The 442,822-nt window shown below is 69.4% G+C and carries 466 protein-coding genes, 8 tRNA genes, 1 other RNA gene and 1 pseudogene (2 of these 476 only partly in view); 319 read left to right on the top strand and 157 right to left on the bottom strand.

The genetic code is table 11. From position 1 onward, the window contains the following. Positions 1 to 263 carry the 3' end of an alcohol dehydrogenase catalytic domain-containing protein gene (locus F6A08_RS04305; protein ID WP_151458721.1) on the top strand. Its footprint begins 826 nt before the window's first position, so the window shows 263 of its 1,089 coding nt (coding positions 827–1,089); the start codon falls outside the window, past its left edge; it ends in the stop codon at positions 261 to 263. Here the strand turns inward: F6A08_RS04305 and F6A08_RS04310 are convergent. Both F6A08_RS04310 and F6A08_RS04315 read right to left on the bottom strand, forming a co-directional pair. Continuing rightward, on the bottom strand, positions 257 to 784 hold the full coding sequence (locus tag F6A08_RS04310; RefSeq protein WP_151458722.1) for a CinA family protein: 528 nt from the start codon (positions 782 to 784) through the stop codon (positions 257 to 259). The two genes, F6A08_RS04305 and F6A08_RS04310, sit on opposite strands and share 7 nt — an antisense overlap. Then, positions 781 to 1,194: a CBS domain-containing protein gene (locus F6A08_RS04315; protein ID WP_017201687.1), complete on the bottom strand. Its 414-nt coding sequence runs from the start codon at positions 1,192 to 1,194 to the stop codon at positions 781 to 783. Before F6A08_RS04315 ends, F6A08_RS04310 begins: the two co-directional genes overlap by 4 nt. A 321-nt stretch (positions 1,195 to 1,515) precedes the next feature. On the opposite strand from F6A08_RS04315, the gene F6A08_RS04320 reads away from it, so the two are divergent. Continuing rightward, a complete protein-coding gene (locus tag F6A08_RS04320; RefSeq protein WP_017201686.1) occupies positions 1,516 to 2,193 on the top strand; it encodes a DUF6766 family protein in 678 nt (225 codons plus the stop codon). On the opposite strand, the gene F6A08_RS17635 is transcribed toward F6A08_RS04320, so the two are convergent. Both F6A08_RS17635 and F6A08_RS04330 read right to left on the bottom strand, forming a co-directional pair. Then, complete coding sequence (locus tag F6A08_RS17635) at positions 2,166 to 2,669, bottom strand: FHA domain-containing protein (RefSeq protein ID WP_017201685.1); 504 nt, start codon at positions 2,667 to 2,669, stop codon at positions 2,166 to 2,168. The genes F6A08_RS04320 and F6A08_RS17635 overlap by 28 nt on opposite strands. Before the next feature lie 70 nt (positions 2,670 to 2,739). After that, entirely contained in the window at positions 2,740 to 3,096 is a 357-nt protein-coding gene (locus F6A08_RS04330) for a DUF7882 family protein (RefSeq protein ID WP_017201684.1), read from the bottom strand. An 81-nt stretch (positions 3,097 to 3,177) separates the two neighbouring features. Between F6A08_RS04330 and F6A08_RS04335 the strand changes: the two genes are divergently transcribed. Further along, positions 3,178 to 3,522: a DUF7882 family protein gene (locus tag F6A08_RS04335; protein ID WP_017201683.1), complete on the top strand. Its 345-nt coding sequence runs from the start codon at positions 3,178 to 3,180 to the stop codon at positions 3,520 to 3,522. Here the strand turns inward: F6A08_RS04335 and surE are convergent. Further along, the gene (gene surE / locus F6A08_RS04340) at positions 3,519 to 4,277 is read right to left on the bottom strand and encodes a 5'/3'-nucleotidase SurE (RefSeq protein WP_124896350.1); all 759 of its coding nucleotides are present in this window, start codon (positions 4,275 to 4,277) and stop codon (positions 3,519 to 3,521) included. The two genes, F6A08_RS04335 and surE, sit on opposite strands and share 4 nt — an antisense overlap. Then, positions 4,274 to 5,308, bottom strand: coding sequence for a 1-phosphofructokinase family hexose kinase (locus F6A08_RS04345; protein WP_124896349.1), 1,035 nt, complete (start codon positions 5,306 to 5,308; stop codon positions 4,274 to 4,276). The genes surE and F6A08_RS04345 overlap by 4 nt, the downstream gene beginning before the upstream one ends. Positions 5,309 to 5,500: 192 nt before the next feature. Here F6A08_RS04345 and F6A08_RS04350 point away from each other — a divergent pair, with 192 nt between their 5' ends. Further along, positions 5,501 to 6,421 carry an SDR family oxidoreductase gene (locus tag F6A08_RS04350; protein ID WP_017201680.1) on the top strand — a complete coding sequence of 307 codons (921 nt, stop codon included), beginning with the start codon at positions 5,501 to 5,503 and terminating at the stop codon, positions 6,419 to 6,421. A gap of 49 nt (positions 6,422 to 6,470) precedes the next feature. Further along, positions 6,471 to 7,385, top strand: coding sequence for an EamA family transporter (locus tag F6A08_RS04355; RefSeq protein ID WP_151458723.1), 915 nt, complete (start codon positions 6,471 to 6,473; stop codon positions 7,383 to 7,385). Between the two features lie 50 nt (positions 7,386 to 7,435). Here the strand turns inward: F6A08_RS04355 and F6A08_RS04360 are convergent, their stop codons facing one another. Both F6A08_RS04360 and F6A08_RS04365 read right to left on the bottom strand, forming a co-directional pair. Next, positions 7,436 to 8,200, bottom strand: a complete 765-nt coding sequence (locus F6A08_RS04360; protein ID WP_151458724.1) for a YidC/Oxa1 family membrane protein insertase — start codon at positions 8,198 to 8,200, stop codon at positions 7,436 to 7,438. 63 nt (positions 8,201 to 8,263) lie between these two features. After that, entirely contained in the window at positions 8,264 to 8,536 is a 273-nt protein-coding gene (locus F6A08_RS04365; RefSeq protein WP_017201676.1) for a DUF6412 domain-containing protein, read from the bottom strand. Positions 8,537 to 8,631: 95 nt separating this feature from the next. On the opposite strand from F6A08_RS04365, the gene F6A08_RS04370 reads away from it, so the two are divergent. Beyond that, positions 8,632 to 9,675, top strand: a complete 1,044-nt coding sequence (locus F6A08_RS04370) for an NAD(P)H-dependent flavin oxidoreductase (protein ID WP_151458725.1) — start codon at positions 8,632 to 8,634, stop codon at positions 9,673 to 9,675. Positions 9,676 to 9,683: 8 nt separating this feature from the next. On the opposite strand, the gene purU is transcribed toward F6A08_RS04370, so the two are convergent. Beyond that, a complete protein-coding gene (purU, locus tag F6A08_RS04375; RefSeq protein WP_124896346.1) occupies positions 9,684 to 10,535 on the bottom strand; it encodes a formyltetrahydrofolate deformylase in 852 nt (283 codons plus the stop codon). Positions 10,536 to 10,620: 85 nt separating this feature from the next. On the opposite strand from purU, the gene F6A08_RS04380 reads away from it, so the two are divergent. Together F6A08_RS04380 and F6A08_RS04385 are read left to right on the top strand one after the other, a co-directional pair. Continuing rightward, positions 10,621 to 11,835 carry a cation:proton antiporter gene (locus tag F6A08_RS04380; RefSeq protein WP_151458726.1) on the top strand — a complete coding sequence of 405 codons (1,215 nt, stop codon included), beginning with the start codon at positions 10,621 to 10,623 and terminating at the stop codon, positions 11,833 to 11,835. Continuing rightward, complete coding sequence (locus tag F6A08_RS04385) at positions 11,832 to 12,302, top strand: glutaminase (protein WP_151458727.1); 471 nt, start codon at positions 11,832 to 11,834, stop codon at positions 12,300 to 12,302. The genes F6A08_RS04380 and F6A08_RS04385 overlap by 4 nt, the downstream gene beginning before the upstream one ends. Here the strand turns inward: F6A08_RS04385 and F6A08_RS04390 are convergent. The 4 genes from F6A08_RS04390 to F6A08_RS04405 all read right to left on the bottom strand — a co-directional run bounded on the left by F6A08_RS04390 (position 12,254) and on the right by F6A08_RS04405 (position 15,698). Beyond that, complete coding sequence (locus F6A08_RS04390; protein ID WP_151458728.1) at positions 12,254 to 13,021, bottom strand: glutamine amidotransferase-related protein; 768 nt, start codon at positions 13,019 to 13,021, stop codon at positions 12,254 to 12,256. The two genes, F6A08_RS04385 and F6A08_RS04390, sit on opposite strands and share 49 nt — an antisense overlap. Before the next feature lie 40 nt (positions 13,022 to 13,061). After that, positions 13,062 to 13,751 carry a LysR substrate-binding domain-containing protein gene (locus F6A08_RS04395; protein WP_151458729.1) on the bottom strand — a complete coding sequence of 230 codons (690 nt, stop codon included), beginning with the start codon at positions 13,749 to 13,751 and terminating at the stop codon, positions 13,062 to 13,064. Positions 13,752 to 13,812: 61 nt separating this feature from the next. Then, positions 13,813 to 14,136, bottom strand: coding sequence for a hypothetical protein (locus F6A08_RS04400; RefSeq protein WP_151458730.1), 324 nt, complete (start codon positions 14,134 to 14,136; stop codon positions 13,813 to 13,815). Then, positions 14,133 to 15,698, bottom strand: a complete 1,566-nt coding sequence (locus F6A08_RS04405; RefSeq protein ID WP_151458731.1) for a PspC domain-containing protein — start codon at positions 15,696 to 15,698, stop codon at positions 14,133 to 14,135. The genes F6A08_RS04400 and F6A08_RS04405 overlap by 4 nt, the downstream gene beginning before the upstream one ends. Positions 15,699 to 15,812: 114 nt before the next feature. Between F6A08_RS04405 and F6A08_RS04410 the strand changes: the two genes are divergently transcribed. Both F6A08_RS04410 and F6A08_RS04415 read left to right on the top strand, forming a co-directional pair. Then, the gene (locus F6A08_RS04410; protein ID WP_225855731.1) at positions 15,813 to 17,060 is read left to right on the top strand and encodes an ATP-binding protein; all 1,248 of its coding nucleotides are present in this window, start codon (positions 15,813 to 15,815) and stop codon (positions 17,058 to 17,060) included. After that, on the top strand, positions 17,053 to 17,712 hold the full coding sequence (locus F6A08_RS04415) for a LuxR C-terminal-related transcriptional regulator (protein ID WP_017201666.1): 660 nt from the start codon (positions 17,053 to 17,055) through the stop codon (positions 17,710 to 17,712). Before F6A08_RS04410 ends, F6A08_RS04415 begins: the two co-directional genes overlap by 8 nt. 18 nt (positions 17,713 to 17,730) lie before the next feature. Here F6A08_RS04415 and F6A08_RS04420 read toward each other — a convergent pair whose 3' ends face one another. The 6 genes from F6A08_RS04420 to F6A08_RS04445 all read right to left on the bottom strand — a co-directional run bounded on the left by F6A08_RS04420 (position 17,731) and on the right by F6A08_RS04445 (position 27,316). Further along, positions 17,731 to 18,138, bottom strand: a complete 408-nt coding sequence (locus F6A08_RS04420; RefSeq protein ID WP_017201665.1) for a DapH/DapD/GlmU-related protein — start codon at positions 18,136 to 18,138, stop codon at positions 17,731 to 17,733. A gap of 80 nt (positions 18,139 to 18,218) precedes the next feature. Continuing rightward, the gene (locus F6A08_RS04425; protein ID WP_017201664.1) at positions 18,219 to 18,992 is read right to left on the bottom strand and encodes a DNA-formamidopyrimidine glycosylase family protein; all 774 of its coding nucleotides are present in this window, start codon (positions 18,990 to 18,992) and stop codon (positions 18,219 to 18,221) included. Beyond that, on the bottom strand, positions 18,985 to 19,935 hold the full coding sequence (locus F6A08_RS04430; RefSeq protein WP_225855732.1) for an EI24 domain-containing protein: 951 nt from the start codon (positions 19,933 to 19,935) through the stop codon (positions 18,985 to 18,987). The genes F6A08_RS04425 and F6A08_RS04430 overlap by 8 nt, the downstream gene beginning before the upstream one ends. A 22-nt stretch (positions 19,936 to 19,957) precedes the next feature. Next, on the bottom strand, positions 19,958 to 24,649 hold the full coding sequence (locus tag F6A08_RS04435) for an ATP-dependent helicase (RefSeq protein ID WP_151458732.1): 4,692 nt from the start codon (positions 24,647 to 24,649) through the stop codon (positions 19,958 to 19,960). Positions 24,650 to 24,743: 94 nt separating this feature from the next. Next, positions 24,744 to 26,360: an ABC-F family ATP-binding cassette domain-containing protein gene (locus F6A08_RS04440; protein WP_151458733.1), complete on the bottom strand. Its 1,617-nt coding sequence runs from the start codon at positions 26,358 to 26,360 to the stop codon at positions 24,744 to 24,746. Positions 26,361 to 26,635: 275 nt separating this feature from the next. Next, positions 26,636 to 27,316 (bottom strand): alpha/beta hydrolase, encoded by a 681-nt coding sequence (locus tag F6A08_RS04445; RefSeq protein WP_192576681.1) that lies wholly within the window; start codon positions 27,314 to 27,316, stop codon positions 26,636 to 26,638. A gap of 76 nt (positions 27,317 to 27,392) precedes the next feature. Between F6A08_RS04445 and F6A08_RS04450 the strand changes: the two genes are divergently transcribed. Continuing rightward, entirely contained in the window at positions 27,393 to 27,998 is a 606-nt protein-coding gene (locus F6A08_RS04450; protein WP_017201660.1) for a DUF4916 domain-containing protein, read from the top strand. Positions 27,999 to 28,022: 24 nt separating this feature from the next. Here F6A08_RS04450 and F6A08_RS04455 read toward each other — a convergent pair whose 3' ends face one another. Further along, positions 28,023 to 29,099 carry a threonine aldolase family protein gene (locus tag F6A08_RS04455; protein ID WP_124896335.1) on the bottom strand — a complete coding sequence of 359 codons (1,077 nt, stop codon included), beginning with the start codon at positions 29,097 to 29,099 and terminating at the stop codon, positions 28,023 to 28,025. Positions 29,100 to 29,154: 55 nt separating this feature from the next. Here F6A08_RS04455 and F6A08_RS04460 point away from each other — a divergent pair, with 55 nt between their 5' ends. Further along, the gene (locus F6A08_RS04460) at positions 29,155 to 30,600 is read left to right on the top strand and encodes an MFS transporter (protein WP_151458734.1); all 1,446 of its coding nucleotides are present in this window, start codon (positions 29,155 to 29,157) and stop codon (positions 30,598 to 30,600) included. Positions 30,601 to 30,734: 134 nt separating this feature from the next. Here the strand turns inward: F6A08_RS04460 and F6A08_RS04465 are convergent, their stop codons facing one another. Beyond that, positions 30,735 to 31,394 (bottom strand): SDR family NAD(P)-dependent oxidoreductase, encoded by a 660-nt coding sequence (locus F6A08_RS04465; RefSeq protein ID WP_151458735.1) that lies wholly within the window; start codon positions 31,392 to 31,394, stop codon positions 30,735 to 30,737. A gap of 128 nt (positions 31,395 to 31,522) precedes the next feature. Beyond that, positions 31,523 to 32,995, bottom strand: coding sequence for a DUF6421 family protein (locus F6A08_RS04470; RefSeq protein ID WP_151458736.1), 1,473 nt, complete (start codon positions 32,993 to 32,995; stop codon positions 31,523 to 31,525). A 72-nt stretch (positions 32,996 to 33,067) separates the two neighbouring features. On the opposite strand from F6A08_RS04470, the gene F6A08_RS04475 reads away from it, so the two are divergent. Next, positions 33,068 to 33,523, top strand: coding sequence for an Lrp/AsnC family transcriptional regulator (locus F6A08_RS04475; RefSeq protein WP_017201655.1), 456 nt, complete (start codon positions 33,068 to 33,070; stop codon positions 33,521 to 33,523). A 7-nt stretch (positions 33,524 to 33,530) separates the two neighbouring features. Here the strand turns inward: F6A08_RS04475 and F6A08_RS04480 are convergent, their stop codons facing one another. Continuing rightward, positions 33,531 to 34,556: an ArsR/SmtB family transcription factor gene (locus F6A08_RS04480; protein ID WP_151458737.1), complete on the bottom strand. Its 1,026-nt coding sequence runs from the start codon at positions 34,554 to 34,556 to the stop codon at positions 33,531 to 33,533. Positions 34,557 to 34,601: 45 nt separating this feature from the next. Between F6A08_RS04480 and F6A08_RS04485 the strand changes: the two genes are divergently transcribed. From F6A08_RS04485 to F6A08_RS04495, 3 genes are read left to right on the top strand one after another with little or no spacing between them, the layout of a single operon-like run. Further along, complete coding sequence (locus F6A08_RS04485) at positions 34,602 to 34,967, top strand: cupin domain-containing protein (protein WP_124896330.1); 366 nt, start codon at positions 34,602 to 34,604, stop codon at positions 34,965 to 34,967. 16 nt (positions 34,968 to 34,983) lie between these two features. Then, complete coding sequence (locus tag F6A08_RS04490) at positions 34,984 to 35,274, top strand: DUF4287 domain-containing protein (protein ID WP_124896329.1); 291 nt, start codon at positions 34,984 to 34,986, stop codon at positions 35,272 to 35,274. A gap of 51 nt (positions 35,275 to 35,325) precedes the next feature. Further along, entirely contained in the window at positions 35,326 to 36,300 is a 975-nt protein-coding gene (locus F6A08_RS04495; RefSeq protein ID WP_124896328.1) for a 1,4-dihydroxy-2-naphthoate polyprenyltransferase, read from the top strand. A gap of 390 nt (positions 36,301 to 36,690) precedes the next feature. Here the strand turns inward: F6A08_RS04495 and F6A08_RS04500 are convergent, their stop codons facing one another. Continuing rightward, positions 36,691 to 37,002: a DUF4229 domain-containing protein gene (locus F6A08_RS04500; protein ID WP_151458738.1), complete on the bottom strand. Its 312-nt coding sequence runs from the start codon at positions 37,000 to 37,002 to the stop codon at positions 36,691 to 36,693. Positions 37,003 to 37,011: 9 nt separating this feature from the next. Continuing rightward, a complete protein-coding gene (locus F6A08_RS04505; protein WP_151458739.1) occupies positions 37,012 to 37,950 on the bottom strand; it encodes a hypothetical protein in 939 nt (312 codons plus the stop codon). Between the two features lie 418 nt (positions 37,951 to 38,368). On the opposite strand from F6A08_RS04505, the gene F6A08_RS04510 reads away from it, so the two are divergent. The 5 genes from F6A08_RS04510 (at position 38,369) to F6A08_RS04530 (ending at position 44,241) form a co-directional block, all read left to right on the top strand. Continuing rightward, complete coding sequence (locus F6A08_RS04510) at positions 38,369 to 39,349, top strand: glycosyltransferase family 2 protein (protein ID WP_151458740.1); 981 nt, start codon at positions 38,369 to 38,371, stop codon at positions 39,347 to 39,349. Beyond that, a complete protein-coding gene (locus F6A08_RS04515; RefSeq protein WP_151458741.1) occupies positions 39,346 to 40,695 on the top strand; it encodes a polysialyltransferase family glycosyltransferase in 1,350 nt (449 codons plus the stop codon). The genes F6A08_RS04510 and F6A08_RS04515 overlap by 4 nt, the downstream gene beginning before the upstream one ends. 2 nt (positions 40,696 to 40,697) lie before the next feature. Continuing rightward, positions 40,698 to 41,888, top strand: coding sequence for an acylneuraminate cytidylyltransferase (locus F6A08_RS04520; RefSeq protein WP_225855733.1), 1,191 nt, complete (start codon positions 40,698 to 40,700; stop codon positions 41,886 to 41,888). A gap of 92 nt (positions 41,889 to 41,980) precedes the next feature. Continuing rightward, the gene (locus F6A08_RS04525; protein WP_124896323.1) at positions 41,981 to 42,853 is read left to right on the top strand and encodes an N-acetylneuraminate synthase family protein; all 873 of its coding nucleotides are present in this window, start codon (positions 41,981 to 41,983) and stop codon (positions 42,851 to 42,853) included. Further along, on the top strand, positions 42,850 to 44,241 hold the full coding sequence (locus F6A08_RS04530; protein WP_151458742.1) for a DUF6716 putative glycosyltransferase: 1,392 nt from the start codon (positions 42,850 to 42,852) through the stop codon (positions 44,239 to 44,241). Before F6A08_RS04525 ends, F6A08_RS04530 begins: the two co-directional genes overlap by 4 nt. Positions 44,242 to 44,257: 16 nt before the next feature. Here F6A08_RS04530 and F6A08_RS04535 read toward each other — a convergent pair whose 3' ends face one another. The 3 genes from F6A08_RS04535 to F6A08_RS04545 all read right to left on the bottom strand — a co-directional run bounded on the left by F6A08_RS04535 (position 44,258) and on the right by F6A08_RS04545 (position 47,095). Beyond that, entirely contained in the window at positions 44,258 to 45,085 is an 828-nt protein-coding gene (locus F6A08_RS04535; RefSeq protein WP_151459105.1) for an SDR family oxidoreductase, read from the bottom strand. A 187-nt stretch (positions 45,086 to 45,272) separates the two neighbouring features. Further along, positions 45,273 to 46,052, bottom strand: coding sequence for an ABC transporter permease (locus F6A08_RS04540; protein ID WP_151458743.1), 780 nt, complete (start codon positions 46,050 to 46,052; stop codon positions 45,273 to 45,275). After that, on the bottom strand, positions 46,049 to 47,095 hold the full coding sequence (locus tag F6A08_RS04545) for an ATP-binding cassette domain-containing protein (protein ID WP_151458744.1): 1,047 nt from the start codon (positions 47,093 to 47,095) through the stop codon (positions 46,049 to 46,051). The genes F6A08_RS04540 and F6A08_RS04545 overlap by 4 nt, the downstream gene beginning before the upstream one ends. 63 nt (positions 47,096 to 47,158) lie before the next feature. On the opposite strand from F6A08_RS04545, the gene F6A08_RS04550 reads away from it, so the two are divergent. The 3 genes and pseudogenes from F6A08_RS04550 (at position 47,159) to arfB (ending at position 48,829) form a co-directional block, all read left to right on the top strand. Next, positions 47,159 to 48,145, top strand: coding sequence for a helix-turn-helix transcriptional regulator (locus F6A08_RS04550; protein WP_151458745.1), 987 nt, complete (start codon positions 47,159 to 47,161; stop codon positions 48,143 to 48,145). 86 nt (positions 48,146 to 48,231) lie between these two features. Then, positions 48,232 to 48,307 (top strand): annotated as a pseudogene (locus tag F6A08_RS04555). 81 nt (positions 48,308 to 48,388) lie between these two features. Next, complete coding sequence (gene arfB / locus F6A08_RS04560; RefSeq protein ID WP_151458746.1) at positions 48,389 to 48,829, top strand: alternative ribosome rescue aminoacyl-tRNA hydrolase ArfB; 441 nt, start codon at positions 48,389 to 48,391, stop codon at positions 48,827 to 48,829. On the opposite strand, the gene F6A08_RS04565 is transcribed toward arfB, so the two are convergent. Next, entirely contained in the window at positions 48,795 to 49,442 is a 648-nt protein-coding gene (locus F6A08_RS04565; RefSeq protein WP_124896318.1) for a TetR/AcrR family transcriptional regulator, read from the bottom strand. The two genes, arfB and F6A08_RS04565, sit on opposite strands and share 35 nt — an antisense overlap. Before the next feature lie 71 nt (positions 49,443 to 49,513). Here F6A08_RS04565 and tet(42) point away from each other — a divergent pair, with 71 nt between their 5' ends. Next, positions 49,514 to 50,800 carry a tetracycline efflux MFS transporter Tet(42) gene (gene tet(42), locus F6A08_RS04570; protein ID WP_225855734.1) on the top strand — a complete coding sequence of 429 codons (1,287 nt, stop codon included), beginning with the start codon at positions 49,514 to 49,516 and terminating at the stop codon, positions 50,798 to 50,800. A gap of 3 nt (positions 50,801 to 50,803) precedes the next feature. On the opposite strand, the gene F6A08_RS04575 is transcribed toward tet(42), so the two are convergent. Beyond that, on the bottom strand, positions 50,804 to 51,637 hold the full coding sequence (locus F6A08_RS04575; protein WP_017201637.1) for a nucleotidyltransferase domain-containing protein: 834 nt from the start codon (positions 51,635 to 51,637) through the stop codon (positions 50,804 to 50,806). Between the two features lie 113 nt (positions 51,638 to 51,750). Here F6A08_RS04575 and F6A08_RS04580 point away from each other — a divergent pair, with 113 nt between their 5' ends. Together F6A08_RS04580 and F6A08_RS04585 are read left to right on the top strand one after the other, a co-directional pair. Beyond that, entirely contained in the window at positions 51,751 to 51,990 is a 240-nt protein-coding gene (locus F6A08_RS04580) for a helix-turn-helix domain-containing protein (protein ID WP_017201636.1), read from the top strand. Beyond that, on the top strand, positions 51,987 to 53,213 hold the full coding sequence (locus F6A08_RS04585) for a type II toxin-antitoxin system HipA family toxin (RefSeq protein ID WP_151458747.1): 1,227 nt from the start codon (positions 51,987 to 51,989) through the stop codon (positions 53,211 to 53,213). Before F6A08_RS04580 ends, F6A08_RS04585 begins: the two co-directional genes overlap by 4 nt. A 46-nt stretch (positions 53,214 to 53,259) precedes the next feature. Here the strand turns inward: F6A08_RS04585 and F6A08_RS04590 are convergent, their stop codons facing one another. From F6A08_RS04590 to F6A08_RS04605, 4 genes are all read right to left on the bottom strand, one after another. Further along, positions 53,260 to 55,335, bottom strand: coding sequence for a bifunctional lysylphosphatidylglycerol flippase/synthetase MprF (locus F6A08_RS04590; protein ID WP_151458748.1), 2,076 nt, complete (start codon positions 55,333 to 55,335; stop codon positions 53,260 to 53,262). Between the two features lie 52 nt (positions 55,336 to 55,387). Continuing rightward, entirely contained in the window at positions 55,388 to 56,200 is an 813-nt protein-coding gene (locus F6A08_RS04595) for a tyrosine-protein phosphatase (RefSeq protein WP_151458749.1), read from the bottom strand. 124 nt (positions 56,201 to 56,324) lie between these two features. Further along, positions 56,325 to 56,978, bottom strand: coding sequence for a DsbA family protein (locus F6A08_RS04600; protein ID WP_151458750.1), 654 nt, complete (start codon positions 56,976 to 56,978; stop codon positions 56,325 to 56,327). Between the two features lie 70 nt (positions 56,979 to 57,048). Beyond that, positions 57,049 to 57,477, bottom strand: a complete 429-nt coding sequence (locus tag F6A08_RS04605) for a hypothetical protein (RefSeq protein ID WP_192576683.1) — start codon at positions 57,475 to 57,477, stop codon at positions 57,049 to 57,051. A 75-nt stretch (positions 57,478 to 57,552) separates the two neighbouring features. On the opposite strand from F6A08_RS04605, the gene F6A08_RS04610 reads away from it, so the two are divergent. Genes F6A08_RS04610 through F6A08_RS04620 form a run of 3 tightly spaced genes read left to right on the top strand, consistent with a single transcriptional unit; the run spans position 57,553 to position 60,426 of the window. Next, positions 57,553 to 57,903 carry a PLD nuclease N-terminal domain-containing protein gene (locus tag F6A08_RS04610; RefSeq protein WP_017201630.1) on the top strand — a complete coding sequence of 117 codons (351 nt, stop codon included), beginning with the start codon at positions 57,553 to 57,555 and terminating at the stop codon, positions 57,901 to 57,903. Between the two features lie 14 nt (positions 57,904 to 57,917). Next, positions 57,918 to 59,567 (top strand): 2-succinyl-5-enolpyruvyl-6-hydroxy-3-cyclohexene-1-carboxylic-acid synthase, encoded by a 1,650-nt coding sequence (gene menD, locus F6A08_RS04615; protein WP_151459107.1) that lies wholly within the window; start codon positions 57,918 to 57,920, stop codon positions 59,565 to 59,567. 16 nt (positions 59,568 to 59,583) lie between these two features. Continuing rightward, on the top strand, positions 59,584 to 60,426 hold the full coding sequence (locus F6A08_RS04620; RefSeq protein ID WP_151458752.1) for a polyphosphate kinase 2 family protein: 843 nt from the start codon (positions 59,584 to 59,586) through the stop codon (positions 60,424 to 60,426). Between the two features lie 37 nt (positions 60,427 to 60,463). Here F6A08_RS04620 and F6A08_RS04625 read toward each other — a convergent pair whose 3' ends face one another. Beyond that, a complete protein-coding gene (locus tag F6A08_RS04625) occupies positions 60,464 to 61,717 on the bottom strand; it encodes an isochorismate synthase (RefSeq protein WP_151458753.1) in 1,254 nt (417 codons plus the stop codon). Between the two features lie 56 nt (positions 61,718 to 61,773). On the opposite strand from F6A08_RS04625, the gene F6A08_RS04630 reads away from it, so the two are divergent. The 5 genes from F6A08_RS04630 (at position 61,774) to F6A08_RS04650 (ending at position 66,703) form a co-directional block, all read left to right on the top strand. Further along, complete coding sequence (locus F6A08_RS04630; protein ID WP_124896310.1) at positions 61,774 to 62,337, top strand: DUF402 domain-containing protein; 564 nt, start codon at positions 61,774 to 61,776, stop codon at positions 62,335 to 62,337. After that, positions 62,334 to 63,053 carry a class I SAM-dependent methyltransferase gene (locus F6A08_RS04635; RefSeq protein WP_124896309.1) on the top strand — a complete coding sequence of 240 codons (720 nt, stop codon included), beginning with the start codon at positions 62,334 to 62,336 and terminating at the stop codon, positions 63,051 to 63,053. The genes F6A08_RS04630 and F6A08_RS04635 overlap by 4 nt, the downstream gene beginning before the upstream one ends. 46 nt (positions 63,054 to 63,099) lie before the next feature. Beyond that, positions 63,100 to 64,161, top strand: a complete 1,062-nt coding sequence (locus tag F6A08_RS04640) for a polyprenyl synthetase family protein (protein ID WP_151458754.1) — start codon at positions 63,100 to 63,102, stop codon at positions 64,159 to 64,161. Positions 64,162 to 64,221: 60 nt separating this feature from the next. Continuing rightward, positions 64,222 to 65,595 (top strand): FAD-dependent oxidoreductase, encoded by a 1,374-nt coding sequence (locus F6A08_RS04645; protein ID WP_151458755.1) that lies wholly within the window; start codon positions 64,222 to 64,224, stop codon positions 65,593 to 65,595. A 70-nt stretch (positions 65,596 to 65,665) separates the two neighbouring features. Then, the gene (locus F6A08_RS04650; protein WP_151458756.1) at positions 65,666 to 66,703 is read left to right on the top strand and encodes an alpha/beta hydrolase; all 1,038 of its coding nucleotides are present in this window, start codon (positions 65,666 to 65,668) and stop codon (positions 66,701 to 66,703) included. Here F6A08_RS04650 and F6A08_RS04655 read toward each other — a convergent pair. Together F6A08_RS04655 and F6A08_RS04660 are read right to left on the bottom strand one after the other, a co-directional pair. Beyond that, positions 66,694 to 67,326, bottom strand: coding sequence for a GntR family transcriptional regulator (locus tag F6A08_RS04655; protein WP_017201621.1), 633 nt, complete (start codon positions 67,324 to 67,326; stop codon positions 66,694 to 66,696). The genes F6A08_RS04650 and F6A08_RS04655 overlap by 10 nt on opposite strands. Before the next feature lie 529 nt (positions 67,327 to 67,855). Continuing rightward, complete coding sequence (locus F6A08_RS04660; protein ID WP_151458757.1) at positions 67,856 to 68,149, bottom strand: DUF7882 family protein; 294 nt, start codon at positions 68,147 to 68,149, stop codon at positions 67,856 to 67,858. Between the two features lie 96 nt (positions 68,150 to 68,245). On the opposite strand from F6A08_RS04660, the gene F6A08_RS04665 reads away from it, so the two are divergent. After that, positions 68,246 to 68,539: a hypothetical protein gene (locus tag F6A08_RS04665; RefSeq protein ID WP_124896305.1), complete on the top strand. Its 294-nt coding sequence runs from the start codon at positions 68,246 to 68,248 to the stop codon at positions 68,537 to 68,539. Between the two features lie 70 nt (positions 68,540 to 68,609). Here the strand turns inward: F6A08_RS04665 and F6A08_RS04670 are convergent, their stop codons facing one another. Continuing rightward, positions 68,610 to 69,098: a YajQ family cyclic di-GMP-binding protein gene (locus F6A08_RS04670; protein WP_017201618.1), complete on the bottom strand. Its 489-nt coding sequence runs from the start codon at positions 69,096 to 69,098 to the stop codon at positions 68,610 to 68,612. A 46-nt stretch (positions 69,099 to 69,144) separates the two neighbouring features. On the opposite strand from F6A08_RS04670, the gene F6A08_RS04675 reads away from it, so the two are divergent. Both F6A08_RS04675 and F6A08_RS04680 read left to right on the top strand, forming a co-directional pair. Beyond that, positions 69,145 to 69,324: a hypothetical protein gene (locus F6A08_RS04675; RefSeq protein ID WP_124896304.1), complete on the top strand. Its 180-nt coding sequence runs from the start codon at positions 69,145 to 69,147 to the stop codon at positions 69,322 to 69,324. A 119-nt stretch (positions 69,325 to 69,443) separates the two neighbouring features. Further along, positions 69,444 to 69,905: an NUDIX domain-containing protein gene (locus tag F6A08_RS04680; protein ID WP_225855735.1), complete on the top strand. Its 462-nt coding sequence runs from the start codon at positions 69,444 to 69,446 to the stop codon at positions 69,903 to 69,905. Positions 69,906 to 69,975: 70 nt separating this feature from the next. On the opposite strand, the gene F6A08_RS04685 is transcribed toward F6A08_RS04680, so the two are convergent. After that, entirely contained in the window at positions 69,976 to 70,407 is a 432-nt protein-coding gene (locus F6A08_RS04685) for a hypothetical protein (RefSeq protein WP_124896303.1), read from the bottom strand. Between the two features lie 186 nt (positions 70,408 to 70,593). Between F6A08_RS04685 and F6A08_RS04690 the strand changes: the two genes are divergently transcribed. From F6A08_RS04690 to F6A08_RS04750, 14 genes are all read left to right on the top strand, one after another. Then, complete coding sequence (locus tag F6A08_RS04690) at positions 70,594 to 71,802, top strand: sugar ABC transporter substrate-binding protein (protein ID WP_124896302.1); 1,209 nt, start codon at positions 70,594 to 70,596, stop codon at positions 71,800 to 71,802. Between the two features lie 70 nt (positions 71,803 to 71,872). Next, positions 71,873 to 73,477, top strand: a complete 1,605-nt coding sequence (locus F6A08_RS04695) for an ABC transporter permease subunit (protein WP_151458758.1) — start codon at positions 71,873 to 71,875, stop codon at positions 73,475 to 73,477. A 1-nt stretch (position 73,478) separates the two neighbouring features. Further along, positions 73,479 to 74,384 (top strand): sugar ABC transporter permease, encoded by a 906-nt coding sequence (locus F6A08_RS04700; RefSeq protein WP_151458759.1) that lies wholly within the window; start codon positions 73,479 to 73,481, stop codon positions 74,382 to 74,384. A gap of 57 nt (positions 74,385 to 74,441) precedes the next feature. After that, positions 74,442 to 74,594, top strand: coding sequence for a hypothetical protein (locus F6A08_RS17640; protein WP_164479593.1), 153 nt, complete (start codon positions 74,442 to 74,444; stop codon positions 74,592 to 74,594). Positions 74,595 to 74,708: 114 nt separating this feature from the next. Next, on the top strand, positions 74,709 to 75,749 hold the full coding sequence (locus F6A08_RS04705) for an ABC transporter (RefSeq protein WP_151458760.1): 1,041 nt from the start codon (positions 74,709 to 74,711) through the stop codon (positions 75,747 to 75,749). A 68-nt stretch (positions 75,750 to 75,817) separates the two neighbouring features. Further along, on the top strand, positions 75,818 to 76,249 hold the full coding sequence (locus tag F6A08_RS04710) for a hypothetical protein (RefSeq protein ID WP_017201611.1): 432 nt from the start codon (positions 75,818 to 75,820) through the stop codon (positions 76,247 to 76,249). Between the two features lie 310 nt (positions 76,250 to 76,559). Further along, entirely contained in the window at positions 76,560 to 77,207 is a 648-nt protein-coding gene (locus F6A08_RS04715) for a hypothetical protein (protein ID WP_026049632.1), read from the top strand. Positions 77,208 to 77,436: 229 nt separating this feature from the next. After that, positions 77,437 to 77,805 carry a 30S ribosomal protein S12 gene (rpsL, locus tag F6A08_RS04720; protein WP_017201609.1) on the top strand — a complete coding sequence of 123 codons (369 nt, stop codon included), beginning with the start codon at positions 77,437 to 77,439 and terminating at the stop codon, positions 77,803 to 77,805. Positions 77,806 to 77,810: 5 nt separating this feature from the next. Next, complete coding sequence (gene rpsG, locus F6A08_RS04725) at positions 77,811 to 78,281, top strand: 30S ribosomal protein S7 (protein ID WP_017201608.1); 471 nt, start codon at positions 77,811 to 77,813, stop codon at positions 78,279 to 78,281. Between the two features lie 111 nt (positions 78,282 to 78,392). Then, positions 78,393 to 80,507, top strand: coding sequence for an elongation factor G (fusA, locus tag F6A08_RS04730; protein ID WP_026049631.1), 2,115 nt, complete (start codon positions 78,393 to 78,395; stop codon positions 80,505 to 80,507). A gap of 169 nt (positions 80,508 to 80,676) precedes the next feature. Further along, positions 80,677 to 81,867: an elongation factor Tu gene (tuf, locus tag F6A08_RS04735; RefSeq protein WP_017201606.1), complete on the top strand. Its 1,191-nt coding sequence runs from the start codon at positions 80,677 to 80,679 to the stop codon at positions 81,865 to 81,867. 117 nt (positions 81,868 to 81,984) lie between these two features. Further along, a complete protein-coding gene (locus F6A08_RS04740; RefSeq protein WP_124896299.1) occupies positions 81,985 to 82,638 on the top strand; it encodes a VanZ family protein in 654 nt (217 codons plus the stop codon). A gap of 49 nt (positions 82,639 to 82,687) precedes the next feature. After that, on the top strand, positions 82,688 to 84,871 hold the full coding sequence (locus F6A08_RS04745) for a glycosyl hydrolase (protein ID WP_151458761.1): 2,184 nt from the start codon (positions 82,688 to 82,690) through the stop codon (positions 84,869 to 84,871). Continuing rightward, positions 84,868 to 86,064, top strand: a complete 1,197-nt coding sequence (locus F6A08_RS04750; RefSeq protein WP_151458762.1) for a hypothetical protein — start codon at positions 84,868 to 84,870, stop codon at positions 86,062 to 86,064. The genes F6A08_RS04745 and F6A08_RS04750 overlap by 4 nt, the downstream gene beginning before the upstream one ends. A 9-nt stretch (positions 86,065 to 86,073) precedes the next feature. On the opposite strand, the gene F6A08_RS04755 is transcribed toward F6A08_RS04750, so the two are convergent. Genes F6A08_RS04755 through F6A08_RS04765 form a run of 3 tightly spaced genes read right to left on the bottom strand, consistent with a single transcriptional unit; the run spans position 86,074 to position 91,145 of the window. Continuing rightward, positions 86,074 to 88,713: a glycoside hydrolase family 99-like domain-containing protein gene (locus tag F6A08_RS04755; RefSeq protein ID WP_151458763.1), complete on the bottom strand. Its 2,640-nt coding sequence runs from the start codon at positions 88,711 to 88,713 to the stop codon at positions 86,074 to 86,076. A 34-nt stretch (positions 88,714 to 88,747) separates the two neighbouring features. Next, positions 88,748 to 90,166 carry a lipopolysaccharide biosynthesis protein gene (locus F6A08_RS04760; protein ID WP_151458764.1) on the bottom strand — a complete coding sequence of 473 codons (1,419 nt, stop codon included), beginning with the start codon at positions 90,164 to 90,166 and terminating at the stop codon, positions 88,748 to 88,750. Next, entirely contained in the window at positions 90,159 to 91,145 is a 987-nt protein-coding gene (locus F6A08_RS04765; RefSeq protein ID WP_151458765.1) for a glycosyltransferase, read from the bottom strand. Before F6A08_RS04765 ends, F6A08_RS04760 begins: the two co-directional genes overlap by 8 nt. Here F6A08_RS04765 and F6A08_RS04770 point away from each other — a divergent pair. The 5 genes from F6A08_RS04770 (at position 91,033) to F6A08_RS04790 (ending at position 95,930) form a co-directional block, all read left to right on the top strand. Next, a complete protein-coding gene (locus tag F6A08_RS04770; protein WP_192576686.1) occupies positions 91,033 to 92,019 on the top strand; it encodes a glycosyltransferase in 987 nt (328 codons plus the stop codon). The two genes, F6A08_RS04765 and F6A08_RS04770, sit on opposite strands and share 113 nt — an antisense overlap. 111 nt (positions 92,020 to 92,130) lie before the next feature. Next, positions 92,131 to 93,051 carry an SDR family oxidoreductase gene (locus F6A08_RS04775; RefSeq protein WP_151458767.1) on the top strand — a complete coding sequence of 307 codons (921 nt, stop codon included), beginning with the start codon at positions 92,131 to 92,133 and terminating at the stop codon, positions 93,049 to 93,051. Between the two features lie 7 nt (positions 93,052 to 93,058). Beyond that, positions 93,059 to 94,132 (top strand): N-acetylneuraminate synthase family protein, encoded by a 1,074-nt coding sequence (locus tag F6A08_RS04780; protein ID WP_151458768.1) that lies wholly within the window; start codon positions 93,059 to 93,061, stop codon positions 94,130 to 94,132. Next, on the top strand, positions 94,132 to 95,166 hold the full coding sequence (locus tag F6A08_RS04785; RefSeq protein WP_151458769.1) for a glycosyltransferase family 4 protein: 1,035 nt from the start codon (positions 94,132 to 94,134) through the stop codon (positions 95,164 to 95,166). Before F6A08_RS04780 ends, F6A08_RS04785 begins: the two co-directional genes overlap by 1 nt. After that, positions 95,163 to 95,930 (top strand): cytidylyltransferase domain-containing protein, encoded by a 768-nt coding sequence (locus F6A08_RS04790; RefSeq protein ID WP_151458770.1) that lies wholly within the window; start codon positions 95,163 to 95,165, stop codon positions 95,928 to 95,930. Before F6A08_RS04785 ends, F6A08_RS04790 begins: the two co-directional genes overlap by 4 nt. Before the next feature lie 13 nt (positions 95,931 to 95,943). Here the strand turns inward: F6A08_RS04790 and pseB are convergent, their stop codons facing one another. Continuing rightward, complete coding sequence (gene pseB / locus F6A08_RS04795) at positions 95,944 to 96,933, bottom strand: UDP-N-acetylglucosamine 4,6-dehydratase (inverting) (protein ID WP_151458771.1); 990 nt, start codon at positions 96,931 to 96,933, stop codon at positions 95,944 to 95,946. 151 nt (positions 96,934 to 97,084) lie between these two features. On the opposite strand from pseB, the gene F6A08_RS04800 reads away from it, so the two are divergent. The 33 genes from F6A08_RS04800 (at position 97,085) to rplQ (ending at position 118,299) form a co-directional block, all read left to right on the top strand. After that, positions 97,085 to 98,869, top strand: coding sequence for a DUF4012 domain-containing protein (locus tag F6A08_RS04800; protein ID WP_151458772.1), 1,785 nt, complete (start codon positions 97,085 to 97,087; stop codon positions 98,867 to 98,869). 160 nt (positions 98,870 to 99,029) lie between these two features. Next, positions 99,030 to 100,490, top strand: a complete 1,461-nt coding sequence (locus tag F6A08_RS04805; protein ID WP_151458773.1) for a sugar transferase — start codon at positions 99,030 to 99,032, stop codon at positions 100,488 to 100,490. Between the two features lie 111 nt (positions 100,491 to 100,601). Then, on the top strand, positions 100,602 to 100,814 hold the full coding sequence (locus F6A08_RS04810) for a hypothetical protein (RefSeq protein WP_017201595.1): 213 nt from the start codon (positions 100,602 to 100,604) through the stop codon (positions 100,812 to 100,814). A gap of 873 nt (positions 100,815 to 101,687) precedes the next feature. Beyond that, positions 101,688 to 101,996: a 30S ribosomal protein S10 gene (gene rpsJ / locus F6A08_RS04815; protein ID WP_017201594.1), complete on the top strand. Its 309-nt coding sequence runs from the start codon at positions 101,688 to 101,690 to the stop codon at positions 101,994 to 101,996. Between the two features lie 8 nt (positions 101,997 to 102,004). Further along, positions 102,005 to 102,664 carry a 50S ribosomal protein L3 gene (rplC, locus tag F6A08_RS04820; protein ID WP_017201593.1) on the top strand — a complete coding sequence of 220 codons (660 nt, stop codon included), beginning with the start codon at positions 102,005 to 102,007 and terminating at the stop codon, positions 102,662 to 102,664. A 2-nt stretch (positions 102,665 to 102,666) separates the two neighbouring features. Further along, a complete protein-coding gene (gene rplD / locus F6A08_RS04825) occupies positions 102,667 to 103,329 on the top strand; it encodes a 50S ribosomal protein L4 (protein ID WP_017201592.1) in 663 nt (220 codons plus the stop codon). After that, positions 103,326 to 103,649 (top strand): 50S ribosomal protein L23, encoded by a 324-nt coding sequence (gene rplW / locus F6A08_RS04830; RefSeq protein WP_017201591.1) that lies wholly within the window; start codon positions 103,326 to 103,328, stop codon positions 103,647 to 103,649. The genes rplD and rplW overlap by 4 nt, the downstream gene beginning before the upstream one ends. A gap of 20 nt (positions 103,650 to 103,669) precedes the next feature. Beyond that, complete coding sequence (gene rplB, locus F6A08_RS04835; RefSeq protein WP_017201590.1) at positions 103,670 to 104,509, top strand: 50S ribosomal protein L2; 840 nt, start codon at positions 103,670 to 103,672, stop codon at positions 104,507 to 104,509. Positions 104,510 to 104,521: 12 nt separating this feature from the next. Next, entirely contained in the window at positions 104,522 to 104,803 is a 282-nt protein-coding gene (rpsS, locus tag F6A08_RS04840; protein WP_017201589.1) for a 30S ribosomal protein S19, read from the top strand. Then, complete coding sequence (gene rplV, locus F6A08_RS04845) at positions 104,803 to 105,201, top strand: 50S ribosomal protein L22 (protein WP_017201588.1); 399 nt, start codon at positions 104,803 to 104,805, stop codon at positions 105,199 to 105,201. Before rpsS ends, rplV begins: the two co-directional genes overlap by 1 nt. Further along, entirely contained in the window at positions 105,201 to 105,956 is a 756-nt protein-coding gene (gene rpsC, locus F6A08_RS04850; protein WP_017201587.1) for a 30S ribosomal protein S3, read from the top strand. Before rplV ends, rpsC begins: the two co-directional genes overlap by 1 nt. After that, positions 105,956 to 106,375, top strand: coding sequence for a 50S ribosomal protein L16 (gene rplP, locus F6A08_RS04855; protein ID WP_017201586.1), 420 nt, complete (start codon positions 105,956 to 105,958; stop codon positions 106,373 to 106,375). Before rpsC ends, rplP begins: the two co-directional genes overlap by 1 nt. Continuing rightward, positions 106,375 to 106,692, top strand: coding sequence for a 50S ribosomal protein L29 (gene rpmC / locus F6A08_RS04860; RefSeq protein WP_124896284.1), 318 nt, complete (start codon positions 106,375 to 106,377; stop codon positions 106,690 to 106,692). The genes rplP and rpmC overlap by 1 nt, the downstream gene beginning before the upstream one ends. Then, on the top strand, positions 106,692 to 107,024 hold the full coding sequence (gene rpsQ / locus F6A08_RS04865; RefSeq protein ID WP_017201584.1) for a 30S ribosomal protein S17: 333 nt from the start codon (positions 106,692 to 106,694) through the stop codon (positions 107,022 to 107,024). The genes rpmC and rpsQ overlap by 1 nt, the downstream gene beginning before the upstream one ends. Then, positions 107,021 to 107,389, top strand: coding sequence for a 50S ribosomal protein L14 (gene rplN, locus F6A08_RS04870; protein ID WP_017201583.1), 369 nt, complete (start codon positions 107,021 to 107,023; stop codon positions 107,387 to 107,389). Before rpsQ ends, rplN begins: the two co-directional genes overlap by 4 nt. Before the next feature lie 2 nt (positions 107,390 to 107,391). Beyond that, positions 107,392 to 107,751 carry a 50S ribosomal protein L24 gene (gene rplX, locus F6A08_RS04875; protein WP_017201582.1) on the top strand — a complete coding sequence of 120 codons (360 nt, stop codon included), beginning with the start codon at positions 107,392 to 107,394 and terminating at the stop codon, positions 107,749 to 107,751. Next, complete coding sequence (gene rplE / locus F6A08_RS04880; protein ID WP_017201581.1) at positions 107,751 to 108,341, top strand: 50S ribosomal protein L5; 591 nt, start codon at positions 107,751 to 107,753, stop codon at positions 108,339 to 108,341. The genes rplX and rplE overlap by 1 nt, the downstream gene beginning before the upstream one ends. A 184-nt stretch (positions 108,342 to 108,525) precedes the next feature. After that, positions 108,526 to 108,924: a 30S ribosomal protein S8 gene (rpsH, locus tag F6A08_RS04885; protein ID WP_017201580.1), complete on the top strand. Its 399-nt coding sequence runs from the start codon at positions 108,526 to 108,528 to the stop codon at positions 108,922 to 108,924. A gap of 6 nt (positions 108,925 to 108,930) precedes the next feature. Beyond that, positions 108,931 to 109,467 carry a 50S ribosomal protein L6 gene (gene rplF / locus F6A08_RS04890; protein WP_017201579.1) on the top strand — a complete coding sequence of 179 codons (537 nt, stop codon included), beginning with the start codon at positions 108,931 to 108,933 and terminating at the stop codon, positions 109,465 to 109,467. A 2-nt stretch (positions 109,468 to 109,469) separates the two neighbouring features. Then, a complete protein-coding gene (rplR, locus tag F6A08_RS04895; protein WP_017201578.1) occupies positions 109,470 to 109,829 on the top strand; it encodes a 50S ribosomal protein L18 in 360 nt (119 codons plus the stop codon). Between the two features lie 20 nt (positions 109,830 to 109,849). Further along, positions 109,850 to 110,530, top strand: coding sequence for a 30S ribosomal protein S5 (gene rpsE / locus F6A08_RS04900; RefSeq protein WP_269430495.1), 681 nt, complete (start codon positions 109,850 to 109,852; stop codon positions 110,528 to 110,530). Continuing rightward, positions 110,530 to 110,715, top strand: coding sequence for a 50S ribosomal protein L30 (gene rpmD, locus F6A08_RS04905; protein WP_017201575.1), 186 nt, complete (start codon positions 110,530 to 110,532; stop codon positions 110,713 to 110,715). The genes rpsE and rpmD overlap by 1 nt, the downstream gene beginning before the upstream one ends. Continuing rightward, positions 110,715 to 111,362: a 50S ribosomal protein L15 gene (gene rplO, locus F6A08_RS04910; protein WP_017201574.1), complete on the top strand. Its 648-nt coding sequence runs from the start codon at positions 110,715 to 110,717 to the stop codon at positions 111,360 to 111,362. Before rpmD ends, rplO begins: the two co-directional genes overlap by 1 nt. A 183-nt stretch (positions 111,363 to 111,545) precedes the next feature. Then, positions 111,546 to 112,868, top strand: a complete 1,323-nt coding sequence (secY, locus tag F6A08_RS04915) for a preprotein translocase subunit SecY (protein ID WP_017201573.1) — start codon at positions 111,546 to 111,548, stop codon at positions 112,866 to 112,868. After that, positions 112,865 to 113,509, top strand: a complete 645-nt coding sequence (locus F6A08_RS04920) for an adenylate kinase (protein WP_017201572.1) — start codon at positions 112,865 to 112,867, stop codon at positions 113,507 to 113,509. The genes secY and F6A08_RS04920 overlap by 4 nt, the downstream gene beginning before the upstream one ends. A gap of 1 nt (position 113,510) precedes the next feature. Then, positions 113,511 to 114,362: a type I methionyl aminopeptidase gene (map, locus tag F6A08_RS04925; protein WP_151458774.1), complete on the top strand. Its 852-nt coding sequence runs from the start codon at positions 113,511 to 113,513 to the stop codon at positions 114,360 to 114,362. Continuing rightward, on the top strand, positions 114,362 to 115,030 hold the full coding sequence (locus F6A08_RS04930) for a DsbA family protein (protein ID WP_124896281.1): 669 nt from the start codon (positions 114,362 to 114,364) through the stop codon (positions 115,028 to 115,030). Before map ends, F6A08_RS04930 begins: the two co-directional genes overlap by 1 nt. Positions 115,031 to 115,190: 160 nt before the next feature. Beyond that, a complete protein-coding gene (infA, locus tag F6A08_RS04935) occupies positions 115,191 to 115,412 on the top strand; it encodes a translation initiation factor IF-1 (protein WP_017201569.1) in 222 nt (73 codons plus the stop codon). Positions 115,413 to 115,473: 61 nt separating this feature from the next. Next, entirely contained in the window at positions 115,474 to 115,590 is a 117-nt protein-coding gene (gene rpmJ, locus F6A08_RS04940) for a 50S ribosomal protein L36 (RefSeq protein WP_005050492.1), read from the top strand. A gap of 193 nt (positions 115,591 to 115,783) precedes the next feature. After that, positions 115,784 to 116,158 carry a 30S ribosomal protein S13 gene (rpsM, locus tag F6A08_RS04945; protein WP_017201568.1) on the top strand — a complete coding sequence of 125 codons (375 nt, stop codon included), beginning with the start codon at positions 115,784 to 115,786 and terminating at the stop codon, positions 116,156 to 116,158. Between the two features lie 31 nt (positions 116,159 to 116,189). Next, the gene (gene rpsK / locus F6A08_RS04950; protein WP_017829189.1) at positions 116,190 to 116,588 is read left to right on the top strand and encodes a 30S ribosomal protein S11; all 399 of its coding nucleotides are present in this window, start codon (positions 116,190 to 116,192) and stop codon (positions 116,586 to 116,588) included. 130 nt (positions 116,589 to 116,718) lie between these two features. Next, positions 116,719 to 117,708 (top strand): DNA-directed RNA polymerase subunit alpha, encoded by a 990-nt coding sequence (locus F6A08_RS04955; RefSeq protein WP_017201565.1) that lies wholly within the window; start codon positions 116,719 to 116,721, stop codon positions 117,706 to 117,708. A 33-nt stretch (positions 117,709 to 117,741) separates the two neighbouring features. Then, on the top strand, positions 117,742 to 118,299 hold the full coding sequence (rplQ, locus tag F6A08_RS04960) for a 50S ribosomal protein L17 (RefSeq protein ID WP_151458775.1): 558 nt from the start codon (positions 117,742 to 117,744) through the stop codon (positions 118,297 to 118,299). Between the two features lie 330 nt (positions 118,300 to 118,629). On the opposite strand, the gene F6A08_RS04965 is transcribed toward rplQ, so the two are convergent. Together F6A08_RS04965 and F6A08_RS04970 are read right to left on the bottom strand one after the other, a co-directional pair. Continuing rightward, positions 118,630 to 120,204: an AMP-binding protein gene (locus tag F6A08_RS04965; RefSeq protein ID WP_151458776.1), complete on the bottom strand. Its 1,575-nt coding sequence runs from the start codon at positions 120,202 to 120,204 to the stop codon at positions 118,630 to 118,632. Between the two features lie 92 nt (positions 120,205 to 120,296). Then, complete coding sequence (locus tag F6A08_RS04970) at positions 120,297 to 121,517, bottom strand: PAS domain-containing protein (protein WP_151458777.1); 1,221 nt, start codon at positions 121,515 to 121,517, stop codon at positions 120,297 to 120,299. A 164-nt stretch (positions 121,518 to 121,681) separates the two neighbouring features. Here F6A08_RS04970 and F6A08_RS04975 point away from each other — a divergent pair, with 164 nt between their 5' ends. The 12 genes from F6A08_RS04975 to F6A08_RS05030 all read left to right on the top strand — a co-directional run bounded on the left by F6A08_RS04975 (position 121,682) and on the right by F6A08_RS05030 (position 132,824). Further along, the gene (locus tag F6A08_RS04975; RefSeq protein ID WP_151458778.1) at positions 121,682 to 122,701 is read left to right on the top strand and encodes a Bug family tripartite tricarboxylate transporter substrate binding protein; all 1,020 of its coding nucleotides are present in this window, start codon (positions 121,682 to 121,684) and stop codon (positions 122,699 to 122,701) included. 1 nt (position 122,702) lies between these two features. Further along, on the top strand, positions 122,703 to 123,272 hold the full coding sequence (locus tag F6A08_RS04980; protein ID WP_225855737.1) for a tripartite tricarboxylate transporter TctB family protein: 570 nt from the start codon (positions 122,703 to 122,705) through the stop codon (positions 123,270 to 123,272). Further along, positions 123,272 to 124,819 carry a tripartite tricarboxylate transporter permease gene (locus F6A08_RS04985; RefSeq protein ID WP_151458779.1) on the top strand — a complete coding sequence of 516 codons (1,548 nt, stop codon included), beginning with the start codon at positions 123,272 to 123,274 and terminating at the stop codon, positions 124,817 to 124,819. The genes F6A08_RS04980 and F6A08_RS04985 overlap by 1 nt, the downstream gene beginning before the upstream one ends. A gap of 36 nt (positions 124,820 to 124,855) precedes the next feature. Then, positions 124,856 to 125,653, top strand: a complete 798-nt coding sequence (locus F6A08_RS04990) for a sulfite exporter TauE/SafE family protein (RefSeq protein WP_017201558.1) — start codon at positions 124,856 to 124,858, stop codon at positions 125,651 to 125,653. A gap of 30 nt (positions 125,654 to 125,683) precedes the next feature. Then, positions 125,684 to 126,154: an FAS1-like dehydratase domain-containing protein gene (locus F6A08_RS04995; protein ID WP_124896276.1), complete on the top strand. Its 471-nt coding sequence runs from the start codon at positions 125,684 to 125,686 to the stop codon at positions 126,152 to 126,154. Continuing rightward, a complete protein-coding gene (locus F6A08_RS05000; RefSeq protein WP_017201556.1) occupies positions 126,154 to 126,555 on the top strand; it encodes a MaoC/PaaZ C-terminal domain-containing protein in 402 nt (133 codons plus the stop codon). Before F6A08_RS04995 ends, F6A08_RS05000 begins: the two co-directional genes overlap by 1 nt. 10 nt (positions 126,556 to 126,565) lie before the next feature. Next, positions 126,566 to 127,699, top strand: coding sequence for a UDP-N-acetylmuramate dehydrogenase (locus tag F6A08_RS05005; protein ID WP_151458780.1), 1,134 nt, complete (start codon positions 126,566 to 126,568; stop codon positions 127,697 to 127,699). Beyond that, complete coding sequence (locus F6A08_RS05010; protein ID WP_124896273.1) at positions 127,696 to 128,406, top strand: FadR/GntR family transcriptional regulator; 711 nt, start codon at positions 127,696 to 127,698, stop codon at positions 128,404 to 128,406. The genes F6A08_RS05005 and F6A08_RS05010 overlap by 4 nt, the downstream gene beginning before the upstream one ends. Before the next feature lie 147 nt (positions 128,407 to 128,553). Then, positions 128,554 to 129,981, top strand: coding sequence for a four-carbon acid sugar kinase family protein (locus tag F6A08_RS05015; protein ID WP_151458781.1), 1,428 nt, complete (start codon positions 128,554 to 128,556; stop codon positions 129,979 to 129,981). Beyond that, positions 129,978 to 130,868, top strand: coding sequence for an NAD(P)-dependent oxidoreductase (locus tag F6A08_RS05020; RefSeq protein ID WP_124896271.1), 891 nt, complete (start codon positions 129,978 to 129,980; stop codon positions 130,866 to 130,868). Before F6A08_RS05015 ends, F6A08_RS05020 begins: the two co-directional genes overlap by 4 nt. Before the next feature lie 39 nt (positions 130,869 to 130,907). Next, the gene (locus tag F6A08_RS05025; RefSeq protein WP_151458782.1) at positions 130,908 to 132,329 is read left to right on the top strand and encodes a GntP family transporter; all 1,422 of its coding nucleotides are present in this window, start codon (positions 130,908 to 130,910) and stop codon (positions 132,327 to 132,329) included. Positions 132,330 to 132,422: 93 nt separating this feature from the next. Next, positions 132,423 to 132,824, top strand: a complete 402-nt coding sequence (locus tag F6A08_RS05030) for a VOC family protein (protein ID WP_124896269.1) — start codon at positions 132,423 to 132,425, stop codon at positions 132,822 to 132,824. Positions 132,825 to 132,907: 83 nt separating this feature from the next. Here the strand turns inward: F6A08_RS05030 and F6A08_RS05035 are convergent, their stop codons facing one another. Both F6A08_RS05035 and ald read right to left on the bottom strand, forming a co-directional pair. Further along, on the bottom strand, positions 132,908 to 134,134 hold the full coding sequence (locus tag F6A08_RS05035; RefSeq protein WP_151458783.1) for a pyridoxal phosphate-dependent aminotransferase: 1,227 nt from the start codon (positions 134,132 to 134,134) through the stop codon (positions 132,908 to 132,910). An 81-nt stretch (positions 134,135 to 134,215) separates the two neighbouring features. Continuing rightward, on the bottom strand, positions 134,216 to 135,310 hold the full coding sequence (gene ald / locus F6A08_RS05040; RefSeq protein WP_151458784.1) for an alanine dehydrogenase: 1,095 nt from the start codon (positions 135,308 to 135,310) through the stop codon (positions 134,216 to 134,218). Between the two features lie 107 nt (positions 135,311 to 135,417). Between ald and F6A08_RS05045 the strand changes: the two genes are divergently transcribed. Continuing rightward, a complete protein-coding gene (locus F6A08_RS05045) occupies positions 135,418 to 135,936 on the top strand; it encodes an Lrp/AsnC family transcriptional regulator (protein WP_083512966.1) in 519 nt (172 codons plus the stop codon). A 25-nt stretch (positions 135,937 to 135,961) separates the two neighbouring features. Here the strand turns inward: F6A08_RS05045 and F6A08_RS05050 are convergent, their stop codons facing one another. The 3 genes from F6A08_RS05050 to aceA form a co-directional block, all read right to left on the bottom strand. Then, positions 135,962 to 136,393 (bottom strand): hypothetical protein, encoded by a 432-nt coding sequence (locus F6A08_RS05050; protein ID WP_151458785.1) that lies wholly within the window; start codon positions 136,391 to 136,393, stop codon positions 135,962 to 135,964. Between the two features lie 92 nt (positions 136,394 to 136,485). Then, positions 136,486 to 138,132, bottom strand: a complete 1,647-nt coding sequence (gene aceB / locus F6A08_RS05055; RefSeq protein ID WP_151458786.1) for a malate synthase A — start codon at positions 138,130 to 138,132, stop codon at positions 136,486 to 136,488. Positions 138,133 to 138,237: 105 nt separating this feature from the next. After that, positions 138,238 to 139,563, bottom strand: a complete 1,326-nt coding sequence (gene aceA, locus F6A08_RS05060) for an isocitrate lyase (protein WP_017201544.1) — start codon at positions 139,561 to 139,563, stop codon at positions 138,238 to 138,240. 133 nt (positions 139,564 to 139,696) lie between these two features. Here aceA and F6A08_RS05065 point away from each other — a divergent pair, with 133 nt between their 5' ends. The 8 genes from F6A08_RS05065 to F6A08_RS05100 all read left to right on the top strand — a co-directional run bounded on the left by F6A08_RS05065 (position 139,697) and on the right by F6A08_RS05100 (position 148,879). Then, entirely contained in the window at positions 139,697 to 141,169 is a 1,473-nt protein-coding gene (locus tag F6A08_RS05065) for a helix-turn-helix domain-containing protein (protein WP_151458787.1), read from the top strand. 124 nt (positions 141,170 to 141,293) lie between these two features. Then, positions 141,294 to 142,847, top strand: a complete 1,554-nt coding sequence (locus F6A08_RS05070) for a glucoamylase family protein (RefSeq protein ID WP_151458788.1) — start codon at positions 141,294 to 141,296, stop codon at positions 142,845 to 142,847. 35 nt (positions 142,848 to 142,882) lie between these two features. Beyond that, positions 142,883 to 143,509 carry a TetR/AcrR family transcriptional regulator gene (locus tag F6A08_RS05075; protein WP_151458789.1) on the top strand — a complete coding sequence of 209 codons (627 nt, stop codon included), beginning with the start codon at positions 142,883 to 142,885 and terminating at the stop codon, positions 143,507 to 143,509. A 261-nt stretch (positions 143,510 to 143,770) separates the two neighbouring features. Beyond that, a complete protein-coding gene (locus F6A08_RS05080; RefSeq protein WP_225855738.1) occupies positions 143,771 to 144,874 on the top strand; it encodes an ABC transporter substrate-binding protein in 1,104 nt (367 codons plus the stop codon). Next, positions 144,874 to 145,671, top strand: coding sequence for an ABC transporter ATP-binding protein (locus tag F6A08_RS05085; RefSeq protein WP_151458791.1), 798 nt, complete (start codon positions 144,874 to 144,876; stop codon positions 145,669 to 145,671). Before F6A08_RS05080 ends, F6A08_RS05085 begins: the two co-directional genes overlap by 1 nt. Further along, positions 145,664 to 146,512, top strand: coding sequence for an ABC transporter permease (locus F6A08_RS05090; protein WP_017201538.1), 849 nt, complete (start codon positions 145,664 to 145,666; stop codon positions 146,510 to 146,512). The genes F6A08_RS05085 and F6A08_RS05090 overlap by 8 nt, the downstream gene beginning before the upstream one ends. Positions 146,513 to 146,622: 110 nt before the next feature. Then, positions 146,623 to 148,002, top strand: a complete 1,380-nt coding sequence (locus F6A08_RS05095) for an NtaA/DmoA family FMN-dependent monooxygenase (RefSeq protein WP_151458792.1) — start codon at positions 146,623 to 146,625, stop codon at positions 148,000 to 148,002. Beyond that, entirely contained in the window at positions 147,995 to 148,879 is an 885-nt protein-coding gene (locus tag F6A08_RS05100; RefSeq protein WP_151458793.1) for a ribokinase, read from the top strand. Before F6A08_RS05095 ends, F6A08_RS05100 begins: the two co-directional genes overlap by 8 nt. A gap of 2 nt (positions 148,880 to 148,881) precedes the next feature. Here the strand turns inward: F6A08_RS05100 and F6A08_RS05105 are convergent, their stop codons facing one another. Then, positions 148,882 to 149,487, bottom strand: a complete 606-nt coding sequence (locus F6A08_RS05105) for a PadR family transcriptional regulator (RefSeq protein ID WP_017201535.1) — start codon at positions 149,485 to 149,487, stop codon at positions 148,882 to 148,884. A gap of 103 nt (positions 149,488 to 149,590) precedes the next feature. Between F6A08_RS05105 and F6A08_RS05110 the strand changes: the two genes are divergently transcribed. Then, positions 149,591 to 150,115, top strand: coding sequence for a flavin reductase family protein (locus F6A08_RS05110; protein WP_151458794.1), 525 nt, complete (start codon positions 149,591 to 149,593; stop codon positions 150,113 to 150,115). Further along, on the top strand, positions 150,112 to 150,510 hold the full coding sequence (locus tag F6A08_RS05115) for a riboflavin kinase (RefSeq protein ID WP_124896257.1): 399 nt from the start codon (positions 150,112 to 150,114) through the stop codon (positions 150,508 to 150,510). The genes F6A08_RS05110 and F6A08_RS05115 overlap by 4 nt, the downstream gene beginning before the upstream one ends. Positions 150,511 to 150,591: 81 nt before the next feature. On the opposite strand, the gene F6A08_RS05120 is transcribed toward F6A08_RS05115, so the two are convergent. Beyond that, positions 150,592 to 151,245 (bottom strand): amino acid deaminase, encoded by a 654-nt coding sequence (locus F6A08_RS05120; RefSeq protein WP_225855739.1) that lies wholly within the window; start codon positions 151,243 to 151,245, stop codon positions 150,592 to 150,594. Positions 151,246 to 151,362: 117 nt separating this feature from the next. Between F6A08_RS05120 and F6A08_RS05125 the strand changes: the two genes are divergently transcribed. The 6 genes from F6A08_RS05125 to F6A08_RS05150 are packed head-to-tail and all read left to right on the top strand — an operon-like array spanning position 151,363 to position 156,333. Then, on the top strand, positions 151,363 to 152,001 hold the full coding sequence (locus F6A08_RS05125) for an HAD family hydrolase (protein WP_225855740.1): 639 nt from the start codon (positions 151,363 to 151,365) through the stop codon (positions 151,999 to 152,001). A gap of 42 nt (positions 152,002 to 152,043) precedes the next feature. Further along, entirely contained in the window at positions 152,044 to 153,033 is a 990-nt protein-coding gene (gene phnD / locus F6A08_RS05130; RefSeq protein WP_151458796.1) for a phosphate/phosphite/phosphonate ABC transporter substrate-binding protein, read from the top strand. Between the two features lies 1 nt (position 153,034). Next, positions 153,035 to 153,859, top strand: coding sequence for a phosphonate ABC transporter ATP-binding protein (gene phnC / locus F6A08_RS05135; RefSeq protein WP_225855741.1), 825 nt, complete (start codon positions 153,035 to 153,037; stop codon positions 153,857 to 153,859). Then, positions 153,856 to 154,668: a phosphonate ABC transporter, permease protein PhnE gene (gene phnE / locus F6A08_RS05140; RefSeq protein WP_151458797.1), complete on the top strand. Its 813-nt coding sequence runs from the start codon at positions 153,856 to 153,858 to the stop codon at positions 154,666 to 154,668. Before phnC ends, phnE (F6A08_RS05140) begins: the two co-directional genes overlap by 4 nt. After that, positions 154,665 to 155,480: a phosphonate ABC transporter, permease protein PhnE gene (gene phnE / locus F6A08_RS05145; RefSeq protein ID WP_151458798.1), complete on the top strand. Its 816-nt coding sequence runs from the start codon at positions 154,665 to 154,667 to the stop codon at positions 155,478 to 155,480. The genes phnE (F6A08_RS05140) and phnE (F6A08_RS05145) overlap by 4 nt, the downstream gene beginning before the upstream one ends. Then, positions 155,467 to 156,333: a MurR/RpiR family transcriptional regulator gene (locus F6A08_RS05150; protein WP_151458799.1), complete on the top strand. Its 867-nt coding sequence runs from the start codon at positions 155,467 to 155,469 to the stop codon at positions 156,331 to 156,333. The genes phnE (F6A08_RS05145) and F6A08_RS05150 overlap by 14 nt, the downstream gene beginning before the upstream one ends. Before the next feature lie 6 nt (positions 156,334 to 156,339). On the opposite strand, the gene F6A08_RS05155 is transcribed toward F6A08_RS05150, so the two are convergent. Continuing rightward, complete coding sequence (locus tag F6A08_RS05155; protein ID WP_225855742.1) at positions 156,340 to 157,869, bottom strand: PucR family transcriptional regulator; 1,530 nt, start codon at positions 157,867 to 157,869, stop codon at positions 156,340 to 156,342. A gap of 75 nt (positions 157,870 to 157,944) precedes the next feature. Between F6A08_RS05155 and gabT the strand changes: the two genes are divergently transcribed. From gabT to poxB, 8 genes are all read left to right on the top strand, one after another. Continuing rightward, complete coding sequence (gabT, locus tag F6A08_RS05160; protein ID WP_151458800.1) at positions 157,945 to 159,306, top strand: 4-aminobutyrate--2-oxoglutarate transaminase; 1,362 nt, start codon at positions 157,945 to 157,947, stop codon at positions 159,304 to 159,306. 90 nt (positions 159,307 to 159,396) lie between these two features. Beyond that, a complete protein-coding gene (locus F6A08_RS05165) occupies positions 159,397 to 160,779 on the top strand; it encodes a flavin monoamine oxidase family protein (protein WP_151458801.1) in 1,383 nt (460 codons plus the stop codon). Further along, positions 160,779 to 161,663, top strand: a complete 885-nt coding sequence (locus F6A08_RS05170; protein ID WP_124896248.1) for a universal stress protein — start codon at positions 160,779 to 160,781, stop codon at positions 161,661 to 161,663. The genes F6A08_RS05165 and F6A08_RS05170 overlap by 1 nt, the downstream gene beginning before the upstream one ends. Next, positions 161,663 to 163,207 (top strand): APC family permease, encoded by a 1,545-nt coding sequence (locus tag F6A08_RS05175; protein WP_017201527.1) that lies wholly within the window; start codon positions 161,663 to 161,665, stop codon positions 163,205 to 163,207. The genes F6A08_RS05170 and F6A08_RS05175 overlap by 1 nt, the downstream gene beginning before the upstream one ends. A 43-nt stretch (positions 163,208 to 163,250) precedes the next feature. Beyond that, a complete protein-coding gene (locus F6A08_RS05180) occupies positions 163,251 to 164,717 on the top strand; it encodes an NAD-dependent succinate-semialdehyde dehydrogenase (protein ID WP_151458802.1) in 1,467 nt (488 codons plus the stop codon). Between the two features lie 189 nt (positions 164,718 to 164,906). Further along, on the top strand, positions 164,907 to 166,271 hold the full coding sequence (locus F6A08_RS05185) for an NAD-dependent succinate-semialdehyde dehydrogenase (protein ID WP_124896246.1): 1,365 nt from the start codon (positions 164,907 to 164,909) through the stop codon (positions 166,269 to 166,271). Between the two features lie 115 nt (positions 166,272 to 166,386). Then, positions 166,387 to 166,824, top strand: coding sequence for a pyridoxamine 5'-phosphate oxidase family protein (locus F6A08_RS05190; protein WP_124896245.1), 438 nt, complete (start codon positions 166,387 to 166,389; stop codon positions 166,822 to 166,824). Between the two features lie 52 nt (positions 166,825 to 166,876). Beyond that, a complete protein-coding gene (gene poxB, locus F6A08_RS05195; protein WP_017201522.1) occupies positions 166,877 to 168,601 on the top strand; it encodes a ubiquinone-dependent pyruvate dehydrogenase in 1,725 nt (574 codons plus the stop codon). Positions 168,602 to 168,628: 27 nt separating this feature from the next. Here the strand turns inward: poxB and F6A08_RS05200 are convergent, their stop codons facing one another. Beyond that, entirely contained in the window at positions 168,629 to 171,427 is a 2,799-nt protein-coding gene (locus F6A08_RS05200) for a hypothetical protein (protein WP_151458803.1), read from the bottom strand. A gap of 25 nt (positions 171,428 to 171,452) precedes the next feature. Then, a complete protein-coding gene (locus F6A08_RS05205; protein WP_192576687.1) occupies positions 171,453 to 173,276 on the bottom strand; it encodes an HSP90 family protein in 1,824 nt (607 codons plus the stop codon). 207 nt (positions 173,277 to 173,483) lie between these two features. Between F6A08_RS05205 and F6A08_RS05210 the strand changes: the two genes are divergently transcribed. From F6A08_RS05210 to F6A08_RS05250, 9 genes are all read left to right on the top strand, one after another. Further along, positions 173,484 to 173,556, top strand: a tRNA-Trp gene (locus tag F6A08_RS05210). Between the two features lie 40 nt (positions 173,557 to 173,596). Then, entirely contained in the window at positions 173,597 to 173,869 is a 273-nt protein-coding gene (gene secE / locus F6A08_RS05215; RefSeq protein WP_017201518.1) for a preprotein translocase subunit SecE, read from the top strand. A 42-nt stretch (positions 173,870 to 173,911) separates the two neighbouring features. Further along, positions 173,912 to 174,949 (top strand): transcription termination/antitermination protein NusG, encoded by a 1,038-nt coding sequence (gene nusG / locus F6A08_RS05220; RefSeq protein ID WP_017201517.1) that lies wholly within the window; start codon positions 173,912 to 173,914, stop codon positions 174,947 to 174,949. Positions 174,950 to 175,279: 330 nt separating this feature from the next. After that, on the top strand, positions 175,280 to 175,711 hold the full coding sequence (gene rplK, locus F6A08_RS05225) for a 50S ribosomal protein L11 (protein WP_017201516.1): 432 nt from the start codon (positions 175,280 to 175,282) through the stop codon (positions 175,709 to 175,711). Positions 175,712 to 175,722: 11 nt separating this feature from the next. Continuing rightward, the gene (gene rplA / locus F6A08_RS05230; RefSeq protein WP_017201515.1) at positions 175,723 to 176,412 is read left to right on the top strand and encodes a 50S ribosomal protein L1; all 690 of its coding nucleotides are present in this window, start codon (positions 175,723 to 175,725) and stop codon (positions 176,410 to 176,412) included. Between the two features lie 193 nt (positions 176,413 to 176,605). Then, the gene (locus F6A08_RS05235) at positions 176,606 to 177,421 is read left to right on the top strand and encodes an amino acid ABC transporter substrate-binding protein (protein ID WP_017201514.1); all 816 of its coding nucleotides are present in this window, start codon (positions 176,606 to 176,608) and stop codon (positions 177,419 to 177,421) included. A 3-nt stretch (positions 177,422 to 177,424) separates the two neighbouring features. After that, the gene (locus F6A08_RS05240; protein WP_017201513.1) at positions 177,425 to 178,090 is read left to right on the top strand and encodes an amino acid ABC transporter permease; all 666 of its coding nucleotides are present in this window, start codon (positions 177,425 to 177,427) and stop codon (positions 178,088 to 178,090) included. Continuing rightward, on the top strand, positions 178,077 to 178,880 hold the full coding sequence (locus F6A08_RS05245; protein WP_017201512.1) for an amino acid ABC transporter ATP-binding protein: 804 nt from the start codon (positions 178,077 to 178,079) through the stop codon (positions 178,878 to 178,880). The genes F6A08_RS05240 and F6A08_RS05245 overlap by 14 nt, the downstream gene beginning before the upstream one ends. 47 nt (positions 178,881 to 178,927) lie before the next feature. Beyond that, positions 178,928 to 179,284 carry an iron chaperone gene (locus F6A08_RS05250; RefSeq protein ID WP_017201511.1) on the top strand — a complete coding sequence of 119 codons (357 nt, stop codon included), beginning with the start codon at positions 178,928 to 178,930 and terminating at the stop codon, positions 179,282 to 179,284. A 4-nt stretch (positions 179,285 to 179,288) separates the two neighbouring features. Here F6A08_RS05250 and F6A08_RS05255 read toward each other — a convergent pair whose 3' ends face one another. Next, entirely contained in the window at positions 179,289 to 179,948 is a 660-nt protein-coding gene (locus tag F6A08_RS05255) for a LysE/ArgO family amino acid transporter (protein ID WP_151458805.1), read from the bottom strand. A gap of 70 nt (positions 179,949 to 180,018) precedes the next feature. Between F6A08_RS05255 and F6A08_RS05260 the strand changes: the two genes are divergently transcribed. From F6A08_RS05260 to F6A08_RS05285, 6 genes are all read left to right on the top strand, one after another. Further along, entirely contained in the window at positions 180,019 to 180,900 is an 882-nt protein-coding gene (locus F6A08_RS05260; protein WP_192576688.1) for a LysR family transcriptional regulator ArgP, read from the top strand. A gap of 167 nt (positions 180,901 to 181,067) precedes the next feature. Then, complete coding sequence (locus F6A08_RS05265; RefSeq protein ID WP_151458806.1) at positions 181,068 to 181,688, top strand: SipW-dependent-type signal peptide-containing protein; 621 nt, start codon at positions 181,068 to 181,070, stop codon at positions 181,686 to 181,688. 7 nt (positions 181,689 to 181,695) lie between these two features. Next, positions 181,696 to 182,313 (top strand): SipW-dependent-type signal peptide-containing protein, encoded by a 618-nt coding sequence (locus F6A08_RS05270; RefSeq protein ID WP_017201507.1) that lies wholly within the window; start codon positions 181,696 to 181,698, stop codon positions 182,311 to 182,313. Between the two features lie 18 nt (positions 182,314 to 182,331). Further along, complete coding sequence (locus tag F6A08_RS05275; protein ID WP_151458807.1) at positions 182,332 to 182,937, top strand: signal peptidase I; 606 nt, start codon at positions 182,332 to 182,334, stop codon at positions 182,935 to 182,937. Continuing rightward, a complete protein-coding gene (locus F6A08_RS05280; protein ID WP_151458808.1) occupies positions 182,934 to 183,584 on the top strand; it encodes a hypothetical protein in 651 nt (216 codons plus the stop codon). The genes F6A08_RS05275 and F6A08_RS05280 overlap by 4 nt, the downstream gene beginning before the upstream one ends. Then, complete coding sequence (locus tag F6A08_RS05285) at positions 183,581 to 184,078, top strand: hypothetical protein (RefSeq protein ID WP_151458809.1); 498 nt, start codon at positions 183,581 to 183,583, stop codon at positions 184,076 to 184,078. The genes F6A08_RS05280 and F6A08_RS05285 overlap by 4 nt, the downstream gene beginning before the upstream one ends. Positions 184,079 to 184,102: 24 nt before the next feature. Here F6A08_RS05285 and F6A08_RS05290 read toward each other — a convergent pair whose 3' ends face one another. Beyond that, a complete protein-coding gene (locus F6A08_RS05290; RefSeq protein WP_017201504.1) occupies positions 184,103 to 184,783 on the bottom strand; it encodes a YqaJ viral recombinase family protein in 681 nt (226 codons plus the stop codon). 302 nt (positions 184,784 to 185,085) lie between these two features. On the opposite strand from F6A08_RS05290, the gene F6A08_RS05295 reads away from it, so the two are divergent. The 3 genes from F6A08_RS05295 to rplL all read left to right on the top strand — a co-directional run bounded on the left by F6A08_RS05295 (position 185,086) and on the right by rplL (position 187,372). Beyond that, on the top strand, positions 185,086 to 186,051 hold the full coding sequence (locus F6A08_RS05295; protein WP_151458810.1) for a hypothetical protein: 966 nt from the start codon (positions 185,086 to 185,088) through the stop codon (positions 186,049 to 186,051). A 400-nt stretch (positions 186,052 to 186,451) separates the two neighbouring features. Next, positions 186,452 to 186,940 carry a 50S ribosomal protein L10 gene (gene rplJ, locus F6A08_RS05300; protein ID WP_151458811.1) on the top strand — a complete coding sequence of 163 codons (489 nt, stop codon included), beginning with the start codon at positions 186,452 to 186,454 and terminating at the stop codon, positions 186,938 to 186,940. 48 nt (positions 186,941 to 186,988) lie between these two features. Further along, positions 186,989 to 187,372 (top strand): 50S ribosomal protein L7/L12, encoded by a 384-nt coding sequence (rplL, locus tag F6A08_RS05305; RefSeq protein WP_017201501.1) that lies wholly within the window; start codon positions 186,989 to 186,991, stop codon positions 187,370 to 187,372. Between the two features lie 75 nt (positions 187,373 to 187,447). Here the strand turns inward: rplL and F6A08_RS05310 are convergent, their stop codons facing one another. After that, positions 187,448 to 188,452: a LacI family DNA-binding transcriptional regulator gene (locus F6A08_RS05310; protein WP_017201500.1), complete on the bottom strand. Its 1,005-nt coding sequence runs from the start codon at positions 188,450 to 188,452 to the stop codon at positions 187,448 to 187,450. 281 nt (positions 188,453 to 188,733) lie between these two features. Here F6A08_RS05310 and F6A08_RS05315 point away from each other — a divergent pair, with 281 nt between their 5' ends. The 8 genes from F6A08_RS05315 (at position 188,734) to F6A08_RS05350 (ending at position 197,791) form a co-directional block, all read left to right on the top strand. After that, the gene (locus F6A08_RS05315; protein ID WP_017201499.1) at positions 188,734 to 190,050 is read left to right on the top strand and encodes an ABC transporter substrate-binding protein; all 1,317 of its coding nucleotides are present in this window, start codon (positions 188,734 to 188,736) and stop codon (positions 190,048 to 190,050) included. A gap of 104 nt (positions 190,051 to 190,154) precedes the next feature. Further along, positions 190,155 to 191,294 (top strand): carbohydrate ABC transporter permease, encoded by a 1,140-nt coding sequence (locus F6A08_RS05320; protein WP_017201498.1) that lies wholly within the window; start codon positions 190,155 to 190,157, stop codon positions 191,292 to 191,294. Next, on the top strand, positions 191,291 to 192,253 hold the full coding sequence (locus F6A08_RS05325; protein ID WP_017201497.1) for a carbohydrate ABC transporter permease: 963 nt from the start codon (positions 191,291 to 191,293) through the stop codon (positions 192,251 to 192,253). The genes F6A08_RS05320 and F6A08_RS05325 overlap by 4 nt, the downstream gene beginning before the upstream one ends. Before the next feature lie 121 nt (positions 192,254 to 192,374). After that, positions 192,375 to 193,751, top strand: a complete 1,377-nt coding sequence (locus F6A08_RS05330) for a cystathionine beta-synthase (protein ID WP_151458812.1) — start codon at positions 192,375 to 192,377, stop codon at positions 193,749 to 193,751. A gap of 73 nt (positions 193,752 to 193,824) precedes the next feature. Next, entirely contained in the window at positions 193,825 to 194,979 is a 1,155-nt protein-coding gene (locus F6A08_RS05335; protein WP_151458813.1) for a cystathionine gamma-synthase, read from the top strand. 101 nt (positions 194,980 to 195,080) lie between these two features. After that, the gene (locus F6A08_RS05340) at positions 195,081 to 196,478 is read left to right on the top strand and encodes a multidrug effflux MFS transporter (RefSeq protein ID WP_192576689.1); all 1,398 of its coding nucleotides are present in this window, start codon (positions 195,081 to 195,083) and stop codon (positions 196,476 to 196,478) included. Between the two features lie 30 nt (positions 196,479 to 196,508). Continuing rightward, on the top strand, positions 196,509 to 197,138 hold the full coding sequence (locus F6A08_RS05345) for a phosphatase PAP2 family protein (protein WP_151458814.1): 630 nt from the start codon (positions 196,509 to 196,511) through the stop codon (positions 197,136 to 197,138). 29 nt (positions 197,139 to 197,167) lie between these two features. Next, the gene (locus F6A08_RS05350; RefSeq protein WP_151458815.1) at positions 197,168 to 197,791 is read left to right on the top strand and encodes a GNAT family N-acetyltransferase; all 624 of its coding nucleotides are present in this window, start codon (positions 197,168 to 197,170) and stop codon (positions 197,789 to 197,791) included. 147 nt (positions 197,792 to 197,938) lie between these two features. Here the strand turns inward: F6A08_RS05350 and F6A08_RS05355 are convergent, their stop codons facing one another. The 3 genes from F6A08_RS05355 to F6A08_RS05365 form a co-directional block, all read right to left on the bottom strand. Further along, positions 197,939 to 198,223: a hypothetical protein gene (locus F6A08_RS05355; RefSeq protein WP_151458816.1), complete on the bottom strand. Its 285-nt coding sequence runs from the start codon at positions 198,221 to 198,223 to the stop codon at positions 197,939 to 197,941. A gap of 12 nt (positions 198,224 to 198,235) precedes the next feature. Then, positions 198,236 to 199,177 (bottom strand): hypothetical protein, encoded by a 942-nt coding sequence (locus tag F6A08_RS05360; protein WP_151458817.1) that lies wholly within the window; start codon positions 199,175 to 199,177, stop codon positions 198,236 to 198,238. Between the two features lie 265 nt (positions 199,178 to 199,442). Beyond that, positions 199,443 to 199,530 (bottom strand) — tRNA-Ser (locus F6A08_RS05365). A gap of 235 nt (positions 199,531 to 199,765) precedes the next feature. Here F6A08_RS05365 and mpaB (F6A08_RS05370) point away from each other — a divergent pair. From mpaB (F6A08_RS05370) to trhO, 13 genes are all read left to right on the top strand, one after another. After that, a complete protein-coding gene (mpaB, locus tag F6A08_RS05370) occupies positions 199,766 to 200,773 on the top strand; it encodes a daptide biosynthesis RiPP recognition protein (RefSeq protein WP_225855743.1) in 1,008 nt (335 codons plus the stop codon). Next, positions 200,773 to 201,819 carry a daptide biosynthesis RiPP recognition protein gene (gene mpaB, locus F6A08_RS05375; RefSeq protein ID WP_151458819.1) on the top strand — a complete coding sequence of 349 codons (1,047 nt, stop codon included), beginning with the start codon at positions 200,773 to 200,775 and terminating at the stop codon, positions 201,817 to 201,819. Before mpaB (F6A08_RS05370) ends, mpaB (F6A08_RS05375) begins: the two co-directional genes overlap by 1 nt. Further along, a complete protein-coding gene (gene mpaD, locus F6A08_RS05380; RefSeq protein WP_151458820.1) occupies positions 201,816 to 203,075 on the top strand; it encodes a daptide-type RiPP biosynthesis aminotransferase in 1,260 nt (419 codons plus the stop codon). The genes mpaB (F6A08_RS05375) and mpaD overlap by 4 nt, the downstream gene beginning before the upstream one ends. After that, positions 203,072 to 204,262: a daptide-type RiPP biosynthesis dehydogenase gene (mpaC, locus tag F6A08_RS05385; RefSeq protein WP_151458821.1), complete on the top strand. Its 1,191-nt coding sequence runs from the start codon at positions 203,072 to 203,074 to the stop codon at positions 204,260 to 204,262. Before mpaD ends, mpaC begins: the two co-directional genes overlap by 4 nt. Beyond that, positions 204,263 to 204,397: an MpaA1 family daptide-type RiPP gene (mpaA1, locus tag F6A08_RS17835; RefSeq protein WP_017201487.1), complete on the top strand. Its 135-nt coding sequence runs from the start codon at positions 204,263 to 204,265 to the stop codon at positions 204,395 to 204,397. A 43-nt stretch (positions 204,398 to 204,440) separates the two neighbouring features. Beyond that, positions 204,441 to 204,566: an MpaA2 family daptide-type RiPP gene (gene mpaA2, locus F6A08_RS17840; protein ID WP_263971437.1), complete on the top strand. Its 126-nt coding sequence runs from the start codon at positions 204,441 to 204,443 to the stop codon at positions 204,564 to 204,566. 34 nt (positions 204,567 to 204,600) lie between these two features. Next, on the top strand, positions 204,601 to 204,720 hold the full coding sequence (mpaA3, locus tag F6A08_RS17900; RefSeq protein WP_017201485.1) for an MpaA3 family daptide-type RiPP: 120 nt from the start codon (positions 204,601 to 204,603) through the stop codon (positions 204,718 to 204,720). 64 nt (positions 204,721 to 204,784) lie between these two features. Next, positions 204,785 to 205,603, top strand: coding sequence for a daptide-type RiPP biosynthesis methyltransferase (mpaM, locus tag F6A08_RS05390; protein WP_225855744.1), 819 nt, complete (start codon positions 204,785 to 204,787; stop codon positions 205,601 to 205,603). After that, positions 205,600 to 207,282 (top strand): daptide biosynthesis intramembrane metalloprotease, encoded by a 1,683-nt coding sequence (gene mpaP, locus F6A08_RS05395; RefSeq protein WP_151458822.1) that lies wholly within the window; start codon positions 205,600 to 205,602, stop codon positions 207,280 to 207,282. Before mpaM ends, mpaP begins: the two co-directional genes overlap by 4 nt. Next, positions 207,279 to 208,001: an ABC transporter ATP-binding protein gene (locus tag F6A08_RS05400; RefSeq protein WP_017201483.1), complete on the top strand. Its 723-nt coding sequence runs from the start codon at positions 207,279 to 207,281 to the stop codon at positions 207,999 to 208,001. The genes mpaP and F6A08_RS05400 overlap by 4 nt, the downstream gene beginning before the upstream one ends. Beyond that, positions 207,998 to 208,726, top strand: a complete 729-nt coding sequence (locus F6A08_RS05405) for an ABC transporter permease (protein WP_151458823.1) — start codon at positions 207,998 to 208,000, stop codon at positions 208,724 to 208,726. Before F6A08_RS05400 ends, F6A08_RS05405 begins: the two co-directional genes overlap by 4 nt. After that, positions 208,723 to 209,457, top strand: coding sequence for a hypothetical protein (locus F6A08_RS05410; RefSeq protein ID WP_151458824.1), 735 nt, complete (start codon positions 208,723 to 208,725; stop codon positions 209,455 to 209,457). Before F6A08_RS05405 ends, F6A08_RS05410 begins: the two co-directional genes overlap by 4 nt. A gap of 75 nt (positions 209,458 to 209,532) precedes the next feature. Then, the gene (gene trhO / locus F6A08_RS05415) at positions 209,533 to 210,423 is read left to right on the top strand and encodes an oxygen-dependent tRNA uridine(34) hydroxylase TrhO (RefSeq protein ID WP_151458825.1); all 891 of its coding nucleotides are present in this window, start codon (positions 209,533 to 209,535) and stop codon (positions 210,421 to 210,423) included. 25 nt (positions 210,424 to 210,448) lie between these two features. Here the strand turns inward: trhO and F6A08_RS05420 are convergent, their stop codons facing one another. Genes F6A08_RS05420 through F6A08_RS05430 form a run of 3 tightly spaced genes read right to left on the bottom strand, consistent with a single transcriptional unit; the run spans position 210,449 to position 214,888 of the window. After that, complete coding sequence (locus F6A08_RS05420) at positions 210,449 to 212,740, bottom strand: transglutaminase TgpA family protein (protein ID WP_151458826.1); 2,292 nt, start codon at positions 212,738 to 212,740, stop codon at positions 210,449 to 210,451. Further along, positions 212,697 to 213,887, bottom strand: coding sequence for a DUF58 domain-containing protein (locus F6A08_RS05425; protein ID WP_151458827.1), 1,191 nt, complete (start codon positions 213,885 to 213,887; stop codon positions 212,697 to 212,699). Before F6A08_RS05425 ends, F6A08_RS05420 begins: the two co-directional genes overlap by 44 nt. An 11-nt stretch (positions 213,888 to 213,898) precedes the next feature. After that, on the bottom strand, positions 213,899 to 214,888 hold the full coding sequence (locus F6A08_RS05430; RefSeq protein WP_017201477.1) for an AAA family ATPase: 990 nt from the start codon (positions 214,886 to 214,888) through the stop codon (positions 213,899 to 213,901). A 146-nt stretch (positions 214,889 to 215,034) separates the two neighbouring features. Here F6A08_RS05430 and ffs point away from each other — a divergent pair. The 16 genes from ffs (at position 215,035) to F6A08_RS05510 (ending at position 234,514) form a co-directional block, all read left to right on the top strand. Continuing rightward, positions 215,035 to 215,131, top strand: an RNA gene (ffs, locus tag F6A08_RS05435) — signal recognition particle sRNA small type. Positions 215,132 to 215,204: 73 nt separating this feature from the next. Beyond that, the gene (locus tag F6A08_RS05440; RefSeq protein ID WP_124896221.1) at positions 215,205 to 215,816 is read left to right on the top strand and encodes a rhomboid family intramembrane serine protease; all 612 of its coding nucleotides are present in this window, start codon (positions 215,205 to 215,207) and stop codon (positions 215,814 to 215,816) included. Next, positions 215,813 to 216,508, top strand: a complete 696-nt coding sequence (locus F6A08_RS05445) for a hypothetical protein (protein ID WP_151458828.1) — start codon at positions 215,813 to 215,815, stop codon at positions 216,506 to 216,508. Before F6A08_RS05440 ends, F6A08_RS05445 begins: the two co-directional genes overlap by 4 nt. A 62-nt stretch (positions 216,509 to 216,570) precedes the next feature. Next, on the top strand, positions 216,571 to 218,688 hold the full coding sequence (gene pta / locus F6A08_RS05450) for a phosphate acetyltransferase (protein ID WP_151458829.1): 2,118 nt from the start codon (positions 216,571 to 216,573) through the stop codon (positions 218,686 to 218,688). Next, positions 218,685 to 219,905, top strand: coding sequence for an acetate/propionate family kinase (locus tag F6A08_RS05455; protein ID WP_151458830.1), 1,221 nt, complete (start codon positions 218,685 to 218,687; stop codon positions 219,903 to 219,905). The genes pta and F6A08_RS05455 overlap by 4 nt, the downstream gene beginning before the upstream one ends. A 100-nt stretch (positions 219,906 to 220,005) precedes the next feature. Beyond that, on the top strand, positions 220,006 to 220,764 hold the full coding sequence (locus F6A08_RS05460; protein WP_124896218.1) for an HAD-IA family hydrolase: 759 nt from the start codon (positions 220,006 to 220,008) through the stop codon (positions 220,762 to 220,764). Beyond that, complete coding sequence (locus F6A08_RS05465; RefSeq protein ID WP_124896217.1) at positions 220,761 to 223,268, top strand: glycoside hydrolase family 65 protein; 2,508 nt, start codon at positions 220,761 to 220,763, stop codon at positions 223,266 to 223,268. The genes F6A08_RS05460 and F6A08_RS05465 overlap by 4 nt, the downstream gene beginning before the upstream one ends. Positions 223,269 to 223,312: 44 nt before the next feature. Further along, positions 223,313 to 225,508: a DNA polymerase III subunit gamma and tau gene (locus F6A08_RS05470; RefSeq protein WP_192576690.1), complete on the top strand. Its 2,196-nt coding sequence runs from the start codon at positions 223,313 to 223,315 to the stop codon at positions 225,506 to 225,508. Further along, entirely contained in the window at positions 225,508 to 226,101 is a 594-nt protein-coding gene (gene recR / locus F6A08_RS05475; RefSeq protein WP_017201469.1) for a recombination mediator RecR, read from the top strand. Before F6A08_RS05470 ends, recR begins: the two co-directional genes overlap by 1 nt. Further along, a complete protein-coding gene (locus tag F6A08_RS05480) occupies positions 226,098 to 227,015 on the top strand; it encodes a DMT family transporter (protein WP_151458832.1) in 918 nt (305 codons plus the stop codon). The genes recR and F6A08_RS05480 overlap by 4 nt, the downstream gene beginning before the upstream one ends. Positions 227,016 to 227,229: 214 nt before the next feature. After that, positions 227,230 to 228,510, top strand: coding sequence for an aspartate kinase (locus F6A08_RS05485; protein WP_026049624.1), 1,281 nt, complete (start codon positions 227,230 to 227,232; stop codon positions 228,508 to 228,510). Between the two features lie 579 nt (positions 228,511 to 229,089). Further along, the gene (locus F6A08_RS05490) at positions 229,090 to 230,160 is read left to right on the top strand and encodes an aspartate-semialdehyde dehydrogenase (RefSeq protein WP_017201466.1); all 1,071 of its coding nucleotides are present in this window, start codon (positions 229,090 to 229,092) and stop codon (positions 230,158 to 230,160) included. Positions 230,161 to 230,248: 88 nt separating this feature from the next. After that, a complete protein-coding gene (locus F6A08_RS05495) occupies positions 230,249 to 231,721 on the top strand; it encodes a malate:quinone oxidoreductase (protein ID WP_017201465.1) in 1,473 nt (490 codons plus the stop codon). 8 nt (positions 231,722 to 231,729) lie between these two features. Continuing rightward, a complete protein-coding gene (locus F6A08_RS05500; RefSeq protein WP_151458833.1) occupies positions 231,730 to 232,383 on the top strand; it encodes a thymidine kinase in 654 nt (217 codons plus the stop codon). A gap of 118 nt (positions 232,384 to 232,501) precedes the next feature. After that, positions 232,502 to 233,224 (top strand): FadR/GntR family transcriptional regulator, encoded by a 723-nt coding sequence (locus tag F6A08_RS05505; protein WP_124896213.1) that lies wholly within the window; start codon positions 232,502 to 232,504, stop codon positions 233,222 to 233,224. Positions 233,225 to 233,233: 9 nt separating this feature from the next. Further along, entirely contained in the window at positions 233,234 to 234,514 is a 1,281-nt protein-coding gene (locus tag F6A08_RS05510) for an alpha-hydroxy acid oxidase (protein ID WP_151458834.1), read from the top strand. 25 nt (positions 234,515 to 234,539) lie between these two features. On the opposite strand, the gene F6A08_RS05515 is transcribed toward F6A08_RS05510, so the two are convergent. The 5 genes from F6A08_RS05515 to F6A08_RS05535 form a co-directional block, all read right to left on the bottom strand. Then, positions 234,540 to 235,382 carry a DUF1295 domain-containing protein gene (locus F6A08_RS05515; protein ID WP_151458835.1) on the bottom strand — a complete coding sequence of 281 codons (843 nt, stop codon included), beginning with the start codon at positions 235,380 to 235,382 and terminating at the stop codon, positions 234,540 to 234,542. Positions 235,383 to 235,435: 53 nt separating this feature from the next. Next, positions 235,436 to 236,191 (bottom strand): HAD-IIB family hydrolase, encoded by a 756-nt coding sequence (locus F6A08_RS05520; RefSeq protein WP_151458836.1) that lies wholly within the window; start codon positions 236,189 to 236,191, stop codon positions 235,436 to 235,438. A gap of 108 nt (positions 236,192 to 236,299) precedes the next feature. Beyond that, a tRNA-Pro gene (locus F6A08_RS05525) sits at positions 236,300 to 236,376 on the bottom strand. A gap of 57 nt (positions 236,377 to 236,433) precedes the next feature. Next, complete coding sequence (locus tag F6A08_RS05530) at positions 236,434 to 237,375, bottom strand: metallophosphoesterase (RefSeq protein WP_151458837.1); 942 nt, start codon at positions 237,373 to 237,375, stop codon at positions 236,434 to 236,436. Next, on the bottom strand, positions 237,366 to 239,927 hold the full coding sequence (locus F6A08_RS05535) for a transglycosylase domain-containing protein (protein WP_225855745.1): 2,562 nt from the start codon (positions 239,925 to 239,927) through the stop codon (positions 237,366 to 237,368). The genes F6A08_RS05530 and F6A08_RS05535 overlap by 10 nt, the downstream gene beginning before the upstream one ends. An 87-nt stretch (positions 239,928 to 240,014) precedes the next feature. Here F6A08_RS05535 and F6A08_RS05540 point away from each other — a divergent pair, with 87 nt between their 5' ends. Both F6A08_RS05540 and F6A08_RS05545 read left to right on the top strand, forming a co-directional pair. Beyond that, positions 240,015 to 240,239 (top strand): Sp36 family protein, encoded by a 225-nt coding sequence (locus tag F6A08_RS05540; RefSeq protein WP_017201457.1) that lies wholly within the window; start codon positions 240,015 to 240,017, stop codon positions 240,237 to 240,239. Continuing rightward, positions 240,236 to 240,694 carry a RidA family protein gene (locus F6A08_RS05545; protein WP_151458838.1) on the top strand — a complete coding sequence of 153 codons (459 nt, stop codon included), beginning with the start codon at positions 240,236 to 240,238 and terminating at the stop codon, positions 240,692 to 240,694. Before F6A08_RS05540 ends, F6A08_RS05545 begins: the two co-directional genes overlap by 4 nt. Before the next feature lie 112 nt (positions 240,695 to 240,806). Here F6A08_RS05545 and acs read toward each other — a convergent pair whose 3' ends face one another. Continuing rightward, positions 240,807 to 242,774: an acetate--CoA ligase gene (gene acs / locus F6A08_RS05550; protein WP_151458839.1), complete on the bottom strand. Its 1,968-nt coding sequence runs from the start codon at positions 242,772 to 242,774 to the stop codon at positions 240,807 to 240,809. 402 nt (positions 242,775 to 243,176) lie between these two features. Here acs and F6A08_RS05555 point away from each other — a divergent pair, with 402 nt between their 5' ends. The 12 genes from F6A08_RS05555 (at position 243,177) to F6A08_RS05610 (ending at position 253,721) form a co-directional block, all read left to right on the top strand. Next, positions 243,177 to 244,184, top strand: coding sequence for a TadA family conjugal transfer-associated ATPase (locus F6A08_RS05555; RefSeq protein WP_151458840.1), 1,008 nt, complete (start codon positions 243,177 to 243,179; stop codon positions 244,182 to 244,184). After that, positions 244,181 to 245,077 carry a type II secretion system F family protein gene (locus F6A08_RS05560; RefSeq protein WP_225855746.1) on the top strand — a complete coding sequence of 299 codons (897 nt, stop codon included), beginning with the start codon at positions 244,181 to 244,183 and terminating at the stop codon, positions 245,075 to 245,077. The genes F6A08_RS05555 and F6A08_RS05560 overlap by 4 nt, the downstream gene beginning before the upstream one ends. Before the next feature lie 43 nt (positions 245,078 to 245,120). Continuing rightward, positions 245,121 to 245,318, top strand: a complete 198-nt coding sequence (locus F6A08_RS05565; RefSeq protein WP_017201452.1) for a DUF4244 domain-containing protein — start codon at positions 245,121 to 245,123, stop codon at positions 245,316 to 245,318. A gap of 17 nt (positions 245,319 to 245,335) precedes the next feature. Then, positions 245,336 to 245,707: a TadE family type IV pilus minor pilin gene (locus tag F6A08_RS05570; protein WP_225855747.1), complete on the top strand. Its 372-nt coding sequence runs from the start codon at positions 245,336 to 245,338 to the stop codon at positions 245,705 to 245,707. Continuing rightward, entirely contained in the window at positions 245,707 to 246,036 is a 330-nt protein-coding gene (locus F6A08_RS05575) for an Rv3654c family TadE-like protein (protein ID WP_151458843.1), read from the top strand. Before F6A08_RS05570 ends, F6A08_RS05575 begins: the two co-directional genes overlap by 1 nt. Before the next feature lie 76 nt (positions 246,037 to 246,112). Then, positions 246,113 to 249,004: a type I DNA topoisomerase gene (topA, locus tag F6A08_RS05580; protein ID WP_151458844.1), complete on the top strand. Its 2,892-nt coding sequence runs from the start codon at positions 246,113 to 246,115 to the stop codon at positions 249,002 to 249,004. Then, positions 249,001 to 249,630, top strand: a complete 630-nt coding sequence (gene tmk / locus F6A08_RS05585; protein ID WP_151458845.1) for a dTMP kinase — start codon at positions 249,001 to 249,003, stop codon at positions 249,628 to 249,630. Before topA ends, tmk begins: the two co-directional genes overlap by 4 nt. 62 nt (positions 249,631 to 249,692) lie before the next feature. After that, positions 249,693 to 250,850, top strand: coding sequence for a DNA polymerase III subunit delta' (locus F6A08_RS05590; protein WP_151458846.1), 1,158 nt, complete (start codon positions 249,693 to 249,695; stop codon positions 250,848 to 250,850). Positions 250,851 to 250,858: 8 nt separating this feature from the next. Continuing rightward, positions 250,859 to 252,400: an alpha/beta hydrolase gene (locus F6A08_RS05595; protein WP_017201447.1), complete on the top strand. Its 1,542-nt coding sequence runs from the start codon at positions 250,859 to 250,861 to the stop codon at positions 252,398 to 252,400. Between the two features lie 69 nt (positions 252,401 to 252,469). Further along, positions 252,470 to 252,542, top strand: a tRNA-Thr gene (locus F6A08_RS05600). Positions 252,543 to 252,609: 67 nt separating this feature from the next. After that, positions 252,610 to 253,191 carry an isochorismatase family protein gene (locus tag F6A08_RS05605; RefSeq protein WP_124896199.1) on the top strand — a complete coding sequence of 194 codons (582 nt, stop codon included), beginning with the start codon at positions 252,610 to 252,612 and terminating at the stop codon, positions 253,189 to 253,191. Further along, positions 253,188 to 253,721: a DUF1697 domain-containing protein gene (locus F6A08_RS05610; protein WP_151458847.1), complete on the top strand. Its 534-nt coding sequence runs from the start codon at positions 253,188 to 253,190 to the stop codon at positions 253,719 to 253,721. The genes F6A08_RS05605 and F6A08_RS05610 overlap by 4 nt, the downstream gene beginning before the upstream one ends. A gap of 3 nt (positions 253,722 to 253,724) precedes the next feature. Here the strand turns inward: F6A08_RS05610 and F6A08_RS05615 are convergent, their stop codons facing one another. Continuing rightward, positions 253,725 to 253,949 (bottom strand): hypothetical protein, encoded by a 225-nt coding sequence (locus tag F6A08_RS05615; protein WP_151458848.1) that lies wholly within the window; start codon positions 253,947 to 253,949, stop codon positions 253,725 to 253,727. Between the two features lie 25 nt (positions 253,950 to 253,974). Between F6A08_RS05615 and F6A08_RS05620 the strand changes: the two genes are divergently transcribed. Further along, positions 253,975 to 254,490 carry a CGNR zinc finger domain-containing protein gene (locus F6A08_RS05620; RefSeq protein ID WP_017201443.1) on the top strand — a complete coding sequence of 172 codons (516 nt, stop codon included), beginning with the start codon at positions 253,975 to 253,977 and terminating at the stop codon, positions 254,488 to 254,490. 9 nt (positions 254,491 to 254,499) lie between these two features. Here F6A08_RS05620 and F6A08_RS05625 read toward each other — a convergent pair whose 3' ends face one another. Beyond that, positions 254,500 to 255,045: a type 1 glutamine amidotransferase domain-containing protein gene (locus tag F6A08_RS05625; protein ID WP_017201442.1), complete on the bottom strand. Its 546-nt coding sequence runs from the start codon at positions 255,043 to 255,045 to the stop codon at positions 254,500 to 254,502. Between the two features lie 172 nt (positions 255,046 to 255,217). Between F6A08_RS05625 and F6A08_RS05630 the strand changes: the two genes are divergently transcribed. Beyond that, positions 255,218 to 255,694 (top strand): hypothetical protein, encoded by a 477-nt coding sequence (locus F6A08_RS05630; protein WP_017201441.1) that lies wholly within the window; start codon positions 255,218 to 255,220, stop codon positions 255,692 to 255,694. A gap of 24 nt (positions 255,695 to 255,718) precedes the next feature. On the opposite strand, the gene F6A08_RS05635 is transcribed toward F6A08_RS05630, so the two are convergent. Both F6A08_RS05635 and F6A08_RS05640 read right to left on the bottom strand, forming a co-directional pair. After that, positions 255,719 to 255,791, bottom strand: a tRNA-Lys gene (locus tag F6A08_RS05635). A gap of 136 nt (positions 255,792 to 255,927) precedes the next feature. Then, entirely contained in the window at positions 255,928 to 256,587 is a 660-nt protein-coding gene (locus F6A08_RS05640) for a fasciclin domain-containing protein (RefSeq protein ID WP_017201440.1), read from the bottom strand. A 164-nt stretch (positions 256,588 to 256,751) separates the two neighbouring features. On the opposite strand from F6A08_RS05640, the gene F6A08_RS05645 reads away from it, so the two are divergent. The 5 genes from F6A08_RS05645 (at position 256,752) to F6A08_RS05665 (ending at position 261,784) form a co-directional block, all read left to right on the top strand. Then, positions 256,752 to 258,464, top strand: coding sequence for a cytochrome c biogenesis protein DipZ (locus F6A08_RS05645; protein WP_151458849.1), 1,713 nt, complete (start codon positions 256,752 to 256,754; stop codon positions 258,462 to 258,464). 31 nt (positions 258,465 to 258,495) lie between these two features. Continuing rightward, the gene (gene sigK / locus F6A08_RS05650) at positions 258,496 to 259,095 is read left to right on the top strand and encodes an ECF RNA polymerase sigma factor SigK (RefSeq protein ID WP_017201438.1); all 600 of its coding nucleotides are present in this window, start codon (positions 258,496 to 258,498) and stop codon (positions 259,093 to 259,095) included. Further along, positions 259,092 to 259,886, top strand: a complete 795-nt coding sequence (locus F6A08_RS05655) for an anti-sigma factor (protein WP_124896195.1) — start codon at positions 259,092 to 259,094, stop codon at positions 259,884 to 259,886. The genes sigK and F6A08_RS05655 overlap by 4 nt, the downstream gene beginning before the upstream one ends. A gap of 28 nt (positions 259,887 to 259,914) precedes the next feature. Continuing rightward, entirely contained in the window at positions 259,915 to 260,544 is a 630-nt protein-coding gene (locus F6A08_RS05660) for a DNA-directed RNA polymerase subunit beta (protein WP_151458850.1), read from the top strand. A 355-nt stretch (positions 260,545 to 260,899) separates the two neighbouring features. Beyond that, complete coding sequence (locus F6A08_RS05665) at positions 260,900 to 261,784, top strand: aminodeoxychorismate lyase (RefSeq protein WP_151458851.1); 885 nt, start codon at positions 260,900 to 260,902, stop codon at positions 261,782 to 261,784. Positions 261,785 to 261,934: 150 nt separating this feature from the next. On the opposite strand, the gene F6A08_RS05670 is transcribed toward F6A08_RS05665, so the two are convergent. From F6A08_RS05670 to F6A08_RS05705, 8 genes are all read right to left on the bottom strand, one after another. Beyond that, a complete protein-coding gene (locus F6A08_RS05670) occupies positions 261,935 to 262,753 on the bottom strand; it encodes a PDDEXK family nuclease (protein ID WP_225855748.1) in 819 nt (272 codons plus the stop codon). 351 nt (positions 262,754 to 263,104) lie between these two features. Then, the gene (pstB, locus tag F6A08_RS05675) at positions 263,105 to 263,884 is read right to left on the bottom strand and encodes a phosphate ABC transporter ATP-binding protein PstB (RefSeq protein WP_017201433.1); all 780 of its coding nucleotides are present in this window, start codon (positions 263,882 to 263,884) and stop codon (positions 263,105 to 263,107) included. Between the two features lie 30 nt (positions 263,885 to 263,914). Beyond that, positions 263,915 to 265,018, bottom strand: coding sequence for a phosphate ABC transporter permease PstA (gene pstA / locus F6A08_RS05680; protein ID WP_124896192.1), 1,104 nt, complete (start codon positions 265,016 to 265,018; stop codon positions 263,915 to 263,917). Position 265,019: 1 nt separating this feature from the next. After that, positions 265,020 to 265,970 (bottom strand): phosphate ABC transporter permease subunit PstC, encoded by a 951-nt coding sequence (gene pstC / locus F6A08_RS05685; protein ID WP_017201431.1) that lies wholly within the window; start codon positions 265,968 to 265,970, stop codon positions 265,020 to 265,022. A 92-nt stretch (positions 265,971 to 266,062) separates the two neighbouring features. After that, on the bottom strand, positions 266,063 to 267,169 hold the full coding sequence (pstS, locus tag F6A08_RS05690) for a phosphate ABC transporter substrate-binding protein PstS (RefSeq protein WP_017201430.1): 1,107 nt from the start codon (positions 267,167 to 267,169) through the stop codon (positions 266,063 to 266,065). A gap of 295 nt (positions 267,170 to 267,464) precedes the next feature. Beyond that, positions 267,465 to 268,454: an NUDIX hydrolase gene (locus F6A08_RS05695; RefSeq protein WP_017201429.1), complete on the bottom strand. Its 990-nt coding sequence runs from the start codon at positions 268,452 to 268,454 to the stop codon at positions 267,465 to 267,467. Beyond that, the gene (locus F6A08_RS05700; RefSeq protein ID WP_017201428.1) at positions 268,451 to 270,616 is read right to left on the bottom strand and encodes an RNA degradosome polyphosphate kinase; all 2,166 of its coding nucleotides are present in this window, start codon (positions 270,614 to 270,616) and stop codon (positions 268,451 to 268,453) included. Before F6A08_RS05700 ends, F6A08_RS05695 begins: the two co-directional genes overlap by 4 nt. A gap of 51 nt (positions 270,617 to 270,667) precedes the next feature. Then, positions 270,668 to 271,351: a winged helix-turn-helix transcriptional regulator gene (locus F6A08_RS05705; protein WP_017201427.1), complete on the bottom strand. Its 684-nt coding sequence runs from the start codon at positions 271,349 to 271,351 to the stop codon at positions 270,668 to 270,670. Between the two features lie 72 nt (positions 271,352 to 271,423). Here F6A08_RS05705 and F6A08_RS05710 point away from each other — a divergent pair, with 72 nt between their 5' ends. The 3 genes from F6A08_RS05710 (at position 271,424) to ygfZ (ending at position 273,599) form a co-directional block, all read left to right on the top strand. Further along, positions 271,424 to 271,714 carry a hypothetical protein gene (locus tag F6A08_RS05710; RefSeq protein ID WP_026049618.1) on the top strand — a complete coding sequence of 97 codons (291 nt, stop codon included), beginning with the start codon at positions 271,424 to 271,426 and terminating at the stop codon, positions 271,712 to 271,714. Positions 271,715 to 271,864: 150 nt separating this feature from the next. Beyond that, positions 271,865 to 272,467: a heme-binding beta-barrel domain-containing protein gene (locus F6A08_RS05715; protein ID WP_124896191.1), complete on the top strand. Its 603-nt coding sequence runs from the start codon at positions 271,865 to 271,867 to the stop codon at positions 272,465 to 272,467. Position 272,468: 1 nt separating this feature from the next. After that, entirely contained in the window at positions 272,469 to 273,599 is a 1,131-nt protein-coding gene (gene ygfZ, locus F6A08_RS05720) for a CAF17-like 4Fe-4S cluster assembly/insertion protein YgfZ (protein WP_151458852.1), read from the top strand. 2 nt (positions 273,600 to 273,601) lie between these two features. On the opposite strand, the gene F6A08_RS05725 is transcribed toward ygfZ, so the two are convergent. Next, complete coding sequence (locus F6A08_RS05725; RefSeq protein WP_151458853.1) at positions 273,602 to 274,429, bottom strand: class I SAM-dependent methyltransferase; 828 nt, start codon at positions 274,427 to 274,429, stop codon at positions 273,602 to 273,604. Positions 274,430 to 274,487: 58 nt separating this feature from the next. On the opposite strand from F6A08_RS05725, the gene F6A08_RS05730 reads away from it, so the two are divergent. After that, positions 274,488 to 275,237: a phosphoglyceromutase gene (locus F6A08_RS05730; protein ID WP_017201421.1), complete on the top strand. Its 750-nt coding sequence runs from the start codon at positions 274,488 to 274,490 to the stop codon at positions 275,235 to 275,237. 92 nt (positions 275,238 to 275,329) lie between these two features. On the opposite strand, the gene phoU is transcribed toward F6A08_RS05730, so the two are convergent. Further along, positions 275,330 to 276,040, bottom strand: a complete 711-nt coding sequence (gene phoU, locus F6A08_RS05735; protein WP_017201420.1) for a phosphate signaling complex protein PhoU — start codon at positions 276,038 to 276,040, stop codon at positions 275,330 to 275,332. Positions 276,041 to 276,258: 218 nt separating this feature from the next. Here phoU and F6A08_RS05740 point away from each other — a divergent pair, with 218 nt between their 5' ends. Both F6A08_RS05740 and F6A08_RS05745 read left to right on the top strand, forming a co-directional pair. Beyond that, complete coding sequence (locus F6A08_RS05740) at positions 276,259 to 277,482, top strand: sensor histidine kinase (RefSeq protein ID WP_151458854.1); 1,224 nt, start codon at positions 276,259 to 276,261, stop codon at positions 277,480 to 277,482. Continuing rightward, positions 277,479 to 278,162: a response regulator transcription factor gene (locus F6A08_RS05745; RefSeq protein ID WP_017201418.1), complete on the top strand. Its 684-nt coding sequence runs from the start codon at positions 277,479 to 277,481 to the stop codon at positions 278,160 to 278,162. The genes F6A08_RS05740 and F6A08_RS05745 overlap by 4 nt, the downstream gene beginning before the upstream one ends. Positions 278,163 to 278,228: 66 nt before the next feature. On the opposite strand, the gene F6A08_RS05750 is transcribed toward F6A08_RS05745, so the two are convergent. Continuing rightward, the gene (locus F6A08_RS05750; protein WP_151458855.1) at positions 278,229 to 278,768 is read right to left on the bottom strand and encodes a DNA modification methylase; all 540 of its coding nucleotides are present in this window, start codon (positions 278,766 to 278,768) and stop codon (positions 278,229 to 278,231) included. A gap of 135 nt (positions 278,769 to 278,903) precedes the next feature. On the opposite strand from F6A08_RS05750, the gene F6A08_RS05755 reads away from it, so the two are divergent. From F6A08_RS05755 to F6A08_RS05780, 6 genes are all read left to right on the top strand, one after another. Then, positions 278,904 to 279,386: a CarD family transcriptional regulator gene (locus F6A08_RS05755; protein WP_017201416.1), complete on the top strand. Its 483-nt coding sequence runs from the start codon at positions 278,904 to 278,906 to the stop codon at positions 279,384 to 279,386. Between the two features lie 67 nt (positions 279,387 to 279,453). After that, positions 279,454 to 280,635: a 2-C-methyl-D-erythritol 4-phosphate cytidylyltransferase gene (ispD, locus tag F6A08_RS05760; protein ID WP_151458856.1), complete on the top strand. Its 1,182-nt coding sequence runs from the start codon at positions 279,454 to 279,456 to the stop codon at positions 280,633 to 280,635. A gap of 68 nt (positions 280,636 to 280,703) precedes the next feature. Then, positions 280,704 to 281,294: a short chain dehydrogenase gene (locus tag F6A08_RS05765; protein WP_151458857.1), complete on the top strand. Its 591-nt coding sequence runs from the start codon at positions 280,704 to 280,706 to the stop codon at positions 281,292 to 281,294. Between the two features lie 72 nt (positions 281,295 to 281,366). Beyond that, entirely contained in the window at positions 281,367 to 282,776 is a 1,410-nt protein-coding gene (cysS, locus tag F6A08_RS05770) for a cysteine--tRNA ligase (RefSeq protein ID WP_017201413.1), read from the top strand. Beyond that, positions 282,769 to 283,776, top strand: a complete 1,008-nt coding sequence (gene rlmB / locus F6A08_RS05775; protein WP_017201412.1) for a 23S rRNA (guanosine(2251)-2'-O)-methyltransferase RlmB — start codon at positions 282,769 to 282,771, stop codon at positions 283,774 to 283,776. Before cysS ends, rlmB begins: the two co-directional genes overlap by 8 nt. Before the next feature lie 23 nt (positions 283,777 to 283,799). Then, positions 283,800 to 284,441: an NAD(P)-dependent oxidoreductase gene (locus F6A08_RS05780; protein WP_151458858.1), complete on the top strand. Its 642-nt coding sequence runs from the start codon at positions 283,800 to 283,802 to the stop codon at positions 284,439 to 284,441. A 117-nt stretch (positions 284,442 to 284,558) separates the two neighbouring features. On the opposite strand, the gene F6A08_RS05785 is transcribed toward F6A08_RS05780, so the two are convergent. Further along, on the bottom strand, positions 284,559 to 285,863 hold the full coding sequence (locus F6A08_RS05785) for a DUF4032 domain-containing protein (protein ID WP_124896182.1): 1,305 nt from the start codon (positions 285,861 to 285,863) through the stop codon (positions 284,559 to 284,561). 79 nt (positions 285,864 to 285,942) lie between these two features. After that, positions 285,943 to 287,046, bottom strand: a complete 1,104-nt coding sequence (locus tag F6A08_RS05790) for an ABC transporter ATP-binding protein (protein WP_017201409.1) — start codon at positions 287,044 to 287,046, stop codon at positions 285,943 to 285,945. 232 nt (positions 287,047 to 287,278) lie between these two features. On the opposite strand from F6A08_RS05790, the gene F6A08_RS05795 reads away from it, so the two are divergent. Further along, entirely contained in the window at positions 287,279 to 288,223 is a 945-nt protein-coding gene (locus F6A08_RS05795; RefSeq protein WP_124896181.1) for a DsbA family protein, read from the top strand. Positions 288,224 to 288,264: 41 nt separating this feature from the next. Beyond that, positions 288,265 to 288,337: transfer RNA gene (locus F6A08_RS05800), tRNA-Thr, on the top strand. Positions 288,338 to 288,395: 58 nt separating this feature from the next. Here F6A08_RS05800 and F6A08_RS05805 read toward each other — a convergent pair. Genes F6A08_RS05805 through F6A08_RS05815 form a run of 3 tightly spaced genes read right to left on the bottom strand, consistent with a single transcriptional unit; the run spans position 288,396 to position 290,465 of the window. After that, positions 288,396 to 289,541, bottom strand: coding sequence for a tyrosine-type recombinase/integrase (locus tag F6A08_RS05805; protein WP_151458859.1), 1,146 nt, complete (start codon positions 289,539 to 289,541; stop codon positions 288,396 to 288,398). Further along, entirely contained in the window at positions 289,541 to 289,978 is a 438-nt protein-coding gene (locus F6A08_RS05810; protein WP_192576691.1) for an ImmA/IrrE family metallo-endopeptidase, read from the bottom strand. The genes F6A08_RS05805 and F6A08_RS05810 overlap by 1 nt, the downstream gene beginning before the upstream one ends. A gap of 25 nt (positions 289,979 to 290,003) precedes the next feature. Further along, positions 290,004 to 290,465 (bottom strand): helix-turn-helix domain-containing protein, encoded by a 462-nt coding sequence (locus tag F6A08_RS05815; RefSeq protein WP_192576692.1) that lies wholly within the window; start codon positions 290,463 to 290,465, stop codon positions 290,004 to 290,006. Positions 290,466 to 290,554: 89 nt separating this feature from the next. On the opposite strand from F6A08_RS05815, the gene F6A08_RS05820 reads away from it, so the two are divergent. Both F6A08_RS05820 and F6A08_RS05825 read left to right on the top strand, forming a co-directional pair. Further along, the gene (locus F6A08_RS05820) at positions 290,555 to 290,869 is read left to right on the top strand and encodes a hypothetical protein (protein WP_192576693.1); all 315 of its coding nucleotides are present in this window, start codon (positions 290,555 to 290,557) and stop codon (positions 290,867 to 290,869) included. Further along, a complete protein-coding gene (locus tag F6A08_RS05825) occupies positions 290,866 to 291,102 on the top strand; it encodes a helix-turn-helix transcriptional regulator (protein WP_225855749.1) in 237 nt (78 codons plus the stop codon). The genes F6A08_RS05820 and F6A08_RS05825 overlap by 4 nt, the downstream gene beginning before the upstream one ends. Positions 291,103 to 291,236: 134 nt before the next feature. On the opposite strand, the gene F6A08_RS05830 is transcribed toward F6A08_RS05825, so the two are convergent. Further along, a complete protein-coding gene (locus F6A08_RS05830; RefSeq protein WP_151458863.1) occupies positions 291,237 to 291,443 on the bottom strand; it encodes a hypothetical protein in 207 nt (68 codons plus the stop codon). A 131-nt stretch (positions 291,444 to 291,574) separates the two neighbouring features. Here F6A08_RS05830 and F6A08_RS05835 point away from each other — a divergent pair, with 131 nt between their 5' ends. From F6A08_RS05835 to F6A08_RS05860, 6 genes are all read left to right on the top strand, one after another. Then, the gene (locus F6A08_RS05835) at positions 291,575 to 292,321 is read left to right on the top strand and encodes a phage antirepressor (protein WP_151458864.1); all 747 of its coding nucleotides are present in this window, start codon (positions 291,575 to 291,577) and stop codon (positions 292,319 to 292,321) included. A gap of 64 nt (positions 292,322 to 292,385) precedes the next feature. Further along, complete coding sequence (locus F6A08_RS05840) at positions 292,386 to 292,673, top strand: hypothetical protein (protein WP_151458865.1); 288 nt, start codon at positions 292,386 to 292,388, stop codon at positions 292,671 to 292,673. Positions 292,674 to 292,675: 2 nt separating this feature from the next. After that, positions 292,676 to 293,050 (top strand): hypothetical protein, encoded by a 375-nt coding sequence (locus F6A08_RS05845; RefSeq protein WP_151458866.1) that lies wholly within the window; start codon positions 292,676 to 292,678, stop codon positions 293,048 to 293,050. Further along, positions 293,047 to 294,024 (top strand): hypothetical protein, encoded by a 978-nt coding sequence (locus F6A08_RS05850; RefSeq protein ID WP_151458867.1) that lies wholly within the window; start codon positions 293,047 to 293,049, stop codon positions 294,022 to 294,024. The genes F6A08_RS05845 and F6A08_RS05850 overlap by 4 nt, the downstream gene beginning before the upstream one ends. After that, the gene (locus F6A08_RS05855; protein WP_151458868.1) at positions 294,017 to 294,742 is read left to right on the top strand and encodes a hypothetical protein; all 726 of its coding nucleotides are present in this window, start codon (positions 294,017 to 294,019) and stop codon (positions 294,740 to 294,742) included. Before F6A08_RS05850 ends, F6A08_RS05855 begins: the two co-directional genes overlap by 8 nt. Further along, complete coding sequence (locus F6A08_RS05860) at positions 294,739 to 295,203, top strand: hypothetical protein (protein WP_151458869.1); 465 nt, start codon at positions 294,739 to 294,741, stop codon at positions 295,201 to 295,203. The genes F6A08_RS05855 and F6A08_RS05860 overlap by 4 nt, the downstream gene beginning before the upstream one ends. A 16-nt stretch (positions 295,204 to 295,219) precedes the next feature. On the opposite strand, the gene F6A08_RS05865 is transcribed toward F6A08_RS05860, so the two are convergent. Beyond that, on the bottom strand, positions 295,220 to 295,768 hold the full coding sequence (locus tag F6A08_RS05865) for a hypothetical protein (protein WP_151458870.1): 549 nt from the start codon (positions 295,766 to 295,768) through the stop codon (positions 295,220 to 295,222). A 27-nt stretch (positions 295,769 to 295,795) separates the two neighbouring features. Between F6A08_RS05865 and F6A08_RS05870 the strand changes: the two genes are divergently transcribed. The 8 genes from F6A08_RS05870 to F6A08_RS05905 all read left to right on the top strand — a co-directional run bounded on the left by F6A08_RS05870 (position 295,796) and on the right by F6A08_RS05905 (position 301,213). Further along, complete coding sequence (locus tag F6A08_RS05870) at positions 295,796 to 297,517, top strand: DNA cytosine methyltransferase (protein ID WP_151458871.1); 1,722 nt, start codon at positions 295,796 to 295,798, stop codon at positions 297,515 to 297,517. Next, positions 297,514 to 297,924, top strand: a complete 411-nt coding sequence (locus tag F6A08_RS05875) for a hypothetical protein (protein ID WP_151458872.1) — start codon at positions 297,514 to 297,516, stop codon at positions 297,922 to 297,924. Before F6A08_RS05870 ends, F6A08_RS05875 begins: the two co-directional genes overlap by 4 nt. Then, positions 297,921 to 298,109: a hypothetical protein gene (locus F6A08_RS05880; RefSeq protein ID WP_151458873.1), complete on the top strand. Its 189-nt coding sequence runs from the start codon at positions 297,921 to 297,923 to the stop codon at positions 298,107 to 298,109. The genes F6A08_RS05875 and F6A08_RS05880 overlap by 4 nt, the downstream gene beginning before the upstream one ends. A 336-nt stretch (positions 298,110 to 298,445) precedes the next feature. Then, positions 298,446 to 299,114, top strand: coding sequence for a hypothetical protein (locus F6A08_RS05885; protein ID WP_225855750.1), 669 nt, complete (start codon positions 298,446 to 298,448; stop codon positions 299,112 to 299,114). Between the two features lie 156 nt (positions 299,115 to 299,270). Then, positions 299,271 to 299,474: a hypothetical protein gene (locus F6A08_RS05890; RefSeq protein WP_151458874.1), complete on the top strand. Its 204-nt coding sequence runs from the start codon at positions 299,271 to 299,273 to the stop codon at positions 299,472 to 299,474. After that, positions 299,474 to 299,941, top strand: coding sequence for a single-stranded DNA-binding protein (locus tag F6A08_RS05895; RefSeq protein ID WP_151458875.1), 468 nt, complete (start codon positions 299,474 to 299,476; stop codon positions 299,939 to 299,941). Before F6A08_RS05890 ends, F6A08_RS05895 begins: the two co-directional genes overlap by 1 nt. Then, entirely contained in the window at positions 299,919 to 300,848 is a 930-nt protein-coding gene (locus F6A08_RS05900) for a hypothetical protein (protein ID WP_151458876.1), read from the top strand. The genes F6A08_RS05895 and F6A08_RS05900 overlap by 23 nt, the downstream gene beginning before the upstream one ends. Further along, positions 300,845 to 301,213 carry a hypothetical protein gene (locus F6A08_RS05905; protein ID WP_151458877.1) on the top strand — a complete coding sequence of 123 codons (369 nt, stop codon included), beginning with the start codon at positions 300,845 to 300,847 and terminating at the stop codon, positions 301,211 to 301,213. Before F6A08_RS05900 ends, F6A08_RS05905 begins: the two co-directional genes overlap by 4 nt. Before the next feature lie 5 nt (positions 301,214 to 301,218). Here the strand turns inward: F6A08_RS05905 and F6A08_RS05910 are convergent, their stop codons facing one another. Both F6A08_RS05910 and F6A08_RS17645 read right to left on the bottom strand, forming a co-directional pair. Further along, positions 301,219 to 301,539, bottom strand: a complete 321-nt coding sequence (locus F6A08_RS05910) for a hypothetical protein (RefSeq protein WP_151458878.1) — start codon at positions 301,537 to 301,539, stop codon at positions 301,219 to 301,221. Positions 301,540 to 301,583: 44 nt separating this feature from the next. Next, complete coding sequence (locus F6A08_RS17645) at positions 301,584 to 301,754, bottom strand: hypothetical protein (RefSeq protein ID WP_192576694.1); 171 nt, start codon at positions 301,752 to 301,754, stop codon at positions 301,584 to 301,586. Positions 301,755 to 301,891: 137 nt separating this feature from the next. Between F6A08_RS17645 and F6A08_RS05915 the strand changes: the two genes are divergently transcribed. The 5 genes from F6A08_RS05915 (at position 301,892) to F6A08_RS05935 (ending at position 304,599) form a co-directional block, all read left to right on the top strand. Then, positions 301,892 to 302,680, top strand: coding sequence for a hypothetical protein (locus tag F6A08_RS05915; RefSeq protein WP_151458879.1), 789 nt, complete (start codon positions 301,892 to 301,894; stop codon positions 302,678 to 302,680). A 15-nt stretch (positions 302,681 to 302,695) separates the two neighbouring features. Continuing rightward, positions 302,696 to 303,145, top strand: a complete 450-nt coding sequence (locus F6A08_RS05920) for a hypothetical protein (protein WP_151458880.1) — start codon at positions 302,696 to 302,698, stop codon at positions 303,143 to 303,145. A 140-nt stretch (positions 303,146 to 303,285) separates the two neighbouring features. After that, on the top strand, positions 303,286 to 303,753 hold the full coding sequence (locus F6A08_RS05925) for an HNH endonuclease (RefSeq protein ID WP_151458881.1): 468 nt from the start codon (positions 303,286 to 303,288) through the stop codon (positions 303,751 to 303,753). A 247-nt stretch (positions 303,754 to 304,000) separates the two neighbouring features. Next, complete coding sequence (locus F6A08_RS05930; RefSeq protein WP_151458882.1) at positions 304,001 to 304,243, top strand: hypothetical protein; 243 nt, start codon at positions 304,001 to 304,003, stop codon at positions 304,241 to 304,243. Positions 304,244 to 304,257: 14 nt separating this feature from the next. Then, complete coding sequence (locus tag F6A08_RS05935) at positions 304,258 to 304,599, top strand: hypothetical protein (RefSeq protein WP_151458883.1); 342 nt, start codon at positions 304,258 to 304,260, stop codon at positions 304,597 to 304,599. 352 nt (positions 304,600 to 304,951) lie between these two features. On the opposite strand, the gene F6A08_RS05940 is transcribed toward F6A08_RS05935, so the two are convergent. Further along, positions 304,952 to 305,179, bottom strand: a complete 228-nt coding sequence (locus tag F6A08_RS05940; RefSeq protein WP_151458884.1) for a hypothetical protein — start codon at positions 305,177 to 305,179, stop codon at positions 304,952 to 304,954. 35 nt (positions 305,180 to 305,214) lie between these two features. On the opposite strand from F6A08_RS05940, the gene F6A08_RS05945 reads away from it, so the two are divergent. The 19 genes from F6A08_RS05945 (at position 305,215) to F6A08_RS06035 (ending at position 322,529) form a co-directional block, all read left to right on the top strand. Then, positions 305,215 to 306,807 carry a hypothetical protein gene (locus tag F6A08_RS05945; protein WP_151458885.1) on the top strand — a complete coding sequence of 531 codons (1,593 nt, stop codon included), beginning with the start codon at positions 305,215 to 305,217 and terminating at the stop codon, positions 306,805 to 306,807. Between the two features lie 14 nt (positions 306,808 to 306,821). Beyond that, entirely contained in the window at positions 306,822 to 308,258 is a 1,437-nt protein-coding gene (locus F6A08_RS05950) for a phage portal protein family protein (RefSeq protein ID WP_151458886.1), read from the top strand. Then, a complete protein-coding gene (locus tag F6A08_RS05955; RefSeq protein ID WP_225855751.1) occupies positions 308,255 to 309,526 on the top strand; it encodes a head maturation protease, ClpP-related in 1,272 nt (423 codons plus the stop codon). The genes F6A08_RS05950 and F6A08_RS05955 overlap by 4 nt, the downstream gene beginning before the upstream one ends. Before the next feature lies 1 nt (position 309,527). Further along, a complete protein-coding gene (locus F6A08_RS05960; RefSeq protein WP_151458887.1) occupies positions 309,528 to 309,893 on the top strand; it encodes a capsid cement protein in 366 nt (121 codons plus the stop codon). 14 nt (positions 309,894 to 309,907) lie between these two features. After that, positions 309,908 to 310,819 carry a phage major capsid protein gene (locus tag F6A08_RS05965; RefSeq protein ID WP_151458888.1) on the top strand — a complete coding sequence of 304 codons (912 nt, stop codon included), beginning with the start codon at positions 309,908 to 309,910 and terminating at the stop codon, positions 310,817 to 310,819. A 1-nt stretch (position 310,820) separates the two neighbouring features. Further along, the gene (locus tag F6A08_RS05970; RefSeq protein ID WP_151458889.1) at positions 310,821 to 311,174 is read left to right on the top strand and encodes a hypothetical protein; all 354 of its coding nucleotides are present in this window, start codon (positions 310,821 to 310,823) and stop codon (positions 311,172 to 311,174) included. Positions 311,175 to 311,194: 20 nt separating this feature from the next. Then, complete coding sequence (locus F6A08_RS05975) at positions 311,195 to 311,551, top strand: hypothetical protein (protein ID WP_151458890.1); 357 nt, start codon at positions 311,195 to 311,197, stop codon at positions 311,549 to 311,551. Then, complete coding sequence (locus F6A08_RS05980) at positions 311,551 to 311,910, top strand: hypothetical protein (RefSeq protein WP_151458891.1); 360 nt, start codon at positions 311,551 to 311,553, stop codon at positions 311,908 to 311,910. The genes F6A08_RS05975 and F6A08_RS05980 overlap by 1 nt, the downstream gene beginning before the upstream one ends. Before the next feature lie 15 nt (positions 311,911 to 311,925). Beyond that, positions 311,926 to 312,216, top strand: coding sequence for an HK97 gp10 family phage protein (locus F6A08_RS05985; RefSeq protein ID WP_151458892.1), 291 nt, complete (start codon positions 311,926 to 311,928; stop codon positions 312,214 to 312,216). Next, positions 312,213 to 312,632, top strand: coding sequence for a hypothetical protein (locus tag F6A08_RS05990; RefSeq protein WP_151458893.1), 420 nt, complete (start codon positions 312,213 to 312,215; stop codon positions 312,630 to 312,632). The genes F6A08_RS05985 and F6A08_RS05990 overlap by 4 nt, the downstream gene beginning before the upstream one ends. Before the next feature lie 100 nt (positions 312,633 to 312,732). Next, positions 312,733 to 313,503: a hypothetical protein gene (locus F6A08_RS05995; RefSeq protein WP_151458894.1), complete on the top strand. Its 771-nt coding sequence runs from the start codon at positions 312,733 to 312,735 to the stop codon at positions 313,501 to 313,503. Between the two features lie 93 nt (positions 313,504 to 313,596). After that, entirely contained in the window at positions 313,597 to 313,977 is a 381-nt protein-coding gene (locus tag F6A08_RS06000) for a hypothetical protein (RefSeq protein WP_151458895.1), read from the top strand. Beyond that, positions 313,974 to 314,336, top strand: coding sequence for a hypothetical protein (locus tag F6A08_RS06005; RefSeq protein ID WP_151458896.1), 363 nt, complete (start codon positions 313,974 to 313,976; stop codon positions 314,334 to 314,336). Before F6A08_RS06000 ends, F6A08_RS06005 begins: the two co-directional genes overlap by 4 nt. Positions 314,337 to 314,351: 15 nt before the next feature. After that, the gene (locus F6A08_RS06010) at positions 314,352 to 317,681 is read left to right on the top strand and encodes a phage tail protein (RefSeq protein ID WP_151458897.1); all 3,330 of its coding nucleotides are present in this window, start codon (positions 314,352 to 314,354) and stop codon (positions 317,679 to 317,681) included. After that, positions 317,678 to 318,451 carry a hypothetical protein gene (locus tag F6A08_RS06015; protein WP_151458898.1) on the top strand — a complete coding sequence of 258 codons (774 nt, stop codon included), beginning with the start codon at positions 317,678 to 317,680 and terminating at the stop codon, positions 318,449 to 318,451. The genes F6A08_RS06010 and F6A08_RS06015 overlap by 4 nt, the downstream gene beginning before the upstream one ends. A gap of 10 nt (positions 318,452 to 318,461) precedes the next feature. After that, positions 318,462 to 319,550, top strand: a complete 1,089-nt coding sequence (locus tag F6A08_RS06020) for a hypothetical protein (RefSeq protein ID WP_151458899.1) — start codon at positions 318,462 to 318,464, stop codon at positions 319,548 to 319,550. Then, positions 319,543 to 320,229, top strand: a complete 687-nt coding sequence (locus F6A08_RS06025; protein WP_151458900.1) for a hypothetical protein — start codon at positions 319,543 to 319,545, stop codon at positions 320,227 to 320,229. Before F6A08_RS06020 ends, F6A08_RS06025 begins: the two co-directional genes overlap by 8 nt. Positions 320,230 to 320,281: 52 nt before the next feature. Next, on the top strand, positions 320,282 to 320,743 hold the full coding sequence (locus tag F6A08_RS06030; protein WP_151458901.1) for a hypothetical protein: 462 nt from the start codon (positions 320,282 to 320,284) through the stop codon (positions 320,741 to 320,743). A 1-nt stretch (position 320,744) separates the two neighbouring features. Further along, positions 320,745 to 322,529, top strand: a complete 1,785-nt coding sequence (locus F6A08_RS06035; RefSeq protein WP_151458902.1) for a right-handed parallel beta-helix repeat-containing protein — start codon at positions 320,745 to 320,747, stop codon at positions 322,527 to 322,529. Between the two features lie 28 nt (positions 322,530 to 322,557). On the opposite strand, the gene F6A08_RS06040 is transcribed toward F6A08_RS06035, so the two are convergent. Further along, entirely contained in the window at positions 322,558 to 324,639 is a 2,082-nt protein-coding gene (locus F6A08_RS06040; protein WP_151458903.1) for an acyltransferase family protein, read from the bottom strand. 117 nt (positions 324,640 to 324,756) lie between these two features. On the opposite strand from F6A08_RS06040, the gene F6A08_RS06045 reads away from it, so the two are divergent. From F6A08_RS06045 to F6A08_RS06070, 6 genes are all read left to right on the top strand, one after another. Then, complete coding sequence (locus F6A08_RS06045; protein ID WP_151458904.1) at positions 324,757 to 325,566, top strand: M15 family metallopeptidase domain-containing protein; 810 nt, start codon at positions 324,757 to 324,759, stop codon at positions 325,564 to 325,566. Beyond that, positions 325,566 to 325,982: a hypothetical protein gene (locus F6A08_RS06050; RefSeq protein WP_151458905.1), complete on the top strand. Its 417-nt coding sequence runs from the start codon at positions 325,566 to 325,568 to the stop codon at positions 325,980 to 325,982. Before F6A08_RS06045 ends, F6A08_RS06050 begins: the two co-directional genes overlap by 1 nt. Positions 325,983 to 325,985: 3 nt before the next feature. Continuing rightward, a complete protein-coding gene (locus F6A08_RS06055; protein WP_151458906.1) occupies positions 325,986 to 326,297 on the top strand; it encodes a hypothetical protein in 312 nt (103 codons plus the stop codon). Between the two features lie 3 nt (positions 326,298 to 326,300). Continuing rightward, the gene (locus F6A08_RS06060) at positions 326,301 to 326,699 is read left to right on the top strand and encodes a hypothetical protein (protein WP_151458907.1); all 399 of its coding nucleotides are present in this window, start codon (positions 326,301 to 326,303) and stop codon (positions 326,697 to 326,699) included. 230 nt (positions 326,700 to 326,929) lie between these two features. Then, positions 326,930 to 327,232: a hypothetical protein gene (locus F6A08_RS06065; RefSeq protein ID WP_151458908.1), complete on the top strand. Its 303-nt coding sequence runs from the start codon at positions 326,930 to 326,932 to the stop codon at positions 327,230 to 327,232. Then, positions 327,229 to 328,107, top strand: coding sequence for a hypothetical protein (locus tag F6A08_RS06070; RefSeq protein WP_151458909.1), 879 nt, complete (start codon positions 327,229 to 327,231; stop codon positions 328,105 to 328,107). Before F6A08_RS06065 ends, F6A08_RS06070 begins: the two co-directional genes overlap by 4 nt. 24 nt (positions 328,108 to 328,131) lie before the next feature. On the opposite strand, the gene F6A08_RS06075 is transcribed toward F6A08_RS06070, so the two are convergent. The 4 genes from F6A08_RS06075 to F6A08_RS06090 all read right to left on the bottom strand — a co-directional run bounded on the left by F6A08_RS06075 (position 328,132) and on the right by F6A08_RS06090 (position 330,125). Continuing rightward, positions 328,132 to 328,407: a hypothetical protein gene (locus F6A08_RS06075; protein WP_151458910.1), complete on the bottom strand. Its 276-nt coding sequence runs from the start codon at positions 328,405 to 328,407 to the stop codon at positions 328,132 to 328,134. Between the two features lie 53 nt (positions 328,408 to 328,460). Next, positions 328,461 to 329,060 (bottom strand): NYN domain-containing protein, encoded by a 600-nt coding sequence (locus tag F6A08_RS06080; RefSeq protein ID WP_151458911.1) that lies wholly within the window; start codon positions 329,058 to 329,060, stop codon positions 328,461 to 328,463. Between the two features lie 97 nt (positions 329,061 to 329,157). Further along, a complete protein-coding gene (locus tag F6A08_RS06085; protein ID WP_151458912.1) occupies positions 329,158 to 329,859 on the bottom strand; it encodes an SOS response-associated peptidase in 702 nt (233 codons plus the stop codon). Positions 329,860 to 329,912: 53 nt separating this feature from the next. Further along, positions 329,913 to 330,125, bottom strand: a complete 213-nt coding sequence (locus F6A08_RS06090; protein ID WP_151458913.1) for a hypothetical protein — start codon at positions 330,123 to 330,125, stop codon at positions 329,913 to 329,915. A 215-nt stretch (positions 330,126 to 330,340) separates the two neighbouring features. Here F6A08_RS06090 and F6A08_RS06095 point away from each other — a divergent pair, with 215 nt between their 5' ends. Continuing rightward, positions 330,341 to 330,766, top strand: a complete 426-nt coding sequence (locus tag F6A08_RS06095; protein ID WP_151458914.1) for a hypothetical protein — start codon at positions 330,341 to 330,343, stop codon at positions 330,764 to 330,766. A gap of 121 nt (positions 330,767 to 330,887) precedes the next feature. On the opposite strand, the gene F6A08_RS06100 is transcribed toward F6A08_RS06095, so the two are convergent. Continuing rightward, on the bottom strand, positions 330,888 to 331,223 hold the full coding sequence (locus F6A08_RS06100; protein ID WP_151458915.1) for a DUF7882 family protein: 336 nt from the start codon (positions 331,221 to 331,223) through the stop codon (positions 330,888 to 330,890). 131 nt (positions 331,224 to 331,354) lie between these two features. Here F6A08_RS06100 and F6A08_RS06105 point away from each other — a divergent pair, with 131 nt between their 5' ends. Then, positions 331,355 to 331,690 (top strand): DUF7882 family protein, encoded by a 336-nt coding sequence (locus F6A08_RS06105; RefSeq protein ID WP_151458916.1) that lies wholly within the window; start codon positions 331,355 to 331,357, stop codon positions 331,688 to 331,690. A 300-nt stretch (positions 331,691 to 331,990) separates the two neighbouring features. Here the strand turns inward: F6A08_RS06105 and F6A08_RS06110 are convergent, their stop codons facing one another. Then, positions 331,991 to 333,166 carry an acyltransferase family protein gene (locus F6A08_RS06110; RefSeq protein ID WP_192576695.1) on the bottom strand — a complete coding sequence of 392 codons (1,176 nt, stop codon included), beginning with the start codon at positions 333,164 to 333,166 and terminating at the stop codon, positions 331,991 to 331,993. A gap of 294 nt (positions 333,167 to 333,460) precedes the next feature. Here F6A08_RS06110 and ppk2 point away from each other — a divergent pair, with 294 nt between their 5' ends. Together ppk2 and F6A08_RS06125 are read left to right on the top strand one after the other, a co-directional pair. Next, positions 333,461 to 334,240: a polyphosphate kinase 2 gene (ppk2, locus tag F6A08_RS06120; protein WP_151458918.1), complete on the top strand. Its 780-nt coding sequence runs from the start codon at positions 333,461 to 333,463 to the stop codon at positions 334,238 to 334,240. A gap of 67 nt (positions 334,241 to 334,307) precedes the next feature. Then, positions 334,308 to 335,261 (top strand): aldo/keto reductase, encoded by a 954-nt coding sequence (locus F6A08_RS06125; RefSeq protein WP_151458919.1) that lies wholly within the window; start codon positions 334,308 to 334,310, stop codon positions 335,259 to 335,261. A gap of 10 nt (positions 335,262 to 335,271) precedes the next feature. Here F6A08_RS06125 and F6A08_RS06130 read toward each other — a convergent pair whose 3' ends face one another. The 5 genes from F6A08_RS06130 to F6A08_RS06150 all read right to left on the bottom strand — a co-directional run bounded on the left by F6A08_RS06130 (position 335,272) and on the right by F6A08_RS06150 (position 339,681). Continuing rightward, positions 335,272 to 335,955, bottom strand: coding sequence for a response regulator transcription factor (locus F6A08_RS06130; protein WP_017201402.1), 684 nt, complete (start codon positions 335,953 to 335,955; stop codon positions 335,272 to 335,274). Continuing rightward, positions 335,952 to 337,226 (bottom strand): sensor histidine kinase, encoded by a 1,275-nt coding sequence (locus F6A08_RS06135; protein ID WP_151458920.1) that lies wholly within the window; start codon positions 337,224 to 337,226, stop codon positions 335,952 to 335,954. Before F6A08_RS06135 ends, F6A08_RS06130 begins: the two co-directional genes overlap by 4 nt. Positions 337,227 to 337,236: 10 nt before the next feature. Next, positions 337,237 to 338,052: an ABC transporter permease gene (locus F6A08_RS06140; RefSeq protein WP_151458921.1), complete on the bottom strand. Its 816-nt coding sequence runs from the start codon at positions 338,050 to 338,052 to the stop codon at positions 337,237 to 337,239. Then, entirely contained in the window at positions 338,049 to 338,960 is a 912-nt protein-coding gene (locus F6A08_RS06145) for an ABC transporter ATP-binding protein (protein WP_017201399.1), read from the bottom strand. The genes F6A08_RS06140 and F6A08_RS06145 overlap by 4 nt, the downstream gene beginning before the upstream one ends. Before the next feature lie 94 nt (positions 338,961 to 339,054). Then, positions 339,055 to 339,681, bottom strand: coding sequence for an SOS response-associated peptidase family protein (locus F6A08_RS06150; protein WP_151458922.1), 627 nt, complete (start codon positions 339,679 to 339,681; stop codon positions 339,055 to 339,057). A gap of 101 nt (positions 339,682 to 339,782) precedes the next feature. On the opposite strand from F6A08_RS06150, the gene F6A08_RS06155 reads away from it, so the two are divergent. Next, positions 339,783 to 340,694, top strand: coding sequence for a DMT family transporter (locus F6A08_RS06155; protein ID WP_151459118.1), 912 nt, complete (start codon positions 339,783 to 339,785; stop codon positions 340,692 to 340,694). A gap of 2 nt (positions 340,695 to 340,696) precedes the next feature. On the opposite strand, the gene F6A08_RS06160 is transcribed toward F6A08_RS06155, so the two are convergent. Together F6A08_RS06160 and msrB are read right to left on the bottom strand one after the other, a co-directional pair. Continuing rightward, positions 340,697 to 341,290, bottom strand: a complete 594-nt coding sequence (locus tag F6A08_RS06160) for a nitroreductase family protein (RefSeq protein WP_151458923.1) — start codon at positions 341,288 to 341,290, stop codon at positions 340,697 to 340,699. After that, positions 341,287 to 341,691, bottom strand: a complete 405-nt coding sequence (msrB, locus tag F6A08_RS06165) for a peptide-methionine (R)-S-oxide reductase MsrB (protein WP_017201395.1) — start codon at positions 341,689 to 341,691, stop codon at positions 341,287 to 341,289. Before msrB ends, F6A08_RS06160 begins: the two co-directional genes overlap by 4 nt. 71 nt (positions 341,692 to 341,762) lie before the next feature. Between msrB and F6A08_RS06170 the strand changes: the two genes are divergently transcribed. The 4 genes from F6A08_RS06170 to groL all read left to right on the top strand — a co-directional run bounded on the left by F6A08_RS06170 (position 341,763) and on the right by groL (position 345,420). Continuing rightward, the gene (locus tag F6A08_RS06170; RefSeq protein ID WP_151458924.1) at positions 341,763 to 342,752 is read left to right on the top strand and encodes a DUF2332 domain-containing protein; all 990 of its coding nucleotides are present in this window, start codon (positions 341,763 to 341,765) and stop codon (positions 342,750 to 342,752) included. A gap of 9 nt (positions 342,753 to 342,761) precedes the next feature. Continuing rightward, positions 342,762 to 343,019 (top strand): DUF3263 domain-containing protein, encoded by a 258-nt coding sequence (locus F6A08_RS06175; RefSeq protein ID WP_017201393.1) that lies wholly within the window; start codon positions 342,762 to 342,764, stop codon positions 343,017 to 343,019. A 79-nt stretch (positions 343,020 to 343,098) separates the two neighbouring features. Continuing rightward, a complete protein-coding gene (locus F6A08_RS06180) occupies positions 343,099 to 343,677 on the top strand; it encodes a LytR C-terminal domain-containing protein (RefSeq protein ID WP_225855752.1) in 579 nt (192 codons plus the stop codon). Between the two features lie 123 nt (positions 343,678 to 343,800). After that, positions 343,801 to 345,420 (top strand): chaperonin GroEL, encoded by a 1,620-nt coding sequence (gene groL, locus F6A08_RS06185; RefSeq protein ID WP_017201391.1) that lies wholly within the window; start codon positions 343,801 to 343,803, stop codon positions 345,418 to 345,420. A gap of 75 nt (positions 345,421 to 345,495) precedes the next feature. Here the strand turns inward: groL and F6A08_RS06190 are convergent, their stop codons facing one another. From F6A08_RS06190 to F6A08_RS06200, 3 genes are all read right to left on the bottom strand, one after another. After that, on the bottom strand, positions 345,496 to 345,783 hold the full coding sequence (locus tag F6A08_RS06190; RefSeq protein ID WP_017201390.1) for a WXG100 family type VII secretion target: 288 nt from the start codon (positions 345,781 to 345,783) through the stop codon (positions 345,496 to 345,498). Between the two features lie 120 nt (positions 345,784 to 345,903). Beyond that, positions 345,904 to 347,595, bottom strand: a complete 1,692-nt coding sequence (locus tag F6A08_RS06195; protein ID WP_017201389.1) for an ATP-binding protein — start codon at positions 347,593 to 347,595, stop codon at positions 345,904 to 345,906. Positions 347,596 to 347,657: 62 nt separating this feature from the next. Beyond that, complete coding sequence (locus F6A08_RS06200) at positions 347,658 to 348,350, bottom strand: response regulator transcription factor (protein ID WP_124896166.1); 693 nt, start codon at positions 348,348 to 348,350, stop codon at positions 347,658 to 347,660. Between the two features lie 117 nt (positions 348,351 to 348,467). On the opposite strand from F6A08_RS06200, the gene F6A08_RS06205 reads away from it, so the two are divergent. Beyond that, positions 348,468 to 349,499 (top strand): CPBP family intramembrane glutamic endopeptidase, encoded by a 1,032-nt coding sequence (locus F6A08_RS06205; protein ID WP_192576696.1) that lies wholly within the window; start codon positions 348,468 to 348,470, stop codon positions 349,497 to 349,499. Between the two features lie 9 nt (positions 349,500 to 349,508). On the opposite strand, the gene F6A08_RS06210 is transcribed toward F6A08_RS06205, so the two are convergent. The 3 genes from F6A08_RS06210 to F6A08_RS06220 are packed head-to-tail and all read right to left on the bottom strand — an operon-like array spanning position 349,509 to position 353,178. Further along, a complete protein-coding gene (locus F6A08_RS06210) occupies positions 349,509 to 351,149 on the bottom strand; it encodes a DNA repair helicase XPB (RefSeq protein ID WP_124896164.1) in 1,641 nt (546 codons plus the stop codon). 36 nt (positions 351,150 to 351,185) lie between these two features. Then, positions 351,186 to 352,892 (bottom strand): helicase-associated domain-containing protein, encoded by a 1,707-nt coding sequence (locus F6A08_RS06215; protein ID WP_151458926.1) that lies wholly within the window; start codon positions 352,890 to 352,892, stop codon positions 351,186 to 351,188. 10 nt (positions 352,893 to 352,902) lie between these two features. After that, a complete protein-coding gene (locus F6A08_RS06220; RefSeq protein ID WP_017201386.1) occupies positions 352,903 to 353,178 on the bottom strand; it encodes a hypothetical protein in 276 nt (91 codons plus the stop codon). Between the two features lie 117 nt (positions 353,179 to 353,295). Between F6A08_RS06220 and F6A08_RS06225 the strand changes: the two genes are divergently transcribed. Both F6A08_RS06225 and F6A08_RS06230 read left to right on the top strand, forming a co-directional pair. Then, positions 353,296 to 353,676 carry a cold-shock protein gene (locus tag F6A08_RS06225; RefSeq protein WP_017201385.1) on the top strand — a complete coding sequence of 127 codons (381 nt, stop codon included), beginning with the start codon at positions 353,296 to 353,298 and terminating at the stop codon, positions 353,674 to 353,676. Beyond that, positions 353,660 to 354,262 (top strand): DUF3027 domain-containing protein, encoded by a 603-nt coding sequence (locus F6A08_RS06230; protein WP_151458927.1) that lies wholly within the window; start codon positions 353,660 to 353,662, stop codon positions 354,260 to 354,262. Before F6A08_RS06225 ends, F6A08_RS06230 begins: the two co-directional genes overlap by 17 nt. A 10-nt stretch (positions 354,263 to 354,272) precedes the next feature. Here the strand turns inward: F6A08_RS06230 and serC are convergent, their stop codons facing one another. Beyond that, positions 354,273 to 355,385 carry a phosphoserine transaminase gene (serC, locus tag F6A08_RS06235; protein WP_151458928.1) on the bottom strand — a complete coding sequence of 371 codons (1,113 nt, stop codon included), beginning with the start codon at positions 355,383 to 355,385 and terminating at the stop codon, positions 354,273 to 354,275. A 101-nt stretch (positions 355,386 to 355,486) separates the two neighbouring features. On the opposite strand from serC, the gene F6A08_RS06240 reads away from it, so the two are divergent. The 4 genes from F6A08_RS06240 (at position 355,487) to F6A08_RS06255 (ending at position 358,189) form a co-directional block, all read left to right on the top strand. After that, positions 355,487 to 356,188, top strand: a complete 702-nt coding sequence (locus F6A08_RS06240) for an iron-dependent transcriptional repressor DtxR (RefSeq protein ID WP_017201382.1) — start codon at positions 355,487 to 355,489, stop codon at positions 356,186 to 356,188. A gap of 294 nt (positions 356,189 to 356,482) precedes the next feature. Beyond that, positions 356,483 to 357,259, top strand: a complete 777-nt coding sequence (locus tag F6A08_RS06245) for a M23 family metallopeptidase (RefSeq protein WP_051000773.1) — start codon at positions 356,483 to 356,485, stop codon at positions 357,257 to 357,259. A gap of 308 nt (positions 357,260 to 357,567) precedes the next feature. After that, positions 357,568 to 358,065 (top strand): HNH endonuclease, encoded by a 498-nt coding sequence (locus F6A08_RS06250; RefSeq protein ID WP_017201380.1) that lies wholly within the window; start codon positions 357,568 to 357,570, stop codon positions 358,063 to 358,065. Between the two features lie 50 nt (positions 358,066 to 358,115). Continuing rightward, positions 358,116 to 358,189 (top strand) — tRNA-Arg (locus tag F6A08_RS06255). A gap of 19 nt (positions 358,190 to 358,208) precedes the next feature. On the opposite strand, the gene F6A08_RS06260 is transcribed toward F6A08_RS06255, so the two are convergent. Genes F6A08_RS06260 through idi form a run of 8 tightly spaced genes read right to left on the bottom strand, consistent with a single transcriptional unit; the run spans position 358,209 to position 366,101 of the window. Then, positions 358,209 to 360,395 (bottom strand): MMPL family transporter, encoded by a 2,187-nt coding sequence (locus F6A08_RS06260; protein WP_151458929.1) that lies wholly within the window; start codon positions 360,393 to 360,395, stop codon positions 358,209 to 358,211. Between the two features lie 32 nt (positions 360,396 to 360,427). Next, complete coding sequence (locus F6A08_RS06265; RefSeq protein WP_151458930.1) at positions 360,428 to 361,321, bottom strand: prenyltransferase; 894 nt, start codon at positions 361,319 to 361,321, stop codon at positions 360,428 to 360,430. Continuing rightward, on the bottom strand, positions 361,318 to 361,659 hold the full coding sequence (locus tag F6A08_RS06270; protein WP_151458931.1) for a lycopene cyclase domain-containing protein: 342 nt from the start codon (positions 361,657 to 361,659) through the stop codon (positions 361,318 to 361,320). Before F6A08_RS06270 ends, F6A08_RS06265 begins: the two co-directional genes overlap by 4 nt. Then, entirely contained in the window at positions 361,656 to 362,003 is a 348-nt protein-coding gene (locus F6A08_RS06275) for a lycopene cyclase domain-containing protein (RefSeq protein ID WP_151459119.1), read from the bottom strand. The genes F6A08_RS06270 and F6A08_RS06275 overlap by 4 nt, the downstream gene beginning before the upstream one ends. Then, a complete protein-coding gene (crtI, locus tag F6A08_RS06280) occupies positions 362,003 to 363,595 on the bottom strand; it encodes a phytoene desaturase family protein (protein WP_151458932.1) in 1,593 nt (530 codons plus the stop codon). Before crtI ends, F6A08_RS06275 begins: the two co-directional genes overlap by 1 nt. After that, positions 363,592 to 364,497 (bottom strand): phytoene/squalene synthase family protein, encoded by a 906-nt coding sequence (locus F6A08_RS06285; protein WP_151458933.1) that lies wholly within the window; start codon positions 364,495 to 364,497, stop codon positions 363,592 to 363,594. Before F6A08_RS06285 ends, crtI begins: the two co-directional genes overlap by 4 nt. Then, on the bottom strand, positions 364,494 to 365,576 hold the full coding sequence (locus tag F6A08_RS06290) for a polyprenyl synthetase family protein (RefSeq protein WP_124896155.1): 1,083 nt from the start codon (positions 365,574 to 365,576) through the stop codon (positions 364,494 to 364,496). The genes F6A08_RS06285 and F6A08_RS06290 overlap by 4 nt, the downstream gene beginning before the upstream one ends. Positions 365,577 to 365,579: 3 nt before the next feature. Further along, positions 365,580 to 366,101, bottom strand: coding sequence for an isopentenyl-diphosphate Delta-isomerase (idi, locus tag F6A08_RS06295; protein ID WP_017201372.1), 522 nt, complete (start codon positions 366,099 to 366,101; stop codon positions 365,580 to 365,582). A 77-nt stretch (positions 366,102 to 366,178) separates the two neighbouring features. Between idi and F6A08_RS06300 the strand changes: the two genes are divergently transcribed. After that, positions 366,179 to 366,784 (top strand): MarR family winged helix-turn-helix transcriptional regulator, encoded by a 606-nt coding sequence (locus F6A08_RS06300; protein WP_017201371.1) that lies wholly within the window; start codon positions 366,179 to 366,181, stop codon positions 366,782 to 366,784. A 27-nt stretch (positions 366,785 to 366,811) separates the two neighbouring features. Here the strand turns inward: F6A08_RS06300 and F6A08_RS06305 are convergent, their stop codons facing one another. Together F6A08_RS06305 and F6A08_RS06310 are read right to left on the bottom strand one after the other, a co-directional pair. Further along, entirely contained in the window at positions 366,812 to 367,174 is a 363-nt protein-coding gene (locus F6A08_RS06305) for a histone-like nucleoid-structuring protein Lsr2 (RefSeq protein WP_151459120.1), read from the bottom strand. A gap of 80 nt (positions 367,175 to 367,254) precedes the next feature. Beyond that, complete coding sequence (locus F6A08_RS06310; RefSeq protein ID WP_017201369.1) at positions 367,255 to 368,109, bottom strand: LuxR C-terminal-related transcriptional regulator; 855 nt, start codon at positions 368,107 to 368,109, stop codon at positions 367,255 to 367,257. 112 nt (positions 368,110 to 368,221) lie between these two features. Between F6A08_RS06310 and F6A08_RS06315 the strand changes: the two genes are divergently transcribed. Together F6A08_RS06315 and F6A08_RS06320 are read left to right on the top strand one after the other, a co-directional pair. Beyond that, a complete protein-coding gene (locus F6A08_RS06315; RefSeq protein ID WP_017201368.1) occupies positions 368,222 to 368,569 on the top strand; it encodes a DUF485 domain-containing protein in 348 nt (115 codons plus the stop codon). Continuing rightward, positions 368,566 to 370,203, top strand: coding sequence for a solute symporter family protein (locus tag F6A08_RS06320; RefSeq protein ID WP_151458934.1), 1,638 nt, complete (start codon positions 368,566 to 368,568; stop codon positions 370,201 to 370,203). The genes F6A08_RS06315 and F6A08_RS06320 overlap by 4 nt, the downstream gene beginning before the upstream one ends. 78 nt (positions 370,204 to 370,281) lie before the next feature. Here F6A08_RS06320 and F6A08_RS06325 read toward each other — a convergent pair whose 3' ends face one another. Beyond that, positions 370,282 to 370,794: a methylated-DNA--[protein]-cysteine S-methyltransferase gene (locus tag F6A08_RS06325; protein ID WP_151458935.1), complete on the bottom strand. Its 513-nt coding sequence runs from the start codon at positions 370,792 to 370,794 to the stop codon at positions 370,282 to 370,284. A gap of 179 nt (positions 370,795 to 370,973) precedes the next feature. Between F6A08_RS06325 and F6A08_RS06330 the strand changes: the two genes are divergently transcribed. Further along, a complete protein-coding gene (locus tag F6A08_RS06330; protein WP_404810432.1) occupies positions 370,974 to 374,687 on the top strand; it encodes an AAA family ATPase in 3,714 nt (1,237 codons plus the stop codon). Next, positions 374,684 to 374,887 carry a hypothetical protein gene (locus F6A08_RS06335; protein ID WP_017202732.1) on the top strand — a complete coding sequence of 68 codons (204 nt, stop codon included), beginning with the start codon at positions 374,684 to 374,686 and terminating at the stop codon, positions 374,885 to 374,887. The genes F6A08_RS06330 and F6A08_RS06335 overlap by 4 nt, the downstream gene beginning before the upstream one ends. An 83-nt stretch (positions 374,888 to 374,970) precedes the next feature. On the opposite strand, the gene mscL is transcribed toward F6A08_RS06335, so the two are convergent. Genes mscL through F6A08_RS06350 form a run of 3 tightly spaced genes read right to left on the bottom strand, consistent with a single transcriptional unit; the run spans position 374,971 to position 376,301 of the window. Further along, positions 374,971 to 375,393: a large conductance mechanosensitive channel protein MscL gene (gene mscL / locus F6A08_RS06340; protein ID WP_017202731.1), complete on the bottom strand. Its 423-nt coding sequence runs from the start codon at positions 375,391 to 375,393 to the stop codon at positions 374,971 to 374,973. A gap of 23 nt (positions 375,394 to 375,416) precedes the next feature. Next, a complete protein-coding gene (locus tag F6A08_RS06345) occupies positions 375,417 to 375,689 on the bottom strand; it encodes an FmdB family zinc ribbon protein (RefSeq protein WP_017202730.1) in 273 nt (90 codons plus the stop codon). Between the two features lie 15 nt (positions 375,690 to 375,704). Continuing rightward, positions 375,705 to 376,301: a 5-formyltetrahydrofolate cyclo-ligase gene (locus tag F6A08_RS06350; protein WP_151458936.1), complete on the bottom strand. Its 597-nt coding sequence runs from the start codon at positions 376,299 to 376,301 to the stop codon at positions 375,705 to 375,707. 41 nt (positions 376,302 to 376,342) lie between these two features. Between F6A08_RS06350 and galU the strand changes: the two genes are divergently transcribed. The 4 genes from galU to F6A08_RS06370 all read left to right on the top strand — a co-directional run bounded on the left by galU (position 376,343) and on the right by F6A08_RS06370 (position 378,949). Beyond that, the gene (galU, locus tag F6A08_RS06355) at positions 376,343 to 377,230 is read left to right on the top strand and encodes a UTP--glucose-1-phosphate uridylyltransferase GalU (protein WP_017202728.1); all 888 of its coding nucleotides are present in this window, start codon (positions 376,343 to 376,345) and stop codon (positions 377,228 to 377,230) included. A gap of 43 nt (positions 377,231 to 377,273) precedes the next feature. Then, the gene (locus F6A08_RS06360; protein WP_017202727.1) at positions 377,274 to 377,885 is read left to right on the top strand and encodes a GNAT family N-acetyltransferase; all 612 of its coding nucleotides are present in this window, start codon (positions 377,274 to 377,276) and stop codon (positions 377,883 to 377,885) included. A 93-nt stretch (positions 377,886 to 377,978) separates the two neighbouring features. After that, positions 377,979 to 378,824: a hypothetical protein gene (locus F6A08_RS06365; RefSeq protein ID WP_151458937.1), complete on the top strand. Its 846-nt coding sequence runs from the start codon at positions 377,979 to 377,981 to the stop codon at positions 378,822 to 378,824. A gap of 52 nt (positions 378,825 to 378,876) precedes the next feature. Then, positions 378,877 to 378,949 (top strand) — tRNA-Ala (locus F6A08_RS06370). Positions 378,950 to 379,053: 104 nt separating this feature from the next. Here F6A08_RS06370 and F6A08_RS06375 read toward each other — a convergent pair. Genes F6A08_RS06375 through F6A08_RS06390 form a run of 4 tightly spaced genes read right to left on the bottom strand, consistent with a single transcriptional unit; the run spans position 379,054 to position 384,238 of the window. Then, a complete protein-coding gene (locus tag F6A08_RS06375) occupies positions 379,054 to 380,730 on the bottom strand; it encodes a dipeptide ABC transporter ATP-binding protein (protein WP_225855753.1) in 1,677 nt (558 codons plus the stop codon). Between the two features lies 1 nt (position 380,731). Next, the gene (locus tag F6A08_RS06380) at positions 380,732 to 381,598 is read right to left on the bottom strand and encodes an ABC transporter permease (protein WP_151458938.1); all 867 of its coding nucleotides are present in this window, start codon (positions 381,596 to 381,598) and stop codon (positions 380,732 to 380,734) included. Further along, a complete protein-coding gene (locus F6A08_RS06385; protein WP_225855754.1) occupies positions 381,595 to 382,614 on the bottom strand; it encodes an ABC transporter permease in 1,020 nt (339 codons plus the stop codon). Before F6A08_RS06385 ends, F6A08_RS06380 begins: the two co-directional genes overlap by 4 nt. Beyond that, the gene (locus F6A08_RS06390) at positions 382,592 to 384,238 is read right to left on the bottom strand and encodes an ABC transporter substrate-binding protein (protein WP_151458939.1); all 1,647 of its coding nucleotides are present in this window, start codon (positions 384,236 to 384,238) and stop codon (positions 382,592 to 382,594) included. Before F6A08_RS06390 ends, F6A08_RS06385 begins: the two co-directional genes overlap by 23 nt. A gap of 208 nt (positions 384,239 to 384,446) precedes the next feature. Between F6A08_RS06390 and F6A08_RS06395 the strand changes: the two genes are divergently transcribed. Then, positions 384,447 to 385,856 (top strand): NtaA/DmoA family FMN-dependent monooxygenase, encoded by a 1,410-nt coding sequence (locus F6A08_RS06395; protein ID WP_151458940.1) that lies wholly within the window; start codon positions 384,447 to 384,449, stop codon positions 385,854 to 385,856. 46 nt (positions 385,857 to 385,902) lie between these two features. Here F6A08_RS06395 and F6A08_RS06400 read toward each other — a convergent pair whose 3' ends face one another. Both F6A08_RS06400 and F6A08_RS06405 read right to left on the bottom strand, forming a co-directional pair. Beyond that, entirely contained in the window at positions 385,903 to 386,832 is a 930-nt protein-coding gene (locus tag F6A08_RS06400; protein WP_151458941.1) for an agmatinase family protein, read from the bottom strand. Between the two features lies 1 nt (position 386,833). Continuing rightward, positions 386,834 to 388,111: a DUF445 domain-containing protein gene (locus tag F6A08_RS06405; RefSeq protein ID WP_017202672.1), complete on the bottom strand. Its 1,278-nt coding sequence runs from the start codon at positions 388,109 to 388,111 to the stop codon at positions 386,834 to 386,836. A gap of 36 nt (positions 388,112 to 388,147) precedes the next feature. On the opposite strand from F6A08_RS06405, the gene F6A08_RS06410 reads away from it, so the two are divergent. After that, positions 388,148 to 388,420, top strand: coding sequence for a metal-sensitive transcriptional regulator (locus F6A08_RS06410; RefSeq protein WP_017202671.1), 273 nt, complete (start codon positions 388,148 to 388,150; stop codon positions 388,418 to 388,420). A 55-nt stretch (positions 388,421 to 388,475) separates the two neighbouring features. Here F6A08_RS06410 and F6A08_RS06415 read toward each other — a convergent pair whose 3' ends face one another. Further along, a complete protein-coding gene (locus F6A08_RS06415; protein ID WP_017202670.1) occupies positions 388,476 to 390,023 on the bottom strand; it encodes an amino acid permease in 1,548 nt (515 codons plus the stop codon). Positions 390,024 to 390,179: 156 nt separating this feature from the next. Here F6A08_RS06415 and F6A08_RS06420 point away from each other — a divergent pair, with 156 nt between their 5' ends. Genes F6A08_RS06420 through F6A08_RS06440 form a run of 5 tightly spaced genes read left to right on the top strand, consistent with a single transcriptional unit; the run spans position 390,180 to position 395,203 of the window. Continuing rightward, positions 390,180 to 391,535 carry a glutamine synthetase family protein gene (locus tag F6A08_RS06420; protein WP_192576697.1) on the top strand — a complete coding sequence of 452 codons (1,356 nt, stop codon included), beginning with the start codon at positions 390,180 to 390,182 and terminating at the stop codon, positions 391,533 to 391,535. Continuing rightward, positions 391,516 to 392,268 carry a gamma-glutamyl-gamma-aminobutyrate hydrolase family protein gene (locus F6A08_RS06425; RefSeq protein ID WP_192576698.1) on the top strand — a complete coding sequence of 251 codons (753 nt, stop codon included), beginning with the start codon at positions 391,516 to 391,518 and terminating at the stop codon, positions 392,266 to 392,268. Before F6A08_RS06420 ends, F6A08_RS06425 begins: the two co-directional genes overlap by 20 nt. Continuing rightward, entirely contained in the window at positions 392,265 to 393,626 is a 1,362-nt protein-coding gene (locus F6A08_RS06430; protein WP_151458943.1) for an aldehyde dehydrogenase family protein, read from the top strand. Before F6A08_RS06425 ends, F6A08_RS06430 begins: the two co-directional genes overlap by 4 nt. A gap of 35 nt (positions 393,627 to 393,661) precedes the next feature. Further along, complete coding sequence (locus F6A08_RS06435; protein WP_017202666.1) at positions 393,662 to 394,441, top strand: 3-oxoacyl-ACP reductase; 780 nt, start codon at positions 393,662 to 393,664, stop codon at positions 394,439 to 394,441. Between the two features lie 33 nt (positions 394,442 to 394,474). Then, the gene (locus F6A08_RS06440) at positions 394,475 to 395,203 is read left to right on the top strand and encodes a FadR/GntR family transcriptional regulator (protein WP_151458944.1); all 729 of its coding nucleotides are present in this window, start codon (positions 394,475 to 394,477) and stop codon (positions 395,201 to 395,203) included. Between the two features lie 25 nt (positions 395,204 to 395,228). Here F6A08_RS06440 and F6A08_RS06445 read toward each other — a convergent pair whose 3' ends face one another. Then, positions 395,229 to 396,617, bottom strand: a complete 1,389-nt coding sequence (locus tag F6A08_RS06445; protein ID WP_151458945.1) for an aspartate aminotransferase family protein — start codon at positions 396,615 to 396,617, stop codon at positions 395,229 to 395,231. A gap of 11 nt (positions 396,618 to 396,628) precedes the next feature. Beyond that, positions 396,629 to 398,146 carry a CoA-acylating methylmalonate-semialdehyde dehydrogenase gene (locus F6A08_RS06450; protein ID WP_420846033.1) on the bottom strand — a complete coding sequence of 506 codons (1,518 nt, stop codon included), beginning with the start codon at positions 398,144 to 398,146 and terminating at the stop codon, positions 396,629 to 396,631. A gap of 70 nt (positions 398,147 to 398,216) precedes the next feature. On the opposite strand from F6A08_RS06450, the gene F6A08_RS06455 reads away from it, so the two are divergent. Continuing rightward, positions 398,217 to 399,773: a PucR family transcriptional regulator gene (locus F6A08_RS06455; RefSeq protein WP_225855755.1), complete on the top strand. Its 1,557-nt coding sequence runs from the start codon at positions 398,217 to 398,219 to the stop codon at positions 399,771 to 399,773. 26 nt (positions 399,774 to 399,799) lie between these two features. On the opposite strand, the gene F6A08_RS06460 is transcribed toward F6A08_RS06455, so the two are convergent. Genes F6A08_RS06460 through F6A08_RS06475 form a run of 4 tightly spaced genes read right to left on the bottom strand, consistent with a single transcriptional unit; the run spans position 399,800 to position 403,817 of the window. Continuing rightward, positions 399,800 to 400,957: an acyl-CoA dehydrogenase family protein gene (locus tag F6A08_RS06460; protein WP_017202660.1), complete on the bottom strand. Its 1,158-nt coding sequence runs from the start codon at positions 400,955 to 400,957 to the stop codon at positions 399,800 to 399,802. Next, positions 400,954 to 401,712: an alpha/beta fold hydrolase gene (locus F6A08_RS06465; protein WP_017202659.1), complete on the bottom strand. Its 759-nt coding sequence runs from the start codon at positions 401,710 to 401,712 to the stop codon at positions 400,954 to 400,956. The genes F6A08_RS06460 and F6A08_RS06465 overlap by 4 nt, the downstream gene beginning before the upstream one ends. A 9-nt stretch (positions 401,713 to 401,721) precedes the next feature. After that, positions 401,722 to 402,657: a sugar kinase gene (locus tag F6A08_RS06470; RefSeq protein WP_124896139.1), complete on the bottom strand. Its 936-nt coding sequence runs from the start codon at positions 402,655 to 402,657 to the stop codon at positions 401,722 to 401,724. Beyond that, positions 402,654 to 403,817: an MFS transporter gene (locus F6A08_RS06475; RefSeq protein WP_017202657.1), complete on the bottom strand. Its 1,164-nt coding sequence runs from the start codon at positions 403,815 to 403,817 to the stop codon at positions 402,654 to 402,656. Before F6A08_RS06475 ends, F6A08_RS06470 begins: the two co-directional genes overlap by 4 nt. A 436-nt stretch (positions 403,818 to 404,253) precedes the next feature. On the opposite strand from F6A08_RS06475, the gene nrdH reads away from it, so the two are divergent. The 4 genes from nrdH to nrdF all read left to right on the top strand — a co-directional run bounded on the left by nrdH (position 404,254) and on the right by nrdF (position 408,170). Continuing rightward, positions 404,254 to 404,487, top strand: a complete 234-nt coding sequence (gene nrdH, locus F6A08_RS06480; RefSeq protein WP_017202656.1) for a glutaredoxin-like protein NrdH — start codon at positions 404,254 to 404,256, stop codon at positions 404,485 to 404,487. A gap of 81 nt (positions 404,488 to 404,568) precedes the next feature. Beyond that, positions 404,569 to 405,021: a class Ib ribonucleoside-diphosphate reductase assembly flavoprotein NrdI gene (nrdI, locus tag F6A08_RS06485; protein WP_017202655.1), complete on the top strand. Its 453-nt coding sequence runs from the start codon at positions 404,569 to 404,571 to the stop codon at positions 405,019 to 405,021. After that, a complete protein-coding gene (gene nrdE / locus F6A08_RS06490) occupies positions 405,018 to 407,162 on the top strand; it encodes a class 1b ribonucleoside-diphosphate reductase subunit alpha (protein ID WP_151458946.1) in 2,145 nt (714 codons plus the stop codon). Before nrdI ends, nrdE begins: the two co-directional genes overlap by 4 nt. 27 nt (positions 407,163 to 407,189) lie before the next feature. Further along, a complete protein-coding gene (gene nrdF, locus F6A08_RS06495; protein WP_017202653.1) occupies positions 407,190 to 408,170 on the top strand; it encodes a class 1b ribonucleoside-diphosphate reductase subunit beta in 981 nt (326 codons plus the stop codon). 106 nt (positions 408,171 to 408,276) lie between these two features. Here nrdF and F6A08_RS06500 read toward each other — a convergent pair whose 3' ends face one another. The 6 genes from F6A08_RS06500 to F6A08_RS06525 all read right to left on the bottom strand — a co-directional run bounded on the left by F6A08_RS06500 (position 408,277) and on the right by F6A08_RS06525 (position 414,452). Then, a complete protein-coding gene (locus tag F6A08_RS06500) occupies positions 408,277 to 408,639 on the bottom strand; it encodes a hypothetical protein (RefSeq protein WP_017202652.1) in 363 nt (120 codons plus the stop codon). A 13-nt stretch (positions 408,640 to 408,652) separates the two neighbouring features. After that, positions 408,653 to 409,204 (bottom strand): hypothetical protein, encoded by a 552-nt coding sequence (locus tag F6A08_RS06505; protein WP_151458947.1) that lies wholly within the window; start codon positions 409,202 to 409,204, stop codon positions 408,653 to 408,655. Positions 409,205 to 409,402: 198 nt separating this feature from the next. Further along, the gene (locus F6A08_RS06510; protein WP_151458948.1) at positions 409,403 to 411,271 is read right to left on the bottom strand and encodes a glycoside hydrolase family 127 protein; all 1,869 of its coding nucleotides are present in this window, start codon (positions 411,269 to 411,271) and stop codon (positions 409,403 to 409,405) included. Next, positions 411,268 to 412,158, bottom strand: a complete 891-nt coding sequence (locus F6A08_RS06515; RefSeq protein ID WP_151458949.1) for a carbohydrate ABC transporter permease — start codon at positions 412,156 to 412,158, stop codon at positions 411,268 to 411,270. The genes F6A08_RS06510 and F6A08_RS06515 overlap by 4 nt, the downstream gene beginning before the upstream one ends. Positions 412,159 to 412,161: 3 nt before the next feature. Then, positions 412,162 to 413,067, bottom strand: coding sequence for a carbohydrate ABC transporter permease (locus F6A08_RS06520; protein WP_151458950.1), 906 nt, complete (start codon positions 413,065 to 413,067; stop codon positions 412,162 to 412,164). An 86-nt stretch (positions 413,068 to 413,153) separates the two neighbouring features. Then, positions 413,154 to 414,452 (bottom strand): ABC transporter substrate-binding protein, encoded by a 1,299-nt coding sequence (locus F6A08_RS06525; RefSeq protein ID WP_124896067.1) that lies wholly within the window; start codon positions 414,450 to 414,452, stop codon positions 413,154 to 413,156. 174 nt (positions 414,453 to 414,626) lie between these two features. On the opposite strand from F6A08_RS06525, the gene F6A08_RS06530 reads away from it, so the two are divergent. The 6 genes from F6A08_RS06530 (at position 414,627) to F6A08_RS06555 (ending at position 425,711) form a co-directional block, all read left to right on the top strand. Next, the gene (locus F6A08_RS06530) at positions 414,627 to 415,649 is read left to right on the top strand and encodes a LacI family DNA-binding transcriptional regulator (RefSeq protein ID WP_124896066.1); all 1,023 of its coding nucleotides are present in this window, start codon (positions 414,627 to 414,629) and stop codon (positions 415,647 to 415,649) included. Between the two features lie 187 nt (positions 415,650 to 415,836). Continuing rightward, on the top strand, positions 415,837 to 420,336 hold the full coding sequence (locus F6A08_RS06535; protein WP_192576699.1) for a discoidin domain-containing protein: 4,500 nt from the start codon (positions 415,837 to 415,839) through the stop codon (positions 420,334 to 420,336). Beyond that, positions 420,329 to 423,421, top strand: coding sequence for a glycosyl hydrolase family 95 catalytic domain-containing protein (locus tag F6A08_RS06540; protein WP_225855757.1), 3,093 nt, complete (start codon positions 420,329 to 420,331; stop codon positions 423,419 to 423,421). The genes F6A08_RS06535 and F6A08_RS06540 overlap by 8 nt, the downstream gene beginning before the upstream one ends. Positions 423,422 to 423,448: 27 nt before the next feature. Beyond that, complete coding sequence (locus F6A08_RS06545; RefSeq protein ID WP_151458952.1) at positions 423,449 to 424,102, top strand: hypothetical protein; 654 nt, start codon at positions 423,449 to 423,451, stop codon at positions 424,100 to 424,102. Continuing rightward, positions 424,099 to 425,148: a DUF916 domain-containing protein gene (locus F6A08_RS06550; RefSeq protein WP_225855758.1), complete on the top strand. Its 1,050-nt coding sequence runs from the start codon at positions 424,099 to 424,101 to the stop codon at positions 425,146 to 425,148. Before F6A08_RS06545 ends, F6A08_RS06550 begins: the two co-directional genes overlap by 4 nt. 41 nt (positions 425,149 to 425,189) lie before the next feature. Next, complete coding sequence (locus F6A08_RS06555) at positions 425,190 to 425,711, top strand: GNAT family N-acetyltransferase (protein ID WP_124896063.1); 522 nt, start codon at positions 425,190 to 425,192, stop codon at positions 425,709 to 425,711. Here the strand turns inward: F6A08_RS06555 and F6A08_RS06560 are convergent. Further along, on the bottom strand, positions 425,680 to 426,294 hold the full coding sequence (locus tag F6A08_RS06560; protein WP_017202645.1) for a flavodoxin family protein: 615 nt from the start codon (positions 426,292 to 426,294) through the stop codon (positions 425,680 to 425,682). The two genes, F6A08_RS06555 and F6A08_RS06560, sit on opposite strands and share 32 nt — an antisense overlap. Before the next feature lie 90 nt (positions 426,295 to 426,384). On the opposite strand from F6A08_RS06560, the gene F6A08_RS06565 reads away from it, so the two are divergent. Then, entirely contained in the window at positions 426,385 to 426,588 is a 204-nt protein-coding gene (locus F6A08_RS06565) for a hypothetical protein (protein ID WP_017202644.1), read from the top strand. A 12-nt stretch (positions 426,589 to 426,600) separates the two neighbouring features. Here F6A08_RS06565 and F6A08_RS06570 read toward each other — a convergent pair whose 3' ends face one another. The 3 genes from F6A08_RS06570 to F6A08_RS06580 are packed head-to-tail and all read right to left on the bottom strand — an operon-like array spanning position 426,601 to position 428,040. Beyond that, positions 426,601 to 427,203, bottom strand: coding sequence for a GNAT family N-acetyltransferase (locus tag F6A08_RS06570; protein WP_151458953.1), 603 nt, complete (start codon positions 427,201 to 427,203; stop codon positions 426,601 to 426,603). Positions 427,204 to 427,221: 18 nt separating this feature from the next. Further along, complete coding sequence (locus F6A08_RS06575; RefSeq protein WP_017202642.1) at positions 427,222 to 427,617, bottom strand: ImmA/IrrE family metallo-endopeptidase; 396 nt, start codon at positions 427,615 to 427,617, stop codon at positions 427,222 to 427,224. A gap of 48 nt (positions 427,618 to 427,665) precedes the next feature. After that, entirely contained in the window at positions 427,666 to 428,040 is a 375-nt protein-coding gene (locus F6A08_RS06580; protein WP_225855759.1) for a helix-turn-helix transcriptional regulator, read from the bottom strand. A 118-nt stretch (positions 428,041 to 428,158) separates the two neighbouring features. On the opposite strand from F6A08_RS06580, the gene F6A08_RS06585 reads away from it, so the two are divergent. The 3 genes from F6A08_RS06585 to F6A08_RS06595 are packed head-to-tail and all read left to right on the top strand — an operon-like array spanning position 428,159 to position 429,748. Further along, the gene (locus F6A08_RS06585) at positions 428,159 to 428,365 is read left to right on the top strand and encodes a helix-turn-helix domain-containing protein (protein WP_017202640.1); all 207 of its coding nucleotides are present in this window, start codon (positions 428,159 to 428,161) and stop codon (positions 428,363 to 428,365) included. 31 nt (positions 428,366 to 428,396) lie between these two features. Beyond that, the gene (locus F6A08_RS06590; RefSeq protein WP_151458954.1) at positions 428,397 to 429,326 is read left to right on the top strand and encodes an aldo/keto reductase; all 930 of its coding nucleotides are present in this window, start codon (positions 428,397 to 428,399) and stop codon (positions 429,324 to 429,326) included. A 32-nt stretch (positions 429,327 to 429,358) separates the two neighbouring features. Then, positions 429,359 to 429,748, top strand: a complete 390-nt coding sequence (locus tag F6A08_RS06595) for a PLD nuclease N-terminal domain-containing protein (protein WP_151458955.1) — start codon at positions 429,359 to 429,361, stop codon at positions 429,746 to 429,748. A 3-nt stretch (positions 429,749 to 429,751) separates the two neighbouring features. Here F6A08_RS06595 and F6A08_RS06600 read toward each other — a convergent pair whose 3' ends face one another. The 3 genes from F6A08_RS06600 to F6A08_RS06610 are packed head-to-tail and all read right to left on the bottom strand — an operon-like array spanning position 429,752 to position 432,007. Further along, positions 429,752 to 430,720: an epimerase gene (locus F6A08_RS06600; protein WP_151458956.1), complete on the bottom strand. Its 969-nt coding sequence runs from the start codon at positions 430,718 to 430,720 to the stop codon at positions 429,752 to 429,754. Beyond that, entirely contained in the window at positions 430,717 to 431,352 is a 636-nt protein-coding gene (locus F6A08_RS06605) for a DUF4166 domain-containing protein (protein WP_151458957.1), read from the bottom strand. Before F6A08_RS06605 ends, F6A08_RS06600 begins: the two co-directional genes overlap by 4 nt. 37 nt (positions 431,353 to 431,389) lie before the next feature. After that, positions 431,390 to 432,007: a TetR/AcrR family transcriptional regulator gene (locus F6A08_RS06610; protein WP_151458958.1), complete on the bottom strand. Its 618-nt coding sequence runs from the start codon at positions 432,005 to 432,007 to the stop codon at positions 431,390 to 431,392. Positions 432,008 to 432,115: 108 nt separating this feature from the next. Between F6A08_RS06610 and F6A08_RS06615 the strand changes: the two genes are divergently transcribed. Together F6A08_RS06615 and F6A08_RS06620 are read left to right on the top strand one after the other, a co-directional pair. Further along, on the top strand, positions 432,116 to 432,922 hold the full coding sequence (locus F6A08_RS06615) for a sugar phosphate isomerase/epimerase family protein (protein WP_151458959.1): 807 nt from the start codon (positions 432,116 to 432,118) through the stop codon (positions 432,920 to 432,922). Next, entirely contained in the window at positions 432,922 to 434,061 is a 1,140-nt protein-coding gene (locus tag F6A08_RS06620; RefSeq protein WP_151458960.1) for a Gfo/Idh/MocA family protein, read from the top strand. Before F6A08_RS06615 ends, F6A08_RS06620 begins: the two co-directional genes overlap by 1 nt. A gap of 28 nt (positions 434,062 to 434,089) precedes the next feature. On the opposite strand, the gene F6A08_RS06625 is transcribed toward F6A08_RS06620, so the two are convergent. Further along, entirely contained in the window at positions 434,090 to 435,283 is a 1,194-nt protein-coding gene (locus tag F6A08_RS06625) for an ROK family transcriptional regulator (protein WP_151458961.1), read from the bottom strand. A 114-nt stretch (positions 435,284 to 435,397) separates the two neighbouring features. On the opposite strand from F6A08_RS06625, the gene F6A08_RS06630 reads away from it, so the two are divergent. The 7 genes from F6A08_RS06630 to F6A08_RS06660 all read left to right on the top strand — a co-directional run. Further along, positions 435,398 to 436,507: a Gfo/Idh/MocA family protein gene (locus F6A08_RS06630; protein ID WP_151458962.1), complete on the top strand. Its 1,110-nt coding sequence runs from the start codon at positions 435,398 to 435,400 to the stop codon at positions 436,505 to 436,507. Next, positions 436,504 to 438,027, top strand: coding sequence for a sugar ABC transporter ATP-binding protein (locus F6A08_RS06635; RefSeq protein WP_151458963.1), 1,524 nt, complete (start codon positions 436,504 to 436,506; stop codon positions 438,025 to 438,027). Before F6A08_RS06630 ends, F6A08_RS06635 begins: the two co-directional genes overlap by 4 nt. Continuing rightward, positions 438,024 to 439,118 carry an ABC transporter permease gene (locus F6A08_RS06640; RefSeq protein WP_124896052.1) on the top strand — a complete coding sequence of 365 codons (1,095 nt, stop codon included), beginning with the start codon at positions 438,024 to 438,026 and terminating at the stop codon, positions 439,116 to 439,118. Before F6A08_RS06635 ends, F6A08_RS06640 begins: the two co-directional genes overlap by 4 nt. Next, the gene (locus F6A08_RS06645; RefSeq protein WP_017202627.1) at positions 439,115 to 440,164 is read left to right on the top strand and encodes an ABC transporter permease; all 1,050 of its coding nucleotides are present in this window, start codon (positions 439,115 to 439,117) and stop codon (positions 440,162 to 440,164) included. Before F6A08_RS06640 ends, F6A08_RS06645 begins: the two co-directional genes overlap by 4 nt. Positions 440,165 to 440,166: 2 nt before the next feature. Then, positions 440,167 to 441,375, top strand: a complete 1,209-nt coding sequence (locus F6A08_RS06650) for a substrate-binding domain-containing protein (RefSeq protein ID WP_124896050.1) — start codon at positions 440,167 to 440,169, stop codon at positions 441,373 to 441,375. Positions 441,376 to 441,453: 78 nt separating this feature from the next. Further along, positions 441,454 to 442,305 carry a sugar phosphate isomerase/epimerase family protein gene (locus F6A08_RS06655; RefSeq protein ID WP_124896049.1) on the top strand — a complete coding sequence of 284 codons (852 nt, stop codon included), beginning with the start codon at positions 441,454 to 441,456 and terminating at the stop codon, positions 442,303 to 442,305. A gap of 27 nt (positions 442,306 to 442,332) precedes the next feature. Next, positions 442,333 to 442,822: the 5' portion of a sugar phosphate isomerase/epimerase family protein gene (locus F6A08_RS06660; RefSeq protein WP_151458964.1), read on the top strand. 518 nt of this gene lie beyond the right edge of the window; only the first 490 of its 1,008 coding nucleotides appear in the window; its start codon is at positions 442,333 to 442,335; its stop codon lies off the right edge, out of view.

A 442,822-nucleotide genomic window follows, 5' to 3' on the forward strand; every position in this document is an offset into this window, starting at 1 on the left:
TCGTGGGCAGCGTCTTCCCGGCCGACCCGGTCCCGTTCGACGCCGAGAGCATCGTGCGGCGACTGGTGACGGTCACCGGCGTCCACAACTACACGGGCGCCGAACTCGCCGAGGCCGTCGCGTTCCTCAGCGGCCGCGGTCGGGCCTACCCGTTCGCGGACGCGGTCGGATCGGTGCGCTCACTGCTCGACATCGATGCCGCGCTGGTCGAAGCGGCAGCGCCCGGGGCGCCGCTGCGGGTCGGACTGGTCCCCGGTCACTGAGACGCTGAGTCCTCCGACTGCTCCGCTCCGCGGCGCGGTCCCGCCGGACGCAGCCCCTCCGCGTGGAAGGCGAGCAGTCGGACGGCCGCCTCGACGCTCGCGTCCAGTACCTCCTCCGGGCCTCCGGTGAGCGCCAGCCGACGGTGCCCGGCGCCCTCGGCCGTCGCCCAGCCGAGGTACACCGTCCCCGGGGGATGACCGCCCTGCGGGTCGGGACCGCCGACGCCCGTGGTGGACACGGCGATGTCGGCGTCGAACAGCCGCAGGGCGCCGGTGGCGAGCTGCTCGGCGCACTCCGCAGAGGTGGGATCGGTGCCCGGCGTCAGGCCGAGGACGCGCTCCTTCACCTCGGTGAAGTAGGCGACGATCCCTCCGGCGAACCACTCGGAGGCGTTCTCCCCCGCGCCGACCGTGCTCGCGAGGCCTCCGGAGGTCAGCGATTCCGCCACGCACATGCGCAGTCCGCGATCGCGGGCGAGTTCGCTCAGGCGCTCGAGGTCGGTGTCTTCGCTCGCGCTCACTTGGAGATCTCCTCCACGGTCTTCCCTGTCGTCGCCGCGGACAGCGAGCGGGCGATGTCGGCCTGGCTGATGATGCCGACGAGTCGGTGGTCGGCGATGACGGGGAGCCGGCGCACCTGGTTCTCCTGCATCAGGCCGAGCGCGACCCGCACGTCATCGTCGGCGCCGACCGTGATGGGGGTTCCCTGCGCCAGCGCCGAGGTGGGGGTGGTCTCCGGGTCCAGCCCTCGGGCGATCGCGTTCACCACGATGTCGCGGTCGGTGAGCATGCCCTTGAGCCTGCTGTCCTCGCCGCAGATGGGCAGGGCGCCGACGTCCAGGTCCGCCATGAGCGACGCCGCGATGCTCAGGGAGTCGTTCACCCCGATGCACCGAGGACTCGTGGTCATGATGTCGCGCGTCGTTGTCATCGTCTTCCCCTGTCGTCCCTGCTCTCGTGCGCGGTGTCGTGGGACGACGATATTCGCCGCTCCGGGCGGCGAGCAGGGGGATTGACAAACCCTGCCGTCAAGCCCCTCGCGGCTCGTCTGCGTTCGCACCATGATCCTGAGCGGATGGACGCCGCGAGCACCCGGAGGTCGGGCGCGCTCGGTCGCACGGGACAGGAGGGAGACGGTCATGGCACAAGGGGGAGAGACCGCGGGAATGCGGGTCATGTTCTGGGTCTGGGCGGGGATCCTCGCGGTCGGCCTCGCCGTCATGATCGCGATCCCCCTCCTGGGACGCTGATCATGCGCGATCGCATCCGCGACAACGGACTCAGCCTGTTCTTCCTGGCGATCTTCGTGCTGGCCCTGGTCGGCCAGTCGATCGCCGGCTACCAGATGAACAACGAGGAACTCCTCGATCACGGGCGCCCGCCGATCGATTTCTGGTCGTTCGTCTGGTCATCCGATTTCCTGGTGGATGTGGCGGAGAACTGGCAGTCGGAGTTCCTGCAGTTCTTCCTGTTCATCGCCGCGACCATCTGGTTCATCCAGCGGGGCTCCCCGGAGTCGAAGAAGCCGGGGGATGAGGGACCGGGCAGCGACGCCGACCAGCTCGTCGGCCGTCACGCTCGTCCGGACTCCCCGCTGTGGGCGCGCATCGGAGGATGGCGGAGCGCCCTCTACGGCAACTCGCTCCTGATCGTGATGGGCACGGTGTTCCTGCTGTCGTGGCTCGCGCAGTCGCTCGGCGGCCTCGTCGTCATGAACGAGGAGAACGCGATGCACGCCGCACCCGCTCTCACCTGGCTCGAGTACATCGGCTCAGCCGACTTCTGGAACCGCACACTGCAGAACTGGCAGTCCGAGTTCCTCGCGGTCGGCACGATGGTCGCCTTCTCCATCTACCTCCGCCAGCGCGGCTCATCCGAGTCGAAACCGGTGGGCGCGCCCCATCACGAATCGTCGGTCGAATCCGACTGAGCAGCGGCGTCGTCGGCGTAGTCGGGGCGCGGCGGCTGCAGGGGCTGGTCGGAGAACTCGCCACCGAGGCGGCCGCCATAGGGGCGCCCGTGGTCGGCGAACTCGTCGCGGGCGAACACGAACTCCCACGGGCCCGCGGTGAAGCGCGATCCGGTGCGCAGCGTCTCGGTGCGCTCGCCGGGATGCGTGGCGTCGGCGCCGGGGTTCGAGTTCATCTCACCCTCGCCGTGCAGGGTCACCACGTACTCGTCACGCTCGTCATGGACGATCTCGGCGTGCACCGGATCGATCCCGGCGATGCGCAGTTCGTTGCCCTCGGCGGACCCGATGCGGACCGACTCGGTCTCGATCGCGAACTCGGTGCGGTCCTCGCCGTTCGTGATGCGCAGCCGGGGGTTGCCCGCACCGTACTCGGCGTGCGTGGTTCCCGGCGTGTAGCCCTCGTCGGGGCGGTCGTCGATGTTTCGTTCGGTCATGGCAGTGCCCTCCTCGGAGTCGGGGTTCCCACTCTAGAGGCGGCCCCGAGGGGCCCCGAGGGGGTTGACTTCAGGCGCCCGTGCCGTCCTGCTCCGTGCTGTGCCCCTCGTGGTACTCGCCGCTGCCGATCATGTCGGCGGTGAGCAGCGTGATGCCGCCGCTGGAGTTCGCGGAGTTGGCCATCGCGTTGATCCACTCCGGCCGCAGCTCCGGCACGACCGGGTCCTCGAACACGAAGCGGAGCGGGATCGAGGGATGCAGCCAGATCGTGGACCGACCGACCGGGTCTCCCTCCGGGTGTCGCCAGGATAAAGTGAAACTCTCGTTCCTCCGCAGCTTGGTCGCGATGACCACCTTGAGGTGGGCCAGAGTCAGATCCTCGATCTGGATCGGGTTCTCCGAATTGTGGTAGTAGAGCATGCCCATGGGCCTACGCTACGCACAGAGGGACGATTCCGACAGACCGCGTCGGAGTGGTGCAGGACTGAACAAGGAGACACTTTCGCGATGGGCAAGTTCATCTACGAGGGCGGCGTGAAGACCGAGATCGAGGACCGCGCTCTCACGCACCTCCAGCTCGTGATCACTGCGAAGCTGCGACGTGGAGAGCCGTTCCCGTTCAGCTGGCGCGAGGACGCGAGCGTCGGGGGCGGGCGCACCACCGTCTGGATCCAGCCGGGCAGCTCGCTCGTGTTCAAGTACTTCGGCAGCCGCCAGCCCTCGATCAACCGCGCCTGGATCGAGGCTCTCGCGTTCACCGCCAACGCGCCCAGCGGCCTCTACGTCGTGCCGGAGCCGGCGGAGGCGGGGGAGGAGCCGGGCGGAGACGTCCCGGTCACCCCGCCGCTCTAGTCCGCGTCCGCGGTCTCCCCGACCGGGAACGGGCGCGCCGTGATCGAGTCGATGCCGGTCACCGTGACCCAGCCCTCGGCGAGGAGAGCCGCGTCGCTGCCCGCCTCCGGAGTGTTCGGGAGCTCCTCGACCGCGAGCCGGATGTAGTGCTCCTCGGCTTCGGCCATCGTGGTCTGGACGATCCCGAACGGAGCCAGGGTCGCCTCCCTGATGCCTCGCACCACGGCGACGTTGGGGACGTTCACGTTGATCACCGTGCCCTCCGCCGATTCCCGGAGCGCCGGCAGCAGGCGCATCGCGGCCTCGGCCGCGGCGTCCCACTCGAAGACCTCGGGGTGCATGCCCACGTCGAGCGACACCGCCATCCCGCGCGCGCCGTTGAGACCACCCGTCAGGGCGGCGCCCACTGTGCCGGAATGCAGGATCGCGCGCCCGACGTTCGCGCCGTGGTTCACGCCGGAGAGGACGAGATCCACTGCGCCCCCGAACGCACCGCGGGCGGCGATGAGCGCGATCAGCCCGGGGCCGCCGTGCACGGCGTAGGCCGCCACGTCCTCCAGACCAGGCAGCGTCCGGGTGTCGACGGCCACCCGGCCGCCCTCCTCCGCCGCGATGATCGAGGCGCTCGCCCCGCTCGACTGCCGCACCGGGGCGGCGATCACGATGTCGAGGCCGGCGGCGACGGCGGATCGAGCCAGAGCGGCGAGCCCGGGGGCGTCGATGCCATCGTCGTTCGTGATGAGTGCGCGCGTCATCGGGTCTCCTCTTCGTCTGCCGGTTCCTTCTCGGTCGGCACCTCGTCCGCCGGTTCGGCGAGCGCGGCCAGGCCGTCCGGGCTGACGCGTCCCGCCGGTCGGCTCCCCGCGTCGTCGAGCTCGCGCACGGCGACGCCTTCCCGGAGGCGCAGGATCGCATCGGGGTCGCCGGTGCCCAGACCGTGCCGGGTGACGTTGACCGCGCCCGCCGCTGCGCCGAGAGTGATGGCCTCGCGGGCCGTGTCGCCCCGGGCCAGGCCCGCCACGACGCCGGCCGTCAGCGAGTCGCCCGCCCCGCGGTGCTCCTTCTCCTCGAGCCGGGGAAGGGAGACCTCGACCAGTCCCTCGTCGTCGAGCAGGAGCAGGGATTCCCCGGCCCTGGTCACGATCACCGTGCGAGCTCCGCGGTCGCGCAGCTCCCGCATCGCCTGTGCGAGCGCCTCGACCGAGGAGTCGGCGGCCAGGCCGTCGGCGATCAGCTCCTCGTGGCTGACCTTGATGACGTCGGCGTGGCCCTCCAGCACGGCGGCGAGCCGTTCGCCCGACAGATCGGCGACGACGATCCGGTCATCGCCGCGCAGGTCGAGGGCGAGGCGACGGTATATGTCGGCGGGAAGGGCGTCGTCGCCGGCCGGCCCGCTCAGGATGACGACGCGAGAGTCGGTCCCGGTGCGCAGCACGGCTCCGTAGAGGTCGTCGAGCACGTGCCGTCCGAGAGCATCGCCCTCCTCCTCGGCGACGGCGACCCTGCGCCCCTCGCGGCGGTCGTGCACATACGCCGAGCCCCGGCCGTCGCGCTCCACGGCCACGACCGTGAGGCCTTCGTCGTCCTCGAGCAGGTGCCGCAGCACGCGGCCCACCTCGCCGGTCAGCACGCAGCACATGGTCACCGTGACGCCGAGTCGGCGCAGCATCCGCGCCTGCCAGACGCCCTGGCCGCCCGCGTGGACATGGATCTCCGCACCCTGCGGGTGATCCTCTACGGTGACCGTCAGCGTCGGCGACGGTGCGAAGATCGTGACATCGCTCATGGTCTCCTCCTGTCGTCCCCTCCACGCTACGACCGGGCCGCCGGCGTCCAGAGGGGATTGACCCGACGGGGCGGTCTCGCCTACGGGGCTGTCAACCCCCTGCCGACGCTCGACGACGGCGGGCATGCTCGAACACACGCGGCGCATCGGTGCATCCGACCGACGGCGCACACATCGAGACGAGGAGCGGAAATGACGGACACCACCCCCGGCCCCGAGAACACCCAGGCCTCCCCGGACACCTCCGACCCGCGACACGCGCACCGGGAGGACGGCTTCCCCGCGCAGCACCAGGACCAGCCGGGACTGACCGAGCAGACGACGCCGGAGCCCGACCACGGGGAATCCTCGTACGTCGGGCACGGTCGCCTGGAAGGGCGACGCGCGCTCATCACGGGCGGCGACTCCGGCATCGGCAGAGCGGTGGCGATCGCCTTCGCGCGCGAGGGAGCGGATGTCGCGATCGCGCACATGCCGGAGGAGCAGGACGACGCCGAAGACACCCTGGCCCTGGTCCGCGAGGCCGGACGGACGGGCGTGAGCATCGCCGGGGACCTCCGCGAGGAGGCCTTCGCCACGGACGCCGTCTTCGAAGCGCGTCGGGTGCTGGGCGGGCTGGACGTGCTCGTGCTCAACGCCGCCTATCAGCACGACATCGACGGCTTCGAGAACCTCTCGACCGAGAAGATGCGTCGCGTGTTCGACACGAACCTCGCGGGACTGCTGTTCTCGGCGCGGGCGGCGTACCCCGACCTCGAACCGGGTTCGAGCATCATCGTCACCTCGTCCATCCAGTCATCGCAGCCCTCGCCGGGGCTCATCGACTACGCCATGACCAAGGCAGCGCAGATCGCGTTCGTGAAGGCCCTCGCGGAGGAGGCCGGCCCGCGTGGCATCCGGGTCAACGCCGTCGCCCCCGGACCGATCTGGACGCCTCTCATCCCGGCGACCGGGTGGGGACCGGAGCGGCTCGCGACCTTCGGACAGGACACCCCGCTGGGCCGCGCGGGCCAGCCGGCCGAGCTCGCGGGCGCGTACGTCTACCTCGCCTCCGCCGAGTCCTCCTACGTATCCGGTACGGTGATCGCCGTCACGGGTGGCAAGGCCCTCTGAGCCCCGGCGCGCGCTCCGCCGACCCGGAGCGCGCGCCTAAGCTTGTCTGGTGCACAGACCCGCGGCATCCGGCACCCTCGTCGGGGTGGCGCTCGTCGTCGGGTCGTGCCTGTCGCTTCCGTTCGGAGCGGCCGTGGCGGCGCAGCTGTTCCCCGTGCTCGGGCCCTGGGGTGTGACGTCGCTGCGTGTCGCGATCGCGGCCATGCTGCTGGTGCTGATCGTGCGTCCGCGGCCCCGACGATGGACCCGCCCGCAGTGGATCGCCGCCGTGCTGTTCGGCGTCTCGCTCGCCGCGATGAACGGGTTCTTCTACGCCGCGATCGACCGCATCCCGCTCGGCCCGGCCGTGGCGATCGAGTTCCTCGGCCCGCTCGTGCTCGCCGCCGTGCTCACCCGCCGGCTCGCGGATGCCGCCTGGGTGGGCGTCGCGCTCCTCGGAATGGTCGTCCTCGGCGTCGACGGCCTGATCGGGGCGGAGCCGCTCGACCCCCTCGGGGTGGTCTTCATCCTCGTCGCCGCCGGGTTCTGGGTCATGTACATCCGGATGAGCGCGCGCGTCGGAGCGCTGATCCCCGGCAGCGGCGGCCTGGCGATGGGGCTCCTCGTCGCCGCCGTGCTGCTCATCCCGGTCGGGATCCCCGCCGCGGCGACCGTCGCGGCGGATCCGCAGCTCCTGCTCCTCGCGGCGATCACGGCCGTGCTGTCGTCCGTCATCCCCTACAGCTTCGAGCTCGCGGCGCTGCGCCGGCTTCCGCAGCGCGTGTTCGGCGTGCTGCTGAGCCTCGAGCCCGCGTTCGCCACCCTCGCCGGGTGGCTCATCCTCGGGCAGGACGCGACCCCGCTGCGGATGCTGGCCGTCGCCCTCGTGATCGCCGCGAGCGTGGGAACCACGCTGGGTGTCCGGCGGGACCGCCGTGACGGTCCCGCCGGACCCTTCACCGCCCCGATCCCGCTCCCCGACTGAACCGTCGCCCTGGGGCGGCTCCTCGGCGCGCGGATCGAATCGCCCCACGCTCAGACCCGGACCGCGGCGGGCACGGGGAGCGGGTACCGACGTCGCAGGATCACGCGCTGCACGAGCGTCCACACGACCGTCACCGTCAGGTACAGCGCCGCGGCCAGCGGCACGAACGCGGCGAACACCGCCGTGAGGTAGTGCAGGGCCGAGGCCACTCGCAGCATCGCCGGCGAGTTCATCGGAGAGTCGTCGCCCTCCACCGGCACGGGACGGAACACGCGGCGGGTGACCTCGGCCGCGGCGATCATCACGGCCAGCAGCGCGCCGAACACCACGAAGGTGGCCGGCGTCGCCGTGCCGCCGAACAGCGCGGAGACGAGGCTCGTCCCGAGCGGCGCGCCGAACAGGTCGTGCGTGAGCAGCTCGTTGGGATGTCCGGCGATCTCCGGGCGCAGGAACAGCGTGTACAGGATGCCGACCACGGGCGCCTGCGCGAGCACGGGCAGCATCCCCGCGAACGGCGACGTGTTCTCGCTGCGGTACAGCTCGAGCATCTCCTTCTGCAGGCGCTCGGGGTTCTTCTTGTGACGGCGCTGCAGCTCGCGCAGCCTCGGCGCGAGGCGCGCCCTGGTCTGCTCTGCCCTGGCCTGGGAGATGCCGACCGGGATGAGCAGCGCGCGCACCAGCAGTGTGACGAGGACGACGGCGAGGGCCGCGGCGGATGCGCCGGCCAGGGGAGTGAGGAGGTCGGAGAGGCCGGCGAGCGCGCCGTAGGCGGCGTTCAGGAGCGCGGCGAGAGGAGGGAAGGCGAAGATGTCCAAGAGAGGGTCCGTTCGTAGCGGCGGGAAGGGTCGGCGAAAGCCGCGCGATCCCGTGCGAACGGACTACGCGGCGGTCGCGACTCCCGGGGCTCGCGGACGGGGGTGCCCCGCCGCATCCGGATCGCTCTGCGTGAGGAGCACCCCGACATCGATCGCCCGCAGCGGGTGCGGCGAGTCGGAGGACGACCCCGGGGTCACGCTCAGCACGATGGCGAGCGTGAGGGCCGTGACGGCGAGCAGCGCGATCGCGAGACCGAGCGCTGCGGCGTCGGGCATCGACACCAGGCCGAGCGCGGTCGCGACGAAGCTCAGCATCTGCCCGAACCACTCGCTCATGCGCGCTCCTCCCTGCTGCGAGAGTAGCACCGTGGTCAGGGGAGTCCGCCCGCCCGATCGGCCCCGATGGTACGCCGCGGGCGTAACGTCGAGGCATGAGCGACCTCCGCACCCTGCTCGGGATCGAGCATCCGATCATCCTCGGCCCGTTCGGCGGGCTGTCCTCCATCGCCCTCACCGCGGCGGTGAGCGAGTCGGGCGGGCTCGGCTCCTTCGGGCTGTACGGCTGCGACGGGGACCGCATCCGCGAGATCGGGGCCGAACTGCGCGCCGCGACCGACCGCCCGTTCGCCGTGAACATCTGGCTGCCCCGCGGCGACGAGGTCGCGCCGAACCCGCAGCACTCCGTGTTCGCGCAGGCGCTGCAGCCGTTCTACGAAGCGGTGGGCGTCGGCGTCCCCGCGAGACCTGAGCGGTACATCCCTCCGCTCGACGAGCAGCTCGACGCGATCTGGGAGGTCGCCCCCGCGGTGCTCAGCGTCGTGTTCGGCGTGCCCTCCGCCGAGGTGGTGGACGAGGCGCGCCGTCGCGGCATCCGGATCGTCGGGACAGCCACCACGGTGGCGGAGGCGATCGCGCTCGCCGAGGCCGGCGTCGATGCGGTCGTCGCGACCGGCGCCGAAGCCGGAGGGCACCGGGTCTCCTTCCTGCGTCCGGCCGAGGAATCGCTGGTCGGCACCTTCGCGCTCATCCCGCAGGTGGCCGATGCGGTCGACGTGCCCGTCATCGCCGCAGGAGGCATCGGCGACCGGCGAGGAGTGTCCGCCGCGTTCGCCCTGGGAGCATCCGGAGTGCAGGTCGGGACGGCCTTCCTCGCCGCCGCGGAATCCGCTGCGAACGACGCGCACCGTGAGGCGATCCGGTCGACCGCCGCCGACGAGACCGTGCTCACACGCGCCCTGAGCGGACGCCTGGCCCGCGGCGCACGCAACCGCGTCGTCCGGGCGATCGAGGCGAGCGGCACGATCGCGCCGTTCCCGATGCAGAACTGGCTCACCGGACGCTTCCGCACCCCCGCGGGGCAGCAGAACCTCGGGGAGCTGCAGTCGCTGTGGATGGGACAGGCCGCCCCGCTCGCCCGCCACGACACCGCCGCCGCGGTCTTCGCCGAGCTCTCCCGCGGCCTCCCGCACCCCTGACCGGGGGGCTAGAGGATGACCGTGGAGCGGCCGTGCACGATGACGCGGTCCTCGGCGTGCCACTGCACGGCGCGGGCGAGCACCAGGCGTTCGACATCGGCGCCGCGGCTCTGGAGCTCCGCCGCGGATTCGGAGTGGGTCACGCGCGTGACGTCCTGCTCGATGATCGGTCCCTCGTCGAGGTCCGCCGTCGCGTAGTGGGCGGTCGCGCCGATGAGCTTGACGCCGCGATCCTTGGCACGCGCGTAGGGGTTCGCGCCGATGAAGGCCGGCAGGAACGAGTGGTGGATGTTGATCACGGGCGCCTCGAGGCGGGTGATGAAGTCGTCCGTGAGGATCTGCATGTAGCGGGCGAGCACGACCAGGTCGACGTTGCCGCGCAGCAGCTCGAGCTGACGCTCCTCCATGACGGCCTTGTCGCCGGAGGGGATGTGCACGAACGGCACACCGAATCCGCGGACGGCGTCGGCCAGGTCGGGGTGGTTGGAGACGACCATGGTGATGTCGATGTCGAGCTGTCCGCGCTGGGTGCGCCACAGCAGCTCCATCAGGCAGTGGTCGTACTTCGACACGAAGATCGCGACGCGCTTGCGGCGGGCGACGTCGTGCAGCGACCACTCCATGCCGAAGCGCTCGGCGACCGCCGCGATGTCGGCCTCCAGCGCGGGGCGTGCGGCCGCCAGCCCGTCGAGGTGGATCACGGTGCGCTGGAAGAAGCGACCGCCCTCGGAGTCGGTCGAGTGCTGGTCGAGCGAGATGATGTTCGCGCCGTGCTGGGCGAGCACTCCGGCCACGGCGGCGACGATGCCGGGCTGATCGTCGCAGGCGATCAGCAGGCGGGCGGTATCGGGCTGGGACATGGGTGCTCCTCCAGGGTGTGCATCGATTCTGCCGTGGATGCGGCGGACGGGCGAATCGCGGGCGCCGAGTCGCTACCCTGAGACGGTGGAAGCGAGCGACCTCGGACTGGTGCTGATCCCGCTGCTGGCGGTCGCGGCCCCTCTGCTCGCGCGCGGGGTCCGCCCGGTGGTGCGGGTGCCGATCGTCGTGTTCGAGCTGGTGCTCGGGATCCTCGTCGGGCCGGCGGTGCTCGGCTGGGTCGAGCCGGGTCCGCTGCTGGAGAAGCTGAGCGACTTCGGACTGGCACTGCTGTTCTTCGTCGCCGGCACCGAGATCGACTTCCGGCAGGTGTCGGGGAAGCCCCTCGCCCGCGCATCGCTGGGCTGGCTGCTGAGCGTCCTGCTGGGCATCGGGCTCGGCTTCTTCTTCGCGCCAGGCGAGGGGATGGTCGTGATCGGGATCGCGCTCAGCTCCACCGCGCTGGGCACCCTGATGCCGATCCTGCGCGACGCGCGGGAGCTGGACACGCCCTTCGGCCGGGCGATCAGCACGATCGGGGCGGTGGGGGAGTTCCTGCCTCTGATCGCGATCTCGATCTTCCTCAGCACGCGGACCACGCCGATCGCCACGGCCGTCCTGCTGACCTTCGTGGTCCTGGCCGGGCTCGCGATCCTGCTCGCGCACCGCGTGCCGCACGGCCGGCTGCATCGGATCGTCCAGGCGACGCTGCACACCTCCGACCAGTTCGGGGTGCGCTTCGTGATCCTCTTGATCGCCGCGCTCGTGGGTCTGAGCGTCATGCTCGACCTCGACATGCTGCTGGGCGCCTTCGTCGCCGGGGCGATCTGGCGCATCATCATGGCCCGTGCGCCGCAGAAGGACGCGGAGGAGGTCGAAAGCAAGATCGAGGCGATCGCTTTCGGCTTCCTCGTGCCGATCTTCTTCCTGTACACGGGCGTCACCTTCGACCTGCAGGCGCTCCTGGCGTCGCCGGTGGCGATGGCGCTGGTGCCGGTCTTCCTGATCGCGCTGCTGGTGATCCGCGGCTCCGCGGCGCAGCTGTCCGCACCCGCCGGGGCGAGCGTCCGTGAGCGGGCGGCGCTGGGGCTGCTCGCTGCGACGGGTCTGCCGATCATCGTGGCCGTCACCGCGATCGGCGTCGATCAGGACATGCTCGACACCGGCACGGCGGCTGCCCTGGTGGGGGCCGGGATGCTGTCGGTGCTGCTGTATCCGCTGATCGGCATGACGCTGCGCGGCGATCGCGCCGAGGTCGCCGGGCCGCCACGGGCGTCCGCATCGACGCAGGGAGAGCTGTGACGACGGCGTCGGCACTGCTCACCGGCGCCGTCCGGGAACTCGCCGACGCCCCGAAGGAGGGCCTCGGCGAGCAGCGGGACTCGCGCTGGCGCGGCCGCCGCATCGTCCGTGTCGGCGAGGCCTGGCACCTCGGGGTGCTCCTGCTCACCCCGACGCACGCCCTGGCCACGGCGGAGGTGCTGCGCGCCGCCGACCCCGGACGCCGCGGCTACACCGCCGAATCCGCGCGGGAGCGCGCCGAGCGCCGCGCGGAGGCTCTGCGGGGAGGCTTCGACGCCGGCGAGGTGGTGCACGTGGGGTGGAGCGTCATCGATGTGGACGCCGTGGACGCCGGTGGCTCCTCCGGCCCGCTCGCGGTCGTCGACGGCGTGCCGTCCGTGCGCTGGAGCAGCGCAGGCGGGTTCATGCCCCTGGAGGCCTACCTGCGCGAGCGCGTGTCGCTGCTGCTCGACTCCGCCGCGGGCTGAGCGCCGGCGAAGGTCTCCGCGAACCGGCGGAGCAGCGCGGCGCCCTCGGTCACGGATGCCGCGAGCACCTGCTGCTGCACCGCGTCGAACTCGTCCGGGTCGAAGTAGCCGGTGGTGCGGTAGAACGTCATCCGGTCGGCGAAGTCCCGAGGCGTGGGCTCGGGGTGGAACTGCGCGGCGTACAGGTGGGTCCCCACGCGGTAGGCCTGCACGGGGCAGGCGGTGTTCGTCGCGAGCAGCACCGCGCCGGGCGGGACCGCTGCCGCGCTCTCCTTGTGGGCCGTGAACACCGTCAGCGCCGGGCCGCTGGGGCCGAAGACGGGGTCCGTGGCCGCCGCGGGGGTGGCGTCGATGACGGTGGCGCTCGCGGCCTCGGGGGTGTCGGTCACGACCTCGCCGCCGAGCATGCGGGTCACGACGCCGATGCTGAAGCAGGTGAAGAACACCGCCACGTCGCCGGCGATCGCCGCGCGGGCGAGGTCTGCGAGGTCGGCCTCCACGCGGAGCTGCTCGGCGGACTTCACCGCGTCGGACACGTTGAACGGCGAACCGCCGACCACGACACCGCGGTAGCCCTGCAGGCGTGCGACGTCGAGCGGCTCCTCGAGCAGGTTCAGCCGGTCGACCACGTCCGCGCCGAGCGCTCGCCGGAACGAGGCGTGCTCGGCATCCGCCGCCCCGATCTCGGGTCGCACGCAGACGTAGAGAAGCGAGGCCATCAGGAGATTCTAACGAGCGCGACCGCCCTCGCCCGCGCGGTCACCGGGAGGAGTTCGCGGTGCGCCCGCGCACGATGCCCACGAACGTCTCCACATCCGGCGTGGTGCGCTCACGTGGCCAGGCGAGGGCGACGGTCGACACGGGGCCGCCGGCGAGGACGCGGTGGTCGGCATCCTTGCGGTGATGCAGCCGGGCGAGGGACATCGGGACGATCACGATCCCGGTCCCCGAGGCGGCCGTCGCGATCGCGTCCTCGGTGGCGAGCGGGGCGAAGCGCGCTGCCGTGGTCCCCGGCAGGTCGAGCGGGCCGAGCACGTCGTCCGTCAGCCCGATCAGCACCTCGCCCTCCAGATCCGCGGCGGTGAGCTCCTCGGCGGTCATCAGATGCGAATCGGCCGCCGCCACGACGACCGGGACCTCGTCGTACAGCGGGATGATGTGGAGGGAGTCGTCGGCGAGCGGCAGTCGCACGAGCGCCGCATCGACCTCGTCGAGGGCGGAGCGCTGCGTCGCGGGATCGACCGGGACGAGATCGAGCGGCACGTGCGGCATCCGCTGCTTCCAGGCGTCGATCCATCGGCCCGGCGTCGCGCCCGGAACCGCACCGAGACGGAAGGTGCGCGGTGCCGCCGGCTCGGGCTGCGGGGCGTCGAACACGACGGAGCCGGTCTTCTTCTTCGGCTTCTGCGGCGGATACCTCTCGGCGGGAGCGGCCTTGTTCCGGCGCACGGGCGATCCCCTGCCTGAACGCTTCGCGGGCCGTCTTCCCTGATTCGCCATGCGATCAAGGCTACTCGGCGAGGGGGACGGAAGCCTCGGGGTGCGTGGCGGTCGCGGATTCCGCGAGCTTCCGCTGCTCCCGGCGCACGAGTCCGGCCGCGCCGCTGACGAGCAGCAGCACGCCGACGCTCAGCAGCACGATCGTCACGACGGTCGCGGGTGTCAGCCCCAGCATCCCGTCCGCGACGGCCTCACGCCGTTCGGTGTCGGAGAGGACCCAGAGGGCCGTGCCGGCGACGGCGGCGAACAGGAGCCCCCAGATGATGGCGGCCCAGCGGGTGCGGGGCGGGGTGATCGTCTCGGTGGCGGTCCCGGTGATCGTCGGAGCGCTCATCGCTGCTCCTCCTTCTCGGTCTCGTAGATGGTGACGGAGATCGTCCCGCTGCCCTGGTCGATCGTGACGGGCTGCACCGTCGCGGGAGAGCCGCCCTCCGCGGCGATCCGCTTCCGGACGACCGTCCCGTCCCCGGTCTCGGCGGGCGACCAGATGCCGTGATCGCGGATCTCGCCGGTCTCGGGATCCGTGAGGTTCCAGGTGACGATGGTCGTGCGCACGGTGGCGCGCAGATCGAGCTCGACGCCCGGCAGCACGGCGATGAAGGTGTTGCCTGAGCCCTTGTCGATGACGATCGGCCGCGGGTCGCCCTCATACGGGTTGAGGGTGAGGTACGCGTCTCCGAAGGGCTGGCGGACGTGCGCCGGGGTCTCGTTCCCCATCACGACGGAGTTCGCCAGGGTGAGCCCGGGGAAGGCCGCGAACCCTCCGGCCACGAGCCCTCCGATCAACGTGACCACCGTGACGAAGGCCAGATACCCGCTCCGTCGACGGAACGCCCCGGCGACGATCATCCCCAGCGCGAGGATCAGGGCGGCGGAGAACAGACCCAGGGCTCCGCCGAGCGTGTCGCCCCCGGTGGCGAGACCGACGGCGGACCCCGTGATGATCGCGAGCCCGAGGAACGTGGCCACGAAGGCGAATCCTGCGCGCGGGTTCGACGCGCGGCGGATGCGTCGGCGCTCGGCCGCTTCGGCGGCGAAGACGGCGGCTTCGGCCTGACGCTCGCGGCGCAGCTGTTCCCGCGCGGCACGCTCCGCGTCCTGCTGCTGCCGCCGCCACGCCTGATCCTGCTCCTTCCAGGCGGCGTGCTGGGCGCGCCAGGCTTCGAGTGCCGCAGGGTCCTGCGACCCGGGCGGCAGCGGTGCGGGCGGGGCAGGGGGAAGGAAGGCGGTCTCGGCCTCGGGCGAGACGGCGGTCTCGTCGAGGAGCGCGGCATCGGGGAGAGTGGCGTCCGCCCTCTCGACGCCCGAATCGTCGAGAGGGGCGGACGCGGCCGGGGCCGCCTGATCTGCGGAAGCCATCGGCAGATCCGGCGCGGAAGCACCCGGCGTGCGGCTGGCAGCACGCACGATCAGGAAGAGCAGGGAGGCGACGAGCACGAGTCCGACGATCCAGCCGAGCAGCGCCAGGCTCGACCACCCGTCGTAGCCGAGGCCGAAGAGACGTCCGGTGAGCGGAGCGGTCGGGAACAGGCCGATCACGGCCATCGCGAGGATGCCCCACTGCACCGGCTGGTAGTCGCGCCGCAGCAGGTCGCGGAGGTGGACCCGTCCGTCGAGATCCGGGAGCAGGGCCCAGGCCGCGGCGTAGAGGAAGATGACGGGCAGTCCGAAGAGCGCGGCGACGACGAGCACGCCGCGCACGATCAGGGGGTCGATGCGCAGACGCGCGGCGATGCCGGCGGCCACGCCGCCCAGCCACCCCTCGGAACGGGCGACGCCGAGGCCGGCGACCCAGAGGAGGAAGCGATCCGCACCGCGCGGGATGGGCCGCCCCGTGGTGCCGGGAGCCGCGTCGGCATGATCGGCGGGAGGCGGGGGCGCAGTGGGAATCGTCATGCTTCGATCCTGGCCGTCGCCCTCGGTGCGCGGCCATGGGGGAAACCCCTGAGCGCCCCCTGATTCCGGGCAGGGGAGCACCCGGAGCGGACGTGCGGATGATTGGATGGCGACATGTCCTCTTCGGTGCACGCTCCGGCGCGACCTCCGCGCGTGGCAGCGCCCCCGCGCCCGCCGCTGACCCGCGATCGGGCGTGCCTGGTCGCCGGGGTCGCTGCGGGGCTCGCCCGTCACCTCGGCGCTCCGGTGTGGATGGTGCGGGCGCTGTTCCTCGCTCTGACGCTGTGCGGGGGAGCCGGCGTGCTCCTGTACGCGTGGTGCTGGGCCTTCACGCCCTGGACGGACGGGGAGTCGGCTCCGACACGAAGGATGCCGGTCGCGTGGCTGCTTCTGGTGCCCGCCGCGCTCGGGACGCTGGTCGTGCTGGTCTGGCGCGGCGGCAGCGACTGGCTGAGCGGCACGATCCCCGCAGGACCCGCCGCCGTGGTCGTGGGCGGCACGGTCGCCTTCGCGACAGGCGCCGGTCTCTGGGCGACGCTCATCGATCGCACCGACACCGCACGCGGTCCGCGGCACACCCTCACGGTCCGCATCCTCGCGGTCGGGCTGCTCGCCCTGCTGTTCGCGGTGCTGCTGTCGTGGCCCGTCGCCCGTTCCGGTGTGGCGCTCGTGCTGGTTCCGCTGGTCGGACTCGCTGCCGTCCTGGCGTCGACGCTGATCCCGCGCTGGCGCGAACTGTCCGGAGAGAGGATCCGCCGCATCCGCGAGGAGCAGCGCAGCCAGATGGCCGCCCACCTGCACGACTCGGTGCTGCAGACCCTGGCGCTGATCCAGAACAGGGCCGGCGCCTCCAGCGAGGCCGCGCGACTGGCCAGGGCGCAGGAGCGCGAGCTGCGCGCGTGGCTCTACGACGGCGATGCTCCCGCCGACAGCGACCTGCCGACGGATCTGCGCGACTACGCCGGGGCGCTGGAGCTCGACTATCCGGTGCGGATCGACGTGGTCTCGGCCGGACTCTCCGCCGAGCGCGCCAGCGGCGAGCTCGCGGCGGCGGCGCGCGAGGCGATCCTGAACGCGGCACGGCACGCGGGTGGCGAGATCTCCGTCTACATCGAGGGCAGCGCCGCCGGGGTGGACGTGTTCATCCGCGACCGAGGAGCCGGGTTCGAGCTCGACGACGTGCCGAGCGACCGTCTCGGGGTGCGGGAGTCGATCATCGGACGCATGCGGCGCGCCGGCGGGACCGGCTCCGTCCGCAGCGACGAGCACGGCACCGAGGTGCATCTGAGCATCACGGCGGGAACGCCGCACGACAGGCCTGCACCGCGGCCGGCCAGTGTGCGGGAGGAGAGTCGTGGCTGACAGCATCCGGGTCGTGATCGTCGACGACCACTCCATCTTCCGCTCGGGGCTGCGCGCCGACCTCGATGCGAGCGTCGACGTGGTGGGCGAGGCGGCGGACGTGCCGTCGGCGATCGCCGTGATCGGCGAGACGCAGCCCGACGTCGTGCTGCTCGACGTGCACCTGCCCGGCGGCAGCGGCGACGACGCCGCGGGCGGGGAGAGCGTGATCCGCGGCTGTCAGCCCTCGGCGACGCGGTTCCTCGCGCTGAGCGTGTCGGACGCCGCGGCGGATGTCGTCCGGGTCATCCGCGCCGGCGCGCGGGGCTACATCACGAAGGGCTCGTCGGGCGCCGAGGTGAGCAGAGCCGTGCACGCCGTCGCCGACGGAGACGCCGTCTTCTCGCCGCGGCTCGCCGGTTTCGTGCTCGACGCGTTCGGAGCCGTCGCGGGCGAGACCGCGACCGCCACCGACGAGCTCGATCGTCTGTCCGCGCGCGAGCAGGAGGTCATGCGCCTCATCGCGCGCGGTTACGCGTACAAGGAGGTCGCTGCGGAGCTGTTCATCTCGATCAAGACGGTCGAGACGCACGTGTCGTCCGTCCTGCGCAAGCTGCAGCTGTCCTCACGCCATGAGCTCACGGCGTGGGCCTCGGAACGGCGACTGCTCTAGCCCTTCGAGGGGCGGACGTCAGGCCGCGAGCCAGAGGCCCTTTTGGTTGGTCGCGACCGTGAGTCCGGCGGCGACGGTCTCGTCGTCGCCGATCCGTGCGCCGCGGACGATGCGCGCTCCCGCGCCGATGTCGGTGCGGACTCCGACGTAGGCGTGGTCTCCGACGGCGGCACCCTGGCCGATGTGTGCGTGGGCGTCGACGAACGCGCCCTCGCCGACCACGGCGTCCTCGTCGATCCACGCGCCGCGTGCGATGGTCGCACCGGCGCCGACGCGCGCGCCCGGTTCGATATAGGCACCCGCCTCGATGTGCGCCTTCGGGTGCACCTTCGCGCCATGCGCGACGAGACCCCGGCCGTTCGCGTGCTTGCGGTACCGCAGCGTCGCGCCCTGGTCGTTCTCGATGTCGACGTAGTTCTTGCCCACGATTCCTCCCGTGTTCCGGAGTTCTCCGGATATATCAACAACCACGGGAGGGGGAGATTCATTCCCTCGGATGAATGCGGTCAGCGCTGGCAGACCGGACACCAGAACGTGATGCGCTCGCGCGTCGGATCGGCGCCCTGCTCTCCGCGGCGGATGAGCGTGCCGCAGCGGCGGCAGGGGCGCCCGGCGCGACCGTACACCCAGGTGCCCTGACCAGGGCGGTCGACGCCGGTGAAGGTGCGGTGACGGCGGTCGCGGTTGGCGCGGATCGTGCGGACGCCGAGATCGAGCAGGGCGGCCACGTCGACCTGTGGCGCCGGCGTGGTGGGCAGGATCCCGCGGAGGAACAAGAGCTCAGCCGCGTACTCGTTGCCGAAGCCGGCCACGTTGCGCTGGTCCAGGAGGGCGACGTGGATGCTGCGGGTGTCGGCGCTGACGCGTCGCGCCGCCTCCGCGGGATCCCAGTCCGCCGCGAGCGGGTCAGGGCCGAGGTATCCGACGAGCTGGTCCTCCTCCCGGGTGGGGACGACCTCGACCTCGGCGATGTCGACGCCGACCGCCTCCCGGTCGGCCGTGCCGATGATGGCACGGACCTTGAACGCGGGGTGCTTCCATCTCTCACCTGCGCGGTAGACGAACCACGCCCCGTCCATGCGCAGATGCGAATGAACGGTGCTCTCGCCGATCCGCATCAGCAGGTGCTTGCCGCGCGGGATGACTCCGTGCACGGTCTGCCCGGTCAGATCGAGTGTCGCGAAGCGGGGCACCCGCAGGTCGAAGCGGGTGACCTCGGCGCCCGTCAGAGCCTCGTCGAGCCGCCGTGCGGTGCGGAAGACGGTATCGCCCTCAGGCACCGGCGCCGCCCCGCTGGGTCCCTGAGCCGCCGACCTGGGTCCCTGAGCTTGTCGAAGAGTCGCCTACCCGGGTCCCTGAGCCGCCTACCTGGGTCCCTGAGCCGCCTGCCTGGGTCCCTGAGCTTGTCGAAGGGCCGCCTACCCGGGTCCCTGAGCCGCCTACCTGGGTCCCTGAGCTTGTCGAAGGGCCGCCTACCTGGGTCCCTGAGCTTGTCGAAGGGCCGAGCATGTGGCGAGCGAGCATCGTGCTGCCCGCGACGGCGACGGGCATGATCGCGACCGCCCCGCCGGGGATCAGGAAGCACAGCTGCGTCGCGACGCCGAAGCCGAGCACCCGGGCGCGATTCCCCGCGAACAGGGCGGCGCGGTCGGCCGGGCTGAGGTCGCGGGCGTCGAAGGCGCGACCGGTGAGCTCGCGCGCCAGCAGTCGACCGGTGAGCACGACACCGGCGATCGGCCCGAGGAAGCCGCCCACGGCCGGGATGAGTCCGATCAGCAGCACCAGGACCGCGATCAGCAGACCCAGCAGCACCAGCCGCAGACCCTCGCCCAGCGTCGTCCAGAAGCTGCCGCCGTCGCCGGAGGGCGGGTCGCCGAGGTCGACTTCAATCGCATGCCAGATGCGCTGGTAGAACGGGTCGCCGATGGTGAGGGTCAGCGCGCTGAAGACGACCGCCGCGAGGGCCAGGGCGGCGGCCACGACCACGAAGCCGACGGCCGCGCGCAGCAGCCCGCGCCACGGCTCGATCCACCCCTCGGCGAAGGGGGTGAGCCAGGCCGAGACCGACGGCATCCCCCACACCAGCGGCACGATCGCGGCGGCGAGCAGGAGGAACGCGATGATCGCGGGGACGAGTCCGAGCGCCATGAGCCCGGGGCGCGTGCGCCACAGGCCGAATCCGCGCGGCAGGGTGCGGACGCCGGCCGCGAACTCTCGGATCATGGTCTCCAGCGTAGGCGCACGCTCAGACCGCCTTGCGGAGCGTGAAGCCGCGGGGTGTCTGCACGAATCCGGCCTCCTGCAGCGCGAGCGCGAGCTCCGTGCCGTACACGCCCTCGCCGTTGACCTTCTCGACGGTCAGGGTGTCGAGGCGTCGGCTGCGGGCGGTCGCCGCGAGGTCGGCGGCTGCGGCGCGGAGCACCTCCCCGTCGTCGCTGAACGACAGCACCGTGCGGCCACCGCGCTCGAGCGAGAGCACGAGCGCGCCGTCGACGAGCACGACGAGGGCACCGGCCTTGCGCCCAGGGCGGTGCGACACCCCCTCGAGCTTGGGCCAGCCGAGTGCGGCACCGTACGGGTTCGCGGGATCGGTCGCCGCAAGCGTCACGGCCGTGCGCGGCGGCGGGTCGGCGAGGCCGGCGTAGGTGCGCAGCCGGTCGACCGTGCCCGAGGCGGCGAACTGGGCCGCGCCGAGCTTCTCGATCACGTAGCCGCGGCGGCAGTGGCCGGCCTCCTCGAATCCGGCCAGCACACGGTACGCCTGGGCGAAGCCGCCTGGCACGCCCTCGGCCTGCACCGCGCCCCGTGTGACGACGCCGTAGCGATCGAGCAGGAGCCCCGCGGTGACGGTCGCGCGGCGCGAGGCGTCCTTCTCGGTCTCGGGCAGCAGCGACCAGCGTCCGCCGATCGAGGTGGGGCGGGGAGCGGTGCGGGTGAGGGACATCCCGCGATAGGTACGGGCCCGCGGAGCCTTCCGCTTCACCTTGTGCGCCTGCGACCCGCCGGCGAGCAGCGAGCGGATCGGTGCGAAGGTGTCGTTCGTCACGTGCCCCGACCAGGTGAGCGACCACAGCGCCTCCAGCACGGACTGCTCGTTCTCCGCCGCGGTCATCTCCTTGAGCTGGGCGGCGAAGTACGCGCCGCCGATCTGCAGAGACTGGAGGATCCGCGCCTCGAGGGAGTCGACCGCGATTTCGGCCTCGGGCTCGGGCAGCGTGAACGGGGCGAGGTCGGCGGGGTGCAGCGACACCCATCCGTCGCGCCCGGGGAGAGTCCCGTGTCCGGACCAGATCACCTCGCCCGCCGAGGTCAGCTCGTCCAGCATCGCGGGGGAGTAGTCGCGCACCCGGGACGGCAGGACGAGCGACTCCCACGCGCTCGCCGGGATCGGCACTCCGGCGAACTGCTCGATCACGGTGAGCACACCGTCGACGCCTTCCAGCGGCCGCCCGAGGTGCTGCCAGTCCGGCAGGAACCGCGCGTACGCCTCCGGCGACACCGGCTCCACGGACCCGCGGATCGCCGCGAGCGAGCGCATCCGGAGGCGGCGCAGCACCTCGCTGTCGCACCACTCGAGGTCGTCGCCGCTGCCGGCAGCCGTCGGCAGGAAGTAGCCGCTCGTGAGGCGGCCGGCGGTCTCGAGTCTCTGCAGCGTGTGTCGGGCGACAGCGGCGCCGAGGCCGAAGCGGGCCGCGACGGCATCGGTCGTGAACGGGCCGTGGGTGCGCGCGTGACGCGCGACCAGGTCGCCGAGCGGATCCGCGACGGGTTCGAGGAAGGCGACGGGGATGCCGGTGGGGAGGGCTGCGCCCAGCGCGTCCCGCAGCCGACCCGCGTCTTCGATCGCGGCCACACGGCCCGCGCCGGCGACCGTCACCGGGATGGCTCTGCGCGCCGCGATGAGCTGGTCGAGCAGCGCAGCGGCCGTCGCCCCGTCGGTCGAATCGGGGTCGAGGCGGGCCGCGACCTCCTCGGCGTCGAGCGGGCCGAGCATCCGCAGCAGGTCCGCCACGCCCTCGAGTCCGCGCGCGCGACGGTCGGGATCGAGGCGCTGCGCCTCGCGCTCGAACTGTGCGATGACGTCGGGGTCGAGCAGTTCGCGCAGCTCGACCGTGCCGAGCAGCTCGCCCAGCAGGGCGGGGTCGACGGACAGCGCCGCCGCCCGGCGTTCGGCGAGCGGCGAGTCGCCCTCGTACATGAACGCGCCGACGTAGCCGAAGAGCAGATCGCGCGCGTAGGGCGAGGGCTGGCCCGGTTCGGTCTCGATCAGGCGGATGCGGCGGTCCGCGATCGAGGTGGCGAGCGTGCGGAGGGAGGGGAGGTCGTAGACGTCCTGCAGCACCTCGCGCAGCGTCTCCAGGATCACCGGGAAGGTGGGATGGCGCCGCGCGACCTCGAGCAGCTGCGCCGATCGCTGACGCTGCTGCCACAGCGGCGTGCGCTTGTTCGGATTCATGCGCGGCATCAGCAGGGCGCGAGCGGCGCACTCCCGGAAGCGCGAGGCGAACAGCGCAGACCCGCCCACCTCCTGCGTGACGAGGACCTCGAGCTCGTCCGGATCGAACACGAACAGCTCGGCACCCGGAGGCTCGGCTTCGGCATCGGGGATGCGCACGATGATGCCGTCGTCGCTCGCGACCGCGGAGCCCTCGACCCCGAGGCGCTCCCTGACGCGGGCGTTGATCGCCAGTGCCCACGGCGCGTGCACCTTCATGCCGTACGGGGAATGCAGGATGACGCGCCAGTCGCCGACCTCGTCGCGGCCGCGCTCGACGGTGAGGGTGCGGTCGGTGGGCAGGGTGCCCGTCGCCTCGCGCTGCTCGGTCAGATGGGCCATCAGGTTCGCGCGCGCCTGCTCGTCGAGACCGGCGTCGATCAGCCGCTGCTGCGCCTTCTCGGGGGCGGCGGACGACACCTCGCGGGAGAACGCGCCCAGCGCTTCGCCGAGCTCGAACGGTCGGCCGATGCCGTCGCCGTGCCAGAACGGCACCTTGCCCGGCTGTCCGTAGGCGGGGATCACGTTGACGCGATCGTGCGTGATCTCCGCGATCCGCCAGCTCGTGGTGCCGAGCGTGAACACGTCGCCGACCCGCGACTCGTAGACCATCTCCTCGTCGAGCTCGCCAACGCGGGCTCCGGTGGACTCCCCGGCCACGAACACCCCGAACAGGCCGCGGTCGGGGATCGTGCCGCCGCTGGTGACCGCGATCCGCTGGGCGCCCGGTCGTCCCGTCAGCGTCCCGGCGTCGCGGTCCCACACGAGTCGAGGGCGCAGTTCCGCGAACTCGTCGGAGGGGAAGCGTCCGGCCAGCAGGTCGAGCGTCGCCTCGTACGCCGAACGGGGGAGCGCCTGGAAGGGGGCGGAGCGGCGGACCGTCTCGAACCACTCCTCGACGCTGATCGCGCCGAGCGCGCTCGCCGCGACGGTCTGCTGCGCGAGGATGTCGAGCGGATTGCGCGGCACCTGGATGGCCTCGATCTTGCCGGCCAGCATCCGCTCGGTGACGATCGCGGTGTGCAGCACGTCGCCGCGATGCTTCGGGAAGAGAGCCGCACGGCTGATCTCGCCCACCTGGTGACCGGCGCGGCCCACACGCTGCAGACCCGAGGCCGCCGAGGGCGGGGCCTCGACCTGGATGACCAGATCCACCGCGCCCATGTCGATGCCGAGCTCGAGGCTGCTGGTCGCGACGACGCAGCGCAGCACACCCGACTTCAGCTCCTCCTCCACCTGGGCACGCTGCTCCTTGGAGACCGAGCCGTGGTGGGCCTTCGCGAGCACCGGGTCCGCACCGGCGGTCGCTCCGGCCTGCGCCATCATGGCCGCCGGCACGGTCGCCTCCGGCAGGGCCACGCCGATCCGCTCGGAGTAGATCTCGTTCAGTCGTCCGGTCAGCCTCTCGGCGAGCCGGCGGGAGTTGGCGAACACGATCGTCGAGTTGTTCTGCAGGATGCGGTCGACGATCGCCTCCTCCACGTGCGGCCACACGGATCCGGTGACCTCGGTGTACTCCGCATCCTCCGCACGGAGCTCGGCCCCCGCGCCGGACGCGGCACCGGGAGGCGGCGGGGGGTTGGTCATGTCGTCCATCGGCACGACGACGCCGAGCTCGAACGTCTTGGACGCCGGCGGTGCGACGATCTCCACGGGAGCCGCGCCGCCGAGGAACCGGGCCACCTCGTCGATCGGACGCACGGTGGCCGAGAGCCCGATGCGCTGCGCGGGCGGGACCGCACCGGACCCGTCAGCCCGTCCAACGGTGGGTCCCTGAGCCTGTCGAAGGGTGGGTCCCTGCGCCCGTCGTTCGCTGGGTCCCTGAGCCTGTCGAAGGGCGTGTGCGGAGCGCAGCGCGTCGAGCCGTTCCAGGCTGACCGCGAGGTGCGCTCCGCGCTTGGTGGCTGCGACGGCGTGCACCTCGTCGATGATCACGGTGTGCACGTCGCGCAGGGTCTCGCCCGCGCGGCTCGTGAGCATGAGGTAGAGCGACTCGGGCGTCGTGATCAGGATGTCGGGCGGATCCGAGACGAGCTTGCGGCGATCGCTGGAGGTGGTGTCGCCGGAGCGGACCCCCACGGTGACGGCGGGGGCGTCGACGCCCAGCCGGCGCGCCGACTGCCCGATGCCGACCAGAGGCGAGCGGAGGTTGCGCTCCACGTCGACGCCGAGCGCCTTGAGCGGCGAGATGTAGAGGATGCGGGTGCGGGCGGCATCCTTCTTCGGCTCCTCGGGTGCGGCCATGCGCTCGCGGAAGACGCTGTCGATCGCCCACAGGAACGCGGACAGCGTCTTGCCCGAGCCGGTGGGCGCGACGACGAGCGCGTGCTTGCCTGCGGAGATCGCCTCCCAGGCTCCGGTCTGGGCGGGCGTGGGCGCGCTGAAGGCACCACGGAACCAGTCCTGCGTTGCCGGGGTGAAACGGTCGAGCACATCGCTCATCCCTCCATCATGCGTGCTGCCACCGACATCGGGGTCGTGACGCCGGACCTCGGGGCGGATGCTCCCGAGGCCCGGCGTCGTCGAAGCGGCTGATTCAGGAGCCGAGCGAGACCTCCTGAAGTCTCCCGTCGCCGTCGATCTCGAGTGTCAGGTCGAGGTCGAGCCGGCGCAGGAACGCGTCGTCATGGCTCACGACCAGCACAGCGCCCCGGTAGGCGCGCAGCGCCTCGACGAGCTGGTCGACCGTGTCGAGGTCGAGGTTGTTCGTCGGCTCGTCGAGCATCACGAGGTGCGGAGCGGGGTCGGCGAGCAACAGCTTCGCCAGCGCCACGCGGAAGCGCTCGCCGCCGGAGAGCGCTGCGACCGGGCGCTCCGCCGTGGCGCCGCGGATCAGGAACCGCGCGAGCCGGTTCCGGAGCTCTTTCTCGGGAACGTGCGGAGCCGCCGCGGCGATGTTCTCGAAGACGGAGCGATGCTCGTCGAGACCGTCCACCCGCTGCGGGAGGTACCCGATCAGGTCGGTGTGGGCCTCGGCGTGCAGGCCGCCCTCGAACGGGCGCGCATCCGCGACCAGCCGCTCCAGCAGGGTGGTCTTCCCGGCGCCGTTGCGCCCGATCAGGGCCACGCGCTCCGGGCCCTGGATCACCCAGGCCCGCTCCTCTTCCGCGATCGTCGCGATGCGTCGGCTGCGGGAGACCTGCGGGTCGGGCAGCTCGATCTTCATCGACGCGTCGGAGCGCACGCGGCGCCCCGCTTCGTCGAGGACGGACCGCGCCGCCTCCTCCTTGGCCCCGACCTCGGTGCGCAGCTTGCCTGCCGAGACCTCCGCGGCCATCTTCCGGCCATGGGCGACGATCTTCGGCACGCGCTTCTCGATCTCGGCCTTCTTGGCCGTCCGCGCACGGTGCGCGAGCTTGACCTCGGCCTCGATCCGCTGGCGCTTCTCCTTGCGGAGCGTCTGAGCGGCCGTGGCCTCGGCCTGCCTCGCGGCATCCTGCTCCGCATCCAGCCAGGTGCGCCACTCGGAGTAGGGGCCGCCGAACACGCTCAGCGTGCGGCCGTACAGCTCGGCGGTCTCGTCCATCAGCTCGAGCAGCGACAGGTCGTGGCTGACGACGATGAGCGTGCCCTTCCAGGCCTGCACCATCGCCGCGAGCTTCGCTCTGGCGTCGCGGTCGAGGTTGTTGGTCGGCTCGTCGAGGAGCGTGATCGGCGCGCGACGGAGCCGGATCCCGGCGATCGCGACGAGCACGGCCTCTCCTCCGGAGAGCTCGCCGACACGGCGATCGAGGAACTCCGGCGCGAGGCCGGCCTCGGCCAGGGCGGCCTCGGCGCGCGCCTCGATGTCCCAGTCGTCGCCGACGGCATCGAAGTGCGCGGGATCGACGTCGCCGGCCGTGATGGCCCGGACGGCGTCGAGCGCCGCGGACACCCCGAGCAGCTCGGCGACCCGACGATCGACGTCGAGCGTGAGCTGCTGCGGCAGGTACGCGACCTCGCCCGAGGCGGTGACGAACCCGGATGTGGGTGCGAGCTCTCCGGCCATCAGCCGCAGCAGTGTGGACTTGCCTGCGCCGTTGCGTCCGACGAGGCCGGTGCGTCCGGAGCCGAACGCTCCGGACACCGCGTCGATGGCGGTCGTCCCGTCCGGCCAGGTGAAGGTGAGTCGGTCGAGGATGACCGACGCGTGAAGGGGTGCGGGGTGTGACATGAGTGTCTCCTGTCGAGTGCGAGGGTGCACTGACACCGAGCCCCAGGCGGTCCGTGAGGAGTCACAGGACGCGGGCGAGAGGGTCTGCCGTGGAGTCGGCGATCGTCGGGTCAGCGCGCGGAAAGAGGAGCGCGGAGGCGACGGATCAGATCAAAGGACTTCCAGACACGGCGGACAGGACTCCCCGACGATACCCGGGCGTGTCGGCGTTCCGCAACCCCGGGCGTGTCGCGCGCTCATCGCCGCGAAGGGCTCGCGCCCGCGGAGCACGATCCTCAGGCGGAGCGCGGGCCCTCTTCCTGATCCGCGCCGATCCCCTCGATCCACTTGGTGAGGAAGCGGTGCACGTCGGCGAGCTCCTCCTCGGAGATGCTGTGCGTGAGCCCGGTGTAGACCCGGCCGGAGAGGTCGGCGTGCCCGGGCAGCCACTGCGCGGTGTGGTCGACGAGTGCGGGCGGGATGACGTCGTCGTGCGTGCCGCGACCCCAGAAGACCGGAGGGCGCAGCTCGGTCAGCGTCTCGTCGCCGGGGAGGTCGCCCGGAGCCGCGTATCCGCTCAGGGCGACGACCGCGCCGAAACGCTCCGGGGCGAGGCGCAGCGCCTGCAGCGACACGGCCGCACCCTGCGAGAAGCCGAGCAGCGCGACCGAGGGGGAATCGCCCGCCGCGGCATCGAGCCAGCGGAGGAACGCCTCGGCGGCGACCGTGACGGCCTCGGGGCTGCGGCCGTCGAGCCCGTCGATGGCGTACCAGGAGCGCCCGGGCATGGGCCACGGCGGGGCGAGGGGAGCGGCGACAGAGGCGACCGCGATGCCGGAGGGCAGATACGGGACGAGTCCGAACAGGTCGTGCTCGTCGGCGCCGTAGCCGTGCAGCAGCACGAGCAGCGGCATCCCTCCGCGGTCGGGGGAAGACCATCTGGTCGCGGTGTCGTCGATCGTCAGGTTCTCTGTCACACCGTCATCCTGCCAGCAGGCACGGACGTCGGAGCCGCCGGTGTCGGTGCGGAGGGACGGCTGGTAGAAAGGACACATGGCGGTGCGCACACCTGATCCCGATCCGGAGCCCGAAGACGAAGGTCTCGGAGCCTTCCCGGATGCGAACCCGCCCGCGCCGGGTGCGAACCCCGGCTGGCTGAGCGAGTTCGAGCTCGCCGAGGCGCGTCGCCGCCTGCCGATGCTCTACGTCGAGGCGATCCCCGTGCGCACGGACGGCTCAGGGCAGGTGACCGAGATCGGCATCCTGCTGCGCTCCACGCCGCTGGGCGAGATGACCCGCACGATCGTGTCCGGGCGGGTCCGCTTCGGCGAGACCATCCGCGACGCGCTGTTCCGGCACGTCGAGAACGACCTCGGCCCGATGGCCTTCCCGCTGCTGCCGCCGCAGCCGCTGCCCTTCACGGTCGCCGAGTACTTCCCGATCCCCGGGGTCAGCGCCTTCCACGACGACCGGCAGCACGCCGTGTCCCTGGCGTTCGTCGTGCCGGTGACCGGCACGTGCGAGCCGCGTCAGGACGCCCTCGAGGTCACCTGGTTCTCGCCGGAGGCCGCGGCATCGGATGCGGTCGCCGCCGAGATGGAGAGCGGTCGCGGCACCCTGGTCCGTCAGGCTCTGGCATACCTGGGGCTCCTGCGCTGACGCCGCGCCCGCGGGCGGGCGCGGTCAGGCCGAGGCGTCGCGCGTGAGCGGGGCCAGGGCGGCCACGAAGGCGTCGACGTCCGACTCCTCGGTGTCGAAACCGCACATCCAGCGGACCTCCTTGCGCGCCGCATCCCAGTCGTAGAAGCGGAACACGTCGCGGAGGCGATCGGCCACGCCCTCGGGGAGAGTGGCGAACACACCGTTGGCCTGCGTCGGCTGCGTGAACTCGACGCCGCGGATCGAGCCGTCGGCGATGCCGGCCTCGACCGCCGAGCGCAGGCGTGCGGCCATGGCGTTCGCGTGGCGGGCGTTGCGCAGCCACAGGTCGCCGTCCAGCAGCGCGATCAGCTGGGCCGAGACGAAGCGCATCTTCGACGAGAGCTGCATGTTGAACTTGCGGGCGTACTGCAGGCCGTCCGCGGCGTCCGGGTTCAGGACCACGATGGCCTCGCCGAGCATGGCGCCGTTCTTGGTGCCGCCGAAGGTGAGCACGTCCACCCCGGCGTCCCGCGTGAACGCGCGTAGCGGCAGGTCGAGCGCTGCCGCCGCGTTCGACAGTCGCGCGCCGTCGACGTGCAGCTTCATCCCGCGGGAGTGCGCGTGGTCGGCGATCGTGCGGATCTCGTCCGCGGTGTACAGGGTGCCGAGCTCGGTCGACTGCGTGATCGAGACGACCAGCGGCTGCGCCCGGTGCTCGTCGCCCCAGCCCCAGGCCTCGCGGTCGATGAGCTCCGGGGTGAGCTTGCCGTCATCGGTCGGCACCGTGAGGAGCTTGAAACCGCCGATCTTCTCGGGAGCCCCGCCCTCGTCGACGTTGATGTGCGCGGTCGATGCGGCGATCACGGCGCCCCAGCGCGGGAGCATGGACTGGAGACCGGTGACGTTCGCGCCGGTGCCGTTGAACACCGGGTAGGCCTGCGTGCCCTCGCCGAAGTGCTCCTGGAAGACCTCCTGGAGCCGCGCGGTGTACGCGTCCTCGCCGTAGGCGACCTGGTGGCCGCCGTTCGCCGCCGCCATGGCCGCCAGGACCTCGGGGTGGATGCCGGAGTAGTTGTCGCTGGCGAAGCCCCGGATCGCGGGGTCATGCTGGATGCTCACCGCTCAAGCCTAATCGCCCTACCGGATGTCCCCGGCCCGCTCTACCCTCGAAGCCATGGAGCGCACCGCAGCGAAGACGGCCTTCGCCAACGTCCTCGTCAACACGCTGATCGCCAACGTGACGACGAGCTTCCTCTGGTTCGCCCTCACGTTCTGGGTGTACATCGAGACGCAGTCGGTGCTGGCCACCGGCATCATCGGCGGCGCTTACATGCTGCTCGTGGCGTTCTTCGCGATGGTGTTCGGCACGATCGTCGACCGGCACCGCAAGCACCGCGTGATGCTGCTGTCGAGCGTGATCTCCGCCGCCGCCTTCCTGATCGCCGGGGTGCTGTACCTCTGGCAGCCGGAATCCGCGCTGCTGGACCTCGGTGGGCCGTGGTTCTGGCTGTTCGCCGGCGTGATCCTGTTCGGCGGTGTCATCGAGCAGCTGCGCAACATCGCGCTCTCCACCACGGTGACGCTGCTCGTCCCGGAGGAGAAGCGCGCGAACGCCAACGGTCTGGTCGGCACGGTGCAGGGACTGGCGTTCCTCGTCACGAGCGTGTTCTCCGGGCTGTCGATCGGCTTCCTCGGGATGGGCTGGACGCTGGGGATCGCGATCGTCGCGATGGCCCTCACGTTCGCGCACCTGCTGTTCATCCGCATCCCGGAGGAGGAGCCGGAGGCCGACCCCGAGGCCAAGAGCGCGATCGACTTCCGCGGCAGCGTGCGGGCCATCCGCCTCGCGCCCGGCCTCTTCGCGCTGATCGTGTTCTCGACCTTCAACAACCTCATCGGCGGCGTCTACATGGCGCTCATGGACCCGTACGGCCTGACGCTGTTCGACGCGCAGATGTGGGGGTTCGCTCTCGCTTTCGCCTCCACGGGTTTCCTGATCGGCGGCGGACTCGTGGCGAAGTTCGGCCTCGGTGCGAAACCGGTGCGCACGATGCTGCTCGTCGTGATCGCGATGGGCCTGCTCGGCTCGGTGTTCATGCTGCGCGAGTGGTGGCCGCTGTACGTGGTCGGCATGTGGATCTACATGGCGCTGGTGCCGCCCGTCGAAGCGGCGGAGCAGACCGTGATCCAGAAGGTCGTCCCCTTCGCCCGACAGGGCCGGGTGTTCGGCACCGCGGCGGCCATGGAGGCTGCGGCCGCACCGGTCACGGCCTTCCTGATCGCCCCGATCGCCGAGTTCCTCGTGATCCCGTACATGAAGACGGCCGAGGGTCAGCGGCAATGGGGGTGGCTGCTCGGGGAGGGAGAGGCGAGGGGCATCGCCCTGATCTGCCTGTTCGCCGGACTCATCATGGTCGTCGCGGCGACGCTGGCGTTCTTCACCCGGTCCTATCGCAGGCTCACCGAGCTGTACGCCGAGGCGCCGGAGCAGGAGGTCGGGCCGGACGGTGACGCCGACGGTGATGCCGGTTCCGACGTCGCGGGGGAAGCGCCGTCGGACCGAGACCCGCGCCGGGAGGCCCCGCCGGTCGTGCCCGGAATGCCGCCCGAGTCCCGGTGAGCCCAGACGATTCCCCGAGCCCCGGACGATTCCCGGACGCTTCAGTGGAGAATCCTCCGCAGATCGTCGCTCCGTCGCCGGAACGTCACCGCCCGTCCGAGCCGGACTGGCCAGACCGACCGTCCGCCCGTCCGTCAGTCGAGGTCGAACACCCGGTCGTTGAGGTCGACGGCGTCTGCATCCCAGAGCGTGACCACCCGTGCGGCCAAGACCTCGGGATCGAGCGCCTTGGCCCGGAACACGACGGATGCCGCGCGCAGCGGCTCGGCGGCCTCGCGGGCCGCCTTGGCGTACCCGTGTGCGACCGCGCGCGCCCAGGCCTCGCTCGCGGCCTTCACCGCGGCATAGTTCGCCCCGCCCGCGAGCGGCCTTGCGACCGCCGTCGACGACACGATCGCGAACCGGCCCGCTCCGGACGCGCGCAGCGCCGCATCGAACGCCCGACTCGTCGCTCGCACGGCATCGAGCGCCGGCAGCAGGTCGGCGAAGTCATCGTCCGACTGCCCGGCGAGCCCACCTCCACCGCGCCAGCCTCCGACCAGCGGGATCACTCCGTCCACACCGCCGATCTGCCCGGCCAGGGCCGTCATCTCGTCGAGCGAGGTCGCATCCGCGAGGAACACCTGCGCACCCGCACCTGCTAACGGCTCCAGTCGTGCGGCCGAACGGCCGGTTGCGATCACGTGTGCGCCCGCCGCGTGCAGGGCCTGTGTCATGGCGAGTCCCGCTGCACTGGTCGCCCCGGCGAGCACCACGGTACGTCCGTCCAGTCTCGCATCGATGGCTTCATCCATGTCGCTCACTCTTCCGGTCAGGAGTGCTTCTGCGGCCGGAACCCGCGGAGATCCGCAGAACAGGTTCCGGCCGCAGCGCGGTGCGCCCCAGCGTCACATCGGTCGCGCGCTCTCGGCGCGCGAAGTCGTCAGTCGTCCGTTCCTCGGATGCCGACCGTCGACTCGATGACGGGCTTCATCTTCTTGTCGAGGGTCTCGAAGAACATCGACAGCGGGAACTCGTCGTCCAGGACCGCGTCCGTGTAGCCCTTCGGTGCCCCGGCGAGGATCTCGTCCGACAGTCCGCGGGCCCACTGCGACGCGGGGTGCGGCGTCAGCGTGCTGCGGACCAGCTCGTAGGCGGCGAGCCAGTGCGCGACCTTGGGGCGGTCGATCGAGTGCCAGTACAGGTCGTCGATCGCGTCGCCGAGGGCCACGACGGCGTCCGGCACGTTCTCCCAGTCGAAGGCGAGCGCCGTGTCGGTCCAGTGCAGCACGCCGCGCTGGTGCAGCCACGCGAACAGGAGCTGGCCGCCCACCGCGTCGTAGTTGCGCACGCGCGTACCGGTGATGGCGAAGCGGAAGATGCGGTCGAAGATCACGGCGTACTGCACCAGGTGCGCGTACTCGTGCATCTCCCGCTCGGTCTCCGTGAGCTCCTCGCCCGCGGCGACCCTGGCGTCCAGCGCCCGCTCGATCTTCACCGACTCGCGGAACGCCGTCATGTCGCACCGCATCTCCTCCAGCGAGTAGAGGAAGAACGGCATCCGCTGCTTGATCATGAACGGGTCGAAGGGCAGGTCCCCGCGCATGTGAGTGCGGTCGTGGATGATGTCCCACATCACGAAGGTCTTCTCGGCGACCTCCTGATCCTCCAGCATCGCCGCAGCGCGCTCCGGGAGGTCGAGGTTGGTGATCTCCGAGGCCGCACGGACCACGCGGCGGTAGCGGGCGGCCTCCCGGTCCTGGAAGATCGCGCCCCAGGTGAAGGTCGGGATCTCGCGCATGGCGACGGTCTCCGGGAACAGCACCGCGGAGTTCGTGTCGTAGCCGGGCGTGAAGTCGACGAGCCGCAGCGAGACGAAGAGCTTGTTGCCGTAGTCGCCGGCCTCGAGCGCGGCGATGAACTCCGGCCAGATGGTCTCGACGATGAGCGCCTCGACCAGGCGGTCGCTCGAGCCGTTCTGGGTGTACATCGGGAAGACGACGAGGTGGCGGATGCCGTCGACGCGGTGCTGCTGCGGCTGGAACGCCACCAGCGAGTCGAGGAAGTCCGGCACACCGAAGTCCTCCGCCGCCCAGCGCTCGAAGTCGGCGACGGACGCGGCGAGGTACTCGGCGTCGTGCGGGAATGCGGGGGCGAGCGCGCGGATCGCGGCGGTGATCTCCCCGACGAGCGCGGTCGCCTGGTCCTTGGTCGCCGAGCTTGTCGAAGCGCCAGGGATCGAACCGTCCTTGATCTGCAGCTCACGGATGGCGATCGCCGCCTGCTTGAGCTGCGCCCAGGCGGCGGAGTTCTCCACGTCCTGCGCCTGCCCTGAGCCTGTCGAAGCGTCCTCGACGACCTCGGGTTCGCCGACGACGGCCTGGACAGCGGAACTGTTGGCGGAAACGAGGGACATCGGAACCTCCGATCGCGGGAAATGACGGAAAGATTCCGGCAATAACGGAATCCTGACGATAATCTTACAGCTATGGATGATTCTGTCGACCGCGCGATCCTGGCCGCGATCTCCCGAGACGGCCGCGCCACGCTCTCCCAGCTGTCCGATGCGGTGGGCCTGTCGGTGTCGGCCGTGCAGTCACGGCTGCGGCGCCTGGAGACGCGCGGTGTGATCAGCGGCTACCGGGCGATCCTCGACCCGGAGCAGGTGGGCACACCCCTGTCCGCCTTCATCGAGATCACCCCGCTCGACCCGGCGCAGCCGGACAACGCCCCCGAGCTCCTGGAGCACCTCGATGCGATCGAGGCCTGCCACTCCATCGCGGGAGACGCGAGCTACATGCTGTTCGTCCGCGTGCCGACGCCGCGGGCGCTCGAGGAGCTCGTCCGAGACGTGCGTCTGGCCGCCAATGTGAGCACGCGCACCACCGTGGTGCTGCAGACCTACTACGAGCACCGGCCGATCATCCCCGTCGCCGCCGAATAGTCGAGGCTCAGAGCACCGCGCCCACCATCGCCTCGCCGAGCGGTGTCCGCAGGTGGAGCATGCGTGCCCCGTCGCGTTCGCTGGTGACGAGCCCCGCGCCGCGGAGGACGGCGAGGTGGTGCGAGGCGGTCGAGACGGCGATGCCGGCGTCGACGGCCACTTGCGACGTGGTGCGCGCCGTGCCGGCCGCCAGGAGGATGCCGCCGCGGACCGCGCCCAGCAGCGCACCCAGCGCGGCGGCGATGTCGGCGCTGTCGCGGGCCCACCCGGCTGTGACGCCGCGCGCCGGATAGAAGAGCGTCGGCTGCGCCGGTGGCTCGGTGAGGACCATGCATCCCCACGACGACATGACCGACGGCACCAGCACCAGCCCGCCGCCGCGGCAGTCGACCTGCTCGCTGTGGCGGCGCAACGCGACCCGCACCGCCCCTCCGCCCCACGACACCTGCGGATGCAGATCGCCCGCCATGCTCGCGATGCCTGCGGTCGCGATCGTCCGCGAACGGACGGCGACGTCGGCGCGCAGGAGACGCTCGAGCTGCGGCCAGACCGGCGAGAGGGCGGCATCCCACACCGCGGCCCAGGCGTCGGCGATCATCCCCCGGGCTCGCGCGGGATGCTCCCGCATCTCCCGCAGCGCCTGCTGTCGGGCTCCCGCCGAGCGCCGCACCATCTTGCCGAAGTCGACGCGCATCGGATCGAGCGGTGCGGCGCGCAGCTCGTCGAGTTCGATCTCGGGTGTGAGGTCCCAGCGGGGCGCCGTGGTCAGGAAGTCCGGCAGGTAGCCGTCGTCGCCGACCACCGTGGCGAGGAGCGCGAAGTCGTCGCGCGGGAGGCGATCCCGCACCGCGCGCAGCCAGCCCCACTGCAGCGGGTGGGCGGCGGGCCTGCGCAGCACCCGGACCGCGTGCGCCAGTTCGTGCCCGGGGGAGATGCCGAATCGCACCGCCTCGACATCCCCGGGGCTGAGGTGGAACTCGACCCGATGGTCCGGGTGCTCGACGCCCTCGACCGGGCCGGAGTTTCGATCCACATCGAAACTCTAGGGAGCGGTCGACGTGCTGTCGAGACTGGACCCATGAACAGCAGCTCGCTCTCCTCCGGCGTCGTCGTCCCCGGCGCCGAGATCCGGATCGGCACGGGGCGCAGTCGACGATTCGTCGGCGCGGAGCACGGCGCGGCGGTCTCCTACTTCTGGGTGGAGAATCAGCCGGGAGAGGGGCCGGGGCTGCATTGGCACCCCTACCCGGAGACCTGGGTCGTCGTCGAAGGCGTTGCCTCGATCACCGTGGGCGAGGAGACTTTCCTGGCCGGCGCGGGCGACACCGCGACAGGTCCGGCGTTCGTCCCCCACCGCTTCGTCAATGCGGGTGACGGCGAGCTCAGGATCCTCGGCATCCACGCGTCCCCCACCATCATCCAGACCTTCCTCGACGAGGACTGACCCACCAGGAGCACCCGTGTCCTTCCAGGCATACCTCGACAACATCGAGACCAAGACCGGCCTCACGCCGCGCCAGTTCATCGACCTCGCTGCCGAGAAGGGGTTCGACAGCACCACCAAGGCGGCTCCCATCGTCGCCTGGCTCAAGGAGGACTATCAGCTCGGTCAGGGCCATGCCATGGCGCTCGTCCACGTGATCACCAAGGGGCCGCAGATCAGCGACAAGCACGTGGGCAGCGGCGGCACGCACGCCGATGCGTCGAACACACTGTGGCTCGACGGCAAGGACACCAACCCCGACCGCTGAGCCCGCCCCCGCGGACGAGGGCGCATCGGCGCGACGACTAGGATTCCGTGGGTGGCAGCATCCTCTCAGCGCAAGAAGAAGAACCGGCGCGCCCAGCGCACGACGAGCCGCACGAGCGGCAATCCGGCCAGGCGCCCTGTGGTCGAGGCGGGTCCGGTGACGGCATCCGACTGGATCGGCGCGGCGCGACTGCGCACCCTCCCGCTCGCGATCGCCCCCGTGGTCATCGGCACGGGAGCGGCGCGCAGCACGGGGCCCGAGTTCCACTGGGTCATCGCGCTCGCGTGCCTCGCTGTGGCCGTGCTGCTGCAGATCGGCGTGAACTTCACGAACGACTACAGCGACGGCGTGCGGGGAACGGACGCCCACCGCGTCGGCCCGGCCCGGCTCACCGCCTCCGGCCGAGTGCGGCCGCGCACGGTGCTCATCATCGGGCTGATCTTCTTCGCCCTCGCCGCCCTGGTCGGACTCGCGATCGTGGTGCGGACAGGGCAGTGGTGGATGCTGGCCGTCGGTGCCGCGTGCATCGTCGCCGCCTGGTTCTACACCGGAGGCAAGCGCCCGTACGGCTACTACGGCCTGGGCGAGGTGTTCGTGTTCGTGTTCTTCGGGCTCGTCGCGACGCTCGGCACCACGTGGGTGCAGATCTTCGACCTGCCGCAGCAGGCGTGGCTGGGCGCGATCGCCGCCGGGCTGTTCGCGTGCGCGGTGCTGCTCGCCAACAACCTGCGTGACATCGACCAGGATCGCGAGGTCGGCAAGCGCACGCTCACGGTCCTGATCGGCCGCAGAGCGACCCAGGTGCTGTTCACCCTGTTCGTGCTCGCCCCGTTCGGCATCGCCGTGCTGCTCGCGCTGCTGTTCCCGATCGCGTGGATCTCGCTCCTCGCGCTGCTGGCCGGGCTCCCCGCGATCCTGATCGTGTGGACCTACCGTCAGCCCAAGGAGCTGGTCACCGCCCTCGCCCTGACCTCCCTGACGTCCCTGCTGTACGCCGTCGCCCTCTTCTGGGCCTTCGCCGGCTGACCCGCCCCTCGCATCCCGCGATTCCCCGCACAACTTCGGAGATTCGCCGCGACATGCCGGGACTCCCCGCACAACTTCGGAGATCCGCCGCGAGACGCCGGGGTGAAGGATGGATGCCGCGGCGTGTCGTCCCGGATCTCCGAAGTTGTGCAGGCCGGGCGGGGCCGTGCGGAGCGGGAGGGGCCGACGGGGCGGGCCAGCTCGTGCCGGGGGCGGAGCGGGCCGGCGGGAATGCCGCGGCACAACTTCGGAGATTCGCCGCGACATGCCGGGGCGAAGGGTGGATGCCGCGGCGTGTCGTCCCGGATCTCCGAAGTTGTGCGTGGCGGGCGGGGCCGTGCGGAGCGGGCGGGGCCGGGCGGGGCAGGTCGGCGGGAGGGGCCGGGGTGGTCAGGGGCGGGTGGGGGAGTCGCCGTCGGAGGCGGGGGGCTCGGCGTCGATGACCGCGTCCTCGGTCTCGGCGTCGGCCTGGGCGCCGGTCGTGCGGGCCTCGCGGCGTTCGTGAAGACGCGCCGAGGCGTCCGTGAGAGGTGCACGCAGGAACAGCATCGAGATGCTGACGCCGATCAGGGCGGCGAAGATCGCAGCGAGCCACCAGAGCTCGCGGAAGATCGGGAAGAAGAGCCAGAGGATGGCGAGCGGGACGAGGAATGCCAGCAGCCGCAGCACGGAGTAGACGAGGAGGGGTGCGGACTTCTTCACCCTCCCAGTCTACGTTCGCCGAGGCGAGGGGTCCGTGCGCCCGCCGTCGATTCCGAGGCGGGAGAAGGGGATGCCCCGGACGACCCGGTGCCAGGGGTGCTCTCCCAGGGACCAGAGCAGGCGGGCGTCGGGGTCGAGGGCGAGGTCCTCGCATCCGACCGGCAGGGGTACGCGGTCGTGTCGCAGCGCGTCACGACCACCGCTCCACAGGGTGCCGGGTCGCAGGTCGTCGGACTGGGACACGAAGTAGCGGTCGCCCCAGCGGACGACTCCCTGCATGCGCGGTATCGCCGGGGCGAAGCGGTCGACCTCGACGAAACCGGAGCTCGTCGTCGCGCCCTCGTCCTCCGGGAGGGCGAACTCGCCGATGCGTCCGCTGTCGTCGGTGCGGTGCTCTCCGATGAGCACGCGCGGCACGGGGGTGCCGTCGTCCGCGAACACCCGACCGAGATACGAGCAGCGCAGGGCCACCGGATGCACGCGGGTGCGCACCGCGACGAGCGCGGTCGTCCGTCCGCCGCGGCGTCGGCTGCCCCCCACGCGTTGCGCGACCGCACCGCGGACCTTCCGGATGCCGCCCAGGTCGAACTCCCAGATGCCGCGACCCGTCGCGGCGACGAACAGTCGATCGCCGAACCAGGCGAGACCACCGGCGTGGATGGGGGCCGGCTGCAGCTCCCCCTCCTCATCCGTGAGCGCGAGCAGCACGTCGAGGTGTCGGGAGCGCTCGAGGTCGACGAACGTGACGCGCGAGGCGAGGTGCACGCCGTCCAGTCTCTGCCGGAACCAGCTGACGGCCACGGTGCGGCGGCCCTGCCACGTGCCGAGGTCGATGCCCTGCGGGTACCAGCGCCGGGTCCAGGTCCGCGCACTGAGCCACCGCAGGTCGACCGTGTCGCGCTGCCGGTGCCGCACCGGGCGCCAGGTCGATCCGAAGGGCCAGAGCATGCCCTCCATCGTCGCCCATCTCGACCAGGGGCGCGAACCCGCGGCGGCGGCCCGAGGCCTCCTGGTGCGCGATCTGCGCCGAGTAACATGTATCATGTTACTTGTGGTCGTGACCCTCTCAAGGGAAGCGCACGACCGGAGAGACGTCTCGGGGCCGGCTGATGGGGGTTGGCGGGTCCCGCGACGATGAGGCCACCTTCGGGCGGTCTCATCCCGAACGCCTCGCGTTCGGCAGTGCGATGCACTGGGAGGTGTGGTCCCGTTCGGGTGCGGGGCCACACCTCAACGCCGCCCCGTCTCACGCTCCTGCCTCCGGGCGTCCGGTGCCCGCCGCGAAACCCGGTGTTCACCTCCGCGTCGCCATCCGGCAAGGCGCTCCTGACACCATCCCCGGACACCACCTGTCCCCGGGAGCCCTGTGCGCACACCCCTCGTCACCGTCATCCTGCCCGCCAAGGACGCCGGGGAGTACATCGGGACGACGCTCGAGACCCTCACCCGGCAGTTCGAGGACCCCTCGTCCCTGAAGCTGGTCGCGATCGACGACGGCTCGCGCGATGACACCGGCGCCCTGATGCGGCAGTACGCGGAGCGCTTCCCGCACGCGGAGGTGATCAGGAACCCCACGGCCCGAGGCCTGGCGAGCGCCCGCAACCAGGGTCTGCTGCGCGTCGAGAGCGAGGCGTTCTGCTTCCTCGACGGCGACGACTGGATGCAGCCGCGGCGCCTGGCCGTGCTCTCCTCCCGGCTCCGCGCCCTCGACGCCGACTTCCTGCGCACGGATCATGTGCGGGTCACGGGGCAGCAGCGGACGCTCGTGCGCGCGCCGCATCCCTGGCGTGAAGAGGTGCTGCCGCCGCGGGAGGCGATCCTGCCCGAGCACGAGTCGACCATGGTCGACTACCCCTACGCCTGGGCGGGCATCTTCCACCGGCGCGTGATCGACCGCGGTCTGGCCGCGTTCCCCGAGGGGCTGTTCACGGCGGAGGATCGCCCCTGGATCTGGCGGCTGCATCTGCAGGCCCGGTCGTTCGCGGTGGTCGACGCCCCGGCGCTGCTGTACCGACGCGGTGTCGCCACGTCTCTCACTCAGGCGCGGGATCGACGGCAGCTGGACTTCGTGCGGGCCATGGACGAGGTCATCGCGATGGTCGAGCAGGATGCGGAGGCCGAGCGGTTCACCCCCAAGGTCGTCTGGACGGCGCTCGCGCTCAGCTCGCACCACCTGGTGCGCGCGCGGCGGATGAGCCCGTCGGTGCGGACAGAGATGCGGGCAGGGATCGGGCGGATGCTGCGACGGCTTCCTGCCGGGGAGACGGCGGCCGTGCTCGCGCGCTTCGACGGTCCGCGGCGTCGGGTGCTGGCGCGACTGCTCCGACAGGCGGGACGGTCGGCATGACGCAGATCTTCGCCCTGCACAGCGCGTACGGACTCGCGACCGCCGCCGCGGCCATCGACGACGGGCTTCCGGGCGACGGCTCCGAGCGCCTGCTGGTGCCGTTCACCTCCTCGCGAGTGCCCGAGACGGCGGTCGGCATCGCGGATGATCCGGTGCTGAGATCGCTGCGTGCCCGCTTCGACCGTATCGAGCCGCTGGAGGACGTTCTCGGGCCCCAGCATCCGAGCTCCTGGGAACCGGAGGAGGCCGACCTCCCGATGCTGGAGCGGCTGCTCGTCCGCGCCTGGGGGCTCGATCCCGACGACCTCGAGGTGTTCGTGCAGAGTCCTCAGGTCGCGCCGGCCCGCACGCTCATGACGCTGTTCCCCCGGGCGCGGATCACGATCGTGGGCGACGGTCTCATGACGTACTCGCCGATGCGCGTGCGGCTGCCGTATCCGGTGGCGGCGCGCGTCCGGCGTGTCCTCCACGCCGACGTGGTGCCGGGTGTGCGTCCGCTGGTGGGGTCGCCGGACGCGGAGCTCGTCCCGGTGGCGCCGGAGCGGTTCGCCGCGGTGCTCCGGGAGACGGACGAGGCCGGCAGGGCCGCGGTGCCGGGGGCCGACGGGGCCTCGACCGTGCTCGTGCTCGGTCAGTACCTCTCCGCACTGGGCCTCATGACACCGGCGCAGGAGATCGATCTGCAGGCTCGGCTGGTCGACCGGGCGGCCCGCTGGGCGCCGCAGCGCATCGTCTTCAAACCGCATCCCGCCGCCCCGCCCCTCGTGACGACGGCCGTGCGGGACCGCGCGGTCGCGCACGGGATCGACTTCGTCGAGTACCGGGGTCCGCTCGCGGCGGAACTGCTCGCAGAGCGCTTGGACGCGGTGGCGGTCGTCGCGGGGTTCTCCACGGCGCTGCCCACCGTGCGCGCGCTCTTCGGTCGCGAGATCGGCTCCGCGGGACTCGACGCCGTCCTGTCGGGGTTGACGCCGTTCGAGAACAGCAACCGGATCCCGGCCACCCTGGTCGACGCCCTCACCCGGGACGGCTCGCCATACACCGCGCCGGAGAGGCTGCAGCTCCTGGTCGACGCCGTGGGGTACGCGATGCAGCCGGAGGTCGCGGGGCATCTGCGCGGGCGTGCTGAGGAGTTCCTCGACGGCCTGGATCCGCGGGAGCGCGACCGGTACTTCTCGGCGCGCCGACTCGGCGAGCTGCGCCTGCCCGGAGCCCCGCGGGAGAACCTGCTGCGGCGGGCGGTGCGGCCGGCGGGAGGAGTCGGCAGGATCGAGGAGTGGCGGCTCACGGCACTCGGGGCGCGAAGACGCCTCGGGCGGGCGTGGCGGGCGCTGCGAGGACGATGACGATGACGAGGACGATGGCGAGGGAGCGGATCATGGCGGAGCACGGACCGAGGACCGTGGCGGTCATCCCGGCGCGCGGCGGATCGAAGCAGGTGCCCCGCAAGAACGTGCAGCGGGTCGGCGGGGTGCCTCTCGTCGAGCGCGCCGTGCGGGCCGCGTCGTCCGCCGACGGCATCGACCTCGTGGTGGTCTCCACCGACGACGACGAGATCGCCGCGATCGCCGAGGCGGCGGGCGCCCGGGTGGTCCGTCGCCCGGCGGAGATCGCCGGAGACACCGCGACGTCGGAGAGCGCGATCCTGCACGCCCTGGATGCCCTCGAGGATGACGGCACGCCGGTGGACGTCGTCGCCTTCCTGCAGGCGACCTCGCCGTTCATCCCGAGCGACGCGCTCGCCGCCGCCGTGGCGGAGGTGCGCGCCGATCGCGCCGACAGTGTCTTCGCGGCACACGAGACCTACGGCTTCCTGTGGCGCGACGACGAGCAGGGTGCGGCGGTGGCCGTCAACCACGACGCCGCCCACCGGCCGCGTCGGCAGGACCGCGAGCCGCACCTGCTCGAGACCGGCGCCTTCTACGTGTTCCGTGCCGACGGCTTCCGCGAGAGCAGGCACCGGTTCTTCGGCAGGATCCGCGCCGCGCGCGTGCCGGAGTGGACGGCGATCGAGATCGACGACGCGGATCAGCTGCGCATCGCCAGGGCGCTCGCGGCCCTGCACGACTCCGCCCCGTCGATCCCGGTCCGCGCGGTCGTCACGGATTTCGACGGCGTGCACACCGACGACACCGCGATCGTCGACGCAGACGGCGGAGAGCGCGTGCGGGTCAGCCGGGAGGACGGCATGGGAGTCTCGCTGCTGCGCCGTGCCGGCATCCCGATGCTGATTCTGTCGACCGAGGTGAATCCCGTCGTCCGCGCTCGGGCCGACAAGCTCCGCGTGCCCGTGCTGCACGGCATCGACGACAAGGAGTCCGCGCTGCGGAGCTGGGCGGAGCAGAACGCGGTGGCGCTTGCCGACATCGCCTACCTCGGCAACGACGTGAACGACCTGCCGGCGATGCGGATCGTCGGGTGGCCGGTCGCGGTGGCCGATGCGCATCCCCTGGTGCGCGAGGAGGCGCGGGTGGTGCTGACGCGTCGGGGTGGCGACGGCGCGGTGCGGGAGCTCGTCGAACGCGTGTTGTCGAGCTGACCGCCGCCGGTAACCCGGTCGTCGCACGGTGTTCACCCGCGGCCCGTAGTCAGGAGGGAAGGGTGTCTTCCCGCCCGACGACCGGAGGAATCATGACTGTCAGCATCGGCTCACGAGTGATCGGCGGCGGCCGTCCGGCCTACGTCATCGCGGAGATCGGCCTGAACCACAACGGCGACGTCGACATCGCGAAGCGCCTGATCGACGTCGCCGCCCGCGCCGGTGCGGACGCCGTGAAGTTCCAGAAGCGCACCCCGGAGATCTCCACGCCCGAGCACATGCGCGATGTGCCGCGGGAGACGCCGTGGGGGCTCATGAGCTATCTCGAATACCGCCGGCGCGTGGAGTTCGGGCGCGCGGAATACATCGAGATCGGCGACCACGCCACGATGCGCGGACTCGACTGGTTCGCCTCGCCGTGGGATGTGCCCAGCGTCGAGTTCCTGGAGGATCTGAACGTCGTCGCCCACAAGGTCGCCTCGGCCAGCCTCACCGACACCGAGCTGCTGCTCGCCCTCCGCGAGACCGGCAAGCCCGTGATCCTGTCCACCGGGATGTCGACGATCGCGCAGATCGATCGCGCGCTCGACACCCTCGGCACCGATCGGGTCGTGCTGATGCACGCCACCTCCACGTACCCGCTCGAACCGGAAGAGGCGAACCTGCGCGTGATCGCGACCCTGCGCGACCGGTACCCCGGGATCCCGGTCGGATACTCCGGCCACGAGCGCGGACTGCAGATCTCGCTCGCCGCCGTGGCGATGGGCGCGGTCGCGGTCGAGCGCCACATCACGCTGGACCGCACGATGTGGGGCTCCGACCACGCCGCCTCGCTCGAGCCGACCGGACTGGAGCACCTGGTCCGCGACATCCGGGTGATCGAGCGCGCCGTCGGCGACGGGGTCAAGCGCGTCTTCGAGAGCGAGCAGGCCCCGATGGCGAAGCTCCGCCGCGTGCCCGCATGACCGATGCCGCCGGCATCCGGGTCGTCGCGGTCGCCGACGCCGACTCGTTCGTGAAGTGGGCGGCGTCGCTGCTGGGATCCGTCCCCGGCCTGCGCCCCCACCTGCTCCTGGTGCGCACGCCGCTCACGGTCAGTGCAGCCCAGGAGCGCACAGCGCTCGCCGGAACGGGGATCGGCCAGGACGACGTCACCCGCATCGACTTCGCCGCAGCGACCGAGTGGTTGGACCGTCACCGCCCGGACGTGGTCCTGCTGGCGGGACGGGGTCCTTTCGTGCGTCTCCTCGGTCGCGTGATCGATGCCCTCCCGCACCGGCCGGTCACCGTGTCCGGGCTCCCCGGCATGGCGATCCCCGCGCAGCGCGGGGCCCTCGACTACCGCAGGCACACCGACCTGCTGATCGTGCATTCGCATCGGGAGATGCGCGCGTTCGCCGAACTGGGGGAGCGGATCGGGGTGCGCACGCCCACGGCGCTCGCCACCCTGCCCTTCGCGCGGCGGCGCCAGCGGATGGTGTCCGCCGGACGGGTGCGCGTCGACGCGACCGCGTCGGCGAGAAGCAGCGTCGCGATCGCCGAGCGTCCGTCACCGGCGGCGGCCCCCGTGCGACCGCCGGCCACCGACATCGTGTTCGCCGCGCAGGCCCTGGTGCCGGTCGCCAGGGAGGAGCGCGCGCGGATCGCGGCGATGCTCGTGCGGGCGGCGGAAGCGGATCCGGGACGACGCGTCGTGGTGAAGCTGCGATCGCGTCCAGGAGAGGCGGAGACGCACCTCGAGCGCGACCCCTACCCCGCCCTGCTTCCCCGTCGCCGCCCCGCGAACCTCGTCTTCTCCTACGACTCCATGGCCACCGCCTTGGAGACCGCCGCCGGGCTGGTCACGGTGAGCTCCACCGCGGCGATCGAGGCCACGGCCCTCGGCGTGCCCGTGATCGCGCTCGACTCCTTCGGTGTGCGCAAGAGCCTGCTCAACACGGTCTTCGTGGGCAGTGGTCTCCTCGGCGGGCGCGACGAGGTCGTGGCAGGACGCTTCCGGCATCCGCACCCCGACTGGCTGCGCGACAACTACTTCCATCCGGAGAGCGATGCGACCTGGTGGGAGCGGGTGGAGCAGCTGGTCGCCTTGCGTCGCTCGGGGTCGCTCCCCGCCCGTCGTGTCCCCTCCCCGCGCGGGGGCGCGCTGCACGAGGCCTGGCATCGGGCGAGTGTGCTCGGTGCGGAGGACCGCACCGTGAGCGGGGCGCTGGCGCTCGCCGTCGGCACGCCGGTCACCCGGACGCTGGCGGCCGTGCGCGGCCGGGGCGGGTCATCGGAGGCGAGCACCTGGTCCGATGCTGCGACCGACTACACGCTCGAGCCGAACCCGTTCCACGACTCGATGCGACGGTGAGCAGACGGCGTCGCGGTCAGACCGTGCGCCAGTCGTGGCTCTCGATCGCCGCACCCGCCTGCGGCCCCATCTGCAGCATGCCTCCGTCGATCACGACGGACGCTCCCGAGATGTAGGCGGCCTCGGGTGAGGCGAGGAACGCGATCAGGGCGGCGACCTCGCGCGCGTCCCCTGGGCGTCCGAGCGGGATGCCCGGCCGGTCCTCCGCGTGCGGGTCGGTGTCGGTCTGCCCGGTCATCGGGGTCGCGATCTCGCCCGGCGCCACGCTCACCGCACTGATCCCGTACCGGCCGAGCTCGAGTGCGAGGTTCTTCATGAGCCCGCCCAGGCCGTGCTTGGCGGTGTCGTAGGCGCTGGCTCCCACCATCGGCTGGTGCTCGTGCACGCTCGTGACGGAGATGAGCCGCCCGCCGCGACCCGCGGCGACCATGGCGCGCGCCGCCCGCTGCAGGCACACGAAGGCGCCGGTGAGGTCGGTGTCGAGCACACGGTTCCACTCGTCGAGCGTGACGTCGAGGAACGGCGTCTGCAGTCCGGCTCCGGCATTGTTGACGAAGACGTCAACCCCGCCGAGCTCCGCGATCAGACCGTCGATCACGTCGCCGCAGGCCGGGATGTCCGCGACATCGAGCCGCGTGACCACCGCCCTGGCGCCGTGGCTGCGTACCTCCTCGGCCGTCTCCTGCGCCCCGGCCTCGTCGGTGTGCCACGTGATGCCGACGTCGATGCCGGCGGCCGCCAGGGCCACGGCGGTCGCGCGGCCGATCCCGGAGTCGGCCCCGGTCACGATCGCCCGGCGTGCCTCGGCCTCGAGCCGGGCCTGCGGGTCGCCGGCCTCCGCCATCGGCGTCGGGGTCTTGTCGTTGTGCTGAGATTCGGACATGTCGGCCTCCTGCTCGGGCGTCATCGGTGCGAGCGACGCTACGGCGAGGGCCCGGAGCCGTCGAACCGGTTGACGTCGCGACGACGCCGCGCTAGCCGCACGGGTGCCCCCGCGACTCATGGCCGCGGGGTCACCTGTGCATCGGGACTCAGCTGCTGCGGCGGATCGCCCGCACCCCCACCACGAGGCCGACGACCGCGACCGCCAGGGCGGACACCCAGCCCCAGAGCACTGTGATGTCTCCGAGATCGCCCGCGAACAGGGCGCGCTCGGCCTGCACCACCCAGTTCACCGGGTTGACCGACGCGACGACCCGCATCCAGTCCGGCGCGGCGTCGAGGGGCAGCAGCATGCCCGACAGGATCAGCAGCGGGAAGATCAGCGACTGCTGCACCCCCCAGAACAGCCACTCGCGGTCCTTGGTCGCGAGCGCGAGGGAGTACGACAGGGAGCCCAGGCCCACACCGAACACGGCGAGCAGCGCCAGTCCGATGAGCAGCCCCGGGATGTCGGCCGCGAAGCCGAACGGCCAGGCGATCAGCACGATGATCAGCGCCTGCACGACGATCGGCGCGATCTCCTTCAGCGCGCGACCCACGAGCAGCGAGGAGCGGGCCAGCGGGGCCACCAGCGTGCGCTCGTGGGAGCCGGTCATCATCTCGTACTGCAGGTTCGACCCGGTCGAGCCGGTGCCGAACAGCACGATCATCACCAGGACGCCCGGGACGAACCAGGCCAACGTCTCCCCGGCCGGACGCCCGGAGTCGCCGATCAGCAGCGGAGCGAACAGGCCGAGGAAGACGAGCGGCTGCAGCAGACTGAAGATCAGGGTGAACGGATCGCGGAGCACGGGCTTGAGCTCGCGGCTCAGCACGTTCCTGGTGTCGCGCGCGAGGTTCGGGCGCACGAGGGTGTCGGTGATGGTCATGAGCGGACTCCTGTCGTGCTGTCGTCAGAGGCGGCGGGCGCCGCTTCCATGGCGGATGCCTCATCCGCGGCATCCGTACCCTCTCCGGCTTCGCGCAGGGTGCGGCCGGTGAGGGCGAGGAAGACGTCGTCGAGCGTCGGTGGCACGCCGGTCGCCCGTCGGACGAGGATGCCGGCGGCGTCGAGCTCACGCACGATCACCGGAAGCAGCCGATCGCCGTCCGGAACCGCGAGCGAGATGGCGGACCCGTCGATCGTGACGTCGGCGGTGCTGAGCCGGGCGACCACGGTGCGGGCGCGCTCCGCCTCGGCGGCATCGTCGAACCCGAAGGTCAGCACGTCGCCGGCGAGCGTCGCCTTCAGGGAAGCGGCGTCGTCATCCGCGATGATGCGTCCCCGGTCCATGACCATCACGCGCTCGGCGTAGCGATCGGCCTCCTCCAGGTAGTGCGTGGTGAGGAAGACCGTGGTGCCGTGCTGGGTGCGCAGGTCGAGGATGTGCTCCCACAGATTCGCCCTGCTCTGCGGGTCGAGTCCGGTGGAGGGCTCGTCGAGGAAGAGCAGCGGCGGGGCGTGCATGAGCCCGAGCGCGATGTCGAGCCGACGCTTCTGCCCGCCGCTGAGCTGCTGCACGGTCCGCGTCGCGAACGAGGTGAGGTCGAGCGACTCGATCAGCTCGTCCGCCCGCCGTGCGCTGTCGCGCTTGGACATCCCGTAGAAGGCGCCCTGGCTCAGCAGCTCGTCGCGCACGCGCTGCGAGAAGCTGCCGCTGGTGAGCTGTCCGACGTAGCCGATGCGCGCGCGCACGCCCGCCGCGTCGGCGTGGATGTCGTGACCGACCACCGTCGCACGTCCCGACGTCGGTGGGATCAGGGTGGTCAGCATCCGCAGGGTGGTCGACTTGCCGGCGCCGTTCGGGCCGAGGAAGGCGACGAGCTCCCCGCGCACGGCGGTGAAGGAGACGTCGGTCACGGCGTGGACCGGCGTCTTCTTGACGGTGAAGACCTTGCTCAGGCCTTCGGTCTCGATGAGGGATTCGTTCATGGGAGCGAGCGTACGAACCCATGCGGACAGATCCTGTCCGCATTCTCTGGCAATCTGGGGCGCATGACCGACACCACCTCCCGCGCTCTGGCTCTGCTCAACCTGCTGCAGACGCACCGGCACTGGCCGGGGACCGAACTCGCCGCCCGGCTGGGGGTGACCGAGCGCACCGTGCGCCGCGACGTCGACCGGTTGCGGGAGCTGGGATACCGCGTGGAATCGACCCCTGGCGTCGCCGGGGGATATCGGCTGGAAGCGGGGAGCGCCGTCCCTCCGCTGCTGCTCGACGACGACGAGGCGGTGACCATGGCGATCGGACTGCGGGTCGCCGCCACCCAGCAGCTCGTCGGCGGACCCGAGGTCACCCTCACCGCGCTCGCCAAGCTGGAGCAGGTGCTGCCTGCGGTGCTGCGCCAGCGGGTCAACGCGCTCGCCGCATCCGTCCAGGCGCCGCGGATCGGTGAAGGCCCTGTGGTCTCGCCCGCGGTCATCGGCGAAGTCGCCCTCGCCACCCGCGACACCGAGCGGCTGCGGCTCCGCTACATGGACGGCGCGGGGCGCGAGAGTGTGCGTCGCGTCGAGCCGCACGCCCTGGCACCGGCCGGCCGCAAGTGGTTCCTGCTGTGCTGGGACCTCGACCGGGAGGACTGGCGCACGTTCCGGGTCGACCGCGTCGTCGCGGTGGAGCACACGCGTGTGCTGTTCTCGCGACGGGACATCAGTGCGGAGGAGATCGAGGAGCGGGTGCTGGTCGCCTCGTCGTGGTCGCCGCAGAAGGTCGAAGCGGCAGCGGTGATGGAGCTGCCTCTCGCCGAGATGCAGGACGTCTTCGGTCCCTGGGGGCAGGGGGCGACACCCGTGGGCGAGGACCGCACACGGTGGCCGTTCGGCGGCTCCGACTGGCGCGAGGCGATGTACGCGCTGCTCTGGATCCCCGCAGGTGTCGAGTACACGGTGGCGCTGGCCGAACCGCATCGTTCCGAGCTGCGCGAGGCTGTGGCGCGACTGCTGCGCGCGCTCGACGCCCCGGACCCGGATGACGCCGGGTGACCGCCCTCGTCATCCGCCGACTCATGGTGTTATCCCAGGCAACGGTCCTGGCGGGTCGGATCACGGCCCGGTAACGTCGACCCCATCGCGGCGATCCGGGTGGTCCCGGGCCTCAGCTCATACCTGACGGCGTTGCGGGTTCGACTCCCGCCGTCGCGTCCACTCCCGCTCCCGTCCCCGGGTCCCGCGGCCGCGGCCGCGGCCGCGGCCCCGAGTCCGCTCCCGAGAGCGGATGATGGAGTCATGCCCTCTGCGTATCGTCCAGGACTGCGGGTCTCGGCGGGTCTCACGATCCCGGAGACCGAGCTGTCGTGGCGCTTCTCGCGCTCGTCCGGACCGGGAGGGCAGGGCGTGAACACGGCCGATTCGCGCGTGGAACTCGTCTGGGATGTGGCGAACTCCGCCGTGCTCTCACCGCATCAGCGCGAGAGGCTGCTCGACCGGCTGCACGGGCGCCTGACCGCGGGCGTGCTGACGATCGCGGCCTCCGAGCACCGCGCGCAGCTGCGCAACCGGGACGCCGCGCGTGAGAGGCTCGTCGCCCTGGTGGCTGAAGCACTGCGTCCACCGGCACCGCCGCGCCGACCGACGAAGCCGAGTCGCGGATCGAAGGAGCGCCGGCTGCAGGCGAAGCAGCGTCGCACCGACGTCAAGAGTCTGCGGCGGCGTCCTCACGAGGACTGACGCCGGCCGAGTCGTCGAGGTCGGCCTCGACCCGCGCCCAGCCGTTCTCGAGGATCGCGAACCCCGCTTCCAGCGTCGCGAAGGGATCGTCGCTCTCGTTGACGAGCAGCTGCATCTGCAGGATGAACCGCGCGTACACGCGGATCTCCGCCGTGGGCTCGTCGAGGCCCAGCTCGTCGGCGATCGCCTCCGACAGGGCGTCCTCGTGCCGGAGCCACATCTTCGCGGCGTAGTCGCGCAGCGCCGGGGTCTCGTTCAGGAAGCGCATGAAGGTGCGGGTGACCTCGTCGCCGTGCTCATCGACGTTCGCGCGCAGCTCCGTGACGTGGAAGTCGTGGATCGCCCGGTTGATGGTGCTTCCGAGCGGGCGGTCGCGGACGGCGGAGACGAGGCGGTCGCGCTGTTCGTCGTCCTCGTCGAAGACGAGGGCCTCTTTCTGCGGGAAGTGCGCGAACACGGTGGTCGGGGAGACGTCTGCGGCGTCGGCGACCTCGCGGATGCTGACGTCGTCGAAGCCGCGCTCGAGGAACAGGCGGGTCGCGACGTCGGAGATCGTCTTGCGGGTCGCGGCCTTCTTCCGCTCGCGTCGGCCGAGGGGCTGTGGGGTCGTCATGTCGAGCAGTCTACCGTGAACCGACTACAAAACTGGCTTGACACCGAAACTGGTATGACTACACTTTCGGTATGACTTCACCCAATCTCCTGACGCGCCGGGAACAGAACCGCGCGTGGATCATGCTCATCGTGCTGACGATGCTCACCGTCATCGGCATGACGGTCGTCCTTCCCGTCCTCCCGTTCGTCGTGCTGCAGTACGTCTCGCACGAGAGCGACCTCGCCATCTGGGTCGGTGTGCTCGAGGCGGTCAACGGCCTCTGCGCTTTCCTCGCGGCCCCGTTCCTCGGACGGCTCTCCGACCGCTTCGGACGCCGCCCGGTCATCATCGTCGCCGCGTTCGGGGCGGCCCTGTCCATGGCGCTGTTCGGCGTCGGCGGAGCCCTCTGGATCCTCGTGCTCGCCCGGGTGATCCAGGGTCTGACCGCGGGAGACCTCCCCGCGCTCTTCGCCTATCTCGCCGACATCACTCCGCCGGAGAAGCGTGCGCAACGGTTCGGTCTCCTCGGCGCGCTCTCCGGCATCGGCACCATGATCGGCCCGGCTCTCGGAGGACTGCTCGCCGCCGTCAGCATCCAGCTCCCGGTGTTCCTGACCGCCGCCGTCGCCCTGACGATCGCGATCCTCAGCATCTTCCTGCTCCCGGAGAGTCTGAAGCCGGGCAACAGGATCGCCACGATCACGCTGCGCGATGTGCAGCCCTTCGCCGTCTTCAAGGAGGCGTTCGGACGCAGGGAGCTGCGCGGGCTGATGATCGGCTTCGCCCTGCTCGCCCTGCCGTTCGGCTTCTTCGTGAACAACTTCAGCGTGCTCGCCCTGGACTCGATCCAGTGGGGGCCGACGCAGATCGGACTCCTCACCGCCGCCGTGGGGATCATCGACATCCTCATCCAGGGCGTGCTGCTCGGCTTCCTGCTTCCGCGGATCGGGGAGCGCGGTGTGATCGTGAGCGGCATCGTGGCGCAGCTGATCGGTCTCGCGGCGCTCGCCGTCGTGGCGTCGCTCTTCGCCCAGCCGTGGGTGTTCATCGTCGGCGCCCTCATGCTCGCAGCCGGCCAGGGCGCGTCGCAGGCCGCGATGGACGGGGCGATGTCGAACGCGGTCGGGGACGACGAGCAGGGCTGGCTCGGCGGGGCGACCCAGTCGCTGAACGCGGCGATGGGCACCGCCGCGCCGCTCATCGCCGGTGCGCTCTATGCGTTGGTCAGCCACGCCGCGCCGTACTGGCTCGGTGTCGCCCTCATGGTCGTCGCGGTGATCGTCGTCAGCCGGGCGCACATCGCGAACACCGCGAAGCGTCCGGCCGGCGAGACGACGGGCGACGCTCCCGCGGCACTCGTGGAGACGGCCGGCTGAGGTTCAGTTCGAGGGGGTTGCCGGGCGCGGCAGCCCCCTCAGCCGTGCGATCGACGCCAGCAACTGTTCCGGCGAGGTTCCGATGCTTCCGAGCACCGCCGCGGCTGTCGCGCTGAACCCCGCCGTGTCGATCGGGAGCCGTGCCACGTTCGGCACCAGTCCCTTCTCGTTCGTCACCCACTGGCCGGCGGCCGCGTGCCAGGTATGGGCGATCAGCATGGCCGTCGTGGTTCCGCACAGCGCCACGTAGGCGGCATCACCCGTCTTCGCGCCCTTCGTGGCTGCGTTCAGCAGGAAGTCGACCTGCCAGAGATTCTCGACGAACGCCGCGCGGAGGGCGTCGGGGTACGGATTCACACTGCGAGCCAGCGCGACGAGGATCCCGTCCGGGTCGCAGAGAGGCACGCCGGTCGCCACCTCACCCGCATAGGCGACGTCGAGGAAGCCGAGCGGGTGTCCCGGCTGGGAGTGGAAGGCGAACTCGCCACGGACGGCGCGGGCACACTGCTCCTCGACGCGGATCACGTCGCGGAGGATGAGGTCGACCGGTGCGCCGTCGACGATCAGCCAGGCCCCGCTGTCGACCCAGGGTCCCCATCCGCCGCGGTCGGCGATCTCAACGTCTTCACCGGTCCATCCGCTCGCCGCCTCCGCGATGGCGGTCAGGTCGACGTCGGCTTCCACGTACAGCCCCAGATCGATGTCGGAGTCGGGACGGTGCGTCCCGCGCGCGCGGCTGCCGCCCAACGCGACGGCTCGCACCCCGTCCACCCTGCCCAGGTCGTCGGCCATGGAGCGGAGGCGGTCTTCATCGAGCACGACACCGATCGTACTCATGCGGATTCTCCGGTGCGGCCGCTACAGCTATCCGGAAATCGACATACCGTTGCGTTATCCGGAAAACGTAATAGCCTGGGACTATCCGGAAAACGTAATAGGAGGGAGCGCCCGTGACCGACCAGAGGATGAAGATTCGCGCGCCCGGCGACATCGGTCTCGTCATCCAGCAGGCGAGGCTCGCTCAGGGCCTGTCTCAGACGGCACTCGCCGAGAGTCTCGGGATGTCGCAGCGTGCGGTCAGCGAGATCGAGTCGGGAACGCCGACGATCTACATGCGGAAGATCTTCGATCTCCTCCGAGCGACCGGTGTGCAGCTCTCGGCGCAGTGGGAAGACGATGATGCCGCATGAAGCTCGCCGTCGAACTGTACGACACAGTGATCGGACACCTGGAGGGTCCGGATGCCCGCAGTTTCGACTTCGTCGGAGCGAGGGAAGCGACCGAGGTCTTCGGCATGAACAGTCGCGTGCTGTCCGTCGCGATCCCCCTCGTCCGCGTGCTCCCGCGCCATCTGGCGGGGAGGAGGCGGAACTGGTTCGGCGAGTTGCTTCCCGAGGGGGACCAACTCGCCTACATGCTCGCTCAGAGCGGGATCAGACGAGGTGACACTCCGGCATTCCTGGCGCGGTATGGACGCGATGTCGCAGGAGCAGTGCAGATCTGGGATGTCGAAGATCCGAGTGAACCGAGAAGGCCGGGACTTCGTGTCCTGGACGCGCGCGGCGTCCGCGACCTTCTGGAGCATCCTTTGCGCGACCCGCTCGCGAACGCCCCGGGGGTGGGGAAGTCCTCGCTCGGTGGCGTTCAGCCCAAGATCGTCTTGGCGCGCGCGGGCGAAGAGTGGAACCAGGTGGTCGGAGGGCACCCGTCAACGCATATCCTCAAGCCTCAGCTGGAGAAAAAGCCGACCGTCATCTTCGACGAGGAGTACGGGTCGCGGCTGGCTCGCGGTCTCGGCCTTGCGCGGTTCGATACTCATATAGAGGAATTCGACGGCCTTCCGGCCCTTGTGATCGAGCGATTCGATCGGACGGGGGGACAGCGTGTCCACCAGGAGGACTTCAGCCAAGCACTGGGTGCTTCGGGGAATCAGAAGTATCAGGAGATCGGCGGTGTGGTGAGCCTGGAGCGCGTCGCACAGACCCTTCGCAGCGTCGCCGGTGCAGAAGACATCCACGCGCTCGCGCGCATGACGACGCTCGGGCTCGCGATCGGCAATCTCGACATGCACACGAAGAATCTCGGCCTGCTGCATCCGCCATCTGGAGATGTATCGCTCGCGCCTGCGTACGACGTGGTGCCGATGGCACACCACATCGATACCGACGGGAAGGTGGCGTTGGCGGTCAACAAGAAGTACCGCCATGCCGACCTCACCGCCGAGGATCTCATCACCGAACTGCGTGTGTGGGGGGTGCGGCGTCCTGAGGCGTTGGTGCGGACCATGCTGGAAGAACTGCAGTCGTTGGTGCAGAGCCAGGCCCCGCTGGCGGGTGCGCACCCCGGCCTTCAGGATGAGATCCTCCGCTTCGTCGGCAACCTGCTCGACGGTCGCGCTGCAGGAGCTCGCTGACGGGCGCACTGACGGTGCCGCGCGTTCGGTGAGGATCCCGCCGGCGTCAGTCCTTGCCGCCGCGGACGAGCTCGAGGCCGGCGCCAGCGAACTGTCGCAGGGTCGCATCGGGCAGGAAGGCCCGGGTGAGCGCACCGCCGATCCGCGTGAGGTCGCTCTCGTCACGGAACAGCAGGTACATGGTCTCGTAGCGGGGGTGGAACTTCTGCTTGAACCGGTGCAGCGAACCGAAGCCGTACACCGGTTCCAGAGCTTCCGCGAGCCGGTCGCTGAGAGCGGCGATCACGCCTGCATCCGGCGGATAGTCATGCGCGAGCGGTGCGCCGGAGAGCGACATGATCTGCGCGCCCTCGTCGGAGAACTGCTTCGCGGACGAACCGATCAGGAACTCCATCACGGGACCGAAGCCGCCCTCGCGCCGCCGCATGAGGTCGAGGGTCCAGCCGCGGACGACGCCGCCAGGGCCGTGGACGGGCAGCCACGACAGGAAGCCGTCGACGTCGCCGTTGGGAGCGATCGCGAGGGCGAGGCGGACCTCCGGATCCTCCGCCTCCTCCAGCGTCCCGAGCGTGAAGCGCATCTCGGGGAGGTCCTTGTCGCCGACCCAGGCTTCGGAGATCGCGCGGAGCTGCTGCTGCACACCCCAGGACTCCTTCTTCAGCTGCGTGAGGCGGAAGGTCATCTCCTCACGGCCCGCCCGGTTGAGCGAGGTGCGCACCGGACCCCAGCGCTTGCCCGTGAACTCGAGACCGGGCAGGTCGACGATCGTGTCGTCGGCCACGACGAGGCTGCGCCACGTGGACGGGACGGCGGCGCGCGTGTCCTCGTCGGCACTGAAGAAGCACGGCACGAGGCCGGCGAGCTCGGCGGCGTGGATGAAGTCGGCGACGGCCTCCGGGCGAGCCTGTGCCGGGCCGATCGGGTCGGCGAGCGCGAGGGCGACGCCGTTGCGGCGCTGATAGGCGACGATGCCGCCGGCGACCCTGGCGTAGCTGTTGCCCTCCCAGGTGGTCATCCACGAGAGGGTGCCGCCGCCGTGGGTGCGCAGTTCCTGCTTCATGTCGTCGACGGTCGGAGGCGGCTGGATGCCGAGCCGGGACCGCCGTCTGGCGCGGAACGCACGGCGCACCCACACCAGGTACACGAGCATGATGATCCAGAGGAAGCCGTTCGCGAGGGCGAGCTCGGTGTCGCCGTCCCAGCGGACCTCGACCTGGGCTTGACTGAACACCGTGATGAGGATCAGCACGAGGGCGGCCACGACCACGTTGAACGCCCCGAGCAGGATCGCCAGCACCCACGACCACCGCCGTCCTCTGCGCAGCCCGTTCACGAGGACGAGGATCACGACCACGTCGATCGCCAGGTCGATGAATCCGCCGGAGACGGGGTCGGTCGGACCGAACGGCCCGTCCGTCGGCACGAGGGTCGTGATGATCTCGACCGCGCCGAGGACGAGGATCGCCATCACCGCGATGAGCCGCTGCTCTCTGACCGTGGTGTGCCGCACCCGCAGCGAGCGGTCGACGACGAGGATCAGCAGCACCGCGAGCAGATGCTCGAGGTCGGCGACCTTGCCCCAGAAGAGCATCGCCACGAAGACGAACCCCAGGAGGATCAGCCAGCCGCGCACCCGCCAGGGCGGACGGAAGAGGCCGACCGCGGCGGCGATGCAGGCCATCGTCCCGCCGGATGCGCCGACGTCGAGGGCCTGCGCCTGCTCGGTCGCCCAGGCCCAGGGGAACTGCGACAGCAGGAGCAGCAGCAGGGCGGTCGCGAAGATCGCGAAGAGCTGTCCGATCCCGTAGTACGCGAGCGCGACGCGGGTGCCTCGGCGGAACTCCAGGAACGCCATGCCCCAGAACCCCGCGATCGTGAAGAGGTACACCCAGGGCTCGTTGACGAAGAAGGTGCCGGTGAGCGGCGTCCACCAGCGGCCGTCGGCGAGGTTGGGCAGGCCGTACGCGACCGTGGGGAACAGCTCCGAATCCTCGAAGGGCTTCCACAGTCCCTGCCAGATGACCCCCACGACGAGGATCAGGCCGACCATGGTGAGGGTCGCGGGGATCCGCGCGGCGACGGCGACGACGGGGTGGGGCGACGCGGCGTGCTCCTCGGTCATGCGCTCAGCGTAGCGAGGGGTGCTGCCACCGCGGGAGGGATTCGCGGGCGGATCAGGCGTCTTCGCCGCGCAGCACCCGGCGCAGCTCGGCGATCTCCTCGTCCGTCAGGCCACCGTGGCGCAGGTATCCGGCGACGTCGCCGTGATGCGTGGCGATCCAGTCCATCGCGGTCTCGATCGCCGATGCCGGGGCCTTGGTCGCGAGGGTGTCCAGCTCCGGGGTGAGCGGGATGCCGAGGGCGGTGATGAGACCGGTGAGCGCTTCCGCGAAGCCGCGCGCGAGGTCGGTCTCCGTCTGGGTGTAATCCGCGACGACGGCGTCCCGGGGAACCTCGGCGAGCAGGAGGAGGAGCGCCGAGGCGAGGCCGGTGCGGTCCTTGCCCGCAGTGCAGTGGATGAGGACGCCGGGACGATCGGTGCGGGAGGCCGCCAGCACGGTGCGGGCGATGGTCGCGAACTGCGCGGAACTCCCCTCCAGGATCGCGATGTACAGGTCCTCCAGCGTCGGCACGTGCTGCAGCAGCTCCGCCACCTGGGTCACCGACATCCCGGAGCGCCCCGCGGCGGGCATCATCCGCTTCACCATCTCGTCCATCGCGCCGCCCTGCATGGGGAGCTCGAGCAGCGTCACGCTGCCGTCCTCGGGAAGACGGTCCGCCGAGCGGGCGCGCTCCGCGTCGGTGCGCAGGTCGATCACGGTGCCGATGCCGAGGTCGGCCAGGGCGCGTCGTCCGTCGTCGGTCAGGGCGCCGAGCGCGTCCGAGCGGAACAGGAGCCCGGAGGCGAGCTGCCCGCCGCCGGAGATCGGGAGCCCACCGAGCCCGCGCGCGTTGTGCGTCACCTGCAGAACCGAAGTCACATCCATCGTCGTCCGAGCCCTCTCCCTGGTCGTGGTCTCAGCGTATCGACGACTCCGTCGCGTCTCGGGCCGGACGACGAGACCCCCTCCTGGTGATGTTCCGCCGGGAGGGGCTCTCGACTCGAGGGTCTCAGCCGTTCACGGCCTTCTCGATCGCCTCCTCCAGGTCGTCCCACTCCTGCAGCACGACCTGCTCGCCGTCGACGAAGAACGTCGGGGTGCTGCTCACCTGCAGCCGTTCGCCGTCGCTCTTGTCCGCCTGCACGCGCTGCGCGGTGGCGGGGTCGGCGACCGCGGCGTCGTAGGCGGCCATGTCGAGCCCCAGCTCCTCGGCGAACGCCCGGAACACCTCGGGGGTCTCCTCCGACTCCTCGCCCCACTGCGCCTGGGTCTCGAACAGCCGGTGGTACATGTCCTCGAAGCGATCCTGCCCGGCGGCGGCTTCCGCGGCGATGGCGGCCTGCGTGGAGTTGACGTGTCCCGGCAGAGGGAAGTACCGCACGACATAGGTGATGTCTCCGGCGTACTTCTCGCGGAGTTCTTCGACCACCGGATAGAAGGCGCCGCACGCTTCGCACTCGAAGTCGAGGAACTCCACGACGGTCACCGCGTCCTCCCCGCCCTCATCGAGCACATGCGAGTCGGTGCGGACGGTCTGCTGCGGCTCTCCGCCCTCGGCCGGAGGGGCGGAGCTCCGCTGCGAGAGGGCGAAGACGATCCCGGCGATCAGCAGGACGATGGCGACGGCGATGGCGGTCAGGGTCGCCTTGACAGAGGTTTTCATGGGGTCTCCAGACACAGGGGTACGACGAGGGATGGATGCCGCTGGGGCGGCTCGATGCGCGCGTCGCGGGTCAGGTGCGGGAGATGGATAGCTGCGTGAGGGTGAGCGCGGGGACGAGGAGCAGGGGACCGGCGCGGGGCGGTGCCACCGTGCGCGGTGCGCGTGCCCCGAGAGGGCGGGACCGCCGCCCGGCGAGCCGTCGGAACAGGAGGGCGAGCGCGACGCAGCACAGCGCCGCGATCACGCACAGACCCGCGTCCGAGGAGAGGACGTCGATCACGCTCGCATCCGCCGCGGCGTCCGGGCCCGAAGCGGCGGCCGCCGGATCGGAGACACCGGCCGCGAGACACAGAGTGGCGTGCACGTCGGCGGTGCCGTGCGAGGTGGACCAGGCGCCGACGACGAGGAGGAGCGCGAGGCCGACGGCGGTGATCATCCGGGCGATCAGCAGCCGCTCGTCCCGCGCTCGCGGCATCCGTTCCGGCGATGTGGGCAGCATTTCCCGCGCAGTCTAGCAACGGCGCCTCTGCCCCTCCCGGGGCCCGTGCGTCCCGGAGGTGCCTACACTGGAGGGGTGGCGAGACTACTGATCATCGGCGGCTTCCTCGCCGCCGTGTTCTGGGTGTACAGCATCGTCGACTGCGCCGTGCAGCCGGCGACGCGGCACCGGGGTGTGTCCAAGACCGCCTGGATCTTCATCGTGGTGCTCCTGCCCGTCATCGGCGGCATCCTCTGGTTCGTGATCGGCCGTCGGCGCGCGAACGATTCCGGTGTGCGTCCCGTCATCGCCCCCGATGACGACCCCGCCTTCCTGCGCAGCATCAGCAAGACGGAGCAGGACGCCCGCATCCGCCGCCTCGAGGAGGAGCTCGCCCGTCTCGATGAGGAGAGCGACGAGCCTCCGGCCACGGACCAGCGCCCGTGACCTCGTCGCCGGCGATGGATGCCGCGGCGTCTCTGATCGCCGACCTCGTCGCCCAGGGTGTGCGCGACCTCGTGCTCTCTCCCGGGTCCCGGTCGCAGGCGCTCGCGCTCGCCGCGGTGCGTTTCGCAGAAGAGGGTCCGGTGCGGGTCCACGTCCGCATCGATGAGCGCGTCGCCGGTTTCACGGCGCTCGGGATCGCCCGCGAGACCGGTGTGCCCGCTGCCGTCATCTGCACGTCGGGCACGGCCGTCGCCAATCTGCTGCCCGCCGTGATGGAGGCGTTCCACTCCGGCGTTCCGCTGCTCCTGCTCACCGCCGACCGTCCTCCGGAGCTGCGCGGCGTCGGAGCCAACCAGGCGACCATCCAGGACGGGCTCTTCCACCCCTGGGTGCGCGATCAGCTCGACGCGCCCGTGCCGGGGGACGGCGACTGGTCCGGTCTCGCCGAGCGCGCCGTCGCCGCGGCGATGGGCGCCCGTGCGGGGGAGCACGCACGGCCCGGGGTCGCCGGTCCCGTGCACCTGAACCTGCCGTCGCGGGAGCCGCTCTCCGGAGAGCTGCCGTCCGTCGCGGTCACGCCGGGCGAGGCGCCCCGCCGCATCGCCGGCGAACCGTGGGTGCTCGCGCGCGGACCGCGCACGGTCGTGGTCGCCGGTGCCGACGCCGGACCGGATGCCGAGGAGCTCGCGCATGCGGGCGGCTGGCCCCTGATCGCGGAGATCGTGAGCGGTGCGCGGTTCGGTCGCCAGCTCGTCCACGGCTATCGCCGCCTGCTCCGCCGCGATGACCTCGGCGGGCGCATCGAGCGCGTCGTGGTGCTCGGCCACCCCACGCTCAGCCGTGAGGTCGCGGCGCTGCTGTCGCGGACGGATGTCGAGGTCGTCGCGCGCCACCGCGGCGGCGAGCAGCTCGACCTCAACCACCGCACGCGCGGTGTCGACGCGGTCTCCGTCGCACCCGGTGCCGTCGACCGCGACTGGCTCGGGGCGTGGCTCCAGGCCTCGGCGGCCGAGGTCGTCGACCTGAGCGAGAACGCTCCGGACCCGGAGGGTCTCGCATCCACCGACTTCGCCGCTAGGCGGGAAGCCGTGCGGGCCGAGCTCGACGCGGTCCGCCGCCCGCTCGACAGGGAGCTCCTCGTCGATGCCGTCTGGCGCGCCACCTGGCCGCACGACCGGCTGGTCTTCGGGTCGTCCCGGCTGGTCCGGGTCGCCGACCAGGTGCTCGGCGGAAAGAAGGTCCCCGTGCACGCCAATCGCGGCCTCGCCGGCATCGACGGCACGATCGCCACCGCGACCGGCATCGCCCTCGCCAGCCAGGCGGCCGGCGCCCCCGGCGTGACCCGTGTGCTGCTCGGCGATCTGGCGTTCCTGCACGACGTCGGCGCGCTGCTGCTGCCGCCGGACGAGACCGAGCCGCGCCTGCAGGTGATCGTCGGCAACGACGGCGGCGGCACGATCTTCGACGCACTCGAGGTCGCCGCCTCCGCGCGACCGGCCGACCTGGATCGGGCTTTCTACACGCCGCACAACGTCCGCATCGAGCATCTCGCCCTGGCCTACGGCTGGGAGTACCAGCGCGTCACCACCCGCACGGCGCTGGATCAGGCGCTGACCTCGCCGCGCGGCGGCCGTCAGATCATCGAGGTCCCGCTGCCGCGCTGACTGGCAGGATGTGCGTATGAACGCGCACACCTGGACGCAGACGCTCCGCGTCGGCAGCGGTTTCCGCCTCGCCGACCTCGACCCGGACAGCAAGCCGGGATACGACCACGGCAAGTCCCAGGGGCAGGCCGACCTCGCGGCAGGACTCGACGACCTCAACGGGCTGCAGGAACGGCTGTTCGCCGAGAGTCGCGTCGGCACGGCGAAGGACTCCGTGCTGCTGGTGCTGCAGGCCATGGACTCCGCCGGAAAGGGCGGCATCGTGCGCCATGTGGTGGGCGGGGTCGACCCGCAGGGCGTGGCGCTCGCGGCCTTCAAGGCCCCGACGGCCGAGGAGCGCGAGCATGACTTCCTGTGGCGTGTCGAGACGCGGCTCCCGGAGCCCGGGTTCATCGGCGTGTTCGACCGTTCGCACTATGAGGACGTGCTGATCGGCCGGGTCAGGCAGCTCGCCCCGCCGGAGGAGATCGAGCGCCGCTACGACGCGATCAACGAGTTCGAGGCCCGGGTGGCCGCATCCGGGACGCGCATCATCAAGGTGATGCTGCACATCTCCCCGGAGGAGCAGAAGGAGCGCCTCATGGAGCGCCTGGAGCGGCCGGACAAGTATTGGAAGTACAACCCCGGCGATGTGGACGAGCGGATGCTGTGGCCGCAGTACATGCAGGCGTACCAGACGGTGTTCGACCGCACCTCGACCGAAGCGGCGCCCTGGTACGTGATCCCGGCGAACGCCAAGTGGTACGCGCGCCTCGCGGTGCAGGAGCTGCTGCTCGCCGCTCTGGAGGACATCGACCCGCAGTGGCCCGGCGCGGACTTCGACGTCGAGGCCGAGAAGAAGCGGCTCGCCGCCAGCTGACCCTGCCCCGTCCCGGTGCGCCCGTCCGGGACCGGCGTCAGGCGAGAGCGTCGACGAGGGGACGGAACTTCACGCGCGTCTCCAGCAGCTCGCTCTCCGGGTCGGAACCCGCGACGATCCCCGCTCCGGCGTACGCGGTGACGCCGATCGCGTCCGCCTCGGCGACGAACTGGGCGCACCGCAGCGCGATGGCCCACTCGCCGTTGCCCTCGGCGTCGACCCAGCCCACCGGGCCCGCGTAGCGTCCGCGGTCGAACGGCTCGAGGTCGCGGATCGCCGCGATCGCCGCCGGCGTGGGGGTCCCGGCGACCGCGGCCGTGGGGTGCAGCGCGCGCACCAGGTCGAGCGCGGACTCGCCGTCGGCCAGTTCGCCTTCCACGTCGGTGGCGAGATGGAACAGGTTCGGCAGCTTCAGCAGGAACGGCTGCTCGCTCGCCGCGAGCGCCCTGGTGTGCGCGCGCAGCGAGGCGAGCACGCTCTGCACCGCGTACTGGTGCTCGTCGAGGTCCTTGGTGCTGGAGGCGAGGTGCGTGGACGCCTCGGTGTCGGCGTCCGCGTCGGCGCCGCGCCCGATCGTGCCGGCGAGGACCCGGGCCGTCACGGTGCCCTGCTGCACCGTCACCAGGGTCTCGGGGCTCGCGCCGATCAGACCGTCCACCGCGAAGGCCCAGGTGTCGGGGTACCCCGTCGACAGCGCTCGCACGAGGCGGCGCAGGTCGGAGCCGGCGGGGATCGTGCCGATGAGGTCTCGGGCGAGGACGACCTTGCTCAGCTCGCCGTCCGCGATGCGAGTGAGCGCGCGCCGCACCGAGTCCTGATATCCCTGCGGGCTCTGCGCCCCCGGCCCGACCGTGCCGGCCCAGTGCGGTCCATACGGCTGCGTGGCGAGCGGGGTCGCCGCCCGGGGGTCGGATGCGAGACGGATCCGGGTCTCCCAGAAGCGGTGCCCGTGCCTGCCGAGCACGCGGGTCGGCACGATGAGCACGCTGTCGGCGGCCGACTCCTCGTCGAAGGCGAACGCCCCGAACGCGACGAGCCCGGTTCCGGGCAGTCCGACCGGATCGGAGATCTCCGCCTGGGCCGAGATGCCGCGCCAGACCGTGGCCAGCGCTTGCGAGCGGGGCGTGCCGGCCGCCGGACGCGGGCGTAGCTCCGCAAGCGGCTCCCCGACGGCGACGATCCCGTCTCCGCGGCGCAGCCAGGCGAGCGGACGAGCGGGGTCGGCGTATGCCAGGAGGTCTTCGACCGGGTCGATCTCGCGGGTCTCCACGACCAGGTGGGTGGTGTGCACGTGTCCAGCCTATGCCGCGTCGACGACCCGGAACCGCGTCGTCGTAGGGTGAACGGATGAGCGACGCGCGTCCCGCACCCGGCACCGAGATGGTCTTCCAGTGGCGGAAGTGGGACGGCTCCCCGCACTGGCGTCACGAGTGCGTGTACCTCGGCTCGGACCACTGGGGAGACTGGGTCGGCCAGCCCGCCGGATGGCACAGCATCCGTCCCGGTGCGGAGTTCCACGCGGCGGGTCCGAACGTCACGCTGGTCCCGGCGAGCGCGGACCATGCGCTGACCGTGAACCGTCGTCATCCCCGCGGCATGCGCATCTACATCGACCTCGGCTGGGACATCCGCTGGTCGGACGATCCGCTGCTCGCGACGGGCATCGACATGGATCTCGACGTCGTCCGTGTCGAGGGTGCCCGGGGCACCTGGGTCGACGACCGCGACGAGTGGGCGGAGCACAGCGTCCGCTACGGCTACCCCGCCGCCGTGATGACGCACCTCGAGGCCCTCGCGCTCGACCTGGAGGAGCGGGTGCGCGCACAGACCGCCCCGTTCGACGACGCGACGGCGGATCCGTGGCTCGACCGCCTCGAGGCGCTGAACCTCGCGCCTAGACTGATCCCGTGACCCCGAACGAGAAGAACCGCGCCGACCTCGGCAAGGACCCCGCCCGCGTGAGCGGCATGTTCGACCAGGTCGCCGCAGGCTACGACCGCACGAACACCGCGATGACGTTCGGCAACGACGTCCTGTGGCGCGCCGCCACCACGCGCGCGGTCGCCCCCAAGCCGGGGGAGCGGATCCTCGACCTCGGTGCCGGCACCGCGTCGTCGTCGGCGTCCCTCGCGCGAAGCGGTGCTCAGGTGGTCGCGGCCGACTTCTCGCCGGGGATGCTCGCGGAGGGCGAGCGCCGGCACGGCGCCATGCGCAACCTGTCGTTCGTGCAGGCCGACGCCACCGATCTGCCGTTCGGCGACGGGGAGTTCGATGCGGTCACGATGTCGTATGCGCTGCGCAACGTGAACGATCCGAAGAAGGCGCTGCGCGAGCTGTACCGCGTGACCAAGCCGGGCGGCCGACTCGTGATCAACGAGTTCTCCACCCCGCCGGGCAAGCTGTTCCGCAGTGCGTACCGCTTCTACAACGCGCAGGTGCTGCCGCGCGTCGCCCGGGTCGCGGGCACCAACGGCGACGCCTACGACTACCTCAACGAGTCGATCCGCGAGTGGCCCGACCAGAAGAAGCTGTCGGCCTGGATCCGGGAGGCGGGCTGGGCCGACGTCGCGTACCGGAATCTCTCGTTCGGCATCGTGGCCCTGCACAGAGCGCGCAAGCCGGAGTGATCTCCGCGGACGAAACCGCGTCAGCCGACGCAGGTAGGCTGGGACCGTGACTTCGAGCCCCATCGCCCCGGGTTCGCGACTGGCGAGCCGTCTCGGCTTCAGCGATCGCGTCTTCATCGGCCCCGCCGCCCGCCGCGTCGCCCGCGCCATCGAAGACGGACTGGAGCTGGTCGAGACCGGACTGGCCGAGGACGTGCGCGTCGCCGATCCGCTCGCCGACGCCGCCAGCCGCTACCTGTACGAGGCGGGCGGCAAGCGCATCCGGCCCGTCCTCACGCTCCTGGCCGCACAGCTCGGCGACGGCAACACGGCCGAGGTGATCGATGTCGCGAAGGCTCTGGAGATCACCCACCTGGGCTCGCTGTATCACGACGACGTCATGGACGGCGCGGACCGCCGTCGCGGTGTCCCGGCCGCGCACGCGGTGTGGGGCAACAACATCGCGATCCTCACCGGCGACATCCTGTTCTCGCGCGCCAGTCAGCTCATGTCGCGCCTGGGGGAGCGAGCCATCCGACTGCAGGCCGACACGTTCGAGCGCCTCGTCCTCGGACAGATGCACGAGACCCTCGGACCGCAGGAGGGCGACGACCCGATCGCGTTCTACATCCAGGTGCTCGCCGACAAGACCGGTTCCCTGATCGCCGCGGCGACCCAGGGCGGCGTGATCTTCTCCAACGCCTCCTCGGCGTACGAGGAGCCGCTGCGCGTGTACGGCGAGAAGATCGGCGTGGCCTTCCAGCTGCTCGACGACGTCATCGACCTGTCGGCGAAGCCGGAGGAGACCGGCAAGGTGCCGGGAACCGACCTGCGTGCGGGCGTCCCGACCATGCCCTACCTGCTGCTGAAGGCCGAGGGCGACACCGCGTCGGTCGACCTCGCGGCGCGCATCGACGACGGAGTGGCGCTCATCGCGGACGGCGCCGATCCGGCCATCCTCGACGGCCCTCTGGACGAGCTCCGCGATCACGCCGTGACGCAGAAGACGCTCGAGCTCGCGCATTCCTGGACGCGCGATGCGACCGACGCCCTCGACCCCCTCCCGCGCGGCACCGTCCGCGAGGCGCTGACACGATTCGCTGAGACCCTCGCCGAACGCTCCAGCTGATTCCGCGCGGGCGCCCCTCGGGCTGCCCGCCGGCTGCGTCGGCATACGAAAGGACCTCCCATGACCAAGCTCAGACTGGCCATCGTCGGTGCGGGACCCGCCGGCATCTACGCCGCGGACATCCTGCTGAAGGCCGAGCGCAAGTTCGACGTGTCGATCGACCTCTTCGAGCAGCTGCCGGCTCCCTACGGGCTCGTCCGCTACGGCGTCGCGCCCGATCACCCGCGCATCAAGGGCATCATCACGGCGCTGCGCGATGTCCTCGATCGCGGTGACATCCGCCTGTTCGGCAACGTCCGCTTCGGCGAGGACATCACCCTCGACGACCTCAAGAAGCACTACAACGCCGTGATCTTCGCGACCGGGGCGATCCGCGACACCTCGCTCGACATCCCCGGCATCGACGCCGTGGCCTCGTACGGGGCCGCGGACTACGTGAGCTGGTTCGACGGGCATCCGGACGTGCCGCGGGAGTGGCCGCTGGACGCGGCCTCCGTCGGGGTGCTGGGCAACGGCAACGTGGCGCTCGACGTCGCCCGCATGCTCGCGAAGCATGCGGAGGACCTGCTCGTCACCGAGGTCCCGGCGAACGTCTACGAGGGGCTGAAGGCCAGCGTGGTGACCGACGTGCACATCTTCGGACGCCGCGGACCCGCGCAGGTGAAGTTCACACCGCTCGAACTGCGCGAGCTCGGCGAGCTGCGCGATGTCGACATGGTCGTGTACGACGAGGACTTCGACTACGACGAGGCCTCGAAGGATGCGGTCGCCAGCAACAAGCAGGTCATGGTGATCGACCGGATCCTGCAGTCGTGGCGCAAGCGCGACTCGGTCAACAACGCCGGCGGGACGGCATCTCGGCGTCTGCACCTGCATTTCTGGGCGAAGCCGGTGGAGGTGCGCAAGGACGAGACGGGTCGCGTCGCCGCTCTCGTGTACGAGCGCACGAAGCCCGATGGTCAGGGTGGTGCCGTGGGCACGGGAGAGCTGCGCGAGGTGCCGCTGCAGGCTCTGTACCGCGCGATCGGCTACTTCGGCTCCCCGCTGCCCGGCGTGCCGTTCGACAAGAAGCACGGGGTGATCCCCAATCGCGAGGGCCAGGTGCTCGCGAAGGACTCCAACGAGCAGGTGCCCGGCATCTACGCCACGGGCTGGATCAAGCGCGGACCGGTCGGACTGATCGGGCACACCAAGTCCGACGCGATGGAGACCGTCCGGCACATCATCAACGACCAGGGGTCGTGGTGGCACCCGGAGGACCCCAGCGAGGACGCGATTCCGGCCCTCCTCGCCGAGCGCGGCGTCGCCTGGACGGACCTGGACGGCTGGCATCGCCTCGACGAGCACGAGATCGCCCTCGGAGCGCCCGAGGAGCGCGCCCGGATCAAGGTCGTCCCGCGCGACGAGATGGTGCGCGTGTCCCGAGGCGAGTAGCGCCCTCCCGGACCCGCATCCCCCTCCCGGGCGTCTGCTCGGCTAGCCTGGCGGCGAGGGGGAGGAACGCATGGCGGATTGGATCCCTGATGTGCTCGGCGACGAGTTCGAGCAGCTGACGCTCGACCTCGGCACCGACGAGCAGGGCCCGGTGGTGGCGACCCTGGTGCGCGCCCTCCCGCCCGAGCAGGAGTGGTGGGACCGGGTGCGCGGGCGGCGTCGGCTTCTCGACGGGGTCGATGTGCTGTACGTCCACGGCTGGTCGGACTACTTCTTCCAGAAGCGGCTCGCCCGGTTCTGGACGTCACGCGGAGCCCGGTTCTTCGCGCTCGACCTGCGCAAGTACGGTCGCAGTCTGCGCGAAGGACAGACGCCCGGTTACATCGCGGACCTGGCGATCTACGACCAGGACATCGGCGCGGCCCTCGAGGCGATGGGACGCGGGCTGGGCGGCAACGAGTCCGCGCGCGGCCTCGTCCTCTTCGGGCATTCCACGGGCGGGCTCACCCTGAGCCTGTGGGCGTCGCGGCATCCGGGGGTCGCAGACGCGGTGGTGCTGAACAGCCCCTGGCTGGAGTTCCAGTTCGCGCCGGCGCGCGCGGCGCTGGCTCCCGTGGTGGAGCTTCAGGCGCGGATCCGACCGATGGAGGTCGCGCCGCAGGTCGACCTCGGCTATTACACGCGCGCGCAGCAGGAGGTCGCCGACCCCGATGATCCGATGGAGATCGACACGGCGTGGCGGCCCGTGCAGACGATGGCGGTGTACGCGGGGTGGCTGCACGCGGTCCTCACCGGCCACAAGACCGTGGCGGCGGGGCTGTCCATCTCGGCGCCGGTGTGCGTGCTGCTCTCGGCGCGATTCGTGCCGCCCACCCGCTGGTCGGAGGAGCTGACCTCGGCGGATTCCGTGCTGGTGGTGGACGACATCGCCCGTGCGGCGCTCCGGCTCGGCCCCTCGGTCACCGTGGAGCGGATCGACGGCGCTCTGCACGACGTCTTCCTCTCCCGCCATGCCGCTCGGGAAGAGGCCTATGCGCGGCTCGAACGCTGGGTCACCGGCTGGCGTGCATCGGCCGGCCTGCGTCGGCCCGAGCCCCGTCAGACGTAGTACATCTCGCGCGCCAGACGCTCGGCCGCGTCGCCGTCGCCGCGGCGGATCGCGTCGCGGAAATCGATGTAGACCTGCTGCATCCGGAGGCGGTCGCCCCGCGGGACCGCCCAGCCGCGCAGATTGCGCGATAGCACCATGCTCGCGTCGGCGATGAGGGAGCGGTGCTGCGCGTTCCCGCAGTGCTCGCCCAGGTACGAGAACACGGCCCACCGGGTGAGGGAGGTCCTCGCGCTGTCGTCGATCGACGCGTACATCGTCGCGACGAGCTCGACGACGTGTTCCCGCTGCGCCGGTGTGATCCGCGGCGCGGCCAGCCGGGCGGCGATGCCTCCCTGATGACCGGCGAACACCAGCGACTGCGCGACCGTCTCAGCGGTGACGGGCGTGACCTCGGTGTAGCGGCTGGGGTACATGGTCACCATCCCCAGGCGTTCGAGGCGTTGGAGAGCCTCGCGCACCGGTGTGCGCGAGACGTGCAGCTCCTCCGCGACGTCGACGTCGCGGATGCGTTCCCCGGCGGCCAGCGTGCCGTCGATGATCCGCCTGCCGATGTAGTGGTAGACCTCCTCAGCCAGAAGCTGCTTGCTCTCGCCGATGCTCGTCGACCGAATACGCTGCATGGACCTGCCCCCAGTTGTCCTTCAATCCCGGGCGCCCCATGATTCACCCGGGAGGGAAACTACATCATGAAGTCGCGTCTGATGCCAATGAGCCCCGTCCGGCCGTGATCCGCGTGGGGGCGCGCAGCACGGGACGGGCGGGGTCCTTCTCACTCGAGGGTCTGTGGCCGGCGGGCGCTTCCGCATCCGCCGACCACAGGAGACGCACGCGCGTGGAACCGCTGTGGCCTCGTCCCCACGAGGGCTGGCTCGCAGTCCCGAAGAGCGTCGCCGGCGACGGGTGCCCGTCACGCGGTGGTTGCGTCATCGGTCGCATCGAGTCGACCGCCTCCAGTCTTGAGCACCACAACCGGTATATCGGTATGCAATCTCGCGAGAGCACGCAGAAGGGGTCGGAGGCCGTGGCATCCGACCCCTCCTCGGGCCTGGAACCGCTGGCGCCGGGAGCGAGCTCCGCACGGAGAACAGGCATTCCGTGTGGGGCGCGCGGGAACGCCCGCAGACCGCATCGGCGGGCACCGGGTCCCGATCAGGGGAGGTCGTCGAGGACGAGCTCCCCCCGAGCGTTCAGCGCCGTCATCATTCGCTCGATGCGGTGGCTGTCGACCTTCGGAAGATCCTCGGAGTCGAACTCCAGGATCAAGGGGATGCTCGGGTGCATCCACGCGGTCATCCTGCCGGCGCGCCCCTGGGCTGCGGGCCAGGTCATCATGAAGCTCTCGTGACGACGCAGCTTCGTGCCCATCACGATCTTCAGGTGGACCAGCGTTTCGTCGTCCACTTCGATCGCAGGACGCGAACTGTTGTACTCGAGGTTTCCCATGGGCAAAGGATACGCGCGGCGAGTCCCCGCGGTGTCCGTCGCGCCGAGCTGGACTTCAACGGGACTCGCAGCTTCGGAGGCCGTTCGTGTGCTGGGATGGGCGACATGCAGACGATGGAGCGGACCGAAATCATCATCGACGGCGACAGCACGTTTCTCGCCCAGGACCAGGACCTCGACCGCATCCTCAGATCTGTGGAGGCCGCAGCGAACGGACCGGCGGCCTTCGTGGAATTCGTCGCCGTGGGCAACCGTCGGGTGCGCGTACTCGTCACTCCGCGTTCGCGCATCGTGGTCACGACCGCGACCGTCCAGTTCGACCCTCGTGACACCGGTGACGAGGCGACGCCGTTCGGCGGTCTCTTCGACTTCGATCCCGATCGACTGTGAGCCGTGATCAGGGGCACGCGGTCATCCCCGCGCCGCCACCTGTCTCTCGCCGACCGGCCCGACGGGCTGCTTACCGGTAGTTGATGAACTGCAGGTCGACGTCGAGGTCGGAGCCCTTGAGGAGCGCGATCACGGACTGCAGGTCGTCGCGGCTCTTGGACTGCACGCGCAGCTCGTCGCCCTGGATCTGGCTCTTGACACCCTTGGGGCCCTCGTCGCGGATGATCTTGTTGATCTTCTTCGCGTTCTCGGAGGAGATGCCGTCCTTGAGCGTCGAGACGATGCGGAACTCCTTGCCGCTCGCGAAGGGCTCGCCCGAGTCGAGGCTCTTCAGCGAGATGCCGCGCTTGATGAGCTTGGACTGGAACACGTCGAGAACCGCCTTGGCCCGCTCCTCGGTGTTGGCGATGATCAGGATGCTCTCACCGCTCCAGGCGATCGACGCACCGGTGCCCTTGAAGTCGTAGCGCTGCTCGATCTCCTTGCGGGCCTGGTTCAGGGCGTTCTCCGCCTCCTGGTGATCCACCTTCGAGACGATGTCAAATGAGCTGTCAGCCATGACTCCACTGTAACCGGGGCGCGAGCGCGTGTCCCATACTGGCGAGATGAGCCTGCGTCGCGACAGCGAGAGCCCGAAGCGCGCAGCCCGGCGTGCCAGGGAGGCGCGCTGGCCGATCCTCCGGACGATTCGCAAGATGGATGCGAACGACTGGGAGCTCCGGGTCATCGTCCCGTTGTTCACGCTCTTGCTCGTGCTCGCCGTGATCATGGGCTGGGTTCGGTAGGAGCAAGGGAAGCCCCGGGCCCCGACGGCCGTCAACGGCTGCCGATCCACGCAGGTCGCTAGTCCGCTCGCTGTCGAGTGCTCCCCGCACGGCTGAGGTCCACTGCTTAGACTGCCCGGATGCCGATGTCCAGCTATGTCCAGTCGATCCGTGCGCGGATCGGTCAGGACTTCCTGCTTCTCCCTGGCGTCACGGCCGTCATTCGAGACGGTGAGCGGTTCCTCCTCGCGCGGCACGCGCACTCCGGGCTCTGGAGTCTGATCGGCGGTGGGGTCGAGCCCGGCGAAGACCCCGCGGACGCTGTGGATCGCGAGGTCTTCGAAGAGACGGGAGCTCGGATCCGGATCACCGGTGTCATCGGCGCCTACGGCGGAGAACCTCTGGCAGTCACGTATCCCAATGGTGATCAGGTCGGCTACGTGACGATCGCGTACGAGTGCGAACTGCTCAGCGAGGCGACGCCGGACCTCGACGAGATCATCGAACTCGGGTGGTTTCCACGTGAAGTCATCTCCGCTTTGCCGCGGCGTGACTGGATAGATCGTGTGATCCAGGATGCGCCGGGAGATGCCGGTCGCTGACGAGCGTCACCGGCTCTGCGGCCGGATGCGTCGGTCGGTTCGGCTACTCCTCCTGCACCGGCGCCGGTGCTCAAGGGGTCACGGCATAGACATTGGCCGAGATCCGGGTGGCTCCGTCCGGCGTCGGATAGTCGTCCGGAACCGTCACGAAGTGTCCGGCGGGACCGCTCAGCTCGACGGGCCCCTGTTCGCCTCCGCAGGCCATGAGCCAGAGGTCGTTGTCCGGATAGGCGAGGACGCAGACCGCCCCGACCTCGACGCCGCGCAGCAGCCAGATCGATGTGCCCTCGTGCTCGCCCACCAGTCGTGCCGAGGGCAGGTCCGCGACGTCGCCGGAGTCCTCCGCCACCACCGAGTCCGGCACCATATCGGCGGGTTCGGCCTCGCGGTCCAGCACGTCGTAGCTCGTGGCGAACGCGGTGCAGCCGCTGAGAGCGACCGCGGACGCCGCCAGTGCGACACCCGCCGTCATCCGCGCGACATGGAGCGAAGTGATTGCCATGCGCCGAGTCTACGAGTCGCGTCCCGCCCGAACTGGTGGAAGCGTTTTCATGCATCGATGCCCTCGTCTCGACGGTTACGGGTTGATATCGACGCTGTCCGTCGTTGCAAACAGTGTCGTTTTCGTTGCATACTGTAAGCGCTTGCAGTACATGCAGGCCAACAGCACTGAGAGAGGCACACACCAATGAAGGTGAACAAGAGGGGCATCGTCGCCGCGGGCGCGATCGCCATCGTTTCGACTCTGACGCTTGCCGGCTGCGCCGCGGGGAACAGCGGCGATGAGACCTCCGACTCCCAGGACGGCGGAAAGCTCGTCGTCTGGGTCGACGCCGAGCGCGTGGACGCCCTGCAGGGCGCGGCGGACGCCTACGAGGAGAAGACCGGCGTCAAGGTCGAGCTCACGGGCAAGTCGGTCGACGACATGAAGGACGACTTCATCCAGCAGGTGCCGACCGGCAAGGGCCCCGACATCGTCATGGGCGCGCACGACTGGCTGGGCGAGCTCAGCACCAACGGCGTCGTCGCTCCGATCGAGCTCGGCGACAGCTCCGAGGACTACCTCCCGGTGGCGCTGCAGGCGGCCACTTACGAGGGCACCGTCTACATGCTCCCGTACGCGGTCGAGAACATCGCCGTGCTGCGCAACGCCGACCTCGTCCCGGAGGCTCCGACGAGCTTTGACGACATGGTGTCGAAGGGCACGTTCGTCGTCGAGCAGGGCGCCGAGGGCAACCCGTACCACCTGTACCCCTTCCAGACGGCTTTCGGTGCTCCGGTCTTCGGCACGGACGAGTCCGGCAGCTACGACCCGACCGACCTCCAGCTGGGCAGCGAGGGCGGCTTCGCCTTCGCCGACTGGCTGGGCGCGCAGGGCGCAGCGGGCACGCTGAACACCGACATCGACGGTGAGATCGCCAAGCAGCAGTTCCTCGACGGGACCGCGGCCTTCTGGCTGACCGGCCCGTGGAACGTCGGAGCCGCGACGGACGCCGGCATCAACGTCGCGATCGACCCGATCCCGAGCCCGACCGGTGAGACCGCGTCGCCGTTCGCCGGCGTCAAGGGCTTCTTCGTGAGCTCCGAGTCGAAGAACAAGGTCGCCGCGAACGACTTCCTCGTCAACTACCTCGGCACCGAAGACGTGCAGCTTGAGCTGTTCAAGGCCGGCAACGTCCTGCCTGCGCTGACCGCCGCCGCCGACTCCGCCGCCTCCGACCCGATCATCGCCGGCTTCCAGGCCGTCGGCGCCGACGCCGTGCCGATGCCCGCCATCCCGGCCATGGGCTCGGTGTGGCAGTTCTGGGGCGTGGCCGAGGCCGCGATCATCAACGGCGCGGACCCGACGACGACGTGGCAGAAGCTCGTCGACGACGTGACCGCCGCGATCAAGTAACAGCCGGAACCACTGACTCTGCCGGGGTGGGCGTCTTCGCCCGCCCCGGCAGGATCATGACGAGGACGACATGACAGACACCGACGAGCGCACTGCTCCTCCGACCCGACGTCAGCGCCAGGCGGCGAAGATCGCCGAAGCGGCATCCGGACCGATCGGCTGGATGCTGCTGAAGATCCTGCTGCTGGCCGTGGTCGACGCGATCGCGCTCTATGCGGCCTTCGTCCTGTTCGCACACCAGGAATGGCTGATCCTCGGGATCGTCGTCGCGGTCGCCATCCTCGTCAACTACATCTACTTCTCCCGCAAGCGCATCGCGGCGAAGTACCTCACTCCCGGCATCATCTTCCTGGTGGTGTTCCAGGTCTTCACCCTGCTCTACACGGGGTACATCGGGTTCACGAACTACGGCACGGGCCACAACGGCACCAAGGATCAGGCCATCTCCTCGCTTCTCGCCTCGGCGCAGGAGCGGGTCGAGGATTCGCCCACCTACCCGGTCACGGTCGTCGAGCAGTTCGGCACCTACGGCCTGCTCGTCACCGACCCCGACTCGGGCGACGCCCTGGTCGGCACCGCGGAGCAGCCCCTGCAGGAGGTCGATGCCGAGTTCGAGGGCGGCAAGGCCGTCGCGACGGACGGGTGGACCACCCTCCCGCTCGCCACCGTCTTCACCCTCTCGGAAGAGCTCGAGAAGCTCTCCGTCCCGTTCAGCGACGACCCCAACGACGGCAGCCTGCGCGCACCGGACGGACAGAAGGGCTACCTGTACGTCTCGACACTCGCCTACGACGCGGACGCCGACACCATCACCGACACGACCACCGGGGTCGTCTACTCCGACACCGGTGACGGCGCCTTCACGGCCGAAGACGGAGAGCAGCTGCTGCCCGGGTGGCAGACGACCGTCGGCTTCGACAACTTCGTCCGTGCCGTCACCGACTCGTCCATCCGCGGACCGCTCATCTCGGTCACGCTGTGGACGTTCGCCTTCGCGCTGATCTCGGTCGCGACGACGTTCTTCCTCGGGCTCCTGCTCGCGCTGGTGTTCAACAACACGCGGATGCGGTTCCGCAACGGCTACCGCATCATCCTGATCCTCCCGTACGCGTTCCCCGCGTTCCTGTCGGCGCTGGTCTGGGCCGGGATGATGAACGAGAGCTTCGGCTTCATCAATCAGGTCATCTTCGGCGGGGCCGACATCCCCTGGCTCACCGACCCCGCCCTCGCGAAGGTGTCGGTGCTGCTGGTGAACCTGTGGCTCGGGTTCCCCTACATGTTCCTCGTCTGCATGGGGGCGCTGCAGGGCATCCCGGAGGACGTGAACGAGGCCGCCGTGATGGACGGCGCGAACCCGTGGCAGGTCTTCCGCCGCATCAAGCTGCCGCTGCTGCTCGTCACCGTCGCGCCGCTGCTGATCTCGTCGTTCGCGTTCAACTTCAACAACTTCAACCTGATCTACATGCTCACCAACGGCGGACCGCGCTTCAGCGATGTGTCCATCCCGGTGGGGCACACCGACATCCTGATCTCGATGGTCTACAAGGTGGCCTTCACGGGCCAGACACGCGACTACGGCCTGGCATCGGCCTTCACGATCCTGATCTTCATCGTGGTCGCGACGATCTCGATCATCAGCTTCCGCAAGACCAAGGCCCTCGAGGAGCTGAACTGACATGAGCACCGCCACCAGCACCTCCGAACAGCGCCTCACCCCGCGCCGTCGCAGCTTCGGCGCGTGGTTCGCCGACACCGGATGGCGACACCTCGTCGCGATCGTCGTCAGCGTGTTCGCCCTGTTCCCGCTGCTGTACGTCGTCTCCGCATCGCTGAACCCGAAGGGCACGCTGACCGGCTCGAACCAGCTGTTCTCCGCGATCGGCATCGACAGTTACGTGCGCATCCTGAGCGATCCGCAGAACCCGTACGGCACCTGGTTCCTCAACACGCTGCTGATCGCCGTGGTCACCGGCGCCGTGACCGTGTTCATCGGCGCCTGCGCGGCATATGCCTTCTCGCGCATGCGCTTCGCGGGACGCCGCGTCGGACTCGTGACGATCGTCGTCGTGCAGATGTTCCCGCAGCTGCTCGCGGTCGTCGCGATCTTCCTGCTGATGTCGACGCTGGGGGACTGGTTCCCGGCGATCGGGCTGAACACGCACACGGGGCTGATCCTGGTGTACCTGGGCGGAGCGCTCGGCGTGAACACCTACCTCATGTACGGGTTCTTCAACACGATCCCGAAGGAGATCGACGAGGCCGCCCGCATCGACGGCGCCGGCCACGCCCGCATCTTCTTCACGATCATCCTGCGGCTCGTGGCCCCGATCCTCGCGGTCGTCGGCCTGTTGTCGTTCATCGGCACGGTGAACGAGTACGTCATCGCGAGCGTGATGCTCGTCGACGTGGACCAGCAGACGCTCGTCGTCGGTCTCACCAAGCTCGTCGCGAACCCGCGCTATGCGGACTGGTCGGCCTTCTCCGCCGGTGCAGTGATGGCCGCGATCCCCGTGATGATCCTGTTCCTGTTCCTGCAGAAGTACATCGTCGGCGGCCTGACCGCCGGAGCGACGAAGGGCTGAGGCCGGAGCGCGGCGTTGCTCCCGGCGTCCGGGGTGCTTCGGCTCTACCGTGGGGGCATGGCACGGGTGGGTGGACGCAACCTCGGGGTGAGCTGGTTCGCCGGCGTGGTGTGCATCGGCATCGTCGGCGCGCTCGTCTGGCTCTCGCTGCCGATGCTCCCGGTGCTCGCGGAGTTCGCCGGGACCGCTCTGCGCACCGCGCTTCCCTGACCCCGGAACATCTGCGGGCGCCGTGCGTATGACGACACGTCGGCACGCCTCCGGGGGCGGCGGTTCGTGCGGCGGTAGCCTCACAATGCACATTTCCGATGAGAGGCGCACCCCATGAGTGACCCCGACGTTCCCCAGCCCGAGAAGCCGGCTGACGTAGACGACGTCGTCGGCAGCGCGAATGCCGGCCTCGACGCCGCCGCAGCCGCGGGTGCAGATGTCCGCGGCACGAACGATGCCGCGGAGAGCACGCCTGCCGCGCAGCCCATCGACCCCGACCTGGCCGCGTTCGAAGAGGCGGAGCGGGACCACCCCGGCACCTTCGCCGCGCCGGCCCCGGCGCCCGCCCCGCCTGCTGCTCCCGTGCAGGCCGAGCCGCAGCGCGAGATGGTCCACGACGCGCGGTCGGATGCCGACGCCGACACCGCCTCGTTCTACCCTGAGGCGACCGTGGCAGCACCCGTGCCGTTCGGGCACGAGGATTCCCGCATGGCCGACGCCGCCTACTCGACGCACAGTGACGACACGGACACGCGCATCGTGCCGTCCGAGCCGCTCGTCGCCGCTGCCGCCGTGCAGCCGCAGCAGCCTCAGCCGATCTTCGTGCAGGCGCCGGAGCCGCCCCGTGACCGCGGCAACCGCGGCACCGCCGGTGCGATCGGCCTGCTCGCCACGCTCGTGTTCGCCATCCTGTACCTCGGCGCGGCCCTGGGCCTCGGCGCGATCGCGGGTGACGTGACCGGTGAGAACATCGGCCAGACCGCCATCGCGCCGCTCACCACGTGGGGATACTGGACGCCGGTCGTGGTCTTCTTCCTCGGCTTCTGGCTGCTGGGTGCGATCATCAACCGCGGTCGCTGGGGCCTCTGGGTTGTGTTCGGCATCATCGTCGGCGTCATCGCCTATGCCGGGCACATCCTCGGTCAGCTGTTCGAGGCGCCGTTCTGGAAGCTCACCGCCGCCGAAGGACTCGACGTCGTCGGCGGGCAGCTGCTCGCTCCGCTGGCCATCGCCGCCTTCGTGTTCGCGCGGGAGCTCACCATCTGGTTCGGCGCGTGGGTCGCCCGCAGCGGCGCCAGGAAGACCGAGCTCAACGCCGAGGCGCAGCGCGAGTACGAGCGCACCCTCGAAGCCGGCCCGACGCTCGCGAGGTAATCACGAACTCCACAACGCCGAACCCCCGCGGACCCGAGTCCGCGGGGGTTTCGGCTGTCCTCGCCACGGTGTTCGCGACCATCGGGTTCTTCGCTCTCGCGGTGTTCGGCCTCGGGGCGCTGAGCGTCGCGACCGACACGGACATCATCGCGGTGCCGAATCTGGGTCAGGCTCCCGGCGCGATCGGCATGCTCGTCGCGGTGATCTCGTTCGCCCTCATGCTGTTCTCCACACTGCGGCGACCGCAGCCGTCGTATGTCGCCACGATCGCGATCGCCCTGCTCGCCGGCATCCTGCACCTCGTCGCGGTCTGGATGACGGTGCTCTTCGGCACGGGCAGCTTCGTGCTCGCGACCGCCGTCGCCGGAGACCTCGTCCGCGGGGGAGCGAGTGCGATCCTGGTGCTCGCGGGACTCCTCGCCGGGTGGGGCGGCATCGCGCTGCGCCGCACCCGTGCCGAGCACCCGCGCTGGCCGTGGGAGCGCGACGACGAGGAGTGACGGCGCGCCGCTACCTCCTGACGATCCGCCGACCACGACGATCCGACGACCACGACGATCCGCCGCCCCTGCGACGATCCGCCGACCACGACGATCCGCCGACCCTGCGACGATCCGCCGACCCTGCGACGATCCGCCGACGATTCGACGGCATCCCCTCGGCGAATCGTCGTACCTTCCGGGAAATGTCACCCCAGCCGACGGCATCCTCTCGGTGAATCGTCGTGCCCTCCGGGAATCGTCCCGACGGCCACTCGCCGTGACCGCGGAAATCGCGGCGGTGACAGGCGACGCGCCGTACGCTGGTGGGGTGGAGCGCTCATTGGAGACGCAGGTGGACCAGGCCGTCGAGGCCTGGCTGCGCTGGGTGCCGCGCTGGGAGCCGGCCACCCACCGCGGCAGGGTCGCGCCGTGCCGCCGGTGCCTCGGTTCTCCGATCCTCTCGGCCGCGGGCATCGGGGCCAACACCCCGCACGGCGTGCAGCACGGACTCTCCACGCGCATCAAGACGATCGTCGATCACGCCGTGGCGGAGTACACGGCACGGAACCTGCCGATGCTGCAGCGGGAACTCGATCAGCAGGCCGCCCGCAACCGCGCGCGCAGCTACCGGCCGACGGAGGACCTGGATCCCGAGTTCGACGGACTGCCCCTCGACCCCGAACCCGTGCCTGGCGCACCGTTCCTGTTCACGATCGCGGGCCTGGCCGACGACTCCGCCGCGGAGCTGCCCGCACTGCCGCCGCTGACCGAGGAGGCCAAGGTGGCCCTGCGCCAGGAGGTGGCGCTCGCCGACGAGTACGCCAACATGGTCGGACGCGAGATCTGCGGCATCCTGCTGCGACACCGCATCCACATCCAGGCGGCCATCTCGCAGCACGTCGAGCCGCAGATCGAGGCGCTCCTCGCCGAGCTCACCGAATCCCTGGACTCCCCGTTCGACCCGGATCTGCCCTGACGACCTCGGCGCTCCCTGTCGAGGTCGCGCTCATTTGACCGGCACGTTACGCGGCATTACACTTGACCAGGTGTGTGCACGTCTCGATGTGCGCGCTGGGCGTCGGCACCATGCCGGTCCGCCCCCACGGCATACCCACCACACCAAAAGCACGTCGGTTCCGGCGTGCCGGTGGGTCATGATGTGAAACCCATCACGCTGTCACCGTGCAGCACTATGAGGAGAGAACGTGCCAACCATTCAGCAGTTGGTTCGCAAGGGTCGCTCGCCCAAGGTCACCAAGACCAAGGCGCCGGCGCTCAAGTCGAACCCGCAGCAGGCCGGGGTCTGCACCCGCGTCTACACCACCACCCCCAAGAAGCCGAACTCGGCGATGCGCAAGGTCGCTCGTGTGAAGCTCCGCAACGGCACTGAGGTCACCGCGTACATCCCCGGTGAGGGCCACAACCTGCAGGAGCACTCGCTGGTGCTCGTGCGCGGCGGTCGTGTGAAGGACCTCCCCGGTGTGCGTTACAAGATCGTCCGTGGCGCCCTGGACACCCAGGCTGTCAAGAACCGTAAGCAGGCTCGTTCCCGCTACGGCGCGAAGAAGGGTTGAGTTAGATGCCTCGTAAGGGACCGGCCCCGAAGCGCCCCGTCGTCAACGACCCGGTATACGGCGCACCGATCGTCACCTCGCTGGTGAACAAGATCCTCGTCGACGGCAAGAAGTCGCTGGCCGAGTCGATCGTCTACGGCGCCCTCCGCGGTGTCGAGGCGAAGAACGGTCAGGACGCCGTCGCCACGCTCAAGAAGGCGCTCGACAACGTGCGCCCGACTCTCGAGGTCCGCAGCCGCCGCGTCGGTGGCTCGACCTACCAGGTGCCGGTCGAGGTCAAGCCTCACCGCGCCAACACCCTCGCTCTGCGCTGGCTCGTGAGCTACGCGAAGGGTCGTCGTGAGAAGACGATGACCGAGCGTCTGCAGAACGAGATCCTCGACGCGTCGAACGGCCTGGGCGCCGCGGTCAAGCGCCGCGAGGACACGCACAAGATGGCCGAGTCGAACCGCGCGTTCGCTCACTACCGCTGGTAACCCGTTCGACGGGCTCAGGGACCGATCCGCGTTCCTGGGCCCGTCGCACCCCCTCTTCGCAGTACACCTGCTCTTCGCAGTACACCTGCTCCAAACGATAAGGACACTCCTGTGGCACAAGACGTGCTCACGGACCTGAGCAAGGTCCGCAACATCGGCATCATGGCGCACATCGATGCCGGCAAGACCACGACGACCGAGCGCATCCTGTTCTACACGGGCGTCAACCACAAGCTCGGCGAGACGCACGACGGCGCGTCGACCACCGACTGGATGGAGCAGGAGAAGGAGCGCGGCATCACGATCACGTCTGCCGCCGTGACCTGCTTCTGGAACAAGAACCAGATCAACATCATCGACACCCCCGGCCACGTGGACTTCACGGTCGAGGTGGAGCGCTCGCTCCGCGTGCTCGACGGTGCGGTCGCCGTGTTCGACGGCAAGGAGGGCGTCGAGCCCCAGTCCGAGACCGTCTGGCGCCAGGCCGACAAGTACAACGTGCCCCGCATCTGCTTCGTCAACAAGATGGACAAGCTCGGCGCGGACTTCTACTTCACGGTCGACACGATCGTCAGCCGCCTCGGCGCCAAGCCGCTCGTCATCCAGCTGCCCATCGGTGCGGAGAACGACTTCATCGGAGTCGTCGACCTCATCGAGATGCGTGCGCTGGTCTGGCCCGGCGACGCCAAGGGTGATGTCACCATGGGCGCCAAGTACGAGGTCCAGGAGATCCCGGCCGACCTGAAGGACAAGGCTGAGGAGTACCGTCAGCAGCTCCTCGAGACCGTCGCCGAGACCGACGACGCGCTGCTCGAGAAGTTCTTCGGCGGCGAGGAGCTCTCTGTCGCCGAGATCAAGGGTGCGATCCGCAAGCTGACCATCGCCTCGGAGATCTACCCGGTCCTCTGCGGCTCCGCGTTCAAGAACCGCGGCGTCCAGCCGATGCTCGACGCGGTCGTCGACTTCCTGCCGAACCCCCTCGACGTCGGTGCCATCGAGGCGCACGACCCGAAGGACTACGACACGATCATCGAGCGTCACCCCGACGCGAACGACCCGTTCTCGGCTCTCGCCTTCAAGGTCGCCGTGCACCCGTTCTTCGGTCGCCTGACCTACGTTCGCGTGTACTCGGGACACCTCGACTCCGGTTCCGCGGTCATCAACTCGACCAAGGGCAAGAAGGAGCGCATCGGAAAGATCTTCCAGATGCACGCCAACAAGGAGAACCCGGTCGACTCGCTGACCGCCGGCAACATCTACGCGGTCATCGGCCTGAAGGACACCACCACCGGTGACACCCTGTCCGACATCGCGAACCCGGTCGTCCTCGAGTCGATGACGTTCCCGGAGCCGGTCATCGAGGTCGCCATCGAGCCGAAGACCAAGGCCGACCAGGAGAAGCTGGGTCTCGCGATCCAGAAGCTCGCTGAGGAGGACCCGACCTTCCGCACGGAGCTCAACCCCGAGACCGGTCAGACGACCATCAAGGGCATGGGCGAGCTGCACCTCGACATCCTCGTGGACCGCATGAAGCGCGAGTTCCGCGTCGAGGCGAACGTCGGAAAGCCCCAGGTGGCCTACCGCGAGACGATCCGCAAGGCCGTCGAGAAGCACGACTACACGCACAAGAAGCAGACCGGTGGTTCGGGTCAGTTCGCGAAGATCCAGTTCACGATCGAGCCCCTCGACCTGGACGCCGAGAAGACCTACGAGTTCGTGAACGCCGTCACCGGTGGTCGCATCCCTCGTGAGTACATCGGCTCGATCGACGCCGGTTTCCAGGACGCCATGAACGTCGGAGTCCTCGCGGGCTACCCGATGGTCGGTGTCAAGGCGACCATCGTCGATGGTGCGGCGCACGACGTCGACTCCTCGGAGATGGCGTTCAAGATCGCGGGCTCCATGGGCTTCAAGGAGGCCGCTCGTCGTGCCAACCCCGTGCTGCTCGAGCCGCTGATGGCCGTCGAGGTCCGTACTCCCGAGGAGTACATGGGCGACGTCATCGGCGACCTGAACTCGCGTCGTGGCCAGATCCAGTCGATGGAGGACGCCGCCGGCGTCAAGGTCGTCCGCGCCCAGGTCCCGCTGTCCGAGATGTTCGGATACATCGGCGACCTGCGCTCGAAGACCTCGGGCCGCGCGGTCTACTCGATGGAGTTCCACAGCTACGCTGAGGTGCCCCGCGCTGTGGCCGACGAGATCGTCCAGAAGACCAAGGGCGAGTAATCGCTCTTCTGGGAGCCCTGGGTCGCTCAGCCTGTCGAAGCAACCCGGGGTTCCCAGGTCACCTACAACTTCACATTCCCTCTCTACTAAACTGAGAACCTAACCCGTAGAGAACCGGTCGCAAACCAGTGCCCGGTCACCCCTACAACGACGTCCTGAGGAGGACCCAGTGGCTAAGGCCAAGTTCGAGCGGACCAAGCCGCACGTCAACATCGGAACGATCGGTCACGTCGACCACGGCAAGACCACGCTCTCCGCAGCGATCTCGAAGGTGCTTGCTGACAAGTACCCGTCCGACACCAACGTGCAGCGTGACTTCGCTTCCATCGACTCGGCGCCGGAAGAGCGCCAGCGTGGTATCACCATCAACATCTCGCACATCGAGTACGAGACCCCGAAGCGCCACTACGCGCACGTTGACGCCCCCGGCCACGCCGACTACGTCAAGAACATGATCACCGGTGCGGCTCAGATGGACGGCGCGATCCTCGTGGTCGCCGCCACCGACGGCCCGATGGCTCAGACGCGTGAGCACGTGCTGCTCGCCAAGCAGGTCGGCGTTCCGTACCTGCTCGTCGCGCTGAACAAGTCCGACATGGTCGACGACGAGGAGATCCTGGAGCTCGTCGAGCTCGAGGTTCGCGAGCTGCTCGCGAGCCAGGGCTTCTCCGAGGACGCCCCCGTCGTGCGCGTCTCCGCTCTCAAGGCCCTCGAGGGCGACGAGAAGTGGGTCGACGCGATCCTCGAGCTCATGCAGGCCGTCGACGACAGCGTGCCGGACCCCGAGCGTGACCGCGACAAGCCGTTCCTGATGCCCGTCGAGGACGTCTTCACGATCACCGGTCGTGGCACCGTCGTCACGGGTCGCGCCGAGCGTGGCACCCTGGCCATCAACTCCGAGGTCGAGATCGTCGGTCTGCGTCCCACGCAGAAGACGACCGTCACCGGTATCGAGATGTTCCACAAGCAGCTCGACGAGGCCTGGGCCGGCGAGAACTGTGGTCTGCTGCTCCGCGGCACCAAGCGTGAGGACGTCGAGCGCGGCCAGGTCGTCGTGAAGCCGGGTTCGATCACCCCGCACACGAACTTCGAGGGCACCGCGTACATCCTGTCGAAGGACGAGGGTGGCCGTCACAACCCGTTCTACACGAACTACCGCCCGCAGTTCTACTTCCGCACCACCGACGTCACCGGCGTCATCTCGCTGCCCGAGGGCACCGAGATGGTCATGCCCGGCGACACCACCGACATGTCGGTCGAGCTGATCCAGCCGATCGCCATGGAGGAGGGCCTCGGCTTCGCCATCCGTGAGGGTGGACGCACCGTGGGCGCCGGTACGGTCACGAAGATCGTCAAGTAAGCACCTGCTTCCTTCGCACAGGGGTCGAGCCTTCGGGCTCGGCCCCTGTGTCGTTCGTCCGGACGGAAACCGGCGACTTCGCGGGGAATGCACGGATGCCGCCGCTAGCATCGACGGGTGACTGAGATCGTCGTCGGACCGCCGCCTCCCCGCAGCCATGCGCGCCTCTGGATCTCGACGATCCTCCTCATCTTCTACGCCGGCTTCGTGCTGCTGGTCACCATGTGGCCGCAGCCGCAGCAACTCGAGTTCGACGGCATCGCCGCCCGCGTGCTCCGGGCCCTGCACAACCTCGGGGTGCCGGAGGCGTTCGGCTACAACGCCCTCGAGTTCACCGCCAACATCGGCATGTTCGTCCCGCTCGGATTCCTCCTCGGGCTCGCCCTCGCCCGCCGCGCCTGGTGGGTGGCGATCTTCCTGCTGCCCGGCTTCTCCGCGGCCATCGAGTTCGTGCAGGGGATCGCCCTCGACGAGCGTGTCTCCACTGTGCTCGATGTGCTCGCCAACACGATCGGCGGCTACCTCGGGCTGCTGTTCGCGATGATCCTGCGCGCCATGATCCATGCGCGCGACCGCACCAAGATCGAGCGCGAGCTGTGGGAACGCCGCGCGGCCGCAGCCCAGCTGCAGCAGGAGAACGCGCGTCGCGCTGCCGCGGCGGCCGCTTCGCCCGCCCCTGCCCGGTACGTGGAACCCGATCCGGTGACCCGCGTGCTCGACGCCGACTTCTGGGACACCGGAGACGCGCCAACGGTGCGGCTGCCGCTCTAGACGGAGTCACGGCCGTGGTGGGCCGCGCCGACCCCCTAGGGTGGTCTTGATGACCGAGCCGATGAGCCCCCACGAACCGGAGCCGATCGTCGCGGGGGCTCCCGCGCGTACGCCATCCCGCCGCCCGATCCTGATGTTGGCGATCGCCGCCGTCGCGGTCGTGGCAATGGTGGCGGCATTGCTGATCTTCCGTCCCTGGGAACAGCGCGCGGATGCCGGGCCGCGCCCCACGCCGACGAGCATTCCCTCCCCGTCACCGACGACGACACCGTTCGCGACGCCGGGACCGCAGACGCCCGTAGCGCTCGCCAGTGCTCCCGGCGCATCGGACGTGTTCGACGACTGGTCGACGCGGACGGGCTCTCAAGCGGTCACCATGCTCGCGAGCGACGACATGCACGACGGCGCCTATTCGCTCAACCTGCTGAGCACGGCCTCGGGGGGAGGCATCGCCGCGCAGTACGAGTCGGTCGCGCACCTGCAACCGGGCATGTGGTACACGGCCACTGCCTGGGTGAAGTCGGCGGGGACGGCGTGGGGAGCGGTCGAGTTCCGCCCCGGCAGCGGGTGGGAGACCACGGTCTCCGTGCCCGCGGGCTCGTACGACTGGCAGCAGGTCTCCGTGCGCTTCCAGGCGACCGCTGCAGCGGCGACGTTCCGGATCGTCGTCAAGGGCGCTACGGACGGCCTGTTGATCGACTCGGTGACGTACGTGGCCGACGATGGCAGCCCCGTGGTCTTCGCCAACGGCGGGTTCGAGTTGAACTCCGCGGACCTCGCCATTCTGAATCCTTCGCTCATCCTGCCGGAAGGAGAGGCGTCGCTGAGCCTCACGACCCGCAGGGCACCGGATGGCTGGCTCACCTGGGAGGCATTCGACGCGGACGGCGCGGAGGTCGCATCAGGTGCCGAGCACTTCGTCGGAGTCGCGGCGACGGTGCCGCTGGACGACCTCGATCCAGGGTTCTATTCGATCGCGGTGAAGGCCAGGGTCGGTGCGAAGGAGACAGATCTGACCACCACGGTCGGCGTGGTCGCCGACACCCCCTACGCGGGTGCGCTCGCGGACTCTCCCTACGGCATCCACCTCCACTATGGCGACAGTCGAGAGCGAGATGCCGCGATGATCGGGACACTCGCCGCGCTCGGGATCGGGCACGTGCGCGCCGATGTGGTGTGGCACAAGTCGGAGCTGGAGCGGAATCAGTACACCTATCCGGAGGACACCGTCGCCGCGATGGCGGCGTTGCAATCGCATGGCATGTCGGCACTTCAGGTGCCTGTGTACGCGAATCCGCTCTACGACGGCGGGAAGACCCCGAGCACTCCCGACGGCCTCGCCGCATACGGTCGGTACACCGCCAACGTCCTGGGCACGTTCCCCGACGTGGACCAGACGGTCGAGGTGTACAACGAGTTCGATCACTTCTTCAACACCGGCGCGTGCGGCCCGACACCGGAGTGCTACATCCCGATGCTCGACGCGGTGAATGCCGCCGCTCCTCAGGCCACGGTCGTCGCCCCCAGTCTCGCCGGCATGGGCTTCAAATGGGACTGGCTCCAGCAGTTCTTCGCCCAGGGTGGGCTGGACCGCATCGATGCTGTGACCGCGCATCCGTACACCCAGCCGAAGCCGGCGAGCGAGCTCGGGCCGGATCTGGACCGGCTCACGTCGATGATGGAGGATGCGGGCGGAGCCAAGCCGATCTGGCTGACGGAGATGGGCTGGGCGACGGTCGACAACTGGGTGAGCGATGAACAGCAGGCCGCCTACCTCGTGCAGACCATGGCCACCTCGTTCGGACACGACGTCGAACGGGTCTACTGGTACGAGGCCGTCGACCAGAGGTCCAACCCTGCCGACTACGAAGGCAACTTCGGCTTGTTCGAATCCAGCAGGGCGCTCGCTCCGCTCGCGAATGCGCCCAAGCGGGCGGCTGTCGCTCAGTCGGTGGTCGCGCAGATGCTCGAGGGGCGCGAACCGGACGGCAAGGACAAGGTCGCGGGCGTCGAGTCCTATCGGTTCACCGACGGCCGCGACGAAGTGCGCGTGATGTGGGTCGCCGCGGGAGAGAAGGAGGTCGTGATCGAGTCGGACCGCGTTGTCACGATCACCGACATCTACGGCAGAGAGACGACGTTGACGCCGAAGTCCGGCGCCGTGAGCGTCACGCTCGGGATTACGCCGGTCTACGTCGACGGCGAGGTCTCCGTCAAGGCGGCCAAGAGGTGACGATGCGGGATGACGCGCGCCTGATCGCGGAGTCCCTTCAGCAGGGCGACCACACGGGCCTCGACCGGAAGCTGATTCGGGGAGTCGTCGGCTGGGCGGCACTCGTCCTCGGCTGCGTGACGCCGACGCGTACCCGTGACAGCCGTTCACCCGTGCGGTTCGTGGTCGCGAACCCGGTCGCCCACGGCGCGCGTCTCGGTGCCGCGGTGGCCGCGATCCTGCCGGAGGGGGCGACGGTCGTGACCGATCACCGTCTCGCCGCCCATGCTCTCACCGCGGGGGAGGATTTCCCTGCTCTCGCGCCGCAGTCGATGATGCGCATCGCCACCCTGTCGCGACTGGGCTCGGCACTGCGCCTGCGCCGCCGTCTGAAGGCGCTGCCCGCGGGCGATTCACGGGTCTTTGCGGAGTACCTCTTCCTCGCTCAGGCGATCCGCTTCGCCGCAGCCCGTGACGCGTTGATCGCGAGCGGAACAAAGCTGGTGTTGGTGGACTTCGATCGTGCCGCCTACACCGCGCCCTGGATTCACGGGGCGAAGACGGCCGGGATCGCCACAGCGACGCTCGTTCACGGGGTTCCCAACGAGTGGAACTACCTCCCGGTGATGGCAGACGACGTGCTGGTCTGGGGCGAGGTGCAAGCGGCCTGGCTGAGATCTCACAGCACGAGTGCGGGGATCCATATCGTGGGACGGCCGGACGTCATGCACGGTCCTCTGCTAGAGCGACACCCCGCGCAGCTGGTGGTCTCGCACTCGGCGGAACAGCTCAGCGACGGAGAGGTCGGAAGGGTGCGTGACCGCATCGTCCGGGCCCGGAAACAGGGTATGGAGGTGGTTCTGCGGCTGCATCCCAGCGTTTCCGAGGACCGGCTGGGCGATGACTGGCGAAGCGTCGCTGAAGCCGCGGACCGGGTGGTGTCGGGGACCACCTCGCTCTCCGAGGGGCTCGGTGCCGACGATGTGGTCGTGGCGATCTCCTCAAGCTCGGTGATGGATGCCCTGGCACGGGGAGTCCGCGCCGAGGTACTGGCCGACCCGGAGCGCCCCCTTCCAGCCGATCTGGAAGTGCTCGCTCGTGCGGGAGAGGGCGGCGCCGAGGTCGATCCCGCTCGTCATGTCGCGTTCGTCGGAGGGGACGCTGCCGAGCGGATCCGCGCCTGGATCGATCGGGTACTCGGCGTCATGCGCTGACGGCGGCGGTCAGCGGCGGAGGGTGCCCCGAGCCCGAACGGAGGCCAGCCGCCGCCCTGCCTGCAGCACCGACCCGGCGGCGGCGAGAGCGACGGAGTGCAGCCAGCCGTACGTGGGGCGCCCGACAGGCGCTGCGCCCTGATCGTCGGAGACCTGCCGGGTTTCCCACGAGGTCGCCTCGAGGTAACCCCGGCCGTGGTGGGCATCGGGTTCCAGGTACGCGCCTTCCGCCCACTCGTTCCAGGCGTTCACGAAGACGAGGCCGTTCTCGCCCCGAAGACGCTGCTCCGAGACTCGGGCGTGCGTGAGCCAGTCACGGTAGCGGGCCGGGGTGGCGCCGACGTAGACGGTGGCGTTGCGCCCCCGCCGGGCGGTGTTGTCCCAGCCCGGCACCACACCGCGGTAACGGGTGAAGGACGGGATGGCACGCCGCTCGAATCGACGCGCGAGGCGAGGGTAGGACATCAGGCGCCCTCGGAAATCAGCGGCGACCCCCTTCGGCGGCAGCAGACGCGCCGCACCGAGTGTGTTCGCTCCGACGGGCGGGAACTCCGCGGCGGCGTCGAAACCGCTCAGCGTGGGGTCGATGCCCGGGTGCGTCTCGGCGGCGACGAGGTGCAAGGGGCCGACTCCGGCGGCATCGGCGAGGCGACGCCAGGTGTCCGCATATCCCGTGCCGACCGGCAGATGATCCGTGCGGTGCACCATGAGCACCGCGGCACCGTCGACTCGGAGATAGCGCGAGTCGCGGAGCAGCGGAAGGAATGCCTCGAAGATGCGCTCGGCCGTCTGCTCGCCGTACTCCTGGGTGATCAGCGCCTCATGCTCTTTTCCATCCCAGCGTCGAGACCAGCTCTCGTTCGCCCAGGAGATGCAGAAGGGCATGTCGGGACCTGCCGCCAGGAACTGGTCGAGTGGCCGCTCCAGCAGGCGCTTCCCATCGAACCAATAGAAGTAGTAGCAGAACGCGTCGATGCCGTTCGCCTTCGCCAGGGCGGCCTGTTCGTGCATCACCTGGACATCGGTGAGGTCGTACTCGCCAAGCTCGCCCACCGTGCGCGGGTGCGCATGACCGTCGAACTGCGGAGCGGCCCTGCGGACGTTCGTCCACTCGGTGAAGCCCTTTCCCCACCACAGATCGTTCTCCGGGATGGCGTGGAACTGCGGAAGGTAGAACGCGATGGTGCGCGGGCGCGGTGCCGGGGCGATCGCTCGCGCCGGCTCTGCACCGGACAGCGACGCCCAGCGCAGGGCGATCACGACGACGAACGTGAACAGCGCGTATCCCAGGACCTCGTACAGCGAGCCGCGGAGGATGATCAGCAGAAGAGCGGCGATCGGTGCGTCGATGAGCAGATGGGTCGGATAGCGCCGCAGCATCGGTGACTCCCGGGGCGGCCGGATCAGGCCGAGGACCACGCCGAGGATGGCAAACGTGATGATGACGCCGAGGACCCCGCCGACGATGAACGCCTCGCCCCAGAGCGGCATCGAGAGGTTGTGGTAACTGGCGCCCGTTGCCTCCGCCACTACTCGCCCGGTGGACATGTCCGTCACCAGGCGAGACAGGAAGGGCACCCAGCGGATGATCGGCGCGATCAGCAGCATGAGGGGGCTCGGCCCCTCCGCGGGAAGATCTCCGACGACCGTCACCGCCCGGAGGAGCATCTCGAAAGCGTCGAAATCGAAACCCACGAGCGACTGGGACGGCAACGAGATCGCGATGCCAGCTGACCCCGTCCCGTCGCCGCGGAGCAGATCCAGGGAGGGGAAGATGCTGATCAGAGCGAGGCCGATCCCGAGCGGAAGCAGACGTGCGATGGGCAGGCTGATCAGAAGCGCACCGACCGTGGCCACCAGGAATCCGCCCGTGAGGAACCGAGAGCCGGTGAGCGGGTTCGTGGCGAGAGCCGCTCCCGCGGTCACCAGGACGATGAGCCATATCGGGACCAGGACGCCGTTGCGGCGTGCGACGATCGCGATCGCCGGAAGCACGATTCCGCCGGCTGTCGCGATGAAGAACAGAGTCCCGGCCCCGGGAATGTCGGCGTTCTCCAGCAGACGCTCCTGCAGCGCGCGCTTGCCCTGGAACAGCCCCGAGCCGGTGATCGCCACGAAGAGCGCGACGACGACCAGGTAGCCAGAGAGGATTCCGAGGAGCGCGGCACGCATGCGACGGATCCCGGTAGGCGTCGGTTCCCTGCCGACATCAGCGCGCTGAGATGCGCTCTTGCTGCGTGCCGTGAGATGCTGCGCGATAGCCGTGACCGCCGTCCCCAGCAGGACGATCCACAGGGCCACGGCGAGCGTCTGATCCGAGAACTCGCCGTGCCACGGGAAGGCGCCGAACGCCAGTTGGTGCGCGGGGGCGAGTCCGAGGAAGATGTAGCCCCACGTCCAGAACATCGTCCAGGCGAGGCTGAAACGCGCCGTGGTGGCTGCACGGAGCAACCCCGCGGCGAGCACGGCAGCCGTGACGAGAGCCAGCGCCTTGACCCCCCATCCCGGCGCCGGGGAACCGGCGAGACGAACCACCGCCGGGATCAACGTCGCGGCGATGAAGACGACGTACGCCCACATGCTCCAGCTATACCGGCGACCCTGGGGGAGGCCTGAAGACGGCAGGGATGTCGCCGGAGTCGCTGTCATGGTGGTTCGATCCTATTTCTGCGGGGAGGGCTGATCAGCGGAGCTGCCGGATAGCACGCCGATTGAACAGGGCGGCACCGGCGATGAGGAGGAGGCCGACCAGCGCGAGTGCGAGGAGGGGAAGCTGGAGGCAGAGGGTCGCGGCGATGAGTGCCAGCGCCGCGACCAGGGCAGGCAGAGAGCGCACGACGGATGTCGGCGGGTATCCGGTGCGCGAGCTCAGCCACCATGCCCAGAGAGCCTGGCAGCCGTGGAACACAGGGAGCCCGAGGGCGATCGCGGCGGGATATCCGGGCCACAACGACAGAGCGGCCAGGGAGGCTGCGATCCCGATGGCCCCGGAGACGGGGGTCGTCGCTGCCAGCGCGAGCGTGCGTCCCCGCAGGAAGACCAGGTGGATGTTCACCAGATAGAGCGCCATCAGCGGGGTCGCGGCGCAGGCGATCAAAGCGGCGGCGCGCAGGCTCTCGTCGTAGAGCTCGGGGCCGGCGATGAAGCGCGCCACCGGCTCGAGGAGCGTGCAGAAGAGCGCGACGAGCGTCAGGACCAGGACCGAGATCGCCTGCAGGGAGCGAGCGAGGAAGTCCGACCGCGCCGTGTCAGGCTGGCGGAAGACCATCGGCGCCCAGGAGTTGTTGAACGCGCCGAGGATCAGCATCGGCGCTGAACCCAGGAACAAAGCGAGTTGGAGTCGTCCGCCGGCGGCGATGCCCTCCAGCTGGGTCGCACACGCGACGAGGACGATCGTGACGAGCGCACCGGTGATGGAATGGGGCACGGTCGGCAGGCCGAGCGCGAGCCCGCCGCGGAGCTCCGCCAGCGAGAAGGCCGTGCGCGGGATTCGCGGCAACAACGCGAGGGCCGTCATGGCAGCCAGCGTGTGACCGACCGCGAGACCGCAGAGGTAAGCCCCCGAATCGGCGGGACCCGCCGAGACAGCCATCAAGCCGATCAGTGGCCCGGCAAGGGCGGACAGCATGCCCAGCGCGACGAATGTCTTCACGCGGCTGACGGCGCGGAACACGGACTGGCAGAGGGTGAGGATGCTCAGCGCCACCGCTGACATCGTGGGCCAGATCAGTGCGGTGGCGTCCCCCGCGTCCCCGAGGAGCGCGCCGCCCCAGAAAGGCAGCAGCGCGACCGCGAGGCCGCCGCCGACAACGGACAGCGCCGCGCCGCACCACACCAGTGCCGTGGCGCCCGAGACACCTGTTCCCGCGATGATCGCGTGGCGCGTGATGGCGGTGGACAGCCCCAGTCCCAGAGCGATCGAGCCGAACTGATAGAGGGTGATGCCGATGCCGACGACGCCGTACCCCTCGGCGCCGAGGGCGCGTGTGATGAGCGGGGTGATGAGCAGACTGACGATCACGGGTGCGACGGTCGAGAGGGAGTACAGAGCACCGGAGCCGAGGAGACCCTCCGCCCGTCCACTCTTCGACCGTTCAGTCACTGCCGACGAGCTTTCCCGATCGCTCGGAGGCCAGCGGGTGCCGTCTCCGCACCGCTGCGCCGCCGACGAGGAACTCGGGGTAGAGGGTGTAGAACCGGAAGAGCGAGTCGAGTTCGCGAACCCAGGGCATCAGGCGGAAGCGCGTCGTCTCCCTGGCCCATCCGTGGGTCCACCGGAGCGAGCCGACGAGGGTGACGTCGAAGCCGCCCCGCCAGGCGCGGATGCTGAGGTCCTTATCCTCGTAGTAGAGGAAGAAGCGCTCGTTCCAACCTCCGAGAGCTCTGACCGTCCGAGCGTCTCCGGCGACGACCGCGCCGATGAGCCAGAAGACGTTCATGCGTTCGGTCGGCTCCGCCGTCAGGCGGTAGCCGTTGTCCTGGTCGCGGGAGGTCGCGCGGTTGAGGATCTTGTGGAGCAGCAGGGGGGCGCCGCGACCGTTGGGCTGAAGGGTGCCGTCCGCGTTGAGCAGCTGCGGCGACACCAGGCCGCCCCGCTCATCGATCGCGTCGGCGAGCTCCTCGAGATCCGGATACCCCACGCGGACATCCGGGTTGACGAAGGCGATGTACTCGCCTGTCGCCGCCTGGAGCCCGCGGTTGTTCGCCGCGCTGAAGCCGAGATTGGTCTCGGCGGCGATCACGGTCGCCCCGAGCGCTGTGGCGATCTCGATGCTGTCGTCGGTGGAACCGTTGTCGACGACGACCCACTCCACGTTCGCCGGACGCTCCGCGGACCAGTACCGGCGGAGGGGCACTGCACTGTTGTATGTCACAGTAATCAGTGACCACGTTCTCGGCATGATGTCGAGAGTACCGAACTCGACGCGCCGCGCTGTGCCGCGCGCCCAGGGGAACGAGACAGATCGCATGAGCGGAACCGTGTGCCTCGCCGTGTATCGGCCGCAGGCGGACCTCCTCCGTGTGCAGCTGGAGAGCATCCGCGCCCAGACGCTCCAGGACTGGGAGTGCCTCGTCGGCATCGACGGCACGGACCCCGACGCGCGCGCCGCGGTCGAGCAGATCGTCGCCGAGGACCGACGTTTCCGCGTCATCGAGTACCCGGACAACGTGGGCTTCTATCGGAACTTCGAGCGCCTGCTCGCTGAGGTTCCCGCCACCTCGCGGTGGGTCGCTCTCGCCGACCAGGACGACGCGTGGTTCTCGGAGAAGCTCGCCCTGCTCGTCCCGCTCCTCGACGGAGCGGATCTGGCCTTCGGGCAGGCGGTCGTCGTCTCCCACGGCGGGGTGGACACCTCCCGAACCGTGACGGAGCGCCGATCCACGACGCTGGCGGCCGCCTTCATCGACAACCAGGTGACCGGCAGCATCTCCGTCTTCCGCCGTTCGCTTCTCGACATCGCTCTGCCGATGCCGGATGCCACGGATTCGGCCTTCCACGACCATTGGCTCGGGGTGTGCGCACTGGCGGGGAACGGAGTCGCCGTGCTCCCCGAACCTGTGCAGGACTACATCCAGCACAGCGGCAACGTCATCGGCGAGGAGCGTCGCCGCACGGTCGCCGACCGCCTGCGTGCCCTGGCCGGTCGTTCCGGCGGCGGCGTCGGGAGCGGGCTGGACTACCTCAGCGCCCATCGCTGGAGGTGGCGCGTGAACATGGCCACGACCCTGCTCTCGCGCCAGGACGGCGCCGATGCACGGGGGTTCGTGACGGCGGTGGCGGCCGACAGAATGTCGCCCGCGCTCCTGCGTGGCGTCGGCGGCGAGATCCTGTCACGTCGCGTTCCCCCCTTGCGGGCCCTCGGGCTGCTCGCCGGCGCCTGGCGGTCGCCGCGTCTTCGCGGCGCCGACGCTGGTAGGGCGGAGGCGGCCAGGAAGCCGATCGCACCCGAATAGGGCCGTGCGGGCGCGCATCGGTAATCTGGTCTGGTTCGCGTCCGATCGGGCCTGAATGCGAGACGAGCGGGCGAGGTCGCACGCCGTGAGACCGCCGACGAGGAGTGACACATGACGGGCTGGCTCGTGACCGGGGGCACCGGGCTTCTCGGAGCCAACGCGCTGATCGACCTGCGGCAGGGCGTGCGCGCGGTCGGCGCCGCGCGGAATGTCCCGGAAGATGCCGACGCCGTCGGAGAATTCGTTCGCGTCGACCTCTCATCCCCCGCCGATCGCCGCGGACTCGTGGCCAGGACCGGCGTCGACCATGTCCTGCACACGGCCGCGATCGCGACGATCGAAGGCTGCGAGGCGGACCCCGACGCCGCCTACGAGCTCAATGTGCGAGCGTCCGAGGATCTCGCCGCCCAGGCCTATTCGGAAGGAGCGCGATTCCTCTTCATCTCCACCGATGCCGTCTTCGACGGCCGCGATGGCGAGTACACCGAGAGCGACCCGACGAGTCCCATCTCGGAGTACGGACGCGGGAAGGTCGAAGCGGAGAAGCGGGTGCTCGACGCCAACCCCGACGCCATCGTGGCGCGGGTCAACTTCTATGGCTGGAGCCCCACGGGCACGCGCAGCCTCGCGGAGTTTTTCTTCAACCGCCTGTCCAGCGGCGCCGATGTGGGAGGCTTCACCGATGTGCGGGTCAGCACGACCTATGTCGGCCACCTGGTGACCGCCCTGCGGGAGCTCGCCGCGACCGACGCGGCGGGCATCTTCCACGTCGCGGCCGCGGACGGCGTCTCCAAGTACGACTTCGGCCGTGCCCTCGCCGAGTGCTTCGGGTTCGATCCGGCCAGGGTGAACCCGGTCCTCTCGACAGATGTGCTCGCGGCGCCCCGCGGCGCCGACCTACGGCTCCGGACCGACCGCCTGCGAGCGGCGCTCGGCCGCGATCTGCCCGCCTCGACCGACGGCCTGCTCTCTCTGCGGGCCGATCGGGACGCGGGGCGCCCCCAGACACTCAAGAACTTCGACCACAGCTAGGAGCCTCATGGAATTCTCGATCGCCGATCGCCGGATCGGGCCGGACCAGCCGACGTACTTCATCGCCGACATCGCGGCGAGCCACGACGGTGAACTGGATCGCGCTCTCGAGCTCATCCGCCTCGCGGCCGAGGCCGGAGCCGACGCCGCGAAGTTCCAGAACTTCACGGCTCCCGAGATCGTCTCCGACCGCGGCTTCGCGGAGCTCGGCGGCAAGCTCGGCCACCAATCGGCATGGACGAAACCCGTGACGCAGGTCTACGGCGAAGCGTCGATCCCGTACGACTGGACGCCGCATCTCAAGGCCGCTTGCGACGAAGCGGGCATTCACTACTTCTCCTCGGCCTACGACTTCGCCGCGATCGACATGCTCGAACCCCATGTGCCCGCGTACAAGATCGGCAGCGGGGACGTGACGTGGCTGGAGGCGATCGAGTACACGGCCGCGAAGGGCAAGCCGATGCTGGTCGCGACCGGTGCCTCATCGATCCAGGACGTGGTCGCGGCTGTCGACGCCGTGCATCGTCATACCGACGAGCTCGTGCTCATGCAGTGCAATACGAACTACACCGGGAGCGAGGACAATTTCCGGTATATCTCGCTGGAGGTGCTGCGCAGCTACGCCGTCATGTTCCCGAACGTGGTGCTCGGCCTGTCCGATCACACGCCAGGGCACGCCACGACGCTCGGAGCCATCGCAATGGGCGCGCGCGTCATCGAGAAGCACTTCACCGACGACACCGGACGCGAGGGCCCTGATCACGGCTTCTCGATGGACCCCGTGACCTGGCGGGAGATGGTCGATCGGGCCCGCGAGCTCGAGGCGTCATTCGGTCAGCCGGTCAAGCGCATCGAGGAGAACGAGACCGAGACGGTGATCGTCCAGCGTCGGGCGGTCCGCTCGCGCCGACCCATCGCCGCCGGCGAGGTCATCACCCGTGAGGACCTCGCGGTGCTTCGGCCCGCCTCACCTCACCTCGTCCCGGCGAACGAGCTCTCCCGTGTGGTGGGCGCTCGCGCCACGCGTGACCTGGAGGCCGACGAGGGAATCGCCTGGAACGACTTCACTCCGGCGTCCTGATGCGCGTGCTGTACGTGTCCGGTACGGACGGGGTGCACGACCGCCGGATGATCGATGCTTGGGCTGACCACGGCGTCGATGTGTCGGCCCTGGTTCTCGACCCCGCCGCACCCGATGTCGGCCTCTTCGCGACGACGGCCGAACGGTTCCAGCCGGACGTCGTGCACGCCGGTCCGGTGCCCACGATCGCGTTCGTTGTCGCGCAGGCGTGGTCCGGACCGCTGATCGCGATGTCCTGGGGGTTCGACCTCATGGCCGATGTCGAGGCGGATGACGCGATGCGGGACCGAGCGTCGGCGGTGCTCGCTCGCGCCGATGTCGTGATCGTCGACAACGACGCCGTGTATGAGCGCGCGCGGTCGCTGGGTGCGGCGGACGCGGCGATCGTCCGATTCCCCTGGGGGATCGACCACCAGCGGTTCCGCCCCGAGGGAGGCGATCTGCGGGCCGAGTTCGGCATCGACGGTGCGGCGACCTGCATCGTCAGCGTTCGTCGGCATGAGGCGCTCTACGACGTCGAGACGCTCGTGCGCGCCTTCGAGGGCGTCCGGTCGACCCTTCGCGAGGGAGTGCTCCTCCTTGCAGGTGGGGGCAGCCGCACCCACGTGCTGCGCGCAATGGTCGAGGACGCGGGTGCGTCGGACGCGGTGATCTTCCTGGGCGAGCTGGAGGGGGAGCAGCTCGCTTCGCTGTACCGCACGGCCGACGTCTACGTCAGCACGTCGACGGTCGACGGCAGCTCGATCTCGCTGCTGGAGGCGATGGCGAGCGGCGCCGTCCCCGTCGTCACCGACATTCCAGGGAATCGCCAATGGGTTCCCGAGGGCGTCGGCGTGAGATTCCCTGTCGGAGACCACGAGCAACTGGGAGCGGTGCTGCTCGAACTCGAGGCAGACCCCGCCCGACGCGCACGGATGGGGGAGGCAGCGGCACGTCTGGCACAGGAGCACGCCGACTGGCGGGACGGCGCTCGCCGTCTGCGCGGGGCCGCTGATCTCGCGGTGGCGCGGCACGCGCGAAGGGCCGTCTCGTGATCCTCGGGGTGGTGCAGGCGCGGATGGGGTCGTCGCGGCTGCCGGGAAAGGTCATGGCCGATCTCGGCGGCCGCCCCGTGATCGATCGTGTCGTCAGTCGGCTGAGGGCATCCGCCCTGGTGGACGAGGTCGTGATCGCGACGTCGACGGCTCCAGCGGACGACGCGCTGGAGGTGTGGGCCCGGAGTTCGGGCACAAGGGTCATCCGAGGAGACGAGTTCGACGTGCTCGATCGCTTCCACTCCGCTTTGGCCGAGTTCCCCCAGGCTGAGCACCTCGTGCGGGTCACCGGCGACTGTCCCCTCATCGACCCTGCGCTGGTCGATGAGGTCGTTCGACTCCACCTCGGCACCGGCGCGGACTTCTCGGCGAATCGGCTTCCACCGCCGGCGCGGAGGACGACGCCCGTGGGGCTGGACGTGGAGGTGGCGCGCCGCGAGGCCCTCGAGACCGCGTGGCGCGCCGCGCGGGAACCAGCGGACCGCGAGCACGTGATGCCGTTCCTGTATCGGGAGCCCGGACGCTTCCGGGTCAGCGTCTCGGACATGGAAGAGGATCTCTCCGGCTACCGATGGACCGTGGACACGCCGGAGGACCTGGAGGCTGTGCGGGCGATCTGGGCGCACCTCGACGGCCCTCTGGCCGGCTGGGCGGAGGTGCTCGCCGTGGTGCGGGAGCATCCGGAGATCAGCGAGCTGAACGCTCAGGTCGCGCAGAAGCACGTCGATGTCGTCGACGAGCGCTGGAGGGGTGGCGTCGGCTGAGAAGGCCGCCGGGTCAGAGCCCGTTCCGGATGATCTCCGCGATCTCCTCGCGGGTGTACCAGAGGTCGTTCTTGTCCGATCGGAACGCGAAACCCTCCGGGACGGGTGTGGAACCCGCCGGGGTCTGGTAGCCCCACGACGCGATATCCGGCTGGATGATGAAGTACTTCCCGTCCTGGATGGTCACCGCGCGCCGTCCTTCCTCAGGGCTGATCATCTCCTCGTGCAGCTTCTCACCGGGTCGCAGACCGACGTCGACCAGCTCGGCGCCGGGGACGACCGCGTGGGCCAGGTCGGTCACCTTCATCGAGGGGATGTTGGGAACCAGGAGCTCGCCGCCCTGCATGAAGTCGAAGGCATCCACGACCATCTCGACCGCCTGGGGCAGGCTGATGAAGAAGCGCGTGCACCTCAGGTCCGTGATCGGCAGCGGCTGACCGCTCGCGCCGAGCTTCTCGAAGAACGGGATGACGGATCCTCGCGATCCCATCACATTCCCGTAGCGGACGACAGCGAAGCGCGTGGGGTAGGCGGCAGCGTAGTGGTTGCCGGTGATGAAGAGCTTGTCCGCGGTGAGCTTGGTCGCGCCATAGAGGTTGATCGGACTCGATGCCTTGTCGGTGGAGAGCGCGATCACCTTCTTCACGCCCGCGTCGATCGAGGCTTCGATCACATTCTGGCTGCCGAGGACGTTGGTCTTGACGAACTCGAACGGGTTGTACTCGGCGGTGTCGACCTGCTTGAGGGCGGCGGCGTGGACGACGTAGTCGACGCCGTGCAGGGCCCGCGCGAGTCTGCGTTCGTCTCTGATGTCGCCGATGAACCAACGCAGGCGGGGATCATCCTTGAACTGCTGACGCACCTCGTACTGCTTCAGTTCGTCCCTCGAGAAGACGACGAGACGTCGCGGGTTCAGGTTGTCGAGGGCATAGCGGATGAACGCCTTGCCGAACGAGCCGGTTCCGCCGGTGATGAGAATGCTGGATTCACTGAGAATGGACACGCGAAGATCCCTCTGAAGCCGGGAAGGACGTACGTCTCGCTCAGTGGATGAGGAAGTGCGTACTCGGACCCCATCATCATATTGAACCGAGCGGCCCGACCGCGGACGCCGACTCAGCGGGTGTTCGGATTCCGAACGATAGGATCCCAACGTGTCCCATACGTCCCGCAGGGCAGCCCGTGAAGCTGCGCAGAAGCAGCAGGCCGACCGCGAGGCTGCTGAGCAGCGTGCCGGCGTCGCCGCTCGCCGAGCGAGGCGCCGCAAGCGCGCCGGCGTCATCTGGCTGATCGTCGGCCTCGTCCTCGTGGTGCTGCTCGCGGCCGCTGTCTGGGTGGGGTTCCGCGCGCTCACCGTGAAGGACGGTCTGGAGCAGAGTCAGCGGCTCATCGGCGAACTGCAGAACGGAGCCGACGTCAAAGCCACCCTCGAGGAGATCTCCGGGCATGCGGAAAGCGCGGGCGCCGCGGCGTCCGATCCCGTCTGGGCGGCGTTCGAGTGGATCCCGGTGGCGGGCGAGAATCTGCGGGGGGTCCGCCTGGCCGCGCAGTCGCTCGATGTGCTCGTGAACGACGTCGGGGTGCCGGTGCTCGGCGGCGGGACGGATGGCGGCGCGCTGATCCCGAAGATCCTCGAGGTGACGAAGGCGGAGTCGGGGCGCATCGCGCAGTTGGCTGAAGAGATCGGCGCCGTGCAGAAGTCGACCGCGCTGATCGGGCCCGTCCGGAAGGGCGTCGACCAGGTCTCCGAGGTGATGGGGATGGCAGCCCCCGCGGTTGAGATGCTCCCGACGCTCCTCGGCGCCGACGGCACGCGCAACTATCTCCTCGTCTTCCAGAACAACGCCGAGACCCTCGCTCTTGGCGGCAGCGCGGCAGCGCAGACCCTCATCAACGTCGACAACGGCAAGATCACGATGGGCAGTCAAGGGAGCAGCGCCAGCTACCAGAACGGCGTCGCGGTGGATGTGCCGGTCGAGCAGAGCGCAATCGATCTCTACTCGAGCTACCTCGTCGACCACATCAACACGAGCATGAGCCGACCGGACTTCCCCACCGCAGCGAAGATCATGCGCGCCTGGTGGCAGCGCGACATCGCCCCGGACGAGATCGACGCGGTGATCTCCATCGACCCGCTCGCACTGTCGCGGATCCTGGTCGCCACTGGACCGATCCCCTTGGTCACCGGCGACGTCCTGAGCAGCGAGAACGCCACGGCGCTGCTGCTGAGCCAGGTCTACCAGCGCTGGGACAGCTACGAGCATCCCGAACTGGTCGACGGTTTCTTCGCCGCCGCGGCCGGAGCCGTTTTCCAGAAGGTCGCCTCGGGCCAGTTCAACCTGAAGGACATGGCCTGGGCTCTGAACGAGAGCGCCGCTCAGGGCAGCCTCCTCGTGTGGAGTGAGGATGACAAGGTCACCGAGGCCATCGCCGGACACCGCATCAGCGGCATCCTTCCGACGGACAACAACGATGCGACGACGATCGGCGTCTTCTTCAACAACAGCAACGGTTCGAAGATCGATTACTACACGCAGGCGTCGATCAACGCGGACGCCGTGTGCGAAGCCGGCTCCGCGACCTTCACTGTGAATGCGGGTCTCACGCTGCCGATCACCCAGGAGCAGGCCGAGGCGCTGCCGCGGTATGTGCAGAGCATGACATTCTTCACCACGTTCCGAGACTGGATCTACATATACGGCCCTCCCGGGACCGCCGTCTCCAACGTGGCTGTGAACGGCGAGCGCGTCGAGGTGCTTCAGCAGGGGATCGATGACCTCGGACGCCCCACCGCGCGGTTCGAAGCTTGGTTCGATGCGGGTGATCAGGTGAACGTGACGGCGTCCTTCACGGGCGAGGGTGAGTTCGGTCCGCTCGCGGTGCAGACGAACCCGATGATCCACCCCACGGTGCCCTCGATCACGGACTCCTGCGGCTGATTCTGCATCAGGACTGGCGAATCACAATCTCTGGAGTAAACTGAGCCGCGATTCAGTGAATCCGCTGAGAGTTGCGCGCGGATCACGCCGGGCGTAATAGGGGGTGGTCAGCATCGTTGTGGATGCCGTGCCTATGCATTCGCGAAATGCTGGAATTCCGATGACCGGTGCGCATGCGCGCGCGGGGTCGGTCGGCCGCCGTCGCGGGGAGTGGCCGCGTCGCTACGCGAGTCGCCTGTTCTTCAGCGACGTGCTCGTCGTGACGGTCACGATCACCGCCGTCGGGCTGCTGACGAGCCCCGGAGCCGAAGGCGATGTGACCTGGCCCAACGGCCCCACCATCGGGTACCCGGTCGTGCTCGCCGTCATCGGCCTCGTCTGGCTTGTCGGACTCGACGCCATCGACACCCGCGATCACCACACGGTGGGACACGGCATCCTCGAGTACCGCAGGATCGTCGACGCGACCATCGCCGTGTTCGCCTTCACGGTCGCCGTCGCGTTCTTCCTCGGCATGGAGATCTCGCGCCTTCTGCTGGCGCTGATCTTCCCCGTCGGGCTGGTCCTCCTACTCGGTTCGCGCTGGCTCTGGCGGCAGTGGCTCCGCGGACGCCAGCGAAAGGGCGAGTACACCCATCGTGCGGTGCTCATCGGCGAGCGAAGCAACGTGAAGCACGTCGCTCAGCAGATCCGCCGCACGGACGGCAGCGGCTACACGATCGTCGGCGTCATCACAGACGGGGTGCCCTCGGAGGGGATGCCGCAGCTCGAGGTCCTCGGCGACATCCGCAGCGCCGAGCGCGCGCTCGATGCGGCGAGCATCGACGCGCTCATCATCGTCGGCTCCGACGACATCGATCCTGAGACGATGCGACGGCTCGGTTATGCCGTAGCGGACCGCGATATCCACATGATCATGGCTCCGGCGCTGACCGACGTCGCCGGCCCCCGACTGCACGCGACCCCGGTCGCGGGACTGCCGCTGGTGCACGTGGACTTCCCTCGCATGGAGGGAGGCAAGCGATTCCTCAAGCGCGCCTTCGACATCGTCGGATCCACGGCGCTGCTGATCCTGTTCTCGCCGGTGTTCCTCGCCACGGCGATCGCGATCAAGATCGACGGTCCCGGCCCGATCTTCTATCACCAGGAGCGCATCGGTCGCGGCGGCAAGACCTTCGGCATGCGCAAGTTCCGGTCCATGGTGGCGAATGCCGACGACCAGCTCGCCAGTCTGCTGGACCTGCAGGGCTCGAGCGAGACGCCGCTGTTCAAGGTGTCGGATGACCCGCGCATCACGAAGATCGGCCGCTTCCTCCGCAAGCACTCGATCGATGAACTGCCGCAGCTCGTCAACGTCGTCCGCGGTGACATGAGTCTGGTCGGGCCCCGTCCGCAACGCGCGGCCGAGGTCGCGCTCTACGACGACATCGCCCTTCGCCGGCTCGCCGTCAAGCCGGGCATGAGCGGACTCTGGCAGGTGAGCGGCCGGTCCTCCCTCTCGTGGGAGGAGACGATCAGACTCGACCTCTACTACGTGGAGAACTGGTCCCTCACGCAGGACGTCGTGATCCTGTTCCGCACGATCCGCGCCGTCGTCGCCCCAGGAGCGAGCGCGCACTGATCGGGTCCGTGTGACACGGCGCGACTCGGGGGTTCCCTCTCCTCCACCTCGGATGCAGAATGAGAGGGTCGGCCGGGCCGGCCGCACGCACACCGCCTCCGAAGGGGAATCATGGGTATCGAGGACGCCGTCAACAAGGGCAAGGACCTGTACGAGCAGAACAAGGACAAGCTCGCCGAAGCCGTCAAGAGCGAGCAGGCCGAGGACATCAGCGACAAGGTGCTGGACGGGGTCGCGGACTTCGCCAAGAAGATCGCCCCGGGCGCCGCGGACAAGATCGACGAGATCCGCGAGAGTGCCGACAAGGCTGTCGGCAACGAGTAGGACGACGAGCATCCGCTGAGAGCGGCGGTCACCCGTATCGAGGGGGACCGCCGCTTCTCTGCGTGCGGGGGAGTGCCGGGCGGCAGGCCCACGGTGTGGCGGATTCACGGATGCATCGAGTAGGATCATGTCGACCGCCTGGGGATCTTGCGGTCGGGGAAGCCGAAGGGGTTCGGTTTCCCGAAGCACGCGGTGTTCCGCGTACAAAACTGGGGAAAGACGATCTTGGGGATCATCGTGCGACGCGCGCACTCTGTGCGCCTGAGCGTCTCCCTGCCTGCGCGGCGGGTCTTCTTCCGCCGCGCCCTCGGTCGAGGAGTTCGGCGTCCCTTCACGCCGAGCTGCTCGCGTTCGGTGTGCCCCCTCGCACTGAACGCCCTCCCCAAGCGGGGCGAGGCATGGGGATGCCTCGCCCCGCTCTCACCGTCGTTCTGACCTGACCAGGAGCGGCGTCGAGGGCTCTGAGGCAAGCGCGACACGCCCGGGTTTGCGGAAGTGAAATCCGTCATGGCAGAATAGACAGGTTCGATATTCCGTCGCCGCTGTGCGTGCGCCGGATCACTGCCAGGGCAGTGCATAGACGGTACCTCCTCCGGGATGGTGCAGGGTTCTAGGCCGCGGGTAGCAGAACAACACCCCGACACCCCTCTTCATGAAGGGTTCTGCCGTGCGCGGCGGAGGGTCGGCATCCGGTCGCTTCACGGCGTCCGGCTGACATGAGAACAGTGGTGCAGCCCTTCGACAGGCTCAGGGACCGAGAGGTCGCGAGTCCGAGAAGGCGAGTGCCGAGGCGCGAACAGCGCCGACGTGCGTCCAATGCCCCAGGGCCACCCGGTCCCGGACGGTAAGACGCCTAAAGAGAGAGAGCAGACAATGGCGGGACAGAAGATCCGCATTCGCCTGAAGTCGTATGACCACGAGGTCATCGACACGTCCGCACGCAAGATCGTCGACACCGTGACCCGTGCGGGTGCGACCGTCGTCGGACCCGTGCCCCTTCCGACCGAGAAGAACGTCGTGTGCGTCATCCGGTCGCCGCACAAGTACAAGGACAGCCGCGAGCACTTCGAGATGCGCACCCACAAGCGTCTGATCGACATCGTCGACCCGACGCCCAAGGCCGTCGACTCGCTGATGCGTCTCGACCTGCCTGCCGATGTCAACATCGAGATCAAGCTCTGAGGTCCGCCATGGTTGACATCAACTCCAAGATTTCCAAGGGCATGCTCGGCACGAAGCTCGGCATGACCCAGGTCTGGAACGAGAACGGCAAGCTCGTTCCCGTCACCGTGATCGAGCTGGCGCCCAACGTGGTCACCCAGGTCCGCACGCCCGAGAAGGACGGCTACAACGCCGTGCAGATCGCGTACGGCCAGATCGACCCCCGCAAGGTGAACAAGCCGCTCTCCGCTCACTTCGAGGCAGCCGGCGTCACGCCGCGCCGTCACGTCACCGAGATCCGCACCGCGGACGCCGGCGACTACACCCTGGGCCAGGAGCTCACGGTCGACGGAACCTTCGAGGCGGGCCAGCTCGTCGACGTCGTCGGCACGAGCAAGGGCAAGGGCTTCGCCGGTGTCATGAAGCGCCACAACTTCAAGGGCGTCTCGGCATCGCACGGTTCGCACCGCAACCACCGTAAGCCCGGCTCCATCGGCGCATCGTCGACCCCGAGCCGCGTCTTCAAGGGCATGCGCATGGCCGGCCGTATGGGTGGCGAGCGCGTGACCGTCCTCAACCTCACGGTGCACGCCATCGACATCGAGAAGGGACTCATGCTCGTCAAGGGCGCCGTCCCCGGTGCTCGCGGCCGCATCGTCTACGTCCGCAACGCAGTGAAGGGTGCCTGATCATGGCTGACTCGACTCTCGCGCTCGACGTCCTCAAGGCAGACGGCAAGAAGGCTGGCTCGATCGAGCTTCCCGCCGCGCTGTTCGACGTCAAGACGAACATCCCGCTGATCCACCAGGTCGTCGTCGCGCAGCTCGCGGCGGCTCGCCAGGGCACGCACTCGACCAAGCGTCGTGGCGAGGTCTCCGGCGCGGGCCGCAAGCCCTTCAAGCAGAAGGGCACGGGTAACGCCCGTCAGGGTTCCATCCGCGCGCCGCACATGACCGGTGGTGGCATCGTCCACGGCCCGAAGCCGCGTGACTACTCGCAGCGCACCCCCAAGAAGATGATCGCCGCCGCCCTGCTGGGCGCGCTCAGCGACCGCTTCCGCGGAGACCGCCTGCACGCGATCGACACGTTCGGCACCGATGGCGCCCCTTCGACCAAGGCCGCTGCGGGCTTCCTCGCACAGGTCGCCACGTCGAAGAACGTCCTCGTGGTGATCGAGCGCGGCGACGAGCTCGCGCTCAAGAGCCTGCGCAACCTCACCAACGTGCACCTGCTGTCGTTCGACCAGCTCAACGCATACGACGTGCTCGTCTCCGACGACATCGTCTTCACCCAGGCCGCGCTCGAGGGCTTCATCGCCTCCAAGTCCGGCGCCAACCAGGAGGTCTCCGCATGAGCGAGCAGGCATCTGTTCTCCAGACGGCCCTGAACAAGGACCCGCGCGACATCATCCTGAAGCCGGTCGTGTCCGAGAAGAGCTACGGGCTCATCGATGAGGGCAAGTACACCTTCCTCGTCGACCCCCGCGCTTCGAAGACCGAGATCAAGCTCGCCATCGAGAAGATCTTCGGCGTCAAGGTCGCGTCCGTCAACACGCTCAACCGCGTCGGCAAGGCTCGTCGCACCCGCTTCGGCACCGGCAAGCGCAAGGACACCAAGCGCGCCATCGTCACCCTGAAGTCGGGCACCATCGACATCTTCACGGCAATCGGCTGATCCGGGGGATAAGGACAATCATGGCAATTCGCAAGTACAAGCCCACGACCCCGGGCCGCCGCGGCTCGTCGGTGGCTGACTTCGCCGAGATCACCCGATCGACGCCGGAGAAGTCGCTGCTGCGCCCGCTCTCGAAGACCGGTGGTCGCAACAACCAGGGACGCATCACGACCCGTCACATCGGTGGTGGCCACAAGCGCCAGTACCGTGTCATCGACTTCCGTCGCAATGACAAGGACGGCGTGAACGCCAAGGTCGCTCACATCGAGTACGACCCCAACCGCACCGCGCGCATCGCGCTGCTGCACTACTTCGACGGTGAGAAGCGCTACATCCTCGCTCCGGCGAAGCTGAAGCAGGGCGACATCGTCGAGTCGGGTGCCGGGGCTGACATCAAGCCGGGCAACAACCTCCCGCTGAAGAACATCCCCACCGGTACCGTGATCCACGCGATCGAGCTCCGCCCCGGTGGCGGCGCGAAGATGGCGCGTTCGGCCGGTGCCTCCGTCCGTCTCGTCGCCAAGGACGGCCCCTACGCCCAGCTGCGTCTGCCTTCGGGCGAGATCCGCAACGTCGATGCGCGCTGCCGCGCGACCATCGGCGAGGTCGGCAACGCCGAGCAGTCGAACATCAACTGGGGCAAGGCCGGCCGCATGCGTTGGAAGGGCGTCCGCCCGACCGTGCGTGGTGTCGCGATGAACCCGGTCGACCACCCGCACGGTGGTGGTGAGGGCAAGACGTCCGGTGGACGTCACCCCGTCTCCCCGTGGGGTCAGGCTGAGGGTCGCACCCGTCACGCCAACAAGGAAAGCGACAAGTACATCGTGCGTCGTCGTAACGCCGGCAAGAAGCGCAAGTAGGAGTAAGAGAAGATGCCTCGCAGTCTTAAGAAGGGCCCCTTCGTCGACGAGCACCTGCTTCGCAAGGTGGTCGTGCAGAACGAAGCCGGCACCAAGAACGTCATCAAGACCTGGTCCCGTCGGTCCATGATCATCCCGGCCATGCTGGGTCACACGATCGCGGTCCACGACGGACGCAAGCACATCCCTGTGTTCGTGTCCGAGACCATGGTCGGTCACAAGCTGGGCGAGTTCGCGCCCACCCGCACCTTCCGCGGCCACGAGAAGGACGACAAGAAGGGGCGGCGCCGCTAATGGTCGAATCGATCGCACGCGTGAAGCACATCCGCGTGACCCCGCAGAAGGCTCGTCGTGTCGTCGCGCTCATCAAGGGCAAGCAGGCCCAGGAGGCTCTCGCGATCCTCAAGTTCGCGCAGCAGAGCGCGAGCGAGCCGATCTACAAGCTTGTCGCGTCGGCCATGGCCAACGCGCAGGTCAAGGCGGATCGTGACGGCGAGTACCTCGACGAGCAGGACCTGTACGTGAAGAACGCGTACGTGGACGAGGGCACGACGCTCAAGCGTTTCCAGCCCCGTGCACAGGGTCGCGCTTTCCAGATCAAGAAGCGCACGAGCCACATCACGGTCGTGCTCTCGACGCCTGAGACGGCTCCGGCCGCCGCGGGCGACAGCAACAAGAAGGCGAGCAAGTAATGGGACAGAAGGTAAACCCGTACGGCTTCCGCCTCGGCATCACGACGGACCACGTCTCGCGTTGGTTCTCCGACTCGACGAAGCCGGGTCAGCGTTACGCCGACTACGTGGCCGAGGACATCAAGATCCGCAACCTGCTCAAGACGCAGCTCGACCGCGCCGGTGTCTCGAACATCGAGATCGAGCGCACCCGTGACCGCGTCCGCGTCGACATCCACACCGCCCGTCCGGGCATCGTGATCGGTCGTCGTGGAGCCGAGGCCGAGCGCATCCGCGGCGACCTCGAGAAGCTCTCGGGCAAGCAGATCCAGCTGAACATCCTCGAGGTCAAGAACCCCGAGGCCGACGCTCAGCTGGTCGCACAGGGCATCGCCGAGCAGCTCTCTGCTCGCGTGGCGTTCCGTCGTGCGATGCGCAAGGGTCTGCAGGGCGCTCAGCGCGCCGGCGCCAAGGGTATCCGCATCCAGGTCTCCGGCCGCCTCGGCGGCGCCGAGATGAGCCGCTCGGAGTTCTACCGCGAGGGTCGTGTGCCGCTGCACACGCTGCGCGCGAACATCGACTACGGCTTCTACGAGGCGAAGACCACCTTCGGCCGCATCGGCGTGAAGGTCTGGATCTACAAGGGCGACCTGACCGCGAAGGAGCTCGCTCGCGAGCAGGCCAACGCGCCCAAGGCTCGTCGTGACGACCGTGGTGGCGACCGCCGCCGTGCCCCGCGCAATGAGGCACCTGTCGCAGAAGGAGCGTCGGCATAATGCTCATCCCCCGTAAGGTCAAGTTCCGTAAGCAGCACCACCCGGGTCGCTCGGGTCAGGCCACCGGCGGCACGAAGGTCTCCTTCGGCGAGTACGGTATCCAGGCCCTCACCCCCGCTTACGTGACGAACCGTCAGATCGAGTCCGCTCGTATCGCGATGACCCGTCACATCAAGCGTGGTGGAAAGGTGTGGATCAACATCTACCCCGACCGTCCCCTCACCAAGAAGCCTGCCGAGACCCGCATGGGTTCCGGTAAGGGTTCCCCCGAGTGGTGGGTCGCCAACGTCAAGCCGGGCCGCGTCCTCTTCGAGGTCGCGGGTGTCGACGAGCAGCTCGCTCGCGAGGCCCTGACCCGAGCAATTCACAAGCTGCCGCTCAAGGCACGCATCATCAAGCGCGAGGAGGGCGACGCGTAATGGCGATCGGCACCAAGGAGCTCGCTCCGGCAGAGCTCGACACATTCGAAGACCAGCGCCTCGTCGAGGAGCTGCGCAAGGCCAAGGAGGAGCTGTTCAACCTCCGTTTCCAGTCGGCCACCGGCCAGCTGGAGAGCCACGGCCGCATCCGCGCCGTCAAGCGCGACATCGCGCGTCTCTACACGGTGATCCGCGAGCGCGAGCTGGGCATCCGTGCGACGCCCGCTCCGGTCGAGGCTCCCGCGAAGAAGGCGACCAAGTCGAAGGCGAAGAAGGCGGACTCCGCCGACGACGCCGCGAAGGAAGAGGCTGAGTGATGGCCACGAAGAAGGAAGCGACTGTGGAGACGCAGGCCGCAGGACACGAGTCGTCCGAGCACGACGTCCGCGACACCGCTGCCCGCGGCTACCGCAAGGCACGTCGCGGCTACGTCGTCAGCGACAAGATGGACAAGACCATCGTGGTCGAGGTCGAGGACCGCGTGAAGCACCCGCTTTACGGCAAGGTCATCCGCCGCACCTCGAAGGTCAAGGCGCACGATGAGGCGAACTCCGCCGGCATCGGCGACCTGGTCCTGATCAACGAGACCCGCCCGCTGAGCGCCACGAAGCGCTGGCGCCTGGTGGAGATTCTGGAGAAGGCCAAGTGATTCAGCAGGAATCCCGACTCAAGGTCGCCGACAACACCGGCGCCAAGGAGCTGCTCACCATCCGTGTCCTCGGTGGCTCGAAGCGTCGTTACGCGGGCCTCGGCGACACGATCGTCGCGACCGTCAAGGACGCGATCCCCGGTGGCAACGTGAAGAAGGGCGACGTCGTCAAGGCGGTCATCGTCCGCACCAAGAAGGAGGTCCGTCGTCCGGACGGCTCCTACATCAAGTTCGACGAGAACGCCGCAGTGATCCTGAAGAACGACGGGGAGCCCCGTGGCACCCGTATCTTCGGGCCGGTCGGTCGTGAGCTTCGCGACAAGAAGTTCATGAAGATCGTCTCGCTGGCGCCGGAGGTCATCTAATCATGGCGAAGATCAAGAAGGGTGACCTGGTTCAGGTCATCACCGGTGCGACGCAGGAGCGTGGCGGCGACCGCGGCAAGCAGGGCAAGGTCCTCGATGTCCTCGCCGACAAGAACCGCGTCATCGTCGAAGGCGTGAACTACGTCACCAAGCACACCCGCGTCGGCCAGACGCAGCGTGGCACCAAGACCGGAGGCCTCGAGACCGTCGAAGCCTCCATCCACATCTCGAACGTCGCACTCGTCGACCCCTCGACCAAGAAGCCGACCAAGGTCGGCCACCGGGTCGAGGAGCAGACGAAGGACGGCGTGAAGCGCACCGTCCGCGTGCGCTACGCGAAGAAGAGCGGTAAGGACCTCTGATGAGCACCGACACTGCCGCGCCGGCTGGCAAGATCCAGCCGCGCCTGAAGCAGAAGTACAACACCGAGATCAAGAAGGCGATGCAGGAAGAGTTCGGTTACGCGAACGTCATGCAGATCCCCGGACTGGTCAAGGTCGTCGTGAACACCGGTGTCGGCGAGGCAGCTCGCGACAGCAAGGTGATCGATGGCGCGGTCGACGACCTCACCAAGATCACCGGCCAGAAGCCGATCGTCACGAAGGCTCGCAAGTCCATCGCGCAGTTCAAGCTGCGCGAGGGTCAGGCCATCGGCGCGCACGTCACCCTCCGCGGTGACCGCGCGTGGGAGTTCGTGGATCGCCTCGTCTCGCTCGCACTGCCCCGTATCCGCGACTTCCGCGGTCTCTCGGCCAAGCAGTTCGACGGCAACGGCAACTACACCTTCGGTCTCCAGGAGCAGAGCGTGTTCCACGAGATCGATCAGGACAAGATCGACCGGGTTCGCGGTTTCGACATCACCGTCGTCACCACCGCGAAGACGGATGACGAGGGTCGGGCCCTGCTCCGCCACCTCGGCTTCCCGTTCCGCTCGGAAGACGCACAGGCGTAACCCTTCGACAGGCTCAGGGACCCATGGGTTGCTGAGTGGCCCGCTGGGCTGCTGATCGGCCCCTCTGGGTCGCTGAGCCTGTCGAAGCATCGTCTCAGAGCACGTACAATTGAAAATTGCGTGTCATCGCAGGCCGTCTGTCGTGTAACGGCAGCCGGAACCTCATGAACAAAGGAAAACAACAATGACAATGACAGACCCGGTCGCAGATCTGCTGACCCGTCTGCGCAACGCGAACTCGGCGCACCACGATTCCGTGACCCTGCCGTCGAGCAAGCTGAAGACGAACATCGCCCAGATCCTCCAGCAGGAGGGCTACATCGCCGGCTGGGAGACCACCGACGCCCGCGTCGGGAAGAACCTGACGCTGACGCTGAAGTACGGCCCGAACCGCGAGCGGTCCATCGCCGGCATCAAGCGCGTGTCCAAGCCCGGTCTCCGCGTGTACGCGAAGTCCACCGAGCTTCCCACGGTCCTCGGCGGCCTCGGCGTGGCCATCCTGTCCACCTCCTCCGGTCTCCTCACTGACCGTCAGGCAGAGCAGAAGGGCGTGGGCGGAGAAGTTCTCGCCTACGTGTGGTAATTCGAAATGTCTCGAATCGGACGACTTCCCATCGACGTTCCCGCGGGCGTGACCGTTACGGTCGACGGCCGTGAGGTCGCGGTGAAGGGCCCCAAGGGTGAGCTCACCCTCACGGTGGCCAGCCCCATCGAGGTCGCGGTCGAGGAGAACCAGGTTCTGGTCTCCCGTCCCGACGACGAGCGCGAGTCGCGGTCGCTTCACGGCCTGACCCGCACGCTCATCAACAACAACATCATCGGCGTGACCCAGGGCTACACCAAGGGTCTCGAGGTCGTCGGCACCGGTTACCGCGTGCAGCAGAAGGGCAGCTCGGTCGAGTTCGCCCTCGGCTTCTCGCACCCGGTCCTGATCGACCCGCCCGCCGGCATCACGCTCACGGTCGAGGGCACCACCAAGCTCACCGTCAGCGGGATCGACAAGCAGGCTGTCGGCGAGGCAGCTGCCAACATCCGCAAGATCCGCAAGCCCGAGCCGTACAAGGGCAAGGGTGTGCGCTACGCCGGCGAGAACGTGCGTCGCAAGGCCGGAAAGAGTGGTAAGTAACCATGGCTCTCAAGTCAAAGTCTGACGCCCGCGCGCGTCGTCACGCCCGCCTTCGCAAGAAGGTCGTCGGCACCGAGGCGCGTCCGCGTCTCGTCGTCAACCGCTCGGCCCGCCACGTCTTCGTGCAGCTGGTCGACGACAGCAAGGGTCACACCGTCGCGTCGGCTTCGACGCTCGAGACCGACCTGCGCTCGCTCGAGGGTGACAAGACCGCCAAGGCCCGCAAGGTCGGCGAGCTCCTCGCCGAGCGTGCGAAGGCTGCCGGCGTTTCCGAGGCAGTGTTCGACCGTGGCGGCAACCGCTACGCCGGTCGTGTCGCCGCCATCGCCGACGGCGCCCGCGAGGGGGGTCTGGCACTGTGAGTGACAACAAGGAGAACGAAGTGACCGAAGCGGCAGCTGCCACTTCCGAGACGGCCGCCGGCACCACGCAGGCCGAGCCGGCTCGCGACTCGCGTGACGGCCGCCGCGGCGGCCGTGGCGACCGCAACCAGGGTGGCGGTCGTGACCGCAACTCTCGTGACCGCGGCGACAACCAGTTCCTGGAGCGCGTCGTCACCATCAACCGCGTCTCGAAGGTCGTGAAGGGTGGTCGTCGCTTCAGCTTCACCGCCCTCGTGGTCGTCGGTGACGGCAACGGTCTGGTCGGCGTCGGCTACGGCAAGGCCCGCGAGGTCCCCCTGGCGATCTCGAAGGGTGTCGAAGAGGCCAAGCGCAACTTCTTCCGCGTTCCGCGCGTCGGCAGCACCATCCCGCACCCCGTGCAGGGTGAGGCCGCCGCCGGTGTGGTCCTGCTCCGTCCGGCCGCTGCCGGTACCGGTGTCATCGCCGGTGGTCCGGTCCGCGCCGTGCTCGAGTGCGCCGGTATCCACGACGTGCTGTCGAAGTCGCTCGGCTCGTCGAACACGATCAACATCGTGCACGCGACGGTCACCGCCCTGAAGCAGCTCGAGGAGCCCCGTGCGGTCGCCGCACGTCGTGGCCTCGAGTTCGACCAGGTCGCTCCGGCGCGGCTCGTCCGCGCCGAGGCTGACGCCATCGCCGCACAGAAGGTAGGTGCCTGATGGCCGCGCGACTGAAGGTCACGCAGATCAAGTCCAAGGTGAGCGAGAAGCAGAACCAGCGCGACACGCTGCGCAGCCTCGGTCTCAAGCGGATCGGTGACACCACCGTCCGCCCCGACGACGCGCAGACGCGCGGTTACGTCAAGACCGTCGCCCACCTCGTCAAGGTTGAGGAGATCGACTAATGGCCGAGAAGAACGAGGCCGTCGAGGCTGAGAAGGCCCCGAAGAAGGCTGCTGCTCCCAAGGCTGCCGCCGAGAAGAAGACCGCGGAGAAGAAGCCCGCCGCGAAGAAGGCACCGGCCAAGACCGCGGCCTCCGACGCCAAGGCCGACTCCGTCGCCAAGCCCGCCGCCAAGAAGGCTGCGCCGAAGAAGGATGCCCCGGCGTCCCGCCCCGGCGTGCTGAAGGTGCACCACCTGCGTCCCGTCCCGGGGGCCAACACCGCCAAGACTCGCGTCGGCCGTGGTGAGGGCTCGAAGGGCAAGACCGCCGGTCGTGGTACCAAGGGCACCAAGGCGCGCAACACCGTTCGCGTCGGCTTCGAGGGTGGGCAGATGCCGCTGCACATGCGCACCCCGAAGCTGCGCGGGTTCAAGAACCCGTTCCGCGTGGAGTACCAGGTCGTGAACCTGGAGAAGCTCGCGGAGCTGTACCCGCAGGGTGGCGATGTCACCATCGGCGACCTGGTCGCCAAGGGTGCCGTTCGCAAGAACGAGAAGGTCAAGGTTCTCGGAAACGGCGACATCGCCGTGAAGCTCACCGTTTCGGTCGACAAGGTCTCGGGTTCTGCCGAGCAGAAGATCGTCGCGGCCGGCGGATCCGTCAAGTAACCGCTGTGCAAGAGGGGTCGGAGATTCTCCGGCCCCTCTTGTGGTTTCATTCTCCGAGACCTCGCTCTGGGGCCGCATCCGGCGGGCCTGGTATCGGTGACGAATTCCGGGAACCCTGGTTTGCGTTACCCTGGTCTTTCAGCCGTCCTTCGGGAACCGGCAACCTTTTCAGGAGGAACGTCCTTGTTTAGCGCCATCGCGCGGATCTTCCGCACGCCCGACCTGCGTCGGAAGATCGGTTTCACCCTCGCCATCGTCGCGATCTACCGACTCGGCTCCAACGTGCCGGCTCCCTTCGTGAACTTCCCGAACGTCGAGCAGTGTCTCGCGGCCAACGCGGGCACCGATGGGCTCCTCGGACTGGTCAACCTGTTCTCCGGCGGCGCGCTGCTGCAGCTGTCGATCTTCGCGCTCGGCGTCATGCCGTACATCACGGCGACGATCATCACGCAGCTCCTCCGCGTCGTCATCCCGCACTTCGAAGCGCTGCACAAGGAAGGTCAGGCCGGTCAGGCCCGCCTGACCCAGTACACCCGCTACCTGACGATCGCCCTCGCCCTGCTCCAGTCGACGACGCTCGTCACCGTCGCGCGGAGCGGTCAGCTGTTCGGGTCGACAGATCTCGCCGCCTGCCAGCAGCTCCTGACCAACGACGTCTGGTGGGCGCAGGTGCTCATCATCATGGCGATGACCGCCGGTACCGGCCTCATCATGTGGTTCGCCGAGCTCGTCACCGAGCGCGGCATCGGCAACGGCATGTCCCTGCTCATCTTCACCTCCATCGCCGCCACGTTCCCCGGCGCCATGGGCCTCATCTGGCAGACGAAGGGCTTCGAGGTCTTCCTGCTCGTGCTCCTGGTCGGCATCGTCGTGATGGGACTCGTCGTCTTCGTCGAGCAGTCGCAGCGACGGATCCCCGTCCAGTACGCCAAGCGGATGGTCGGTCGCCGCACCTACGGGGGCACCAACACGTACATCCCGATCAAGGTGAACATGGCCGGTGTGATCCCCGTGATCTTCGCCTCGTCGCTGCTGTACATCCCCGCGCTCATCGCGCAGTTCAACACCCCGCAGGACGGGTCGACCCCGGCCGCGTGGGTCACCTGGGTCAGCGCGAACTTCACCACGGGCAACAGCCCCATCTACATGGCGGCGTACTTCCTGCTGATCATCGGGTTCACCTACTTCTACGTCGCGATCACGTTCAACCCCGTCGAGGTCGCCGACAACATGAAGAAGTACGGCGGCTTCATCCCGGGCATCCGCGCGGGACGCCCGACGGCCGAATACCTCGACTACGTCCTCACGCGCATCACGCTTCCCGGCTCGCTGTACCTGGGCCTGATCGCGCTCATCCCGCTCATCGCTCTCGCCACGGTCGGCGCGAACCAGAACTTCCCGTTCGGTGGCGCATCGATCCTCATCATCGTGGGTGTCGGTCTCGAGACCGTCAAGCAGATCGATGCACAGCTGCAGCAGCGTCACTACGAAGGGCTCCTCCGATGACAGCATCCACCCCGGTTCCCGAGGCCGTCGACGGCCACCGTCCCGCTGCGCGTCTGCTCATCGTCGGCCCGCAGGGCTCCGGCAAGGGCACCCAGGGTGTGCGCATCGCCGAGTCCTACGGCATCCCTGTGGTCTCGACCGGCGACATCTTCCGTGCGAACATCAAGGAGGGGACGCCGCTCGGCCAGCAGGTCACGGCCATCCTCGACAAGGGCGACCTTGTCCCCGACGAGCTGACCAGCGAGATCGTGCGTGACCGTCTGTCGCAGGACGACGCGGCGCAGGGCTTCCTGCTCGACGGATACCCGCGCAACACGGCGCAGGTCGAGCACCTCGAGGCCTTCCTCGGGGAGCGGGGCGAGGCGCTCGACGCCGTCATCCTGCTCGACGTGCCGCGCGAGGAGAGCCTGGAGCGTCTGACCCGCCGGGCGACCGAGCAGGGCCGCTCCGACGACACCCCGGAGGCCATCGGCCACCGTCTCGACATCTACGAGCGCGAGACCGCGCCGATCCTCGAGGTCTACGGGGCCAAGGGCATCGTCGACCGCATCGACGGCGTCGGCTCGCTCGACGAGATCACGGCCCGCATCGACGCCGCCCTCGCCGCGCGGGGCCTGCGCCGTCCCGTCTCCGCCGCCTGAGATGTTCCGCCGGTCGATCTACAAAACGCCCGCTCAGCTGCGAGCCATGGTCGAGCCGGGGCTCATCACGGCCGCGGCCCTGGAGGCCGTGCGGCCGCTGATCAAGGCCGGCGTGACGACGCTCGAGCTCGACACGGTGGCGAACCGTACGATCCTCGCGCGTGGCGCGGAGTCCAACTTCCAGCTGGTGCGCGGCTATAGCCACACCACCTGCATCTCCGTGAACGAGCAGGTCGTCCACGGGATCCCGGGGGAGCGCGTCCTGCAGCCGGGCGACATCGTCTCCGTCGACTGCGGAGCGCAGTTCCACGGCTGGAACGGTGACAGCGCCATCACGGTCGTCGTCCCCGACCCGGAGCGCCCGGAGGCCGTCGCACGTCGCGAGGAGCTCTCGCGCGTCACCGAGGGCTCCATGTGGGCGGGAATCGCCGCGATGGCCTCCGCGTCGTCGATCGACGAGATCGGCGCCGCGATCCAGGACTACATCGAGGCGCAGGGACCATCGGCCGTCTCCGGCGAGCCCTACGGCATCCTCCGCGAGTACGTCGGCCACGGCATCGGCCGCAAGATGCACGAGGCGCCCAGCGTGTTCAACTATCGGACTCCGGACCGCGGCGAGGACGTGAAGCCCGGTCTCGTGCTCGCGATCGAGCCCATGGTCACGGCCGGGGGAGAGGTCACGTTCGTCGAGGACGACGACTGGACCGTCACCACGGTCGACGGCACGGACGGCTCTCATTGGGAACATAGCGTCGCCCTGCATGATGGGGGTATCTGGGTGCTCACCGCGCCCGATGGCGGAAGAGCCGGACTCGCCCCGTTCGGGGTCGAGCCTCGAGAGATCGGAAAGTAATGGCAGCGGCGAAGAGCAACACCAACTGGTTCGCGATCGGCGTCTCCATCGCCGTGGTCGTGGTGCTGGTGGCGATCGGCGGACTCGTGGTGTTCCTCAACAACCAGGCCACGTCGCCCGGTGCGACCCCCAAGGCCAACGACACCTTCAACTCCGAGACCGGCGCGATCACCTTCGGCGACGGTGAGGACACGGTCGCCGTCTTCGTCGACTTCCAGTGCCCGATCTGCAACAGCTTCGAGCAGCAGTTCGGCGCGCAGCTGGAGGCGGCAGCCGCAGACGGACGCATCACGCTCGAGTACCACCCCATCGCCATCCTCGACCGTTACTCCCAGGGCACCGAGTACTCCTCGCGCTCGGCCGGAGCCGCGGTGTGCGTCGCGGAGTCGAACCCCGACCTGTACCTCGACTACGCGAAGGTGCTCTTCGAGAACCAGCCCGAGGAGAACTCCTCCGGTCTGACCACCGACCAGCTCGCCGATTTCGCCACGCAGGTGGGCGCTGACGACGCCGTCTCCTGCATCACCGACGAGACGTACCGCAAGTTCGGCGTCGCGCAGGCGAAGCAGCACGAGATCGGCGGCACGCCCACGATCGACATCAACGGTGAGCGGCTGAATCTGCAGGACCAGGCCGACATGAAGAAGTTCACCGACCTCATCAGCTGACAGCGGCCCGCCGCCCCGGCGGCCGAGTTGCCGGATGGCTCCGAAGCGTCTAACATAGATCTTTGGTGCCTTGTGCCTTGATTCGGCGTGTCCGGTCGGTTCGGCACCACACCACCCACCCACCGCAGATCGACCGGTCTGCAGAAGCGTCAGCGAGGCTATGGCTAAGAAAGACGGTGTCATCGAGATCGAAGGAGTGATCTCCGAGGCTCTGCCCAACGCGATGTTCCGTGTTGAGCTCAGCAACGGGCACAAGGTCCTTGCGACGATCTCCGGCAAGATGCGGCAGAACTACATCCGTATCATCCCCGAGGACCGTGTGGTCGTGGAGCTCAGCCCCTACGACCTGACCCGCGGCCGTATCGTCTACCGCTACCGCTGATCGGTCGAGAAGTAACGGCCTGCCCCTCGGGGCCGTACGAAGACAGCGAACAGGAAACATCATGAAGGTCAACCCCAGCGTCAAGCCCATCTGCGATCACTGCAAGGTGATCCGCCGTCACGGCCGCGTCATGGTGATCTGCAAGAGCAACCCGCGTCACAAGCAGCGCCAGGGCTGATCGCCCCCGCTGCGTGAAGCCGCTCACGCAATCTCACAACTCAATATGAAACGGCAGGATCAGACGCTTCGATCCTCCGACAGGCTCAGGAACCCAGGTTCTCCCACTGTCGGACGACGCGGAGCTGACACCTCGGGGCGGAGGCCCGGGCACCGATCCTGCTCCACACCTCCACAAAACCCAGGAGAACCGCATGGCACGTCTTGCCGGCGTTGACATCCCGCGCGACAAGCGCGTGGTGATCGCCCTTACCTACATCTACGGCGTTGGCCGTACCCGCTCGGTCGAGATCCTCAAGGCGACGGACATCGACGAGAGCATCCGCGTGAAGGACCTCAGCGACGACCAGCTGATCGCCCTCCGCGACCACATCGAAGGCAACTACAAGGTGGAGGGTGACCTGCGCCGCGAGGTTGCAGCAGACATCCGCCGCAAGGTCGAGATCGGCTCCTACGAGGGCATCCGCCACCGTCGTGGTCTCCCGGTCCGTGGTCAGCGCACCAAGACCAACGCCCGTACCCGCAAGGGCCCGAAGCGCACCGTCGCAGGCAAGAAGAAGGCCCGCTAAGCGCGGCCCCAGGGACTAGGAGAACACTTTCATGGCTGCACCCAAGGCCGCCGCGCGCAAGCCGCGCCGCAAGGAAAAGAAGAACATCGCGCTGGGCCAGGCCCACATCAAGTCGACGTTCAACAACACCATCGTCTCGATCACCGACCCGTCCGGCGCCGTCATCGCCTGGGCATCGTCGGGTGGCGTGGGCTTCAAGGGCTCCCGCAAGTCGACCCCGTACGCCGCCGGCATGGCAGCGGAGTCCGCTGCCCGCCAGGCCGCGGAGCACGGCGTCAAGAAGGTCGACGTCCTCGTGAAGGGTCCGGGCTCCGGCCGCGAGACCGCGATCCGCTCGCTCCAGGCCGCAGGCCTCGAGGTCGGCTCGATCCAGGACGTCACCCCGCAGGCGCACAACGGCTGCCGCCCGCCGAAGCGTCGCCGCGTCTGATTCGCGTGTCGAGCCGCTCGCCCTTCGGGTCGAGCGGCTCGACGCCCGCGTGCGGGCATCGACTTCCACAACTCAAGACCTCACCCCACCACATGTCATATAGCGGGCATGTGATCGAAAGGAACACAGAGTGCTTATTGCACAGCGTCCCACACTGACCGAGGAAAAGATCGTCGAGAACCGGAGCCGGTTCATCATCGAGCCTCTGGAGCCCGGCTTCGGTTACACGATCGGCAACGCGCTGCGCCGCAGCCTGCTGTCGTCGATCCCCGGTGCTGCTGTCACCAGCGTTCGCATCGACGGCGTGCTGCACGAGTTCAGCACCATCCCCGGCGTGAAGGAGGATGTCACCGAGATCATCCTCAACATCAAGCAGCTCGTCGTCTCGAGCGAGCGCGACGAGCCCATCACCGCGTACCTGCGCAAGACCGGTGCCGGTGAAGTGACCGCCGCCGACATCTCGGCTCCGGCCGGTGTCGAGGTGCACAACCCCGAGCTCGTCATCGCGACGCTCAACGACACCGCCAAGTTCGAGCTCGAGCTGACGATCGAGCGTGGCCGCGGCTACGTCTCGGCAACGCAGAACCGCAACGAGTACGCCGAGGCCGGTCAGATCCCGATCGACTCGATCTACTCGCCGGTCCTCAAGGTCAGCTACCGCGTCGACGCGACCCGTGCCGGGGAGCGTACCGACTTCGACAAGCTCGTCCTCGACGTCGAGACCAAGTCGGCGATCAGCCCCCGCGACGCCGTCGCCTCGGCTGCCAAGACGCTCACCGAGCTGTTCGGTCTCGCCCGCGAGCTGAACGTCGAGGCCGAGGGCATCGAGATCGGCCCGGCGCCGGTGGAGGCTGTGAACTCCAGCGAGCTGTCGATGCCGATCGAGGACCTCGACCTGTCGGTCCGCTCGTACAACTGCCTGAAGCGTGAGGGCATCAACACTGTTTCCGAGCTCGTCGCCCTGTCGGAGACGCAGCTCATGAACATCCGCAATTTCGGCCAGAAGTCGGTCGACGAGGTGCGCGACAAGCTCATCTCGCTCGGTCTGTCGCTCAAGGATTCGGTGCCCGGTTTCGACGGCGCCCACTTCTACGGCGGCAGCGAAGACGAGTCCTTCTGATACCCGACCTTTCTGACCAGGAGTTAGACGATTATGCCCAAGCCCACTAAGGGTCCCCGCCTCGGAGGCGGCCCCGCCCACGAGCGCCTGCTGCTTGCCAACCTCGCCGCTGCGCTGTACACCCACAAGTCGATCAAGACGACCGAGACCAAGGCCAAGCGCCTGCGTCCGCTCGCCGAGCGCCTCATCACCTTCGCCAAGCGCGGAGACCTGCACGCACGCCGCCGCGTGCTGTCGGTCATCGGTGACAAGGAAGTCGTGCACACGCTCTTCGCCGAGATCGCTCCGCTGGTCGCCGACCGTGAGGGTGGCTACACCCGCATCACGAAGGTCGGCAACCGCAAGGGCGACAACGCCCCGATGGCCGTGATCGAGCTCGTCCTCGAGCCCGTCACCCCGAAGGCGAAGTCGACCAAGAAGGCTGCTGCGGCTCCCAAGGCCGAGAAGCCCGCCGAGGAGGCCCCTGCCGAGGAGACCCCCGCCGAGGAGACCCCCGCCGAGGAGTCCGCCGACGCCGGCGCCGAGTCGCAGGCCGAGGGCGAGGCCGCCGAGGCCGCCGCCGAGGACGCTGTCGAGAAGAAGTCCGAGTAAGGACTCCGCTCAGAACGAAGCCCGCCGCCCCATCCGGGGTGGCGGGCTTCGTCGTCCCCGGCCTTTTCCCGTCGGACATTCCCCGAACGGACGGACGATTCCCCGACCGGACGATTCCCTGACGGACGGACGATTCGCCGACGAAAGGCCACGGGTTCGTCGGGGATTCGTCCGTTGCTCGGCGGATCGTCGCCCCCACGGACGGACGATCCGCCGACCGGACGATTCCCCGACCGGACGAATCCCTGACGGACGGACGATTCGCCGAGGAGAGGCCACGGGTTCGTCGGGGGATCGTCCGTTGGTCGGCGGATCGTCGGCAGGGGTGGGTCAGCGGGCGCGGAGGTCCTTGCGGAGGATCTTCCCCGAGCTGGACTTCGGGATCGCGTCGATGAACTCGACCTGGCGGACCTTCTCGTGCGGGGCGACCCGTTCTGCCACGTGCGTCATGACGGATTCGGCGTCGAGCTCGGCACCGGGCTGACGCACCACGAAGGCCTTCGGCACCTCCTGGCCGTCTTGATCGAACGCCCCGATCACGGCAGCGTCGGCGATCGCGGGATGCTCCAGCAGCACAGCCTCCAGCACGGCGGGGGCGACCTGGTAGCCCTTGTACTTGATGAGCTCCTTGAGGCGATCCACGATCCGGTAGATGCCGTCGTGCGTGACCGTCGCGACATCCCCGGTGTGCAGCCAGCCGTCGGCGTCGAGCATGTCGGCGGTGGCATCCGGGCGATTGAGATAGCCGACCATCACCTGCGGCCCGCGCACCCAGAGCTCGCCGGGCTCACTCGTGCCACCGGCCGGGGCCTCCACGTCGGCGCCCGACTCCGGGTCGACGAGCCGCGCCTCCGTGTTCGGCACCAGCGGACCGATGCTCGACCGGTCGATGTCGCTGAGCTTCTCGGAGATGAGGTTCACGGCCGGACTGGTCTCGGTCATGCCGTAGCCCTGGGTCACGATGCAGCCGAGTCGGTTCGCCACCGCGGAGGCCAGGGCGCCGTCGAGCGGAGCCGCGCCGGAGAAGACGACCTTCACGGACGAGAGGTCGTACTGGTCGACGATCGGATGCTTCGCCAGCGCGACCGCGATCGGCGGGGCGACGAAGACCCAGGTCGTGCGGTGCTCGGCGATGATGCGCAGGAACTCGGGCAGGTCGAACTTCGGCATCGTCACGAGTCCCGCACGCTGACGCAGGGCGAAGTTGAGCAGCACCGTCATGCCGTAGATGTGGAAGAACGGCAGCACGGCCAGGACGCGGTCGTCCGCCTCGACGCCGAGCACCGGCCGGCACTGCGACACGTTCGCGACGAGGTTGCGGTGCGTGAGCATCACCCCCTTCGGACGCCCTGTGGTGCCGGAGGAGTAGGGGAGCACCGCGAGGTGGGTCGCGGGGTCGAACGAGACGTCTGGGGCGGGGTGTCCTTCGCTGAGCAGATCCCGCAGCGAGGGGTGGCCGTCGGCGCCGTCGAGCACGATGACGTGGTCCGCCGGGATCCCTCGCTTCGCGGCGGCTTCTTCCGCGCCGGGCAGCAGGGGTGAGACCGTGATGAGCCAGGTCGCCTGGGCGTCGGCGAGCTGGTTCGCGATCTCCTCCGCGGTGTAGAGCGAGTTGATGGTGGTGGCGGTCGCCCCGGCGCGCAGGATGCCGTGGAACACGGTGGCGAACGCGGGCACGTTCGGGCACAGGAGGCCGATCGTCGTGCCGACGCCGACCCCGCGGGCCGCGAGTGCGCCGGCGAACAGATCGATCTGGCCCACCAGCTGTCGGTAGGTGGTGGTCGCGCCGCTGGTGCCGTCGACGAGCGCGACGGTGTCGAGGGCGGCGTCATCCAGGTCGCCGAACAGGAACTCGTGGATGGAGACCGCCGGGATCTCCACGTCGGGATAGGTACTGCGAACCATGAGATCTCCTTCGATCCAGGGGTGTCGACATCGGCGTCGAATGCGATCCAGTGTCGCACAGAACGGCACCGAGTCCCACAGTTTTCCGGCGGTCAGACGGCGTCGTTGATGCGGTATCGCGTGCTGGGGCGACCCCGGGTCGAATAGTCGAGCGTGCGCGTCGCCCTGCCCGACGAGGCGAGGTGTTCGAGGTACCGGCGGGCGCTCACCCGCGATATCGCGAGGTCTTCGCCGATCTCGCTCGCGGAGGCGTCGGGGCGGGCGGCGAGAGCGGCCGAGACCCGGTCGAGAGTCTCCGCGCTGAGGCCCTTCGGGATGCCCAGGCGCTGTCGGAACGCGATGATCGCATCAGCGGCCTCGACTCGGCGCACGACGTCATGGAGCTCGGTGTGATCCCGCAGGAGCAGCGTCGCCCCGATCTCCCCGCCCTCCGCCTCGCTCCCGGTGCTGCGGGCGACCAGGACGTGGGATCCGACGATCACCGGTCGCCCCGCGGACTCGCCCTCGCGCAGCACGGTCATCAGCTCTTCGCCCAGTGCGTCGGCAGCGGCCGTACCGTCGAGATCCGCCGCGTCTCTGTCGAGGAAGCGCGCGGCCGCATCGTTCACGAGCGTGATGCGTCCCGCGTCGTCCACCGTGATGACACCCTCGCTGAGCCCGTGCAGGGTGGTCTCCTGGTTCTTCACCAGCGCCGCGATCTGGTGAGGCTCGAGCCGGTAGATGCGGCGTCGGATGATCGAGGTCACCCACGCCGAGCCGAAGACACCCAGGACGGCGGCGGCGAGCATGGCCGAGATGAGCCAGACGAGGTTGGACGTGAACTCCTCGTTCAGCTCGGATTCCAGAATGCCCACGGATGCCGTGCCGATGACCGCGCCGTCGTCGTCGCGGATCGGCACCTTGACCCGCCAGGATGTGCCGAGGGTGCCGGTCTGGGTGCCGACGTAGATCTCGCCGGACAGGGGGATCGACGGGTCGGTGGAGACCTTCTCGCCAATGCGCGCCGGGTTCGGGTGGGAGTAGCGGATGCCGTCCTCGTTGGCCACGACGACGTAGGCGAGGTCGGACGCTTCGCGGATGACCTCGGCGATCGGCTGGATGGCCGCCGCTGGATCGGGATCATCGAACGCGGACTGCACGACGGGGAGCGCGGCGATGGACTGGGCGACGGCCTGCATCCGATCCTTGTACGCCTCGCGGAGCGCCTGCTCCTGGAACGTGCCGGCCACGATGCCGGTCGCGAGGGTCACCAGGAACACGATCAGCGCTTGCAGCACGAGCAACTGCACGCGCAGCGTCATCTTCGAGGCCACCTGCTCATTCTCGCCCCTGGTCGTGCCGTGCGCGAGCCGGGGAGAGAGGTGCTCGCGACCAATAGTTCCGTAACTGCGACCAATGGTTTCCGAAGCTTGAGCGGCAGGGCGTTGCCTTCCAGGGTGGAGCGACAGCATTCACGAACGCTCAAGGAGGAGCGCACATGAAGAACGCACGCATCGGAGCCCTGGTCGCACTGACGGCCGTCGCGGCCCTCACCCTGACCTCATGCGCCGGAGGCGGCGCAGCGACGGATGCCGGCGGGGGCGAGGCCGAAGCCCCGACCGTCACCGACGTCTCGATCGTCGTCCCCGCCGACCCCGGCGGGGGATGGGACCAGACCGGCCGCGCCCTCTCCCAGGTGCTCACCGAGGACGACCTGGTGAGCTCGGCGCCCGTGACGAACGTGGGCGGAGCCGGAGGCACCGTCGGGCTGGCGCAGCTCGCCAACGAGAAGGACCCGAACACCCTCATGGTCATGGGGCTCGTCATGGTGGGGGCCGTCGAGACGAACGCCTCCGCCGTGCGGATCGAGGACACCACGCCCATCGCCCGTCTCACCGACGAGCCGCTCGTCGTCGTCGTGCCCGCCGATTCGGACTACGACACCCTCGAGGACCTCGTGGAGGACATCGCCGACAACGGCCAGTCGGTCACGATCACCGGAGGCTCCGCCGGCGGCGCCGACCACATCCTCGCGGGGCTCATGCTCGAGGAGGCGGGGCTGGACGGCGCGGAGATCGCCGAGAAGCTGAACTACACCCCGAACTCGGGCGGGGGCGAGGCCGTGCCGCTGCTCATCGGCGGGAAGGTCTCGGCCGGGATCTCGGGCGTCGGCGAGTTCGCGCAGCACATCGAGAGCGGTGCGCTCCGTGCGCTCGCCGTCTCCAGCGAGGAGCAGGTGCCGCAGCTGCCGGACGTCCCGACCATCACGGAAGAGGGCTACGACGTGGTCCTCACCAACTGGCGTGGTGTCATCGCCCCTGGCGGCATCTCCGACGGGGAGAAGGAGGAGCTGGTGCGCGTGATCACCGAGCTGCACGAGTCGGAGGCGTGGACCGAGCAGCTCGACACCAAGGGCTGGACCGACGCATTCCTCGTCGGCGCGGACTTCGACGAGTTCCTCACCGGGAACATCGAAGAGGTCACCGCGACGCTGAAGAACATCGGCCTGGTGCAGTGACATGACGGTCCCCGCCTCGCCGGGGACCGAGGAGCAGGGGATGCGGGCCGGCCATGACGGTCGGCCCGCACGCCGCTCGACCTCCGTCCCCGTCGGCGAGCTCGTGTTCGCCGGAATCATGGTCGCGCTCGGCGTCTTCGCCGTCGTCGGCATCTTCCTGATCCATGTCCCGGTCGGCATGAAGGCCGGCCCCACGGTCTTCCCGATCTTCGTCTCCGTCATCCTCCTCGCCTCGGCCGTGGCGGTGCTGATCGGCGTGCTGCGCGGGGAGCGCGGCGGCGCGGAGGAGGCGGAGGACATCGACGAGTCGCTCCCGACCGACTGGATCACCCTCGCGAAACTCGCCGGCCTCGTCGTCGCGCACCTGTTCCTGATCGAGCCGCTGGGATGGGCGCCCGCGGCCGCGCTGCTGTTCGGCGGCGTCGCCTGGTCGCTCGGCGCCAAGCGGTGGTGGATGGCGTTCCTGATCGGGATCGCGGTGGCGCTGGTGATCCAGGTCGTCTTCGGCGGCCTGCTCGGCTTGTCCCTGCCGTGGGGGCCTGCTCTCGGCTGGCTCGGAAGGATGTTCTGATGGACAGCTGGACTCTGCTCCTGGAGGGATTCGCCACCGCGCTGCAGCCGCAGTACCTCGCGTTCGCCTTCCTCGGCGTCTTCGTCGGCACCGCGGTCGGCGTGCTCCCCGGAATCGGCCCTGCCATGACCGTGGCGCTGCTGCTGCCTCTCACCTACACGCTCGATCCCGCCGCCGCGCTGATCACCTTCGCGGGTATCTACTACGGCGGCATGTACGGCGGCTCGACGACCAGCATCCTCCTGAACACGCCGGGGGAGTCGGCCTCGATCGTCACGGCGATCGAGGGCAACAAGATGGCCAGACTCGGGCGCGGAGCCGCCGCGCTCGCCACCGCGGCCATCGGGTCGTTCATCGCCGGCACTCTGGCGACGCTCGGGTTGACGCTGCTGGCGCCGCTGCTCGCGCAGTTCGCGGTGAACCTGGGTCCGGCGGATTACGTGGCGCTCATCGTGATCGCGTTCATCACGGTCGGCGCGCTGATCGGCAGCTCCATCTCGAGGGGGATGCTCTCGCTCGGGGTGGGTCTGTTCCTCGGACTCGTCGGCACCGACTGGCTCTCCGGACAGCAGCGCTACACGCTGGGACTGCCGGCTCTGTCCGACGGCGTCGACATCGTCCTGGTCGCAGTCGGCCTGTTCGCGGTCGGGGAGACCTTCTACATCGCCGCCCGCCTGCGGCACGGCGGTGTCGACGTCATCCCGGTCACCCGCGGGTGGCGCTCCTGGATGACGAAGGCGGACTGGCGGCGGTCCTGGAGGCCCTGGCTGCGGGGCACCGCGATCGGGTTCCCGATCGGGACGATCCCCGCCGGTGGCGCGGATGTGGCGACCTTCCTGTCGTACGCGACCGAGCGGAAGCTGTCGAAGCACCGGGACGAGTTCGGTCGCGGTGCGATCGAGGGCGTGGCGGGTCCGGAGTCGGCGAACAACGCGGCGGCCGCCGGTGTGCTGGTGCCTCTGCTCACCCTGGGCCTGCCGACGACCGCGACCGCGGCGATCATCCTGACGGCGTTCCAGTCGTACGGCATCCAGCCGGGTCCGCTGCTGTTCGAGAGCCAGTCGAACCTGGTGTGGGCGCTCATCGCGAGCCTCTACATCGGCAACGTCATCCTGATCGTGCTGAACCTGCCGCTGGTGGGGATGTGGGTGAAGCTGCTGCAGATCCCGCGGCCGTACCTGTATGCGGGGATCCTGCTGTTTGCCGCTTTCGGGGCGTATGCGCTGCACAGCTCGCCGTCGGACATCGTGATCCTGCTGATCGTCGGCATCCTCGGCTACTTCATGCGCCGGTACGGCTACCCCGTGGCGCCGCTGGTGGTCGGCATGATCCTCGGGCCGATGGCCGAGGAGCAGCTGCGCAAGGCGCTGCAGCTGAGCCAGGGAGACCTCAGCACGCTGGTCATGCAGCCGTTCGCCGCCATCGCGTACGGCGTGCTCGCGCTGCTGATCGTCGGCGGACTGTGGCTGCGGCGTCGGCAGCGCCGATACGAGCAGGCGCTGACCGAGTCGATCGCGGTGCCGATCAAGGCGGATTCGGAGGTCTGATTCGAGAGGAGAGGAGGCCGCGAGTAGGCTGATCCGGTGAGCGACGTCCAGGCCCCCGCACGAGGGCCTCGTGCCTACATCGCCTTCATCGGGATCGGTCTGCTCGCCGGTCTCCTCTCCGGGCTCTTCGGGGTCGGCGGCGGCACGGTCATCGTCCCGCTGCTCGTGCTCCTGCTGCACTTCGATCAGCGCCTCGCGGCGGGGACCTCCCTCGCGGCGATCGTCCCGACGGCCAGCGTCGGCGTCATCTCGTACGCGACGACCGGCTCGGTGGCCTGGATACCGGCGATCATCCTCGCCGCGGGCGCCGTGGTCGGCGCGCAGATCGGCACACGGCTGCTGCCACGCATCTCGCAGACCGCGCTGCGTTGGGGCTTCGTCGGCTTCCTGCTGGTCGTGATCGTCAGCCTGTTCCTGGTGATCCCCTCCCGTGACGCCGCCTTCGAGCTCACATGGCTGACCGGTGTCGCGCTCGTCGCCGTCGGCATCGGCACGGGCATCCTCGCCGGGCTCATCGGCGTCGGCGGGGGAGTGATCGTCGTCCCGGTGCTGATGCTGGCCTTCGGCACGAGCGACCTGGTCGCCAAGGGCACCTCCCTGCTGATGATGATCCCGACGGCGATCTCCGGGACGGTGGGCAACGTCCGCAACCGCAACGTGGACCTGCTCGCTGCGCTGCTCATCGGCGTCTCCGCGTGCACGACGACGGCGCTCGGAGCGTGGTTGGCGACGATCGTCGACCCGACGCTCGGCAACATGCTGTTCGCGGCATACCTCGTCGTGATCGCGGTGCAGATGGCCATCAAGGCGATCCGAGGCCGCGCGCGCGGCTGAGTGTCGGCCAGGCCTCGGTAGGATCGAGGGGTGGCAGTGAACCAAGATCTGGTCGGCCGGGAGTTCCCGCCGACGGCCCCGTACCTCGTCGGTCGCGAGAAGGTGCGCGAGTTCGCGCGCGCCGTCTTCGCCGACGCCCCGCAGCACACCGACGTCGCGGCCGCGCAGGCACTGGGCTTCGCCGACGTGGTCGCGCCGCCGACCTTCGCGATGGTCATCCAGGACCAGACGCTCCAGCAGCTGCTGGCGCAGGAGGACTCCGGGATCGTGCTCGCCCGCACGATCCACGCGGAGCAGCGCTTCACGTACACGCGCCCCATCGTCGCGGGCGACGAGCTCACGGCCCAGCTGCGCGTCACCGGGATCCGGATGATGGGCGGCAACGCCATGATCACGAGCGAGGCCGAGATCTCCGACGCGTCCGGCGCGCACGTCGTCACCGCGACGAGCGTGCTGCTGGTCGGCGCCGAGCAGAGCACGGACGAAGGGGAGGCCGCCTGATGGGCTACACCGTCGGAGACGTGCTCGCCGAGCGCACCGTGCATGTGACCCGAGAATCGCTCGTGCGCTACGCGGGAGCCTCGGGAGACTTCAACCCCATCCACTACCGCGACGACGTCGCGGCGTCGGTCGGCCTGCCGGGCGTGCTCGCGCACGGCATGCTGACGATGGGCATCGCCTCATCCGTGGTGATCTCCGCGCTCGACCCCGCGACGCGCGTCCTCGACTACGGCGTGCGCTTCACCAAGCCGGTCGTCGTCGATCCCGTCGACGGAGCCGACATCCACGTCGTCGCCACGGTCGGCGCGGTCGATGAGGAGGCCGCCCGCATCGACCTCAAGGTCACGTTCGACGAGACCACCGTGCTCGTCAAGGCGCAGCTGCGCGTCGCCGTCCGATGAGGACGCGCTGATGCCGGAGATCGATCCGATGCCGCTTGCCGAGCTGACCACGCTCCGCACCGGTGCCGCGCCGGAGCGGATGCTGGAGGCGACCACGACGCCCGCGCTGATCGAGGCGCTGCGGCAGACGTGGGAGCGCGGCGACGAGTGGTTCGTGCTCGGCGGCGGATCCAACCTCTTCGTCGGAGACGAGCCCTTCGAGGGCACGGTCATCCGGGTGCGCACCGAGGGCATCGACGAGCTGCCGTCCCCGCATCCTGGTCGCATCCGACTGCGGGCGCAGGCCGGACACGGCTGGGACGAGCTGGTCGCCTATGCCGTCGCGCACGGCTATGCGGGCCTGGAGGCGATGAGCGGCATCCCTGGCACGGTCGGGGCGTCGCCGGTGCAGAACATCGGCGCCTACGGGCAGGAGATCCAGGAGACGCTGGTCGAGGTCGAGTTGATCGACGAGTCGACCGGCGAGGTCTCGACCGTCCCCGCGAGCGAGCTCGGACTGGGCTTCCGCACGTCGGTGCTCAAGCACCACCACGGCAGCGTGCCGCAGCGTCGCGCCGTGATCCTCTCCGTGACGGTCGACCTGCTGGTCGCGAACGAGCGCGTGGTGCGCGGCGAGCAGCTGCGTCGGGCGCTCGGTCTGGTCGACGAGACGCCGGTCCCGCTCGCGTGGGTCCGGGAGCGGATCCTCGCCACCCGCGCGACGAAGGGCATGCTGCTCGATGCCGATGACCCCGACACGCACGGGGTCGGCTCCTTCTTCCAGAACGCGATCGTGACGGCGGCTGTCGCCAGGGCGCTGCCCCCGGAGTGCCCGCGCTGGCCGGTCGCCCCCGATCTGGACGCCGTGACCGTGATCCCGCTCGCCTCCTACGACGGGCATGTCCCGCCGTCCAAGCCGGAGGCCGTCTCCGACGTCAAGGTCAGTGCCGCGTGGCTCATCGAGCAGGCGGGAATCCGCAAGGGGTTCAAGCTCCCGCGGTCCCGGGCGTCGGTGTCGACCAAGCACGCGCTGGCGCTCACGAACCGCGGGGGTGCGACGGCGGCGGAGGTCGCGGAGCTCGCCCGTTTCATCCAGAGTCGCGTGCACGCCGAGTTCGGCCTCGTCCTGCAGCCGGAGCCCGTCCTGGTGGGCGTCGACCTGTGACGAAGGTCGAGCGGGTCTCGCGGACGCAGGCCGTCGTCGACGGTCTGCTGGACGAGATCATCGCGGGCCGACTCGAAGCAGGACAGCCGCTGCCGCCCGAGGGAGAGCTCGCGCAGCAGTTCGGCGTCTCGCGCCTGACGATGCGCGAAGGGGTTCGTCTTCTGCAGGCGCAGGGCGTCATCGTCGCCGTGCCCGGCACCCGGCACCGGATCGCCCCGACCGACGAGTGGACCGGGCTCGACGCGGTCGTGCGTCATGCGCAGAGCGCGGGCGCCAGGGAGCGCTCCTCCCTGGAGATGCTCGAGATGCGCATGATGTTCGAGACCGGCGCCGCCGAGTTCGCCGCGGGCCGCCGCACCGAGGAGCATCTGGCGGAGATGGAAGCCCTGCTCGCGGACATGCATGCGGCGCACGAGCGGACCGACGTCGAGGGCTTCGTGGCGGCCGACCTCGCCTTCCACGACGTGATCATCCGGGCCGCCGAGAACCGCATCCTGGTCGCCTCGATGCGTCCGCTGACTACGATGCTGCAGGCGACGCGGAGCGAGACCAGCGCGTTCTCCGACATCCGCGAGCACGCCCTGGCCGAGCATGCGGCGGTGCTGGAGGCGATGCGCACCGGGTCCGGAGCGGCTGCGCGGCAGGCGATGCGCAGTCACATGCGGCAGACCCGAGACGACCTGCTGCACTACGTCCACGGTCGCTGATCCGCTTCCGGATCCCGCGCGTCGCCGTTTTGGCGAACCTCGGATCGATGCGGTACTCTCGTCGATATCTGATATCGGATAACGATGCAGATCCCCCCGGTTCGTGGCTCCCCACCACGGACCATCTCCCGGAACGAAGGAGTTCGTGTGCACATCGACGACCTGCTGGCCCCGCTGCCGGCAACGCTCGCCGTCACCGCCGCCGACGTGCGCGCGGAGGTCGACCCCGCCGATGTGCTCGTCGTCCTCGACGACGACCCGACCGGCACACAGTCCGTCTCGAACCTCCCCGTGCTCACCCGGTGGGAGCGGGCCGACCTCGACGCGGCGCTCAAGACCGGCGCCGCCGCCGTCTACGTGCTCACCAACACCCGATCCCTCGACGAGCAGGGCGCGGCCGCACGCAACCGCGAGATCGTCGCCGTCGCGCTCGACGCCGCCGCAGCCCAGGGTCGCCGCGTCACCTTCGTGTCCCGCGGCGACTCCACCCTGCGCGGTCACTTCCCCCTCGAGACCGACGTGCTCTCCGCCGAGGTCGCCGCGCACACCGGGTGCACTCCGGCACTGACCCTCCTGGTCCCGGCGTTCCCCGATGCCGGTCGCATCACGGTCGACTCCGTGCACTACTGGGTCACCGACGGCGAGGCCACTCCGGTCGGCGAGACGCCGTTCGCCGCCGATGCGACCTTCGGGTACTCGTCCTCCGACCTGCGTGACTGGGTCGCGGAGAAGACCGACGGGCGGATCGCCGCATCCGAGGTCGCCGGCCTCGACATCCGCACCATCCGTGCCGGAGTGGACGCCGTCGCCGCGTTCCTGGCTGCGCTGCCGCAGGGCACGGTCGTCGCCGTCGACGTGGTCGAGGAAGCCGACATGCGCGTCGTCGCCCTCGCCCTGCATCGCCTGCGGGAGAAGAGCGTGCTGCTCCGCGTCGGGCCGCCCTACGTGCGCGCCCACATCGGCCAGGAGATCGCCGCGCCGGTGCGCGCGGAGGACATCCCCTTCGCGCACGACCGCGGCGGACTCGTCGTGGTCGGCAGTCATGTGCCGCTCACCACAGCGCAGCTCGAGGCCCTCACGGCAGCCCGCCCGAACACCCGCACGATCGAACTCGACGTGCGCGCCCTCATCGGCTCCGAGCGCGAGGAGCACCTCGACACGCAGGCGCACGCGGTCGCCGACGCGCTCGCCACGGGCACCGTGATCGTGCACACCACCCGCGAGCTCGTCACGGGCGCCGACGGGGACGAGAGCCTCGCGATCGCCCGCCGCGTCTCCAGCGGCGTGGTCGACCTCGTACGCCGGGTGCTCGCCATCGCACCGCCCCGCTTCGTGATCGCGAAGGGCGGGATCACCTCCAGCGACGTCGCCAGCGAAGCTCTCGAGATCCGTCGCGCGACCGTGCTCGGCCCCATGCTGCCCGGCCTGGTCTCGCTGTGGCAGCCCGAGGCCGGCCCCGCCGTCGGCATCCCCTACGTCGTGTTCGCCGGCAACGTCGGCGACGCGGACTCCCTCGTCACCGTCGTCGCCACTCTCGCAGGGGACGATGGAACCCACCCGGAAGGACAATCATGACAACCACCGTCGCTGTCATCGGACTCGGCGCCATGGGGCTGCCGATGGCCAGCCGTCTCGCCGAGCGCTTCACGGTGCGCGGCTTCGACATCGCCGCCGAGCGTGTCGCCCTCGCCGCGGAGGCGGGCGTCGTGCCCGCCGCGTCCGCCGCGGAAGCCGTGACCGAGGCGGAGGCGGTGCTGGTCGCCGTGCGGACCGGCGCGCAGCTGGACGACCTGCTGTTCGGAGGGAACGGGCTCGCCCCGCACCTCGCCGACGGGGCCGTCGTGATCCTCACCAGCACGGTAGGCACGGAGGGCATCGACGCGATCGCCGCACAGCTCGCCGCCCACGGTGCGCAGCTCGTGGACGCGCCGCTGTCGGGCGGACCGGTCCGCGCGGGAGAGGGCGACCTCCTCATCGTCGTCGGCGCGACCCCCGCCGCCCTGGAGATCGCGCGCCCCGTGCTGGAGCAGCTCGCCTCCACGCTGTCCATCGTCGGCGACAAGCCCGGCGACGGCCAGGCGCTGAAGACCGTCAACCAGCTGCTGTGCGGCGTGCACATCGCCGCCGCGGCCGAGGCCCTCGCGCTCGCCGATGCCCTCGGGCTCGACCGCGCCCGCACGCTCGACGCGCTCACGGCCGGTGCCGCGAACTCGTTCATGCTCGGGAACCGCGGCCCGCGCGCCCTGCAGGCGTACGATCCCGAAGGCGCCGAGGTGCTCAGCCGCCTCGACATCTTCGTGAAGGACCTCGGCATCGTCGGCGACGCCGCCCGCCGTGCGCACCTGTCCACGCCGGTCGCCGCCGCGGCCGAGCAGCTGTTCCTCCTCGGCGAAGCGCAGGGCCTCGGCGCCCTCGACGACTCCGCCGTCATCCGCGTCGTCGCACCCGAACGACTGTCCTGAGCGCGACGTCGCGCCCTCACTGAAAGAAGAGATCCAGAGATGCTTCCTCTTCCGATCCTCATCCTGATCGGCCTGGCAGGCCTCGGCCTGCTGCTCCTGCTCATCATCCGGTTCAAGGTGCAGGCGTTCTACGCCCTCATCCTGGTGTCGATCCTCGTCGGCATCGCGGCCGGTCTGCCGCTGACCACCATCCCCGCCGACGGCGACACCCCCGAACAGCTCGGCGTCATCCAGGCGATCATCGCCGGTGTCGGCGGCACGCTCGGCTCGGTGGCCGTGCTCGTGGCCCTCGGCTCCATGCTCGGCAAGATCATCGAGCTCTCCGGTGGCGCGGAGTCGCTCGCCGGGCGCTTCACCAAGTGGCTGGGCCCGAAGCGGGTCGGCATCGCGCTCGTCATCGCCGCCGGCATCCTCGCGATCCCGGTGTTCTTCGACGCCGGCTTCATCATCCTCATCCCCATCGTGTTCGCGTTCTCGAAGGTGGCGGGGCTCAACCCGATCAAGTTCGGGCTCCCGGTGGCCGGCATCATGCTCGCCGTGCACGTCGCCGTGCCCCCGCACCCCGGCATCGTCGGCGGATCCGCGATCCTCGGCGCCGACATCGGCTGGGTGACGATCTTCGCGCTCGCGATCTCCGTGCCGCTCGGTGTGCTGTCGTACCTCGTGGCGAAGTGGATCAACACCCGCGAGTTCGCGATGCTGGCCGCGACCAAGGAGATGTACGACAACTTCGGCACGGAGAAGTCGACGATCACCGGCGGGCTCGGCGAGGGGGAGAAGGCGCCCGGAGCCGGGACGGTCCTCGGACTCATCCTCCTGCCGCTCGCGCTCATCATGCTCGGCACCGCGGTCGCGCCGCTGTTCGAGGCGGGCACGTTCTGGAACGGGTTCCTCAGCATGGTCGGTCAGCCGATCTTCGCCCTCATGGTCGCGATCGCCGTCGCGATGTACCTGCTCGGCGTGCGTCGCGGCTGGTCGGCAGCGCACCTCGGCGAGGTCATGGAGTCGGCGCTTCCCGCTGCCGCGGTCATCATCCTCGTCACGGGTGCCGGTGGTGCGTTCGGCCGTGTGCTGACAGAGACCGGCATCGGCGGAGCCGTCGCCGAGGTGCTCGCCTCCAGCGGTATGCCGCTGCTGCTCGCGGGGTTCCTCATCTCGCTCATCATGCGCGCTGCCCAGGGATCCGCGACGGTCGCCATCGCCACGACCGCGGGGCTTCTGCTGCCGTCCGTCTCCGCGATGGGGCTCGACACCGTGCACACCGCGCTGCTCGCCGTCGCGATCGGCTACGGCGGCCTCGGCCTCAGCCACGTGAACGACTCCGGATTCTGGGTCGTCACGCGGTACCTCGGCCTGTCGGTCAAGGACGGTCTGCGCACATGGACCCCGCTCACCACGGTTCTCGGCGTCGCCGGCTTCGTGCTCACGTGGGTGCTCTACGCGGTGATCCCGGTCGCCTGATCGGTTCCGCTCGGACGGCCGTCGCCTCCGGGCGGCGGCCGTTCGTCGTCTCCGGTGGTGGCCGCCGCGGTCGGGCGGCGCTACGCTCGCGGCATGACCGGACTCATCCCGTACCTGCTGTTCCCCGGCAACGCCGCGGAAGCGCTCGGCCACTACCGCGACGTCTTCGGCGGCGACCTCCAGCTGGTGGACTATGCGAGCGCCGGTCGTCACGACGGTCCGGGCGACGCCATCGCGCACGGCCAGCTGAGCGGTCCGGTCGAGCTCGCCGGGGCCGACGCCGGTGCCGACGACGACGCGGTGCAGATGAGTGGCATGTTCCTCTCGCTCCTCGGCACAGCCGACGCGCTCACGCTCACCGACTGGTACGACCGTCTCGCCGCCGACGGCCGCGTGATGGATGCCCTCCAGAAGCGGCCATGGGGAGATTTCGACGGCACGCTCGTCGACCGCTACGGCATCCGCTGGCTGATCGGCTTCCACCCCGAGGATTGACCCGAGACCCCGGGTTCACGCCGAGACCCCCTCGTACCTGCGCAGGTACGAGGGGGTCTCGGCGGAAGAGCGGGGTCTCGGGGTCAGGAGGAAGAAGAGGAAGAGGAGGACGAGGAGAACAGGCGCTGGAGGCGCTGCACGCCCTCGAGGAGCTGGTCGTCGCCCAGTGCGTATGACATGCGGATGTAGCCGGAGGGACCGAACGCCTCACCGGGGACGACCGCGACCTCGGCCTGGTCGAGGATGAGGTCGGCGAGCTCGAGCGAGGTGGTCGGCGTCACGCCGCCCCAGGTGCGGCCGAGCAGACCCTGCACGTCGGGATACACGTAGAACGCACCCACCGGGTTCGGCACGACGAGGCCGTCGATCTTCGACAGCTCCGAGACGATGAGCTGGCGGCGGCGGTCGAAGGCCTGTCGCATCTGCTCGGCCTCGTCCTGCGGGCCGTTGAGGGCGGCGATCGCGGCCTTCTGGGCGACGTTGTTCACGTTGCTGGTGAGGTGCGACTGCAGATTGCCGGCGATCTTGATGGCGTCGGCGGGACCCACCATCCAGCCCACACGCCATCCGGTCATGGCGTAGGTCTTCGCGACGCCGTTGACGAGGATCGTCTGGCCCGCGACCTCGGGGACGGCCTCGACGATCGAGGTGGCCTTGACTCCCTCGTAGGTGAGGTTCTGGTAGATCTCGTCGCTGATGATCCAGATGCCGTGCTCGAGCGCCCACTCGCCGATGGCCTTCGTCTCCTCGGCCGTGTATACCGAGCCGGTCGGGTTCGACGGGGAGACGAACACGAGCGCGGTGGTGCGCGGCGTGCGGGCGGCCTCGAGCTGCTCGACCGTGACCTTGTACTCCTGGTCGGCCCCGGCGAAGACCTCGACGGGGGTGCCGTCGGCGAGCCGGATGGCCTCGGGGTACGTGGTCCAGTACGGCGCGGGCAGCAGCACCTCGTCGCCCGGGTTCACCACGGCCTGGAAGGCCTGGTAGACCGACTGCTTGCCGCCGTTGGTGACGATGACCTGGCTCGGGGAGACCTCGAGGCCGGAGTCGCGCAGGGTCTTCGCCGCGATCGCCTCGCGGAGCGCGGGCAGGCCGGGCGCCGGGGTGTACCGGTAGCTCGCCGGATCGGCCAGTGCCTCGGCGGCGGCATCCACGATGAACTGCGGCGTCGCGAAGTCGGGCTCGCCGGCGGCATACGAGATGACGTTCTTGCCTTCGGCCTTGAGGGCCTTGGCCTTCGCGTCGACCTTGAGGGTCGCGGACTCGGCGATGGCGGACAGCTTGCGGGAGAGAGGAGCGCGTTCGGTCACGATTACGAGCGTACTCGGGTCGATGCGGCGCGTGAGGTGTGGGATGCCGCCAAGATCCGAGGTTCTTTCGGGTTCGACAGTTCAGTCGGTGGAAAGGCCGTGCGCCTGCGTGACAGCGTCCAGGGTGATGCGCCCGCCCTGCACGTTGAGCCCCTTCGCGAGAGCAGTGTCGTCGGATGCCGCCCGCTCCCAGCCCTTCGCCGCGATCGCCGAGACGTAAGGGAGGGTGGCGTTCGTCAGCGCGCGGGTCGCGGTCGTCGGCACCGCCCCCGGCATGTTCGCGACGCAGTAGTAGATCGAGTCGTGCACCGCGAACGTCGGGTCGTCGTGCGTCGTCGGACGCGAGCCCTCGAAGCAGCCGCCCTGGTCGATCGCGATGTCGACGAGCACCGAGCCCGGCTTCATCGCGGCGACCATGTCGTCGGTGACGAGCTTGGGGGCCGCGGCACCGGGGATGAGGACCGAGCCGATCACGAGGTCCGCGGTCGTCAGCTCCTCGGCGATGTCGTAGCGGCTGGATGCCCGGGTCTCCAGGGCACCGCCGTACCGATGCTCGAGCTCACGCAGCCGGGGGAGCGCCACGTCGACGACGGTGACCTTCGAGCCGAGTCCGAGCGCGTTCGCGGCGGCGTGCTCCCCGGCGACGCCACCGCCGATCACCACCGTCTTGGCCCGCGGAGTGCCGGCGATGCCGCCGAGCAGCATGCCGCGGCCGCCCTGCGAGCGCAGCAGCGAGTGCGATCCCATGATGACGGACAGGCGACCGGCAATCTCGCTCATCGGCACCAGCAGGGGCAGCGTGCGGTCAGGCAGCTGCACGGTCTCGTAGGCGACGGCGGTCGTCCCTGCGGCGACGAGAGCCTCGGTCAGCGGGCGGTCGGCCGCGAGGTGGAGGTAGGTGAAGAGCGTGAGGTCGGGGCGGAGGAAGCCGTACTCCTCGGCGACCGGCTCCTTGACCTTGATGAGCAGGTCGGCGTCGCCCCATGCGTCGGCAGCGGTCGCCACGATCTCGGCACCGGCCGCGCGGTACGAGTCGTCATCGATGCTCGAACCGACGCCGGCTCCGGACTGCACGAGCACCCTGTGCCCCTCCCGCACGAGCCGATCGGCTCCGGCCGGAGTGAGGGCGACGCGGTTCTCGTTGTTCTTGACTTCGGTCGGGACGCCGATCTTCATCGATCCTCCAGGTCTGGGATGCGCAGGATGCAGACAAGGATCGCAGAAACGTCGAAGCGACGACAGAATCAGTGAAGATGATTCGGCAGAGCGGTCGATCCTGAATAATGCTTCACATGGAACCGAATTCTGACGCCGTGGAGCCGAATACCGTTCGGGCGCCGGCGCTGGACACGCTCGACGCGAGGATCGTCCGGCTGCTCACCGCCGACGGGCGCATGACGAACGCGGAGCTCGCTGCCCGCCTGGGCGTCGCGCCATCGACCGCGCACGCGAGACTGCGTGCGCTGGTCGACCGAGGGGTCATCTCCGGCTTCCACGCGAGCGTGGACGAGCGGATGCTGGGATCCGGGCTGCAGGCGGTGATCGGCGTCACGCTGCGTCCGAGCGGACGGCGGGAGAGCATCGTCGAGTTCGCGGAGCGCGTGCGCGTGCTGCCGCAGGTCATCCAGCTCTTCTTCCTCGGGGGAGACGACGACTTCCTCCTGCACATCGCGGTCGCCGATTCGTCCGAGATGCGCGAATTCGTCCTCGAGCACCTGTCCGCTCAGAGCAGCGTGGCCTCCACCCGCACGAGCATCGTGTTCGACTACCACCGCAACTCCGTGGCCGCGTCGTTCCACTGACCCCGGGGATGAACCGGGTTCGGGGTCAGGCGCCGTAGGACGCGGGCAGCGAGCAGTAGTCGGCGAACCGGCGCTGCGGATGCTCGGGGTCGGTCATGTCGATGATCGACCCGGCGACCGTGTGCGGCGGTTCGTCGCCGGCGAGCTGCCACACCGCGTAGTTCCACATCCCGCGGGTGCGCTCGCCGAGCAGCGATGCGGGCCCGGAGACGAGCAGGATGGTGTCGCTCTTCGGGCTCTCGCGGAACGTGGTGACGACCTCCCGTACACCGGCTTCGTCGCCGGCTCCGGAATGCTCTCGTTCGACCTGCTGTCCGACGGCGGCCAACGCTGCCGAGAGGTCGTCTGCCGCACGGCGTGAGCGCTCGGCATCCGCTCCGGCCACCGCGAGCAGGCGCTTGCCTCGGGGGTAGAAGTGCAGGAACTCGGTGGCGATGTCCGTCCAGGCGTCGGTCATGCCCCCAGGCTACGCCCGTCGTGCGGCGGGGGCTCCACACACGGAAGAGTCCCGGGCTGCAGTCGCCGCCCGGGACTTCTCCCTGTCGTGCTTCAGTCCTCGTCGACCAGGAACCGGCTGTACGCGCCCAGGGTGAGGAAGGTCGGGAACTCCTCGCGGAGGGCGACCTCGCGGAAGATCTCGGCGGCGTCGTCGAAGCGATCGCCCTCGCGCCGCTCCACCTCGCCCAGCACCTCGCCGATCAGGCCTTCGACGTACTCGACCGTGATGGGGGTGCCGTCCTGCGTGGTGCGGTCCTGATGGATCCACTGCCACACCTGCGAGCGGCTGATCTCCGCGGTCGCGGCGTCCTCCATGAGGTTGTCGATGGCCACGGCGCCGAGCCCGCGCAGCCAGGCCTCGAGGTAGCGGATGGCGACCGACACGTTGTCCCGCACGCCCTGCGCGGTGATCGGACGGCCGATGTGCAGGTCGAGCAGGTCGCGCGCCTCCACGTGCACGTCGTCGCGCTGACGGTCGACCTGGTTCGGGCGGTCGCCGAGCACGGCGTCGAACTCCGCCTGAGCCGTGGGGATCAGGTCCGGGTGGGCGACCCAGGTGCCGTCGAAGCCGTCTCCGGCCTCGCGCTTTTTGTCGGCCGACACCTTCTCGACGGCGCGTGCCGTCACCTCGGGGTCGCGGCGGTTCGGGATGAACGCGCTCATGCCGCCGATCGCGAAGGCCCCGCGCTTGTGGCACGTCTGCACCAGCAGCTCGGTGTACGCCCGCATGAACGGCACCGTCATCGTGACCTCGCTGCGGTCGGGGAGCACGAAGCGTGCCCCGCGACCTCGGTAGTTCTTGATGATCGAGAAGATGTAGTCCCAGCGTCCGGCGTTCAGGCCCGCGCAGTGGTCGCGCAGCTCGTAGAGGATCTCGTCCATCTCGAACGCGGCCGGCAGGGTCTCGATCAGCACGGTCGCGCGGATCGTGCCGTGCGGGATGCCGATGTACTCCTCGCTGAAGGAGAAGACGTCGTCCCACAACTTCGCCTCTTCGCTGGACTCGAGCTTGGCGATGTAGAAGTAGGGTCCGCGGCCGGCCTCGATCAGCGCCTGCGCGTTGTGCAGGAAGTAGAGGCCGAAGTCGACCAGAGATCCGGATGCCGAGGTGCGGCGGCCGGCGCGGTCGATGAAGGCGATGTGCTTCTCGGGCAGGTGCCAGCCGCGGGGACGCATCACGATCGTGGGGGTGCGCTCCGCCGTGACGCGGTACTCCTTGCCCTCGGGGGAGGTGAAGGAAAGGGCTCCGCGGATCGCGTCGCGGAGAGACAGCTGTCCCTCGATGACGTTCTTCCAGGTGGGGCTCGTGGCGTCCTCCTGGTCGGCGAGCCACACCCGCGCCCCGGAGTTCAGCGCGTTGATCGTCATCTTCGGATCGGTGGGGCCGGTGATCTCGACGCGGCGGTCCTCGAGCCCCGGGCCGGCGCCGGCGACGCGCCACCCGGTGTCCTGGCGGATGTGCGCGGTGTCCTCGCGGAACTGGGGGTCGTGGCCGTTGCCGATCTCGAAGCGGCGGCGCATCCGGTCGGCCAGGCGGTCGTGGCGGCGGGACGCGAACCGGTGGTGGAGTTCGGTGAGGAAGGCGATCGCCTCCGGGGTCAGGATCTCGTCGTAGCGGTCGCGGATCGGTCCGGTGACCTCGATCGCCGGACCCTGCTGGGTCGTCTGGATCGGAGCCGTGGTCGTGGGAGTGGTCATGATCGTGTCCTTCGTGTCGATGCTGAGACCCCGGCTTGTCGCCGAAACCCCGGGTTGCGGATGCCGACAACACGGGGTCTCGTCGAGAACCGGGGGTCTCGCGGATCAGTGGAACTGCGCGGCCTCGGTGGAGCCGGCGAGGGCGAGGGTCGCGCTGTCGGGGTTGAGCGCGGTGGAGATGACGTCGAAGTAGCCGGTGCCCGCCTCGCGCTGGTGCTTGGTGGCGGTGTATCCGTCGGCTTCGGCGGCGAACTCGGCTTCCTGCAGTTCGACGTAGGCGCTCATGGCGCGCTCGGCGTAACCGCGGGCGAGGTCGAACATGGAGTGGTTCAGGGCGTGGAAGCCGGCCAGCGTGATGAACTGGAACTTGTAGCCCAGGTCTGCCAGCTCCTGCTGGAACGTCGCGATCTCGGCGTCCGACAGGTGGCGCTTCCAGTTGAAGCTCGGCGAGCAGTTGTAGGCCAGGAGCTTACCGGGGAACTGCGCGTGGATCGCCGCGGCGAACTCCCGTGCCAGCTCGATGTCCGGCTCCCCGGTCTCGACCCAGAGCAGGTCGGCGTAGGGGGCGAACGCGAGGCCGCGGCTGATGACGGACTCGATGCCCGGACGGATCCGGTAGAAGCCCTCCGAGGTGCGCTCGCCGGTGGTGAACTCCCGGTCGCGCTCGTCGACGTCGCTCGTGAGCAGATCGGCGGCGAGGGCATCGGTGCGGGCGATGATCACGGTCGGAACGCCGGCGACGTCCGCCGCGAGGCGGGCCGCGTTCAGCGTGCGGATGTGCTGCTGGGTGGGCACGAGCACCTTGCCGCCGAGGTGGCCGCACTTCTTCTCGCTCGCGAGCTGATCCTCCCAGTGGATCGCGGCGGCGCCGGCCTGGATGAGCGACTGCGCGAGCTCGTAGGCGTTCAGCGGGCCGCCGAATCCGGCCTCGGCGTCGGCCACGATCGGCGCGAGCCAGTCCTGCGTGATCTCACCCTCCGCGTGCTCCAGCTGGTCCTGGCGGATGAGCGCGTTGTTGATGCGGCGCACGACCGCCGGCACCGAGTTCGCGGGGTACAGCGACTGGTCGGGGTAGGTCTGGCCGGCGAGATTGCCGTCGGCGGCGACCTGCCAGCCGGAGAGGTAGATGGCTTTGAGGCCGGCCCGCACCTGCTGCACGGCCTGACCACCGGTGTAGGCGCCGAGAGCGCGGATGTAGTCCTCGGTGTGCAGGAGGTTCCACAGGTTCTCCGCGCCGCGGTGGGCGAGCGTGGCCTCTTCGCGGACCGATCCACGGATGCGGATCACATCCTCGGCGGAGTACGTGCGCTCGACGCCGTCCCATCGGGGATCGGTGTCCCAGATCTCCTGGAGCTCGGCGGCCGTCTGAACCTGATCGCCGGCTCGCAGACCGGCGGGGCGGGGCGTCGGGGTGTTGGCGGTGTTCGTCATGGTGTCTCCTCGGTGGATCCGGCTGCGGTGCCGGAGTGGCGTGGTTCCACTGTGAGTGAAGTTCCGAGAGATCAGGGACCGAAATCGAGGAGAAGATCGTCCGAAATTCTGTTTCCGTGACAGAATCGGCCGCATGAACCCTTCGACGAACTCAGGGCCCCAGGGCACTGAGGCAGAAGAGACCGATGCCCTCACGATCGGCCGCCGCATCCGCCAGCTCCGGACGGCGAAGGGCATGACCCTCGATGACCTCGCCTCGGCGGTCGATCGCGCGCCGAGTCAGATGTCCATGATCGAGACGGGCAAGCGCGAGCCGAAGCTGACGCAGCTGCAGGCGATCGCCCGCGCTCTCGGTGTCACGATCGATGCTCTCCTGGAGGGGGAGCCGCTCGATGAGCGCAGCGCGGTCGAGATCGCGCTGGAGCGGGCGATGAAGGGCCAGACGTTCCAGGCGTTGGGCATCGAGCCGTTCCGCATCGCCAAGAGCATGCCGACGGAGGCGCTGAAGGCGCTGCTCGCCCTGCATGGGGAGATCGACCGGCTCAAGGACGAACGCGCCGCGACGCCGGAGGAGGCCCGTCGTGCCAACGTCGAGCTCCGGCACCTGATGCGGCGACAGGACAACCACTTCGCCGACCTCGAGGCGAAGGCCGCCGAGATCCTCGCCGCCGTCGGTCATCCCGGGGGACCGCTGACCCAGCGCACCGCATCCGAGATCGCGGCCTACCTCGGGTTCACCCTGCACTACGCCCCCGACCTGCCGCAGACCACCCGCAGCGTCGCCGACCTCGCCAACGGCCGGCTGTACCTGTCGAGCAGTGTGCCCGCGAAGGGCGATGCGCGCACGGCGGTGCTGCAGGCGCTGTCGAGTCGCATCCTGGGGCACTCCGAGCCCCGCAGCTACGCCGAGTTCCTGCGACAGCGCGTGGAGACGAACTACCTCACCGGTGCGCTCCTCATCCCGGAGGCGCATGTGGTGCCCGCGCTGAAAGACGCCAAGCAGCGCAGGGCGATCTCGATCGAAGACCTCCGTGACGCGTACTCGGTGTCGTACGAGACGGCCGCGCACCGGTTCACGAACCTCGCGACCCGTCACCTCGACATTCCCGTGCACTTCCTCAAGGTGCACGAGTCCGGGACCATCACGAAGGCGTATGAGAACGATGACGTGAACTTCCCGACCGACAGGCTCGGTGCCATCGAAGGGCAGATGTGCTGCCGCCGCTGGACCTCGCGGGTCGTGTTCGACGAGGACGACCGGTTCAACCCGTACTACCAGTACACCGACACCGGCAACGGCACGTACTGGTGCACCGCCCGCGTGGAGGCGTCGAGCGAGGGGCTGCACTCCGTGAGCGTGGGTGTGCGCTTCGACGACACGAAGTGGTTCGTGGGGCGCGACACTTCGCACCGCGGGGTCTCGAAGCACTCGGTCGAGGTGTGCTGCCGCCGGGCTCCGGCCGACCTGGAGGAGCGCTGGCGCGAGAACTCCTGGCCCAACGTGAAGACCCCGCGCACGTTGCTCGCGACTCTGCCCACCGGGGCCTTCCCCGGCGTGGACACCACCGACGTGTACGAGTTCCTCGACGCGCACGCGCCCCGCTGACCCGGGATCCTGGTCCTTCCTGGCTCCGCCGCCGGGTCGGGGTTGAACCAACACTGAACGCATGTTAGGTTTTCGCGTGTCGGAGCGCCGTGATCCGCGGCGCCGTTCTCGATGAGGAGACGCGATGAAGCGATGGATGAGCACAGTGGCGACAGTCGGCCTGGTCGCCTCGGGGCTGGCGCTCGCCAGCCCGGCGAGCGCGGGCGGCGGACGACCCGGCGATGCGGAACTGGAGCGCTGGGCCCACGACACCTGGCGATCGCTGGTCGCCATGACCGACCAGGAGACCGGGCTCCCGGCCGACAACGTCACCGGCGACTTGCAGACCTCCAGTGCCTACACCTCGCCGACGAACATCGGCGGATACCTCTGGTCCACCGTGACCGCACGCGACCTCGGCATCATCGGCGCCGATGAGGCGCGCGACCGTATGTCGACGACGCTCGACACCCTCAACGACCTCGAGCGCAACGATGCGAGCGGCATGTACTACAACTGGTACTCGCCGACGACGGGCGAGAAGCTGACGACCTGGCCCGATTCCGGTGATCCCGTGCATCCCTTCCTCAGCACGGTCGACAACGGCTGGCTCGCCGCCGCCCTGCGCATCGTGCGCGAAGCCGAGCCCGCGCTCGCCGAGCAGGCGGACGCGCTCTACGACTCGATGGACTTCGCCTCGTTCTTCGACCCGGCGGGCGCCGCCGGGCTCCCCGCCGGAACGAACCGCGGCGGCTTCTGGGAGCAGGCGCCGCCGGACTGCAGTGTCGCTGCTCCGATGTACAACGGATCCGGAGCGACCGCGTACTACACCTGCCACCATTACGACACGACCGTGAGTGAGAGCCGCATCGCGACCTATCTGGGCATCGCGAACGGTCAGATCCCGCCGACCGCGCTGTCCGGCACGCACCGCACCATGCCTCCCGGCTGTGACTGGGCCTGGCAGGAGCAGCTCCCGTCGGGTGAATACCGCACGTATGACGGCTTCCAGGTGTGGGAGGGCGCGTACAGCTACGACGGGATGTCGTTCGTCCCGAGTTGGGGCGGCAGCATGTTCGAGTCGCTGATGCCCGACCTTCTCGTTCCCGAGACCAAGTGGGGACCGAAGTCGTGGCGGCTGAACCACCCGATCACGGTCGCAGTGCAGAAGCGGCACGGCCTCGAGGAGGCAGGCTACGGGTACTGGGGCTTCTCCCCGGCGAGCAACCCGTTCGGCGGGTACGCGGAGTACGGCGTCGACATCGCCGGCATGCGGTCCGACGGTTACACCTCCGATGCGGAGAAGACCGACGTGGACATCGACCGGCCGGGGTGCGCCGAGGGCACGAACCCCGATCCCGTGTTCGGAGACGGCGTGGTGACCCCGCACGCGGCGTTCCTCGCCTTGCCGTATGACCGCAAGGGGGCGCTGAGCAACCTCGAAGGCATCGAGAACGACCTCGGCGCCTACGGGCCGGGCGGGTTCTACGACGCCGTCGCCGTGCGCAGCGGCACGATCGCGGAGCGCTATCTCTCCCTCGACCAGTCGATGATCATGGCCGCGATCGGCAACGAACTCACGAAGGATAAGCTCAAGGACTACTTCGTGGATCGAGAGATGGAGCAGCGCCTCCGGCCCGCGATGCGGCAGCAGGAGTTCAGTTCGTCGTGGGGCGCCGGGGGTGATAACAAGGGGTGAGCTCCCGCGCTGCGCGCCGAACGACAGGAGCAGCAGTGGGCACGGATGATCGGCCGAGCGGGGGCCGCGGGTCCCGGGGTCCCTACGTCACGGGTCAGGCCCGACGGCAGGCGATCGTCGACGAGGCGCTGGCGGTGTTCTCGCGGACGGGCTTCCACGGCGGATCGCTGCGCGAGATCGCGAAGCGCGTCGGCGTGACGCCCGCGGGACTCCTGCACCACTTCGCCGACAAGGAGGAGCTGTTCGCCGAGGTGCTGCGTCAGCGCGATGAGGCGGTGCGCGCGGCCGCGGGCGATCCCGCCGAGCACACCCTGATCGAGCAGGCCAAGCGGGTGGTGGCGCACAACCAGACCTCGCGCGGGTTGACCTCGCTGTACGCGATCGTCTCCGCCGAGGCGACGGACCCGGAGCATCCGTCGCACGCCGACTTCGCCGCGCGCTACCGGGTCAGGGCGGACGAGGCGGCCGAGATCCTCCGCCGCGGCCAGGAAGCCGGAGAGGTGCGGGCAGACATCGCCCCGGAGCATGCCGCGCGGCTGATCAGCGCCGTCATGGACGGCATCCAGCTGCAGTGGCTCCTGGACGAGTCCGTCGACATGGTCCCTCTCTTCGAGGAGTTCGTCACCCGCTATCTCGACCCCGCTGCCCCTCCCCGGCCCTGAGGGCGCCGCCCCGGGTTTCTCCCCGGGCCGTCCAGTGCACGACTTCCTGCCGAGTGCACGGCTTCTCCGCGTCGATTGGCCGTGCACTCGTCGAATTCACGTGCACTCGACGCGGATGCCGACGCCGACGCCGACGCCGACGCCGACGCCGACGCCGGCGCCGGTCGCGGTCGTCAAAAGTTAGTTTGATCTTGCTTAGTCAAGATTGACTATGTTACTTTCGTCGAGCCATCAATGACGAACGGCCGAGAAGGGACCCTCATGGCTACTTCCTCTGCGGAAACCCGATTCCGCATCACTGCCACCCTGACGTGCGTTCTCGCCGCCACGCTGACGCTCGGAGCATGCTCTGCGCAGACGCCAGGCGGCGATACCGCCCCCACGAGTGCGAACGACAGCGACGCCTGCAAGCGGAATCAGGATGCCGGCACCATCACCTACATCTCCGGTTACGGCTACTCCGCCAGCGCCGGTCAGCTCGATGTGTTCCTCGCCGAGGAGCTGGGCTACTTCGACGATCTGTGCCTCGACGTCGAGATCAACGCCTCCGGGGCGAACGGGCAGCAGCTCGTGGCTTCGGGTCAGGCGCAGTTCACCGCGCTCGGCTCCGCGTCCGATGTGATGCTGGCGGCCGCCAACAGCAAGAACCTCACGGCGGTCGCCACCTACGGCACCACCCCGCCGTTCTCCATCTTCGGCAACGAGAAGCTCGAGAGCCTCAAGGACCTCGAAGGCGGATCGCTCGGGTACTTCATCAACCTGACCCCGATCGCCTCGGCCATGCTCGATGAAGCCGGGGTCGACGTCTCGAAGGTCGAGATGGTGAAGATGACCAACTACGACCCGACCGTCGTGGTGCGCGAGCAGGTCGACGCGATCGTCGGCTACGCCTCGAACCAGCCCCAGTCGCTCAAGGCGCAGGGTCTGCCCTTCAGCGAGTTCCTCCCCTCCGACCTCGGCGTCGAGGGAACGTACAACGTGATGGAGGTCAACTCGCGGTTCCTCGATGAGCACCGCGAGGTCGCCGCCGACTTCATGCGCGCGAGCCTCAAGGCGCTCCAGTACTGCCTCGACGAGTCGGACGCCTGCATCGACAAGCTCGCGAAGCTGGCTGAGGACAGCGGGCAGGGAGCCGCGTTCCCGCGCGAGCAGCTCGCCCGCACGTGGGAGGTGGAGTCCGCCTGGGTGCGCGAGAGCGCCGGCGGCAACCCGGGTGTGCAGAACGAGTCCATGTGGGAACCCGAGTACGCCCTCGTGAAGGAGTACGGCGACGTCAAGGAGCTCCCCGCGATCGCCGACATGATGGACGCCGACCTGGTCGCCGACCTCTACGACGGCGAGACCCTGATCTGGCAGGAGAAGTGATGACGGTCGCACACGGCGCTGGCGTCGAGGTCAGGAACGTCTCGAAGTCCTTCGGAGTCGACGGCGCGAAGGTCACGGTGCTCGACGACGTGAGTCTCACGATCGGCATGGGTGAGTTCGTGTCGGTGATCGGGCCCAGCGGTTGCGGCAAGTCCACGCTGCTCAAGGTGGTCGCCGGGCTCCTCGACGCCGACTCCGGCAGCGTCACGATCGACGGCGAGAGCGTCAGGGCGGCTTCGCGCGACAAGAAGATCGGACTCGTGCCGCAGTCGCCGGCGCTGCTGCCGTGGAAGACGGTGCGCGAGAACGTCGAGCTCCCCGTGCGGATCAACCGCGGGGCCAACGGCGACCGTGCGCTCCGCGACCCGGCCGAGCTGCTGTCGACCTTCGGCCTCGGCCATGCGCTGAAGAAGTACCCTGGGCAGCTCTCCGGCGGCATGCAGCAGCGCGCCGCGATCGCCAGGGCGTTCGTGTTCGACCCGGCGATCATGCTGATGGACGAGCCGTTCTCCGCCCTCGACGAGATGAACCGCGACCTCCAGCGCATCGCTCTGCTGGACTTCTGGCAGTCGAACCGCAAGGCCGTGATGTTCGTCACGCACTCGGTGCCGGAGGCGATCATGCTCTCCGACCGCATCGTGGTCATGGCCGCGCACCCCGGACGCATCGCCCAGGTGATCGACGTGAACCTGCCGCGACCGCGCACCGAGGAGGCCTACGCGACGGACGAGTTCCGCGAACTGGAAGCAGTCGTGCGCGGTGCGCTGCGCGCGCAGACGGAGAAGGCCCATGTCTGAGCTGACGATGAGAGACACCACCGCGACGATCGCGACCGCCCGCCTGAAGGCCCAGCCGCGTCGGGGCATGCCCGCCTGGCTGCGCTGGGGATCATGGGGACCCACCCTGATCACGTTCGTGATCGCCGCGCTGCTCTGGCAGATCGTGGCCTGGACCAACCCGTACGTGCTCCCGACGCTGGAGGCGATCGGCACCAGCCTCGTCGACGACGCCGGCATGTACTGGTCGAACTTCCTCGTGACGCTGCTCGAGGTCGTGGTCGGCGCCTCCGCCGGCATCCTCGCCGGGTTCCTCCTTGCTGTGGTGATGGCGGAGTTCCAGATCATCGAGCGGGCGGTCATGCCGCTCGTGATCATCGTGATGGTGACCCCCATCGTCGCGATCGCCCCCGCGCTGGTCGTGGCGTTCGGCTTCGGCATGGTGCCGAAGTTCATCGTGACCGGCCTCGTGGTGTTCTTCCCGATGCTCGTGAACTCCCTCGCAGGGCTCCGCGACGTCGACCAGAAGGCCATGGACGTGTTCAAGACGCTGCATGCCTCGCGGTGGGAGATCTTCCGCGAACTGCGCTTCCCCGGCAGCATGCCGTACGTGTTCGCCGGCCTCCGCATCGCCCTACCGCTCGCCGTGGTCGGCGCCGCTGTCGCCGAGTTCGTCGCGGCGGGACAGCAGGCCGGTCTCGGCTCGCTCGTCACCACGTCGGCCGCACAGGCGAACCTCCCCGTCACCTGGGCCAGCATCGCCCTGCTGTGCCTGCTCGGTGTGCTCCTCATCATCGTCCTCGCCCTGGTGCGCAAGCGCGTGCTCTGGTGGAGCGACGGCGAGGTCACGGCCAAGGGCTGACGCGGCATCCGCCTCCCGGGACGGGATCCCCCACCCGTCCCGGGTTCCTCCGGCGTGCCCGGAGATCAGTCCAGATCCACCAGAACCACCCACAAGGAAGGCACCCGCACATGACCGATCAGAACACCGTCAAATCGCTGCGTCTCGGCCTCTTCGAGAACGCGCAGGCGAACGACTCCGGCACCGCGACCTGGCGGCACCCCGACAACGGGCGCTACCTGTTCGACAAGCTCGAGTACTGGCGCGACACCGCGCGCATGGTCGAGGACGCCGGGTTCGACTTCCTTTTCCTCGCGGATGCCTGGGGGTGGGCCGACGTCGCGGGTGAACGCCCCGACATCTGCTCCGTCGAGGGCCTCGATCTGCCCCGGCTCGACCCGGCGATCATCCTCGCCGCCCTCATCCCCGAGACGACGCGGTTGGGGCTCGTGGCCACCGGCTCGACCCTCCTCGAGCCGCCGTACTCCTTCGCCCGCCGCATGGCGACGCTCGACATCCTCTCGGGCGGGCGCATCGGCTGGAACGTGGTCACCACCGGCACGGCCGACACCGCCGTGCAGGGCTTCGGTGTGCCGATGGTCGGCCACGACGAGCGCTACCTCATGGCCGACGACTTCATGCAGGTCGTCTACAAGCTGTGGGAGCAGGCGTGGGACGAGGGCGCCCTGGAGCGCGACAAGTCCGGTCGCTTCGCCGACCCGTCCAAGGTGCACCGCATCGCCCACGACGGTCCCTACTTCCGCTCGCACGGGTACGGCAACACCTCGCGCTCGCCGCAGGGGACACCTGTGCTGTTCCAGGCCGGGGCATCTCCCGCCGGTCGTGAGTTCGGCGGCAAGCACGGCGAGGCGATCTTCGTCGGCAGCGGTTCGGTCGAACAGCTCCGTGCGCACTCGACCGCGATCCGCGAGGAGGCCGTCAAGAACGGTCGCGGGGCCGACGAGGTCAAGATCATGTCGGCGTTCGCCGCGATCGTCGGCAGTACGGAGGAGGAGGCCCGCCGCAAGTACGCCGAGGTCGCCGACGCGCAGAACCCCGACGTCACGGTCGCCTCGTACGCGTGGTTCACCGGCCTCGACCTCTCGGCGTATGCGCCGAGCACGCCGATGTCCGAGCTGAGCACCGAGCTCTCCCAGACGCAGGTCGCGCGCTTCGCCGACAAGACCGTCGGCGACGTGCTCGGCGACTGGCACGCGCACGGTGTCGGAGCCCGTCCGATCGTCGGCACCCCGGAGCAGGTCGCGGACCGGATGATCGAGCTCGCCGACGGCGCCGACCTCGACGGGTTCCTGTTCGCCCCCGTCATCCCGCCGGCATCGACCGTCGACTTCATCGAGCACGTGCTGCCGATCCTCAAGGAGCGCGGCGCGATCGACGAGCCTTCGTCGGAGCCGCAGTCCCTGCGCGAGCGTCTGATCGGCACGCCGACGCCGGCGCTCGCCGATTCGCACACCGGATCGCAGTACCGGCGGACGATGTCACGTGTCTGACACCCTCGCCGGTGTCGCCGTCGTGGGGAGCGCGAACCTCGATCTCGTGGTCGAGGTTTCGCGCCCCCCGCTCGTCGGCGAGACGCTCCTGGGTCGTGCCGGCGGCCGCTTCTCCGGAGGCAAGGGCCTGAACCAAGCCGTCGCCTCCGCCCGCAGCGGGGCTCCCACCCGGTTCTGCGGGGTCGTCGGGACGGACGAGGCCGGCGACGTGCTGCAGCAGACCCTGGCGGATGCCGGAGTGGAGGCGGCCGTGCGCCGCAGCGCCGCTGCTCCGACCGGGGCCGCGCACGTGCTGGCCTTCGACGACGGTGACAACAGCATCATCGTCGCGGCCGGCGCGAACGCGGAGCTCGACGCCGACGATGCGGTGGCCGGGGTCGCCGGTGCTGCGGTCGTGCTCGCGCAGTTGGAGGTGCCCGTCGAGAGCGTGGCGGCGGCACTGCGGGCTGGCCGGGCAGAGGGCGCGCTGACGATCCTGAACGCGGCCCCCGCGCACGACGCGACGATCGAGTTGCTCGGCGACGTCGACGTGCTGGTGGTGAACGAGACCGAGTGCGCCGAACTCGGCGGCATCGAGCGGCTGCACGCCGCCGGTGCGCAGACGGTCGTTCTCACCCAGGGCGCCGGGGGAGTGACACTGCACCGCGCCGGAGACGACCCTCTGCACGTCGACGCGTTCCGGATCGATCCGGTGGACACGACCGGCGCCGGTGATGCGTTCTGCGGGGCACTGGCCGCCGCGCTCGCTCAGGGGGCTGTCATCGAAGCAGCGTTGATCCGCGCCTGCGCGGCTGGTGCCGTCGTCGCCCAGCACCGCGGCGCGACGACGGCTGCGCTCTCGCCCGCGTCGATCGCGGCGCTCCTCGGCTCTCGCTGACGTCAGTTCGAGGGTGCCGCGTCGGCCGGCGCGTCACCCTCCACCGTCTCGCCGGCGAATGTGTACTCGCCGTCGCGCAGACGATCCAGCAGATCGAGCAGCCACTGCTTCTCGGCCGTGAGTCGGGCGGTGGAGAGGTCGAAGATCTCCCGTACGTACTTCGGGGTGGTCTCGGAGCGCAGGGTGTCCTGCACATCGAACCCGTTCTGCGTGATGATCGCGTCGCTCTTGATGAGGCGGTGCTCGAGGCCGGCGATCACCTCCTGCCGGCTCAGCACGAACATGAACGAGGCCACGGTCATGATGGCCTGGGTGTCGAAGGCCGCGACGTTCCAGAGGTTCTCGCGCAGCATCCGCTGCAGCTCGACCTCGCCGGCCGGGGTGATGCGGTACGTCGTGCGCGCTGGCCGTTTCCCCTCGGCCTCGGTGCCGCTCTCGGCGATGTATCCGTCCACCTCGAGCGCCCGAAGGGCGTTGTAGATCGAGCCGGGCTGGATGTGTGCCCACTCGTCGACGTGCCACGTCATGAGTTCTCGGCGGAGGAAGTACCCGTGCACGGGCTGGAACTGCTTCACGGCGCCGAGGACGACGAGGCGGGTGGTCGACATGCCCCTCATGCTAACGGCTGACATCGCAGATTCCGGTTGTTTGCATGATCAAAGTTGCCTATTATCAGAACTAGTCAAAGTTGACTAACGAAAGGAAGCCGAAATGACGACTGCCGCGACCACCGCGCTGCCGAGCGACGCACTGCCGCGCGATCTCGCCCTCCGCCGGGCCTTCTCGGTCTATCCGACGGGCGTCGTGGCGCTCGCCGCGCATGTCGAGGATCGCGCCGTCGGCATGGCCGTCAACTCCTTCACCTCGATCTCACTGGAGCCCGCACTCGTCGCGATCAGCGCGGCCCGGACGTCGAAGACCTGGCCGGTGCTGCGGGCGGTGCCCGAGCTGGGCATGAGCGTTCTCGCCGCGCATCACGAGCCTCTCAGCCGCTCGCTCTCGGCGCGTGAGGGCGACCGGTTCGGCGGGCACGAGTGGCAGCGCACCGAGGGGGGAGCCGTGCTGATCGCCGACGCGGCGCTGTGGCTCACCTGTCGCCTGCACAGCACCTTCGACGGCGGAGACCACGAGATCGCGCTGTACGAGATCGCCGACGTCACGCTGTTCGACGATGTCGAGCCGCTCGTGTTCCATCAGAGCCGCTATCGCTCCATCGCCGCCCCCGAGAGCGCGTGAGCGTTCCGCCGCTCGGGACGATCGTCGGAACGGTCGTCCCCGGCGACGGCCGCGGGCGGGAGCTCGGCTTCCCGACGGCCAACCTGGCTCTGGAGCACGGAGGCCTGCCCGATGACGGGATCTACGCCGCCCGGGTGCGGATCGACGACGATCCGCAGCTCTGGGCGGCGAGCGTCAGCGTGGGGGCGAACCCGACTTTCGAAGGCGACCGCGAGCGACGTGTCGAGGTGCACGTGCATGACGCGGAGCTCGACCTCTATGGCCGGCGACTGGCTGTGTTCCTCGTCGCCCGTCTGCGCGCGACCCTGCGGTTCGACGGCGTCGACGCCCTGATCGCGCAGACCGCGGACGACATCACACGCAGCCGCGCACTCCTGGCCGCCCCTGAATCCTGACCTCCGGTCTCCGCCGTGGGGCTCGTCTTCCGCTGGCGGGCGGGAGCGCGAGGTCGCGGCGCGGGGCGGGGCGGGTGCAGGCTAGGCGGCGTTCCAGTGCAGGCGCGGAGCCGCCCGGAAGTCCGTGAGGGCGATGGATGCGTCGGCGACGGGGAACATCGTGATCAGCAGCGGCGCGGCACCGGCGTGGGGTGCGACGGCGTAGGCGAGAGCGCTCGGCCCGCGCGTCGCTCCCAGGGCCAGGCGGGTCTCGCGCCCGTCGACCGCCTGGGTCGTGCCGGCCGCAGGGGAGGCGAGGAGCGCGGATGCCGCTGCCGTGGCCCGTGTGAGCAGCGTGGGTGCTTCGCGCCACGGGTGGAACGCGTCCGGGGGCAGGCGGCATGCGCGCGCGAGCGTGCTCTCGATCCAGCGCTCGCGCTTGAGTCCGTACGGCGTGGGTTCGAGGGAGAGCAGATAGCCGTAGCAGTGCAGCACTCCCGCGTTCCCGATCGGCCAGTCCGCGGCGACGCCGGCGCGGGCGTGCACCTCCTCGAACAGCGCACGGGGGATGACTGCCGTGCCGGTGTTCTCATCGATCGCCGTGGACCGACCCCAGGCGGCAAAGCGGTCGGCGTCGTGGTCGTCGCGGATCGCGGACACCAGCCACGGGAGCGCGTCGAGGGCCGCGCGCGCACCGGCGGCGGTCCCGTCTGCGGCGAGGTGAGCCGCCCGAGTGAGTCGTGCGAGTTCGGACACGGCGCTCACCATACGCGAGTCGAGTGGACGGATTGTTCACACGGCGTTCACACGCTCGGGACCTTCTGTCCACAATCGTTCCGCATGCTGGACGAAGCGTCCCACAGAAAGAACTCCGTGAACTCCATCCTCCTCTTCGACTTCGACGGCACGATCGCACTCGGCGACGGCCCGGTCCTCGCCTACGCGCAGCAGGTCGCGAACCGCCTCGGCGACGACGGCTCCCTGCTCGACGATGTCCGCGCCCTGATCGCCACCGCCGATGAGGAGGCGCTCGACGGATACGACGCGGTGCGCCGGCTCGCCGAGACCAGGGGAGCGGATGCCCGCCTCCTCAGCGCCGCCTACCTCGCCAGTCGTGCACAGCTCGCCACCCCCGATGCCCCGATCGCCGTGCCGGACGGCCTCGTGGACTTCCTCGCATCGGTCGACGCCGAGCGGGTCCTGGTCACGAACGCGCCAGCGATCCGCATCGTCGACGCGCTGGAGACGCTCGGGCTCGGCGGCCTGTTCGACCGGATCGTCACCGGTGCCGGCAAACCTGCGGGGCTCGAGACCCTGCTCGCCGCGCTCCCCGAAGACGCCCGGGTGCTGAGCATCGGCGACATCTGGCACAACGACCTGGCCCCAGCGCACGCCCGCGGCCATGCGACCGCCCTGATCGGCGGATTCTCCGACCCCGAAGCCACCCCGACCTTCCGTGCCGCCGAGTTCTCGACGCTGGTTCCCCAGCTCGAAGCCTGGCTGCGCGGCTGAGACCCGTCCCTCCCTCCACCCCCACCCCATCGAAGGATGAACATGCGTACCTCCCTCTTCCGCTCCTCCGCAGCGGGCGTCATCGCGGTCGGCGCCCTGCTGACCGTGGTGCTCGCCGGCTGCTCCAGCAGCACCGCTGCCCCCGAGGACTCCGCCGCCCCCGCGGCCGATCCCGAGTCGATCGTGCTCGCGCTCGTCCCCTCGCAGGACCAGGACGGGCTCGTCGACACCGCAGCGCCCCTCACCGACTACCTCACGGAAGAACTCGGCATCGAGGTCACCGACGTCGTGTCGAAGGACTACCAGGCCGCCGTCGAGGCGATGGGTGCGGGCCAGGCGCAGATCGGGTTCCTGCCGTCGCTGCAGCTGTGGCAGGCGAACGACATGTACGACGCGAAGGTCGTGCTGCAGACCGAGCGCAACGGCAACATCACCTACCCCGCGCAGTTCATGACGAACAATCCGGACAAGTACTGCGACGACGAGCCGGTCGAACGCGACGGGATGCTGTTCTGCAACGGCGCCGACGCCCTGAAGGGCCCGGCCGGCCTCGACAGCATCGACAAGGTGAAGGGTGCGAAGGTCGCCGTGCTCGGCCCCGGCTCGCCCGCCGGCTACATCTACCCGATCCTGGCGCTGCAGGAGGCGGGGCTCGACACCGACGCCGACATCCAGCAGATCCCCGTCACCGCGAACGACGCCTCCGTGCTCGCCGTCTACAACGGCGACGCCGAGGTCGGCTTCAGTTTCTGGGACGCCCGCACGATCGTCGCCAAGGACACCCCGGACGTCGGCCAGAAGGTCGTCGTGTTCGCGATGACCGAGGAGATCCCGAACGACGGCGTCGCGCTGTCCTCCGACCTGTCGCCCGAGCTGCAGGACCGGATCACGAAGGCGCTCGAGGACTTCTCGAACACACCGGAGGGCTCCGAGATCCTCACCAGCATCTACTCGATCACGAAGCTCGCGCCGGCCGACCCCGACTCGCTCGACGTGGTCGCCCGTGCAGCGCAGGCTCTGGGGCTCCAGTAAATTGTCCGATCAGATCCAGCACGTGGACGCCGCAGCTCCGGCTGCGGCGTCCACGCCGTGGTCCATCCGCCTCGACGAGGTCACGGTGCGGTACCCGAACGGCACGATCGGCCTGAACCGGGTGTCACTCGACATCGACGCCGGCGAGATGGTCGTCGTCGTCGGGCTCTCCGGCTCGGGCAAGTCGACCCTCATCCGGACGATCAACGGTCTCGTGCCCGTCACGAGCGGCACGCTCGACGTGGGGGAGCACCGGGTGAGCGGCGCCTCGCCGCGCACGCTCCGTCGCCTCCGCGGCGACATCGGCATGGTCTTCCAGGGGTTCAACCTCGCCGGCCGCGCGAGCGTGCTGCAGAACGTGCTCGTCGGACGCCTCGCCCACACGCCGCTCTGGCGCACGCTGCTCGGTGTCTACCCCGAAGCGGACAAGCAGCTCGCCTACCAGGCGCTCGATCGCGTGGCCATCCTCCCGAAGCTGTACTCCCGTGCCTCCGAGCTCTCGGGCGGCCAGCAGCAGCGTGTCGCGATCGCCCGCGCCCTCGCGCAGGAGCCCCGCATCGTCCTCGCCGACGAGCCGGTGGCCAGCCTCGATCCGCCCACCGCGCACGGGGTGATGAACGATCTGCGCCGGATCAACCGCGACCTCGGGATCACCGTCGTCGTCAACCTGCATCTGCTCGACCTCGCCCGTGAGTACGGAACGCGGATGATCGGCATGCGTGCCGGGGAGATCGTCTACGACGGACCGGCGGCCAGTGCGACGGATGCCGACTTCGAGAGTATCTACGGCCGCTCGCTCACCTCCGACGACCGGCTGGACGCATGAGCGGTACTCCGTCCCCGACCGTCCTCGACATCCCCGCCCGCCCGCGCGGGGCGTGGAGAGGCCCCACCATCCTGATCGCCGTCGTCGCGGTCACGGTCGTGATGTGCCTGCCGGTGATCGGCATCGGCGTCGACTTCTCGGCCATCGCGCGGAACTGGCAGAACGGCGCCGACAAGATCGTGAAGCTGCTCCTGCCCGATTGGAGCTTCTTCCCCCGCACCGTCGCACCCCTCATCGAGACGCTGCAGATGGCCGTCATCGCCACCGCCATCGGGGCAGCCGTCTCGCTGCCGCTCAGCTTCTGGGCCGCGCGCGCCACCAACCCCCACACCCCGGCGCGCATCGTCGTGCGCGGTATCCTCAACGTCATCCGCAGCGTGCCCGACCTGTTGTACGCGGCGATCCTGGTCGCGATGGTCGGGGTCGGCGCGCTTCCCGGAATCCTCGCGCTGCTGCTGTTCAACGTCGGCATCATCGTCAAGCTCGTCTCCGAGGCCATCGACACCAACGACCGCGGCCCCCTCGAGGCCGGACGCGCCGTGGGTGCCACGCAGGCCAAGATCAACCGCACGCTCGCCCTGCCCGACGCATGGCCGGCGTTCGCCAACCAGACGCTCTACGTGTTCGAGCTGAACGTGCGCGCCTCGACCGTGCTCGGTCTCGTCGGGGCGGGCGGCATGGGACTGCTGATCGACGCGGTGCGCACCTTCTACCGATACGACCAGCTCTCGCTCATCATCCTGGAGATCCTCATCGTCGTCATCGTGATCGATCTCGTCTCGGACGCCATCCGGCGGAGGCTCGTATGAGCGCGGCTCTCACGGGCATCCCCGCCAAGCCCCGCCGGCCCTGGCTGATCGCCGGATGGGCCCTCGTCACCGGCATCGTCGTGCTCGCGTTCTGGTCCATCGACATCGACTGGTCCCGTCTCGCCGACCTTCCGGCCGAGATCGTCCGATACACGTTCCTGATGTTCGCCGATCCGAACTGGGAGAAGCTGCCGGAAGCGCTGTGGCAGACGTGGCGGAGCATCGAGATGGCCTGGGTCGGCACGATCCTCGGCATCCTGCTCGCGACCCCGCTGAGCCTGCTCGCCGCACGCGGATTCGGGCCCGCCTGGCTGCGGGCGCTCCTGCGCGGGCTGTTCTCGCTGATCAGGGCAGTGCCGGAGATCATCATCGCGATCGTGATCCTCTCCGTCACCGGTCTGACCCCGTTCACGGGAGCGCTCGCCCTCGCGATCAACGGCATCGGCACCCTCGGCAAGTGGGGGTACGAAGCCGTCGAGGCTGTGCCGCGCGGACCGATCGAGGCGGCACGCGCGGCAGGCGGCGGTACCCTCCAGGTGCTGCGCTGGGGTGTGTGGCCGCAGGCGGAACCCGCGTTCTGGTCGTTCTGGCTGTACCGCTTCGAGATCAACGTGCGCTCGTCGGCCGTGCTCGGACTCATCGGCGTCGGCGGAATCGGCGACATGCTCACCTCGTACACCCAGTACCGTGAGTGGTCGACGGTGGGTGTCCTGCTCATCGTGGTCGTCGTGGTGACGATGCTGATCGACGCGGCATCCGGTGCGATCCGCCGCCGAATCATGGAGGGAGCCCGAGCCCGTGTTCTCGCCTAGCGCCCCGCCCACCGCACGCATCGCGGCCGTGCTCAACACCCTGCAGCCGGCCGAGCGCCGCGTCGCCGAGCTGATCGTCGAATCGGCCGACGACGTGGTGGAGTGGACGGCACAGGAACTCGCCGATCGGGCCGGCGTCGGACGGGCCACCGTGGTCCGCACCTGCCAGGGCGTCGGCTACCGGGGGTATCCGCAGCTGCGCGTGGCGCTCGCCGCGGAGCTCGGCAGCGCACCCGGAGAGGCGGCCGTCGACCACGGTCCCGGCGTGCTCGGCCGCATGCGGGGTGAGATCGATCGTCTGGCCGGCTCCCTGCCGGCCCTCGCCAGCCTGCTCGACCCGGATGCGGTCGCCGAGGCCGTGCGTCTCTCGGCATCCGCCCGTCGCCTGCTCGTGCTTGCGAACGGGCTGTCGTCGCCGATCGCCAACGACCTCGCCATGAGACTGACCGCGGCCGGACGGTCGGCGGAGTTCATCGCCGACGCCATCGCCCAGCAGATCGCGGCCCGCCACCTCACTTCCGAGGATGTGTGCCTCGTGGTGAGCGGTTCGGGTGCGAACGAGGCGAGTCTGAGGGTCGCGACGGCGGCCGCGCGGGGTGGCGCGACGGTCATCGCCCTGACATCGTTCGCCTCGTCCGCCCTGACCGAGGTCGCGTCGCTGTCGCTCGTGATCGCGCCGACCGGCGTGAGCTTCCGCGACGAACTCGAACACACCTCCCGTGTGGCGTACCTCGTGTTCGCCGAGGTGTTCGCCGCCGCCGTGACCGCCGAACGAGGCGCGGAGGCCGTGCAGGCGCGGGCCCATGCCCTCGAGGTCGTGTCCGCCAACCTCGGCGAGGGCCCCGGCGACTGACCGGCATCAATCCCTGGCGGTCTGGAGGACGGTCCAGAGCTCGGCGCGGGCGGGGAAGGTCGACAGGTCGATGTCGAGCAGTGCGCCGGCTTGGGCGATGCGGGTGCGCAGCGTGTGCCGGTGCACCCCGAGAGCGTTCGCGGCGGACTCGGCCTTCGCGTCGTGCTCGAGCCAGGTGCGCAACGAGCGTTCGAGCTCCGAGCCGGTGCGGGCATCCTGCTCCCGGATGGGCGCGAGTCGCGACTCCGCGACCAGCCGGGCCTCATCGGTCGCGAGCGCGGTGAGGATGCTCGACCCCACCGTGTCCGCGTACCGGGCGACCCCGTGCGTGCCATGCTGCCGCAGCGCCGTGAGCGCCTGCGCGTGGGCCCGGGCGAAGGAGTCGTAGCCCTCGGGGTCGGACACGCCGATGCGGATGCCGAAGCGCGCGGCGACCTCGTCGAGCAGGGCTTCGTCGCCCACGGAGAGGCAGAGCGTGACGCCGTCCTCGGACTCGGCGAGGAACACCGCCGTCCCGTGCTCGGCGCGGTGTCGCTCCCACCAGTCGGTGAGCGGGCCGGCCGGGGCGTCCGCTGCCACCGCCACCACCACGGGGGCGGCCGGAAGGGATCCCAGCACTCGACGGGCGAGGGCGGGGTCGTCGGCGAGCAGTGACCCGAGGAGCTGGGCGTGCAGGCGTCGACGGCTGCGGGCGAGCTGCTCGCTCTGCTCCAGGGCGAGTCCGGCCATGGCGATCACCGAGGTGACGACCGACCGCGCCTCGGGATCGAGCGTGTCGACGGCCAGCGCGATCACGCCGCGGAGGTGTCCGCCACGGCCCACCGTGAACAGCATGAACGAGTGGTCTCCGATGCTGAGCGACTGTCCGGCCTCGAGCCCGCGGGTCAGGATCTCCACGACCCGGGAGCCGAGCTCGTCGAGCACGCGGGCGTCGACCGCGTCCCGCGGGTGGGAGACGGTGAGGGCTCCCGCGGCGTCGAACATCCCCGACCAGACGTCGAGCCGGCGTCCGAGCTCGGCGATCGTGGCGTCGAGGCCGTGCGGACGGAGGGCTGCGAGGGCCAGGGCGCGCTGGGTGTCGAGGGCCCAGGACCGCCGGGCGTACGCCTGCGCCGCGATGGCCTCGGAGTGCGCGCGGGCGACGGCGATGAAGGGGGTGCGGTAGGGAACCTCGAACAGGGGCATCCCGTGACTCGCGCACGCGGCGATGAGCTCCGCGGGGATGCCGGAGCGGTGCACCTCGGTGCCGAAGCCGAGGCCGAGGACTCCGCGATCGGCGAGGCGGCCCACATAGGTGTCGATCGCGACGGCATCGTCGAACTGGGTGCCGGTCGTCAGCAGCGCGAGGTCCTCGGACAGGAAGGGCGTGGGGTCGGCGAGGTCGGAGCTGTGCACCCAGCGCAGCGGCCGATCGAGGGATCCGTGCGGGAGGCCGGTCTCGGGGGAGACCATCGTGAGCCCGAGGTCACGGCGCTGCAGCAGCGCGCGCAGGGTCGGCTCTCCGGAGATCGACATGGTGACCTGCCTCTTGTACATGCTGGCGAACTCGTCATCCAGATTGTACAGACCGGCGAGTGCAGCCGTCTCGGTCGCCGCCGTACGCTCGCGAACATGGCACTCCTCGACACCGCAGCTCCCGCAGTCCCTCTCGGCGGACCCGACCTCCCGCAGGAGCGTCGTCTGGTCACGGATCTTCCCGGCCCCCGGTCGGCCGAGATCCTGGCGCGCAAGGCGGACGCTGTCGCCGCCGGTGTCGGACACACGGTTCCGATCGCCGCCGTCGCCGCGGGTGGCGGAGTGGTCGTCGACGCCGACGGCAACTCGCTCATCGACCTCGGCTCCGGCATCGCCGTGACCACGGTGGGCAACGCGCACCCCAAGGTCGCCGCGGCCGTCGCCGCGCAGGCCGCGCAGTTCACGCACACCTGCTTCATGATCTCGCCGTACGAGTCCTACGTGGGCGTCGCCGAGGCGCTCAACCGCGTCACTCCCGGCGACTTCGCGAAGAAGAGCGCCCTGTTCAACTCGGGCGCCGAAGCGGTCGAGAACGCGATCAAGATCGCGCGCAAGCACACCGGTCGCCAGGCGGTCGTCGCGTTCGACCACGGCTACCACGGCCGCACGAACCTCACCATGGCGCTGACCGCGAAGTCGATGCCGTACAAGAGCGGCTTCGGCCCGTTCGCCCCCGAGGTCTACCGCGCGCCGATGTCGTATCCCTTCCGCGACGGGCTCGAGGGTGCAGAGGCCGCGGCTCGCGTCATCCTCCAGCTCGAGAAGCAGATCGGTGCCGACAACCTGGCCGCGGTCATCATCGAGCCCATCCAGGGCGAGGGCGGCTTCATCGTCCCCGCCGACGGCTTCCTCCCCGCGATCGTCGACTGGTGCCGCGCGAACGGCGTCGTCTTCATCGCCGACGAGGTGCAGACCGGCTTCGCCCGCACCGGCCACATGTTCGCGAGCGAGATCTTCGGCATCGAGCCCGACCTGATCACCACGGCCAAGGGCATCGCCGGCGGCCTCCCGCTCGCCGCCGTCACCGGTCGCTCCGAGATCATGGACGCCTCGCACTCCGGCGGTCTCGGCGGCACCTACGGCGGCAACCCGATCGCCTGCGCTGCAGCCCTCGCCTCGATCGACGTGTTCGAGAACGACGGCGTGATCGAGCGGGCACGGGAGATCGGCGAGATCCTGATCGGTCGTCTCACCGGCCTGCAGGCCGAGGACGCCCGCATCGGCGACGTGCGCGGTCACGGCGCGATGGTCGCCGCCGAATTCGTCGACCCCGAGACCAAGGCGCCGGATGCCGCGCTCACGGCGGCGGTCGCCAAGGCGTGCATCGCGCAGGGCGTCATCGTCCTCACCTGCGGCACCTACGGCAACGTCATCCGCTTCCTCCCGCCGCTGTCGATCGGCGACGAGCTGCTGAACGAGGGCCTCGACGTCGTGGCCGAGGCGCTCGCCTCCGCCTGACCCCTGTCCGGTCGCGTCCCCGGATCGGGGGATTTCGGGACGCGACCGGTACTTCTTCCCCCGCATCCCCCGACGACGAAGGAGTTGCAGATGGCTGAGATCACTCGCGACGTGCTGATCATCGGCGCCGGAGCCGCAGGGCTCACGGCGGCGAACGACCTGCGGAAGGCCGGCCTGTCGGTCGCGGTCCTGGAGGCCCGCGACCGTGTCGGCGGACGCCTGTGGACCGACGTCATCGACGGCGCCATGCTCGAGATCGGCGGCCAGTGGGTCTCGCCCGACCAGGATGCGCTCAAGGACGCGATCGAGGAGCTCGGGCTCGAGACGTACAGCCGGTACCGGGAGGGCGACAGCGTGTACGTCGGCCCCGACGGCCAGGCGCACCGCTTCACGGGGGAGATGTTCCCCGTGGCACCGGAGACCGAGGCGGAGATCGCCCGGATCACCGAGATCCTCGATGCGCTGGTCGCCGAGATCGACCCCGACAAGCCGTGGGAGCACCCGAACGCCGCCGAGTGGGACTCGATCTCCTGGGATGCCTGGCTGCGCCAGCAGACCGACGACGACGAGGCCGTCCGGAACCTGGCGTTCGCCACCGGATCCGCGATGCTCACCAAGCCGACGCACGCATTCTCCCTGCTGCAGTCCCTGCTCATGGCGGCGTCCGCCGGCTCGTACTCGAACCTCGTCGACGCGGACTTCATCCTCGACAAGCGCGTCGTCGGCGGTCTGCAGCAGGTGCCGCTGCGCCTCGCCGAGCGCCTGGGCGACGACGTGCTGCTGAACCAGCCCGTCCGCAGCCTGGAGTGGTCCGACGACGGGGTCGTCGCGACGACCGACGAGCTCACGGTGCGGGCGCGGTACGCGATCCTCGCCCACGCGCCCATCCTCTACAGCCGCATCTCGTTCGTCCCGCCGCTGCCGCGCCGCCAGCACCAGCTGCACCAGCACCTGTCGATGGGCTTCGTCATCAAGGTGCACGCCGTCTACGACCGTCCGTTCTGGCGCGAGCAGGGCCTCAGCGGCACGGCCTTCAGCCCGTACGAGCTGTCGCACGAGGCGTACGACAACACCAACCACGGCGACGAGCGCGGCACCCTGGTCGGCTTCGTGTCCGACGCCAACGCGGACGGCGTGTTCGAGCTGTCGGCCGAGGAGCGCAAGGAGCGCATCCTCGAGTCGCTCTCGCACTACTACGGTCCCGAGGCCAAGAACCCCGTCGTGTACTACGAGAGCGACTGGGGCAGCGAGGAGTGGACGCGCGGTGCGTATGCGGCGAGCTTCGACCTCGGCGGTCTCCACCGCTACGGTGCGGACCTGCGCACCGCGGTCGGGCCCATCCACTTCGCCTGCAGCGACATGGCGGGAGCCGGATACCAGCACGTGGACGGGGCGATCCGGATGGGGCACCTCGTCGCGGCCGACATCGTCGACGCGAGTCGCGACGCCGGCGCCGTCGAGAGCATCGGCTGATGACCGGCTCGATCGTCGTGGGGTACACGGCGACGGATGCGGGAGCGGATGCCGCCGCACTCGGCGCCCGCCTCGCGCGGAGCATCGGCGCGACGCTGCACCTGGTCATCGTGCTGCCCACCGAGGGCACGCGCAGCGCGGCTGTCCCGCCGGAGCGCGCGTATGAGGAGCACATCAGGAGCCAGGCGCGGAAGTGGCTCGCCGATGCCGTCGTCCGCCTTCCGCAGGAGCTCACGCGGAGCGGCCACGTCCGCTTCTCCGAGTCGTTCGCCGAGGGTCTGATCGCCGCCGGCGAGGAGTTCGACGCCCGGGTGATCGTCATCGGCGCCGCCGGCGGCGGGATCCTCGGGCGCCACCGGCTCGGCAGCGTCGCCTCCGAGCTGCTGCACTCGTCGACCATCCCCGTGGCGCTCGCCCCCGTCGGCACCGCGCAGGAGGACGACCACGTCATCCCGCGCGTGACGGTCGCCGTCGGTTCGCGTCCGGGAGCGGACGCACTGCTCGACGAGGCCGTCTCGCTGGCCGGTGACAGCCGTGTCGACCTGCGACTGGTTTCCCTCGTCCCGTTCGACGTTCCTCCCGGGCTCGACACCGGAGCGATCCGCACCGTCGGCGACAACCACGCGCAGGAGGTCCTCGCAGTGGCCACCGAGCTGCTGCCGGACGGGCGGACCGCCGCGGTCGAGAAGGCACCGGGCGACTCCGTCGAGGACGCCGTCGCGAATCTCTCCTGGCTCCCCGGCGAGGTCGTCCTCGTCGGATCGAGCAGGCTCGCGCAGCCGCGCCGCCTGTTCCTGGGTTCCACGGCGGCGAAGATGCTGCACGAGCTCCCCGTCCCCATGATCGTCGTCCCGCGCACCCGCAACGAAGCAGGAGACCGCTGATGAGCAGCACCAACAGGGCGACGGAGCCCGAATCCGGCGTCACGACCGGCATCTCCACGAAGGGCCTCAGCGCCGGTACGGTCGGACTGATCGGCGCCGTCGTCATCGGCATCTCGTGCATCGCGCCGGCCTACACCTTCACGGCCGCCGTGGGCCCCACGGCGTCCGAGGTCGGCGCGCAGATCCCCGCGATCATCCTCGTCGGCTTCATCCCGATGCTCCTCGTGGCCTTCGGCTACCGCGAGCTCAACAACCGGATGCCCGACTCCGGCACGTCGTTCACCTGGGCCGCCCGGGCGTTCGGGCCCTGGGTGGGCTGGATGGCCGGCTGGGGTCTCATCGTCGCGACGATCCTCGTGCTGTCGAATCTCGCCGGGGTCGCCGTCGACTTCCTGTTCCTGCTGCTCTCGCAGATCACGGGCAACGCCGAGGTCGCGACGCTCGCGAGCAACACCTGGATCAACATCGGCGTGTGCCTGCTCTTCATGCTCGCCGCCACGTGGGTCTCCTACCGCGACATGCAGACGACCCAGAAGCTGCAGTACTGGCTCGTGAGCTTCCAGATCCTCGTCCTGGTGTTCTTCGCGGTCGCCGCGATCGTACAGGCGGTGAACGGCAACGGCTTCGACTACCAGCCGTTCGACCTGAACTGGTTCAACCCGTTCGCGATCTCGTCGTTCAGCGCGGTCGCCGCCGGACTCTCGCTCTCGATCTTCATCTTCTGGGGCTGGGACGTCACGCTGACCATGAACGAGGAGACCAAGGACCCGGAGAAGACGCCCGGTCGTGCGGCCACGGTCACCGTGCTCACGATCGTCTCGCTCTACCTGCTGCTCGCGGTGGCGATGATCATGTTCGCCGGCGTCGGCACGGGCGCCCTCGGGCTCGGCAACGAGGACATCCAGGAGAACGTCTTCTTCCACCTCTCCGGACCCATCCTCGGCCCGCTGGCCTTCCTCGTCTCGCTCGCGGTGCTCACCAGCTCGGCGTCGTCGCTGCAGTCGACCTTCGTCGGCCCGGCCCGCACCCTGCTCGCGATGGGTCACTACGGCGCGCTGCCGAAGTCCTTCGCGAAGGTGAGCCCCCGGTTCTTCACCCCCGGATACGCGACCATCGTGTCGGCCATCGTCGCCTCCGCGTTCTACGCCGTGATGCGCGTGGTCAGCGAAGACACCCTGTGGGACACCATCCTCACCCTGGGCATGATGATCTGCTTCTACTACGGGATCACCGCGTTCGCGTGCGTCTGGTACTTCCGCAAGCAGTGGTTCGACTCGACGCGGAACTTCTTCTTCACGTTCCTGTTCCCGCTCGTCGGCGGAGCGATCCTCGCAGTGCTGTTCTTCACCACGCTGATCGACTCCATGGACCCCGCCTACGGCTCCGGCTCGCAGATCGGCGGTGTCGGCATCGTGTTCATCCTCGGGATGCTCATCATCGTCGTCGGCATCGCGGTGATGATCTGGAACGCGGTCCGCCGGCCCGCCTTCTTCCGCGGCGAGACGCTGGGCATCGACGCACCGCCCAGCCGTCGACGCCGCTGACCGACCCTCTCAGCCACCCATCCTCCTCACGGAAAGAGAACCCATGAGCACTCAGACCGAGCAGGCGCTGCTCGACAGCATCCCCACCGGCCTCTTCATCGGCGGCGAGTGGACGGACGCCGAGACCGGCGGCACCTTCGACGTGCAGGACCCGGCGACCGGTGCGGTGATCCGCACCATCGCCGACGCGACCCCCGCCGACGGCATCCGCGCGCTCGACGCCGCGGTCGCCGCGCAGGACGCGTGGGCCGCGACCGCACCGCGGGTGCGCAGCGAGATCCTGCGCCGGGCGTTCGACCTCGTGCAGGCGCACAAGGAGGACCTCGCCCTGCTCATGACGCTGGAGATGGGCAAGCCGCTCGCCGAGGCGCGCGGGGAGGTCGTCTACGGCGGCGAGTTCCTGCGCTGGTTCAGCGAGGAGGCCGTGCGGATCAGCGGACGCTATGGGATCAACCCCGAGGGCACGGGTCACATGGTCGTGTCGCAGCGTCCGGTCGGACCGTCGTTCTTCGTGACGCCGTGGAACTTCCCCTTCGCGATGGCGACCCGCAAGATCGCGCCGGCGCTCGCCGCCGGCTGCACCGTCGTCATCAAGCCCCCGGCATTGACGCCGCTCACGACCATCTACTTCACGAAGCTGCTCGAAGAAGCCGGTCTCCCCGCCGGCGTCGTCAACGTCGTGCAGACCTCGAAGTCCAGCGCCCTGTCGGCGCCGATCATCGCCGACCCGCGGCTGCGCAAGCTGTCCTTCACCGGATCCACCGAGGTCGGCCGCAAGCTCATCGCCCAGGCGGCCGAGGGCGTGCTGCGCGTGTCGATGGAGCTCGGCGGCAACGCCCCGTTCGTGGTGTTCGACGATGCCGACCTCGACAAGGCCGTGGAGGGCGCGCTGGCCGCGAAGTTCCGCAACATCGGCCAGGCCTGCACCGCGGCGAACCGCTTCATCGTGCACAAGGACGTCGCGGGCGAGTTCGCCAAGCGCGTGACCGAGCGTGTCAACGGCATGAAGATCGGCCGCGGCACGGAGGAGGGCGTGGCGATCGGACCGCTCATCGACGAGGACGCCGTGGCCAAAGCCGGCGAGCTCGTCGACGACGCCGTCGAGCGCGGCGCCACGCTGCTCGCGGGCGGCAAGGCGGTCGAGGGGACCGGCACGTTCTACGAGCCCACCGTCCTCACCGACGTCGTGCCCGGCAGCGCGATCCTCCGCGAGGAGATCTTCGGACCGGTGCTCGCGATCGCCACGTTCGAGACCGAGGAGGAGGCGGTCCGTCTCGCGAACGACACCGAGTACGGTCTCGTCTCGTACGTCTTCACCGAGAACCTGCAGCGCGGACAGCGGATGATCGACGGCCTCGAGACCGGCATGATGGGTCTCAACGTGGGCGTGGTCTCGAACGCGGCCGCTCCCTTCGGCGGCGTCAAGCAGTCCGGCGTCGGCCGCGAGGGCGGCTTCGAGGGCATCCACGAGTACCTGTCCACCAAGTACACGCTGATCCCGATCTCCTGATCTCCCGGGGTGGGTCCCTGAGCTCGTCGAAGGGCCCCACCCCCCGAACGGCCTGGGTCCCTGAGCTTGCCGAAGGGCCCCACCCCCCACGAACGGCCTGGGTCCCTGAGCTTGCCGAAGGGCCCCACCCCCCACGAACGGCCTGGGTCCCTGAGCTTGCCGAAGGGCCCGCACACGAGAGGACACCTCATGACCGACTACGCCGTCATCAACCCCGCCACCGGAGAGACGCTGGCGTCCTTCGACACGTTCACCGACGCGCAGATCGAGGAGGCTGTCGCCGCCGCGGACGAGGCGCACCGCGAGTGGTCGCGCTCGACCACGGTCGCCGATCGCGCCGCGCTGCTGCGCCGCGCGGCCGAGCTGCACCGCGAGCGCCGCGAGGAGCTGGCCGACATCTTCGTGCGCGAGATGGGCAAGCCCCGCGAGGCCGCGCTCGGCGAGGTCGACTTCGCCGCGGACATCGCCGAGTACTACGCCGATCAGGCCGAGGACATCATGGCCGACCAGCCCATCAAGATCCTCGGTGACGGCTCGGCGATCATCCGCCGCTCGTCGCTCGGACCGCTCGTCGGCATCATGCCGTGGAACTTCCCGGCCTATCAGATCGTGCGGTTCGCGGCCCCGAACCTGATCGTCGGCAACACGATCCTCCTGAAGCCCGCGCCGCAGTGCCCGGAGTCGTCGAGCGCGATCGAGGCGATCTACCACGACGCCGGCTTCCCGAAGGGCGCGTACCAGAACGTCCTCGCCACGAACGAGCAGATCGCCGACATGATCGCCGACCCGCGCGTGCAGGGCGTGTCCCTCACGGGCTCGGAGCGTGCCGGCGCGGCCGTCGCCGAGGTCGCCGGCCGCAACCTGAAGAAGGTGGCGCTCGAGCTGGGCGGATCCGACCCGTTCATCGTGCTGTCGACGGACGACCTCGACGCGACGGTGCAGGCGGGGGTCGACGCGCGCCTGGACAACAACGGCCAGGCCTGCAACGGGGCGAAGCGCTTCATCATCGTCGACGAGCTGTACGACGCGTTCGTGGAGAAGTTCACGGCGGCGATGGCGGCGGTCGAGGCGACCGACCCGATGCTCGACGACACGGTGCTCGGACCGGTCTCCTCCGAGGCTGCCGCGGAGAACCTGCAGAAGCAGATCGACTCCGCGGTCGAGCAGGGCGCGACGCTGCTGACCGGCGGCACGCGCGAGGGAGCGTTCTTCGCGCCGACCGTGCTTGCTGACGTCACCCCGGACATGAACGTCTACCGGGAGGAGCTGTTCGGGCCGGCGGCGGTCGTGTACCGCGTCGCGGACGAGGACGCTGCGGTCGCGCTGGCGAACGACACCACGTTCGGCCTCGGATCGTACGTGTTCACGACGGACGCGGACCAGGCCGAGCGCGTGGCCGACCGGATCGAGGCGGGCATGGTCTACGTCAACCTCGTGCTGGCCGACAGCCCCGAGCTGCCGTTCGGCGGTATCAAGCGCAGCGGCACCGCCCGCGAACTGGGCCACCTCGCCGCGGACGAGTTCGTCAACAAGAAGCTCATCCGCATCGGCTGACCGTGCGACGGACGGACGGCTCCTCGCAGAGCGCGAGGCGCCGTCCGCATGCCCGCCTCGTGTTGCGGGACTGATGCCCTGTCGGCGGGGACAGCGGGTGAGGGACAATGGCGGCATGAGCACGAATGCCGACCCGATCGAGACGCTGACCACCGAACAGAGCTGGGAGCGGCTCCGCACGCAGGAGCTCGGACGACTCGTCACCCATGTGGGCGAGACGATCGACATCTTCCCCGTGAACTACGCGGTGGACGGAGACGGCATCCTGTTCCGCACCGCGCCCGGCAGCAAGCTGTTCGAGTTGACGGTCAACGCCGACGTGCTGTTCGAGGTCGACCACCACACCGACACCGCGGCGTGGAGCGTCATCGTCAGGGGACACGCGAGCGCGCTGGAGTCCGATGCCGATGTGCAGCGCGCGGAGGCCGCAGGGCTTCGACCGTGGATCCCGACCGACAAACGCGTCTACGTGCGCATCGCCCCGACCTCCGTCTCCGGCAGGGCGTTCCGCCGCGCTCCCGAGCCCGACCGCGACGGCCCCCAGGAATACTGAGCGGTCGTCTGCGCATCGCCCTGCTCCGCGCCTCCGGGCGTAGGGTCGGAGTATGGCCAACGTCGCTGAGAACATCGTCAAGACTCTGCACGCCAACGGGATCGACCGCGTCTACGGCATCCCCGGAGATTCGCTGAACGGATTCACGGACGCGCTCCGCAAGGATGGCACGATCCGCTGGGTGCACGTGCGGCACGAGGAGTCCGCCGCGTTCGCCGCCGCCGCCGACGCCGCCACCACGGGCGAGCTCGCGGTGGTCGCCGGCTCCTGCGGTCCGGGCAACCTGCACCTCATCAACGGCCTCTACGACGCGAACCGCTCCCGCGTTCCCGTGCTCGCGATCGCCGCGCACATCCCCACGACAGAGATCGGCACCGGGTACTTCCAGGAGACGCACCCGCAGGAGCTCTTCCGCGAGTGCAGCGTGTACGTCGAGTACGTCGCCGACCCGAAGCAGATGCCGCGCCTGATGGAGATCGCCATGCGCGCGGCGATCGAGGAGCGCGGGGTGGCGGTGCTGGTGATCCCGGGCGACGTCGCGCTGGCCGATATCGCCGACGACCGTGCCGTGGTGATCGAGCGGGCACGTCCGGTCGTGGTCCCGAGCGGTCCGGAGCTCGAGAAGGCCGCGACGCTGCTGAACGCGGCGAAGAACGTCACGATCCTCGCCGGCGCAGGGGTCGAAGGCGCCCACGACGAGGTCATCGCCCTCGCCGACAAGCTCGGTGCGCCGATCGTCCACGCCCTGCGCGGCAAGGAGTTCATCGAGTACGACAACCCCTTCGACGTCGGGATGACGGGCCTGCTCGGCTTCGCGTCCGGGTATCGGGCGATGGAGGCCGCCGACGCGCTGCTGGTGCTGGGCAGCGACTTCCCGTACGAGCAGTTCTACCCCGACGGCGCGAAGACCATCCAGGTCGACATCCGCGGCGCACAGCTGGGCAAGCGGCACCCGCTCGACCTGGGACTGGTCGGCGACGTCCGGGCCACGGCTGAAGCGCTGCTGCCGCGGATCGCCCACAAGGACGACCGCGGCCACCTCGACGACGCGATCGCGCACTACCGCAAGACCCGCAAGAAGCTCGACGAGCTGGCTGTCCCGGCCAAGGGGAAGCGTCCCATCCATCCCCAGTACCTCGCCAGGCTGCTGGACGAGTACGCGACCGACGACGCGATCTTCACCGCGGATGTGGGCTCGCCGACCGTCTGGGCGGCGCGCTACCTCTCGATGACGGAGAACCGGCGCCTGATCGGCTCGTTCACGCACGGCTCGATGGCCAACGCCCTGATGCACGGCATCGGCGCGCAGGTCGCCCACCCGGACCGTCAGGTCGTCGCGCTCGCCGGCGACGGCGGCCTGGCGATGATGCTCGGTGAGCTGCTGACGCTGACGCAGAACAAGCTGCCGGTGAAGACGATCGTCGTCAACAACTCCTCGCTGAACTTCGTCGAACTGGAGATGAAGGCCGCGGGATTCGTGACCTACGGCACGGGCCTGGACAACCCGAGCTTCGCGGCGATCGCCGAGGCCATGGGCATCTTCGCGCGGCGCGTGGAGCGCAGCGAAGACCTCCCCGAGGCGGTCAGGGAGGTGCTCGCGCATGACGGCCCCGCGCTGCTCGACGTCGTCACAGAGCGGCAGGAGCTGTCCATGCCGCCGGCGATCGAGGCCGCGCAGGTCAAGGGCTTCGCGCTTTACGCGATCCGCACCGTCATGTCCGGGCGCGGGGACGAGCTCCTCGACCTCGCGAAGGCGAACTGGCGCCAGCTGTTCTGAGCCGGCGCCGGCCGGGCTGAGCGGCGCTCAGCTCTCGACGCCGGCGCGGACCTCCGCGGCCTCGCCGTGACGGCCCAGCGCCTCGAGCACGTTGCCGAGTTCGAGCGCGGCGACCTGCACGAGGGGCGGGTGGGCCGCGCCGTGCTCGATCGCGCTCCGGTACACCGGCACCGCGTCGGACGGCCGCTCGTTCCCCGCCAGGACCCGGGCGGCGAACAGCTCGGATCCTCCTGCGGAGCCCAGGTCGCCGAGCTCGGCGAACCCGTCGGCGGCCGTGAGCGCGGCGGACACGGCCTCGTCCACGCGCCCGAGTTCCGCGAGCGCCCGTCCGCGCGAGTCCGTGACATCGGCGAGGAGCCAGGCGGCGTCGTGCTCCTGCGCGAGGGCGGCCACCTCGTCGAACAGCGGGAACGCGCGCTCGTCGCCGCGTCCGCCGTAGGCCTGACCGAGGCTGTGCAGCACCTCGGTCAGCGCACCCACCGCGTCGGGCGCCTTACGCGCGATCTCGGCGGCGGACTCGAGCAGCGAGATCGCGTCGTCGTGCTCGTCGAAGCGTGCGAGGATCTTGGCCTGCTCGGTCATGGACATGGCCTGATCGGCGTGCTCCTCAGCCTGTCCGAACAGCTCGGAGGCGTAGCCGAACGCGCCGACGGCCTGACCGAACTCGCCGGAGGTGGCCAGGGCGCGCGCCAGCATCGAGGCGGTCATGGCACGGGAGCCGGCGGGCGTCTCGGCCTCCTCCTCGCGCTGCAGCACGTCGCCGAACAGCTCGGCCGCCTCCTCGGCATCGCCGACACGCAGCATGGCGCGCGCGAGACGGAAGTCCACGCCCGTCGCGTCGCCTCCGGCCTCCCCGGCGATCCGCGCAGCCAGTCGGTACCGGGACACGGCCTTCTCCGGGTCGTCCCCGTCCTCCCAGAGGGCTCCGGCGAGGAGGTGCGCCTCGCCGAGGGCGCGGGTCGCCCCGAGTTCGGCGAGCAGACGGCAGGACTCATCCGCGTCGGCGGCGCCTTCCAGGTACGACCCGGTGCCTCCCCGCACGCGCGCGCGGGTCTGCAGCGCCTGGGCGCGGTGGCCGGTGCTGAGGTCGTCCTGGGCCAGGAGGCGGTCCAGCAGCGCGGCTCCGGCCTCGAAGTCGCCCTTGCCGAGCACGGCGGAGATCGCCAGAAGCGTCGTGGTGTTGGCGAGTCGCGTGTCCTCCGCCTCCGTGAAGGAGCGCGCGGCGACCTCGGCGTGATCCAGGGCGGCGTCGGGCTCGCTCGCGCGCAGGTGCAGGGCGGCGCGGCTGATCGCCAGGTCGCCGCGCGACCAGGCGGGCAGGTCGTCGGCGTCGGCGATGGCCTCTTCCAGCGCCGCCTTCGTCTCCGGGGTGTCCAGGCCGAAGGTCGCAAGGCCCAGGCGCTGTTCGAGGTCGGCCTGCGCCTCCAGGCCGGCCGCCCGCAGCGCGGCGATGCGCTCCGGGAGCAGCTGCAGCGCCTCCTCCGCGCGGTCGAGGGCGATCAGGATGCCCAGGCGCATCGAGAGCAGCTGCGCTCGCTTCGCCGGGTCTGCGACCTCGAGGGCATGCGGCAGGGCCTCGAGCGTCTCGTGCTCCGCGCCGAACTGCGCGAGCTGTATCGCCCGCTCGAACCAGGCGTCCGCGTCCGCCGGCACGGAGGACGTGACGGGAGCGACGAAGGCGTCGGAGCGGATCGGCACGTCGTACTGCTCGTCGGCGAGAGCGCGCATCCGCTCCAGGCTGCGCGCGTGCCCGTCGGTGCCGTCGCGCTCGTCGAACGCGGCCCCGATCCGCTCGGCTGCCGCCCAGGAGGCCGCGGCGAGGTCGGCGGCGCTCCACGTGCCGTCGTGCTCGCCGAAGAACGGGACGAGCGCGGCCGATTCCGCGCCGCGCACCGGGGTGTCACCGTGTCCGGCGGCCGTGACGCGGTCCAGCGCCACGGCGAGGGCGGCGAGGGCGGCGAAGTGCGCGTCGACGTTCAGACCGTCGTGCGCGAGCCAGGCGATGTGCTTCTCGACCAGGGCGAGAGCACGCGCCTCGTTGCCGGTGATCGCGGCGAAGACGATGTTGTTCGCGACGATGCGGAGGTTGTCGGGGTTGTCCTTCGCCAGGCGGTAGCTGCGCAGATGCGCGGTCTTCGCCTCGTCGAAGCGTCCCGCCCGCAGGTAGGGGAGCAGGACGCGGGAGAGCGCGTGCTCCGGCTCCTCGCCGCAGGAGAAGCCGCCCTCGATCATCTCCTCGACGAGGACGATCGCCTCCGCGTCGCGATCGGTGTCCGCGAAGAAACCGGCGATCTGGCTGCGTCCGCAGGCGTCGCAGTGGCTGTGGTCGTCGCGCGGGGTGGCCTCCAACTGCACTCGAAGGCGCTCCGCGTCGTCGAGGCGGCCGGCATCCCAGGCGTCCTCGAACCGCGCTGTCAGGACGCCGCTGACGCCCAGGCCGGCGGCGCGGTAGTGCGACTCCATGTCGTCGAGCACGGCTGCGATCTGCTCCTGCGAGAACGCCGGGGAGGACCGCAGGGATGCCGCCATCCACTTGAACTGCCACATCAGGTCGGCGCCGCCGTTGTCGAGGTCGGCGGGGAAGCGCTGCGGGTCGGCGTCGTGATGGGCCAGGCACCAGGCGAACGAGTTGAGCATGACGTCGGTGGCGCCGTTCATGTTGGCGGAGGCCGTCTGCCGCATCCGCGCCTCATACTCCAGCCGCTCGTCGCCGATCTCGACCGCGAGCGCGACGGCCTCCGTGACGAGGGCCTGCTCGGCCGGGCCCCACGGGGTGCGGTCGATCTCCTCGATCAGCTGCTGGAAGCGCTTCTTCGGACGTGCCATGGCGGGAGGGCCTTTCGGTGAGGTGTCAGCGGGCGTCCTCGAAGGGGAGCGCGTCCCCTTCGAGTCCGGCAGAGAGGGAGACGAGGTCTGCGAGAGCACTCGTCATGAGGGCGCGATCGGCGTCGGCGAGCGGATGATGCCCGGCGAGCAGCGCCTGGATGTACAGCAGCTGCACGGTCCGGGCGAAGACCGCGTCGTCCTGCACGCGGACGAGGGCCCGGACCACGCGGTTCGACCAGTTCAGGCACAGCCGGGCGCGCAGGTCGTCGTCGCGCGCGGACGATCGGGTCTGATCGATCCGGTCGAGCACCCCGCCCCAGAGTGCGCCGGTCACGCCCTTCGTGCGGCCTCGGTCGATGGCGCGGAGAACCTCGGGGTCGGCGACGTAGAGTCCGGCGAGGTCCGTGCGGGCGATCGAGCGCACGACCACGGAGCACTCGGATGCGGCGAGCACGGCCCCCGCGCGGGCCTCCAGCGCGACAGCGGCGTCGCGGTCGTCGAGGGGCGGCGGATCGAGCCTGTCGAGCTCGCCCGTGACGTCGACGCGCTCCACCGTGACATGCGGGTAGAGGTCGGGCAGCATCCGCACCAGGTCGGCGTCGTAGAGGTAGCCGCCGTTGACGAGCACCTCGTCGGCGGGCGAGATCCCCGCCACCTGCCGGAACTCGTCCACGGTCTGCGCGTAGCGCACGTGCGGATACCGTTCGACGAGATCCCCGACGCGCAGCGAACCGTGCGTGGTCTCGACCGTCAGCCAGCGCGAGATGAATCGGGCGAGCTCCTCGTCGTGCCGTACCAGCGACTTCAGGCCGACCTCGTGCACCGCGACGAACTGCGCGAGGCGGTGCGGCTCCCGCAGACCCAGCTCGAGCACCCCGCGGCGGATCCCCGCGCCCAGCTGCTCCCGCACGCGTTCCAGCGCGGCGTCCTCGACGAGCGACTCCCGGCTCGCGGTCGGAGCGAGTCCGGTGGAGTCGACCACTGCGCGCACGAAGAAGGCCCAGTCCGGCAGCACGTCGTCGACGCGCTCCGACAGCAGCATGCGGCCGAGGTACATGCGGGTCGCCTGGCGTGCTCCGGGCGGCGGCGCGTAGGGAAGCACGTAGGCGAGGCCCCGGGTTCCGGTGGCCGACTCGCTCAGCTCGATCACGTCGAGCGGACTCGCGCCGAGCAGATCCCGCCCGTACTCCACGGCGGACTCCGGGTCCTCCGCGGCATCCAGGAACGGTGCGTCCCTGGTGATGTCGATGTCTCCGCCCGCGGTGTCGACCGTCACCCGCACGGGCAGGAACTCGCCGAAGGTCGTGGCCAGCTCGTGCACCGCTGCGGGACGCAGCAGCTCGTCGGCATCGAAGCGCGGCACGAGGTGCACGCTGGTGCCGATGGGGAGCTCCTCGTCGAGCTCGGCGACCTGGAAGGTCCCGTCCGCGCTTCCCGTCCACTCCACGGAAGCGCCGCCGCGGGCGCTTCGGGAGCGGATGACGATGGTGTCGGCGACCATGAAGCAGCTGAGCAGTCCGATGCCGAACTGTCCCAGGTAGTCGCTGCGGGGGAGGTCGAAGATGTCCCGCTTGGAGCTGCGGCCGACCGTCGCGAGGAGGTCGGCGACCTCGGCGGACGTGAGGCCGACCCCGTCGTCGCGAAGCACGAACTCGCCGGTCTCGACGGTCAGCGGACTGATGCGGATGCGTCCCCCGCCGCCGTCGACCTCGCGCCGGGCGGTGATGGCGTCCCTGGCGTTCTGCAGCAGCTCTCTCAGGTACACCCGGGGGCTGGAGTAGATGTGCCTGCTGAGCAGATCGACGACTCCTCGCAGATCCACCTGGAACTGCTGCACATCCGCGCCCACACGCATCCCTTCCCCACTGATTCCGCTCGCCGAGCCTAGCAAGAACGCCGGTTCCTGACCTCGGGTCCGGCGTCGGGTTCGGCGTCGTCGGAAGGATGCCGTATGCTTGTGGGGCAGTTGTTCTCTGCATTCTTTCGCCGTGCCTGGGACCCGAGGGTCGCAGGATCGTGACAGAGTGGGAGGACACCCCGAGGCCTCACGGTCTCTAGGGCGGTAGCTCAATTGGCAGAGCAGCGGTCTCCAAAACCGCAGGTTGCAGGTTCGATTCCTGTCCGCCCTGCGCGTCAGCGCAACGCTGACACACGAAAGGTACATTCAGGATGGATCAGGACGAACCGCGCGGCGAGGTCGTCGCGGCCGGCGCCACCCGCGAGAAGAAGGGCAACCCCTTCTCCCGGTTCTTCGGGAGCATCGCCCTGTTCATCCGCCAGGTCATCGCCGAGCTCCGCAAGGTCGTCACCCCGACTCGCAAGGAGCTGTTCAAGTTCACCGGTGTCGTGCTCGTCTTCGTGATCATCGTCATGGGCATCGTCTACGGCTTGGACACGCTGTTCGCGTTCGTGACGCACTGGGTGTTCGGAATCCCTGGCTGATGACCCCCGCGGCTCACGCCGCAGCTATGGAGAAGAAACAACGTGTCTGAACGATATTCCGACGACGCCGACTGGGCGACCGCCGCAGAGCAGTCCAGCGAGGAGGACGAGGCCCAGGAGGGCAACGTGCTCGCCGCGGAGGAGCTCTCGGTCACCTCTGCCGAGCACGTCGCGGTCCACGTCGAAGACGAGGACGGCGAGCAGGATGCCGCGGATGACACCGACATCGACATCGACGACCCGGAGGCGGACGCGATCGTGAACGACGCTCTCAACCTGGACGAAGCGGCTGAAGCCGAGGCTGCCGCTGAGGTCCTCAACGAATCTGTGGCCGAAGAGGTCGCCGAGCAGGAAGCGGAGGCGGCCGACGAGGTCACCCCGTACGACGGCCCCGACGTGAACGGCGAGGACGACCGCCCAGCGGCCGAGGACGCCGAGTCCGAGGACGACGCGGAGGAGGACCCGTACGAGGCCTTCCGCATGGACCTCCGCATGCTTCCGGGCAAGTGGTACGTCATCCACTCCTACGCCGGCTTCGAGCGCAAGGTGAAGGCCAACATCGAGCAGCGCAAGTCGACGCTCGAGGTCGAGGACGAGATCTACCAGGTCGAGGTCCCGATGGAAGACGTCGTCGAGATCAAGAACGGCCAGCGCAAGATGGTCACCCGCGTGCGCATCCCCGGCTACGTGCTGGTGCGCATGGAGCTCACGGAAGACACCTGGTCGGTCGTGCGCCACACCCCGGGTGTCACCGGCTTCGTGGGCAACGCCCACAACCCGACGCCGCTGCGCTTCGAAGAGGCCTTCAACATGCTGAAGTCGCTCGTCGAGGTCAAGGACGTGCCGACCGCCAAGAACATCGCGTCGAAGGGCGGCGTCGCCGTCGCTCGTCCGCTGCCCGCCGAGGTCGACTTCGAGGTCGGCGAGACCATCACGATCAAGGAGGGCTCGTTTGCGGGTCTTCCCGGTTCGATCAGCGAGATCAAGCCCGAGAGCGGCAAGCTCACGGTCCTCGTCTCCCTCTTCGAGCGCGAGACTCCGGTCGAGCTGTCGTTCGACCAGGTCACCAAGATGATCTGACACCGGTCACTGAGCCTGCCGAAGTGCACGAGAACGGCCGTCCCTTCCGCGGCGGCCGTTCTGCGTTGGCGTGAGTCTCTGCTCCGGTCGCGATATGACAGCCAAAATCGGCGTTTTGGCTGTCATATCGCGACGGGAGCCGAGGGGATCCGGCAAGGACAGGCGACGCGCGCAGTTGCGCTCCGGATCGGGTAGACTTGTGTGGTTTGTGCGACAGCCCGCAGGGGTCCCTGAGCTCGTCGAAGGGCGTACAGACGACCACGGTCCGGAAACGCCGGATCAGTGGGAGAAGCGGATGCCTCGGCATCCGCCTCGATGAAAGGAAAGAGAATGGCACCGAAGAAGAAGGTGACCGGCCTGATCAAGCTTCAGATCAACGCCGGTGCAGCCAACCCGGCGCCGCCGATCGGCCCCGCGCTCGGTCAGCATGGCGTCAACATCATGGAGTTCTGCAAGGCGTACAACGCCGCGACCGAGTCGCAGCGCGGCAACGTCATCCCCGTCGAGATCACCGTCTACGAGGACCGCAGCTTCACCTTCGTCCTGAAGACCCCGCCGGCAGCGGAGCTCATCAAGAAGGCCGCCGGCGTGCAGAAGGGGTCGTCGACCCCGCACACGGTCAAGGTCGCGAAGATCACCAAGGACCAGGTCCGTCAGATCGCCGAGCAGAAGCAGGCCGACCTGAACGCGAACGACGTCGAGGCCGCCTCGAAGATCATCGCCGGAACCGCCCGTTCCATGGGCATCACGGTCGAGGGCTGAGGAGAATAATCATGGCTACCAAGTCCAAGGCTTACAAGGCTGCCGCCGAGAAGATCGAGGCAGACCGTTACTACACCCCCTCCGAGGCTGTCGCCCTCGCGAAGGAGACCGGCTCGTCGAAGTTCGACTCGACCGTCGAGGTCGCGCTGAAGCTCGCCGTCGACCCGCGCAAGGCGGACCAGATGGTGCGCGGCACCGTCATCCTCCCGCACGGAACCGGTAAGACCGCTCGTGTCATCGTCTTCGCCACCGGCCCCGCGGCCGAGGCAGCGATCGCCGCAGGTGCGGACGAGGTCGGCGGCGCCGAGCTCATCCAGAAGGTCGCCGACGGCTGGACCAACTTCGACGCCGCGGTCTCCACTCCGGAGCTCATGGGCCAGGTCGGTCGTCTCGGAAAGGTTCTCGGACCGCGTGGTCTGATGCCGAACCCGAAGACCGGCACCGTGACCCCGAACCCGGCCAAGGCCGTCGAGGAGATCAAGGGCGGAAAGATCGAGTTCCGCGTCGACAAGCACGCCAACGTGCACTTCGTCGTCGGCAAGGCGTCCTTCACCGCCGAGCAGCTGAACGAGAACATCGGCGCAGCGCTCGAGGAGATCGTCCGCCTCAAGCCGTCGAGCTCGAAGGGCCGTTACATCCAGAAGGGTGCGGTGTCGACCACGTTCGGCCCCGGCATCCCGCTGGACGTCAACTCCATCTGACGCTTCGACACACTCAGCGACCCAGTCGCAGAGGAACGCCCCCGGGTTCTCCCGGGGGCATTTCTGCGTCCGCGCGACCCGTCGGAAACGAATCGTCATCGGATGCGGGGAAGCGGCGCGGGCCGCGTACTGTGAGGGAGTTCCCGTGACGGTCGCGTAAACTCGCACCGCACTTCACACCCCAGGAGGGTTCATGTCCCGTCGTCTCATCGCCGCCACCGCACTCGTCGTCGCCGCCACCGTGCTCACCGCCTGCAGCGGGTCGAGCACTCCCGCGAGCACATCGGACGGCACGAGCGAGGGGTCCGACTTCGGTCTGGTGCAGGACGGCACGCTCACCGTCGCCACCGAGGGCACCTACCGTCCCTTCAGCTTCCACGACGACGGCGGCTCCGGCGACCTGACTGGTTTCGATGTCGAGATCATCCAGGCGGTCGCCGACAAGCTCGGCCTCGAGGTGAAGTTCCAGGAGACGCAGTGGGACGCGATCTTCGCGGGCCTCGACGCCGGCCGCTTCGACGTCATCGCGAACCAGGTCTCGATCAACGACGAGCGCGAGGCGAAGTACCTCTTCAGCGAGCCGTACACCGTCTCGCCCGGCGTGATCGTCGTGCCCGAGGACGACGATTCGATCTCGTCCTTCGACGACCTCGAGGGCAAGACCACGGCCCAGTCGCTGACGAGCAACTGGTACGAACTGGCGACCGAGTCCGGGGCGAAGGTCGAGGGTGTCGAGGGCTGGGCGCAGGCGGTCGAGCTGCTGCGCCAGGGCCGCGTCGACGCGACGATCAACGACAAGCTGACGTTCCTCGACTACGAGACCACGAACAGCCCGTCCGGTCTGAAGATCGCGGCCGAGACGGACGAGGCCGGTGAGCAGGCGTTCGTGTTCACGAAGGACAAGAAGGCGCTGGTGGAGGCCGTCGACGGTGCGCTCGACGAGCTGCGCGCCGACGGGACCCTGGCGGAGATCAGCGACAAGTACTTCGGCGAAGACGTCACGCAGTAGTCGATGGAGAGTCCCTGGCAGCTGTTCTTCGATTCGCTCGGGCCGATCGCCTGGGCGGGTCTGACGGCGACGGTTCCGCTCGCGCTGATCTCGTTCGTCCTCGGGCTCGTCATCGCCGTCGGTGTCGCCCTGATGCGGATCTCCGTGCACCCGGTCGTCTCGGGGGTGGCGCGCTTCTACATCTCGGTGATCCGCGGCACGCCGATGCTGGTGCAGCTGTTCGTGATCTTCTACGGGCTTCCGTCGGTCGGGGTCACCCTCGACCCGTGGCCGAGTGCGATCATCGCGCTCTCGCTGAACGTCGGCGGCTACGGCGCGGAGGTCGTGCGGGCGGCGATCCTCTCGGTGCCGAAGGGGCAGTGGGAGGCGGCGTACACCGTGGGCATGAACCGCACCCGCACGCTGACGCGGATCATCCTGCCGCAGGCTGCTCGGGTGTCGGTGCCGCCACTGTCGAACACGTTCATCTCACTCGTGAAGGACACCTCCCTGACCTCGCTGATCCTCGTGACGGAGCTGTTCAAGGTGGCCCAGCAGATCGCCTCGACGACGCTGGAGTTCATGGTGCTGTATCTGGCCGCCGCGCTGGTGTACTGGGTGCTCTGCCTGGTGCTGTCGTTCGGTCAGAGTGCTCTCGAGAGGAGGCTGGACAGCCGTGTCGCTCACTGATCCGAACCAGGAGGCCCTGCTCGTCGCGCGCGGGCTGCGCAAGAGCTTCGGCGACAACGAGGTGCTGCGCGGCATCGACCTGACGCTGCACCGCGGCGAGGTGGTCGTGCTGATCGGGCCCAGCGGGTCGGGCAAGACGACGGTGCTGCGCGCGCTCAACGGTCTCGAGACTCCGGATGCCGGCACGATCGTCGTCGCTGGCGGCCCGGAGATCGATTTCGCGCCCGAGGTGAAGCCTTCCCCGCGGCTGCAGAAGCAGAAGCGGCTCGCGCTGCGGGACCGCTCGGCCATGGTGTTCCAGCACCACAATCTCTTCCCTCATCTCACGGTGCTCGAGAACGTGATCGAGGGTCCGTGGCGGGTGCAGGGTCGCCCCAAGGACGAGGTGGTCGTCGACGCCCTCGCGCTGTTGGACAGGGTCGGTCTGGCGGACAAGGCCGATGCCCGTCCGCACCAGCTCTCGGGCGGACAGCAGCAACGCGTCGGCATCGTCCGGGCACTCGCCCTCCGGCCGGACGTGCTGCTCTTCGACGAGCCGACCAGCGCGCTGGACCCCGAACTCGTGGGGGAGGTGCTGCTTGTGATCAAAGAGCTCGCGGACGAGGGATGGACCATGGCGGTCGTCACGCATGAGCTGAGCTTCGCGCGCGAGGCCGCCGATCACGTGCTGTTCCTGGACGGCGGCGTCATCGTGGAGCAGGGGCCGCCCGCCGACCTGTTCCGTGCGCCGACCCACGAGCGCACGCAGCGGTTCCTCACCCGCATCATGCGTCCGCTCGACGGCGCCTGACCCGCGCATCCCTCGACGCGGGGGTCGCACCGTGGCAGGATGCCCCCGTGGGAACCATCGACGACTACCTGACCGACCTCGACCCCGCCGATCGGGAGACGATCGCCCGGGTGTACGCCCTCGCCCGCGACGAGGTGCCGGATGCGGAGCAGGGCAAGGGCTACGGCATGCCCGCCCTCGTGCACCGCGGCAAGCCTCTTCTCTCGGTGATGCGCGCGAAGAAGCACATCGGCGTGTACCCGTTCAGTCCGGAGGCGGTCGCGACGGTCGCCGGGCTCCTGGACGGGCATGAGGGTGTCAGCGTCGACAAGGGCACCATCCGGTTCCAGCCCGAGCATCCCCTCCCGGACGACGCGCTTCGCAGCCTGGTGCGTGCGCGACGGCGTCAGATCGACGGCGACTGACCCGTCAGGCGCCCAGCACCGGGATCACGAGGCTCACGGCGATCGCGATCATGACGACCGCGATAACGGCGTCGAGGATGCGCCACGAGCGCGGTGTGCGCAGCCAGCGGCCGAGGTAGCGGGCGCCGAAGCCCAGCGCCGTGAACCACAGGATGCTGGCGGCGATGGCCCCGCCCGCGAAAAGCCAGCGCTCCTCGCCGTGGGTGGCCGCGATCGAGCCGAGCATGAGCACCGTGTCGAGGTAGACGTGCGGGTTGAGCCAGGTGAGCGCCAGGGTCGTCAGCACCACCGGGGCCAGGCGCGTGCGGGTGAGGGTGCCGCTCGCGCTCGTCGTCGACGCGACCGCTGCCTGTTCGTCCGCCGTGTCGACGGCCAGCTCCTCGCCGCCGCGCCACGCGCGTCGAGCCGCGAGGACCCCGTAGGCGAGCAGGAAGGCGGCTCCCGCCCAGCGCGCCACGACCACGAGCCATGGCGCGGCGGTGAGGACGTAGCCCAGCCCTGCCACGCCGGCGGCGATCAGCGCCGCGTCGGACAGTGCGCAGACGGCGACGACGGCCAGGACATGCTCGCGGCGGATCCCCTGACGCAGCACGAAAACGTTCTGCGCGCCGATCGCGACGATGAGGGAGAGGCCGAGTCCGAGGCCGGCGAGAACCGTGAGCATGGCCCCAGCCTAGGAATCCGGGGCCATGATGAGAAGCGAAGATTCCTTTCGAACCATTAGCATCGCTTATGTGAGAATCGACCCCGAGCTCGCGGCCACGCTGGCGGCGATCGTGGACGAGGGAACCCTCGACGCGGCCTCCCGGCGGCTCCGCATCACGCCCTCGGCGGTGAGCCAGCGGCTGAAGGCCCTCGAGCAGCAGTTGGGACGCATCCTCGTCGTGCGCAGCAAACCGGCGCGGCTGACCGAAGCGGGCGCGGCGGTCGTGCGCCTGGCGCGGCAGATCGCCCTGCTCGAGCACGATGCGCTCGTGGGGGTCGGGATCGATGAGGAGGGCGGCGCTCGCCGCATCACCGTGCCGCTCGCGGTGAACGCCGACTCGATGGCGACCTGGTTCCTGGCACCGCTGGCCCGACTCTCATCCGGCCACGACATCGACTTCGATCTGCACCGCGATGATCAGAACTTCACCGCCCGCCTGCTGGAGTCCGGAACCGTGATGGCGGCGGTGACGAGCGAGGAGACCCCGGTTGCCGGATGCTCGGTGGCGCCGCTCGGTGTGCTCGAGTATCGGGCGATGGCGGAGGCGGCATTCGCCGAGCGGTGGTTCGCCGGCGGTGTGACGCCTGGCGCGCTGGCGCTCGCCCCGTTCGTCGACTTCGATCGCCGCGACACCCTGCAGCACGAGTGGCTGCGGGCGATGGGGGTCTCGCCGGAGGGGGTGCCGCGGCACTACGTCCCCGCCTCCCACGACTATGCCCTCGCGGTGCGGCTCGGTCTCGGCTGGGGGATGGTCCCGGTGCCGCAGGAGGCTCCCGGCCTGGTCGCTCTGGGCGGACCGACCCTCCGGGTGCGGCTCCACTGGCAGCAGTGGAACCTGCGCTCCGATCTGCTGGACACCATCGCCCAGGAGATCGCCCTCGAGGCGCGTCGCGTGCTCGGCGCCGTCTGAGGCCCGTTTCCGGTCTGCGCGGGATGAGCGAATCTCCTGCGCGAAATCGCCTTGTCCTTCCGGAAGGGCTCGGAGAGGATGGCGCAAACGCGCGGGTGCGGGGTCGTTGAGGGGTGGCCGGAACACCGGCATCCACGTGGTTCACCGATTCCTGAGGGGGAAGCGACATGGTAACCAAGGCAACGCAGCGCAAGATCGGAGCGGTGCTGGCGGGTGGACTGGTGCTCGGCATCGGCACCGCGGCCACGCTGGCGGCGTGGAACGACTCCGAGTTCGCGAACGGCACGTTCACCGCCGGCGCGTTCAATCTGGAGGGCTCGACGGACGGCACCACGTACGCCAACCACAGCACCGCGGGCACGGCGGCGACGCTCGCGTTCACCCTGCCGGCAGGACTCGTGAGCAACATGTCGCCGAGCAGCACCGTCTACGCGGGCTTCTGGGTGCGGTTGGCTGCCGGCACGACCTCCGCAGCGAACCTGACCGCCTCAGGTGCAACGGCAGACCCCGCCGCGACCTCCAACTCGGATCACCTGTCGTACGCGATCTACCAGCTCGATCCCGGGGCGACGTGCAACGCCGCCTCGGCGACCGGCACGCCGGTGGCGAGCGGGGCGACGCTGGACGCGCTGACCGGAGCGACTGCTATCCCGCTCACCGCCGGGGCCACGGCCACCGATCCGGGAACGGCCGTGCAGCTGTGCTTCCGCGTCACGGCGGACGCGGCGCTGGAGCCCAGCCTGGTGACGGACGCCACGTGGAGTTTCACGGCCACGTCGACGAACTGAGCGCGTGATGCAGACCCGCAGAGATGTGCGGGAGAGGCGACGGCTGCACTCCCGCCGAGTCCGCGCCGTGCTCGCGGGCGGCCTGGTGCTGGGCATAGGGGCGGCCGCGACCCTCGCCGCCTGGAACGACTCCGAGTTCGGAGCCGCGAGCTTCACGGCCGGCCGGTTCGACATCGTCGGCGCGACGGACGGGACCACGTTCTCGAGCCACGCGACCGCAGGCACCGCCGCGACGCTGAACTTCCAGCTCGCCCCCACGGCGATGGCGCCGGGAACCACCACCTATGCGCTGTTCAGCGTCCGCACCGCGAACCCCTCGGTGGCCGGGACCGTGCAGCTCACCGCCGGCACCCCCGGGGGCACGGGGCTCGCGACGTACCTCACGTACGGCGTGCGGACCATCTCCGGCACCACCTGCAACGGGACCACGTACCCCGCGGGGACCGCTGTGGTCACCGACGGCTCGGCGCTGACGGCCGGAGGGGCGTCGACCCAGACGGTCACGGCGAACGGAGCGTCGCAGGTGAACTACTGCATCGCCGTCACGCTGCCCACCACCGCGCCGAACGCCGCGCAGGGCCTCACGATGTCGCAGACCTGGCAGTTCCAGGGGACATCGTCCTAGATCGGAAGGAGGGTCGAGATGACGCCCATCACGCGACGCCGCGTGCGCGAGCAGCCCGTCGCTCCTCCCGAGGAGGAGACCGGAAGCGCCCCCTCGTCCCGGTCGCGGGCGGGCAGCGCGATCGGAGACGTGCTGCTGTGGCTCGCCGCCGCGGCCGGAGCGGTCTGCATCGTGCTCGTGGTGCTCGCGTTCACGGCGCAGATCACCCTCATCATGTTCCGCACGGGCTCGATGTCGCCGACGATCCCCGCCGGATCGGTGGCGGTGGTGCAGCGCATCCCGGCGAGCGAGATCGAGGTCGGCGACATCGTCACCGTCGACCGGGACGGCGAGCTCCCCGTGACCCACCGGGTGACCTCCGTCGCGCCGGGCACGAGCGACGGGCAGCGGACGATCACGATGCGCGGCGACGCGAATGCCGCAGACGATCCCACCCCGTACTCCGTGGCATCCGTCCGGGTCGTCCTGTTCTCCGTGCCCGGCGTCGCCGCCGTGATCGCCGGCATGGGCGATCCGCTCGTGCTCGCCGGGCTGACGGTCGCCGCGGCGCTGCTCGTGGTCTGGGCGTTCTGGCCGCGCTCGCCGCGCGCGAGGGAAGCCCGGGAGAACCGAGGGTCGTCATGAGACGGCGTCTCGCATTCGGACGGTGGCTGGCGGTCGGGCTCCTGGCGATCGCGGCGGTCGCGACGCCGAGCACGGCCTGGGCGGCGCCCGCCACGCAGGTGATCCAGGGAGACGTGCTGCGCCTGGTCTCGGTGGCCGACTGGGATGCGGCCGCCGGGATGCTCCCCGGCCAGCCCCTGCGCTGGGACGTGGCCGTGAGCGCGCAGGCACCCGATCCGGGTGTGATCCGCATCGGGATCAGCGCGACCGGCGGCGCCGCTCTCGTCGTCGACGTCGCGATGTGCCGTCAGGCGTGGGCGGGGACGGACTGTCCCGGGGGAGCGACCACCCTGCGTGAGGACTGGCCCATCTCCCGCGACGGTGCGGAGACGCCTCTCGCCGAGATTGCGGACACCGAGACCGCGCACCTCCGTCTCGCGATCACCCTGGACGCCGGCGACGCGGCAGGGAGCACCGAGGTGCGCATCCAGGCGCGAGGGGCGGGGGAGACGGTAGCCGTCGGGCCGGACGGCGGCCTCGCCGTCACCGGCGCCTCGCCCCGCACGGCGTGGCTCGCCGCCGCGGGGGTGCTGCTCGCGCTGGCGGGGGCGGCACTCGGGCGGGGTCGCCGCGTCCGGGCGGAGCCCCAGCGGAGGACGCGCGCATGATGCGCCAGGTCGTGCGGAGGGTGCTGACGGGGGCGGTCGGCATCGCGGCGCTCGTCGGCATCGCGGCCGTGCATCCCGTGGAGCAGACCGATGCGCGCTTCACCGACAGCGAATACGGCTCGGGAGTGTTCACCGCAGCGACGCTCGCGACTCCCGTCGTCGCCTCGTGCACGGTCACCAGCACGCTCGGCACGTTCACGGGCTTCACCATCACGTGGACCTCGCCCTATCCCCGAGTGCAGCAGCGACTGTCGATCAACAACGTCGCGGTCGACAACACCAACGTCACCCAGAGCGGCACGGGCCCGTACTCGTACTCGGCGACCATCAGCTCCGGGCTGCTGAACACGTTGCTGGGCAGTCTGCTCGGCTCGACCAACACGGTGCGGGTCGAGGCGATCTACGCGGGCACGGCCTGGGCGTCTCCTGCCGCGACACGGACGCTGTCGGTTGGCGGCCTGCTCGGGCTGGGCGGCAACAACACGTGCACGTGACCGGGAGCGCGGTCGGCCGGATGGTCAGTCGGCCAGGGCCAGAGCGCGGAAGGCGTCCCGTTCTCGGAGCTGCTCGCGACGGCTGGCGACGGCATCCGGCGTCCTGCTCGGAACCTGTCGGCCCGTGGTGCGGCGGTAGAGCTCGTCGATGAGGTCGGTGGCGAGGGTGACGAGCTTCGCGATCTCACGATCGTCGCGGTCGATCCAGACGCAGCGGGGCTCATCGTGGATCGGGGCGAAGTCCACGTGCTCCTCCCACACGAACAGGGTCCGCTCGGCGCCGAGCACGTGCTGCTGCCACCACACCTGACGCAGGTACGTGCGGGGGATGCCGCGGAACGCCTTGTTCGTGGTCTTGATCTCGGCGAGCTTGACCCGACCCTGCGCGTCGACGGCGATGCCGTCGGGGGTGGCGAGGTGGCGGTGCTCGACCTCGGCCCGGAACAGGGCGGAAGAGGGGAGGATGCCGTGGGTCGCCGCGACCCAGGCCGCGATCTCGGGCTCGCGCCGGCGGCCGTGGTCGGTGTAGGCGTTGCCGCCGAAGCGGGGTCCGCCTCCGAGCTTGGAGTCCGCAGCCCGGGCGATCGACTTCTCCGACGTGAGCCCGGCGACATCCGTGGCGGTGATCCCGCGCGAGCGTGCGCGCATCCACGCCACGCGGTCGCGCGAGTCCGCGACGATGCGTGCGGCGAGTTCCGGGGTCACCCTTCGACCCTAACCCCGTCCGCCGACCCTCCTCCGCCGCCTGCCCGGCTTGTCGCCGACTGCGCCCGCCGCAGCACCGCCCCGCGTCGCCCCCGAGTGCACGGGATGTCGCCGAGTGCACGGGAAGTCCCCGAGTGCACGGGATGCATACGTGGCTACGCCGTGCGCTCGGCGCGAACCCGTGCTCTCGCAATCGAAGTCTTCTCCTGCACGGGAGGCGGGGTGAGGGGAGAAGTGCAGAGAGTGCGGGGCGGGGCGAGGGAAAACTCAGGAGGAGGGGAGGAAGCGGGAAACATGGGGCGATGATGAACGCGCTCGACAGCCTCATCCGATCCCGGACGGACCTCCTGCAGCGGGGGTGGACGGAGCGCCGCATCGCGGAGGCCGTGCAGGCCGGAACCCTCGTCGCGCTCCGACGAGGCTGGTACATGGATGCCGCGGACCGGGCGGAGCTGTGGCCGGAACAACGGCATCACGCGCATGTCATCGCCGTGGACCGGGATGCCCGCGGCTCGGCGGTCATGTCTCACACGTCGGCTGCGGTGCTCTGGGGACTGCCGCTCTACAAGGTGCGGCTCGCCCGCGTGCACATGACCACGCCGACGCCGACACGGATCTCCAGCGCACCCGACGTGTTCCGCCACGTGGCGCCGCTCACGCGCGGGGACCTCGCACTCCGCCACGGAATCCGCTGCACATCGCTGTCCCGGACGGTGTTCGATCTGATCCGCTCGGTGCCGGCGGCAGCGGCCGTGGCTGCGGCCGATGCCGCGGAGCGCGATACGGGACGGCGTCAGGGGCAGTGGGACGCGGACGCAGTCCTCTCGTGGCGCCGCGATCTCTCGCAGCGGGTGGACGAGGCGACGGGAGCCCGGGGCATCCGGCAGGCGAGGTGGGTCGCGGCGTTCGCGGATGGCAGGGCGCAGCTGCCGGGGGAGAGCGTGAGCCGGTTGCACCTGCACACGCTCGGCTTCGCCGCCCCCGACCTCCAGGTGCACGTCCCCGGACCGGGTGGTCGGGACTACTTCGTCGACTTCGGCTTGGACGACGTGCAGAGCTTCGGTGAATTCGACGGCAAGACGAAGTACCTCGACGAGGCGCTGCGGTCGGGTCGCACGGTCGAGGAGGTCCTTCTGGAGGAGAAGCAGCGTGAGGACTGGATCCGCGGCCTCACCCAGCGCCGGTTCGCCCGCTGGGGCTCCGAGCACATCGCCACTCCCGAGGCGCTCGCCGCCCGCCTCGCCTCCTTCGGCATCACCCCTCCCTGACCCGCCGCCTCGCCGCCTCGCCGGGTCGCCGAGTGCACGGGAAGTCGCCCAGTGCACGGGAAGTCGCCCAGTGCACGGGAAACCCACGTGGCCAAGCCGTGCACTCGGCGCGAACCCGTGCACTCGGCAGGGGGAAGGGAGGGGGGGAGGGAGGGAGGAAGGAGGGGGCGGGGGATTTGGGGGGAGAAGGAGCGTGGGGTACAGTGGTCATAACCGAAGACCGCTGGTCGTCGTGTGCGTGCAAGCGCACAGGATCGAAGCTCTGCATCGCAGGGGCCCGCGCAGGTGTCACGAACTTTCTGAGCTCCGTGCGCTTGCGCCGGAGCTCTTCTCTTTTGCAGGGGGTCGGAGGCCGGCGCCCCACCACCGTGCGGCGCCTCGTACACACCAAGGAGTGACCATGGCGCAGAAGGATGCATCGGTCGCCGAGCTCACGAAGTCATTCGAGAACTCGAACGCCGTCCTGCTGACCGAGTACCGCGGTCTGACGGTTGCCCAGCTCAAGGAGCTGCGCAACAGCATCCGTCAGGACGCCGAGTACGCCGTGGTGAAGAACACGCTGACCAAGATCGCCGCCAACAAGGCTGGCATCTCCGCGCTGGACGACGACCTCAAGGGTCCGTCGGCTGTCGCGTTCGTGCACGGTGACTTCGTCGCCACCGCCAAGGCTCTGCGTGACTTCGCCAAGGCCAACCCGCTTCTCGTGATCAAGTCCGGCATCTTCGAGGGCAACGCCCTCACCGCGGACGAGGTCAACAAGTACGCCTCGCTCGAGAGCCGTGAGGTTCTGCTGGCGAAGGCTGCGGGAATGATGAAGGCGACGATGGGCAAGGCTGCCGCCACCATCGACGCGCTTCGCGAAAAGCTCGAGTCCGCCGAGGCCGCGTAAGCGTCCGACGTTCTCGTACAACAACCCCATCTATCTAGGAGATACATCATGGCGAAGCTTTCCACTGAGGAGCTGCTCGAGCAGTTCGCTGGCCTGACCCTCGTCGAGCTCAACGACTTCGTGAAGGCGTTCGAGGAGAAGTTCGAGGTCACCGCTGCTGCACCCGTCGCCGTCGCCGGCGCTGCGGGTGGCGCAGGCGCTGCCGAGGCTGAAGAGGAGAAGGACTCCTTCGACGTCATCCTCGAGGCTGCTGGCGACAAGAAGATCCAGGTCATCAAGACCGTGCGCGAGCTCACCTCGCTGGGTCTCGGCGAGGCCAAGGCCGTCGTCGACGGTGCTCCCAAGGCCGTGCTCGAGGGCGCGAACAAGGAGACCGCCGAGAAGGCCAAGGCTGCTCTCGAAGAGGCCGGCGCGACGGTTACCCTCAAGTAATCACGCTTCAGCGTTCTTCACGAAGGCCCCGGGTTCGCCCGGGGCCTTCGTGCGTTCCGCGGTCGTGCGGGACGCTCAGCGCGGCGGAGCGGTGGAGTTGCGGACCACGAGAGCGGATGCTGCGGCGACCTGCTCCAGCGGAGCATCCGGGTGGTCCATCTGCTGCGTCAGCAGCCGCACCGCGACGCGTCCCTGCTCGCGCGGGGACTGCCCGATCGTGGTCAGGGCGAACATGTCCGCGTGCTCGTGGTCGTCGATGCCGACGACGCTGAGCTCGGTCGGCACCGCGATGCCGAGCCGACGGGCCGCGATGATCGCGCCGATCGCCGCCTCGTCGCACACGCCGACGATCGCGGTGGGTCTGTGCCGGCGGTCCCCGAGCAGACCGGCCGCCGCGGAGTACCCGCCGGGCATGGTCGGATCGGCCGCGACCGCACGCACGTGGGCGGAGAGTCCGGCAGCTCGCAGGGCGTCGCGATAGCCGTCGAGACGTCGGGCGTCGCCGAAGCTCAGCTCCGCCGCACCGGTCGAGCCACCGACGAAGGCGATGTCGGTGTGGCCGAGCTCGATCAGGTGCTCGGTGGCGATGCGGGCGGCGTCGGTGTCGTCGATCGAGACGGCGCTGGACCCCTCGCTGTAGGGCCCGACGCTCACCAGGGGCCTGCCGGTCTGTTTCAGCCGTTCCAGTTCCCGAGCGCTCGGCTGGATGCCGACGGCGATGATCCCGTCGAAGCGGCGCCCGGGGAGCACGCTCTCGAACAGACGCTCCCGCGTCTGGCTGCCCTCGGGGACGCCGTAGAGCGAGAGGTCGTAGTCGAGCGCGAACAGGGACTCCTGCACCCCCGCGAGCAGTTCGGCGAAGAACCAGCGGTCGATCGGCGGCATCACGACGCCCACGGTCTGGGTGCGTCCCGTCGCCAGGCTCGTGGCGGAGGAGTGCGCGACGTACGACAGGTCGCGCGCGGCGTCCTCGACGCGGTTCCTGGTGTCCTCGGACACGTAGCCCCGACCGCTCAGCGCGCGGCTGGCCGTGGCTTTCGACACCCCGGCGCGAGCCGCGACGTCCGCGATCGTGCTCATCGGTCCTCCTCGACCTGTCACGCCGTGGCGTGGCCGGCGCCCCGCGCGCCGCGTCACAGCGTAGTCCGACATCCCTGAAAAAGGAACCGGTTCCACAGCCGGGGCGAGGGAGCGCTCCCATGCACCAGGAGGGCGATCGGCGAATGGTTGCGAGCTTGTGACCCTAGCGTGTTGTGCGGGGATGCGGATCGCCAGTAGGTTGGCCTGGAATCGGTTCCCTAACGATGCCCCGGGGTGGCGTCGTACGAGGCGGGAACCTGTACTCGAAGAGGAGAATTCACATGGCTCTGTCACAGCGTTCCCGGCGTTACGCGCCGCTCGCCCTGCTGGGGGTCGCGGGCATCGCGCTCGCCGGATGCGGAGCTCCCGGCGGCGCGCCGGGTGGCGACGGAGACGGCGGCGGCGACGCCACCGTCACGATCTACGGGACGATCGTCGACTCCGAGGCAGAACTCCTCCAGGAGTCCTGGAAGGACTGGGCCGACGAGAACGGCATCACCATCAAGTATGAGGGCAGCCAGGACTTCGAGACGCAGCTCGGCACGCGCGCCCAGGGTGGCAACCCGCCCGACATCGCGATCTTCCCGCAGCCCGGTCTGTTCGCCGACTTCGCCGACCGGGGCTTCCTGAAGCCCGCACCGGAAGAGGTCGAGAAGAACGCCAACGAGTACTGGACCGAGGACTGGGTCAACTACGGCACGGTCGACGACACGTTCTACGGCGCGCCTCTCATGGCCAACGTCAAGGGCTGGATCTGGTACTCGCCGGCGAAGTTCGCGGAGTGGGGCGTCGAGGTGCCGAAGACTCTCGACGAGATGTCGGCGCTCACGGACAAGATCCAGGCGGCCACGGGAACTCCGGCGTGGTGCGCCGGGTTCGAGTCCGGAACGGCCACCGGCTGGCCGGGCACCGACTGGGTCGAGGACTACGTGCTGCGTCAGGCCGGTCCCGACGTGTACGACCAGTGGGTCACGAACGACGTCAAGTTCACCGACCCGCAGATCAAGCAGGCGTTCGACTCGGTCGGCGAGATCCTGCTGAACCCGGCCAACGTCAACGCCGGATTCGGTGACGTCCGCTCGATCAACTCGACCGCTTTCGGTGACGTCGCGCCCAAGCTCGCCGGTGGCGAGTGCGCGCTGACCCACCAGGCGTCGTTCCTCTCGGGCTTCTTCCCCGAGGGTACGAAGGTCGCCGAGGACGGCGACGTGTGGGCGTTCATGCTCCCCGGCGAGTCCGCGGATGACTCCGCGGTCACCGGTGCCGGCGAGATCGTCGGCGCGTTCAGCGACTCCGAGGCCACGCAGAAGGTGCTCGCGTACCTGTCGAGCCCCGAGTGGGCGAACAGCCGCGTCAGCCTCGGCGGCGTCACCTCGGCCAACAACGGCCTCGACCCGGCGAACGCGAAGGACCCGATCCTGCAGGAGACCATCAAGATCCTGCAGGACCCGGAGACGACCTTCCGCTTCGACGCGTCCGACCTGATGCCCGGTGCCGTCGGCGCCGGCACCTTCTGGAAGGGCATGGTCGCATGGGTCAACGGCAGCCCCACGGATGAGGTGCTCACGCAGATCGAGACCGGCTGGCCGTCCAGCTGATCCGAGCAGAGGGGCCGTCCCGCAGCGGGACGGCCCCTCTGCTCCCTCGGTGCGCCCCGCCCGGGTGCACCGTCGATCCGGTCCGCGTGACGTAAGGGGATTCCGTGAACGCGACAGTTTTCTTCCAGTGGGTCGGCTCGCTGCCGCCGATCCTGCAGGCCGTCGCCGTGGTCATCGCGTTCGCGGTGGTCGTGGCGATCATCCTGCTCCTCGTGGACATCGCTCCGCGCAAGGGAAAGCAGTACACCGTCATCCGGCTGGCGATGTGCCTGCTGATACCGCTCGCCGTGATGCTGTTCTTCAACTCGTACTACTGGGCCATGGGAGTCGCGGTCCTCGTCGGCGCCCTGTTCTTCTGGCTGGACTACCGATCCCGCGATGGAGCGGGCTACCTCATCCAGCTGGTGGCGTTCATGGCGCCGGCCCTCCTGCTGCTGCTCGTCGGCCTGATCCTGCCGTCGATCCAGACCATGTACTCGTCGTTCCTGAACTCCTCGGGGAAGGAGTTCGTCGGCCTGTCGAACTACCTGTGGATCTTCACGCAGTCCGACGGCATCACCGCCGTCGTGAACACGATCATCTGGGTCCTGCTGGTGCCGACGGTCTCGACGATCGTCGGTCTCGCGTACGCCGTGTTCATCGATCGCACCCGCGGAGAGAAGATCTACAAGGTCCTCGTGTTCATGCCGATGGCCATCTCGTTCGTGGGCGCCAGCATCATCTGGCGGTTCGTGTACGAGTACCGCGGACCGGAGTTCGAGCAGATCGGTCTGCTGAACCAGATCCTGGTGTGGTTCGGCGGCACTCCGCAGCAGTGGCTGCTGAACCAGCCGTGGAACAACCTGTTCCTCATCGTGGTGCTCATCTGGGTGCAGACCGGTTTCGCCATGGTCGTGCTGTCCGCGTCCATCAAGGGCGTCCCGGCGGAGCTTCTGGAGGCGGCCGAGCTCGACGGCGCGAACGCGTGGCAGCGGTTCATCTCGGTGACCGTCCCGGCGATCCGCCCGGCACTCATCGTGGTGCTGACCACGATCTCGATCGCCTCGCTCAAGGTGTTCGACATCGTCCGCACCATGACCGCCGGAAACTACGGCACCTCGGTTCTGGCGAACGAGATGTACACGCAGTTCTCGAAGTTCGAGGCGGGACGCAGCGCAGCGCTCTCCGTCATCCTGTTCATCCTGGTGCTGCCGATCGTGATCTACAACGCGCGCCAGATCAAGAAGCAGCGGGAGATCCGATGACCGACACCGTCAAGACCGAGACCTCGGCCAGCACCCGCGCGATCACCACCGGCGGCGGATTCGAGGGAGCCGCGGGGAGGACGCGCAAGAAGCTGTCGCGCCCGTGGGCATCCGTCGCGTCGATCATCATCGCGTTCCTGTGGACGATCCCGACGCTCGGCCTGTTCATCTCGTCCTTCCGCCCGCGCGACGACATCCAGTCGAGCGGATGGTGGACGTTCTTCGCCGACCCTCAGGTGACGCTGGAGAACTACGTCGACGTGCTGCAGTCCGGCACGACGCAGCTGACCATCCTGGAATCGTTCGTCAACTCGATCGCGATCACCATCCCGGCCACGATCATCCCGCTGATGATCGCGTCGATGGCGGCGTACGCGTTCGCGTGGATCGACTTCAAGGGCCGCAACGCGCTGTTCATCTTCGTCTTCGCGCTGCAGATCGTGCCGATCCAGATGGCTCTGGTGCCGCTGCTCAGCTCGTTCTCGCGAGGCCTGAACCTCTTCGGGCTGCAGGTGACCCTGCCCCTCGGAGCATCGGACGGGTACGCGCAGGTGTGGATCGCGCACTCGATGTTCGCGCTGCCGCTGGCCATCTACCTGCTGCACAACTTCATGTCGGAGATCCCGGGCGAGATCATCGAGGCGGCGCGCGTCGACGGAGCCTCCCGTGGGCAGATCTTCTTCCGCGTGGTGCTGCCGCTGACGATGCCGGCGATCGCGTCGGTCGCGATCTTCCAGTTCCTCTGGGTGTGGAACGACCTGCTCGTGGCGCTGGTGTTCGCGGATGGCGCTGCCGCGCCCATCACGAAGCTGCTCGCCGAGATCACCGGAACGCGCGGCAACGACTGGTACCTGCTCACCGCCGGCGCCTTCGTGTCGATCATCGTGCCGCTGATCGTGTTCTTCGCCCTGCAGCGCTACTTCGTCCGCGGGCTGCTGGCCGGGTCGACCAAGGGGTGACGCGCCCTTCGACGGGCTCAGGGACCGCTGGGTCGCTGAGCCCGTCGAAGTCGTGGGTCGCTGAGCCCGTCGAAGCGCAACACAGCCCCGCACGCGGCATGCGCGCGTCTACCCTGAAGTCATGAAGTATGCGGACTCCATCGTCGATCTCGTCGGCGACACCCCTCTCGTGAAGCTCAACCGCGTCACGGAGGGCATCGCGTGCACGGTGCTCGTGAAACTCGAGTACCTGAACCCCGGCGGCTCCTCCAAGGACCGGATCGCGGCGCGGATCATCGACGCCGCCGAAGCCGCGGGTGACCTCGAGCCGGGCGGCACCATCGTCGAGCCGACGAGCGGCAACACCGGCGTCGGACTCGCCCTGGTGGCGCAGCAGCGGGGCTACCGCTGCGTGTTCGTGCTGCCGGACAAGGTCGGCGAGGACAAGATCGACGTGCTCCGGGCCTATGGCGCGGAGGTCGTGGTCACGCCGACCTCGGTGGCCCCCGACAGTCCGGAGTCGTACTACAGCGTGAGCGATCGGCTGGCGCGGGAGATCCCCGGGGCGTTCAAGCCGAACCAGTACGAGAACCCGAACGGTCCGCGCAGCCACTACGAGACCACCGGTCCTGAGATCTGGCGCGACACCGACGGCGAGATCACGCACTTCGTGGCCGGGGTCGGCACGGGCGGGACCATCACGGGAACCGGCCGTTTCCTGCGCGAGGTGTCCGGCGAGCGCGTCCGCATCGTCGGCGTCGACCCGGAGGGCAGCGTCTACAGCGGTGGGACGGGTCGCCCCTACCTCGTCGAGGGAGTGGGCGAGGACATCTGGCCCGGCGCCTACGACCCCACTGTCCCGCACGAGATCGTGGCGGTGGGCGACGCCGAGTCGTTCGCGATGACGCGCCGGCTCGCCCGCGAGGAGGGCATCCTCGTCGGCGGATCGAGCGGCATGGCCGTGGCCGGTGCGCTGCGCGTGGCGCGCGAGCTGCCCGCGGAGGCGGTGATGGTCGTGCTGCTCCCGGACGGGGGGCGCGGCTACCTCGGCAAGATCTTCAACGACGGCTGGATGCGGTCCTACGGGTTCAGCGATGTCGAGGACGGGGAGACCGTCGCCGACGTCCTCGCCGCCAGGGCGACCCGCCAGGGGGAGAGCATCCCGGACCTCGTGCACGCGCATCCGACGGACACCGTGCTCGAGGCGATCCGGATGATGACCGAGTACGACGTCTCGCAGCTCGTCGTGCTCAGCGCGGAACCTCCGGTGATGATGGGCGAGGTCGTCGGCACCGTCGACGAGAAGGGGCTGCTCGACCTGCTGTTCCGCGGCGAGGCGAATCCGACGGACGCCGTGGGCGCGCATGTGGGGGAGCGGCTTCCGCTCGTCGGCATCCATGCCTCCGTCGCCGACGCCCGTGCCGCGCTCGCCGACGCCGACGCCCTGCTGGTCACGGAGGACGGCAAGCCGCACACGGTGCTGACGCGCCAGGATCTGCTGGCCTACCTCGCGCGCTGAGCGGCGCCACCACCGGCGACCTCGGACGTAACGGGACGGCCTCGGCGGCGACGGCCGACGTAGGCTGAGAGACATGTCCGACCACGCTTTCGCCACTCGAGCCATCCACGCGGGACAGGCGCCCGATCCGACGACCGGGGCGATCATCCCGCCGATCTACCAGTCGTCCACGCACGTGCAGGACGGCATCGGAGGGCTCCGCGGCGGTTACGAGTACAACCGCTCCGGCAACCCGACCCGCTCCTCGCTGGAGACGCAGCTCGCCGCGCTCGAAGGCGGCGAAGGGGCGCTCTCCTTCGCGTCGGGACTCGCCGCGGAGGACGCCCTGCTGCGCGGGATCCTCACCCCGGGCGACCACGTGCTCCTCGGCAACGACGTGTACGGCGGCACGTACCGACTCCTCACGCGCGTGCTGTCGACGTGGGGGATCGAGACCACCACGGTCGAGCTGTCGGACGTCGATGCGCTGCGGGCGGCGATCCGTCCCGAGACGAAGATCGTCTGGCTCGAGACCCCGAGCAACCCGCTGCTCAAGGTCGTGGACATCGCGCTCACCGCCGAGATCGCGCACGCCGCCGGAGCGATCGTCGTCGTGGACAACACCTTCGCCTCGCCCGCCCTGCAGCAGCCGCTCTCCCTCGGCGCCGACCTGGTGGTGCACTCCACGACCAAGTACCTCGGCGGTCACTCCGACGTGCTCGGCGGCGCGGTCGTCTTCGGTGACGACCGCTTCTTCGAGCAGGTCAAGTTCCAGCAGTTCGCCGTGGGCGCCGTCTCGGCACCGCTCGACGCGTGGCTGACGACGCGCGGCATCAAGACGCTCGCGCTGCGGATGCGACAGCACTCCGAGAACGCGCAGGCCATCGCGGAGTGGGCGCAGCAGAGGCCCGAGATCGCGCAGGTCTTCTATCCGGGACTCGCCTCCCACGCCGGGCACGACATCGCGGCGAGGCAGATGAGCGGCTTCGGCGGGATGCTCTCGCTCGGACTCGCCGCCGGCGCGGATGCAGCGCGATCCTTCGCGGAGAGCACGTCGCTGTTCCAGCTGGCCGAGTCGCTCGGCGGGGTCGAGTCGCTCATCGGGTATCCGCCCGACATGACGCACGCGTCCGTCCGCGGCACCGAGCTCGCCGTTCCCGAGAACATCGTCCGACTGTCGGTCGGCATCGAAGACGTGAGCGACCTCATCGCCGATCTCGAAGACGGGCTCGGCCGCATCGGGCGCTGACGCTGCGTCCGCCCGACCGAACGGGGCGTCGCGGCGGTAACTTGGGGGTTCCCCCGATCGAATCGATTCGATCACGCTTCCCCTGATTCTGGAAGGACGTCGTGTCCGACGCTCCCCGCACTGACTCCCTGCCCGTCGCAGACGCCTCGTCGCACCCCGAGACTCCCGCCATCGCCGCGCCCGCGCGCACGGCGACCGGCAGCATCCGCACGTCGACGGCGACCGGAGCGATCCGCACGCTCGGATCGAACCCCGCCACCGCGCCGATCATGCTGCACCCGGGAGACGCGATCTCCCTCGGTCGCCGGACGCTGTACATCATCCTGCTGGGCGCTCTCACCGCACTCGGCCCGTTCACGATCGACCTCTACCTCCCGGCCTTCCCGGTGCTGGAGGAGGACTTCCAGACCACGGCAGCGGCGATCCAGCTGACCCTGACCGGCACGATGATCGGCTTCGCCCTCGGTCAGCTCGTCGTCGGCCCGCTCAGTGACAAGGTCGGCCGTCGCGTTCCGCTGATCGTGGTCACGGCTCTGCATGTCCTCGCGAGCGTCGGAGCGGCCTTCGCGCCCGATCTGGCGCCGCTCAGCGTCGCCCGCGTGCTCATGGGTGTCGGCGCGGCGGCCGGTGGTGTCGTGGCCATGGCGATCGTGCGCGACCTGTTCGGCGGGCGTCGCCTGGTCGTCATGCTGTCCCGCCTCGCCCTGGTCTCCGGAGTCGCACCCGTCGTCGCGCCCCTGATCGGGTCGTGGCTGCTCACGCTCATGCCCTGGCGGGGCATCTTCGCGGTGCTCGCGGCCTACGGGATCGTGATGCTGCTGTCGACGATCCTCTTCATCCCGGAGACGCTGCCCGTCGCCCGTCGCCAGGACCGCGGCGGCGCCACCATGCTGCAGCGATACCGCTCCGTGCTCTCCGACCGTGTGTTCCTCGGCGTCCTCGTGATCGGCGGCATGACCTTCTCCGGTCTGTTCTCCTACCTCTCGGCCTCGCCATTCCTGTTCCAGGTGACCCACGGACTCGATGCCCAGCAGTACGGTCTGCTCTTCGCCGTGAACTCGCTCGGTGTGGTGCTCGGCGTGCAGACGGCTTCGCGGCTGGCCGCCCGATTCGGACCGCAGTGGGTCATGGCGTACTCGACGGCCGTGCTGCTGCTCTCCGCGGTCGCGATCGTCGTCACCGATCAGCTCGGGCTCGGCCTGTGGGGAACCGTCATCCCGCTGTTCGTCTTCATGACCGCGTGCGGGTTCACGATGCCCAACGTGCAGGTGCTGGCCCTCGACCGCCACGGCAAGGCGGCGGGGACGGCGGCCTCGATCATCGGGGCGGCCAACTTCGGCGTCGCGGGTCTCATCTCCCCGGCCGTCGGCTGGCTCTCGCACGACGCCGGGATCACCGCGACGACCATGGCCTCCGTCATGGTCGGCTGCTCCGTCGTCGGCATCCTCGCGCTGTGGCTCGTCGTACGACCCCGCACGGTGGGCATGCTCACTCCCTGATCTTCAGGAACCATCGGCCACAATGGGACGATGAGCAGACGGACGCTGTTGTGGTGGGGAGTGAGCCTCCTCGTGCTCGCAACGGCTCTCGGCGCCGTGGTGGTGTTCGTCTACCCGCAATCGCCCGGCTTCGACCGGTGGTGGAACGAGATGATCGCCGCGGCCAGGGCCGACTGGATGCTCGACTTCGCCCTCGCCCTGAACTGGATCGGCGGTGGCTGGGTCGCGATCCTCGGTGTTCCCCTGCTCGCGATCCTGGCGCTGGTGCTCGCGCGCCGGTGGCGCGGTGCGGTCTTCGCGGCGGTGAGCTTCCTGGCGAGTGCGGGGGCGGTGCAACTGCTCAAGACGCTCTTCGGACGCGCGCGACCGGATGACATGCTCGTCGTGAGCGACTACGGGTCGTTCCCCTCGGGGCACACTGCGAACGCGGCGACCATCGCGCTCGTGCTCTGGGTGCTGTTCCCGCGGGTGTGGGTCGCGATCGTCGGGGCGCTGTGGGTGCTGGCGATGGCGCTCTCGCGCACGTTCCTCTCGGTGCACTGGGCGACGGACACGCTCGGCGGCGCTCTCGTCGGGGCCGGTGTGGTGCTGGTGCTCGCCGCGTGGCTGCTGCCGTGGGTGCAGCGGAAGAAGCACGCACTCGACGCGCCGATAGGCTGATCGGGCCCGTCCCCGTCGAAGGAGTCCCCGTGTCGCGCATCCGTCCGTACCGCCCCGCCGACCGTGCCTCGCTGTACGAGGTCTGCGTGAAGACGGCCGACGCCGGAGGAGACGCGATCGGCATCCTGTCGGACGACGACCTGTGGGGGAACCTGTTCGCGGTCCCCTACGCCGAACGGCATCCGGATCTCGCCTGGGTCGTCGAGAGCGACGACGGACGGACGATCGGGTACATCGTCGCGACCGACGACACCGACACGTTCTACACCTGGTTCCGGGACGAGTGGTGGCCGGCGCTGCAGCAGCGGTACCCCCGCCCCGTCGAGGTCGCCACGCGCGAGGATCGGATGGTCGACTACGGATACACCCGCGCGCCGGGCATCGAGCCGAACGCGGCGGAGTACCCCGCGCACCTGCACATCGACATGCTTCCGGAGACGCAGGGCCAAGGACTCGGGCGACAGCTCATGCAGACGCTGTTCGCCGAACTGACCCGCCGCGGCGTACGGGGACTGCACCTCGGGATCGACCCGAACAACACCGGCGCCGCCGCGTTCTACGAGCGACTCGGAATGACCCGCCTGCCGGCCGAGCCCGGCGGGCAGATCTATGGTGTGCGCTTCGACAGCGACTCATCGTCGGTCGCTACCTGACCAGGCCGTAACAGGTGCCCAGAGGTCGGCGACCCTGACAACGCGTCCCCGAGGGTCCTCGTGCGTTGCGCAGGCGGCCAGGGGCTGGAGCACTTCAAGGAGTAGCGCCTGAACTAGCTCGGGGCCAGTGTCATACAGCAGGAAAGGCTACTGCTCGTCGACCGCGGGTCGTCGGCCGATCAGTACCGATAGACCGACGAACCCGACGAGGAATGGCGCAACCACAATCAGTACGTAGTGCAGCCACAACGGTTCAATGACGGGATTGTAGGCGGTTGTCACGGCACCGATGCCGCCCATGAAAAGCAACGCCAGGAGCCAGAATCCGGCTCCGTTCACACGGTTGCTGATCCAGAATGATCGGACGATCACGCCGAGAATCATCGAGATGCCCGCGACGCCGAACGCCACGAGAAACATGCCGAAGGTCATGACGTCCTCCTGTCAGGATCCTTTGACAAGGCTATAGCAAGTGCCTAGGCCCACAGCATTGAAGAAGATTTTCGCGCCCTCTCGGATGAGGCCTTCAAGCGCCGTGAGTTGCTTGCGAGTCAGAGAAGCTTTGTTGTTGATCCACTTCTTGAAGATGCCGATGACCTTGTCAATTTTCCCTCCGAGGGCGTCGTAGTACTTGCCCAGCGCTGCGGCCGCGCGAACGATCCTGTCTGCCTTGGCAAAGACCTGAACAGCCTTCGCTCCGACAAGGCTGAGCCCGGCGATTTCTGCAAGGCATCCAGCGGAGTTGGTCACGATCCACCAAAAGTCAGGGTCTGCGACGACCGGGTATGCCGTGACGGCGGATGTGTCGACGACCTGGACAACAGTCGAACCTTCGACACGGAACGAGGTGGGCACGGGAGCACCGTTGGCATCGAACGCCCATGGCACGTCGAGCATCGCCGCGGGTAGCCCTGTCGCATCGTTTACGAAAACTGCGCCGCTGGGCTGCAGCTGGAGGGAGCTGCCGCCGACCATCTCGAAGGGGAAGGCGTACTCAGTGGGCGAGCCGGCGTCCGCGATCTCGATCAGGGTCTGCACGCCGACATCTGAAGCATAAGAGGTCAGAAGTGCTCCATCTATTTCCGTCGAAGCGACTGGTCGTCCAGCACCACTCTGGAGGTCCCTTGGAACGGCGGCAAGATCGACCGCGTCCTCTGAAGGGGCGCCCGGGATCCCGAATTCGACGGCGTCGTGGTCGCCCTCGCTCGACTCAGTCGTGATGGTCGTGCCGTTCGCGTCGGTGGTCATATTGACAGATGCACTCGCTTGAGTGGCAACCACAGACGGGTCCGTGCCCCCCGTCTGTGCGGCGGCCGCAGTGCCGCCCGATATGACAAGGACAGCGGTCGCGAAGGCGGCGATCGTGCACCGGAGCGGTATTGTCATGTGGTTCCCAATCGTGAGGTCGAGCAGGCAGAACGAACAAGCTCGACGATTGCGAAAGTATTCAGGAGCCACCGATATGGCAGAACAATCGACAGGCGGAAGCGCCACTGCCTCTGTTGGATAGGTCCTCGGGTGGTTCGGCATCGCCATCGATGTTGTGCGAGGCGCAGAGCCGAAGGCGCGAAGTGTGCTGCAGGGCGACCACGGGAAGCGGGAGGAGACGAACGTCGAAGGCCCCCGCTGATGCGAGGGCCTTCGACGTTTCTGGCGGTGACGGCGGGATTCGAACCCGCGGTTGCTTGCACAACACACGCTTTCCAAGCGTGCTCCTTCGGCCGCTCGGACACGTCACCAAGGAACAACCTGTCCATCCTATCCGATCGACCGGGCACGCAGTGACAGTCCCTCTCGGCGGCGAGCGGCGACGCTTGAGCTGAAATATTGCATGTTACCCGAGGTGTCTATAGCTTCGTGTGCAGACGTATCCACCTCGAATGGGTACACCAGGTTTGTGGGGGAAGCATGCAGGGGAGTTCGACGACGACATCACGGCGCTGCCCGCGTTCGGTGAGGGCGTTCGAGCAGTACGTGAGCGGTCTACGCGAGCTCGTCGCCGGGACGGTGTTCTTCCTCGAGTCCGGCGAGCATCTCGGCGACGTGCTCCGGGCGGCGAGGAGGAGAGACATCGTCCTCGCCCCGCCGGGTTCGGTCCGGCGCGGAGATGCCAACGTCATCGGCTACCGCGGGCGCTTCCGCGAGCCGGGCGATCGGCTGGTGCTCGACGGGCACCACGTCATCGAGCTGCAGGACTACGTCGCGGCGCCGTTCCTCTCGATCGTGGCGCGCACGGTGCTCCGACAGCGCAGCGCCGAAGGCGTGGCGGCCCTGCTCAGTGACGCGGACACCGCGCGCGACTACGGGATTTTCGTCGACCAGCTGCTCAGCCGCGCCGTGCTGCTGGAGTCCCGGATGTCCTTCACTCCGACCCCAGCAGCCGCCGGGACCGTGGTCCGCGTGCATGTGACGGCGGATGGAGAATATCGCGACGGTCCGGACGGACTGCTGCTCGGGCACGTCGGCGACGAGCGTGCGGAGATCGAAGCGGCAGCGGTCGCCGGTGCCGGGCGCGGAAGATCCTTCGCGCGGATCGTGGACCGCCGCGTCCTCGAAGCCGACCTCGACGATCGACCGTGGCTCGGACGGTACCTGGCTGCGCTCGATCTGCTGCGCGAGAGGCCCGGCGGACCCGGACGCCCGACCGTCTCCGGCTTCGGCGGACACCTCGTCAGAGCCCTCGATGAGAGCGCCGCGTTCCCGATCGTCGTGTCGGCGGACGCGCCCTTCCTCGTGACCGGCGAGGGCGACGAGTACCTCGTCCTGGATCCGGCCGGCCATCGGCGCCTCCGACTCGGGCTCGAGGCCGCACGCGCCGCCGAGTGCCTCATCGCGACGGAGGACGAATCGTCGGCCACGGCTCTGCTGGCGTTCGAGCTCGGCGTGCGACCGATCGCCGTCGCTCCCACGATCCACGAGGTCCGGAACGCACTGTCCTCGGCCGGGTTCGACCTTCCGTCGGATGCGCGAGGAGCGGCCTGATGTCGGACGACGCGGACGTCGGGGGAGCGGACCTGCTCGGGGCGCGCGCACTCCGCGAGTGGCTCACCGGCGAGCGAGAGGCGTTCTCGCGGGTGTTCCTCGTCGAGAGCGGGGCGGCGGTCGAAGCCGTCCGGGAGGTGGTCGCACCCGACGACGTGATGCTGCTGCCGGCGAGCAGTCCGCCGGATGGAGGGCCCGCTGCCGTCGCCCGCTACACCGGCGAGCTGCGGGCGGTCGGCGACGAGCTCTTCTTCGGGGAGCGCGGCGTGGAGCTCCAGGACTACGTCGCCGCGGCCTTCGTGCAGATCATCGGTCCCACCGCCATCCGCTTCTTCGATGCCGCCGGCTGGCGCGCTTTCCTCGACGACGCCGACCTCGCTCGGCGGACCGGAGTGTTCTCCACGGCCCTGATCGACCCGCGGGTGCTCCTCGCCGACCGGAGCGCTTTGGAGAAGCCGGGAGAGGTGGTGACTCCGAGCGCCGTCCGGGTGGCGGCCGACGGCTCCGTGAGCGTCGGCGTGCAAGGGGAGGTGATCGGCACCGTCGACGACCTCAGCGCCGCGCTCGACACTGCTCTTCCGCGGTCCACGGCGCTGGGAGAGGTCGCACCGCGACACGAGGTCGCGGCCGAATCGGCGCGACTCGGCGGGATCAGGCGGTACCTCAGCGCGACCGACCTCATGAAGATGCTCCACCTCGTCAACGGTGACGCGCGGATCGCGGGCTTCGGCTGGGCGCCGATCGACGACCGGCTCGCCGACGCCGAACCCCTGACCGCCGACCCCTTCCTGCTCGACACCGCCGACGGTCTGATGCTCGCGGACACCGGGACTCTGCGCCGTCAGCTGCTCACGCCGCTCACCGCGACGGTCGTCGCGGCCACGCAGACGTCGAGCACGCTCGAGCTCGCAGCGCAGCGGCTCGCTCGGGAACTCGGGACGCCCGTCTCCCACGCGAGCGCCCTGTGCCTCGAGGCGGTCGCAGCCCTCGGCGTCCACTTCGGTGAACGAACGAGCGGCGATCCGACGACGGGGGTGAACGGGTGACGGGACCGCACGCGCTGTGGACGTCGATGCTCCCCGCCGACACCACGTTCTCGCCCTCCCAGGTCGCGGTCGCCGCCACCGGACATCGCATCGCGTTCGCCGACGGTTCCACGCGACTCTGCGCGACGAGCGGACTGTGGAACGTCCCCCTCGGGTTCGGGAACCCGGCGGTCGCGGAGGCGGTGAGCAAGGCCGCACGCGACGCGTCGTACCTCTCCCTGTTCCGCGCGCCGCATCGACAGGCGGAGGAGGCAGCTGACGCGCTCATCGACCTCGCGAACCCCGAGAGGTACGCCCGCGTCGTGTTCTCCACGTCGGGAGGGGCGGCGAACGACGCCGCCATGAAGCTCGCGAGGCAATACTGGGCGCAGCACGGAACGGCATCCCGCTCGCTCATCGTGGGTCTGCGCGGGAGCTATCACGGCACGATGTACGGCAGTCATGCGCTCAGCGGCGATGATCTGCTCCAGTCCGCGTACGCGGTGGACCGCCGATCCGTGCGCCATGTGGCGCACGACGACGACGGGGAAGAGCTGTCGGCGCTGCTGCAGCGCGAAGGCGACAGGGTCGCCGCGGTCGTGGTGGAGCCGGTCCTCGGCACGGGCGCGCACGCGCTCGCCCACGCGTTCATCCGTCGACTGCTCGCCCTGCGGGAGCACTACGGCTTCCTGCTCGTGGCGGACGAGGTCGCCACGGGGTTCGGTCGCACCGGGAGGATGTTCGCGACGGACGACTGGGCGGCCGCCCCGGACGTGCTCATCCTGTCGAAGGCGCTGACGAACGGCGCCATGGGCGCCGCCGCGCTTCTGGTGGGCCCGCGCATCGCCTCCGCCTTCGAGCGCGGCGGGTGGACCTTCGTGCACGGCGAGACCCAGGCGGGGACGCCGGCGTGCGCCGCGGCCATCCTCGCGGTGATCGCCGAGCTGCACCGCATCGAGGTCGAGTCGACCACGCAGGCGCTGGCGGCTGAGCTGCTCCGGCTCGCGATGCGGTGGAAGGCGGAAGGCGTGGTCACGGAGGTGACGGGAAGCGGCTGCTTCCTCGGCCTGGGGCTGCGCGCCGCGGACGGGAGTCCGCTCTCGGGCCCGCAGGTCCTGCAGATCGTCTCGGCCATCGCGGACGACGGCGTGCTGGTGCATCCGGGTCCCAGCTCCATCGAGCTGATCCCCGGGTACGGGTTCGGCCCGGAGGACCTTCTCGAAACGGACAGGGCGGTGCGGGCCGGGCTGGCGCGGATCCGGGAGGTGACCGCATGACCGGGGACTTCCGCGGTCGGGTCCCGACGCTGTGGCACGGCCAGGGCATCGCACGGCAGACGACCACGCGCCTCACGGCGGGACGCGACACCCTCGTGTTCGCGGATTCGGCGGTGGCGCCCTCCTTCCTCGTCGGGCCGCCGGCGCGGACCATGCTGGTCGAGGCGCGCGCGGTCGATGTCGCGGTCGTCCAGGCGATGGCGCGGGAGATCAGCCGCCGCCCTCCGCACATGATCGTGGCCTTCGGTGGAGGGACGGTCCTCGACGCCAGCAAGATCGCCGCGCTCGCTCTCGCCCGGGGGCGGGTGTTCGACTACGCGATCGGGCATGCGGCGAAGGCGGCCCTGACGTTGCTGCCCGATGCGCCGCCTCCCGTCGACATCGTCGCCGTCCCGACCACGCTCGGCACCTCGTCGGAGACGAACAGCGTGGCCGTTCTCCAGAACGAGCACGGCTACCGGCTCCTCGTCGGGCGCGCGCTGAGGCCGCGCCATGCCGTCCTCGATCCGTGCAACCTGGCGACCCTCTCGTCCGCCTCGGTCAGGGAGGGGGCGCTGGAGGTGCTCCTGCGTCTGGCCGGCGCCTCGACGAGCCCGCGCGGCGACAGCAGAGGGAACAGAGACGCGTCCGCCCTCGGCGCGGCGCTCCTCACGGCGGTCGCGCAGGGCACCGCATCCGCCGCCGCGCGGTTGCGCCTCGCGCGGCTGAGCGCGGCCACCCAGCGCACGGCGGCGCTGCGGGGGAAAGATCCGTACAGCGCCCGCCATTGGTACGTCGCGAACGAGGTGGCGTTCCGGCTGGGGGTGCGCAAGATGGTCGCCACGGCGGCGGTGATCGCCGCGGTATGGGACCGGATCGGCGCGGGAGACCCGCGCTGGGGAGACCCCGCGAGTCTCCACGGATTCTGGTCGCACGTCGCGGCAGCGGCGGCGCTGCCCGACGACCCGTCCGCCGGCATCGCCGCGCTCATCGACCGCTGGGCGATCCCGCGTCCGCCGCGGCCGCCGGATTCCGAGATCCGCCGCATCTCCGCCGCCATCGAGACGTCGTGGGGGCACCGCCGGCCGATGCTCCCCGGTCTCGTCGAAGAGGACTTCCGAGATGTGCTCCGCGATTCCCGCTGGAGTGCACCGTCGGTCGGTGAAGACCACCGGCCCCCGATGTTCCGGAGGGAGGAGGTGAAGTGAATGAACGAACCCGCAGAGAAGCGGATCCGGTTCCAGGAGCTGGACGCGATGGAGGCACCCAGCTGGGACAGCTTCTACAAGGGCGTGATCGGCGCGCTGGTTCTCATCGGAATCGGCGCGGCTGCCGCGACGTGATCGCCTCGAAGGAGAGGAGATCGAGACCGGAAAGGAGGTAAGCATGCACGCTGCAATGCCGACGCTCGAGTTCACCGAGCTCGAGGCCATGGAGGCGTTGAACGACACCGATGACTACATGCGGGGCTTCGCCCTGGGCGTCATCATCGGAATTCTCGCTCTGACCTAGAAGGCCGTCCGCAGACCCGACAAGGAGGTGCAGATTGCAGACGACATCACTGGAGTTCCTGGAACTCGAACAGATCGACGCCCCACTCGAATGGTGGGAGCACGCGAGCTACATCATCGCCATCATCGGCGGGGTGGCAGCGATCGCGACCTGACCGAGGGTGCGGGCGGGCCACCCGCCCGCACTCCTCTTCCTTCCATCGAGAGGCGATGCCGGAAATGCCAGCTTTGATCACCGATGCCGTGGCGGCGCGGCTCGACGGTGTCGGCGCGGTCGCGCAGGCGCAGGATCTGTATGCCGGATCCGGGACGGACTTCTACGAACGCCTGGTCGGACCTGATCGCGCCGAGATCCGCGAGGTGCTGGCGCTCGCGAGAGCAGCCGCCGGTCCCGTGCTCGACGTCGCCGCAGGAAGCGGCAGACTGACGATCCCGCTGGTGCGGGCCGGCAAGCGGGTTACCGCGATCGACATCTCCGACGACATGCTCGCCCACCTGCGCCGCGCACTGCCCGACGATTCCCGGCTGGAATGCGTCGTGGCGGACATGCGCGACTTCACCCTGGAGAGTCGCTACGGGCTCGTGGTCCTCGGGGCGACGTCCATCACGCTGCTCGACCGCACGGACAGGTCGCGTCTCTACGCGAGCGTGCGGCGCCATCTCGCCCCCGCCGGCGTCTTCGCCCTGACGGTGGCCGGAGGGTCCGCCGCGGAGAGCCTGGCATCGGACCGGGAGCTGGAGATCACGGTCCCCGGCCCGCTCGGCGAGGAGAGCTACGTCTTCGCGCAGCAGATCGAGGCCGCAGGCTCGGTGCGCCTGGTCAACTGGGTCCGCGTCGCCGACATCGTCGCCGGAGCCACCGTGCCGGTGCTCACGAGTCGCCTGCACGTGCTCGACCACGAGACTCTCGCGCGCGAACTCGTCGAGGCCGGGTTCACCGAACCCACGGTATCTCCCGTACGCACGCACCCGGGCGCGGAGATCCTCCTCCTCACGACGGGCCGCGTGGGATCCGGAGAAGCGGGAGGACGACGATGACCCCGCTGCGCTCCGCCCGGCGACGGCCCTCGGGTGCCACGGCACCGCTCACCGCCGACACCTGCCCGCTCCTCGCCTCCGAGGTCGTGTTCGAGAAAGCCGGTGAGGGAGAGGCCTGGATCGCTCTGGTCCACGGCGTGCCCTCGTCGCGGCTCTCGCGGACGGTCGTTGAGCTGCTCACCGCGATGGACGGTAGAACGACGCTGCACGTGCTGCATCGGCGCTTCGCCGCGTCCGAGTCGGCGGAGAGCTTCCTGCAGCTGGTGGGACGCTTCCGCGACAGCGGTCTCCTGGAAGGCGCAGCGAAGCCGCCACCGGGCCGAGTGAGCTACCGGCCTCCGTTCACCCTGCAGCTCGCGACGCTGCGTGCGCCGGCCCTCTTCGGCCGTCTCGACCGGCTGATCGTGCCGCTCCCGCCACGAGTCCTCCTGGTGTCCGCCGCCGTCGTGCTCGGCTCGGGATGTCTTGCGGCGATCCTGCAAGCGGAGGAGCTGTGGGAGGTCGTCACCCGGCCCCTGCCGCTGAGCGGCTTCGTGGTCCTCGTCGCGGCGCTCTCGCTCACGACCCTGCTCCACGAGAGCGCCCACGGGCTCGCCCTCACGAGGTTCGGGGGCCGGCCTCGCCGTGCGGGATTCATGCTCTTCTATCTGACCCCCGCGTTCTTCGTCGACGTCACGGACGGCTGGCGGCTGTCCGACCGCAGACAGCGCGTGGCCGTGGCGCTCGCCGGACCAGCGGTGCACGCGCTCGTGGCGGCGATCGCGCTCGTCGGCGCGCTCGCCGTGCCGCAACCGGCGGTGCGCCAGACGCTGCAGCTCCTCGCGCTCTCCTGCGCCGTCATCGTCCTGCTCAACCTGATCCCGTTCGTGCGGTTCGACGGGTACATCGCTCTGATGAGCGCGCTGGACGAGCCGAACCTCCGGGGGAGGACCATCCGCGACGGAGCGGACTCCCTGAGCCGGCTCCTGTTCGGCGGGCCGCGGCGGAGCAGAAGCCTGCCGGTGTGGTGGAGCGTGCCGTTCGGCCTCGCCAGCCTGATCGCCCCGGCCGTGCTCGTGCTGTTCGCCGTCGCACGCACCGTCCAGGCGCTCGCCGGAGGTGGACCCGTGCTGGGGCTGTTCGTGGTCGCGCTGGAAGCTGTGGTGCTCGCGGCCGGGGTCGTGCTGCTCGCGCGTGTCCTGCGCCGAGTGCTCCGATCGGGCGTGTCCCGGCTCCGGTTCCTCTCCGTGTGCGCGCTGCTGGTCGCGGGCGGCGTCGCCGCCGGGGTCCTCATCCCCGTGCCGGCCACGGCGTCGTACGGCTTCTCCGTCGAGGAGGACGGAGTGGTTCTCGTGCGTGCGGACGGAGAGGGGCCGGGCGCCGTGCCGGACGGCGCCCGCGTGGTCCTGCTCAGCCGGGGCATCCTCGCGAACGAGGAACTCGGGAAGGGGCGGACCCGGCACCGGCGCGCGGAGCGGACGACGGTCCCGCTCGACGCGCTCTTCCCGGTGCGGGCCGACGACCTGTCGGTTCCCGCCGTGATCGTCGCCGGAGTGGACGTCTTCGGGGGGCGCGAGATGCTGCCGCCGACGGGGCTGGCGCGCGTCGACATCGGTGTGAAGAACCTGTGGCAGACGCTCTGGGCGGTCGGCGTGGTCGCGCCGTTGTCGCCGCTGCGGAGTGCGGAGAGGAAGGGATGACCATGAACCAGGACGCGATCGAGGTCCGAGGACTCACGAAGAGGTTCGGCCGTCGGACAGCGGTCGAGGATCTGTCGTTCGGCGTGGCGCGGGGGTCGATCGTCGGCCTCCTCGGGCCGAACGGCGCGGGCAAGTCGACGACGCTCCGAGCCATCGTCGGCCTGCTCAGGCCGACGGCCGGGGACTGCCTCATCGACGGCGCCCCGTTCTCCGCCCTGGAGAACCCCGCGACGCACGTCGGCGTGCACATGGACGGCTTCGGCTTCGAGACGGGCATCACCGCCCGACGGCACCTGGAGATCATCCGGCTCGCGGCGGGAGCGCCGCCAGGACGCGTCGACGAGGTGCTCGAGGAGGTGGGGCTCGCCGACGATGCCGGCCGTCGCGTGAAGGCCTTCTCGACGGGGATGGCTCAGCGGCTCGGGCTGGCCGCCGCGCTCATCGGCTCCCCTCGCACCCTGATCCTCGACGAACCGGCGAACGGGCTGGATCCCGACGGCATCCGCTGGTTGCGCCGATTCCTCCGCGGGTTCGTCGAGCGCGGCGGCACCGTGCTGGTCTCCAGCCATCAGCTCGCCGAGCTGGAGCAGGTGGTGGACGAGGTGATCGTCATCAAGCGCCGCGCGCTCTTCGCCGGACGCCTCGACGATCTCATCCGGAACGATGTCGACTCGCTGGAGAGCCGGTACTTCGACCTCGTGGAAGGGGCGCAGGCATGAGGGGCGTGATCCACAGCGAGGTGCTGCGGTCGGTGAGCGGGCCCTCGGTTCTGGCCGTGTACCTGGTCGCCGTCCTCATGCCCGCTTTCGTGCTCTTCTCGGACGGCTCGCGCTTCGACCTCGCCGGCCTCGACCCCGCGGTGGCGACCGCGCGTCTGCTGGAGCCGCTCGCGTGGTCCGTCATCTCCGCCGCGTTCGTCGGCTCCTACGCGGTGACCCGCGAGTACTACTACGGATCGATGGACCGAACCCTCGCCGGAGTCGGCTTCGCCCGCGCGTTCGCGGGGAAGCTCGTGGCCGGTGCGTTGATCGCGGTCGCCCTGTCGATCGGCGTCTTCGCACTGTGGACGGCCGGAGTGTCCGTCTACCTGGCCCACGAAGGTCTGGCCCTCGCCCTCACCCCGGAGGCCTGGCGCACTTACGCGGGCGCCGTGGCCGGAGCCGTTCTGGGGGCGCTCATCGGCGGGGCCATCGGCTGGATCACCCGGAACTACTATGCGACGGCGATCATCGTCCTCGTGTTTCCGATGGCCTTGGAGTTCGCGCTGCTGCGGACCGCGCCCGAGGTCGCGAAGTTCTCACCGGGGATGGTGATCGCGGCGCTGAGCGTTCCCGGATATCAGGATCGGCTGCTCGCGTTCGCCCCGGCCCTCGGGCTGGGCCTCGCGTGGACGGCGGCTCTGGTGGCCATCGCCTGGGTCCGCGGTCGCCGGAGCGTCGCGTGATCCGTCGGGCACTGCGCGCGCAAGCGCGTGGCGTCGCGGGGGACGTGGTGCTGCTCGGGGTGGCGGTGGCGGCGTTCGTGATGTCGCTGTCGCTGGCCACGAGCATCCCGCCCGAGTTCGCCGACGCCCCGGCGGGCATCCGCCGAGAACTCACGGCGCCGTTCAGCACCGTGCTCGCGACCTACGGGGCCGTTCTCGCCGCCATGTACGGCTCATTCCGCTACACGATCGATCGCCGCGACGGCGTCGTCGCCCAACGGCTGATGCTGCAGTCCCGGTGGGCGATGTTCCTCGTCCGGCTGCCTACATCGGCCTTCGGCGGAGCAGTCGTGGCGTTCGCCGCCGTGATCGGCGGCCACACGGCGCTGCTCGTCGCGATGGGCGGCATCCCGGTGGACGGGCCTTCGGTCGGCTCCACCGTCGCGCTCGGCGCCGTCGCAGGACTCTGGGGGATGGGGGTGGGTGTCGTCGTGCAGGCGCACCTCGCGGCTCTCTTCATCTCCTCCCTGTCGATGGGCGCGGCGATGCTCGTCGCGATGTTCTGGAGTGCCGGCGCCGTCTACCTCCCGCTGCTCGCCATGCTGGAGACCTTCCGCTTCGATGTGACCGCCGTGGGGATCACGCCGTCCGACGGGCTGGACGCCGGGCCGGCGGTCCTGGTCTCTGCCGGCTGGGTGCTGCTCGTGCTCGGCGCCGGCGCCCTCTCGTTCCTCCGCCGCGATGTGACGTAGAGCGCGGACGGCGACAGCGGATGCCGAGGGGCGAGCACGGTCCGTCCGGTCAGACTGCCGACGTAGGATTCCTGGGTGGCAACACCCAAGATCGTCCTCTTCTACGCGTTCACCCCTCTCGCCGATCCGGAGGCCCTCCGCGTCTGGCAGCGTGACCTCGGCCAGGCTCTCGGCCTGCGCGGGCGTCTGCTCATCTCGAAGGACGGCATCAACGGCACGCTCGGTGGCGATATCGGCGTGCTCAAGAAGTGGGCGCGTTCTTTCCGCTCGTACGCCCCGTTCGCGGATGCCGACATCAAGTGGAGCGAGGGAACCGGACTGGACGCCGAGGGACGCAGCCTCGACTTCCCGAAGCTCAGCGTGAAGGTCCGCGACGAGATCGTGTCGTTCGGAGCGCCGGGGGAACTGCGGGTCGATGAGCACGGTGTGGTGGGCGGAGGCACACGGCTGACACCCGAGGAGCTGCACGAGCTCGTGGACGCCCGCGGAGACGAGGTCGTGTTCTTCGACGGCCGCAATGCGCTGGAGGCTCAGATCGGCCGCTTCCGCGGGGCGGTGGTGCCCGACACCGAGACGACCAGGGACTTCGTCCGTCTTCTCGACTCCGGCGCCTACGACGACCTCAAGGGCAAGCCCGTCGTCACCTACTGCACCGGCGGGATCCGTTGCGAGGTGCTGTCGAGCCTGATGACCGCCCGCGGCTTCGGCGAGGTGTACCAGCTGGAGGGCGGCATCGTCCGGTACGGCGAGAAGTACGGCGACGACGGCCTGTGGGACGGCTCGCTGTACGTGTTCGACCGGCGCGGCTCGGTGGACTTCTCCGACCATGCCCGCGTGATCGGGGAGTGCGTCGGGTGCGGGGCGCCGACGAAGCGGACCGCGAACTGTCCCGATCCGTCCTGCCGCACGCAGTTCGTCGTGTGCGAGAACTGCGAGTCGGTGAGCTGCGCGGAGCACGCCGCCTGAGCGGGCGGCGCCGCCCGGGTCTCCGTCACACAGCCACGCCGGGCTCGGCAGCCCGCGTCGCATACAGCGACCGCGGCAGCACCGCGGCGCGGAACTGCGTCGGGCCGTCCACGCTCCGCCGCAGGCCGATGAGCACCTCGCGCAGAGGTTCGGCCAGATCGTCGTCGACCGTGCCGGAACGCGCGTAGTTCGCTTGTTCGACCGCGTCGGTCAGCCGCCGCAGCGCCCGCGGATCCGCACCGGAATCCCGCACCAACCCCGCAGCACGGACCCTCGGGGTGTCCGCATCCGACACGGGGATGCGCAGATCGATCAGGGTGTCGCGGAGCTCCGCCCAGGCGGCGGCCGGATCCCCGCGGCGGGAGCGCGCGATCCGACGGCTGCGCTCGACGAAGCGGAGGAGGGCGGGGATCAGGAGGATCACCACCGCGCCGAGCGCGGTGAGCAGCACCGGCATCGGGTCGAGGCGTCGCAGCTCCTGGCCGCTCGCGGAGTCGCCGCCGGCGTCGCTGCGGTCGATCTCCGGCCCCGACGTCTCCTCGGTCTGCGGCGCCGTCGTGGGGGCGGGGGTGGACGGACCGCCGGGACCGCCGCCCTGCGCCACGGCGGCGCGGAATGCGGTGGGAACGCCGAGGGACGCGGTGGGTTCGAACGGGACCCATCCGACACCGGGGAACAGCACCTCCGGCCAGGAGTGCAGCTGATCGCTGGTCACCGAGAACACGGACTCGCTGCCGCGCTTCTCATCCGTCAGCGAACCGGGGAGGTATCCGACGACGATGCGGACCTGCATGTCCAGGCTCTCCGCCATCAGCGCGAACGCTCCGGCGAAGTGCACGCAGTACCCGGAACGCTCCTCGAGGAAGCGGGCCACCGCTTCGGCGCCCGTGCCGTCGAAGCCCTCTTCGACCGGCGTCTCCAGGGAGTACGCGAACTGCGCGCGGAACCAGTTCTGCAGGACCACGAGGCGGTCGTAGTCCGTGTCCTCGTCCGCCGTCACGTCGGCGGCCAGCTCGGCGATGATCCCCGGAAGCTCGACCGGCTCGGCGTCCGGATCGGCGGCGGGCGGAGCGGCATCGATCGCGCGGATCTGCTCGAGCGTGGGGATGGGGCGCGAGGCCGTGACGGTGTAGTCGTTGCCGACGGCGTCCGCGCTGCGGGAGAACAGCGTCCGATTGTCGGGGGAGACCCGCCACGACCCGCTGAGACCCTGCACGGCGGTGGCCGGGTAGGGGACCGGGAGCCAGGAGCTCGACATCCGCAGGATCCGCACCGACGTGTTCTGCTCCTCCGTCGGGATGTCCTCGCCCCACTCTGGTGCACCGAATCCGTCCTGCTGCGACTGGAGATCGCCCTCGTCCGGATGCCAGACGCGGCCGTCGAAACGGGAGAGTGTCGTGAGCCGCAGGTAGGGGGCGGTCTCTCCCTCGGTGGCGACCGTCAGCACCTCGACGGGGTTCGGCTGGCGCAGATCGTCGCCGAGACGCAGCGACGCGTCCACCGTCACGCCCACGCCGCTCCCGGCGAGACTGGTGCTCAGCGGCAGGACCGGCGCGATGGCCACCGTCGCCGCCAGCGCGGCGGCGCCGACACCCAGCGCGAGAGAGGTCGACGATCGGAGCGGCGCCTCCGGATGCCGACGAGCGGTGAACCGGAACACCAGCAGGGCGACGACGCCGAACAGCACGAACCAGACGACGTTGGTGTCGCCGAGCGTGATGATCATCGGCACGGCTCCGACCGCACCCATGAGCAGCACGGCGAGCACCGCGGAGCGATGGGCCACGAGCTGATCGAGCAGGATCGCGACGACCGCGAAACCGGCGCCCATGGCGGCCGCCAGGGCGGGTGAGGGGTCCAACGGGGCGGATCCGAACACGACCGCCTCCCAGGCCGCGGGTGCCAGCGTGCCGAGCAGCGCCGCCGTCGTCGACGTCGGGATGAACCCGAGGACGGCGGTGTCGCCGGCGATGAGCTGGGTCAGGACCGCGACGGCGATGAGGACCTGCGCGGCGAACGCGCCCAGATCGCGGAGCACCTCGCCGTGTCGGCGCAGCAGCCACCGCGCGAGCATCCCGGTGCCGGCGACGGCGACGACGACGACGAGGACGGTGAACGACCACGCGCCCGGCGCGATGACCGAGGTGTACGGCCACACCGCGACGAGCGCGGAGACCGCTGCCAGGGCTCCGGGTGCGACGACCCCGGTCGGATCCTCGTGGTCCCGGTGCCACCGCGGCGGCGTCCGCGGCGGTGCGGACGCCGGGAGACGCTCAGCCCGGAACATCGCCGGCCCCCGTCCGTGCGGAGACCGCATCCGCCCACGCCTCCGCGATGTCGGGCCCGAGCGGTGTCACGGTCCATCCGTGCCGGACGGAGGCCTCGCCGGCGCCGGGCAGCAGCCCGGTGCTGAAGAGCAGCGCCGCGGCCGCGCCGGCCGGTCGCAACAGGGCGGCGTCCTCCTCGTCGAGGCTTCCGGTGATGTAGACGAGCGGTCCGGGTGGCGTCCCGCCGATCAGCGTCGCGAGGTCTCTGCTCTCTCCGCGCGGAGTCACCATCGCCAGGGCGACGAGCAGACCGTCGCGGTCGTCCTCATGACCGCGCAGCGCTCCGAGCAGGACGCCCGCGCTGTCGATCACGTCGACGCTGTAGCCCTCGGCGGCGAGATGCACGGCCGACGACGCGCACAGCGACACGGCGGCCTCGAACGCGGGGTCCGGCTCGGCCCCCGGTGCGGCCCATCGACGGCTGCTCCGGTCGAGCACGACCACGGCGTCGGGGCTCGACTCCTCCTCTTCCTGACGCACCATCAGCTGACCGCGGTGCGCGGTGGCCCGCCAGTGGATGCGGCGCATCGAATCGCCCGGGATGTACCCGCGCGGCGAGAGGTTGTCGCTGCCCTGCCCGAGGCGGGTCGAGGAGGTGTGGGCGGTGCCGCCGGCCGCTCCCACCCGCACGGCCAGGGGTGCGAGGGACAGGACCTCCGGCACGACCGTGATGCTCCTGGTCTCGCCGAAGGCCTGCTCCCGCTGGGCGAGTCCGAACGGGTCGACCGTGCGCAGCATCAGCGGGCCGAGGGGCCACACGCCACGGCGCACACCGGTGATCGCATAGCTGAGCTGGCCGGACTCCGGCGGGTACTCGCCGCCGGAGTCGCCGCTGACCGCATCGGGCAGCACGTCGTGCCAGAGCCCGCGCGGGATGCGCAGCGAGCGCAGCGTGAACCGGACGGTCACCCGAGAGGTCTCCGACACCGTCAGCAGATCGGTCGAGATCTGCCGTGTGACGGTCCCCGAGCGGCGCGGGAGCCGGACCGCGAGGAGCGACAGGAGCGTGAGCACGGCCAGCAGCACGCCGATGTAGAGCAGGATCCGGGCTCCCGCCACGTTGGCCGCGATCAGGCAGCCCAGTGCCGCGATGAGCGCGCCGGCTCCGCGAGCGGTGAGGGATCGGCGGGTGCGCATGGCGGGCTCGGTCAGGATCGCGTCGCGACGGGCACGCGCACCCGTTCCACGATCTGGGTCAGTGCGGCCTCCACCGGCTGCGCCCCCGCACGGTGCGCGCCCCGCGCCGGGAGCAGGCGGTGGGCGAAGACCGGGATGAGCAGCGCGGTGAGGTCGTCCGGGATGACGTAGTCGCGGCCGTCGAGCGCCGCCCACACCTTCGCGGCCCTGACCAGCTGCAGCGTGGCGCGCGGGCTCGCGCCGAGGTGCAGGTTCGGGTCGGAGCGGGTGGCCTGGGCGAGGGCGACGGCGTACTCCTCGAGCGCCGGAGCGACATGGACGGCGCGCGCCCAAGCGATCAGCTGCGCGATCGAGGTCGCGTCCGCGACCGGAGCGACCGCGGCGAGCGGATTCACCACGTCCCGCTGGCGGAGCATCAGAGCCTCGGCGGCGGCATCCGGGTAGCCCATCGAGATCCGCATCATGAACCGGTCCCGCTGCGCCTCCGGGAGGGCGTACGTGCCCTCCATCTCCAGAGGGTTCTGGGTGGCGACGACGAGGAACGGGTCGGGCAGCGGGTGCGTCGCTCCGTCGACCGTGACCTGGCCCTCCTCCATGGCCTCGAGCAGGGCCGACTGCGTCTTCGGCGACGAGCGGTTGATCTCGTCGGCGATCACGATGTGCGCGAACACCGCACCGCGCTTGAACTCGAACTCGCGGTCGACCGGGTTGTAGACGGAGACGCCGGTCACGTCGCCCGGAAGCAGGTCGGGCGTGAACTGGATCCGGCGCACGGTCGCGTCGACGCTGGCGGCGAGAGCGCGGGCGAGCATCGTCTTGCCCACCCCGGGGACGTCCTCGATCAGCAGGTGACCCTCGGCCAGCAGACAGACGAGAGCGCTGCGCACGGCATCGGGCTTGCCGTCGATGACCTGGCCGATCGAGGAGAGGATCGCGGAGGTCTGCGCGGCGAAGCGCTCGGCGTCGATCGTCACCGGGGTCAGGGGGGAGTTCTCTGGCATGCGTTCCCTCTCGCGTCGGCGCTGCGATGCGCGTCCCTCGATCGTAACCCTGTCGCAGGACGCGCTGGGCTGGCAGATCTCCCTGAGATCGGACGCTCCCGGCGGTGACCGGATTCGAACCGGCGCGCGCATCGGGTTAGGATGGTCACGGCTCTCCGCGTGGCGGCATCCAGGCCAATTCCCCCAGGGCGGAAACGCAGCAAGGGTAACCGGGCTCTGCTGGGTGCGCGGAGGGTCATTTTCTTCTCCGGCGGGTCGGTGCGGTGAGAGCACCCGCACACAGTCCCCTCCTGGTCGGACCTGCGACAATCGTCCGGTGACCGTCGCCCCGCCCCCGAAGCCGCAGCACCCGCTGGGCCGATTCGCCTCTCCGGTGCTGCTGGTCGTCGCGATGTGGGTCGTGCAGCTCGCGGACGCCGTCCTGCCCGGCTCGTTCACCGGCTTCGGACTGCGGTCATGGGATGTCGCCGGGTTGGGCGGCATCGTGCTGGGTCCGCTGCTGCACGCGAGCTGGGCCCACCTCATCGCGAACTCGGTGCCCCTCCTCGTGCTCGGATGTCTGGTCGCAGTCGAGGGGACGCGGCGGTTCTGGGCCGTCACGGCCGTCGTCGCGGTCGTCGGCGGCCTCGGCACCTGGGTGGTCAACGCACCGGGCACGCTGACGGTCGGGGCCTCCGGGCTCGTGTTCGGCTACTTCGGCTACGTCGTGATGCGCGTGTTCGCCCCGGGACGTGTGGCGCACCGCATCCTGTACGCGGTGATCGCGCTCATCGTCATCGCGGTGTACGGCGGCTCCATGCTGGCCGGGGTGGTCGGCGTCGCCGACGGCGTCTCCTGGCAGGCGCATCTGTTCGGCGCCATCGGGGGTGCTGCGGCCGCGCTCGCCGGCCGGCGTCCTCGCGCGGACCGCGGAGCGCTGCGGGTATGAGCGCCGCGCGCACGCCGGCCAGGGCGAAGCGCAAGCCAGCGGGCACGCGGCCGACGTCGCGACGGAAGCCCGCGGCGCGCCGGAGGAAGCCGACCAGGCGGCAGGCGGCCATCCGTGCGCGGCGGCAGCGGATCCTGCAGCGCCTCCTGCTGTCGGCGGGAGCCCTCGTGGCGGTCGTCGGTCTCTTCGTGCTCATCCCGCTGAGCCTGGCGCGCGACCCCGCGCCGATCTGCATCGACGACCCGCGCACCTTCCCTGCCGCGGGTGTCGAGGGATGGAGCGGCGAGCAGCTCGAGAACGCGGCGACCATCGTGCGCACCGCCGCCGCGATGGGCTTCCCTCGTGACGGGCAGATCCTCGGGGTCATGACGGCGATGGGGGAGAGCAGCCTCCGGAACATCGACTACGGCGACTGGGAGACCCGCGGATTCACCAACCCCGACGGCTCCCGCACCAGCAGCATCGGTCTGTTCCAGCAGCAGGACTGGTGGGGCAGCGTCGAGCAGCGGATGGATCCGGCGACCTCGGCGACGCTGTTCTTCGACCGCCTGGGCCGGCTGCCCGACTGGCAGGCGATGGACCCGTCGCATGCGATCCACCGGGTGCAGGTGAACACCGACCGCGACTACTACGCGCGCTTCCAGGCGGATGCGACGGCCGTGGTCGACGCGCTGTCCGGTCCCTGCACCTGACGCCGCAATTGTCACGGGGACGATCCTCCCTCCCGGTCGGGGACCCCACCTAAGCTGGGGTCGTGGCGCGAAGCATCTACATCACCTCGGCCGAAGGCCATACCGGCAAGTCGACGATCGCCCTCGGGGCGCTCGACGCCCTGATGCGCGTCTCGCCGCGGGTCGGCGTGTTCCGCCCGATCGCCCGCTCGGTCGAGGAGCGCGATGAGATCCTCGAACTCCTCCTCGCCCATGACGGCGTGCAGCTGGCGTACGACGACTGCATCGGCGTGACCTACGACGACGTCAGGGCCGACCCCGACGCTGCGCTCGCCACGATCGTCGCGCGCTTCAAGGCCGTCGAGGCGCAGTGCGACGCCGTCGTGATCGTCGGCAGCGACTACACCGACGTGGGCAGCCCCGCCGAGCTCGGGTTCAACGCCCGGATCGCCGCGAACCTCGCCGCCCCTGTGCTCCTCGTGCTGAGCGGTCGCGACCAGCAGCGCCAGGCGGAGCAGCTCGGCACCACGACGGCGAGAGCCGCCGCGGCCGTCGGCCAGATCGGCGCCCTCGCCCTGTCCGAGCTCGCCGCCGAGCGCGCCGAGCTCTTCGCGGTCGCGGTGAACAGGGCCGACCCCGAGGCGCTGGACGAGGTGGTCGATGCGGTCAGGGCGATCCTCCCGGAGCCCCGCACACCGGTGTGGGCCATCCCGGAGGACCGCGCGCTCGTGGCTCCCTCCATCCGCGGCATCCTCACCGCCGTCGACGGCACGCTGCTGAAGGGAGACGACGATCGGCTCACCAGGGAGGCGCTGAACATCGTCGTCGCCGGCATGTCGATGGTCAACGTCCTTCCCCGCCTCACCGAGGAGGCGGTCGTGGTGATCCCCGCCGACCGCACCGAGGTGCTGCTCGCGGCCCTGCTCGCCGACTCCTCCGGCACGTTCCCGCGCATCGCCGGCATCATCCTGAACGGCCCCTTCCCGCTGCCCGAGCCGATCGTGCAGCTGCTCGACGGCTTCGCCTCGTCGGTGCCCATCATCACGACCGACCTGGGCACCTACGACACCGCGGTGCGCGTGATGAGCACCCGAGGCCGTATCTCCGCCGACTCGCGCACCCGCTACGACCGGGCCCTGGGACTGTTCCAGGAGCACGTCGACGTCGCCGAGCTCACCACGCAGCTCGGACTCGCGCAGTCCCACGTGGTGACGCCGCTCATGTTCCAGTACGGGCTGATCGAGAGGGCGCGCGCCGACCGCAGACGCATCGTGCTGCCGGAGGGCGAGGACGACCGCATCCTGCGCGCCGCAGCGACCCTGCTCGCCCGTGACGTCGCCGACCTGACGATCCTGGGCGACGAGACGGCCATCCGCGCCCGTGCCGCCGAGCTCGGCGTCGACCTCACCGCCGCGCAGGTGCTCAGCCCGAACGATCCCGAGCTCGTGGAGCGCTTCGCCGCCGAGTATGCGCGGCTGCGCGCCCACAAGGGCATCACCGTGGCGCAGGCGGCCGACACCGTGACCGACGTGTCGTACTTCGGCACGATGATGGTGCACCTGGGCCTCGCCGACGGCATGGTGTCCGGCGCTGCGCACACCACGGCGCACACCATCCGTCCCTCGTTCGAGATCATCAAGACCAAGCCCGGCGTGAACGTGGTCTCCAGCGTGTTCCTGATGGCGCTAGCCGACCGCGTGCTCGTGTACGGGGACTGCGCGGTGATCCCCGACCCGACTAGCGAGCAGCTCGCCGACATCGCGATCTCCTCCGCCGAGACCGCGCGCCAGTTCGGCATCGATCCGCGCGTCGCCATGCTCTCGTACTCGACCGGGGAGTCCGGATCCGGCGCCGACGTCGACAAGGTGCGCGCCGCGACCGCCCTGGTGCGCGAGCGCGCTCCTGAGCTGCCGGTCGAGGGCCCGATCCAGTACGACGCGGCCGCGGACGCCGCTGTCGCGAAGGCCAAGCTCCCCGACTCGACCGTGGCCGGACGCGCGACGGTGTTCGTCTTCCCCGACCTCAACACGGGCAACAACACCTACAAGGCGGTGCAGCGCTCCGCCGGCGCGGTCGCGATCGGACCCGTGCTGCAGGGGTTGAACAAGCCCATCAACGACCTGTCCCGTGGGGCGCTGGTCGACGACATCGTGAACACGGTCGCGATCACCGCGATCCAGGCCCAGGCGGATCAGAGATGAGCGCGATCCTCGTCATCAACAGCGGGTCCTCGTCGCTGAAGTACAGCCTGATCGACATCGAGCAGGAGAACCTGCTCGCGAGCGGACTCATCGAGCGCATCGGGCAGGAAGCCAGCCCGGTCTCGCACACCGTCCGTCCGGAACCCGGTGGCGGTGCGGTGCCCACCATGCTCGACGCCACCCATCGCAGCGAGCGCCCGATCGCCGATCACGCCGCCGCGTTCGAGATCATGCGCGAGCAGTTCGCGACGCACGGTCCGTCGCTCGAGCGGCACCGCCCCGTCGCGGTCGGGCATCGCGTGGTCCACGGCGGCGCCCGCTTCTACGCGCCGACGCTCATCGACGCCGACGTGGAGCGGCAGATCGACGAGCTGGCGGTGCTCGCGCCGCTGCACAACCCTGCGAACCTCGCCGGGATCCGCGCGGCACGAGAGGTGTTCGACCAGGTGCCGCATGTCGCCGTGTTCGACACGGCGTTCCACCAGACGCTCCCGCCGGCGGCGTACACGTATGCGATCGACGCGGCGCTCGCCGCGGAGCACCGCGTGCGTCGTTACGGCTTCCACGGCACGAGCCACCAGTACGTGAGCGAGGCGGCGGCGGCGTTCCTCGGCCGCGACGTCGCCGATCTCCGGCAGATCGTGTTCCACCTCGGCAACGGGGCCTCCGTCACCGCGATCGACGGCGGGCGATCCGTGGAGACCTCGATGGGCCTGACCCCGCTCGAAGGCCTCGTGATGGGCACCCGCTCCGGCGACCTGGACCCCGCCGCGCTCGTGCACCTCTCCCGCAGGGCCGGCTACTCGATCGACGACCTCGACGCGCTGCTCAACACGCGCAGCGGGCTGGCCGGACTCGCCGGGCGCAGCGACATGCGCGACATCCTCGCCGGCATGGCCGCAGGGGAGGACGACGCCACCCTCGCGTTCGACGTCTACGTACACCGGCTCCGCGCCTACGCCGGCGCGTACATGGCACAGCTCGGCGGCGTCGACGTCATCTCGTTCACGGCAGGAGTCGGCGAGAACGCGGCGGCGGTGCGCGCGGCGGCGCTGGCCACGCTGGGCTTCGCCGGCGTCGTCGTCGACCCCGCACGCAATGAGGCCAGGGAGCGCGGCATCCGCCGTATCTCGGCCGACGCATCGACCGTGACGGTGCTCGTGGTGCCGACGGACGAAGAGCTGCAGATCGCCAGGCAGACCGCCCAGCTGCTCTGATCCGCTCGCGGGGGTTACCGCGTGGCGCGCGACCCCATTACGCTGGCACAGTGGCACGGAGAGGTGCCGACCCGACAATCGCCCTTCTCCTGGAGGCTCTGTGCCAGAAGCACTGCCCGACCTGTTCCGCGCCGACGGTGTGCTGTTCGATCTCGACGGCGTTCTGACCCCGACAGCCGAGGTGCACATGCGCGCCTGGAAGGCCGTCTTCGACGACGTCTTCGAGCGCTGGGGGATCACTCCGCCCTACAGCGACGCCGACTACTTCGACTACGTCGACGGCAAGAAGCGCTACGACGGCGTCGCCAGCCTCCTGCACAGCCGCAACGTCGAGGTGCCCTGGGGCGAGGTCGACGACGACCCGTCGGCTGAGACGATCTGCGGCATCGGGAACCGCAAGAACGCGGCCTTCGCGGCATCGCTGCGCGGACAGGGGATCGCGCCGTACCCCGGTTCCCTCGCGCTCGTCGAGAGCCTGCACGAGGCGGGCATCCCCCTCGGCGTGGTCTCCAGCTCCAAGAACGCCGAGGAGGTGCTGGCGGCCGCCGGCATCCGCTCGTTCTTCCGCGTCGTCGTGGACGGCGTGGTCGCCGAGCGCGAAGGACTCGCCTCGAAGCCCGCCGCCGACATGTTCGCGGCCGGCGCCGCCGCCCTCGGCGTCGATCCGACGCGGTCCGTCGCCGTCGAAGACGCGACCTCGGGTGCGGCGTCCGCGGCGGCCGCCGGATTCGCGACCGTGGTCGGCGTCGACCGCGGTGCCGGGGCTGACGCCCTGCACGCTGCCGGCGCGACCGTCGTCGTCGAGGATCTCCTCGTCTTCGTCCCCTCCGCACAGACCGATACCCCGGAGACCGCATGATCGACCGCGACCGCTTCCCCGTCGACCCCTGGCGCCTGATCGAGACGCGCTACTCGGAGGAGGGCGTCGGCGAGACGCTGTTCTCGGTGGGCAACGGCTATCTCGGTCTGCGCGGCAATCACATCGAGGGCCGCGGTGCGCACGAGCACGGCACCTTCATCAACGGACTGCACGAGACGTGGCCGATCCGCCACGCCGAGCAGGCCTACGGCTTCGCCGAGGTCGGACAGACGATCGTCAACGCCCCCGACGCGAAGGTCATGCGCGTGTACGTCGACGACGAGCCGATCTCGCTCGACGACGCCGACGTGCGGGAGTTCGCCCGCTCGCTCGACATGCGCACCGGCGTGCTCGAGCGCCGGGTCGTCTGGGAGACGCCGTCCGGCAAGCGGGTCCGGATGCGCGACCAGCGGCTGGTGAGCTTCGAGGAGCGCCACCTGGCCGTGCTGCGCCTCGAGGTCGTCGTGGAGAATGCCGACGCCCCCGTCACGATCAGCTGCCAGCTGCTGAACCGCCAGGACGGCGCCGGCGTCTACGCCGGAACGCCCCTCGGGACGAAGGGAGCGGGCTTCGACCCGCGGAAGGCCGAGAAGATCGCCGACCGCGTGCTGGAGCCGGCCGAGCACTGGCAGGACGGCATGCGCTCGGCGCTGTCGTATCGCGTCGCGGATTCCGGCATGACGGTCGCGGTGGTCGCCGACCACATCGTGGAGACGGAGAACTCCTACAACCACCGCACGCTGGTCGAGCCGGACATCGCGAAGGACGTCTTCCGCGTGCAGGCCAAGGCGGGCGTGCCGATCACCCTGACCAAGCTCGTCAGCTACCACACGTCGCGCGGCGTGCCCCCGCGCGAACTCGTCGACCGCTGCCGTCGGACCTTGGACCGCGCGGCGGATCAGGGCGTCGAAGCGATCTTCCGGCAGCAGCGGGAATGGCTCGACGCGTTCTGGGAGCGCAGCGACGTCCGCATCGACGGGCGCGACGACCTGCAGCAGGCCACCCGCTGGTGCCTGTTCCAGCTGGCGCAGGCCTCCGCCCGTGCCGACGGCGCCGGAGTGCCGGCGAAGGGCGTCTCGGGCTCCGGCTACAGCGGCCACTACTTCTGGGACACCGAGATCTACGTGCTCCCCTTCCTCACCTACACGTCGCCGCGCTGGGCGTACAACGCGCTCCGCGCCCGCGTGAAGATGCTGCCGGCCGCACGTCGTCGCGCCGCGCAGCTCAACGAGGCCGGCGCGCTCTTCCCCTGGCGGACCATCAACGGCGAGGAGGCTTCGGCCTACTACGCCGCGGGCACCGCGCAGTACCACATCAACGCCGACATCAGCTTCGCTCTGGGCAAGTACGTCCGCGCGACGGGCGACGAGGCGTTCCTTCGTCGGGAGGGCGCCGACATCGCGATCGAGACGGCCCGGCTCTGGGCGACGCTCGGCTTCTGGCGCGGATCGCGCCTGGTCGGCGAGTCGGGAGCGGGCGACGGCATCGAGACGTTCCACATCCACGGCGTGACCGGTCCGGACGAGTACACGACCGTCGTGAACGACAACCTCTACACGAACGTCATGGCCCGCTACAACCTGCGCTACGCCGCGAAGGTCGTGCGCGAGATCCGCGAGAGCTTCCCGGAGGACTACGTCAAGCTCGTCGAGCGCACCGGTCTCGGCTCGGGTGAGGCGGAGTCGTGGGAGCGCGCAGCGGAGGCGATGTACATCCCGTACAGCGAGGCGCTCGGCATCCACCCGCAGGATTCGCTGTTCCTCGAGCGCGAGGTCTGGGATCTGGCGAACACCCCGGCGGATCAGCGTCCGCTGCTGCTGCACTTCCACCCGCTGGTGATCTACCGCTTCCAGGTGCTCAAGCAGGCCGATGTCGTGCTGGCGCTGTTCCTGCAGGGCAACCACTTCACCCCCGAGGAGAAGAAGGCCGACTTCGACTACTACGACCCGCTGACCACGGGCGACTCCACGCTGTCGGCTGTCGTGCAGTCGATCCTCGCCGCCGAGGTGGGCTATCAGGACCTCGCGCAGAAGTACTTCGAGCAGTCGCTGTTCGTCGATCTGCACGACCTGCACCACAACGCGGCGGACGGCGTGCATGTGGCATCCGCCGGCGGCGTGTGGACGGCGCTGGTGTGCGGCTTCGGCGGCATGCGCGACTACGCGGGAGATCTCAGCTTTGACCCGCGGCTTCCCGCTGCGTGGCCGTCCCTGTCGTTCCCGCTGCAGTGGCAGGGTTCCACCCTGCAGGTGACGGTGACCAAGGACGAGCTGCGGGTGCAGGTGCGCACCGGCCCTCCCGTGCCCTTCAGCGTGCGGGACACCGCGTACATCGCCACTGTCGAGGACGAGGTCGTCGTGCGGCTCGCCGATCAGGGCCCGCTGCTGCCCGGGCGCCCGACGCTGCGTCAGCTGACCGAGGCCTGGCGGGAGGACGGCACCCGCATGTCGGCGTCCGTTCCCGTGATCACCACCTCGATCCCGGTGATCGAGCCGATCGACTGAGGCCGGGCCCGCCGAAGGTCGGTGGCACGCCGTAGGCTGGTCTGGTGACCACAGCCCTCTACCGCCGCTACCGACCCGAGGCCTTCGGCGAGATGATCGGGCAGTCCCAGGTGACCGATCCGCTGATGACGGCGCTGCGCGGCGACCGCGTCGGTCACGCGTACCTCTTCTCGGGTCCGCGTGGCTGCGGCAAGACCACTTCGGCGCGCATCCTGGCACGCTGCCTGAACTGCGCCGAGGGGCCCACCGACACCCCGTGCGGCACCTGCCCCAGCTGCGTGGAGCTCTCCCGCGCCGGCGGCGGTTCGCTCGACGTGGTCGAGATCGACGCCGCGAGCCACAACGGCGTCGACGACGCGCGCGACCTGCGCGAGCGCGCCACCTTCGCCCCGAGCCGCGACCGCTACAAGATCTTCATCCTCGACGAGGCGCACATGGTGACGCCGCAGGGCTTCAACGCGCTGCTCAAGCTCGTCGAGGAGCCGCCGGAGCACGTGAAGTTCATCTTCGCGACGACCGAGCCCGAGAAGGTCCTCGGCACGATCCGGTCCCGCACGCACCACTACCCGTTCCGACTGGTCCCGCCGGCAGCGATGCTGGAGTACGTCGAGAAACTCTGCGCCGAAGAGGGTGTGGTCGTCGAGCAGGGCGTGCTCCCGCTCGTGGTGCGGGCCGGCGGCGGCTCTCCTCGTGACACCCTGTCGCTGCTCGACCAGCTGATCGCCGGCTCCGACTCCCCGGCGGGGTCCGAGACCGTCACGGTCGGCTATGCGCGCGCGGTCGCCCTGCTGGGCTACACGCACGCCGCGCTCCTCGACGAGATCGTCGACGCCCTGGCCGCCGGAGACGCCGCTGCCGCCTTCCCCGCGATCGATCGCGTGGTGCAGACCGGCCAGGACCCGCGTCGCTTCGTCGATGACCTGCTCGAGCGGCTGCGCGACCTGATCGTGATCGCCGCCGTGGGTGCCGGCGCCTCCGCCGTGCTGCGCGGCGTCGCGGAAGACGACCTGGAGCGCATGCGTCGCCAGGCCGAGGAGTTCGGGGCCGCTCGTCTGTCGCGCACCGCCGACGTGGTGAGCGCGGCGCTCGACGACATGTCCGGTGCGACATCGCCCCGGCTGCATCTCGAGCTGATGGTGGCGCGTGTGCTCTCCGCTGCGACCCAGACCTCCGCGGCGGCCCCCGCACCCGAGCGCGCCTCCGCCCCGGTGTCGGCGGCTGCAGCGCCTGCACCGACCCCGGCGCCGCCCGTCGTGACGGCGGCCCCTCCGACGCCCGCACCCGCCCCCGCGCCTGCTCCGGCGGCTGCTCCGGCGGCGGAGACCCCCGCGGCGCCGGCGTCCGCCCCGTCCGCGACGGAGCCGACCGCGTCCGCACCGGAGGCCGCTCCGGCGCCTGCGGTTCCGCAGGGCCCGGTCACCGTGGAGCGCATCCGGAAGGTCTGGCCTGCGGTGCTCACCCGCCTCGAGGGCATCAGCCGCACATCCTGGCTGCTGGCCACGGCTGTGCAGCCGCTGGCGTACGACACCGACACCGAGGTCCTGACCCTGGGCTTCACGAGCCAGCACGATGTCGCGAAGTTCAAGGGCACGACTCCGGGATCCGGGCCGTCCGACCACCTGCGCTCTGCGATCGAGCAGGAACTCGGTGTGCGGGTGAAGTACCTTCCCGCGCCCATGCCGGCGGGGGGAGCGCCACGGCAGCCCGCGTCGAACGGTTCCGCTGCCCCGGCTGATCCGGCTCCTGCATCGGAGCCTGCGTCAGCGGGTTCTCCGCGCTCGCAGGTCCGCGGGGCGTCCGCTCCCGCCGTGACGGAGTGGGCGGTCGCGCCCATTCCCACGACGCCGGAACCCGCTTCGCCCCGCCCCGCCGCGCCCTCATCGCCGCTCCCGGTCGACGAGGAGCCGGAAGAGGTGGAGGCGGCCGCCTCCGCTCCGTCCCCGCCCTCCGACGGCGCGGTCGACCGCGACGAGCCTCCGCTCCCTGGTGACGACGAGGCGCCGGCGTTCGACGACGAGCCGCCGTACGATCCGTCGTACGAGCCGCCGATGCCTCCGCACGCGCCCGCCGCGCCGCGCTCGGCACCCGCGCAGCGCGTCGCGACAGTTCCTCCGGTCGTCATCGAGCGTTCGCCCTCCGTCGGAGGAGTGCAGCGCTACGGTGAAGCCGTGATCCGCCAGGTCCTCGGCGCGACGTTCCTGCGCGAAGAGCCCTACGAGCCCCCGACGAGGTTCTCCTGATGTATGACGGCATCGTTCAGGAGCTGATCGACGAGTTCGGTCGGCTCCCCGGCATCGGACCGAAGTCCGCCCAGCGGATCGCATTCCACATCCTGCAGACGCCGACGTTCGACGTCGCGCGTCTCGCCGAGCTGCTCAGCGAGATCCGCACGCGCGTGCGGTTCTGCGAGATCTGCGGCAACGTCGCCGAGCAGGAGCGGTGCGCGATCTGCCGAGACCCGCGGCGCAGCCAGGCGCTGATCTGCGTGGTGGAAGATGCCAAGGACGTGGCCGCGATCGAGCGGACGCGCGAGTTCCGCGGTCTCTACCACGTGCTCGGCGGGGCGATCAGTCCCATCGCCGGCATCGGACCGGACGATCTCCGCATCGCGCAGCTGATGACCCGTCTTGCCGACGGCACGGTGCAGGAGGTCATCCTCGCCACCAACCCGAACCTGGAGGGCGAGGCCACGGCCAGCTATCTGAGCCGCCTGCTGACGACGATGCAGATCACCGTGTCGCGCCTCGCCTCCGGGCTGCCGGTGGGCGGCGACCTCGAGTACGCCGACGAGGTCACCCTCGGCCGGGCGTTCGAGGGCCGGCGCGTCCTGTGACCCCGAACGCGGGCTTCTCGCGTCGGGGGTGGCTGCTCTTCGGGGCCATGGCGCTGCTGTGGGGTGTGCCCTACCTGTTCATCAGCGTCGCGGTGGAGTCGTTCTCGCCGCCCGCCATCGTCGCGGGGCGCACCCTCATCGCGGCTCTGCTGCTGCTGCCGTTCGCGCTCCGCAGCGGCGCCCTGCGTGCGGCGCTGCGGCACTGGCCCTGGGTGCTCGCGTTCGGCGCGGTCGAGATGGCGGGGCCGTTCCTGCTGCTCGGGCATGCGGAGATGACGCTCCCGTCGGGGATGACCGGCCTGCTCGTGGCCACGGTCCCGCTGTTCGCCGCCCTGATCGCGCTCGGCGGTGGCGACCGCGGGGTGCTCCGTCCCGCCCGCGGGATCGGCCTCCTCGTGGGGTTCGTCGGTGTCGCGATCGTGGTCGCCGGTCCCGGTCTCTTCGGTGGCGAGGTCAGTCTCCTCGCTGCTGGTGAGGTGCTGCTGGTCGCCGTGCTCTACGCGATCGCGCCCTTCATCGTGGCGCGCAAGCTCACCGACGTGCCGTCGCTCGGCACCATCACGCTGTCGCTGCTGATGATCGGGATCCTGTACCTGCCGATCGGCCTCCTGACTCAGCACGAGGTGCCGACGCTGCCGTCGATCGCGGCGCTGCTCGCTCTCGCCGTCATCTGCACGGCCGGCGCGTTCCTGGCCTTCTTCGCGCTCATCCGCGAGGTGGGTCCGGTGCGTGCGCCGCTGTTCACCTACGTGAATCCGGTGGTCGCGATCCTCCTCGGAGCGATCGTCCTCTCCGAGCCGCTGACCCCTGGCCTGCTCCTGGGGTTCCCGCTCATCATCGTGGGCTGCTGGTTCGCCGCCACGGGAGGCCGCCTCCGCCCCGTGGCCCCCACCGCCCTCCCTCCCGCCCTCTGACCCCGCCCCCTTCCCCGCCCCCCGCGCCGATCGCCGAGTGCACGGCTTGCCGCCGAGTGCGCGGCTTGCGCGCGCCGCGTTCCCGTGCACTGGGCGCGAACCCGTGCATTCGGTGACAGCCGAGAGGGGAGGGGAGGTCACATGCGCGGCGGGGCATACGCGCCGATCGTAGAATGAGCGTGGGCGGATCCGCCCGACATCCCAGGGAGTGATCGTGGCCCTCATCGTGCAGAAGTACGGCGGCTCATCCGTCGCCGACGCAGAGAGCATCAAGCGCGTCGCCAAGCGCATCGTCGACACGCGTCGTGCCGGACACGACGTCGTGGTCGCAGTGAGCGCCATGGGCGACACCACCGACGAGCTGCTCGACCTCGCGAACGAGGTTGCACCGATCCCGGCTCCGCGCGAGCTCGACATGCTCCTCTCCAGCGGTGAGCGCATCTCGATGGCGCTGCTGGCGATGGCCATCCACTCCATGGGCTTCGAGGCGCGTTCGTTCACGGGCAGCCAGGCGGGCATGATCACCGACTCGCAGCACGGCGCTGCGCGCATCGTGGATGTCACACCCGTCCGTCTTCGTGAAGCCCTCGATGAGGGCGCGATCGTGATCGTCGCCGGTTTCCAGGGCTTCAACCGCGACACCCGTGACATCACCACGCTCGGACGGGGCGGTTCGGACACCACGGCGGTCGCTCTGGCAGCCGCCCTCGGCGCCGACGTGTGCGAGATCTACAGCGACGTCGACGGCATCTTCACCGCGGACCCGCGCGTGATCCCGAAGGCGCAGAAGCTCGATCACGTCTCCAGCGAGGAGATGCTCGAGCTCGCCGCCAACGGCGCCAAGGTGCTGTACATCCGCGCCGTCGAGTACGCCCGCCGTCATGGCGTCCTCATTCACGCTCGGTCGACGTTCTCGTCGGCCGAGGGCACATACGTTCTGGGCGAGGGTATGAAGAACCCTCGCGAAGCCGAGGGAGCAGTCATGGAAGAACCGATCGTCGCCGGCGTCGCCACCGACTTCAGCCAGGCCAAGATCACGGTCGCGGGTGTGCCCGACGTTCCGGGCAAGGCCGCCGAGATCTTCAAGATCGTCGCGAAGTCCGGCGCCAACGTCGACATGATCGTGCAGAACGTGTCGGCCACCGGGCGCACCGACATCTCCTTCACAGTCCCCAAGGCGGATGCCGCGGCGGCACTCAAGGCCCTCGCCGGTGAGCAGACCGAGGTCGGCTTCCAGAACCTGATCCACGACGACCAGATCGGCAAGCTCTCGGTCGTCGGGGCGGGCATGCGCACGCACTCGGGTGTCTCGGCGACGCTCTTCGAGGCGCTGTCCGCCGGCGGCATCAACATCGAGATGATCTCCACCTCGGAGATCCGCATCTCGGTGGTGCTGCGCGACACCGACCTGACCGAGGCCGCTCGCACCGTGCACACCGCCTACGGTCTCGACGGCGACGCCGAGGCCACGGTCCACGCCGGCACCGGCCGCTGAACGCCCGCCGAATCAGGCGCTCCGCCCACATCAGGCACCTGGGCTGCGTTCCCGCCTGTTCTCGCGGATCTGCCTGATTCCGCGCGTCGAGTACGCCTGCGTCGGGCAGCCCACCCGCATCAGGCAGTCCACCCGCATCAGGCAGTCCACCCGCATCTGGCAGTCCACCCGATTCAGGCAGTCCACCCACATCAGGCGGTCCACCCGCATCAGGCACCTGGGCTGCGTTCCTGCCTGTTCTCGAGGATCTGCCTGATTCCCCGCGACAGGGGCTCAGCCCGCGTCTGACGGCAAGCCCGCATCACGGCGCTCCGTATCAGGCAGCCTGCCCGTATCAGGCAGCCTGCCCGTATCAGGCAGCCTGCCCGCATCAGGCAGGTAGGCCGTGTTCCTGCCTGTTCTCGTGGGATTGCCTGAACCGGCGGCGGTGCGAGCGGCGGCGCGTCACGAATGACCCGGCGGTGCTCGGGGGCGCGATAGACTCGCCGAAACCCTGACACCGGCGCCAGGCGCAGCATCAGCATCCCGACGCCGCGCCCGAAGCCTCGTACGCAGTACCGCACGACGCCAAGGAACATCATGACCCGCATCTCCGAATCAGGACTCTCCGTCGCCATCGTCGGCGCCACCGGCCAGGTGGGCACCGTGATGCGCGAGATTCTCGCGGAGAGGTCGTTCCCGATCCGCGAGCTGCGGCTGTTCTCCTCGTCCCGTTCCGCGGGCACCGCGATCGAGTTCGGGGGAGCGACCGTCATCGTCGAGGATGTCGAGACCGCGGATGCGGCCGGCATCGACATCGCGCTGTTCTCGGCCGGGGCCACGGCCAGCCGCGCCTATGCCCCCCGTTTCGCCGAAGCCGGTGCGGTCGTGGTCGACAACTCCAGCGCCTGGCGCATGGACCCCGAGGTCCCGCTCGTGGTGAGCGAGGTCAACCCGCACGCGATCGACGACCGTCCGAAGGGCATCATCGCCAACCCGAACTGCACCACGATGGCTGCCATGCCGGTCCTCAAGGTGCTCGACGCCGAGGCCGGACTCGAGCGTCTGATCGTCTCCACCTACCAGGCCGTGTCCGGGTCGGGGCTCGCCGGCGCGCAGGAGCTGCTCGGCCAGGTCGAGGGAGTCCTCGCGCAGGGTGACACGCTTCGCCTGGTGCACGACGGCTCCGCGATCGACTTCCCCGAGCCCGAGAAGTACGTCGCGCCGATCGCGTTCGATGTGATCCCGTTCGCGGGCAACCTCGTCGATGACGGGGACAACGAGACCGACGAGGAGAAGAAGCTCCGCAACGAGAGCCGGAAGATCCTCGAACTGCCCGATCTCCGTGTCGCAGGCACGTGCGTGCGCGTCCCGGTGTTCACGGGCCACTCCCTGACGATCCACGCCGAGTTCGCCCGTGACCTGACGCCGGAGCGCGCCCGCGAGATCCTGAGCGCGGCGCCCGGCGTCGTGCTGGATGAGGTGCCGACGCCGCTGCAGGCCGCCGGCAAGGACCCGAGCTTCGTGGGTCGCATCCGCGCTGACCAGTCCGCACCGGAGGGGAAGGGACTCGTGCTGTTCGTCAGCAACGACAACCTCCGCAAGGGTGCGGCGCTGAACGCCGTGCAGATCGCCGAGGTGCTGGCTCAGCGTCTGGCCGCCGTCGCCTGACCGCTGGGCTCGTGCGGTTCCGCAGCGCCCAGGCCGTCGCCTGACCGCGATGGTCTGCGGTGCCGTGGCCGCGAACTAGACTGTTCGGGTGACTGAAAACGTCGATGTCGTCCTGATCGGCGGTGGCATCATGAGCGCCACCCTGGGTACTCTGCTGCACGAGCTGCAGCCGGAGTGGAAGATCGTCGCCTTCGAGCGACTCTCCGATGTGGCTCAGGAGAGCTCGAACCCGTGGAACAACGCCGGCACGGGCCACGCCGCCCTGTGCGAGTTGAACTACATGCCCCAGCAGGGGGATGCGCCGCTGGATCCGGCCAAGGCCGTGTCGATCAACGAGCAGTTCCAGCAGAGTCGCCAGTTCTGGTCCTCTCTCGTGGAGAAGGGTGTGCTCGACGCGCCGTCCACGTTCATCAACGCGACGCCGCACATGACGTTCGTGCGGGGCGAGAAGGACGTCGCCTACCTCAAGAACCGCTACGAGGTGCTCAAGGAGCAGCCCCTGTTCGCGGGGATCGAGTACAGCGAGGACTCTCGCGTCATCAACAAGTGGGCGCCGTTGCTGATGCAGCAGCGCCGCAAGGGAGAGCCGTTCGCCGCGACGCGCGTCCCCGCCGGGACGGACGTCGACTTCGGTGCCCTGACCCACCAGCTGTTCGATCACCTCCGGAAGTCGGGCGTCTCGGTGCGGACGAATCACGAGGTCAAGTCGCTCAAGCGTCAGAAGGACGGATCCTGGCTGGTCAAGTACCGCACGACGATCGGTCGCACGCCGAACGACATCCGCGCGAAGTTCGTGTTCGTCGGAGCGGGTGGCTGGGCGCTGAAGCTCCTGCAGAATGCCGGCATCCCTGAGATCAAGGGCTACGGCGTCTTCCCGATCGGCGGCCAGTTCCTGAAGACCACCGATCCCCAGATCGTGGCGCAGCACAAGGCCAAGGTGTACTCGCAGGCGTCGGTCGGCGCCCCGCCCATGTCGGTGCCGCACCTCGACACCCGCGTGGTCGACGGCGAGGCATCCCTCATGTTCGGACCGTTCGCGACGTTCAGCCCGAAGTTCCTCAAGAACGGCTCGATGTTCGACATCGTGTCCCAGGTGCGGGCGCACAACCTGCTGCCAATGCTGCAGGTGGCCGTGAAGAACCCCGACCTCATCACGTATCTGATCAGCGAGCTGCTGAAGAACCACGCCAAGAAGGTCGACAGTTTGCGCACCTTCATGCCGACGGCGAAGGACGAGGACTGGACGCTGATCAACGCCGGTCAGCGCGCCCAGGTCATGAAGAAGGACCCCAAGAAGGGCGGAGTCCTGCAGTTCGGCACCGAGGTCGTCGCCGCGGCGGACGGCTCGATCGCGGGTCTGCTCGGCGCCTCGCCTGGCGCATCCACCGCGGTTCCGATCATGCTCGACCTGCTGAAGCGCTGCTTCCCGGACGAGTACCCCGGCTGGGAGCCCGAGCTCCGTGCGCTGATCCCGACCTTCGGCAAGAAGCTCAACGCGGACCCGGCGCTCGCGGAGCAGTCGACCGAAGCCACCGCGGCCGCGCTCGGCATCAACGTCTGAAGCGCGCCGTGGCGAAGCTCTACTTCCGCTACGGCGCGATGAACTCGGGCAAGTCGACCGCCCTGCTGCAGGCCGCCTACAACTACGAGGAGCGCGGCCAGCACGTGCTGCTCGCGAAGCCCGCGATCGACACGAAGGGCGCGGGGGAGATCGAGAGCCGGCTGGGCGTCACCCGCCCCGTCGACTTTCTGATCGCACCGGAGGCGGACGCGCGAGCCGTGTTCGCCGAGCACCGCGCGCGCATGCAGCAGGCGTCGGACGACGAGCTGCTGCCGGAGGGGCCCAGCGATGTGGCGTGCCTGCTGATCGACGAGGCGCAGTTCCTCACGCCGACGCAGGTCGACGATCTCTTCCGCATCGCCGTGGAGGACGGCATCCCCGTGATCGCATACGGCATCCGCAACGACTTCCTCACCCACGCGTTCCCCGGCTCGGCGCGACTGCTCGCGATCGCGCACTCGCTCGAGGAGCTCAAGACGATCTGCCGCTGCGGTCGCAAGGCGGTGTTCAACGGACGTGTCGTCGGGGGACGATTCGTCTTCGACGGCGACCAGGTCGCGATCGACGAGGGTGCGACCGGATCGGCATCGCCCGAGGTGACGACGTACGAATCGCTCTGCGGCACGTGCTACCTGGAGGAGTCCGGCGGGCGCCTGGGCTGACGCCGTCGCGAACACCCCCGACTCTCGTACCGCAGCTCGGGAGCGTCCTGATGAGCGCGCCCCGTTTGCGTGGTCTGACCACACGGGAGTACGCTGTGGTCTGACCACAGGAGGCCGCATGTCGGAGCAGCCAGCGCGCGCATGGCGACTCGTGCTCGAGCACATCGAGCGCGACCTCCTCGAGGGGCGCCTCGGGCCCGGCGACCGGTTGCCTTCCGAGCGCGACCTGGCGACGGAGCTCGGCGTCGGCCGATCGAGCGTGCGGGAAGCCTTCCGCGTGCTCGAGGTGATGGGACTCATCCGCACCGCGACCGGTTCCGGCCCCCAGTCCGGCGCCATCGTCATCGCGACCCCGACCGGCGGCATGTCGGCGCTGCTGCGGCTGCAGGTCGCCGCTCAGGGCTTCCCGCTGGACGACGTCGTACGCACGCGCCTCGTGCTCGAGGACGCGGTCGTCGCAGCGATGGCCGGTTCCCCAGATCGGGACACGACGCGAGCGCACCGGCTGCTCGAGGCGATGGATGCCCCCGGCCTGACTCCTGCCGAGTTCCTCGCGCTCGACGCGCAGCTGCACCTGTCCCTGGCCGAGGCGAGCGGCAACACCGTCATCGCGGCGATGATGGCGGGCCTCCGCTCCTCGATCGAGTCGTACGTGCAGTCCGGGGTGGCCGCGATCGAGGACTGGGAGGCGATGGCCGCCCGGCTCCGCGCCGAGCACCGCGCCCTGGTCGCCGCGATCGACGATGCCGACGTGCCGGCCGCTCGACGCCTCGTGCACACCCACATCACCGGCTACTACACGTCAGCGGGTCTCACCCGCGCCGCCCATCCCCACGACTGAGAGGTCCCTATGGTCCAGCGTCAGGTCCCCAACCCCCGAGAGCTCCTCGAGCTGATGAAGTTCAAGAAGCCCGAGCTGAACGGCAGGAAGCGTCGTCTCGATGCGGCGCTGACGATCGATGATCTCCGCATCATCGCGAAGCGCCGCACTCCGAAGGCTGCCTTCGACTACACCGACGGTGCAGCGGAGGGCGAGCTGTCGCTGAGCCGCGCGCGCCAGGCGTTCCAGGACGTGGAGTTCCACCCGGGCATCCTCAAGCCCGCTCCCGACGTCGACACGAGCATCGAGATCCTCGGCGGGCCCTCCGCGCTGCCGTTCGGCATCGCGCCCACCGGATTCACGAGGCTCATGCAGACCGAGGGAGAGGTGGCCGGTGCCGGTGCCGCGGCCGCCGCCGGCATCCCGTTCACGCTTTCCACGCTCGGCACGACCTCCATCGAGGGTGTGCGAGACGCGACCCTCAGCGAGCCTCGCGGACCGGTACCGGGACGGAACTGGTTCCAGCTGTACGTCATGCGCGATCGCGAGATCTCGTACGAGCTCGCACGCCGCGCTGCGGCCGCCGGATTCGACACGCTGCAGTTCACGGTCGACACCCCCGTCGCCGGCGCCCGCCTGCGCGACAAGCGCAACGGCTTCAGCATCCCGCCGCAGCTGACTCTGGGCACGATCATCAACGCGATCCCGCGTCCGTGGTGGTGGTACGACTTCCTCACCACCCCGAAGCTGGAGTTCGCTTCTCTCAGCACGACCGGCGGCACCGTGGGAGAGCTGCTGGACGCGGCGATGGACCCGACCATCAGCTACGACGATCTCGCCGTCATCCGCGACATCTGGCCCGGCAAGATCGTCATCAAGGGTGTGCAGAACGTCGAGGACTCCGTACGCCTGCGCGACGCGGGGGTCGACGGCATCGTGCTCTCCAACCACGGCGGCCGTCAGCTCGACCGTGCGCCGATCCCGTTCCACCTGCTGCCCGAGGTGCGTCAGGCCGTGGGCGACGATTTCACGGTCATGATCGACACCGGCATCATGAACGGCGCCGACATCGTCGCGGCCGTGGCTCTCGGCGCCGACTTCACGCTGATCGGACGCGCCTACCTGTACGGGCTGATGGCCGGCGGACGCCAGGGCGTGGACCGGACGATCGCCATCCTGCGCAGCGAGATCGAACGCACCATGCGACTGCTCGGCGTCTCGTCGCTCGCCGAACTGGAACCGGGACACGTCACGCAGCTCACCCGCCTCGTGCCGGTCACCCGCGCCGCCACCGAGGCCCGCGTCCGCTGACGGCCTCCCGGCGCCGTGGCCCGCGTCAGGACTGCGGAGCCACGGCCCGGGAGCGCGGCGGCCACGGGATGAGCATCGACGTGGTGCGCCGGTACTCCGCGTACGCGGGATACTTCGAGGCGGTGATCGATTCGGTGAAGATCGTCGAGCCGATGAACAGGACGGTGAGCAGGACCGCGCCGACGATCGTCGGATTGAATACGCCGCCGATGACACCCGCTCCCGAGGCGACGGCAGCGGTGGCGCCGATCGCGTAGAACGCCCACCACTGCGCCTGCTCGAAGAAGAAGTTCGGGTGGCGGCTGTAGCGGAAGAGCCCGTCCGTCGCGAAGCCGGGAGCCAGGGTGCCGCCGGCCTGCTTCTTGCGCTGGTGGAAGTTCCACTGCTGCTGGTCCGCGACGGTCTCGCCGACGAGGAAGGCGAGGAACGCGGCGATGAACACCGCATCCCCGACCGTGAGGGCGGACGGATGCTCTGCCGCGACGAGAGCGGGCAGAGTGATGAGCACGAGCAGCGTCATCTGGTAGCAGACGATGAACAGCACGTTGAACACCTGGAACTGCCAGGGGCGCATCCGCTGGCGCAGGATCGCCCACCGGTAGTCCTCCATGCCGGTGTAGCCGCCCTTGCGGGCGAAGTTGAACGTCAGCCGCGCTCCCCAGGCCGTCGCCAGCACACCCATCAGCACCACCCGGGCCGAACCCCGGTCGTCGGCGAAGGCGCCGGCGACGAAGATCCACACGTAGACGACCGGCACGATCGACCACGCCCGGTCCACCCATGAGGTGTCCCGCGTGATCAGCGACAGCACCCAGCACAGAACGCTGGCGACAGCTGCGACGACGATGACGACGAGGAGCGCATCCATGACGCCATGCTAGGGGCACGCGGGCGAATCGGGGTGCTGCGACGCCCCCGGGGTCACAGCGTGCGCAGCAGCTCCTCGAGCTTGGCGGCGGTGTCCTCCCAGCCCTCGACCGCCACGGACGGAACGCCGATCGCGAGGACCGGATAGTCGTTGCCGCCTTCATCGAGACGGTCGCCGTAGAACAGCATGTCGGTGAGGGGGATCCCCGTGTGGGTCGAGAGCTGCCGCATGCCGAAGGCTTTGTCGATGCCCGCCTGCGTGATGTCGATGGACGTGGAGCCGCCGGAGCGCACCTCGAGCCCGGGGAGGCGGGCGGCGACCGCGTCGCGCAGGGCGGCACGCTTGGCGCCCGTGGGGTCCCAGTCGTGCTTCGCCTCGCGGGGGGCACGCTGGCCGAGCGCGGAGAACGTGATCTGCGAGCCGCGATCCTCGAGGATGTCGCCCCAGGGCTCGGCTTCCCAGAGCCCGAGCCGCTCGGCTTCTTCCCGGAGCGCCGTGAGCGCGGCCCGCTTCTCCGCGGCGCTGAGATCGTGTGCGTACACGGAGGTGAAGTCCGCGCCGTCGTGGCGCAAATACCGGGTCCCGCAGGTCGGCAGGAGGTGCAGGCGGGCGAGATCGGCGGCATCCGCATCGCCGAGACGAGCCACCACCTGGGTGCGGAACTGCGTCTCATTGCCACCGGAGATGATGGCGACGTCGACCGAGCGCAGCAGCGCCAGGAGCAGGTCGGCGATCCGAGGGTCGATCAGGCCCTTGGACGGAGCGAGCGTGTCATCGAGATCGAAGGCGACGAGTGCGGGCGCGGTCATGGTGTCTCCAGCCTAGAAGGTGCACGCCGAGAGGAGCGCGAGGGGAGCGACACGGTCGCGATCCCGATACAGAGAAGGCCGCCCCTGCGGGCGGCCTTCTCGTGTCACTGGTCGGGGTGACAGGATTTGAACCTGCGACCTCTTCGTCCCGAACGAAGCGCGCTACCAAGCTGCGCCACACCCCGTTTTGCAACCCTCCGAGTCTACAGGGAAATGCTCCCTGCGCCGAATCGAGAGTCCGATCAGCTCCGTGCCGTGAGCGTGAGCAGCGTCGCCTCCGGCCGGCACGCGAAGCGCACCGGGGCGTAGATGGAGTGTCCGCAGCCGGCGCTGACGTTCAGCGGCACGGTCCGGCCGTCGTGCGACCAGGTGCTGAGCCCCTTCGCCTGGGAGAGCGGGATGTCGCAGTTCGCGACGAGGGCTCCGTATCCAGGGAGGCACACCTGACCGCCGTGCGTGTGACCGCCCAGGATCGCGTCGGCGCCCAGGCCGATGAACCCGTTGAGCACACGCTGGTAGGGCGCGTGGGTGACACCGAGCATCGGCGTTGCGTCGTCGCGCGGGCCCAGAGCGTCGATCGCGTCGGGGAGGTCCTCGAGGCGATCCCAATCGCGGTGGGCGTCGTCGACCCCGAAGAGAGCGATCTCGCGCCCGCCGACGGCGAGCCGGGCTGCGGCGTTGTTCAGATCGGTCCAGCCCAGCTCGTCCGTGAAGTACGCGTCCATCGCCTCGGTGTCGAGGAGCGGCGGATCCTGCTTCTTCTTCGACGGGCCGAGGAAGTAGCGCAGCGGGTTGCGGGGGGAGGGGGCGGTGACGTCGTTCGAGCCGTGCACGAACACCCCGGGGATGCCTGCGAGCGGAGCGAACGCCCGGCGGATGCCGTCGAGGCCGTCGCGGTGGCCAAGGTTGTCACCCGTGTTCACGATGAGGTCGGGCTTGAGCTCGGCGAGCGACGCCAACCAGTCCTGCTTGCGGTGCTGCCACGGTGCCATGTGGGCGTCCGAGACGTGCAGGATGCGCAGCGGCGCTGAGCCCGCCGGCAATGCCTCCGCGGACACCTCGCGCACCGTGAAGAGGTAGCGTTCGATGCCGATTCCCCAGACCGCTGCGGCCACACCCGCGGCCCCCACCGCGCCGAGCGCGATGAGGGCCGGGTGTGCCGTGCGGCCTGCGTCTAGTCGCATGAGACCTTGACCGGCGTCGACTTGGTCGCCGCGGTGTTCGCCGCAGGGTCCGTCGCCGTCACTGTCGCGCCCTTCGCGTTGCAGGAGCCTTCGAAGTCGATCGACGTGAAGCCGGCGGCGATGAGCGCAGCTCCCGCAGCGGCCTGCGATTGACCGGTGACGTCGGGCACCGAGGCTCCGAGGCCGTTGCTGGGCGAGATCGTGATGGTCGCGCCTGCGGCCGCCTGCCCCGAGGGATCCTGCGCGACGATGATGTTGGTCGGCTGGTCGCTGTCGGTCGGCTGACCCACCGACACCGAGAACCCGGCACGGTCCAGCGTCGCGGTCGCCTCTTCCACCGTCTGCCCGATGACGTTCGGAACGTCGACGCGCACCTGACGGATGAGGTTGTTGTCCGGCTGCGGGAACGGGTCGCCGCCGTACGCCATGTTCGCCGCGTGCTGGGCTGCCTCCGCGAGCGGGTACCGCACCTCGTTGAGTCTGTGGCTGCCGGTCCACACGTTGAAGACGTTGTCGTGGTTTCCGTTCGAGCGCCCGGCCCACACGGCGGTGGCGACCTTCGTGCTCGACTCGATCATCATCGTCGACCAGAGGTCGTGCGTTCCGGTCTTGCCGATCAGCGGGGTGCCGTCGAACGGGTTCGCCCGAGCTCCGGTTCCACCGCTGGCCATGACGCCCTGCAGGGCGTACGCCGCGGTGGCCGCGACCTCCTTGCTCAGCACGCCCTCGGTGCAGCTCGACTTCGGGAGCGGTCGCTCCTTGCCGTCGGCGTCGATCACCTTGTCGATCGCACGCGGTGTGCAGTACGTGCCGCCGCTGGCGACCGTCGCGTACGCGTTCGCCATCGCGATGGGCGAGATGTTCTTCGGTCCCAGGATGTCGTACGGCACGTTCTCATCGGTGACCTTGCCGCCGTTCGCGAGGGTGACACCCATCTTGTCGGCGACCTTGTTGATGTCGCAGACGTCGAGCTTCGAGGCCATCGCGAAGAACCCGCTGTTGAGCGACTGGGCGGTGAAGTTCATGACGGAGCCCGTGTAGCCGCGGGTGCGACCGAAGTTGCCGATCTTCGACGTGTCGGTGGTCTGCGGGACCTCGCAGACGGGGATCTTCAGGTTCGTCTGCACGGCGCCGTTGAGCACCTCGCGCACCGAGTGCCCCTTCTCGAGCCAGTCGATGAGGGTGAACAGCTTGTACGTCGATCCGACCTGGAAGCCGCCCGAGTTGCCGTATTTCTGATCGCCGGCGAACACCAGGGAGGAGTACGCCTGATCGTCGGTCGGAGTCTCGAGGAACTGGGTGTTCTGCGTGATCGACAGGATGCGGCCGGTGCCGACCTCGATCGACACGCCTGCGGCGCCGAAGTACTTGTTGTCGAAGTTCGCGGGGACGACGTCGGCCATGGTCTGGGCGGCCGGGTCCTGGACGCGGAAGTCGAGAGAGGTGTAGATCTTCAGGCCACCGCGGCGCAGCAGATCGCTGCGGTCCTTCTTGGTGGCGCCGAAGGCCTCGTCGTTCTCGACGATCGACTTCACGTACTGGCAGAAGTAGGCGTTGCGGCCGGCGCCGGCGCAGCCCTGCGTCGGCGTCGTGATCGTCGGGGTGATCTCCGACGCATCCGCCTCGTCGTACTGCGCCTGCGTGATCTTTCCGTCAGCCAGCATGCGGCCGAGCACGTAGTGGCGACGGTCCTTGGTGTCCTTGTAGCCGTCCGCCTCGCCGTTGTGCGCGACACCTTCCTTGTCGGTGTAGGTGCCCTCGCGCTTGTCGATCCGGTAGGTGTTCGGGTTCTGCACGATGCCGGCGAGCGTGGCGGCCTGCGCCACGGTGAGGTTCGCGGCCGACGTGGAGAAGTAGTAGCGCGCGGCGGCCTCGATGCCGTACACGGTGCCGCCGAAGTTGGCGATGTTCAGGTAGCCGAGGAGGATGTCGTTCTTCGAGACGTCCTTCTCGATCTGGATCGCGTAGCGCATCTCCTGCAGCTTGCGCTCGATGCCCTCAGCGCCCTTCGCCTGTGTGGCCTTGGTCCAGCACGCCTGCAGGTCCTCGGAGTACGTGTCGGAGGAGGTGTCCACGTCCTTCTCGCACTCCTGGATCAGCACGTTCTTCACGAACTGCTGGCTGATGGTCGAGGCGCCGCGACTCGAGGTCTGGCGCACGTTGTCGACCAGTGCCTTCACGGTGGCGCCGATGTTGATGCCGCCGTGGCTGTAGAAGTTCTTGTCCTCACTCGAGAGGATCGCGTCGTACAGCACGGGAGCGACCTGCTCGTAGGTCACCGGGACGCGGTTCTGCTCGTAGAAGGATGCCAGTTCGACCGTCGAGCCGTCTGGTGCCGTCGCGTAGATCGTCGACTGCTCCATCGGCGTACCCGGGTTGAGGTTCTCCGGGAGCTGATTGAAGAGGGTGAGGGCCTGGGTGCCTGCGAGACCGGTCATCGCGAGGACCGGGGTGACGCTGGCCGTGACGAGGAGTCCAGCGACGGCGCTCAGACCGACGAGCCCGACGAGACCGCCGAGCACGCCTCTCACCGTGCGATTCTTTTGGGGCATACGCTGATCGTAGGGGAGTTCCCTGAATACCGCCTTTGACGAGGCGCCCCGGAATTCCGGTGTCGCGCCCCGACCGACAGGAGTGCCATGACCACGTGGGAGTACCTCACCACGCCGCTGCTGATCCACAACACGGCAGCCATCCTCAACAACTGGGGCAAGCAGGGCTGGGAGCTCGTGCAGGTCGTGCAGGGGCCGGAGGGCGGTCTCGTCGCCTACCTGAAGCGCCCGGTCAGCACGGATGCCTCGGCGAACGCCGGCCTCGCCGCCGCCGAGCAGGCAGCGCGTCAGTTCGAGGGAGGCCAGGCATGAGCGTCGCCGCCCGCCTCACCGAGCTCGGCATCGAGCTCCCCGCCGTCGCCGCTCCGGTCGCCGCGTATGTGCCCGCGGGCGTCCACGCCGGACTCGTCTACACGTCGGGACAGCTGCCCTTCGTCGACGGCGCGCTCCCGGCCGTCGGCAAGGTCGGCGCCGAGGTCTCCGCGGAGGAGGCGAAGTCCTACGCCCGCACCTGCGCCCTCAACGCGCTCGCAGCCGCAGCCGACGCCGCCGGTGGCGTCGACCGCATCGCCGGCGTGCTCCGGGTCGGCGGATTTGTGGCGTCGGCAGAGGGATTCACGGGTCAGCCGGGTGTCGTCAACGGCGCCAGCGACGTCCTGGGCGAGATCTTCGGCGACGCGGGACGCCACGTGCGTGCGGCCGTCGGCGTCGCGGAGCTTCCCCTCGGCAGCCCGGTCGAGGTCGAGGTGACCTTCCTCCTCGCCTGATGCTTCGACAGGCTCAGCAACCCACGGTTCGCTGAGACCCCGGGCAAATGTCGAGACCCCCTGCTGCAGACGTCTGCAGCAGGGGGTCTCGACATTAACCCGGGGTCTCGCGTTACTTCACCTGCGCCGAGATGATGCTCATCACCGCGGTGTCGGCGAGAGTCGTGGTGTCTCCGACCTCACGGCCCTCCGCGACGTCGCGCAGCAGGCGGCGCATGATCTTGCCGGAGCGGGTCTTCGGCAGCTCGCCGACGATGTACACGTCGCGCGGACGGGCGATGGCGCCGATCTGCTCTCCGACCCACAGTCGCAGCTGCTGGGCGAGCCCGGCCGGCTCGTGCTCGGCGAGGTAGCTCTCCTTGATGATGACGAAGGCGACGACCGCCTGGCCCGTCGTCTCGTCGGAGGCGCCGACGACGGCGGCCTCCGCTGTGGCCTCGTGCGCCACGAGCGAGGATTCGATCTCCGCCGTCGACAGCCGGTGTCCCGACACGTTCATGACGTCGTCGACGCGGCCGAGCAGCCACAGGTCGCCGTCCTCATCCAGTCGTGCCCCGTCGCCGGCGAAGTAGTAGCCCTGGTCCTCGAACTTCTCCCAGTACGTCTCGCGGAAGCGCTCGGGGTCGCCCCAGATGCCGCGCAGCATGCTCGGCCAGGGTTCGGTGACCACGAGCAGTCCACCGCTGCCGTTGCCCACCTCGACGCCCTGCTCGTCGACCACGTCGATCGAGATGCCGGGGAGGGGCACCTGCGCGGAGCCGGGCTTCGTGGCGGTCACGCCGGGCAGGGCGGACACCATGATGGCGCCGGTCTCGGTCTGCCACCAGGTGTCGACGATGGGGGTCTTTCCGGCGCCGATCACCTCTCGGTACCACATCCACGCCTCGGGGTTGATGGGCTCTCCGACCGATCCGAGCAGGCGCAGCGACGACAGGTCGAACTTCTGCGGGACGCTGCGGCCGATCTTCATGAAGGAGCGGATCGCGGTCGGCGCGGTGTAGAAGATCGAGACCTCGTACTTCTCGATGATCTCCCACCAGCGGCCGGGGTGCGGGGTGTCCGGAGTGCCTTCGTAGAGCACCTGGGTCGCGCCGTTCGCCAGCGGACCGTAGGTGACGTACGTGTGTCCGGTGATCCACCCGATGTCCGCCGTGCACCAGTACACGTCCGTGTCGGGCTTGAGGTCGAAGACGTACTTGTGCGAGTACGCGGCCTGGGTGAGGTAGCCGCCCGAGGTGTGCAGGATGCCCTTCGGCTTCCCGGTGGTGCCCGAGGTGTAGAGGATGAACAGGGGGTTCTCGGCGGGGAAGGCCTGGGCGGTGTGGTCGGGGGAGGCCGCGGGGACCACATCGTGCCACCAGACGTCGCGTCCCTCGGTCCACTCGACCTCGTTCTCGCCGCGCTTGACCACGAGCACGTGCTCCACGGTCTGCTGCTCGCCGTCGCCGCGGTCGGCGAGGGCCTGGTCGACGGCCGGCTTGAGCGCCGAGACGCGTCCCTTGCGGTAGCCGCCGTCGGCCGTGATGACGAGCTTGGCGCCCGCGTCGTCGATGCGCGAGCGCAGGCTGTCGGCACTGAACCCGCCGAACACGACGGAGTGGATCGCGCCGAGGCGCGCGACCGCGAGCATCGAGGCGATGGCCTCCGGGATCATCGGCAGGTAGATCGCTACCCGGTCGCCCTGGCCGATGCCGAGGCCTTCGAGCACGTTCGCGACGCGCTTGACCTCGTCGGTGAGCTCGGCGTAGGTGATGCGTCGGGAGTCGCCAGGCTCACCCTCCCAGTGCAGGGCGACGCGGTCGCCGTTGCCCTCCTCGACATGACGATCGAGGCAGTTGTAGGCGACGTTCAGCTCCCCGTCGTCGAACCACTTCGCGAAGGGCGGGGTCGACCAGTCCAGGACCTGCGTGAAGGGCTTGTGCCAGTGCAGCAGTTCGCGGGACTGCTCCGCCCAGAAGGCCTCGCGGTCTGCGGCGGCCCGTTCGTAGAGCTCGGGGGACGAGACGGACTGGGCGACGAATTCCTCCGACGGCGGGAACTTGCGGGTCTCGTCGAGAAGGTGGTCGATCTGGCTGCTCATCGGCAGGCGCTCCTTTGCGGCATACGGGTCTTGCGAGCGTGGTCGAGGGGGTGGGTCGACCAGGTCAGGGCGAATCTATCCTCGGCTCCCTGCGCCGCATACTGCCGAAAGTGGGTACTCCTCCCGGTTTTGTCAGGACGGTCGCCTTGCGTACACTCGACGACAGCCGAAATCTCATTCCGGCCTTGGCGCGCCCGATTCCCCCGATCGCGGCCCGCCGTGGGCGGCATCTCATTCCCCCCGTGAGATGCCGCCCATTCCATTGGGAGCGCTCTCGGTCTCTGGTCGTCTGTGCGCACCGGGTCCCTGCACCGCGCGACGGGGAAGCGGCTTCTGCACAGTCCTCGGCTCGAGCTCACGGACCGCGGCTCTTCGTGCACGCAGCCTGCGTAGCGTCGCGGCATGGCACACTCGTTCGTCATCCAGCCCCGGGGAGCGGAGCACGCCGTCACGGCGCCGACGGCCCCCAGCGCGCGTCCGCACCTGGACCCGGCCTTCGGTCCGCTCCTGGCGCACATCGACGAGTCGGTGACGGACGTCTTCGTGAACGGGGCGGGCGGATTGTTCCTCGATCGGGGCGCCGGCGCGGAGTCGGTGCCCGGCTGGCGCGCGTCCGAGCGCGAGGTCCGCGACCTCGCGGTGTCCCTCGTCGGTCTCGGCGGACGGCACCTCGACGACCAGGCGCCGTGCGTGGACGTGCGTCTCGCGTCGGACATCCGCGTGCACGCGGTTCTCGCGCCTGTCTCGACCACGGGCACCGCGCTGTCGATCCGCATCCCTCGTGTGCGCGCGGCCGACCTCGGGGCGCTCGCGGCGCTGGGAACCTTCGAGGCCCCGCAGCAGCGCTGGCTCCTGCGGCTCGTTGCGGAGCGCGCGAACATCCTCATCACCGGAGGGACCGGGACGGGCAAGACCACGCTGCTCTCGGCGCTGCTGTCGGAGGTCCCTCCGGGCGAGCGCATCGTCACGATCGAGGACGTCGCCGAGTTGCGTCCGCGGCATCCCCATCACGTCGCCCTCGAGGCGAGACAGCCCAATCTGGAAGGGGCGGGTGGCATCGCCCTCGCCCGCCTGGTCCGCGAGTCGCTCCGGATGCGACCCGACCGGCTCGTGGTGGGGGAATGCCGCGGCGAAGAGGTGCGCGAGCTGCTCACCGCGCTCAACACCGGCCACGACGGCGGCGCGGGAACGCTGCACGCCAGCGGGCTGCACGATGTCCCCGCCCGGCTCGAGGCGCTGGGCGCCCTCGCCGGGATGGACGCCGTCGCGCTGGCGCGGCAGGCGGTCAGCGCGTTCACGGTGGTCCTCCACCTGGACCGCGCGCCCGGGGGCGGCCGGCGCATCCGGCAGGCGGGACGCCTGGTCATCGTCGACGACCGCCTCGACATCGAAGAGGTGCGACCGTGGTGAGCCGTCGCGCGGTCTCGACGTCGGAGCGTGCGGCGACGACCGACGCGGCCGCCTCCGTGCAGACGCTGGCGGTGCTGCTGCAGGCCGGTGCTGTGCCGCTCGTGGCCTGGCGTCACCTCGCCGACACCGGGGATCCGCACGCGATCGCCGTGATCGAGCGTGTGGACGAGGGGACTCCCATCGTCGCTGCGATCGAGGCGGAGAAAGGGGTGTGGGCAGAACTCGCCGCCGCATGGGAGATCGCCACGATCGTGGGTGCGCCGCTCGCCGAGGTCCTCCGGATGATCGCGGAGACGCTTCGGGACGCGGCGTCCGCGGCCGACGACGTTCGCATCGCCCTCGCCGAACCGGCCGGCACGGCGCGCCTGCTGCTCTGGATGCCGCTCGCCGGCCTCCTGCTCGGGTTCGCCCTCGGCTTCGACAGTGTGGGAGTCATCACCCGGAACCCGCTGGGACTCGCGTGCGCGGTCTGCGGCCTGCTCCTCGTGCTGGCTGCCCGGGCCTGGACCGGGCGACTGCTGCGCAAGGCCGCCCCCGCTCCCGGGACGCCGGGGATGCGCGCCGAACTGGTCGCGGTCGCGCTCGCGGGTGGCGCATCCATCGACCGTGCTCTGCAGCTCGTCTCGCAGACCGCCGCGCCGGGAGAGGGCGACGGGCGGGTCCGCGCCGTGCTCGACCTGTCGCGGGCGGCGGGTGTGCCCGCCGTGGAGCTCCTCCGCGCCTCCGCCGCCGAAGACCGTCACTCCGCCAGAGTGCAGGGTCGGCTGCGCGCGGCCAGGCTCTCCACGCAGCTGCTGCTCCCGCTCGGCGTGTGCACGCTGCCCGCCTTCCTCCTGCTCGGGGTGGCGCCGCTGCTGCTCAGCGTCCTCGCCGCGACCCCTCTGCCGTCCTGACCCCATCCCGATGCGCGAGCATCCGACAGAAAGAAGGAACATCATGAACGCGATTCCCCGGTTGGATCGCCGCCGCGCCGCCGCCCTGTTCGACGACGAGACCGGAGCCGCCACCGCCGAGTACGCCATCACGACCATGGCCGCCGTGGCCTTCGCCGGGCTGCTCGTCGCCATCATGAGATCCGACGAGGTGCGCGGCATCCTCACGGATCTCGTGCGACGGGCGCTGACGGTGTCGTGATGCACAGCAGGACGGCGATGACAGGACATCGCGGACGACGCGGCGCCGCGGCCGGGCGCGCAGACGAGCGAGGGGCCGTCGCTGCCGAGCTCGCGCTCGCTCTTCCGGCGGTCGTCCTGGCTCTCCTGCTCGGGACAGGGGCGCTCGGCGCAGCATCCCGACAGGTCCTGCTCCAGGACGCATCCGCGGACGCGGCGCGACTGCTGGGTCGCGGTGAGGGCGCCGGCTCCGCCCAGCGCGTCGTGCAGGCGGCCGTTCCCGGCGCGGCGGTGTCGTCCTCGATCTCCGGCGATGTGGTGTGCGTGACGGCCTCGGTCGAGATGGCGGTCGGAGCTCTCGTGCGGGTTCCCCTCTCGGCGCACAGCTGTGCGCTCGAGGGGGGACTCTGATGGCGGGCTCCGCCGTGGCCGCCGGGGTGCTGGCCGTCGCCGCGACTCTGTCGCTCGGGCTCGCCGCTGTCGGCGGCGCCGCCGTGACGGCGCAGCGCGCGGCCGGTGCCGCGGACGCCGCAGCGCTCGCCGCGGCCGACGTCGCCAGCGGTGCGGTGCCCAGCGCGGAGGCCCCGTGCGCCGTCGCCGAACGGGTGGCGCGAGCAGGAGGCGCCGCGCTCACGACCTGCGTCGTCCAGGGCTTCGTGGCGACCGTGCAGGTGCAGTCGGCGTACGCTGGACTCGCAGCCGTCTCCCGAGCCCGTGCCGGGCCACCCGAGGGACAGTGACGGCCGCGCGACCTCCCTCACTGTGAACGACCCCACACAGTGGTGTGTATGGTGTGCTTCGAAGAAAGGACGCCCCTTGGCTGAAGGCAAGAAGCTCGTCATCGTCGAGTCCCCGACGAAGATGCGGTCTATTCAGGGATACCTCGGCGACGGCTACGAGGTGCTCAGCTCCGTCGGCCACATCCGCGACCTGGCTGACAAGAAGGACATCCCGGCCGACGACAAGAAGGCCTACGGGAAGTACTCGATCGACATCGAGAACGGCTTCGACCCCTACTACGTCGTCTCGGATCGCAAGACCAAGACCGTCGCGGAGCTCAAGCGTGCGCTCAAGACCGCCGACGAACTCCTGCTCGCCACTGATGAGGACCGTGAGGGCGAGGCGATCGCCTGGCACCTGCTCGAGACCCTGAAGCCCAAGGTTCCCGTCAAGCGCATGGTCTTCCACGAGATCACCAAGGACGCGATCCAGGCCGCTGTGGGGAACACCCGCGAGCTGGATCACGCGCTGGTCGACGCGCAGGAGACCCGCCGCATCCTCGACCGGCTGTACGGCTGGGACGTCTCGCCCGTGCTCTGGTACAAGGTCAAGACCGGCATCTCCGCCGGACGCGTGCAGTCCGCCGCCACCCGCCTGATCGTCGACCGCGAGCGCGAGCGCATGGCCTTCGTCTCCGCCGACTACTGGGACGTCGACGCGGCCGCCGCGGCCGCCGGCACCTCCTTCCGCGTCCGCCTCGTCCGCGTCGACGGGGGACAGCTCGCCCGCGGCACGGACTTCGATGACACCGGAAAGCTCAAGAAGGCGGTGGTCGTCCTCGACGAGGCCACGGCGACCGCACTCGCCGACGCCGTCGACGCCGCCGGCGCCGGCACCGTCACCAAGGTCGAGGCCAAGCCGGGAACGCGCAGCCCCTACGCCCCGTTCACGACCTCCACGATGCAGCAGGAGGCCGGTCGCAAGCTCTCCATGGGCGCAAAGCAGGCGATGAGCGTCGCGCAACGTCTGTACGAGAAGGGGTACATCACCTATATGCGTACCGACTCCACGGCGCTGAGCACCCAGGCGGTGCAGGCGGCGCGGAGCCAGGCGGTCGCGCTCTACGGCGACAGCGCCGTGCCGCTCAAGCCCCGTGTCTACAAGTCGAAGAGCAAGAACGCCCAGGAGGCGCACGAGGCCATCCGCCCCTCCGGCGAGACCTTCCGCACCCCGGCTTCGGTGTCGTCGGAGATGGACCGTGACGAGCAGCGCCTCTACGACCTCATCTGGAAGCGCACCGTCGCCAGCCAGATGGCCGACGCGAAGTACGAGACCACCACGGTCACGATCGCCGTCGACACGGAGAAGCACGGCGCCGGCGCCGCGAAGCTCGCCGAGTTCACGGCGTCCGGAACCGTCTACACCTTCAAGGGCTTCCTGGAGGCCTACGAGGAGGGGCGCGACGAGAAGCGCGGCGATGCCGATGCGGCGGAGAACCAGTCTCTCCCGGCCGTGGCCGTCGGCGACGAGCTCGCACTGTCGGAGGCTGAGGCCAAGGGTCACCGCACGACGCCCAAGCCGCGCTACACCGAAGCCTCGCTGGTGAAGGTGCTCGAGGAGAAGGGCATCGGGCGTCCTTCGACGTTCGCGACCATCCCCGAGACCATCCTCGATCGCGGCTACGCGGTCAAGCGCGGGCAGGCGCTCGTGCCGACCTGGCTCGCCTTCAGCGTGGTCCGGCTGCTCGAGGAGCACTTCGCCGAGCTCGTCGACTACGACTTCACCGCTGCGCTGGAGGACGACCTCGACACGATCGCCCGCGGCGAGCAGAACCGCGTCGAATGGCTCAAGTCGTTCTACTTCGGCTCGGACTCCCACGTGGGTCTGCGTCAGGTCGTCGACAACCTCGGTGAGATCGACGCCCGCGCGCTGAACTCCACGCGCATCACGGACACGGCCACGCTGCGCTTCGGCAAGTACGGCCCGTACCTCGAGGTCGCCGACCCCGAGAACCCGGACGCCAAGCCGCGCATCGTCAACGTGCCGGAGGACCTCGCGCCCGATGAGCTGACCGCGGAGAAGGCGCAGGAGCTCATCGATGCCCCCGTCGCCGGTGACCGGGTGCTCGGCGAGAACCCCGAGAACGGCAAGATCATCGTCGTCAAGGACGGCCGCTTCGGGCCGTACGTGCAGGAGAACGACCCCGTGCCCGATGATGCGGCCGTGGACGAGGCGACCGGCGAAGTCGTGGAAGCCGGCTCGAAGCGCAAGCGCGGTGCGAAGAAGGAAGCGGCCCCCAAGCCGCGCACCGCCTCGCTGTTCCGGTCGATGTCGGTCGACACGATCGAGCTCGACACCGCGCTCCAGCTGCTGAGCCTGCCGCGAGTCGTGGGCGTCGACCCCGAGACGGGCGATGAGATCACAGCCCAGAACGGGCGGTTCGGCCCGTATCTGAAGAAGGGCACCGACTCCCGCTCGCTCGAGAGCGAGTCGCAGATCTTCGATGTGACGCTCGAGCAGGCGCTCGAGATCTACGCGCAGCCGAAGTACGGCGCGGGTCGCCGGGCGTCGAGCGCGCTCGCCGAGTTCGAGGCCGACCCCGTCAGCGGCAAGCCGATCCGCATCCGGGACGGTCGCTTCGGGGCATACGTCACCGACGGTGAGACGAATGTGACCATCCCGCGGGGCCAGAAGGTCGAGGACATCACGTTCGAGATCGCGGTGCAGATGCTGGCCGACAAGCGCGCCAAGGGACCTGCTCCGAAGCGCGGCGCGAAGAAGGCGCCGGCGAAGAAGGCTCCGGCGAAGAAGGCTCCGGCCAAGACCGCCGCGGCCAAGAGCGGTGCCGCGAAGACTACGGCCAAGAAGGCGCCGGCGAAGAAGACCACGGCGGCGACGTCGGCGGCCCGCTCCGCGGCGGCGAAGAAGGCCGCGGCCACCCGCGCGGCGAACGCAGCGGCGAAGGCCGCGGAGAAGGCGGACTCGTGACCTCAGGTCGCGGCGTGTGGATCACCCTCGAAGGCGGAGACGGCTCGGGCAAGACCACGCAGTCGAATCTGCTCGCAGAGTGGCTCGAGGGCGAGGGTCGCACGGTCGTGCGCACCCGTGAGCCCGGCGGCTCCGAGGTGGGTCAGCTGATCCGAGACATCGTCCTGCACCACCGCGGCGACATCGCCCCGAGGGCGGAGGCGCTGCTGTACGCCGCCGATCGCGCGCACCATGTCGCGACCGTCGTCCGTCCGGCGATCGAGCGCGGCGACATCGTGCTGCAGGATCGCTACCTCGACTCGTCCGTCGCGTACCAGGGCGCCGGCCGGGTGCTCGACGCGACCGAGGTCCGCGACCTGTCGCTGTGGGCGGCCGAGGGAGCGCTTCCCGACCTGACGCTGCTGCTCGACCTCGACCCGGCCGCGGCCCGCACCCGGCTCGACGCCGACGACAAACCGTTCGACCGGCTCGAAGCCGAGCGCGAGGAGTTCCACGGCCGCGTCCGCGACGCCTACCTGGCGCTGGCGCTCGCGGAGCCGGAGAGGTTCCTGGTGCTCGATGCCGCGGAGCGCCCCGAGGCGATCGCCGAGCGCATCCGCGCCCGCGTGGGCGCGCTGCTCGGCTGAGTCGGACGCGCTCGGGAAAGCGGGGCGCTGTGCGCGTCGGCGGTCCCGATTAGGCTGAGTGCATGCCCCAGACCGTTCCCGCTCCTTTCCCGTGGGCGGATGTGTGGGGGCAGGGCGCCGCCGTCGACACGCTGCGCGCCGCGGCCTCCGACCCGGCGGCCCTGTCGCACGCGTGGCTGATCACCGGTCCGCCTGGCTCGGGCCGCTCGACCCTGGCGTACGCCTTCGCGGCGGCGCTCATCGCCGACAGCCCCGACGACGAGACGGTGATGCGGCAGGTCCTCGCCGGCACGCACCCCGACGTGACCTCGCTGCGCACCGACAAGGTCATCATCACGATCGCCGAGGCCCGCGCGCTCGTCGAACGCTCCTACTTCGCCCCCTCGGCCGGCCGGTACCGGGTCATCGTGGTCGAAGACGCCGACCGCATGGTCGAGCGCACCTCGAACGTGCTGCTGAAGGCGCTCGAGGAGCCGCCGGAACAGACGGTGTGGATCCTGTGCGCCCCGAGCGAGGCCGACCTGCTGCCGACCATCCGCTCCCGCGTGCGGTCGCTGCGGCTGCGCGAACCCGACGTCGCCGACGTCGCGCGTCTGATCAGCCTGCGCACCGGTGTCGACGAGGGCATCGCGGAGCAGGCGGCGCGGCACGCGCAGCGCCACATCGGCATGGCGCAGCGTCTCGCGACCGATGACGCGGCGCGGCGCCGCCGGGACGAGACGCTACGCTCGGTGCTCGGGGTCCGCGGTGTCGGAGACGCCGTCGAGGTGGCCGGGCGCATCATCCAGGCGGCGACCGAGGACGCGAAGGCGCTGACGGCCGAACGCGACGCCGCAGAGCGCGCCTCGCTGCTGCGGACGATCGGCGTCGCGGAAGGGCAGGCCGTGCCGCCGGCCCTGCGCACGCAGCTCTCCGCCCTCGAAGACGATCAGAAGAAGCGTGCCACTCGAAGCCTGCGGGACGGCATCGACCGGGTGCTCACCGATCTGCAGTCGCTGTTCCGCGACGTCGTGATGCTGCAGTTCGGACGCGGCGACGACCTCATCAACAGCGAGCTCCGGGCCGAACTGACGGCGCTCGCCTCCGCCTGGCCCGACACCCGTACCCTTGTCGTCCTTGACCACCTTGCCGAGACGCGGCAGTCGCTGGAGCGCAACGTCGCCCCTCTGCTCGCGCTGGAGAGCTTGCTCGTGACCATCGCGAGCGGGAGGAAACCGTGAAGAATCGAATGACGTCCCGCCTGCGTCGCGCCGCCGCCGTCGTCGCGGGGCTCGCCGCCGCATCCGTCGCCCTGTCCGGGTGTCTGTACGCGATGATCCCCGAGCAGTCGACACGTCCGTCGACGACGAAGACTCCCGACACGGCGGGTGTCTCCGAGGAGCTGATGCCGTTCTACACGCAGGACCTGGTCTGGAGCGACTGCGGTCCGGGCTTCGACTGCACGGAGGTCACGGCGCCCCTCGACTGGGAGAACCCTGGCACGGGGGAGATCACGCTGTCCGTCGTCCGGCACCGCGCCGAAGGGACGGCGGTGGGGTCGCTGCTGACCAATCCCGGCGGCCCCGGATCGAGCGGCGTCGACCTCGTCCTGAACAGCCTCGACTTCGCGGTCGGCCCCGACCTCATCGAGAACTTCGACGTGATCGGCTTCGATCCCCGCGGCGTCGGCGCCTCGACGGCGGTGACCTGCTATGACGCCCCCGAGATGGATGAGTATCTCTACGGCATCCCCGCCGCCGCTCGCGGCACCGCGGAATGGGAGGCCGAGCTGCTCGACGCGCACAAGGGCTTCGCCGAGGCATGCGAGGCCAACAGCGATGGCATCCTGCCGTACATCACGACGATCAACGCCGCTCGCGACATGGACCTGATCCGCGCGCTGCTGGGCGACGAGCAGCTGAACTATCTCGGCTACTCGTACGGCACGTTCCTCGGTGCGACGTACGCCAAGCTGTACCCCGAGAAGGCCGGACGCCTCGTGCTGGACGGCGCGATCGACCCCTCGGTTCCCGGGCTCGAAGTGGGGGCCACGCAGGCCCTCGGATTCGAATCGGCACTCCGGGCGTACATGCAGAGCTGCCTGGATTCCGGCGAGTGCCCGTTCAACGGCACGGTCGACGAGGCGATGGCCGACCTGGGCGCACTGCTCGCGAGCGTCGACCGCACGCCGCTGAAGAACGGCGACGGTCGCCTCCTGGGCGCGGACTCGCTGATGACCGGCATCATCGCGGCGCTCTACTCGCAGGACAGCTGGGACTACCTGACGCAGGCGTTCGACGAGGCGCTGCAGGGCGATCCGACCACGGCGTTCCTGCTCGCCGACTTCTACAACGGGCGCGAGAACGGCGTCTACACCGACAACTCCGCCGAGGCCTTCCGGGCCTACAACTGCATGGACTATCCGGTCGAAGACGATCCGGCCGCCGAAGCGGCGACGGATGCGAAGATCGCGGCGGGAGCTCCGACGATCGCGCCGTACTGGAGCGGCCCGGACTCCTGTGAGGTGTGGCCCTATCCGCCCACGGGTACGCGCGAGGAGATCCATGCCGAGGGAGCGGGTCCGATCCTGGTCGTCGGCACGACCAACGATCCCGCGACTCCGTACGAGTGGTCGGAGTCGCTCGCCGACCAGCTCGAAGAGGGCGTCCTCATCACCCGCGTGGGCGAGGGGCACACCGGATACAACAAGGGCAACGTCTGCGTCGACGACGCGGTCGAGTCCTTCCTCCTCGACGATGTGGTGCCGGAGGACGGCCTGCGCTGCGAGTGACCGCGCCTCGATTCGCGAGCGAGCGCGAGACAGGGTAATATCGGTGATCGCGCCGCTCACGCGTCGCACGCCGCTTTAGCTCAGTCGGCAGAGCATTTCACTCGTAATGAAAAGGTCGTCAGTTCGATTCTGACAAGCGGCTCCGAAGGCCCCGTGATGCGAAGAACATCACGGGGCCTTTCCCGTTCCCGACGGCGTACGCTCGAATCATGAGCAGAGCCCTTCTCATCGTCGATGTGCAGAACGACTTCACCGAGGATGGTGCCCTCGCCGTCGCGGGCGGTGATGCCGTGGCTGAAAGGATCACCGCGTTCCTGGCCGCGCACGCGGCGGCATACGAGGTGATCATCGCCTCCCGCGACTGGCACGATGCCGACGGCGACAACGGCGGGCACTTCGCCGAGGCCCCGGACTTCGTCGACTCCTGGCCGGTCCACTGCGTCGCCGGCACCGAGGGTGCAGAGTACGATCCGCTGCTGGCGACGGACACCGTGACGCACCACGTTCGAAAGGGGCAGGGCAAGCCGGCCTACTCGATGTTCGAGGGCGTGACGGATGACGGGAGCAGCGTCGCCGCGGTCCTCACCGCTGCGGGTGTCCTGAGCGCCGATGTCGTCGGTATCGCGACCGACCACTGCGTCCGCGCGTCGGCGCTCGACGCGATCGCGCACGGCGTCCGGGTGCGGGTGCTGACGGATCTGATCGCCGGCGTCGCCCCGGAGCCGAGCGAGGCGGCTCTGGCCGAGCTGGCGCACGCAGGGGCCGAGCTGGTCGAGAGCTCCGCCGCGTGAGCCGCAGCGTCCTGCTGCTGCGCGCCGTGAACGTGAACGGCCGGAACAGCGTCCCGATGGCGCGCCTGCGGGAGGTGCTGGCCTCCGACACCGACCTCGTCGATGTGTCCACCTATATCGCCAGCGGCAACATCGTGTGTCGGACGCCGCGGGATCCGATCGCGACGGCCGGAGTCGTACGCGCGGTCATCCATGCCGAGTTCGGGGTGGACACTCCGGTCATCCACCGGTCGCATGCGCAGCTGATCGCGTCGGAGTCCGCTCAGCCCTTCCCCGAGGGGGACGTCAAGTTCGTGCACGCGATGTTCCTCGAGGGCACTCCGTCGCCCGGCGCCCTGGAGATCCTGGAGCCGCGGCTCCAGCCCGACGAGCGTCTCGCGCTGGTCGGGGACGACCTGTGGATCGACTACGGGGCGGGCGGCGTGCACTCCACGAAGCTCACGAAGGCGGTCCTGGATCGTGCGCTCGGGGTGTCGGGAACGGCGCGCAACCTGCGGACGACCCGCACGCTGATCGAGCTGACGGCCTGACGCTCACGCGGCTCCGTCGTGCGGGCGATCTGTTCCGCGGCTGACGGCCGTCGGCGGGAGGGACGTGTGGGCCTGGATGTCGACGCGGCGCACGTGGCACTCCGCGCAGCGCACGTACAGCACGACGCCTTCGCTGGTCGGATGCCGGGACTCCACGAGCCAGGCATGCTCGTGCGATGCGTCGTCGAGCCGGATGCGGGGGAGCGGGAGGGTGTTCAGCGAGGTCATGATCCCAGCGTGATGTAATGGTCTTATGCATCTCAACCCTTACGGCGAGTATGCGGTGCTCCTTGCCGCCTCTCTCGCCAACGACTGGCCGGAGAATCGCGCGGGGATCGAGGAGCGCACCCTCGCCCTGGGGATGACGCAGACCTTCCCGCCCGCTCCCGACGACCACGAGAAGGTCCGCGCCGTGATCGACGACTGGCTCCGGATCGTGGACGAGGCCGACCCCGACGAGAGGGCGCTGCTGCTCAATGCCCAGCTCGCCACGGCGGCCGCGTACCCGCGCCTGACCAACCACGACGGCGAGGGCTGGCACCTGCACTACCGCGATGACGTGCCGTCCCTGCCGTATGTGCTCCGGGCGATCATCAGCCTCGGCACCTCCCTGCACCTCGTCACGCGCGGGATGAATCGGCTCGGGCGGTGTCAGGCGGCCCCGTGCACGAACGTCGTCGCGGATGTGACACGCAACGGCCGGCAGCGCTTCTGCTCGGTCCGCTGCGCCAACCGCGCCGCCGTCCGTCGGCACAGGGCTCGCGCCTGACGGCCTCGGTCAGGCGGTCTGGCCCGCGTGCTTTCCCTCGCCGATCTCCTCGACGAGCTTCGCGTTGAAGGCAGGAAGGTCGTCGGGAGTCCGGCTGGAGACCAGGCCCTCGTCCACCACTACCTCTTCGTCGACCCAGGTCGCCCCGGCGTTGCGGAGATCGGTGGTGAGGCTCGGGTAGCTCGTGAGGGTGCGTCCGTCGACCACGCCGGCCTCGATGAGGATCCAGGCGCCGTGGCAGATCACGCCGACCGGCTTGTGCTGTTCGAAGAAGGCCCGGGCCAGTTCGATGGAGGGCTTGTCGAGCCGCAGGTGGTCGGCGTTCACGACGCCGCCCGGGAGCACGAGGGCGTCGAACTGGTCTGCCTTCGCCTCGGCCGCCGTCAGATCCACGGCCTGCTCGTGGCCGTTCTTGCCCGTGATCGCGGCGCCGTCGGGAGCGATGAGCGTGGCGCTCGCCCCCTCGGCCGTCACCGCTTCCCAGGGGCTGGTGAGCTCGCTGTCCTCGAATCCGTCCGTCGCCAGGAATGCCACTCGGTTGCCGGTGAGAGTCATCGTTCTTCCTTTCGTGGGGGAGTCGTCCGCCGTTCGGGGACATCTCGAGCCTCTTTCGGGACCGCAGGGGAGGGAAGGGGGTGGCCGGGATCGGAACGCGGTGATACAGGAGAAGTGGCGCTGCGCCGCGAGGTGTGCGGCGAAGGCGCGAGCTCGTCGCTAGCATCCAGATATGCGCCTCCGCCCCGCTCTCGTGCTGCTGCCCGTGCTCGTCCTGCTCGCGGGATGCGCGCCGACGCCGGCGTCCACTCCGACGCCCAGCGCCACCACCGCGCCGCCCTCGCCGAGTCCGACCCCCACGCGATCGGCCACGCCCGCGCCGACGCCGACCGAGACGTCGGAGCCGCCGCAGTCCGGCGCCGAGTTCACGAGTGCGCAGCTGGTCGAGCTCTGCACCGCGAACACGAAGGCGCTCGCTCCGGATGCGACGTACTTCCCCGACATGGCGACCGCCGAGTGGCTCGATCAGCCGTCGCTGTGGTTCGTGGTGATCCCCAAGACCCTGAACGGCCAGGACAGCGTCGCCGTGTGCGGCATCGGCGGGAGTCCGGATGCTCCGGACGTCTCGATGCACGGCGAGTCGCTGCCGGACGGCGTGGCCGAGATCCGTCAGGAACTGCTGACCGGCACGTCGGAGGGCGATTCCTGAGGCGACCGGATGCGGTCTGTGCGGTGGGCCCCGTGGGGCTCGAACCCACGACCCGCGGATTAAAAGTCCGATGCTCTGCCAACTGAGCTAGAGGCCCCTCCCGGCAAGTCTAGTGCGCACGACGAGGGGCCGTCGGCGACAGCGTCGCGGACGGCCCCTCTTCCTTCCCGAGTCCCTCCTCCTGGCCCCGGGAAGGGTGCCGGCCGGGTGTCTTCCCACCCGACCGTGCCGGCTCAGGAGGCCGGCGGCATCAGCACCGAGTCGATGAGGTACACGGTGGCGTTCGCGGTCTGGACTCCGCCGCAGATCACCTTGGCGTCGTTGACCATCCAGTCGTCGCCGCTGCCGGTGACCTCGAGGTCGGCGCCCTGAACCGTGGTGTGCATACCGGCGATGTCAGCGGGCTCGATCTGGCCGGGGACCACGTGGTAGGTGAGGATCGAGCTGAGAGTCGCGCTGTCGGTCTTGAGCGCCTCGATGGTGGCGGGGTCGATCTTCGCGAAGGCGTCGTCCACGGGGGCGAACACGGTGAACTCGTCGCCGTTGAGCGTGTCGACGAGGTTCACGTCGGGGTTGAGCTGTCCACTCACGGCCGAGACCAGGGTGGTGAGCATCGGGTTGTTCGATGCGGCGACGGCCACGGGGTCCTGGGACATGCCCTGGATCGATCCGGCGCCGTCCGGGACCTCTTCGGCGTAGGCGGCGCAGCCGGGGCCGACGAGGTTGGCCGCCGGGTCCATCTCCATCGGCGTCGACTCCGACGTCTCGGGGGCCTTCGGCTCTGACGACTCCTCCGTGGTGCTGCCGCTGCCCATGGAACAGGCGGAGAGCAGGAACGCGCTCGCAAGGCCCAGGGTGACTGCTGCGGTGACCTTCTTCTTGGTGCTGAACATGTCGAGCTCCTTCAGACTGCGCCACGGCCTCTCCGTGGCGTCGAGGGCTGTTCGGAACGCCTCCGGGATCGGATGGGACGAATTCTTGAAAAAGTTCTCGAGGCCGCCGATCCAATCCGAAACGCCCGGCGGAGCGAACAGGTCCCGACAGAAGTGGGGATCTCATGGACCTGATCATCATCGGCCTGCTCGGCGGGCTCATCACCGGCATCTCGCCGTGCATCCTGCCCGTGCTGCCCGTGATCTTCCTCACGGGAGGAGCACAGTCGGCGAGGTACGAGGACGAGATGGTGCCGGCGAAGCGGAGCAGGCCGTATCTCGTGATCGCGGGACTGGTGCTGAGCTTCACGCTCGTCACGCTCGGCGGCTCACTGCTGCTGGGCCTGCTGAACCTGCCGCAGGACATCATCCGCTGGGTGGGCATCGCGGTGCTCGTCATCATCGGCGTCGGCCTCATCGTGCCGCGGTTCCAGCACATCCTCGAGCGTCCGTTCCAACGGTTCGGTCAGCGCGAGGTCAAGAACCGGGGGAGCGGCTTCGGCGTCGGCCTCGCCCTGGGTGCCGTGTTCGTCCCGTGCGCCGGTCCTGTCCTCGCGGCGATCATCGTCGCCGGATCCACGGGGCAGATCGGCATCGGCACGGTGCTGCTGACCGTCTCCTTCGCGATCGGCGTCGCGGTGCCGCTTCTGGTCTTCGCGCTCGCGGGGCGCAGCGTCGTCGAGCGGATCCGCTCCTTCCGGTCCAAGGAGCGGGGGCTGCGCATCGCGGCCGGCGTCGCGATGATCGCGCTCGCGGTCGGCCTCGTCTTCAACGTGCCGCAGATGCTGCAGCGGCTGCTCCCGGACTACACGGCGCCCCTGCAGGAGCAGATCGCCGATTCCGAGCAGGTGCAGGACGCCCTCGACCTCGGTGGACTGGTCAACGAGGAGAACAAGGATCTCGACAAGTGCACCAACGGTGCGGAGGAGCTCGAATCGTGCGGCACCGCCCCCTCGATCAAGGGCATCCAGGAATGGCTGAACACCCCCGACGGCCAGGCCCTCGACCTGAAGGATCTGCGCGGCCAGGTCGTGCTGATCGACTTCTGGGCGTATTCGTGCATCAACTGCCAGCGGTCGATCCCGCACGTCGTCGCCTGGGATGAGGCGTACCGCGATGCGGGCCTGCAGGTGATCGGCATCCACTCGCCCGAATACGCGTTCGAGAAGAATCCCGGCAACGTGGCGGCGGGGACCCGCGACTTCGGGATCGAGTATCCGGTCGCGCTCGACAACAACCTGTCGACCTGGACCAACTACCGCAATCGGTACTGGCCCGCCCATTACCTGGTCGACGCCGAGGGGACCGTGCGTCACATCTCCTTCGGCGAGGGCAACTATGCCGCGACCGAGGCCATGATCCGGGAACTGCTGCAGGACGCGGACCCGTCGGTCACGCTTCCCGCGGCGACGGATGTGCAGGATGACACCCCCGATGCGGGCTCGACGACGAGGGAGACCTTCCTCGGCTCGTCCAAGGACGTGAACTACGGCGGAGGCGGGGAGTACCGCCAGGGCACGAACGCGTACAGCTTCCCGAAGGATCAGCCGGCGGACAGCTTCGCGCTGGACGGGGACTGGCGGATCGAGACGCAGTTCGCGACCCCCGAGGGCGGCGACGGGCAGATCAGGCTCGACTATCACGCCGCCGAGGTGCGCATCGTGGTCGCGGGCTCCGGCGAGATCGTGGTCAGACGGGACGACGGGTCCGAGGACACCATCGCGATCGACGGGACGCCGCGCTCCTACGAGCTGGTCAAGAAGGACGCCGTCGCGGAGGGCGCGCTCACGCTCGATGTGCCCGCCGGCATCGAGGTCTATTCCTTCACGTTCGGGTGATGTCTGCACGTGATCGGGGAGGAGATGCGGCATGCTGGTGGAGATGGTCATCGATGGGTTCGACGTTCCGGAGGACGGAGCGACGCAGGATGCTGTCGCCGACCTCCTCGTCCGCGTCGCCTCCGGTGATCAGGCTGCCTTCGCGGCCCTCTACGACACCCTCTCCTCCCGTGTGTTCGGCCTCATCCTCCGGGTGCTGGTCAATCGCTCCCAGAGCGAGGAGGTGCTCCAGGAGGTCTTCCTGGAGATCTGGCAATCCGCTTCGCGCTTCGCTCCGAACAGAGGACAGGGACGGGCGTGGATCATGACGATCGCTCACCGCCGGGCCGTCGATCGGGTGCGAGCATCGCAGTCGAGCGCCGACCGGGACGTGCGAGCGGGCTTCAAGGACCTCGGCGTCGCGCATGACAGCGTCGCGGAGCAGGTCGAGCTGGAGATCGAGGGAGGCAAGGTCGTGGAAGCACTTTCCGGGCTTCCCGAGCCCCAGCGCGAAGCTCTCGTCCTCGCCTACTACGGCGGTTACAGTCAGAACGAGATCGCGGCCCTCGTGGGGGCGCCGCTGGGGACGATCAAGACACGGATGCGAGACGGGCTGACCCGGCTGCGCACGGCGATGGGGGTGACGGCATGAACGAGAAGGACTTCGCGGAGCTCGCGGCAGGTGCCGCGCTGCACTCGCTCTCCGCAGACGACGAGCAGCGGTATCGCGAAGCGCTCGCCGCGCACCCCGAGTGGCGCGCCCGCGTCGAGGACGATGCCGCCACCGCCGCGCTGCTCGCCGACCCGGTCGAGCCGGTCGCGCCGCCCGCTGGCATCCGCGCCGCGCTGCTCGCGCAGATCGCCGCCACGCCCCAATCCGGGGCCGTGGATGCCGGTGCGACGCCGGCCGCCATCGGGGCCTCCCCGGCGGAGGCCACCGTGGCGGGCGGTTCCGAAGGGGACGCCTCCCCGCAGCGCACGCCGCGCCGCTGGAGCCGGACCGTCTTCGCGCTGGCGGCGTGCCTCGCCGTCCTCGTCGGTGTCGGGATCGGTGCCGTCGCCCTGAACCAGCAGCTGAATCCTCCGGCGAGCGTGGTCGCCCTGCAGGAGATCGAGTCGGCTCCGGACGCGGAACAGGCGACCGTCGCTCTCGACGACGGCGGCACGGCGACCGCCCACTGGTCGGCATCCACGGGGAAGGCCGTGCTGGTCGCGGACGGGCTGCCGTCGCCGCAGGAGGGCAAGACCTACGAGCTGTGGTTCGTGCGCGGCGACGCCCCCGTCTCGGCGGGCGTGTTCGACGTGGACGGCGGAGACGCCACAGCGCTCCTCGCGGGGGAGATGCAGGCCGGAGACGCGATCGCGGTGACGGTCGAGCAGGACGGCGGGTCGCCGACCGGTCAGCCCACCTCCGACCCCGTCGTCGTCATCCCCACGGCCTGACACCCCTGATCGCGCGTACCCTGGAGGGATGCCCGAGCAGCACCACCGGCCCGTCCGTCGCCCGACGAGTTCCTTCGACAACATCGTCGGCGCCCACGATCCCGCCGAGGAGACACGCATCGCGCACGCCACGGCATCGGCCCTGCTGACCCGCGTCCGCGCGGACGAGAGCGGAGCGAGCGCGGAACGGCTGGTCGCCTTCACCGCCGAGCACGGGATCGACGAGATCGCGGAGCTGTGGTCGAAGGCTCCCTCGCGCACGCTGCCGGGATCCCTGTGGCGCCTGTACGTGCTGCAGCTCGCCATCCACGCCGATCCGCACACCGCGGCGCTGCTCTACGACCGCGGACGCCTCGAGCTGTCCTCCGCGGACGCCGTCATCGCGGGAGCCCCGGTGCCTGCCAGCCCCGACGAGCTCGTCGCGCTCATCGACACGATCCTGCTGGGGGCGTTCCGCGGCGACTTCGCGGTCGCCCTGGACCGCGCCGCCGCGTTCTGCCGGGTGCAGGCCTCGGGAGCGACCCACACCGCGGACGACTACGAGCCGACCGAGCCGTCGCGGGCCAGCGAGCTGACGACCAGGGCGCTCCGACTGAGCAGCTACGGTCAGGATCTCGCCGCGGCCGCTGTGCTGTGGCGCATGGAGGCGCTGTCCTGAGCGGCGAGAAGGTGACGCGACGTACCTTGAGCCTCGTTGGCGTGCCGTCCCTGGCCTCGTACGTCGTACCTCGTATCGAGCCCGCGTGGACCGCTCACGTGATTGGCTCGTCGTCGTCGTCGCGTGCGGTCCGTTGGGAGCCAGGGGCCTCACAGGCGGCATCTTCGCTACACTCCGACGTTCGGAGTCGCGGCGCCGAGGATGCCCGGGGGTATGAGAAGACCGGGCCGCAAGAACGCCTCTCGGCGGAAGGCCGCTCGCAGCGGCGAAAAATGGAGCCCGGGGTTATGCGGCCCGGCCACTCCATTGTAACGCGATGATGCCGAGGGTATTCCCGGCCCTCTAGGCTCGGATCATGACCCGGCGCTTTGCCCTGATGCTCGACCCCGTCGCCGCCGATGAGCAGCGATCCGACTACGCGGACACCTTCACGCAGGTCGATGCCGCCGCCCCCGCGCTCAGCGTCGGCGAGCTGAGCACACAGCGCGGAGACGGCGTGTTCGAGTCCATCGGCGTGGTGGACGGACACGCGCAGGAGGTGGTCCCGCACCTGGAGCGGCTCGCGCACTCCGCCCGGCTGTGCGACCTCCCGGTGCCGAACCTCGCCCAGTGGCGTCAGGCGGTCGACCAGGCGGCCGCTCAGCTCGACGCGGGCGAGTCGGTCATCAAGCTCATCCTCAGCCGCGGAGTCGAGCACGGACCCGCTCCGACGGCCTGGGTGACCGCTGCACCGGCATCCGACTTCTCGCGGGTGCGCAGCGAGGGTGTGCGCGTCGTCACGCTCGACCGCGGATACGACCTCGGCGCGGCGGAACGGGCGCCGTGGCTGCTGCTCGGCGCGAAGACCCTGTCGTACGCGGTGAACATGGCCGCCCTGCGCGAGGCGCACCGGCGCGGAGCCGATGACGCGATCTTCCTGTCCAGCGACGGCTTCGTGCTGGAGGCGCCGACGGCGTCGCTCATCCTTCGGTTCGGCGACCGCTTCGTCACGCCGGCCCCGAACGGCGGCATCCTGCACGGCACGACGCAGCTCAGCGTCTACGAGCACCTCTCCGACCAGGGGTTCGAGGTCGGCTACGACCGCATCCCGGCCACGGATCTCCCGCAGGCGGATGCCGCGTGGCTGGTCTCGAGCGTCCGCCTCGCCGCCCCCATCACGGCGGTCGACGGCGTATCCCTTCCGGTCGACACGGCCCTCACCGCCGCCCTGAACCGCTACCTCCTCTCTCCCCGCGACTGACCCCCGCCCTCGCCCCGGCTCCCGCCCCGGCACAACTTCGGAGATCCACGACGACACGCCGTGGACCAAGGCGCAACCTCGGCGGGTCGGCTCGGCGCTCCGAAGTTGTGCGGGTGAGCGGGGCTTCGTCCGAGGGCACAGGAGAGGCGGTCAGCGACGGCTTCGAAGGGAGCCGACGATCGCTCGCTCCACGAGGTCCCAGTCGTAGACGACCATGGCGTAGTCGAAGCGCAAGGTGCTGTAGCCCCAGGCGGCAGCATTCGCGTCACGCACCAGATCCTTGTGCCGATGCGAGGGCGAGTCGTGACCTTCTCTTCCGTCTGTTTCGACGATGAGCCAGCCGTCGATGAGGAGGTCGACGCGTCCGGTGCCGGTGATCCACATCTGTGTGCGTACGTCCCAGCCAAACGGGCGGAGCCGCAGTCGCAGGAGAGACTCGAGTCCGCTGTCCGACGTGTCGCGCGAGAACTCGACGAGATCCCTGCCTCTGCTGTTCAGAACCCGTCGCAGCCATCGGAGGCCGCGTGCATCGATCAGCTTCAGCCGGCGCGCGGACTCGAGGGCGACGAAGAACCGCTCGGTGCCGCGGCAACGGAAGATCTGCAGGAGGATCCGTGGCACGGACGGAAAGCCGAATGCGGATTCCGACGGCGCATCGTCCCAGTGCACGACGCACGTGCAGGGTTCGTCGCCATGACGGTACTGATGACGGTCTCCGTGCATCCACACATGCCGTTGCGGCACGTCGAGAACCCAGATTCCGAGGTGCTCGGCCGCCGACTCGCATCCGAGCACGCCGCCGTGTGCCGCGGCGGCGACGACATCCGCGCATGCAGACGTGCTGGCGTAGACCCCGCGGCGGACGCGTGCGAGACCTCCCTCGCGGACCAGGCGCTCGATCTCTCCTCGCCGCAGGCGTCTGCGCAGTGCGCCGTATCGCCACACCTGTTCACCGTCTGCAGAGCACATCGTTCGAGCATGCCCCGCCGGCACTCCCGGTGAGCTCCGCGGCTTCACGGCTGGTGGACGGTGCCTCCGGATACTAGGTCGGTGCAGAAAAGGTCACACCGAGCACAACTTCGGAGATCGGAAGCGACACACCGGTCGACTTCGGCTACACCCCGGCGTTTCGGCGCGGATCTCCGAAGTTGTGCGCGGGCAGGCGCGGATCTCCGAAGTTGTGCGCGGGCAGGCGCGGATCTCCGAAGTCGTGCTCGGGCAGGCGCGGATCTCCGAAGTCGTGCTCGGGCAGGCGCGGATCTCCGAAGTTGTGCGCGGGCAGGCGCAGGTCTCCGAAGTTGTGCGCGGGCGGGCGCGGGTTCAGCCGAAGCGGCCGGAGACGTAGTCCTCGGTGGCCTGCACGGAGGGGGTGGTGAAGATGCTCGTGGTGTCGTCGTACTCGATGAGCTTGCCGGGCTTGCCGGTGCCGGCGATGTTGAAGAACGCCGTCTTGTCGGAGACTCGGGATGCCTGCTGCATGTTGTGCGTCACGATGACGATGGTGAACTCGTTCTTGAGCTCGCCGATCAGCTCCTCGATCGCGTAGGTCGAGATCGGGTCGAGCGCGGAGCAGGGCTCGTCCATCAACAGCACCTGCGGCGACACGGCGATCGCGCGCGCGATGCACAGGCGCTGCTGCTGGCCACCGGAGAGGCCCGAACCGGGCTTGTCCAGGCGGTCCTTGACCTCGTTCCACAGGTTCGCGCCGGTGAGCGACTTCTCCACGAGGGCGTCCTGATCGCTCTTCGACATCCGGCTGTTGTTGAGCTTCACACCCGCGAGGACGTTCTCCTTGATCGACATCGTGGGGAACGGGTTCGGCCGCTGGAACACCATGCCGACCTGACGGCGCACGAGCACCGGGTCGACGCCGGCGCCGTAGAGGTCTTTGCCGTCGAGCAGCACCTCGCCCTCGACGCGGGCGCCGGGGATGACCTCGTGCATGCGGTTGAGCGTGCGCAGGAACGTGGACTTGCCGCAACCGGAGGGACCGATGAAGGCGGTCACGCTCCGCGGCTGGATGTCGAGGGAGACGCCCTCCACGGCGAGGAAGTCGCTGTAGTAGACGTTCAGGTCGTTGACTTCGATGCTCTTGGACACTGCAGATTCCTTGCTTGTCGGGTCGAGGGCTCAGCGGCCGGTCTTGGGGGCGAAGATCTTCGCGACGAGCCGCGCGATCAGGTTGAGCAGCATGACGATGATGATGAGCGTCAGCGCGGCCGCCCAGGCGCGTTCCACGTAGGCCTCGGCCGGGATCCCCTGGTACGCGTACTGCGAGTAGGTGAACACCGGGAGGGTCTGCATGCGCCCGCTGAAGAGGTTGTAGTTCATGGCGTCGGTGAATCCGGCGGTGAGCAGCAGGGGTGCCGTCTCGCCGATCACGCGGGAGATGGCGAGCATGACGCCCGTGGTGATGCCGGCGATGGAGGTGGGCAGGACCACCTTGACGATCGTGAGCCACTTGGGCACGCCGAGCGCGTAGGACGCCTCGCGCAGCTCATTCGGCACGAGCCGCAGCATCTCCTCGGTCGAGCGAACGACCACCGGGATCATGAGGACGGCCAGGGCCACCGAGCCGGCGATGCCCATGCGGACGCCCGGCCCGAAGATCAGGGCGAACACGGCGTAGGCGAACAGGCCGGCGACGATCGAGGGGATGCCGGTCATCACGTCGACGAGGAACGTGATGGTGCGGGCCATGCGTCCGCCCTGCCCGTATTCGACGAGGTAGACGGCGGTCATGAGCCCGATCGGGATCGAGATGACCGCAGCGGCGAGCGTGACCAGCAGCGTGCCGATGATGGCGTGGAGCGCACCGCCGCCCTCACCGAGCACACCGCGCATGGACGAGGAGAAGAACAGCCCGTCGAAGCGGGCGAGGCCGTTGGCGACCACCGTCACGGCGACCGACACCAGCGGCACCATCGCGATCGCGAACGCCGAGGTGACGATGCCCGTGATGAGACGGTCGAGCGCCTTGCGGGCGCCTTCGATGATGCGCGACATCACGTAGATGAGCACCAGGTAGATGACGGCGCCCAGCACGACGGACCCGGCGATGTTGAGGTCCGACCCGCTGGCGAGCGCCTCGAGCGCGAACGGCGTGAACCCGATGAGGAGGGAGAGGGCGAGCAGACCCCAGGGAGCCCAGCGGGGGAGGTGCCCGGAGTTGAGGGAGACGGGCGGGGCGGCGGCGCTCACCGTGCGCGTGGATTCCGGCGCAGTAACGGTCATGTCAGTTCGCTCCCGAGAATTCCTTGCGGCGGTTCACGAACCAGCGGGCGAGAGCGTTCACCGCGAACGTCACGACGAACAGGATCAGACCGGTCGCGATGAGGATGTTGATGTTGACCTGGTAGGCCTCGGGGAACGTCAGTGCGATGTTCGCCGCGATCGTGGAGGGGTTGGTGGAGGTGAGCAGCTCGAAGGTGACGGCCTTGCTCACCGAGAGGACCATGGCGACGGCCATGGTCTCGCCGAGCGCACGGCCGAGGCCCAGCATGGAAGCGGAGACGATGCCCGAGCGGCCGAAGGGGAGGACGGCCATCCGCACCATCTCCCAGCGGGTCGCCCCGAGGGCGAGAGCCGCCTCTTCGTGGAGGCGCGGCGTCTGCAGGAAGATCTCCCGGCAGATGGCCGTGATGATCGGGACGACCATCACGGCGAGCACCATGGCGGCGGTGAGGATCGTGCGTCCGGTGGGCGAGACCACGCCGTCGAAGAACGGGATCCACGAGGCGTTCTGGTTCAGCCAGGCGTAGATCGGCTGGACCGCCGGAGCGAGCACGAGGATGCCCCAGAGGCCGAACACGACCGAGGGGACGGCGGCCAGGAGGTCGACGATGTACCCGAGGCCCTGAGCCAGGCGACGCGGCGCGTAGTGCGTGATGAACAGGGCGACGCCGAGCGACAGCGGGACTGCGAGCAGCAGGGCGAGGAAGGCCGCCCAGACCGTGCCGAACAGGAGCGGGCCGACGTAGTCCCAGAAGTTCGTCTTGAGCAGGGAGGCGTCCTCGGCGGTCGCAGTGAACGCCGGGATCGACTGCACGATGAGGAAGATCGCGACCGCGGCCAGCGTGATCATGATCATCGAGCCTGCGGCGACCGCGGTGCCGGAGAACCAGAGGTCGCCGGCACGCTTCTTCGCGACGATGCGCGTGGGCGCCGGCGAGGTCGTGGCTGTCATGGGAGCTGCTTCCTGCTCAGTGGAGATCGGGTGTCTGACGCGAGCAGACGGTCTCCGGGATGCCGTGGGGCATCCCGGAGACCGTCATCGACTCACTTGATGAGGTCGATCGCAGCCTGAGCCTGCTCGCGCAGGTCGTCCGAGATCGGGGCGCTGCCGGCGTTGGTCGCGGCGGCGTCCTGGCCCTCGGCGCTGATCGCGGTGGTGAAGAACGCCTTCGTCAGCGCGGCGATGTTCTCGTCCTCGTACTCGGCGCAGCCGATGAGGTAGCTGACGAGGAGCACCGGGTAGGCGCCGTCGGCCGTCGTGGTGCGGTCGATCGCGAAGGCGAGGTCGCCGTCGGTGCGGCCCTCTTCGATCGTGGACGCGTCGAGCGCGGCGGCGGCGCCCTCAGCGGAGTGCGGCACGAAGTTGTCGCCGACCTTGACGTTCACGGCCGAGAAGTCGGCAGCCTGCGAGGAGTCGATGTAGCCGATGAGGCCCTGTCCGCCCTTGACGGCGTTCGCGACACCCGAGGTCTTCTCCGCGGACTCGCCGCCGAGGTCTGCCGGCCACTCCTCGACGCTGCCCGCCGTCCAGACGTCACCCGCGGTCTGCGACAGGTAGTCGGTGAAGTTGCCGGTGGTGCCGGACTTGTCCGAGCGGTGCACCGGCGTGATGGCGAGGTCCGGCAGCGTGGCGTCGGGGTTGTCCTTGGCGATGGCCGGGTCGTTCCACTTGGCGATCTTGCCGGCGAAGATCGACGCGATGGTCTCGGCGTCGAGGTTCAGCTCGTCCACGCCGTCGAGCGAGAAGACGATGGCGATCGGGGAGACGTACGCGGGGACCTCGATCAGGTCCGAGCCGTCGACGCAGGCGCCGAAGCCGCCGGCCGAGATCTCGTCGGTCTTGAATGCACGGTCGGAACCGGCGAAGTTGACAGCGCCCTGCTGGAAGGACTCGCGGCCACCGCCGGAACCCTGCGGGTCGTACTCGACCTGCGCGTCGGGGTTGGTCTTCTGGAACTCCGCGGTCCACGCCTGGATGGCGACCTGCTGCGAGGAGGCGCCGGCGCCGACGAGCGAGCCGCTCACCGCGGCGGTGTCGGAGGTGGGAGCATCCGTGGAGCCGCTGCCGGCTTCGTTCGCGGCACAGCCGGCGAGGGCGAGAGCGGCGACGGCGCCGATGGCGCCGATTCGTGCGATTCGGGAGATCTTCACTGTGGATCCTTCGATCTTGGAGGGGTGGGGCCCGGTGCAGGGCACACAGTGACGCTAGGGGCGACGGTTAACGAGACTCTCCCGCGCAGGTGAACGGCAGGTGAACGACGGGCGACTCTCTGGGGAGCACCCGCGAGATTCCGCGCCCATCGCTGAGCCGCCCTGGGTCGCTGAGCCGCTCTGGGTCGCTGAGCCGCTCTGGGTCGCTGAGCCGCTCTGGGTCGCTGAGCCGCTCTGGGTCGCTGAGACGCTCTGGGTCGCTGAGCCGCTCTGGGTCGCTGAGCCTGTCGAAGCGTCAGACCTTCGGGACGTGCGTCTCGATCGCGATGATCCCCGAGCCGGGGTTCGTGGCGGACAGGTGCACGACCGAGAACGCGGCCGGCTCCAGGTCGGCGGCGCTGCCCAGGTAGGAGCCGTGGATCGTGCCCGTCGCCAGCGCGATCTCGGAGAGCAGGCCGGGGAGCACGGGGCCGTGGCTGCACAGCACGGCGGGCTTTCCGGAGCGGATGCGCCGTCCGACGACGGAGCGGAGATCGGACTCGCCGTCCTCCCAGGCGTCCTGGCTGATCTTGCCGGTCTCCACGGGCTTGCGCCGGAGAGCCTTGGCCAGCGGAGCGACCGTCTCGACGCAGCGCACGGCGTCGCTGGTCACGATGCGGCGCACGCCGAACGCGCGCAGCGGCCCGACGATCGACTTCGCCTGCTTCCTTCCGCGATCGGTGAGCGGGCGGGACGCGTCCGAGCGGTCCCATTCCGAGCGGGGGGTGGCCTTGGCGTGACGCAGTGCGATCACCGGGAAGGTCCGCAGCACGCCGTCGTCGACGAGGTTCGCGAAGAAGTCGAGGATCTCCAGGTCGACGGGATAGCTCAGCCGCGCCCGCGCCTTCTTCAGACTCACCCATTCGAGGGCGGCGATCTCTCGGTTCGGCACGAAGGTCGACTCGCGGATCGCGGCCTCCGTCGCCTCGGCCGCCCAGTAGTGCACGACCTTCTGCTTCTGCGAGGCGAGGTGATAGCGGCTCACCCCGACCGAGACGCCGAGCGACACTCGGATGCCGGTCTCCTCGTGCACCTCGCGCACGGCCGTCTCGGCGAGCATCTCGCCGGGGTCGACCTTTCCCTTGGGGAGAGTGATGTCGCGGTACTTCGTGCGGTGGATCAGCAGGATCCGCAGTTTGCCGTCGACCAGCCGCCAGACGACGGCCCCGGCGGCGTACACGGCCTTGTCCGTCCACTTCGCTTTCGTCACGGAGTCGGCGGGGAGCTGCAGCTGCCGCGTGTTCATCGAACCGCCCGCGCGCGGCGACGCCGCTGGATCAACCCCATGGTCTTGTCCTGCAGGTCGATCAGCGGCTTGCCGTCGGCATCGACGGCGTGGCGCGTCCAGACGCCTGCGGGGCCGAGGTGCCACGACGAGGTGCCGTCGTCCATCGCCAGGTCGAAGAACGTGCTGAGCTCCTTCAGATGCGCGGGGTCGGTGACGCGGACCAGGGCTTCGACGCGACGGTCGAGGTTGCGGTGCATCATGTCGGCGCTGCCGATGTACACCTGGGGATCTCCGCCGTTCTCGAAGGCGAAGATGCGCGAGTGCTCGAGGTAGCGCCCGAGGATGCTGCGCACCGTGATGTTCTCGCTGATGCCGTCGAGGTCGGTGCGGAGGCTGCAGATGCCGCGCACCCAGACGTCGACCTTCACTCCGGCGGCGCTGGCGCGGTACAGGGCGTCGATGATCTCCTCGTCGACCATCGAGTTCACCTTGATGCGGATGTGCGCGGGGATCCCGGCCTCCGCGTTCTTCCGCTCCGCGTCGATCTGACGGATGAGTCCCTTGCGGAGGTGCAGCGGGGCGACGAGGAGGCGCTTGAACTTCTTCTCGATCGCGTAGCCGCTGAGTTCGTTGAAGAGGCGCGTCAGATCCTTGCCGACCTGCGCGTCCGCGGTGAACAGGCCGAAGTCCTCGTAGATGCGGCTGGTCTTCGGGTTGTAGTTTCCGGTGCCGACGTGGGAGTAGTGACGGAGCATGCCGTCCTCCTCGCGGATCACGAGCGCGAGCTTGCAGTGGGTCTTCAGCCCGACCAGGCCGTAGACCACGTGCACGCCGGCCTTCTCCAGCTTGCGGGCCCAGACGATGTTGTTCGCCTCGTCGAACCGGGCCTTCACCTCGACCAGCGCCAGGACCTGCTTGCCGGCCTCTGCTGCGTCGATCAGCGCCTGCACGACCGGGCTGTCGCCCGAGGTGCGGTACAGGGTCTGCTTGATCGCGAGCACGTGCGGGTCGCGGGCGGCCTGCTCGAGGAACGCCTGCACGCTCGTGGTGAACGACTCGTACGGGTGATGCACGAGCACGTCGGACTTGCGGATCGCCTTGAAGATGTCGGCGCGGTTGCTCGATCCCGCCGGCTGGAACGCGACAGCGGTCGTCGGCAGATGGGGCGGGTACCGCAGGTCCGGCCGGTCGATGCGCGACAGATCGAACAGGCCGCGGAGGTCGAGCGGCCCGGGGAGGCGGTAGACCTCCAGATCGGTGATGTCGAGCTCGCGGACCAGGAGGTCCATGGTGACATCGTCCATGTCGTCGGTGATCTCGAGGCGGATCGGCGGACCGAACCGCCGACGCAGCAGCTCGGCCTCGAGCGCCTGGATGAGGTTCTCGCTCTCGTCCTCCTCGATCTCCACGTCTTCGTTGCGGGTGAGGCGGAACGCGTGGTGGTCGAGCACCTCCATGCCGGGGAACAGGTCGCCGAGGTGGTTGGCGATCAGCTCCTCCAGGCGCAGAAACCGCTTGATCTCGCCGGTGGACGGCACCTCGACGAAGCGCGGCAGCATGGGCGGCACCTTGAGGCGTGCGAACTCCTGGCGACCGGTACGGGCGTTGCGGATGCGGATCGCGAGGTTCAGCGACAGTCCGGAGATGTAGGGGAAGGGGTGTGCCGGGTCGACGGCCAGCGGCATCAGCACGGGGAAGACCTGGGCGCCGAAGTACTCGGACAGCGCGGCGCGCTCGTCGTCGGTGAGCTCCGACCAGTCGGTGATCTCGATGCCGGACTCGGCCAGCGCGGGACGCACGAGCGTGGTCCAGGCGTCCGCGTGGCGCAGCTGCAGGGCGTGGGCCTCGCGCGAGATGTCGGCGAGCGCGTCGACGGGGGAGCGGCCGATGTTGGTCGGCACGGCGAGCCCCGTCATGATGCGGCGCTTGAGTCCGGCGACGCGCACCATGAAGAACTCGTCGAGGTTGCTCGCGAAGATCGCCAGGAAGTTCGCCCGTTCGAGTTCCGGCAGCGACGGGTCCTCGGCGAGCTCCAGCACGCGCTGGTTGAACGCCAGCCAGCTCAGCTCCCGATCCAGGTAGCGATGGTCCGGGAGCAGGGAGTCGTGCGACTCGATGGCGTCGAAGTCGTCGTCTTCGGCGTCACCGAGACCGGCGTCGGCGAGTGCGGGATCGATCATGGGGTACATCTAAGCACCGTGAGGTGACGCCCGTGTGAACGGAGACGCTCGTCAGCCGGCTTCGACGAGGTTCTCGTCCTCGTTGACGTTGAACCGGTAGCCGACGTTGCGGACCGTGCCGATGATCTGCTCCTGGTCGCCGAGCTTCGCCCTGAGCCGCCGCACATGCACGTCGACCGTGCGGGTACCGCCGAAGTAGTCGTAGCCCCACACCTCGCTGAGCAGCTGTTCCCGCGTGAACACGCGCGCCGGGTGGGTGGCGAGGAAGTGCAGCAGCTGGAACTCCTTGTAGGTGAGGTCCAGAGGCCGCCCGCGCAGCTTTGCCGAGTACGACTGCTCGTCGATCGTGACGCCCGATGCCTGCACCCTCGCGGGCTCGGCGGCGTCGTCGCGACGGGCCAGGGCGAGCCGGAGCCTGGCGTCGATCTCCGCGGGGCCGGCGGTCACGAGCAGCACGTCGTCGATGCCCCAGTCTCCGGAGAGCGCGCTCATGCCGCCCTCGGTGACCACGAGCAGCAGCGGTGCGTCCTGACCGGTCGTGCGGAGCAGCCGGCACAGCGACTTCGCCGCGACCAGGTCGTGGCGGCCGTCGACGATCACGACGTCGTAGTCGGGGGCGTGGATGAGCTGCGCCGGCTCCGCCGGAATCTGACGCGACCGATGGCTCAGCAACTCGAGCGACGGCAGCACCTGCTCCGAGAGCGGAGCGTTGGTCAGAACCAGGACCTGGGCCACGCGCACTCCTCACCGACGTGGATCGACGTCGTGCCGCCATGTTACCGGGAGCGGATGCGCAACAATGGTGACATGACGGATCCAGCACTCGCACCGCGCAACGCGTTCGTCGGTGTGCTCGTCGTGTGGGCGACGGCCTTCGTCGCGACGGTCGCGATCGGCATCTTCGTTCCCGAGGAGTGGCGCGTGCCCTGGCTGCTGGTCGGCTTCGGCGGGGTGGTCCTGCTGTCGTTCGCGGTGCAGCTCTGGTACGGCCGGACCCAGGGGTTCATCTTCCGGGTCGCGGGGAGCGTGACCGGCGCCCTGCTGCTGATGGGGATCATCTCGATCGGTTTCGGTCTGGCGGCGCTGATCCCGTCCTGACGGCGAGGCGGCGCGGTAAGGTGGAGCACATGGACCTCATGGCGCTCGAAATCTTCTTCATCGGCCTGCTGGGCCTCGCGAGCCTGGCTATCGTCTTCGTCTCGGCCGTGGTGCTGCGCAACCTCTTCCGCGGCCAGCGCTGATCCGATCGTGATCGAGCTGCCCACCGACCTCCCCGCCGATCTCGCCCCCTTCGCGTGGCTGATCGGCGTGTGGGAGGGCACCGGCGTCATCGACTACCCCGTGGGTGATGAGCGTCTCCAGGGAGAGTTCACGCACCGGGTCAGCTTCAGCCACGACGGCGGCCCCTTCCTGAACTACTCGGGGACGGCGACGTTCCTCGACGAGAACGGGGCTCCGGCTGTCGCGCTGCTCGCCGAGACCGGCTTCTGGCGTCTCGCGCGCCCGGCGACCGCGGCCGATGCCGGCCCGGCGCTGCTGCCTCCGACGGCTCCGCCGGTCACGCGCACGGTCGACGACGTCGAGGCGCTGCGAGCACCGAGCGGCGGATTCCCGATCGAGGTGTCGCTGGCTCACGCAGACGGCGCGCTCGAGCTGTACATCGGCGAGATCAACGGGCCGCGCATCGACATCGGCTCGGATGCCGTCGTGCGCAGCGCCGGCGCCAAGGTGCACACCGCCTCCTCGCGCATGTACGGGCTCGTCGAAGGGCACCTGCTGTGGGCGTGGGACATCGCCGCCCTCGGCACTCCGCTGCGCTCGCACGCGTCGGCGCGCCTGGCGAAGGTCTGACGTGTCCGGTTTCGCGGCGATCGCGGGCGCCGTCGCCGACGGCGAGCTGGTCGCGCACTTCGGGGATGCGTTCCGCGAGCAGCGCCGCCTCGCCGAAGGCTCGGCGCTGGCGCCGCTCGGTGACCGGACCGTGATCGAGGTCGCAGGGCCGGAGCGGCTGACGTGGCTCGATTCGATCACTTCCCAGGCCGTGGGGCATCTCGCTCCCGGCGCGAGCACCGAGCTCCTCGTGCTCGACCCCCAGGGCCGCGTCGAGCATGCGGCGGGGGTCCTCGACGACGGCTCCTCCACCTGGCTCATCGCCGATGCGGGGGATGCCGAAGCGCTCGCGAGCTGGCTCACGCGCATGAAGTTCCGCACGCAGGCCACGGTCGAGGTCCGTGCCGATCTCGTGCCGGTCGGGTTCGTCGACGGCGGAGCGGCGGCGGCTTCGGCATCGGCCGCCGCGTTCGCTCCGCACGGGATGCCGCTGGTCTGGGCCGATCCCTGGCAGCAGGTCAGCGCGGGCGGGCATCAGTACGCGGAGATCGCCGCTCATCCCGCAGCGGAGTTCGCGTGGCGGGTCGCGATCCTCACGGAGGAGGCCGCCTCCGGTCTCGCCGCCTCGCTCGATCACGAGGCGCTCGCCGGGCTCCTGGCTGCGGAGGCGCTGCGCGTCGCCGCCTGGCGTCCGCGCTGGGCGACGGAGGTCGACGAACGCTCGCTGCCGCACGAGTCCGACTGGATCCGCAGCGCCGTCCACCTGAACAAGGGGTGCTACCGCGGACAGGAGACGGTCGCCAAGGTGCACAACCTCGGGCATCCGCCTCGCCGTCTCTCCGCGCTGCACCTCGACGGCAGCGACGCCGTGCTCCCCGATCCCGGAGCCCCCGTCTTCGCGGGCGACGACGAGGTCGGTCACCTGACCTCGGTCGCACGTCACCACGAGGACGGGCCGATCGCGCTGGCGATCCTGTCGCGACGTGCTCCGGTCGGCGACCTGGTGGTGCGGGCGGACGGCATCGACATCGCCGCCTCCCAGCAGGTGATCGTGCCCGCCGATGCGGGTGCCACGGCGGACGTCCCTCGGCTCACGCGCCTCTCGCGGCGCCCGTCCGCCCCCGATCCCCGCGATTCCGGCGTCGGCGCCTGACCTCAGGAGGGGAGCGGAGCCACCGCCTCCCAAGGCAGCGTGAGCTCGCCCAGGCGCCAGCGCGTCCGACCGCCCGTCACCGGCCACCCCTGATCGCGCAGGGCGCCCACCGCGGCGAGGAAGCGCTGCGTGGCGCCGAACGTCGACAACGGCGCTGCGCGGTCCCACTCGCGGTCGAGATGGACGAGCAGGGCGTGGATCCGCTCGCCCGGGACATTGCGGTGGATGAGCGCCTTCGGGAGGCGCTCCGCGACGATGCTGGGCCGCTCCAGCTCGGCCAGTCGGAGGGAGATCGTGAACCGCTGCGGCTGCGCCCGGGCGTCGATGTCGATCCAGCTCGCCACGCGACCGATCTCGTCGCACGTCCCCTCGAACAGGAGCCCGTCCGCCGCGAGGCGCGCCGTCATCCGGGCCCAGGCATCAGGCACGTCCTGCTCGTCGTACTGCCGCAGCACGTTCATCGCGCGGATCACAGCAGCCCTCCGACCGTCCGGAAGCGGCACCTCGAACCCGCCGCGGGCGAACGACACCGGCAGGTCCGCCGCGAAGGGGGCGCGTCCCGCACGCACCTCCGCGAGCTGCGCCTCGGCCGTGGCGACCCGCGTCGGATCGATCTCGAGTCCGAGCACCTCGACGTCGTGACGCACCCGCACCAGACGGGCCGCCAGTTCGAAGGCGGTCACTCCGCTCGCGCCGTAGCCCAGGTCGACGACCAGGGGATCGGAGGCCCGGCGCAGGGCATCGCTCGCGGCGATCCACCGGTCGTTGCGGCGCAGCCGGTTCGTCCCCGTGGTGCCGCGGGTCGGCCGACCGAGGGGAGATGACGCCATGTCTCCATCCTTCCAGCATCCGCCGCGGTCTCCGCGGCCGGGTGGATAAACTGGCGGCATGACTGCGACGCGCACCCTCATCCTGCTCCGCCATGGCCGGAGCGAATGGAACGAACTGAACCTGTTCACCGGCTGGGTGGACGTCCGCCTCAACGCACAGGGCGAGAAGGAGGCCCGCCGCGGCGGCGAGCTGCTCGCGGAGTCCGGCATCCTCCCCGATGTGCTGCACACCTCGCTGCTGAGCCGCGCCATCCAGACGGCGAACATCGCGCTCGATGCGGCCGACCGTCTGTGGATCCCCGTGACCCGGTCATGGCGCCTGAACGAGCGGCACTACGGAGCGCTGCAGGGCAAGGACAAGGCGCAGACGCTCGAGGAGTTCGGCCCCGAGCAGTTCCAGCTGTGGCGCCGTTCCTTCGACGTGCCGCCGCCCGTTCTGGACGACGACAGCGAGTTCAGCCAGGTGCACGACGTCCGCTACGCGCACATCGACGGCGAGGTTCCCCGCACCGAGTCGCTCAAGCTCGTCATCGACCGCCTGCTGCCGTACTGGGAGAGCGCGATCGTCCCCGACCTGGAGGCCGGCAAGACGGTTCTGGTCACGGCGCACGGCAACTCGCTGCGCGGTCTCGTGAAGCACCTCGAGGGCATCAGCGACGCCGACATCGCCGAACTCAACATCCCCACGGGCATCCCGCTGGTCTACGAGCTGGACGAGAACAACGTCCCCACCGGCCCCGGTCGCTACCTCGATCCCGAGGCCGCCGCTGCCGGTGCCGCGGCCGTCGCGGCGCAGGGCAAGAAGTAGCGCCCACACCCCGCTTTCACGCCGAAACCCCCTACTGCAGACATCTGCAGCAGGGGGTTTCGACGTGAAAGCGGGGTCTCGCGACGAAGGTGTCAGGCGTGACCGAAGTGCGGGTGCTCCAGCCCCTGCTGCTCGACGGCGAGGGGGATGTCCTCCTCCTCGACCGCCCAGTCGCCCGTCGCCAGGTAGACGACCTTCTTCGCGACGGCCACGGCGTGGTCGGCGAAGCGCTCGTGGTACCGGCTGGCGAGCGTGGCGTCGACGGTGGCCGTGGCCTCGCCCTTCCAGTTGTCGCTGAGCACCTTCTCGAAGACCGTGGCGTGCAGCTCATCGACGTCGTCGTCCGCATTGCGGATCGCATCGGCGAAGCGCAGGTCCTGCGTGCGCAGCAGCTCGGACAGTGTGCGGGCCACCTCGACGTCGAGCTCGCCCATCTTCACGAACGTGCCCTTGAGGCCCTTCGGGATGGCGCGCTCGGGGAAGCGGAGGCGGGCGAGCTGGGCGATGTGCTCCGACATGTCGCCCATGCGCTCGAGGGAGGCGCTCACGCGCAGCGCCGTGACGACGATGCGAAGATCGCGGGCGACCGGCTGCTGGCGCGCGAGGATCTCGATGGCCTGCTCGTCGAGGGCGACGGCGAGTTCGTCGATCTTCGCGTCGTCGGCGATGACCTCTTCGGCGAGGGCCACGTCGCTGGTCGCGAAGGCGCGCGTGGCCTTGTCGATCGACACCGCGACGAGGTCGGCGATCTCGACGAGGCGGGACTGCAGGTCCTCGAGGGACTGGTGGAAGACTTCGCGCATGTTGGGGCGCAACCTTTCATTCGGATCTCGGCTGTGACGTCAGCGCGAGACGGCGGGTCGTCCGCACGAGAGCAGGTCTGTGCTCCGCACAAGCCCGAAGCGATTGTCTGCTCCGAAGGTTAACGAACGGTGCCCAGCACGTGAATAGTACTTCTCGCGATGCCGCCAGGGCGCGGAAACCCGCCGGACGGACGGTGAACGCACTCTACGCTTAGGACATGACCTTGCCGCAGCTCGCGCTGTCTTCGCTCGCCATCGGGCTGGTGATCGGCGTCGGCGTCTCCCTGCTCGTGGTGTGGGCGTACCGGGCCAGGGCGCGCGTGCAGGAGGAGACATCGCTGGCGATTCCGGCCGGCATCACCGATGTCCTGCGCAGCATGGACGACGCCGCGGCCGTCGTCGACACGTCAGGGCTGGTCCTGGCCACATCGCAGGCGGCGACCCGCTTCGGCATCGAGGTCGGCTCCACGATGGACAACCCCGAGCTGCGCCAGCTCGTCCGCGGCGTCCGGGAAGCCGGAGGCTCCGTGACGGAGTCGATGAGGATCACCCGCGGCGGTCTCAGCCTGGACCCGCGCCTGGTGTCGGCCAGGGCGAGCGTGATCGGCGCCCGCCTCGTCCTGCTGATCATCCGCGATGTCACCGAGCAGGAGCGGCTGGACCAGATGCGGCGGGACTTCGTCGCGAACACGAGCCACGAGCTGAAGACGCCGGTGGGTGCGGTGAGCCTGCTCGCCGAGGCGATCGAGTCCGCGGCGGACGATCCGGCGCAGGTGCGCATCTTCGCGGCGCGCATCTCCGCGGAGGCCGGCCGGCTCGGGCAGCTCACCGGCCGGATCATGAGCCTCTCCCGGCTCCAGGCCGAGGACGGCCTGACCACGGTCGGCCCGGTCGCGATCGACGAGGTGATCGCCTCCTCGATCGAGGCGCACGTCGTGCAGGCCGACTCCGCGGGCGTCGAGCTCGCCAGAGGCGGAGACCGCGGCGTCTGGGTGCGCGGCGACGCGCAGATCCTCATCGAGGCGGTGGGGAACCTGATCGCCAATGCGATCGTCTACTCGCCTCGTGGCTCGCGCGTCGGCGTCGGCGTCCGCGCCGAGGACGGCGTGGTCGAGATCGCGGTGTCGGATCAGGGCATCGGGATCGCCGAGGTGGATCGCGAGCGCATCTTCGAGCGCTTCTACCGCGCTGACGAGGCCCGCTCCCGGCGTACCGGCGGCACGGGACTCGGACTCTCGATCGTGAAGCACGCCACGCAGCGCCACGGGGGAGAGGTGCGGCTGTGGTCGCGTCCGGGGCGCGGCTCGACCTTCACGATCCGCCTCCCGCGGATAGACGCCCCGGACAGCCGTGACACCGGCAAGAAGAGCAAGAAGAAGCGCGCGCGCAAGGCCGAGAAGGCCGTCCCGTCCGCCCGCGCTCGAAACGGAGAGAGAGCATGACCCGTATCCTTCTCGTCGAAGACGAGCCCGACCTCGCCGACCCGCTGGCGTACCTGCTGCGTCGCGAGGGCTACGAGGTGGAGATCGCCGAGGACGGCCCTGGCGCGCTCGCCGCCTTCCGCGAGCGCGGCGCGGACATCGTGCTCCTCGACCTGATGCTCCCCGGGATGCCCGGCACCGAGGTGTGCCGTCAGATCCGCTCGACCTCCGCTGTGCCGATCATCATGCTCACGGCCAAGGACTCCGAGGTGGACATCGTCGTCGGTCTCGAGCTCGGCGCGGACGACTACATCACCAAGCCGTACTCCTCGCGTGAGCTGCTCGCCCGGATGCGGGCGGTGCTGCGCCGTGTCGTGCAGGCCGACAGCGAGCTCGACGAGCGGGTCCTGGAAGGCGGGCGCGTCTCGCTGGACATCGACCGGCACACCGTCTCGGTCGCGGGCACGCAGATCAACATGCCGCTCAAGGAGTTCGAGCTGCTGGAGGTGCTGATGCGCAACTCCGGCCGGGTCCTCACCCGCGGCCAGCTGATCGATCGCGTGTGGGGCAGCGACTACTTCGGCGACACCAAGACGCTCGACGTGCACATCAAGCGGATCCGCTCCCGGATCGAGGAGAACCCGAGCGAGCCGGTCATGCTGGTCACCGTCCGCGGCCTGGGGTATCGCTTCGAGGGCTGACGCCCGGACGTGGAAGAGGCCGGCACCCCGCGCGGGGTGCCGGCCTCTTCTCGTGGCTGCGGAAGCTCAGTTGGACGGCGCCGGTGCGGCGGTGTCCGTCGGCGTCGGCGTCGGCGACGGCTCCGGTGTGGACGCGGCCTCGGTCGGCACGAGGTCGGCGTAGTACGGGAGGGAGCCGTCGAGCACGGGCACCGCGGCCTTCACGCCCGTGGAGTCGCCGGACTGGAAGTGCATCTCGACGGTCGCGCCGGGCTTGGTGTCGAGGTCGATGATGCGCAGCGGCTCCTCATCGGCGCCGAGGCTGATCGTGTCGCCGGCGGGCACCGTGATCGTGAAGGGCTCGCTGCCCTTCAAGGCGATCGTCAGCGTCGCGCTGTCCTGCGTGGGGTTGACGATCGCGGCGATGAAGTTGCCGACCGCGCCGTCCTCCGTCGCGATGACGAGCGCGTTGCGGACGTCGATCGGACCGTCGGCGTCGGAGATGTTCACTCCGTCGGACGCGGCGTACTCGGTCTTCGTCGCCTGCGGCGTGATGAAGGTGCACCCGGTCGCGCCGAGCAGAACGATGGCGCTGAGGGCTGCAGACGCAACAAGGCGCGATTTCACGGGTCCTCCTGAGGTCCGGCGGGATATCCGCATCCATTCTATGGGTAAGTCGGAAGGGCCCCGGGGTCCAGGGAGCGCGAACCTTAGCGCATGTCGCCTGTGGTATCCTTGAGGTTGCCGAAAGGACACGTTTTTATGCTTTTTGAGGTTGGCGAGACCGTCGTCTATCCCCACCATGGCGCTGCGACCATCATCGAGGTCAAGGAGCGCATCATCAAGGGTGAGGCGAAGAAATATCTGAAGCTCAACGTCACCCAGGGTGATCTCATCATCGAGGTCCCCGCGGAGAACGTCGACCTGGTCGGCGTTCGCGACGTCATCGGCAAAGAGGGCCTCGACCATGTGTTCGAGGTGCTGCGGGCGCCCTTCACCGAGGAGCCCACGAACTGGTCGCGCCGGTACAAGGCGAACCTCGAGAAGCTCGCCTCCGGCGATGTGATCAAGGTGAGCGAGGTCGTCCGCGACCTGTGGCGCCGGGACCAGGACCGAGGACTCTCCGCCGGTGAGAAGCGGATGCTGGCGAAGGCTCGTCAGATCCTGATCTCCGAGCTCGCGCTCGCGGAGAAGACCGACGAGGACAAGGCGGGCGCACTGCTCGACGAGGTCCTCGCTTCCTGAGCTGATTCGACGAAAGGCGGGTGCTTCGGCATCCGCCTTTCGTCGTGTGCGCCGGTAACGTGATGCTGTGACCATCCTCCCCGTCCCGCAGACCGCGATCATCGTCGTCGCCGCCGGCTCCGGCACGCGTCTCGGCGCCGGTGCCCCGAAGGCGTTCGTCGGGATCGACGCCCATTCCGTGCTGCGGCACGCGCTCGACGGCGTCTTCGCGGCGGCACCGGCGCAGGTCGTCGTGGTCGCCCGGCCCGGTTTCGAGGGCGATGCGGAGACCGAGCTGCGCGAGGCGGCCGGAGACCGGCGCGAACTCGGCCGTGTCGTCACGGGAGGAGCGACACGGCAGCAGTCGGTGGCGGCGGGGCTCGCGGCGCTCTGGGGCGACGTCGAGACCGTCCTGGTGCACGATGCCGCTCGCGCCCTCACCCCGCCGACGCAGATCGACGCCGTCGCCGCCGCGGTGACCCCGGAAGTGGGCGTCATCCCCGCGCTCCCGGTCGTCGACACCCTCAAGAAGGTGGCGGAGCAGACCGTGGTGGCGGCCGTCGACCGCTCGGAGCTCGCCGCGGCGCAGACGCCGCAGGGATTCCCGCGACCGCTGCTCGAAGCCGCGTACGCCGAGGCCCTCGCGTCCGGGATCGAGTACACCGACGACGCCGCCCTGTTCGCGGCCTCCGGCCACCCGGTGCGTCGGATCCCCGGCTCGGAGCGCGCCTTCAAGATCACGACGCCGGACGACCTCGAGCGCGCCAGGCACCTGCTCGCGCCGGAGCGGCCGCGCCTCGGGGTACCGCGCGTCGGCATCGGCACCGATGTCCACGCGTTCGGGGGCGAGGGCGACCTCTGGCTCGCGGGCCTGGAGTGGCCGGGGGAGCAGCCGCTGTCCGGGCACTCCGACGGAGACGCCGTCGCACACGCCATCGTGGATGCACTCCTCGGGGCCGCGGGGCTCGGCGACATCGGGGAGCACTTCGGCACGGCCCACCCCGAGTACGCGGGAGGGCATGCCGAGGTCTTCCTGGCGCGCACGCGTGAACTCCTCGCCGCAGCGGGGTTCGCGATCGGCAACGTCTCGGTCCAGTTCCAGGGCAACCGGCCGAAGTTCAGCCCCCGGCGGGCGGAGGCGCAGTCCCGCCTCGCAGAGATCCTCGGGGCGCCGGTCTCCATCACTGCCACGACCACGGACGGCCTCGGCTTCCCCGGTCGGTCGGAGGGCATCGCCGTCACCGCGGTCGCGATCGTCTTCCCGGTCTGAGGCGATAGCGTGAAGACGACCCGAGCGGGGCGCGTGCAGGCGCGGTCCGCAGGACGGAAGGAGCCGGAGTGAAGATCCTCATCATCGGTGCGAGCGGGCACGTCGGCCGCGCGGCCGCGTCGGCGCTCGACGGGCACGAGATCGTCGCCGCCTCGCGGAGCGGGCAGCCGTCGGTGGACGTGACCGACCCCCGCTCCATCGAGCGCCTGTTCGAGCAGGTCGGCGAGGTCGATGCCGTGATCGCCGCCGTCGGGAGCGTGCCGTTCGCCCCGCTCTCCGAGCTCGGCCGCGACGACTACGAGGCCGCGCTGCGGGGCAAGGTGCTCTCGCAGCTCGACATCGTCCGCATCGGAACGCCCTTCGTCCGCGACGGGGGCTCCTTCACGCTCTCCTCCGGTGTCCTCGCGCGCGAGCCGATCGCCACCGGGGCGGCGGCGTCCCTCGCCAACGGCGCTCTCGAAGCGTTCGTGCTCGGCGCGGCACCGGAGCTGCCCCGCGGCATCCGCATCAACGCCGTCAGCCCTTCGGTGCTCGAGGACGCACCCTCGTATCACTCGTCCTTCCCCGGCTTCGTGCCGGTCTCGTCGTACCGGGTCGGGATGGCGTACGCCAGGAGCGTCCTCGGGGTGCAGACCGGTGAGGTCCTGCCCGTCGACTGACGCGGATCGCGCCGACATGACGCCGCGCGGCGCGCCCAGACTCGCGGAGACCGCGCCCGGTAGTCTTGAGCGGTGACCCTCCGCCTCTACGACACCCGCGCACAGCAGCTGCGCGACTTCGTGCCTCTCGACCCCGAGAACATCACGATGTACGTGTGCGGACCCACGGTGCAGTCCGGACCCCACATCGGGCACGTCCGGGCGGCCCTGAGCTTCGATCTGCTGCGGCGCTGGCTGGAACTGCGCCACGGTCGGGTCACCTTCGTGCGCAACGTGACCGACATCGACGACAAGGTGCTCGCCAACGCGACGGACACCGAGCCCTGGTGGGCGCTCGCCTACCGGATGGAGCAGGAGTTCACCGCGGCGTACAGTGCTGTCGGCATCCTCGCCCCGACGTACGAGCCGCGCGCCACCGCATCCGTCCCGCAGATGCAGGAGCTCATCGCGCAGCTGATCGAGCGCGGTCACGCGTACCCTGCGCCGGACGGCTCCGGCGACGTGTACTTCGACGTGCGCTCCTGGCCCGACTACGGATCGCTCACACACCAGTCCATCGACGCGATGGAGGCGGCGGCGGACGCCGACCCGCGCGGTAAGCGCAACCCGCAGGACTTCGCCCTGTGGAAGGGCGCCAAGCCCGAGGAACCGGCGGATGCCACGTGGACCTCGCCCTGGGGACCCGGTCGCCCCGGATGGCACATCGAGTGCTCCGCGATGTCGAAGCGCTATCTCGGCGCCGAGTTCGACATCCACGGCGGCGGCCTCGACCTGCGTTTCCCGCACCACGAGAACGAGCTCGCGCAGTCGACGGCGGCGGGCGACGGCTTCGCCCGGTACTGGGTGCACAACGGGCTCGTGACCGTCGACGGGCAGAAGATGTCCAAGTCGCTCGGCAACTTCACCCTCGCCGCCGACGTGCTCGAGGCCCACGACCCGCTGGTGGTGAGGTACGCGCTCGCCGCCGCCCACTACCGTTCCAGTCTCGACCTGAGCGAGTCGTCCTTCACGGAGGCCGAAGCCGCACTCGGACGCATCGACACGTTCCGACAGCGTGCCCGCCGCACGATCAGCGGAGGCATCGGCTGGTTCGCCGGCCAGAGTCTTCCCGCGGCGTTCACCGCGGCGATGGACGACGACCTGGGAGTGCCGCAGGCACTCGCCGTGCTGCATGAGACGGTGCGGGCGGGGAACTCCGCCCTGGATGCCGGCGAGACGGATGCGGCGCACGACGCGTTCCGCGCGGTCACGGCGATGACCGCCGTGCTCGGACTCACCGGCTCCTCCGCCGGGAACGACGCATCCGCGTCCAGCGCGGCGACCGCGCTGGACGCCCTGGTGCAGACGATGATCACCCAGCGCGCACAGGCGCGCGCCGACAAGGACTGGGCGGCGGCCGATCGCATCCGAGACGCGATCGCCGCCGCAGGAATCACGCTGGAGGACACTCCGGCCGGAACTCATTGGAGTATCGATGGCTAAGCCACAGCGCCCCGGCGCGAGCAACGGCAAGAAGAAGGGCCCCACCAAGGGCACGGGCGGACTCGGGCGCAAGGCGCTCGAGGGACGGGGGCCGACCCCGAAGGCGGAGGACCGCGCCTGGCACCCCGCCGGCAAGCGGAAGGCCGCTGCGGAGCGGTACGCCGCGTCCGGAGGCAAGGGCAAGCCGGGCCAGCGGCAGACGTCGGGCGGCAACCCGAACCGCTCCGCCAGGGCGAAGGACAACACCACGGACACCGAGACGGTGACGGGGCGCAACTCGGTGCTCGAGGCCCTGCGCGCCAAGATCCCCGCGACCGCGTTCTACATCGCGCAGCGCGTGGAGATGGACGACCGCGTCAAGGAGATGCTCTCGATCGCCACGCACCGCGGCATCCCGGTGCTCGAGGTGACGCGTCAGGAGCTCGACCGCATGGCCGGCTTCGACGGCGTGCACCAGGGCGTCGCCATCAAGGTGCCGCCCTACGAGTACGCGCACCCGCAGGATCTGCTGGAGCAGGTCATCGACAAGGGTGAGGTCCCGCTGTTCGTGGCGCTCGACGGCGTCACCGACCCGCGCAACCTCGGCGCCATCATCCGCTCGACGGCCGCGTTCGGCGGGCACGGCATCATCCTGCCGCAGCGCCGTTCCGCCGGCGTGAACTCCGCAGCGTGGAAGACGAGCGCGGGAGCCGCGGCGCGCGTCCCGGTCGCGCTCGCCACGAACCTCACCACGCAGCTCAAGGAGTTCAAGAAGCAGGGGGTGTTCGTCCTCGGCCTCGACGGCGACGGCGACGTCTCGCTGCCCGAGCTCGAGCTCGCGGACCGCCCTGTCGTGATCGTGGTCGGCTCGGAGGGCAAGGGCCTTTCGCGTCTGGTCACCGAGACCTGCGATCAGATCGTCTCGATCCCGATCTCCGCATCCACGGAGTCGCTCAACGCCGGGATCGCCACGTCCGTCGCGCTGTACCAGGTGTCGACGGTCCGCTCCGCGAAGAAGTAGACCCCACGGAAGGAAGAGGCAGCATGGCTCAGATCATCGTTCTGGGAGGAACCGGGTACGCCGGTCGTCACATCGTCGCGGAGGCGGTGAGTCGCGGGCACGGCGTGGTCGCGATCTCGCGCTCCGCCCCTTCCGATCCGGTGGCGGGAGCCGCGTACGTGCAGGGCTCCGCGCTCGAGCCGGAGACCCTCGCGAGCGCGTTTGCCGGTGCGGACGCCGTGGTCTCCGCGCTGTCTCCCCGCGGCGACATGACCGACCGTGCGCTGGAGGCCCTGGCGAACGTGATCGGCCTCCTCGACGGCACGGAGACCCGGCTGGGAGTGGTCGGCGGCGCCGGGGGAAGCCTCGTCGCCCCCGGCGGACCGCGCCTGTTCGATCAGGACTTCCCCGAGGAGTACAAGCACGAGGCTCAGGTCGGCATCGACTCCCTCGCCCTCCTGGAGCAGACGGACGGCGGCCTCGACTGGTTCTTCATCCACCCGGCCGAGGTCTTCGGCCCCTGGGCCGAGGGTGAGCGCACCGGGAACTACCGCGACGGCGGCGATGTGCTCGTCCGCGACGCCGACGGCAAGTCCTTCATCTCGGGCGCCGATTTCGCGGTCGCCGTGGTCGATGAGATCGAGCAGGGCAATCACCACCGCGACCGCTTCACCGTCGGCTACTGACCCCCCCGCCCCCGCCCCGCGCCAGCGCCGAGTGCACGGCTTCGCGTCGAGTGCACGGCTTGTCGGCGCGCGGAACCCATGCACTCGGCGGCAGCCCGTGCATTCGGCGCCGCGGAGTCAGACGAGATCGCGCCAGTCGATCTCCTCGTCGTCGTCGGCGACGGGTGTGGTGCCGGTGATGACGGGCAGGCTCATCGTCTCGGTCGGAGGGCCCATGATCGTCGCCTCGTCGCGACGGTGGCGGAGCACCTCGTTGATGTAGCTGGTCAGAACCTCGGCCAGCGGTACGGACCTGCCCTGCGCCTGTGACAGGTACCACCGGTGCTCGAGCACCTGGTGGAAGACCTCGGCTGGTTCGAGCTTGGCGCGCAGCTCGTAGGGGATCGCGCGCACGACGGGCTCGAACACGCGCGTCAGCCACTCGTGCGCGTACATCTCCTCGTCCGCCCACTGCTTGGTCGACCGGGCGCGGAACTCGTCCAGGTCGTTGAGGAGCCGCCTGGCCTGGTTCTCCTCGACGTCGAGGCCCGTGAGGCGGATGAGGCGCCGCTGGTGGTGTCCGGCATCCACGACCTTCGGCTGGATCTCGACCAGGGTGCCGTCCGCGGTGGTCGACATGGACATCTCGTCGATGTCGAACCCCAGGGCGTTGAGGCGCTCGACGCGCTCCGTGATCCGCCACGTCTCGGCGGAGGAGAAGGACTCCTGGGCCGTGAGCTCCGCCCACAGCGAGCGGTACGACGAGACGATGCCGTCCGCGATGGCGACGGCGTCCACTCCGTGCTCGAGTCGTCCGCCGGCGGCGAGGTCCATGATCTCCCCGGCGATGTTCGTCCGGGCGAGGTCCAGGTCGTAGGCGCGCTGTCCGTCGGTCAGGCCCTCCTCGTGCAGCTCGCCGGTCTCTGCGTCGACGAGATACGCGGCGAAGGCGCCCGCGTCGCGGCGGAAGAGCGTGTTGGACAGGGACACGTCGCCCCAGTAGAACCCGACGTTGTGCAGGCGCACGAGCAGCAGAGCGAGCGCGTCCACGAGCCGGGTCGCGGTGTCGGGGCGCAGCACGCGGGTGAACAGGGCGCGATAGGGCATCGAGAAGCGCAGGTGCGAGGTCACCAGGGCTGCGGGGAGGGGAGTTCCGGCGGCGTCGGTGCGACCGGCGATCACGGCGACGCGATCGACGCAGGGCACGGCCAGGCGTGCGAGATTGCCGAGCATGTCGTACTCGCGCTGCGCCATCTCCGCCGTGGTCTCCTTGACCGCGACCACGCGACCGGAGAGGTCCGCGAAGCGCACGAGGTGACGGGAGAGCCCCTTGGGCAGCGAGACGATGTGCTCGGAGGGCCATTTGCCCAGCGGCGTCGACCAGGGCAGGCCCAGCAGCCCAGGGTCGACCGTGCTCGCGGTGATCCGCAGCGAGTTCTGCATGACGCTCCTGGAAGGCGGGAGGGAAAGCAGACGCGGCGCGGGCGACCGAAGTCAGCCCGCGCCGCGTCTGGTGTTCCGATCAGACGGAGACGACCGGCTTGTCGTTCAGGCGGTCGCCGGACTCGATGTCGAACGCGTGCACGTGACCCGCGTTGGCGGCGAGCGTGACGGTCTCACCCGCGTTGGGGTGGCTGCGGCCGTCGACGCGAGCGACCAGGTCGGTGCGCTTGCCGTTGATCTCGGTGTGTCCGTAGAGGTAGCCGTCGGCGCCGAGCTCCTCGACGAGGTCCACGACGACCGAGAGGCCCTGACCGTCGGCCGGGCCGACCGTGATGTCCTCGGGGCGCACGCCGACCGTGACCTGCGAGCCGTTGGCGCGGCCGACGGTGTCGCGGTCGAGCGGGACGATCTCGCTGCCGAACTTCACGCCGCCGTCGGCGAGGTCCGCCGCGAACAGGTTCATGGCGGGCGAGCCGATGAAGCCGGCGACGAACACGTTGTTCGGCTTCTCGTACAGGTCGCGCGGCGAGCCGACCTGCTGGAGCAGGCCGTCCTTGAGCACGGCGATGCGGTCGCCCATGGTGAGCGCCTCGGTCTGGTCGTGCGTGACGTAGACCGTGGTGACGCCGAGACGACGCTGCAGCGACGCGATCTGCGTACGGGTCTGCACGCGGAGCTTGGCGTCGAGGTTCGACAGCGGCTCGTCCATGAGGAACACCTGCGGCTGGCGGACGATGGCGCGACCCATGGCGACGCGCTGACGCTGACCACCCGAGAGGGCCTTCGGCTTGCGCGTCAGGTACTGCTCGAGGTCGAGGAGCTTCGCGGCCTCGAGGACACGGGCGGCGCGCTCCTCCTTGCCGACACCGGCGATCTTGAGCGCGAAGCCCATGTTCTCGGCGACGGTCATGTGCGGGTACAGCGCGTAGTTCTGGAAGACCATCGCGATGTCGCGGTCCTTCGGCGGCACGTCGGTGACGTCGCGGTCGCCGATCAGGATGCGGCCGGCGTTGACCTCTTCGAGGCCGGCGAGCATGCGGAGCGACGTGGACTTACCGCAACCGGAAGGACCGACGAGGACGAGGAACTCGCCGTCTCCGACCTCGAGGTTGAGCTTGTCGACGGCCGGACGGGTTCCGCCCGGGTAGAGGCGCGTGGCCTCGTCGAAAGTCACAGATGCCATTGCGGTTTCTCCTTCACCGGCAGGTACGTGCCGGACGATCCGTAGTGATAGAGCAGCGGGGTGACCCACTGTGACCCATCATTGGGTCGGGATCAGTATGACATGAACAGCGGTACCTGGGTATTTCTCAGCCTCACTGGCTAGCATCGAACTCGGCCGCGCGCCTGCGGCGATCGTCGCGGGGCGGCGGTCGGGGCCAACCCGGACCCCCCTGAGACTCACAAGAGGAACGATGTCGAGCGACGAAACGCCGAACGTCCCCACGCCTCGCAATTCTCGCGAGGCCGTGCGGGAGAAGGCTCAGAAGGTGCATGCCCAGCAGTCGAGGGCGCGCATCATGAGACGCATCATCATCGGTGCGGTGGCGATCGTCGCCGTGGGCGCGATCGGCACCGCGGTGACGCTGGCGGTGTCGGCCCAGGTGTCGAAGCCGCGTCTCACGCCGACGGGCATGGAGGCCGATGGCGTCGTCGTCACCGACATCTCCGCCGTCGCCGGATCCGACCAGATGCCCTCCACGCCCACCCCGGACGCGAGCGGCACAGGGGAGACGGCAGAGCCGACGCCGGAGCCCACCTCGTCGGAGACGGTCGACATCCACGTGTACGTCGACTACCTCTCACCGGACGCCGGGAAGTTCGAGCGCGCCAACGCCCGCCAGTTCGCCGGGTGGATCAGCGAGGGCGCCGTCACCGTGAGCTACCACCCGGTCGCGCTGCTGACCGCCAGCTCGAACGGCACGAAGTACTCGCTGCGCTCGGCTGCGGCCGCCGCATGCGTCGCGACCCATTCGCCGGACCAGTTCTACGCGTTCAACCACGATCTGCTCGACGACCAGCCCGAGGTGGGCAGCGACGGCTTCTCCGATGAGGAGCTCGCGAACCTCGCCGGCGCCGTCGGAGTGGACAACGGCAAGGCCGTGCGCTCGTGCATCGAGGACGGCGACTTCGTCTCCTGGGCGAAGGACGCCACGACTCGCGCCCTCGACGGACCGCTCGCCGGTTCCGACGACCTGAAGCTGAGCTCGGCTCCCATGATCGTCGCCAACGGCGAAGCCTACGTCGGGGCGCTCGACGACCCGGCCGAGTTCTCGCAGTTCGTGCTCAGCGTGGCCAGCGACGCGTCGCGCGCCACCGCCTCGCCGACGCCCACCGCGTCGAGCACGCCCGCCTCCTAGGTCGGAGGAGGGTCGACGCCATCGCTAAGCTGGTGGCGTCCGCCGACTTGGCGCAATTGGTAGCGCACCGTACTTGTAATACGGGGGTTACGGGTTCGAGTCCCGTAGTCGGCTCCGCACACAAAGGCCCGCGTCCCCTTGGAAACACTGGGGACGCGGGCCTTTGTCGTATCTAGGCGAGGAGAGCTGCCCACGATTTGCCCACACTCTGTTCGCGGGCGGCGGTCTCGAGGTTCGCCGAGACTGCACTGAGATCGTCATCGAAGAGGTCGGCATAGACGTCGAGCGTGATCGCCGCGGACTCGTGGCCGAGCATTCGCTGTAGCGCTTTGACGTTCGCGCCGGCGGCGATCGCGAGCGACGCCGCAGTGTGCCGGAGGTCGTGCGCTGTGATCCTCGGGAACTGGTCGTCTCGGGCCTGCACGCGTGCAACAGCACCCTCGAACCACCCGGTGCCGTAGCGCGGCGGTCGGAGGTGACTCGTCCCGTCGCCGAAGAGGAGATCATCGGGGCCCTTGCCGCGCGCGGCGCGCTCGAGAAGGGGTGCGAGGAACTTCGGGAACGGCACCGAGCGGATCTGCCATGTCTTCGGCGTTCCGACGTGGATCACCCCGTCGACCTGCACCGCGTTCTCTTCGACGTGCAGTCTCTGGCGCAGGAGGTTGACGCTGCGAACGCGCAGCGCAGCTGCCTCGCCCCATCGCAGGCCGGTGTAGGCGAGCGTGAGCACGAGCTCGGGGCGCGCCGACTCGGCGGCGAGTGTATGCACCTGGTCGTGTGTGAGGTAGACGCGTCCAGCCTTTCGCTTCGGCTTGCGGGGGAGATTCTTCATCCCGCGGGCAGGGTTGCGGGCAATGCGCCGGTCGTCGACGGCGACGTCGAGAACTCCGGCGAGCACGCCGAGCGCTCGTAGTGCGACAGTGGCACTGCGTCCCTTGGTGCCGTCTGGCTTGTCTTGGGTGAGCTCTGTGACCCACGTGCGGACCTCGGAGGGGAGGATTCCGCCGACCTCTCGTGCGCCCCACTTCGGTTCGACGTGGAGCCGCCACGCGATTGGCAGTTGCGCGAATGCGGATGGCTTTAGGGACTTCTTGCCGATGATCCAGGTCTCGTAGAGCTGGGCGACGGCGACGCGCGAGAGTGCGGGGTCGAGGTATTCGCCGCGAGCCTTCGAGACCGTCACCGAGGCGAGGAAGAGCTCGGCTTCCTTTTTGGTCCGGAAGCCTCGTTTGTCGGTCTGTGATTTGTCGGGCTTCCGGTATCGAACGCGGTACCGCTTGCCGGCTGCGGTCTCGTAAGCGCTGACTGTGCCGCTCATCAGCCGACCTCGACGCGGTGGGCGAACTGGCCGACACCCATGCGCGGGTCGACGTAGACGGCAGTGTCGGTGCGCAGGAGCGTGCTGCGGTAGACGACGACGAGCTCGTCGGGAACGTTCAGGTCGATCGCCATCGAGGTGATATGGCCGTCGCGGTGATGCTCGGCGTCGGCGTAGGCCTCCGGCGTGATGAGCGTCTGCGCGGCCCAGATGTTAGCTGCAGCCTCTTGGCGCTTGCGGATGAGTCCGAAGTCGGTCGGCCGGTGGCCGAGAACGTGGTGCGCGATCTCGTGGCACATGACGCCGCGGAGGATGCGGCCGCGCATGCCTGGCGTTAGGTCGATGTGCTTGCTGTTCGGAGCGTATCCGCTTCGGTGAGTGCCGCGGCGTTCGCGGACCGTCAGGCCCAGATCGGCGGCCAGATTCCAGATGTCCATGCGGGACCCCCTCGGTAGAGCATGGTTATGCGTGATCGAAGTCAGTGTCGTTGCCTCCGGGAAACTCGTTGATCGTCTCGTTGGAGACAAGACCAAAATCTTCCCGCCGCGGTGCGACATTCGCGGCGTCAACAGGCTCAGTCAACCAGTGCGCTGCCTCGCCACTATCGATACGTCTGACGATCTCCATTGCGAGTTCTCGGTCCTCGAACTCGTCCAGGCCGTAGGTGCGCGGGACCCTGAATGGGGTGAGCTCCGCTACGCTCAGCCAACCTACCCGGGCGAGCGCGTGCACGGGGTTGTCCTTCAGCAGACGAGCGATGGTAATGACCTTCTCGGCGGTGACGCCCGTCGTGCCGCTGAGCCACTTGCTCAGCTGACCGTCGGTCGCCTGAATAGCTTTGGCGAACTCGGCCTGGCTGCGCCCGGCCATCATGTGTCGAAGGTAGGCAGCCCAATTCTGGCGGTAGTTCACGCTCTCGCTCATGGGACACCACGCTAGCGCAACCATTGCATGCGTGCAATGAATATTCTGCGAAGAACGCTGATTTTTCAGCAGCATCTGCCGCCTCCTAGGTGTCAACGGTTGCATCGTTGAAACTTGGGTGTACTGTTGCTCGCATGAAGGAAACGTTCACCGGAGAAAGTGCACCCGCCATCGTTCTCCGCCGCGAGAAGCTCGACGAGCTGCGACGGGCGAACGGGATCGAGAGCGAGGCTGAACTCGCTCGCATCATCGGAGTGTCCCCGACTACGCTCTGGCGCATTTCGCGCGGCGATGTCGTGCCGTCGCACGGATTCATCGCCCGGACGCTGCTGGCTTTTCCTCACGCCAAGTTCGAGACGCTCTTCGAGGTCGTCCGTCCTGTACGGATGGCGGTGGCGTCATGAGCAACGCAACCGCGATGAAGACTCGCGCAACTATCGCTCCGGCCGAGTGGCTCTCGCCGTTGCAGGTGTGCGATGTCATTCCCGGGATGACCGTCACGCTGCTACAGCGCATGCGCGACGCCGGCAAGGGACCGCGCTACGCGAAGCCGTCGCCGAAGACCGTCGTCTACTCCCGCTCCGACGTCGACGCATGGGTGCGCTCGACCCTGGTCAGTACAAGGGAGCAGTCGTGATCAAGCATGTCTTGGACGGCGTCGCGCATGATGATCGCAGCGGCCATGATGCGCTCCTCGCGGGAGAGATCGGGGCTCAACTCCTCCACCGTATCGGCACGATCGTGGAACTCCTCACGTCAACGCCTGCCGAGTCAGTGGTCTTCATCGTCCCAGATCTCGAAGGCGATCGGCGTGCCAGGCGTCCAGAACAGAACGTCCTCCTCGTCTTCTGTGCTCACCCTGAGCACAGAAGCACCCCCGGGCTTCACTTCGAGCAGACCCTCCACAACCGAGTCGACCGTGTCGGGGTCGATCGGGTAGTCGCGATCCCCGAAAACGATTCGAGCGCGCTTGGCCATAATGACTCCCCTTCGATTGGCGCCGCTGACGTCCTACCGTCCGCGGCCTCTGCCCCGATCGTAGGGGACGCGTCCGGCGCGGATGCTCTCCCCCCAGCAGCCGCGTCGGACGCATCTCCCGGAGATGTCGCATGAGCGTGCTCGAGGTGTTCCAGTACGCCGACCGCGAGGTGCGCACGGTGCCGGTCGACGGCGAGGTGTGGTTCGTGCTCGCAGACATCTGCGGTGTGCTCGGCGTCGCGAACGTCGGCAACGTCGCCGCGCGCCTCGACGAGGCTGATATCCGCCAGACGGATATCAGCTCCGGCGGCCAGCGCCGCGCGGTCACGATCGTCTCCGAGTCCGGCATGTACGAGGTCGTCATCCGCTCCGACAAACCGGAGGCTCGCGGCTTCCGCTGGTGGGTGACGCACGAGGTCATCCCCGCGATCCGCCGCACCGGCACCTACACGGTCGAGACGCCCGAGCAGCTGATGGCGCGCGCCGTCGTCCAGGCGCAGGAGATCATCGCGACTCGCGACCAGCAGATCGCCGAGCTCGAGCCGCGTGCCGAGGCGTGGGACGAGATCGCGGATGCCGGCACGGACTATGCGGTGCGCGACGTCGCCCCGATGCTCTCCCGCGCCGGGATCGAGACCGGCCCGCAGCGACTCTTCGAGACGCTCCACGAGCTCAAGTGGATCTACCGCGGCGAGAAGCAGCGGTGGACCCCATATGCCCGCGCCGTCGACGCCGGCTACCTCAAGGTCCGCGCCATGCCCCCGTACCGCGACCGAGACACCGGCGACCTCAAGCCCTCCGCCCCACAGGTGCGCATTACGCCGAAGGGTATCGAACGTCTCCGCGTGCAGCTCGGCGCAGGCGTCCTCACACCCTGACCCCACACACGAAAGCGGGGCGCCCGCGGCAACGGACGCCCCACCGAAAACGAAAGGCAAGCACATGCCTCAGACACAGGATACCGACGACACCGCGCCCGCGGTGGACGACTTCACCCCACGCCCCGCGGGCACACACGTCAGCGTCATCACCCGCACCGCCCCGGTCGTGCCCGAGCGCCGCAGCATGTGGCCCCTCGCCCCGTGGCGCTGGGTGCTGCTGCTCACCGGCCTCGCGCTCGCCGCAGTCTGTGGCATCCCCGCCGCCGCCCCCGTCATCAACGGCGCTGACCTCGGCGTCCTCATCAGCCTGGCGATCTTCGTCGCCGCATTCACCCCCGGGAGGGACTGATCATGACCGTGAAGCTGTCCGCAGCACTGCCCAAGGAGTTCGACGCGAACGGGATGGAGAGATTGCACCGCCAGCTCGTCCAGCACCCCGAGCGCCGCCACCTGATCGTGATGGTCGTCGACACCGCGAAGAAGCAGATCGACTACACCGCCGGGGGAGAGGTCACCCCGATCGCGGGGGTGCTGTTCATCGAACCGATTCAGGACGCGGAGGACGCCGAGCAGGTGCTCGACATCATGGCCCGCACCCGCGCCGAGCGCACCGGCGACGGCACCCTCGACTTCGACTTCGGGGTCGGCGACCCGTTCGCCGACACGGTCAAGAGGATGCGCGACGAAGGCATCACGGTCCAGGTGAACGGCGAGGACCAGGCATGAGCATCGCAGAACTCCCGATCACCGCGAAGCTGATCGTTCCCGAGGACGCGCCCCGCACGGTGTGGATGCTCGAGCGCGGCGAGGGCGTCACCGCCTCCGAGGTGTGGGCGATCGCACGCGGCGGCATCAAGACGTGGCGCCGCATTCTCGAGCAGAAGATGAACGGGTCAGCCTTCGGCGGGACGAAGGCCACGAAGGCCGGATCCGCGCGCGAGGCCGCGCTGCTCGCCGACGCGATTGACGAGATCGACTGGGTCGAGCCGAACACCGGACTGTGGGCGGCCGCCGAGAACGACCGCCACCGCGCGACCCCCGACGGCCTCGGCCTCCTCGCCGGTGGCCTGTGCACCGTCGAGGTGAAGTCGCACGAGCACGGTTACAAGGGCGACGCGTTCCCGATGGATCACAAGGCGCAGACCGTGTGGCAGCGGTACGTGCTCGGCGCCGAGTTCGCCCTCTACGGCGCGGAGATCCGCGACGAGGACGACATGCCTCCCGCGGACGGCGCGGACTGGCAGTTCGTCGACGACCCCGACGACGAGCTGCTCGCGTTCCTCATCTACCGCGCCGACAAGTTCCTCGCCTGGCGTGACGCCGGATGCCCCGACTTCGACGACCTCCCCGCCGAGGTCGCCGAGGCGCAGGCGAAATGGGCACCGCTGAAGCGTCAGCTCGACGCCGCGGCCGCCGCAGAGAAGGAAGCGAGCGACGCCGTGAAGAACGCGATCGCGAAGCTCCCGCACGCGGGGCGGTTCGGAGTGGTCGGCATGACCGAGGAGGGCGGCTTCCAGAGCATCGTCACCGAGTCCACGTCGATCAACGAAGCCGCCTGGCGGGCCGCCGATCCCGTCGCTCACGGTCGGGCCGAGATGCTCCGTGTCGAGCTCGCACTGCTCGAGGCCTCGGCGAAGCAGACCTTCCCGAAGACCACGCGCCGCACGTCGCTGCGCTTCCAGGAGGCCGAGAATGTCTGACCCCGTCACGATCCCCGAGGTGAAGACGATCGCCGAGGTCGAGCGCATCGTCAACGGCTCCGGCCTGTGGGACGGCACCGGCGAGGTCGAGTTCTCCGACGACGGCGCCACATGGACCGCCGCGTGGACGCCTGACGCCGAAGGCGCGCACCCGCAGTTCGCCCGCGTGTCCGTGTACCGCAAGGAGGTGCGCATCCCTACGACGGTCACGATCCGCTGGGATGAGCAGTTCCCGCAGGCGTCGGAGGAGTGGGCGGGGAAGTGGCTCCGCTCGCCGATGCGTCACTTCGGCCGCACGGTGCGCATGGTCGGCTACCGACAGACGTTCCGCGAGCTGCTCGGCGACGTCCGCATCGAGGACGAGGCTGACGACCGCGTCGCCGCCGCACCTGCGGATGCCGCGCCAGCGGCAGAGCGCGACTGGGCGGCTGAGATCGCTGGGGCCGTGACGCTCGAGCAGCTGGACGCCGTCGTCGCCGAAGGACGCACCGCACGCGTGTTCAAGCCGAACCAGGAGGGAGTCGCACTCGACCTCGCGCAGAAGGCACGCCGCCGTGAGCTGATTGCCCTTGCCGACGTCGCCTGGACGCCCGAGCCCGCGCCGGAAGAGCCCGCCGAGACCACCACACCGGCGCGTCCCGCACCGCGCGACTACTTGCCGCCGCAGAACCGCGCCGAGCGTCGCAAGGCCGCGCGCAAGAAGGGCGGGAAGCGATGACCGTCAACTTCGCCACGGGCGAGGTCACCGAGGAGGAAGCCGCGGCCGCCGGCATGGACATGGTGCCACTGAACCTCGCGGCGCTATCCGAGGATGAGCTGATCGCGATGCTCCCGACTCCGGTGCAGTGCGCCGGTGCGCTGCAGTACGCCCGGCAGGTCGCCGCCCGCGCACCGAAGGCGCTGAACGAGCTGCGCACGGCGCTCACCAAGCGCGAGCGGGAGCTGACGATCGCCGTCGCGCTCGGAGCCCGTGACCTCCTCGCCGAGTACCCGCGCCTTCCGATGAGCGAACGCCGCGACATCGCCCGCGCGACCGACACGCGTGTCCAGGACGCGCAGGAAGCCCGCGACACCGCCTGGCTGCTCCTCGAGTACGCCCGCGACTACGACCGTGCCATCGGCCGCGACATCGACATCCTGCGTTCCCTGAACGCCAACTTCCGAGGAGAGCACCGATGAGGATCCATCAGGCCCGTCAGACGAACTTCAAACCGTCCACGAAGGGCGCCCACGTCCAGGTCTCGTCGCCGTGGGAGTCGATCCATCGGACACTCGCCCCCGGGTTCGGATCAGCGTACGGGGTGTGCTGTAGCACCGAGATCCGGCCGCGGAGCTCGACCTGCCATCCGTCGCGCGTCCGCTTGGGGAAGGCCGGGTACGCATCCCACGACCAGCCGACGTCGGTGTCGAAGCTGACCTCTGTGACCGTGACGGTCTCTCCCAGGTGGTTCTCGAGAAGCCAGATCCCCGGGCGCGCATCGCGCCGCCATTGCCAGTACTCCGTCGGCTCGGCGACACGCGTGGATGCCTGCACCGCAGTGTCGATCTTGCCCTGGATCCGTCCCGTGGTCGTGACTCGGATCCTGAGGAGCGCCCGGCAGACCGCTCGGATGCCTCGTCCGATTGCCTTGAGCACGGTCCAGGTGGTGCGCCAGAAAACCGCGCTGAGTAGGAGGGTGAGGAGGGTGAGCCCGATGGCGGTCCACCCGGCCGGGTCCTCGCGAAACAGCTTCAGCAAATCCACCCTCCGCACTCTATCGGGGGCGACCCGATGACCGCCCTCGCTGGCTACCAGCACCCGAACGTTCCATGGAACGGCTTGACCGTCACTGACCTATTCTGTGGCGCGGGCGGATCCAGCAGCGGCCTCGTCGCGGCCGGATACCGAGTCGTGATCGCTGCGAACCACTGGGCGCTCGCGATCGAGTCACACCAGATGAACCACCCCGACACCGACCACTCGCAGGCGGACATCTCGCAGGTTGACCCACGCTACTTCCCGCGCACGCACGTTCTCTGGGGGTCGCCGGAGTGCACGAACCATTCGATCGCGAAGGGAATCAAGCGGCAGCGCCAGCAGGACCTCGCGCTGTTCGAACTCGATGGCACCGCGCCACTGCCTGACGAGGCCGCGAACCGGTCTCGCGCGACGATGTGGGATATCCCGCGCTTCGCCGAGCACCACCGGTACATGGCGATCATCCTCGAGAACGTCGTCGACGCGTACCGCTGGGACCAGTTCCCGGCGTGGCAGCTCGCGATGGAGAAGCTCGGCTACCGCATGCAGTTCGCATGGCTGAACAGCATGCACGCGCAGATCGGCGGCCTCCCGGCCCCGCAGTCCCGCGACCGCATGTACATCGTGATGTGGCGCGAAGACCTCGCCAAGAAGAAGAAGGGACTCACCGGACCCAACGTCGCGAAGTGGACCAGCCCGATGGCGCTCTGCCTCGAGCACGGCGAGATCCAGGCCGTGCAGGCGTTCAAGAAGACCGAGCAGTGGGGCCGCTACCGCGCGCAGTACCTCTACCGGTGCCCGAAGTGCTGGCAGGTCGTCGAGCCCGGATGGCTCCCGGCTGCGTCGATCATCGACTGGTCGATTCCGGCGCCGCGCATCGGCGACCGGGCGAAGCCACTCGCTGCGAAGACCGTCGAGAGGATCCGCCGCGGCATGGAGCGCCACTGGACACCGTTCCTCGCCAAGGCCGCAGGGAACACGTACGACGGCGTAACCACGGGAACGGGATACCTCCGCATCGCCGAGGTCGGATCACCGATGCCCGTGCAGACCGGCAGCGCCGAGCACGGGTTCGCGGTCCCGCCGCTCATCGTCAACCACGTCAGCGGCGCCGACGCAACGCGCTCCGAGCCGATCACGCGCGAGCTGCCCTCCATCGTCGCGGGTGGGCTCCACGCTTCCCTGCTCGTGCCCGTCGAGGGTCGCGAGGGCAAGAGCGCGGCGCCGGCCGCCGACCCGCTGCGCACGCAATCGACGCGCAACGAGACCGGGCTGCTGGTGCCGTACTACAGCAAGGGCACGGCGCGGACGACGTCGGAGCCTATGGGGACGGTGACGACCGTCGACAACGCCGGTCTGGTCGTCCCGCTGCGCAACCACGGCGTTGCGAAGCCGACGTCTCACCCGATCGACACGGTCAGCGCGGAAGGCAATCACCACGCACTCGTCATGCGGAACAACCGCGGCGGCGCCGAGATGTCGACGCCCGTGACCGAGCCGATCCGCACGCTCACGACCGGCGGGCACCAGTCGCTCATCGAGCCGAGCGCGCCGATCAGCCTCGACGTCGAGGACGCTGGGTTCCGAATGCTTGAACCGCACGAGATCCAGGCGGGCATGGGCTTCGCCCCCGACTACCTTCTCCTCGGATCGAAGCGCGACAAGGTGAAGCAGGCCGGGAACGCCGTCACTCCACCCGCGGCGCGCGACCTCGGTCACGCCGTCGCCGAGTTCCTGCTGGCGGTGGCATCATGACCGCTCCGACGACCGAGGTGCGTAACGGCGTCTACCTCCGCGATGGCTATCGCTGTGTGATGTGCGGCGCGCTCGAGAAGACCTTCCAGCACCGCCGCGCGGTCGGCATGGGCGGATCCCGCAACGTGCCAACCGCCGTCGACGGCCTGACCCTCTGCCTGACCTGCAACGTCGCGTGCGAGCGCGAGCTGCAGGGGAAGGCGCTCGCGAACGGCTGGAAGGTGCGCCGCTGGGTCACCGCACCCGAGCGCGTCCCGGTCTACTTCCCGCACGAGTTTGCCTGGTATCGCCTCGAGGGCCTCAACCGCATCCGGATCTCTGCCCCTGTCGCGATGGAGATGGGCTGCTCGGTCTACGGCGACGAGTGGATGCAGTGGCGGCTGAGCGTGATCGGAGGCGCGCGATGAGGCGCTGGATCGTCGTGGAGTGGAACCAGGCATCGGGTCAGCCGCGCGTCGTCGACATGGGAGAGCTCTACTGGACCGAGGGCGAGGCCGAGAGCGTCGCAGCTGATGAGCGCCAGCGCACGGCCGCCGTCGGTCGGCGCGAGCGGTACACCGTGCACATCGTCGATCTGGACGTGACGTCATGAGCGCGATGCCGGAGTTCGCGATGACCTACGTCGTCTACTGGCCCGAAGCCGGCGTACTGAAGGTGGGGCGTGCGTGGCGCTTCCACCGGGTGCAGATGATGACTCGCTCCGGCGGACACATCGTCGTGCTCGCCCGCGGCACCGACAAGACCTGGGAGGCCGAGGCGCTGCGCACGCTGCGCCGATGGTTCCCGCAGGCATTCAGCAACGAGGACGAAGCGCGCGAGCTGCTGTTCATGGGCCGCGGGTGGACCGAGTGCTTCGAGGTCGATGAGCACCACCTGCAGCTCGCCGTCGACCTGTGTTTCGAGGGATTCGCGAGAGGGAACGATCAAGGTGTCAACGAAGAACGTGCAACGGAAGATCAGCGCGGAGGATCTGCAGTTCCGGGGGTACCTGCGAGCCCCGATGGCGGCGAAGCCGACGGCGATCGGCCTCTGGCTGCACACCGACGGCCTCGGCCGCCGCGAGGTGGTTCCGGAGCTGCTCGCGGCCGCGATCTATCCCGGCGAGGCGGCGACCGAGCTCGTGCTCGAGCATCTGCTGATGCTGGACGAGTCCGGGTTCCTGGACTTCTACCAGGCCGATGGGACCGAGTATCTGGTGCTGCGGCGCCCGCTGAGGGTGGACGGTCGCCTCGCGTGGTCGAACTGTCCCGAGCCGCCTCATCGCGAATCTTCGCGAACGTTCGCGGCTGTGGGGGGAGCGCGGGCGAGGGCGGGGGAGCGGGTGCGTGCCGAGCAGGCCGCGAGGGCGTCGGAGTGGGCGCAGTGGGCGGACGAGCACGAGAGCAAGCCCCAGCCGCCTCGGAGACCCCTTCTGCTGGATGCTCCGCCCATCGGATGCCCCGATCACCCCTTCGGCAGGTTCAAGGACTGCGGACCATGCGGCACCGCGCGCCGGCGTCACGATCGCTGGGTCCAGGAGGCCCGCTACGGCGAGCAGATGACCGACTACGAGCAGATCCGAGACGGAGAGGAGGTGTGGGGTGGTGACCCATTTTGACGCCCTCGCTGACTTCATCGAGATGACCGTCACAAGGTTCACGAAGGACCAGCAATTCCGGTTCCGCCTGATGGCTGAGGCCGACGCGACCCCGCGGGAGACCGCACGCAAGATCGCCGCGGAGGCACACGCCGCGGCACTGAGGAGGACAGCATCATGAGCACCAAGACGGTCTATCTGCACCTGAGGAAGGGCCCGGGCTACGGCCGCTTCTCGGTCGTGAAGATCGCGAAGACCCGGGATGCGGCGACGCGCGACGGTGATGTCGTCATGCCTCTCGAGATTGAGTTGCCGCACGACTTCTTCGAGCGCGCCGCCATCCGGGTGCATGTCGAGCCGATGGCGGGGGAGAAGTGCTGATGGTCGGCGAGACCGTGATCACCGTCGTCGGCAACCTGACAGCCGACCCCGAGCTGCGGTATACGCAGAACGGCCTCCCGGTGGCAAACTTCACCATCGCGAGCACGCCGCGGACGATGAAGGACGGCGAGTGGACGGACGGCGACCCGCTCTTCCTCCGCGCGAGCGTCTGGCGAGAGGTCGCCGAGCACGTCGCCAGCAGCCTGACGAAGGGCATGCGCGTGGTCGCGCAGGGTCGCCTTCGGCAGCGCTCGTACCAGGACCGTGAGGGCAACCCGCGCACCGCGATCGAGCTCGAGGTGGACGAGATCGGCCCCTCGCTCCGCTACGCGACGGCGCATGTCACCCGCGCCGCGCGCACCGATGGACAGAGACCGGCGGCGCCCGCTCCGGCACAGGAGCAGTGGGCGACCTCCGAGCCGCCCGCGGATGGGGGATGGACCTATGGTGACGACACACCGTTCTGATTTGGTCGACGAGATCGAGAAGGCGCTTCGTGATGAGGCGTACGACGGCGGGTTCGGGTACATGGGCGACGAGCAGTTCACGGCCTACGTGCGCACTCTGGCGGTGGCGGCGGCGAAGGTCGTGGAGGAGGCGCACACCCCCACCGCTGGATCTTGCTGGGATGCCGCACCGCTCGTCGTCCGAGCGGGTGAGTGCGATCCGGCGCCGACGCTGTGCGAGCTCACGGCAGGGCACCAGGGCGCGCATCGCTCGGGGCAGACGGAATGGATGCACACACGCCCCCTCACCCCGACCGACGACGAGCGGGAAGCGCTGCGAGCTGAGGCGGAGAAGGTGCAACGAGCCGCGTGGGCAGAGATCCACGGGCAAGACCCGAGCCGCACGTACAGCGTCGCGGAGGTGAAGCGGCTCGTCTACTCGTTCGACAACGTGCTCTCGTCCGCTCTCCGTCGTTTCGACGTACCCGAGCCGAGCGCAGAGGCGACTCTTTCCGAAGTGCGATCGCATGCCGAGCGCTTCGCGAGCCGTCCCCCGACATCGCCGTACTCGATGGGTCTGCGTGACGCGTGGCGCACGATCTTGCGGAAGATCGACGGCATCCCTACCGGTGCCGAGGTACCGGAGCCGAGCGCCGACACCTGCGAGCACTGCGGTAGGCCAGACGGCAATCACATGCTGATCGAGCCCCGACTCACCATCAAGCTCGCACCGGAGCCACAGGGCGAACCGTCCGACGCGCGGCGTACCGAGATCGAAGCTCGCGCGCTCGAAGGGTTCCTGGGGAAGCTCGCTGGTGACGGCGCGTACACGCTCGACTTCTCGTCCGCGGCGAACCTGCACGATCACATCGCGCAGCTGCTGAAGCGCGACATCGCCGCTCTGCGTGCTGCCGGGGGTGTGCGATGAGCGACTACACGCCGACGATGGAACGGCTGCGCGCCGATTACCTGCGGATGCGGGCCGAACGCTTCGGGTTCACGGACCTCTACGCGGCGGAATGGGATCGCGCGCTGGCTGCTCACGATGCCGAGGTGCGGGCTGGTGTCGTAACCGAGGAACCCGAATGGGAATACGGCGTGAGGCTGCACCCGGACATTGAGTACAAGCCGAACGAGAACCGGGCGACCTACACGCCACCCACTACGCCTCACACGTCACTTGAGCGGGCACAGGAGATGGCGGGGCTGAATCCTCGCTACCGAGCCACCTATCACCGTCGCCGCAAGGCTGGCCCGTGGGTGCCGGTGAAGCAGGAAGGAGCGGAGAAGTGAACTCGCTATCCGCGTTCCGGATGCTGGCCAGCGATGTGCTTGGGCTTCAGAGAACGATCGTGAGGCGCAGTAAGCGTCTCACCGCCGTCGTCAGCCCAGTGTTCGGTAGCGTCCCGATCGGACCTATCGTCTGCGGCCGCACGGGCAGCCTCCTCCTCCTTCCCGCTTCGGCCGATGATCTCGCGGATCTTCTCTCCGGTCGTTCCCGTCGCGCTTTCAACGGCCGTCGTCGCATCGTTGACTTTGCGTTCGACCGCGTCCACCACGCGCTGGGTGAGATGCGAGGCGCCTTCAGACGCCGCCTTGATGTGGTCTCCAACAGACATGGCATTGCTCCTTCGTTATCTCCGCCGGGATCGGCGGAGCACGTTCAGGGCCCGGAGGGACCGTTACGGCTGCGGTTCCTCAAGAGCCCGAAGATCACAGTGCCGACGAACAGGATGATTCCGATGATTGCCAGCCAGAGCAGGCCCTTGATGGCGAAACCGACAACGGCCAGGACGGCCCACACGATGAGCAAGATGACGAGGACGGTCCACATGTTGCTCACGCTACGCGCATCCGCACCCGATAGATACGGGTTCTGGATTCAGCCCAGCAAGCGCACCAAGATGAGGACCCATCGCATGGTCATCACCGAACCGGTTCCTGCGCTGCCGTCAGCGGAAGGAATCGCCGATGTCTGACCGTCACTGCATCCGGGGGTGCGTGCGCCCCGGCGAGCACTATGCCGCGTGCCAGTTCAGCGGGCCCGACTACCTGGGCGCGTTCCGGTGCGATGGTTGCGCGCCGCGCGAGTGCCGGGACGGGTCGCTGATCTGTGACCGCTGCTTCGGCCGGATGCGTGCGCTGCTCGCCGACGGCCCTGACCTGATCGGGCGGGTGCGGTCGCTGGCGGATCCGATGAAGGCCACGCCGACGGACAAGGCGCCGGGAGGGCGCTCGTCGGCGTCCGAGCCGCCGGCACCGATCGATGCGGACCTCGTAGATGCGCTGGCCGTGCTGAACAGGCTCGAGCCGTGGTGGCACGTCACCCTGTCGGACTACTCGAACGACCTCGAGGTCATCACATGGCTGGGCGAGGTCGTGCTGGACCGGCACCCGGAGATCGCGGGGGAGCGCGACGGGTGGTCGGTCGCCGACGCGATGGCGAAGTGGGGAGTCGAGCGCCGCACCGACGTCCACGTCTTCCCCGACGAAGACCCAGGGCACGAGCCCGAGAGCGCGCCCGTCCGCGAGTGGTACGACCCGCTGCTTACGCTCGAGCAGGCCGCGAAGCGCGCGAAGGTATCACAACGGCAGACACGCCGGTGGGTCGAGAAGGACGAGCTGACCGTGGTCGCGCAGCACCGGGGACCGCGGGGGACGGTCATGAAGTACGTCTACGCCTCGGCTGTCGACAGCGTGGCGGCAAAAATGCGCGATCGACAGGAATCGACTCGCTTCGCAACGCCGCAGGGCGGGTAGGGCAGAATCGCAATCATGGGTAGACGGCAGACGGATGCGCGGCTCGGCCCGATCGCCACCGTCGCGGTGTGGGTGGTCGCTTTCGCCATCGTGGCAACCATCGGCGGCCTGATCGCGCAGGCACGAGGAGACGCCCGAGACGCCGACTTCGCGGCACGTTCAGGCTCGGTGGACGTGCCGCTATCGGGAGAGATGTCGAACGAGCAGGTGACGGTAGTCAGTGCGGTACTCACGACGGACGCCGAGTCATACACGACGACCATGACCGTGAGGGTCACCGCAGGGCCGGCAGCCTCGAACCGCAACCCTCCGATCCGGATCACCACCCCGATGGTGACCTGTGAGACCACGCGGGCGTGGCTGTGGAATCTCGATCAGGACGACCTGCCGATGAAGTGCGACCGCCACCTACATAAGGACGAACTCGACGGCGTCGGGAGCGGCGTCGTCGAGATCGGCCGCTGAACGGGGCTCGACAACCTCCCGCGTGTTCTCCGGTGTGTCCGGATCTGGTGCTAGGCTGTGCCTTGCACCAGAACTGAACCTACAGAACGCCTCAGCCCTCGCGGCTGGGGCGTTTTGCTTTGCACGGTCGGGGGTCCACGATGACGCGATCCGCCGTGCTCGAGAGGTTGCGCCGTGCGTACATCGTTGACGAGTCGGGATGCTGGCTCTGGACGCGGTCGGTGCAGACGGCCGGGTACGGTCAGATACTCGTTGAGGGTCGTCGATGGCTCGCCCACCGGCTGATCTACACGCTGCTCGTCGGCGAGATCCCGGAGGGCATGGTCGTCGATCACGTCTGCCGCACGCGGCGATGCGTCAACCCCGCTCACCTGCAGGTCGTGACGGTCAAGCAGAACTGTGAACACCGCGCCGGCAGCACTTCGGGCGGATCGGGAGTGCGCGGCGTGACCCGCGATAGGCGCACCGGGCGATGGCTCGCTCAGGTGAAGCACAACCGTGTCAGCCACTTCGTAGGCCGCTTCGATCGCCTCGAAGATGCAGCTCTCGCGGTCGCGTCGAAGCGTCGAGAGCTCTTCACCAACAGCTTGGCCGACAAGGCCGCATAGACCGGCGCGGGCGGCGGGGTCTGGAAAGGCCCGGGCGCGCGGTACCCAGCCCGCAGGGGCGCCCCTGGCACGAGTAAGCCGCCGCCCACGTCCGATCATCTTCCGGCCTGCGTTCGCTGCGGCGCACATCGTTCACGCGCGCAAGCCGAGCGAGCCGGACATCTTCACCGTGGGAGGCCGCCTGATGGGCAGTCGATCGATCCGAGATGGCAGGGGTCACCGTGCCTACCGTCGCAAGCAGGCCGCCTTGAAGCGCCGCACGAAGGTCGAGGACCTGCCCTGTGGGTACGGATCACCCTCGGGGTGGGGTTGCGGCGAGCACATCGACACCGACCTGCCTGCCGAGCACCGCATGTCGTTCACCGCTGACCATGACGAGGCGATCGACAACGGCGGTTCACTCGTCGCGCAGGTGCTCGTGCCGATGCACCGCAGCTGCAACAGCCGGAAGTCGAACCACGCCGCGACCGAGATCTGGGCGGCAACGTAGACCGGGAGGTCACCATGAACACGAGTAGCCGCGTCGACGTCGTGCTCGCCGAGGGGAAGCCCACGGCCGCCGCCGTCGAGCACACCGTGACCGAGCCGGTCGAGACTGCCGACGTCGCCCCTGACCCGTCCCGCCGCACCATCGTGCTCGCGCTGACGAAGCAGGAGGGACGCGAGACCGCCGAGGCACTGGGCATCGAGCCCGTCGCCATCGTCACGCCACGCAGGCCTCATGCCTCGGTCGGCATCGTCGCCGACGCGATCATCGAAGCGCCCGGCCTCGACCGTGCCGTGGTCGACGAGCTGATGGTGAACGCTGGCCCGTCGCTCGCTACGTCCACCGTGGATGCGTCATGACCCCGTGGGGCCTCATCGTCTGGGCTCTGGCGGCCGCTGCGTCGCTCGTCATCATCGGATTCGGTGTCGCGTTCGCCTGGGGCCTGATCAAGGCCGCACGGCTCCTCTGACACCTCAGACCAATCACCCCACCCGGGTCGACCCGCGGATCGTCAAAAAATCCAGGGTCGGCCCGGGGCTGCCAGCCTCCCGCGCGGTCCTGGCAGCTCTCTCCGCAGGTAAGAACGCGGGATGGGGGAATTGGGGAGTCAGGGGGAGTTATGGGACGTCCCAAGGCGCCCTGTGGCACCGACGCGGCCTACCGCCGACACCTCCGCGAGGGCGTCGAGGTCGACGAGGCGTGCCGCCGCGCTCACACCGAAGCCGGCCGGAAGCCATCGAAGCGGTCGAAGCCGCGCGCGCCCCGGTCGCCGGCGTTCGTGCCGACCGCTGACGCTCCTCCAAGCGATAACGCCGAGCAGCCGGACGACATGAAGCTCATCGTCGACACGCTGCGCACCGCGTTCACGACGATCGCCGCATCAGACCCGACCCGGCTCGCTCCGATCTCCCGCGAATTCCGCGCCGCCGTCGAGGCCACGCGCGGCCCCGCGGATGCGCCGAAGGAGCTCAGCCTTGCCGACCAACTCGCCCAAGCCCGCGCTGCTCGGGCTGCAAGAACCGCGGGTTCGGGCGCTACCGGCTAGCCGCGTTGACACACTCCTCGACGACATTCTCGACATCTGCGACCTCGCCGCCATCCGGTGCGACCCGTGGCAAGAGGGCGCGCTCGAAGCCGTCGCGTCGATCGACGACGAGGGCCAGTGGGCGGCGACCGAGTTCGGGATCCTCGTCTCTCGACAGCAGGGCAAGGGCAACATCCTTCTGCCGTACGAGCTCGCCCACCTGTTCCTCTGGCCCCGCGAAGACGGCGCGCCGAAGCTCATCGGCCACACCGCGCACGAAGGCCCGACCGCTCGCGAGGCATTCCGCCGCGCTCGCCGCATCATCCTCGCCTCGCCAATTCTGCGCGCCGAGCTCGTCGGAGGCGGGAAGCAGACCGCCCAGGGCGTGACCGGGATCTCCACCGGCAACGGCAATATGGCGATCGAGCTGAAGAACGGCAACCGCATCGTCTACTTCACCCGCACGGGTGCCGCCGGCGTCGGTGTCTCGTACGACGTGCTGATCGTCGACGAGGCACAGCACACGCCGCTAACGATCCTCGAGGCGCTCCTGCCGGCGACGGATGCCAGCCCGAACAAGCAGGTGCTGTTCACCGGCACGGTCCCGAAGGAGGACCAGGACGGTGAGTACTTCGAGGGCTTGCGCGACCGCGGCCGCAAGGGCGGCCTCGAGCGCACCGGCTGGATCGAACACACCCCGGTGGGCTCTGATCACCCCGACGCGCTGAAGAACATCGACCTCGGCAGCGCGGACGCGTGGCGCGAGGCAAACCCGGGGCTCGGCATTCGCCTCGCGTGGAAGACGATTCAAGACGACTGGGACCGTATGGGGCAGACCAGCCCCGACGCGTTCGCCCGCCAGCGCCTCTCGATCTGGCCCGCTCGCCGCGTGGAGGTCGCCGAGAAGCTCTCGGCCCTCGACCTCGAGGTGTGGAGGCGGCACGAAGACGACGACGCCGGGGTCGCCGGCGACGGCGTCGTGCTCTCTCTCGCCCTCGGGCGCGGTGGCGGGTTCGGCACCATCGGCGCCGCCGTCCGCGCAGACACCGACACCATCGCCGTCGAGCATCTCCACACGGACAGCGGAACCCTCTGGATCGCCCCGATGCTCAAGAAGCTGAAGGCCGAGCATGGCAACGCGCTCGTCGTGCTCGATCCGAAGAATGCCGCGGCCGTGATCGCTGCGCTCGACCAGGCGAAGGTCAAGTACCTCGCCATGAACCTCGACGAGATCGCCGCGGCTCACACGCTGTTCATCGAGCACGTCAACGCCGGACTCGTCCCGCACCGCCCACAAGCCGAGGTCACGAAGTCGCTCGAGTTCGCGACGACGCGCAACATCGGCCGCGCCGGCGTGACGTGGGAGCAGTCCGACCCGACGAAGCCCGTCACGATGGCGCAGGCGATCACCTGGGCGCTGTGGGGCGTCCTCAAATCCGAGGCGACCCCGAAGAAGAGCACCCCGCCGCCGCCCAAGGCCGCGGTCCTCAAACGAGACGACGTCGCCGGAAGCGACCTGGACCTCGCGACAGCGCGGTTCTGAGAGAGGAGGCCGCCTTGTCCGAGACCGGATACCAGGTCGACTCGACGCTCCCGGGGTGGATGGACTGGGTCGCCGAGACGAACGAAGACAACCCGGATCTGCAGTGGCCGAAGTCGATCAACGTCTTCGACCGGATGCGCCGTGAAGACCCGCAGGTGAAGTCCGTGCTCCGCGCGGTGACGCTGCCGATCATGCGCACCGAGTGGGCGATCGATGGGACCGGATGCCGCCCCGAAGTCGTCGCGCACATCGCCGCCGACCTCGGCCTGCCGATCAAGGGCCAGCCGCCGATGGCGCCGCTGCGTACGAAGGGTCGATTCTCGTTCAAGGAGTTCCTGCGTCTCGCGCTGCTGTTTCTCGTGTACGGCCACTCGTACTTCGAGCAGGTCTACGACCAGACCTCCGACCCCGGGCGCACGCACCTCGCGAAGCTCGCCTGGCGGCCGCCCCGCACGATCTCGAACATCGAGGTCGCCCGTGACGGCGGCCTTATCGCGATCGAGCAGGGCGGCCTGCTGGGCAGCGGCAAGGTCCGTATCAAGGTGAAGGACCTCGTCGCTTTCGTGCACGAGCGTGAGGGCGCGAACTGGCTCGGCGAGTCCCTGCTGCGTTCGGCGTACAAGATGTGGATCCTCAAGGACCGCGTCCTGCGCATCCAGGCGCTGACCGCTGAACGCAACGGACTCGGCATGCCCGTCTTCACGGTTGGGGAGCCGCCAGAGGGCGACTTCGACCAGATGGTCGAATGGCTCGACGCCGAGATCAAACGCGGCCTCGAGATCGTGAAGCAGGCGCGGGCCGGGGAGGCCGCCGGAGTCTCGCTGTCGAAGGGATCGACGTTCCAGTTCGTCGGCGTGAGCGGCAAGCTCCCCGACACCGATAAGCCGATTCGGTACTACGACGAGCAGATCGCTCGCGCAGTCCTCGCCCACTTCCTCAACCTCGGAACCGAGACGGGCTCGTGGGCGCTCGGGTCGACGTTCGCGAACTTCTTCACCGACAGCCTGAACGCCGTTGCGCAGAACATCGCCGACGTCATCCAGCAGCACGTCATCGAAGACCTCGTCGATCTGAACTGGGGACCGAACGAACCGGCGCCCCGACTCGTGCCGGCCGCGATCGGCGAACAGCAGCAGATCACCGCCGAGGCGATCAAGGGTCTCATCGAAAGCGGCGCGGTCCAGGTCGACGACGGGCTGCGCGCCTACGTTCGCGACAAGTTCGGGCTGCCTGTCGAGGACCTGCTGCCGAACACCCCCGACGATGCGGAGTCGCGCGAGCTCGCACGGTTCGTAGCCGAGGTCGTGCAGAAGATCTACCTCGGCACGGACAAGCCCGTGCTGCGCCAGGACGAGGCGCGAGAGATCATCCGCCGCGCCGGTGCCGACATCACCGGAGACGGGCCCGACGTGAGTCGGATGCCATCGACAGAGGCTGAGGAGGCCGCATGACCACGCACAGCTCGGGAGCGAATCGCTTCTTCGGGTCACACACCCAGCCGAAGTCGAAGGCGGAGATCTTCGACGCGATCACCATGCCCTCGCCTGCGGGGGAGGGGACGGTCGCCACGATCCGCCTCTATGGCCCGATCGACAGCTGGGGAGGCTGGTGGGGAATCAGCGCGAGCGACGTCAGCGACGTGCTCGACGCCCTGCCGGAATCCGTCACGCAGATCATTCTCCGCATCAACTCGCCCGGCGGCGAGGTGTTCGAGGCGATGTCGATCCTGAACATGCTCCGCGCCCACAAGGCGAGCGTGCTCGCCGTCGTCGATGGCCTCGCGGCATCCGCCGGTTCCGTGATCGCTGTCGGATGCGACGAGACGGTCATGTCGCCGGGTACGCAGATGATGATCCACTCGCCCTCGACGATCATCTGGGGCAACGCGCACGAGATGCGCAAGGAAGCGGACGTGCTCGACAGCGTCGAGGAATCGATCATCTCGATCTACCGCGACAAGGCCGGCGAGTCCGCATGGGGTGAGTTGCTGGCCGCCGAGACCTGGTACACCGCTGAGGGTGCCGTCGAGGTGGGACTCGCCGACCGTGTCGCCGTCGTGAAGGACGCCGGCGAGACATGCACCGCGGGCGCCGAAGACGACGACCCTGTCGACCCGCTCGAGGGCGACACCGTCGAGGACAAGTACCAGTCCGCGCGCGCTCGCCTCAGCCGGCGCCCCACCGGAGCTGCGTCGCCCATCAAGCCCCCGAGCTCGCCCGAGCCGGGTAACACCACAGAAACGGAGAAGCTCACCATGAGCGATACCTTCCTGGCTGCGGTCCGCGATCGGCTCGGCGTGACCGATGCCAACGCATCGGAGGAGACGGTTCTCGCCGCCTTCGACGAGCACCTCGCGGAGCAGGCCGACACCGTGGCGGCTCCGGCCGCCGCCATCCCCGCCGGCACGCAGCTGATCGAGGACAACGTCCTCTCCCAGATGCGCGCAGACGCCGCCGCTGGACGCGAAGCACGCGAGCAGCAGATCAGCGATCGCCGCGACGGGATCATCCAGAACGCGATGTCGGAGGGCCGCATCAGCGCAGCATCCGCACCGAAGTTCCGCGCGATGCTCGACGCCGACGAGGCGACCGCCACCGCGGTCCTCAACTCGCTGGCCGAGAACACCGTTCACGTCGAGGAAGTCGGCCACGCCGACACCCTCACCAGCGCAGACGACTCGCTCTACGGGTCGATCTACCCCACCGCGAAGGAGGCCTGAGATGGCCAAGAGCTACCTGCCCCTGTTCCGCCCGGGTGACACCGTCACCTTCGGCGTCAGCGCCGCAGTCACCGCCGGTCAGGCGGTCGAGGTCTCCGCGACCGTCGACATGGCCGTCGCCCCCGCGGCTGCCGCATCCGCGAAGTACGTCGGCGTCGCCGGCCACGACGCGGCTGTCGGCGACAAGCTGACCGTCGAGGTCGGCAAGCCCATCCACGAGCTGAAGGCTTCGGGTGCGATCACCCGCGGCCAGCAGCTCGAGACGGCACCCGCCGGAACGGTCCGCACCCTCGCGGCCGGCACCGCGGTGTTCGTCGCCCTCACGTCCGCCGCCGACGGTGCGCTCGTGCGCGCCATCCAGCTCTGAGAAAGGAGAGCACGATGCAGACCTACCCGCTCACCCCGAGCCAGCTCGCCAACGTCTCGGCAGCAGAACTCGTCGCGTTCCTCAAGAACCCGACGCTCGTCGCTCGCCGATTCGGGGAGATCCTGCAGGCACAGCAGTTCCTCGGACTGTTCCTTCTGCAGAAGCGCTTCACCATCACCGGCGGCTCGATCGGCGTGCCGATCAACGAGGTCATCCGCGCCGCCCGTGGCGCTGAGATCGTCGCCCCCGGCGGCGAGTACAAGCTCACGCCGATGTCGGCTGAGGAGTACGAGTTCTACTCTGCGATGAAGGACGGCCTCGCGACCGAGGTCACCGACGAACAGGTCGGACGCCTGCTGCGTCAGCCGATCGACGACGCCTTCACCTTCCTGCAGACCGAGCTCGTGTTCTCGGCGAACGAGGCAGCGCTCGGCGCCGTCGCGTCGTCGGTCACGAACACGTTCGCGGCCGGTGGCACGTGGACGACCGCGAAGCAGATCTACAAGGATGCGCTGCGCGCCAAGGCGCTCGTGCGCAAGCAGAAGCTCGGCTACGCGCTCGACACCGCAGTGCTCCCCGGCGAGCTGTACGCCGAGGTCATCCCCGAGCTGCTCGAGATCCTGCCGAAGGACAGCGGCCAGGCGCTGACCGACGAATTCCCCACCATCGCCGGTCTCACCTGGATTCCGGACGACGGAGAGGACATCGCCGACCCGATGTTCCTCGACCGTCGCCGTCTCGGCGGCATCGCCCGCGAGCAGATCCCCACCCCGGAGATGCAGCACATCGGCGGCGACACCGGCGTCGAGATCGCGGCGATCCGCGAGGGCAAGGCGGAGAAGACCCGCCTGCAGGCGCGCAACGTCCACGTGCCGATCGTCACCGACCCGCTCGCGGCGTTCTACGTCACCGGAACGGAGGGCTGAGATGAGCACGCAGCACATCGCAAGCGCCGCCGTCGTGAAGGTCTCGATCGGATCGCCGTCGGGCAACCGCGTCGCGCAGTTCGTTCAGCGCGGCGACCTCGTCCCGGGTGGCGTCGCCGACGAGCAACTCGAGCACCTCGTCAGCCGCGGCCTCATCGAGGCTGTCGAGGTCGAGGAGCCCGAGGAGCCCGGGGAAGTCGACGAGGGCGCGTACAAGCGCGTCAGTGTCGCCGACCTCAAGGCCGAGATCGAGAAGCGCAACGACGGACGCGAGGACGACGCGAAGATCGTTCCCGCCGAGCCGGGCCAGCGCCCGCAGCTCGTCGCCGCGCTCCTCGCTGACGACAAGAAGTAACCCAGGCAGGGGGCGGTGCCATGATCACGCACGACAAGATCGGCAGCGATGAGGACCTTGCACGCGAGGTCCTCATCGTCGGTCGCGACATCGCCCCCTGCATCCTCTCCTTCGCCGAGGACAGCGAAAAAGAGAAGGACGCGCTCGCAGTGCTCAAGCGCGTTTATCAGAACCTCGCCGAGCGCGGCTCGCTGCTCGTCAAGGCGCAGCGCATCGGCTCGGCGTCCGTCGACTACGCCGACATCGCGTCCGCGTTCGACGGACAGCCTCGCCGGGCACTCCGCGCGCTGTGTGCCCCGGCCTCCGCACCCGGCATGTCTCGCGGGAGCTTCCCGCTCGAGCGTCCGCTCGCGAAGCTCTGGCCGGAGCGATACTGATGCACTTCCCTCACGGCCACACCGTCTACCGGCTGCGCGCCGGCATCGTCCGCGACCGCACCACGAACCGCGAGGTGCGCGGCGACTGGACCAACCCCGACGTTCTGCCCATCCCGGGCGCGTTCGTCGCGCAGACCTCCACGTCGCTGCTCGGCGACGCCACCCGCCAACAGGCCGTCGAGGCGAAGTCGCTGTTCTGCGACGGCACCTTCGACGTGCAGAAAGGTGACCGGATCCGCGACGGCGGGGACGGCGCCCCGATCTACACCATCGACGGCATCCCGCCGGCGGCAGATACGAACCCGTTCACCGGGTGGACGCCGCCTCGCGAGATCCCGCTGACCCGCGCGGTCGGCTGACCGAACGGAGTGCTCATGGCTCGCAGCGGCGACACAGAGGTCGAATTCACCCCGCGCTTCTTCGAGGAGGTGTTGCGGCAGCCGAAGGTGGAACGCCTCACGGACGAGATCGCGGCCGCCGCGCTCGCGAAGATGCAGGCCGACGCACCCCGCGACACCGAGGCATATGTCGAGGGTCTGCACATCGAGCACCACGACTCGCGCTACCGGCGCACCACCCGCGTCGTCGGCTCCGACGAGAAGACGCTGCTGATCGAGTCGAAGACCGGAACCATGGCGCGCGGACTCAAGGCGGCCAAGCGATGAGGGTCATGCCGCCCGACCTGGTCACATGGCTCATGGGCTACGTGTCGGATGCGGCCGACGCCGACGGATTCGAGGTAGACGTCGTCGGCGCCGAACCCGAGGATCTCGAGTTGCCGCTTACGCGGCCGCTGATCGTGATCCGCATCGATCCCGGCTCCCGCGTGGACTGGACGACGTTCGACCGCTCGGTCGGCGCATCCGTGCTTGGCGGATCGAAGAACGCGCCGACCCCCATCGTCGACCTTGCCCGCTGGCTCGCCTCGGTGCTGTTCGACGACGAGCTCCCGCTCGCCACCGGGAGCCCCATCGCGCGGGTCGATTTCAGTGGCTGCAACGGACCGTATGCGGTCCCCGATGAACTCGACGTCGCGCGGCAGTACATGACCGCGCAGTACGTCGTCGAAGGCTCCTGGTGAGCCGCTCACCCGATACGCGGATACGTCGGCAGTCGACGTGACCGTTCCCACCCACCGGCTCCGCATGCGCGGGGCCTTCTTCATGTGAAGGAGAACACCCATGACTGCCGATTCCCAGGGCAACGACCTCGCCTCCGTTGGCGTTCCGATCACCGGCATGGGCGCGTTCGCGCCCGTCGACATCGCGAACGTCATCGACAAGGCCGCCCTCGGCGCGAGCCCGCTCGTGCTCCCCGCCGCCGCCCGACGCCTCGGCCTGTACAAGGTCGACGGCGGTCCGGCCCCGTCGCGCGAGACCGGCGACGCGATCGAGTTCTTCCAGAAGGGCTACACGCTCGCTGGTGAGGGCACCCGCGCCGTGGTCATCAACCTCGCCGAGCAGAACGCCGCCGTCATGGCGCTCACCGAGGGCGCCGAGCCCGACGAGAACGGCGTGATCGAGGTCTCGTCCTCGCTGCCCGGCAACCGCTTCATCCTCTACGTCGTCACCCGCTACCGCGGCGGCCTCGAGAAGCGGCAGATCGGCGTCGCGTCGGTCACGGCCGTCGAGCCCGACCAGCAGACCCGCGGCGAGGTCGAGGGCATCGCGGTGACGTTCACCTGGCAGGAGGACGAGCTGTTCAACGGCGCGCCGTTCTGGCAGTGGGGTCCCGCGATCCCCGGATCCGTCCCGGCCACCGGCGTCACCGCCGGAACGCCCGGATCGTTCACCCCCGCCGGAGCCGCCGCACCGGCGACGCTCGCCGCACTGCAGGCGCTCGGCGCGCTCGGTGAGACGACCGCCTGGACGACGGGTCAGTACGTCGTCCTCGGCGACGCCTCCCAGGCGCACTGGGATGGCGACAGCTGGGCCGCGGGAGCCGCGGCCTGACAGACCGGCTGGTCGGGATGTCGTCGGGTCATCCCGACCAGCCACTCTCACACCCCACCCGACACCACCCGATGACCCGACAAGGAGACCATCATGGCAACACCCAAGACCAAGCCCGCCGCTGCGGCTGTGCCCGAGTACGACTTCGACAATTGGTCGGAGGAAGCCGAGGAGAAAGCGATCGCCGCGGCCGTCCCCGAGGTGAAGTACATCATCGTCGAGAAGCGCTTCATCGGCCGACTCGGCGACGGCACGATCATCGAGGTGCCGCTCACCCTCAGCTTCGACTTCATCGACCAGCTGCAGGCGGACTACTCCACCCCGATCGACCAGTTCAAGGCCATCCTCACGGAGATCGGCGGCGAAGCGATCTCCGCCGACTTCGGCAAGCGGGACATGGTCGAGGGCGCGATCCTCGCCGAGAAGTACTTCCGGGTGCTGCAGCGCGTTCAGCAGGCGGCCTTCCCGGAATGATCGCCGTCGCCCGGGTCATCCGAGAGCACCGGGGAAGCGTCGTGCGCACGCTGCGCGAGACGTTCGGTGTAGGAATCTCTGACCTGGGCGACGGGCTCACCTGGGGGGAGGCACGCGACCTCCTCGAGGAGGCGTCCGCCGATCCCGGCACGCACCTGGGCGCGAAGCTCGCCGGCTGGTCGTATCCCGCGACCACCCGTCAGCTGCTGTCGCTGATCGCCGAGCTCGGCCCGAAGACATCGAAGAAGCTCGTGCCGTGGGTTCTCCCGGACCCGCGGCGCTCAACGACCACCGCGGACGCTGCGGAGGTCGCCGCGGCACAGGCCGACATGGAAGCGGGCCTCGTGTTCGCCGACTGACCCGAGGGGGTGCTGATGTCCTCCGAGGTCGGTTCCGGTCACGTGTCGATCTTCCCGGTGATGACCGGGTTCAAGTCCCGCGTCACCAAGGAGACGCAGGCCGCAGGTGCGGCGGGCGCGAAGACCTTCGAGGGCGGCTTCAAGCGGGCCGGCGCCGCCACTGGGCGGGCGCTCGGACGTGACCTGAAGTCCGCACTGAACTCCTCGGCGGCCGGTCTCGGCGCGGACGTGATGCGCAAGCTGAACGCCGAGGTCGCCTCCGCGTCGGCCGCGCTGTCGAAGGCCCGTATCAAGCAGCAGGACGAGGCCGGCCGGGTCCGCGTCGCCGAGGTGCGCCTGCAGGAGGCGATCGCCAAGTCCGGCGCGAACTCCTCGCAGGCGATCGCCGCCGAGGAGCGCCTCGCTGCGGTGCGCCGCACGCACGCCGCGGCGACGGATGCTGTCTCGGCCGCCTCGCTCCGCCTCGCCGCCGCGCAGACCGCCGCCCGCACCGCGACCGCCGAGCTCGCCGCTTCCGCCGCCCGGTCGACGTCGTCGATGCGCGGCATGCTGCAGAACCTCCGCGCGGGATGGACCGACGCCCGCGCCGCGCAGTCCGCGTTCACCGGCGTGGCCGGATCGATCGGCGGGCTGCTGCGCGCCGTCTCGGACGTGTCAGGGTTGACCCGCCTCGGCACGATCGCGAAGAACGTCGCACTCGCGTCCTCCCGCGCCTTCGTGTCCCTCGCGACGCAGGTCGGCGGGCGTCTCGCGGGCGCCTGGTCGGCGTCGCGGGCATGGCTGGGCAGCGTCGGTGCGGCCGTCCGCGGCGCGTTCAGCCCGCTGACCGGCTACCTCGCCGCGCAGGCGACGCTCATGGCGTCCCCGTTCGTGAAGCTCGGCTCCCGGGTGGCGACGTGGATGAGCCCGGTCACCACGCAGGTGCGCAGCGCGTTCTCGAAGATCGCCGCGATCGGCGGGCCCGCCGCCCGTCAGCTCACCGCCGCGTTCGGGGCCGGACTGGCTCGCCTCGGTCCCGCGGCGGCGTCCGCGTTCTCGAGCGTGGTCGGTGCCGCTGGCCGCGCCGCCTCCGCCGCAGGGCAGGCCCTCGGCCGCGGCATCCAGTCCGCCGCCACCGGCACTGTCACCGTAGCCGCCGCGGGCATCGCTGTCGCCTTCACGAAGGGCTTCAGCCGCCTCGCCGCGATCGACACCGCGCGCGCGAAGCTGACCGGTCTCGGAAACGACGCCGACGCGGTGAAGAACATCATGGGCGACGCTCTCGCGTCCGTCCGTGGCACGAGCTTCGGCCTCGGGGAAGCGGCGACCGTCGCCGCCTCTGCGGTCGCGGCGAACATCAAGCCCGGCCAGCAGCTGCAGTCCCACCTCAAGAACATCGCGAACAACGCCTCCGCGGCGGGGATCTCGATGGAGGAGATGGGCTCCATCTTCAACAAGGCCGCCACGCAGGCGAACGGCGTCCAGAACGACGTCATCAGCCAGCTCGCCGACCGCGGTATCCCCATCTACCAGGCACTCGCCGACCAGATGGGGGTCACCGCGGGCGAGGTCTTCAAGATGGCCTCCGAGGGCAAGGTCGACTTCGAGACCTTCTCGAAGGCCGCCGAAGCAGCCGCCGGCACGGTCGCCGCCGAGATGGGCAAGACCGTCCCGGGCGCCGCGAAGAACTTCCTCGCCGCGATGGGCCGCATCGGCGCGAACGCGCTCGAAGGCGTCTACGGCAAGATCGGTCCGCTGATCGCGGCCGCGACGTCCGCGCTCGGTCCCATCGAGGAGCGAGCGAAGGCGTTCGGTGACGTGCTGCTGCGCGTGGTCGGTCCCGCGATGGACTGGGTCACGAACCTGTTCACCAGGATCGGGGAGGGCGCGTCCCTCGCCGACTTCGGGCTGGGGAACCTCACCGGGGTGCTCGCCCCGCTGGGGGCTGCATTCGCCGCCTTCGGTGCCGGCGGGCTCGCCGGTGTGCTCTCGCGTCTGCCGCTGCTCGGATCGATGCTCGGCGGCCTCACCGGGCCGCTGGCAGCGCTCGGCGGTCCTCTCGGGATCGTCGCCGCCGGCCTCGCCGGTCTCGCCCTGTCGGGCGGGGACTTCGCGGGCCTCGCATCCGGGATCACCGGGATCGTCGATCAGATCGTCGGTGCGCTTCCCGGGCTCGTCGACCAGGTCGTCGCCGTCGTCCCTCGGATCGTCGAAGGCATCGTCGGCGCGATTCCGCAGCTGCTCACCGCGGCCGGATCGATCGTCGGCTCGCTGATCACTGGCATCGTTCAGGCGGTGCCGCTGCTCGTCGAGGGCGCTCTCGCGCTCGTGACCGGGCTGATCGACGCGGTCGTGTCGAACCTGCCGATGATCGTCGACGCCGCGATCACCCTGGTGATCACCCTCATCGAGGGCATCATCACCGCGGTGCCGATGCTGATCCAGGCGGCGCTGTCGCTCATCGGGGGACTGCTGACGGCGATCGTCGGCGCGCTCCCGCAGATCATCCAGGGCGGCATCGAGCTGCTGATGGCGCTCATCCAGGGCATCATCACGGCGTTGCCGATGCTGCTGCAAGCCGCGCTCGATCTGGTGACGGGCCTGCTGACCGCGATCATCGAGAACCTGCCCCTGATCATTGAGGCCGGCATTCAACTGCTGCTCTCCCTGATCACCGGACTCGTCGAAGCGCTGCCACAGCTGGTCACCGCCGCGATCAACCTCGTAGGGCAGCTGCTCACGGGGCTGCTCACGATGCTTCCGCAGCTGATCGAGGCCGGCATCCAGCTGGTCGTCTCGCTCATCACGGGACTGATCGAAGCGATCCCACAGATCGTCGCGATGATCCCGCAGATCATCTCCGCGATCTGGGACGGGCTCGCAGGGGTCGACTGGCTCGACCTGGGTGCGCAGATCATCAAGGGCCTCATCGACGGCCTGTTCAGCATGGTCGGATCACTCGGTGACGCCGTGGGCGACATCGTCGGAACGATCACCGACTTCTTCCCTCACTCGCCCGCCAAGCGGGGCCCGCTCTCCGGGTCCGGGTGGCGGCGGCTGAAGGAGTCGGGTGCGGCCACGCTCGAGCAGTTCAACGCGGGCGCGAAAGACGAAGCCACCGGCTTCGGCGACGCACTCGTCGAGGCGGCCTCGTCGGCGTCGAAGCGGGCACAGCTCACGATGACCTCGGCATCCGCCACGGTCGAAGAAACCGAAGCGGCACGGCGACCGCGCGGTCCCGGCGACGAGCCGGCGGCGGCTGCCGGACCGACGGTGTCCCAGACGAACCACTTCGACAAGACCGACCCGCGTGAGGGCGCCGAGCTGGCGAACCACATGCTGGCCGCCGCGCTGAGAGGAGCATGATGCTTCGCATTCGGGTCGGTGGAGTGACGATCCTGGGCCGGCCCGACGGATCCTCTTCGAAACCGAAGGGGCTCTTCGTCGGGCCGGACGGGTTCGCGGGGTGGGACGACGGCCCCGATCTGCGCCGCGAGGCGGTGGATCGCCCCGGCCAGCACGGGCAGTTCGACATGCCCGTATTCAACGGGTCCCGTGTCGTGTCGATCGATGGGCACGCGCTCGCATGGTCGGAATCCGAGCTGGGGCACCTGCGCGACCTGATCATGGGCTTGGGAGCGTTCGGTGACCTGATGCGGATCACGGTCGACCATCAGGGAAGCACCCGATGGGCCGACGTCCGACGCGGCGCGAAGCCCACCTTCCAGGACGCCGGCATCCGTTTCGGCCTGCTCCGCGCCCGGTTCGCGATCCACTTCGTCGCCCCCAATCCGCGGAAGTTCGGTGAGACGCGGGAGTTCCCCGCAGGTGCCGCGTCGTTCCACTACGGCAACTTCCCGGCCTCGCCCGAGCTCATCGTGACCGGGCCGAAGGCTGGCGGATACACGATCACCGGACCGGGCGGCCGGCAGTACGTCGTCACCCAGTCGCTCGCCGCTGGCCAGACGCACCGGATCGACATGAACACCGGCTGGCTGTACCTCAACGGGGTGCTGCAGTCGGGGGCGGTGTCGCAGGCGCGGACGTGGGCGATCCCCCCGGGAACGTCGGCGATCCACACCATCACGGGCGGCACGGGGTCGATGACCGTGCGTGTGCCTGACACGTTCCTGTAGGAGGCTGCGCATGTGGGAGGTATGGATCCACAACACCCGTTCAGGGTCGCCTGAGCTGCAGCTCCCGAACGTGTCTTCGGCGAACTGGACGCGCCGTCTCGGCTCTCTCGGGTCGGGGTCGCATCAGGTCGAGCTGGCGCAGGCTCGGATGCCGAAGTCGCTGATCCGGGAGATCGCGCGAGGCAACAAGTACACGATCACGCAGCGGTGGGGTGCCGAGTGCGCGTACGCCGGCGTCATCACGAACCGCCGCTACATCGATAAGTCGTCACGGCTGATCCTCAACCACTCCGAGCTGCGCGCCGCGGTGCTTGGGGTTCGACTCCCGCACGGTGTGAACGAGTACAACCCGGCTGCAGGTCAGCGCACCGTCACGAACAGGTCCCACGCCGGCGCGCTCCGTGCGGTGTTGACGTGGGCGACGAAGTCGGGGACGGTGCCCGGGTGGGAGTTGCCGATCGATCTGCCCACGGATGGGGGCGGCGGCTTCAGTGCGACGTGGCGCGAGGAGGAAGGCCTCACGACGAACGACCTGATCGGGCAGATCGAGGCCGATGGCGCTGAGACAGACCTGCACCCGTACATCACGTCTGACGGGTACCTCCGCTACCAGGCGAAGGCCGCAGCGCCGGTGATCGCGACGGCGGGGGCGTTCCTGCTTCCCGTGCGCGCGCCGGGGTCGATCGTCATGGATCTTGAGACCGAGGACGACTACGCCGCGCAGATGACCGGAGTCCTCGGGTTCGGCAACGGAACCGGGCAGGACCGGCTGTGGAAGTACGCCCCGACGGTCGCGGACGGCATCGGGGATCTCCCGGTGCGCGACGTGCGCGTGAACTTCCCCGACATCTACGACCCGAACCGGCTGCAGGCGGCGGTGAATGCCGAGTTCGCTCAGCGACGCCCGCCCGTCGACCAGTGGTCCTTCTCACTGTTCATCGGTGACCGCGGCCCCGCATTCGCCGGCCCCGCGCACCTGCTTGACATGCACGTGTACGGGAGCGACTTCATCGACGACGGCGTGCACTCGAAGCGTGTGATCGCCCTGTCTGGCGACATGGGCTACGTCGTGAAACCGGAGGTGCAACCGTATGGCTGACGACCTCTCAGACGCGCTCCGCGAGATCCGGGAACTGAAGAAGGCGGTGCAGCGCCTTCAGGCCGCCCGCCCCCTGGAGAACGCTTCGGTGACGAACGGCCGCCTCCGCATCATCGGCGGCACATTCCAAGTCGACTCGGGTGGCTCCGTCATCATCGTCGGCACCCTCTCGATCGACGGCACAACCACGGTGACAGGAACCTTCAAGGTCACCGGGCCGTGGCGGCTCGAGGGCAACGGCACGATCACGGGGGACGTGTCGATCACGGGCAATGTGACCTCGACGGGCACGCTCACACAGAATGGCGCGCTCACACAGAACGGGCAGTGGACCCTGAACGGTGCCGGGACCATCGCGGGCAACGTGACCCAGACCGGCGACACGAATCAGCGTGGAAACGTCACCGTGAACAGTGGCGGGAAGATCACCGTTCAGGGCGGCGGCGGCAACGTCGTGCTCGACAGCAGTTTCAGCGCGCCAAGGATGCAGCTGGGATCGGCACAGATCGACGGCGGGGCTTCATCCTTCACCTTCACTGTCGGCGCTCAGGTGATCTATTTCTTCGAGAACACGATCCGTATCCCCGGGATGGCATCGAAGGCTGCCTCGACCGTTCCCGGCGGGTTCGCAGGCGCGGTGCATGTGGACGCTGCCGGCAAGTTCTGGCGACTCACCTGAGTGCCGTTCTCTCAGCTAACCCCCGTTCTGGGGCATCACGTTTGGAGGGGCTATGGCTCTCGTGAAGGGTAACGTCGCGACGTTCGGGCTGGAGTCGATCAGCCTGGCCAGCGCGGAGCTGCGGTTCATCCCGTCGTCCATGGCCGTCACGGGTACGAAGTACCTGTTGTCGTCGCGTCCGGTCCCGGTGACCGTCGCGGCGGATGGCTCCGGCGCGTTCTCGGTGAACCTCATGCCCTCGGACGCGACTCGGCCGTCCATCTACTACATGATCCAGCTCGAAGCGCTGGACGCTGCGGGCAACTTCACGACGCTCGAGTTCCCGGACTGGAAGCTTTACGTTCCCGCGGACGGCGGCGACATCGCGGCACTGCTGGCGACCTCCCTTCTCACGAACGCTGGAATGGTCTGGGTCGACGAAGACCCGCCTGAGAACCCGGCAGCTCGGACCGGATGGCTCGTGACCGACCCGGAAAGCGCCGATTACGGCTGGTACATGGAGTGGGAGAACTGACATGGTTTGGGTGCGCAAAGCTGACCTTCGCTCGAAGGTTCCCGGCCCCCGCGGCGAGCAGGGCCTCCCTGGTGTGAACGCGGTCGAGAACGACACCGCGGTCGCGGCATACGTCGACTCCGAGTCGCTGACGCGGAACACGCTGCTCAAGAACGGCCTCACCGGGTGGCTGCACCTGGACGGCTTCGGCGGTGACCCGACCGGCCTCACGAAGTCGACTGACGCGTTCCTCGCCGCGATCGACGCCGCCGTCCCGGGCGACACGATCTACCTCGGTGCGACCGGCTCCGGCGCGGGGTACGACATCGACGGTGACACGATCGTCATCACGAAGCCGAGCTTGCGGATCCTCGCCGCCGGCCGCGATGCGTACGCCACGTCGATTCGATGCAGCGACACCGGCACGACGATGTTCACGGTCAAGGCGGCCGGATTCGTGATGCAGGGAATCGGGCTCTGGGGCGACGGCACGATGGCTGGTCCCGGTGGCGGCGCGAACGGTGTGGACTCCACCATCATCGGCTTGAAGCTGATGGGTGACGCCGATGGAAACGTCGACGCCGCCATCCGTTCCTGCGCATTCCAGTATCTCGCCCTGGGCGCTCGGCTATACGGCCGCAACGTCGAGATCAGCGAGAACACCTTGTTCTCGAACTGCCTCGACGGGATCCGGCACGCAGGAAAGGACGTCACCTACCACACCGGCCCGGGCGCCGACCAGAACCGCGGCCACGTGATCCGCGACAGCCGCTTCCACAACATCGGCACGTCGCCGGTGAACGTGGGTATCGAGTTCACTCCGGACGCAAAGTTGCTGCACACCGTTCTCGACGGTAACCACTTCGACAGTGGCGGCCTCGGCCGCCACATAGTCATCGCCGGCACCACCGTCGATCCTGCCCGTGGGGTTTCGATCTTCAACAGCAAGCACACGGAGCTCTCCGCCGACGGGATCACGCTCATCAACGCGCAGTACCCGATCGTGAACGGCGTGCAGCTCATGGGCGTCGGAACGGGCACTGGGCACGGCATCGTGCTCGATCAGTGCCTCTACCCGGTGATCTCTAGCGCGGTTATCCGGCTGGTAGGCAAGCACGGCATCGTCGGCACAAACAACGACGGCGCCAGCATCAGCGACACGAAGATCATCCAGGTCGGACAGGACCCGACGTTCGTCGGCTCAGCGCTCGCATTCGACTCCTCGAACGTGAACATCCGCGCGACCAACGTGCAGGGTCACACCGGGGATGGCTACTTCTTCAGCGGATCTCCGGGCGGCGCAGACAGCGCTCTAATCGACTGCTCCTACAACGGCTTCTCTCTGGGAGGTATCAACTCGACGACGCTGCTGAATCACTCCAAGCGCGGCCAGAACAGCTACGTGGAGGGTCGATGGGGGCGAGTGGAGGACACCGGCTATGGGCAGTACGATCTGACGGCCGGCGTGGCGAAGAAGATCGCCGACGTCGCGCTCGGCGGTAACTATGGGAGCTTCATTCTGGAGATCGAAGCGTCTGGAAGGGACTCATCGTCGTTCAATGCGTACTTCGCAGGCAAGCGCGTTGTGCGCCCTGAAAACGGGACGCATTCGATTATCACCTTGGGCACTGACGCGACCTCTGGAATGACGGTCACTGTCGTCGGTGCAGGCGCGCAAGGCGTGTCGGTGAACGTTCAGACCGCGACGGCGACGTTCATCGGGGTCAAGGTGCGAGCTGTCGCGGCGGGCGCCGCTAGCGCAACATCGTCGCGTTCGGTCGGTGTCACGATGGTGACCCAGCCCTGATCGAATGTCGTCCCAACGTGGGGGCTCGTCAATGAGTGCTCCACGTTGGGGTGACGTCCGCTAGGAAGGAACTACCGAAGGACCTTGCGAAAGCTGCAGTTAGATGCTCATTGTCCAGGTAAACAGGAATCCCACCGATCACGGAGTGGCAAACGATCGGGTCGCAGAAGACCTCGGTGTAGTCGACGAAAGCGAACTTCGGATCTGCTATCCCGGCAGCGGCCACTTGCATCGGGCTGGGCGGCGACATCGCGGACGACGGGATCGTGCAAGGGTCGACGCGGTCCTGGGAGCGGGCGATGCACTCTGGCACCGATGCTTGGTGAATCGGGGGATCATTGACGACGACAACGCTCTTGCCCGAGTCAAGCCACGATTGCCAGGCGTCTCGATACCCCGAGCCGTCATCTGGGCTACCGTCTGCGAAGCTATACGCTCGGTCGCGAGCGGTTGTCGCCACCACGTCAATCGTCTGATCCTCAGCGATCTCGCGCACGACTGACTCGCGCCAGGTTGCGCAAGCTGCCTGATGCGTAGGAGATGGTCCGGCCGCAGCGACGCGGGGGTCCAGTGTTACTGGACAGGCGGAGTTCAGATACGTTGTGATCCGGAGTCCGTACGACCTGGCGATGGCGTCGAAAGCCGTGGCCCACATGCCTGCATGTGAATCTCCGACGAGTGCCACATCGATAGCCTGCTCGCCATCCTTCATGCCGAAGGTGCAGGAGAGCACCTCCGCGTTGCCTCGTTCCTGTTGGCAGTACGTCCCGTTAGAAACGGACGCGTTCTGAATACCCCAACCCCCAAGTATCTGCAGCTCGTCGAGGAGCTCGTGTGATTGGGGACAACTGCTCTCAGAGAGCTGCGCCTGCGCCCCGAAACACTCGGACGGCGCGAGCGACTGCTGGTAGAGCGCTTCTGCCGTCTGCTGCGCCCGAACCGTGATGCTTGCCGTTGCGGCTGCTGAGCCTCCCAACAGGATCGCTACGGTGGCCACAGTCGCGGCGAGAACGCGGGCCGGCGTCTTCCACATCCGACCCTTGGCGAACCGCACCGGGTCCTCAACGTAGCGCTTCGTAGCCCATGCCAGGACTACTGTCACGAGAACGACGCCGACCGCTGACAGTCGACTGAGCGTCCCGGCGATCGCAGTCACGGCAACAATGAGCGGCCAGTGCCACAAGTACAGCGAATATGAGATGTCACCAATGAACTGAACCGGGCGCCACGCGAAGACGCGTTGCGGGGCCCATCGCGGGCCGCCGTCACCGATCGCGATGAGGACTGAAGTTGCGGCTACTGGAATAAGAGCGGCCATCCCCGGGAAGCCGCTCGCAGGTCCGTAGGCGAAGGCACATCCGAGAAGAGCGCCCCAGAGCAACCACGAGAGCATCGACATGGCCGCTGTCGCTTTGGCGCGGCGCGCGGGGAGGAACGCGATCAAGCCTCCTGCCGCAAACTCCCACGCACGACCCGTCGTCTGGAAGTAGGCGGCATTCGGCTCGGACGCAACGCTCCAAATTGCCCATGCGAACGAACCGAGGAACACGACCGCCAGCGTGCCTAGCAGCGTCCAGTATCGAAAACGGCTCGATCGCCGCCGACTGACGAAGAGGCCGAACAGGATGAGAACGGGCCAGACCAGATAGAACTGTTCCTCGACGGACAGTGACCAGTAGTGCGTGACGGGGGAGACCCCATCTTGCGCGAAGTAGTCCTGCGAGTTCGCGGCCAGCACCCAGTTGAGGAAGTAACCGCCCGCGGCGCCGATCTCGCCGAGCACCTGACGCACGCTCGTGATGGGGAGTAGCCAGTAGGTGATGGCGGCGCTCGCGACTAGTACGAGGATCGCGGCGGGCAGCAGTCGTTTCGCCCTCCGAGCCCAGAATCGAGCGAGGTTCACGGTACCGGTTGTGTCAGCTTCGCGACGAAGGTGCGAGGTGATGAGGAACCCGGAGATGACGAAGAAGACATCGACGCCGAGGTACCCGCCTGGGATGTCATTTGGGCGCAGATGGTTGACGATCACAAGCCCGACGGCAAGCGCGCGCAACGACTGAATATCCGCACGCTGCGCTCGCGACTCGACGCGGACCGTTCCGGATTTCACCTTCGTAGCCTAGGGCCCTTTCGGCGCATGCCCCGACCAATCAGGCGGCTTGATCGGTGGCGCCGTGCCCGTCCCGGACGACCGAACCAGAGATACCAACAGAAGGGCGGTGTCCGCATGGGCGGCACTCTGACCAAGGTCGACATCGGCCACGGCCGCGGATGGCTCGAAGCGGAAGCCGCCAAGAGTCAGGCGCGGATCGACCGAGCGCTCGGCCACCCGCAGCAGATCACGGAGGGGGGTCGCTCCTGGGAGCAGCAGGACGAGCACTGGCAGCACTACCTCAGGTACGGGTCGCCGATCGCGCTGCATCCCGATACGCCGAGCGTGCACCAGCGGGGACGCGCGAAGGACACCGACGAGCGCAATGTCGCCCTGATGAACGATCACGGCTGGTTCCAGACCGTCTACCGGTGGGTCAACGGGCGCCGCACGCTCGTCGAGCCGTGGCACTTCGAGTATGACCCCGAGCGAGACAACCACCGCCACGAGGTGATCGAGCTCGTGAACGACAACGGCACCTGGCGGGTCGCTCCCGACGAACCCGTCCCCGCATCGACCCCACCAGTCAGGAGAGACATCATGAGCATTCCCGTCCTCGCCATGACCGGCGGCCCCGGAGATACCCGTGTCTTCGAGATCTCCGGCGGCAGCAAGCGCCACATCATCCACCGGGCAGAGCTCAACGCCCTGCAGGCCATCGCCGGGCAGCTTGACCCGCACGGCCGCCCCGGCGACAAGGCACTGCAGGATCACATCGCCGTCATCGGCAACCTCGCATCGATCCCGAACCGGGTCGACGCAGTCACGGTCGAACAGGTCGAGGCGATCCTGCGTCGCGCGGGCGTCGGCGTCGGCGCAACCATAGACATCGAGGCGATCGCGAACGCCGTTAACGACGAAGCCGCGCGTCGTTTGAAGAGCTGATGAGCTGGCTCACACGCGTGTGGGAGCGCGTCCGAGAACCCCGTCACTTGAAGGCCGCCTATGCGGTGTTCTACTCGATCACCATCACACTCGGGCTGATCGCCCTGATCGCGCCACCCCAGTCGATCAGCGGGGAGCTCGGCCCGGTGCTCACCGTGACGTGGGGTGTGCTCGCGCTCATCGGCGGCGTCGGCGGGCTGGCGTCCGTGTTCCCCGGGTGGTGGTTCGCCGAAAGGCTGTCGATCGTCGTGATCTGGTGTGCGCTCGGCATGTATCTGCTCGTGGTCGTTGTCCTGCAGGTGACCTCCGAGTCCGGAGCACGATGGGCACAGATGACGATCTTCGCCCTCGCGGCCGGGCTCTTCTACGTCCGCTGGTACGAGATCCGCGAATACAGCTTCGAGCCCCGGAGGTAGCGCATGGAACCGGCGCAGATCATCGCCGCGGTCCTCGGCTCAAGTGTCCTCGGAGGTGTCATCACCAAGTCGATGGACTGGATCAGGGATGCCCGCGCCGGGCATCTGCAGGAGCGTCGGGCCGAGGTCGACAAGGCCACCCAGCACGCGGCACACGAGACCAAGCGCGCCGATGCCGCCGAAGCCGCAGAGGACGCCGCAGCGCGACGCTCCCGCATCGTCGAGGAATCCCTCGCCGTGCACCGTCGCCTCATCATCGACGCCCCATGCCTGGGGCCGGAATACCTTCCCCCATACCCGTCCCGAAAGGACTGACCCATGAACAAGATCTGGTTTCCGCTGCAGCGCGCGATCCGCACAGCCGTGCAGGTCGTCGCCGGCGGCGCCGCCGTCCTCGCGACGATCGTCATCGTCGCCCCGCAGATCATCGACGCGGTCGCCGAGGTCGTCCCGGGCCCCATCATCGCCTGGGCGACCGCCGCGATCGCGACGCTGGCCGCGATCAGCGCGGCCATCGCCCGAGTGATGGCGATCCCCGCCGTCGACGAATGGCTCCGCAGGATCGGCGCAGGCTCCGCGCCTGCGAAGTTCGTCGTCGCGCAGATCGACGGCAACGCCACCGGCCTGACCCGACGACAGTGGCGCGCGATGGTCGACGGCGCGGACACAGGCTCTGACGGAGCTGGCGACCTCCACAGCGAATCGACCGACCGCTGACACCGCGAGGACTACCGACGCGAATCCCCACCTGGCCTTCGGGCCGGGTGGGGATCTTCGTCGTTTTGAGCCGCAACCGTGAGACGACCTGCGCAACGCTCAGCAAGGTGGCGCCAGTGTGGGTGGGGAGGCTGTACAGTCAGGTAAAGCGGCGGCACGGGTGGGGTGCCGATGCGATGGGCTACCGGGAGGAAGCAATGACTGCCGTACGTACTCGAGCACTTGAGCTGATGAGCACGGTGACCTTCCACGAAATTGGTCGCGACGAGCTCGAGGATTTCGCCTCGAAGCTAGCCGCCTCGGTTCGCGTTGTCCTGGCGGAGTACCCCTCGATCCGAGAGTTTCTCGTCGGAGCGGACCTCGAGTCCGGCGACATCAACTTTGGTCTGCGCTTTATCAGCGTTGACCCGGACTACGCCGACGACATGGCGGACGAGGTTTTGGCCAAGGCGGTCGACCTCGTCGCGGAGCAAGGTGGATCGCGACCAGCTGACCTCGAGCGCGAAGAGTCCGTCCTTCTCTTGACTCGATGAGGGACTGGAAGCACGCGACGGTCGACCGGGTCGCGCGTGCGGTTCTATGGTTTTTCCGGCTCGTCAAGGGGTGGCTGCCGAGAGCACTTGGTGGACTCTCGTCTGGCTTGTTCATCGTCTGGGGCGTGCAGGACGGTGCCTGGAACAAGGGTGTGGGGTGGTTCGTTGCAGGGCTGGCCTGCGCCGTGCTCGCGTTTATCGCAGAGTTCCTCGTCCAACGCCCCAGCTACATGAAGCTGTCGCAGCTGAGAGAAGAGGCTGAGCGGCGAGCCGCGAATAAGTCGCTAGCGCTGGAGAGCGCTCTGCGGATCATGCTCGTGCGCCTAAGTAAACACTGCGGACTCGAGGGCCACTCAGATCGATTCAGCGTGTACTACTTCCACGAGGACAGGTTCTTCATGGTGTCGCGATACGCCAAGAACCCGACGTACGAGGCTCGCGGTCGCGACAGCTATCCGGCAGCGGAGGGTGCGATCGGAGCAGCGTGGAGCGCGGAGGACGGGCAGGCGCTTGTGAGCATGCCCGCGGCGAAGGAGGCGTGGAAGAAGGCCGCGCACCGCCAAGGCATCAGTGAGGACGCGATCGCCGGTATGTCGATGAAGTCGCGGGGCTTGGCGGGTCATCGACTGGAGGCTGGGGATCGGTCAGTGGGGGTGATCGTCGTCGAATCCATGACCAGTGGACGAATCAAGGCGACGCATCTCGACATGATCGCTGCCTCGCACATCGTCGCCGCAATCGCGGAGCTTGTAGCCGCATTCGCCCTGATGACTCCCGCAGGCGAGAACGCCACCGCAGGCAAGAAGCCAGTTGTGTCTGGGAAGTGGGAACCCGTGCAGCCGAGGGTGCCGATCGGTCCGACTCCCGGACCGTAGGACGCGTTTCCACGCGTGCCCGGTCTAGCTCCGGCGTACAGACAGCATGCGCCAGCCGTCAGGCACCTTCGCTTCGAGCGCGGCCATGTCTTCGGCTTCGATCTCGCGGATGCTGTCGCGGCGCTCGAACTTGCCCTCGACGGAGCGCGAGGCGCCTGCTTTCTCCATCGTCGCCATCGCCGACACCAGCGCCCAGCCCTCTGGTGCCTGCGCTGCCAGCTGCGCGCGTACCTCGGCGAGGTCCTCGCCCTTGAGGGTGATGGTGTGCGTCTCGACGGGGCGGATCAGGGCGTGGATCATCGAACTAGCCTAGGCGGCCTCAGCATCCAAGCGGGCGCCCGGTACTGAGTGGATCAGCGCTTGTCGTAATCTTTGCGATCGCGTGACTTCACGAACGCCGCACCGTCGAGAGCAGTATGCGAGACGCGAGGTGTCGGACGCAGGATCCGTTCCTTCGCCCAGCCCGCCGTCTCGATGATTGTGGAGCTCCATCGTTGGGCCGCTTCCAGCGCAGGCTCCAGGTCGGTGTCATGGGATGCCAGGATCACGACGTCTGCCTCTTTGTCCATGGCCGCTCGTGCCAACTCGAGAGCGACCAGGACGTCGATCCCCTTCTCCTGAGCGACGCGGATATTGTTCTCCCAGTAGTAGCGCAGTGTCCTGTAGTGCACGCTGACTAGGCGGTTTCTGGTCCACTCGGACTTGTGCGCTTGGGAGTACGCGTACATCCTGGCGTTCTCTTTCTGACTAGGGGCTCCGCGAAAGACCCTCACCCCAGCTAGTTCAAGCTTCACCCCTGTTCGGACATGACGCGCGTGTAGCACCTGCTCGGCAAAGTGCGCGGGGTGGACGAGACACTCGTGCGTCGCGAGGCCTTCGGGTGCAAATCGATCACGACCGGTCAGATGGATGTTCTGATAGTCCATGACGATGAGTGCAGTTGGCGTCGTCATCGAGCCCTCCAAGGAAAGAAAAGTCCCACCAGTCCCGGAGGACGGTGGGAAGCAATGAGGTATTTCTACCACAACAACCTGTAAAGCGCATCCGCCGTCAACCGGTGGCCACAGGTTCGATCAGCGACGGGTCTGTGGCGTCGGCGGTGCGGGAGTTGTTCACCTTCCGGTCGACGACGTGCTCGCGGATCGTGGCGGCGACGTCGGAGGACGTGTGCTCGAGCATCGCGAGCGTCTCGACCTTCCGCTCTCCGGTGAGTTTCTCCGGCGTGAGCCAGGGGTCCCACGTGTCGGGGGTGAGGAACGCCGGCATCCGGTCGTGCACCTCCCCGCTGGCGTCGCGGGCCTCGCGGGTGATGACGACGAAGCAGCGGGAGCGTTCCCCGTCAGGAAGCTCCATCGACCAGGTGAGCCCGGCGGCGGAGAGCAGCCCGTCTCCATGGAGGAAGTGCGGGGTCTTGTCGCCCTTCTCGCCCGTCCACTCGAAGTAGCCGCGCATCGGGACGATGCAGCGGGCGGCGGAGAACGCCGGCGCCCAGAACCCGGTCGCGAGCTTCTCCATCCGGGCGTTGATGATCGGTGCGCCCTTCGGCCGGTTCGCGGGCTTCTGCCAGTCCCACCGGACGAGCTCGAGGATGCGACCCTCGCCGCGGTCGCGCACGATCGGTGCGTCCATCGTCGGCGCGATCGAGTACGCGCCCGCCCACGACTTCCACCAGTCCTCGGGCTTGCCGCCCTCGGCGACATACTCCCGGATCAGCTCGTCCGTCTTGGCATCGTTCGCGAATCGTCCGCACATGGCAGCGACCCTACGCCCGACCTTCGACGTCGTCGAGCGTCGGGGCAGGCGGATCAGCGCTTCTCGAGGTCTTGGATGCGCAGATCGAGCGCGGCAATGATCCGCGCTTGGGACTCGGTGATCGCGAGCATCGTGTCGACGATGTCGGAGATGTTCGCGGACTCGGGGTCGGCGTGCCATTGCATGGCGAGGGCCTGGACCTGATCGGACGTCGCGAGGAGCCACTTGTTCGCAGAGGCCGGGAGGTTCGGGTCATCCAGTTCCATGCGTCTCAGCGTAGTGTCGCAGGCAATCCTGAGACCCGGCGGCCCTCCGCCTGCCCGATTGCGCGTAGCCTCCAGGAGGCGATGGGACGGAGGTGATGGACAGGGGAACGCCGATCCCGAGCAGCGCGCTCCGGCGCGATGACGGCTGGTCGTGCATTGGAGTGCCCGCGGGCCTGCCTGGGTGGTCGTACAGCTTGGGGGCGTATGGTCAGCAGATGAACACACAATTGAAGACTGCTGATTCCTTGGGACTGACATCGGTGCTGGTCGGTTCCCTCCCTGACACGTTGATGACGGACGCCGCGCCGGAGCGGTACACCGTCGAAGCTGTTCTCAGCCGCAAGGTGCAACCGGTCGAGGTCGCGGCCATCGAGGGTCCTGACGTGTCGGGTCACCTGACAGCGAGTGGCTATCCTGCGATCCAACTGCACGTATCTGACCGACGCCTGGTGATCTCTAACACCAACTTGGAAGAGCTTCGCGACGGACTCGCCTCCGTCATCGCCGATCAGCTCGAGCGGGTTAGCGGCGACGAACGTGAGGCCCGAGAACGAGCCGCTTCAGACCGGCAGGCGGCGTCCGAGCGCGAACACGAGCGCGCAGCTGCGGTGGTGGCGCTCGCCTCATCTGTCACCTTCTAGACCCGGGCTACTCCAGCACCTCCTGGCGATGCGTGTCCAGGGGGTGCTGTGGGTTTAGCACCCGAGTGTGTTCAGTCTCGAGGTGGACAACCCTGTCGAGGTCAGCCGACAGCGCGAGCGGTCATCTCGATGTTTCGTCACCATCGAACGCGGGCGAGCCGTGGGCAGGTTCGGGGACGAGGTACAGGCCGGTGGGTCCGTTCGCCGTGTACGCCAGTGCTTCGATCCAGGCGCGATTGACGGTCGGCTGCCGGCTGCCGTGGTAACTAAAGACGAGGTTGCTGCCGGGATGGATCCACACAGTGGTCCGTCCGCTGCCGATGCTGGCGTCTTCTCGCCACGTGAACGCGAACGGTTCCCCGCGGCGCAGCTTTGCGGTCATGACGAGCTGCAAATGCGTGAGTGTGCGGTCTTCGATCTCCGTCTTCGGACCGCCGTCATAGATGAACTTTCCCACCGCAGACCACCTCCATCGCAGGCACCCGACCGGGTGCCACATTAGCCACCCTACTTCGCCAGCGCCTCGCCTGCCTTACGCCGTAAGGCTCACCGCAACGCCGGGCGTCCAACGTTGGTTAGGGTGAGGGCATGGGCACCATTCAGTACGGCAACGGCGACGAGATCCACATCGAGGATAGGGCGCTCGCTCACCTCAAGATCGTGAACGCTACCAAGCTCCGCCGCAACGAGAGCTTCACGCTCTCCTGGCGTCACCCTGACGGTGAACCTGTCGGCCGGTCCACGATCTGGCTGCACCCATCCATCCCGCTACGCTTCACCTTCACGACGCCCGAAGCTCCCGAGCTCAACGCACGGTGGATTCAGGACCTCATGCAGTCGGCGAGCTCGTCGGGCGGCATCTCCCTCGTCGACGAGGTGCTCGACCGACCCGAAGAGGCACTCACTTCTGCAGCCGCTCAATGAGGCGCATAATGGGTCGCACGAGGGACTGAGGATACGCCTCTAGGGGGGTGGTCCCTCCGTTGAGGTCCTCTCTCTGAACCCCAGGGAGGGGACCCTCCTCTGCCGGCGCGCTGGCGCGCTAGCGCGCTGGCGCTCACGGACGGCGCGCCATGCCCACACTTTGCCCACAGTCGCCGATGCGCCATGGTGGTTCTAGGTGGGTGTAGGTGGGTCATAGTTGGTGTAATTCCGCGGGTGCCGCGTGTTGGCACGGCTGGAAGTAGAGTTCGAGTCCCGTAGTCGGCTCAGAGGTTTGTGGGGTTATGGCTTCGGCCCCGGTGGGGGGCTCTCCGCGCCAGCGCCCGGAGCCGTCGCGTACGTGGGGGCGGTCGTGTCCGCCGGTCGGGCGCCGATGCGCTTCGCGAAGGCGTGAGCGGGCTTCTCCACGGCCCGGTAGAACAGCCATGCCACGGGGAAGCAGAGGGCGACGGCACCGGCCAGGGCGACGGGATTCGCAGCCGTGCTGTAGACGAACCCGAGCAGCACGGTCTCGTGGGTCAGATAGAGGCTGAACGAGATCATCCCGAGCCAGAGGATCATCCGGGACGAGAACGCTCGACCGATCGTCACGGAGGTCCCAACGAGCACGACGATCAGCGACACGGAGACGAGTCGAGTGAGAGTGGTCATCGCGGGGAGAGCGATCGACGACGTCACGCCGAGTTTCGGAAGTAGGTTCGGAGCGAGCTGCGCACCCATGACGGCCACGAGAGCGGCCACGGCTAGCGCTCCTCCGAGAAGTGGGCTCAGTCTCTCGCGGAGGGCGGTGGCCCATCGTTCGATCGTTGGCCAGGCGAAGGCGAACCCCACGCCGATTCCGAACATCGGCATGTACAGGAGCAGCGCGTTCTCGTAGATCCCGCCGACGGTGCTCAGCATGGCGCATACCGCGAGGAGTATCCCCGGACGTATGCTCCTCGCCGCCGCGATGTAGGCGATGAGCAGCAGGCTGAAGAAGATCTCCCACCGCAGCGACCAGAGCGGCGTGACGTTCGACCCGGTTCCCGAAAGGAGGGTCAGGTCGGCGATCACCCCCCACGGAGTGGGAGTCGGCGGGTGCGCACCGACCCAGGTGCCGAGGCCATCGACGTCCCGGCTGATGAACAGCATTGAGACGAGCGCGAGAAGCACGGCGCCCCACACGGGCAGATACAGGCGCGCCAGTCGTCTGAGCACATACACCCCATAGTCGGTCCGCGGTGAGTTGCGAAACGACAGGGCGAGGACGAATCCAGACAGGACGAAGAAGAGCCACACAGCCGTCGCGCCCCACGCGCCGAGGGCATCGAGCAGGTGACGCACCCCGGGCATGTACACCCACGGCTTGGGGTCGTTCTGCATGTAGACGAGCCGAGCGTGCCCGAGAAGCACGCCGACCGCCGCTACTCCACGTAGCCCGTCCAGCGACCGGATGCGCGAGATCGACGTCGGGGCCACGATGTGAGGATAGTGCACCCCCCCGCTGGCTGGGCGTGCGACGTCGACACGGAGGACGGGATTGCGGCGCAACCTCAGTCGGGTCACGTCGCACCTGAACCTGATACCGGTGGCCGGCGACGATGCCGGAGTGTGTGAACGAGATGGCTGCGCCCCGCTCGACACAACGCATGCCGGAGTATCGCACTAGAGAGTGATATGTTACTCCGGGCGCAGGTGACCGACTCCCCGCCACGGTCACCTGCGCTTGCCCCTCTTCGGCGGGCGCGTCGAGAATCTCCCGAAAGGCGACGCATGAGCAGCCTCCCCGGCAGGATCACGCGGACGGCGTACGAGCGTGAGAAGCGCTCGCTGCAGGTCGAGCTGCTCAAACTCCAGGCTGACATCCGGCGCTCTGCCGACCGCCTGCTGGTGCTCGTCGAAGGCCGCGCGGGGGCGGGCAGGGGAGGGGCGATCAGGGCGTTCACGGAGCACCTCAACCCTCGCGGCGCTCGCACGGTCGCGCTGGACAAGCCGACGGACCAGGAGCGGACCCAGTGGTACTTCCAGCGCCACGTCGCGCACCTGCCCTCGGGCGGCGAGATCGTCTTCATGAACCGTTCCTGGTACAACCGCGCCGGCGTGGAGCCGGTCATGGGGTACTGCTCGGCCTCGGATCACGAGGAGTTCCTGCAGACGGCTCCGGAATTCGAGCACATGCTCGTGGGGTGCGGCATCCGGATGGTCAAGCTGTGGTTCGCGATCGACGAGGCCGAGCAGACCAGGAGGTTCGACCGTCGTGCGGGAGACGCCCTGGGGCAGTGGAAGCTGAGTGGGACCCGGATCGCGGGCGCCGACCGATGGCAGGACTTCGTGAGAGCGGAGGAGACCATGTTCGCGCGCACCCACACCTCCTTCGCACCGTGGACCGTGATCGCGGCGGAGGACAAGCGGCGGGCCCGGCTCGAGGCGATCAGAGTCGTTCTCGCCCGCTTCGACTATCCGGGAAAGGATCCCCTGGTCGCGCACGCGCCGGACCCGCAGCTCGTGACCCCGCCGCCCCGCACCGCCGACCGGGAGGGCGCGCCGGTCTGACCCCCGCGGCGCTGCAACATCACGTCATCCGGGAATGCGGTCGGCATCGGCGGAGGTTGTCCTCGACATGACCCGCATCGGCAACAGTGATCTCGACGTCCTCCCTCTGGCCCTCGGGGGCAACGTGTTCGGCTGGACGGCCGACCGCGATGCGTCCTTCGCGGTCCTCGACGCGTTCGTGGACGGAGGCGGCGACTTCATCGACACCGCCGACTCCTACAGCTCCTGGGTCCCGGGCAACGAGGGCGGCGAGAGCGAGACGATCATCGGCGAATGGCTGGCCTCTCGCAAGCCCTCCGGCGTCGTCGTCGCCACCAAGGTGAGCCAGCATCCGCTGTTCTCCGGACTCTCCGCAGACAACGTGCGCACAGCCGCAGAGGCTTCGCTCCGCCGTCTGGGCGTCGACGAGATCGACCTCTACTACGCCCACTTCGACGACGCGAGCGTGCCCCTGGAGGAGACGGTCGCCGCCTTCGGCCGACTCGTCGACGACGGCCTGGTGCGGCACATCGGCGTCTCGAACTACTCGGCGTCGCGCATCCGCGAGTGGATCGACATCGCCCAGCGCGTCGGCGCACCGCTGCCGGTCGCCATCCAGCCCCACTACAACCTCGTGCACCGCAACGACGTCGAGGAGACCATCATCCCCATCGCCGAGGAGTTCGACCTGGGTCTCGTTCCGTACTACGCGCTGGCGAGCGGCTTCCTCACCGGGAAGTACCGCTCGACGGATGCCGCGGGGCAGAGCTCGCCCCGCGCGCAGGGCGCCGCGAAGTACGCGACGGCCGCCGGGCTGCGCATCATCGACACGCTCGAGGAGATCGGCGCGAAGCATGACGCCTCGATCGCGGCGACGGCCCTCGCCTGGCTGCGGGCCCAGCCGACGGTGGTGGCGCCGATCGCCAGCGCGCGGACCGCCGACCAGGTGCCCGACCTGCTCGCTGGCGCCCGCCTCGAACTCTCCACGGAAGAGGTCCGGCTGCTCGACCGCGTCTCGGAATGGACGCCCGCGCAGGCATGAGCCCTCGGGGTTAGTCGCCGACGAGTCCGAGCCGATGCGCCACGATCACCGCGTGGATGCGGTCACGCGCGCCGAGCTTCGCCAGCACCCGTCCCACGTGCGTCTTCACCGTGGACTCTCCCACGAACAGCCGCTGCGCGATCTCGGCATTGGTCAGTCCGTGGCCGATCGCCAGGAAGACATCCCGTTCGCGGTCGGTGAGCGAGTCGACGGCCGCCCGTTCCGCAGCGACCGTCGGATCGGGGGCCGCCGATGGCGCATCGAGCCGCGAGCCGACGTGCTCCATCAGCATCCGGGTCACTCGCGGTGACAGGGCGGCATCGCCGCGGTGCACGGCCCGGACGGCGGAGATCATCTCGTGGCGCTGCGCATCCTTCAACAGGAATCCGCTCGCCCCGGCACGGATCGCGCCGAACGCGTATTCATCCAGGTCGAACGTCGTCAGGACCAGCACTCGGGTCTGCGGATGGGCGCGCACGATCTCCTGCGTGGCCGCGATGCCGTCGAGCTCCGGCATCCGCACGTCCATGAGCACCAGGTCGGGTGCCAGGGCCGCGCTCTGCGCGATCGCCGCCCTGCCGTCCCCGGCCTCGCCGACGACGACGATGTCCTCCTCAGCCTCCAGCACCATCCGGAAGCCGAGCCGGATCAGCTCCTGGTCGTCCACCAGGAGCACTCTGATCTCGGGTGTCATCCTGTCTCCTCCGTCGTCTCGATCCGCGGGTCCGCGGGGCGCCCGTCGACGGGCAGCACGGCGTGCAGCATCCATCGTCCTCCGTCGACGGCCTCGGAGCGGACGGTGCCGTGCACGTGCATCGCGCGCTCCGCGAGACCCCGCACCCCGAATCCGCCCGATCCGGCCCCGCCCGAGACGCCGTCGTTCACGATCTCGATCGTCACCGTGTCCGGCGCATAGTCCAGGCGCACCGTGACGGCACTCGCGGTCGGCGCGTGCCGCATGGCGTTGGTGACGCCCTCCTGCACGATCCGACCGATCGCGTGAGCGACCGCCGGCGCGACCTCGGCCTGCCCGGCCACGGTGAGGGTCACCGGGAAGCCGGCGCGCTGGGCGGCTTCGACCGTGTCCGCGGGCAGCACGGGGTGCACCGGTGCCAGCGGCAGCGGCGAGTCGTCGTCGCGCAGCACGCCGAGCATCGAGCGCATCTCGGTGAGCGCGGCGCGTGCGGTCTCGGCGGCGGCCGTCGCGGCTCTCCGAGCCTGGACGCTGTCGGGCGTCGCGGCCGCACCCTCTGAGAGCGCGACGACCACGGTGAGCGAGTGCGAGACGATGTCGTGCATCTCGCGCGCGATGCGGGCGCGTTCGGCGGCGGCGGCGAGCTGCGCCTGCTGGTCGCGCTCGACCAGCAGCTGCCGCGAGCGATCGATGACCGCCGCGATGTAGCGCTTGCGCCCACCGACGTTGACGCCGATGAGCGTGCCGATCAAGCCGAGGACGATGTCCGGAAGCACGGTGTTGAGCGCGTCCTGCAGGTCGATCATCCCCCGCAGGGTCAGCATGAGGGCGATGCCCACCAGCCAGGTCGCGCCGATGCCGAAGCACCTCCAGGCCGCGCGGGAGGAGCTGTACACGGCGAGTCCGTAGGAGGCGAACAGCAGCAGGGGGCTTCCGCCCTGCAACCCGACGAGCAGCGCGAGCGTGCCCAGGACCATCGCCGCGAGGAAGGGCAGGAGGGGCACGCGACGTCGCCACAGCAGCGTCGCGCAGGAGGCGACGATGATGATGGTCGCCAGGACGTTGAGGCCGATCGACACCGGCTCGGGGATGGCCGGGTCGTTCACGCGGGCAGCCGGCGCGAGAGACAGCAGCAGGCAGATCAGGGCCAGGAGGACGTCGGCGAAGACCGGGTGCCGCGCCCAGAACCGCCGGAGGACCCCCGGCGCACGCGGAAGCCGCAGCTCCTCGTCCTCGCGGATCGAGTCGCTGCGGCTGCGCGTTCTGCTCACGTCGCCGACTCTACGCGTCGCGCGAGCGCAGCACGCCCCAGGCGACGAGGGCGCCGCCGACCACCCAGCATCCGAGGGTCAGGAAGGCGACAGGCGCGTCGAGCGCCGCGGTCTCGCTCGGCATGATCGCGCTCTGGGCCGCTGCGACAGGCAGGTACGCGGACGCATCCACGACCCATGCCCACGCCTCGCCGGCCATCGAGAAGAAGCTCGCGACGATGGGCAGCACGAACAGGACGCCGACCGTGGCCGCGATGGCTCCGGCGCCGGAGCGCAGGATGAACCCGAAGGAGACGCCGATCAGCGCGAACACCGCCATCGACAGGGACGACACCAGGATCGGCAGCAGCGACGCGGACGGGTCCGACCAGTCGATGCTCTGATCCCGCGACGCCACCACGAGGGAGACCGCGACGGCCGCGACCGTGAAGATGACGACCGACGACAGGAACAGGAACAGGGCCAGCACGACCGACTTCGCCGCCAGCACCGAGCCGCGCACCGGGTTGGCGGTGAGCGTCGACCGGATCATGCCGGTCGAGTACTCGCCGGTGACCGAGATCGCGCCGATGATGCCGGCGAGGAGCATCGTGAACTGGATCGGCATCACGACGGCCTGGATCGGATCGAAGCCGGGAGCTTCGATCGCCTGCGCGATGAGCACGGCGATCCCGATCGTGAGGGCCGCGGCGATCCCGATCGACCACCAGGTCGAACGAAGGGTGGCGAGCTTGATCCACTCGCTGCGCAAGGCGCGGAAGAAGGTCAGTCGCCGACCGGTGTCGACGCTCGTCCGCGTGGAAGCGGGAGCCTGGGCCGTGGTCATGAGAGCTCCTTCGTGCGGTACTCGACGGAGTCGCCGGTGAGAGCGAGATACGCGTCCTCCAGCGAGCCGGTGGTCGGGGTGAGTTCGTGCAGCGGGATGCCGCGCTCGGCGGCGAGGTCTCCGATGCGGGCGGCCGGCAGCCCCACCACATCGAGGAGATCGGGCGCGGAGCTCACGATCTCGACGTCCGGTCCACCGACGGCGGCAGCCAGGTCGGCGGGTCGGGGCGTGCGCACCCGGACGGTGTTCCGCGTCCAGGAGCGGACGAGGTCCGCCAGTGGAGCGTCGGCGAGCACGCGCCCGCGGCCCATCACGATGACGTGGTCGGCGGTCTGCGCCATCTCGCTCATCAGATGGCTGGAGAGCAGCACCGTGCGCCCCTCGGAGGCGGCATGCCGCACGAACTGCCGCACCCAGCGCACGCCCTCGGGGTCGAGCCCGTTGACCGGCTCGTCGAGGATCAGGGTGTGCGGGTCGCCCAGCAGCGCGGAGGCGATGCCGAGTCGCTGCCCCATCCCGAGGGAGAACTTGCCCGCGCGCTTGCGGGCCACGGATCCGATCCCGGCAAGATCGATCACCTCGTCGACGCGGGACGCCGGGATGCCGTGTGTCGCCGCCATCGCGCGGAGGTGGTTGCGGGCGGAGCGTCCGGTGTGCACCGCCTTCGCGTCCAGCAGCACGCCGACCTCGGTCAGCGGCGCGCGCAGCTTGCGGTACTCGCGGCCGGCCACGGCGGCGCGACCGGAGGTGGGGCGGTCGAGCCCGACGATCAGGCGCATCGTGGTGGACTTGCCGGCCCCGTTCGGGCCGAGGAAGCCGGTGACGGTGCCCGGCTTGACGGTGAACGACACGTCATCGACGGCCGTCTTGTCTCCGAACCTCTTCGTGAGGCCTTCTGCTGTGATCATGCCCTCAACGCTACGGTCCGCTCCGCACGGGCGCGTCCTCCCCAGGTACACATCTCACGATCCGGTGTCCTCCCCGCGACGGACCCTGCCGGTGTCAGTCCCGCGGCCTGGCGCTCACTCGATCCGCCATCTCGTCGGAGGCGACGATCGCCTCGTCGATGATCTCCCGCGAGCCGGGTGCGGTGAGCCAGTCGTGGCTGAGCGAGGCGGGCACGAGCAGCGGCATCCGGTCGTGCAGCTCGGCGAGGTGGGCCGGGGCGGGGCGCATCACGATCGAGTAGCAGGTGTACCACTCGCCGTCGGCGGTGCGACCGCGCTGCGTGACGGCCGCCATGCCGAACAGGGTGCCGTCGTCGACGATGAACTCGTTCCACTGCCGGGAGGGCTTCTGCATCTCGTACCAGCTCGTCGCCGGCACGATGCCGCGGGTGCGGGCTCCACCGGGACGGTCCTGCAGGCGCTCGGAGCGGGTGTTGATCGACGGGAACTTCGCCGGCTCGCCGTTCACGAGGAAACCCCACCACGCCGGCTCCAGGGTCGGCTGGGTGTCGGGCTGCACGATCAGAGGATTCAGGTTGCGCAGGTTCTTGCCGGTGGGGCGCACGGTCTCGCCCGCGTTCTCCTGCGCCCAGGTGCGCAGACCCTCCAGCACCGCATCATCGGCGGCGGCGAGGAGATCTGCATCGGTGAACCGGGGATCGAGGCCGTAACTCGCGCACATGCCGCCAGCGTAGCCCCCGGCCCGGACATCGCGGTGCGGGAGGGAACGAGCACCTCGGATAGGGTCGACAGGTGACAGTCACCCGACGCCTTCCCGCCCCCGTGGCTCTGGGCGGGGCCGTCGCAATCGGCGTCATGACGGCGATCCAGGCACGCATCAACGGTGTCCTGGGCGTCCGCGTCGACGACGGTGTGTTCGCAGGCCTGCTCTCCTTCTCCGTCGGCCTGGTCGCCCTGTCCGTCGTGATCGCCTGCCTTCCCTCCGCCCGCCGCGGAGTGGCTCGGCTGTGGACGGGCATCCGCGGACACACGATCCCGTTCTGGATGCTGCTGGGCGGCGCGTGCGGCGCGCTCACGGTGTCGACGCAAGGGGTCACGGCGGGTGTGCTGGGTGTCTCGCTGTTCTCGGTGGGCGTCGTGGCGGGGCAGACCGTGCACGGACTCGTCCTCGACCGGATCGGGTTCGGCCCGGCCGGCGTGGTGGCGGTCACGCCCGGGCGCGTGCTCGGCGGAGTGCTCGCGCTCGCCGCGGTCGGGATCTCGCTGTCCGGCGACGTCCTCGCCTCCGCCCCGCTGTGGATGCTGCTGCTGCCGTTCGCGGCCGGCGTCGGCATCGCGTGGCAGGCGGCGACCAACGGGCGACTCGCGCAGCGGGTGCAGTCGCCGCTCGCCGCGACGTTGATGAGCTTCGTGGCCGGCACCCTGGTGCTCGCGCTCGCGACCGGGGGGAGCATCGCCCTCCGTGGGGCGCCGTCCGCGCTTCCCGCGGAGCCGTGGCTCTATGTCGGCGGTTTCCTGGGGGCGGCCTACATCCTCCTCGGCGCGCTGATCGTCGCGCAGACCGGGGTCCTGCTGATGGGGCTGGGATCGGTCCTCGGCCAGCTCGTGACCTCGGTCGTCATCGACCTGCTCTGGCCTGCTGCCGCCGGTCCCGCTCTCTGGCAGGTGATCGCGATGGTGCTCGTCGCCGTGGCGTCGGTGCTCGTCGCGCTGCCGTGGCGACGCCGGCGCTGACGCTACCGGCCTTCGGGCGCCTCGTCCTGCTTCGCCTTCTTCTTGCCCTTCTTCGCGCCCGGCTTCGGCATCCGGGTGAGGAGCTTGCGCGCATCGACGGGCTTGCGCCGTCCCGGCTTCCGCCCGGCGGGCTTGGCGCCCACGTAGAGCCAGCCCAGCAGCTCCTCGTTCTTGTCGAGCCCATGCGCCTTGGCGACGGCCTTGGCGCGCGTGTAGTGGCCGGTGCGCCAGATGACGCCCCACCCGGCCTCGTCCAGGAGCAGGCTGAGCGTGTGCGCGACGCCCGAGGCGACGGCCTCCTGCTCCCACCGCGGCACCTTGTCGCTCTTGCGATAGCTGGCCACGACCGCGATCAGCAGCGGCGCGCGCAGCGGCTTGGACGACGGCGACGCGTCCCCCTGCGCCTTGGCGATGGCGGCCCCGAGCGCCTCGCGGTCCGTCCCGCGCAGCTCGATCAGGCGCCAGGGGCGGAGAGAGGAGTGGTCGGCGACGCGCCCCGCCGCCGACACCAGTGGAAGCAGCTCCTCGCGCGTGGGAGCGGTGTCTTCGACCTTCGACCAGGACTGCCTCGCCCGGACCGCGTCGAGGGCGCTCACGACGCGTCGGGGGTGAAGTTCAGTGCGATCGAGTTCATGCAGTAGCGGTCGCCGGTGGGCGTGCCGAAGCCGTCGGGGAAGACGTGCCCCAGGTGCGAGCCGCAGTTGGCGCAGCGCACCTCGGTGCGCACCATGCCGAGGCTCGTGTCCTCGATCAGCTCGACCGCGTCAGGGCGGATGGACTCGTAGAAGCTCGGCCATCCGCAGCCGGAGTCGAACTTGGTCCCGCTCTTGAACAGCTCGGCGTTGCAGGCGCCGCACGTGTAGAGGCCGGCGCGCTCCTCGTCGAGCAGCTCGCCCGTCCACGCCCGCTCGGTCGCGGCCTGACGCAGCACGGCGTACTGCTCCTCACCGAGCTCCTTGCGCCATTCGTCTTCGGTCTTGTCCACGCTGTACGACATTCATCCTCCTGAGTCGCCTCCATTCTCCCCCCTGCGGCGGCTGTCGGGGTGCGTCGGGTCAGAATGGACGGATGACCGATGCCGTGCGGGAGCGTTACGCCCGCTTCGCCCGCGAGGAGTCGCCGGGGCGGAGTGCGCTGTACACGGAGTGGGCAGCGGGAGTCGCGGCGGACGAGCCGATCCGCCGGGTGCTGCTGCGGATCCCCGAGACGAGACGACAGCCGCCGCTCGTCTTCGCCGTGACGAGGATGCTCGGCGCCGGGCTGGGCGGCTACCCGCAGTGGCGTCGCTTCGTCCTCCAGCACGCCGAGGAAGTGGTCGCCGAGTGCGGGCGTCGGTCGCTGCAGACCAATGAACCGCTCCGTCTCGCTCCACTGCTTCCCGTCCTGTCCGAGATCGACGGGCCGATCGCGCTGCTCGAGATCGGGGCGGCGGCGGGGCTCTGCCTGTACCCCGACCGGTACTCGTACCTGTTCCGCGGTGAGGACGACACGGTCCTCGGCACCCTGGATCCCGTGCACGGCAGGTCCGAGGTGGTGCTCGAGAGCCGGGTGAGCGGGCCGCTCCCTGCGCTGCGCCTCCCGGACGTGGTGTGGCGGGCCGGAATCGATCTCGCACCCCTCGACGCGGGCTCCGAGCACGACCGGCGCTGGCTGCGTGCGCTGGTGTGGCCGGGGGAGGCCGGACGCGCCGAGCGCATCGAGGCCGCGCTCCGGATCGCGGCCGCCGATCCGCCGCTGCTGGTCGAGGGAGACGCCGGCGATCGGCTCGAGGCGGTCGCCGCGCTCGCCCCCGCCGACGCCACGCTCGTCGTGACGACGCCGGGAGTGCTCGTGCACATCCCTCGCGCGGCGCGGAAGGTGCTCGTGGAGCGGATCTCCGCGCTCGACGCCCGGTGGATCACGATCGATCCGCCAGGGCTGCTCGACGTGTGGGAGCCCGCCGTCGACGACTCGTGGCCCGGTTTCGTCGTGGCGCTCGACGGACGCGTGCGCGCCGCAGCGGATCCGCTCGGGCGATGGTGGGAGTGGCGCGCGGTTCCCGCGGCGGATGCGTCCTAGCCTGGATCCATGCTCGGAGACCTGACGGAGCGCGATCGTGCGATCCTCGCCCTGGAGACGGCGTGGCCACGACACGGCGGCGCCAAGGAAGAGGTCATCCGTGCGCAGCTCGGGATGAGCGCCGCGCGCTACTACCAGCTCCTGGCGCGGCTCATCGACTCGGACGCCGCCCTCGAATACGACCCCATGCTCGTGCGTCGCCTCCGCCGGATCCGCGATTCGCGGGCGCTGCGCCGCTCGGCACGCACTCCCGGATTCGTCGGCTGACGGCGGTCGGCCGGGGCTCGCCGCGGCACGCTCACCCCGGCGGAACGGATTGCCAGGAACATGCCGCTAGCATCGAGGGGTGTCCAAGCCCTCCCGCGATCGCTTCGATGACGTTCCCCGTTCCTCCGGACGGGTGGGGGCGCACCGCGCAGAAGCACCGGGGATGAACGGCTGGGTCGTGCTGCTGTGGTCGTTCGTCGCCGCGCTGGTGCTCATCATCGCCGGCATCTTCGGCTCCCTCGTCGTCATGGGGCGCATCTCGCTGTTCCCCGATGCGGGACAGAGTGCGGCCCCGACCCCGGTCGAGACCGGCGTCGTCGACACGAGCATCACGGTGATGATCCTCAACGGGACGCCGGACGAGGGGCTGGCCACCCAGATGCGCGACACCCTCGTGACCGAGGGCTGGTCGGCGGATGACGTGTTCGCTGGCGACAGCTCGAGCCAGGATTTCGCCACCACGACCGTCTTCTACGTCGACGCCGGTGACGAGCTCGCCGCGAGGGGACTGGCCGACGTGCTCGGAGGAGCGGCCGTGCAGCAGAGCGACTACTACCCGGGCGAGACCGAGGACGGGCGCAAGCAGTTCACGGTCGTGATCGGTCTGGATCGATCCTCCTCCGCGCCCGAGACGCCCGAGGACGCGCCCGCCTCCTGAGGCCCGGATCGACCCCGCGTCGGCGGCTTGCACTCGAAGGTGTCGAGTGCCAGAATGGCGTTAGCACTCTCTTACTCTGAGTGCTAAACCCAACGTCTACGTCCAGGAGGGACGAAAAAACTCATGGCAAAGATCATTGCTTTCGATGAGGAGGCCCGCCGCGGCCTCGAGCGCGGCCTCAACATCCTCGCCGACGCGGTCAAGGTGACCCTCGGCCCGCGCGGCCGCAACGTCGTCCTCGAGAAGAAGTGGGGCGCCCCCACGATCACGAACGACGGTGTCTCCATCGCCAAGGAGATCGAGCTGGACGACCCGTACGAGAAGATCGGCGCGGAGCTCGTCAAGGAGGTCGCCAAGAAGACCGACGACGTCGCCGGTGACGGCACCACGACCGCCACGGTCCTCGCTCAGGCCCTGGTCCGCGAGGGTCTGCGCAACGTCGCAGCCGGCGCCGACCCGATCTCGCTGAAGCGCGGCATCGAGAAGGCCGTCGCGGCGATCACCGAGGAGCTGCTCGCCAGCGCCAAGGAGATCGACTCGAAGGAGCAGATCGCGGCCACCGCGTCCATCTCCGCCGCCGACCCGGCCATCGGCGAGCTCATCGCCGAGGCGATCGACAAGGTCGGCAAGGAGGGCGTCGTCACCGTCGAGGAGTCGCAGACGTTCGGCACCGAGCTCGAGCTCACCGAGGGCATGCGCTTCGACAAGGGCTACCTGAACCCGTACTTCGTGACGGACCCGGAGCGCCAGGAAGCGGTCTTCGAGGACCCGTACATCCTCATCGCGAACCAGAAGGTCTCCAACATCAAGGACCTCCTGCCCATCGTCGACAAGGTGATCCAGGACGGCAAGGAGCTCGTCATCATCGCCGAGGACGTCGAGGGCGAGGCTCTCGCGACGCTCGTGCTGAACAAGCTCAAGGGCATCTTCAAGTCGGTCGCCGTCAAGGCTCCCGGCTTCGGCGACCGTCGCAAGGCGCAGCTGCAGGACATCGCGATCCTCACGGGTGGCCAGGTCATCACCGAAGAGGTGGGCCTCAAGCTGGAGAACGCCACGCTCGACCTGCTGGGCCGTGCGCGCAAGGTCATCGTCACCAAGGACGAGACCACGATCGTCGAGGGTGCCGGTGAGGCCGACCAGATCGAGGGGCGCGTCACGCAGATCCGTCGCGAGATCGAGAACACCGACAGCGACTACGACCGTGAGAAGCTCCAGGAGCGCCTCGCGAAGCTCGCCGGTGGCGTCGCGGTCATCAAGGCCGGGGCTGCGACCGAGGTCGAGCTCAAGGAGCGCAAGCACCGCATCGAGGACGCCGTCCGCAACGCGAAGGCAGCCGTCGAGGAGGGCATCGTCCCCGGTGGTGGCGTCGCGCTGATCCAGTCCGGCACCAAGGCGCTCGACGGCCTCACGCTGTCGGGTGACGAGGCGACGGGTGCGAACATCGTCCGCGTCGCCATCGAGGCGCCGCTGAAGCAGATCGCCCTGAACGCCGGCCTCGAGCCGGGTGTCGTCGCGAACAAGGTCGCCGAGCTCCCCGCTGGCCAGGGCCTCAACGCCGCGTCGGGCGAGTACGTCGACATGTTCGGCGCCGGCATCATCGACCCGGCCAAGGTGACGCGCTCCGCGCTGCAGAACGCCGCGTCGATCGCCGCGCTGTTCCTCACCACCGAGGCTGTCGTCGCCGACAAGCCCGAGAAGAGCGCCGCTCCGGTCGGCGACCCCTCGGGCGGCATGGACTTCTGACCCTTCCACAGGATCGGAGACCCACGTCTCACACACAGAACGCCCCCGGCTTCGGCCGGGGGCGTTCTGCGTCGGTCAGCGGAACAGGCTGGCGGAGTACTGATCGGCCTCCGCGTACTGCGACGCCGCGGCCCCGAGGGAGGAGCCGATCGCATCGAGCACCTGCTCGACATGCAGCTGGGCGCCCTGCCACTGCTCGGCGCAGCCCTGGAACGCGTGGGACGCGGTGCCCATCCACGACGACTGCAGCTCGCGCAGCTGGGCCATGAGCGTGGCCGACTCGCTCTGCAGGCGCGCGATCGTGGCGCGTGTCGCGCTGTGCGCGGCGTGGACGGCTTCGGTGTCGACGGTGAAGACGGTCATGGGAACTCCTTCTGTTCGGGGTTCCGACGTTAGGCGGGCCGCGGGGGCGGGAGCGCTCATCCCCGGCCGGACCGCGGCCGCTGTGAGCAACCGCGGCGGACGGGAAGCCGTGCAGGAGCGTCAGCTCAGGTCGAGGCGGTCCAGCGGCTGCGTGTCCTCGAGCAGATGCGCCGGGGTGGCGCGGGCGGGTGCCAGCGGCAGGGTGACCGTGAAGGTCGCGCCGCCGCCCGGTGTCTCCGAGACGTCGACCCCGCCGTGCAGGGCCTTCATGATCGACGCCACGATCGCCAGGCCCAGCCCGGAACCGCCGGTCTCCCGGGCGCGCGAGGTGTCGGCGCGCCAGAACCGCTCGAAGATCTGCTCGCGGATCTGCGGGGGGATGCCCTCACCGTGGTCGACGATCGAGATGCTCCCGGTGCCGCGGACACGATCGGAGTCCACGACGATCTCGATCGGGCCGTCCTCGGGAGAGAAGCGGCGGGCGTTGCCCAGCAGGTTGGTGACGACCTGGCGCACCTTGTTCTCCTCGCCGAGCACGATCGGCGGCGTGCGCACCGGGATGTCCGGCACCTCGCTGAAGTCGATGGCGGGGGGCTGCTCCGGCTGCCGCGGCCGCCGCCGGAGTCGCGACAGCGCGGTGCGCGACAGGCCGCGCGGGGGCGGTGGCTGCTGCGGGTGCGCTTGCGGCTCTTCGCGCAGCGGGATCGGGGCCATGGCCTCGACGGTGCGATCGATCACGGTCACGGTCCGGCCGGGCGCCGCGGCGCGCAGGTCGAGGGCGGCATCGCGCGCGATGGGACGCAGGTCGAGCGGCTCGATCTCCGGTTCGCGCTCCTCGTCCAGGCGAGCGAGGGCGAGCAGGTCCTCGACGAGGACGCCCATGCGGATGGCCTCCTTCTCGATGCGCTCCATCGCCCTGGCGGTGTCCTCCTCGCCCTTGATGGCTCCCATCCGGTACAGCTCGGCGTATCCCCGTACGCTCACCAGGGGGGTGCGCAGCTCGTGGCTCGCATCGCCGATGAAGCGGCGCATGTGCTGCACGGTGCGATCGCGCTGAGCCAGCGAGCGGTCGACGCGGTCGAGCATCGTGTTGATGGCGGTGTTGAGGCGCCCGACCTCGGTCGTGGGCTCGAGGTCGGTCATGCGCTGCCGGAAGTCGCCGGCCGCGATCGACATGGCCGTCGCCTCCACCTGGCCGAGGCGCCGGAATGTGAGGGTGACGAGCCCGCGGGTGAGCAGCGCCGCGACGAGGATGGTGATGAGCGCGATCGTGATGTAGATGCCGAAGTACTGGCTGATGATGCGGTCGACGCCGGTCAGGGGCAGCGCGACCATCTGGATGCGCAGTCCTCCGCCGGGGGAGGCGAGGGTCGCGACGGCCGCGCGGTACGCGGAGCCGTCCGGACCGGTCAGGTCGAACGGGGTCTCCGCCGCGGACTGGGCCTTCTGCAGCGAGTAGGTGGGCGGGAACTCCGGACCCGACTCGGGAGAGACGCCGGTCGAGGCCTGCAGCTCCCCTTCCGCGTCGTAGATCGCGAAGGCGAAGTCGCGCGGCTGCTCATCGCGCGCCATGTAGATGGTGTCGCCCTCGACGTCCATGGTCTCGAAGTACCGGTCGACGAGGTCGGTGGAGACCAGGGCCGGCAGCTGCGAGTCGATGTTCCCCACCAGGGCGGAGCGCAGGATCGGCACCGTCCCGATCCCCGCGACCAGGAGGCCGAGGGCGAGCACGGCGACCGTGACGCCGGTGACCTTCGCGCGCAGGCTGATCCGTCGCCACCAGGTGGTGACCGCATCGGGCTTGTGCGCCATGCGTGTCCTCCCTGCCGCGGCGGTCGCGCCGCGGGGCGGCGCCGACGATGATCAGCCGGTCGTCAGACCGACTTGCCGACCTTGAGCATGTAGCCGAAGCCGCGCTTGGTCTGGATCAGCGATTCGTCCGTGTGCGGATCGATCTTGCGTCGGAGGTACGAGATGTAGCTCTCCACGATGCCCGCGTCGCCGTTGAAGTCGTATTCCCAGACGTGGTCGAGGATCTGCGCCTTCGACAGCACGCGGTTCGGGTTGAGCATCAGGTAGCGCAGCAACTTGAACTCGGTCGGGCTGAGCTCGATCGGCTCCTTGCCGACGTACACGTCGTGCGTGTCCTGATCCATCGACAGCTCGCCGGCACGGATGATCGACTCCTCGTCGGCCTGCATCGTCCGACGCAGGATCGCCTGGGCGCGCGCGACGATCTCGTCGAGGCTGAAGGGCTTCGTGACGTAGTCGTCGCCGCCGGCGTTCAGGCCCTCGATCTTGTCCTCGGTGCCGTCCTTGGCGGTCAGGAACAGGATGGGGGCGGTGAACCCGGCGCCGCGGAGGCGCTTGGTCACGCTGAACCCGTTCATGTCGGGCAGCATGACGTCGAGGATGATCAGGTCGGGCTCCTCCTCGAGGACGGCCGAGATCGTCGCGGCGCCGTTGGCGACAGTCTTCACCTGGAATCCGGCGAAGCTGAGACCCGTGGAGAGCAGGTCGCGGATGTTGGGTTCGTCGTCGACGACCAGGATGCGCGGAGCAGTCATGTCCCCATTATGGTGACTCCGGCCATGGGGATGCTGACTATTGTGCGGAACGGCGTCGACTCGAGGATCCGCCCGCGGTCGGATGCGACACACAGGCGGACCCGGAAGGATCGAGGTATGAGCTTGCACGAGGACGCCGCCGCCGCCCCCGGGATCGCCGCCACTCGGGACGACGTGCCCGAGGTCGAGCGGATCGCCTACCACCGGCTGGCGCACCTGCGGCCGCGATATCGCTGGTGGCGCATGCTGCTGACCGGGCTCGTCGGCATCGCTCTCTATGTCGCGATCCTGCTGATCGTGATCGTGCCGCTGGTGATCGTTTCGATGGTCGTCCCCGGCTGGGCCGTCGAGTCGCAGGTCCTCCTCACGACCACGCAGTTCTTCGATCTCGACCGGCCCTGGCTGCTGGTCGCGCTCGTGCTGCCGCTGATCCTGATGATCCCGGCCCTGCTGCTGGCCTCGCGCATCGTCGAGGGGCGCGGGGTCGGGCTGCTGTCGTCGGTGACCGGACGCCTGCGCAGGGGATGGCTCGGGAAGAGCCTGATGCTGGCGGTCGCGGTGTTCGTCGTGTACTTCGCCGTGGTGCTGGGCTGGTCGGCGCTGAGCGGCGATGCCGTGGTGGCGGACTTCTCCCATCCAGGGCTGTGGACCATGGTGCTTCTCGTGCTGCTGCTGATCCCGTTCCAGGCCGCAGCGGAAGAGTACGTGTTCCGCGGGTACCTGATGCAGCTGGTCGGCAGCTGGCTGCGTCATCCCGCCTTCGCCATCCTCCTGCCCGTCCCGATCTTCGTGCTCGGTCACGGCTACGACGTCTGGGGTGCGGCGAGCGTCGGCATGTTCGCGATCGTCGCCGCCTGGCTGACCTGGCGCACGGGCGGCCTCGAGGCGGCGATCTCGCTGCACATCGTCAACAACGTGCTGATCTTCCTGCTCGGCTCCGTCGCCCTGGTCGACGCGAATGCGAGCTCCGGAACGGCGGTCGATCTGGTGGCATCGGCACTGGCCATGGTCGTCTACGCGCTCCTCGCCGACCGCTGGGCGGCGAGACTCGGGATCGCACGGACGGCGCAGGTCACGGCACCCACGGCCGCAGCGGACGGGACCCATCACCTGGGGCCCGTCCTGCACGGCAGCGCCGCGCGAGCGTGATCCTGCGGTTCAGGCGGCGATCGCGTCCGAGTCCATGATCGTGTAGCTGTATCCCTGCTCGGCGAGGAAGCGCTGGCGGTTCTGGGCGTAATCCTGATCGATCGTGTCGCGGGCGACGAGGGTGTAGAAGCTCGCGGTGTGCCCGGACTGCTTGGGGCGCAGCAGGCGACCGAGGCGCTGGGCCTCCTCCTGGCGCGAGCCGAACGATCCCGACACCTGGATCGCGACCGACGCCTCCGGCAGGTCGATCGAGAAGTTCGCGACCTTGGACACCACGAGCAGCGAGATGTCGCCCTCCCGGAACGCGCGGTACAGCTCCTCGCGCTCGTCGACCGGGGTCGCACCGGTGATCTGCGGGGCGTTCAGCGCCTCGGACAGCGATTCGAGCTGGTCGAGGTACTGTCCGATCACCAGGATGCGCTCACCCTCGTGCTTCGCGATCAGCTCCCGCACGGCGTCGACCTTCGCCGGTGCGGAGGCGGCGAGCCGATAGCGCTCGTCGTCGGTCGCGGCGGCGTACTCCAGGCGGTCGCTCGGCGGCAGGTCGACCCGTACCTCGTAGCAGGCGGCGGGGGAGATGAAGCCCTGCGCCTCGATCTGCTTCCAGGGGGCGTCGAAGCGCTTGGGGCCGATCAGGCTGAACACGTCGCCCTCGCGTCCGTCCTCGCGCACCAGGGTCGCGGTGAGCCCGATGCGACGCCGCGCCTGCAGGTCGGCGGTGAGCTTGAACACGGGGGCGGGGAGCAGGTGGACCTCGTCGTACACGATGAGGCCCCAGTCGAGGGCGTCCAGCAGCGCGAGGTGCGCGTACTCGCCCTTCCGCTTGGCGGTCAGGATCTGGTAGGTGGCGATGGTGACCGGCTTGACCTCCTTGGCCTGCCCGGAGTACTCGCCGATCTCCTCGGGGGTCAGGCTGGTGCGCTTGAGCAGCTCGTCGCGCCACTGCCGTGCGGACACCGTGTTCGTCACGAGGATCAGGGTCGTGGTCTTGGTCGCGGCCATCGCACCGGCGCCGACGATCGTCTTGCCGGCGCCGCACGGGAGCACCACGACGCCGGAGCCGTCCTTCGCGAAGGCGTCGACGGCGTCCTGCTGGTACGGGCGGATGTGCCAGCCGTCCTCGGCGAGCTCGATCTCGTGCGGCGTGCCCGGCGTGTAGCCGGCGAGGTCCTCGGCGGGCCAGCCGATCTTCAGCAGCTCCTGCTTGATCTGCCCCCGCGCCCAGGCGTCGACGACGAACGCGTCAGGGCTGGGGTGACCGATCAGCAGGGGCTGGATGCGCTTGTTGTTCGCCACCTGTGCCAGCACGGCGGGATCGGAGGAGCGCAGGATCAGGGTGCCCTCGTCGTCGCGCTCGATCACCAGGCGCCCGTAGCGGTTGACGGTCTCACGAAGATCCACGGCCACCGACGGCGGGACCGGGAACCGCGACCACCGGTCGAGGGTCTCGAGCATGTCCTCGGCCGTGTGCCCGGCAGCGCGGGCGTTCCACAGTCCGAGGCGGGTGATCCGGTACGTGTGGATGTGCTCGGGCGCGCGCTCCAGCTCGGCGAAGATCGCGAGCTCGTGACGGGCGCTCTCCGCGTCGGCGTGGGCGACTTCGAGCAGCACGGTGCGATCGCTCTGGACGATCAAGGGGCCATCAGACATAGCTGACCAGTTTACCGGTCGTGCGGGCACGCGGCCCTACGGCGCGACGATCGTGGCTGTGAGGATGCTCGACACCGGCAGCGTGCGCTCCACGTCCGCGGCGCGATCCCGCCCGCGGAGCCGTCCGCCGCCCATTCCTGTCGCCTCGAGGAGCAGCTCCCGCGTCGAGCCGTCCGGCATGCCGACGGTGACGCGGAGCACGGACTTCGCGCGGACGGCGGCCTCGAGTTCGCGGTCGAGCCAGGCGGCGTCGGCGTCCGGCCCCTGGTGCGAGCGGAGTCGCGCGATCAGGGGAGCGAGGTCGTCGGCGTGCGCATCCGGCGCTGTGGTCGGCGCGGCGTGGCGCTCGCGGACCAGGAGCTCTCCGTCCGGGCCGACGAGGGTCGCCGGGTAGCGGGCATCCGTCAGCGCCCAGTACACAGTGTCCCGTCCGACCCGCGTGGTGAGCGAGCCGACGTGCGCGGTGAGCGCGAGCGGACGCAGCGACTGGTCGACGGCCATCGCCTCGATCAGGTGCGGATCGGCGCTCTCGATGCGGGTGCGTCCCGTCTCGTCGTCGGTCGAGACGCGGACCAGCCCGTGCCGCTGCCCGGTCTGGCCGATCAGGTAGCTCAGGGGCTGGGGGATGCCGGTGAGGGAGATCCCGCCCAGGAACTCGAGGATGGACTGCTCGGTCTCGCCGCTGCCGAAGGCGCGGGCGACGGACTCGGTCGTGAAGCGGTAGGAGGACGCCTGCGCCGCGGATTCGCGGGCCGCGATCGTGCGCAGGCGGACGTCGAGGGCCGGGGCCAGCGGCCCGGGAGCGATCGCCGTCAGGTCGTTCTGCAGGAAGATGCGGTCGACCTCGGCGGGCAGCAGCTCGGCGAGGGCTGCGGCGTCCGCGGCCCCTCCCCGGCGCAGACCGACGGCCCAGGCGGGCTCCGAACCGTCTTCGGCCATCAGACCCAGCAGTCGTGCCGACTCCTCGAGCGCGACGGCGCGCGATGCCCATGACGGATCCCACGGATGGGCGCAGGCCCAGGATCGCGGGGGGATCCAGCCGCCGTCGTCCGAGCGGACACCGCGCGGCAGGCCGTCCCGGAAGGCCGTGACCAGGACCGTCCAGCGCTCGATCGCGGACGTCCGGAGCCATTCCTCCGCGACCTGCGTGGTGCGCAGCCGCCGGTCCGTCGCCGCGGCGAGACCCGCCTGCAGCGCGATCGCGGCGAGGGGATCGACGACCTCCGCAGGGATGCCCGCCTCTGCGAGCTGCCGCTTCTCGCCGGCGCTGACCCCGCCGCCGGTGAGGAGTGCGAACGGGCTCTCGCGTGCGATGAGCAGCAGGTCGGCCAGGATCGCGACGGTGGTGAAGGCGCGCTCCGCCGCGTGCGCCGCGGCGGTCTCGCCCGAGGTCGGCTGCGGCGCGACCGCTCCGGGTTCCGGTACCTCGCGCCCCGCGACCGCCGCGGCGACCGGCGGGTAGACGGTTCCGTCGGGGCGGAGCAGGGCGAGGGCGGTCAGGGCGGCACGCTCGTCGTCGGCGGTGCCGCCGGTCGCGGCGGCGAGCAGGGCCCTCGCCTCCGCCAACGTGAGGGTGGGAAGGACGCGGCCCAGCGACACCGGATCGAGCAGCGCTTCGGCGGCGTCGAAGAAGTCCTGCCACGGCACGTCCGGTCGCACACCGCGCGCGGCGAGCAGACGACGGAGGTCGTCATCGTTCGCCTCCGCCAGCCAGTCCGCCAACGGTCGCGCGTGAGTGCTCATGGCCGGTGCCTCAGGACCGCGAAGACGCGCGACCCTTCCGGATGAAGCTCATGGTCAGTAGCACGATGATCATCACGAACGCCAGGGGGAGCCCCCAGTACAGCACGGCGGAGATGAGAGGCCAGACCCCTTCGCCGAACGCGGCCTGATCCATCCCCAGTGCCGTCCCGATGATGATGGCGAAGAAGCACAGCACGGCGGCGGCGGCGATTCCGAGCGCGGTGAACGCGAGGATACGATCCAGCCGGCGGATGGGAACCTCCGGTTCCGAATTCTGCGTGCTCATCCACGTCAGCCTACTCGTACTGCGGGCTTCGGTTCGGTGCGGCCCACGACCGGTAGGCTGGAGGCACGCGCACATGCGCGTCCATCGTTCTGCATATCGATCCAGCGAGGTTCTCCCATGCCCACCGGCAAGGTCAGGTTCTACGACGAAGACAAGGGTTTCGGCTTCATCGCCAGCGATGACGGCCAGGACGTCTTCCTGCACGCCTCCGCGATGCCCGCAGGCACCGCGGTCAAGGCGGGTGCGCGCGTGGAGTTCGGCGTCGCTGACGGCAAGCGCGGCCTCCAGGCGCTGTCGGTGCGCGTGCTCGAGGCGCCGCCCAGCCTCTCCAAGGCCAAGCGCAAGTCGGCCGACGACATGGCGATCATCGTCGAGGACCTCGTGAAGCTCCTCGACGGCATCGGCGGTGACCTCCGTCGCGGGCGCTACCCCTCCTCCGGACACGGTCGCAAGATCGCGGCCGTCCTGCGCAAGGTCGCTGATGACCTCGAAGCCTGACGCCGACCCGCGTCTCCTCGAGGCGCACGACCTCGCGCTGGAAGCCCTGCGCGAGATCACTCCCGCGTCCACGATCGGACCGGCGGCGGGCTACCTCCGGGAAGAGGACGGCTCGGTGTCGCTGCGGTTCGAGAATCGGCTCGCCGGCTACCCGGGGTGGTACTGGACCGTGACCGTGGCGCGCGTCGACGACGCGGAACCCACCGTGCTCGAGGTGGAACTGCTCCCCGGCGACGGCGCGCTGCTCGCACCGGAGTGGGTGCCGTGGGCCGAGCGCCTCGCCGAGTACCGCGCCCACCAGGCCGAGCTGGCCGAAGCGGCAGCGGCGGCCGAGGGCGATGAGGCGAACGCGGACGACGACGACCTGGACGACGACGACGACCTCGACGACGACGACCTCGACGATGACGAAGAGGACGGCGACGCGGACATCCTGCACGCCGGGGACCTCGACGGCGTCGACATCGATGAGCTCGACGAGGCCGACGCCGACGAACTCGACGACGCGGACGAGAGCGAAGACGACGAGGCGGAAGACGACGACGCCGACGCCCGCGCGGCGGACGTCGGCGACGAGGAGGAGTGACCTCGGGGGCTCAGCCCGCCAGGTTCTCCAGGACGTGGTCGATCGAGCGCGTCAGCTGACGCACGTCCTCCGGCTCGATGGAGACGAAGGTCGCGACGCGGAGCTGGTTGCGGCCGAGCTTGCGGTACGGCTCGGTGTCGACGATGCCGTTCGCGCGCAGGATCTTCGCGATCGCGGCCGCATCGATGCTGTCGTCGAAGTCGATCGTCACGACGACGGGGGAGCGGTCGGCGGCGTCCGCGACGAACGGCGTCGCGACGGCGGAGGCCTCAGCCCAGTCGTACAGGACGGATGAGGACTCGGCGGTCCTCGCCGCCGCCCAGGACAGACCGCCGTTGTCGAGGATCCATCGGAGCTGACTGTCGAGCAGGTGCAGGGTCGTCAGCGCCGGGGTGTTGAGGGTCTGGTTGAGCCGCGAGTTGTCGACCGCGTTCTTCAGGCTCAGGAACTCGGGGATGTAGCGTCCGGACGCGGCGATGCGCTCGATGCGCTCGATCGCGGCAGGGGACACCGCCGCGAACCACAGCCCGCCGTCGGAGCCGAGGTTCTTCTGCGGCGCGAAGTAGTAGACGTCGGCCTGCGTCGCGTCGAAGTCGATGCCGCCGGCGGCGCTCGTGGCGTCGATGACCGTGAGGGCGCCGTCCGCGTCGACCCGTCGGACGGGCGCCGCGACACCGGTCGAGGTCTCGTTGTGCGGCCAGGCGTAGACGTCGACGCCCGGGACGACCTCTGCGGCGGTCGCCGATCCCGGCTCCGCCTTGCGCACATCGGGAGCCTCCAGCCAGGGGGCTCCGGCCGCGGCCGCGAACTTGCCGCCGAACTCGCCGAAGACGAGGTTCTGGCTGCGACGCTCGATCAGGCCGAAGGCAGCGGCATCCCAGAACGCGGTGGAGCCGCCGTTGCCGAGGACGATCTCATACCCCTCCGGGATCCGGAACAGGGCGGCGAGCTGCTCGCGCACGCTGCCGACCAGGTTCTTCACCGGGGCCTGGCGGTGCGAGGTGCCGAGGATCGACGCCCCCGAGGAGACCAGCGCCTCGAGCTGCGCCGGGCGCACCTTCGAGGGGCCGCAGCCGAAGCGGCCGTCAGCGGGCAGGAGGTCACGGGGAATCTCGATCGCCATGGGTCGATTCTAGGGGGCCGCCGCGAGGTCGCCGGACGGGGTGACGATCCGATGTCCGCCCGGGAATGTAGGCTTGCCTAAGAACCTCGGAGGGCCTGCACATGACCGATCTGATCGACACCACGGAGATGTATCTCCGCACCATCCTCGAACTCGAGGAGGAGAACATCGTCCCGCTGCGCGCGCGCATCTCGGAGCGGCTCGGTCACTCGGGTCCGACCGTCTCGCAGACCGTCGGACGCATGGAGCGCGACGGTCTCGTCATCGTCTCGGAGGACCGCACGCTCGAGCTCACCGACGCCGGACGCCGCAAGGCCGTCGACGTCATGCGCAAGCACCGGCTCGCCGAGCGCCTGCTCTCCGACGTGATCGGGCTGGACTGGGCGTTCGTGCACGAGGAGGCCTGTCGTTGGGAGCACGTCATGAGCGAGCAGGTGGAGCGCCGCCTGGTCGAGCTTCTCGGACACCCCACCGAATCCCCGTACGGCAACCCGATCCCCGGTCTCGATCAGCTCGGCGACATGCCGGCGCGCACCTTCGACGAGGGTGTGATCGGTCTCGTCCAGCGGCTGAATGCGGCGGGCGAACCGGTCGAGGGAACCGTGCGCCGACTGGCGGAGCCGGCCCAGGTCGACCCCGAGCTCCTGGAGCAGCTGCGCGACGCCGGCGTCGTCCCCGGCGCCCGCGGTGACTTCCGCTTCAGCGAGGGATACGTCCTCATCCAGATGGAGGGCAAGGACGACGGACTGGAGCTCCCGGTCGAGCTCGCCTCGCACATCTTCCTGGTGGGCGAGCCGGCCTGACGAACGCCGGCATCGGCCTCCCCGAGGATTGTCAGGTTCCCAGGGTGACATGATCGTTATCTTCCGGTAACCTCGGACAGGTCGTCAGCGAAGAAGCCCGTTGACGGTGAACCGCGAAGATCGCCTTTCAGGCTCGTCGTCTTCGGCAGGAACGCACGAACTACCCGAGATACACCCGTGCCCCGAGAGCAGAGTGTCGACGAGCCGGCGCTACCCGAAAGCGCAGGGGCCGAGGAGGACCACGTTTTGGCCGCAGACATCGAATCGCCCGCGAAGAAGACATCTGAAGATCGAGTGCCCGCCCGGACCAAGGGTGCGCGCGCGGGTGTTCGCAAGGCCGTCAAGCCGCTCCGCTCCATCGCCATCTTCGGTGCCGTCGGCGCCCTCGTCGCCGGCATCGCCCTTCCCGCCTTCGCCTCGTCCAAGCCGACGGAAGCCGCCACCACGACGTTGCAGCAGCTCGCGGCCGTCGATGCGCAGTCCCTCGTCGTCGCCTCCCAGGCCACGGCCGCTCCGCTGAGCCGAGGCACCTTCAGCGCCACGACGCCCGAGGAGATCGAGAAGAAGAAGGCCGAGGAGGCTGCGGCCGCCCGCGCCGCAGCGGCCGCCGCGACCGCTTCCGCATCCTCGTCCACGCAGTTCAACTCCGCCGGCTACGCCCTGACCTCTCCCGGTTCGGGCGAGGTGCGCTATCCGCTGCCGATGGGCTCCTGGAACGTCAGCCGCACGGTGGGCGGTGGCCACAACGGAGCCGACATGCTCGCTCCGGCCGGCACCCCGATCTACGCGGCCGCCGGTGGCGTGGTCCGCGCCTCGGCCGAGAGCATCGGCGGATACGGCGTCTGCGTCATGCTCGACAGCGTGGTCGGCGGTCAGCGCGTGCAGACCACCTACGGCCACATGCTGTACGGATCGCGCCAGGTGCAGGTCGGTCAGACCGTCGCCGCCGGGCAGCTCATCGGCTACGTCGGCAGCACCGGACGTTCCACCGCGAACCACCTCCACTTCGAGGTCTGGATCAACGGCGGACTCGTCGAGCCCATGTCGTGGCTCTCGGTCAACGCCGGCTGATCCGCGGACACGCCTTCCTCCATTCACCCTCCGTTCGCCCCGCATGCAGCGGAATGGGTTAGCCTGAACCCGTTGTCGTACAGGCGGGAGAGGCTGATGGAGCGAATACCGAGCATCCGAACCATGGATGCCCTCGGTCGTCACGTCCTTCTGCATAGCCTGCGGGGAAGCCACGGCGCTGCCGTGCGCGAAAGGCGCTGTCTCTAGACGGCGCCTTTTTTCGTCCTCGCGATCGCTCTGCCTCCTGCACGACTTCGTGTGAGTCGAGAGTGCCGGGAAGCCGTCCCGGCGGATCGAGAGGATGACGAATGCGCACACTGGTCCTGAATGCCGGATACGAGCCGCTCGCGATCGTGTCGTTCAAACGAGCCCTGGTGCTCGTCATGAACGACAAGGCGACCGTGATCGAACGCGTGGAGGACGATCCCGTCTGGGGCTCCCACGGCGTCTACGATCGTCCGGCCGTCATCATCCTCGCCCGGTACGTCCGGGTGCCGACGAGCAGACGCGTCCCGGTCACCCGGCGTGGCGTGCTCCGGCGGGACAACCACCGCTGCGGTTACTGCGGCAAGGCGGCCTCCACGATCGACCACATCCTGCCGCGTTCGCGCGGGGGAGCCGACTCCTGGGAGAACCTCGTGGCCTGCTGCCTGCGCTGCAACAACGTCAAGAGCGACCGCACCCCGCAGGAGATGCGCTGGCAGCTTCGCATCACCCCGCGTCCGCCGCACGGCACCGCCTGGACGGTGCGCGGCACGGAGCGCAGCGATCCCCGGTGGGAGCCGTACCTCGCACTGGCCGCATGAGGCCTGTGCGCTACGGGCTGCGTGCCCCCGGTCCCGTAGACTGGGGGCACGCCCTCGTAGCTCAGCAGGATAGAGCAGCCCTCTCCTAAAGGGCAGGTCGCAGGTTCGAATCCTGTCGAGGGCACCTCGATCCGGTGCGGTGCTCAGTCCTCACCTTTGCGCCACAGCTTCGACGGCCACCAGATGGCCTTGCCGATGTCGTAGGTCAGCGCGGGGACGAGCAGCGAACGTACCACGAAGGTGTCGAGCAGCACGCCGAACGCGACGATGAACGCGAGCTGTACGAGGAACAGGATCGGGATCACCGAGAGCGCGGCGAAGGTCGCCGCGAGGACGAGCCCGGCCGAGGTGATCACGCCGCCCGTGATCGACAGCCCGCGGAGGATGCCCTCGCGCGTGCCGTGCGCCTTCGACTCCTCCCGCACCCTGGTCATCAGGAAGATGTTGTAGTCGATGCCGAGCGCGACGAGGAACACGAACCCGAAGAGCGGGACGGCGGGATCGGCGCCCGGGAAGTCGAAGATCCCGTTGAACACCAGGGCCGAGACGCCCAGCGCGGTACCGAACGAGAGCACCGTCGTGAGGATCAGCAGCACCGGCGCGAGGATCGAGCGCAGCAGCAGCATCAGGATCAGCATGATGACGACGAGGATGACCGGGATGATGAGGGTGCGGTCGTGGATCGATGCATCGTTCGTGTCCACGGATGTCGCGGTCACCCCGCCCACCAGCGCGTCGATGTCGTCGAGGTCGCTGCGGAGCTCACGGACGGTCGAGGCGGCTTCCTCGGAGTCCGCCGCGTCCGTGAGCGTTCCCTGCAGCAGCACCTCGCCGTCGACCGTGGTCGGCTCGGGAGCCGGAGTGCCCGGAGCGCCGATCGGGGCGATGCCGTCCTCCGTCACCGGGGCCGTACCGCTCGGGGAGTCGGCAGCCGTGACGGAGACGCCGTCGACGCCGTCGTTCGCGAGCAGGACGTCAGCGGCGTCCTGCAGCCGATCCTCGTCGACGACCACGTACACGGGGCTGCCGGATCCGCCGGGGAAGTGCTCGCCGAGCGCCACCTGGCCGTCGCGGGCCTCGGACGCGCCGAGCACCAGGTCGGACTGCGGCACCCCGTCGGCCCGGAGCTGGGTGATGCCGGCGGCCCCCACGAGGAGGACGATCGTGGTCACGATCCAGATCACCCGCGGGCGTCGCTTGATGAGTCCGGCCAGTCGCGCCCAGAGGCCCGTGGTGCGCATGCCGTGCTCGGCGGCGACGACCTCGGGCTCGAACCGGGGGCGCCGCGGCCAGAACACCGCGCGCCCGAACAGCAGCAGCAGCGAGGGCAGCAGCGTCAGTGCCGACAGCATCGCGAACACGATCCCGATGGCCGCGACCGGTCCCAGCGTGCTGTTGGACTTGAGGTCGCTGAGCAGCAGGCACAGCAGACCGGCGATCACGGTTCCGCCGGAGGCGACGATGGGCTCGACGGAGCCCTTCCACGCGGCGAGGAGAGCGGTGCCCTTGTCCTGCGCGACGCGCAGCTCCTCGCGGAAGCGGGCGACGAGGAGCAGCGCGTAGTCCGTCGCCGCTCCGATCACGAGGATGAAGAGGATGCCCTGCGTCTGGCCGCTGAGCAGCAGCACCTCGAACTTCGCCAGCCACCACACCACGAGGAGCGCGACGCAGAGCGCGAACAGGCTCGTCGACAGCACCACCAGCGGCAGCAGGAGCGAGCGGTAGACCAGCACGAGGATCACGAGGACCGCCAGCAGGGCGACTCCGAGGAGGAGACCGTCGATGCCCGCGAACCCGGCCACGAGGTCGGCGCTGAGCCCGGCCGGTCCGGTGATGTAGACGGTCACGCCGTCGGGCATGCCGGAGCGCAGCTCCTCTCCGAGAGCGGAGACCGTGTCCGCGAGCTCGGCGTCGCTGTCGATCGGGATGAAGGCCTGCACGGCACGTCCGTCCTCGGAGGGGAGCGCGGGCGAGACATCGTCCGTCACCCCCTCGACGTCGGGGGCGCCGGCGACAGCGTCGGAGATCGCATCCAGCTCGGTCGCGCTGAGCTCGTCGTCGGAGGTGAACACGGCGATCGCCGGAATCGCGTCGCTGTCGTTGAACTCGCCCAGCAGCGCCTGCACCTTCGTCGCATCCGCGGACTCGGGCAGGTACGTCGTCTGATCGTTGGAGGAGACCTCGTCCACCTTGCCGAACAGCGGTCCGCCGAACGAGGCCCCGGCCAGCCACACGAGGATCAGCGCCACCGGGATGAGGACGCGCACCCACGAGTGGCGTCGCGAACGCTCCCTGGTCGGCGGGGTCGGCGGCAGATCGGGGCGGGACATCGGGGTTCCTTCCGGAAGGCGGGTGCGCGTGGTCAGGAGACCCACGCCAGGATGAGGATCATGGTCGCGAGGAACCCCGCGACATAGTTGAGGGCGATGAAGCGGCGCCACGCGCGGTTCGTCGACGCCGAGGTCGCGTCCGTCACGTTCCACCACGGGGCGGCGTTGACGAGATACGGCAGCGCGAGGACCGCGGCCAGCGGTCCCGGCCACGGCGTCAGCAGCATCGCGGCTCCCGCGACCACCCAGAGGACGAGCGCCAGGCGCACGGTCGCCCGCGCGCCGATGACCGTCGCGATCGAGGAGATCCCCGCCTCGCGGTCGGGCCCGATGTCCTGCACGGCTCCGAAGGCGTGCGCGGCCATGCCCCAGAGGAAGAACGCGCTCAGGGTGAGCACGACCGCGGGTGTGACGGGAGCGCCGGCCAGCGCGAGTCCGACGATCGCGGGGCTCACGAAGTGGGTGCTCGAGGTGAGCGAGTCGAGGAACGGCCGTTCTTTGAACCGCAGGACCGGCGCGGAGTAGGCGATGACGGCGAAGACGCTCACGGCGAGCCAGATCCATGACGCCGGGTTCCCCACCGCCACGAGGTAGACGAGGAACGGGATGTTGGTCAGCGCAGCAGCCCACAGCGTCGCACGGTGGAGGCGCGGAGACAGGAGCGCGCCTTCGATGCCGCCCTTGCGCGGGTTCGCGAGGTCGGAGGCGTAGTCGAACACGTCGTTGATCCCGTACATCGCCAGGTTGTACGGGATGAGGAAGTACACCGCTCCGATCACGAGCGTGAGGTCGACCTCGCGCGTCGTGAGGAGGTAGGCGGCGGCGAAGGGGAAGGCGGTGTTGATCCAGCTGATCGGCCGAGAGGAGAGCACGATCTGGGCGATCGCGCCGCCCACGCCTGCGCGGCCGGAGGGGTGGGCGCTCATGCCCCGCCCTCCTCGCGGTCGATCGACGGCTCGCGGCGCGAGCGACGCGAGTGCAGTGCGGTCCACAGTGCGGGCAGCAGCAGCACTCCGGCGAGCGGATAGGCGAAGTCCTCGATCGGCGCGAGCCCGATGTGCGCGCCGGCGAGCTGTCCTGGCGCGTAGTGGAAGAGCCCTGCGGCGATCATGACGGTGTCGAACACCGCGGTGAGCAGCAGCAGCGTGAGCGCGGTGAGGCCCAGAGCCGCCGCATGCGGACGCCGACGCGTGATGAGCGCCGCGCCGAGACCGCCGAGAGCGGCGACGGCGAGGAACACGGCCGACAGGGAGAGGTAGCTCATCGTCCGGCTCCCGTCCCGGCTGGTCGCCCGCGTCGGTGTTCGAGGATCCGGGCGGCGCCGGAGTAGATCACCATCGTGCACACGACGAGGAAGACCAGGAACACCGGCTCCTCGATCGGCAGCTCGGGCGCGAGCAGCAGACCGGTGGCGATCACGCCCTCTCCTCGGAAGAAGATCCCGTTGACGATGCCGGCGGCATCCCAGAGCAGGAAGAAGGTGAACCCGACAGCCGTCACGATCGCCGCGGATACGGCGTCGCGCCAGAAGAACAGCCGGAACCGCCAGTCGAGCAGGAGCATGCACCCGAGCGAGACGAGCAGAGCGGCGAGGTAGATCGCGCCCATCATCGCGCCGCCTCGCCGGCGACCGGCTCGTCGAGCGGACCGGGGGAGTGGTCGCCGCGTACGCGCTTCAGCACGAGCTCGGCGCTGATCAGGCACATCGGGACCCCGACGCCCGGCGCGGTCGTGGCTCCGGCGTAGAACAGGCCCTGCACTCGGCGGGAGGCGTTCTGGGCGCGGAACATCGCGCTCTGCGACAGGATGTGCGCAGGGCCGAGCATGCCACCGCGCCAGGAGCGGTAGTCCGCGTGGAAGTCCGCTGGGCCCTTCGTCTCCCGTACGACGATCCGCTCGCGCAGGTCCGGAATCCCGGCCCATGCTGCGATCTGGTCGATCGCGGCATCGGCGGCCTCCTCCACGCGCGGAGAGCCCGAGCCGTCAGGCCCGCCGCCGCCGAGGTCGACGTCCGCGGGCACGGGGATCAGCACGAAGAGGTTCTCGTGGTCGGCCGGGGCGACGTCCGGATCGGTGGCGCTCGGTCGGCAGACGTAGATCGACGCCGGCGCGGGCACCGAGGGCGACGGACCGAAGATCGCGTCGAAGTTCGCGTCCCAATCGTCCGTGAAGAACAGCGAGTGGTGCGGAAGCTGGGGGAGGGTGCCGCGAACGCCCAGCATCACCAGGACGCCGCCGGGGCCACTGGTCCGCCGAGCCCACCACGACTCGGGGTAGGACTGCAGCGAGCGGGGCAGCAGGGCGGTCTCGGTGTGGTGCAGGTCGGCGGCGGACACCACGATGTCCGCGCTCTCGACGTGGGTGTGCCCCGCCTCGTCCCGCCAGCCGACCCCGGTCGCGTGAGGGGCGCCGCCGATGTCCTGGGTGCGGATGCCGGTGACGTCGGCGCCTGTCACGATCCGGACTCCCGCCTCGCGGGCGAGTCCTTCGATCCGCTCCACCACGCGCCAGAAGCCGCCCTGCGGGTAGCTGACGCCCTGGTCGAGGTCGAGTGCGCTCATCAGGTGGTACATCGCCGGGGCGCTGCGCGGGTCCGTGCCGAGGAAGACCGCGGGGTATCCGAGGATCTGGCGGATGGCCGGATGCCGGAAGCGCCGGGCGGCGAAGGCCTGCAGACGCGTGCCCAGCAGGGCCGCCAACCGCGGCAGCGCGCGCAGCACGTCCGGAGCGGCGAGAGAGCGCAGCCGGGTGAAGGGGTTGTAGAGGAAGTACCTCTGCGCCATCGTCCCGGCGTGCTGCGCGGAGTCGAGGTACGCGTCGAGGGCCCCCGTCGAGCCGGGCTCCAGGGTCTCGAAGAGGCGGGTGACCGCGTCCCGACCCGCCGGCACCGTCACCGGTCCGTCCGCGGCATCCGAGGAGTCGGGGGAGCGGAAGACCCGGTACCCGGGATCGAGGCGCACCAGGTCGAGCTGCTCGGCGGTCGAGGTTCCCATCATCGCGAAGAAGTGGTCGAAGACCTCGGGCATCAGGTACCACGACGGACCAGAGTCGAACCGGAATCCGTCGCGCTCGATCGTGCCGGCGCGTCCGCCGACGCGGTCGTTCTTCTCCAGCACGACCACGTCGTGGCCCTCTTTCGCGAGCAGCCCCGCCGTCGCGAGACCGGCGACACCGGCGCCGATCACCACCACGCGGCTCATCGGTCCCGCTCCAGCGCGGTGACCAGGAGCGCGCGGGAGGCGAGTGCCGCCTTGACCGGATCCGGCACGCGGACGCGGCGTCGATAGAGCTCCTCGACCGGTGTTCTCGCGACGCGTCGGGTCAGGGCGGCGAACAGGGCGAGCGCACTGCGCACCGCCGCGCGGGCATCCCTGGGCAGCAGCGGGATCGCCGCGCGGGCATCCTCGAGCTGCTGCGTGATCGTCTCGACCCACGCGTCGCGCTCGGCGTCCGTCAGCCGCTCGGCCCCGCCGAGGTATCCGCGGTGCAGGCGATCCGTGTCGTCGGCGAGGTCGCGCAGGAAGTTCACGTTCTGGAAGGCGGCGCCGAGCCGGCTGGCACCGTGCCGGAGCGTCTCGAGCTGCTCGGGCGTGCGCTCGACCCCGCGCAGGAACACCTGCAGGCACATCAGGCCGACGACCTCAGCGGAGCCGTGCACATAGGTCGCGTGCGCGTCCGCGTCGTAGGCGGCGAACCCGGAGTCCGTGGCGATGTCGGCCCGCATCGAGGCGAAGAAGGGGCCGGTGAGGTCCTCGCCGATCGCGCACTCGCGGGCCGTGCGCGCGAATGCATGCAGGATCAGGTCGCTGCTGTAGCCGGTGCGCATGGATCGATGGGTCTCGGCGATGTACGACTCGAGAGCGGCGGACTGCGCTCCGGCATCGAGCCCGGCCTCCGCGGCGACCCCGTCGACGATCTCGTCGGCGATGCGCACCATCGCGTAGATGTTGCGGACATGCTGGCGATGCCGCGCGCCGAGCAGGCGTGTGGCGAGCCCGAAGGAGGTCGAGTAGGTGCGGATCACGTCGGTCGTGGCGATCTCCGCCGTCCGGTTGAAGCGCTGGAGGGCGGCCCGGTCCGGGCCGTCGGCAGGGGTGTTCATTCGCTGCGGCCCTCGATGCGCGAGGCGAGCTGGAGGATGGTGTGCGCGACGGCCGGGGGCAGGGTGCCGTCCGCCTCCGCTTCGGCGAGGACGGTCGAGGCCGCGGCGAGCTGCTCCTGCACGAGGCCGCGGACGAAGTCCTCCGCGCCGCACTCGCGCAGTCGATCCCGCATGTCAGTGGCCTCCGAGGGCGTCAGGTCGGCGGTGCCGAAGCGGAGCTCGATGCTCGGCCAGTGCCCGGTCATCCTGGCGTACGCGACGATGGCCGTCTCCTTCCCCTCGCGGAGGTCGGAGAACGGGTCCTTGCCGTGCCTGTCGGCGTCGCCGAACACCGAGAGCAGGTCGTCCTGCAACTGGTAGGCGAGGCCGAGGTGGCCGCCGATCGCCGCGAGGTGCTCCTCCGCCGCGGGTGCGGCTCCGGCCAGCACGGCGGCGGCGCGCAGGGGGAGCACGAAGGAGTACGTCGCGGTCTTGTGGGCGCTGGTCGCGAGGATGGTCCGCAGATCGGGCGTGATCACTCCGTCGCTCAAGGCGACGTCGGCGTGCTCGCCGGCGACGGTCTCCAGGATGGTGTGCTCCAGCAGGGCGAGCAGTCGGTCGCGGGTGTCGGTGCTCGCGTCGACACGGGCGAAGCCGATGGTCGCCGAGGTCAGCAACAGGTCGCCGAGCAGGATCGCGCTGGATCGCGCCCAGTGCAGGACGGGCTCGGAGGGGTCGACCCCGTGCCGCTGCGCGAGCGTTCCGATCAGGTTCGGCCGGCGGCGGCGGAGGAGGTCGCCGTCGATCACGTCGTCGTGCAGGAGGAAGGCGAAGTGCAGCATCTCGACGTCGACGGCGATGCCGATCGCGCGCTGCGTCTCGTCCTTCGAGAGGCCGTGCGGAGACAGCGCGCGCAGCAGGTCGAGCAGCAGCCGCGGCCGCAGGAGCTTGCCGCCGGTGGCGTGTTCGGCCGCGGTCTGCCACAGGGCGACGAAGTCGGTCCCGTAGCGCTCGGCCGCGGCGGCGCGCTCGGCGAACCGCAGACGCAGAGCCTCCTCGATCCGCGTGCCGAGATCCTCGACCGTCGCCGTTGCGGACATCGGTCAGACCTCGCCGAGCCGATGCAGCTGGGGCAGCTGCTCCACGAGCCAGGGACTGAACGCGAACGGCGCCGAGGCGACGGCCTCGATGAAGGCCTCGATCTCGACCCACGCCCATTCGGCCACCTCGTCGGGGTCGGCGGACGGCTCGTCATCGACCACCGCGATGTGCACGGGGCAGATCTCGTTCTCCACGATGCCGCTCGCATCGACGGCGCGGTACCGGTAGTCGGGGAGCACGAGGCGGACGGCGCTCAGGCGAAGGCCCAGCTCGTCCGCGGCGCGGCGGCGCACGGCGTCGAGCATCTCCTCGTCGGGTCGGGGGTGGCCGCAGAAGCTGTTGGTCCACACCCCCGGCCACGTGCGCTTGGAGAGGGCGCGGCGCGTGACGAGCAGTCGTCCGTTCCGGTCGAGCACGTAGCACGAGAAGGCGAGGTGCAGGGGGGTGTCGGTGGTGTGGACCTCGCTCTTCGGCAGGACGCCGACAGCGGTCCCGTCTTCGGCGAGGAGCGTCACGTCGTCCATGGCGTCCTCTCGACCTCTTTAGCTAACCAAGTGAATAATCAACTTAGCATGAAACTGTTCGTGTGTAACATGATCGCATGGACAGCGCGCGCGGCACCACCCCGGTCCCCGGTGCGCCTGCACACGACGGCCTCAGCCACGCCGCGATCTACGACGTCGAGGCCAGCGATCCGCGCAGTACCCTCGTCGATCGCACCGGCGTCCCTCCGGAGGACCTGCGTCAGATCGCCCTGCTGATGGAGGCGCTCGGCAATCTGCGCGATGCCGAGCAGCGCCTCTCCCAGGCCTCGCGCCGCTACATGCAGCTGAACGAGACGGACATGCGGGCGCTGCACTACCTGATCGTCTGCGCGAACCGCGAGCTGGTCGCGACGCCGAGCGGCATCGCCGGACACCTCGGGGTGTCGACGGCGGCGACCACGAAGCTCCTCGACCGGCTGGAGCGCGGCGGGCACATCCAGCGCTCGCCGCACCCCACGGACCGGAGGGCGCTGGCGATCACGATCACGCCCGAGACCAGGCACGCGGCGATGGAGACGGTGGGGCGGCAGCAGGCCAAGCGCTTCTACGCGGCGGCGCGACTGACGCCGGCCGAACGCGACGTCGTGATCCGATTCCTCGAGGACATGACCGAGGAGATCACGCTGCGCGACGAGCCGTGGTTGCCGAAAGCGGAGGAATAGGACTCCTCCGTCCGCCCCGTCGGACGGTCAGTGTGCGGCGCGGTACGCCTCGAGAACCGACGCGGGAATACGACCGCGCTCCGAGAGGCTGTAGCCGTTCTCATTCGCCCAGGTGCGGATCGCGGCGACCTCGGGATTGCGCGCCGGACGCTTGCGCGAGGAAGAAGTGCGGGAAGCGCTCGACCCCCGCGACGCGGCGGAGGACCCGGCGCGCCGACCTGCGGAGATATACGGCTCGAGCGCCTTTCGCAATTCCTCGGCGTGCTGCGCATTCAGGTCGATCTCATAAGACGCGCCGTTGAGCGAGAAATGCACCGTCTCGCCTTCGCCGACCTCCAGGACGCTGCCATCGATGTCGTCGACCAGCTGGTGCACAATTCGTCTCGCCATGAAAGGGACTTTACCCGCCGAGTGGAAAGCGGACAACCGCGCATTTCGGCGCGTGTCATCATTCGATGTCCGGTGGGCGATCAGGGCAGGAGCCCGGCCCGGCGGGCGCGGGTCACGGCGGCGTGGCGCGTCGAGGCGTCGAGCTTGGACATCGCCGTCCCCAGATAGGCCTTCACGGTCCCTTCGCGGAGCCCGAGCTGAGACGCGATCTCGGCGTTGGTCGACCCCAGGGCCGCACAGGCCAGCACGTCGGTCTCCCGCGGAGAGAGGTGCACGGTGGGGATCGCGCCCGTCGTCGCCGGCACCGCGTCTCCCGCGAGCGTGAGCAGACGGCGCTCGACCTGCGCGATACGGGCACGGATGTCGGCGTCGTCCACGGAGGCGGCGATGCTGCGGAGCTCCGCGAAACTCTCGCGCAGCTCCTCGCGCTGCGGTGGCGCGACCGCATCGCTCGCCGGTGCGGCCTGCAGCCGACGCTGCACCTCGTCGCGGATGCGGAGCTCGTCCGCGACCGACTGGGCCACCTGCATCGCGGGCGCCGTCGTGATCCCGCCGATCTGCTCCTCGTTCCACGCCCCCGCGTAGAGCACACCGCGCGATCGGCCCTGTACGACGATCGGCAGCGCGAGCAGGGTGCGCAACCCCTCGCCGAGCACGAACACGTCGTAGTCGTGCGTGATCTGCTGCGACGACCCGTAGTCGCTGGTCATCCGCGGGCGGAGCTCGATCATCGCGCGACCGCCGAGTCCGCGCTCGGGGCGGACCCGCAGACCGTCCAGAGAGCGGGTGCGCGCGCCCACGATGCTGGTCACGCTCACGACGCCCTCTTCGATGAGACCGCCGAAGGCGACGGGGAAACGCGTACGCCTGGCCAGCTCGCGCACCGCGTTGGCGACGAGCTCGGCCTCGGATTCGAGGGTGACCGTTGCGCTCAAGACGATTACCTACTTCCGGGGGTGACGACGCCGTTCCCCGTTTCGTAGCGTCGACCCTACCACTCGCGCGATCGGCTCGTGCGAGGACCCTGACATGTGGCAAGGAGGCCCCATGAGCGACCAGACGCACGCAGCACCGGACGGCGGGATCGATTACATCGCCGTCGAGCAGTCTCCGCGATTCCTCGCATTGAAACGCAAGCAGAGATCCTTCATCTTCCCTCTCGCGGCTTTCTTCCTCATCTGGTATTTCGTCTATGTGCTGCTCGCGGCCTTCGCGACCGACTTCATGGGACAGCGGGTCTGGGGCGATATCACCGTCGGTCTGCTCTTCGGGCTCGGGCAGTTCGTCACGACATTCGCGATCACCATGGCGTACGTGTCTTTCGCGAATAGGAAACTCGACCCGCTCTCCGCCGAGATCCGCGAAGACCTCGAGAAGGCGCAGGCGCAGGCATGAGCGACATTCGCACCGCGACGGAGGCCGTCGAACTCGAGATCAATCCGGTCCTCAACATCTCCATATTCCTGGCATTTGTGGCCGTGACGCTGTTCATCGTCATCCGCGCGAGCCGCAACAACAAGACCGCCGCCGACTACTACGCGGCCGGACGCTCCTTCACCGGTCCGCAGAACGGCTTCGCCATCGCGGGCGACTACCTCTCCGCGGCCTCGTTCCTGGGCATCTGCGGCGCCATCGCGATCAACGGCTACGACGGATTCCTCTACTCGATCGGGTTCCTCGTCGCCTGGCTCGTCGCCCTGCTGCTGGTGGCCGAGCTGATGCGCAACACCGGGAAGTTCACGATGGCCGACGTGCTGTCGTTCCGGCTCAAGCAGCGTCCCGTGCGGATGGCGGCGGCCATCACCACCCTCGCGGTGTGCTTCTTCTACCTGCTGGCGCAGATGGCGGGAGCGGGAGGGCTGGTGTCTCTGCTCCTGGGCATCGACGGTCGTCTCGGCCAGTCGATCGTGATCGCCGTGGTGGGCGTGCTGATGATCGTGTACGTGCTGATCGGCGGCATGAAGGGCACCACCTGGGTGCAGATCGTCAAGGCGTTCCTCCTGATCGGCGGCGCGCTGGCGATGACGATCTGGGTCCTCGCGATCAACGGCTTCAGCCTGAACACGCTTCTGGAGGCGGCGGTCGCGAACTCCGACAAGGGCGATGCGGTGCTCAAGCCCGGTCTGCAGTACGGCGCGAACCCCTGGGACTTCCTCTCGCTCGGGATGGCGCTCGTGCTGGGCACGGCGGGACTGCCGCACGTCCTGATGCGCTTCTACACGGTGCCGACCGCCAAGGAGGCCCGTCGCTCCGTCGTGTGGGCCATCTGGCTCATCGGCGGCTTCTACCTGCTGACCCTCGTGCTCGGCTACGGGGCGGGGGCGCTCGTGGGCGCCGACGTCATCGCGGCGGCGCCCGGCGGCGTCAACTCCGCCGCGCCGCTCCTGGCGCTCGAGCTGGGCGGCCCGGTGCTCCTCGGCTTCATCTCCGCTGTCGCGTTCGCGACGATCCTGGCGGTCGTCGCCGGGCTGACCATCACGGCGGCTGCGTCGTTCGCGCATGACATCTACGCCAACGTGATCCAGAAGGGCAGGAAGGACGCGGCGGGCAAGCCGGTCGAGGCCGATCCGAACGGTGAGGTCCGCGTGGCGCGACGCACGGTCATCGTGATCGGCATCCTCGCGATCATCGGCGGGATCGGCGCTCAGGGGCAGAACATCGCGTTCCTCGTCGCGCTCGCCTTCGCGGTCGCCGCGTCGGCGAACCTCCCCACGATCCTGTACTCGCTGTTCTGGCGGCGGTTCACCACCCGCGGCGCGGTCTGGAGCATGTACGGAGGCCTGGGATCCGCCATCCTGCTGATCATCCTGTCCCCGGTGTTCTCCGGTACGCCGACCTCGATGATCCCGGGGATCGACATCGCCGTCTGGCCGTTGAACAATCCGGGCATCGTCTCGATCCCGCTCGGCTTCCTGCTCGGCTGGCTCGGCACGATCACGAGCACGCGCAAGGAGTCGCCGCAGCTGGCCGCCGAGATGGAGGTGCGCTCGCTGACCGGTTTCGGTGCCGAGAAGGCCGTGGATCACTGACGGCGATCCACCGGTCCTGACGCGGACCGACGGGGACCCGGCGGCCTACACGCCGGGTCCCCGTCGCCTGTCGTCCGGTCAGCCGGCTTCGAGGTCGAGGAGGAATCGCTTGCGCTCCGGGTGCGCGCCGTACTGGCCGATGCTGCCGTCGGAGCGGACCACGCGATGCACGGGCACGATGATCGAGAACGGGGTCAGGCGACAGGCCGTGCCGACGGCGCGCGCGGCACCGGGATGCCCCGCGAGCACAGCGACCTCGCCGTAGCTCATGGTCTCGCCCCAGTCGATCGTGCAGATCGTCTGCAGCGCGGTGAGCGCGAACCCGTCCGCCAGGCGCCAGTCGAGGCGGACGTGCTCGTCGAAGCGGACCGGCTCGCCGTCGAAATAGCGGTCGAGGAGCTCGGTGAGCTCGTCGGCGGCTCCGGGGTCGTGCTCCGGGATCGCGCGCAGCTGGCGCGACACCCCTTCGAGGAGCCAGGGCACGCTCGGATCGTCGGACTCGGAGAGATCGAAGCGGACGATGCCCTCGTGGGAGAAGACCGCGAGAGCATCGCCGAAAGGCGTCGGGGCGAAGTCGTATCGGAAGGTCATGCCCCCATCCTGACCGGCCCCCGCGTGTGCGCCGCACCGCGGGTCCGTCGACGGTGGAGAACGTCGGCTCAGCCGGATCGATGCAGAACGAGTGCCGATCGCCCGCGGACAGGCGGGAATTCGGCGGAAACCCGCCCGGGTTACGCGTGCGGACGCGGTCGCGCGCCTAGGGTGTCAGTGTGTGGCGACGTGAAGAGAAGTCTGCGGGTGACACAGCGGCGGACGCTGCTGTGTCGCTCGGCGATCTGCACGATTCCACGACCGGTGTGGAGATCGCACACGCGGCGGAGGCCGAGCGCACCCGGCTGCGCGCGGAGGCGGCGGACCTGGGCGGCCCCTCGCCGCTGACCAGCTTCCGCGACCGCCCGGAATCCGGCATCGACATCTCCAAGGCGCACCCCGGCAGCCTGCCGCAGTTCATCACGGGCAAGTCGACGCTGCTGTCGAACCTGTTCCGCGACGAGGTCGGGCTGCGCACGGCGCGGCTCGCAGCCGAGCGCATCACCGCCAAGAACACCGAGCTGCGCACGGTCCGAGGGATCGAGGCCGTCCACCTCGCCGTCGGCGTCGCCCGATGGCGGATCGGGGGAGCGGACTTCGCGGCTCCGGTGCTGCTGCGCCCGCTGGCGATCCGTCGTCATCACTCGGATTTCGAGCTCAAGCTCCAGGGGGCCTTCGAGGTCAACCCCGAACTCGTCCGCATCGCCCGCGATCACTTCGGGCTCTCGATCGACGCCGCGGCGCTCGCCGCCCTCGCGTACGACGGCGGGATCTTCAAGCCGCAGCCGGTGATCGACAGCCTGCGCGCCATGACGCGTGCGATCGACACGTTCTCCGTCGAGCCGCGACTGGTGGTGTCGACGTTCGCCGATGTGTCCGGCGGGATGTCCCGCGACGGCGGCAGCCTCGACCATCAGCTCTTGAACGCGCTCGGGGGACACGCCGGTGACCGCGAGCAGGTCACCGCGCCCCGGGCGACCCCGCACCACGTCGGTCCGGATGACCGCGCACCGGCGTCGGACAACCTGCTCCTCGATGCGGACGCCGAGCAGGAGGCCGTGCTCGCCCGGATCGCCGCAGGACACTCCCTCACCGTGGCGACGCTGCCGGGCACCGGGGGAACCCAGACCGTGATCAACGCCCTCGGGGAGCTGGTCCGCGGGGGCAAGCGCGTGCTCGTCGTCTCCGCTCGTCGCTCCACGCTGGACGGGGTGCGGCACCGCCTCGCCGGGATCGGCCTCGACAGCCTCGCGGTCTCGCCGGCGAGCGTCCGCCGCGACCTGGTCAGGGCGATCGGAAGGAACGAGAAGGCGACCGCGCCCAAGGTCAGCGAGGTCGACGATGCGCTCGTGCGACTGCGCACGGTGCTCCGCGACTACCGGCGGGCGCTGACGGCCCCGGTGGCGGGGCTCAACGCCTCCGTCCTGGATGCGACCCGTCAGCTCACGCGCCTCGCCTCGCTTCCCGTGCCGCCGTCGACCACCGCCCGCCTCGGCACGGATGCGCTGCGCCGGCTCGCAGCGGACCGCACCGAGGCCGCGGAGGCGCTCGCCCAGGCCGCGCGCCTCGGCGAGTTCCGCTTCGGCCCGAACGACTCGCCCTGGTACGGCGTGACCTTCGCCAGCACCGAGGCTGCCCGCGCCGCCCACGAGCTGGCCGGCCGTCTGCACTCCTCGAGCGTGCCGACGCTCCTCGAGCGCGGCTACGAGCTGATCGCCCAGACCCACATGCGTCCGTTCGCGACCATCGACGAGCTCGGCGAGTACCTGCGACTGCTGCAGGGGATCCGCGACTCCCTCGACCGGTTCAGCCCGACCGTGTTCGAGCGGCCGCTCGGCGAGCTCATCCAGGCGCACGGCTCGCGTCGCGATGCGCCTGGTCTGTCCGGAGCGAACCGTCGCCGGCTGCGGCGTCTCGCGAAGGAGTACGTGCGCCCCGGCGTCCACGTCACCGAGATGCACGAGGCGCTGCTGCGCATCCAGGCCCAGCGCACGCAGTGGCAGCGCTTCGTCGAGGCCGGTGTCGCCCCGGAGATCCCGCTCGGCCTCGCCGACGTGTCGTCCGCGTGGCAGCGGGTCGAGGCCGAGCTCGCCGAGCTCGACGCCGCACTGGGACGCCGCGAGCCCCTGGCCTCGCTGCCGGTGGCCCGACTGGTGCGCACGCTCGCCGGCCTCGCCGCCAAGTCCGACGTCTTCGAGAACCTGGTCGAGCGCGCGCAGCTGCGTGACCGACTCGCTCTGCTGGGCCTGGGCCCTCTGCTGGCCGATCTGTCCGTGCGCCACGTCTCCGAGTCCCAGGTGGGGGAGGAGCTGGAGTTCGCGTGGTGGCAGTCGCTGCTGGAGCGCGCGCTGCAAGACGATCGTGCCCTCCTCGGGGCGAACACCGCCGTCGTCGACCGTCTGGAGCGCGACTTCCGGCTCGTGGACGAGGCCCACGCGGCGATGGCCGGTCCGTTGCTGGCGTGGCAGCTCGCCAACCAGTGGCGCATCGCGATCGTCGATGAACCGGAGCAGTCGCAGAACCTGCGACGGGCGCTGACGCAGCAGGCCACGAGCACCGCGCAGATCGTGAGCGCCGCGCCGACCCTGGTAGACGCGCTCGCGCCCGTGTGGATCTCTTCGCCGTACCTGGTGCCGGAGATCCCGGACTCCGTGGAGTTCGACGCCGTGCTCCTCGTCGATGCCGCGGCGATCAACCTCGCCGAGGCGGCCCCCTCGATTCGGCGCGCGCGTCAGATCGTCGCGTTCGGCGACCCGGTCACGCAGCGCCCGACGCCCTTCCACCTCGCCGTGGATCCCGACGAGTCCTGGGAGCCGGAGGTTCCCTTCGACGACGTCTCGGCATTCGAGCGGCTGTCCGAACTGCTGCCGGTGATGACCCTGACGCGCAGCTACCGCGCGGGAGGGGAAGACCTCGCCGAGCTGATCAACGACGCCTTCTACGGCGGGGAGATCGTCTCGCTGCCGTGGGCCGGTTCCTACCTCGGGCGCGGCAGCCTCACCGTCGACTACGTCGAGGGCGGGACGGGAACCCCCGACCCGATCTCGGGCGCGGTCGAGAGCCCGGATGCCGAGGTCGCCAGGGTCGTGACCCTCGTCGTCGAGCATGCCGTGCACCGGCCTGCCGAGTCCCTCATGGTCGTCACCGCGAGCGCGCGGCACGCGGAGCGCGTCCGCGCAGCGGTCACCGCGGCCTTCGCGGGACGCTCCGACGTGGCGGACTTCGTCGGACGGGACACGGCCGAGCCGTTCGCCGTCCTGACGCTCGAGGAGTCCGTGGCGGAGAGCCGCGACCGGGTGATCTTCTCGCTCGGATTCGGCCTCACCAAGCACGGGCGCGTGCTGAGCGACTTCGGCGACCTGTCCACCCCCGACGGGGAGCGGCTGCTCACGGTCGGGATGACGCGCGCGCGTCGGTCGATGGTCATCGTCTCCTCGATCCGCCCCTCCTCCTTCGACGACGGACGCCTCGAGCACGGAGCGGCGACGCTCATGTCGATCCTCGGCGGTCTCGCCGCGCGCGGCAGGGACGCCAGGCTCGAGGACCTCGCCGATCCGCTCACCCTCGCCCTGGCCCGCGAGCTGCGACGCCTCGGTGCCTCCGTCGACGTCGACTACCGTGGGCTGCTTCCCCTGGTGGCGCAGCACGGCGGCAAAGCCGTGGTCATCGAATCCGATCCGGAGACGCGGGGCGAGTCGCTGCGCGAGACGCTGCGGCTGCGCCCGCACGTGCTCCGGCGCCTGGGCTGGCACTATGTGCGCGTGCACGCCTTCGATCTGTACAGCGACCCGGTCACGGTCGCGAGCCGCATCGCCGCTGTCCTCGGCATCTCCGACTCCGCGCCGCGCGCGGAGAACGACACGCAGCCGATCGATCTCGGCGACGCGGGATGACCGACGAGCCGGACGGCTCCGCACCGCGTCAGCGCGTCGTGCGCATCGCGGGTTCGCGGCGAGCCCGGCTGACCCCGGTTCCCGGGAGCGATCCCGCGCCCGAGGCGAAGACCGACGACGCACCGCCGCCGGCTCGTCCGAAGGGCGCGAAGGGACCGAACGACGATCAGCTCCGGCAGGACGTGCCGCCGCACTACTGAGGACGCCGTGGGCCGAGGTGCGCCCGGAAAACGAGACGCACGGCCCTCCGGGGAGGACCGTGCGTCTGGATGTGCGAGAGGCGTCAGGCGCCGCGCTGCACCTTGAGCAGGTCGCGGATCTCGACGAGCAGCTCGGCCTCGGTCGCCGCTGCCGGCTCCTCCTCCGGCTCCTCGGCGGGCGTGCCCTTGCGTGCCTCGACGTGCGCCTTGAACGTGTTCATCGGCAGGACGAACACGAAGTAGACGACCGCGGCGACCGCGAGGAAGCTGATGATCGCGGAGATCAGGTCGCCGATCGGGAACGTGACGGTCTCGCCGTAGATGTTCGGGACCTGGATGCCGAACTGCCCGGCGGCGTCCGCCTTCAGGAAGAGGGCGATGAGCGGGTTGATGATGCTGTTGACGACGGCCGTGACGATGGCGGTGAACGCGGTGCCGATGACGACCGCGACGGCCAGATCGATGACGTTCCCGCGGAGCAGGAAGTCCTTGAAACCTTTGAGCATGGAAACCCCCAGTCGGATGGGCCTCAGTTCGAGGCGGGAGTCGACGCAGCGGCCGGTTTGGCGCTCGTCGTCGATTCCGACTTCGATGATGCCGAAGCATCCTTCGAACCCCCGGATTTGGCGCGCGAGTCCGTGCGATAGAAGCCCGAGCCGTTGAACGTCACGCCGATCGAGCCGTACTGCTTGCGCAGCGCGCCGCCGCACTCGGGGCACACCGTGAGCGCGTCATCCGAGAAGCTCTGCACGGCGTCGAACTGGTGCCCGCACGAGGTGCAGGCATAGGCGTAGGTGGGCATGGAGGTCCTTGCGGTTCAGCGTCGCCGAGGCGACAGGGTGAGCGTCTGCGACGGGGTGACGATGCCGTTCACCGGCTGGTCGTGCACCTCTCGCGGAAGTTCGTCGAGTACCTCGGAATCATAGATGACCGCGTACACGGGAGGGCACTTCTCCATCGAACCGATGGTCTTGTCGAAGTAACCGCGCCCCCAGCCCATGCGCATCCCGCTGCGGTCGACGGCCGCGGCCGGCACGATCATCAGATCCACGTCGTTGACCGCGATCGGGCCGAGCACCTCGCCCGTCGGCTCCGGCAGGCCGAACAGGCCCTCCGCCACCTCGTCGTCGTCCGTGGCCACGGCCCAGTCCAGCAGGCCGTCCGCGCGCGTGACGGGAAGGAGCACACGGATGCCCCGGCGCACCGCCCTGGTCACGAAGTCCCGCGTCCCGGGTTCGGTGGTCGTGGACAGGAAGCAGGAGATGGACCGCGCTCCGAGTTCGTCGATCAGCGCGTCGAGGCGTTCGCCGATCGCGGCGGCCGCGGCTTCGCGCTGCGGATCGGAGAGGAGCTGGCGTCGCTCGCGCAGCTCGGCGCGCAGCGCACGCTTGGCGTGTTCGACGTCGTTCGACATGGCTCCGAGTCTAGGGCGACGGTCACCGCTAGGCTGGGAGGATGGCTGACCACAAGATCAAAGCCGTCATTCCCGCGGCAGGACTGGGGACGCGATTCCTCCCCGCGACGAAGGCGATGCCGAAAGAGATGCTCCCCGTCGTCGACAAGCCGGCGATCCAGTACGTCGTCGAAGAGGCGGCCGACGCCGGCATCGAGGACATCCTGGTCATCATCGGCCGGAACAAGAACGCGATCTCCAACCACTTCGACTCGGTGCCCGAGCTCGAGGTGAAGCTGATGGAGAAGGGCGACACCGGTCGCCTGGAGCGGGTCATGAAGTCCAGCGACCTCGCGGACATCCACTTCGTGCGTCAGGGCGAGCCGAAGGGACTCGGTCACGCGGTGCTGCGCGCACGGACCCACGTCGGCGACAGCTCCTTCGCCGTCCTCCTCGGCGATGACCTCATCGACGAGCGCGACCCGCTGCTGACCGACATGATCGCCGAGCACGAGCGCACCGGCGCCGCCGTCGTCGCACTGATGGAGGTCGACCCCGACAGCATCCACATGTACGGCGCCGCTGCCGTCGAGCCGCTCGAGGGCTCCGACGCGGTCCGGGTCACGGGTCTCGTGGAGAAGCCCGCCAAGGAGGACGCGCCCTCCAACCTCGCGATCATCGGTCGCTACGTCCTCCCGGCATCCGTGTTCGACATCCTCGAGCGCACCGAGCCGGGCAAGGGCGGCGAGATCCAGCTGACCGATGCGCTGCAGGAGCTCGCGACCGACCCCGACGGCCCCGGTGTCGTCGGCGTCGTCTTCGGAGGCCGCCGCTACGACACGGGAGACCGGGTCGACTACATCAAGGCGATCGTGCAGCTGGCCTCGGACCGGGATGACCTCGGCCCGGAGCTGCGGCCCTGGCTCAAGGAGTTCGCGGAACGCCTCTAGGCGACTCCGCGGGCGTCGGTGCGGCATGGATTCGACGGCAGGAATGCGACACGGACCCATCGAACTGCGGCTGGTCCGTGCGAAGGACGCCCGAGCACTGCAGCACGAGCTGCTGTCGAATCGCTCCTGGCTGCAGCCGTGGGAGGCGACGGTCCCGTACGGGTCGGTCTCGTTCGACATGCGGCTGAGCATCCGACGTCTCCTCCAGCAGTATCGCGACGGCTCCGGTTACCCGTTCGTCATGGAGTACGACGGCGAGATCGCCGGGCAGCTCAACGTGTGGGGTGTCTCGCGCGGTTCGCTGTGCTCGGCGACGATCGGGTACTGGGTGAGCGAGCGGTTCGCCGGCAAGGGCATCACGCCGACGGCCGTGGCGCTCGCGACCGACGCCTGCTTCACGGAGTACGGACTGCATCGGATGGAGATCTGCATCCGCCCGGAGAACGCCGCGAGCCTCCGCATCGTCCAGAAGCTCGGCTTCCGGTATGAGGGGCTGCGTCGTCGGTACATCCATATCGACGGCGACTGGCGCGACCACTACGCGTTCGCTTTGACGCGGGAGGATGTGCCGCAGGGAGTGCTCGCGCGCTGGCTGAACGGCCAGGTGCCGCCCGAGGCCGCGACCGTCCCGCCGTCGGACCGCATCTCGCACTGAACGGCGGGGTCGCCGGTCGGATCCGGAAGGACTCGCGGCGACACGCGTCGCTCTGCACGGCCGCGCACCCCTGCACCCCTTAGCGTTGTCGATATGGACGGGCCGGTGCTGAGCGGGGGAGTGATCGTCCTCGTCGCTGTGCTCCTCTGGATGCTGTACCTGCTGCCTTCCTGGCGCGGGCGATTCCAGTACAACGCGGCCGAGCGCAACGCCGTGCGGCTGAATCAGGCGCTGCGCGTCCTCGCCGAGACGAGCGAGACTCCGGCCGAGGTGCGCATCGAACTCAATGCCCGCACCGCTCTGGCGCAGCAGAAGCTCGCGAAGCGCGTGCAGTCCGAACGGGAGGCCGCCGAGCTCGAAGCGCTGCGTGAGGAGCTCGCTGCGACCAGGGCCGATCCGGTGATCCGTCGTGCCCGCGCCCGTCGACGTGTCCGCGCCGCGGCCACCACGACACTCGTCCTCGGGCTCGCGCTCGCCGGACTCGGTGTCTGGCAGCTGCTCGCCGCGTCGTCCTCCGTGCTGCTGTGGATCGGCGGTGCGCTGGTCGTGCTCGCCGGGGTCACCCTGCAGCGGATAGCCGCGGTCGCCCGACGTGTCGCACGAGCCACCCACACCGTCGCCGTCCCGGCGGCGCCGCGCGTCGCTCCGGAGCTGCACGATCAGGGGCCCGCGACGTGGACCCCGAGGCCGCTTCCTGAGCCGCTCGTGTCGGTGGCCGGCTCGCGCGCTCAGGCGGCGCAGGCGCAGATCGATGCCCAGGAGCAGCGTCGCAAGGCCGCACGGGTCGCCGCCCTTCGGGAGCGCGCGGAGCAGATGGCCCCGCCCGCACCGACGCAGCTTCCCGCCGCATCGTCCCCCTACGCCCGGATGGGCTTCGTCGACGACGCCGAGATCGAGGCGCACGTGCGCGAACTCCTCTCCCGTCGCGCCGCGGGATGACCCTCCGCGGCGCGAGCGGCGTTTCGATCGTGATAACGTAGAACTCGTTCACGGGCCTATGGCGCAGTTGGTAGCGCGCCTCGTTCGCATCGAGGAGGTCAGGGGTTCGAATCCCCTTAGGTCCACCGTGAAGAGGGCCGGTCGGACATGAGAGATCATGTCCGACCGGCCCTCTCTCTTTCCCCTCCGGCCCGGCGAACCGGTGCAACCCGGGCCGCCCCTCCGCCGCTCAGAGCGTGGGAAGCGCCCGCAGCAGTTCCTGCGTGTAAGGGTGCGCGGGCGCACGGAAGATCTGCTCGGCATCTCCGTGCTCGACGACGACGCCGTCCTTCATGACGAGCACGCGGTCGCTGAGGTGATGGATCACCCCGAGATCGTGCGAGATGAACAGGTAGCTGAGCCCGTACTCGTCCTGCAGGTCCACGAGCAGATCGAGCACCTGCGCCTGCACGGAGACGTCGAGCGCTGACACCGCTTCATCGAGCACGATGATCTCGGGGGAGGTCGCCAGCGCCCTGGCGATCGCGATGCGCTGACGCTGGCCGCCGGAGAGGCGCAACGGGAAGCGCTCGCGGACGGACGCGGGCAGGGCCACCTGAGCGAGCAGATCGATGACGCGCTGCTCGCGCTGCCGTCGCGTCAGCCCGGCATCGGCGGGGATGGCGTCGAGCAGGATGCGCTCGGTGTTCCACCGCGGATCGAACGAGCTCAGCGGGTCCTGATACACGACGCCGATCCGTCGGCGCTGCGGTCGCCGGCGGGACTCCGAGACGGCGGACCACGGGGATCCGAGCAGCAGCACCTCGCCCTCGTCGGCGTGCTCGAGTGCGAGGGCGATGCGCGCCGTCGTGCTCTTTCCCGAGCCGGACTCGCCGACGATCCCGAGCGTCTCTCCGCGGCGCAGTGTGAACGACACGTCGTCGACCGCGGTGCTCAGCCTGCCGTCGGGGGAGACGAATCGCTTCACGAGGCCTCGGGCCTCCAGCACCGGCTCCCCGTTCACTCCCGATGAGGGCCGGGCGATGTGCAGGTTCGGGACGGTCCGCTCCTGCGGGGCGAGGCGCTCGCCGCGGGTGTGTCCGCTGGGGACGGCATCGACCAGGCTCTGCGTGTACGCGTGTCGCGGGGCTCCGAGCACCTGCGCGGCTGCGCCCTGTTCGACCACTTCGCCCTCGCGCATCACGAGGATGTCGTCGGCGAGCTGCGCGACGACGGAGAGGTCGTGGCTGATGAGGATGATGGATGCGCCGCGTGCCTTCGCGTCTTCCAGCAGCGAGAGCACCTGCGCCTGCACGGTCACGTCGAGGGCGGTCGTGGGCTCATCCGCGATGATGACCTCGGGGTCGAGGGCGATCGCGGAGGCGATCAGAGCGCGCTGCCGCAGCCCACCGGACAGCTCACCCGGTCGCTGCCGCGCGCGGAGTTCGGGCTGCGGCACGTCGACGCTCGCGAGCAGCTCGATCGCCTTCCGTCGGCGAACCGACCGATCACGCCAGCCGTGCAGGCGCAGCGCCTCCTCGATCTCCCGACCCACGGGGCGCAGCGGGTCGAGCGAGACGAGCGCGTCCTGCTGGATGAAGCCGATGCGCTTGCCGCGGATCCCTCGCCACGACCTCGCCGTCTGGGCGGTGAGGTCGGCATCGCCGAGGGAGAGCTCCTCCGCCTCGACGATCGCGCCCGCGCCGGTCAGTCCCGCCAGTGTCCGGGCGGTGACGCTCTTGCCCGAACCGGATTCGCCGACGATCGCGACGCATCGCCCGGCGGACAGCGTGAACGACACGTCGCGCACGATGCTCCTGGTCTCCCCGTCTCGCGTGAAGCCCACGTGCAGATTCCGTACGGTGAGACGCTCCCGCGGGCTCCCGCTCGCCGGAGACGATGCCGTGGTGAGTTCGGCGACGCTCATGTCACCTGCCCTTCTCGAGACTGTTCTGGATATGGGTGCCGATCGTGGTCGCGGTGAGCGCGAGCACGAGGATGACCAGGCCGGGGATGAAGGTCAGCCACGGCGCCTGCAGGATGCTGGCGCGTCCGGCATCGAGTAGCGCTCCCCACTCGGACGAGGGCGGAGCGACGCCGAGACCGAGGAACGACAGTCCGGAGGCCCACACGATCGACTGTCCGATCGCCATGGTGAACACGGCCACGAGCGGCCGGATCGCGTTCGGGAGCACATGCCGCCCGAGGATGCGCCACCAGCCGTGACCGAGCGCGCGGGCGGCCTCGACGTAGCCGGCGTTCTTCGCCGAGAGGATCTGGCCGCGGACCATGCGGGCGTATCCGGGTGCGGTGCTGACGCCGACCGCGACGACCTGCGTCCAGGGCGACGGACCGAGGATCGACACGAGCAGGAGGGCGAGCAGCAGGCTCGGGAAGGCGAACGCGACTTCGATGATCCGGTTGACGATCGACGCCGTGACGCGATCCGCGAGCGCCGCGATGGAGCCGAGGACCAGCGCGGCCGTGAGCGCGATCCCGGCGGCTCCGATGCCGATCAGCAGCGACTCCCGCGTTCCGTGGACGATGCGGCTGTAGAGATCGCGCCCGGCCTCGTCGGTGCCGAACCAGTGCGTGAGCGAGGGCGACTGGAGCGCATCGGCGAAGTTCTGCGCGGTCGGGTCGTCCGTGGCCAGCACTCCGGGTGCGATGGCGGCGAGGGCGAACAGCGCGGCGAAGACGATCGCCGTGATCAGCGACCAGCTCACGCGACGGCGACGCCGCGTCGGGCTCGTGCGCTCGTGATGCGCGGGCTTCCGGGGGAGTGCGGTGGTCATGACGTCTTCAGCCTCGGGTCGATGAGCGTGTAAACGAGGTCGACCAGCAGGTTGGCGACGACGTAGAGGACGGCGACGAGCACCACGATGCCGGTCACGACGGGAAGATCCTGCGCCCCGACCGCGGAGACCAGGGTCTTGCCGATTCCCGGCCGGGAGTAGATCTGCTCGACGATCACGGCGCCGGAGACGGTGGCGCCGAGGGCCCACCCGGTGAGGGTGACCGCGGGGATCGATCCATGTCTCAGCACATGACGGAGCCGGATGCCGAGGTCGCCCATGCCGCGCATGCGGGCGCTGAGCACGAACGGCTGATCGAGCGCTCGCTCGTACTCCGCCCGCACGGACTGACCCATGAACCCCGCCAGCGGGATCGCCAGTGTCAGCGCCGGAAGCACGATGCCGTTGACTCCGCTGCCGCCCATGACGGGGAACCAGCGCAGGGTCAGCCCGAAGAACAGCAGGAGCAGGATGCCCAGCCAGTACGGCGGGAGCGCAGCGGTCACGGTGTCGACGGCCGAACCCAGTGCACGCACCCGCGGTCCTCGCCCCGCCGTGAGCGTGACCCAGACGATCATCAGCACCCAGGCGAGGAGGATGCCGGTGAGGGTCAGCACCAGCGTCGAACCGAGCTGCTCGCCGATCAGGTCCCACACGGGGCGGAACTGCTGGTACGAGGTGCCGAGATCACCGCGGAGGAGTCCTCCGATGTAGTCCAGGTACTGGACGAGCACGGGATGATCGAGACCGTAGGCGTCGACGATCGGGGCGAGCTCGTCCGGTGTGCGCTCCTGCGCCTGTCCCGTGCGGATGTTCAGGATCGCGGTGGCGCGGTCGCCCGGCAGCGCCATCTGCGCGAGGAAGGCGGCGGTGGCCGCACCCCAGAGCACGACGACCGCGCCCACGACGTTCGACGCCAGGCGACGGAACCGTCGCGGGGAGCGGCGGGGAGCGACCGGCCGAACGGAGGTGATCCGGTCGGCCTGCCGCGCCTCACTCGACGAAGTAGGCGTCATAGAACGTGGGTCCTCCCTGTGCGTGCTCCTGCCAGACTCCCCGGAGGCGCGGGTTGACGCCGAGCGTGCTCAGACGGTCGTACAGTCCGAACGAGAGCGCGTGCTCGGCGATGTACTCCTGGGCCTGGCCGTACAGGGCATTCTGCGCGTCGACATCCGACTCGGAGTTGGCGGCCAGGATCAGGGACTCGAGCTCGGGGCTGTCGTAGAAGGCGCTGTTCGCGTAGTTCGGGTCGTCCTCGGTGCTCGGACGCCAGTTGATGTACAGGATCCCCGCATTCACCGAGGTCCAGTAGCCCGCCGAGATGTCGTACGAGTCGGGGCCGCTGTAGGTGCCCGCCCAGGTCTCGGACGGCGGCACGGGGATCAGGTCGACCTTGAACCCGGTCGCCTTCGCCTGCTCCTGCACGGCCTGGAAGATCGAGGCTCCGTCGGCGTTGATGATGGTGCCGGCGTTGTAGGGGAACACGACCTCGAGGGTCTTGCCCTCCTTCGTCCGGTAGCCGTCGCCGTCGCGGTCGGTCCAGCCGGCCTCGTCCAGGAGACGGTTCGCCTCGTCGATGTCCTCGGCGTACCAGTCGGCGGCCTTCTGGCTGTATCCGGGCGTCGCCTGGCTGACCCCGCCGTTGCCTTCGAAGGGGATCACGCCGTGGCCGATCGTGTCCACGATGCTCTCGCGATCGAGGCTGAAGATGAAGGCCTTGCGCAGATTCTCGTCGTCGAACGGCTCACGGGTCGTGTTGAACGAGATCTGCTGGGGCCGGCCCGGCGTCACGTACTTGTGCAGCTCGTACTGCTCGCCGTCCAGCCCGTCCCACTCGATCGCGGGGATGTCGTAGATCGCATCCGCCTCGCCGGAGCGCAGGGCCGACACCCGTGTGACGCCGTCGGCGACGAACCGCCAGTCGACCTTCTCGACGTACGCCGGTCCGGTGTGCTCGGCGTTCTCCGGCCACGACGTGTACTCGTCGTTGCGGACGAGCACCACATTCTCGCCGCGGTTCCACTCCTGCACGACGAAGGCCCCCGATCCGATCGGCTGCTCGCAGTTCTCCTCGTCGGTGCGGGTCTCCAGCGCCTGCTGCGACTGGATGCCGAAGTAGCCCTGCGTCAGGTTCTCGATGAAACGCGGGTACGGGCGGGACAGATGGATGGCCACGGTGAGGTCGTCGACGGCCTCGGCGGATTCGTAGTAGCCGCCGAGCCAGACGGCCGCTGTGCTGTTGCCGCCGGCCACCCAGTAGTCGAAGTTGTACGCCACGGCCTCGGCGTCCACGGGGGTGCCGTCGGTGAACTCGACGCCGTCCTTGAGCGTGAGCGTGTACGTGAGACCGTCTTCGCTGACCGTCCAGTCCTCCGCCAGCCACGGGACGGCCTCGCCGTCTTCCGTCAGGGAGAACAGGTTGTCCAGGAACTGGTAGGAGATGTACGCCTGCTCGATCCATCCGCCGAAGAGGCACTGCGGCTCCTGCTGGTGCGCGTACACGATCGTGCCCCCGTCGACGCGCTCGGCGTCGGCGGACGGCACGGTGACCGATCCGCTGTTGCAGGCGGACAGCGCGAGGGCGAGAGCAGCCGCGGCGGCGGTCGCCGCCAGCGTGCGGCGGGTCCTGGGTGCGTTCATGAGGCGTCGGGTGCCTTTCATCGGAGAGACGGTGCTGGAGCGATCCTCCCGAGCACGACATCCGCGCACACCCCGCCCGTCACGCGGGGCAGTCGGACGTCACATCGCGTCATCCGGCCTCATGCAGCGACATGCGATGCCCCGGTCGGCGTCGTCCGCGCCAGGATCGTCTGCGGCACGCACGTGCCGACGAAAGGAGCGCCGCCGCATGACGGATCCCAAGAGACTCATCCTGAATCTGTTCGAGATGAACTGCGTCAGCCACATCACCCACGGCCTGTGGCGGCTCCCCGGCAATCGGCGCACGGAGTTCAACGACATCGAGTACTGGACCGATCTGGCACGGCAGCTCGAGGCCGGCGGCTTCGACGCGGTCTTCCTCGCGGACGTGGTCGGCGCGTACGACGTGTTCCGCGGAGGACCGGAGACCGCGATCCGCGAAGGCCTGCAGATCCCCAGCAACGACCCCCTCTTGGTGGTGCCGGCGATGGCCGCGGTCACGGAGCATCTCGGATTCGGCATCACGTTCTCGACGACGTACGAGCCGCCGTTCTCCTTCGCTCGGCGGATGTCGACGCTCGACCATCTCACGAAGGGGCGCGTGGGATGGAACATCGTCACGTCGTACCTGCCGAACGCGGCGCGCAACTTCGGCCTCGACGGCGAGATCGACCACGACACCCGCTACGAGATCGCCGAGGAGTACCTCGACGTGCTCTACAAGCTCTGGGAGGGATCGTGGGACGATGACGCGATCGTCGAGGACCGTGAGCAGGGCGTCTACGCGGATCCGGAGAAGATCCGCTACATCAACCACCGTGGCCCGCGATACTCGGTGGCCGGCCCGCACCTCTCCTCCCCGTCGCGACAGCGCACGCCGTTCCTGATCCAGGCGACGCAGTCGTCGCGCGGCATCGAATTCGCCGGCCGCCACGCGGAGCTGATCTTCACCGGAGGGCGCTCGTTCGAGCAGGTCAGCGGCACGATCGCGAGAATCCGCGACGAGCTCGAGCGGCAGGGGCGCGCTCGGGACGACATCAAGTTCGTGGTGGGGGCCACGGTCATCGTCGCGGCGACGAGGGAGGAAGCCGAGGCGAAGCTCGCCGAGTACGACCGCTCCGCGAGCATCGACGGAGTGCTCGCGCACGCGAGTCTGCCGTTCGATCCGACAGCCCACCCGGGCGACATCACCCTGGGGGAGGCTCTGCGTCGCGAGGGGCGCGGCGACGATCTCGCCGCCGCCTTCCTCCCACAGGAGAAGACCATCGCGGAGTTCCTGTCGACGATGAGCGGCTTCCACCGGCAGCCGTTCATGGCCGTCGGCTCGCCTGCGGACGTCGCCGACGAGATCGAGAGCTGGCTGGACGAGCACGACATCGACGGCATCAACCTCGTGCAGTACCACTCACCCGACACGGCGAGCGACTTCATCGAGTTCGCCGTGCCCGAACTGCGGCGCCGCGGTCGGCTCCGCGAGGTCTACACGCCGGGGGAGACCCTGCGCGAGCGTGTGCACGGTGCGGGGCCCCGCGTGGCGGAGACCCACCCCGCCGCGCGCTTCCGCGGCGGACGCGCGCTCGACGTGGCGGTGGAGTCGGAGCGCCTGCAGCCGGTGTGACGGCGCGGTGGCATCGGTCGACACGGAGCCGGGCCGACGCGGGGCCTCATCCGCGGGAGGCCAGTCCGGCGAGCAGTTCCAGCACGCAGAGCGCTGCGAGGCGCACCGTGCGGGCGTCAGCGGTGTCTGCGGTGGCATCGACCTCGGCCAGGTCGGCGCTCACGACGCGTCGGTCCGCAGCCACGGCGCGGGTGAGCGCGCGCAGCTCCCACGCCTGCAGGCCGCCGGGAACGCTCGCCGGGCAGCCGGGCGCGACCGACCGGTCGCAGACGTCGACGTCGATATCGAGATGGATGCGCGCGTCGGCTCCCGCGCCGGCGACCTCCAGTGCCTCGGCGACCACGTCGTCGACACCGCGGCGGCGGAGCTCGTCGAGGGTGACCACGCGGATGCCCCACTCGTTCGCCCGTCGCGCGTAGGCGGCCGAGTTCGCGAAGTCGGCGATCCCGATCTGCACGATCCTCGTCGGATCGATCCTCGCGGTCGGCACGGACGACGCGGCAGGGGTGTCCTGCACGAGGCGACGGACGGGCGTGCCGTTGGAGATCCCGTCCCGGAGGTCGAAGTGCGCGTCGAAGGTGATCAGGCCGGTCGCCTCGGCGCCCAGAGCGACCGGGTAGGTGAGCGAGTTGTCGCCGCCGAGCGCGATCACGAGCTGTGCGGCCGCCGCGATCTCGCGGACGCGGGAGATCACCCTCGCCTCGCCCGCTGAGCCGTCCGGATCCGCCACGTCGCCCGCGTCCGCGATGCGCAGCACGTCGTCGAGCTCGACCGCGGGCGGACCCATCACGGTGGTGCCGTAGCGGGGGAGAGCCTCGCGGATCGCCGCGGGAGTCGCGTGCGCGCCGGTCGGCGAGAGCGAGGTGCGCCAGGTCGGGACGCCGAGCAGCACGGCATCGGCCGTTCCTGCGAACGCGGGCCAGGAGCCGGCGCGGGGCCAGAGCGGGTCGTGACTGAGGTGAGCGGCCGAGACCATGTCAGACTCCCGGGATCAGGGCGTGGGCGATCGTGAAGATGACGAGGCCGGCGAGCGCGCCGACGAAGGTGCCGTTCAGGCGGATGTACTGCAGATCGCGGCCGACCATCAGCTCGATCTTCTCCGTCGTCTCGGCCGGGTCCCATCGCTCGACGGTGTCGGTGATGATCGAGGCGATGTCGTGACGGTAGCGGTCGACGAGGAAGACCGCCGCATCCGACACCCAGGTGTCCACGCGCTGCTGCAGCGCGGTATCCGTGGTCAGACGCTCCCCGACCTCCTGCAGCGCCTGGACGGCGCGGCGGCGCAGCCCGCTCTCCGGGTCGGCGAGAGCGGTCAGCAGTCCGTTCTTCGCCGTGTTCCACGCCTCGGCGGCGAGGGCGCCGACGCGCGGGCTGTCGAACAGCGACGCCTTGGCGCTCTCGAGCTTCGCCCTGGTCGCCGGGTCGTTCTGCAGGTTGTCGGCCAGCCGTTCGAGGTAGCCGTCGATCGCCAGCCGGGCGGGATGGCGGGGGTCCGCCTGGACGGCGTGGATGAACTTGATCGCCTCGTTGTAGACGGTGTCGTCGACCAGGCGATGCGCGAGCTTCGGCACCCAGCCGGGCAGACGCCGCGAGACGAGCCCGGTGAACGAGGCGGCGTTGGCTTCGAGCCAGCGGCCGATGCTGTCCACGGCGAGGTCGACGGCGCCGTGGTGCGCGTCGGCCTCGACGATCTTCTCGAGCCACGCTCCCGCGGGAGGGCCCCATTCCGGGGCGACCAGGTGCTCTCGCGCGAGGTCGGTGATGAGGTCGCGGACGTCGTCATCGCTCAGCGCGTTGAGCACCGCGGTCGCGATCGTCGCGCCCTCCGCCCCGACCCGTTCGGCGTGCGGGGCCTCGCGCAGCCATTCGCCTGCGCGGAGGGAGATCCGCGTGCTGGCGAGCTTGGTGCGGACGACGTCGGCGGCGAGGAAGTTCGTCTCGACGAACTCGCCGAGCGTGCGGCCGATCTCGTCCTTGCGGTTGGGGATGATCGCGGTGTGCGGGATGGGCAGCCCGAGCGGACGGCGGAACAGGGCGGTGACCGCGAACCAGTCGGCGAGGGCACCCACCATGCCGCCCTCGGCGGCGGCTCTGACGTATCCGAGCCAGCCGATCCGCTGCTGGAACGCGAAGGCGATCACGAACACGACGGCCATGAACACCAGCGCTCCGAGCGCCACGGCCTTCATGCGTCGGAGCGCGCGCAGGCGCTCCTGGTCGGCGGGTGAGAGCTGCGTCATCGGCGTTCGCGGCATGAGGTCATCCTTTCACGAGGCGAGTAGCCTCAAGGGGTGATCGAAGACATCAAGAAGCGTGCCCTGCACCGCACCAGCATCCTCGAGGGGCAGATGCGCGGCGTCGCGCGGATGATCGAGAACGAGGAATACTGCATGGACATCATCACGCAGTCCCGGGCGATCCAGCGGTCCCTCGAGTCGCTGAACCGGCTGCTGCTGGAGAACCACCTGCGCACGCACGTCACCCACATGTTCGACGAGGGCGGCGAGGAGCGCGACAAGGCCGTCCTGGAACTCCTCAAGGCGTTCGACTTCGACCGCAAGTAGAACACGACGCAGCGCCCCGACGCGGACGTCGAGGCGCTGCCGGCGGTGGTGCGGATCACCTGCCGCCGTCGAACACCTCGTCCTCCATCGCGTCGTAGCCCTCGGCCTGCGGATCACCGTGCGAGCCACCCGAGATCGCGTACTCCTCCTCGGGCGAGAGCACCAGCCGGTGCCGGAAGAAGAGCCCGAAGCCGAGCAGGATCACCACATAGACGATCGCGATGGCGATGATCGCCGGACCGAAGGTCGGGTTCAGCAGGAAGCCGACGAAGATGAGAGCCGCGATGACCAGCGCGACGGCCGCACCAGGGATGCCCCAGGGGCTGCGGTAGGGGCGGTCGACGTCCGGGTACTTCTTCCGCAGGATCATGAACGAGATCAGCTGGAGCCCGTAGGCGAGCACCGCACCCCAGACGGCGATGTTCAGCACGATCGCGCCGGCCACCGACCCCGCGCCCTCGGCGTCGACGGCCGCCAGCACATCGAGGACGATGAGGGCGACGAAGCCGATGGCCGCGCCGATGACGAGCGCCACCCACGGCGTCTGCCGCTTGCCGGTGAGGGAGAGGAACCGCGGGTAGTAGCCGGCGCGGGAGAGCGAGTACATGTTGCGGCCGTAGGCGAACATGATGCCCTGCAGCGAGGCGAGCAGACCGATCAGGGCGAACAGCGCCAGCACCGCGGCGAGCTGGTCGCCGACGATCGCGCGGAACCCGTCGAGCAGCGGCTCGCCGGCGGTTCCGGTCGCCTCGGCACCGATCACGCCGGTGTTCAGGAAGAGGACGAGCAGGCCCGTGACGATCAGCGTGCCGCGAGCCCAGAAGCCCGCCTTCGGGATGTCGCGCGTCGGGTTGTGCGACTCCTCGGCGGCCAGCGGAAGCTCCTCGATCCCCAGGAAGAACCACATCGCGAACGGCAGGGCGAACAGGATGGGCAGCACGCCGTGCGGCAGGAACTCCGTCTGACCGGGGTCGGGGGCGATGTCCCACAGCGCGTCCCAGCTGAACGCACCGGAGAAGATCGCCATGACGGAGAAGACCAGGATGATCCCGATCGAGATGATCGACACGATGATCGCGAACCGGAAGGAGATCGCCGCGCCCGCGGAGTTCAGGGCGATGAACACGATGTAGAGGATGAGGTACCAGAGCCATCCCGGCAGCTCGAGTCCGAGCAGCTCACTGGTGATGCCGTTCGCATACGACGCCGAGAAGTAGACGATCACCGCCGTGGTCGCGACGTACTCGATCGTCTCGGCGGCTCCGGTGACCAGGCCGCCCCAGGGTCCCATGGCGGATCGGGCGAACGAGTACGCGCCGCCGGTGTGCGGCATCATGGCCGCCATCTCCCCGATCGCGAAGATCATGCCGTAGTACATGAGCACGAGGATCACGAAGGCGATGAGCATGCCGCCGAAGCCCGCGAAGTCGATGCCGAAGTTCCAGCCGGAGAAGTCGCCGGAGATGACGGCGGCGACCGCGAGACCCCACAGCCCCCAGACACCGGCCGACCGCTTCAGCGTCCGTTTCTCGAAGTACTCGCTCCCGGCACGTGTATAGGTCGCTCCAGCGACCTTGCGGGATTCACTGCTCTGCTCAGACATCCGCTCTCCGTTCCCACGCTCGCAGGCGCCGGGTGCACCTTGGGCATGATTGTGACAGCCAATGGTGGTTTCGTCTACCTTTAAACGTCCTGGTGATCTACTCTGATGGCGAAGCCGGTCGGCCGATCGCTTCACCACGACGACGGGAGCGAGACGATGGCGGGAAACCTGAGCATCGAGCAACTGGATGCCGGCATCGCCGCCGGCGAGATCGACACGGTGATCGTGGCCTTCGCCGATGCGCAGGGACGACTGGTCGGCAAGCGCGTCTCCGCGCGGCTGTTCCAGGAGGACATCCTGCATCACGGCGCCGAGGCGTGCGACTACCTGCTGTCGGTCGATGTCGACATGAACACGGTCGACGGCTACGCGATGTCCGGGTGGGACCGCGGGTACGGCGACATGGTGCTGCGTCCCGACGTGGCCACGCTGCGCCGGATCCCCTGGCTGGCGGGAACGGCTCTGGTCATCGCCGACCTCGTGTGGGGCAACGGCGAACCGGTCGGTCCCTCGCCCCGGGCGATCCTGGACCGCCAGCGCGACCGACTCGCCGAGCGCGGCTGGACGGCGTTCTCCGGAACCGAGCTCGAGTTCATCGTCTTCGACAACACCTACCGCGACGCCTGGGCCCGCAAGTACGAGGGGCTCACTCCGGCGACCGACTACAACGTCGACTACAACCTGCTCGCCTCCACCCGCCTCGAGCCGCTGCTGCGCGACATCCGCAACAGCATGGACGGCGCCGGGCTGTACTGCGAGGGCGTGAAGGGCGAGTGCAACCTCGGGCAGCAGGAGATCGCGTTCCGCTACGCCGAGGTCCGCGAGACCGCCGACCAGCACGCGCTGTACAAGAACGGCGCGAAGGAGATCGCGGAGCAGCACGGTCAGGCGCTCACCTTCATGGCCAAGTTCAACGAGCGCGAGGGCAACAGCTGCCACATCCACCTCTCCCTGCGCGACGCGGACGGCACCCCGGTGATGGCCGGAGACGGCGAGCACGGATTCAGTCCCGTCATGGAGCACTGGATCGCGGGCATCCTCGCCACGCTGCGCGAGTTCACCCTCCTCTACGCGCCCAACATCAACTCGTACAAGCGCTTCGCCAAGGGCAGCTTCGCCCCGACGGGGGTGGCCTGGGGCATCGACAACCGCACCTGCGCGCTGCGGGTGATCGGATCGGGCTCGGGGCTGCGGGTCGAGAACCGGGTGCCGGGGGGAGACGTGAATCCGTACCTCGGGATCTCGGCCATCATCGCCGGCGGTCTGTACGGCATCGAGAACGAGCTCCCCCTGCCCGACCGGTTCACCGGCAACGCGTACGAGTCCGGAGTCGAGCACCTGCCGACGACCCTGCGCGAGGCCGCGCAGCTGTTCAGCGCCTCGACCATCGCGCGGGAGGCGTTCGGCGACGACGTGGTGGACCACTACCTGAACCAGGCGCGCATCGAGGTCGAGGCCTACGACGCCGCCGTCACCGACTGGGAGCGCATCCGTGGTTTCGAACGGCTCTGACCCCGCGCCGCTGATCGGCGTCACGACCTACCTCGAACGGGCGCAGCAGGGGGTGTGGGACGTGCGCGCCGCGTTCCTGCCCGAGCAGTACCTGACCGGTGTCACGGCAACCGGCGGCATCGCCCTGCTGCTGCCCCCACAGGACCCGGAGTCGGCTGATGCAGCCATCGCCGGGCTGGACGGACTGATCCTCTCCGGGGGTGCCGACGTCGCGCCGGAGCTCTACGGCGCGCAGCGGCATCCGCTGACGGACCCCGCCCGTGCCGATCGCGATGCGTGGGAGCTCGCCCTGTTCCGGGCGGCGGAGCGGCGCCGGATGCCGGTGCTCGCGATCTGCCGTGGTCTGCAGCTGGTGAACGTGGCCCGCGGCGGGACGCTGCAGCAGCACCTGCCCGAATCGCTCGGCACCGAGCGCTACCGCCTCGGCGGCGGTGTCTTCGCCGAGAATGACATCGAGGTCGCCGAGGACACCGCGCTCGCCGCGGTGCTCGGCGCGGGGGAGGTGCGCGTGCACAGCTACCACCATCAGGGCATCGATCGGCTCGGGGAGGGGCTGGTCCCCGCCGCGCGCTCCGAGGACGGACTGGTGCAGGCGTTCGTCGACACCGCCGCCGGGCACGTGGTCGGCATCCAATGGCATCCGGAGGAGAACGCCGAGGATCGGCGCCTCTTCGCGGATCTCGTCTCACAGGCTCGTGCGTTCGCCGCACAGCGGAAGGAAGGCGCCCGATGAGTGCGTTCACCGTCATCAACCCGTCCACGGGAAGCGCGATCCGCGAGGTCGCCAGGGCCGGCGTCGCCGAGACCGACGCGGCGATCGCGCGTGCCGTCGCCGCCCAGCGCCGGTGGGCGGCGCTCGCCCCGGTCGCGCGGGCCGATGCGCTCCGCGCGTTCGCGCGTGCCGTCCACGACGCCACCGAGGAGCTGGCGCAGCTGGAGGTGCTCAACTCCGGGCATCCGATCGGGTCCGCCCGCTGGGAGGCCGGGCACGTGGCCCAGGTGCTGAACTACTACTCCGCCGACCCGGAACGCCTGTCCGGGCGGCAGATCCCGGTGGCCGGCGGACTCGACGTCACCTTCCACGACCCGTACGGCGTGGTCGGCGTCATCGTGCCCTGGAACTTCCCGATGACGATCGCCTCGTGGGCCTTCGCACCGGCGCTCGCCGCGGGCAACGCCGTCGTGCTGAAGCCCGCCGAGCTGACCCCGCTCACCGCCCTCCGTCTCGGGGAGCTCGCCCGCGAAGCAGGACTCCCGGAGGGGCTGTTCGAAGTCGTCACGGGCTCCGGATCCGTCGTCGGCCAGCGTCTGGTCGAGCACCCGGACGTGCGCAAGGTCGTCTTCACCGGATCGACGGAGGTCGGTGTCGAGGTCGCGGCGGGATGCGCGCGCGCCCTCAAGCCCGTCACGCTCGAACTCGGTGGCAAGAGCGCGAACATCGTCTTCGAGGACGCGGATCTCGAGCGCGCGGCGGCCGGAGTTCCCGGATCGGTGTTCGACAACGCCGGGCAGGACTGCTGCGCCCGCAGCCGTCTGCTCGTGCAGCGCTCGGTGTACGACCGGTTCCTCGAACTGCTCGAACCGGCCGTCGCCGCCTGGCGCGTCGGAGACCCCGCGGCGGACGACACCGACATGGGGCCGCTCATCTCGGCGGGCCACCGCGACACCGTCGCCTCGTTCCTCGACGGCGCCGACGTCGCGTTCCGCGGCACGGCGCCCGAGGGGGACGGATTCTGGTTCGCCCCGGCCGTGGTGCTCGCCGACCCGGCGGATCGGATCGCGCAGCAGGAGGTGTTCGGGCCCGTCGTCGCGGTGATGCCCTTCGATGACGAAGCCGATGCGATCCGTCTGGCGAACGACACGATCTACGGCCTCGCCGGCTCCGTGTGGACGGAGAACCTGGGACGCGCCGTCCGCGTCGCGCGGGGCGTGCGCAGCGGGGTGCTCTCGGTGAACTCCCACTCCTCGGTGCGCTACGCCACGCCCTTCGGCGGCATGAAGGCGTCCGGCCTCGGGCGCGAGCTCGGCCCGGACGCCGCCGAGCACTTCACCGAGACCAAGAACGTCTTCTTCGCGACAGACGACCTCTGATCGCGTCGACCCACCCATCCGGAACGGAGAACTCCATGACCATCGACCTGACCCAGCGGCTCCACGACCGCGTCGCCATCATCACCGGCGGCGCGAGCGGCATCGGTTTCGCGACCGCGAAGCGGTTCGCCGCGGAGGGTGCCTTCGTCGTGATCGCCGACGTCGATCCCGTGACCGGCGAGGCGGCTGCCGCCGAGGTGGGCGGCGCTTTCCGTCCGGTCGACGTCGCCGACGAGGCGAGGGTGAACGCGCTGTTCGACGGTGTCGCGGAGGAGTTCGGGCGGATCGACATCGCCTTCAACAATGCGGGCATCTCGCCGGCCGACGACGACTCGATCGAGACCACGGAGCTCCCGGCCTGGGACCGGGTGCAGGACGTGAACCTCAAGAGCGTGTACCTCTGCAGCCGTGCGGCGCTGCGGCACATGGTCCCCGCCGGACGCGGCTCGATCATCAACACCGCGTCCTTCGTCGCCCTGCTGGGTTCGGCCACCTCGCAGATCAGCTACACCGCGTCCAAGGGCGGCGTGCTGGCGATGTCGCGCGAGCTCGGGGTGCAGTTCGCCCGACAGGGGGTGCGCGTGAACGCCCTGTGCCCCGGACCGGTGAACACCCCGCTGCTGCAGGAGCTGTTCGCGAAGGACCCGGAGCGGGCGCAGCGACGCCTCGTGCACGTGCCGATGGGACGATTCGCCGAGCCGGAGGAGCTCGCGGCCGCGGTCGCCTTCCTGGCCTCCGACGACTCCTCGTTCATCACCGCCAGCGCGTTCGTCGTCGACGGCGGCATCACCAACGCCTACGTCACGCCGCTGTGAGCGCTCCCCACCTCGCTGTGACAGGGTGAAGGCATGAGCGAGCACTCCTCCGACGGCGACCTCGTCGAGGTGCGGAAGGCGGTCTATCGGCCGCTGCGGCGCGGCAACGCCCTCGAGGACGCAGTGGCCCGCCTCGTGCAGACGATCCGGCTCGGCGTGGTCGCCCCGGGGGAGTCGCTGCCTCCGGAGCGCGAGCTGGCGGCGTCGTTCGGTGTCAGCAGGGACACGGTGCGCGAGGCGATCCGCGAACTCGCCGACACCGGCTACCTGCTGCCGCGACGGGGGCGATACGGCGGGACGTTCGTGGCCGACCCGCTGCCGCATCCGTCGGTGTCCGGTACCGTCACCGCGGAAGAGCTGGACGACGTGCTCGGCCTGCGCCGCGTGCTCGAGAGCGGCTCGGCGAGGGCAGCAGCGAGCCGGACGCTCGACGCCGCCACCCGCGCCGACCTGTGGGCGCGGCACGAAGCCGCGCTGCCGGCGGGGCCCGAGGAGTACCGGCGTCTCGACACGCTGCTGCATCTGGCGATCGCGGAGGCCGCCGGCGTCCCCTCGCTCGTCGCGCTGGTCGCCGAGAACAGGGCCGACGTCAACGCCTGGCTCGACACGTTCCCGCTCATGCCCCGCAACATCCAGCACTCGGGGGAGCAGCACGAGAGCATCGTGTCGGCGATCCTCGCCGGACGCCCCGATGCTGCCGAGGCGGCGATGCGCGACCACCTCGCCGGATCGGAGGCGCTGCTGCGCGGGTTCCTGATCTGACGCGGTCGGGTGGGCAGGCCCAGGGTCAGCGCGCGGCCACCTCGTCCGCCACGCTCAGCGCATCGTCGAGCACGCCGAGTCCGCGCACCAGCTCGTCCTCGCTGATCACCAGCGGCGGTGCGATGTGCGTGCGGTTGAAGTGCGTGAACGGCCAGACCCCGGCCTTCTTGGCAGCCGCCGCGAACGCACCCATCGGTGCGGCATCCGCTCCGGCGGCGTTGAACGGCACCAGGGGCTCGCGTGTCTCCTGGTCGCGCACGAGTTCGACGGCCCAGAACAGCCCGAGACCGCGCACGTCGCCGACGCTCGGGTGCTTCTCGGCCCAGGAGCGCACCGTGGGCTCGACGATGCGCGCACCGAGGTCGCGCACGCGCTCCAGGATGCCGTCGCGGCGGAACACCTCGAACGTGGCGACGCCGGCGGCGCAGGCCAGCGGGTGCCCGGAGTAGGTGAGTCCTCCCGCGAACGGCATCGTGTCGAACGCACTCGCGATGCGGTCGGAGATCACGACACCCCCGAGAGGCACGTAGCCGGAGTTCACGCCCTTCGCGAAGGTGATGAGGTCGGGGCGGGCATCGAACGCGTCGATGCCGAACCACTCGCCGAGCCGGCCGAAGCCGACCATGACCTCGTCTGCGATGTACACGATGCCGTAGCGGTCGCACAGCTCGCGAACGCCCTGCAGGTAGCCGGGCGGCGGAACGAGCACGCCGTTGGTGCCCACGACCGTCTCGATGATGATCGCCGCGATCGTCTGCGGGCCCTCGAGCTGGATCGTCTGCTCCAGATGCGCCAGTGCCCGCTCCGCCTCCTGCTCCGGAGTCTCGGCATGGAACGGCGAGCGGTACAGGTACGGTCCGAAGAAGCGCACCGCGCCGGAGTCGACCGTGTCGTTCGCCCAGCGGCGCGGGTCGCCGGTCAGCGAGATCGCCGTCGAGGTGGAGCCGTGGTAGCTGCGGTACATCGACAGCACCTTGCGTCGACCGGTGAACTGACGGGCCATGCGCACGGCGTACTCGTTGGCCTCGGCGCCGCCGTTGGTGAAGAAGACCTTCTCGAGTCCCTCCGGCGCGACCTCCGCGATCAGTCGGGCGAGCTCGCCGCGCACATCGTTCGCGATGGACGGCTGGATCGTCGCGAGGCGCCCCGCCTGCTGCTGGATCGCCGCGACCAGGTCCGGATGCTGATGCCCGAGGTTCAGGTTCACCAACTGGCTGGAGAAGTCGAGGTAGGCGTTGCCCTGGTAGTCCCAGAAGGTCGATCCCTCGCCCGCGGCGACGGGCAGCGGGTCGATCAGGGCCTGTGCGCTCCAGGAGTGGAACACGTGACTGCGGTCGTCCGCACGCACCTGCGCTTCGGCCTCCGGGGCGGGGAGCGGGTGGGAGACGCCGTGGCGGTCGGTGTAGTTCGTCATGTCGTGTCCGCTCAGTGGTTGCTCGGGAACCCGAGGTCGATCTGGGAGGGGGTGTGGTCCGGCCACCGGGTGGTGACGACCTTGGAGCGCGTGTAGAAGTGCACCGATTCGGGACCGTAGATGTGCGAGTCGCCGAACAGCGAGTCCTTCCATCCGCCGAACGAATAGGCACCGATCGGCACGGGGATCGGCACGTTGACGCCGACCATGCCGACCTCGATGTCGAACTCGTACTGACGGGCCGTGCCCCCGTCGCGCGTGAAGATCGCGGTGCCGTTGCCGTAGGCGTTGGCGTTCACGAGGGCGACCGCGTCGGCGTAGGTGGCGACGCGGACGACCGACAGCACCGGGCCGAAGATCTCGTCGTCGTAGACCTTCATGCCGGGGGCGACCTGGTCGATCAGGCTGACGCCCAGGAAGAAGCCCTCCGAGTCGAACTGCTTCTGCGTGCCGTCGACGACGACCTTCGCGCCCTCGGCCTCGGCGCCCGTCACGTAGGAGGCGACTTTGTCGCGGTGCTCGCGGGTGATGAGCGGACCCATCTCGCTCGCGGCATCCGTGCCCGCGCCGATCGTGAGGCCGTCGATGCGGTCGGCGATCGCGGCGACGAGGTCGTCGGCGACGTCGCCCACCGCGACCAGCACCGAGACGGCCATGCAGCGCTCGCCCGCGGAGCCGTAGGCGGCGGAGACCGCGGCGTCGGCTGCCGCGTCGATGTCGGCGTCGGGCATCACGACCATGTGGTTCTTCGCGCCGCCGAGGGCCTGCACGCGCTTGCCGGCAGCCGAGGCGCGCTGGTAGATCGAACGGGCGATCGGCGTGGAGCCGACGAAGCTGACGGCGTCGACCCCGGAGGAGTCGAGGATCGTGTCGACGGCCTCCTTGTCGCCGTTGACGACGTTGAGGACGCCATCGGGCAGACCGGCCTCCTGGAACAGCTTCGCGAGCCAGATCGCAGCCGAAGGGTCCTTCTCGCTCGGCTTGAGCACGACCGTGTTGCCGCACGCGATCGCCGAGGCCACCATCCACAAAGGCACCATCACGGGGAAGTTGAACGGGGTGATCGCCGCGACCACGCCTACCGGCTGCTTGACGGAGTGCACGTCGACGCCGCGGGAGACCTGCTCGCTGCGCTCGCCCTTGAGCAGGTGCACGAGTCCGGCGGCGAACTCGACGTTCTCGATCCCGCGCGACACCTCGCCGGCGGCATCCGAGAGCACCTTGCCGTGCTCGGAGGTCACGATCGCGGCCAGCTCGGGCGTGCGCTCCTTGAGCAGCTGACGCAGTCGGAAGAACACGTCGGCGCGCTTGATCAGGCTCGTCTCCCGCCAGCCGGGAAGCGCGGCTGCTGCGGCGGCGATGGCGGACTCCACCTCGGCGGCCGAGGCGAAGGCGACGTGCTTGGAGACCTGACCGGTGGCGGGGTCGAAGACCTGGCCGGTGCGGGACGCTTCGGCGGTCTCCACGCCGTTGATGATGTGCGGGACGGTGTCCACGATGCTCCTCCGACTGCTCACGTTTTTGATCATCCGAACACTCTGACCGAGTGCGGATAGGCTGATTCTCCTCAATGCTCACAGAGATCGGGAGGGCGCGAGAGTGTCAGAACGTCGGGAGTTCGCTTCGTATCGGACAGATCGTCCGGAATCGCGGGACGGCTCGCTGCTGACGGTCGACGACGTGCTGGCGCTCGCCGCGCTGCAGGACGGAGCCCCGGAGGTCGTCGTCGGCGGAGAGGCACTGGCGGCCCGCGTCCGGTGGGTGCACGTCTCCGACAGCGCCGGCGTCGCGCGGCTGCTCGACGGCGGCGAGCTCCTGCTCACCACGGGAGCGGCCTGGCCCACCGACGAGACCGCGTTGCGCGCCTTCGTCGCCGACCTCGAGAGGGTGGGCGCGGCCGGCATCGTGATCGAGCTCGGCGCGCGTCATCCGCAGGTGCCCCCCGCCATCGTCGAAGGATGCGCGGATGCGGGGCTCGCGCTGATCGCCCTGGCGCGGGAGGTGAAGTTCGTCGCCGTGACCGAAGCGGTGCATCGGGCTCTCATCCGTGCGCAGACCGAGGCGCTGCACGAACGGCAGCAGCTGCACGAGCTGTTCACGGCGCTGAGCCTGCGCGGCGCGCCCGCGGACGTGATCGTCGCGGAGACCGCGCGCGCTCTCGGGTCTCCGGTCGTGCTGGAGAACCTCGCGCACGAGGTCATCGCCGTCGAGGGGCTGCGGATGCCGGTCGCCGAGGTCCTGCGCAGCGTCCGCGCGTCGGAAGCCGTCGGGGAGCGGGTTCCGGTGCAGGCGCGGGGCGTGCGCTGGGGAACGTTGGTGGCGCTGGCCGGACCGGTCCATCCGGCCGGTCGGCAGACCGTGCTGGAGCAGGGTGCCACCGCACTCGCCTTCGGACGGCTGGCCGACGGGGATGCGGCATGGTCCCTGCTGGCACAGCGCACCCTGATCGACGATCTCCTGGGAGCCCGATTCGCCCGTGCCGACGACATGGCCGCCCGCTTGCAGGGACTCGGGTTCGAGCTCGTGGGACGCCGCTGTCACGGCGTCGTGCTCCGCGCCCCCGCGACGGTCGAGGAGCTCAGGGGGCGAGCCGCCGGCGAGGGCCTCGCCGTCGTCGCGGGGCGCCGCGGCGACGAGGTGGTGCTGCTGCTCTCCCCGGCCCCTGACACTCCGCTGTCGGACGAGGCGGTGCACCGGATCCTCGGCGACGGGGGATCCGCGTTCATCGGACCGGGCGCCGACGGCGTGGTCGAGCTCCTGACGTCGGTCCGTGCTGCCCTTGACCTCGCGGACAGCGCGCGCGGCGCCGGGGGTCCCCGGGTGCGCAGGGTGGACGACAGGCCGCTCGAGCGCCTGGTCACCGCCTTGCGCGACGACCACCGGCTGCACGCCCACAGCGAGCGGATGCTGGCGCCGCTGGTCCGGCACGACCGCGAGCGTCGGGGCGACCTGCTGGATGTGCTCAGCGCGCTCGTGAGTCATCCGGGCAACAGGTCGGCCGCTGCGGCCTCGAGCCACCTGTCACGCTCCGTGTTCTACCAGCGGCTGACGCTGATCGGCGACCTGCTCGACGCGGATCTCGACGACGGGGAGACCCTCGCCGCGCTGCATCTCGCCCTACTCGCCCGCAGTCGGACCGCCGCCTCCGATCGCTGAGCGCGGAGCACGGCGGGCGCTCGGCCTCACGTCGCGATCGGTCCGAGCCAGGCGCTCGCCGCCGTGGAGTGCGCGGATTCGGGGTCGGACGGGTGGAACGCCCCCGCCAGGACGTCGCGGTACAGCCGGGACAGCTCGTTCGCCGAGAAGTACGAGCCGCCGCCCGCGACCAGCATCGCCTCGTCGACGACGTGCTTGGCCGTCGTGATCGCCCGGTGCTTCAGCCCGGACAGCTGCGGGAACCAGCGGGGCCCGTGGTCGACGAGGTCGTCCACGTCGCGGGCGAGCGCGGCGATCTGCGGCGGCAGGGCGTCGTAGGCGATGGCCATGTCGGCGATGCGCCAGCGGATGTCCGGGTCCTGGCTGTAGGCGAGTCCCGTCTTCTTCGAGTGCCGCTTCTGCGCGGTCGTCACGGAGAGCTCCAGAGCACGGCGCGCGATGCCGGTGTAGACGGCGGCGAGCAGGATCTCGAACACCGAGAAGATCCCGAAGACGATCGGATCGGGGCTGGGGCCGGGATCGATGCGTCGCACCACGTGGGCCGCATCGGCCACGGCGCCGTTCAGGCGCGTGGTCCGGCTCTGGGTGCCCCGCATGCCGAGGGTGTCCCAGTCGTCGGAGGTGGTGACGGCGTCGGTCCGCTCGACGAACGCGAAGACGAGCTTCGGGGCGTCGGGGCTCGTGGTGTCCAGCCCGTGCAGCCCGAGTCCGGTCCAGACCGGGGCGAGCGAGGTGAAGATCTTGGTGCCGGTGAACGCGTACCCGCCGTCGCCGTCGGGAACCGCCGCGGTATCGCTGCCGAAGAGCACGAGGTCGTTTCCGCCCTCGCTGATCCCGAAGGCGTACACCTCCCCGGCGACCGCGCCGTCCTGCACGAACTCCAGTCCGGGCACGCCGCGGTCGGAGAAGACCTTCGCCACCCCGGTCCAGACCAGGTGCATGTTGACCGCCAGGGCCGTGGCGGGAGCGGCTCCGGCGAGACGCTGCTGCAGGATCGCAGCCTCCGCGAGTCCGAGTCCCGCCCCTCCGCGCTCCTTCGGCACGAGGATCGACAGGTAGCCGGCGGCGCGCAGCTCGTCGAGGTCCTGCTGAGGGAAGGTGTTCTCCCTGTCGTGGATCGGCGCGCGCTCGCGGATCCGCTCGAGGAGGTCGTCAGGAAGGAATGCTGCGGGATCGAATGTCATGCCAGTGCCTCCAGAAGCTGACGGATGGATTCCTCCGGGCGGTCGCGGTGCAGGGAGTGGCCCGCACCCTCGACGACCGACATGGTGATCCGCGGGTTCGCGGCGAGGACGTCATCGGCGAGGTCGCCGGTGAAGATGCTGTAGACATCGGGGTCCGCCCCGATCACGTGCGTCGGGACGGTGAGCCGTGCAGCGTCGGCGCGCACGTCCCACGGGTGGTTCTGCGCGCTGGTCTGCTCGATGGCCCAGGCGCTCGCGCGCCGGACGGCATCGACCTTGAGCTCTTGGTCCTGGGGATGCCAGTGCGGATGCTCCTGCTGCACGGTCTCGAGACGGGGATCGGCGAAGGCGCGCTCCTGGCTGCGGCGGACGATCGCGGCATCCCTGCCGTCGACGTGGATCGCCGGGTCGAGCAGCACGAGCCGGCGCGTCCAGTCGGGGGAGGACGCGGCCGCGACCGTGCCGGCCGCGCCGCCGAGGGAGTGGCCGATCACGGCGTCCCAGACTCCGCCGCCCTCGGGGGCCGTCGTGGCGAGGTCGGATCCGTAGGCGGCGACGGTGTAATCGAGGGACCGCGGGGCGTCGCCGTGACCGCGGAGGTCGACGGCCGTCGCGTGCCATCCCGCCGCGGCGAGGGCGTCGCCGATCCGCCACATCAGCGCGGCCGAGGAACCCAGCCCGTGCACGAGGAGTGCGCGCCGAGGTGAGGAGGCCGAACCCCAGGAGAGGCGGGGGAGGGTGAGCGGTGCCGGCATGGCACCAGCCTACGACCGGGGTCCGCCGAGGGGGACGAGCGGGGGCAGGTCGGCGGCGATCGTCAGGACCCGCTCCGCGGCCGCATGTCCGGCGGAGAGACGGTCGCTCAGGTCGGCGCCGTCGAGGGTCGCTGCGAGGAAGCCGGAGGCGAAGGCGTCTCCCGCTCCGACCGGCTCGACGACCTCGACCACCGGAGCCGGGACGAACACCGGGTCTGCGTCGCCGTCGAAGGCGGTCGCTCCGATGTCGCCGTCCTTGACGACCAGCAGAGCGCAGTGCGGAAGGAAGGCGCGGATCTCGGCGGGGGTCGCCGTCCCCCAGATGCGCTCGGCCTCGTCGCGTCCGACGAAGGCGATGTCGGCGGCATCCGCCAGGCGGGCGAGCGTGGCAGCGGCCTCCTCAGCACCCCAGAGCGCGCGGCGGTCGTTCACGTCGAAGGACACGGTGGCACCGGCGGCGCGGGCGTCGTCGTACAGGCGGTCGACCATCGCCAGGCACGAGGGGGAGAGCGCGGGGGTGATCCCGGTGGTGTGCACGATGCGCACCCCATCGAGCTGCTCCGGGCGGAGGAAGCCCGGCTCCATGCGGGAGGCGGCCGAGCCGCGGCGGTAGTAGAAGACGGACGAGGACTCGATGCCGGGGTCCTTGAACATGACTCCGGTGGGGGATTCGGCATCCCGCTCCACCCACAGCTCGACTCCTCGACGCTCGAGCTCGGCGGAGAGCCGCGCGCCGAGCGGATCGGCTCCGAGACGGGATGCCCAGACGGCGCGGTGCCCAGCGGCGGCGAGGCCGACGGCGACGTTCGCCTCGGCGCCCGCGTGCGTGATGGTCGCGGTGTCGGCCTCGGCGAGGCCGGCGCCGGTCGGGGTGATCAGTGCCATCGACTCGCCGACGCACACGATCGCGGGTGCGGACGAGGAGGCGGGGACGGGGGTGCTCATGAAGGGGTGACCGCCAGGGGCTCGGTGTCGGGATGGGGACTGGCGTCGCGGTGACGCAGATCGGGGAACGAACGGACGAAGACGACAGCCACGACGAGCCCGATGCCAGCGAAGACGGTCGCCGCGAGGTACGCGCCGCGCCAGTCGCCGACGTCCACCAGGAACCCGGCCACGGCGGAGCCGGCGGCGGCGCCGATGAGCTGGCCCGTGCCCGCCCAGCCGAACGCCTCGGCGGTCTCGCTGAACTTGACGCTGGCGGTCGTGATGGCGAACAGGACGGCGAGGGCGGGGGCGACGCCGATGCCCGCGAGGATCAGCGTGCCGCCGAGCCAGTACACGTCGAGCATCACCATCGTCAGGGCCAGGCCGACCGTGACGATGAGCAGACGGCGCGCCATCGCCCAGGGGCCGATCGGGATGTGACCGAACGCGAGGCCGCCCGCCAGGCTTCCGGCGGAGAACACGGCGAGGACGAGTCCGGCGGCGAGGCTGCCGTGCTCGAACGTCGCGACGACGCCGACCTCCACGGCGGAGCACGCGCCGATGAGGAGGAATCCGATCACGGTGGCCAGGAGCACGGGCGGCTTCAGGACGACTTTGCCCAGCGCGTTGCGACTGCGGGGGATGCGGACGCGGCCCACCTCAGGGGAGAGGATGAACCAGGCGCCGCCGCCGACGAGCACGATCGCCACGAGCAGCAGACCCTCCGTCGTGCCGATCTGCGTGGAGACGAGGGTGATGACGACGGGAGCCAGGACCCAGATGATCTCCTGCAGCGAGGCGTCGAGGGAGAACAGCGGCGTGAGCTGCCCGGAGTTCACGAGCTTGGGGTAGATCGTGCGGACGGCGGCCTGGACGGGCGGCGTGGAGAGTCCGGCGATCATCCCCAGCGCCATGTACCCGGGGACGGACAGCGGGAGCACGGCGAGGCCGAGCACCGCGACGGCGCACACCGAGAGCGTGAGGGTGAGGACCCGGCGCATGCCCCAGGCCCCCATCCAGCGACTCGTGATGGGGCCGGCGATCGCCTGCCCCACGCTGGTCGCGGCGAGGACGAGTCCGGCGGAGCCGTAGGAGCCGGTCTGCTGCTCGACGTGCAGCAGGATCGCCAGCGACATCATGCCGTTGGGGAAGCGCGCGGTCAGCTGAGCTGCGATCATGCGCGCCACGCCGGGCGTGCGAAGAAGATCCCGATATCCCGCCACCAGACCACGGTACCGGGCGGCGACCCGGCGGTCGAAGCCGGGCCGGACGCGACACGCCCACGACACGCCGAAGGACGAATTCCACAGGAATCCGAATGTCCGACCTGCGGCGTAGCCTCCGACCTGTGGATGGATCTCTCCCAGGGGGTTCCCAGCCGCGATTTCCCGCGGTTCGCGAGGCCCCGGATCGGGGTCGGACCTGTGGAAGAAACGGTGGAGAACCTGTGTTGTATCAGTGGAGAACCGGTGGATAACTACACGGATGTAACTACTACCCCTTGTGGTCACTCCCAATGTCGGTCCCCATATGTAGTATTGAAGTCCCGGCGGGGGGCCTGCCGGAAAACAGCCTGATGAGAAGCGGGCCAGAGATTTGAGGGGCAACGAGAAGATGTCGATCACCGTCTACACCAAGCCGTCCTGCGTCCAGTGCAACGCGACCTACCGCGCCCTGGATGCCAAGGGCATCGAGTACGAGATCCACGACCTTTCGGAGGACCCGACGGCCCTCGAGCAGGTCAAGGCGCTCGGCTACATGCAGGCGCCCGTCGTCGTCACCGACGAGGACCACTGGTCGGGCTTCCGTCCCGACAAGATCGACGAGCTCGCGTCCCGCCTGGCGTAGATCCTTCGGCGTCGCTCAGGCCCTTCGACAAGCTCAGGAACCCAAGCCCTTCGACAGGCTCAGGAACCCAAGGAGAGAGCTATGACCGCCGTCGCGACCGCAGCGCCGCTCCTGGTCTACTTCTCGAGCGTCTCGGGGAACACCGCGCGCTTCATCGAGAAGCTCGGGCTCCCCGCCCGACGGATTCCCCTGCACCGGGGCGAAGAGGACCTCGTCGTCGATGAGCCCTTCGTCCTGGTCACTCCCACCTACGGCGGGGGTGCGGGGCGTGGTGTCGAGAAGGGCGCCGTTCCCAAACAGGTGATCCGGTTCCTCAACGACGAGCGCAACCGGCGCCACATCCGCGGAGTGATCTCCGCGGGCAACACCAACTTCGGCGATGCGTTCTGCCTCGCCGGTGACATCATCAGCCGCAAGTGCCACGTGCCTCACTTGTATCGGCTCGAGATCTTCGGCACACAGGACGATGTGGCTCGCGTGAGCGACGGATTGGAACGACGGTGGGTACCACAGTTGCAGGACAAGACGCAGTGACCGAGACGGCGGCATTCAAGGCGAACCCCGCCTACGAGGGCCTCGACTATCACGCGCTCAACGCGATGCTGAACCTGTACGACGCGAACGGGAAGATCCAGTTCGACGCCGACAAGCGCGCCGCGCGGGAGTACTTCCTGCAGCACGTGAACCAGAACACGGTGTTCTTCCACTCGCTCCAGGAGCGCCTGGACTACCTCGTGGAGAAGGAGTACTACGAGGGCGCTGTCATCGAGAAGTACTCGATGGACTTCATCCAGAAGCTCAACGACCTCGCCTACTCGAAGAAGTTCCGCTTCGAGACGTTCCTCGGCGCGTTCAAGTACTACACGAGCTACACGCTGAAGACCTTCGACGGCAAGCGCTACCTCGAGCGCTTCGAGGACCGCGTCGTGATGACGGCCCTCGGTCTCGCGGACGGCGACGAGAAGCTCGCCGTCGCCCTCGTCGAGGAGATCATCTCCGGCCGCTTCCAGCCGGCCACCCCGACGTTCCTCAACGCCGGCAAGGCGCAGCGCGGCGAGCTCGTCAGCTGCTTCCTGCTCCGCATCGAGGACAACATGGAGTCGATCGCCCGCGGCATCAACTCCGCCCTCCAGCTCTCCAAGCGCGGCGGCGGCGTCGCGCTGCTGCTGTCGAACATCCGCGAGTCGGGTGCGCCGATCAAGCAGATCGAGAACCAGTCCTCGGGCATCATCCCCGTGATGAAGCTCCTGGAAGACAGCTTCAGCTACGCCAACCAGCTCGGTGCCCGTCAGGGCGCTGGTGCGGTGTACCTCAACGCGCACCACCCCGACATCATGCGCTTCCTCGACACCAAGCGTGAGAACGCCGACGAGAAGATCCGCATCAAGACGCTGTCGCTCGGCGTCGTCGTCCCGGACATCACCTTCGAGCTCGCCAAGAACGACGAGGACATGTACCTGTTCTCGCCGTACGACGTCGAGAAGGTCTACGGCGTGCCGTTCGGCGACATCTCGGTCACCGAGAAGTACCGCGAGATGGTCGACGACCCGCGCATCAAGAAGACGAAGATCAACGCGCGCGAGTTCTTCCAGACCGTCGCCGAGATCCAGTTCGAGTCCGGCTACCCGTACGTCATGTTCGAGGACACGGTGAACAAGGCCAACCCGATCAAGGGTCGGATCAACATGTCCAACCTCTGCAGCGAGATCCTGCAGGTGAACACGCCGACCACTTACAACGACGACCTGTCGTACAAGGAGATCGGCAAGGACATCTCCTGCAACCTCGGCTCGATGAACATCGCCCTGTCGATGGACGCCGACGACCTCGGCCAGACCGTCGAGACCGCGATCCGCGCGCTCACCGCGGTCAGCGACCAGAGCCACATCGGCTCCGTCCGCTCGATCGAGGACGGCAACGACCGCTCGCACGCGATCGGTCTCGGCCAGATGAACCTGCACGGGTACCTGGCTCGCGAGCACGTGTTCTACGGCTCCCAAGAGGGCATCGACTTCACGAACATCTACTTCTACACGGTGCTGTTCCACGCGCTGCGCGCATCGAACAACCTCGCGATCGAGCGCGGCACGGCGTTCGACGGCTTCGAGGACTCCACCTACGCGTCCGGCGAGTTCTTCGACAAGTACATCGACCGCGCCTGGGTGCCTGAGACCGAGAAGGTCAAGGAGCTGTTCGCGGGCAAGCACATCCCGACGCAGGAGGACTGGGTCCAGCTGAAGGCGTCGATCCAGAAGCACGGCATCTACAACCAGAACCTGCAGGCGGTGCCGCCGACCGGCTCGATCTCGTACATCAACAACTCGACGTCGTCGATCCACCCGATCGCGTCGAAGATCGAGATCCGCAAGGAAGGCAAGCTCGGCCGCGTCTACTACCCGGCGGCGTTCATGACGAACGACAACCTGGAGTACTACCAGGACGCGTACGAGATCGGCTACGAGAAGGTCATCGACACCTACGCCGCGGCCACGCAGCACGTCGACCAGGGCCTGTCGCTGACGCTGTTCTTCAAGGACACCGCCACCACGCGTGACATCAACAAGGCGCAGATCTACGCATGGCGCAAGGGCATCAAGACGATCTACTACATCCGTCTGCGTCAGCTGGCGCTCGAGGGCACCGACATGACCGAGTGCGTCTCGTGCATGCTCTGACCCTTCGACCCAGGAACTAGGACAAGAATGACTCCTCACTCCCCGCTCAAGCTGGTCGACAGCGTGCAGGCGATCAACTGGAACCGCATCCAGGACGACAAGGACCTCGAGGTCTGGAACCGTCTGGTGAACAACTTCTGGCTGCCCGAGAAGGTGCCGCTGTCGAACGACATCCAGTCGTGGAACACGCTCACCCCCGAAGAGCAGACCCTCACGATGCGCGTGTTCACGGGGCTCACGCTCCTCGACACGATCCAGGGCACCGTCGGCGCCGTCTCGCTCATCCCCGATGCGATCACCCCGCACGAGGAGGCCGTCTACACGAACATCGCGTTCATGGAGTCGGTGCACGCCAAGAGCTACTCCTCGATCTTCTCGACGCTGTGCTCGACGAAGGAGATCGACGAGGCGTTCCGCTGGTCGGTCGAGAACCCGAACCTGCAGAAGAAGGCGCAGATCGTCACGGACTACTACCGCGGCGACGACCCGCTCAAGCGCAAGGTCGCCTCGACCCTGCTCGAGAGCTTCCTGTTCTACTCGGGCTTCTACCTGCCGATGCACTGGTCGAGTCGGGCGAAGCTCACCAACACGGCCGACCTCATCCGCCTCATCATCCGTGACGAGGCCGTGCACGGCTACTACATCGGCTACAAGTTCCAGCGCGGACTCGAGACCCTCGACCAGGCGCGCAAGGACGAGCTGAAGGACTACACCTTCTCGCTGCTGTACGAGCTCTACGACAACGAGGTGCAGTACACGCAGGACCTCTACGACGGCGTCGGCCTGACCGAGGACGTCAAGAAGTTCCTGCACTACAACGCCAACAAGGCCCTGATGAACCTGGGCTACGAGGCGATGTTCCCCTCCAGTGTCACCAACGTGAACCCGGCGATCCTGTCGGCGCTCTCGCCGAACGCGGACGAGAACCACGACTTCTTCTCCGGGTCGGGATCCTCGTACGTCATCGGCAAGGCCGAGGCCACGGAAGACGACGACTGGGACTTCTGAGAACACGGCCGCGGCCCTAGGCTGCGGCGGCGTCGAACGATTCAAGCCCCCGTCTGCACTCGACATCGAGAGCGCAGGCGGGGGCTTGGTCACATTCTGCCCTCGATCACTCCTCGGACCTCTCCATCGTGATCCACCTCACACCGTCCGTGCCGGGCGAAATCCGGCCCACGGCGTCCGTCTCCAGTTCTTCCATGAGGGGCACGAGGAACGTCCACAGCGCCCAGTGTGCCGGCGTGGTCTCGCCATCCTGCCCTCTCCCGTCGCGCGTGGCGGGTGGAGGAAGCGTCACGCGCGCACCGAACCGCGTTCCGGCGGCGTCGATGATCTCCGCCGTCAGGACGCCCCGATCGGCGTCGAGGCGCGACAGCTCGAACCCGGCCGGAACGACGAGCGTCCCGCGCCCTTCGTCCCACGCCTCACGGACCGCCGCTCGGTAGCGCTGCCCATCCGACTTCTGCGTTGTCATGTGGAAACCCTAATCATCCGGCCACATTGACGACCCACTGCGGGCAGACCGTCACGCCCATGCAGTAGGCGGTGATGAGGCCCTTCTGCTTGTTGTCGCTCATCCGGGTGTTCTCGACGACCACTTTTACCGCCATCTTCTGGATCATGTTGAGATTGACGTGGTACTTGTTCTGAACCTTTGTCAGACCCCACGTCGTCCCGTTGCCCGCCCGAGCGACCGTCGATTTCGCGATGTTGTCCGTCCAGGTTGAAACGATGCGGTATGCCGCGTTCGATGCGGCCCTGATTGAACTGTCCTGGGGCGTGGCATCCGACATCTCGCCGGAGTTGCGGCGTGTGGCCGCAGGCTCGCCTGCGGCCTCATAGGATTCCACCTCCGTTCGTTGCGCCTCGACGTCAGCCAGTTTGGCTGCGCCGGCACTATCGGTAGGGACAAAGCCGAACGTCGTGATCGTGGATGCCTCCGCGGCCTCTGCGGCCTGCGCGGCCGCAGGGGTGAGCGCAACACCCACCAATAAGACCACCGCGCTCAGTGCGAGACGAGTTCGCGTTCTACGGATCATCGAAACTTCTTTGCGTCGATTTTCTGGAGCTGTCCGTGCGGATAGGCTCCCTTCGAACATGCGACTGCAAGGTGTATCAAGTGATTACGGCATCCCCTCGGATGTCTGTCTCGTCCTGAGAGCGTCAGTGCACGCACAGCTGTGTTCTTTGGATCCTTCGAGCTCGGCGGAGGGAGACCTTCCCTCGTCGGTTCTGCGCTAGACGGTCGGGATCCACACCCGCATGGTCGAGGGTCCGCGTCGGGCCCAGTCGTGGTACGCCACGAGCGGCGCCTCGACGACCTCACCGGTCGACCGACTGCGGACCGGCAGAACGACCGCGCCGTCCCGGTCGATCGGGTCGCCGGCGGCGACGGCCTCACCGACATCCGCCCCCAGATCGATGGATTCCAGCGCCAGCACCTCCGGCCCACGCTCGATCGCCACGCTGCCGCGGACGGCATCCACCATCGGATGCGGTGAAGTGACGCGGGGGACGATCGGCAGCGCGAGTTCCACGACGTCCCCGGCCCGGTACGACCGCCGCACGGACACCGCGCCAGGGCGCGCGGGCTCGGAGGATTCCCCGTCGCCCGACAGGACCCGCACCAGCGCACCCTCGGCCCAGCCGGGTACGCGGAGGGTCAGCGTGAACCGCGCATCCTCCTGCACCGTGATCCGCACCCGCCCGTCCGCGGGGTAGCCGGTCGAGACGTCGAGCGCGACGACGGTGCCGTCTGCCAGCCGGGTCCGCACGGACGACGGCGCATACTGGTGCAGCTGCACGCCGTCGTCGTCTGCCGTCGCGACATAGGCGGCGAGGCTCGCGAAGGTGCGTGCCACGTTCGGCGGGCAGCACGACACCTCGAACCACGGCGCCCGCAGTGACGAGGACGCGCGCGGCGAGGTCGCCTCCGGATCGGCAGGAGTGCCGGGAGTGCGCTGCTGCAGCGGGTTGGCGTAGAAGAACGAGCGGCCGTCGTCCCCCGGCGAGGTGGCCACGACGTTGAACAGCGTCCGCTCGATCAGGTCGGCGTATCGCCCCTCGCCGGTCGCGAGCAGGAGACGCCAGGAGAACATGATCGACCCGATCCCGGCGCAGGTCTCGGAGTAGGCACGGTCGGGCGGCAGCTCCCAGTCCTCACCGAACGCCTCGTCCTGATGGTGCGAGCCCTGTCCTCCGGTCACGTACGTGCGTCGTTCGACGGTCCGGTCCCACTGTCGACGCAGGGCCTCGAGCAGCGCGGAGTCGTCGAACTCGATGGACACATCCGTCGCCGCCGCCGACAGATAGTTCGCCCGCACGGCGTGACCGCGCAGCGCCTCGGCGTCGCGGACGGGGACGTCGTCCTGGAAGTACGCGCGGCCCCACTCGATCTCGCCGAGGGATCCGCGGCCGTGCCGCTCGACGAACAGCGCCGCCTGATCGACGTATCGCTGCTCACCCAGCGCACGACCGAGTTCCAGGAGACCCGCCTCGACCTCGGCGTGACCGCAGATCGCGTCGCGCCCGTCCGCGCCGAACTCGTCGCACACGAGGTCGGCGGCGCGGCGCGCGATGTCTATGAGGCCGTCGTCTGCGTCGGGCCGCGTGCGCACGCGGGCGACGGCGGCCTGGAACAGGTGGCCGAGGCAGTAGAGTTCGTGTCCCCACTGCAGCTGCGTCCACCGCGCCTCCTGCCCGGGGCGTCCGAACATCGTGTTCAGATAGCCATCGGGCTCCTGTGCGGCGGCGACGCGGGCGACCACCGCGCGGAATCGCCGCTCGAGTTCGTCGTCCGCCGCCGCGTCCGTGCGTCCGATCTCCCATGCTAGGGCCTCGAGGAACTTGTAGACCTCGGAGTCGGAGAACTCGCGCCCGCGGCGTCCCTCCGGGAGGGTGCCGACGACCGCGAGATCGAAGTTGGGCAGCCAGCCCTCGGATTCGAGGCGCGACTCGATGTGGGCGAGCGTCGCCGAGCCGTTGACGGCTTGACGGTCCGCCCAGAAACCTCCCGTGATGCGCACCTCGTCGAGGCCGAGGGGGCGCAGACGCCCGCGGAGAGGGACCACCGGAGAAGCCGGCGCAGTGGTGTCGTACATGGTCATCCCTTGAAGGCGCCGGACATGAAGCCGCGCACGTAGTGTCGTTGCAGGATCAGGAAGAGCAGGATGCAGGGGAGCGCAAGGACGACGACCCCCGCCTCGGTCGCGCCGTAGTCGACGACGCCCTGCACTTGGCCGCGGAGGTTCGCGACCGCGAGCGGCAGCGTCATGCGGTTGGTGTCGTTGATGAGGATCAGCGGGGCCATGAAGTCGTTCCATGCGGTGAGGAACGCGAACAGCCCGACCGTGACGAGCCCCGGCTTCACGGCGGGCAGCAGCACCCGCCACAGCGCGCCCCAACTGGAGCATCCGTCCACCATCGCGGCCTCATCCATCTCCTTCGGAATCGACTCGAACGAGATCCGCATCATGAACATCGAGAACGGGAGTTGGAACATCGTGATCACGAGGGCGACGCCGACGAGTGAGTTCTGCAGCCCGACCGCGTTCAGGATCACGTAGAGCGGGATCAGCAGCGTCGCGTAGGGCACCATGAGGATCGCGAGGGTCAGCAGGAACAGGGCGTTCTTGCCGGGGAATGAGAAGCGTGCGAACGCATAGCCGCCGAGCAGCGAGATGAACAGGGTGAGCACGACCGTGAGCACCGAGACGAACAGCGAATTCCCGAGGTGCACCCAGATGCCCGCCTGATATTCGCCGAGAGCGGCGTAGTTGCCGAATCCCCAGCCGTCGGTCTGGCTGGTGCCCGCCATCGGGCTGACGGAGGAGACGCCCGTCCAGATGAGCGGATAGAGGAAGATGACCGCGAGCGCGGTCGTGAACACCCAGTAGGGGACGCCGAGGACGACACGTCTCGCCTTCGAGCGATAGCGCGGAGCGGTGGGCTGATGATTCGGCGCCACGATCGTGCGCGTGAGGGTCTGAGTCATGGTTCAGCTCTCGTCGGTGCGGCGGAACGCGCGCAGTTGGAAGACGTTGATGACGATGAGCGCGAGCAGCACGATCACCGAGAGGGCGCCGGCGATGCCGAGACTGTTCTGACCCTGGAAGGCGACGTTGTAGATGAGCTGCACGACGGTCATGGTGCTGTTGTCCGGCCCGCCCTTGGTGAGGATGTAGAACTGCTCGAAGGCCAGCAGGGAACCCGTCACGCACATCACCGTCGTCAGGGCGAAGGTCGGCTTGAGCAGCGGAACCGTGATCGAGCGGAACGTCTGCCAGCGGCTCGCCCCGTCGATGCGGGCGGCTTCGTAGACATCATCCGGGATGCCCTGCAGGCCGACGAGCATGAGCAGCATGTAGAACCCCGCGAAGCGCCAGACGATCAGGAAGATCGTCGACCACAGGGCGCCCTCGGGGGTGCCGAGGAAGGTGATGCCCCAGGACTTCATGAGTTCGGCGAAGGGGCCGGCGATCGGCGAATACAGCACGTAGAAGAGCAGCGACGCGGAGGCCAGGCCCAGCGCACTCGGGATGAGGAACGCCGTGCGCAGGAAGCCCTTCCAGCGCGTGGACTCCTGAACGAGGAGCGCGAGTCCCAGCCCGAGGCCGATCAGGATCACGGTCGTGATGACGGTGTAGAGCAGCGTGAACCGGATGGAGTCCCAGAAGAGCCGGTGGTTCACGGCATCCGCGTAGTTCTCGGGGAAGTTGATGCCGCGGTTGCCGCTCAGCAACGGCCAATCGGATGCCGACATCTGGAAGACCAGGACCAGCGGGACGAGGAACAGCAGAGTGACGAAGATCGCCGTCGGGGCGGCGTAGAGCCATCCCTGGAGGGGACCGCCGAAGCCGGTGCGCGGACGCCAGCGGCGCACCGGGGGAGCGGTGGAAGTCATCTCGTCCTCTTTCGATCGTTTCGTGCGGGAGCGCGCGGGCCCGGGCGCGGGAGTCGTCCCGCGCCCGGGTCTCACGAGAGGCGTGGTCACTGCGACAGGACCGCCGTGATCTCGTCGTTGTCGGCAGGCACGGAGTCCTCACCGTTCAGCACCGCGTTGCGCACGAGCGTCAGCCATGGGCTTCCCGGCGCGTTGAACGCCTGCTGGAAGTTGAGCGCGACCGGTGTGTCGCCCTGAGCGGCGACCTCGTTGATGGTGACCAGGCGCGGGTCGGCGGCGGCATATTCGTTGTCGGCGAGATCGCCGCGGGAGACCGCGTTTCCGTCCTTCGCGAGCACCTCGACCTGGGCGTCTTCGGACATCATCCAGTTCAGGAAGTTCCATGCCTGGGCGGACTTCTTCGAGTCCTTCGAGATCCCGATGCCGTCGCCGCCGACGAAGGTCGAGGCGCCGCCGTCGACACCGGGGATACCGGCGACACCCGCGTCGAACTCGAGCGACGGCAGCAGCGTCGCGGGGAACGGCATGACCCCGACCTTGCCCTCGCTGAAGGCCGCGGTCCAGGTCGGGCCGGCCTCGTCCGTCGAGCTCGGGAGCACGGCGCCCGCCTCTTCCAGGCCGGCCCAGGTGTCGTAGACCGCCTGCGCCGAGTCGCTGTCGAGCAGCGACTCCGTGCCGTCCTCGTTCATGACCTCGTCGCCGGACGCCCAGATCGACGGGAACCATGTGAACACCAGGCATCCGCCGCAGTTGAGGCCGGTCGCCGTGCCGTAGGTGTCCGGCTTGTCCAGGGCCTGCACAGCCATCGCCGCTTCGGCGAACTCCTCGAGCGTCGCGGGGGCCTTCTCGGGATCGAGCCCTGCCTCGGCGAACAGCTCCTTGTTCCAGAACAGCATCGACAGGTCGAGGGCGAAGGGGAGCACATACTCGGCGCCGTCGACCGTTCCGGCGGCGAGGTGGCCGGGGTTGATCTCGTCCTTGAAGTCGAGACCGTCGATCTGTTCGGACATGTCCTGGAAGAGCCCCTGCTCGGCCCAGTTCGGGACGTAGACGATGTCCGCCGCGAACAGGTCGGGAAGACCTCCCGAGCCCGCCGCCGCGCCGACCTTCGCGACGTAGTCGTCGTTGGGGACGACGGTCAGCTCGACCTGGTTCTCGTGGCTGGCGTTGTACGCATCGACGAGCAGCTTGGCCTGGCGCTCGATGGGTGCCCGTGTCCACAGCGTCAGCGTCGTGCCGTCGTCCGTCCCTTCGGCGGGGATCGGCGCGTCGGATTCGCTGTCGCCGGCCGAGGGGGCGCAGGCGGCCAGGCCGCCGACGAGCAGGCCGGCCGCGATCATCGCGGCCCCGGCTCGCCGTGCGCGGCGGATTCGGGTGGTGTTCATGGTGATGGCTCCTCTGGGCTCGACGTCGAGCTTGTGCGATGGCTCTGCAACGGTGCAGGGTGGAGAACGATCCGGCGTTCCGAAATTATCGAAAAGCCTTTCGGAAAGGTATAGCGTGGCTTCGACGAGGTCGTCAACCCCGGTTCCGATAACCTTTCAGCAACGAGGAGTGCGATGAGCGACACGAGCGGATCACGAGCGGCGACGCTGGGCGATGTCGCCGCGCGCGCAGGCGTGTCGATCTCGACGGCGTCGAAAGCGCTCAACGACCGCGGAGACGTGTCGGCGAAGACCCGGGCGCGGGTGCAGGCGGTCGCCCAGGAGCTCTCGTTCACCCCCAACGCGATGGCCCGCGGCCTGCTCGCCGGTCGGACCGGCACGGTGGGCCTTCTCACGAGCGACCTCGAGGGTCGCTTCATGATCCCGATCCTCATGGGCGCTGAAGATGCGTTCGGCGCCGGCCGCATCAACGTGTTCCTGTGTGACGCGCGCGGCGATGCGATCCGGGAGCAGCATCACCTGCGGGAGCTGCTGAGTCGTCGCGTCGACGGCATCATCGTCGTGGGTCGCCAGACGGACCCGCGTCCCTCGCTGGGACAGGACATCCCGGTGCCCGTCGTCTATGCGTACGCCCCGTCGGACGATGACCGCGATCTCTCTCTCACGCCCGACAACTATGCGGGCGGGCGTCTCGCCATCGAGCATCTGCTCGCGTGCGGCAGGCGTCGGATCGCACACATCTCGGGTGATCCCACGTACGCGGCCGCGCAGGACCGGCTCGCCGGTGCGAGGGCGGCGCTCGGCGAGGCAGGGCTCGAGCTGGTCGGCGAGCCGATGTTCGCGGAGTGGTCGGAGCACTGGGGGAGGGACGCGGCGGCGATGCTGCTGCAGCGGCATCCCGACATCGACGCGATCTTCTGCGGGTCTGATCAGATCGCGCGGGGAGTCCTCGATTCGGCCCGAGACCTGGGGCGCGGCGTGCCCGATGATCTGGCCGTGATCGGCTACGACAACTGGGAGGTCCTGGCCACCAACGCGCGGCCGGAGCTCACCAGCATCGACGCCAATCTGCAGCAGCTCGGACGTCAGGCGGCGCTGCGCGTGTTCGATGCGATCGACGGGATCGACGTCGGCGAGGGCGCGCATCACCTTCCGGTGCGGCTCGTCATCCGGGGATCGACGATCCCGCGGCGCTGAGCGCCCTCACGTCTTCGTCGACCGGGATTCGCTCGACGACGACGCCGTCTCGAGGGGCATCCATCGCGTCAGCACGTCGGGTTAATCGTGCGATATTCCAGTGATATCGGCTATTGTCAGCGCAAACATCGCCGTGCTACCGTGCAGACCTCGGATGTATGACCTCACTGACGGAGGTAGGAAATCGATGTCCCTTCCCGCTGCTCGCACCGAATCCTCACGATCCCGATCCGCCCTTGCGGCCGGCGTGCTCCTCGCCCTGGTGGCCGCATCGTTCACCGTCGCCGGTCCCGCCGACGCGGCGACCGAAGCACCGTCGGGGACACCCATCGCGAACTCCCACTATGTCCTGCTCGACGTCGACTCGGAATCGCCGCCCTACCCCGCGCCCCCGTCCCTCGACGGCACGGCCGCCGGAGCGTTCGACGGGGACTACGCCACGCAATGGGCGTCGAAGTACAACGGCGGGAGCCCCGATCCGATGCCGCACTTCCTCACGTTCGACGTCGGAGCGACCCACGCTCTGACCGGAGTCGGGTACTCGGTGAAAGTGCAGGGCAACGGTCCTGCGGCGAACGTGAAGGTGTTCACGACGAATGACGCGGACGTGGCGAAGGACGGCACGTCCTCCGCCTGGGCGCCGGCGGGAGCGGCGACCTTCCACCAGCCGACGAGCAACACGGAGGTCCAGTTCGTCACCTTCGACGAGCCGGTCTCCGCCCGCTACGTGCAGTTCCGCGTCGTCGATGCCGTGAACGGTTCGAACAACGCCTCCGCGTCGGAGATCGTCGTCTACACGACCGACGAGGACACGACCCCGCCGGAGCCGGCATCGCCGTTCTCGGTGAAGGTCGATTCGGTCAACACGACGGACTGGAAGTTCCCGGACGACACCTCGGCGAGCACGTTCATCGACAGAGACGGCACCTTCCGCTTCCAGCAGGCGCACGCCCTGTACGGCAAGACGTCCTCGCGGGCATGGAGCTTCTTCACCGGCACCCACCTGGACGACGCCGTCCGCGACGCGACGATCAGCGATGCCGGCACCAACCCCGACACCACCGCGTTCTGCGACGGAAGCCCGACCGGGGTCGAGGCGACGGTGGCGCAGGGATCGACCTCCTACAGCCAGGCGAACTACTGCGATCTCACCCAGATGTGGGTCGATCCCGACACCGGGGACTGGTACGGCCTCGTGCACAACGAGTTCACCCCGCAGCCGTTCGCCGACGGCCTGCACTACGACTCGATCGACTTCGCCGTCTCGACCGATCAGGGGAAGACCTGGTCCATCCCCGGGCACGCGATCACGTCGCCCTACAGCACGGCGCGCGGTGACACCGCGGCCTTCCCGCAGCAGACGTACTACTACGGCGACGGCGATCCCCGACTGTACGTCGACTACGCCTCGGGATACTTCTACGCGTTCTACGGGTCCCGAATCGTGAACAAGGGCGGCAGCTGGGTCGCGTTCCACCAGCACGTCGCCCGTGCTCCGATCGCGGAGAAGATGGCCACGGGGTCGTGGCAGAAATGGTACGACGGCGCCTGGACGCAGCCGGGCATCGGCGGCAAGGAGAGCAACATGACTCCGGTCACGGACGCCAGTCCGACCGGATACACCGCCCCCGACGACGAGTACGACCCGAACACCCCGGGTACGGCGCAGCAGCAGGTGAGCACCGGGCAGATGCCGCCCACCTCGCCGCTGTTCGTGATGGACGTCACGTACAACGCGCACCTCGGGCTGTACATCGGCGAGCCCCAGCACCCCGATCAGTCCGGCAAGGCGCCGCAGGAGTTCTACGCGACCGACAACCTCGCCACCCAGAAGTGGTTCAAGCTCGGCGACACCGGAGCGGACTACACCTCGGCGTCGTGGTATCGCTGGTTCGTCGACCCGGCGAACAAGTGGAGCTCGGCCATCGTCGGCAAGTCCTTCCGCTCGTACTGCTCGTTCGGGTGCATGGACGGCTCCTCGGCTCAGTACGTCAACGTGACGATCGACGCCGACGAGCCGGCCGCCGTCCTCGACACCTCCAAGACCCACTCCATCGGCAGCGGCGACCAGAGGCTCACCGTCGCGGACGGGGGAGGGATGGCGAGCAGCGCGACCGAGGCGGACACGGCGTCCGGCGCCTGGACGTTCGCCGCGACCGGGGACGGCGCCTACACGATCGCCAGTCAGGCTGGGACGCTCCTCGGCGTGGACGGCACCCGCACCGCCGACCGCGCCTGGCGCACGCCCCTCACCCTCACCGACCCCGCTGAGGCGGGCGTCGGCCAGCAGTGGTTCGTCCTCCCGAGCAGGTCGGCGTCGACCGGAGAGAAGACCGACACGGTGCGTCTCGTGAACAGGTTCAGCGGCCTCGTGCTCGGCCTGGGCGCAGGAAAGGCCGAGACGGTCCCTGCTCGGAGCTGGGATCAGCAAGGCGACACCACGGGCGGTCTCGGCTCGACCAGGGCGCAGACCCTGACCCTGGCGGAGTTCACCGACAGCACCGGATCGACTCTGGCTCTCACGCCGCCGATGGGCTGGAACAGCTGGAACGTCTTCGGCTGCTCGATCGACGAGAGCATCGTCCGCAGCGTCGTCGACGCGATCGCATCGAACGGCATGAAGGCGGCCGGGTACGAGTACATCACCGTGGACGACTGCTGGATGGCCCCCACCCGCGCCGCAGACGGCAGCCTCCAGGCGGACCCCACCCGCTTCCCCAGCGGTATGAAGGCGCTCGGGGACTACGTGCACTCGAAGGGCCTCAAGTTCGGCGTCTACGAATCGCCGACGGAGGGCACATGCCAGAAGCGACCGGGAAGCTACGGGCACGAGACGCAGGATGCGCAGGCTTTCGCATCCTGGGGCGTCGACTACCTCAAGTACGACTGGTGTCAGACGAGCACGACGGAATCTCCGAGGATGTGGGCGGAGAACCCGGGGACGACGGAGAAGCAGCTCGCGCAGAAGCTGTTCACCCGGATGTCTGACGCGCTGGACGCGACGGGCCGACCGATCGTGTACAGCCTGTCGGCATGCTGCTCCGCTCTGGACTTCCCGCAGTGGGCCGGTTCCGTCGGCCAGCTCTGGCGCACGTCCACCGACATCTCCAATTCCTGGGACAGCGTGATGTTCAACTACGGGAAGACGGTCGGACACGCGGCGGCCGCAGGCCCAGGGCACTGGAACGATCCCGACATGCTCGAGGTCGGGAACACGTCGGGCACCGGCCTGTCTCCCGACGAGACGAAAGCGCATCTGGGGCTCTGGGCGCTGATGGCCGCACCCCTCGTCGCCGGGAACGACGTGCGCAGCGCGTCGGCCGAGGTGACCGCTCTGCTGACGAACCCGCGCGTGCTCGCCATCGACCAGGACCCGCTCGGATCCGCCGCTGTGCGGGTGCGGGACTCCGCCGGGATCCAGGTGCTGACGAGGCCGCTCGTGGACGGTTCGCGAGCGGTGGGCATCCTGAACACCGGCAGCGCGCCCGCGTCGGTCACGGTTCCCCTGAGCGAGGCGGGCTTCGATGCGGGGGCGGTCGATCTGACCGAGGTGTTCACCGGGAAGGAGTCCCGAGCGGAGTCGGCGATCACGGTGGAGGTGCCGGCGCACGGACTGGCGCTGTACCGCGGGATGGTCGACAGCCCCGCGGCGCTCGGCATCACCGGGCCCGCGACGGTGGCAGCCGGTGCGACAGCCGAGATGGTCATCACGGCGCACCGGGCCACCGAAGCCACCGACATCGCCGTCACAGCGCCGGACGGCTGGACGGTCACCCCGGCCACCACCAGCATCCCGAGGGGGCAGTCGAAGACGCGGGTGACCGTGCAGGCACCGGCGGGGGCGTTCGGGCCCGCCGAGATCGCCGTGACGGGGAGTGTCGTTGACGCCCTCGGTGGAGACACCCACACGGTGTCGGCGAAGACGACCGTCACTGCGACCTGCGGAGCGCAGCCGCAGGCTCCCACCGCTGTCGTCTCGGTCGACAGCGCCGAGAGCAGGCTTGAGAACACACCGGGGGCGAACGCGATCGACGGGAACCCGTCCACCTTCTGGGGGACGGACTGGTCGCAGACCAACGCTCCGCTCCCGCACGAGATCGTGGTCGACCTGGGTGCCTCCCAGATGGTCTGCTCGCTCTCCTACACCCCGCGTCAGGACAACCAGAACGGTCGGATCAAGGACTACGAGGTGTTCGTGAGCGATTCCCCTGCCGCTCCCGGCGCCGGCGCGACGCCGGTGCTGAAGGGCCAGGCGGCCGCGGGAACCGCGACCCAGACCCTCGCCTTCGCGCACCCGGTGAAGGGTCGGTATCTCACGCTGCGGGCGCTGAGCGAGCAGGCGGGCAACCGGTGGACGGCGGTCGCGGAGCTCGCGGTCGACGTCCGGCCGGCGCCCGCGCTCGACGCCACCGTCAGCGCGGTCGGCAGGTGCGTGGCCGGCAAGGCGTACCTCGCGGTGACGGTCCGGAACGGGGAGGACGTGCCGGTGAAGGTCGAGATGACGACGGACTACGGAGCGAAGTCGTTCGCGGCGGTCCGACCGGGCGCGAGCGCCTTCCACAGCTTCGCCGTCCGCACGAAGACGCTGCCTGCCGGTACCGCCGGTGCTCGCGTCACAGCCGTGGTCGACGGGCACGAGGTGACCGCCGATCTCCGCACCCCGTTCGAGGAGATGCGCTGTGGCTGAGCCGATCGGCAGCGGACACGGCCACCGGGCCATCACCCGACGCACGGTGCTGCAGCTCGGAGGGATGGCGGCCGTCGTCCCCTTCCTTCCCGGGATGATCGCGCCGTCGCCGGCAGCAGCCGCCGTCATGAGCGCCGGAAGCGAGGCACTCACCGCCGCAGGACCGGGGGATGCGCTTCCCGCCGGATCGCTCCGCTACACGGCGCCGGCCACCGCCTGGGAATCGCAGGCGCTGCCCATCGGCAACGGCCGCCTGGGGGCGATGATGTTCGCCGGAACCACGGAAGAGCTCATCCAGTTCAACGAGAACAGTCTCTGGGGCGGCCTCAACGACTACGACAACGCACTCGCCGGGCAGCCGGACAGCGCGTACGACACGAGCATCACCGGGTTCGGCTCGTATCGCGATTTCGGTGCCGTGCGGGTCGCCCTCGGTGCGGTCCCCAAGGTCACCGCGGTAGGAGGGCCCTATCAGGACTCGAGCTCGGGGGAGACCGTCGCTCAGACGTACGACGGCAGGACCACCACCAAGTGGTGCATCATCGGACCGCCATCGCACGTCATCTGGCAGGCGGAACTGGCGACGCCCCAGGCGACCGCGTCGTACAGTCTCACCAGCGCGAACGATGTGCCAGAGCGCGACCCGCAGCAGTGGACGCTGTCGGGATCGGACGACGGCGCGGCGTGGACTCCTCTCGACGCGCGCACGGGTGCGCCGTTCGAGCAGCGGGGCATGACCAAGACGTACACCTTCGAGAACACCACGTCCTACCGCTTCTACCGTCTCGATTTCGTCCCCAAGGCCGGGGTGAGTCACTTCCAGATCGCCGAGATCGCCCTCGCCGGGATCTCGCTCGCCGCGGCCGCGCCGGTCGCGGACTACCGTCGGTCGCTCGATCCCCGGACCGGCGTTCACGAGAGCCGTCACTCCACGACCGGCGGAACCATGACACGCGAGGCCCTGGCCGTCCGTGACCCCGATGTGCTGGCTTTCCGTTACGAGACGGACGATCCGGACGGGTTCACCGCGGTCGTCTCGCTGACCTCGGCGCAGGGGGCGGTGACGACAGCGGATGCCGCAGCCGCGCGTCTCGGATTCGCGGGGGAGATGGCGAACCGGCTCGGCCACGCGGCGACCCTGCGGATCGCCGACACCGACGGCACCGTCACCGGGAGCGGATCCGCGTTGCGGGTCGAGCGTGCCAGCCGGATGACGCTGCTGCTCGACGCGCGCACGGACTACCGGCTCAGCGCGGCGGACGGCTGGCGCGGCGAGGATCCCCAGCGCGGCATCGACGCGAGCCTGACCGCCGCGGCCGCCGTGCCCTACGCCGACATGCGCGCCGCCCATATCGCGCGATTCTCGGAGGTCATGGACCGCGCCTCGATCACGTGGGGCGAGTCGGAGGCCGGCGTGCTCGCGCTGCCGGTCGACCAGCGTCTCACGCGGTACGCCGGCGGGGGCGATGATCCGAGTCTGGAGCAGGCGCTCGTCGGATACGGCCGATACCTGCTGGCCAGCTCCTCGAGGCCCGGAGGCCTCCCGGCCAATCTGCAGGGGCTCTGGAACGACAGCAACACGCCGGCCTGGGCGTCCGACTACCACACGAACATCAACGTCCAGATGAACTATTGGGGCGCCGAGACCATGAACCTCTCCGAGACGCATGAAGCCCTCGCCGAGTTCATCCGGCAGGTCGCCGTCCCCAGCCGCGTGGCGACGCGCAACGCGTTCGGGCAGAACGTCCGAGGATGGACGGCGCGCACGTCGCAGAGCATCTTCGGCGGCAATGCCTGGGAGTGGAACACCGTCTCGAGCGCGTGGTACGCCCAGCACCTCTACGAGCACTGGGCCTTCACGCAGGACCTGTCCTATCTTCGCGATCTCGCGTATCCCCTCATCAAGGAGATCTGCGAGTTCTGGCAGGACCGGCTGAAGGCACTGCCCGATGGGACACTGGTCTCGCCGCTGGGCTGGTCACCGGAACACGGACCGCGTGAGGACGGCGTGATGCACGATCAGCAGATCGTGTGGGACCTGTTCCAGAACTACCTCGACTGCGCCGAGGCCCTCGGTGTCGATGCCGACGAGCGTGCCACGGTCGCGGATCTGCAGGCACGGCTGGCACCGAACAGGATCGGCAGCTGGGGGCAGCTGCAGGAATGGCAGACCGACCGGGACGATCCCGCTGACACCCATCGGCACACCTCGCATCTCTTCGCCGTGTACCCGGGTCGGCAGATCACGTCGGCGACCCCGGAGCTCCAGGCCGCCGCGCTCGTGTCGCTGAAGGCCCGCTGCAACGAGCAACCGGGCGTGCCGTTCACCGAGTCGAGCGTCATCGGCGACAGCCGCCGTTCCTGGACATGGCCGTGGCGGGCTGCGCTGTTCGCGCGGCTCGGCGACGGTGATCGCGCACGCTCGATGCTCCGCGGCCTGTTGCGGTACAACACCCTGTCCAACCTGTACGCCACGCATCCGCCGTTCCAGATCGACGGCAACCTCGGCATCGTGGGCGCCGTGGCGGAGTTCGTGCTGCAGAGCCACGAGGGATTCATCCACCTGCTGCCGGCGCTGCCGACCGCGTGGCCGGCCGGGGCGTTCGCCGGCCTGCGAGCCCGCGGCGGGTACGAGGTCAGCGCGGAGTGGGCGGACGGGAAGGTCACCTCCTTCCAGGTCGTGGCCGATCGCGCTCCGGATTCCCGGCCGATCCGCGTGCGGGTGAACGGGCAGGACCGCATCGTGCGGCCTGCGCTCGCCGCGTCAGGCACGACGCAGGACCTCGGCGAATGGCAGGCGCCGGCGGTGACGACGTCCGTCGACGTGCGGTGCACCGGTCCGCGTGCGGTGCTCGCCGTCACCGCCACCAACCTGGAGGCCGTGCCGACCGACATCACGATCACCACGGCGTACGGTGCCAGGACCTTCACCGCGGTGAAACCGGGAGGCAACGCCTTCCACGCTTTCACGACGCGCGCGCGGACGATCCCCGCCGGTTCCGTCGCCGTCACGCGCACGGCGACCATCGACGGCGTCGCCACGACGAATCGCAGCGAGGTCGCCTACTCGCAGAGCACCTGCTGACCCGCCCCTGGAAGAAGGAGAACGAAGATGCACACATACTCGTCCCCGCGCCGATCGGCACCGCTCCGGATCACGGCGGCGGTGCTGGGTGCCGCCGTGCTCGCCGTCGGTGGCGGAGCGCTCGCCGCGACCGCCGCGGAGGAACAGGGAGAAGGCGACGTCGACGTCACCGTCGACATCGCGCCGGTCGAGCAGCCGGGCGTCCTGGCGATGAGCATCGCCGGCACCACGGCGGCGCTCACCGAGTCGGGCTCCACAGCCCTGACCAGACAGTTCGTGGGGAGTCTTCCCCGCGTCACGGTCACGGACACGCGGACGTCGGCCGAGATCCCGGATGGCGCGTACTGGTACGTGCTCGGCACGGCCAGCGACTTCGTCGGCAGCGCCGGGCAGCCCGGCATCACCGCCGGGCACCTCGGGTGGCGTCCGTCGCTGGTCGACGGCGGTGCCTCGGGACTGGTCGCGGTCGGAGACGAGGTGATGACCGAGCTCGACGAAGAGACCCTGCCCGGCAATGACGTCGGACTCGTCGACGAGGAGCTGCTTGCCATGACAGCCGACTCCGCGGAGATCGCCACGGAAGGCCGGTGGACGGCCGAAGCGGAGCTGTTCCTCAAGACGGACGTCGCGGTGTCTCCGGGAGAGTACACCTCCGTCCTCACTCTCTCGCTGTTCGAGTGATCCTCCGCCGCGCGGCCCTCGCCCTGATCGCCGTCGCGTTCAGCCTGACGACCGTCGACGCCGCCCTCTCCACGCTGCCGGCCCACGCGGAGGGATCGGAGCCGACCGTCTCCTGGGCGGCCGTCCCCGCCGACGAGGAGGGGCCGGACGGCCGGCGGTGGGTCGAGAACGTGCTCGACCCCGGAGCCTCGAAGACGGAGCATCTCGCCGTGACCAACCTCGGCAGCGACCCGGTGACGTTCGCGCTCAAGGCGGCCGACGGCTATTTCACCGACACCGGCCGCTTCACCATGCTGCCGTCCGCATCGACGTCCGTCGACGCCGGCACCTGGATCGCCGTGCAGGACACCGTGGACGTGCAGCCAGGGGAGACCGAGGTCGTGGCCTTCACGATCAGCGTGCCGGAGGGCGCGGCGCCCGGAGACCACCCCGCGGGCATCGCCGCCACCGTCCTGGCCAGGCCCGCCGCGGGAGACCCGCAGGGGGTCGGCGTCGAGGGGAGAGTCGGCTTCCGCGTGCTGACCCGGGTGACGGGCGATCTGACACCGGCGCTGGCCCTCGACGACGTCGTCGTGAGGTACGAGTACTCGTGGAACCCGTTCGCGCCGGGGCAGGTGTCGGTGGAGTACACGCTCCGGAACGAGGGCAACGTGGCGCTCGGTGTCAAGGATCGGGTGTTCTCGGTGTCGCCGGGCGGCGACGATCCCGGAGAGACCGGTTCCCCGGAACTCACCGAGATGTTCGCGGGCGACGAGCGCACCATCCGCAGCGAGGTGCAGGACGTCTGGCCGCTCGGCCCGCTCACCGCGCGGGTCGCGGTGCATCCGACGGCGCTGCAGGGCGGGGAGCCGGTGCTCGAGCCGGCCACTGCGGAGGTCACCGCGTGGGTGTTCCCGTGGCCGCAGTCGGCCGTCGTCCTGATCGTCGCGGTCACCGTCGTCCTGGTGCGGCTGGACATGCGCCGCCGCCGCCGGGTGTGGGCGGAGCGCATCGCCGAGGCGAGGGCTCTCGGGCGCGCCGAGTCGGACGCCGGGACAGCGGGGTGAGCAGGGGCGACGGTGTCGGCGGCCCGTGTCATCATGCGAGCATGGACACCCTCCGCCTTCGGCTCTGGTCCGAGAACGACCTCGAGCTGCTTCACGCCGCGAACACTCCGGCGATGACGGCGCATCTCAACGGTCCGGAGAGCGCGGAGGAGATCGTGGAGCGCCATGCGCGCTACCTGCGCCTCCGGGATTCCGGCGAAGCCCGCCCTTTCGTCATCGAGGACGAAGCCGGCGAGTCCGTCGGATCGATCGCCTTCTGGCACATGGACTGGCGAGGAGAGCCGGCCCTGGAGACGGGGTGGTTCGTCCGTCCGGAGGCGCAGGGTCGAGGGGTCGCGTCCTCCGCGCTCGCCCTCCTCGTCCAGGACGCCCGCATGCATCGAGACGGCAGGCGATATCTGACGGCGTTCCCCGCCGTGGACAACGCCGCCTCGAACGGGGTGTGCCGGCACAACGGCTTCGCGCTCGTCGGCAGTCTGACCGAGCGGTTCCGCGGGGCGGAGCTGACCGTCAACGAGTGGGCGCTCGACCTCACGACGGCGTCGGATACACCTGCCCCTTGAGCAGCCGCGCGAGGTGCGCGGCGTTGGCCGTGGAGGTGCGGATGGCGGAGGCCACCTTCTCGGGCGTCTCGTCGAGGTCCTTGTAGTCGGTCGTGTGCATCGCTTCGCCGTTCCAATACACCGATCCCTGGGCGGGGACCGTGAAGCCGACGTCGTTCAAGGCCTGGAACAGGATCGCCGCGATGTGATGGGCGCCGTCCTCGTTGCCGACGATGCCGGCCACGGCCACCTTGTCGAACAGGGTCGGGCGGCCGCGCGCGTCGGTCTCGCTGAGCTCGGCGTCGAGGCGTTCGAGGACCCGCTGCGCGACGCTCGAGTGCTGCCCCATCCACGTGGGCGTCGCGAACACGAGGATGTCGGCGTCCAGCACGCGGCGGCGGATGCTCGGCCACTGGTCGTCGCCGCCCATGTCCTTCTGCACACCGGGGCTGAGCTGGAGGTCGACGGCGCGCACGAGGCTGCCGGTGACCCCGTGCCCGGCGAGCGCGTCGAGCATCTGGGTCGCGAGGAGATCGGAGCTGGAGGCCGCGGGCGAGGGCTTGAGGGTGCAGGAGATCGCGACGGCCGTGAGGGGAGCGTTCATGCTCTCAGGACACCAGGCGATCGTCCGGACGCACAGGGGCTTTCCGCAACCGGGCTATCCTGGTAGACGGCACCGACGACAGGAGATCCCGTGATCCTCAGCTTCCTCTTCTTCATGATCCTCTTCCTCGGGGGCTTCTGGCTGTTGGGCATCGCGCACGAGCTGCCGGACTTCCAGGCGCTCACCTTCTGCGGCGGCCTCCTGCTCGTCACGCTCGCCCTGGCCTTCGTGCTCCGGGAGCGCGGTTCGGCCACCCGCCGTTCCAAGAACTGGTCGGGCAACCCCACCGAGTGATCTCGGCCGGCGTCACCGGCGCCGCGCGAGCCGCGCTTCGAGGTTCGCCCTGACCGCCGGCCACTCCGGCTCGATGATCGAGTATTCGACGCTGTCGCGCAGTGCGCCGTTGCGGTAGCGGCTCATCGCGCGCATCACGCCGTCCTGCTTGGCGCCGAGCCGTTCGATCGCGGCTCGGGACTGGAAGTTCACCCACTGCGTGGTGAGGCCGACCCGGAAGACCCCGAGCGTCTCGAAGGCGTGCCGCAGCAGGAGCAGCTTGGACTCCGCGTTGGTGCCGCTGCCGTGCGCGGACGGTCGGTTCCACGTATAGCCGATGTGCAGCCGGGGTACGTCGGCGACGAGGTCGTAGTACGAGGTGAGTCCGAGCACGCGACCGGCGGCATCGAAGGCGGTGAACGGGACCATCTCGCCCTTGTCGACGAGCGAGATGCGACGGTCGACCTCTGCTGCGACACCGTCGGGTGCCGGCACCGACGTGTACCACGCCGTCTGCCACAGGTCGCCCTCCTGGACCGCCTCGATCAGCCCGTCGATGTGCGAGCGATCGAGGGGGCGGAGCTCCACGAGCTCTCCGGTGAGGGTGACGGGGGACGGGGCGACGAGGAAGGCCATGACGACATTCTCGCGGACTCACGCGGCAGCGACGGGCACCGCGCCCTGGCGCAGAAGCCGCTGGTAGGCGAGCACCAGTTCGATCGTGACGTCGAGCTCGAACGCCAGGCTCGCCAGGTGCGGGCCCCGGAGCAGCTCGGCCTCGGCGTATGCCCGCGGACTGATGAGCCGTGACGCCGCCCACTCGTCGGCCTGCCTCTCCTGCTGCGCGCGGATCGCCGAGGTCGTCGCGGGACCATGCCCGAGGTGCGCGTGGCCGAGCTCATGAGCGAGCACGCTGCGCGCGGTCCGCACGCGCATGCCGGGACTGAGGCGGATGGTGCTCGTCGCCGGGTCGAATCCGCCGAGAGTGGGGCCGCTGCGCTCGACCACGCGCAGGCGCTGATCCTCGGCGAGACGGAGCAGGTGCTGCATGGTTCGCCCCCCCGTGCGGTTGCTCTCCGGGGTGCGGCACGCCCCGGTCTATTGGTAGAGGTCGTCCGTGTCGGCGTCGTGTCGGACGCGGGATTCGAAAGCGGCCTCGGGGGTATCTTGTCGCGGGCCTGCGACATCGAGGGGGCGGCGGATCGGCGTGACCCGTCCCGCCGCATCGCCGTCGGCCCGGAGCCGCTCCTCCGCACGGGCGAGCAGCATGTGCGGCTCGAGATGCAGGGTCGCACAGACCGCGTACACGACGGGCACCGGGATCGCGCGCTTGCCCGTCACGTAGTTGTCGAGCGCGCTGCGGGCGATCCCGATGCTGCGCGCCATGGCCGCGATGCTGCTGCGCTCCGCCGCGATCTCCGCACGCATCTGACGACCGACCGCTTCGTTGTATTCCTCGGCAGATGTCTTCACCCGGCTCACCATAGCAGCGCCCCGACGCCAAAATGCCGACATTCTGGCTCATTCGAGAGTCATGCGTGTCCGATCGGGGTGTTACTGTCGGCGCATGGGGACACAACTGCGTCGTTTGTTGGCAACCGAGGTCGAGAGGGCGCGGCTGCACGCCGGGGTCTCCTTCTCGCAGCTGTCGGACCGTTCGGGCATCGCTCCCGGCGCCCTCGCCGACCTCCTCGAAGGGCGAGAGGACTTCACGGTCGTGGATCTGGTCCGCATCGCCGGCGTACTCCGGGTGCCGGTCACCGCGCTGCTGCCCGGCGCGGCAGGCGACGGCTCCTGACGCGGTCCGCTCCGGGCGGTAGCGTGGGCGCATGAAGACCGTTCCCTTCGGATCCACCACCGCCCCCGCCGTCGTCGCCGGGATGATGCGCATCGACGACAAGGATGACGCTCATATCCGGTCGCTGTACGAAGCCGCGCGCGCGTCCGGAATCGACTTCTTCGATCACGCCGACATCTACGGCGGGAGCATGCACCACTGCGAGGAGCGCTTCGCGGATGCGCTGCAGCTCAGCGCGTCCGAGCGCGACGAGATCGTGCTGCAGACCAAGTGCGGCATCGTGCCGGCACAGGGCATGTTCGACTTCTCCTACGACCACATCGTCGGTCAGGTCGAAGGCTCGCTGCGTGCCCTCCGCACCGATCGCCTCGATGTGCTGCTGCTGCATCGCCCCGACATCCTCGTCGAGCCGCAGGAGGTGGCCCGCGCCTTCGACGATCTCGAGGCCGCGGGAAAGGTCAGGGCGTTCGGCGTCTCGAACCACACGCCGCGTCAGATCGACCTGCTGCGCACGGCCGTGCGGCAGCCGCTCGTCGCCAACCAGCTGCAGCTCTCCCTGACCCACGCCCCGATCCTCGCGCAGCCGGTTGCGGCCAACATGGCCGCCCACGAGCAGAGCGTGGTGCGGGACGGCGGCGGCATCGTGGAGTACTGCCGCATCAACGGGATCACGATCCAGGCCTGGTCTCCCTTCCAGGACGGCTTCTCGCACGGGGTCTTCCTCGGCAACCCGGCCTACGCCGAGCTCAACGAGGTGATCGATCGGCTCGCTGCAGCCCACGACGTCACGCCGCTCGCGATCGCGACCGCCTGGATCACCCGGCACCCCGCCGGAATGCAGGTGGTCCTCGGCACGACGACCCCGCAGCGGGTGCGGGATGCCGCCGCCGGAGCCGACCTCGAGCTCAGCCGTCCCGAATGGTACGAGCTGTTCCGGGTGGCCGGTCACCTGCTCCCGTAGGCGGTCACCGCCGCGTCGTCTACCCTGAACTCATGCCGTTCCTGTTCTCGCTCCTCGTCATCGCGTTGATGATCGGCGCGCTGATCGACATCATCACCCGGGACAACGTGCTGGTGAAGCACCTGCCGAAGATGGTGTGGATCATCATCGTGATCCTGCTGCCGTTGGTCGGCAGCCTGCTGTGGTTCGCGATCGGTCGGGAGTACGGTGAGGCGGGCATCCCGATCCCGCGGATGCGGAGGTCCGAGCGGCCGCCCGCGCGGACCGACGTGCGACCGGCGCCGCCCACGGACACGCGGACGACGGAGCAGCAGATCGCGGACCTCGACCGCGAGATCGAGGAGTGGCGACTGCGCCAGGAGATCGAGAAGCGCCGGCGCGACGGCGAGGCGCCGACCGGGTCCGCCGAAGCGGGCGCGTAGCGCCTAGGCGGCCGGGGCGAGATCGAAGGATTCGCGGATCGCGTCCTCGAGCTCCGGGTAGCGGAACGTGAACCCCGCCGCGGTCAGCTTCTCCGGCAGCACCCAGCGGCTCTTGAGGATCAGCTCGGTCTCGGTGCGGATGCCGATCGCGCCGAGCTCCAGCATCCAGCGCGGCAGGGGAGGACCGACCCGCACGCCGAGCACGCGACGGACGGTCGCCATGAACTCCCGGTTGTCGACGGGGTGCGGTGACGCCACGTTCACCGGACCGGTCAACGACGGGGTCTGCTCCAGGAAGTCGATGATGCGGGCGACGTCCTCGATGTGCACCCAGCTGAACTTCTGACGGCCCCGACGGGCTCCGGGGAGATGGCCGGTTCCTGCGGCGCGGCGCGCACGGCTCACCGGCCAGCGGCCGTCGTACTGGGGGCCGCCGAGGCCCAGCCGCGCGAGATTCCGCAGCGGCTCGAGCACACCGCCGTGCCCCAGCACGATGGCGCTGCGCAGGGCGACGCGTCGTGTGCCGGGCAGGTTGCCGGCGAACAGCGCCCGCTCCCACGCCTTCGCGACCTCGACGGAGAACCCGGAGCCGATCTCGCCGGTCGCCTCCGTCATGGGCCGGTCCTCCGCGTGGCGGTAGATGGTGGCCGTCGAGGAGTTCACCCAGAGCTCGGGCGGGGCGGAAGCCCGGGAGATCGCGGTGCTCAGCGAGCTCGTGGTGTCCAGTCGCGATCGGAAGATCTCGGCGCGGTTCTCCGCGGTGTAGCGGCAGTTGACGCTCTTGCCCGCGAGCCCGATCACCAGGGTCGACCCGTCGACCGCGCGGTCGATCGCGGCCTGGTCGCCCCACCGGATGTCCGCGCCGGAGCGCGAGATCGTCACGACCTCGCGTCCATCCGTCCGGAGTCGGGAGGCGAGGAAGCGCCCCATGAATCCGGTGGCTCCGCCGATGACGACCCGACCTGTGCTCATGGGTGCTGCTCCCTGTCCTCGAGATGCTGGATGCGATAGGTGAAGTCGCCCCGATACTCGTACACCCGCCCGAGCACGGGTGCGTCGATCGTCAGGTCAACGCGTTGACGGTCCAGAGCGTCGTCGAAGCGCTCGGTGAGCCGGACGACGGGGGCGAACGCCCGGGGGAGGCGCAGACGGAGCCTGCCGAGCCGGAGCCCCACAGCCCTGCTGGTCAGGTGGAGGGCGCCGTCGGCGACGTCGACGTCGAAGCAGGCGGCGACGAGGCCCGGTTCGCCGAGCTCATCCACGACGCGTCCGTGTCGCGTGAGCGCGACCGCATCCCGCATGACCCACGGGCCGCGCGCGAAGTGGAAGGTGCGCTCGCCGATGCTGCGGGAGGCGATCGTCCGGTTCTCGATGCCGAACGGCACATCGTGCTCCCACGCGGCGGCGACGACGCCCCGACGCTCCAGGAGGCGCAGCACCGGCCAGATCCACCGCCGGGGCGTGCCGACGGACTGGAACACGCCGTCGCCGACGCCGACCGCGCCATCCGGGACGGCCTCGAAATACGCCCGCAGTCGCGGATGCAGGTCGTGGATGCGCTCGCCCAGCGCCCTCGCGTACGGGGACTGCGGCACGGGCGTCACGGTTCGAGCCTAGCCGGGGCGAGAGCCTCGGGACGGCTCAGCTGCCCGGCCGCAGCAGTCGGTCGAGCAGTGCGAGCGCCTCGTGCTGCGGCGCGGTGTCATCCAGCAGCCATTGGGTCTGCAGGCCGTCCGAGGCGGCGACGACCAGGGCGGCGACCGCATCCGGGTCGACATCGCCGCGCATGCGGCCCTGCTCCTGCTGCTGCCGCACGGTGTCGGCGAGGCTGTCCCGCAGGCGCGAGAACCGGTCGGTGGCGAAGGCGCGCGCCGCCGGATGCCCCTCTTCGAGGGCGGACGCGACCAGCGTCGAGTAGAGCTGCACGAGCCCGGGGACCGCGCGGTTGGTGCGAGCGGACTCGATCATCATCTCCACCGGCGTCGCGTCCGGCGCCGGGGGCGCGGACTGTCGTCCCGGAGCGTAGCTCTCCCGGTACACCGCGACGAGGAGCTCCTCGAGCGAGCCGAAGTAGTGCGTGAGAGCGGCGTGGGTGACGCCGACCTCGCGCGCGATGGCCCGCAGGCTGGTGCGATCGGAGCCGCGCTCGGCGAAGACCTCGATGGCGCGGTCGAGGATCTCCTGTCGTCGGGCGATTCCCTTGGCGTAGGCGCCACGCCGCCGGGCGGGATCGGCGTGCTCTGCGGACTCGACGGGCATGGGGGGAGTCTAGCGAATCAAAACTTCCGGTTGGAGGTATTTGGTGATAGCGTCCTTTCCGCAGGGCGCACGCCCTGCCCGTCACCGATGACCGAAGGAGCACGACCGATGACGATCCGGACTTCCCTGCAGCTGTTCACGATCAAGGACGAGCTGGAGGCCGACCTCGAAGGGTCCCTCGCCGCCGTCGCCGCCCGCGGCTTCACGGCCGTCGAGCCCTACGACTTCGTCCGCCGCGCGGAACCGCTCGCCGCCGCGCTCTCCGCCGCCGGTCTCGTCGCGCCGTCCGGGCACGCCTTCCTCGCATCCGAGTCCTTCGTCAACCCGGACGGCAGCGGCACGACGCTTCCGGTGCCGTCGCCGACCGAGGTCTTCGCCGCGGCCAAGGTGCTCGGCATGGACACCGTGATCGACCCGTACACGGAGCCGGCCCGCTGGGAGTCCGTCGCGCAGATCGAGGAGACCGCGCGTCTGCTCAACGAGGCGGCCGCCATCGGCGCGACCGTGGGGGTGCGGGTCGGCTACCACAACCACGCGCACGAGCTGGAGGCGGAGTTCGACGGCGTCACCGGGCTCGAGGTGCTCGCCGGCCTCCTCGACGAGCGCGTCGTCCTGGAGGTCGACCTGTACTGGGTCGCCCGCGGTGGCGTCGACCCGGTCGCCCTGCTGGAGCGTCTCGGCGACCGTGTGATCGCCGTGCATGCCAAGGACGGCACGCTCGACCCGGCGCTCGCCGGCGCCTACCCGCCCGCCGACCAGGTGCCCGCGGGTGAAGGCTCCGTGCCCCTCGTCGAAGCCGTCGCCGCCGCTCCCGCTCTCGAGCTGGCGATCGTCGAGTTCGACCACTACGAGGGAGACCTGTTCGACGCCATCGAGCGCAGTCGGGTCTACCTCGACGAGAAGGTCGCCGGCTGATGGCGATCGGCAGCGGCCCCGTCGGCGTCGGCATCATCGGCGCCGGCAACATCAGCGACCAGTACCTGTCGAACCTCACGACCTTCCCCGACGTCCGCGTCCTCGCGATCGGCGACCTGCTCGAGGAGCGCGCGAAGGCGCAGGCCGAGAAGTACGGCGTCCCGCGGGCAGGTGGAGTCGCCACCGTGCTCGAGGACCCCGAGATCGACGTCGTCGTGAACCTCACGATCCCGGCGGTGCACGTCGAGGTCTCGGAGGCGATCCTCGCGGCGGGCAAGCACGTCTGGACCGAGAAGCCGATCGGCGTGAGTCGCGAGGAATCCCGCCGACTCCTGGGGAAGGCGGAGGAAGCCGGGCTCCGCATCGGGGTGGCACCCGACACCGTCCTCGGACCGGGCGTGCAGACCGCGAAGCGGGCGATCGCGCGGGGCGACATCGGTCGTCCGCTGTTCGCCCAGACCACCTTCCAGTGGTCGGGGCCGGAGATCTTCCACCCGAACCCCGCGTTCCTGTACGCCAAGGGCGGGGGGCCGCTGCTCGACATGGGGCCCTACTACGTGTCGGCGCTCGTGCACGTCTTCGGCCCGGTCGCCTCGGTCGCCGCTCTCGGGCTGCAGGGCACACCCACCCGCCGCGTGCAGGTCGGCGAGCTCGCCGGGCAGGAGTTCCCGGTCGAGATCCCCTCCACACTCAGTGTCCTGATGGACTTCGAAGGCGGCGGTCAGGCGCAGAGCCTGTATAGCACGGACTCGCCCATCATCCGCCAGGGGATCGTGGAGATCACCGGCACCGAGGGCACGATCGCGATCCCCGACCCCAACACCTTCGGCGGCGCGATCACCATCACCCGACCCCTCACTCGTCTGTTCGTCCCGCCCGAGCCGATCGAGCAGGAGGTCGTCGACGTCGTGCAGGAGGGCGTGCTCTCCGGCCGCGGCGTGGGCCTGCTGGACATGGTGCGCTCGATCGCCGCCGACCGCCCCCACGTCGCGACGGGGGAGTTCGGCTACCACGTGCTCGACACGCTGCTCTCGATCGAGGAGGCCGCGGAGGCGCGCCGCTTCATCGAGGTGGAGAGCACCCTGGATCAGGTGGGTTCGATCGCCGCGGACTTCGATCCGTTCGAGGCCACGCTCTGAGCCCCGCGCGTGACGGCGGGGGCGCGGTTCAGCGCGCCTTCGCCGCCACGTAGCCGTCGACGCTCGCGGGAGAGAGCACCTCGCGGGCGACCATGATGGCCGCACCCAGCACCGCCGCGCGATCGCCCGCCTGGGACTGGACGATCGCGAGGTGCTGGGTGGCGAGCGGGATCGACCGGCGGTACACGACCTCGCGGACCCCGGCGAGGAGATGCTCGCCGGCGCGGGCGATGCTGCCTCCCAGCACGATGATCGACGGGTTGAGGAGGTTCACGACGGTGGCGAGCACCTCGCCCACGTCGCGTCCGGCCTGACGCGTCGCCTCGATGGCTGTCGGGTTCCCGGCGCGTACCAGGTCGACGACGTCCGAGGCGCCTCGCACGTCGAGGCCCTCCGCGCGCAGGGCGATGGCGAGGGCGGATCCGCTGGCGAGCGCCTCCAGGTCGCGTTCGTCGCCGGGCGGCCTGGTGGATCCGGCACCGGCGGGGACCTGCACGTGGCCCATGTCGCCCGCCGACCCCTGGGCGCCGCGCTGCAGCTGCCCGCCGGCGATGATCCCGGCGCCGATGCCTGTCGACACCTTCACGAAGATCAGGTCGTCCACCTGCGGCCAGCTCGTCGCCTGCTCGCCGAGCGCCAGGATGTTGACGTCGTTGTCGACGAGCACCGGCACGTCGAAGGTCCGCTGCACGTACGCCGGGATGTCGAACCGATCCCAGCCCGGCATGATCGGCGGGTTGGTCGGACGGCCCGTCGAGTGCTCGACGGGCCCGGGAACCCCGATGCCGACGCCCACCAGTGGCAGCCCGTCGGCGGTCGTCGCGAGCAGTTCCGCGGCATCGGCGAGGATCGTGTCGAGCAGCGGCTCAGGGCCGTCCGCGATGTCGATCGCGCGGGTCCGCGCATCGAGGATCATCCCGGCGAGGTCGGCGACGGCGACGGTCGCATGCGTCGCCCCGAGGTCGACGGCGAGCACCAGCCCGGCGCGGGGGTTGAAGGCGACGCGGGCGGGCGGTCGTCCCCCTGTGGACGCGGCCTCACCGGCGGGGCGGAGGAGGTCGGCGGCGAGCAGCGCGTCCACGCGCAGGGCGACGGTCGAGCGGGCGAGACCGGTGAGGGCGGCGAGTTCGGCCTTGGTTCTGGCGGTGCCGTCGCGGAGGATCTGGAAGATCTCTCCGGCGCCGGGGGAGGGCGCCGGCGTCGGCCTGAGCACATCAACCATTTCGTCAGTAAACCACAGCACTTCGGCGCACCGGCGCTCGACTTCGAATTTGTGTCGGCAGACTTTTGACGAATTGCTAGCAAAAGTCGGAAGGTCTGTGTCAGAATCAGCCGCATGACAACGGATGTCACTGACACCGGTCTCGGAACGATCCGAGCCGGCATCCTCGGCGGAGGATTCATGGCGCGCGTGCACCGCACAGCGGCGCGGGATGCCGGAGCCGAGCTGCGGGCGGTGGCCACCCGCTCGGCGGCGGGGAGCCGGGACGCCGCACAGGCGCTGGGGGCCGAGCGGGCGGAGGTCGACGCCGCGGCGCTCCTCGACGCCGCGGACATCGACGTCGTGCACATCTGCACCCCGAACACCACGCATGCGGATCTCGCGCTCCGGGCTCTGAACGCCGGCAAGCACGTCATCTGCGAGAAGCCGCTCGCCACGACCGCCGAAGACGCTCGGATGCTCGCCGAGACCGCGGAGACTCGCGGACGCGTGGCCGCCGTCCCGTTCATCTACCGCTACCACCCGATGGTGCGCGAGGCGAGGGCCCGGATCGCCCAGGGCGAAGCCGGCGAGCTCCTCACCCTCGACTGCTCCTACCTGCAGGACTGGATGCTGCTGCCCAGCGACGACGACTGGCGGGTGCGGTCCGAGTCCGCCGGGGCCTCCCGGGCGTTCGCCGACATCGGCTCGCACCTGTGCGACCTCATCGAGTTCGTGATCGGCGAGCGGATCCGCACGCTGAGCGCGCGCACGCGTCGGGTCTTCCCCGAGCGCTCGGGTCGCGTGGTCGATACGGAGGACATCGTCGCAGTGCTCGTCGAGACGGAGTCGGGGGCACTGGGGACACTGCTCATCTCGCAGATGGCCGCCGGTCGCAAGAACGCCCTGACGCTCGAGCTGCACGGTGCGCGGCAGAGCCTCCGGTTCGAGCAGGAGCGCCCGGAGGAGCTCTGGATCGGCATGCGCGAGGAGTCGCGGCTGCTGCTGCGCGACCCCGCGGTCTCCGCCCCGGATGCGGCACGGCTGCAGCGGGTGCCTGCGGGGCATGCGATGGGCTACCAGGACGCGTTCAACGGATTCGTATCCGACGTGTACGCCGCGATCGCGGGCGCGCAGCCGGAGGGCCTGCCGACGTTCGCCGACGGATGCCGCTCGGCCGTGCTCACCGAAGCCGTGCTCGACTCGGCGGCCGACGGCGGGCGCTGGGTGGAGGTGGCGGCATGAGCGCGACGACGACGCAGCCGGTGCTGCAGGTGTCCGGCATCCGGAAGTCCTTCTTCGGCGTCGAGGTGCTGAAGGGGATCGATTTCGACGTCCGGCCGGGCGAGGTGCACGGTCTCGTGGGCGAGAACGGCGCGGGCAAGTCGACCCTCATGAAGATCATCGCGGGTGTGCAGCCCGCGGACGAGGGCGTGATCGCGTATCGCGGCGACGAGGTGCGGCACACGCAGCCGAGACAGGCGATGGACGCCGGCATCGTGACGGTCTTCCAGGAGTTCACCCTGCTGCCGGAGCGGACGGTCGCGCAGAACGTGTACCTCGGGCGCGAGCCCCGGCGGGGCGGGTTCGTCGACCAGCGGGCGATGAACAGCAGGACGGCGGAGCTCCTCACCGACCTCGGGGTGTCGTTCATCGAGCCTCAGGCGCGTGTCGGATCGCTCACGGTCGCCGAACAGCAGATCGTCGAGATCGTCAAGGCCCTCTCGTTCGACGCGCAGGTCATCTCGATGGACGAGCCGACGGCCGCGCTGAGCGACCGCGAGGTCGAGCTGCTGTACGCGATCGTCCGGCGTCTCACCTCGCGCGGGGTCGCCATCATCTACGTCTCGCACCGGCTGAAGGAGATCTTCGACCTGTGCGACCGCATCACGATCCTGAAGGACGGCGCGCTGGTGTCCACCGACGACACCACCGCCCTCACCACCGACGAGCTCGTGCGGCGGATGGTGGGCCGCTCCATCCAGTCGTACTTCCCCGACGCGCTCCCGGGGACGACGGTCGGCGCACCGCGACTCGAGCTCGACGGGTGCGGCAACGCCTACGTCGACGGGGTGTCCCTGACACTGCGTGCGGGGGAGATCGTCGGCGTCGCGGGGCTGCAGGGGTCCGGACGCACAGAGCTCGTGGAGGGGGTGTTCGGCATCCAGGCGTTCAGCCGCGGAACGATGCGCATCGACGGGACTCCGGTGCGCATCACGAGCGCACGGGCCGCCGTGCGCGCGGGCCTCGCTCTCGTCTCCGAGGATCGCAAGGCGCAGGGTCTCGCGCTCGGGCAGTCGGTCCTCGACAACGCACTCCTCGTGGTGCGCGGCGTCTTCGCCGGTCGCACCGCCGCCTCGCGGCGCGAGGTCCCCGGCATCCTGTCCTCTCTCGAGGTCAGCTCGCGCGGCGTCGACCAGGAGGTCCGCTTCCTCTCCGGCGGCAACCAGCAGAAAGTGGTGCTCGCCAAGTGGCTGCTCACCCGGCCGCAGATCGTGCTGTTCGACGAGCCCACCCGCGGCATCGACGTCGGCGCCAAGTACGCGGTCTACCAGCTGATGCGCGAACTCGCCGCGCAGGGGAAGGCCGTGCTGATGGTGTCGAGCGAGCTGCCGGAGGTGATCGGCATGAGCGATCGCATCCTCGTGATGCACGACGGCGAGCTGGTCGCCGAGCTCCCGGCCGGCTCGGCGGAGCACGAGATCCTGGGAGCTGCGACCGGCGCGCACACACCGGGGACCACGGCGGAAGGGGGCGCGCGATGAAGCGCCTCCGGATCGATTCCACCCTGATCGTGCTCGCGATCCTCCTGCTCGTGATCGTGGTCGGCGCGATCCTGGTCGGCACGGTCGGACGCAACTTCCTGAGCGCGGGCAACATCCGCGACATCCTCACCGGGATGAGCGTGCTCGGCCTCGTGGCGATCGGCCAGACGCTCGTGGTGCTGGGAGCCTCGCTCGACCTCTCCGTCACCTATGTGATCAGCCTTTCGAGCCTGCTGGCCGCCACGATCATGAACGGCAACGCCGGCAACATCCCGCTCGCGGTGGTCGTCACGCTGCTGGTGTGCGCAGGGATCGGCCTGCTGAACGGGCTCATCGTGACCGTGCTCAAGGTGAACGGCTTCATCGCGACGCTCGGCGTCGGCCTCATCCTGCAGGGCATCCTCAACACGAACTTCGAGGGCGCGGCGGGCAGCGTGCCGTGGGCGTTCCAGCTCATCGGTGCGACCGGCGTCGGGCCGATCCCGGTCTCCACGCTCATCATGATCGTGCTCGCCGTCGTCGTCTGGCTGCTGCTGAACCGCACCCGGACGGGCGCTCACCTGTACGCGGTGGGAGGCGACCCCGAGATCGCCCGTCTGTCCGGCGTCCGCATCCGGATGCCGCTGATCTGGGCGCACGTGCTGTGCTCGGTGTTCGCGGGGCTCGCGGGCCTGCTGCTCGCCAGCCGTCTCGGCGTCGGCAGTCCGACCGTCGGGCAGCAGGGCGGATACGCGCTGCTGTCGATCGCGGCGGTCGTGCTGGGCGGGACGCTGCTGCTGGGCGGCCGCGGATCGATCTGGGGCACGATCGGCGGTGTCGCGATCCTCGCGGTGGTCGACAACGTGATGAGCGTCATGCAGATCAACCCCTTCCTCAAGGACGTCGTCCGCGGGGTGGTGATCGTCGCCGCGGTGGCCGTGTACAGCCGCCGGTCGATCGTCCGCCGCCGGCCGCGCTTCGGCCCCGGGGGAACGCGCACCGGTGGCGACGACGCGGCGAAGGCCGCCGAGCCGGAGATGGCGGCGGCCGCGGCCGAACTGGCCGACGCGACGCCCGATACCACCCCCGCCGCGGAAGGAGGGCGCGCATGAACGCGCTGCGCACGCTCGTGAGCCCGCGGGGAGCGGTGTTCCTGCTCCTCGTGCTCCTGCTGGTCGCCGTGACCGTCCTCAACCCGAGCTTCGCCGAACCAGGGCAGTTCATGCGCTTCCTCCAGCGCGTGGCCCCCATCGCGATCGTCGCGATCGGGCAGTACTTCGTGATCATCGCCGGGGAGTTCGATCTGTCGCAGGGATCGCTCATCACCGCACAGGTCATCATCGCCGGGAACCTGGTCGGGCAGGACGACGCACGCACGGTCCCCGTGCTGCTGCTCATGGTCGTGTTCGCCGTCGCGGTCGGCCTGGTCAACGGTCTGCTCACCACGCTGCTGAAGGTGCCGTCGTTCATCGTCACGCTGGGGATGATGCTCGCTCTGCTCGGCGGGGTGATGTGGTGGACCGGGGGAGCGGCGACCGGGAACCCCGCGGACAGCTTCCGGGAGATCGGCCGCGGCGGCATCCGCGAGGTGCCCCTTCTCGACTTCCTGCCGTGGGCGGTGCTGCTCCTGATCGTCTGGCTCGCCCTCGGCATCTGGATCACCAAGCGCCCCCTGGGCAAGACGCTCATCGCGGTCGGCGACAACCCCAGGGCCGTGGACTACGCCGGGGCGCGTCGTGCGTGGGTCACGACCCGAGCGTTCGTCATCTCCGCCCTGTCGGCGACCCTCTCCGCCGTCCTGCTGGTCGGCTACGCCGGCGTGCACCCCTCGGTGGGTCGCGGCTACGAGTTCACCGCCATCACCGCGGTCGTCCTGGGCGGCGTCGTGCTGGGCGGCGGCCGGGGCTGGATCGTCGGCGCCGTCGCCGGCGCCTTCGCCCTCGAGGCCCTGTTCATGCTCCTGAACATCGCGGGCGTCCCGTCGACCCTGCGCGATGCCGTCCAGGGCGTCATCATCATCGCCGCCGTCGCCTATTCCGCCGTGGCCTTCCGTGCCCGACGTCGACGGGGCCCGCAGTCCTCGGAGACGGTCACGGACGAACCCGTGACCGCTCCCGCACCGACCCGCACCATCCACACAGAAATCAGAGGAGATTAGCAATGCGACGATCGATGAAGATCGCCACCGCAGGGGTGGCTCTCTTCGGCCTCATCGCGCTCGCCGGGTGCACCACCGACCCGTCCGTGGCGCCGGCGGAGTCGGAGAACCCCGAAGAGGCGGCGGAGACGACCGAGTGGTTCGACCAGGAGCTGTTCGACAAGCAGGACGAGGAGCGCGGCGTGGAGCCGCAGGGACCGGCGGACGAGCCGTATCTGCAGCACATCAACGCCGAGATGGTCGACACGGCGGAGTTCGCGAGCGACGGCGCCAAGAAGGCCTGCTTCGCGAACGCCTCGATCTCCAACCCGTGGCGTCAGACGGGCTGGATCACGATGAACGAGCAGTTGAAGGTGCTCCAGGACGCCGGCGCGATCAGCGAGATGGAGACCCGTGACGCGAAGGACTCCGACGACACGCAGATCGCCGACATCGACTACTTCATCGCGGAGGGCGGGTGCGACGTCTTCCTGATCTCGCCCAACAGCACCGCGGCGATGACGCCGGCCGTCGAACGCGCCTGCGAGACGGGCAAGCCGGTCGTCGTGTTCGACCGCGGCGTCAACACGGACTGCCCTGTCACGTTCATCCACCCCATCGGCGGCTTCGCGTGGGGCATCGACACGGCCGAGTTCCTGATCGACAACCTCGAGGAGGGCGACAAGGTCGTGGCGCTGCGCATCCTCCCCGGCGTCGACGTGCTGGAGCACCGCTGGGCCGGTGCCGAGAAGCTGTTCGAGGAGGCGGGGATCGAGGCGGTGGACCACTTCACCGGCGCCGATCCCACGGAGATCAAGAGCATCATCAGCGACGAGCTCGCCAAGGGCGACGTCGACGGCATCTGGATGGACGCCGGAGACGGCGCCGTCGCCGCGATCGAGGCGTTCGAGGATGCCGGCGTCGACTACCCCGTCATGACCGGGGAGGACGAGATGAGCTTCCTCCGCAAGTGGAAGGACACCGGCCTCACGGGTCTCGCTCCCGTGTACTCCAACTTCCAGTGGCGGACCCCGCTGCTCGCGGCGCAGATGATCTTCGCGGGTGAGGAGGTGCCGAAGGAGTGGGTGCTCCCGCAGAAGCCGATCACCGAGGCGGAGCTCGACGACTACCTCGCCGCCAACGAGGGCATGCCCGACGGCCACTACGCGAAGTTCGGCGGGGAGAACCTCCCCGGCTATCCGACGGTGTGGCAGGAGCGGCAGATCCCGTAACCGATGCGTGCTCCCGCCCTTCCGCTCCGCACCGCGGAGTGGGAGGGTGGGAGCGCCGTCACGATCACAAGGACAACGATGCCCCGCACGATCGCCGTCAACACCTGGGTGTGGACGTCTCCGCTCACCGATGAGACCCTCGAGCCGCTCGCCCGCACGGCTGCCCGCCTCGGCTACGACGCCCTGGAGCTGCCCCTGGAGAGCATCGGCGACTGGGACCCGGTCCGGACGCGTTCCGTGCTGGACGGTCTCGGTCTGGGTGCGGTCGTGGTCGGCGCGATGGGTCCCGGCCGCTCGCTGCTGGCGCGCGCCGGTGACGTCGCGGCCACGCAGGACTACCTGCGCGCGTGCCTCGACGCCGCCGAGATCGTGCGCTCGCCCGTCGTCGCCGGCCCTTTCTACGCCCCGACGGGGGTCACCTGGCGCATGGACGACGGGGAGCGGGCTGGCGCGATCGGCGAACTCAGGGAGAACCTCGCTCCGCTCGCGCGGGAGGCCGCCGACCGGGGGCTGATCTTGGCGATCGAGCCCCTGAACCGCTACGAGACGAGCCTGCTCAACACCGTGGAGCAGAGCCTCGACGCGCTGGAGCCGCTGCTGGGCGCCGGGGTCGGGCTCGCCCTCGACACGTATCACCTCAACATCGAGGAGAAGAGGCCCGATGACGCGATCCGCGCGGCGGGCTCGGCGATCGCCCATGTGCAGGTGTGCGGCAGCGACCGCGGCGCGGTGGGCGACGACCACACCGACTGGCCGGGAATCCTCCGCGCTCTCGACGACGCCGGCTACCGAGGAGTGCTGGGGCTGGAGAGCTTCACCGGGGAGAACGCCACGATCGCCGTCGCGGCGTCCGTCTGGCGGCCGCTCGCTCCGAGCCAGGACGACCTCGCCGCCCGCAGCATCGCCCACCTCCGCGCCCTCGGCGCCTGACCCCTCCCGCGATACGAAGGAGTGTCCATGAGCAGTCACCCGGTCACGCTGTTCACCGGCCAGTGGGCCGATCTGCCGTTCGAGGAGGTGGCTCGTCTCGCGGCGGAGTGGGGGTACGACGGACTCGAGATCGCCGCGTCCGGCGATCACCTCGACCTGCGCCGAGCGGACGAGGATGACGCGTATGCCGCCTCCCGCCGCGAGATCCTCGACCGGCACGGCCTGCAGGTGTTCGCGATCTCCAACCACCTCGCCGGTCAGGCGGTGTGCGACGACCCGATCGACTTCCGGCACCAGGGCATCCTGCGCCCGTACGTCTGGGGCGACGGCGAGGCCGAGGGCGTGCGGCAGCGGGCGGCGGAGGACATGAAGCGGGCCGCCCGCGTGGCCGGGAAGCTCGGCGTCGACACCGTCGTGGGCTTCACCGGCTCGTCCATCTGGCCGTACGTGGCGATGTTCCCACCCGTGCCGGAGTCGGTGATCGAGCAGGGCTTCCAGGACTTCGCCGACCGCTGGA

Source organism: Microbacterium algeriense (genome assembly GCF_008868005.1).
In the GTDB taxonomy this organism is placed as follows: domain Bacteria; phylum Actinomycetota; class Actinomycetes; order Actinomycetales; family Microbacteriaceae; genus Microbacterium; species Microbacterium algeriense.

Coding starts and splice junctions, on each gene's coding strand:
- F6A08_RS04315 (WP_017201687.1), bottom strand. CDS start 1,194: ATGACAACGACGCGCGACATCATGACCACGAGTCCTCGGTGCATCGGG.
- F6A08_RS04320 (WP_017201686.1), top strand. CDS start 1,516: ATGCGCGATCGCATCCGCGACAACGGACTCAGCCTGTTCTTCCTGGCG.
- F6A08_RS17635 (WP_017201685.1), bottom strand. CDS start 2,669: ATGACCGAACGAAACATCGACGACCGCCCCGACGAGGGCTACACGCCG.
- F6A08_RS04330 (WP_017201684.1), bottom strand. CDS start 3,096: ATGGGCATGCTCTACTACCACAATTCGGAGAACCCGATCCAGATCGAG.
- F6A08_RS04335 (WP_017201683.1), top strand. CDS start 3,178: ATGGGCAAGTTCATCTACGAGGGCGGCGTGAAGACCGAGATCGAGGAC.
- surE (WP_124896350.1), bottom strand. CDS start 4,277: ATGACGCGCGCACTCATCACGAACGACGATGGCATCGACGCCCCCGGG.
- F6A08_RS04345 (WP_124896349.1), bottom strand. CDS start 5,308: ATGAGCGATGTCACGATCTTCGCACCGTCGCCGACGCTGACGGTCACC.
- F6A08_RS04350 (WP_017201680.1), top strand. CDS start 5,501: ATGACGGACACCACCCCCGGCCCCGAGAACACCCAGGCCTCCCCGGAC.
- F6A08_RS04365 (WP_017201676.1), bottom strand. CDS start 8,536: ATGAGCGAGTGGTTCGGGCAGATGCTGAGCTTCGTCGCGACCGCGCTC.
- F6A08_RS04370 (WP_151458725.1), top strand. CDS start 8,632: ATGAGCGACCTCCGCACCCTGCTCGGGATCGAGCATCCGATCATCCTC.
- purU (WP_124896346.1), bottom strand. CDS start 10,535: ATGTCCCAGCCCGATACCGCCCGCCTGCTGATCGCCTGCGACGATCAG.
- F6A08_RS04390 (WP_151458728.1), bottom strand. CDS start 13,021: ATGGCCTCGCTTCTCTACGTCTGCGTGCGACCCGAGATCGGGGCGGCG.
- F6A08_RS04400 (WP_151458730.1), bottom strand. CDS start 14,136: ATGAGCGCTCCGACGATCACCGGGACCGCCACCGAGACGATCACCCCG.
- F6A08_RS04405 (WP_151458731.1), bottom strand. CDS start 15,698: ATGACGATTCCCACTGCGCCCCCGCCTCCCGCCGATCATGCCGACGCG.
- F6A08_RS04410 (WP_225855731.1), top strand. CDS start 15,813: ATGTCCTCTTCGGTGCACGCTCCGGCGCGACCTCCGCGCGTGGCAGCG.
- F6A08_RS04430 (WP_225855732.1), bottom strand. CDS start 19,935: ATGATCCGAGAGTTCGCGGCCGGCGTCCGCACCCTGCCGCGCGGATTC.
- F6A08_RS04435 (WP_151458732.1), bottom strand. CDS start 24,649: ATGAGCGATGTGCTCGACCGTTTCACCCCGGCAACGCAGGACTGGTTC.
- F6A08_RS04440 (WP_151458733.1), bottom strand. CDS start 26,360: ATGTCACACCCCGCACCCCTTCACGCGTCGGTCATCCTCGACCGACTC.
- F6A08_RS04450 (WP_017201660.1), top strand. CDS start 27,393: ATGGCGGTGCGCACACCTGATCCCGATCCGGAGCCCGAAGACGAAGGT.
- F6A08_RS04460 (WP_151458734.1), top strand. CDS start 29,155: ATGGAGCGCACCGCAGCGAAGACGGCCTTCGCCAACGTCCTCGTCAAC.
- F6A08_RS04465 (WP_151458735.1), bottom strand. CDS start 31,394: ATGGATGAAGCCATCGATGCGAGACTGGACGGACGTACCGTGGTGCTC.
- F6A08_RS04470 (WP_151458736.1), bottom strand. CDS start 32,995: ATGTCCCTCGTTTCCGCCAACAGTTCCGCTGTCCAGGCCGTCGTCGGC.
- F6A08_RS04475 (WP_017201655.1), top strand. CDS start 33,068: ATGGATGATTCTGTCGACCGCGCGATCCTGGCCGCGATCTCCCGAGAC.
- F6A08_RS04485 (WP_124896330.1), top strand. CDS start 34,602: ATGAACAGCAGCTCGCTCTCCTCCGGCGTCGTCGTCCCCGGCGCCGAG.
- F6A08_RS04505 (WP_151458739.1), bottom strand. CDS start 37,950: ATGCTCTGGCCCTTCGGATCGACCTGGCGCCCGGTGCGGCACCGGCAG.
- F6A08_RS04515 (WP_151458741.1), top strand. CDS start 39,346: ATGACGCAGATCTTCGCCCTGCACAGCGCGTACGGACTCGCGACCGCC.
- F6A08_RS04520 (WP_225855733.1), top strand. CDS start 40,698: ATGACGAGGACGATGGCGAGGGAGCGGATCATGGCGGAGCACGGACCG.
- F6A08_RS04525 (WP_124896323.1), top strand. CDS start 41,981: ATGACTGTCAGCATCGGCTCACGAGTGATCGGCGGCGGCCGTCCGGCC.
- F6A08_RS04530 (WP_151458742.1), top strand. CDS start 42,850: ATGACCGATGCCGCCGGCATCCGGGTCGTCGCGGTCGCCGACGCCGAC.
- F6A08_RS04535 (WP_151459105.1), bottom strand. CDS start 45,085: ATGGCGGAGGCCGGCGACCCGCAGGCCCGGCTCGAGGCCGAGGCACGC.
- F6A08_RS04540 (WP_151458743.1), bottom strand. CDS start 46,052: ATGACCATCACCGACACCCTCGTGCGCCCGAACCTCGCGCGCGACACC.
- F6A08_RS04545 (WP_151458744.1), bottom strand. CDS start 47,095: ATGAACGAATCCCTCATCGAGACCGAAGGCCTGAGCAAGGTCTTCACC.
- F6A08_RS04550 (WP_151458745.1), top strand. CDS start 47,159: ATGACCGACACCACCTCCCGCGCTCTGGCTCTGCTCAACCTGCTGCAG.
- arfB (WP_151458746.1), top strand. CDS start 48,389: ATGCCCTCTGCGTATCGTCCAGGACTGCGGGTCTCGGCGGGTCTCACG.
- F6A08_RS04565 (WP_124896318.1), bottom strand. CDS start 49,442: ATGACGACCCCACAGCCCCTCGGCCGACGCGAGCGGAAGAAGGCCGCG.
- F6A08_RS04575 (WP_017201637.1), bottom strand. CDS start 51,637: ATGAGTACGATCGGTGTCGTGCTCGATGAAGACCGCCTCCGCTCCATG.
- F6A08_RS04585 (WP_151458747.1), top strand. CDS start 51,987: ATGAAGCTCGCCGTCGAACTGTACGACACAGTGATCGGACACCTGGAG.
- F6A08_RS04590 (WP_151458748.1), bottom strand. CDS start 55,335: ATGACCGAGGAGCACGCCGCGTCGCCCCACCCCGTCGTCGCCGTCGCC.
- F6A08_RS04595 (WP_151458749.1), bottom strand. CDS start 56,200: ATGGATGTGACTTCGGTTCTGCAGGTGACGCACAACGCGCGCGGGCTC.
- F6A08_RS04600 (WP_151458750.1), bottom strand. CDS start 56,978: ATGAAAACCTCTGTCAAGGCGACCCTGACCGCCATCGCCGTCGCCATC.
- F6A08_RS04605 (WP_192576683.1), bottom strand. CDS start 57,477: ATGCTGCCCACATCGCCGGAACGGATGCCGCGAGCGCGGGACGAGCGG.
- menD (WP_151459107.1), top strand. CDS start 57,918: ATGGATGCCGCGGCGTCTCTGATCGCCGACCTCGTCGCCCAGGGTGTG.
- F6A08_RS04620 (WP_151458752.1), top strand. CDS start 59,584: ATGAACGCGCACACCTGGACGCAGACGCTCCGCGTCGGCAGCGGTTTC.
- F6A08_RS04630 (WP_124896310.1), top strand. CDS start 61,774: ATGAGCGACGCGCGTCCCGCACCCGGCACCGAGATGGTCTTCCAGTGG.
- F6A08_RS04645 (WP_151458755.1), top strand. CDS start 64,222: ATGACCAAGCTCAGACTGGCCATCGTCGGTGCGGGACCCGCCGGCATC.
- F6A08_RS04650 (WP_151458756.1), top strand. CDS start 65,666: ATGGCGGATTGGATCCCTGATGTGCTCGGCGACGAGTTCGAGCAGCTG.
- F6A08_RS04655 (WP_017201621.1), bottom strand. CDS start 67,326: ATGCAGCGTATTCGGTCGACGAGCATCGGCGAGAGCAAGCAGCTTCTG.
- F6A08_RS04660 (WP_151458757.1), bottom strand. CDS start 68,149: ATGGGAAACCTCGAGTACAACAGTTCGCGTCCTGCGATCGAAGTGGAC.
- F6A08_RS04665 (WP_124896305.1), top strand. CDS start 68,246: ATGGGCGACATGCAGACGATGGAGCGGACCGAAATCATCATCGACGGC.
- F6A08_RS04670 (WP_017201618.1), bottom strand. CDS start 69,098: ATGGCTGACAGCTCATTTGACATCGTCTCGAAGGTGGATCACCAGGAG.
- F6A08_RS04675 (WP_124896304.1), top strand. CDS start 69,145: ATGAGCCTGCGTCGCGACAGCGAGAGCCCGAAGCGCGCAGCCCGGCGT.
- F6A08_RS04680 (WP_225855735.1), top strand. CDS start 69,444: ATGCCGATGTCCAGCTATGTCCAGTCGATCCGTGCGCGGATCGGTCAG.
- F6A08_RS04685 (WP_124896303.1), bottom strand. CDS start 70,407: ATGGCAATCACTTCGCTCCATGTCGCGCGGATGACGGCGGGTGTCGCA.
- F6A08_RS04690 (WP_124896302.1), top strand. CDS start 70,594: ATGAAGGTGAACAAGAGGGGCATCGTCGCCGCGGGCGCGATCGCCATC.
- F6A08_RS04695 (WP_151458758.1), top strand. CDS start 71,873: ATGACAGACACCGACGAGCGCACTGCTCCTCCGACCCGACGTCAGCGC.
- F6A08_RS04700 (WP_151458759.1), top strand. CDS start 73,479: ATGAGCACCGCCACCAGCACCTCCGAACAGCGCCTCACCCCGCGCCGT.
- F6A08_RS17640 (WP_164479593.1), top strand. CDS start 74,442: ATGGCACGGGTGGGTGGACGCAACCTCGGGGTGAGCTGGTTCGCCGGC.
- F6A08_RS04705 (WP_151458760.1), top strand. CDS start 74,709: ATGAGTGACCCCGACGTTCCCCAGCCCGAGAAGCCGGCTGACGTAGAC.
- rpsG (WP_017201608.1), top strand. CDS start 77,811: ATGCCTCGTAAGGGACCGGCCCCGAAGCGCCCCGTCGTCAACGACCCG.
- F6A08_RS04745 (WP_151458761.1), top strand. CDS start 82,688: ATGACCGAGCCGATGAGCCCCCACGAACCGGAGCCGATCGTCGCGGGG.
- F6A08_RS04755 (WP_151458763.1), bottom strand. CDS start 88,713: ATGACAGCGACTCCGGCGACATCCCTGCCGTCTTCAGGCCTCCCCCAG.
- F6A08_RS04770 (WP_192576686.1), top strand. CDS start 91,033: ATGAGCGGAACCGTGTGCCTCGCCGTGTATCGGCCGCAGGCGGACCTC.
- F6A08_RS04765 (WP_151458765.1), bottom strand. CDS start 91,145: ATGCCGACGAGGCACTCCCAGTCCTGGAGCGTCTGGGCGCGGATGCTC.
- F6A08_RS04775 (WP_151458767.1), top strand. CDS start 92,131: ATGACGGGCTGGCTCGTGACCGGGGGCACCGGGCTTCTCGGAGCCAAC.
- F6A08_RS04780 (WP_151458768.1), top strand. CDS start 93,059: ATGGAATTCTCGATCGCCGATCGCCGGATCGGGCCGGACCAGCCGACG.
- F6A08_RS04785 (WP_151458769.1), top strand. CDS start 94,132: ATGCGCGTGCTGTACGTGTCCGGTACGGACGGGGTGCACGACCGCCGG.
- F6A08_RS04805 (WP_151458773.1), top strand. CDS start 99,030: ATGACCGGTGCGCATGCGCGCGCGGGGTCGGTCGGCCGCCGTCGCGGG.
- F6A08_RS04810 (WP_017201595.1), top strand. CDS start 100,602: ATGGGTATCGAGGACGCCGTCAACAAGGGCAAGGACCTGTACGAGCAG.
- rpsJ (WP_017201594.1), top strand. CDS start 101,688: ATGGCGGGACAGAAGATCCGCATTCGCCTGAAGTCGTATGACCACGAG.
- rplC (WP_017201593.1), top strand. CDS start 102,005: ATGGTTGACATCAACTCCAAGATTTCCAAGGGCATGCTCGGCACGAAG.
- rplD (WP_017201592.1), top strand. CDS start 102,667: ATGGCTGACTCGACTCTCGCGCTCGACGTCCTCAAGGCAGACGGCAAG.
- rplW (WP_017201591.1), top strand. CDS start 103,326: ATGAGCGAGCAGGCATCTGTTCTCCAGACGGCCCTGAACAAGGACCCG.
- rplB (WP_017201590.1), top strand. CDS start 103,670: ATGGCAATTCGCAAGTACAAGCCCACGACCCCGGGCCGCCGCGGCTCG.
- rpsS (WP_017201589.1), top strand. CDS start 104,522: ATGCCTCGCAGTCTTAAGAAGGGCCCCTTCGTCGACGAGCACCTGCTT.
- rplV (WP_017201588.1), top strand. CDS start 104,803: ATGGTCGAATCGATCGCACGCGTGAAGCACATCCGCGTGACCCCGCAG.
- rpsC (WP_017201587.1), top strand. CDS start 105,201: ATGGGACAGAAGGTAAACCCGTACGGCTTCCGCCTCGGCATCACGACG.
- rplP (WP_017201586.1), top strand. CDS start 105,956: ATGCTCATCCCCCGTAAGGTCAAGTTCCGTAAGCAGCACCACCCGGGT.
- rpmC (WP_124896284.1), top strand. CDS start 106,375: ATGGCGATCGGCACCAAGGAGCTCGCTCCGGCAGAGCTCGACACATTC.
- rpsQ (WP_017201584.1), top strand. CDS start 106,692: ATGGCCACGAAGAAGGAAGCGACTGTGGAGACGCAGGCCGCAGGACAC.
- rplX (WP_017201582.1), top strand. CDS start 107,392: ATGGCGAAGATCAAGAAGGGTGACCTGGTTCAGGTCATCACCGGTGCG.
- rplE (WP_017201581.1), top strand. CDS start 107,751: ATGAGCACCGACACTGCCGCGCCGGCTGGCAAGATCCAGCCGCGCCTG.
- rpsH (WP_017201580.1), top strand. CDS start 108,526: ATGACAATGACAGACCCGGTCGCAGATCTGCTGACCCGTCTGCGCAAC.
- rplF (WP_017201579.1), top strand. CDS start 108,931: ATGTCTCGAATCGGACGACTTCCCATCGACGTTCCCGCGGGCGTGACC.
- rplR (WP_017201578.1), top strand. CDS start 109,470: ATGGCTCTCAAGTCAAAGTCTGACGCCCGCGCGCGTCGTCACGCCCGC.
- rpmD (WP_017201575.1), top strand. CDS start 110,530: ATGGCCGCGCGACTGAAGGTCACGCAGATCAAGTCCAAGGTGAGCGAG.
- rplO (WP_017201574.1), top strand. CDS start 110,715: ATGGCCGAGAAGAACGAGGCCGTCGAGGCTGAGAAGGCCCCGAAGAAG.
- F6A08_RS04920 (WP_017201572.1), top strand. CDS start 112,865: ATGACAGCATCCACCCCGGTTCCCGAGGCCGTCGACGGCCACCGTCCC.
- map (WP_151458774.1), top strand. CDS start 113,511: ATGTTCCGCCGGTCGATCTACAAAACGCCCGCTCAGCTGCGAGCCATG.
- F6A08_RS04930 (WP_124896281.1), top strand. CDS start 114,362: ATGGCAGCGGCGAAGAGCAACACCAACTGGTTCGCGATCGGCGTCTCC.
- infA (WP_017201569.1), top strand. CDS start 115,191: ATGGCTAAGAAAGACGGTGTCATCGAGATCGAAGGAGTGATCTCCGAG.
- rpmJ (WP_005050492.1), top strand. CDS start 115,474: ATGAAGGTCAACCCCAGCGTCAAGCCCATCTGCGATCACTGCAAGGTG.
- rpsM (WP_017201568.1), top strand. CDS start 115,784: ATGGCACGTCTTGCCGGCGTTGACATCCCGCGCGACAAGCGCGTGGTG.
- rpsK (WP_017829189.1), top strand. CDS start 116,190: ATGGCTGCACCCAAGGCCGCCGCGCGCAAGCCGCGCCGCAAGGAAAAG.
- rplQ (WP_151458775.1), top strand. CDS start 117,742: ATGCCCAAGCCCACTAAGGGTCCCCGCCTCGGAGGCGGCCCCGCCCAC.
- F6A08_RS04965 (WP_151458776.1), bottom strand. CDS start 120,204: ATGGTTCGCAGTACCTATCCCGACGTGGAGATCCCGGCGGTCTCCATC.
- F6A08_RS04975 (WP_151458778.1), top strand. CDS start 121,682: ATGAAGAACGCACGCATCGGAGCCCTGGTCGCACTGACGGCCGTCGCG.
- F6A08_RS04980 (WP_225855737.1), top strand. CDS start 122,703: ATGACGGTCCCCGCCTCGCCGGGGACCGAGGAGCAGGGGATGCGGGCC.
- F6A08_RS04985 (WP_151458779.1), top strand. CDS start 123,272: ATGGACAGCTGGACTCTGCTCCTGGAGGGATTCGCCACCGCGCTGCAG.
- F6A08_RS05000 (WP_017201556.1), top strand. CDS start 126,154: ATGGGCTACACCGTCGGAGACGTGCTCGCCGAGCGCACCGTGCATGTG.
- F6A08_RS05005 (WP_151458780.1), top strand. CDS start 126,566: ATGCCGGAGATCGATCCGATGCCGCTTGCCGAGCTGACCACGCTCCGC.
- F6A08_RS05020 (WP_124896271.1), top strand. CDS start 129,978: ATGACAACCACCGTCGCTGTCATCGGACTCGGCGCCATGGGGCTGCCG.
- F6A08_RS05025 (WP_151458782.1), top strand. CDS start 130,908: ATGCTTCCTCTTCCGATCCTCATCCTGATCGGCCTGGCAGGCCTCGGC.
- F6A08_RS05030 (WP_124896269.1), top strand. CDS start 132,423: ATGACCGGACTCATCCCGTACCTGCTGTTCCCCGGCAACGCCGCGGAA.
- ald (WP_151458784.1), bottom strand. CDS start 135,310: ATGAAGATCGGCGTCCCGACCGAAGTCAAGAACAACGAGAACCGCGTC.
- F6A08_RS05045 (WP_083512966.1), top strand. CDS start 135,418: ATGCTTCACATGGAACCGAATTCTGACGCCGTGGAGCCGAATACCGTT.
- F6A08_RS05050 (WP_151458785.1), bottom strand. CDS start 136,393: ATGACCGACGCCTGGACGGACATCGCCACCGAGTTCCTGCACTTCTAC.
- aceB (WP_151458786.1), bottom strand. CDS start 138,132: ATGACCACTCCCACGACCACGGCTCCGATCCAGACGACCCAGCAGGGT.
- aceA (WP_017201544.1), bottom strand. CDS start 139,563: ATGACGAACACCGCCAACACCCCGACGCCCCGCCCCGCCGGTCTGCGA.
- F6A08_RS05065 (WP_151458787.1), top strand. CDS start 139,697: ATGAACCCTTCGACGAACTCAGGGCCCCAGGGCACTGAGGCAGAAGAG.
- F6A08_RS05070 (WP_151458788.1), top strand. CDS start 141,294: ATGAAGCGATGGATGAGCACAGTGGCGACAGTCGGCCTGGTCGCCTCG.
- F6A08_RS05080 (WP_225855738.1), top strand. CDS start 143,771: ATGGCTACTTCCTCTGCGGAAACCCGATTCCGCATCACTGCCACCCTG.
- F6A08_RS05085 (WP_151458791.1), top strand. CDS start 144,874: ATGACGGTCGCACACGGCGCTGGCGTCGAGGTCAGGAACGTCTCGAAG.
- F6A08_RS05090 (WP_017201538.1), top strand. CDS start 145,664: ATGTCTGAGCTGACGATGAGAGACACCACCGCGACGATCGCGACCGCC.
- F6A08_RS05095 (WP_151458792.1), top strand. CDS start 146,623: ATGACCGATCAGAACACCGTCAAATCGCTGCGTCTCGGCCTCTTCGAG.
- F6A08_RS05105 (WP_017201535.1), bottom strand. CDS start 149,487: ATGTCGACCACCCGCCTCGTCGTCCTCGGCGCCGTGAAGCAGTTCCAG.
- F6A08_RS05110 (WP_151458794.1), top strand. CDS start 149,591: ATGACGACTGCCGCGACCACCGCGCTGCCGAGCGACGCACTGCCGCGC.
- phnD (WP_151458796.1), top strand. CDS start 152,044: ATGCGTACCTCCCTCTTCCGCTCCTCCGCAGCGGGCGTCATCGCGGTC.
- phnE (WP_151458797.1), top strand. CDS start 153,856: ATGAGCGGTACTCCGTCCCCGACCGTCCTCGACATCCCCGCCCGCCCG.
- phnE (WP_151458798.1), top strand. CDS start 154,665: ATGAGCGCGGCTCTCACGGGCATCCCCGCCAAGCCCCGCCGGCCCTGG.
- F6A08_RS05155 (WP_225855742.1), bottom strand. CDS start 157,869: ATGTACAAGAGGCAGGTCACCATGTCGATCTCCGGAGAGCCGACCCTG.
- gabT (WP_151458800.1), top strand. CDS start 157,945: ATGGCACTCCTCGACACCGCAGCTCCCGCAGTCCCTCTCGGCGGACCC.
- F6A08_RS05165 (WP_151458801.1), top strand. CDS start 159,397: ATGGCTGAGATCACTCGCGACGTGCTGATCATCGGCGCCGGAGCCGCA.
- F6A08_RS05170 (WP_124896248.1), top strand. CDS start 160,779: ATGACCGGCTCGATCGTCGTGGGGTACACGGCGACGGATGCGGGAGCG.
- F6A08_RS05175 (WP_017201527.1), top strand. CDS start 161,663: ATGAGCAGCACCAACAGGGCGACGGAGCCCGAATCCGGCGTCACGACC.
- F6A08_RS05180 (WP_151458802.1), top strand. CDS start 163,251: ATGAGCACTCAGACCGAGCAGGCGCTGCTCGACAGCATCCCCACCGGC.
- F6A08_RS05185 (WP_124896246.1), top strand. CDS start 164,907: ATGACCGACTACGCCGTCATCAACCCCGCCACCGGAGAGACGCTGGCG.
- F6A08_RS05190 (WP_124896245.1), top strand. CDS start 166,387: ATGAGCACGAATGCCGACCCGATCGAGACGCTGACCACCGAACAGAGC.
- poxB (WP_017201522.1), top strand. CDS start 166,877: ATGGCCAACGTCGCTGAGAACATCGTCAAGACTCTGCACGCCAACGGG.
- F6A08_RS05200 (WP_151458803.1), bottom strand. CDS start 171,427: ATGGCACGTCCGAAGAAGCGCTTCCAGCAGCTGATCGAGGAGATCGAC.
- secE (WP_017201518.1), top strand. CDS start 173,597: ATGGATCAGGACGAACCGCGCGGCGAGGTCGTCGCGGCCGGCGCCACC.
- rplK (WP_017201516.1), top strand. CDS start 175,280: ATGGCACCGAAGAAGAAGGTGACCGGCCTGATCAAGCTTCAGATCAAC.
- rplA (WP_017201515.1), top strand. CDS start 175,723: ATGGCTACCAAGTCCAAGGCTTACAAGGCTGCCGCCGAGAAGATCGAG.
- F6A08_RS05235 (WP_017201514.1), top strand. CDS start 176,606: ATGTCCCGTCGTCTCATCGCCGCCACCGCACTCGTCGTCGCCGCCACC.
- F6A08_RS05240 (WP_017201513.1), top strand. CDS start 177,425: ATGGAGAGTCCCTGGCAGCTGTTCTTCGATTCGCTCGGGCCGATCGCC.
- F6A08_RS05255 (WP_151458805.1), bottom strand. CDS start 179,948: ATGCTCACGGTTCTCGCCGGCCTCGGACTCGGCCTCTCCCTCATCGTC.
- F6A08_RS05265 (WP_151458806.1), top strand. CDS start 181,068: ATGGTAACCAAGGCAACGCAGCGCAAGATCGGAGCGGTGCTGGCGGGT.
- F6A08_RS05270 (WP_017201507.1), top strand. CDS start 181,696: ATGCAGACCCGCAGAGATGTGCGGGAGAGGCGACGGCTGCACTCCCGC.
- F6A08_RS05275 (WP_151458807.1), top strand. CDS start 182,332: ATGACGCCCATCACGCGACGCCGCGTGCGCGAGCAGCCCGTCGCTCCT.
- F6A08_RS05280 (WP_151458808.1), top strand. CDS start 182,934: ATGAGACGGCGTCTCGCATTCGGACGGTGGCTGGCGGTCGGGCTCCTG.
- F6A08_RS05285 (WP_151458809.1), top strand. CDS start 183,581: ATGATGCGCCAGGTCGTGCGGAGGGTGCTGACGGGGGCGGTCGGCATC.
- F6A08_RS05295 (WP_151458810.1), top strand. CDS start 185,086: ATGATGAACGCGCTCGACAGCCTCATCCGATCCCGGACGGACCTCCTG.
- rplJ (WP_151458811.1), top strand. CDS start 186,452: ATGGCGCAGAAGGATGCATCGGTCGCCGAGCTCACGAAGTCATTCGAG.
- rplL (WP_017201501.1), top strand. CDS start 186,989: ATGGCGAAGCTTTCCACTGAGGAGCTGCTCGAGCAGTTCGCTGGCCTG.
- F6A08_RS05310 (WP_017201500.1), bottom strand. CDS start 188,452: ATGAGCACGATCGCGGACGTCGCGGCTCGCGCCGGGGTGTCGAAAGCC.
- F6A08_RS05315 (WP_017201499.1), top strand. CDS start 188,734: ATGGCTCTGTCACAGCGTTCCCGGCGTTACGCGCCGCTCGCCCTGCTG.
- F6A08_RS05325 (WP_017201497.1), top strand. CDS start 191,291: ATGACCGACACCGTCAAGACCGAGACCTCGGCCAGCACCCGCGCGATC.
- F6A08_RS05330 (WP_151458812.1), top strand. CDS start 192,375: ATGAAGTATGCGGACTCCATCGTCGATCTCGTCGGCGACACCCCTCTC.
- F6A08_RS05335 (WP_151458813.1), top strand. CDS start 193,825: ATGTCCGACCACGCTTTCGCCACTCGAGCCATCCACGCGGGACAGGCG.
- F6A08_RS05345 (WP_151458814.1), top strand. CDS start 196,509: ATGAGCAGACGGACGCTGTTGTGGTGGGGAGTGAGCCTCCTCGTGCTC.
- F6A08_RS05355 (WP_151458816.1), bottom strand. CDS start 198,223: ATGACCTTCGGCATGTTTCTCGTGGCGTTCGGCGTCGCGGGCATCTCG.
- F6A08_RS05360 (WP_151458817.1), bottom strand. CDS start 199,177: ATGACAATACCGCTCCGGTGCACGATCGCCGCCTTCGCGACCGCTGTC.
- mpaB (WP_151458819.1), top strand. CDS start 200,773: ATGTCGGACGACGCGGACGTCGGGGGAGCGGACCTGCTCGGGGCGCGC.
- mpaC (WP_151458821.1), top strand. CDS start 203,072: ATGACCGGGGACTTCCGCGGTCGGGTCCCGACGCTGTGGCACGGCCAG.
- mpaA1 (WP_017201487.1), top strand. CDS start 204,263: ATGAACGAACCCGCAGAGAAGCGGATCCGGTTCCAGGAGCTGGACGCG.
- mpaA2 (WP_263971437.1), top strand. CDS start 204,441: ATGCACGCTGCAATGCCGACGCTCGAGTTCACCGAGCTCGAGGCCATG.
- mpaM (WP_225855744.1), top strand. CDS start 204,785: ATGCCAGCTTTGATCACCGATGCCGTGGCGGCGCGGCTCGACGGTGTC.
- mpaP (WP_151458822.1), top strand. CDS start 205,600: ATGACCCCGCTGCGCTCCGCCCGGCGACGGCCCTCGGGTGCCACGGCA.
- F6A08_RS05400 (WP_017201483.1), top strand. CDS start 207,279: ATGACCATGAACCAGGACGCGATCGAGGTCCGAGGACTCACGAAGAGG.
- F6A08_RS05405 (WP_151458823.1), top strand. CDS start 207,998: ATGAGGGGCGTGATCCACAGCGAGGTGCTGCGGTCGGTGAGCGGGCCC.
- F6A08_RS05420 (WP_151458826.1), bottom strand. CDS start 212,740: ATGCGGTCTCCGCACGGACGGGGGCCGGCGATGTTCCGGGCTGAGCGT.
- F6A08_RS05425 (WP_151458827.1), bottom strand. CDS start 213,887: ATGCGCACCCGCCGATCCCTCACCGCTCGCGGAGCCGGCGCGCTCATC.
- F6A08_RS05430 (WP_017201477.1), bottom strand. CDS start 214,888: ATGCCAGAGAACTCCCCCCTGACCCCGGTGACGATCGACGCCGAGCGC.
- F6A08_RS05445 (WP_151458828.1), top strand. CDS start 215,813: ATGAGCGCCGCGCGCACGCCGGCCAGGGCGAAGCGCAAGCCAGCGGGC.
- F6A08_RS05455 (WP_151458830.1), top strand. CDS start 218,685: ATGAGCGCGATCCTCGTCATCAACAGCGGGTCCTCGTCGCTGAAGTAC.
- F6A08_RS05465 (WP_124896217.1), top strand. CDS start 220,761: ATGATCGACCGCGACCGCTTCCCCGTCGACCCCTGGCGCCTGATCGAG.
- recR (WP_017201469.1), top strand. CDS start 225,508: ATGTATGACGGCATCGTTCAGGAGCTGATCGACGAGTTCGGTCGGCTC.
- F6A08_RS05490 (WP_017201466.1), top strand. CDS start 229,090: ATGACCCGCATCTCCGAATCAGGACTCTCCGTCGCCATCGTCGGCGCC.
- F6A08_RS05505 (WP_124896213.1), top strand. CDS start 232,502: ATGTCGGAGCAGCCAGCGCGCGCATGGCGACTCGTGCTCGAGCACATC.
- F6A08_RS05510 (WP_151458834.1), top strand. CDS start 233,234: ATGGTCCAGCGTCAGGTCCCCAACCCCCGAGAGCTCCTCGAGCTGATG.
- F6A08_RS05515 (WP_151458835.1), bottom strand. CDS start 235,382: ATGGATGCGCTCCTCGTCGTCATCGTCGTCGCAGCTGTCGCCAGCGTT.
- F6A08_RS05520 (WP_151458836.1), bottom strand. CDS start 236,191: ATGACCGCGCCCGCACTCGTCGCCTTCGATCTCGATGACACGCTCGCT.
- F6A08_RS05530 (WP_151458837.1), bottom strand. CDS start 237,375: ATGCGACTAGACGCAGGCCGCACGGCACACCCGGCCCTCATCGCGCTC.
- F6A08_RS05535 (WP_225855745.1), bottom strand. CDS start 239,927: ATGCCCCAAAAGAATCGCACGGTGAGAGGCGTGCTCGGCGGTCTCGTC.
- F6A08_RS05540 (WP_017201457.1), top strand. CDS start 240,015: ATGACCACGTGGGAGTACCTCACCACGCCGCTGCTGATCCACAACACG.
- F6A08_RS05545 (WP_151458838.1), top strand. CDS start 240,236: ATGAGCGTCGCCGCCCGCCTCACCGAGCTCGGCATCGAGCTCCCCGCC.
- acs (WP_151458839.1), bottom strand. CDS start 242,774: ATGAGCAGCCAGATCGACCACCTTCTCGACGAGACCCGCAAGTTCCCG.
- F6A08_RS05555 (WP_151458840.1), top strand. CDS start 243,177: ATGGCACACTCGTTCGTCATCCAGCCCCGGGGAGCGGAGCACGCCGTC.
- F6A08_RS05565 (WP_017201452.1), top strand. CDS start 245,121: ATGAACGCGATTCCCCGGTTGGATCGCCGCCGCGCCGCCGCCCTGTTC.
- F6A08_RS05570 (WP_225855747.1), top strand. CDS start 245,336: ATGACAGGACATCGCGGACGACGCGGCGCCGCGGCCGGGCGCGCAGAC.
- F6A08_RS05575 (WP_151458843.1), top strand. CDS start 245,707: ATGGCGGGCTCCGCCGTGGCCGCCGGGGTGCTGGCCGTCGCCGCGACT.
- F6A08_RS05590 (WP_151458846.1), top strand. CDS start 249,693: ATGCCCCAGACCGTTCCCGCTCCTTTCCCGTGGGCGGATGTGTGGGGG.
- F6A08_RS05595 (WP_017201447.1), top strand. CDS start 250,859: ATGACGTCCCGCCTGCGTCGCGCCGCCGCCGTCGTCGCGGGGCTCGCC.
- F6A08_RS05605 (WP_124896199.1), top strand. CDS start 252,610: ATGAGCAGAGCCCTTCTCATCGTCGATGTGCAGAACGACTTCACCGAG.
- F6A08_RS05615 (WP_151458848.1), bottom strand. CDS start 253,949: ATGACCTCGCTGAACACCCTCCCGCTCCCCCGCATCCGGCTCGACGAC.
- F6A08_RS05620 (WP_017201443.1), top strand. CDS start 253,975: ATGCATCTCAACCCTTACGGCGAGTATGCGGTGCTCCTTGCCGCCTCT.
- F6A08_RS05625 (WP_017201442.1), bottom strand. CDS start 255,045: ATGACTCTCACCGGCAACCGAGTGGCATTCCTGGCGACGGACGGATTC.
- F6A08_RS05630 (WP_017201441.1), top strand. CDS start 255,218: ATGCGCCTCCGCCCCGCTCTCGTGCTGCTGCCCGTGCTCGTCCTGCTC.
- F6A08_RS05640 (WP_017201440.1), bottom strand. CDS start 256,587: ATGTTCAGCACCAAGAAGAAGGTCACCGCAGCAGTCACCCTGGGCCTT.
- F6A08_RS05645 (WP_151458849.1), top strand. CDS start 256,752: ATGGACCTGATCATCATCGGCCTGCTCGGCGGGCTCATCACCGGCATC.
- sigK (WP_017201438.1), top strand. CDS start 258,496: ATGCTGGTGGAGATGGTCATCGATGGGTTCGACGTTCCGGAGGACGGA.
- F6A08_RS05655 (WP_124896195.1), top strand. CDS start 259,092: ATGAACGAGAAGGACTTCGCGGAGCTCGCGGCAGGTGCCGCGCTGCAC.
- F6A08_RS05660 (WP_151458850.1), top strand. CDS start 259,915: ATGCCCGAGCAGCACCACCGGCCCGTCCGTCGCCCGACGAGTTCCTTC.
- F6A08_RS05665 (WP_151458851.1), top strand. CDS start 260,900: ATGACCCGGCGCTTTGCCCTGATGCTCGACCCCGTCGCCGCCGATGAG.
- F6A08_RS05670 (WP_225855748.1), bottom strand. CDS start 262,753: ATGTGCTCTGCAGACGGTGAACAGGTGTGGCGATACGGCGCACTGCGC.
- pstA (WP_124896192.1), bottom strand. CDS start 265,018: ATGACCGTTACTGCGCCGGAATCCACGCGCACGGTGAGCGCCGCCGCC.
- pstC (WP_017201431.1), bottom strand. CDS start 265,970: ATGACAGCCACGACCTCGCCGGCGCCCACGCGCATCGTCGCGAAGAAG.
- F6A08_RS05695 (WP_017201429.1), bottom strand. CDS start 268,454: ATGAACACGCGGCAGCTGCAGCTCCCCGCCGACTCCGTGACGAAAGCG.
- F6A08_RS05700 (WP_017201428.1), bottom strand. CDS start 270,616: ATGATCGATCCCGCACTCGCCGACGCCGGTCTCGGTGACGCCGAAGAC.
- F6A08_RS05710 (WP_026049618.1), top strand. CDS start 271,424: ATGACGGATCCAGCACTCGCACCGCGCAACGCGTTCGTCGGTGTGCTC.
- F6A08_RS05725 (WP_151458853.1), bottom strand. CDS start 274,429: ATGGCGTCATCTCCCCTCGGTCGGCCGACCCGCGGCACCACGGGGACG.
- F6A08_RS05730 (WP_017201421.1), top strand. CDS start 274,488: ATGACTGCGACGCGCACCCTCATCCTGCTCCGCCATGGCCGGAGCGAA.
- phoU (WP_017201420.1), bottom strand. CDS start 276,040: ATGCGCGAAGTCTTCCACCAGTCCCTCGAGGACCTGCAGTCCCGCCTC.
- F6A08_RS05740 (WP_151458854.1), top strand. CDS start 276,259: ATGACCTTGCCGCAGCTCGCGCTGTCTTCGCTCGCCATCGGGCTGGTG.
- F6A08_RS05745 (WP_017201418.1), top strand. CDS start 277,479: ATGACCCGTATCCTTCTCGTCGAAGACGAGCCCGACCTCGCCGACCCG.
- F6A08_RS05755 (WP_017201416.1), top strand. CDS start 278,904: ATGCTTTTTGAGGTTGGCGAGACCGTCGTCTATCCCCACCATGGCGCT.
- rlmB (WP_017201412.1), top strand. CDS start 282,769: ATGGCTAAGCCACAGCGCCCCGGCGCGAGCAACGGCAAGAAGAAGGGC.
- F6A08_RS05780 (WP_151458858.1), top strand. CDS start 283,800: ATGGCTCAGATCATCGTTCTGGGAGGAACCGGGTACGCCGGTCGTCAC.
- F6A08_RS05785 (WP_124896182.1), bottom strand. CDS start 285,863: ATGCAGAACTCGCTGCGGATCACCGCGAGCACGGTCGACCCTGGGCTG.
- F6A08_RS05790 (WP_017201409.1), bottom strand. CDS start 287,046: ATGGCATCTGTGACTTTCGACGAGGCCACGCGCCTCTACCCGGGCGGA.
- F6A08_RS05795 (WP_124896181.1), top strand. CDS start 287,279: ATGTCGAGCGACGAAACGCCGAACGTCCCCACGCCTCGCAATTCTCGC.
- F6A08_RS05805 (WP_151458859.1), bottom strand. CDS start 289,541: ATGAGCGGCACAGTCAGCGCTTACGAGACCGCAGCCGGCAAGCGGTAC.
- F6A08_RS05810 (WP_192576691.1), bottom strand. CDS start 289,978: ATGGACATCTGGAATCTGGCCGCCGATCTGGGCCTGACGGTCCGCGAA.
- F6A08_RS05815 (WP_192576692.1), bottom strand. CDS start 290,465: ATGAGCGAGAGCGTGAACTACCGCCAGAATTGGGCTGCCTACCTTCGA.
- F6A08_RS05825 (WP_225855749.1), top strand. CDS start 290,866: ATGAGCAACGCAACCGCGATGAAGACTCGCGCAACTATCGCTCCGGCC.
- F6A08_RS05830 (WP_151458863.1), bottom strand. CDS start 291,443: ATGGCCAAGCGCGCTCGAATCGTTTTCGGGGATCGCGACTACCCGATC.
- F6A08_RS05835 (WP_151458864.1), top strand. CDS start 291,575: ATGAGCGTGCTCGAGGTGTTCCAGTACGCCGACCGCGAGGTGCGCACG.
- F6A08_RS05840 (WP_151458865.1), top strand. CDS start 292,386: ATGCCTCAGACACAGGATACCGACGACACCGCGCCCGCGGTGGACGAC.
- F6A08_RS05845 (WP_151458866.1), top strand. CDS start 292,676: ATGACCGTGAAGCTGTCCGCAGCACTGCCCAAGGAGTTCGACGCGAAC.
- F6A08_RS05850 (WP_151458867.1), top strand. CDS start 293,047: ATGAGCATCGCAGAACTCCCGATCACCGCGAAGCTGATCGTTCCCGAG.
- F6A08_RS05855 (WP_151458868.1), top strand. CDS start 294,017: ATGTCTGACCCCGTCACGATCCCCGAGGTGAAGACGATCGCCGAGGTC.
- F6A08_RS05860 (WP_151458869.1), top strand. CDS start 294,739: ATGACCGTCAACTTCGCCACGGGCGAGGTCACCGAGGAGGAAGCCGCG.
- F6A08_RS05870 (WP_151458871.1), top strand. CDS start 295,796: ATGACCGCCCTCGCTGGCTACCAGCACCCGAACGTTCCATGGAACGGC.
- F6A08_RS05875 (WP_151458872.1), top strand. CDS start 297,514: ATGACCGCTCCGACGACCGAGGTGCGTAACGGCGTCTACCTCCGCGAT.
- F6A08_RS05880 (WP_151458873.1), top strand. CDS start 297,921: ATGAGGCGCTGGATCGTCGTGGAGTGGAACCAGGCATCGGGTCAGCCG.
- F6A08_RS05890 (WP_151458874.1), top strand. CDS start 299,271: ATGAGCACCAAGACGGTCTATCTGCACCTGAGGAAGGGCCCGGGCTAC.
- F6A08_RS05895 (WP_151458875.1), top strand. CDS start 299,474: ATGGTCGGCGAGACCGTGATCACCGTCGTCGGCAACCTGACAGCCGAC.
- F6A08_RS05900 (WP_151458876.1), top strand. CDS start 299,919: ATGGTGACGACACACCGTTCTGATTTGGTCGACGAGATCGAGAAGGCG.
- F6A08_RS05905 (WP_151458877.1), top strand. CDS start 300,845: ATGAGCGACTACACGCCGACGATGGAACGGCTGCGCGCCGATTACCTG.
- F6A08_RS05910 (WP_151458878.1), bottom strand. CDS start 301,539: ATGTCTGTTGGAGACCACATCAAGGCGGCGTCTGAAGGCGCCTCGCAT.
- F6A08_RS17645 (WP_192576694.1), bottom strand. CDS start 301,754: ATGTGGACCGTCCTCGTCATCTTGCTCATCGTGTGGGCCGTCCTGGCC.
- F6A08_RS05915 (WP_151458879.1), top strand. CDS start 301,892: ATGTCTGACCGTCACTGCATCCGGGGGTGCGTGCGCCCCGGCGAGCAC.
- F6A08_RS05920 (WP_151458880.1), top strand. CDS start 302,696: ATGGGTAGACGGCAGACGGATGCGCGGCTCGGCCCGATCGCCACCGTC.
- F6A08_RS05925 (WP_151458881.1), top strand. CDS start 303,286: ATGACGCGATCCGCCGTGCTCGAGAGGTTGCGCCGTGCGTACATCGTT.
- F6A08_RS05935 (WP_151458883.1), top strand. CDS start 304,258: ATGAACACGAGTAGCCGCGTCGACGTCGTGCTCGCCGAGGGGAAGCCC.
- F6A08_RS05955 (WP_225855751.1), top strand. CDS start 308,255: ATGACCACGCACAGCTCGGGAGCGAATCGCTTCTTCGGGTCACACACC.
- F6A08_RS05960 (WP_151458887.1), top strand. CDS start 309,528: ATGGCCAAGAGCTACCTGCCCCTGTTCCGCCCGGGTGACACCGTCACC.
- F6A08_RS05965 (WP_151458888.1), top strand. CDS start 309,908: ATGCAGACCTACCCGCTCACCCCGAGCCAGCTCGCCAACGTCTCGGCA.
- F6A08_RS05970 (WP_151458889.1), top strand. CDS start 310,821: ATGAGCACGCAGCACATCGCAAGCGCCGCCGTCGTGAAGGTCTCGATC.
- F6A08_RS05975 (WP_151458890.1), top strand. CDS start 311,195: ATGATCACGCACGACAAGATCGGCAGCGATGAGGACCTTGCACGCGAG.
- F6A08_RS05980 (WP_151458891.1), top strand. CDS start 311,551: ATGCACTTCCCTCACGGCCACACCGTCTACCGGCTGCGCGCCGGCATC.
- F6A08_RS05985 (WP_151458892.1), top strand. CDS start 311,926: ATGGCTCGCAGCGGCGACACAGAGGTCGAATTCACCCCGCGCTTCTTC.
- F6A08_RS05990 (WP_151458893.1), top strand. CDS start 312,213: ATGAGGGTCATGCCGCCCGACCTGGTCACATGGCTCATGGGCTACGTG.
- F6A08_RS05995 (WP_151458894.1), top strand. CDS start 312,733: ATGACTGCCGATTCCCAGGGCAACGACCTCGCCTCCGTTGGCGTTCCG.
- F6A08_RS06000 (WP_151458895.1), top strand. CDS start 313,597: ATGGCAACACCCAAGACCAAGCCCGCCGCTGCGGCTGTGCCCGAGTAC.
- F6A08_RS06005 (WP_151458896.1), top strand. CDS start 313,974: ATGATCGCCGTCGCCCGGGTCATCCGAGAGCACCGGGGAAGCGTCGTG.
- F6A08_RS06010 (WP_151458897.1), top strand. CDS start 314,352: ATGTCCTCCGAGGTCGGTTCCGGTCACGTGTCGATCTTCCCGGTGATG.
- F6A08_RS06015 (WP_151458898.1), top strand. CDS start 317,678: ATGATGCTTCGCATTCGGGTCGGTGGAGTGACGATCCTGGGCCGGCCC.
- F6A08_RS06020 (WP_151458899.1), top strand. CDS start 318,462: ATGTGGGAGGTATGGATCCACAACACCCGTTCAGGGTCGCCTGAGCTG.
- F6A08_RS06025 (WP_151458900.1), top strand. CDS start 319,543: ATGGCTGACGACCTCTCAGACGCGCTCCGCGAGATCCGGGAACTGAAG.
- F6A08_RS06030 (WP_151458901.1), top strand. CDS start 320,282: ATGGCTCTCGTGAAGGGTAACGTCGCGACGTTCGGGCTGGAGTCGATC.
- F6A08_RS06035 (WP_151458902.1), top strand. CDS start 320,745: ATGGTTTGGGTGCGCAAAGCTGACCTTCGCTCGAAGGTTCCCGGCCCC.
- F6A08_RS06045 (WP_151458904.1), top strand. CDS start 324,757: ATGGGCGGCACTCTGACCAAGGTCGACATCGGCCACGGCCGCGGATGG.
- F6A08_RS06050 (WP_151458905.1), top strand. CDS start 325,566: ATGAGCTGGCTCACACGCGTGTGGGAGCGCGTCCGAGAACCCCGTCAC.
- F6A08_RS06055 (WP_151458906.1), top strand. CDS start 325,986: ATGGAACCGGCGCAGATCATCGCCGCGGTCCTCGGCTCAAGTGTCCTC.
- F6A08_RS06060 (WP_151458907.1), top strand. CDS start 326,301: ATGAACAAGATCTGGTTTCCGCTGCAGCGCGCGATCCGCACAGCCGTG.
- F6A08_RS06065 (WP_151458908.1), top strand. CDS start 326,930: ATGAGCACGGTGACCTTCCACGAAATTGGTCGCGACGAGCTCGAGGAT.
- F6A08_RS06070 (WP_151458909.1), top strand. CDS start 327,229: ATGAGGGACTGGAAGCACGCGACGGTCGACCGGGTCGCGCGTGCGGTT.
- F6A08_RS06075 (WP_151458910.1), bottom strand. CDS start 328,407: ATGATCCACGCCCTGATCCGCCCCGTCGAGACGCACACCATCACCCTC.
- F6A08_RS06080 (WP_151458911.1), bottom strand. CDS start 329,060: ATGACGACGCCAACTGCACTCATCGTCATGGACTATCAGAACATCCAT.
- F6A08_RS06085 (WP_151458912.1), bottom strand. CDS start 329,859: ATGTGCGGACGATTCGCGAACGATGCCAAGACGGACGAGCTGATCCGG.
- F6A08_RS06090 (WP_151458913.1), bottom strand. CDS start 330,125: ATGGAACTGGATGACCCGAACCTCCCGGCCTCTGCGAACAAGTGGCTC.
- F6A08_RS06095 (WP_151458914.1), top strand. CDS start 330,341: ATGAACACACAATTGAAGACTGCTGATTCCTTGGGACTGACATCGGTG.
- F6A08_RS06105 (WP_151458916.1), top strand. CDS start 331,355: ATGGGCACCATTCAGTACGGCAACGGCGACGAGATCCACATCGAGGAT.
- ppk2 (WP_151458918.1), top strand. CDS start 333,461: ATGAGCAGCCTCCCCGGCAGGATCACGCGGACGGCGTACGAGCGTGAG.
- F6A08_RS06125 (WP_151458919.1), top strand. CDS start 334,308: ATGACCCGCATCGGCAACAGTGATCTCGACGTCCTCCCTCTGGCCCTC.
- F6A08_RS06130 (WP_017201402.1), bottom strand. CDS start 335,955: ATGACACCCGAGATCAGAGTGCTCCTGGTGGACGACCAGGAGCTGATC.
- F6A08_RS06140 (WP_151458921.1), bottom strand. CDS start 338,052: ATGACCACGGCCCAGGCTCCCGCTTCCACGCGGACGAGCGTCGACACC.
- F6A08_RS06145 (WP_017201399.1), bottom strand. CDS start 338,960: ATGATCACAGCAGAAGGCCTCACGAAGAGGTTCGGAGACAAGACGGCC.
- F6A08_RS06150 (WP_151458922.1), bottom strand. CDS start 339,681: ATGTGCGCGAGTTACGGCCTCGATCCCCGGTTCACCGATGCAGATCTC.
- msrB (WP_017201395.1), bottom strand. CDS start 341,691: ATGTCGTACAGCGTGGACAAGACCGAAGACGAATGGCGCAAGGAGCTC.
- F6A08_RS06170 (WP_151458924.1), top strand. CDS start 341,763: ATGACCGATGCCGTGCGGGAGCGTTACGCCCGCTTCGCCCGCGAGGAG.
- F6A08_RS06175 (WP_017201393.1), top strand. CDS start 342,762: ATGCTCGGAGACCTGACGGAGCGCGATCGTGCGATCCTCGCCCTGGAG.
- groL (WP_017201391.1), top strand. CDS start 343,801: ATGGCAAAGATCATTGCTTTCGATGAGGAGGCCCGCCGCGGCCTCGAG.
- F6A08_RS06190 (WP_017201390.1), bottom strand. CDS start 345,783: ATGACCGTCTTCACCGTCGACACCGAAGCCGTCCACGCCGCGCACAGC.
- F6A08_RS06195 (WP_017201389.1), bottom strand. CDS start 347,595: ATGGCGCACAAGCCCGATGCGGTCACCACCTGGTGGCGACGGATCAGC.
- F6A08_RS06200 (WP_124896166.1), bottom strand. CDS start 348,350: ATGACTGCTCCGCGCATCCTGGTCGTCGACGACGAACCCAACATCCGC.
- F6A08_RS06205 (WP_192576696.1), top strand. CDS start 348,468: ATGAGCTTGCACGAGGACGCCGCCGCCGCCCCCGGGATCGCCGCCACT.
- F6A08_RS06210 (WP_124896164.1), bottom strand. CDS start 351,149: ATGTCTGATGGCCCCTTGATCGTCCAGAGCGATCGCACCGTGCTGCTC.
- F6A08_RS06215 (WP_151458926.1), bottom strand. CDS start 352,892: ATGAGCACTCACGCGCGACCGTTGGCGGACTGGCTGGCGGAGGCGAAC.
- F6A08_RS06220 (WP_017201386.1), bottom strand. CDS start 353,178: ATGAGCACGCAGAATTCGGAACCGGAGGTTCCCATCCGCCGGCTGGAT.
- F6A08_RS06225 (WP_017201385.1), top strand. CDS start 353,296: ATGCCCACCGGCAAGGTCAGGTTCTACGACGAAGACAAGGGTTTCGGC.
- F6A08_RS06230 (WP_151458927.1), top strand. CDS start 353,660: ATGACCTCGAAGCCTGACGCCGACCCGCGTCTCCTCGAGGCGCACGAC.
- serC (WP_151458928.1), bottom strand. CDS start 355,385: ATGGCGATCGAGATTCCCCGTGACCTCCTGCCCGCTGACGGCCGCTTC.
- F6A08_RS06240 (WP_017201382.1), top strand. CDS start 355,487: ATGACCGATCTGATCGACACCACGGAGATGTATCTCCGCACCATCCTC.
- F6A08_RS06250 (WP_017201380.1), top strand. CDS start 357,568: ATGCGCACACTGGTCCTGAATGCCGGATACGAGCCGCTCGCGATCGTG.
- F6A08_RS06260 (WP_151458929.1), bottom strand. CDS start 360,395: ATGTCCCGCCCCGATCTGCCGCCGACCCCGCCGACCAGGGAGCGTTCG.
- F6A08_RS06265 (WP_151458930.1), bottom strand. CDS start 361,321: ATGAGCGCCCACCCCTCCGGCCGCGCAGGCGTGGGCGGCGCGATCGCC.
- F6A08_RS06270 (WP_151458931.1), bottom strand. CDS start 361,659: ATGAGCTACCTCTCCCTGTCGGCCGTGTTCCTCGCCGTCGCCGCTCTC.
- F6A08_RS06275 (WP_151459119.1), bottom strand. CDS start 362,003: ATGGGCGCGATCTACCTCGCCGCTCTGCTCGTCTCGCTCGGGTGCATG.
- crtI (WP_151458932.1), bottom strand. CDS start 363,595: ATGAGCCGCGTGGTGGTGATCGGCGCCGGTGTCGCCGGTCTCGCGACG.
- F6A08_RS06285 (WP_151458933.1), bottom strand. CDS start 364,497: ATGAACACCCCTGCCGACGGCCCGGACCGGGCCGCCCTCCAGCGCTTC.
- F6A08_RS06290 (WP_124896155.1), bottom strand. CDS start 365,576: ATGTCCGCAACGGCGACGGTCGAGGATCTCGGCACGCGGATCGAGGAG.
- idi (WP_017201372.1), bottom strand. CDS start 366,101: ATGGACGACGTGACGCTCCTCGCCGAAGACGGGACCGCTGTCGGCGTC.
- F6A08_RS06300 (WP_017201371.1), top strand. CDS start 366,179: ATGGACAGCGCGCGCGGCACCACCCCGGTCCCCGGTGCGCCTGCACAC.
- F6A08_RS06305 (WP_151459120.1), bottom strand. CDS start 367,174: ATGGCGAGACGAATTGTGCACCAGCTGGTCGACGACATCGATGGCAGC.
- F6A08_RS06315 (WP_017201368.1), top strand. CDS start 368,222: ATGAGCGACCAGACGCACGCAGCACCGGACGGCGGGATCGATTACATC.
- F6A08_RS06320 (WP_151458934.1), top strand. CDS start 368,566: ATGAGCGACATTCGCACCGCGACGGAGGCCGTCGAACTCGAGATCAAT.
- F6A08_RS06325 (WP_151458935.1), bottom strand. CDS start 370,794: ATGACCTTCCGATACGACTTCGCCCCGACGCCTTTCGGCGATGCTCTC.
- F6A08_RS06335 (WP_017202732.1), top strand. CDS start 374,684: ATGACCGACGAGCCGGACGGCTCCGCACCGCGTCAGCGCGTCGTGCGC.
- mscL (WP_017202731.1), bottom strand. CDS start 375,393: ATGCTCAAAGGTTTCAAGGACTTCCTGCTCCGCGGGAACGTCATCGAT.
- F6A08_RS06345 (WP_017202730.1), bottom strand. CDS start 375,689: ATGCCCACCTACGCCTATGCCTGCACCTCGTGCGGGCACCAGTTCGAC.
- F6A08_RS06350 (WP_151458936.1), bottom strand. CDS start 376,301: ATGTCGAACGACGTCGAACACGCCAAGCGTGCGCTGCGCGCCGAGCTG.
- galU (WP_017202728.1), top strand. CDS start 376,343: ATGGCTGACCACAAGATCAAAGCCGTCATTCCCGCGGCAGGACTGGGG.
- F6A08_RS06360 (WP_017202727.1), top strand. CDS start 377,274: ATGCGACACGGACCCATCGAACTGCGGCTGGTCCGTGCGAAGGACGCC.
- F6A08_RS06365 (WP_151458937.1), top strand. CDS start 377,979: ATGGACGGGCCGGTGCTGAGCGGGGGAGTGATCGTCCTCGTCGCTGTG.
- F6A08_RS06375 (WP_225855753.1), bottom strand. CDS start 380,730: ATGAGCGTCGCCGAACTCACCACGGCATCGTCTCCGGCGAGCGGGAGC.
- F6A08_RS06380 (WP_151458938.1), bottom strand. CDS start 381,598: ATGACCACCGCACTCCCCCGGAAGCCCGCGCATCACGAGCGCACGAGC.
- F6A08_RS06385 (WP_225855754.1), bottom strand. CDS start 382,614: ATGACGCCTACTTCGTCGAGTGAGGCGCGGCAGGCCGACCGGATCACC.
- F6A08_RS06390 (WP_151458939.1), bottom strand. CDS start 384,238: ATGAACGCACCCAGGACCCGCCGCACGCTGGCGGCGACCGCCGCCGCG.
- F6A08_RS06395 (WP_151458940.1), top strand. CDS start 384,447: ATGACGGATCCCAAGAGACTCATCCTGAATCTGTTCGAGATGAACTGC.
- F6A08_RS06400 (WP_151458941.1), bottom strand. CDS start 386,832: ATGGTCTCGGCCGCTCACCTCAGTCACGACCCGCTCTGGCCCCGCGCC.
- F6A08_RS06405 (WP_017202672.1), bottom strand. CDS start 388,111: ATGCCGCGAACGCCGATGACGCAGCTCTCACCCGCCGACCAGGAGCGC.
- F6A08_RS06415 (WP_017202670.1), bottom strand. CDS start 390,023: ATGTCTGAGCAGAGCAGTGAATCCCGCAAGGTCGCTGGAGCGACCTAT.
- F6A08_RS06420 (WP_192576697.1), top strand. CDS start 390,180: ATGGCGGGAAACCTGAGCATCGAGCAACTGGATGCCGGCATCGCCGCC.
- F6A08_RS06430 (WP_151458943.1), top strand. CDS start 392,265: ATGAGTGCGTTCACCGTCATCAACCCGTCCACGGGAAGCGCGATCCGC.
- F6A08_RS06435 (WP_017202666.1), top strand. CDS start 393,662: ATGACCATCGACCTGACCCAGCGGCTCCACGACCGCGTCGCCATCATC.
- F6A08_RS06440 (WP_151458944.1), top strand. CDS start 394,475: ATGAGCGAGCACTCCTCCGACGGCGACCTCGTCGAGGTGCGGAAGGCG.
- F6A08_RS06445 (WP_151458945.1), bottom strand. CDS start 396,617: ATGACGAACTACACCGACCGCCACGGCGTCTCCCACCCGCTCCCCGCC.
- F6A08_RS06450 (WP_420846033.1), bottom strand. CDS start 398,146: ATGATCAAAAACGTGAGCAGTCGGAGGAGCATCGTGGACACCGTCCCG.
- F6A08_RS06460 (WP_017202660.1), bottom strand. CDS start 400,957: ATGACATTCGATCCCGCAGCATTCCTTCCTGACGACCTCCTCGAGCGG.
- F6A08_RS06465 (WP_017202659.1), bottom strand. CDS start 401,712: ATGCCGGCACCGCTCACCCTCCCCCGCCTCTCCTGGGGTTCGGCCTCC.
- F6A08_RS06470 (WP_124896139.1), bottom strand. CDS start 402,657: ATGAGCACCCCCGTCCCCGCCTCCTCGTCCGCACCCGCGATCGTGTGC.
- F6A08_RS06475 (WP_017202657.1), bottom strand. CDS start 403,817: ATGATCGCAGCTCAGCTGACCGCGCGCTTCCCCAACGGCATGATGTCG.
- nrdH (WP_017202656.1), top strand. CDS start 404,254: ATGTCGATCACCGTCTACACCAAGCCGTCCTGCGTCCAGTGCAACGCG.
- nrdI (WP_017202655.1), top strand. CDS start 404,569: ATGACCGCCGTCGCGACCGCAGCGCCGCTCCTGGTCTACTTCTCGAGC.
- nrdF (WP_017202653.1), top strand. CDS start 407,190: ATGACTCCTCACTCCCCGCTCAAGCTGGTCGACAGCGTGCAGGCGATC.
- F6A08_RS06500 (WP_017202652.1), bottom strand. CDS start 408,639: ATGACAACGCAGAAGTCGGATGGGCAGCGCTACCGAGCGGCGGTCCGT.
- F6A08_RS06505 (WP_151458947.1), bottom strand. CDS start 409,204: ATGATCCGTAGAACGCGAACTCGTCTCGCACTGAGCGCGGTGGTCTTA.
- F6A08_RS06510 (WP_151458948.1), bottom strand. CDS start 411,271: ATGACCATGTACGACACCACTGCGCCGGCTTCTCCGGTGGTCCCTCTC.
- F6A08_RS06515 (WP_151458949.1), bottom strand. CDS start 412,158: ATGACTCAGACCCTCACGCGCACGATCGTGGCGCCGAATCATCAGCCC.
- F6A08_RS06520 (WP_151458950.1), bottom strand. CDS start 413,067: ATGACTTCCACCGCTCCCCCGGTGCGCCGCTGGCGTCCGCGCACCGGC.
- F6A08_RS06525 (WP_124896067.1), bottom strand. CDS start 414,452: ATGAACACCACCCGAATCCGCCGCGCACGGCGAGCCGGGGCCGCGATG.
- F6A08_RS06530 (WP_124896066.1), top strand. CDS start 414,627: ATGAGCGACACGAGCGGATCACGAGCGGCGACGCTGGGCGATGTCGCC.
- F6A08_RS06535 (WP_192576699.1), top strand. CDS start 415,837: ATGTCCCTTCCCGCTGCTCGCACCGAATCCTCACGATCCCGATCCGCC.
- F6A08_RS06545 (WP_151458952.1), top strand. CDS start 423,449: ATGCACACATACTCGTCCCCGCGCCGATCGGCACCGCTCCGGATCACG.
- F6A08_RS06555 (WP_124896063.1), top strand. CDS start 425,190: ATGGACACCCTCCGCCTTCGGCTCTGGTCCGAGAACGACCTCGAGCTG.
- F6A08_RS06560 (WP_017202645.1), bottom strand. CDS start 426,294: ATGAACGCTCCCCTCACGGCCGTCGCGATCTCCTGCACCCTCAAGCCC.
- F6A08_RS06570 (WP_151458953.1), bottom strand. CDS start 427,203: ATGGCCTTCCTCGTCGCCCCGTCCCCCGTCACCCTCACCGGAGAGCTC.
- F6A08_RS06575 (WP_017202642.1), bottom strand. CDS start 427,617: ATGCAGCACCTGCTCCGTCTCGCCGAGGATCAGCGCCTGCGCGTGGTC.
- F6A08_RS06590 (WP_151458954.1), top strand. CDS start 428,397: ATGAAGACCGTTCCCTTCGGATCCACCACCGCCCCCGCCGTCGTCGCC.
- F6A08_RS06595 (WP_151458955.1), top strand. CDS start 429,359: ATGCCGTTCCTGTTCTCGCTCCTCGTCATCGCGTTGATGATCGGCGCG.
- F6A08_RS06600 (WP_151458956.1), bottom strand. CDS start 430,720: ATGAGCACAGGTCGGGTCGTCATCGGCGGAGCCACCGGATTCATGGGG.
- F6A08_RS06610 (WP_151458958.1), bottom strand. CDS start 432,007: ATGCCCGTCGAGTCCGCAGAGCACGCCGATCCCGCCCGGCGGCGTGGC.
- F6A08_RS06615 (WP_151458959.1), top strand. CDS start 432,116: ATGACGATCCGGACTTCCCTGCAGCTGTTCACGATCAAGGACGAGCTG.
- F6A08_RS06620 (WP_151458960.1), top strand. CDS start 432,922: ATGGCGATCGGCAGCGGCCCCGTCGGCGTCGGCATCATCGGCGCCGGC.
- F6A08_RS06625 (WP_151458961.1), bottom strand. CDS start 435,283: ATGGTTGATGTGCTCAGGCCGACGCCGGCGCCCTCCCCCGGCGCCGGA.
- F6A08_RS06630 (WP_151458962.1), top strand. CDS start 435,398: ATGACAACGGATGTCACTGACACCGGTCTCGGAACGATCCGAGCCGGC.
- F6A08_RS06635 (WP_151458963.1), top strand. CDS start 436,504: ATGAGCGCGACGACGACGCAGCCGGTGCTGCAGGTGTCCGGCATCCGG.
- F6A08_RS06640 (WP_124896052.1), top strand. CDS start 438,024: ATGAAGCGCCTCCGGATCGATTCCACCCTGATCGTGCTCGCGATCCTC.
- F6A08_RS06645 (WP_017202627.1), top strand. CDS start 439,115: ATGAACGCGCTGCGCACGCTCGTGAGCCCGCGGGGAGCGGTGTTCCTG.
- F6A08_RS06650 (WP_124896050.1), top strand. CDS start 440,167: ATGCGACGATCGATGAAGATCGCCACCGCAGGGGTGGCTCTCTTCGGC.
- F6A08_RS06655 (WP_124896049.1), top strand. CDS start 441,454: ATGCCCCGCACGATCGCCGTCAACACCTGGGTGTGGACGTCTCCGCTC.